We start from the raw sequence: 461,373 nt of genomic DNA on the forward strand, positions 1-461,373 counted from the left end.
TTCTGAGGTAAGCCTATCATTTGGTGTTCAAGAAAAATTCGAAAATGCCATTTTACAAGAATTATATAATGAATTTTTTGCTGTTGTAAGTGTACAATAGTTGATTTAAACAACGCCTGTTATTTAGAGGCGTTGTTTTTTTTAAAAATTTTTTAAAAAGTTTTTATAATTTCGCAATAAAAATAATATATTAATAATAGCTAAAAGTTGCTTTTTTTCTATGGTTTACTATAAATTTAGAATAGCTAGAAAAACAGGAGGTGAATTCTCTACGCTGAAGTTATTTTGGTGTAGAGAGACCGTATTTGGACATTGAAATAGCCAGTAATTTAATTCTGTTTGTTATTTTAATCGCGATGACTGGTTTTTTTGTCGCAACAGAATTCGCTATTGTAAAAGTGAGGCCTACGCGAATTGATCAACTGATAACAGAGGGAAACAAAAAAGCAATGAATGCGAAAAAGGTGTTATCACATCTTGATGAGTATTTATCTGCTTGTCAGTTAGGCATTACGATTACGGCACTTGGATTAGGGTGGATTGGAGAACCAACTGCAGAGAAATTGTTACATCCACTTTTTGTATTGTTCAGTATTGAAGGGAATACTGCTGCTGTACTATCCTTTATAGTTGCATTCTCAGTTGTTACATTTTTACATGTGGTAGTCGGTGAATTAGCGCCAAAAACCTTAGCGATTCAACAGGCAGAAATGATTACCTTGCGTTTTTCAGGAACTCTCATACTCTTCCATGTCATCATGTATCCATTTATTAAAGTATTAAATGGATCAGCAAGGGTTTTGACGGGTATCTTTGGCTTGAAAATGCAAACAGAAGGTGAAGAAGTCCATAGTGAAGAAGAGTTAAGAATGATTTTAAACGACAGCTATAAAAATGGCGAGATTAATCCTTCAGAATATAAATTGGTGAACCAAATTTTTGAGTTTGATGAAAGAATTGCAAAAGAAGTAATGGTCCCTCGAACAGAAATTGTAAGTATTGATAAAGAAACAACATTAGATGAAGTTTTTGAGTTAATTAATGTAGAGCAATATACAAGATATCCTGTAACGGATGGGGATAAAGATCATGTAATTGGAATAGTTAATATGAAGCAGCTTCTCTCCGCTCTTATTTTAGATGGAGAAAACGGAAAAAAAACTGTTGAAGAATATCTGCAACCGGTCATCCGTATTATTGAAACAGTTCCGATTAATAGCCTTCTGGTAAGATTTCAGAAAGAAAGAATTCATATGGCTATTTTACTTGATGAATATGGAGGTACGTCTGGGATTGTAACGATTGAGGATATTATTGAAGAAATAGTTGGTGAAATTCGAGACGAATTTGATGGTGATGAACTACCAGAAATTCAAAAAGTAGGCGATGGGCATTTTAGCTTTGATGGAAAAGTATTACTTAATCAAGTGAATGATATGTTAGGCTTGCAAATTGATGAAGAAGATATTGATACAATTGGTGGCTGGTTTATGTCGCATCAAGATAATGCTAAAAAAGGTGATTTCTTTGAATCGGATGGATTTCAGTTTATCGTAAATGAAGTAAATAAACATCAAATTGTCAGAATTGAGGCAAAAAGAGTCAGCGCATAGAAAAAAGCTATTCAGTCATTAGGCTGAGTAGCTTTTATAATTTATGATAATTTAATTACATTTGCCGCTTGGGGGCCACGATTTCCTTCGATTATATCGAATTGCACATCTTGTCCTTCTTCTAACGTGCGAAAACCTTCTTCTCGAATGCCAGTGAAATGGACAAAAACGTCTTCACCATTATTGTACTCGATAAAACCATACCCTTTTTCATTATCGAACCATTTGACTTTTCCTTGATGCATTCGCGTTCCTCCCAACAACAAAATTCGAATTCTCGCTAATACCAATACGAATGGATGGCTAAACTATACCTGATTACATAAAAATTGTCAATTCTTTGTCGATGCGTAGGCTTAATTGCTGAATAATCTATTTTATAGTATGGTAAAGGTATCCAAAGAGTGAGTAAAATTCAACACTCAATAAAACTTTTTAACGAAAGTAGGAGCTGCTATGTCAAAAACTGCTCAACCTTTAACAGACTTAGAAATTGCAAGAAATGCTGAAATTCGTCCAATTACAGAAATCGCAAAAACTGCAGGAATACCAGATGATGCATTAGAACTTTATGGTAAATATAAAGCAAAAATTGATGTGACAAAATTAGAGCAAATTACACCAAATGGAAAGGTCGTTCTAGTTACTGCAATAAATCCTACACCAGCTGGAGAAGGAAAATCAACTGTAACAGTAGGCCTTGCCGACGCATTGAGAAAGTTGCAACAAAATACAATTGTTGCACTTCGTGAACCTTCATTGGGACCTGTAATGGGGATAAAAGGTGGTGCGACAGGAGGCGGATACGCGCAAGTATTGCCAATGGATGAGATTAATCTTCATTTTACTGGTGATTTACATGCAATCACAACTGCGAACAATGCACTTGCAGCATTAATCGATAATCATATCCATCAAGGTAATATTCTAAATATTGATCCACGGCGAATTATTTGGAAACGTGTAATGGATATGAACGACCGTGCATTACGCCATATTGTAGTGGGGCTTGGCGGTCCAGGACAAGGTACCCCACGCGAAGATGGTTTTGATATAACTGTTGCATCCGAAATTATGGCAATTTTCTGCTTGGCAACAGATTTACATGATTTGAAAAAAAGACTCTCTGATATTGTCATTGGTTATAATTACGATAAAGAACCTGTTTTTGTACGTGATTTGGGTGTAGAAGGTGCATTAACATTACTTTTAAAAGATGCATTCAAACCTAATCTTGTGCAAACTATTGAAGGAACACCAGCAATAATTCATGGGGGACCATTTGCGAATATTGCACATGGCTGTAACTCTATCCAAGCTACTAATACTGCGCGTAAGTTAGCTGACATTGTAGTGACAGAAGCAGGTTTTGGCGCCGACTTAGGAGCTGAGAAGTTTATGGATATAAAAGCCGTACAGGGGAACTTAAAACCTGATGCAGTTGTCATCGTTGCAACCATCCGTGCTTTAAAAATGCATGGTGGTGTTGATAAAACAAATCTCAAAATTGAAAACGTTGACGCAGTTAAAAGAGGCATCGAAAATCTTGCCAAACATATTGACACTGTTCGGCAATTTGGTGTAGAACCTATTGTTGCACTAAACCGTTTTGTTTCTGATACTGAAGCAGAGATTGCATCTGTTTTGGAATGGTGTAATAACCACCAAGTAAAGATTGCTCGTACGAACGTTTGGGAAGAAGGTGGTGCAGGTGGAATTGACCTTGCCAAAGCCGTTCTTGAAGTAGTGAATGAAGAAAATAATTTTAAACCAATTTATGATCTGACAGACACAATTGAAAATAAAATCCGCACAATTGTTCAGAAAGTATATGGTGGATTAGATGTAGATTTTACAGAGCAAGCTCGGAAACAAATAGCAGACATTGTAAAGTTTGGATGGGATGCATTACCAGTGTGTATGGCAAAAACGCAATACTCATTATCAGACCAACCAAAATTATTAGGCAACCCAAGAGATTTTACTATTACAGTCCGAGAAATTATTCCAAAACTCGGTGCAAAATTTTTAGTGTGTCTTACAGGCAATATCATGACAATGCCTGGCCTACCTAAAACACCAGCAGCACTGAAAATGGACGTAGACGAACAAGGAAACGCAATAGGTTTGTTCTAAATATTAACTTAATGACTATTTCCATTGCAGAATGTAGTGGGAATAGTCTTTTTTATTCAACTTGATGCCAAATTGAATGGATAGATAATTTATATATCTTGAGTAAAATGATTAATACCCCAGGGATCAGTTGGTAAAATGGAAGGATTATCACAATGCAATTCAGAGTTATATATAATCGATTCTAAATCCCCAACACTATTGAAATTACAGGTATAATAGAAATACCCTGCAAATAAAGGAGTCATCTAAAAAATGAACAGAATAGAACAATGCGAAAAACTCGTGAAATCTATTTACAACCAGTTTGACGCTAGTCATGATTTTCAACATATAGAACGCGTTATGATGAATGCAAAAACAATCCTAAATACAGAACCTCTAGCAAATTCAGAAATCGTCCAATTAGCGGTTCTACTACATGATGTAAGTGATCCGAAATATACAAGTGGAAAAGAAAACGAAATTTCAATTTTACAAAAGCTCAATCTAACAGATATGGAGATTAAACAAATCCAAGATATTATTGCTTGTGTATCATTTCGCGGAGGAAATGAACTAGAAATCAATTCATTAGAGGCGAAAATTGTAAGAGATGCTGATAGACTTGATGCGATTGGGGCGGTTGGGATTGCAAGAACTTTTGCCTACGGCGGAGCAAAAGGGCGTAAATTATATGATGTGGATGAAGAGATTCGTCATCAAATGACAGAAGAAGAATATCGAAAAAAAGATACAGCATCTGTCACGCATTTTTATGAAAAGCTTCTATTATTAAAGGATTTAATGACAACTCCAAAAGGAAAGCAAATGGCAAAATCACGTCATCAATTTATGGTAGACTTTTTACAACAACTGAAGTTAGAAAGAGAAGGGGAATTATGAGTCATTTAATCGTTTCAAATTGTACAAAAACAGTAGGCGATAAAACGCTTTTTGAAAATATAGAATTTACGATTGTCGAAGGAGAAAGAGCAGGGCTAATTGGTATTAACGGAACGGGAAAATCAACGTTACTTTCTATATTAGCAGGAGAATTAGAAGCAGATTCAATCAAATTAGACCATCCTAATAAGTATCGGATTGCATATTTACCACAAAATCCTGTTTTTTCATCAGGGGAAACAGTACTACAAGCAGTATTTGCAGGTGATTCACCTACATTAAAGTTAAACCGAGAATATGAAGAAACAGTGTCCATGCTAAGTCATAATCCAGAGTCAACCACTTTGCAAGATAAATTATTCAGATTGCAACAACAAATGGATCAAAAACAGGCATGGGATGTCAATGCATTAGCTAAAACAGCGCTAACAAAGCTTGGTATTGAAATGTTTGAAGAAGAAGTAGTGAACCTTTCAGGTGGACAACAAAAACGAGTTGCTTTAGCAAAAGTATTAATTGAACCAGCTGATTTATATTTACTAGATGAACCTACGAACCATTTAGATGTGCAATCAACAGAATGGTTGCAAGAGATGGTTGGGCGGTTAAAAGGCGCAGTAATTTTTATCACGCATGATCGATACTTCCTAGATGCTGTTTCAACTGATATTTATGAGATAGCGAACAAAACATTGTATAAGCATAACGGCAATTATGCAAACTTCTTAGAAGCAAAAGCAATTCGTGAGGAAATGGCAGTTGCAACCCAATCAAAAATGCGTAACCGTTATCGTTCAGAATTAAAATGGATTCGCCGTGGCGCTCAAGCTAGATCAACAAAACAAAAAGCCAGAATTCAACGATTTGAAGAACTTTCAGAAAATCTAGAACATAAATCAGAAGATACAAATCTTGAATTAGGACTAGTTACTACCCGATTAGGAAAAAAGGTAATTGAAGCAAAGGATATTTCAAAGGGCTATCAAGATAAACATTTAATTGAGCATTTTTCATTTCTTTTACAATTTGGTGACCGAATTGGAATTATTGGTGCCAATGGTGCGGGGAAAAGTACATTATTAAATATGCTGGCAGGGGATATTGTTCCTGATTCAGGGACGATTGAAGTGGGCTCTACAGTACGCATTGCACATTTTACACAACATCTTCCTGAGATGGATACAAATCAGCGTATGATTGAATATATTCGCGAAACGGCGAATGATATAGAAGACGCAACAGGGGAACATCACTCTGCTGCACAAATGCTAGAACGATTTTTATTCCCATTACATACACATGGGACACCAATTGGAAAGTTATCTGGCGGAGAGCGGAAACGACTTTTCCTATTAAAATTGTTAATGGAACAACCGAATGTTCTATTGCTAGATGAACCGACAAATGACTTAGATATTGAGACACTATCTGTTTTGGAAGATTTTATTGAACAATTCCAAGGTGTCGTTGTGACCATTTCACATGACCGATTTTTCCTTGATCGTATAGCTAAGAAATTGTGGGTATTAGACGGTTATGGGGGTATTGAAGAATCATTGGATGTTTACAGTGATTACCTTGCGAAACAATCACAAATTGTAAAACCTCTAGTACAAGAAGTGAAAGTAGAAAAAGTGCGAGTACCAAAAGTACAAAAGAAAAAATTAACTTTTAAAGAAACAAAAGAATGGGAAACAATTGAAGAAGATATTGCAAAAGTAGAAGAAGCCATTATGGCAGCAGAAGAAGGGATTTCAAGCGCTGGTTCTGATTTTACATTATTGCAAAATTTGACAGCAGAATTAGATGAGTTAAATGCACAATACGAACATCTAATTGAACGATGGGAATACTTACAGGAAATTGTCAATGGTTAATGAAAGGGTGAATCCATGATGAATATAATTACAATTGAACCAACTCCAAGTCCAAATACGATGAAAGTAATTCTTAATCAAGAGTTACCATTCGGCACTGCAAATAATTACAACGAAAAAAATATAGCAGAAGCCCCAAAAGAGATACAAGATATTTTAGCAATTGAAGGCGTAAAAGGTGTATACCATGTTGCAGATTTTCTAGCTGTAGAACGGATTTCAAAGTATGATTGGGAAAATATTTTAGCAGCAGTACGTAATGCATTTGGCGAACAAAACGAAACTTCAAATGTAGAACAAGTAGATGAACATTATGGGGAAGTGTATGTTCATGTACAAATGTTCAAAGGGATACCGCTTCAAGTAAAAGTATTTGATAGTATCTCTGAACAACGTTATGGACTAGCAAAACGATTTATCGATGCATTTAACAAGGCCATGCAGGACGATGAAAACTATATTTTACAACGAAAATGGGTCGATTATGGCGTTCGTTATGGGGAAAAGGAAGAGATTGGCCAAAGTATGGTAGATGAGATTGAGGCTGCATTCCCAGAAAACCGGATTGAAGAACTAATAACTACAAGTAAAGAACAAAAAACAAATGTTACACGGAACAAACGGAAAGTTACCCCTCAAGAGTTTGATGTAGAGAATTGGGAAACTCGTTTCCAATTACTTGATCAAATGGCTGATCCGGAAGTGGATGATTTACCACTACTACAAAAAGCATTAACTGATGAGAAAATGTCCATACGTCGTCTTGCAACCGTGTATCTTGGTATGATTAAAGATAAAAAAGTTGTTCCATATTTAATACAAGCTCTTCAAGATAAAAGTGCATCTGTTAGACGTACAGCAGGTGATTGTATTAGTGATTTAGGTTTTGCGGAATTTGAAACAGCTATGTCTGAAGCATTAAAGGATCGCAATAAGCTTGTTCGTTGGCGAGCTGCTATGTATCTTTATGAAACAGGTACTAAAGCAAGCTTAGCTGCTCTTGAAGTAGCAAGTGACGATCCAGAATTCGAAGTGAAATTACAAGTCAAAATGGCCATTGCCCGTATATCCCAAGGGATTGATGCAATGGGCTCTGTATGGAAACAAATGACCGAAGCACGTGCTAAAGCAAAAGAAAATAATTAAATTTTCTTTGCAAAATAATCATAGAAAGCGTTCAAACTAAGAACCTTCAGATAGTCCACCTTTTCTGAAGGTTTTTAAATTTTGTTAAGGTAGCTTACAAACTTTTAGCAATTATTATAATCATGTTTTTTAACGCATTCAATTTAAAAAATAATAAATTGTTGGTTTCAACAATTAAATTTGTGGGTATATGATTTTTAGTATGTAGGGAACGTGGGCATCCTTATATATGCATTCAAGGTGCCCAAAGCTTTTGAATTTAAAATTTTACGAATTGACCAAGTCTTTTTCACGTTTAACCTTTGCAAAATACATAGCATAACTAGTGTAAAAGGATGCAACACTTAATATCCAAAATAATAATCTGATTTCAATACTATAGATTGGTGCAACAATTCCTCCAACTAATAAGATAATGCCTATTACCAAAAGAAAAATGGCCGTGTTTAGATCCTTCATTCACAACATCTCCTTATGCTTTTGTATGCCTATTATTTCTATATTCTGAATTCTTAAACCTTCTTTTTATTCAAAATTTTACAAATAAATATTCAAAATTTACAAAAGAAATTTTGTAAAGTATTTTATATGCATATAAGAGTAATTGTTTGAAAATGTGTCTATTTTATGACTATAATAAGAGCAATTAAATTATATTGTGAAATAATCGAAATAGTAAGTAAATAATGTGTAAGTAAACTTTTTGAAAACTACTTCAAGGAGGTTTTTTACTATGGTAAGTATTCAGCTAGTTCCTCATGATGTAAGTTATGCCGAAGAAATGTCTAGACTAATTAGTAATCCTGAAGTTCAAAATGCACTTGGCCTTTCGGATAGACAATGTTCTATTGAAGGTGAAAGAGATTTTATCCGCTTAATGCAGTTAGAAGAAAGACTAGGCCAACAATTTTCAAGAATGATTTTTAATGAAAAAAACCAATTGATAGGGGTTATTTCATTAAAAGGGATAGATGATAAACAAAAGCTCTGCCATATTGGTACTTGGATAGGACGCCCTTATTGGGGCAAAGGCTATAACCAATTAGCCAAAATGGAAATGTTGAAAATCGCATTTGAACATTTCCAATTAAACTATGTTTTTGCTGGTGCGAGATTAGGAAATACGCGTTCTCAAAAAGCCCAGGCCAAACTTCCATATATGACATTACATGTAGAACATGAATTTTATCATGAATGGATAAAATTAGAACAACAAGAACGCACACCGTGTATGCTTAACGTCGTTAAAAAAGAAGATTTCTTAAACTGGTATTACGAAAATAGTGTAGCAGGTTAAAGAATTGACCAAATACAAATTGGTCAATTCTTTTTTATTTGATTAGAGAGACCCCGTACATTCAAATTTATAGAGATACTTTTTTCTTAAAAAGAAATCACATACTAAATAAATACTAATCTGAAAGTAAATAGCTATAAAACTACAAAATATTTCCCGGAAAATATATGGTAAAATATTAATAGAAAATTACAGAGATTTCAATTTTAGTTTAAGTGAATTGGGAGGTTTCTTTGATGCTAAAAAAGTTTGGCCTATTGTGTAGTGCAATTGTTCTATTCGTTTTAGGGATATTTGCATTTACATATTATAAAAAAGCATCCGTAATCAATAAAACTACATATACAATGGCTGATTTAAAGAAAGAAAATTTTATCAATCAACAACAGGCTGTACTCTATACTTCTTCGACAACAGAAGAATTACAAAAAGGTAAAGGCAATGGTAAAGTAATTTTCATCGATCAATTAGGAAACGCAAGGGGACTTAAGTTGTCAGGAATTGAAAATGGAGGTACATTTTATAATCAAGACCAATTAATGATAGAAGATTCTAAAAGAATTCTATTGCTAAGCAATACTTTGCATACATATGAAATGGTTTCTAAAGAATTACGTGGAATTCAAACAGGTTTTCTTCCGAAAACAAAACAATTTTATAGCTTATATAATACGGGCTTTAGTAAAAAAGAAGACTATAAAACAATAATTCGATACGGAAATGAAAAGGCAATGAAAGTTACTTCAGTTCCATTTTTTGTGTCTGCTGTTGGAGAATTATCAGATTCACTTATTCTCTTAACACAAGATTTAGTTACTGGGAAATTTGCTATACAAAAAGTACAACTTGGTGCTAAAGGAAACACAAAAAAGTGGCTAGAGCTTCCCTTGCAAGATGCGGAAGATTTAGATGCGTTAACTCCTGTAGTAATGGATAATACAAATTACTATTTTATAATGACTAATTATCAATCGGAAGAACATGAAGATTTAGAACTGATTATTATCAACCAAGATACAAAAAATGTTAAGACGAAACCGCTGTTAAAATACCGAACAAAATATCAAGTTGAAAATGCGCTACCATACAATTTTAATCATTCGGCATACGCAAATAATGGTTCATTTTATTATGTAAATGGATTAGGAGAAGTGTATGAATATAACTTTTCACATAATGATGTTCAGAAAGTAATGCAACTTCATCATGAGAAAAACGGCAATAGTCGATTTGAGCAACTATCATTTAGAGACAATCAAATCCATTATATCTACTCTAATAAGAATCGAAAATTTTTCTTAGAAACCTATGATTTATCGACAAAGAAAAGGATTAAAAAACAAAGAATAAATCACCTTGAATCAATATTACCAATGGATGATGAAAATTACTTTATGACAAATTTAGAAATGTTAGATACTTAATATGTTTCTACTACTTAAATACTTAAGAATCTAAGAATATTTTTATTTAACAGGATTTTTTTGTCATAAGTCGAATTTGTTCCTGTAGGTACAGTTAACTTAAGGAGATGACGAAATGACAAAGAAAATTTTGATAATAGTTGGAGATGCTGTGGAGGCATTAGAAGTGTACTATCCTTACTATCGTTGTTTAGAGGAAGGATATAACGTTACAATTGCTGCGCCAAGTGTAAAAAAAATCCAAACCGTAGTTCATGATTTCATCGAAGGTATGGATACTTATACAGAAAAGCCGGGTTATGGATTAGATGCAAATGCTAGTTTTGCAGATATTAATCCATCAGAATATGATGGACTTATTATTCCTGGTGGTCGCGCTCCAGAATACATTCGCTTAAACGAATATATTCCAAGTATTGTAAGCCACTTCTTTGAAGCAGATAAACCTATTGCAGCAGTTTGCCATGCAGCCCAAATTTTTGCTGTTGTACCTAATGTCATTAAAGATCGAGAACTTACGGCTTATGTTGCATGTAAACCAGAAGTAATCGTTGCGGGAGGTAAGTATATAGATAATCCACTTCATTCAGATGGAAATTTAGTAAGTGGACACGCATGGCCTGACTTACCAGGTTTAATGAGAGAATTTTTGAAAAAGCTTTAGGAATAGATAAATGACATATGAACAAAGCTGCTCATATGGAATTCGTAGAAAAAGGGACCTCCAAATAATTAGGAGTCCCTTTTCGAAGAGTATAAATTTAAAAAGAAAGATAAAAATCAGAGCATCTTGAGTTAAAAAGCTTTATTTTCTGATGAAAAGTTACATAATCAGAAATTTTCAACTCCTAACAGTTAATCTACGTAAATTATTCCATTTTCCAGACAGGTAAAAAAGAGCTGAGTTGCTAAGGGAAAAGAATTAACGCATTATTTTCTCATTTTCTGTACTTTCTAACTTTGATAACATAGCATATAACTTCATTTTTCGTTTAGATAATTCTTTTTCGGTTTTTTCAATCGTTCTAATGATTGAATACATTTTATCGTGAATTTCATCAATTGCATACCTTGTGTCATCTGAACGGTTAATATAAAATATTATTTGAATTTCACTTACTGTAAAACCTAATGACTCCAATTCTTTAATAGCATAAAAATCTCTAATATCTTTTTCAGTATAATTTCTTTTATCCCCATCTCTAATTGGATTAATTAGATTAAGTTCTTCATAATAACGAATGGTGTCTCTCGATGAATTTACGATTGCAACAAAATCTCCTATGTGCATGAATCCTTTTACTCCCCTTTAAAAATAAATTTCAAACTTTAAAAAATTGGTGACCTTACAATAATGTACATAAAAATACCAGTGGAATATTAATTCGTATTCTTGCTCAAAAAACACTTCATTTAACAATAGATTCACATATTTAAATATTCAGAAAAAATAAATAAAAAATAGGGTGAAAATGAGCGGACTATTTGTTTATAATATTTTATTTTTTCCTTAATATTACATTTTTCCTTTTAATTTACCTTTAAGTTCAAAAGTTCCCTATACAATAATATAACAAATAATTTGTTGTAATAACAAATTCTACGGTTCAAATATTTATAAATTAATATTAAAATAATAGAGTAATTCACATTAGGAACATTTGTTCCTATTATTGCACAATATATAATTTTTTTGCAATTGATATGATTTAGTAGAATTGAAGATAATAATTATGGTAATCAAGTTAAAGATTTTACAAACCTTAAAAATTCATGTACAATATTTATAAAATTAATAATTGAACGCAACACATGGTGGAGTCAGTCAATCTGGCTTCGCCATGTGTTTTTTTATGTTATAAATCAAATGGGGAGGGAATTATTTGTTTATTTTACAAATTGCCATCATCTTATTAGCAACGAAAATTGCAGGACACTTGAGTGTGAGACTTGGTCAGCCATCTGTTTTAGGAGAAATTATTGTAGGAATTGTTATAGGGCCTGCACTATTAGGATGGGTGCAAGACACTGAAATACTTCAAGTTTTTAGTAATATTGGTGTAATCCTTTTAATGTTTTTAGCTGGACTTGAAACGAATTTGGAAGATTTAAATCGAAATAAAAAAGCAGCACTTTTAGTAGCTGTTGGGGGCATTATAGCGCCAATCATTTTAGGATACATTGGTTCATTATATTATGGTTTATCGACTTCTGAAGCTATTTTCTTAGGGTTATTATTATCAGCAACTTCTGTAAGTATCTCAGTACAAACGCTTAGAGAACTGGGATGGTTAAACTCTAAGGAAGGCGCTACATTGCTAGGAGCAGCAGTATTAGACGATATTATTGTAGTCGTACTACTGGCAATTGCCATGAGCTTTTTTGGAGATTCTAATGTTAGTATCTCATTTTTGATAGGAAAAAAAATTATATTCTTTGTGCTACTATTTTTAGCATCTAAATGGGCTGTACCTAAGTTATTAAAATTATTTGCAAAATTTAAAGTGACAGAGCCACTATTAAGTTGTGCATTAATCATTTGCTTTGGCTTTGCATATTTTGGAGAATATTTAGGTATTGCAGGCATTATTGGTGCATTCTTTGCAGGAATTGCCATTGCCCAAACGAAATATAAGAAAGAAATTGAAAAAAAAGTTGAACCAATTGCTTATAGCATCTTTGTACCAATTTTCTTTGTCAGCATTGGATTATCTGTATCATTTAGAGGGATAAGCGATCAGCTAGGTTTAATTATTGTTTTCTCAATAATTGCGATTCTTTCAAAATTTATTGGTGCAGGATTGGGTGCGAAAATTTCTGGCATTACAATGCATTCATCCATGGGAATTGGGGCTGGTATGATTTCTCGAGGAGAAGTGGCTTTAATTATTGCAGCAATGGGTCTTGAATCTAAATTATTACCTGAACAATATTACACACCGATGATTATTGTCGTCGTTATGACAACACTGGTTACTCCTCCACTTTTGAAACTGATCTTTGGTAAAGCAGCGATTGAAAAATAATGCATGTATAAGGTTATTCTAGCTTTCTTGCAAAATTACGAGAATCCTCTAGAGAAGTTTGTCTTACCTAGAGGATTTTTTAGCTAAAGTTTTAAAGTAAAGAAACACATAGGTTTAAGATTGTTTCATACATTATACAGTCGAATAAATTTGTACATCTCTCCATATCTTTTAATGTAGGATAGGGGATGAGAGCGTATGGTATATATTGGTGCAGTTGGTTTTTTGGGATCTGTATTAGGATTTGGGCTTGGTGGGGTAATGGCATCATTGTTAAAAAATTTACAGCAAAAAGTATCAACGATTAACGCTTTATGTACAGGGGTATTGCTTGGGTTGGTTTATTTTGAGATTGCACCAGAAAGCTTGTATCTTGGAGGGTGGAAAATTCTCGTAATAGGCTCTTTATTAGGTACAATTAGCTTCTTGGTCATCCATGAATTCACACATAAAATAATTCCTTCAACAAATAATCTTCAAAAAGATCGCTTCATCCAAACAGGTTTTTTGTTAGCAATCAGTATCACAATTCATAATCTACCACTGGGCATTGCTTTTGGATCGAGTTATCATTTAGAGCTAAGCAAATCTCTCTTACAAACTCTCGTTGTCCATAATATTCCAGAAGGTATTGCCATGTTCATTCCTTTGTTTTTAGCAGGATTGAAGTTTAAACATTTTTTGTTCATTATAAGTTTCATTTCTTTACCTGTTGGGGTGGGGGCTATTTTAGGTAGCATCATTGGTATGAAGTTTCCTGTTATTTTAGCATTCATTATAAGCATAGCGTTGGGGATAATTATAATCGTCACGATAAAGGAGATTTTCGTAGCAGCCGTAAGACATTCTTCCATTCTATATGCTTGTGCAATAGCAGGATTAGGATGGTCAATTATTTGGGTGTACCTTTTTATCACATAGGTAACTATATCTAAACTAAAAAAATAGACTTGTTCTCATTTGAAATTTGAACAAGTCTATTTTTTTCTATTTTAGTTTATTGATTTGTTTTGTTAGTTCATTGAATCTTTGGTCAAGCATAGCGTATTCTTTATCCTTTGGCGTCAGAAAGCTAAGTTTACCTAGCACTTCCTGCCTTTCATTCTCGAGTTTAAGCCGTAATTCTTGTTCATTTTTTTTATTGTCAATTGGTGTGACAGAAACATTCTCTAACTGTTTTTGAATAGTTTTGTTCATAAATACTAGCTGATTTTTTGTAATCTTATTTAGAAAATATAGGTCATGAGAAACAATGAGTAATGTTCCACCATATAAAGATAATGTTTCTTCAAGCTGCTCTCTTGAAGGGAGATCTAGATGGTTAGTTGGCTCATCTAAAATGAGAACGTCCATCTCCTCCAATATATAATTCATTAATTTGCATTTAACTCGTTCACCCATACTCATGTTGGATATGGGCTCTTTCCATTGTGTAACGCTAAAGCCTAGATGCTTCATTAAGTTTTGAACTTTTCCTCTTTCTTCGTATGTTTCTCTGAAGAACAATTGGTCAGGAGTTTGTGAAAGTGGCAAATCAAATACTTCTTGGGTGAGATAACCAATTTTGGAAGTAGGGGAGATCCAAATTTCCCCATTTACTGATTCAAGACCCATAATCATTTTCAATAAAGTAGTTTTACCGCTGCCATTGGGTCCTACAATTGCTAGTTTTTCACCATGTTGGATGGTGAAATTGACATCTTGGAATAAAATTCTGTTACCAAATGACTTCGAAACATCCTTTACTTCTAAAAAACGTTTACCTAATTTTTTGTGAAAATCAATGGAAAATTGAACTGTATAGTCTGGGTCTACTTTATCAACTTTTGCCTTTTCAAGTTCTTTTTCTAAGCGTTTTCGTTTCGATTTCACTTGGGCGTCCATGCGTTTTGCTTTTACACGGTAGAATTCTTTAAAAGCTTCTTGTTTTGTAGATTGTGCATGTGCTTTTTGAGACCAGTTTGTCAGTTCATTAATTTGAGCTTCAATGCGTTTTACCATTTGTTGTTGTTTATCATATTCATGTTGTTGTGTACGTCTTTTTTGATCGCGAAAACCCATATAACTTGAATAGTTTCCCTTATGCTCAATCAGTTGATTCCCTTCTAGTGACCAGATTTTCGTTACTACAGTATCGAGGAAATGCCGATCATGAGAGACAATCAATATGGTACCCTTATAGTTTTTGATCTGACTCGTTAATAATGTCAGACTTTGTGTGTCTAAATGGTTAGTTGGTTCATCGAGTGACAATAGATCTGCATTTTTTGAAAAGCCTTCCGCAAGTCGTGCTTTTAATTTTTCACCGCCACTTAAATTGTTATAAAAGTTTAAGGGAACATTCCACTTGTTCAATAATGTTGCTTCTTCAGAATAGATTTCCTTAGTTGAATAGGATTCCACTTCTTGTTCCACACAGAAGGTTGTAAAATTTTTAGAAACAAAATGTAATTGACCTGTCGTAGGTTGTAATTGACCTTGGATAAGTTTAAGCAAAGTGGATTTTCCCGCGCCGTTTTTTCCAATAATGCCGATAACATCACCTTTTTGAATGGTGGCATTAATATCTTTGAAGATCATTTGGTCTAAGAATTCAAAGCTTAATTGTTGAAGTTTTACTAGTTCTTGCATATACAATCCCTCTCTTTTAAGGGAGAATAAAAAATCCTCCCAAAGTATTTTGGAAGGATTAGTCGCAATTTAAAAAGCTAAAAATAAGCTATTATAAATAGCTTTACATCTTTATAGAAAATGGGCAGACTAATCCTATTTTGTATTCATTGAAATGTTGACTTTTCAATAATGAAAATAAGATTAGAAAATCATCGGCCACCCATCGTCCCTTCTGGTTTTTGTGTCACTATTATATCATTATTTTCCCAATTGGCAAAAGCAAAAGTGAAAATACGATGTCAAATTGGTAAGTAATAGAATAATATGTATTGAAATTATTACTTTCATATCAACAAAGATTCTTAGATATGAACCAATAGTCTAAGATATTTTTTTGTTGGACATTGTACCATAAATTACTTGTCTCCATTTCAATTATTTCGTTTATAGTTATGAATATAGTAAACCTTAAACTAATTCGTATTGATATAGATTGAATATAACTGAAGGGAGATCACTAGATGAAGAGATTTCTTGCTAGTTTACTAGGAATCTTGCTAGTTTTAGGAACTGTTTTTTATTTGCGATATGATGTATATGCAGATGCAAATGCGAATGCTCCAGCAATTACAAATCAAGCTCAACTAAAACAAGAAATTTTGAAAAATTTGGATCAGGTAAAACCAGAATTTATCATCCCTACGAAGATCCCTGTCTATAAAACAAAAGAAGCCGAAAAGATGTTCAAAGATGTAATGAAAGAATTAAGTTCTACAGCAAATTATGGATATGGAAATCTAAACGGCTATTCTTACTATATATCTTCAAACATGGGATATGTTCAAATTAAATTCAAATCATTTTATCTTACTAATACAAAACAAGAAAAAATGATTAATCAGGAAGTCAAAAAAATTGTAGAAACCAATCAGTTAAAGAAAATGAGTGATTTCGAAAAAGTTTATTTTGTAAATGGCTATTTAGCATCACATATTGCTTATAGTGAAAATGCAACAAATGGTGGTCATACAGCATATGATGCATTGTTCGATCATAAAGCAGTTTGCCAAGGGTATGCACTTGCAGCGTATCGTATTCTAACAGAAGCAGGAGTAGAAACAAGATATATAACAGGTAAAGTGCATGATCAAAACCACGCTTGGAATAAAGTCAAACTAAATGGGAAATGGTACAACCTTGATATCACATGGAATGACCCAATGCCTGACCGTGGTGATCGTTATCGTTTAAATTATTTCTTAATTAGTGACCAACAACTTGCAAAAGACCACACATGGAATTACCGCACTATTGATGCTGCAACAAGTAAAAATTACGAATTCCTTATGAATGCTCAAGCTTTTACATTGGATAAAAACGTTCTTTACTTTACAGAACAAAGCGATGCCAATTTCTATAAATGGAATTTGAACACAAATAAAAAAACTGTACTATTCCAAAATTATTTACCAGTAAAATATATTCAAAAAAGTGGTAACTGGTTAACACTTGAAAGTTTCAATGGCAATTACGCAAAAGTGAAATCAGATGGATCTAACTTTACTGGTTATACTGAAAACAATATTAACAATTTAACAGCTTCTTTCAAACAATGAATAGCTCGAATTGCACAAGCCTTCATTGGATAAAAGACTCCAGACAAATTGACTTGTCTGGAGTTTTTTTATAAGTAATTATATGTAATGAAATTCACAATTATTTCTTTTGATTTGAAATTCAAAACGGAAACAATTTATGGAAAACTTTATATAATGTAATGAAAAGAGCTCAATCTCATAAGCGAGATTGAGCTCTATTAAATATGAAGGATACCTTAGAGGGAGTTGCTTAGTATTATATAAATTTTGCTATTTTATCTAAACCTAAGCGAGATGATCCATATGCTTTTGCTGCTGCTTTACCAATTGAAATTAAAAGAATTGGTACAATATGATCTTCTAATTTAAAGTACTCAGCAAATTTTGCTCTATCAAATCCACCCATTGGAACAGTATCATAACCATGTTCTTTTGCCAAAAGCATAATTTGCATGGAAATTAAACCTGCATCAAATGTTGCAATTGAATATAGGCTTTCTTTTGGAAGAGAAGAATAGAATTTTATTGTATTATTGATCAATAGTTCTGCTCGTTCTTGATCCATATGGCCTTCAGATACATTTTGGTTATAAATCTCTTTTGTATTTTCATACATTTTAGTGTCACCAAGTACAGCAATTAAAGCAGATGCTGTTTCGACTTGTTCTTGATTATTTGCTATAGGTCGTAACTCTTTTTTTACGTTTTCATCTTGAATGACAAGAAAACGCCAAGGTTGAAGATTACTTGAGGATGGAGCAGTTGTTGCTTCAGTTAAAATGTCAGCTAATTCTTCTTTAGAAATTTTTGCTGAAGGGTCATATTTTCGAACTGATTTACGCTCTTGCATAATAGTGAATAGATGATTTGTCGTGGTTGCCATGATATTCCCTCCGAAACTTACTTTTAGTTAGTTAATTCTAAAGTATCTTACTTTAAGTAAGTTAATTTGTCAACATTTTAGATTTTCCATGTTACAATGTATATAAGATTGTATGTTTTGCGGAGGTGGACTAATTGCAATGTTGTCATGAAGCGATTGAGTTTTTGGGAAAACGATGGATGGTTCGAATAATCCATGTTTTAATGGATGGTCCGAAGCGATATAATGAAATCTATTCAGAAATCCCTGGCATATCGGATAAGCTTTTAACACAACGCCTCCAAGAATTAGTGGATGCTGAACTATTAGAAAAAGACTATATTGAGAAGTCTACAAAAAAGGTACTCTACACGTTGACTGTAAAAGGTTATGCTTTTAAAAAAGTGATTAGTGCTTTTAATGAATGGGAACAAAATATTCCAGAAATAAACCAATCATCAAAGATATTTACAAAGTAGCTAAATAAAAGAGCTTTATCTCGAATTTTGAGATAGAGCTCTTTTCATATTATTTCAATTTTTCGCTAATAGTTCGCTTCAATTTCTGTAGTATTTGTTCTTTTTTTAAAAGTTTTTGCTGAGCTTCTTCTAATGTGACCTTCTTAAAATAGACAATGTTATTTGGGGACATTTGAGCAAGTGATGGTAAGTCAGCTGTTATGATTTGTGCAATTTTGGGATAGCCGCCAGTTGTTTGACGGTCTGCCATTAGAATAATTGGATGTCCACCTGATGGAACTTGAACAGTACCAAATGTAGTTGCTTCAGAGAGAAGATCAAATTTATCTGTAAGCTTTAGATGTGGTCCATTCATACGATAACCCATCCGATCTGATTGCGTTGTAATACTAAAAGGTGAGTGGTCGAATAGGTATCTGCTTTCTTCTGTGAACTTTGCATATTCAGTTCCTTCCATGTATTGAATGGTTTGCTCACGTGAAAACGAAACAAGATCTGTATAATCTACATACCAAGAAGCAGGTAGTTGTTCCTTAAATTTCTCTAATAAATGCTGTTGCTTTTCCGAAAGCTTTCCTATTTGAATTTCATCATTTGCCATTAACGACCTACCGGAAAATCCTCCAATTTTCGCTTTTAAATAAGTACTTTTACTCTCCATAATTGGATCAACTTCAAACCCACCTGCAATACTTACATAAGCACGGCAGCCAACTACTGGTCTTTTGAATTTTAAGATACTTCCTTTAGATACAAATAGTGAACGCCACAAGGGAGCAGGATTATTATTAATATATGCTTGTAGATCACCACCAGTAATAGCAATTAAAGAATCTTGGTTAAATTGCAAAACTGTACCTAGCATTGAAATTTCTATACAAGCTTCATCTTCATCATTTCCAACTAAATGATTGGCAATTTTTAAAGAGTAACCATCCATTGCCCCACTGACGATGACACCGTATTGTTGATAGCCGTATCTGCCTGTATCTTGTATTGTGGCAAGTAGGCCTGGCTTTTTGACTAAGATGCTCATTTAACTTTTCCTCCCATTTGTTTATATTCCTGTTCTGAAATTGGATAAAAGCGAATAGTGTCGCCAGCACGTAGTAGGGAAGGTGGTTGATCATTGCTTAAGAAAAGTTGTATCGGTGTACGACCAATAATTTGCCATCCACCAGGTGTTTCAAATGGATAAATACCCGTTTGTTTTCCAGCTACACCAACTGATCCAGCAGGAATTGATAATCTTGGAACATCCTTTCTAGGAGTAGCAATCTTATCATTCATCCCACCTAAAAATGGAAAACCAGGCGCAAACCCGATCATATGAACAAGATATTCAGGCGCGCTATGGAGTTGGATAACTTCTTCCATAGTGATGTCATTATGATCTGCAACAATATCCAAATCAGGGCCATACTTTCCACCGTAACAAACAGGAATTTCAATCAAGCGTTTAGAATCTTCACCAGATGTCTTCAAGTCTTCTAATAAATCATGAACATAATCTTCAACAAATTGATATGGATGATTATGACCATTTTGAAAAATTGTTATTGTATTATAATAAATAGTTAAATTTGTGTAGGACGGTACGCATTCTATAAAACCCTCAAATAACTTTTTTACTAATATATTTTGTAAAGCTTGTATGTATTTTGCTATTTCAGGATTAATAGTTGTACCAAATTTAACAATGAGCGCTGAATCTCCAAAAGGCTTCATTTCAACTTTTTCCAATATTCTATGCATTATGAAAAACCCCTTTATCCCATTATTTTTAAAGTTAATATTACATTTAATTATATATTTATTCAGAAAAGATACTCAAGTAGAATTGTTAACATTCTGAAGAAGTTAAATTTTTTTACTTTTCCATCAATTGAAAAAATGTTATTATTATTAAAATATTACAATCAAATTTTGCTGTTGATAGGAGGATGGGAATGTTTACTGTTGATATCAATTGTGACCTGGGGGAAAGTTTCGGCAGATATAAACTTGGGGAACAAGAAGAAATCTTAAAGTTTGTCACATCAGCAAATGTTGCATGCGGTTTTCATGCAGGCGATCCCTCTGTAATGAGAGAAACTGTCAAAATGGCACTAGAAAACAATGTACAAATTGGTGCACATCCTGGTTTACCCGATTTAATCGGATTCGGTAGACGGCCAATGAAAATCACACCACAAGAAGGCTATGATATGGTCGTTTATCAAATCGGGGCATTACAGGCTTTTTTGACAACACAAAATGCCTTGTTACAGCATGTAAAGCCACATGGAGCCCTATATAATATGGCCGCAAAAGATCAAGCTTTATCTGAAGCAATTGCTCAAGCTGTCTATGATGTGTCACCTGATTTAGTACTTTTTGGACTAGCAGGAAGTGAATTAACGAAGGCAGGTGAAAAGCTAGGTCTTCGAACAGCACATGAAGTTTTTGCGGATCGTACATATCAACAAGATGGAACCTTAACTTCCAGAAGTCAAGCTGATGCAATGATCTCAGATGAAGAGAAATCTGTACAACAAGTAATCACGATGGTAAAGGAAGGTTATGTGCTTACACAACAACAAACCAAATGTAGCATTAAGGCAGATTCAGTTTGTATCCATGGGGATGGAGAACATGCACTAGAATTCGCGCAATATATTCGACAAACATTAGAAAAAGAAAGCATTAAAGTAAGGGCTTTTCTTTAATAGAAATGGGGTTTTTAGATGGAGATGGAAAATGTAAAATTAGTAGAAGATACTAAGATTAAAAAGAAAACCAATTGGAGTGTTCTTTTAGGAGCGGCTTTCTTAATGGCTACTTCATCAATTGGTCCAGGATTTTTAACTCAAACAACTGTTTTCACACAACAATTAGGTGCGAGTTTTGGATTTGTAATATTAGTTTCATTACTACTTGATATATTCGCACAATTGAATATCTGGCGTATCATTGTGGTCACAGGATTACGTGGACAAGAAATTGCCGATAAAGTATTACCGGGGTTAGGTGTATTTTTAGCAATTTTGATTATTTTCGGTGGACTTGCCTTTAATATCGGAAACGTTGCTGGAGCTGGATTGGGTTTAAATGCTATGTTGAACATTGACCCAATAATTGGTGCAGTAATCAGTGCTGTTTTTGCAATTTTCATTTTTTTATTTAAAGAAGCAGGAAAAGTAATGGATAAAGCAACTCAAATTGCAGGTGCAGTGATGATTTTATTGATGTTATATGTTGCCATTTCAACTGTCCCTCCAGTAGGGGAAGCTGTAGTACGTACATTTGTGCCATCTCAAATTAGTATTTTATCGATTGTTACACTAGTTGGTGGTACTGTTGGTGGTTATATAACGTTCGCTGGTGGACATCGTTTATTAGATGCTGGTATTAAAGGTGTTGGAGCCATTCCAGATGTAACGAAAAGTTCGGTATCGGGTGTTGGGATTACTGGTGTAATGCGAATTGCATTATTCTTAGCTGTATTAGGTGTAGTTTCTCAAGGATTACAAATTGATCCTGCAAACCCACCTGCATCTGTTTTTAATCTAGCATTAGGTGAATTTGGTTATCGTATTTTCGGTGTTATTATGTGGGCTGCTGCAATTACTTCAGTAGTAGGTGCTGCATATACATCCGTATCATTTATTAAAACATTCCATCCGTTACTTGAAAAATATCAAAACTGGATTATTATTGCTTTTATCATCTTATCTACTATTACATTTGCGATTATAGGTAAACCAGTAAATGTTTTAATTCTAGCAGGAGCACTAAATGGGTTAATCTTACCTCTTGCACTTGGAACATTGCTAGTTGCAGTTTATAAGAAAAGTATAGTTGGCTCATCATACAAACATCCAATTTGGCTAACAATCCCAGGTGTTTTAGTCGTAATTGTCATGGGTATTCTAGGAATTATGACACTATTCGAGCAAGTTCCGTTGATGTTTAAATAATTTACAATTGGGAGTGTTTTATATGGACTATTCTTCTTCTTCTCCAAAAGAAGTTAGAGCTCTTATAAGGGAGCAAAAAATTATTGGACCAACAGCTGGTATGTCACTAGGGTTTACACAAGCCAACTTAGTCATATTAAAAAAAGAATATGCATTTGACTTTTTATTGTTTTGTCAACGCAATCCAAAACCTTGTCCCTTACTCGATGTTTCAGATATAGGTTCGTTTTCACCAAGTAAAATAGCAAAAGATGCTGATATACGAAAAGATATTCCAAAATATCGTATATATAGGGATGGTGTGTTTACAGAAGAAGTAAATGATGTAACTGAATATTGGGAAGATGATATGATATGCTTCCTGCTAGGGTGTAGTTTTACTTTCGAGACACCGCTTCTTGCAAGTGGAATTCCTGTTCGTCATATTGAAGAAGGCTGCAATGTCCCAATGTTTAAAACGAATATTTCTTGTGAAAAGGCAGGAAAGTTTGAAGGTCCAATGGTAGTTAGTATGAGACCTATGTCTTCTGCGGATGCAATTCGGGCAGTACAAATCACTTCACGATTTCCTGGTGTTCATGGAGCACCGATTCAAATTGGGAATCCAGAAGAGATTGGCATTACAGATATAAATAAACCTAATTTTGGTGATTCGGTTACGATTAAAGAAGGAGAAGTTCCAGTATTCTGGGCTTGTGGCGTAACACCTCAAGCTGTAGCAATGGAATCAAAACCTTCCATTATGATTACACATGCACCTGGCTGTATGTTCATTAGCGATTTAAAGGATTCCGAATTAAGTGTTCTATAATATATTATAGTTTTGAAAAAGTATCGAGCAATCGATACTTTTTTTATCTATACAGATGGATACCTTATTATTTTCAATATCCCTTTATTTAGTAGATAATGAAAATACAATAAAAAGGGGGGAGATAAAGAGAATGATAAGATTTGAGAATGTATCCAAAAACTATGGAGACAATACGAAGGCAGTAGATTATTTAAATTTAGAAATCCAAAAGGGTGAATTCTTTGTTTTAATTGGACCGAGTGGATGTGGAAAAACGACCACATTGAAAATGATCAATCGATTAATACCTTTAACAGATGGGACTATTTATATCAATGGTAAAAAAATAAGTGACTATGAAGTGAATAAATTAAGATGGAATATAGGATATGTACTTCAACAAATAGCGCTTTTTCCACATATGACAATTGAAGAAAATATTTCAGTTGTACCCGAATTAAAACATTGGCATAATGAAAAAATGAAAACAAGAACGAGAGAATTATTAAATATGGTTGGTTTAGACCCGGAGACATTTTTGAAGAAGAAACCAAGAGAATTATCAGGGGGACAACAACAAAGAATTGGTGTTATAAGAGCTTTAGCAGCCGATCCGGATATTTTACTAATGGACGAGCCTTTTAGTGCACTAGACCCGATTAGTCGTGAAAAACTTCAAGATGATTTGCTTAACATTCAAAGAAGCTTAAAGAAAACCATTGTTTTTGTCACACACGATATACAAGAAGCGTTCAAGCTAGCAGATCGAATTTGTGTGATGAATAAAGGCAGAATTGAACAGATTGGAGAACCTAATGAAATCCTTCGAAATCCTAAAAATGATTTCGTCAAAGAATTTATCGGAAATCAAAATTCAAAACAAATATTGAAAATTGAAGAGCTTGTTCAACCTTTAACTTCATACATACCATCTAATACTATCTCCATTTCTACTCCTATGAATCAAGTGATCACTAGACTAATAGAGGAAGAGGAATTAGCAGTAGAAGAAGAAGGTCAAATCATTGGGTTGATTAATAGACAAGCAGTGATGAAACAATTAGCTTTAAGCCTGCATAAAGGAGGCCAGGCAAATGAATAGCTTGTTTCAAGTCTTTAAAGAACGTCAAGATGAACTACTTAGTGCATTGCTAGAACATATTCAGATTTCCTTTATAGCATTGTTTTTTGCTGTTCTTATTGCCATTCCATTAGGTATTTATTTGACTAAGAAAAAGCAAATTGCAGAGATAATAATTGGTATTACTGCAGTTTTACAGACAATCCCTTCATTAGCTTTGTTAGGTCTATTAATTCCTTTATTTGGTATAGGTAAAATACCTGCAGTGATTGCATTAGTTATTTATGCGCTTCTCCCAATCTTACGAAATACATATACAGGTATAAAAGAAGTGGACCCTTCTCTGATTGAAGCAGCTGAAGCAATGGGGATGAATCGCAGTAAAAGGTTAGTCAAAGTGGAATTGCCACTAGCTATGCCTGTTATGATGGCAGGGATTCGAACAGCCATGGTACTAATTGTAGGGACTGCTACACTTGCAGCATTAATTGGTGCAGGCGGTCTAGGGGATATTATCCTTTTAGGAATCGACCGAAACAACACACCACTCATCATACTTGGTGCCATTCCTGCTGCAATTCTAGCACTAATATTTGACTTCTTATTGAAGAAAATTGAAAATCTATCTTATAAAAAATCAATTATAACGCTAATTATCATTGTGTTACTTGCATTATTTAGTTTGATCTCACCGTTCATTATGAACAATCAACAAAAAGAAATAGTTATTGCAGGTAAATTAGGTTCAGAGCCTGAAATATTAATTAATATGTATAAATTATTAATTGAAAATAACACGGATTTGAAGGTTGAACTAAAGCCAGGACTAGGCAAGACCTCGTTTGTCTTTAATGCTTTAAAATCGGGTAGCATCGATATTTATCCTGAATTTACAGGAACCGCGATTTCAGAATTTTTGAAGGAAACAGCAAATAGTACTGATAGTAACGAAGTATATAGGCAAGCAAAAGAGGGACTAGATGCAAAATTCGATATGATTCTTTTAAAACCAATGCACTATAACAACACCTATGCACTTGCCGTTCCAAATCAATTAGCTGCGAAATATCATTTAAAAACTATATCCGATTTAAACCAAGTTCAAAATAAGATAAAAGCTGGATTTACATTAGAGTTTTCTGATCGAGAAGATGGCTATAAAGGAATCCAAAAACTATATAATATTCATTTTTCAAATTTAGTGACGATGGAACCTAAATTACGTTACAATGCGATCCAAACAGGGGATATTAATTTGGTGGATGCCTATTCGACAGACAGTGAACTTAAGTTGTATAAATTAACAGTTTTAGAAGACGACAAGCATCTATTCCCACCATATCAGGGCGCTCCATTGCTTAGAAAAGAAACAATCGAGAGAAACCCTGAAATTGCAGATGCACTGAACAAACTTGCTGGAAAAATAACGGATGATGAAATGCGAGAAATGAATTATCAAGTGAATGTTGAAGGGGTTAGTCCACAGAAGGTAGCAGAAAAATACTTATTGAAGGAGAAATTAATTAAAAAGTAAAGTTTTTCAAACAATCTAAAAAACTCTCTTTTCACAATTTAAAAAGGTGAAAGAGGGTTTTTTATTTTAAATGATTGTATTTTTTATAATTTTTGTGCATATTGAATAAGTTTGTTGGACATTTCTTGAATTTCCTGTACAAAACTAGAAATCTGTTCAATTGATGCAGCTTGTTCCTGTTCAACAGCAGAGATTTGCTCAATAGAATCGCTCATTTGTACAGTCGTTTCTTGAATTTTAGCCATTGTTTCACGAATATGTTGTGTAGATTTAACCGTCTCTTTAGAGAATTTTCTTATTTCATTGGCTACGACTTCAAAGCCTCTTCCTTTATCTCCAGCACGTGCAGCCTCAATTGCAGCATTTAAACCAAGTAAGTTTGTTTGGTCAGCGACACCTTTAATAATTTTCAGAATATCACTAGTTTGTTTTACTTCTTGTCCAGCTTGCTCAGATTTTACTAGTAACTCATTTGCAATATGGGAGAGTGATTTTGAACCTTCAGCAATATTTGAAATTTGATTAGTTGCTGATATTAATGATTTGGATATTATTCTTGAGATGTCCTTTAATTCATTTTGATTTCGAATTTGAACGGCAATCCCACCAATCACTTGTCCGTCGTGATTATGTAGTGGCAGAGCAGTACCGGTGAATTCATAGCCATAGAAATCTGCAGGAACATTATTTTGTATTCGAATATTTTCTTTTAAAGCAATCATTAATGGCTCTTCGAGACTTACTTTTTGCCCAACTTGAATATGTAAATTGATGGACTCTCCTGGATAGTACGCGATAAATTTTTCTAAATCGCAAACTTCAATGGATAAATCTGCAGGAATTGCAGCTTTAAATACAGGAATTGCAGCGATTAAGGTATTTAAAGATTCGATTTTATTCTCCATATGTAAGATACTCCTATTCATTGAAGTAATAGTATGTATGTACTATTATACCATATTCCTAAGGCAAAAGTATTATGATAGCCGATAGTGCCCTTATAAGAGTGAGAAAGGTTGCACACTACTCTGTTCACATAAGAAAAGTTTATAAGGAAGCACCTTGTTCCATGAATGGCTAGGTGTTTTACTTTGGATTCGCATCATGGTGTCATGTAGGCAATCACCTATGCTGTTCATTTTGCATACCCTAAGAATAGCTACAAATCCCGTTTGAGAGGAGAATTGTTGAACTTGATAGGAAAAGAACTGCATTACTTCGCTGGGGGCAATACATCTAAAGGATTCTACAGCTTATTTGAGAATAACATTTCCTTGTTAGAAAAGGTCTTTATTTTAAAAGGGGGACCAGGTAACGGCAAATCAACTTTAATGAAAAATATCGCAAATCAGATACAAGAAAAAGGATACGATGTGGAATATATTCATTGTTCTTCAGATTCTAACTCAATCGATGGGGTTATTTTCCCTTCATTAAAGATTGGGTTGATTGATGGAACTGCTCCTCATGTGATTGAACCGAACGTACCTGGTGCAATTGAAGAATATGTGAACTTGGGTAGTGTATGGGATGTAATACAACTCCGAGATAATAAGGAATCTATAAAGCAGTTGATCGATGAAAAAAAGAATGCTTATGAGAGTGCATATCATTCTTTTGCAGATGCACTAGCAGTCCATGATGAGTGGGAATCCATTTACATTTCGAATATGGACTATACAAAACTAAATAATTTGACAGATGAATTAAAATCTCTATATTTTGGTGAAATCTCTTTAAACAAGACATCGAATGTACGTCATCGATTTTTGGGTGCAGCAACTCCAAGTGGGGCAGTGGATTTTGTACCAAACTTAACAGAGGACATTCGTAAACGGTATTTTTTAAAAGGAAGACCGGGTTCGGGTAAATCAACGCTATTGAAAAAGTTAGCTCAAGCTGCAGAAAGTAAAGGGTTTGATGTTGAAATTTATCATTGTGGTTTTGATCCAAACAGCTTAGATATGTTAATTTTCCGTGAGTTAGGCATAGCAATATTTGACAGTACAGCTCCCCATGAGTATTTTCCAAGTAGAGAAGGTGATGAAATAATTGATTTGTACAATATTGCGTTACCGAAAGGAACAGATGAATTGTACGAAGAGCAAATCACCGAAATTTCCGCACGCTATCGAGAGAAAATGAATGAGGGGACAGCGTATTTGGCGCAGGCCAAAATTGCGCATGAACAATTAGAAGCGCTTTATATAGAGAGCGTGGACTTTAAAAAAGTAGAGGCAATTCAAAATGAAATAGAAATAGTGATTATTGAACACATTGAAAAACAATAGTTCAAAAATTTGACAAAATTGGGTATGATATTTTATCCACCTTAGAAATATGATAAAGGGAACAGTAAAATTAGTTTTCTAAAGGTAATGCTGTAAAAAGTTTAACATTTCACAATTACGTGAATATGTTAGTTTACAAGAAAAAATTAAAAACAATACAATAGTTCATTATAAATAATTTAGTAATATAGGATACCATTATATTTAACCTATTTCTAAAAAAGAAAAATGATAATAAAACTTTAAAGTGATCTCCGTAAATAACAATATTCAGATGAAAATTCATAACGAAGGCTGCTCTTAATAATAGGAGCGGTCTTTGTTTTTTTATGCAATAGAATAAGTACTTTACACTTTTCTGAATTATGTAAACCTATTCAATTTTAGTTGACATAATATTGTAGATTGAAACTTAGAAATAAACTCATTGTTTAGAAAACCACAATGTCAATCTTATTTTCATTCACTGTTCTTTGTCGAATCATAGGACTGCGAAATATGTTGAAAAACATATGCTGTTACTTTAAAAGTAAATGTCGAATTTTAGACTACACAAAGGGCGTATCATAAATTGAAGTTTTTTAGCGAACTATACATAAGTTTGGTTCTCAAATTAGGTTAATTAATTGAAAATGTCGAATCTGTAAAAAATCTGTTCAGAAAGAGAAAACGTTCAAACATTCCTTTAAGTACAAATAGAAGGCTGTTGTATAACAATTTGTTTATTGTAATTGTATGTATGGAGAGAGTATGTAAAGATGAATTAAAAACTATTTTCAAAAAGTGAAAAATTTTTGAAAAGGTAAAAAAATAATGCTAAAAATTTTCAGAATTAATTATATTATTTAATTTTTATGCTATTATCATATAAAAGGTATATAAATTGTAGGATTTTACTTCGATTTTTATATAAAAATCACTAAAAAAGAGATAGTAGCTACCTTTTTTATCACATCCTTACAACCATAAATTTATTAAATTGCTTATTTTATTATCCTAATATTAAATTGTGCTAACGAAGATATAACGATATTAATTCGGTTACAAGAGTCACGATACTAAAATCTGATTTACTTAAGGTTTTATATTGTAATTTTACATACAAGGAGTCGATAATTTTGAATACACCATTTCGATATGATCATGTAGGTAGTTTTCTAAGACCACAAAGATTGAAAGAAGCACGTGAACAATTCCAAAACAATGAAATTTCATATGAAGCATTAAAGAAAGTGGAAGATGAAGAAATCATTCGTTTAATCGAAAAACAAAAAGAAAACGGTGTCCTGTCTATTACAGATGGTGAATTCCGTCGTAGCTGGTGGCACTTCGATTTCCTTGGTGGATTAGAAGGTGTGGAATATTATGATACTGATGAAGGTCTTCATTTCCACAATATGAATACACGTAAACAAGGTATTCGCATAGTAGGTAAAGTTGATTTCGCTGACCACCCATTTTTGGATCATTTCCGATTTGTCCAAGAACATGCGGGTGACGCAACGGTAAAATTCACGATTCCTAGTCCTAATATGCTTTTAGCTAGAGCTGAAATGAATGATGAATTATATCCTGAAAAAGAATCTTTGGTGAATGATTTAATTAATGCTTATCAAAAAGCTGTACAAGCATTTTACGATGCAGGATGTCGATATTTACAACTTGATGATACATCTTGGGCAAGTCTATTCTCGGAAGAAGGAAGACAAAAACTTCAAGCTGAAGGAAAAGACCCAGATGAAGTGGCAAAAACAAACCAGTATGTATTGAACGAATCAGTCAAAAATAAACCAAATGATATGACAATCACTATGCATATTTGCCGCGGAAATTATAAATCTACATACTTCTCTAGCGGTGGCTACGATTATGCATCGGAAATCATCTTCGGTGGTTTAAATGTAGACGGTCTTTTCCTAGAATTTGATGATGAACGCTCAGGTAGCTTTTCACCTTTAAAGCATGTTAACCGTAAAGAATTGAAAATTGTGCTTGGCTTACTTACATCTAAATCAGGCGAACTAGAAGACAAAGAAGCAATCAAAGCGCGCATCAACGAAGCAGCAACATATGTACCACTTGAACAACTTTGCTTAAGTCCACAATGCGGTTTCTCTTCTACGGAAGATGGTAATATTTTAACTGAAGATGAACAGTGGAGAAAATTACGTTATGTTCAAGAAATTGCTGAAGAAGTTTGGCAAGAAGCCACTGTAAAATAACTTCAAATTCAATTCCCACAAAGGACATTCGTGTTTTTTGTGGGTATTTTTTTGTCCTTCATGATTATTTTCTACCTATTTAATTGAAAAGGAGGAATGATCATGAACAAACAATGGATAATCGCAATCGATGCCGGTCATGGAATGTATACAGCTGGTAAACAATCACCGGATGGGGAAAAGGAATGGTATTTTAACAATCAAGTAGTGCAAGCTATAAAAAAAGAATTGGGCAAATACGACATGATTAATGTTTTACGAGTAGATGACCAATCAGGGAAAACTGATTGTAGTTTAGCATCACGTGTTCAAATGGCGAATCGACATCAAGCAGATCTATATATTTCTGTACATCATAATGCTAATACTGGAAAATGGGGAAATTGGACAGGGGTCGAAACGTATATCATGACACCAAAAGAAAAGAATCCAAAGTCTTTGCAATTGGCAAAACATATTCACAGTGAAGTAGTAGGGGCTATGAGGTTAAAAGACCGAGGAATAAAAGCAGCAAATTTCTACGTGTTAAGAGAAACGAAAATGCCTGCCATTTTAATCGAAGGCGGTTTTATGGATTCTTTGATTGATATTGTTAAATTGCGAAGTGAAAAATACTTGTACAATCAAGGTAAAGCCATTGCTAAAGGAATCCTTGCATTAATTTCAATATGAATTCATATTCATCTTCAATAAATTAAAGATAAAGTTATATTTCAGTCGCAAAAGGGAACTTTACTGGTTACAATAAAGTCATATTTGTAACAAATTTTACAATACTACAGGATTAGCGGCTAAGGGTGATGAATATGAAAAATAGAGTAAGAGTTTTAACAATTGTAAACGTGATCCTCTTGGTAGCACTGATTACAATTGTTGTTCAAACAAAAAGCTTCGCAGATGTCAAAAAACATTCTCCGATTAATGGTAGCATTCAAAAATCATTTGTCTTGCGTCCAAGTCATTATGAACAGAGGCAAACATTATTTGAACGGCTTTCAATTACAAAAGAATCAACAGTTATGTTAGGCGATAGTATGATCTTGTACAATGAATGGGCAGAGGAATTTCCAGTTGGACCAATCTTAAACCGAGGAATTGGCGGAGATACCACTGTTGGTCTCCTAAATCGGCTAGATACCATCACAAGTGGACAACCAAAGCGCATTATATTAATGATTGGCGTTAACGATATAAGTAAAGGTTTTACTAAAAAGCAAACGCTAAACAATTATGACAAAATCTTAAAGAACATTGAAAACAAAAGTCCAAAAACTAAAATCATTATTACATCTGTTCTACCGGTTAATAACAAACTGATGCACAGCAATCGTGTACAAAACGCAAAAGTAAATCGCTTAAATAAAGGTTTAGAACATTTAGCAAGCAAACATAAAATTACAATGGTAAATATTCATGATCAGTTCTTAAAAGGTAATCAATTAGATAGTAAATTTACAAGCGATGGCTTACATTTAAATGGTGATGGATATGCGATTTGGGTAAATGCATTAAAGCCTTATTTAAAAAAGTAGCAGGGTTGAATAATTTTATTTTTATCAAAAGGCTGACCAAAGGAGAATGGTAAAATCACTTTAGTCAGCCTTTTTAGCTTTATTTGTCGATGAATCAAATAAGATTATTCAAAATTCACCAGTTTTCTTAAAAGGTAACTACTGAGAAGGCAATAATTCAATAATTTTAAAAGATAGCTACATCTTACACATCAACATAAAATACAAAAACCAAACAGCATGATTCTGCTCGTCTGCAGCTGCTTGATTAAATGTTTTACTTATGCCGGGTTCTGAAATAGTTCGAGCCATTTCATGATAAAAGTCCACTGTTTCTTGTTCATCATGAAACGCATGATCGAGCCCTTCTCTGTATGTTCTTGGCCATGTATCTGGCTGTTTTGGACAATAGTATTGCCCAGTTAAACAAAAGTAAATATATGAAAATGATTGATAATGCCGCATCTCATCTTTTCGAATTTCTAAGATTTGTTTGTTTATAGTAGGATTGGGTGCCATGTTGGCAAGAGCTTCATAATAATGAATGGCTCCATATTCACCATCCATTGCCTTTATCAATCCATTTAAAACAGGAGACTGCATACCTGCATCATGTATATTATTATTCAATTCCTAAATCCCCCCTACACTCTACCGTATGAAAACATGGGAACATAAGGAACTTGTCTTTATAAAACTGAAAAATGTTGGATTATTTGCAGGGAAAACAAAATAGATAGAGAATTTTAAAGAAAAGGAGTGTTCGTCATATGAGTCAACAGTTGAACATGTTTGAATATGCAGATAAACAAGCAGTTATAAAATCCACGATAGAAAAAATACATTATCTAGCATGTGGACAAGAAATCAATTTATCTACCATTTCAATAAGAAGAACAGATCGATTCTTTGAAACTCTGCAAATCGATGTTTTTCATGAATGTTTTCGTGAAGTAGATGAATGTGTGCAATTTCTTAAAGTGTACTTAGAAACTGGTAAATTTTTAAAATAGTTATGTCATTTACTTCGCTTTCCTAATCTCTTTTACATGGAAGAAAGATTTGTGAACCATAATTGTGTAAAGAAATACAATTGCGGACCAGATAAAGTTACCCATAAACAACTGTTTGTTATAAGAGAGTAATATTAGGTAGCTAATGATTCCGAAACTGATGGAATAAAGTATCATCATCCAAAATCCCCATGCTTTTAAATTCATATAACCATATATGATGATTAAAGTCACGATTGCCAAGAGAACTCTTAATAGTTCTTCTGGAAAATCAGGAATGCCTAAGCGATCCCCAAGTCCCAAGTTAAGATTGATTTGATGATAGAAAAACGTGATGAAAATTAAAGCAGCAATCGCAAAAATATATAAGCAACTAATGATCGTTACACCTAATGGTTTTTTCAATACAAATCCCTCCTTTACAAATTGCAAAATTGTAAGACAGCAAAAAGTTCCATCATTCAAAATATACATAATCAATATATTAGCTTTTAAAACACGTTATGACCGAAAAAACGCTGGACAAAAATAAGTTCAGCGTTTTTTTGCTATTGAAATTTCACCCTTTTTCATGAATGTTAATAAGTAAAGAAATCATATACATAGAAGGAATGCGAACTTATCGAGTTCTTCGCTCAATTAGTGCGATTTGCCTTGATAGATGATCTAGTTGGTTTTGCATTTGATTTAATTGTCGCAAATGTTCTTGTTGGAATACTTGAATTTGCTCACTTTGTTTTGGGTTTTCCTGTTCTTCTTGAATAGAAGCAATCGTAGATAAAACTCCTATCACATAACCCAATGCTGTGACCACGCCAGAAAGTATATCAAGTTTGTCGGAATTTTTTATTTCAAATCCTGGAGATTTGTCAAACTGTTGGTTCTGACTATTATTTTTCAACCGCATCCCTCTTTTTTCGCTATTGTAAAATACAAAATTTTCTTATGTAACAATTTACGGCATTATCTAATTTCTTATGACTATAAAACGAAAAAATTGACGCAAACATTAAATAACTGTCGAGATTTGTGTTTTATTTATATTTCTACAATTTATGATGAATTTTAGCAGATTAGAACGAATGGAATTCCAATAACGTAGATGGGAAAATGTATAAATATGCTAAATCAACTACATCTCGCATGAAAAAGAAATATCAATTTTCAAAGGAGGTGTACAACATGACAATGGATAAATTTAAGCAATGCGTTGCATTATTTGGAGGGATGTTGTCAGCAATCTTCTTATTCTTAAAATCAATTGGGATTACTTTTGACTGGTTTACAGAAGAATCGATTAGTGCGTTTAACCAAGTACTATTGACGGCCATACCGTTTTTCTTTGTCTTTTATGGAGTCTGGAAAAATAGTTTTATCATCACTAAAAAGGCCAAAGAGCAAGAAAAAGTATTGAAAGAAAAAGGATTGAAATAAGGTTTGGCAACATAGCTATGGTTTCATGCTAGCTTTACAGTATGAATTTGAAAAATCCAATAAAGTGAAATCATTTCCGTATTACTAGCGGAATGATTTCACTTTAACATCTCCATAATGCATTTCCGATGACTTTTGAATCTAAAAAATTATAAAAATTAACTTGAAATATATAATTCTCTTATAAATTGAATATTCTATAGAAATGAATAATAAAGGAGAGACAATTATGAGGAAGCAATTGATAAAAGCAATGGAGAACAATCAATTATTAACAATTATGTATTTATCAAAGAAAAATGAAATTTCAAAAAGACGAGTAAAAATATTGAAAATTACTGAAAGAAGCTTCACTGCATATTGTTTTACCAAAAAGGCTAAGCGTATTTTTATCATTGAAAATTTGTTAGCCGTTGCTCCTGTAATTGAAAATGAAAGCGATATCATATAATTCAATAAGAAAAAACAAATGAAACCATGAAGTTCTTCAAATAGAGGATCATGGTTTCTTTTTTGAGTTATCAATCCAAAATTACCTTTTTGACATTTGTCTAGTTAGCTGATCTACTTGTTTTTGTAATCGCGCTATTTGTTTTGAATAATCGGGTTGATTTTGTTGACTCTGATTCTGGTTTTGATTACTAGGATTTTCCAATTCCTGTAGTGCAATCGCTGCAGCAATTGCCGATATACCATCGCCTATAGTAGAAAGTGCCGCTCCTAATAATGCTAATCTAGCTGAAATTATTTCTGGTGAATCGCCATTCTGCCCAGTTACTGTTACTCCATTAAATTGTTGTTGTCCATTTTGATTATTATTTTTGTTAGCCAAAATTGCACCCCCCACGAGTATCGTTATTAGCTAATTTATGAAAACAAATAACAAAGAGTGTGTACATTTGCTTGAGTATGTAATGAATTATACATAAAAACAGAATTTAGTCTTTAATGATAGAAAAAATAAGAAATCTCATCAATGAAATTGGACCATTCAAAGGTGTCAAATATATTCTAAGTAAGGGGGATAAAATAATGGGGAAAATCGTGGATCTATCCAAATGGCAACCAACAGTCAATTATAAACAACTATCTACAGAAGCAGAATTAGCAATACTTAGAGTACAAGACGGATCGACAATAAAGGACGAAGTATATCAAAACCACGCTAATGGCTGTAATCAATACAATATTCCTTTTGGCGTCTATGCTTTTACACGTTTTATAAATATTGAAGATGCAAAAGTGGAAGCAAGAGATTTTTATACTCGTGCTTTAGCTTATGGTCAACCAAAATTTTTTGTAGCTGATGTTGAAGTTTCAACTATGAGAGATATGCGAGCTGGTACAAATGCTTACATTGCGGAACTTCGAAAACTTGGTGCAGAAAAAGTCGGTATTTACGTAGCACATCATTTATACGACTCATTACAGTTAGATTATGCAAAAGCAGATTTTACTTGGATTCCCCGGTATGCAGTAGATGGAAAATCAATTATAGCTCCAGATTATCCTTGCGACTTGCATCAATATACGGATAGTGGAAAAATAACTGGAATTGAGGGGAATGTTGATCTTAATCGTTTAACCGGCACAAAGCAGCTTTCATGGTTTACAGGTAACTCCAATAGTATAGAAAGTTACAAAATTCAGTTTACAACCAAAAACAGCAATATATATATAGTTAAATCAGGAGATACGTTATCAGAAATTGCTAAAAATAACAATACAACAATCGAAAACATAGTTAAAATCAATAAAATAAAGGACGCCAATAAGATTTATATTGGACAGAAATTGAAATTATCCCATAAATAAACTGTCAATATTATCCGAATAGTAGGCATGGACATATAATTGTTTGTTCGTACATGCATAAATTATATATAGAAGTTACTATTCGAAAGGTGGCAAAGACGTGGATATTTCTGTACAAGGGTTAATCGCAAACTCAAACAAACGTGTTGGATCCATTAATCCTAATGTTCAGTCTCGTATGGAATTAATTATTGAACGATGTCACAAACGAGGAGTCTATGTAATTTTTACCCAAGGCATGAGAACGCTCACGGAACAAGCCATTCTTTATGGTCAAGGGCGATCCAGTTATATCTATAATGGGGTTAATTTTAGTCAAATGGGTAATCCAATTGTTACTAATGCAATTCCTGGAACAAGTATTCACAATTATGGGCTCGCAATTGATTTCGCCATTATTAAAGGAGGCGAAGAGATTGTGTGGGATGAAAAAGCTGATTTTGATCGGGATGGCAAAGCGGATTGGATGGATGTAGTGGAGGAAGCAAAAAAGCTAGGGTTTGAATGGGGGGGAGATTGGACAACATTTAAAGTTTATTCCCACCTTGAATGGGTCGGGAATTTGACCTATAGTCAAATATTCAATGGAAAAAAGCCTCACTTTCCTTCACTTGTGAAGGAAATAAATCCGAACAATTACTATATTTCGGGAAAAGGAAGATATAAAATAATAAAAGCAAGCTACATTTATGATGGATTAGTTTTTAGTAAATCTAAAAAATTAAAAACATTTAAGAAAGGAACGGTTATTGAAGCATTAGCTATTGTTCATAGTGGCCAAACTACCCGATTAAAAGTAATGATAGAAGGTAAAATAGGATACGTTTCTGGCAGAAAAACGATTGTACAGAAAGTGCCCGATCCAGTCTATCACAAAGTTAAAAAGGGAGAAAATTAACAATCATAGTAAAAAAATATAATACAACAGGTTAATAAGATTGCCGATTTAAATAAATATATAAAAGATGTTAATCTAATTTATCCTGGCATGAATATACGAGTGAAATAAGAATTAATAATATTTAAAGCCTTCAACTCTTAAAAAAGAATAGAAGGCTTTTCTTATTGATCTATGTTAGAACTACTCTAAAAGATAAAAACACGCTTGAACAGCAATTCAAACGTGCGTACTAAAAGAAAAGGGAGAAATTATTTAAGACGGGTTACAGGACCGTCTTATCTCCATTATTACCAATATGTTAATAGAATATACATTCAAGAACCTTAAAATAATCATTTCTTTATAAAAATTTCAAAAGTGGTGACTATCTGGCTAAGGAAAATATCGCGAAAAAGAAATGCTTACTTATAGCGAGATAAAGTATATCGGAAGTTTTGAAAAGTTGAAGGATTCTGCAATAGAAAAGAAGGTCATCCCACATTACGAGAACGTTATATAGAACCTATTGCAAATACTTAGGTATATCATCAGTATTTTTATTTAAGGTTTCAGTGAAAATATTATCTGGTGGTTGGTTGGGGGTATTTAAACTTTGTCCATTGTGAATTAACTTGATGAGGTTTTGTATATCCTCTTTTGTGGCAGGCTGATTCTTGGCCATATTCCTAAATATACAGACATATTGGGGCTGCCTGAAAAAGACTTCGCTAAACAATAAAAAAGAGTTATTGTGCTGTAGCAAAAGTATCATTTTGCAGAGCTTTCGCATTTTCCATTACTCAACAATCGGGCGCATTTCTGAAACAAGGAAAGCGTCTTACTTAATTAAAGGGCCAATAATGAAACAGAATCTTATTAAGTATTTCTTAACTAGGGACTACGAGGAAAGTTAATAGGGCAATTATTAGGAGATTTTTGTATTTTATATTTGAAGGGATCGCTGCCATTACCTTGCAAAACAGATGGTTCACCGGTACAAGGATCGAATCATTCTAAGGGTCGCATATAAAAAATAGACTGCAGACAAACCCGACTTTTTTGTCGAGTTTGTCTGCAGTCTAAAAGAAAGCCACTTGTAGGTAGCTTTTATGTCTGTTCTTTTATTAGAATAAATTATAAAATGTATATTTTATAGGGTAGGCAAGTTTATTGCGGTTTCAATATTTTGTAGACTTAATTCGGTTTGCTTGTCATGATTCCATGCATGATACCAGCCTTTTTCCATCACATAATTTGAAATTATTTCATGCATATTAAGAGATTCCTCTAAATGTTGTGTAAGGATAGCTTTAATCTCTGGTGTTCCTGCCTCAGTAACGGCCATGGCATAATTTCTGACGCCACTTTTAGCTGAATTCAGTAGATCCATTGCTACAACTTGGTCAGTCAGAGCGTCCATGCCAGTTATATTTTTAATTATCGTATTCATGTTCTTTCATCTCCTAATTAGGCTTTGCTTTAGATAAGATGGAAGCAAACTCCTGTAATTGTCTAGTGGAAGTATCAACGTCTTGTTGCAAAATATTTTTTAGTTCTTCATCTGATACTAAGCCTTTCATTGTTTTGGACTTAGTTAAACAAAGGGTTTTAAATGCGGTCATTTCTTGTACTTCAAGGACTTCATGTAATGCGTAATCCACTATACAAACCTCCTTTATTAGGGTTTCAGAAGGACCTTAATACAATTATCTGTCCTTCTGTCAAAGATTTCATATCCTCGTTTAGCTTCACTCAATGGTATTACATGACTTACTACATCGCTTGGATCGATTTTACCTGTAGAAACTAACTCAAACATATATGGCATATAGTGGATAACCGGAGCTTGTCCTGAGCGAATATTCACATTACGTTGGAAAATATCCCCTAGTGGGAAACCGTTATACCTTCCTCCATATACACCCGTAACTTGAATGGTTCCACATTTTTTAACCGCTTGGGAAGCAATGACAAATGCACTCATGGTTCCACCGTGAAGTTTTAATCCGCTTGCAAGGAACTCTAAATCGCTCATTTTTCCATCCATGCCCACTGCGTCAATAACAATGTCAGCTCCACCCTTAGTCATTTCCAAAAGATGCATTCCGACATTTTCGTATTGTTCAATATTTACGATTTCTACGTTGTTTGTACGTTTGGCATGCTGCAAGCGGTAATCAATAAAATCAACAGCTATTACTCGCTTTGCCCCTTTTAGCCAACAAAACTTTTGAGCAAAAAGGCCAACTGGACCGCAACCAAGAACAATTACAGTATCTCCGTTTTTAACACCAGCATTGTCCACACTCCAGTAACCAGTAGTCATGGCATCGGCGATAACAGCTAATTTTTCATCAGGTTCTTCACATGTTTCAGGAATTTTAAAGTGGGTGAAGTTAGCAAAAGGTACTCGTAAATATTCGGCTTGTCCACCAGGGTAGCCGCCGGTAGTACCTGAGTATCCGAAATAAGCTCCCATGTCTCCATTATCATTGGAATTATCACATTGGCTCTCAAGGTGGTTTTTACAATAGACACATTCACCGCAGGCAATATTAAAAGGAATAATGACTCTGTCTCCCTTTTTTACATTTGTAACACCGGGTCCGACCTCTTCTACGATTCCCATTGGTTCATGCCCGATTACGTAATCCTCTTGCAAATTAGGAATCATTCCATGGATTAAATGCAAATCAGATCCACAAATCGCTGTGCTTGTTACTTTAATAATCATGTCATCTGGTTTTTCAATCCGAGGATCTGGAACTTCTTTGACTTCAACATTCTTGATGCCTTGATAAGTTACTGCTTTCATCTAGAACCTCCTAAGTTTATTGTTGATCTGGTGTTCGATCAAACATACCTTTTCTATTCGTTTCACCTGGGAACAATTTCATGTTGCCAATCATTATGGTATTTTTGGCAGATAGCTGATCGAGTTGATACTGTTCTTTCAATTCATAAGGATGAAACCATTTTTTATTAATCATCAGCTCAGTTATTTCCTGATGCATAGCAATCCCTTGCAATAATTGTTTTCGTAAAAGTGCTCTAAGATTAGGTGATGCAGTTTCGGTTAAGGCTACGGCTGTATTCCGCACACCTTCTTTTGCACGAAGTAGAAAATCCATAGCAAATGTTGTATCTGCTAGCTCGGGTACGTTCATTGAGTTTCTTGGGTCTAAGTAATCATTATTCAACGTGGCTTACCTACCTTTCAGTTAACAATTGGAGTTGGGCGATTTTGAGGGACAGGAGCTTGAAAAGGTGCAAGTTCATAGATTGCCTTTAACTCTGTAAGAGCTTGTATAGATTGTTCAACATCTTTTTGCATTAAAGCCTTCAGTTCTTGATCAAATACCAGCCCTTGCATTAACTTTGACTTCGCTAAACAGAGTGTTTTAAAGTTGATGGCTTCATGTAAATCCATTGACTCATGCGGTGCTAATTTTTCCATCCAGTTTAACCTCCTTTTTTACAATACATTATATTTTCCCAGTAAAAATTTTATTTATACGTGGATATTTTTCTTAGTAACGAACCGGGGCGCTGTAGGAGAAGCATCTCATGCAGGAGATGCTTACTTTTTCTTCCATAAATTTGAAAAAGATGACCAGTTGGATATGGCAAGATTCAGAAATGGTCTAAGAAAATGCCATTAAGATCTATGATATTGATTCAACCTTTATATTGACCAATTATTAGAAACATACTCAGCCAATATTAAAAATATCCATGACGAATCTATGTTGTCTATAACATCTATTATTTTCATTTTAATATTAGTGGCAATTTTATATTTTATGTTTAAAGCAAATGAAAATGAAGCTTATATTTCACTTGATTTTAATATGTCTAGTTTAAAAATAAATAATATTACACTTGGAACCATCAAAATTTAAGGTAATAATTTTAGCTTAGATAAAGAACCAGCGATTATCAGAAATAAAATACTACGTGGTGTAACAAAGCATGACGTAGAGAAAATGGTGTTATCTCACCAACAACGTGGATGGAAGCAAATTAGTAAGATACAAACTGAAAATAAAAGAGGTGGAGCTTTATGCGGTATTAATGGAATTTCCAAAAAAAAACACGCTTGAAGTGCAATTCAAACGTGCTTTTGCTAATTACATGTGATTTATAAGACGGTCTACTCGCCCGTCTTATCTCTATTTTTAACGATTTGATATTAAATATACGTTTCAGGAAATTAGATTCGTTTAAATAAAAAATATATTTTAACAACATGGTTGGAAGCAACTCACTGAGATTCAAACGGAAAAACGAAACGGTGGAGCATATGCAGTGTTGGTGGAGTTTCCAAAAAAAAAACACGCTTGAATGGCAGTTCAAACGTGACGAATCGAAAGAGAGTCGAGAGCGGACGGTTGGCAGACCGTCTAGCTCCATTTTTAACAAATTGATAATAAAATATACGTTCAAGAATCGCAAATGGTTCGTTATTATAAAAAATATAAAGTGGTGAAATAAATGGTTTCAATTGCACGCAAGACGGCATTAGATCGGCAGAAGATTTATATCAATTCCTGTAATCCAACTATTAGCGAACGCTCAGTCCGTTACGAAAACAATTATCTAACAATAAGTCATAACAGAGATAGAGTCGAAATTTTATTTCACAAAGACAAATTGGGTAATGTGATAGCTCGATATAAATTGAGGCTGACGAGTAATTCTATAATCATTGATGAGACAAACGAAGAATTGGATTTTGGTTCTAGGAAAGGTAAAATTACTCCTAATCAGTACCAACAAATAACTGGACAAGCTTATGCAGCTTAATAAACATCAGTAACTAATGTGCAGCCAACGCAGTCAATCGACTAGCGTTATTTTTATTGTCAAAAATGGGTTGAAATTTATTTAAAGGTAAATACTACTTTCTGAAAGGAGGAGTATTGCAATGCAAAATGATGTAGTATTACAGACATTTAATCATTTAGCTAATAAAATTACAGGATTTCAAGCGGATATAACTTTAAATATAAACGGTACCATAATTTCTGGAACGCTTATAAGTAACGATGAATATCGAGAAAGGTTAATTCAATCTTTAAAAGAAAAGGGTCTTTATAATATAAGTGCTGAAAATGGAGAAGATTTAGAAAAGTTTTTAACTAAAATAAAGAAGGTTGATGAGGAAATAGAAAATTATAAATTCATTAATCTCCTAAACGCTCAATTCTTATTATCTAATGGGCACTCTTTTCCATTAGCAAATGGTTTCCTTTGGAGAGGGAAAATCGAATCTGTAGATGGGTTTACTTTAGGTCAATTTAAAATATCCTATTAAGAAATTTTAGCACATCCAATGAATGTGCTTTTTATATCTGATAAACATAATTATTTACAAGTAATTAACATTTCTTAAAAAGGTAAACACTCCTATTTGTCGAAATGACTAGATAGAGAGGAGGTAAGAAGTAAATTGATTAAAAGTATAAAAGTTAATTTCGATATACTTAGAGAACAACTAAATAAAAATGAGTTTGAGTATTTTCTTAAAAAATTTACTGTATCTTCAAAAAAATATGATATTTATTGGAATTTAAAAGATAAGAATGAATATATATTCCTATATAAAATTTCTAATAAGGAAATTGCTCCTTATATGTACTCAGGAGAATTGAAAAGATTTAAAGCTTATATAAGAAAAGAAAATGAAATTGTAATTGAAAAAGTAATCTAGTTTCGCAAAGAAAATACTTTTATAGACATTCAAAAATTGATCGTCATATTGCATTTCGTGATTACTTGATGTCATATCCAGATGTCGCAAAAGAGTATGGAGATTTGAAAGAGAATCTTTCCAAACGTTTTCCCTTTAACATTTGAATCATATATTAAAGGCAAAGAAAAGCTAGTCTTGGAGATTGAACAAAAAGCAATTGCTTGGTATCAAAGCACAAAATAACCTTGAAAAACAATAATAATTGTAATGTTAATTGGAGATATTAATTCAACAATCAGGTGCTATCCTTTTTTTAGGGCAATATAATCGAAAAACGCCTTCATTAGTTTTTTTATGTATCGGAAAAATTCTTAGGGGAAAATATCTAAAAAACATACATCAAGGGGAGACAAAAATTTCGTTTCTAAAGAAGAATTGCTTGATGAAACTTTATATTTTTGGTATTTTCCTCATCTTGGCGAAAAGTACTCAGATTTCGTTATGTGTCCAAAAATCGATAGTATTGAAGGAATATCTGGTGCAGAGCGAAATTATATCATTCAGGCAAGTGCGCTAAATTATGGAATACATCACGGCTTCAATAAATTTCGTAAAATTTGCTACTTTGAGGGTTTTTTTAATATAATCTCTCATAAAACGTGAATCATCAATAATTAGAATTTCCTTCAAAAAAGATTTAATATAGAAATTCGTTGAGTTTCTTATTATCTTAAAAATTAACCTATTACTATACTGCTGAATAGTGTTAAAAATTATATAAATAAGTAAAAATTACCTTTTTGTATTATTTTTTATACTTTTCTATTTTCGGTCAATCTTTTATATTTGTTAGTTACAGCGTTTACTGTACGATTTAATTTCTTGGCTATGGAATTATAGGTTTCTCCATTATCACGAAGTTTTATGAGAATTTTTTCCTCTTCTGTTGTCCAAGGACAATAATAATTCCCTTTGATTTTTCTCTTAGTTAGTCTTTGTTTGTCAACCCAATCTGGTTCAGGCACAATAACATTGTGAGGGATTTTTGAAAAATCAATACGCTCTTTGTGAATATAAGCCCATTCCCAAAAGTCTTTCGGATTAATAAAGTAAAAGGTTTTCTTAAATCTGGTTTTCTTTTTTGTATAAGGCAAATTATGATTATAACACCAATTTTCAACAGTTTTTCTATCGACGTTTATTATTTGTGCGAGTTCTCCCATTGTTAATAAACCGATTTGGCTTTTGGTATTGGAAATATTTAGCCGTTTCATTTTAATAATTACGCCATTCACAGGACGATTTAATTTTTTTGCAATTGTTGATACTTTAACATTTCCGGCGTTTTCTAATAAATAGTTAATCTCATCGTTTTCCCATGGTTTTGCCACAACAATCATCCTTTTTAGTTTAATTCTTTTGATTTCCTTTTCATGAATTAAATGCTAAAATAGCATAATTTATAAGTTTAAAAATTCTAAAGAATAATAAAAATAGTTAAACAAATACTTTTAGCTCTTTTTCCCTATATATTGTTTTTGAAACTTTTATTGGAGTATTTAATAATTAAACAGAAGCAGTAATAGTTAAGGTTACATACCTGGAGGTACAGATATATTAGGGTGCCAGAAAAGGAATTCGCTAAATAATATATAAAGAGTTATTAAACTAACAGATGATCATTTTTTCGAAGAGTTTGGTAACAAAAACCATTTGGAATATTAGATTTTTTAATTCATTAATTTATAAATAAAAAAAGACCGCAAATGCGGTCTAAGTGTTATTTCTTCAATTGGATGTTTTCTGTTTCAGTGCCAAACACACCAGTTTCTTAATTGAAGTTTTAAGTCTTTACTTTTTGTTTCGAATATATCATATTGCTTAAATAATTTAATCAGTGTTTTTTATAAATATCACATGAAAATCACAAAAAATCACATTAAAAGTGAAAAGTCGTGAAATAATACGAAAGAACATATAAAATAAAAGAGCGAAAAACCTTTTATATAAGGCGAAACGAAAAAATATGAAAGAGGTTGAAACCATGAATGCATACGAAGAATATATGCAAGGCATTGTAAAACCAATGCGCGAAGAACTAGTAAATGTTGGCTTCACAGAATTAAAAACTCCTGATGAAGTAGCAGATCATATGCAAGAAACAAAAGGAACATCATTAATCGTGATTAACTCTGTTTGCGGTTGTGCAGCAGGTTTAGCGCGTCCAGCTGTTGCAGCAGCACTTGAAAAAGCAGAAAGCAAACCCGATCATCTTGTAACGGTTTTTGCGGGCCAAGATCGTGAAGCAACTGAGCAAATGCGTAGTTACTTTGAAGAAGTGCCACCAAGCTCACCATCTATTGCAGTATGGCAAGATGGAAATTTAGCTTACTTTATCCCACGTGAACAAATTGAAGGTTATGCAATGGAACAAGTTCGCGATCATTTAGCTGGCGTGCTTGATCAAGTATGTGCGAAATAAGAACAATCGTTACAACTGCAGGTAGACCTGATGAAAATTCTAGGAGATTAGCAGAGTTTGCTTGTCAGGTATTAAATGCACCGTTTGTTGAAAGAAGAAAAAGGTCTGTGAGGAAAATTGCAGAATATGAAAAAGCAAATGTAATAGTTGCAGGGAAGAATCGATTTGAATACTACCCAATGTGTAGCGACGAACCATTTTTCTTTCATCCAAGTTCTGCAGCCTTCCGTTTAAAACGCATTGCAAGAGGAGAACATGATCCCTTTTTGCAAGCAGTAAATCTACAATCCGGTGATACATTTCTAGATTGTACATTAGGAATAGGTTCGGATAGTATTGTAGCTGCTTTTGCAGTGGGGGTGACTGGGAAAGTAGTAGGATGTGAAGGTAATCCTAATATTGCCTTTATCGTAGATGTAGGTATGAAACAATACGATATTTCAGAACTACCTTTACTAAAATGTATGGAAAACATCACGGTAATCCCTAGTTTAGCAATTGACTTTTTAAATCAGCAACCCGATCATTCATTTGACGTCGTTTATATGGATCCAATGTTTGAAGAAACGATTGAAGAATCCATCAATTTTGCACCACTTAGAAGTGCAGGATTACACGATTCGTTGTCAGATGAATGGATAGTAGAAGCAAAGCGAGTGGCAAAGAAAAGAGTTGTATTAAAAGCTCATTTTCGATCACCACTCTTTGCAAGATATGATTTTGAGCGAGATATCCGCCCAAATACAAAATTCCATTATGGTATTCTTCATTTAGAAGAACAAAAATAATAAAGAACCTGCGATTTCTAAATCGCAGGTTCTTTTACTCTTCTACTATATTTGAACGAATCGAAGCCATTAATTGAATCATTTTCTTCAAGTCTTCATCCGATACACCACTTAAAACTCGATGTTGATAGGAATCCATCGTTTCACGAATATCATTATACACTTTTTGACCGAGTGACGTTAGCTGGATTCTCTTCTCACGGCGATTGTTCCCAGCTATTTGTTCGATGTATTGAAGCTCTTCTAATTTTAAAACTGCACGGGTAATCGTAGGTCGCTCCACATATAGATGTTTTGCAATTTCTACTAATGTAATATTTTCATATTTATTAATATAAAAAAGAATAGACCATTGAGATGTAAAAAGATTATATTCTTCTAATTTTTTATTTAATGCATTATTTAAAGGGCGATATAGTAGTAAAAAATGATGAAAAAAGTTTTGTTCGTCCAAAACGGATACCTCCTAAAACATACGCGTTAAAAATGAATGTCTATTTTGAGTATAGAAGTTATTAAAAGGGATTACAAATAAATGATATGAAATAGGAGAAGTAACAATGAAAAAGAGAAAAGTTATACCTTTTCTCTTTTTAATCTATTAATCCGTTATGCATTGCCTTTTGGTGCATTTTTACCATATAAGAAATGGTGTAATGGCAGACATAGGATGCCACAAATACCAAGTATGATATACAATCCACTATAGCCAACAGTTGGTACGAATAACCCCTGAACAAACGGTCCAATACCTAAGCCGATATCCGTTAAGATAAAGAAGGTAGAAGTAGCTAGTCCGATACGATGAGCGGGAGCTGATGACACTGCGACTGCTTGTGCACTTGCCATATACGTACCATAGCCAAATCCAAGAAGTGCTCCGGCTATTAATAATACCAATCCAATACTTGATTGACTTAAAATGAATAAGCTGATAAACAAACTAATAAGCGCAGGGTACATGATAAAGTTTGGTCCTTTTAGGTCAAATTGGCGACCTGTGAATGGACGGGTGACTAGCACTGCCACTGCATAGACAACAAAGAAGAATGCGGCAGCATCTGTTAAATGTTGTTCTTTTGCATAGAAAGTTAAGAAGGATAATACACCGGAATAACAAAAGGCAGTTACTGTTGCAACTAATGTAATGGGAACAGATTTCTTTTCGATGAAATTAGAAATTTTAAAACCTTTCATTTCATTTAATTGTTCCGCTGTGAGTTTTATTTCTTCCACTTTGATAACAATAGAAAGAATAAAACTTATTACAATACAAAAGAAACAAAATACGAAAATCGCTTGGAAATCGAAGTGTTGTAAAATATAGATCCCAATAAATGGCCCGATGGCAGTCGCAAGAGTCATACTTAATGCAAAATATCCAATCCCTTCACCTTTTCGACTTTGAGGAATGGCTTGAGCAACAATAGTACCTGTCGCAGTCCCAGCAACCCCAAACGCGAATCCATGAAGAATGCGGTTAAACATTAAGAATCCTAGACTACCTGTAATGAAATATAAAACTGAACTAATTATTATGATGAAAATACCAATTAGTAATATCTTTTTACGGCCAATATTATTAATATATTTCCCACCGAAAATACGGCCAACTAATGCACCTAGCACGAAAATACTCGATGCTAAACCTGCAATGCTTTCATTTGCATTGTACTTGTCCGAGGCAAAGACAGAAATGGTTACCATCAAAAGGTAAAAGGTGAGCATTAAGAAGAAGTTGATTGTGGTAATGCTAATAAAATCTTTTTTCCAAAGTTTTTCTCTCTGCATAAAAATCTCCTTTAATTATTATAAATTTTCAAATAAAAATTACATACCTCAAAAAACTTAGCGGTCAAATATTGCTACGATACAAATAAATCATTCAGTTTACAAGCATTAGAATCATGATTTAAAAGTTTGATACAAAATCTTTGGAGATAGTCTCCATACATGAGATAAAGTTGAATGGTATTTGGATGAAATGAGTATAGTAATTTTTAAAATGTTACCATAGTTAATAGTTATCGTAGGTAACGTTTATAATTATAAAAAAATATGTAGGTAAAATCAACAATTTTTTAATACATATTTTGCTCTTGAAAACGATTAATTTTTCGATTTCATGTATAACGTACAGATTAAACATCATTTTGCACATTGATTTTTGGCAATAAAAAAACTATGAGGCAAGATACCTCATAGTTCATCCGTTTTTTTTTGAAGTGTTAAATTAGTCAGTAATACAAAGAGACATTAAATATACTAAAAGTGCTAAAAAACCAATTCCAATAGCAGTTGACATAAAAAATTTGCCCTCCTTCTGTATAAAAACGAACATATAATTTTAACATATAATTTCTATTTTATTGTACAATGATTTACAAAAAGATGAAACCTTTACATTCAAAAATCGTATATAGTATTAAAATAGTAGTTGTTAAATTGGCAAAAGTAGGTGGAAATGATGAAGAAATGGCTTCAAAAGTTATTAGTTCCGACAGTTGCAGTTCTATCTCTTGGTTTAATATCACCAAGTCATGCAATTTGGGAGAACTTATTAGAACATAACAGTAATCATAAAACACAGCTTTCTAAACAATCATTAGAAGAAAATTACATAAACAATAGCTTTCAAAATCAATTAATAGAAGAAAAGCAAGTAAGTGCTAGTCAAATTTTTGATCAAGCAAAAGAACAAGCACATATGAAGTTTGGTACCAAAGTTGGTCCTAAAATCAGCAATGAGTTTGATACCATAATTTTCCCGAAAATCGAACAAGCTATTCATATGACTTTGGCTGAAATGACTCAAGAAGATACTAAATATTTAGGCGTAACAGAAAGACCAAGTGGTGACTATTCAGAAAAAATGTTCCATATTTATAATGCATCAACAGGAAAAGACATAATCCGCTTCCATGTACGCACAGAAAATCGTCCTTTCGATGGCTATTACTATAACTTTCATTATCACACATATACAGACCAATTCGCTTCACACTATAATCTAGGGGAAATTTATTGGTCAAAAGATACGCCACCTAAGTGGTTGTCTTAAAAAGCTCATCTAATAGGTGGGCTTTTTTAATTTTTCAATAAAGCCTCCAGACTAGATAAAAGCTGCAAGCCATTTATTAGCCAATATAGCACTAGCAATTTGATTGGCTGATCATCTTGTTTGTCAGGTTAACAAACATTGATTATTAGTTTTCTCCAGCAGTAAAATCAAGGATGATGGGCCTGTATTTTCGTTTTTTTGGTCTCAATTTTGCTTCGCATTCATCATGATATTTTAGAAAGTTGTTTAAGCAAAACAATGTACTTGGTCGTAAATAGTTTGTCATTATTGCATCATTTTTCCATTCCACCGTTTTTAGATCAATGACTTTCTTAAAGTCTTCAAAATGATAGCCTAAATTAATTAATGGTTGAATCAATTTTTCATGTTGGACAGATAATTTGAAGTTTTTTTCAGCTTTTTGATTTAAATAATCCATAACTTCTTTAACTTTCTCTTTATTTTTATTTTTTAAAGTACATTCTCTTAAAGATGAGTGAACCAAAGTGGGTTCGTTCTTTACATCTTTTTGGTTGATAGATTCCATTTCATTTGGGAGAATGCCGTACTCATTTTGAATAGTAATTTCATCATAAAGTCGCTCGTAGTCAATGCGATACCATTTCCTACGATCTGTTTTATATGAATTGAATTTGCTAGTAGAAACAATGTAATTCCTCTTTTCAAGCCTTGTAAACGCACGAACAATAGTGTTGTGCGACCAAAATGGAAATTGTTTTGACCAGCTATCAAATGAATGTTTGTACCATGTAAATCCCTCAAATTTCATGGGTGATTTTAATAAAAAATAATGAAGTTGCTGTAAAATGATAGCTTCATTTAATCCGATTATTGTCGCTAATTCTGTTAGGACAATTAGTGGTTTATCTTTAAATAAAAATTTCATGAATCATTCCTCCAAGACAGGTATGTGTAGTAATTTAAATAAGGATAGCTAAAAACTTAGTTGTAAATTTCAATTAACACCTCCTCATTCATTAAATAGATAGAAAAGTGTGAAAGAGGACATGAGAGTTTTTTTTAAACCTTCTTTATATTTCACGAATCATTAAACATAGAAAAGCCAGATGCATTAGCATCTGGCTTTTCTATTTCTTACTTGCAATTTTTGGTGCTTGTAAGATTGAATTATTGAATTTCTATTTTATGGTTATTTTCAATTATATGTTGAGCGTTCTTAGGCAAGTTGATATTGAGTACGCCGTTTTCGTATTTGCATTCAATTCCATCAAATTGGATATTGTCTATTACAAATTGACGTTTGAAAGAATGACTTACGCGTTCACGGCGAATATAATTTGTTGCTTCATCTTTATTTTCAGTTTCTTGGTTTTGGCTTGCTTCAACAGTTAAGAGATTGTTGTTGTAAGTGACATTGATGTCTTCTTTGTTCATACCAGGAATATCCATATTGATGATGTACGAATCTTCTTTTTCTTCAATGTCTACACTTGGTTGGTTCATTGGTGTAAAGAAAGAATCAAATGTTTGATCGAAGAATTGTGGGAAAAAGAAATTACGACCTGTTGGAAATAAGTTTGACATAGTTCATTACCTCTTTTTTTAATTTTTTCTTCGAAAGGGGAATCATTTAACTGATCCTCTTTACATTTATAATAATACATCTTGTTATCACTCATGTCAAGTGAGTGCTAACAATTTTAAAATGCATTTCAAAGTAATTTAAGTAAAAGAGCTCAAGTGATACTGAGTCCCGTTTTAGGTTAGGTAAAATTTAGGCAAACGTATAGACTGTTAATCTTACCAAAGCATAATCTATATAGAATTTGAAGGGAGGAATATGAATGCGAAATATTTATCAACCAAACAGGTTTCGGGAGTCTGAAAGAGGACGCAGAATCGATGAAGACTTCGGTCGCAGAAGACCATTTTATCCATTTCCGATTTTCCCAATTTATCCATACTATCCATACTATCCACCGTATCCACCATATCCGCCGTATTATGGATACCCGCCTTATTACAGTTATCCATACTATAGCCCATACTAATTATACTTAACAGAATCTTTTAAATAAGGAATTTTGGAGCGTTGAATCCTTGTTGGATGGACGCTTCTTTTTTTCTCATTACTTTAGCGGATTAAAACAGGACAATGGGGTTATTTTATTTAGGATTTAAAGTACAAAAGGAACTCCATACAATTGTATGGAGTTCACTTGACACTTTGTTCACTTTTTTATTAATTAATATTTATTAATGAACGCTGTGCCAACAATAATTAATAGGATGAATAGGACAACAATTAAAGCGAAATTGTTATTGTTACCATACCCACCTTGATAGTTTCCGTAGTCCATGTAGTCCCCTCCTTTTTTAGGTCTATTTTAAAATATGATGATGTGCAACTATTTGTTTGGTTGTATTACATAGTTTCGAAAAAATTTATCTAGTAATTTTGTTAGCAATAATTATTATTTTTGACAAACGCTGTGCCAACAATAATTAATAGGATGAATAGAACAACAATTATTGCAAAGTTGTTGTTGTTTCCATAGTTACCTTGATTTTCGCATCCCATGAATGACCCCTCCTTCTTTTAGGCCTACTATAAAATATGCGAAGTCTTGAAATGGTGTATAGTCGTTTTAATTAATTTCAAAAAATATCCTAGAACTTTTTTATCTTGCAATGCTATTATTAAACCTAGTATGTAAATTGGAGGCTATAATCGATGAAACAATATTTGGACCTTTGCCGCCATATTTTAGAAAATGGTAATGATAAGGGAGATCGTACCGGAACAGGGACGTTGAGCGTATTTGGTTATCAAATGCGATATAATTTACAAGATGGTTTTCCATTAATGACCACAAAAAAAACTGCTTTTCGTTTAATTGCGACAGAATTATTGTGGTTTTTAAAAGGAGATACGAATGTCCGCACACTAATTGCCCAAAATAATCATATTTGGGATGAATGGGCATTTGAAAAATGGGTAAATAGCGAAGAATATAAAGGACCAGATATGACTGATTTTGGTCATCGGGTATTAACAGATGAAGCATTTAAACAACAATATGATGAACAAATGGCCAATTTTCAAAAGAAAATAATAGAAGATGAATCGTTTGCTCAAAAGTTTGGTGATCTCGGCCCTGTATACGGGAAACAATGGCGTTCTTGGCCGGATGCAAAAGGTGGAACAATTGACCAGATTCAAAATGTAATTGAATCCATAAAGAAAAATCCAAATTCCAGACGGCATATTGTTACAGCATGGAATCCAGCTGAAGTGGATGATATGGCTTTACCACCATGCCATTCACTATTCCAATTCTATGTAGCAGATGGAAAACTTTCTTGTCAACTTTATCAACGTAGTGCCGATGTTTTCCTTGGCGTACCTTTTAATATTGCTTCATATGCATTACTTACACATCTCATTGCAAAAGAATGTGGACTTGAAGTAGGAGATTTTGTGCATACTTTAGGAGATGCACATATTTACAAAAATCACTTAGAACAAGTGAATGAGCAATTAACTCGTAAACCAAAATCTCTACCAAAACTAGTCATTAAAACGGACAAAGAATCAATTTTTGACTATGAACTGGAAGATTTAGTAATCGAGGGATATGATCCATATCCACGAATTTCAGCACCTATTTCAGTGTAAAGGGGATTTTACTATGATTTCATTAATCGTTGCACATGACGAAAATCGTGTAATTGGTTACAATAATGCGATGCCTTGGTATTTACCAGGTGACCTAGCGTATTTTAAAAAGACTACAATGGGAAAGCCGATGATTATGGGACGAAAAACGTTTGAATCGATAGGTAAAGCTCTGCCAGGAAGGACCAATATTGTGATTACAAGAGATACTAGCTATCAAGCTGAAGGTATTGTTGTTGTGCATTCTTTCGATGAGGCTTTAGCGTTAGCAAAGAAGGAAGATAAAGAAATAATGGTAATCGGCGGGGAACAAATATTTAAAATGGCCCTTCCAGTTGCAGATGTTCTTTATGTAACTTTAATCCAACATGAGTTTAACGGTGATACGTATTTTCCTGAGTATGGTTCTGAATGGAAAAAAGTTTCTGAATCTGAAGTGTTTGAAACAGATGAACATATTAAGTTTTCGTATATTGTCTATAAAAAGTAGGAATTTTGATAGATATATTGTATGATTAGAGTGACTATAAGTATGTAGTCACTCTATTTTTTTTGGGAGGAATAGTACATGTTGAAGCGGGATAGAATTACGACTTTTTACATAGTAATGTTTTTGTTAATGATAATTACTTTTCCAACAAATTCACAAGCAGCCACATCAGATAAAAACAAAGTTGTTAATGTACCTGACCCACAATTAAAAAGCTATTTAAAGCATGAACTAGGTGTGAAAACATTGACACGAGGGGCGATGTTAAAAGTAAAAAAAGTGAACTATTCAGTAGCAAGTGATAACAGTCGAAAACCATTAACCTCACTGGAAGGATTACAATATGCCAAAAATCTAAAATTAGTGACGATTAAAGGAAATCATGTTACAAATTATAAGCCTCTTGCAAAGCTAGATAAGCTAACCTATTTGAATGTAAATGAAAATAGCTCAGGTACAAAATCAATCACATCACTTAAATACATAGTAGACATTCCAAATCTTGAGACCCTCTATGCAAGGGGAAATAAAATTTCAAGCATTGCAGGGCTAGAGAAATTAACAAAACTAAAAGAAATATCATTAGAAAACAATAGAATTGATCAAGAGGATATTGACCAATTATTCAATTATAAGGTCATAAAATACAACAAAGTTACAATCTTAAAGCGCTTAAACTATGTCAACATAAGTTATAACAATATAAAGGATGTACAAAAAGTATTAAAATTACCAAGTATTAAACAACTTCTAGTATATGGAAACCATGTATACAATTTTTCTCATCCGGATACTCCGGACATCAAGATTAATTATAAGAATCAATATGTAGTTGCCACTATGAATATCAAATCTAAAGGAAAAAAGAATTCATGGTATGGACAACTAAATAATCCTGTTCGCGTAGAAACTGGTATATTCATGCGTATGTTTGGTACAGCAAAAACCTCACAAGTATTGGTAGACATACCTGATTATCTTACAACTTCAGATCCACTTAAATCATATGATTTAGTTTATGGAACAAGAGGAAAAGCTAAACTTTATCAAGAGACAATAAAAGGAGATAAATTTGCATTACTAAGGTTCACAGATATTGGTGATAATATCAATACAATTGTATTAAGTTCATATAACTATGAAAGCTTTAAGCTAATTATTCATTTGAATCGAATTTAACAAATACGGACTTGAGACAGCATCAATAAAATTCCTGTCTCAAGTTTTTTATTTTTATAGAAATTGTTTACCGAACTTTTTATTTTCACACGAGGTATGTAAATGGCGAAATGAAAAAGTTATAGATATTTTTTAAGTTAATTTCAAACAAAAGTGCATATAATACATCACTATCCATTAATTATTCAAGACAATTGACAAATGTCACATGCCTGATTGCTTTTTGCTTAGTAAAATGATGACAAGGCTTTCATTTTACTATAGAGCAATATCATTTAGATTTAGAATGAGGCAAACAATTAAAGGATGTGTAAATGTGGGACGAATTCATGTCGTAACGGACTCGACCAGCGAATTAACTAAAGAAGAAATCAATCGATATCAAATTCATGTAGTACCATTAACTATTCAAATTAACAACAAAACATATACGGATGGAGTAGATATAGGGGCGCCTGAATTTTTTGAAAAAATGGCCAATTCATCTGAATTACCAAAAAGTTCACAGCCTGCAGTAGGTGTATTCAATGAATTATTTGACGAACTGGGTCATGAAGGCGATGAAGTAATTGTCATTACAATGGCGGGGAGTTTAAGTGGCACAGTTAAATCTGCCCAAACAGCTGCTTCTATATCAAAGACAAATGTCGTTGTGGTTGATTCAGAGTTTACTTCCTTTGGCCTTAGCTTCCAAGTTATAGAAGCAGCTATTATGGCTAAGGAAGGTAGAACAATGGAGGAGATTGTAAAACGTTTAGACCAAGTGCGTAAGAATACAAATCTCTATATAGTTGTAGATACATTAGATCACTTAGTAAAAGGTGGTCGTATCGGAAAAGGAACTGGTTTAATTGGGTCATTATTAAATATTAAACCAATCGCTTCTCTTGTTGACGGAACGTATACTCCTGTTGCAAAAGTAAGAAGTCATAAACAAGCTGTAAAATATATGTTTAATCAATTCCAGGAAGATACGAAAGGAAAAGTAATTAAAGGTGTGGGTATTGCACATGCAGAGGGCCGCAAAATAGCTGACCCACTAAAATCAATGATTGAAGTGCAAGGCTATGTTGATGTAAAATTTGGCTATACGTCGCCAATCATTAGTACACACACTGGGCCAGGAGCAGTTGGCTTTTCATACTATACGGACTAATTATAGGCGGCAGGGAAGACAATATTCCCTGCTTCTTTTCATTATAAGCGACAACGTCGACATGAAAGGAAGATTTAGAAATTGAAAAAATGGGTAATACTAATGTTATGTGTTATTTTGGTAACTGGATGCCAATTCTTTGGCGATAAGGGGAATGAGCAAGGATCAGATAAGATTACCGTTATGAAAATGTTAAAACTAAAAGACGTACGGTATGTAGGATTAGGCGACTCCTTGACTGTAGGTGTTGGTGATGAAACAAATAGGCAAGGATATGTTGGTCGTTTTAAAAAAGAGATAGAGACATGGCAAGGAGTAAAATCGGTAAAGGTGATCGACACAGCTAAAAGAGGGCGAACAACACAACAACTTATCGCTCAACTTAAATCCGGTGATATCGATGACGAATTACATAGGGCTAATATTATAACTTTAACAATTGGTGGTAATGATTTGATGAAAATTGTTCGTGCCAATATTACTGATTTAAAGAAAGAAGTCTTTGATGCAGAAAGACCGGATTTCCAAATGAGATATGCAACAATTATGAAGCTGATTAGAGAGCGGAATGCAAATGCTCCTATCATTTTAATTGGCGTTTACAATCCTCTATCTATTTTTACAAAACAGAAATCAGATATGAATACGATCATGCAAGAATGGAATTCAGATATACGTGGATTTGCAGATGGTGATGCTCATGCAGTGTATGTAAATGTAGAAGACTTATTTGAAACAAATGACAATTTAGTTTATCATACTGACTTTTTCCATCCAAATGCAAAAGGCTATGACCAAATGACGGCAAGAATTATAAAAACTTTACATGAAATTGATCTTAATAAACTATCACTAGGTCAATTTGACTTCAGGGAGGATACCACGGATGAATAAATGGAAGGTGGCCTTTTTACTACTATTTACACTTGTGATAGCATCCATTATTTTCGTTGTCTATCTAATTACAAAACCAATCGATGATATGCCATCACCAAGCTTAAAAGCTTTCCCTACTGGTAGCCATCTCAAAGTTGAAACGACTCCAAAAGAATTCGAACATATGGCCAACCAATTAATAGCGAATTCAATGAAAACATCGAAGATTCCAGTGCAAATGTATGTGGATCGTGAAGTAACTTTACAAAGTACTTTAACTGTTTTTGAAATGGAATTGCCCATTGTGATGACGTTTGAACCTTCTATAGAAAAGGGTAACTTATTGCTAAAGCAAAAGACGGTAGAAGTTGGAATGCTTGATATCCCACCCAATTCAGCGCTGAAGTTACTGAAGGATTCCGTTGATTTACCGAAATGGATGATTATTCAACCAGATAAAGAACAAATCTATTTAAATTTAACGGAGATGGATATTCCGATTGGAGAAAATTTAAAAGCGCGGGTTGAAGCAAAAGAATTTAATTTACAAGAAAAACGGATTATACTTGATGTAGTAATTCCGAACGAACAGGAGGTATCGCAATGACTTCTCAAATTGCAACATTTGCTGGTGGATGCTTCTGGTGTATGGTCAAACCTTTTGACGAACAACCTGGTATCGAATCAGTCATTTCTGGTTATACAGGAGGATTTATTGAAAATCCTAGCTATCAACAAGTTTGTACAGATTTAACAGGACATTTAGAAGCTGTTCAAATCACTTTTGATCCAGAAGTTTATCCATATGAAAAATTAGTTGAAACGTTTTGGACATTAATCGATCCGACAGATGCTGGTGGACAATTTTTTGACCGTGGAAAATCTTATATGACTGCCATTTTCTATCATAGCGAAGAACAAAGAAAAATTGCAGAAGCATCAAAGAAAGCACTTGAAGAATCTGGAAAATTCAATCAACCAATTGCCACTAAAATACTAGAAGCTAAGCCATTTTATAAAGCAGAAGACTATCATCAATATTATTATAAGAAAAACAAAGAACATTACGAACGCTATGCAGTGGGTTCAGGTCGCGTGGCATTTCAACAGCAACATTGGGGGAATCATGATGAATAAGGAAGAAAGACTAAAAGAACTAACACCTATGCAATACCATGTCACACAAGAACATGGTACCGAGCCACCATTCCGAAATGAGTTTGATGAACATTTTGAAGAAGGATTATATGTAGATATTGTCTCAGGTGAACCATTATTTTCATCAAAAGATAAATACAACTCAGGATGTGGCTGGCCCGCATTTACAAAACCGTTAAATCAAGAAAACGTGACAGAACATTTCGATACAAGCTTCGGCATGAGACGCACAGAAGTCCGTAGTAAAGATGCCGAATCACATCTTGGACACGTTTTCCCAGATGGACCACGAGAAGCAGGCGGCTTACGCTACTGCATCAACTCCGCTGCATTACGCTTTATCCCAACAAGTAAACTTGATGAAGAAGGTTATGGGGATTATAAAAAGCTATTTGATGCAAAGTAAGCTAAAAAATAGTGACGCAAAATTAATATAAATGAAAGCTAACCAACAAAGACGTTTGATACTTTGTTGGTTGAGTTTGTCGAAAAAGACATTTAGGATGAAATTATCTTGAATGTTTTTTTATTTGCATGCAATTGAAGATGATATTTAAGAATTTAAAGTCGGTGAAATTACTATGATTATCGGGCAAAATGGTTGTGTGAAATCTACGCTATTAAAGGCAAAGACTCGCATTATTCCATATGCAAAAGGTACTATATACTTAGATGGCGAATCGATTGCAAATTACAAAACAAAAGAACTCGCTAAACGCCTTGCCATTTTACAGCAAATGCCTGAGAATCCGGCAGGTTTAACTGTTGGAAATCTCGTTTTAAATGGTCGTTATCCACAAATAAACAAGCCTGTATGTTTATCGTACGATTTACTATAGGCGAGAAAGGATCTGTATGCTAAAACAATTTTTCACCTATTACAAACCACATAAACGCTTATTTTATATTGATTTCTTCAGCGCCATTGTCGTAGCGATTTTAGAACTTGCATTCCCAGTAGCAGTGCAATGGTTCATCGATACGCTATTACCGACAGGTGAATGGGGAGAAATAACAAAAATCAGTATTCTGTTATTTCTCGTTTACTTACTGAGTACCGTATTAAATTATATCGTGAATTATTTAGGTCATAAGCTGGGAATCTATATCGAAACAGATATGCGGCAGGAGCTATTTAATCATATGCAGAAACAATCGTTTCGTTTCTTTGATAATACGAAGACAGGGAATATTATGAGCCGTATTACGAATGATTTATTTGACATTGGGGAATTTGCTCATCATGGTCCAGAGGATTTCTTTATTGCCATAATGACGTTTATAGGCGCTTTTCTGCTAATGTTTAATATTAATAGTCAGCTGGCCCTTGTCGTATTGATCATGGTGCCAATTCTCATTGTCGTTATTTCGTTAAGCAATATCTATATGGAAAAAGGCTGGGCCACTATGTATGGTAAAATCGCCGATGTCAATGGTCGTGTAGAGGATAGCATCTCAGGGATTCGGGTTGTTAAATCCTTTACAAATGAAGCGCATGAAATGGAACGCTTTGAAAAGCAAAACAGTATTTTCAAAGATGCAAAGCTTTATGCTTATCGCGTTATGGCTTCTACACACTCTAGCATTTATTTTTTAACGCGCCTGCTAACGCTGATTGTTTTAATTGTTGGAGCATGGTTTAGCATTAAAGGAACATTATCCTATGGTCAACTCGTGAGTTTCGTGCTGTTTACAAACGTGTTGATCAAACCAATTGATAAAATTAGTGCTCTCTTAGAAATGTATCCAAAGGGTATGGCAGGTTTTAAAAGATTTCAAGATATGCTGCATGAAGAACCGGATGTAGCAGATCGACCGGACGCTGTTTCTATTAAGCAATTAAAAGGAAATATCGAATTCCATGAAGTCGACTTCAGCTATGATGGCAAACATCCTATTTTACAAAATATCGATTTATCGATTGAAGCAGGGGAAACAGTTGCACTAGTTGGGCCCTCAGGAGCGGGAAAAACATCGCTTACCTCACTTATTCCGCGCTTCTATGATGTGACAGGTGGAGGTATTACCATTGATGGTCTCGATATCCGTAAAATGACGCAGCGTTCACTGCGGGAAAATATTGGCATTGTGCAACAAGATGTTTTCTTATTTACAGGGACGGTTCGGGAAAATATTGCGTATGGCAAATTGGATGCCACAATGGAAGAAATCGTGGAAGCCGCACGAAAAGCACATTTACTCGATTTAATAGAAGGCTTACCACAAGGTTTTGAAACGGAAATCGGGGAGAGGGGTGTTAAATTATCTGGTGGACAAAAACAACGCTTGGCGATTGCAAGGATGTTCCTTAAAAACCCGCCAATCCTCATCCTAGATGAAGCCACATCTGCACTGGATACCGAAACAGAGAAAATTATTCAACAATCACTGGAGGAACTTTCTGAAAACCGCACAACCATTGTCATCGCCCATCGTCTAGCAACCATTCGAAATGCGGACCAAGTATATGTGGTAACGAAAAACGGCATAGAAGAAAGCGGTAAGTATGATTGGTTGGTTGAAAAGGGCGGAATACTAGCAAACTTACATCAAAATCAAATGATTTAATTGATAAATTGTTACTTATTAAATTGCGCTTAATAGTTGTAAAGTCATCTCAATAGAGCCTAAAGCATGAGTCCAGTATTGTACTGAACTCATGCTTTTTAATTTTTAGGTAAAACAAAATATGTTCTAAGGGTACCTAATGGCCTCCACCTGTAGTGGAATTCGAGGGTCTAATTCTTTCCAATCTAAAGAAAACAGGACAAAACAAATCCCAACAAATCCCGTTGATATTTTAGAGAGTGTTAATCAAAATAAAAAGTAACACAAACTTATCATAGGTTTGTGTTACTAAGGCTTACTATTTATTTATTTATTTATGAACTGAAGTCAAAGCTTTAGCTGTTTCAAATGCTTGTTCAAAGTCAGCAATCAAATCATCCACATTTTCTAATCCCACTGAGAAACGTAAAAGTCCTTCTGTAATACCTCGTTTATCACGTTCTTCTTTTGGAATTGCCGCATGGCTCATCGTAACAGGATATGAAAGAATCGACTCAACTCCACCAAGACTTACAGCGAAAATTGGAATCTGTACATGTTCTACAAAGGCTTTTGTCAATTCACGAGTTGGTAATGTAAAGGATAACACAGCCCCTGCACTTGATGATTGGCTTGCGTGGATTTCATAGCCTGGGTGATCTATTAAACCAGGATAATAAACGTGTTCTACAAGCTCATGCTCATCCAAATATGAGGCGATTTTCAATGCAGATTGTGAAGATTGTGCTAAGCGTGCGTTTAATGTTTTGATTCCTTGGATTAATGAGAAGGAATCGTGTGCACCTAGAATAGCACCCATTGAATTTTGCATAAAGTAGATTTGTTTTCCTAACTCTTCGTCTTTTGTCACCGCAAGTCCAGCGATAATATCACTATGGCCACCTAAAAATTTAGTTGCACTATGAAGTACTACATCTACTCCTAAATCTAATGGGCGTTGATAAAGTGGTGTCATGAAAGTATTATCAACAAATGTAAGTAATTCATGTTTTTTAGCGATAGAAACAATTCCACGAATATTAGTTATGCCAAGCAATGGATTTGCAGGTGTTTCTGCATATAACACTTTCGTATTTGGTTGAATTGCTTCTTCCACTTCTTGTAAATTCGTAAAATCAGCAAATGTATGCGTGATGCCATACTTTGTTAATACTTGTGTAACAAAACGGTACGTTCCACCGTATACTTCATTTGTCACAACGATATGATCACCTGTATTTAAAGTTAATAGGGCTGAGGCAATGGCTGCAATCCCAGATGAAAAGGCAAATCCTCTTGTCCCACCTTCAAGCTCTGCAATTGTTTTTTCCAACGCATCACGAGTAGGGTTACCAGAACGACTGTAGTCATACGGACCAAAAGAGTCAAAATGCTCTTGGTCAAAGGTAGAAGAAAGATAGATTGGCACATTTACTGCGCCAGTTTTTTGTTCATAATCGCCTCTTGTTGAAGCAGTAATTAAGCTAGTTTCGATAGATTGTTTAGTTTGCGTCATGTATTGTCACCTCATCATTAATTGTTGTAAAAACACGTTGCAAGTCTGCGATAATGTCTTCTGCTTCTTCAATACCAACGGAAAACCGTAATAATGTATTATCTACACCACGTGCAATTCGTTCTTCTTCAGGAATATCTGCATGTGTTTGAGTAGCAGGGTATGTGATAAAGCTTTCCACACCGCCTAAACTTTCAGCATATGCGATTAATTGTAAATTTTGAAGGAAAGGTGCAACCCATTCTTCTTTTTGTAAGCGGAAGGAAACCATACCACCAAGTCCTGCATACAATACATCTTTCACAAGTGATTCTTGTTCTAGAAACTCAACAATTTTCTTGGCGTTTTCTGTATGTTGTTTCATACGAAGATGTAAAGTTTTAAGACCACGTAGCAGTAACCAGCAATCAATTGGTCCAAGAGTTGCCCCTGCTGCATTGTGATTATAAAGAAGCTTCTCAGATAGTTCTTCACCTTTGGAAACGACGAGCCCTGCTAGAACATCATTATGACCACCAATATACTTAGTCGCACTATGAAGGACGATATCAGCGCCAAGCTCTATTGGGTGTTGATAATATGGAGTAAGGAATGTGTTATCAACTATAAATAGTAGGTTATGCTTTTTAGCAAGCTCAGCAAATGGAGCAAGATTTATTGTTAGCATTAAGGGATTGGTAGGAGATTCGATAAATAATGCCTTCGTATTTTCGTTAATGATTGCCTCTACTTCTTCAACAGATTGGAATGGTGTGAAGTGAGCTTTAATACCATATTGTTCTTGATATTGATTTGCAAGACGATATGTACCACCATAAATATCATCCGTATAGATAATTTCATCACCCGTTTTGAATAGGGAAAGCACCAATTGGATTGCTGCCATCCCGCTACTACAGGCAAAACCAGCATCTCCACCTTCTAAATCGGCAATTCCACTTTCTAATATCGATCGAGTTGGATTTTTTGAACGAGTATAATCATATCCCGTTGATTGTCCAAGACCTGCATGGCGATATGCTGTTGATAAATAAATCGGTGTATTAATAGAACCTGTTTTTGGATCTGTATGTGTGCCAATTTGTGCTAATCGAGTTGAAATATGCTGTTCTGTCATCTTCATCATCCTTTTTACTTAAAAATAAAAGGCCCTCTGAAGAAGAGGACCTTGAAAAACGAAAGTCGTTCTTCTTATCTGTTAGACTTACATCTACGTGGAATTAGCACCTTACCAATAATGGTGGTTGCTGAGATTTCACAGGGCCAAGTCCCTCCATCTCTCTGGATAAGAATATAAATTCAATTGTATGAAAACTTCCAATTAATGAAATATTAACACTTTACTCAAAGCTATGCAATAGGATTATGAAATATACTAAAAAATCTTAAGACAAATAGTATAAGTGAAGATTGATAATATCTAACGTGCTATAATCATATAAATTGAAAATTAACAGCGATTTTTAAAATTTTTATTTAAAATGTTTTATATTAAGAAAATTGGATATGAATAATAAATGTAGACAAAAGGTAGGAAAACGATATGAAACAATCATTTTATCAATTTGTATTAACTTATAGAGGTGGAAAAAATGATGCAAAGGCTGATTTTGCAGAAGCAGCCTTCAATGATCATGGATTTCCAAAACAAGAAGAGGATTTTCATACACTTTCTCGATATATCGAAGAAAAGGCGGATCATGATATGAGTGCAGTAGTATTTGATGAACTTTGGCAATTATATGAAGAAAAATATGCAGAGTAATATTTGTCAGAGGTCAGACTTTATTGATACAATAGTTGAAGCATTATATTGATAATGACTAAATTAAATAACGAATTGATTTGAAAAGGAGACAAAGTATGAGCATTCATATTAACGCAAAACAAGGCGATATTGCTGAAATCGTATTATTACCAGGAGATCCATTACGTGCAAAATATATTGCTGAAACATTTCTTGAAGATGTAACTCAATATAATGAAGTTCGTAATATGTTCGGATACACAGGTACATATAAAGGAAAACGTATCTCTGTACAAGGTACGGGTATGGGTGTACCATCAATTGCCATCTATACAACAGAACTTATGCAAGAATACGGTTGCCAAAAACTAATTCGTGTAGGCACTTGCGGTGCATTAAAACGTGATGTAAAAGTACGCGATGTCATTTTAGCTCAATCTGCTACAACTGACTCTAAAATGAACGAAATTATCTTCAAAGGAATCGACTATGCACCAACAGCTGACTTCGATTTATTACGTAAAGCGTATAAAGCAGGGGAAGCAGCAGGACTAAACCTTCGTGTAGGTAATATCTACACAGCAGACTTATTCTACGGTGAAGACAACCAAAACGAAAAATTAGCAGACTACGGTGTACTTGCAGTTGAAATGGAATCAGCAGCACTTTACACATTGGCAGCTAAATTCAACCGCCAAGCACTATCTGTATTAACAGTAAGTGACCACCTAATTACAGGTGAAGCAACAACTTCAGAAGAACGCCAAACTACATTCAATGACATGATTGTTGTGGCACTTGAAGCGGCTATTCAAGACTAGGCGTATCAAGGGTTTGTTAGTTTACAATATTTAACAAGTGACCAAAAGTGACCATTTTCAAAAAAGTGGTTATTATTGGTCGCTTTTTTATTGGTTTAATTCATTAAATAATTGCGTTGCTTGTTCTTTTTGACGTATATCAATATGAGAATAAGTATCTAGCGTTTTGCGTATATTTTTTTGTCCTAACTGTTCTTAGATAACTTTGATATTTACATTGTTTGAATATTATTCAACCTATTCATATCCAATATTTATAGTATTCTATGGGCTGTTTAGGGCTTTTCAAAAGAAACCAAATTTATTTTTACGAGGGTCAGTACCTTGTTCATCAGGATTTGGAATCACTCTCCAGGTCACATCCAACTCGCTTGAGATTGTCGGAACAACTGTTTTCGAATTCCAACTCCCAGTCCCGTCTTTTTACTCCCAATTTGTTACGTATTCACTATTGCGTGGTAAGATAGTTCAAACAATTTGTTAAACAAAAAAGGACAGTTACGAAAACAATCAGTAACTGTCCTATTCCCTAATTTAATTATACCATTATTAACCCACCATTTTTAGTCTGTTTTTTATTTATGGAACTGCTAGTATTAATCAAGTGAAGTTGCTTCGGCGATACATTTAAGTGTAATTAGATTAATTAGAAGAGTAATTTTTGTTATATGCCTTGATCGATAAATAGGAGGGGTAAAATGAATCCATATGTACTAGAGTTTCAAGAAATCGATAATACACAACTTTTGTCTGTCGGAGGAAAAGGGTTGAGATTAGGAGAACTATCTAAGATTCATGGTATACATGTACCAGAAGGATTTTGTGTTACAACAGAAGCTTATCAAAGAGCCCTCGAACAAAATGAGGCATATCTCGCATTGTTGAACCAACTAACACTACTAAAATTAGAAGATCAAAGCCAAATTGCTGAAATTAGCAGGGAAATTCGAACAGTCATTATGGAAGTAGAAATCCCTTCCGATGTTGTTGAAGCAGTTACTCATCATATCTCCCAGTTTGGAGAGAAACATGCTTATGCTGTGCGTTCTAGTGCAACTGCTGAAGATTTACCGTATGCCTCTTTTGCTGGTCAACAAGACACCTATTTAAATATTATTGGCAAAAAAGCAATCTTGCACCATATCAGCAAATGTTGGGCTTCCCTATTTACGAATCGCGCTGTAATTTACCGTATGCAAAACGGATTTGACCACAGTCAAGTTTATTTATCTGTTATCGTTCAAAGGATGGTTTTCTCACAGGCTGCAGGGGTTTTATTTACTGCTGATCCGATTACCTCCAACCGAAAATTACTATCTATCGATGCCAGTTTTGGGCTTGGAGAGGCATTGGTCTCTGGCTTGGTATCAGCCGATTGTTATAAAGTGATGGAAGATGAAATCGTCGATAAGATGATAGCAACTAAAAAATTAGCTATATATGGACGAAAAGAAGGCGGAACAGAGTCAAAGCAGATTGATCCTAATCAGCAAAAGACTCAAACCCTTACTGAAAAGCATATTTCACAACTAGCACTCATTGGAAGACAGATTGAAGCTTATTTTGGTTGCCCACAAGATATCGAATGGTGTTTGGTTGATGATAATTTTTATATTGTTCAGAGCCGGCCAATCACGACTCTTTTTCCCATCCCTGAAGCGAATGACCAAGAAAATCACGTGTATATCTCTGTTGGTCACCAACAAATGATGACCGACCCTATCAAACCATTGGGATTGTCTTTTTTCCTATTAACAACGAAAGCACCTATGCGTAAAGCTGGTGGAAGGTTGTTTGTTGATGTCACACATCAACTGGCTTCTCCTGTCAGTAGAAATATTTTATTAAATGCCATGGGACAACACGATCCGCTCATGAAAGACGCACTTATGAACATCATTGAGCGAGGTGATTTTATAAAATCATTACCAAATGATAATAAGACACCGAGTCCAACTAGAGGCAATACAGATATACCGGCGGAAATCGGAAACAATCCATCTATCGTTTCTGATTTGATTAAGCGTAGTCAATCATCCATTGAAGAGTTAAAACAAAACATCCAAACTAAATTAGGATCAGATTTATTTGATTTTATTCTAGAAGATATTCAGGAATTAAAGAAGATTTTATTTGACCCAAAAAGTTCAGCTGTATTTATGGCTGCTATAAATGCTTCAACATGGATCAATGCAAAAATGAACCAGTGGTTAGGTGAAAAAAACGTAGCAGACACGCTTTCTCAATCTGTGCCAAACAACATTACTTCAGAAATGGGTCTGGCACTATTGGAAGTTGCAGATGGGATTCGCCCTTTTCCAGAAGTAATAGATTATTTACAACATGTAAAAGATGATAACTTTTTGAATGGATTGGTTAAGTTTGTTGGTGGACAGAAAGCTAGAGAAGCAATAATAGCTTTTCTCGACAAATACGGAATGCGATGTACCGGAGAAATTGATATTACCAGAACTCGATGGAGTGAAAAACCAATAACACTTGTCCCTATAATTCTTGGTAACATCAAAAACTTTGAACCTAATGCTGGTAAGCGTATATTCAAGCAGGGTCACACGGAGGCTTTGGTAAAGGAAAAAGAGTTATTAGAACGCTTGAAACAATTACCGGATGGTGAACAAAAGACCGAAGAAACAAAACGAATGATTGACCTAATCCGAAATTTCATCGGGTATCGAGAATATCCAAAATACGGCATGATAAATCGATACTTCGTTTATAAGCAGGCTTTATTGAAAGAAGCCGAACAACTCGTGCTAGCGAACGTTATTCATGAAAAAGAAGATATATACTATCTCACTTTTGAAGAACTCCGCGAAGTAGTAAGCACGAATAAACTGGATTACCAGATTATCAACAAGCGAAAAGACGATTACAAATTATATGAAAAACTTACTCCACCGCGTGTAATCACATCTGATGGTGAAATTATCGCAGGTGAGTACAAACGAGAAAAACTCCCATTCGAAGCTCTTGTAGGTCTACCTGTTTCTTCCGGAGTGATAGAGGGACGAGCACGTGTCATCTTAAACATGGAAGAGGCTGATTTAGAAGATGGAGATATATTAGTCACCACCTTTACTGACCCTAGCTGGACACCATTGTTTGTATCCATAAAAGGCCTAGTCACCGAAGTTGGGGGACTGATGACCCATGGAGCTGTTATCGCACGTGAATATGGCTTACCAGCAGTTGTTGGAGTGGAAAATGCTACGAAGATGATTTCAGATGGACAAAGAATCGGGGTGAATGGGACAGAAGGGTATATAGAAATACTGTAAATTAGAAAATCCATATCTAAATTAAGAACTCTGGATGTAGAAATATTAGAATTAAAAATAAAGAATTATCTATTACGACTGAGTTGATTTCTAACATAGAAATTACTCAGTCCTTTTTCGTAAAGAGTAAATGGTGCTAGTAAATTCTTATGATAATGTTAAAATATTTGTAACATAATAAAATAGTAAGGAGAGGACGAATGCGGAAATTTTCACTTCAAACTAGGATTCTAGGTTTAACTTTTTCATTAAGTCTACTTTTAATTATTCTATTAACATCTTACTATACATATATGGAAGGCAAACAAATCGTTGATGACAAAGGACGTTTAGCTTTAGAACTTTCAAAAACAATTTCTTCAATGCCATCTATCACAAATGCATTTGATTCGGAAGATCCATCAAAAATAATTCAACCCATAACAGAAAAAATCCGTAAGAAGACAGGAGCAGAATTTATTGTTATAGGGAATAAAGAAGGCATTCGATATTCTCATCCAGACCCATTGAAAATAGGCAAGGAAATGGTCGGAGGAGATAATGACCGAGCCATTTTAAATGGACAGTCTTATATTTCTGAAGCAAAGGGTTCGCTTGGCCTTTCAATGAGAGGTAAAACACCTATTTTTAATAAAAACGGCGAAATTATCGGCATCGTATCTGTTGGATTTTTGGTGGAAGATATTGAAAAGCAAATATTTAATGATATTTCAAAGGAACTTTTCATCTCATTATTAGCCTTGCTAATTTCAATTATTGGAAGTTACTTGCTTGCAAGAAGCATTCGAAATGAAACACTAGGATTAGAGCCATATGAAATTGCACATTTATATAAAGAAAAAAATGCCGTTTTACATTCTGTTCAAGAAGGGATTTTGTCCATAGACCAAAATGGTAAAATTACATCGATGAATCAACCTGCGAAAAGGATGTTAGGTGTCAATGGTTCTGTTCGGACTTTACAGGTTGATGGTTTTTTTCCTTCTAGTGAATTGTATGATGTATTGAAATCGGGGAAATCCAAAATTGATATTGAAATATCCTGGAAACAAAAAGAGATGATTGTTAGTTGTACACCTATATTGGACAAAGAAAGAGTTAGAGGTGTCGTTGCATCATTCCGTGAAAAAACAGAGATTGAACAGATGATGAATACGTTATCTGAGATGAAAACGTATTCGGAAGAGTTAAGAGCACAAACACATGAATTTACCAATAAATTATATGTACTATCAGGGCTTATGCAGTTAGGTGAATACGATGAAGCGATTGAAATGATTCAAAGTGAAACATCCGTATTGCAAATCCAAAACCAAATTGTATTTGAACAGATTAAAGATAAGAAAATCCAAGTTATTCTATTAGGGAAAATAGGCGTAGCATCCGAGAAAAAAATACTATTTGAAATTAACTCAGAAAGTTATTTAGAACAACTTCCAGAACATATTTTACTTTCTCAGTTAACTCTCATTCTTGGCAATATTATTGATAATGCATTTGATGCAGTCACAAGTGTTAATAATCCTATTATTAAATTTTTTGCCACTGATATAGGGGAAAATATCGTTTTCGAAGTAAGTGACAATGGAAAGGGAATTTCAGATGAAGATGTATCTTCTATTTTCCAAATGGGCTTTACTTCAAAAGAAGGAGAGTCAAAAAGGGGTTATGGGCTTGCCAATGCTGATAAAGCAGTCAAAGAATTAGGTGGCATGATAGAAGTAGATAATGGATCAGAAAACACCGTCTTTACAGTGTATCTTCCAAAAGATTTACAAGGGGGAGAATGAAATGAAAATCAAAACGGTTATTGCTGAAGATGACTTTCGAGTTGCCGCTATTCATGAAAAGTTTCTAAAAAGCTTTAAAGAAATCGAAGTGGTTGGAAAAGCATTAAACGGTAAAGAAGCAATTCAACTTTTAGAACAACAACAACCAGATTTACTATTATTAGATGTCTATATGCCTGATCAACTTGGTACAGATCTACTTCCGAAAATAAGAAAACAGTATCCACAAACTGATATTATTATGATTACAGCAGCAACAGATAAAGAATTTTTTGAAAAAGCACTACATTACGGTGTAGAGTATTTTTTGATTAAACCTGTTAATATTGATCGTTTCAAGCAAACGATTGAGGAATATGTTAATAAATATCAGCTGATGCATTCGAAAGATGAAATCAATCAAGATTTTGTAGATTTGATTTTCAATAGATCACCAAAATCTGATGAAAATCCAGAAATGACCTTACCTAAAGGAATTGATGAACTTACTCTAGATAAGGTGAAAAATGTTTTGCAGAATAGCGATTCAAGTTTGTCTGCAGAAGAAGTTGGATTCAAAATAGGTGCTTCTAGAACAACGGCTAGACGTTATCTTGAATTTTTGGCTTCTATTAAGTGTTGCAAAGCGGAGGTCGTCTATGGAGCAGTAGGAAGACCAGAACGTAAATATTGTAAGATTTAAGTTAATACCTCGTTTATACTAAATAGTTTGTTTTGGAGAAATGATAAATTAGCACTCCAAAATGAGCTATTTTTTATTTTAACTTCAAAATTAGAATCACTAAAAAAACCGTGAACAAAATGAACAAAAGTTTTTAAATTTTTTTAATACACATTATTTTGCAATCGCTTACAAACCCGTAATTTTGTTTTACAATTTAACTACTTTCACAAAACATATAAATAAGGGGTGTTTCGAATGTTAGCGATTTTAGGATTCTTAATGATTTTAGTTTTTATGGTTCTAATCATGTCCGGCCGACTTTCAGCTATGCTTGCATTAATTATTGTGCCATCAATTTTTGCAATAATCGGTGGATTTAGTAAGGGTATGGGTGATATGGCTGTAGAAGGGATTAAAAGTGTTGCTCCTACAGGAATCATGATTTTATTTGCTATATTGTTTTTTGGTATTTTAATTGATGCGGGTGTATTTGACCCAATTATTAATACGATTTTAAAAGTAGTTAAAGGCGATCCAGTTAAAATTACAATTGGAACTGCCATTTTAGCACTTCTTATTTCATTAGATGGTGACGGTACCACAACATATATGATTACGATTTCAGCGATGCTTCCGCTTTATAAAAGAATTGGTATGAAACCAATCACTTTAGCAGGTATTGCAGTATCAGCTTCTGGCGTTATGAATTTACTCCCATGGGGAGGACCTACTGCTCGAGTAATGACAGCGTTACATTTAGAAATGTCCGATGTATTTACACCAGTAATTCCTGCAATGATTGGTGGCGTATTATTTGTCTTACTAATGGCTTACGTAGTAGGTAGACAAGAAAGAAAAAGAGTTGGCATTATCGAAATTAACTACCAACCAACAGCAGAAGCACAATTTGCAGCTACTACAGTAGAAAATGTATCATCACTTAAACGTCCAAAATTAATTATTTTCAATTATGTGTTAACAATTGCTTTACTTTATGCGTTAATCTCTGAATTACTACCTCCAGTATTCTTATTTATGATTGGTTTTGCGATTGCTTTAATTGTCAATTATCCAAATGTAAAGGATCAAAAAGAACGTGTAGCAAACTATGCAGATAATGCATTATCAGTAGTATCTATGGTATTTGCTGCAGGTATCTTCACTGGTATATTATCTGGTACACATATGGTTGATGCGATGGCGAATTCAATCATTAAATATATTCCAGATTCAATGGGTTCACACTTTGCAGTTATAACAGCTATTATTAGTGCTCCATTTACATTCTTTATGTCAAATGATGCGTTTTACTATGGTGTCCTTCCATTACTAGCAAAGGCTGGTGCCGTTTATGGTATCGATCCTGCTTTAATAGGAAGAGCTTCACTGTTAGGGTTGCCAGTCCATCTTCTAAGCCCACTTGTACCTTCTACTTATCTATTAGTAGGTATGGTTGGTGAAGATTTCGGTAAATTGCAACGAAGCTTCTTGAAATGGGCATGCGGATCAACGATTGTCATGATAATTGTTGCTATTCTATTAAGTATTATTCCATTGTAAATAATAGTTTAATTGAAACTTTGTATGACAATTTATAAATTTTCTAAAGGCTGTCAAGGAATTTGGCAGTCTTTTTCTTTTCGTTGAGCATAATTCCTGATATTATTGTATAAGAGTGTTTGAAACACTGGCAGATTGAAAGTGGTGAACAAGATGGATGATAAAACAAAAGTTGACCCGGAACAAAACGAACCACATAAAGAGCATAATGGAAAAACTCCTCAAGATGTAGCACCAGCAGGTAAATACATACGTATGAAGCCATTTGCTTTAATTATGATGGTAATTGTTTTGATTCTTGCAACTTCAGGTATCACAATCTTTGCCTTAACTTTTGGAGAAAAAAAGGTAGTAGAAGTTCGAACACCTACTACAAATACAGAATTCCAAAAATTATTTAATGCTTATGATGAGATATCAAAAGGCTACTACAAAAACATTGATACAGATGCATTGGTAAATGGTGCAGTGGACGGTATGATTAGTGCACTTGGTGACCCTTATTCAGATTATATGAATAAGCAACAAGCAACTGAATTCAACGAAAGTATTTCTTCTAGTTTCCAAGGAATCGGTGCAGAGATTCAAGAAAAAGACGGACATATTGTTGTTGTGTCCCCAATTAAAAACTCTCCTGCAGAAAAAGCAGGTATAAAAACAAACGATATTATTAAAAAAGTGGATGGTAAAAGTATTGATGGTATGACAGCATCAAAAGCCGTACTATTAATCCGTGGTGAAAAAGGTTCAAAGGTAAAACTTGATATTCAACGTGGCGCTGCAGATAAATTAATCACGATGAATATAACTCGTGATGATATTCCTGTTGAAACTGTCTATGCAACTATGGAAAAAGACAAAATTGCACATATCCAAATTACTAGCTTTTCAGAAGGTACCTATAAAGAATTATTAAGTGCCCTTGATGAAATGGAAGGTAAAGGGATGAAGGGTCTTGTCATTGATGTACGTCAAAATCCAGGTGGTCTTGTGAATTCAGTTGTCGATATTGCAAGCCTATTTGTAAAAACTGGACAACCGATTGTTCAATTTGAAGATCGAAGTGGTAAAAAAGAAGTTGTAAATGCAAAAGATGGAAGAAAAGTAAACGTACCTCTGTCTATTCTAATTGATGGAGGAAGTGCATCCGCTTCTGAAATTTTAGCAGGTGCTCTAAGTGAATCTTCAAATGTGAAATTAATAGGTGAGAAATCCTTCGGCAAAGGTACAATGCAAACAGCGGAAAACCTTCCAGATGGTTCAAACCTTAAATTTACAACTGCAAAATGGTTAACTCCAAAAGGTAACTGGATACACGAAAAAGGAATTCAACCAAATTATAAAGTAAACTATCCAAGCTATGCTTCACTACCTTATCTAAACCCAGATAAGACATTAAAAGAAGGATCGCTTTCTGATCAAGTAAAAGTTGCAGAGAAAATGTTAAATGCATTAGGTTATAATCCAGGCAAAATTGATGGCTTATATGATGCTTCTACAACATATGCTGTACAACAATTCCAACAAAAGCATAAGCTAAAAGTTACTGGCGAATTAAAAGCTGATACATCTTATGCCATCATGGAAGACCTTCGATTGAAAATTAAAAAAGACGACCCGCAATTGAAAAAAGCAATGGCAGTTGTAAAAACTGAAATTAAATAAGTAGAAGAAAAAAGGAGCTGACGAGTACATTGTCAGCTCTTTTTACATAACGAGCTTAAAATTTAATTTGAAGTATTAACACAGTGTAAAGAAGTTAATAATGGGATGAACTGATTGGGCAAATTCTATTAATGTGACGAGTTGATTTAAAGGCGGTTAAAATATTACAACATGAAATATTAACAGTTTTTACTTAGTCCTAAAAATCCTATTTTGAGGTAAATAACTAGGTATATAGATCAACTTAGAATCTCTTTTATGGCATATTTCTATTAAATTATTACATTTCAATTACAAAAACTATACAAAAATTAAAAAAGAGTTTACAATATAATTAATTTCAGGAGTGATAAATATGAAAGAAGTTTATTTATTTAGTGGATTTTTAGGAAGCGGAAAAACAACTTTACTAATAGATATTATTCGCCAATTTAAAGAGCAAGGCATTAAGCCAGCGGTGATGATGAATGAGCTAGGCGAGCTTAATTTTGATTCACAAGCAGTAGAAGAGGGGATTCCGTTAAAAGAAATTTTAAATGGTTGCATTTGCTGTTCCGGTGCCGAAAAAACAGAAGCTCAAATTCAATCATTATTAGCAGAATCTAATTTTGATGTCTTACTAATAGAAACAACCGGAGCAGCTCATCCTGTTGAAGCGTTAGATGCTGTTTATTCACCACTATTTGCGAATGAGTTAAATATCAAAGGGATTATTACTGTTGCAGATAGTAAACGCTTTTTAGAACGCCAACAAATGTCTCCTCAAACACGATCACTATTTCTAGAACAAATTCGTCATGCGCATCTAATCTTAGCCAATAAGATGGATTTATTAACTGAAGAAGAACGTGCAAAAGTGACATTTGAATTGCAAGGGTTAAACCCAAATGCACAAATCATTCAAACTACTAACGCGAAAGTTCCATTGAAGTTTTTGCAAAGTTTACAGGCTACATCTAGACCTACTGATATTCATAAAGCCGATTTGGGACATCATTTACATTTAAGTTCTCGACTTGTTACATTTACTGAACAAGCAAACTTTACACAAGAGGAATTTGAAGATTGGGTGCGTTCAATCCCTGAATCTATTTATCGTATGAAAGGGTATGTTCCAGTTAAAGGAATAAAAAATCCCATGCTTTTCCAATATGCATATGGATTAACCCAATGGCTTCCAGAATATGTACATATGGAACCAAATCTTGTCATTATCGGAGAAAATGTAGACGAGTTAGATGTTATTGGACAGTGAAAAACTACTCTTTTTTAATAGTGTCAACCCATAAAGAATAGTAATAATCAGATAGACTACAAGATTCTCCCAAATCAAACCCTATAAGAATGCTAGATTACAACCCTGTTGGAGAAAGTGGTAATCCTTGGTCAATTTTTTGCCTCCAGAATGCGTTAAGCTTGATGCAGACAAGGAGGAATGCAAGATGAAAAAAACGACAAAATGGGTATTACCATTAAGCCTACTAATGACGGTGGGAGTTTACAGTGGAGCTCTTGATGCTTCTGCTAAAACAATCACACAAGATACAGCTAAGCAAACTTCAATGTCAGATTGTGATTGGCAAACTGCACAACAACAAGCATATGAGTGGGTGAAATCATACCAAAACCAAAACTCACCTGTGCAATTTAAAGTAGTAAAAGTATCTACTAACGATATTAATAATTTCGAAAAATTATATAGCGAACATTATGGTTCAAACCAAGCAACAAAACCTACAACAGGTTCAAACCAAGCAGCAAAACCTACAACAGGCACAACTCAAGCAGCAAAACCTACAACAGGTTCAAGCCAAGCAGCAAAACCTACAACAGGCACAACTCAAGCAGCAAAACCTACAACAGGTTCAAACCAAGCAACAAAACCTACAACAGGTTCAAACCAAAGCACAAAACCAGCAACAGGTTCAAACACCTCAACTTCAGCAAATTCTAATAGTTCATCTGTTTCACAATTTGAACAAAAAGTAATCGAATTAACAAATGCTGAACGTGCAAAAGCAGGACTTAAAGCATTACAAGCTGATACAAAATTAATGCAATCTGCAAGATTAAAATCAGATGATATGGCAAAAAATAATTATTTCGATCATACAAGTCCAACTTATGGTTCACCATTCGATCAAATGAAATCTCTAGGAATTTCATACAAATCAGCAGGTGAAAACATTGCACAAGGTCAAAGAACACCTGAAGAAGTTGTACAAGCTTGGATGGATTCACCAGGACACCGTGCAAACATCATGAATTCATCATACACTCATATTGGTGTAGGATATTCAGCTAACGGTAACTACTGGACTCAACAATTTATCGGTAAATAATGATAGATTGATAATTTAATATACTAATAAAAACCAGCCAAAACATTGGCTGGTTTTTTGTTTGAAAACAAGAGGGAAAAACTTGTGTAGCTCATCCAGTTAAAGAGTTAGCTGCTGTTTATTCACTACTATTTGTTGATGAGTTGGATTATCAGGGATTATTACAGTCGACGTTTCATAAACGCCCACAAATGTCTCTTCAAACTCAATTATTATTTTTCGTCATGCACACTTAATTTTGGCTAAATAGATGGGTTTATTCACCAAAGTAGGAGTGACATTTGAAATACTAGGATTAGAACCCAGCGCAAATCATCTAAACTTCTAACGCGAAAATACCATTAAAATTTTTACAAAGTTTATATTCTACATCAAGACTTACTGAACTATAAAGCAGATTTAAGATATTATTTACATTTAAGGACTATACTTGAAACGCTATAAATCATAAGTCAACTTGATATGAAACCAAATCTTGTCATTATTAGAGAAAATTTAGACTTAGTTTAATGTTACTAGCCAATAAAAAAATCAGTCTAATGGAGTAAGTGTCAACCCAATTAGAATAGTAATAATCAGATAGACTACAAGATTCTCCCAAATCAACCCCTGTTAGAATGCTAGATTACAACCCTGTTGGAGAAAGTGGTAATCCCTGGTCAATTTTTTGCCTCCAGAATGCGTTAAGCTTGATGCAGACAAGGAGGAATGCAAGATGAAAAAAACGACGAAATGGGTATTACCATTAAGCCTACTAATGACGGTGGGAGTTTACAGTGGAGCTCTTGATGCTTCTGCTAAAACAATCACACATAACACAGCTAAGCAAACTTCAATGTCAGATTATAATTGGCAAACTCAAAAACAAGCTTACTATAAACATAGAGGTTCATACCAAGGTACAAAACCAACAACGGGTACGAACCAAGGCGTAACACCAACAAATGATTCAAACCAAGGAACAACACCAACAACAGATTCAAACCAAAGCACGACACCAACAACAAACTCTAACCAAGAATCAACACCAACAACAGGTTCAAACCAAGGTTCTACATCAAATAAAGACACAGGTTCAAACACTCCATCTTCAACATCATCAAATTCTAATAGTTCATCTGTTTCACAATTTGAACAAAAAGTAATCGAATTAACAAATGCTGAACGTGCAAAAGAAGGACTTAAAGCATTACAAGCTGATACGACATTAATGCAATCAGCAAGACTTAAATCAGATGATATGGCAAAAAATAATTATTTCGATCATACAAGTCCAACTTATGGTTCACCATTCGACCAAATGAAATCTCTTGGAATTTCATATAAATCAGCAGGTGAAAACATCGCACAAGGTCAAAAAACACCTGAAGAAGTAGTACAAGCTTGGATGGATTCACCAGGACACCGTGCGAACATCATGAATGCTTCTTACACTCATATCGGTGTAGGTTATTCAGCTAACGGTAACTACTGGACTCAACAATTTATCGGAAAATAATAATAGGTTCATAATTTAATATATTAATGAAAACCAGCCAAAACTTTGGCTGGTTTTTTGTTTAAAAGAAAAGTTTTCATTCCATACTGGATTAGAAAGGAGTGAAGATCTTGTTACTTTTAGAATCCATGGTCGACAAAATAAAATCTGCCTTTCATAACTCAATTGATATAGAGGTAAAAGAGATTTTTTTTCCTAACGAAAATTATGCCATTTTATGCTATTTCACTTCTATGGTCAATAAAGCAAATGTGCAAGAGCAAATTAATTTACTTAAATTTCAAGCATCTGTAGATGATAAAAAGTGGGCAGAAACAATTGCCTCGATGAGAGAACCTTTCCAAATGGAAAAGTTAATAGAATATGTTTGTGGTGGAGAAACTGTCATTTTATTAATGTCAGAACTGCAGATGATTCATCTAACTTTACCAGAAATACCAAAGCGTGCAATAGAAGAACCATCGAACGAACACGTTATTCGTGGTCCTCATGTTGGCTTTGTTGAAAGTTTTGAAACGAACATGGCCATGTTGCGGAAACGACTCAATCGTCCTGACTTTGTTGTTAAAAGTATAGAAATTGGTACCGATACAAAATCAAACATTTATTATATGTACTTGGATAAAGTTGCAGACATGCAAGCGGTATCCTATGTGGAATCGAAGTTAAAAATAATGAAGGAAAAAGTTAATGTCATCGTTTCAGCTAGTGCAGTTGAAGATTATTTAGATGAATTTCCTTATTCTCCTTTTCCTCAATTGTTAAATACAGAAAGGCCTGACCGAGTGTTTGCCAATTTAATTGAGGGAAAAGTAGTGATAATGTCGGATTTTTCTCCAACGGCAATGATTGGACCTGTCACATTCTTTTCCTTTTATCAATCACCAGATGATTATAATGGACGTGTGTTAACCAATTCATTTTATAGAGCTGTCCGGATGATTGGCTTTTTAATAGCTATTTTTTTACCCGCTTTTTATATAGGAGCTGTGAGTTACCATTTTGAAGTATTCCCCCTTGAATTGAGTCTGAAGCTAAAGTCTTCAATTAGAGAAATTCCCTATCGACCAATTATAGAAGCGTTGTTACTAGAACTTATAATCGAGATGATTCGAGAGGCAACCATACGTTTACCACAAGCGATGGTTCAATCAATTGGTATATTAGGCGCATTAGTAATTGGGGATGTCATTATTAAATCGGGACTTGTCTCGGATGTAATGGTGATCGTCGTGGCATTAACCGCAATATCCTGTTATGTGTTGCCGTCTGTGGAGTTAAATACGACAATTCGGATTTTACGCTTCCCATTTATGTTTTTAGCTGCTGTATTGGGCTTTTTTGGAATTGTAATAGGAGCATTCATTTTATTTATCCATTTATTTAATTTAACCTCTTTAAAAGCTCCCTACTTTTATCCATATGTACCTTTAAATATAAAAGACCTGAAACAGACTCTATTCCGTGAACCTTTTGTAAAACCATCTCCCCAACCAAATTCGTTTGATCCGAAAGGAAAGAAAAAATGAATTTTCGCTTAACAAGAATTCAACTTTTTCTCATAGTATTTATGACTCAGACTGGAGTAATTTATATATCTTTTCAACAAGGGATTATCGTAAAAGGGGGAAGGGATGCTTGGTTAATGTTTGCTGCAGCTTCTATCTTCAATTATTTACTGTTAGTATTTTATGAAAAAAATTATAAATATTTTCGATTAGGGAAGATTACATCATGGCTCTATATTACCTATTGGCTCATCCTAATCATTAGCTTTTTGGCATATATTCAATATACTTTAAACACTTGGGTTATCCAATATACACCCACATTTGTAACTTTGACAGGAATACTGTTGGTCTCCCTTTATATCAGTTTAAGTAGACCAGCTACTGCCATTAACATAGTAGGGTTAATCATTCCATTGATGATTCTGTTCATTTTCTTTATAATATTTTGTTTTCCTCAATTGAAGTTTGATTATCTTTTACCGATTGGCACAAGTACAGTACCTCAATGGATGAAAGGAGTATATTTAAGCACTGCTGCATTTATGGGGATAGAATGTTTTATTAATTTAAGAAAATTTGTCGCAGAAGGTGAAAAAGTGGCAGGTAAACCACTATTCATTTTCCACTTTGTGGTGTTTTTTTATATGGGTAGTTCTATTGTTATCTCAGAAACAAATTTTTCTTTGTCTGAGATCAATCTAATACCAGAACCTATTATTTATATATTAAAGTCGCTACAAGTTTCATTTGTTAAACGTTTAGATATATTTTTCGTTTATATTTGGCTTGCAGAGTGTATTATTACTCTTTCTCTGTATATGTTCAATATAAGAGTCGTTTACTTTGCTAAAAAGAGGAAACATCCAAAGCTTATGATTGTTATTTTCCATTGTCTTATTTTAGTTTCTACTCTGTACTTAGTCCGCTTTGATCGAATTAACTTTATAAGGGAATATCTTGGCTATTTATATTTCATTTTTCCATTGCTTTTACCTATTATCATTGTTTTCTTCAATAAAAGGAGAGATTCCAAATGCGCAAGGGAATCATCATAATTGTGTTAATCCTTCCTATTTCCCTACTTGTGGGCTGTTGGGATGAAAGGTTGTACAAAGATTTTACGGAAGTTACTTTAATAGGGGTTGAGGGGAATATAGGAGATTTGAAAGGATACTATGCTTCATCGAATAATCCTAATGATCCGACGAAACTTTCGGTAATTGAAGGGGTTGGAAGGACACCCAAAGAGGTTCGAGATAATGCGAATTTAAAAATAAGTAGAACTTTAGATCTATCTGAACTTGCAACGATTTTATATTCGGAGGAAACAGCGAAGGGATATCTTCCGGATTTGTTAGACGCTTTATATCGAAATTCAGCTTATCCCGTCTCAGCAAAAGTAGCCATTACAAAAGGTGATGCGAGAAAATATGTTGAGGCGAAGGGTGCTAAATTGCCTGGTGAAATTGGTGAAACATACCAAAAATATCTCCAGAGTTTTGAACAGGTTAGTATTTTTCCAAAGGGAATGGATTTGCAAAAATTGGGGGCAGTTTTTTTTGAAGAAGGAAAAGATGCGGCATTACCTTATTTGGATTTTAATGATCAAATTGGATTACCTGTTGTAAAGGGGCTTGCATTGCTTAATAATCGGAAATATTCAGGTAAAACATTAAATATTAGAGATTCAATGCTATTGGTCTTATTAACTGATGGGGTAAATAAAACAGCTTCAATGTCATTTGTTTTAAAAGAAAATGATCATAAAAAACCTGTGTCAATAGATATTATTAGATTTAAAAAGAAAATAAAAATAGAAAAAAAAGGTGATGGAGGGATTGTTCATATAAATGCAAATTTAAAGGTGAATATCTCGGAATTCCCATTAGGGGATACAATGAATAAGAATCGCAAAAAAGAAATAGAGAAATTTTTAGAGAGTGAGATTAAAAAAAATATTAACCATATGGTCAAAAAATGCCAAGAAGCGCAATCTGATGCTTTAGGTATTGGTAGAATTGTAAGAGCCCATTACCCTAATATGTGGAATGATGGCCATTGGAAAGAAAAATACGCAAAATTAGAATTTAAACCGAATGTACAAGTTGAGATTATAAGAACCGGTATTTTAAGATAGCCGGAAATTATGTATAAAAAATGCAACGAAAAATCTCCCTATTAAGAAGGAGATATATTTCGTTGCATTTTTCTTTGGACATACCATAGTCGAATACTCAGAGAAATCGCTCCTGCTGCTAATCCTGAAATTAATCCAATCCAGTAACCGTATGGACCAAAATCTGTAAAATTAGCTAGAATATATCCAAGTGGAAGACCAATAATCCAGTAAGAAATTAGTGCCATTACAAAAGTGATGGTCACATCCTTATATCCACGTAATGCTCCTTGAATTGGGGCTTGGATGGCATCTGAAAGTTGGAAAAAGGCGGCATAAGTTAAGAAGTGACTAGCAAGGGCAATCAAATGAACATCATCACTATAAATTGCTGCAATTCGCTCTTTAAAAATAAGTAAGACAGTTAACGAAATCACACAAAAAGAAATAGCAGTTGCAATACATAATAAGCTATATGTTTTCGCATCCTGAATTCGTTTTGCTCCTGTTTCAAAGCCGACCATAATGGTTGCCCCCATCGAGATACTTAAAGGAATCATATATAATAGACTTGCAAAATTGAGTGCAATTTGATGTGCACCAATGACTTCAGTACTGTAATTACTCATTAAGATTGTAACTACAGAGAAAATACTACCTTCTGCGAAAATGGCTAGCCCTATCGGTATACCAAGTTTTATTATTTCCATGCATTTTGAAACATTTGGCTTGGGTAATTTTTTGAATAACTCAAATGATGAAAAAGGTGTACGCTTAATTGTGATGAAAATCGCGATCCCACAAATCAACCAATAGGTAATTGCAGAAGCTACACCTGAACCAACGCCACCTAGCTCAGGAAAACCAAGATTTCCATAAATAAATAGGTAATTAAAGATTATATTGATAGGTGCTGCCATTAAAGTAATCGTCATAGAAACTCTTGTTTGTCCTAAAGCATCTATAAAATAACGTAGAACGCTATAGATAAATAAAGGAAATAACCCAAAACACATAGCAACTAAATAGTTATGAGCAACCGTATGTACTTTTGCATCTAATGACATTTTCGATAATATTGGGTCAATCGCAAGCATCATGCAACAGAAAATAATGAGTGCAATAGCAATGGCTACATAAAAACCTTGCTGAATTGAAAATGTGGCTTCTTTCTTATCTTTCCCGCCGATTAATTGTGCTACAATAGGGGTTATAGATGAGAGTATGCCTGCTAATCCAGTATATACAGGCATCCAAATCGAAGAACCGATGGATACACCCGCTAAATCTGCTGTGCTATATTTACTTGACATCAAAATATCAAAAAATGACATTAAATATAATGCAATTTGGGTGATCAAGATAGGGAATACTATTCTAAACATAAGTGCCCATTTTGCGCTAATCGTAGTTGTTTTATACACTTGTTTCATCTCCCATTAAAATCATGTTTTTTGTATGTTGTTCGTATAGTAAAATAAGTACTTGTGGCGTTCGTATTCTATCTATCTATTATTAGGGTGCGTTCGGCTTTATAATAGAATCCAGCTGTGGGCGCTAGGCTCTCAAGGTGCACGGGATGTGTACCCAGTAGCCATTGATCTTACGATGTCGCGTTAGGCTATCTTCGAAAAAGCGCCCTCCGCTTTTATTAGAATAGGAGAAAAATTTATTATGACTAAACAAACTGTAATTTTGACAGGTGGCGGTACTGCTGGCCACGTTTCACTTAATCAGGCTATCATACCATCTTTTATAGAAAAAGGCTATGATGTTCACTATATTGGTTCAAAAGAAGGGATTGAAAAGGATATTATAGGTCAGGCGTTTCCTGAATTGCCATTCCATTCGATTTCTAGTGGAAAGTTAAGACGCTATTTCTCTATGAAAAACTTTACAGATCCTTTTCGTGTATTGGCGGGAATTTCACAAGCATTATCAATTATGCGCCGTGTAAAACCAATTGTTGTTTTCTCTAAAGGTGGATTTGTTTCTGTACCAGTTGTCATGGCGGCTAAACTTTCAGGAATTCCTGTAGTTTCTCATGAATCAGACGTAACACCTGGTTTAGCAAATAAATTATCATTACCATTTGCTTCTCACATTTTCACAGTCTTTAAACAAACGTTAAATCATTTGCCTGCAGAGAAATCAACGTGTACAGGCTCCATCATTCGCCCAGCGTTATTTGAGGGGAAGAAAGAAAAAGGTTTAGCTATGTGTGGTTTCCAAAATGGAAAAGAAACGATTCTTATTATGGGCGGTAGCCAAGGGTCGAAGTTTATCAATGATGCGGTTCGTGCGAATATGGTGCAATTATTAAAAGATCATAATATTATCCATTTATGTGGGAAAGGTCATATTGATGAGGCTCTTGTTGATATGCCAGGTTATAAACAATTTGAATATGTAACCACAGAATTACCTGATCTTCTTCATGCATCCGATTACATTGTGTCTCGTGCAGGATCTAATTCCATCTTTGAATTTTTAGCATTAAAAAAACCAATGCTATTAATCCCATTATCTTTGGAAAAATCACGCGGGGACCAAATTTTAAACGCCAAGTTGTTTTTTGAACAAGGCATAGCAGAAGTTTTACAAGAGGAAGAGTTGAATAATCGCAGCTTTATGAAAGCAATGGAGACTTTGAAGGCTCATAAAGATTCTCTTATAAAGAATATGAGTTTAGCTGAGTCACCAAAAACACCAGATGAAATGGTAGAGCTAATTACTCAGTATGCAAAGGCATAACATAAAATTAGACCATTTAGTTTCCCTTATTAGTGGCAACTAAATGGTCTTTTTTGCGTTTGCTATTAGGCGCTTGTAGAAACCTGATTTGTCTTGGCCTCTCGCCTATATCTGAGTTATTCGATATCATAACCAAATCAGAGTCCTCACTTTTCTTAAATTTTACATTGCCTGTTCTTCACTAGCGTTGTTTTGTGAAGCCAAATACAGATAGAATGTATCTTTTTGGATTTTCAGTAATTCAAATTGTTTTTCTCCTTGATTAATTTCTTCATATAATGAAGGATGACTTTCCTTTGCATCCGTTACATATGCCAATTTGGATGCGGCGCGTAAGGATTTTGGATTTTCTTTACGAATTTTAAGAAAGACGCATTGAAAATCTAATTCAAAAAATAACTCTTTTAAAAATAATTCTTTTGCCTTTTGATTGTAACCTTTTCCTTGATAAGGTAATCCAATCCATGTGCCCAAAAAACCTGCTCCATCTTGAACGTCATATAGTGTGATCGTACCGATTGGTTGACCCCAGTCGTCCGTAATGGTGCGAGAAACCACCTTGCCATTTTCTTCATCTTCCAACAACTCTCTTGTCATAAACCAAAATTCATCAGCTGTCGTTGCCTTTTGACGTACAAAAGGGAAGACAGATGGGTGACTTAACAACTCAAAAAGCTCATTACATTCTTGTAATTCACGTCGCTTAATCATGCTGAACGCCTCCTTTTTGGGGTGAACTCTAATACAGTTCTTTCCCTCTCGAAATTTTTCATTTAGTGTTTCATAAAAAATTTCGGGGTGGGAATCGAACCCACTAGAACCAGCGATCACTGGTGGCGCACCATTTGCCTTCCCTATTTATTCTTCAAAGAATAGGAATCACTTATGAAATTATTTTGCATTTATACTATACTAAGAATTGAACAAAATGCAAAGAGAAAACTGTTATTTTTTTCGTATTAATTTATTGTAAAAATGACAATTGTGAACATGGTATAATTGCTTAAAAAATTAGGGATTTTTAGAGCGCTTAAACCTATATACTACGATGAAAACACTATATTTTCTTGTACCCAAAATTTGTTCAAAATATACGTAATTCATAAAAAACACTATAATATACTTAGCGTTAAAGTTACTTTTTAGATAAAATTAACTAAAATAATACTTTATAAACTAGCAAAGTTTAAGCTCAAGTAATATGCTTGTCTGAATTATAAGACATTAAGAAAATGGGGGATATCACACATGCTATTAAATTTGACAAAAGTCCACGGATCTGGAAATACATTTTATATATATGAAACAAATGACGAAACGTTACTCGATTGGATAAACTTAACAAAGTGGCTTTGCCAATACAACAATCATGGGGGAGCAGATGGCTTATTATTAGTAGCCCCATCAACACATGCTCTTGCTAAAATGCGTGTCATCAATGCAGACGGTACAGAAGCGTCAATGTGTGGAAATGGTCTACGATGTGTAGCTCGATACGTTTTGGAAAAAAATAATGTATCTGAGGGCCATATTGAAACGATGAAAGCAACACTTCATGTCGCAAAAGAGGACTCTTTATTTGAGGGAGTACCAACTTATGGCGTGGAGATTTCACCTGTATCTTTTGAGCTTACATCACTACCAATGAAGGTGGAAGGACACACATCACTTATAAATGAAGTCATTCATGATTTGGACTCTGAAATTGCGTTTACTGCTGTTGCCGTACCAAACCCACATTTAATCGGATTTGTTCCAAAAGAAAAAATTGAATCAACAGAACATCAAAAGCAATTAGCTTCTTATTTAAATGGGCCTAATCCTGTATGCCCGGATGGGGTAAATGTAAGTTATGTCTTTCCTATAAGTGCAAACGAAATTTATGTTCGCACATTTGAAAGAGGTGTAGGGTTTACAAATGCATGTGGTACGGCTATGACAGCTTCTGCATTAGTTTCAAGAATGTTAGATGTGACCAAAGAAGATAAAATAACTGTTTTCAATCCGGGTGGTTTTGTACAATGCTTTGTACAACATTCACAAGACGAGTACCATCTAAAACTAGTTGGTAACGCTACGTTTACTTCTAACTATGTTTTAGAAGTTGAGGGAGACCGTTATACTTATAAAACAATTCAAGATACAAATGAACAACAATCCTACAAAACATTAATTGAATATACACAAGAGAAATTAGAATCAGTATTTGCTGAATAATTTTGAGGTGATAGTATGTCAGAGGTTTTTATAACAAAAGAACAATTTAACGCCCTTTATCAAACAAGTAAAGGGTTTGTTTTTTTGATGGAATTAGTAGAAAATCGTTTTCGATATATTTATGTCAACCAAGCAGCAACTATCGTCTTCTCAACAAACCCAGAAGGGAAATTTCTTTCTGATTGTGTACAAGAATCTAGAACTGAATTGATTATTGAAAACTATATGAAAGCCATTTCTTTAAATCAGCAAATAACCTATCGCGATTTTTATTTGTTTCAAGAAAACGGTTATACAAATGAGACAATCTGTACACCTATATTTTATGGCAATCATACATATATCCTCGCGATTACCAATAATATATCAGACCAAAAAATAGTAGAAGAAAAAAATGTCTTTCTTCAATCACTATTTCAAGATAGGATTGACCCGACCGTCATTTTATTAGAAGATTTATCAATCTACGAAGTGAATCGAATTTTTAATCATGTTTTTGATTGCAATTTGGATAAGAATCAAAATCTTATGGATTGTAACTGTATCAACTCAGAGAACAAAATTAAGTACCAAAAATATATTAGAGAAACATTTAAAGGGCGGGGCTCGTCTGCAGTTATTTTTTCACACATCAAAAAAGATGGTATGATGGTGGATTTCCTCGTCAGTTTCTCACCTGTATTAATAGATGAGATAGTTGTAGCAATCAGTATTCAATGGCAAGAAATCAAATCACCCGTTCAATTAAAGCATGATTTGATTCAAAAATCACTTGCCTTACAAAATTATAAGTATGCGTTAAATGTAGCTGCGAATATTTGCGTGACGGATGCAAATGGTGTAATACAATATGTGAACAAGGGATTTGAAAAACAAACACAATATAAGCAAGATGAATTGGTAGGTAAAACCCATGCCATCTTAAGCTCTCGAAAGCAATCGAGAGAATTTTATCATGATTTATGGAACCATATAACAAATGGTGAAATTTGGCGTGGTGAAATGTGTGATCGGACAAAATACGGACGAAACTTCTGGACAGATACAACCATAGTTCCAATCAAAAATGCAGAAGGGGATATAACCAATTTCCTGGGTATTAGTTTTGATATTTCTGACAAAAAGTTGATGATGACAACATTAAAAAATAGTGAAAAACTATTTCGATTAATTACAGATCATACAAATGATTTAATCGTCATTACGAATGAAGATGGCATCATTCAGTACGTTTCACCTGTTTACGAAGCAGGCCTAGGATATGAGAAGGAAGAGTTATTTGGAAAATTCTTTGCAGACATCTTAACTCCACAGAGTACAGCTATTTTAACCCGAGAATTTGAAACAATTTTAAGTGAATTTGGTCATTCGAAAATAGAACTTGAAGTTTTATCAAAGGATGGACAAAGCTTCTGGTTAGAGGCTCAAGTTTCAGCTGTGAAAGATGAAGAACGCCAAGGAATCTATCAGTTTGTAATTGTTGCGCGTGAAATCACTGAGCGCAAAGAATTGGAAGAAAACTTGAGATTCCTAGCTTATCATGATAGTTTAACGATGTTACCAAACAGAAGATATCTTATGGAAAAATTTGAAGAGTTAGCAAATGGGGCAAACGCTACAAATAGTTCCATTGCGATATTGTTTATCGATGGAGATAATTTTAAGCAGATTAATGATCAATTCGGACATGAAGTTGGAGATGAATTTATCTCCAATTTTGGTAAGGCACTTTCGCTAAGTATTAGGGATAGCGATCTTGTTGTTCGCATTGGAGGCGATGAGTTTGTAGTTATATTAACCAAAATGTCTCTAAAAAAAGTGAAAAGAAAAGAGCAAATTGAGCAAGCGGTTAAGAGAATTCAAAAAATTCTTCGGATAGGTTGGGAAATAGGAGATCAATACTTTTCACCTACCTCATCAATTGGTATCGCTTGTTATCCCGAAAATGGGGCTGGAATTTCTCAGCTCCTAGATCAAGCAGATGAGGCTTTATACTTTGCAAAGAAAATATCCGGAAAAGATTCGTATCATTTTGCTAGTAAATAGATAAGGTGGTGGACTACATGACAAAGCAGATACTTTTAGTAGAAGATGAAAAAAACATAGCGCGCTTTATTGAGTTAGAGCTACAACATGAGCACTTTTCTGTAATGGTTTGTAATAACGGGCGAGATGGACTAAATCTTGCGCTTGATGAGGGCAATCATTATGATGTTCTTCTGTTAGATGTCATGCTTCCTGGGTTAAACGGCATTGAAATTTGTAGAAGGGTCAGAAGTAATTCAGAAGTACCTATCATCCTCATTACTGCAAGAGATGCAGTCATGGATCGCGTTGCAGGTCTTGATGCTGGAGCAGATGATTATATTGTCAAACCATTTGCTATCGAAGAATTGCTTGCACGAATTCGTTCCATTTTAAGAAGGACGAACAAAAAACAAGAAAAAGAAGCCATACTACAATATAAGAAAATCACCATTAACCTAGATGCTTATAGTGCATATATCGATGACCATCTGCTCGAACTAACAAAAACTGAATTTGATCTGCTTCGTCTTTTAATACAGAATAAAAATCGCGTTTGTACCAGAGATCAAATTCTGGAAAATGTTTGGGGTTACCAAACAGATATCGAAACAAATGTAGTGGATGTTTACATTCGGCATCTCAGATCCAAGCTACCAAAAGAGATGAGTTCTTACATTGAAACGGTAAGAGGAGTTGGGTATGTGATGAGAGAATGAACCGACTTAAAAACAAATGGTTAAAGTCGAAAGCACTAAAAACCCAATCTCTAAAAACGAAGTGGGCGCTGACGTCTGCTTTTGTGATTTTCATAAGCTTTGCCATTATTTGTTCAGTATTATATTGGTCATTACATTCATGGTTATTGTCAGAACAACAACAATCTGTAAATCGAACAATGGATGATTTGACGATGTTTTTTGAATCCCAAGGACCTGGAATAACGATAGATGATATTCGCTCAAATAAAGGGCTGATGAACTCCATTGTAAACAAAGATCAAACCGTCCGAATTTTAAATAAGGATGGTATTGAAATTTTACGTATTAATGATACTGTCACAAGAATTCCAGAAGTGCCAAAGAAAATACCACCAGAGGGTTATATTGTTCAAAAACAAGATTTAGAAGGGACGAATTGTTTTGTTGCAACAGGCAAATTTCAAATCGGTCCTTTTTACGGGTATATACAACTTGCACACCCATTAACAGCGTTTAACTCACTCATGAATTACTTGTTGATGGCAATGCTAATACTAGGCCTAGGAGCTCTCGTTTTATCTGCATATATTGGATATGCGTTAGCTAATGTGTTATTGAAACCATTACACGAACTTAGAATGGAAATGACAACAGTGGCAGAAGAAGGTTTTCAAGCGCCAATCCTAATGAATTATGACAAGGACGATGAAATTGGTGATTTACTCCGCGTCTATCGGAAAATGATGGGGGAACTAGAGCAATCTTTCCTCTTACAACAACAATTCATTCAAGATGCCTCTCACGAACTTAGAACACCTATTCAAGTAGTAGAAGGACATTTATCACTGATTAAACGATGGGGAAAAGATGACCCAGAAATACTAAATGAATCGCTTGAAACATCAATAGCAGAAATAAGACGCATGAAAAGTATGATGGAAGAAATGTTAGAACTTGCAAAAGGACAATCTGTTGAACCAGATGCATTATGCAATATCAAAGAAATGACAATCGAAATAATGGAAGAACAAAAAATTCTGCATCCAGAAGTAACGATGACTGTAGATGAACAAAATTTTACTCAACCAATAGCTGCTATTTCTGGAAATGTGTTTGGTCAAATCTTACGAAACTTACTGCAAAATGCAATTCGTTATTCTGATAATGATGCACAAGTTCGAATATACTTGACAAATGACTTGAAGCATTGCAAAATCGAAGTCGAAGATAATGGTATTGGGATCGCTGAAAAAGATTTACCTCATATTTTTGATCGTTTCTATCGAGTTGAACAATCACGCTCAAGAGATGAAGGTGGAACAGGCTTAGGACTAAGTATTGTGAAAATGCTAGTCAATAAGTATGGCGGTCATATTACTGTAGAAAGTAAACTGGGTTTAGGAACTAAATTTAGTATTTTACTACCTTATAAAAAATAACGATTTTTTTATCATTTATTAAGAAATCTCATCATTCAATGTGAAATTTGCTCAATTCTAAAAATAATATTGAATTTTTTGTGAAGAGTAGTAAGATTGTAAGGAAAAAGTTCTTCCGGCTTACAGCAATACATAAGTGTATCTTCAGCAGGAAGAATATAAAAAATAGTGGATTTTCTAAAATTAATCATTTAATTAATGGAACTGCCACTTGGCAAAAATGTATGGAGGTAATACTCATGTCAAACAACGTTTCACTTGCAAGCTCTCCATGGTCAGCTTTCTCAGGACCAAACCTTGGCTATGTAATGGATATGTATGAACTATACCTAACATCTCCTGAAGAAGTTGATGCTGAACTTGTGGCATTATTTGAACAATTTGGCGCACCAGTTTTGGAGTCAATTGATAACACAAGTACTACAACAAATGTAGATCCAGGAAATATTGCGAAAGTATTAGCTGCAGTTCAATATGCTGATGCTATCCGTTCATATGGTCATCTAGCAGCTGATATTTATCCTTTAAATAACCAACCAAAAGATTCAAGTCGAATTGAAGCGACTACTTATGGTCTATCTGATCAAGACTTAGTAAAAATCCCTGCAAATGTATTATTAAACGAAATTCCTGAAACCGTTCACAATGGCTTAGACGCTATTAACTACCTTAAATCAATTTATACTGATAAAATTGCATATGAATTCAGTCATGTAGTTGGTCAAGAAGAAAGAAACTGGATTCAATCTAAAATTGAAAATGGTTCACTTAACGGTAAACTTTCTGTAGAAGACAAAAAAGAAATTCTTTCAATGCTAAACAAAGTTGAAGGTTTCGAACAATTCATGCACAAAACTTTTGTTGGGGTAAAACGTTTCTCAATCGAAGGTGTAGATGCACTTGTTGTTCTAATCGATGAAATTATCCGTCGTTCAGAAGACAAAGGTTCAAAAGACATCATGATTGGTATGGCTCACCGTGGTCGTTTAAATGTACTAACACACAATGTCCACAAACCATATGAAATGATGTTAGCTGACTTCGCTCACGTACCAAGTGAATTATTTGTTCCAGAAGATGGTTCATTAATCGTGACTAAAGGTTGGTCAAATGACGCAAAATACCACCTTGGCGCAACTTATAAAGCACCAAATGGTACAACAATTAAACTAGCTTACAACCCATCACACTTAGAAGTAGTTAGCCCAGTAGTAACTGGTCAAGCTCGTGCTGCTCAAGACGATACATCTAAACCAGGTCTTCCAGTACAAAGCAAAGAAAAAGCATTGTCTATCTTAGTTCATGGTGATGCAGCATTTGCTGGACAAGGCGTTGTTACAGAAACATTGAACTACTCTCGTACTCAAGGTTTTAATACTGGTGGTTCTGTTCATATCATCGCAAACAATATGATTGGTTTTACAACTGAACGTTATGACTCTCGTTCTACTGTATACTCTTCTGACCCTGCAAAAGGTTATGAAGTACCAGTTATTCACGTTAATGCTGATTCTCCAGAAGCAGTTGTTCAAGTTGCTCGTTTCGCTGTTGAATACCGTGCGAAATTTGGCAAAGACATTTTAATCGATTTAATCGGTTACCGTCGTTATGGACATAATGAAATGGATGAACCAATGATTACAAACCCATCAATGTATAACATTGTTCACAATCACGATACTGTTCGTGCATTATATGGTAAACAATTAGTGGCTGAAGGCATTGTAACAGATGATGAAGTTGCAAAAATGCAAGCAGATATCAAAAATGAATTACAAACATCTCTTGACCATGTTAAAGAAGTAGGTAAAGGTCAATCAGCTAGCCATGAAATGCCAGAAGCAGTGAAAAACGGTTACCCAGAAGGTATCGAAACAGCTGTTGAAAAAGAACGTTTAGTAAAAATGAATGAAGAACTTCTTGCATTCCCAGAAGACTTCAATGTATTTAAAAAACTAAGCAAAATCTTAAACCGCCGTCGCGATCCATTTGAAGGTAAAGGTAAAATCGACTGGGGTCATGCTGAAACACTTGCATTCGGTACAATCCTACAAGATGGTCACCCAGTACGTATTACTGGTCAAGATGCTCAACGCGGTACATTCTCTCAACGTCACCTAGTTCTACATGATGAACAAAATGGTAACGAATTTGTACCTTTACATCATATCTCTGGTTCAAATGCTTCATTTGCACCAATCAACAGCCCACTATCTGAAGCAGCAATCGTTGGCTTTGAATATGGTTATAACTTAGAAAATGAAAATGCATTAACTATTTGGGAAGCACAATACGGTGACTTTGCAAACATGGCACAAGTTATGTATGATAACTTTATCTCAGCAACTCGCGCTAAATGGGGCGTTAAATCAGGTGTTGTTTTATCATTACCACACTCAGCTGAAGGTCAAGGTGCAGAACATACAAGTGCTCGCCTAGAACGTTTCTTACAATTATCAGCTGAAAATAACTGGACAGTTGTTATGCTATCAAGTGCTGCAAACTACTTCCACTTATTACGTCATCAAGCAGCAGTCCTTGGTACAGAAGCTGTTCGACCATTAGTAATGATGTCTCCAAAATCACTTCTACGTAACCAAACTGTAGCAGCTGATTTAGAAGAATTAACAACTGGTCATTATCAAACTGTTATTGAACACCCAACAACGGGTAAAGATTCGAAGAAAGTAGAAAAAATCGTCTTTGCTTCAGGTAAAATGGCAATCGATATCGCAGAAAAAATTGGCGATGGTGAAGGTTTCGAACACCTACATCTTGTACGTGTAGAACAATTATATCCATTCCCTAAAGAAGAAATTGCTGAAATCCTTGCAAAATTCCCTAAAGTGAAAACTCTTGCATGGGCACAAGAAGAACCTAAAAACATGGGTTCATGGTTCTTTGCAGATCCATACTTACGTGAATTAGCAACTGCTAAACAAAACGTTGTGTATGTTGGCCGTCCAGAACATTCTAGCCCGGCTGAAGGCGATGCAGATTCTTATAAAGAAGCGCAAACAATCGTTATCGACCAAGCAGTGGCTCGTGACTAGTGCAATCATTAAAGGAGGAAAAAGAAAGTGGCAGACATTATCGTTCCAGAATTGGCAGAATCCATTACAGAAGGTGAAATCGTACGTTGGGTTAAACAAGTAGGTGATCACGTAGATAAAGGTGAATTCATCGTTGAATTAGAAACAGATAAAGTAAACGCTGAAATCATTTCCGAAGAAGCGGGTGTACTTACAGAAATCTTAGCTCAAGAGGGCGATGTAGTTGAAGTAGGTGCAGTTATCGCTAAAGTTACTGAAGGCGCAGCTGCTCCTGCACCAAAAGCAGAAGCTCCTAAAGCTGAAGAACCAAAACAAGAAGAAGCACCAAAACAAGAAGCTCCAAAAGCAGAAGCAAAACCTGCAGTTGCACCAGTAGTTGAAGAAACTTCTTCAAACGAACGTGTCATCGCTAGTCCTGCAGCACGTAAACTTGCTCGTGAAAAAGGCATCGATCTTGCAGCCATTTCACCAGTAGATCCACAAGGTCGCGTACGTGTTCAAGATGTTGCAGCATTTGGTAATGCTCCTGTAGCACAAAATGCTCCACAACAAGCAGCAGCACCTAAAGCAGCACCAGCTGTTAAAGCTGTTGACGATTCTCGTGTTGAAGCTGTGAAAATGACTCGCCGTCAACAAACAGCTGCAAAACGCTTACTAGAAGTATCACAAAATACTGCTATGTTAACTACATTCAACGAAATCGACATGACTAACGTTATGGCACTTCGTAAACGTAAAAAAGACGCTTTCCAAGAAGCTCATGATGGTACAAAACTTGGCTTCATGTCATTCTTCACAAAAGCAGTAACTGCTGCTCTAAAAAAATACCCAGCAGTTAACGCTAAAATTGTTGGTGATGAAATTCACTACAACAAATTCTTTGACATCGGTGTAGCAGTATCTACTCCAGACGGATTAGTTGTACCAAACGTTCGTGATACAGACCGTAAAAACTTTGCTGAAATCGAAGCTTCAATTGCAGACCTAGCAACAAAAGCTCGTAACAAAAAACTATCACTTCAAGATCTTGAAGGCGGTTCATTCACAATCACAAACGGTGGTGTGTTCGGTTCATTAATGTCTACACCAATCATCAACGGTGACCAAGCAGCAATCCTTGGCATGCACAACATCGTTAAACGCCCAATCGCAGTTGGCGATGAAGTCCAAATCCGTCCAATGATGTACGTAGCATTATCATATGACCACCGCATCATTAACGGAAAAGAATCAGTTGGATTCTTAAAAATGATCAAAGATTTACTTGAAAATCCTGAAGATTTACTTCTAGAAGCTTAATCTGACGGGATTTATTGAACCTATCGCTTACACTAAACCACCCTTTAAGTAGGGTGGTTTTTTTAGTCATTTTTGCTTTTTGGGCACACTTTGGGCACGCGAGCTTTTTTCTGTTGGCTTATTTAAGTAATTTATGAGCAAATCTGTGGTTTTCTCAATCGCCTCGGTAGTCACGTGGGTATAGATGTTCATGGTCGTTTCGATGTGAGCATGTCCTAATAACTTTTGAACAACTTTAATATCTACACCAGCTGCAAAAAGAAGAGAAGCACATGAATGTCGCAAACCGTGAACTGTTATTCGAGGAAGTCCAAAGCGTCTGCATAGCTTAGTTAATACTTCATTCACATAAGAATTACGAAATGGTTCAAACGATGTTTCCTTAATGAATATAAAATAATCTTTTACTTTTGCACCACTCATGAGTCGAAGTTTCTTATTTTGCCTGATTAAATCCTTAAGAACAGCATAAGTTTCAGAATCTAGATGAATATCTCGAATAGACGAAGGAGTTTTTGGCTTGAGTAATTTGTAGTTGCCATCTGAGTCGTAGAAAAGTGTCTTGGTGATGCTAATAGTTTGAGTTTCATTATTTAGATCCTTTTCTTGTAACGCTAAAAGCTCTCCTTTACGCATACCTGTTAGTAATAATGTACGGAATAAAGCATATCTTTTTAATGTATCAGTAGCTTTTAATTTTTCAAGGAAATAAATAGACTGTTCTTTATTCCAAAACTTTTCAAGTTTTTCGTCCTCTTCAAAAATAGTGACTTTTGGATAAACTGTGTGATCAAAAGGAGAGGATTCAATATATTCGTTACGAACTGCGAAATCAAAAACATTTCTCGCTTGTATAACAATTGGTTTATAAGATTTCAATTGAGTGGCTATAAAATCAATATACTTTTGGCAGTCTTTCTTTGTAATGTCTTTCAATCGCTTATCGCCAAATGCAGGAAGTATCCATTTCTTAAAATCAACCGATTTCCGATAAACTGTAGAAGGTTTTAAATGTTTAGAATACTCTTCCTCGAATTCTAGAAACATATCTTTATAAAAATAATAAGACTTTGTATTTTTATTTTGTTTTGCTTCCTCGGCTTCTAATTCTTTTGCAGCCAATTTGGCCTCGCTTAATTTTTTGAATCCTCTACGAGTAGTGCGCTTTTTTTCTTTGGTAAGTGGATCAGTAATCGACATTCTAATTAACCAACGGTCTCCACTCGAAGTACTATACTTTTCAAATGATGCCATAATAATCCTCCTAATAATTTATTACATAAATCGTAGCATCTAGCATCAGTTGCTAGTGTGCGAGTTTGATATGCTTACACAATGATTTGTGAAGCATAGAGATGATTATTTATGTAATGATTCAGTCTTTTTGCTGCAAATGCCCCACTAACATGAAATTCCTTTTTAATGAGTTGTACCGCCTCATGATAAACATCAGGTAAATCTAGTCGATTTAGCATGAAAGTAGGGACTGCAGCATGATAAGCAAAATTGTTAGCTTTAAATTCTTGGTATTCCACAAAAGAGTAGGGAAGTAACATTTGATCTCCTGCATGTAATAAAACGTGCCCAAGTTCATGACAAAATTCTTGCCATTGTACTGATGGTGAATGTTCAATATTCAGAAAGATAAATGCTTGATTCCGTTGAACTAGTGCCTGACTTTGTTCGTTCCAATAATACACATTAATACATAATCTATTCGCGATATCTTGGATATTTAATTCTTCTGGATTTTCTATACCTATTTGACTATAAAACTGTTTGATGAAGTCTTCCAAGTGAGTCAAAGTAATCACCTCCGAAACAAACGTATGTTCTATTTTAGTATAAAACAAAACCCCACTATTGGAAAGTGGGGTTTAAATTCAGCATACGTTTGTAAGTGTGTAATCTTTTAGTTCTTGCATTAACTTTAAAATTTCATGATTTCTGTCGTAAATTACTTGACTAACTTCATTTTCGGAAATTTTAACTAAGGATATTAACTTGTTGTCAACAAATTTATATCGAAAATTAGCGATGTAACCAGAAGGTAATAAGCATTTGGTTATAGCTATTATCGCTCCATTTTCACTATGAAAATTTACATCTAGGTAATTTTCCAGTTTTAAATTTTCTAGCAAATCCATTGGCAATAATTTAGGTGCATAAATTTCTTCGTAGAGCATTTCAAACTTCTCATTCACCATTAGAAATCCTCCTTTTTGAAATGTTTTTTTAGATTTCCATAAATGTATTCTTCTAAATTATCCAGTTCCTCTAAAGCTCGCTCGTAATCTTCTATTTCCCAATCTTCTCTCTTATTTCCTATGTAGGACTTGAAGTAAGTATTGAAAAACACAGCTAAACAAGCACCATTATCATGAGTCGGATAGTAAAAAGTCTTACTTTTCAAAGGAAAGATACTATCTTTGATATTATAAATTTCTTCGCCTTTAAGTTCAAGATTAAAATCAGCTAAAAAGTTTGGAATAATTTCTTCACGTATTCTTTGGTCCAATTTTTTTCTTAGTTCTGATTGAGTCAAATCAGGCCGTAAATACTTTTTCTTATCTTTAGAAATTTTGCTTTGTAAGATAAAAGACCGTGCCATTTCTTCTGAAATATCTAGATCGGTCATTAACTTACTTATTTTTTCTTGCTCTTCTTTAATTTCTAAGTCTCTTTTTTTAAGTAATTCTGTTCTTAAAAATGTATCAGATTCAATTGTATTTTTAGGTGATTCAGTAACAAATCCTGGGTCGGTAGATCTTTTCTCATAATCAGTCTTTCTTTCTTTTCTTAATGTTTTTATAATGTCTTTTTTAATAATTTCCTTTTTATAGGAATTCCAAAGATCTTCCAGATTTAATTCTCTATGATAAATAATCTTTGAAATATTATCATCCGTATAAACTTCATTAACATCATCAGGTGTTATAGAGCGAAGTGTTCTTCCGATAAATTGTTGATATGGTAAATCACTTCTAAAAGGCCTAAAAATGGCTGCGATTGATAAGAATTTATGGTCATAACCTTCACCTAGTAGAGCTACATTTACTACTACTTGAACTTTATGAGTATCTATTCTTTCAAATTCTCTAATTAATTCACTTTTTTCCATTTTACTATGGACAATAGCTACATCTAATCCTTCTTCTTCATATAATCTTTGTATTTGATGTGCATGTTCGATACTACATGCAACAGCTACAATTTTATGTGGATGATTGTTTGTCTTAGCCTTCTTTTCATTTAATAACTCAATGCTTTTTCTTATAACACTTAGATTAGAGTCCTTGGATAAAGCAACTTTGCGGCTAATCCAATCATTTTCTTTTAATTTTAGTTCTCGAATTTCGTCTAACGTATATGTACTTGATTCATTTCCATCTAGAGTAAAAATCATTTCATCAGGAATAACGTGAAACTTCTCTAAGCTTTTTACATAACCGTTTGCCATTGCTTTAGAAAGTGGATAATTATAAATATTTTCTCCTTTTATTTCTTTTCCATCACTCCTAAATGGTGTACCTGTAACCTTTAAAACATGGGCGTATTTAAAAGTTTCAATGGCGTTTCTCCAAGTGTATGCCTCAGAATGATGAGCTTCATCAATAATTATAAAGTCAAAAAAGTCCTCAGTAACTTTTTTTAGTAGGGAACTTTCTAGCCTTTCTTGTAATTTATGAACATTTAAAATAACGATATCTGAAAGTTCTAAAGTACCTGGAGTGACTTTTTTATCATATTCAATAACTGAAGGCAATTGACTTTGCTGATCAAACACCTTAGAAAATAGCCAGAAGTTTTTAGGATCTAATCCATCTAGAGAACCTAATACAGTGTCTCTAACTATAGTTTGTGGAGTAATAATCAATACTCTTTTTTTGGCAATTCCAAAGGGGGCAATTGCCATTAAACCAGTTTTACCAGTACCGGTGGGGAGTTGGATTAAAGCTTCCTTTCTATTTTTTTTAGGATCTGTATTAAAAAACTCTAAGATTTTTTTATATGCTTCAATTTGTGGCTCCCTTAGATTTTCATTGTTTAAAATGTTAGGAATAGCTTGTTCAAAGTAATTCATGTTAATTCTCCCCTTTATTATGTAAAAAATTAATAACTAAATATATTGAATTCTAAAATTAATAATTATTTACATCTTGTTTTATTTTTTTAGGACACAATTCAGTGTCCTAAAGTTTGATAGACTCAAATATTAATAAGTTTACGCTAATCTATTAAAGTACTCTTTATTAATGTCTATCCATGTAATCTTGAACTTCTGAAATAAAATTCTTCATTTCATTTTGCTTTTTTATTGCTTCGCTTTTGAGTTTTTTCAAATTTTTTAAATCTACACTATATGCAGCATAGAGTAATAAAGCTACTCTAAAAGCTGCTATTATAATATAAATAAAGAATAAAAAATTTAATAAAGAAATAATCTTTTCAGAAATAGAGAGATATTCACCTATATTATCTAAATCATTTCCAATAACTATTAATAAAAATAAGACATAAGCAAATGTTCCAATAAATGCATTGCGAATAAAATCTATTAATGTTCTGAAGTTCTTTTCAGATAATTTAGCAATAGAAGAATTTAAATTGAGAGTACTTATAAGTGTAAATACAGTGAAATAAATACCTATAAATATAGCAGATAGGGCAATCAGGTTACTACCATTATTACTAAGAAACTTTGGCAAAAAATGATGAAAAAATGTTCCTAGATATTTTTCAATACTTGTTGATATATTAGTAAGAATAAAAAGAAAAAGACATAATGTATTTATTATCCAAATTGGACATTTTCCATAACTTGCAACGAAATTAACAAAGTTCTTTGATAAATTTTCTTTTAATCCCATGACCCCTCCCACCTCTTTATAATTAATAATTTAGAATGAGTGGATTATCGTTTAAAATAAAAGGATAATCATTTAAGCGAATATGTTGTTGTATTTGATAATTTTGTGCTGTTCCTGCACCGGTTCTATTACTCGTGACGTAGAAGTAGTGCTCTATTTCGGATGTAATAACTTCCCATGAGTCCCCGGCTGCATCTACTGTTCTACTTAATACTTTAGAATGTTTTAAATCTATATTGTTATATTTTATTCCATTTTCAGAAGTATATGAAACATTTATATTCATAAACAATTCGCTATCTACATCAATATAACATAGGAGTGTTTTAAGAGCTTCTATATTAAATGGATTATTTCTCCAATTTTGACCTTTAGAGAAGAATATATTTCTAACACCACCACCAAATAAATGACGAGTTCTAATTATTTCATTAAAAGTAGTATAAATATAGTCATATACTTGTTCTTCTAATGTATTTTCATCATTTAAATTATCTACAAAGTTTTGTCTATCTCTTAAATCTCTTTTAAAAATGTCTATTTGAGTAGATGTTAAATCTAATTTAATATTCAAATTACTAATGTCTTGAGCAAGAATAATATCTTGAATTGAATGTTCAGGTGTTAATTCTAAAAATTCTACACTCCATTTTGGATCATTTTCATTTTCTGCTCTAGGAAGAAATTTTTCAAAGTAATTTTTAATTTCTTTTATTTTTGCACCATAGTAGTTATACTCACAAATAAATAATTTCTCAGTGTGTTGATAGAAGCAGTTTGTTTGTTCAAATACATCGAAGTTTATTTCCCTATAATCATCAGTACTTTTATCTCCTTGTTTTGGTTTTCTGACCCGATAGTTTGCAATAGTAAATGCTCTATCAGAATCATTTTGCATTTCGTCAGGATGTTTCATTAACTTGAGTATAATTTCGTCTTTTTGTCTTTCTTCAGGTGGTTTACCAATAACAAAATCAAGAAAATCTTTAAAATTAATATTTGTTAATTCACCGCTTTTAGAAATGAAAACATTATAGTATTTTATTGTAATTTTTTCCACGAATTAATTTTCCTCCTTATTTTAAATTAAATATTTTTCGTTATCTTGATAATTTTTATAAAAATAAGAACCTTCAATGGCATAAAAATTATATGAATAGTAGAAATGTAATAATTCAATAGTCCTATTGTAATGGTAAAAAAAGAAGATACACAAAAGTGTAACTCTTTTATAAAAATTTATTGAGTCTAATAAATTTTTTGTATAAGAAATTGATTTTCTGTTTATAACTCGCCATTATCCTTCAAAATCTCCCACATCTTACGTAACTTACGCAAATCCTCTTCCTTAGACTTAGGTAATTCCTTGTACCATTTTTGCAGTGATGGATCATTAGCAAATGCTTGAAATTCTTCTTCGTCTTTATCTACTTGCGATGGGTTAGGGGTATCAGTCTCGCATAAAATATAGGCAACACTAACATCATATTTCTTAGCTAACTTTTGAACACTGCTAATAGAAATCTCGTTACGACCTTGTTCGTAATATCCATAAGCACTTTCCGAAATATTTAAGAATTTAGCGATATCAGCTTGATTTAATTTAGCCTTTTTCCTCAATTCCTTGAGTCTTTGTGGAACAGTAGCCATTAAATAACTCCTTTCATTAGCAGTACTAGATTAATTATACAACTGTCAGTTGGGTATGTAGATAAATAAAAATAAATACAACAAAAAATCCGATTTTAATTGACAAACAACTTTTTGTTGGGTAATATAAAGGCAACAAAATGTTGGGAGGTGTTAGAATGAATAATCCATCTAGAAGAATTACTTTAGTTAAATATCGAAAAGAAAGAGGTTGGCTGCAAAAAGATGTAGTTGAAAAATTATCCATTGACTACAATGTATTTATTTCAGAAAGCTATTATGGAATGATTGAACAGGGAGTAAGAACTCCTTCATTACATGTAGCGTTAGCAATTTCAGCCTTGTTTAACGTTGAACCAACTAAATTTTTTTTGAGTAACAACACAACATTTTGTTGTATTCAATGATAAAAGGAGGTAGTACCATGCATACTCCAACGTTATTACAAGAATTAGACGAGCAATATTTGCTTCAAAAATTTGAAATATTAATTCAACAAGCTTATGAAAAGGGCATTGAAGATGGGCGTAAACGTTTCACTTATCCGCCCGTATTGAAACGTGAACATTTAAAAGAAATTTTATCAATTGAGTATCCAACAGTTGATAAGTTGACTCGTGATCCATCATTTCCAAGATTAACTGCAGTATCTGCCAGATATCCAAGAGATGCAGTTTTCAAATGGATTGAGGAAAACACAGCAATTATCGAAAAATTTTCTTAAATAAATCATAACAAATCTATCAATAAATGGTGGTCTACTAAGAGATTACTTGTATTTGAGATGTGACCGCTAAGAGACAAAGGGGAGAAAGAAAATGAAGAAAACAAATGTACCTAGTGTACTTAAAGAATTGCGAGGAAGTGAGTACCAACAACAATTAGCCATGGAACTCAACGTATCTCGCGAAACAGTTAGCAAGTATGAAAATGGCCGGTCAAAAGTGCCAGCAGATATTGGCCGTAAACTCACTCAAAAATACGATAATCCGAAATTCGCAATCACGTTAAGAAATGAATATTCAGGTACAGGTCCACGGTGGCTGGATGGACCAAATGTAGATTTGCATAGATCAGCGGTCAAAGAAAAAACGGTTGAAGAAATGCATGAAGCTTTAGAACAACTTGAAAAAATCAGTCTTTCGAAGCCATTAAGGAAAATAGAACATTTTGAACGGCAGGACATAGAAGAAGCACTAGATGAACTAGTTGAAGCACAAACAGCAATCGACCATCTAGTTGCAGTGATATGCATGGAAGGTGATATCAGTTACGTGGATTTATGGGACAAACATTATAAATCGTTAGCTAGCAATGGTTATCTAGCACTAGGAGGAGCACAATGAACACTTTGAATTTTAGAAAACAAGATGTTGAAAAAGCGATGAAAGAACACAATTGCATCAACACGTTGCAAAAACAACTAGAGATACATATCGAACGTGGGAGTTATGCAGCAGCTCAAATTTGTTTAGAAGACATTAACAAATCAATTAAAGAACTTTGCCGATTGCGAAAAGTAAAGCGTGAGCATGATCGCTTAGTAAAAACGGCTGAGCTTATGCAGAAAAGAGGAGTTGACTTAAGGATGGTGACAAGATGCGTAAACTAAACAATTACTTTTTTGAATCAGAGAAAATCAGTTTATCAGACGGACTTTGGTTTTACGGTGGCATCGCAACAATGATCATTCTCGGGGCAATTGGGCTATGGCATTAAAAAAGCTGATTAACTTTGCACAGTTAATCAGCCTCAGATTTAGTCTTACCTAATATGAATGTCCAACAACATTATAACACGACAGGTTAATTCCTGTCACGAAGCGCGCAAAATCACAAATCTCACAAAAAAGTGTGCTAATTCAATTTGTGATTGGAGATGACTCTACCTTAATAAGGCCTGGAAAACCTTAAAGCTTGCACGTTTCGTGATGCGAGTTATTGCATCAGAAAGAGGGTGAAATCATGTTAGAAAATCCATTAGTAATTGGACAAGGATATAAAGAAACATACGCTACACCAGTAGGAAGATGTATTGAATGCAATGATCTTGTTTTCGGAGGTTACGAAGGTGTGTTATTCGAAGATGAAATATTCTGTTCAACTTCTTGCCTCGCGGATCACCTTGAGAAGTCTGACGCGGTTCAAAGTATATAAAAAAACGACCGTTCTACTAAACGGTCGAATGGAAAATGTCAATTCTATGTGATTATATCACAGAAAGGAAGAAAAATCATGGTACAACAATTTGTTTCCACAGCTGAAATGAGTCGTGACGAATGGCTCGAAACAAGACGTACAGGAATCGGTGGCAGTGATGCTGCCGTTATCCTAGGGTTTAACAAATGGAAATCACCTTTTCAATTGTATTTAGAAAAAACAGGAGGCCCCCTTGAAAAAACAGATAACGAATTTATCTACTGGGGCAATGTACTTGAAGATATTGTAGCAAAAGAATTTCAAGCGCGTACAGGAAAGAAAGTTCGCAGAATGAACAAAATGCTTCGTCATCCAGAACATGATTTCATGACAGCAAATTTAGACCGCGTAATTGTTGGGGAGAAAGCATTCCTAGAATGTAAAACAACTTCTGCTTACAAAGTAGGCGATTGGGAAGGCGAGGACATTCCGGCAGCTTATCTTTGCCAGGTACAACATTACATGGCGGTCACAGGTTATGAAAAAGCATATATAGCTGTATTAATTGGTGGAAACAAGTTTGTATGGAAAGAAATAGAACGTGATCAAGAGTTAATCGACATCATGATTGAACGTGAAAAAGCGTTCTGGGAAAACCATGTTCTTGCTGAAATCCCACCTGAAATTGATGGGTCAGATGCAGCAGTTGAATTTATATCCAAACGATACAAAGAGAACTCAGATGAAACAGTCATGCTCGATTCTGAAAAAGAAAAAATCATAGATGCTTTAGACAACGTAAAAGCCGAAATGAAGAGTTTAAAAGAGTTGGAGAACAAATACACCAACCAATTGAAAATGTCGCTAGAAACAGCGTCAGAAGGTCTGACAGAACATTACAAATTGACTTACAAAACAATCAATCAAAATCGTCTGGATTCCAAGAAGTTGAAAGAAGAATTGCCGAACATTTATGAGAAATATTGCAATTCATCTTCTTATCGCAAATTTGGATACAAAAAAGTGAACTAGGAGGACATTATCCATGGCAACTACTAACGAATTAAAAGAACAAATGAAACAACAAGCACCAGTTCAACACAAGAAACCAAAAACAATTGAAGATTATATGAAACAAATGGCTCCTGCAATGGCAGAGGCGCTTCCAAAACATATGAGTGTTGACCGTTTAACTCGCTTAGCAATGACAACTATTAGAACGACTCCTGCATTACGTGAAGCTGACGTATCGAGTTTACTAGGCGCAGTAATGCAAGCTGCACAACTCGGTTTAGAACCTGGACTACTTGGACAATGTTACTTGCTACCATTCAAAAACAATAAAAAAGGTATCACAGAAGTTCAATTCATTATCGGTTACAAAGGGATGATTGATCTAGCGAGACGAAGTGGTCATATTCAATCTATTTACGCTCATGCGGTATATGAAAATGACACATTCGAGTATGAATTAGGCCTTGAACCAAAATTGAAACACACGCCTACAATGTCGCCAGAAAAGGGCGCATTTGTTGGAGCTTATGCAGTAGCTCATTTCAAAGATGGCGGTTATCAATTCGAGTTTATGTCTAAAGCGGATATTGAAAAGCGAAAATCACGTTCTAAAGCTGCAAATTCAAGTTATTCTCCATGGGCAACCGACTATGAAGAGATGGCTAAGAAAACAGTTGTCCGTCACATGTGGAAGTACCTTCCTATCAGTGTGGAAGTTCAAGAACAAGTGGCATATGACGAAGGAGTTGGTCAAAGCATTAAAGATGTTACTCCTAACCAAGATGTATTTGTACAAGCCCCTGATCAGATTCTAGAGAGTGAAGCACAAGAGGGTTAATTATGAATACACAATCAAAAGTTGTCCTACCTGCTTGGATATTCGAGCAGGCCGGGGCAATACAGATGAAATTAAACGACTAGTACTCGAGTATATGAAGCGATATGAAGGATATCGGGTTATTAAGGTTAGTAAAGGTCTGGCAATTTGCGAGACTGACAGATTTTAAGGGGGTACAGACGTGGCTAAATACAGACAAGTACACACAACATTCTGGGACGATTCTTTCGTTCTAGATCTCACACCAGAAGAAAAATATTTTTACTTGTATCTCATGACTAATGGAAAAACAACTCAATGTGGTATCTATGAATTACCTTATCGAGTTATCGAAATGCATACAGGTTATAACCGAGAAACAGTATTGAAGCTCTTAAAAAGATTCATTGATTACGGAAAGATTGATTATCACGAAACAACGAAAGAACTCATGATTCATAATTGGGCGCGTTACAACTTTATCAACTCTCCAAAAGTAAAAAAATGCATTGAAAAAGAGTTGCTAGAGGTCAAACATATACCGTTTGTAGACGAATATCTTACAACTTTAGAACGGTTTGGATACCGTATCGATACCGTATCAATACCATCAAAAAACGCTAATGAACCAAAAGAACCAAAACACAGTAATACCAACGGCTCGATACAGTATCGATACCCTATGGATAGTCTATATATAGACCTGGGGGAAGAAGAAGAAAAAGAAGAAGAACAAGAAGAAGAAAAAGAACAAGAAAAACAACAAGAAAAAGAAAGTCGGTCGTCGTTGTCAAATCAAATCTTCGAATTAATAGAATCAAATAATATGGCTGCACTTAATTCGTATACATCTCAAGAAGTTGAATACATGATCAAAGACACATCAGAGGAATTGACCTTAGAAGCATTTAAAATTGCTATCGACCAAAATGAGCGAAAGCTCAGATACGTAAAAGGCATTATCCGAAACTGGAAAAATGCAAAATTAAAAACATTACGTGATTTAGAAATCTATGAATCTAGTAAACGAGGTGAACAAAATGGAACCCATAAACAAAACTCTCCAAGAGATTATGGCAAAGAATCCAGAATTCAAGAAGCGAATGCAAGACGTGCAAAATTATTACGCGGAGAATCCGATTCAACAAATTAATGAACCTAGTGATAAATGTCCATTTCACTTATGCGATGGTTCAGGATTTATCTGGTGGAAAGATTGGAGTCGTGCAACACAACCGTACGATTCAAAAAATCCATCTGAATGGCAAGAGCTATGTAAATGTTACGAACAACGCAAGAAAGCATTGGAATTGAAAAAGAAACTTGCTACGGCAGGTATTCCTAAATTATTTGTGGATGCTCACTTAAATAATTTTAATTACGGTGTATATAAGACTGAAATAAACAAGCAAATTGGTAAAACGAATCGTACAGCTGCAATTAATTACATCAAGAACTTTGAACAAATGAGTGGTGCGGGAAAAGGCTTATACATTTACTCGAGTATCAAAGGATCCGGAAAAACAAGATTGGCTATAAGTATCGCAAATGATTTAGTGCATCAATTAGGAATTAACGTAACGGTTGTAAAAGCGGTAAATATGTCAAAAGAAGTTCGTAAAACTTACAAGCAGGATAGCAACATGAACGATTTAGAAGTTATTGCAGCATTCCAAAAGGCAGATGTACTAGTAATTGATGACTTAGCTGCAGAAAAGCCTTCTGAATTTGTAGAAGAACTCCTTTATACAATCTTTGATTATCGAGTTGAACAAAAACTACCAACGATTATTACATCTAATCTAACTATTGAAGAATTTGGGTCACAACAATATCGAGCGAAGGATGGCCAAATTAAAAGTTATGAAGAGGGTGGAGATAGTCGCGTTGTTAGTCGCTTGAAAAAGTTATGTATGGAGATATTCATGCCGGAAGAATCTGTTCGTGATCGTGAGAGCGAATACGAAAACAATAAGCTGGAGCAATTGTTATTTAAGGAGGCTAAATGATGACTGAAATCACACCTCAATTAGTAGCTGACCTAACTGATAAAAGTTTTGGTGTTCAGCTAATTGTTACTGGACTTGCTCATTTGGTAGAGGATGAGGGTTACACACCACATGAAGCATTAAGTATCGCTCATTACACAGGGCATAATTGTTTTCATGCATTAGCAGAGTTGAAAAAGGAGGCAAAACAATGAACGTAACAAACCAAATAAAATTCATCGTAGACCAAATCGTTATCGCTTATTGCCAGTATCACAACCTGGGTCCAACGAAAGAACGCGACGAACGTTTTGAAAGTTACTTAGCGCAATTAATGCAAATCACAGGGTTAGATCGTGAAGGTGCTTTGAAATATGCGGTTGATTTCTTGGCAGCACAAAACAAGTGCGAGGGGGTTGCGTGATGAAAACAACACTTACTCAACAAGCAATTAAAAGCCAATACATCACAGAACTACATAAAGAAGGTATCAAAAGTATCAACGGTCAAGCATTGGCAGTTTGCGAGTTATCTGATTTACGACGGGAATTGGCATTGAGAAGGGCTGTTAATCATTAGTGTACTTTTGAAATATTTAGTGCATTAAAAAGACATAGCAGAAAGAGTCTCCACTATGTCTCAATCTCGATACGGGGAGTTGTATCAGGAAACAATTAATATTTACCCTTGCTGTTAATTAATAAACATATATTTTTTAAATCGCATCAATATATGCACTAATAATCATGCTAAGGGATTGCGTGATATGAAAAACATAAAATGCTAAAAGTTATACAAATCTTAAATGAAATTATTATTTTTCACATGCGATATTATCTTTATCTCTATCTAAGTTGGAATTGTTTTTCATAGCTTTTTTATAGATTGTTTTTGAAACTGTTGCACTGGAAGTTTTATATATTGTGCTGCCATTACGTTTGTGAACAGCATCTTTCGTTTTGGATGAAACTCTTACACCATGAGAGGATATTTAGCGTTAAATGCTTTACAACTTGAATATATACTTGCAGCGTGTGCGTTTTCATTGCTATTTGTTGCTAATGAAGCACCAAAAAAAGTGCTAAAAGTTAGTGCGGTAGCTATGCCATATTTCATTAGTTTATTCAAAATAATTCCTCCTATATATTTTTATAACTAAATAATATATAGATGTAGAAATAAAATATATTAAAAATTTATTATTTTTAATATATTTGTGATTTCGACAAAAATACATTTTGAAATTGGAGTGACAGAATAAGTGATATCTAAACTATCTCTAGAAGAGCGCAAAGCGATGGAGGAATATCTTGAGTTTATCAATATGACTCGTAATGGTTTCTACAACCACTGGTGTGATGAACGTTTGGAAGATGAATATAACAAGTTTGCGAAAGGAAGTGCTTCATAGTGGCTTGGGGCAGATACAACAATAAACAAATACTACGTGGTGTAACAAAGCATGACGTAGAGAAAAAGATACTATCTCACCAAGAACGTGGATGGATGCAAATCAGTGAAATTCAAACGGAAAACAAAAATGGTGGAGCTTATGCGGTGTTAATGGAATTCCCAAATAAAAAACACGCTTGAATGGCAGTTCAAACGTGTTGGCTGAAAGAGAGTCCTATGAGTTGGACGGTTCAGGAATAACCATCCAACTCCATTTTGAACAATTTGTTAATAGATTATACGTTCAAGATTCTTTCAAGATGCGTTCATTTATAAAAAGTTTAAAAGTGGTGAAATAAATGATTTCAATGTTACGCAAGGATGCATTAGATCGGCAGAAGTTGCTATTTAATCATCGGTGCATGGGATGCCCATATCGAAATCCAAAAAATTATACAAAACAATGCTTAAGTTGCCCGGTGCGAGACGAACTACTAGAAATCGGTGAAGTATTAGACAAAACAATTAAATCGGTGGGGTGAGCAATCTTGGTTAGAAAAATTAATGAAGAAATGATTGTACAAGTTGATTTAAGTATAAACGCTGTTTACGTAGTATGTGATGGCCACATCATACAATTAGATACCCCACCAAACGGATATGGAAAACAGGAAATTTCTTGGCAGAAGGGTTTTCCAACGCATAGCGAAATTAAATATACCCAGAAGTTTTAGTATTTATTACCTAAAATTCCGATTGAAAAATAAAATATAAATTATAAAATGTAGATAAAGAGATGTATTAATAAGCTTTTTTCGGAGGCGTGAGATGGATTGCACTAGTGTTGGTATATTGTTCTTGCTTATAGGTATATTCTTACTTCCTTTTGGTATTTATTATTTCAAGGAATATTGGGAAGAGTTCAAGGAAAAAAGCAGGAAAAAGAAAATATTAACTTTCATATTAATTTTCTTTTTGGAGTTAATAGATGTGTCTACTACACAATTGCTATGGATATTATATATATCAGTAATATTTATACTCTTCGGTATTGTATTAATTGTATTAGTATAGGATGTATCTTTATTTAATACATTAATTGATACCTGATGTTAAAATGAGTTAAAAAATATACTTAGCAAAATATGCTTACTGGAACTACCAGGAGCACTGAATTTACGCATTTAATGCGTTTATTTGGTGCTCTTTTTTAGTTATGAAGGAGGTTTAAATATTAGAATAAAAGAAATGAAAATAAATAAGCAAAATATCCTAAAAATATATATAATAAAGTTACTAAAGCTATGTGCCTTTGTGCTTATCGACAGAAAGTCCAAAGTAAGTGAGTTGCCTTTGTTTGATAAGACTAAAGTCATGCTTAGTAAGATAAAAGTCAAACAGTTAAATGGGATGAGGGTGAGGAGTTTTGATAGGTATTGAATCTATTGGGAATACAAAAGAAAATGAAGAGTTAGTAAAATCAACTGAAATAGTAGATGAAAAAGAAGAACGCTTGCAAAGTACTAAAACTAATAAATACAGTGTATGGATACAAAATAAATTCATAAAATTTATAGTTATAGTTTTTTTGATGTTTATGTATTTAGTTACTATTGCTGTTATTGAAGTAGAGTTCCCTTCGTCAAGCAAAATTGTTCGTGTAATTACAGAGGTAATATTTATGGGTGGTTATTTTTATAGCATTCATTGGGCTTTATCTAAATTAACGAAAAGAAAGACGAAAAGTAAGCAGCAAAATTTCGAAAATATAAATGAATGGATTAACTCAGGAACAGAAGAACAATTATTTAATTATCTTGAGAATTTAACTTCTAAATTAAATTATAGTAATGATTACATGAGCAATATGAGATCAATTTCAAAAATATTGAGCAAACAAAGTTCTGGAAATCAAAGATTGTTATTAGCTGATTTGCAGTCTAAAGAAAAGAATGATACATATATTAATATTATTATAATGGTGATTACAGGTTTTATATCAAATGGAGCAATATGGTATTTAAAGTATAGCTATGATAATTTGAATACCGTTAAAAAGAGTTTTGTAACTCCTGAAATTGATTATTTTTTTGAGATTTTAAGTGTATTTCTATTTTTAATTTTATTAATAGTTCATACTGTAAAAATAAATTACATTATATCCAATAAAAATCGTCTTTTTATTGAAATTATTAAAATGAATTTAGAAAAACTAGATAAATAGTCTACCAGCCATCTGGTGGAAAACACTTGATATATCTGTTTAACTAGTCATTTATTATCCTTTTTTATTATGGATAATGTTTACGAAAACTAAAGGAATAACTAAGCTAGTAATCACACTATATATAATCTGACAAGTATGCTAAAATATTCTTATTTCATAAGCTTACTGGAACAACCGGGAGCACTGAATTTACGCAATCACTGCGTTTATTTGGTGCTCCTTTTTTATTTGCTAAAGGAGAGATAACAATGATTAGTGTAGAAGAATTAATCTTTGAATATAAAGACAGTAAAAGAGGTCTTGAAGAAATGCTATTGCGATTAGATCCAGAACATCCACAAGCAGAAATGGACAAAGGCCATATTAATAGCATGATTCGTGGCATAAAAGAAACAATCGAATGGATGGAAACTGGACGTGATCCACAAGCATATAGAGGTGCTGACAAACGTTTCGTGTACGATGGCAATGAAGTTATTGCAACCATTAGCAGCTATGATGATGAAGTGTTGCCGATGTTAGATATTTACGACGATGAAGAGCAAGACCTTAGTGGAAGAGAACTAACAAATGAGGAAAAACAAGCAATCACTCAAGCAATTGGTGTTCTATCAATTCGAGAAAAACAATGCTTTATGTTACACACTGTATGTCAATGGAGCCATGGCCGTATAGCGGATAAGTTAGGGGTCAAAAGAGCGAGTGTTCAACAGTTCATTAGACGTGCACAACACAAGGTGAAATTCTCTATTGATGCTCAATAAAGTAGGTAAAAATAATCATTTCTTGTCATACACTTGTCATACAGTAGCCTATATAATGAGGGGGATATGGGGGAGCCGAGCTTTTGACCTTCGCCTTAAAGAATTCTCCCTCAAAGGTTATCAAAACCAACCACCAACCCAAGAAGACTCCTCCGTTGATTATACCTTGCTAAGATGGAGTGCACAGGCGGTAACGAACGACATTGAGGTCTGTACTTTTTTAGTACCTTCTGATATAAGCGAATAATACGAAGCATATAGTTATCGAAAAACATCTAGGCTTGTCAGTATTGTTCGTTTATATGAGATGAATTTCCTATAACATTTTCATTGTAAAGTGAAAATGTTCACAGGTTATGTGAAGACTAACCACTTTGATATTTTTTAAACGGTATATTTGCCTTAATTATTAAATTCTCTTTCATGTTAAAATTAATGTGTAGGGAGTTGAGTAATTATGGATAAGGATTTAAGAAAAAATTTATCCAATAAGTATCTTGAAAAAAATCGAGAATTAATTATTATTGCTCAAAAAGAATTGGATTTCCTCACTAATAAACAATTAGATGAAGCAAGAAATTTAAGACTAGAAAAGAATAAGTTACTTAAAGAAATAAAAAATTTTGAACAATTACTTTGAGATAGTTAATCCGCATATTAATGATGTGGATTTTTTTATTTTTATTATGAAACAAGCGAATGTCCTGCATAGATCACCTTATTGGATAGACATTCGTTTATTTGATAGTGAAATCTAACCTATTGTAAATTCTCCCCTTTTGAAGGCTATCATGCTAGCGGTAGTCTTTTATTATGTTTATCAGATATGTAATATACACTTCTTCTGAGATTACTTATAGTAATTCTGGAGGTGCTTGATGAATATTATTGATTTTAATTTTGGTAACAATATTATAATTGATTTAGTTATAAAACTTGCAATTACATTAGGAATCCCGCTTATTGTAGTAGTGATAATAGGATGCATACTTATTAATTTTAATGTTCCAGATAAAGTTGTGGGTTGGATATTGGTGATACTATTTCTAATATCTGTATCATATTTATTATTTTTATCAGGTTTATCAGATGTGTAATATACTTCTTTCTTGCTGTTTTATATAGTTAAGCGGGAGGATGAATGAATGAAAAAAGATGATGCTATCTCTTGGTTAATTGTGATAAATGCTATAATGATTTGTTTATTTATTTGGATTTTAATAACAAATTACATATACAGTGGAAACGAAACATTGATTGGTGCTGGTATTAGCCTAATTGGAGCAATATTAGGTGGTATAATTTCGGGTTTACTAACATTAATAGGCGTAAGAATAACAATAAAAGATAATAATGATAAAAGAAATGCAGATTTAATACCTCAAAAACTGTTGGATATTGAGGATATAATATTTATTTTAGAAAGACAATATGAATTGCTGATTAAGAAATATAGCGAAGATAAACCATCGGGTTTGCTTAATCCTATATATAGAGAGCGTATAAAATATATTATTCAATACTTAGAAGATGATGGTTTATTAAGGAAATCAGCAAATGTAAATCTTAGAACTTATAAAATCACAAGAAAATTATATAATGCTTTAAAAATATTGATTTATGACGACAAAGCCCGGTCTATACCAGTAGATTTTCCTTACAAACAAATTAACGAGGCAGTATTCACAACTATTAATGATCTTAAAAAAGAATGTGAAAAAATAAATAATAAAATCGATATGTAATTATTAGCATTCTTCGGGATGCTTTTTATTATGATTATCATTTTTGTATTATTCACATATATTTTCTTTCACGTTAAGATAATTGTGTAAGGAGGTGTTAGGAAAATGTTTAATTTAAAAGAAACAAAATTGATTAAGGCGTTTTCTTCTGGTGGATTATTTGTTGAGGTGGGTAATGCATTTTTAAAATTAATCTTATCCTTTTGTATAATCTTCACTTCTTTAGCAATATTAAATGGAAACAATGCAAACGCAAAAACAAGTTATATACAAAACAAAGATAAAATTTATACTTATAAACAAAAATATGCATACGACTCCGAAGAAGATAGCCAAACACTCATTGATAAATATGAAAAAACGAAAAATGGTTACCTTTTTTTCTCCACTGGTTCATATAAAGAAACAAAAAACGGTTTATATATTGCGGACTGTGTAAAAAAATGTGTTAATCCATCAAAAATAATATCTTATCCAATAAAATTAGGGAAAACATGGAAGTATAATTTGGATTATGATAGTAAAATTATAGCTACGAATTTAACTATTAAAACAAAAGCAGGAACTTTTAAACATGTAATTAAAATAGAAATATATCCTCCATCTGAACCAAAAAAACCTTGGAGTTATTCTTATTACGCTCCAAATGTTGGTTTAATTCGAGAAGAATTTTATAATGCTTATATGGGTCCTACTGTATGGATCAAGGTAGATTTAATAAAACTTAAGAACAATAAAAAACACTGATGAGTATTTAAGGTAGAATGGCATCTCAATTGAGATGCTTTTTATTTTGCAGAAATGAGGTGATTACATGAAACGAAAAAACAAATACAATAACCGTAAAGTTGAAGTAGATGGAATTGTATTCGATTCATACATGGAATCACGTTATTATCGCGATCTAAAAGAATGGCAACACCAAGGTATTGTGAAAACCTTTGAAATGCAAGTGCCTTTTATCTTACAAGATGCATTTACCAAAGATGGAAAACGTCATAAAGCAATTAAATACATTGCAGATTTTGTTGTAACATTTGCAGATGGCCGAACTGAAGTAATCGATGTGAAAGGGAAGATTACACAAACATTTCGTAATAAACAAAAGTTGTTTGAATTTAGATATCCAGATAAAACAATTAAGTGTGTTACAAGAAAGCATAAAGAATGGATTGAATTATAAAGGAGCGATTAGCGTATGAGTGGTGATTGCTATTGATTGAACGTAAATTAACACCTAAACAACAAGCTTTTGCTGATTATTATATTGAGTTAGGGAATGCGACAGAGGCAGCTATTAAAGCTGGTTATAGCAAGAAGACCGCGAAAGAGATTGGTAGCGAAAACCTCACAAAACCTAACATTAAGACATATATTGACTCTCGTATGGAAGAATTGCAGTCAGAACGTGTTGCAAGCGCTCAAGAGGTCTTAGAAACTCTTACTGCAGTATTGCGTGGGCATGCAACTGGTACTGCTCTTGTTGGTATGGGGATGGGTGAACAAGAAGTAAAAGAAATTGAACCATCCGTAACTGAGCGCATTCGTGCAGGTGAATTATTAGGGAAACGTTATAAACTATGGACCGAAAAAGCTGAGGTTGAAGTTGCTGGAGCTGTTCAGTTTATTGATGACATAAGTGGTGATGGTAATGGCAGTTAAACGATTGTCCGAGCTATTACCAAATGCCTTTCATGATGTTTGGAGAAAGGCAATTGATCCAGAGATTCTCAATATTATCTGCAAGGGTGGCCGTGGTTCCGGTAAATCCTCGGATATTGCTCATATTATTGTGCAAATGCTTATGAGGTACGCTGTAAATGCAGTTGGTATCCGTAAAGTGGACAACACAATTGAATTATCGATATTCGAACAAATCAAATGGGCCATTAGTGAGCAAGGTGTTTCACACTTATTTAAGGTAAACAAATCCCCTATGCGAATTACATACATCCCTAGAGGAAATTACATGGTATTCAGAGGGGCGCAAGAACCGGAGCGTATTAAATCATTAAAGAGTGCTAATTTCCCTTTTGCTATTGCTTGGCTAGAGGAATTAGCGGAATTTAAAACAGAAGATGAAGTCACAACCATTACAAACTCGCTGTTACGTGGTGAGCTTGGAAATGGTCTTTTTTATAAGTTCTTCTATTCTTACAACCCTCCGAAAAGACGGCAATCATGGGTGAACAAGAAGTATGAGAGCTCATTTGTATCTGAAAATACTTTCGTTCATTCATCTACATACCTTGATAATCCGTTTATTTCTAAACAATTCATTGAAGAAGCAAATGCAGCAAAAGAACGAAATGAATTGCGTTATCGATGGGAATATCTTGGCGAAGCAATAGGTTCAGGTGTTGTTCCATTCGATAACCTGCAAATTGAGAAAGGCTGCATTACCAATGAAATGGTAGCTTCATTCGATAACCTTCGAAATGGAGTCGATTATGGTTACGCTACGGATCCATTAGCATTTGTAAGATGGCATTACGACAAGAAAAAGAACGGCATTTATGCTATTGATGAATATTACGGCCAGAAGATTAGTAACAGACAATTAGCGAAGTGGTTGCATGAACGTGGATATCAATCAGATGAAATACGAGCAGAAAGCGCTGAACCAAAATCAAATGCAGAATTGAAGAATGATTTAGGTATTAAACATATCAAGCCAGTAAAGAAAGGTCCTGATTCAGTCGAATATGGTGAAGAATGGCTCGATGATTTAGATTTCATTTGTATAGATCCATTACGTACACCAAATATTGCGCGTGAGTTCGAAAATATAGATTATCAAACAGACAAAGATGGTAATCCAAAGCCTCGTTTAGAGGATAAAGATAACCACACAATAGATGCAACTCGCTATGCCTTTGAAGATGATATGAAGAATCGGAAAGGTATACAAATTTTACGTTAGGAGGTATGTCATTGCATTGGTTATTAGGAAGAACACAGACAGATGAATTTATCGATATTATTAACAATAACAAACCTAAAGCTATTGATACCGTAAAAGAATTATACACGACTTTCAATCCATCTCAATTCCTCGAAGGAGTAAGATATTACTTTAACGAGAACGATATCACGAATAAGCAAGTATATGTATACGATGAAAACGGAAATAAAGTATTAGATCAAGACGCAACAAAAGAAGCTTCCAAAATTCCATCGGGCTTCCACAAGATATTAGTCGACCAAAAGGTTGGCTATCTTGCTGGGGAGCCTCTTTCTTTTGGCTCGAAAAGCGATAACAAAAAGGCTCTTGAGCTTATAGATGAATTAATCGGGGAAGATTTTGAAGATACACTTCCAGAATTAATACTGAATGCTTCGAACAAAGGCAGAGAGTGGCTTCATCCTTATGTAGATGAAGATGGAGAGTTTCAACACATCATCATACCTGCTGAAGAGTTCATTCCTATCTACGATACAAAGCGAAAGGATAAACTTGTTGCCGGTATTCGATTTTATAATGTAGCCGAAAACGTAGTGAAACTGGAATTATGGACACCAGATGACGTTACTTACTATGAAATGCTTAATGGTGAAATATTTATCGATGTAACTGAAGAAATCAACCCAGCGCCACATTTTTATCAAGGTGAAACAGCAATGAGTTGGGGTGACGTTCCATTCATTGAATTCAAGAACAATGAATTTGGCGTATCAGATCTAATCTTTTATAAAAAGCAAATCGATGGTTACGACAACTTAGTGAGCACAACGCAAGATACATTAGAAGACATTCAAGCACTGATCTATGTATTAAAAGGTTATGAAGGGGAGTCCTTACAAGAATTTAAAACAATGCTGAAACGATATAGAGCTATTAAGGTAGAAGCCGAAGAAGGTTCGGGCGTTGATACATTAAGCGGTGATGTTCCTGTAGAAGCCTATAAAACGCAACGTGACACTTATATCACTGATATCTATTCATTTGGTCAAGGGGTTGACCCTAGTCCTGATATTATCGGTAATGCTCCAAGCGGTGTTGCACTGCAAAACCTTTATTCATTATTGGATATCAAATCATCAATGCTTGAACGTAAATTTACTAAGGCTTTACGGAAATTCATGTGGTTTGTAGCTGAATACGCAAAGTTAAGCAAAAAAGGCGAGTTTGATTATCGAGATATCACTTTCAGCTTTAACAAAATGATTTTAGTGAATGAATCTGAAATCGTTGATATGGCACAAAAGAGCCAAGGTGTTATCTCACAAACTACTATTCTTGAAAATCACCCTTGGGTTAAAGATGTGGCATTAGAGCAAGAGAGATTAAAGGCTGAGCAAGATGCTTATAGCGATTCTTTAGGAGGGTTAGGGGGTGACTAGCCTATGAACCAACAAGAAATTAAACAAGAAATTGAGAAACTGATTCAACAGGCTGAAACAGACATCGAATTAGTGTTTTCTTTGCGTTTACAGAGCATTTTAGATGAACTTAATAAAATGTATGCCAAGTTTGTTAAGAGCGATGAGACAAGCTATACAGACCTAAATAAATACAACCGATTAACAAAGGATCTAGACAACATAGCTAAAGAATTAACAGAGGACTATAAAGATATTGTTAGCAAGATTATAGAAATGAATGAAAACGTCTATGTCGAGAACTACCTGAAAATGGCGTATTTGTTTGAGGTATTCACTAGCACTGAAATGGGCTTTGCTCCACCAGCTAAAAGCCTTGTGCAAGTATCATTAAGGAATGCTATTAAGTATCTAACTTTACCTTCCATACTTGAAAAACATAGAAATGAGATTGTTCGAAGGTTGAACATTGAAATTTCTCAATCACTAATAGCTGGTGAGGGATATTGGAAGATGGCTAAACGAATTGAAAATGCAGTTAATTTCAGCAAGAAAAAGGCTAGAGCAGTTGCAAGAACTGAAGGAGGCCGTTCTCTTTCGTTGTCTGATGAACAAGTTTACGAGCAGGCTAGTAAACATGCAGAAGTTACAAAAGTTTGGCTGTCAGCGCTAGATAATGATGTCAGAAGCGCTCATAGGAAACTAGATGGAGATAAGGCGGATAAAGAAGGTTATTTCAACTACGATGGACTGAGAGCCAAAGGGCCACATCAATGGCATGTGGCTAAAATGGATATAAACTGTCGATGTGTTGTGATTTATCTAGTGAATGGAATGCTTCCTGAGGCTCGAAGAGGTAGAGATTATCGAGATGCTAACTATCAACAAAAGCTTGCAGATCGTATTGATAAATACATGGAACAAGGTCTTACTTATGCTAAAGCTTTAAATAAGGCACAAAAAGAGATTAAACCACCAAATGTTGTTGTTCCATTCCAAACGTATGATGAGTGGGAGAAGAAATTTGTTGCGTAATATTCGTCTTTAAGCAATAGACGTTAAACAGGCTTTTTTATTATGCCTACGTGTCGTTGCACGTAAAAAACGAAAGGAGGAAGAAAGATGAACAAAGAAGCACTAATTGCATTAGGTTTAACAGAAGAGCAAGCAGATAAAGTAATTACGGGGTTTGGGCAAATGGTTCCGAAAACTCGATTGGATGACAAAATTCAAGAAGTAAACGACTTAAAAACCCAAATTAAAGACCGTGATACTCAGCTTGCGGATTTAAGTACAAAAGCTGCAGGTAACGAGGAATTGCAAACGCAAATTCAAAACTTGCAAACGCAAAATCAAACTACTGTTGCTGAATACGAAGAAAAACTGAAGCAAAAGGACTTTGACCTTACATTATCGGAAGCGCTACGCAATGCAAAAGCAAAGAATCCAAAAGCAGTTAAAGCATTATTGAACGTCGAAAACATCAAGCTTGATGGACAAACACTATTAGGTCTTGATGATCAACTAAATGCTTTGAAAGAGTCAGATGCATATTTATTTGAATCTGAAAAATTGAAAGGTAATACACCACCAGCTGGCAATCAACATGTACCAGGTGGCTACAACAAACCAAATCCGTTCGCGAAGGATTCGTTCAATTTAACGGAACAAGGGATTTTACTGCGTGATAATCCTGATTTATACAACCAATTAAAAGCTCAAGCAGGGCGATAGGAGGAATTAATTTATGCCAATTACAAGAATTGCAGACATTATCCAACCAGAAGTATTTACGAACTACGTTACTCAACGAACAATGGAATTATCAAATGTATTAAATAGTGGAATCGCAACAAACGATGCAGAATTCAATGCTTTAGCAAGTGGTCCGAATACACTTGTAAACATGCCATACTTCAATGACCTAACAGGCGATTCAGAAGTAATGTCTGATGATGGTTCACTAACTCCAGGGAAAATTGGTACAAGCAAAGATGTAGCTCGTAAACAAGGCCGTGCAAAAGCATGGGGAGCAAATGGTTTATCTGCATTACTTTCCGGTGCTGATCCAATGGGCGCAATCGGTAATCTTGTAACTAATTATTGGGCACGTGACCGGCAAAAGATTTTACTTTCAACTTTAAAAGGGGTATTCGCTTCAGCATCAATGGCTGGAAAAATCCATGATATTTCTGGTGCTGCAGATTCTACAGCATTATTTAGTGCAAATAGTTTCTTAGATGCAGTACAAATCATGGGTGATGCAAAAGATTCTTTAGCAGCTATTACAATGCACTCAGCAGTTGAAACGTATCTAGCTAAATTACAATTAATCGAATACGTTCAACCGGCTGGCCAATCAGTTCGTATTCCTTATTTCATGGGGAAACGAGTAATTGTTGACGATGGTATGCCTTTTGATACAGGCACAGGCATTGCAGAAACTTATATTTTCGGTCAAGGGGCTTTAGCTTGGGGTAATGGTAAACATCCTAATATCATCGAAACTGAAACAGATCGTGACACAATGGCTTCATCTGGTGAAGATTTCTTAATCAACCGTAACATCTTTATGCTTCACCCACGTGGAGTGAAATGGACTGAAACTTCTGTTGCTGGTGATTTCCCAACAAACACTGAATTATCAACAGGAACTAACTGGGAATTAGTTTACGAGCCCAAAGCTGTTCGTATGGTTGATTTCAAATTTAAAATCCAATAATCAGGGCGCTTATGCGCTCTTTTATTATGAAAGGATGATTATATGGGAGCTTATACATTTCGGCGCGCTCGTGAACGATTTGTAGCAAAAATGAAAGAATCTACTGATTATTCGTTTGAACAGTTAAATGAATTAAAGGTTCCTCAAATCAAAGAAATCTTAAAAGCAAAAGAAATTGATTTTAAATCAGGTGATATCAAAAAAGAGTTAATCGCTTATTTGGTTGAAGTGCCAGAAGAAGCGCAAGAGGAAAAGGGAGAAGAACCACAACAACCTGTAGATGGTGATGACAATGTGGAATCCGACTGATCAAGAAGTAAATGAATTAATTCAAATTAACAGCGATACTTCAACTCCAGAACGAATTGAACATTATCACACGTTAGCACCAATTTACTTTGACTTTGCAAATGATTATTGCAATCAACAATTTGAAGTGCCAAATAGTAACGTGAAAGTGTTTATCGCTAAAGCTATACAATTTTATACGCAAAAGGCTGGTCTAACTGCACGTTCTATGGGGAGTGTCAGTTATTCATATGCTACTGATTTACCATCAAGTGTATTGAAACCATTAAAGCCTTTTAAAAAGTTGAGGTGGTAATATGAACGACGAATTTCCGCACATTGTAGAAATCATTGCATTAGTTCCTGGAGTTGAAGATGATTCCGGCGGTTTTGGTGAAGATACAGAACAAACGTTAATTCAGATGTGTGCATTTGTTGATACAGTAACAAGCAAAGAACAATATACAGCCATGCAGCTACAGAATCCTTTAGATCGATACATGTTTTATCCCTATCGGACAGACGTGCTACCAAGCCATTATGTATTGTTTGAGGGTGAAAAATACAAAATAGCAGGCAGACCAGAAGACCAAGGCGCACAGCATGAAATCATGCGAGTGCCATTAAAGTTGGTGAAATCATGAGTATTACCCGAGTAGGTAACAGAACACTTGAGAAAGCCTTGCAAAAATGGGGTAAAAGCATTGAGAACGATGTAAAACGTATCGTTCATGAAACAGCTATGATCATCCAGAATGAGGCGAGAGCAAGGGCTCCGGTTGATTCTGGGTACTTGCGCCAATCTATCACCTATGTGATGGATATCGATAATCAGGGTATTTCAGCAATGATTACTGTTGGAGCCGATTGGGCCGTCTACGTGGAATTCGGCACGGGTATACATGCTGTTGCGGGAAATGGACGAAAAGATGGATGGGTTTATTATGACGAAAGACACGGAAAGTTCGTGTTCACTCGTGGTATGCAACCTCAACCATTCTGGTTTCCGGCTCTTGAAATTGGCCGGAAATATTTTATTAAAGAAATGAAAAAGCTAGGAGCGTGATGCCATGTTAGCATTTGCGCCAACACAAAAAGCCATCATGGATAGATTAAGAGGAGATGCAAACGTCACTGCCTTGCTAAATGGAGTTACTAACTATAAAGGTGTGTACGACTACGTAACGGAAGATACACCTTTTCCTTATATCGTTATTGGAGAGCCTACAAGCAATCAATTCGAGGTTAAAAACAACGATATTGTCGATATGTCAGTTACTCTCCACATATGGAGCATCTATAAGGGCAATAGTGAAGCGTATAAAATACTTAGCGCTATCCATGAAACTTTTAAATACAAATTAGATATTACAGGTTATAAAACAACCAAAACGTCATATCAAGATGCTCGTGTTTTTACAGACATAGATGGCATTCATCGGCATGGCGTTTTTACATTGCTAATTACATTAGAAAAGGAGAATGAATAATGCTTAAAAACGGGAAAGATACGATTCTTTTAATTCAAAAAGCTACAGCTGCATTAGGCGAGGCAGCATTTGTTATCGCTCAACAAACAGATTTATCACATAAGACTGAAACGGAAATGGTCGATGAGCAAACAAAATTCGGTCGTATTGTTGCACCTGGTAACTTATCAGAGTCATTTGATGTTACTGCTTATGGTGATACAGATGACGAAGGGCAAAAAGTTATTTTTGAAGCAATCCGAAACGGCGAACAAGTCAAAGTATGGAAAGTTAATTTAAAGAAAAATGCTACCGATAAACACGATGCAGTATTTGCTTACGGTTACTTTGAATCAGTAGAAGAATCAGCAGGCACTGATGGTTTTGTAGAAGTATCCGCAACTATTCAGGTGCTAGGTACATCTCAAACAGGTGAGTTAGATCCATTACCTGATGCAGTAATCGAATTTGGTAAATATGGTTTCGAAACGCCTGGTCAAAAATCAGGTGAACTAGGTGGAACTCAAACTGAGCAACCACCTGCTTAATGGGAGGGTTACCCCTCTCTTTTTTAATGCAAAAAAATAATTGGAGGAATCTAAATGTCATTACTACTAACTATTGGAGATAAAGAAGTACAAGGAAAACCATCATTTGCCTTTTTAAAACTAGCAGATTCTAAATACGGTACATTTCAAGAAAAAACAGGCGATATGACAGGAGGCCTAATGAATATCCTTTCAGGTGTTATTGAAGGTGATGTTCAAGCGGCAGCTAAGTATTGGGATTGTGCTACAGCCCATTTAAAAGAGAAGCCTACAATTGAAAAAATAGAGGAAGCTTTAGAGGCACGCATTGAAGCTGATGAAGATACAGAGCCTTTATTGAAAGAAATCTATAACGAATTGACTAATAGCGGTTTTTTCAAGAAAACGGTCAAAGAGTTCTGGAAGAATCTCGAAATGATGAAGGACTTCGGGAAAACGGAAGAAGAGAAAGCGGAAAACAAAACAGCTTACGATCTAATGATGGCGAAGAAAACAGAAATCGAGGCATAGACTTCGACCAGTTAGAGATTGATACCATTCAGCACTTAAATATCACTGATTTAGATTATCTCTATAGCTTAACGCCAAGAGAGTATAGCAACTTGATGAAAGGAGCTATGTTACGAGATGTTAAGCATTATGAAGATATGGCGGTGCAAGCAATCTTCGCAGCTCGTGCACAAAACGAAAAACGTGTAAATGTTAAAAAGCTATTTAATGCTGAAAAGGTTCGCAAAGAAATCTTGCAGAACAAGTCTGAAGTAGCAGAAGAAAAAGATTTTACTTTGTTTAATAAGGCAAAAGAAGCCATGAAAAATTATAAGTTGGGAGGGAAATAGATGACAGAACGTTTTAACGCTATAGTTGGCGCGAATGTTAGAGGTTTTTTATCGAAGATGAAACAAGTGCATGATACGTTGAAAAAGACTGCAACAGGTGCAAATGCAGATATTGGGGCAAATGTTAAAGCATTTAACGCAAAGATGACACTTGTACGTCAAAGCTTACGAAACGTTGAATATGCAAAATCTGAAGCAACCGTAAGCGCGGATATTTCACGTTTTAACCGTACAATGGCAGTTTTAAAAGCTAAAATGCTCGCATTATCAAGTTCAAAGGTAGTTGTCCAAGTTAAAGCAGACTGGAATCAATTCCAGAAAGGTTGGCAAGCTGGTCAACAAATGATGGGCAAAATAGCCTCATCAATAAGGAATTTTGGTGAGATTGTAAGCACGTCTCTACAGGGAGCATTTATTTCTGTATTGCCTGCTATTGCTCCTATTATTGCTAATATTGGTGGACTAATCGGTTCGCTTGGTCCAGTTATCGGAACAGTGGCAGGGCAAGCAGCAGGGCTTGGAACAGCTTTTATAGTTGGCTATGCAGGGTTGGGTACTGTTATTGCAGACGTGACCTCACAAGTTCAAGCATTGTATAAGAAAAACGCTGTGCTAAACACTCAACAACAAGAAACAAAAAATGCTCTAACTAAGGTTAAAGATACGTATAACGAGCTTATGCGTATCACACAGCGGCCAATTTTATTTGGTGTTAAAACAGGTGCTCAAATTGCTACTACACTTCTTAAAGAGTTAGAGCCATTATTTACTAATTCAGCAATGGCATTTAAAAACTTAATGTCTGAGCTTAAGAAGTCAATGGGAACCCCTCCTATTCAAAAATTCTTAGATTATTTGAATAAAGATGGCGCGAAAATGCTTACTAGATTCGCACAATCTTTCGGCAACATCTTTAAAGGTCTAGCTTCTATAATAACAGCCTTTGCACCACTTGCTGATAGTACATCAAAAGGCTTTTTGAACATGACAAAATCCTTTTCGGATTGGGCTGCAGGGTTAAGTAGGTCAGAGAAATTTAAAGCGTTTATCGATTACATTCAAACAAACATGCCGAAGATCAAGAGCATAATTGGCGACGCGGTTACAGGCATTGTAAATGTATTTTCAGCATTCGGACCAATGTCATCAAATATGCTTACTAACTTACAAGATATGATGGGGAGATTTAAAGAGTGGTCAGCTTCGCTTTCTCAAAACCAAGGGTTCCAAAAGTTTTGTAACTATGTTGTGCAAACAGCCCCAAGTGTTATGTCATTAATAGGGAATCTTGCGACTCTCTTAATTAATCTTGGTGTGGGTATGGCTCCATTGGGGCAAAAGATACTTGAATTAGCGAACAACTTCTTGACTTGGATTAATAACATGATGTCTGGTAATCCGGTTATAGGACAAGTTATTGCAATTGTTACATCGCTTACGGGTGTTATTATGGCAGTATTACCATGGATTTTATCAATTGGAACAGGTTTCACGCATCTTTTAGCACCAGGTACAACAGCGAATACGATTCTAACCAAAGTGGGAGAAGTAATCACAAAAATTATACCGACTATCTTAAATCTTGCTTCAAAGGCATTACCATGGCTTATTCGTGGATTTAGCTTATTAGGTGGTCCAGTTGGTGTAGCAATAGCGGTAATTGGTTTATTAATCAGCGTAGGGGTCATGCTCTACAAAAACTGGGATGCAATCAAAGCTTCATTGTCTAGCACCTGGAATAGTATAAAAGCTTCTGCAGCATCAATTTTTACTGCTATAGGTAACTTCTTAAAGAATACTTGGAACAGTATTAAAAATGTCACAAGCACTGTTTGGAATGGTATTAAGTCTTTACTATCCTCATTATGGAATGGGCTCAAATCTTTAGCTAGTAGTTTATTTAATGCTATAAAATCAGTTATTAGCAAAGTTTGGAATGGAATAAAAACTACGTCTTCTTCCAATTGGAACGGAATCAAGAGTGTTATATCAAGTGTATGGAATGGTATTAAGAGCGTTGTTTCTAGTGCATTAAATGTTGTCAAATCCGCAATTTCAAATGGATGGAGCAACGCAAAGAGTGTTACCTCAACTCTTGTAAGTGCTATTAAAACAGTAGTAACAAACATCTTTAATAGATTTAAAGAAGTTGTTTCGACTGCTATGTCAAATGTAAAAAGCGCAATTGAAACGGGTTGGAATAAGGCTAAATCGTTCCTAGATGGAATCGACCTGGTAAGCGTTGGTTCAAACATTATACAAGGTTTAATCAACGGTATTACATCTAAAATTAAAGATGTTATTAGTACTGCTAAATCAATTGCTGACAAAGTAACAAGTACCATTAAAAAAGCAATGGATATCCATTCTCCGTCCCGTGTTACATATGCTCTTGGTGAACATACAGGACAAGGTTATGCAAACGGTATTAAGAGTAAATCTAAAACTGTAGCTAGTTCCGCAAAATCTGTTGCGGCAGCGGCCAAAAAAGCATTTACCGATGGCATGCGTGGTCTTGATTTAAAACTACAAGCCGGATCAATTAGCACCGCAAGTTATGTTAAGCAAGCTAAAGCGCTCGGCAGCAAATATAAATCCGTTACAAATGCTCAGAACACGGTTGCAGCTAAAATCAAAAAAGCTACAACAGCTAAAGCAATTAAAGAACAAAAAGCAAGGCAAGCAAAACTCGCAAATATTACTAAAGATTTCAACACTAAGTACGCTGATTTAAACAACAAATATTCTGCCGGAAAAATCAATACTAGTGAGTATATTAAGTCCCTTGAGAACATGAAGGGGAAATACAGCAACGTCGCGAATGCTATATCAAAGATTGACGTAAAAGTCTCTCAAACCAAGAAAAAACAATTAAAAGAGCAGTTTGACGAGGATAAAGCATACTACGAAAAGAAATTGAATTCTGGAAAGCTTACAGCTGCACAAGAAGTTCAGTTACTCACTGATTTATCTAAAAAGTACAAGAAAAACAATGAAGAAAGAGTTTATTTCGAACAACAAGCTGCAGAGAAGAAAAAAGCAATCTATGATGGCTTTATTGCATTAAATGACGAGTATACCGCTAAGATTCAAGAGGCAAACCAAAAGTTAATCGACGATGAAAAGGCGTTAAATGATGACTACGCTAAAGCAGTTGCAGATCGTGCGAATACCATTAAAAACTTTGTTGGAATCTTTGATGAAATTCCTGATGCAGCAGAGACAAGTGGCCAACAATTAAAAGCTAACTTACAAGCTCAAGTTGATACAATTCGTTCATGGTCGCAAAATATGGCGAGTCTAGCATCAAGAGGTATTGATAAAGGCTTATTGCAAGAGCTACAAGCATTAGGGCCAGGTGCTGCAGGGCAAATTGCTGCATTAAATATATTATCTGATACAGAATTGCAAGAATATGTGGGATTATGGCAAGAAAAATCAACATTAGCGACTAGCATAGCAACTACTGAATTAGAAGGGATGAGACTTGATACTATCGCACTAATTGAACAGTTACGTAAGGATACTGCAGTGCAGTTAGCTACTTACAATTCTGAATGGCAAGCTAGTATCAAAGAGCTAACAGGCCAAACAAAAGCTAAATTTAATGCTTTAACAGCTTCAATGCCAAGCATAGGTAGGAATGTAATAAAAGGAATGCAACAAGGTTTAACAAACATGACACCTGCACTTTTGGCACAAGCACAAAGTATAGCAAACAGCATGAAAGCAACAATTCAAAAAGCACTAGATATCCACTCACCAAGTAAATGGGGCAAAAACTTCATTGGTAAAAACCTTGTGCTAGGAATTATTAACGGTATTAGTAACATGCAATCAAAAGCAGTATCTACTGCATTAGAATTAGCGAATGAAGTCAAATCAAGCTTAACTAGAGGATTAGTACAAAATGATGTACTTGGCTATACTGCAACGTCTACAAGCGCTATTAGCAAAGAATTAAGGGTTAATGTCAATGTAGATGTAAATGGCGATGATAGCAACAATGGAAAAGGTGTAGGGGTTGTGAATCAAGAAGTACACTTGCACAGTCCAAAAGAATTATCACCAAGCGAAAATGCACGTCTCATGAAAAAACAAGCTCAAAAATTAGCACAAGAATGGGGGTAGTCATCATAGAAAAAGTGACATTTACGAATAGCCGTGGAGAGTCCGTAGAGTTTGGTGACTCTCCTTTTTATTTGCAGAGTATTGAGGGGCTAGGTGAAGTATCGGCAAACATTCAAACACAGAAAAGTCCTTTTATCGATGGTTCGATATATATAGATGCAATTCTTGATGAAAGAGAAATTGAAGTTGAATTTGTTATCTCATATCCGTTTGGTACATATGAGGATGTATCGAATGCCAGGTCTCTAATTGCTAAAGTATGTAATCCAAAACTTGGTCCAGGAACACTTAGATATGAGAATGATTATATTGTCCGAATTATTACTGGAGTAGCCGATAGCGTGCCTGAGTATCTTGATAACGGAAGTAGAGCGAGAGTTTTACAAAAAGGGAAAGTTACCTTTGTTGCCCCAGATCCGTATTGGAAGTCTTTAGCTATTGAAGAAGAACCAGCATTCAAGCCTTTGTTCCAATTCCCATTCACTGATCCATTTCAAATGGGATTACAACAAGACAGAAGAATGATTATTAATGACGGCGATGCACCAACACCCATTTTTGTAGAGTTTTTTGGTCCAGCAGTAAATCCTATTATTAAAAATAATTCAACAGGTGAATTTATAAAGGTTAACCAAGAATTGCTCGAAGGTGAACGAATGGTAATTGATACAAGTGAGGAAAGTAAATCCGTTCACTTTATTGATGAAACAGGAGTAATAAGAAATGTATTCTATTGGATAGATCTCGATAGCGAATTTTTAAAATTGCAAATTGGTGAAAATGATATTGAATATACAGCTGACAATGATGTTCAAGGTGCAATAGTAAATATTAGTTATAACAAGCGATATAACGCAATATAAGGAAGGTGAAGAAATGACAGAGGTTTATAAATTTTTTAATTCAGCACCAGGAGATATACGAGAATATTATGCATCTGACTTTTCTAATTATTTCAGCTCTGTATTATCTGCAGGCCTGCTTTTAGATGAGAATCAAGAATACGGGCTGCAAGTCACTTTTGATTCTGGATTGAATGTAAAAGTTTCAGCGGGTAAAGCGCTTATCAAAGGTTATAGCTATGAAAATACAACTGATTTAACTCTTGCCCATAGTTTACCTGAAACAACTTTAGACCGAATTGATAGGGTAGTCCTTCGACTTGATTTAAAGAATGCATCTCGTTTTATAAAAGTATTCGTTAAAGAAGGAGTAGCAAGTGCTAGTCCGGTAGCACCAGAATTACAACGTGATCAATATATTTATGAACTATCGCTAGCACAAGTTATTTTAAGAGCGAATACAGCAAGTATCGTTGAAGGTGACATTACAGATGAACGGTCACTAGAAGATGTATGCGGTATTGTTCAATCGTTGATAACTGTACCGATAAGTATATTCCAACAACAATTCGATGCCTGGTTTAACAATCAAAAATCAGTTTATGAAACAGATATTACTGAATGGCAAACTCAAGAGAAAGCAGATTTTGAAGCGTGGGTAGAATCGCTACATAACGTCTTAGATGGAGATGTTGCAGGTAATTTAGCTAATCAAATTACTACTGTGCAACAAGACCTTGCTACACATCAGGCGGATTTAGCGCACGTCCGTTATATCGGATTAGTAACAGGTACAAACAGTTTAGTGGCTACAAGTAGTGAAATAACATCATTAGTAGAAGGGCTTGGCATAGCGTTTAAAAACACTACTGCCAACACGGGCGCTGTCACATTAAACATTAATTCGCTAGGTGCTAAAAGCGTCCTAAATTCGAAAGGAGAAGTTTTAGAAGCTGACGATCTAATTGCAAGCGGAATCTATACAGTTCGTTATAACGGCTCAAATTTTATATTACAGGGTAGCGGGGGAGGTGTAAGTAAAACAGCCCAAATTTCTGGATTAACTGCAACAGTTGGTTTTGATGTACCTGGAAAAATTCAACTAGATTGGACTAATCCTGTAGATACAAAATATAAGGGTATTGTCATTCGATATAAGTTAGGTAGTTATCCAACAAGCCCCACTGACGGAACATTATTTTATGACAGTAATGATGCTACCCCTGTTAATACGTTTACGAAAACAGGTTTCACAGATGGAACTACTTATTATATTCGTGCATTTGCTTACACCTATAAAAACGCTACTAGAGTATATACAACAGATACAACAGGCGCTCAAACTACTGCTGTTCCGTTACAAGTTAAAGGAATTCAAACGTTTACTGCGTCTACAACTTGGACAGTACCTGCAGGGGTGTCGAAACTTGATGTACACATCGTTGGTGGTGGTGGAGCAGGCGGGTCATTCACAAGTGGATATTATGGTGCCGCAGGTGGTGGCGGTGGATACACTAAACCCCTTCTTGGTCTAAGTGTGGTTGCAGGAACATCGAAATCCATCGTCGTTGGCGCAGGCGGAATAGCGCCATCTAGTAGTGGCAAAGGTGGCGATGGGGGAGCTAGCTCATTTGACACATATACTGCCGCAGGTGGTAAGGGCGGTGGTAGCTCTAGTGAATCGTACGTTGGTGGTGCTGGTGGTGCTGGTGGTGGTACAGGTGGCGGTGACGGTATAAACGGCTATTCATTCGGTGGAGATGGCGGATTTGATGGCGCCAACGGTCAAGCTTCAGCACGACCTGGCGGTGTTGGGCAAGGAACAACCACAAAAGCGTTTGGCGAAACATCTGGCACCCTTTATAGCGGTGGTGGCGGTGGTGGTAGTTATAGCAGCACTGGTTCAGACATTGCAGGTGCAGGTGGCGCAGGCGGTGGCGGTAAAGGTGGTTGGCGTGGCTCAGCGAGCACTATGCTACCAGGAGCAGGCTCTGCTAACACTGGAGGCGGTGGCGGTGGCGGCAATAATGCGCGGGGTGGTGCTGGCGGTTCTGGCATTGTTGTAGTTAGATGGGGATATTAAACTTTGAAAGGGTTGATATAAATGGCAATAGCACAAAGAGTATGGGCATTGATTAGCGATAACACAGTACAAAATATAATTGTGAGTGACACATATCCAATGGCTGATATGTTGGCAAAAAATACATTAGGCGAAGAAGCATTTGCGGTAGAAATCACACAAATTCCAACAGGTATTGGTCATACCTATGATAATGGTGTTTTCATTGATAAGTTAGGTAATGTAATTGATCCATTGCCAACGTCTGAAGAAGAAGTAATTACATTAAAGGCTGAAAATGAAGATTTAAAAACGCAACTTGCTACTACTCAAGAAGCAATTGACGCTTTAATTATGGGAGGAATTTAACATGGAAGCATACTTAGCAATGAGAATTGAACAAGGGAAATTGGATTACGTAGCAGTAACTACTAAGTTCCCACAATATAAAGACAGCATTGATCAGATATTGACTGCAGATGGTAAACAAGATTTAATGGTAGCTTAGTGAAGAACAGGAACATTATGCGCTACAATTAAATTATATTATTATATTCCGATATTAATAGTGCATTGATTAATTATTGGAGGAATAAAATGCTTACTAAAATTAGAAAAGTTAAATTTGAACCAGAAAGAAAAAATCCAATTTATCAAGTGATAATGGAATGTCCTAATGGAAAAGAATTATATGTTAAATTTGATTATACCTATGTTACAGGTAATTTTTGGCCTTTAGAAGTTAATTATAATAAGAAAAACTATGGAGCAAAACTTGCTTGGTATACTCAAGAGGTTGAAAGAATGACAGTTCAAGAGTTTCTTGGAATAATTTCCGAAAAGATAAATAAGAAATATAATTTCAAATTAAAAGAAAAAATTTAAACTACGGAGCTTAATAGCTCCTTTTTATTTAGCAAACGCAGTCAATCGACTAGCGTTTTATTTTGCAAAGAAAGATGGTGAACTATGTTATCACTAAGAATAATCGACCTAAACTTTAATCTTATCGATGAAATATCACAATACGAATCATTGCAGCTAACTCGCAAATATCATGATATCGGAGAAATTGAATTAAAAATTAATCGTTATATTCGTGGTGCAAGTGAACTCACAAAAGATCGAATCATTTTTTCTCTCAATCATTTGCATAAGGCATATCAGATTAAACATCGTGAAATAGAGCTTGATGAAAATGGAAAGGAAACAGAGAACTGGATCATCAAAGCAAAACCTTTAAAGTCATGGCTTTCTCAAAGATTAATACTACCACCAGCAAATAAATCAAATGATGAAATAAAAGCTCCAGTTGAAACAGTTATGAAACATTATGCTGATGTGTGTGCTGTGAATCCAGTTGATTCTGATAGGAAAATCCCTAACCTTGTAATTGCTAACGACCAACAAAGAGGAGCTGAAATTAGTCGGTCACCACGTTTTGATGTGTTATCTGAAGAACTTATCACTGAATCACAACTTACAGGACTTGGGTGGAACATCGTTGTAGATATTAATAACAAGCAATTTGTTTTTGACATAGTTGAAGGGGTAAACCGAGTTGCAGCACAACGAGATAATCCACCTGTCATCTTTTCTCCTGAATTCAATTCCCTAAAGAGTATGGGGTATACAGAGTCATATCTTGACTACAAAAACATGGCTTATGTTGCAGGACAAGGCGAGGGAGTGGATAGACGTATAATCACAATAGGCGAAACCACATCAGGTCTAGACCGCTATGAACTTTTTGTAGATGCAAGAGACGTAGAAGAAACAACTACCGATGAGGAAGGAACAGAAACGCCAAGACTCGTTGCAGATATCGAAAAAGACCTAACAGACCGTGGTAATGAAAAGCTATCTGAATATGGTCAAGAAATTTACATGGAAGGTCAAATTTTAACAAAATCGTCATTCGTATACGAGAGAGATTGGGACCTTGGAGACATGGTAACAATCCAAAATAAAAACTGGGGAATTACAATGGATGCTCGTATAACAGAAGTAAAAGAAATTTACGAGGCAGGTAATCTAAAAAGGATTGAAGTAGTATTTAATAAAGATAAGCCAACATTTATGAATCTTATTAAACGCCAGTTCAAAAATATGAATCCTTTGATTAAGCAGTAACATTAGTGATGGAATTGTGTTGTTTTTATGTCAAAAATAGTTGAAATTTATTAAAGGTAAATTTTTCACTTTGTCGAATTGAACCATGAAGGAGTGAGTTTTTTGGCAAAAAGAGCAGAGGTAGATGTATTAAAGGAAGTTGTTTACGATGAAAGCAGATTAAAAAAGAATTGGGTACTTTGTCTCCAGTGGTGTAGATATAATTACGATGATGGAACAAGTGAAGAGGGATATAGATTTATTTGGAGAAGACCTAATGGTAATCTCCAACCAGCAATGGGACAGGCAAGAATCCCTAATTTATTTATGGCAGAAGCTTTAATGAGCAAAGCAAGAGCTGAAGGTTGGGGTAATTATTCAAGTAGTTTGACTAAGGATGATAACAAATAAAATAAAGATATGAAAGAGTCTAAAATGGTCTCTTTTTTTTCAATTTCCGACCTATTACATTTTTTAAGTGCTTGGAACATTATGCACCATTCTCTTTATTTAATTTATTCTGAACCGATAATTAAATAAGGTAAGTGTACAATCAGAGAAATTTGATGTCACAGAGCTATCGATGGTAAGGACTCTGTCTATGTTACCAGCAGCCACTTACTCAAAAAGGAGGAAAAATTAATGAAAGTAAAATGGGTTTCAAAAGGTTTAACAAGTTTGTTAGCTGTCACATTAGCTTTTAGTACAGCATCATCATTTGCTAGCGCAAAGGGATCAGACAGCAAAAAACCAGAACAAAAAACTAAAATTCAAAAAGAAGTTCAGAAAGAAGACAAAGTCAAAAAAGATGATAAGGTTCAAAAAGATGACAAGTCTTCTAAGAGCAAGGAAAAAAAGAAAAAGATTGTTGTAAAATCTAAAATTGGTAAATCAGTTGAAAAACGCCTAAATAGTGTAGACTCTTCTATAAACACTATCACTAAATCTATTAATTCATATTTTGGTGTAACTGAAGAAGGAACAACTGATAAACAATTAACCAAAACATCAGCATCTAAAAAGTACAAAAGTTATAAAGGAAAACTGCAAGCAGAAGTTAATAAAATTCGTGCTATTAATAAACAATTGGCGTCATACAAGAAAAAACGTGCAATTAATACTTCAGAATTTGATGAATTAGCAAATAAGGCTAAAGAGCTTCAACAATTAGCTACAGATGAGATTAAACGAGTGAAGTCATTAGCAGAACAGTCTTCTACTTCAAAAACAGAAGATGAAACGACAACTACAGAACCAAGTAATACAACAGTACCGACTGAATCAGGTGATGCAACGACTACTCCTGATGAAGTAGAAGAAACAACAGCCACAACACCAGCTACAACAGATTCAGCAGCTAATTAATAAAAGAAAATAGATTCAAATACACAAGGCTAGTATTTTTAATACTAGCTTTTTAAATGCGGATACGGAACATGAAGTACAACAAGGGTTACACATTAATAATCTTGTTTTATTTCCGATATTAATAAAAGTGTAAATGATATTGGAGGAACAAGATAAATGAAGTTAGATGAATTAATAAAACAAATAAATAAAAGTGTAGAGGACTTTGATTATGGTTTGGCAAGGAAGTATATTGAAGAAAATATTGAAGTCCTTGAAGGAAATAAACGATATTTGAAAAGCAATGCACGGGAGATACTCAAGTTCTTGATAGAACAATCAAAATTGGGGTTAGAACCACTATCAAGAAAAGAACTTTTAATTATCAATGCTGTCAATTCTTATGCGTATAAATTTAATTTAAGAGGAATTAAAGTTATGGTTAGAGAAAACGCAAAGTTATTTATTAGAGAAGATATAATTCCCTATTTAAATAATGATGCTAAGACGTTTCTTAAAGGTATGGGAGTTATGAAAAATTAAAGAGTTCAACAGTAATATCTGTTGACTTTTTTATGTTGCTGTTGGAACAAATAGTTCACTAGTTTATCGGTGGATATAAAGACGTAATATTTAGATAGTTAAGGAAAATAATAAAATATGACCAAAAGAGTGTTAATAGATAAAGAGGAGTGTTTTGAATTAAACGTTGGGAATATACAACAATGATTTGGGGTTCTAAAATTGATGTTCACGAAAGAGGATCACTAAAGGAAAGCCTGAATGAATTCGGGGAAGAAGGATGGGAACTTGTATCTGTAACTACACAAGTGGGAAGTAATAGTAACACTGAATTTAAAATTGAAAAAATATATACATCAGATACAATTTTTTATTTCAAAAGAGAAATTTAAAATAATTTTGGTACATTCATCGGGTGTGCTCATTATATTTGATAAACATAATTTACAAGTATTTAACAAATTTTAATAAAGGTAAACCTATTATTTTGTCGAAATTCATCAGTAGATGGAAAAGGAGGTATTAATTGTGGAAGTTAAATCTACAGACGATGAGTTAATGAAGGAATTGTCGAAGTTTATTTTAGAATCAAAATTTCAAATTGCTGCACAAAGAATTCAAATTTCAGCATTAACAGAACTTTTAATTGTTAATAATATGTTGAAAGAAGACGAAATTACAGAGTATTATAAAGATGTAATAGATGGTCTGGATAAAATATCTGTTAATGCCAAATTTGTTAAATATCTAAACCATTACTTAGGAATATAAACTAATCAGGCGCACTTCAAATAGAGTGTGTTTTTCTATGCCTTCCACAATCCCTGTGGAGGGTATTTATTTTGCCAAAAATTAAATATGAACCCTTTTACGGTTCAGAAAAGTAGGTGCAGAATGGCCGAAGAAAACAAATTAATGCTTGATATATACGAGCGACTTGGTGGAATTGATGCAAAATTGGATAATGTTAATGCAATTAAACAGACAGCAGATGATGCTTTAAAAATAGCTAATCGAGCTGATCAAAAAGCAGAGGACGCACAAGAAGATATTAAGTCACTTACAAACACTTTGAAATGGGGCTTAGGTATATGTGCATCTGCAATCATTACAATAGGAGTATTCGTTTTAGGAATTATATTAAATTAATAGGAGGTAATTGAAATGACAACAGAAAAGTTAAAACAATATATCGCTTTGTTCGGAGGGTTGCTTAGTGCAATCCTTTTATTTTTGCAAACTTTAGGACTTTATTTCAATTGGTTTAACCAAGATTCAATCGATGCTTTTGTGAATGTTTTAATGGCAGCAATCCCATTTGTTATTGTCCTTTATGGTGTGTGGAAGAACACTTATGTTGTAACTAAAAAGGCTCGTAACCAAGAAAAAGAATTGCAAAAGAAAGGGTTGAAATAATATGACTTCATATAAAAATTCTTATATCAACAAAAATAAATTTTCACGCCCTGGTGATAAATTAGCAGCAGTAAAAGGTATTGTTCTTCACTATACTGCTAATCCTGGTGCAAGTGCAGCTAATCATAAAACTTTCTTTGGTAACGTTACAGGTGGTCGTTATGCAGGGGCACACATCTTTGTGGATGAAAAAGAAGCACTGTGTATCGTTCCTTTAAATGAAATTGCTTACCATGCTAACGAAAAGAACTGTAGAATTGCAAAGTTAAAAGGTCATGTAGGCTCTTATTATGGGGATGCTAACTGTACAACTATTGGTATTGAAATGTGTATCAATAAATACGGGAATATAGAAGAAGCAACGTTCAATAGTACAGTGGATATTGTTGTTGAGTTATGCAAGAAATACAAGCTAACTGTTAATGATCTATATCGCCACTACGATGTGACAGGGAAGAATTGTCCAGCACCATGGGTAAGTAATCCATCTGAATGGACAAGATATAAGAGTACAGTTAACGCAAAATTGAATCCTATTACAAAGGTTTCTTCCACAGTTGAAGCACCAAGCTACTATAAAAGCCCGTCTGGTTTATATCGAATTAAAAAAGATTGTTATGCATATCAATCAGTTAAATTCGATAAAGATAAACGTGTTGAATTGTGCAAGAAAGGAAACGCATATACAATTGTAAATATCGTAAAATATGGCTCAGCTTATCGTTTAAAAACAAAATCAGGTTTGTATATTACAGCAAACAAAGATTATGTAGAAAAAGTTTAATTAACTGCCCTTTCTTCCACAGATGAAGAGAGGGCTTTTTTATTTGTATTTAAAATGGGTATTAATATCTATTTTATGTGTTACTATAGTAACGCAAGGAGTGGCAACGTGAATAAAGAAATTGAACGTATTAAAATTGAGTTAAAAAATTTAAGTGAAGAGTTAAGAAAGTTGAAAAGTGAAATCATTGAAGTACTCGAAAGCTTAAATACATAAATGTTAATTGCCCTGTCTTTCACATGGAGGATGGGGCTTTTTTGTTTAGACTTAAAGCTACTATGTTAGCACACCGTACTACTGGTCTTTTTTAACATTGAAATAAGAACAGTTGTTCTGTATAATAAATTAAAACAAACAAACGTTCTTATTTTGAGGAGGTAACATTGTGAAAGAGCAGTTAATAAAAGCCATGCAGTATCATCAACTTGTGGAGTTAATGTACGTCTCGAAAAACGGTGAAATCACGAAAAGGCGAGTAAGAGTCATCAAAGTAGTAGGCGACAAATTCCAGGCATTTTGCTTCATGAAGCATGCTAAACGTACTTTTATAATGGATAACGTTCTTGCAGTGTTGCCAGTAACATACAAGGAGCGTAACGCTATATGATGAGTGGGGAACAACGACAATTAGTGCATAATCAAATAATTTTAGATTTAGCTATCAGAACCCTTGAACGTGATCACAAGTATGTTGATGGATTAAAATCCAAAATGGCGTTAGATGCATGGTTTGAAATTACAATTAAACAAGCTACAAAAGAAAAAGCAAAAATTAAACGTCAATTGAGTGCCATGGGTATACGAATTGAGAATGGAAAAAAAGAAGATGATTTTATTTCTGTTTACGAAGTGTTGTTTAGAGGAGCGACTGAATTTATTAGATACTCGAATATCGCCCTTAGAAACTGGACAAATGAAGAGATTAAACGATTGCTGAACATTGAATATAAAACTATAGATAATGGTAACACTCCTACGTATCATGAATAATTAAAATCCCCTCAACCATAATTGTGGAAGAGGGGATTATTTAGATTAACTAAATTTGATTGTTATGAGTTAAATTTCTTCTTTAACTAACGGGCAGGTTAGTGAAAAAAGAAAGAATAAAATGCAGTTGTATTCTCAAAAGAAAAATAAATAACTTATGTACATTCCGCATATTGTCAATCCAGTATGCTATACTGTAAACGAACCTTTGAAGCTTTAAATCTTTTTATCTGTACAATCTCCCTACTTGAACGTTGAGTAGGGTTTTTTATTGTGATTATACAGAGAAAATAAAAAAACAGGTCCTATATAAAGAGCCTGTTTTTTAAAACGATTTAAGATTAAGCTTTTTGAACGTTAGCAGCTTGAGCTCCACGATTACCTTGCTCAATGTCAAACGTTACTTTTTGACCTTCTTCTAAAGATTTGAAGCCTTCACTTTGGATGGCAGAGAAGTGTACGAATACATCGTCTCCATCTTCACGTTCTATAAAGCCAAAACCTTTGTCTGCATTAAACCATTTAACTGTACCTTGTTCCATTTTTGTTGCCTCCTAGTGCTTTACCACACATTGTATTACTATCCTTGCCAAAGTATCATCAAGATGAAAAATTGAAATTCATACTATATTTTACACCGAACAAAAATAATTATTCTTATCATATCAGGAAACGAAAAGAATTGCAAATTATTGGAACTTAACTAAAATAGTAAAAGCCCGCAAAAAAAGAAGAGCTACATGCAATACAAACAAAGAACTCATAATGATCATTCTAATTAAGTTATCTTTGTTGAACTAACGGGTGGTATAATAAAAGAAATTACTCAAAAACCAACCCCTCAACAAATTGTGGCAGAGGGTTATTTTTTATATAGTGGTTATATTCAGTCAAAACTAAAAAAGCTATGTGTAGTTTTTTGTAGCCAGGAACGCTTGTACAGACTAATTTATACGAAATACCGCCAGATATAACTTGACTACCATTCTGACTACCGGAACGCATGAAACGATATGAAATAATACAACTTTTATTTTATAAAGTGGTCATAATTGCAGACCATAATCAATTTATATAGGAAGAAACTCAATTATACAATTGTAAGTTAATCAACGGTAAAGAATCAGTTGGATTCTTAAAAACTGTTAAAGACTTAATCGAAAACCCAGAAGATTTATTGCTAGAAGCTTAATCTGACGGTATTTATAGAACCTATCGCTTACACAAAACCACCCTTTAAGTAGGGTGGTCTTTTAGTTGTTTTTGCTTTTTGAGCACATTTTGGGCACGCTTAAGGAAAAGATGATCAAGGAGAAAAACCTTTATCAAAATCTGAAATCAGTACAATAAATGCTATAAACATAAATGCCGATGTAAAAATCATGTTAGAAGGCATAGGGACAATTAAAAAAAGTAGTTGTAACGCAGTCATTCGACTAGCGTTATTTTTATTGAAATTTTTTATAACAAAGTCCTTTTAATTTGCATAAAATTATATAGGCAAAAGGAGGGGATTGATTGAAACGTTGGGAGTACCTGACGCTAAGTTGTAATGCTATTTTATTAGAAGATGATCAAGTTTCTTTTGAAAGTAAAATGGATGAATACGGAAAAAACGGATGGGAGCTTGTATCTGTAATAACTCAAGTGAAATCAAATATTAACAATGAAAATTACAGTGTAAAAAAGACAGAGAATACAGAAACGATATTTTTCCTTAAAAGAGAAATAGGAATATGATATCAACACATCCAAAAGGATGTGTTTTTTTAATGCCTACCACAACTAATCTGTGGAGGGTATTTATTTTGCCAAAAATTAAATATGAACTCTTGTACGGTTCAGAAAAGCAGGGGTTATATGGCGAAGATTTAATTAGAAATGTTTACGAAAGACTAGGATCTATCGAAGCAAAATTGGATGGAATAAAAGAGGTAAGATTATTGGCATCAAGAGCAGACGAGAAAGCAGAAAAAGCAAAAAATATTGCAGAAGAAGCTTTAGCAAGTAATAAATCAGCACATCATAGCCTAGATAAGCTTGCAACGTAGCATGAATAATTCATGTACATTCGCATATTGTCAATCCAGTATGTTATACTGTAAACGAACCTTTGAAGCTTTAAATCTTTTTACCTGTACAATCTCCCTACTCGAACGTCGAGTAGGGTTTTTTATTGTGTATTATACAGTAAAAATAAAAAAACAGGCCCTATATAAAGAGCCTGTTTTTAAAACAATTTAAGATTAAGCTTTTTGAACGTTAGCAGCTTGAGCTCCACGATTACCTTGCTCAACGTCAAACGTTACTTTTTGACCTTCTTCTAAAGATTTGAAGCCTTCACCTTGGATGGCAGAGAAGTGTACGAATACATCGTCTCCATCTTCACGTTCTATAAAGCCAAAACCTTTGTCTGCATTAAACCATTTAACTGTACCTTGTTCCATTTTTGTTGCCTCCTAGTGCTTTAAACACATTGTATTACTATCCTTGCCATAGTATATCCAGATGAAAATTTGATATTCATACTTTCTTTTACACCGAACAAAAATAATTTATCTTCATCATATCAGGAAGCGGGAAAAATTGCAAGTTATTGAAACCACAACTAAAATAGTAAAAGTCCGCAAAGAAAAAGAAGAGCAATCATGTAAAACAAACAAAGAACTCATAAAGACAAATACCGACTTAAATTAGGTGTTTAAACAATCTCTATTTGTATTCCATTCGTTTTAAAAGTAGTAATTTTACTTCAATAAAAGGGTGCGTTTATTTAGACGGTATTTATAGAACCTTATCGCTTACACAAAACCACCCTTTAATTAGGGTGGTTTTTTTGTTCTTGTGGCTTTTTCAAATGTTGTCAATTGACAGCATTATTTTATTAATGAACTATTAGCATGGTATATCTATATCTGTATCAATCAATGATCTATGGTATAATGAAAATGTAATTACTATTATTAAGGGGAGATGTCATGTTAACTAAAATCAAAAAAGTTAAGTTTCAGCCCGAATTTAAAAATCCAGTTTATGAGGTAATCCTTGATTGCCCAAAAGAAAATAAACTCTATATTAAATTCGACTACACATATAAGAAAAAGACTTTTATCCCATCACGAGTAAATTATAATAAAGAAGATAAGGGATCAAAACTTGCTTGGTATACTCAGAAAGTTGAGAATATGACGGTTCAGGAATTTTTAGGTCAAATTGCTCATAAAATAAATAAGAAATACGATTTCAAATTCAAAGAAACACATTGAGTGTTAATTAAGCTTAGAATAAGCAACGGTGGATAGTTTATATTTCTTGAGCTAAAATAATTATAGACAAATGTGTATTTACAGTATATAATTGAGTTAATAAAGTCCTTTATAGGAAAAAGTAGAATTCGCATATTACAAAGAGTAATCGTGTCTGTTCGGTACTTTTTGTAATATGTGAATTTTTTTCTTTTAAAAAGCTTATATATTAATAATTTTTTAATGGAGGTCATTTAAATGACACAAGGTACAGTAAAATGGTTTAACGCAGAAAAAGGTTTCGGTTTCATCGAAGTTGAAGGCGGAGCAGACGTATTCGCTCACTTCTCAGCAATCCAAGGCGACGGTTTCAAATCTTTAGACGAAGGTCAAAAAGTTGAATTCGACGTTGAAGAAGGCCAACGCGGACCACAAGCTGCAAACATCGTAAAACTTTAATTTTTAGAGTTAGCTTTAGAAATTTAAAAAACTAGAGGAATCCTTTTAAAAGGGTTCCTCTTTTTTATTTAGTTTGACTCCATGGTCTAAATAAATAAGTACATGAAGGTGTGGTCTTATTTAGCTTTACTCAACTGTACTAATAGAGAAATCAAACGATTAAATATTGAATTTAATGTGATAGATAATATTAATATTCTAACATTTCCTGAATAATTGATAATTCCACAACAATTTGGAAGAGGGGAAACTAAGATTAAGTTTATTATAAATTTTTAAATTGAACGTATTCCAAAATATTTCCGAAAGGGTCTCTAAAACTAATATATTTTCCTGGAGGACAATTAGATGGTTCATCTACAATAAAATCAACATTTTTCTCTTTTAAAAAATTAACTGTTTTATAAATATCTTCAGATTTTATTCCTAATACAACCCCTGAAATATTATTATCTCGATTACATGTTGCATTTTCATTCTCCACTAAAACAACTGGCAAGTCTCCGTGTACAAGTGAGACAATCTTGGGTCCATACTGTATGTTAAATTTAAAACCTAATATATTGGTGTAAAAGTCAATTGCTTCATTTAAATTTGGTACATAAATACTTATAACACAAACTTGACTTGACATATAAATCATCCTTTTTTTGTTTTTTCTTGAGCCATTATTTAATTTAGTACACCAAAAAGACATAGCGGAGGGAGCGTTCTCCACTATGTCTCGTTGAAGGGAGTGTATCAGGAAACAATTAATATATACCCTTGCTGCTAATTAATAAACATATATTTTTATATCACATCAATAATAAGAATTTATGAGCATAAGCAAAAAAATTGGACACTGTTGGAAAGTGTCTATGGTTGGAAAAATCTTAACATTTTCCTATAAAAATGAGAGCAGTGGCGAAAATGCACCACTGCTCTTAAATCTATTTCGATAACATTTTTATACTCTTTTTTGAGAATCTAATAAATGTAGCCTCACTAACAAATGTAGAGCCTAATAGGAGTGCTCCTCCTAGTATTTGAATAGTAGTCATTTCTTCTTGCAAGATTACTCCAGAAATCAAAATAGCTACAAATGGATCAACATAGCTTAACATTGCAATACTCTGGCCTTTTAATTTTTCCATCCCAGAGAAAAATAACCAAAATCCAATTCCGGTGTTTACAATCCCTAACAGTATGATAAAGGGAATAGATGAGCTTGACACATCCAAGATACCAAATCTCTCAGTAAAATATACATATGGTAAGAGAAGTAAAGCAGTTGTTCCAAGTTGGATGATTGTAATCTCTAATTTATCCATATTATGAATAAATTTATTTATTAACATTAATGCAGCGTAAAATACTGCGGCAACTAAACCAAAAAAAATTCCTAGTAGATCACTTTTGCTAGATGTACTTAAGCCATTTCCAACAATTAAAACAAGTCCTACTATCGAAACGCCAATACATATAATCTTTTTGATTGATAATGGTTCTTTAAGAATAATTGGCGAGAGAAGCATGACGAACACAGGTGCAAAGTAATAAGCTAATGTTGCGTTAGTAATTGTTGTATAATCGTAGGATTTATACAAAAAAATCCAATTCCCTCCTAATGCAATACCTGAGAGCAATAAGACGAAAGCATTTGCTAAAACGATTTTCCATGGAATAGATTTTTTCAATACAAAAAATACGAATATTAAAAATAGACATCCAATTGAACTACTGAGTAAAGCTGTTTCACTCGAAGATAAATCAATGTATCTGACAATTAAACCAATTGTACCGAAAATAATCATTGATAATATAAACTGTATGTTAGATTTCATCGTCTACTCCTTCGAATCTGCGAAACAGCTTATATTTCGCAGATTCTTAATCTGTTGTTAATATAAGCATATTTATAGGAGTAACCGGCGGTGGTGGTGAAGTTGAAACTGGCTTTCTAACGTAAGGATTTGTATAGACTAATGGCATAATAAGCCTCCTCCTTTGGCAAATTATTTAAATAACGATTTAAAACAATTATACAGCACAATTCAGTTTTTAGAATATTAAAATTATAAAAAGCACTTTTATGAAATCTCTGAAAAAGTCCATTCTTTGCAAGGGGTATTTCGAAAATTCAGATTGAATTAATGCTTTTTAAGTCAATTGCACCAAAAAAGACAGGTCTCCCTGTCTAATCTTTTAGTTTATCGATCTTATCTACAATCGTTCTTAATAGTTCATTCTTTTCTTGTTGCACTTTAAGAAATTTCATTAGATAACGGATTACGAATATAATGGTGGCTATGCAGAAGAAGAATATTAAGAGTGGAATAAAAAGTACAAATGCATCGCCTATTCCAATTCCCATTTATTTGTCACCTCGCTTTTTAATCATTTCCATGGTAACTCTTCTAAAAAATTGAGAATATCTTGATTGATCGCATCAGAATCTTTACCTAGTGTCATCAAATGCGTTGAATTAGGGTATCCTTTAACCACTTTTTCACTGCTGCTAACATTATGATAGATAAAATTAGCACTTTGCCCATACAGTGGCTCATCTAATTCACCATATAAAATGTGGATTGGTGATGTAATTCGTTTTAAATTTTCCATAACTTTGTCAATCATTTGTTGAAATGAAACCATGGAATCTGATGGTTGCTGTAAGAGCTCATTTATTTCTTCATTGATTTGAGTTTTACTTTTTCCTTCAAGTTCTTTATAGCGATTGGCATAATAAAGTATCCGCTTTTGTAGAGTAGATGACTTACGCTCTTTCGGTACTGACATTGTTACAATTCCAATTACATCATACTCTTGCCCTACTTTTAAAGCGAATTCTCCACCTAGAGATAGCCCTACAACTGCTATTTGGTCGAAGCCCTGATCCTTTAAAAATGTGTAACCTAAAACGGCATCTTCCCACCATTTTAGTGGACCAGATGATAATAATAATTCAGGTTCTATCCCATGCCCGGTATATAAAGGTGCATAGCATGAATATCCATATGAATTTAAATACTTTCCTAGCTTTTTCATATCTTTTGTGCTGCTTGTAAAAGAGTGTAAGAGCAATACCGCTCGTTTATCCCCTTTATAATAAAAGGGGGTTGGCGGAATAAGTTTGATCATTATAATCCTCCCAATGATATAAATTTCCTTATTCGAATAGAAGTAAAAAACACTTAAAAATATAGAATATAATTAATTATATAAAAAACTATTACAGCTTAAAATGAAAATAAATAGTGGGGAAGTGAAAAGCTGGTGTTTAGGCTTATTGAATGAAGAAATACAAGTAAGAATTTAGCTAATAATTATCTCGATTTAAGTCATATAAGGCATTGATAACGCTTATATTCATTCATTATAATGAAAATCGATTCTTACAATTCTAAAAGTTCCCTTTTATGCATACCAGTTAGTAATAATATACAATATAATACGTATCTTTTTAATGTAGCTGTAAGATTTTTATTCCTCTATATTATTTCATATGGTAATACTCGATGTAATTTTACGGACAGTAATGATCTTAAATCTAGGAGTGGGTTCTCTTGGAAGGAATGTAGTTGAATAGAGAAAATTGAGTTGAATAAGCATGTTTTGTGTGCGAACAACTAGTTGATTCACTTCCTACAGAGTGCGGTAAGCAATGGGGAGTTGGCTAAAAGGAATACCTACTCACGGTAAAGGTATTTACAGAAGTTTTAAGAGAAGTTAACACTTAAGTGGATGAACAAATTCTATCAACATGCTATAGTATATATAGATAAGCGTTATACACGTTTATCAGTTACTAAAAGTGTTAGCTAAATAAAAAATCGTGCCGAGGTGTTTAACTATGAATGAGCAAACTGTACGAGAACAATCAACATGGGAACACTACAAGTTAATCGAAGCTGAGAACTTTCATTTGAAACGACAATTAGCTAATAAAAACAAGGAAAACAAGCAATTAAAACGTGTAATAAGCGCTTTAAAAGAAAATAAGAAACAAGACAAACAACGCTATCGAAATAATGGAAAAGCTAAAAAATAAGATTCACTTAAATTAATACCTTAACTGATCAGTTACGAGCACTGAATATACGTATTATTGCGTTTATTGGGTGCTCTTTTATATATAGGAAAGTTTTTGATGAAAGTGGCAATTGAAAATTCAGAATAATGATATAATTATAACGTAGATATATGTTCGTTTGTAGGAGGGCTTAAAAATATTTTTAAAGAATGTAATGCTGAGAACTCTATAATAAACACATTGATATTGGAGAATTGAATTAATGAATTTTGAGATGAGATTAAAAGAGATAATTGAAAAAGATGATTATATAATGACGATATTAAGGACAGTGGAATCGTTAAAATTAGAAGATAGTTGGGTTTGCGCTGGTTTAATAAGGAATAAAGTTTGGGATATTCTACATAATTTAAGAACACCAATTAATGATATTGATGTTATTTATTTTGATGCTTTAAATACTTCAAAAGAAAAAGAAAAACTTATAGAAAAGAAACTAGAAACTTTAGTGCCAGATCTGACTTGGTCTGTGAAAAACCAAGCACGAATGCATAGTAAAAATGGAGTTGAGCCATACAGCTCTTCTTATGAAGGTGTTGCTCATTTTCCAGAAACTCCGACTGCTGTCGCTGTAAAAATTCAAAAAGATGAATTAGTTATTATGGCTCCATACGGTCTAAATGATTTGTTCGAAAAAATTGTAAGGCCAACACCGATATATATGAAAAATAAAGAATTATATAAAATTTATCAAACAAGAATGAATGAAAAACAATGGGAAGATATTTGGAGAATGTTGGTGGTAAAGTAATATAAATTCTTTCAAAATAATAAGATGAAAATAGTGGAAGTTAAACATTCAATATAGGCGGGACATTCAAATATTTAATTAGTTAATAGATATAGTAAAAAGATAACTGGAGGAACTCAAATGAAAAATATTTTAGTACTCGGTGGTACACGTTTCTTTGGTCGTAAATTAGTAGAATTATTAATCGAAGATGGGAATAATGTTACGATTATTACTCGAGGTCTTTCGGGAAATCCATTTGGCAATAAAGTGGAACATATCATAGGAGATCGCACAAACAAGAATGAGTTAGCAAAAATCATCGATGGCCGTTTTTTTGACGTCGTTTATGATAATATTTGCTATTCACCAAATGAAGCATACGATTTTTGCGAATTATTTAACGGGAATATTAACAAGTTAGTATTTACCTCGACCCTTGCTACATATTCAGCAGACGGAAAAGAAAAGGCCGAAATAGATTTTGATCCAACTAACTATGAAATTCGTATGGGAGACATAGCAGATTTTGATTATGGAGAAGGAAAACGTCAAGCGGAAGCAGTGTTCTTTAAATATGCAAAATTCCCTGTTGTAGCAGTTCGATTCCCAATAGTGATGGGTGAGGATGACTATACACGCCGTTTACATTTCCATATTGAACGAATATTAGAAGAAGAGCCAATAGGATTTATAAATATGAGTGCTAAGATGTCATTTATCCAGGCCACAGAAGCAGCTCAATTTTTAAGATGGGCAGGCAACAATGATATTGAAGGACCGTATAATGCAACTGCCAATGGAAAAATAGCATTATCTGAGTTAATTCAATTAATAGAAAAGGAGACTTCTAAATCAGCAAAAATCTCCTTCGATGTCAATGATGAAATTCGCTCTCCCTATGCAATTCCTGCATCTTGGTATATGTCAAATCGAAAAGCAGAAAAAAGTGGATTCCAATTTACAAAATTAGATAACTGGTTAAAACCGTTAATCTCATCGATTGTAAAAAATAATTAACCTTAAAAAATGAATCTGATGTTTCCCTTCGTTATCAAATGAAGGGGAACTTTTTTATTTGGAATTAATTAAATTGCTCAAGTTATCTAAATCGTATTGGTTTATTTACATCGTAAAATACGATATAATCTAGAAAAACGATATAAATGGAAGTGTAATATGGAACTCAATACTTATTTTACAGATATCTATTACTATCTTCACCCCATGCATGAGCAGACGATTTCTCACCAAAGCATTCGGATCTTGCAAATCGTTCAGAAAGAAAAAGCAGTGACTGTTCGATTTTTATCTGAATCATTAAACATTTCTCATAATACTGCATCAGAGCATGTAAAGAAGCTTGTTAACAATGGATGGATCACGAAACAGCGTAATGAAGAGGATTTAAGAAAAGTATTTTTAAAATTAACAGAAAAGGGCTTAGAAGTTGTAAAGCATAATACAGAATTAGATGAAGTAAAATTACAAGCCGTATTGAATAAGCTAAGTGACGAAGAAAAATTTCTAATCTTACAAGCTTTTCGTTTGTTAAGTGAGGCAGCAAAATGATGATGTGGATCAAGCTTTTAAGTTCAGCTCTTATAATTGCTATCGTGACTGAATTAGCAAAAAAATTCCCTTTATACGGTGGGATTATTGCAGCACTACCGCTAATTAGTCTTCTAAGTATATTTTGGTTAACTATTCAAGGAGAAACGATTAAGCAAATTCAAACTTTTACAATAGGTGTCATCATGGGATTACCAGCAACAATTGTAATGTTACTGGTGGTTTATGTAATGTTAAAAAATTCCTATTCATTCATTATCGCACTTTTGGTTGGAATGGTTTCATGGGGATTATTTTTAGGAATGCAAAAAATAATATTTGCACATTTTCATAATTTATAGTTGATTGAACTTTTTAAAGAGGTTACTGATTAGCCTTTTCTTTTACCATTTTCATTTCCAATATTAAAAATAGATGCAATCATTGCAAAGAAAAAGATAATTTGTACGGTCGAGTCCGCATTCCAATAACCAATATAATTCATAAATACGAGAATAATAAATAAAATCGCCGTAATGAGTGAGACGAAATAACGTGTGTTCATAGAAATCACTCCAATAATTAGTTATATCACAGATTTGATTGATTGTATTTTACTATGAATATGCAAATCATTTAGATTATATCTCAGCTGCTTGGGTTATTCTTGCAGAAATATGGAATGGTAAAAAAATTATATCAATTGATCAACTTGGGAAAGATCTTTTATAAATGCAGTACAAGATGGGTGGAAAATGGAAATCACGGAACAGTTAACGTATTCTACGCTAATCTATAATATATGGGATTAAAATGGATTATCTATTTTAATCCCATTTTTTTGTGGAATTGATGGAATGAAAATCTAAGATAACTTATTTGTTTTATAAGATATAACCTATTTAGTATTTTTACTAATTATGTAAAAGTGAAATAATGAAATCGAACAAAAATAAAGGAGATAATCAAAATGACATTAAAGGAACAATTAATTGGCATATGGTCACTTGAATCATACCAATCTGAAAATCAAGAAGGAAATGTAGTTTATCCATTTGGAGAAGATGCAATGGGCTTTATCATGTATCACCCAGATGGTTATATGTCTGCTCAACTATCTAAACAAGGACGTGTTCCATATGCATCAGGAGATATTCATGTTGGAACAACTGAAGAAATGGCAAATGCAGCTGTTGCTTATATGGCATATTGCGGTAAATTCGAAGTGAACGAAGAAACTGGAGTAGTAACACATCACATGGAAGTTAGCATGAATCCTACATGGGAAGGACAAGAACAACCTCGATTAGGAAAAATTGAAGGTGATTTACTAAAAATCATGAATGGCTTAAACAAAGCACAAAAATTAGTTTGGAAAAAATGTCCAAAACACTAATTTTAATGCTCAACTGTTTACCAATATTCTATGGTAAACAGTTTTATAAAAATTACTTGAAGATATTTTTGGAGAGATTTAAAAATGCTTGTGCAGATGATGAGAGTAGACCATTTTTTTTATACGTAATGACAATATGATTTTTATAAATTGGTTCACCTATTGTATAAAAATTTGCATTAACTTTTATGTCATCATTAGCAATAATGCATTCAGGAATAATGGTTAGAGCATTACAACTATTGGCTATCCTAAATCCATTTTCGATATTTTGAGTTTCTAAAAAAATATTTGGCTTGATGTTATATTGAGTAAATAGCCCATCCGTAAGTCTTCTCAAACCTAAGCCTTGTTTCAATAAGATAAACTTTTCTCCATCCAAACATTTATAGTCGAATGGAATATGCATACCGGGTACGTTATTTTCATTATATAAATGATGACCTTTTGGAACTACTAGAAATACATTTTCATCATACAATTTTTCATATTTGATATCTTCATTTGTGATGGGAAGCATATTTAAACAGATATCAATTTTATTTTGAATTAGTTTGGAATCAAGAACATCAGCAGTATCTTCAATAAGAACTACCTCAATGCCAGGATATTTTTCTATAAATGATGGAAGTATATAGTACAAATTATAGGAAGCTAAAACTGGATTTGTACCAATAATCAGTCTCCCTTTTTCTAAATTTGAGATTCTCTCCATTTCATGTTTCATATTTACATAAAGATCATTTATTTTCCCCATGTATGAGACATAAATTTCGCCTGCATAGGTTAATGTAATAGGAGAGACATTACGATTAATAAGTTCAACACCTAATTCTTGTTCTACTGTTTTTATATATTTGCTTAAATAGGGTTGAGATATAAAAAGTTCTCTTGCTGCTTTAGAAATACTTCCAAACTCAGCAACAGCCATTAAATATTTAGTAAATAGTTCATTCATCTATCATGTCACTCCTTGAAGGAATTACCTGTTAATAATATGTAAAATTTTTAGCGGTTTATTAACATATCTAATATATGATATCGAGAAGGCACAGGCATTCAAAATATTTAGTACTGAAAATGTATACCTATTTTGTTATGGATTCGATAATTGCTTTGGTATTATCAAATGTTGCAATTTAGTGACATAATCTAGATGTCGACAAAAAGTTGTAACATTTATTGGATATTTAGTCATGACAAGATATAGTAAGGAGTCAATCATGGGTACAATAGGTATTTTGATTGCGATTGTTCTGATCATCATTTTTGCAATGAAAGGATTTAGTATTGTTTTCGTTGCTCCAATTGCATCAATAATCGTAATCGTTTCGAATGGTATGAATTTCTTTCCTTCATTAATAGGAACTGAACATTCATTTATGACTGGTTTATCAGGATTCTTGATTAACTATTTCGCAGTATTTTTATTAGGAGCAATTTTAGCTCAGTATATTGAAAAAAGTGGGGCAGCTCAAGCGATTGCACAAAAGGTATTAAAAATTACTGGGACAGAAAAACCATTCTCGGTTCTGTTAGCGATTTTTGTAATTAGTGCGATTCTAACTTTCGGTGGAATTAGTTTGTTCGTTGTATTGTTTGTAATTATTCCACTTTCAAAACCATTATTTAAACAATTAAATATTGCGTGGAATTTAGTAGTGATTCCGATCTTTTTAGGGATAGGTACATTCACAATGACCATGCTACCAGGCACTCCATCTATTCAAAACGTAGTACCAACAAAATATTTAGGTACTACTTTAACAGCAGCACCTTTACTTGGTATTGTTGCTTCAATTGTCGCAATTGTAGTTGGTGTATGGTATATGAGAAATGCCTTGAATAAAAGTTTGAAAAATGGAGAAACATTTGCTCCATATGAAGATCAAAACGAACAACAAATGGAATTGAAAGACAAAATCCCTTCCTTCTTTGTAAGTATTCTTCCAATTCTAGTTCTCATCGTAATTATCTTCGTAGGTAGTGCAATGAAAATTGATAATATCGTGCTTATGGGTCTATCAGCAGCTATTCTAGTTTCTTGCATCGTATTCAATCGCTACATTCCATCTCATAAACAAGCTTTAAGTTTAGGAGCAAACGGTTCAATCCAACCGATATTCTTTACTGCAGCAGCTGTAGCATTTGGTGTTGTTATTACAATGGCACCAGGATTTAAAGCGATTTCAGATTTCATTTTAGGAATCCCTGGTAATCCATTAATTAGTTTAACAATCGCATCTACGGCTTTAGGGGCCATTACTGGTTCAGCTTCTGGTGGTTTGGGGATTGCTATGGAAGCGTTTGCGAAGTCTTATCTAGCAATGGGGGTAAATCCAGAAGCTATGCATAGAATATCTGCTATTGCATCAGCGGTTTTCACTGGGCTGCCACATGCAGGCGCAATTCTTTCATTATTTGCTTTAACCGGTTTAACACATAAAAATTCATTTAGATATTCATTTATGATTATGACTATACCCAACTTATTAGCGTTAATCGTTGCTTTAGTTTTGGCAATTATCATATATTAAAAAAATTATTTGGAGGTTTTAAACATGAGTAATACTAATCGTACAGTAATCGTAACAGGAGCAGCACAAGGTATCGGTAATGCAATTGCAAAAGGTTTTGTAGAAAACGGGGATTTCGTAGCTATTTTTGACTTAAATGAAGAAGCAGCAATTACTGCAGCAAAAGAACTAGGAAATGCTAAAGGTTATAAAGTAAATGTTGCTGATGAAGCAAGCGTAAAAACAGCTGTTGAAGCAGTCATCGCAGAACGTGGATCTATCGAAGTTCTTGTTAATAACGCTGGTTTACAATTCATTTCTCCAATTGAAGAATTCCCTGTAGAAAAGTGGGATTTAGTAGTAGATGTAATCTTAAAAGGAACATTCCTTCTAACAAAAGCAGTATTACCAACAATGCAAGAAGCAAAATATGGTCGTATCATTAATATTTCTTCTGCACACGGTCGTATTCCTGATGCTTACAAATCAGCATACTGTGCAGCAAAATATGGTCAAGTTGGTTTCACTCAAGTGACAGCTCTTGAAAACGCTCAAAAAGGTATTACATGTAACACTATTATGCCTGGACCAGTTCATACAGAATTGATTGACAAACAACTTCCTAACTTAGCTGAACAAGATGGTACAACGATTGAAGAAGCATTAAACCATCACATCCTAGGTAAACAATGGATGAAACGTTTACTTGAACCATCTGAAATCGCAGCAACTGCCATTTTCTTAGCATCAGATGGTGCAGCAGCTATCACAGGTGAAGGTATCGGCGTTACTGGTGGTATCTAACTGTTAGATTAGCTCGCATATAAAGTATAGATTCAAATCTATAACCGGCATCTCTATTCCAATTTGGTAATAGAGATGTCTTTTTTTATATCAGCTACGAAATAATAAATTTTTATATTAGAATTGGAAACCAAAATCCTCCTTACATAGTCTATTACTTAGCTTAAATTATACCCGTGACGTTACAGAGTATAGTATTCAAGTTAAAAAGAAATAGTAAAGAAGGTTTAACGTGTGTCGACATTCTTGCAACTTAATACAATCTTTATAAGTATTGTGATAGAAGCATTACCATTTGTATTGATTGGTGTTTTTATATCTGGAATCATTCAAATGTTTGTTACACCGCAAATGATTGCTAAAATAGTACCTAAAAATAGAGTACTAGGTGTATTATATGGGACCGTCATTGGGGTATTATTCCCAGCTTGTGAATGCGGGATTATTCCAATTGTCCATCGTTTACTAAAAAAGGGCGTACCCCTTTATGTAGCAATTCCATTCATGCTGACAGGGCCGATTATTAATCCAATTGTGTTATTTTCAACTTATATTGCATTCGGTAATAGTTGGCAAATGGTATGGTACCGTGGAGGATTAGCCATAGTCGTAGCATTTGTTATTGGGATTATTCTTTCGTATCAATATAAGGGTACAACACAATTATTGGATGATGATGAACATGATCACGATCATGAACATGATCATGATCATACACCAACTCTTTGGCAAAAGTTTTTAGGAACATTGAATCATGCGATTGAAGAATTCTTTTCAGTTGGGAAATATTTAATCATTGGTGCATTCATTGCAGCATCTATGCAAATTTTTGTTAAAACGTCTGTTTTAATGGAACTTGGCCAAACAAAAGCAACTTCTTCATTAGTCATGATGGCTTTAGCCTTTGTATTATCATTATGCTCAGAGGCAGATGCGTTTATTGCTGCATCATTTAGAGGAACATTTTCTACTTCCGCTTTAGTAGCTTTCTTGTTAATTGGACCAATGGTAGATATAAAGAATTTACTTATGATGCTACAAACATTTAAAAAGAAATTTATAGCAGTGCTGATTTTGTATATTGTCGTATTCATATTTATCAGCTCTATGCTAGTCTAGGAGGAGGAAAACGATGATTCGAGCATTACTTTTAATGGGATTCACGTATTTCTTTTATTACCTCTATGCATCAGGCGATAATGCGAAATACATTAATATGAAATATCAATATATCAATATATTAGGAATCATTCTATTTGCAATCTTAACTATCGTGCAAATTGTCAATATGGCCAAAGGTGAATCTAAAGTTGAATGTGATTGTGGACATGACCATATACATGAAAAAGATCAGCCATGGTGGAAAAGAATTTTTACCTATGGTGTCATCATCTTCCCATTAATTACAGGGTTATGCTTACCGATTGCAACACTAGATTCTACAGTAGTAAGATCAAAAGGATTTTCATTTCAATCGATTAATACGCTTCAAAAAGGAGATCAGTTTATTAAACCACAATATTTAAAACCTGATACAAGTGTATTTTTTGGGAAAGACGGTTATCTTGATTTAATGCAACAAGAATTGGATGAGTTTTCTAAAATGAATCCTGTTGCCTTAAATGATAATAATTTCTTAATGGGGATGGAGACTTTATATAACTTCCCTGGTGAATTTATGGGTAAAACCGTTTCGTATAAAGGATTTATTTATCATGGTGACGATGGAAAATTAGGCAAAAATCAAGTATTTATCTTACGATTTGGCGTTATTCACTGTATTGCAGATGCTGGTGTTTACGGGATGCTTGTCCAACTTCCAAATGATCAACAATTCAAGGACGATGAATGGGTGAATGTAGAAGGTAAGTTATCAACAATCTATTATCAACCGTTCAAATCCAATATTCCGTATCTTGTGGTATCGAAAATTGAAAAAACGACCAAACCAGATGAACCATATACATTCCGTGGGTATGATAATCCGAATGTGAAAAAACAAAATTAAATAGGCTAATGGAATGAATGGTTAAGAATTTCAAAATATAAAAACAAAACGGTTGTTCTAACGAGCAGCCGTTTTGTTTTTTTGTTTACTTTTGTAAAGTGCAAGGTTTTCTAAAATCTGTTCCTTTGGGGTTGTTTGTAATAATTCTTTTGCAATAAGTTCTAAAGCGTGTTTATCATTGGGGGAAAGTGTAATCATATGTTGTTGTAGCGGATGCAAGTTTTTCACCTCAATTACATTATAGGAACATTTGTTCCTCTTTACAAGTGTTTTATAAAATGTTTCTGAAAAGTTCGTGGAAATTATGAATTAATGATTTAACACTTTAGATAGGAATGATTTTGCTCGATCAGATTTGGGATTTGAAAAGAATTCTTCAGGAGAGGCAACTTCGACAATTTTACCGTCAGCCATAAAAATAATTTGATCACAGATTTCTTTTGCAAATCCCATTTCATGCGTGACGACTACCATTGTCATGCCTTCGTCAACCAACTTTCGAATGGCATCTAACACTTCTTTCACCATTTCAGGATCGAGTGCTGAAGTAGGTTCATCAAAAAGCATTACATGTGGATCCATAGCTAGTGCTCTAGCAATGGCAACTCGTTGTTGTTGTCCACCAGATAATTTAGATGGATAGGCATCCATTTTGTCTCCTAGGCCTAAAGATGTCAGAAGTTTTTTACCTTGTGCAATGGCTTCTTCTTTTGAAATACCTTTTACTTTAATTGGTGCAATTGTTACGTTTTCTAAAGCAGTTAAAAATGGATACAAATTAAAGTTTTGAAAAACAAAACCGATGTTTGTTCGCACTTTATTGATGTTTGCATTTTTTTGATGAATGGAATGATTTTCAACTAGAATTTCACCACTATCGATTGTTTCCAAAGCATTAATAGTGCGAATTAGCGTGGATTTGCCAGCACCGCTTGGACCGATAACTGCAACGACACTTGACTTTTCAATCGTTAAATCAATATCTTCTAACACGGTATTCTTTCCAAATTTCTTAGAAACATTCTTGATTGAAATCATCCAATCTCCCCCTTTAAAACTCATTTTTTAATAATCTTTTTTCAAATTGCCGTATGATGAGTGACAAAATAAAAGTCATAGCAAAATAGAGTACAGCAACAAATGACCATATTTCTATATAGCGATAAGAGACTGCAGCTAGGTTAGTAGCTTTTAATGTTAAATCTACTGCTGAAATAGTCGATACGAGAGAAGAGTCTTTGATTAATAAAATAAATTGTGATGCCATGGGTGGTAATGTTTTGCGAATGGCTTGGGGCAAAATAATAAGTTTCATCGCTTGTAGATGACTCATTCCTGATGAACGAGCAGCTTCCATTTGTCCTTTTGGAATAGACTGTATCCCACCTCTGACAATTTCCGCAATAAAAGCAGCTGAAAAAATAGCTAAAGAGAAAATGGAACCCCAAAATGAACCTAATTTCAAAAATTGACCTAATACAAAATAAATCCATATTAAAATAACAATTAATGGTATCCCGCGCATAATCTCTACATAGGTAGAAGCAAGAAAATAGATGATTCGATTTTTTGAGATTCGTCCAATCCCGACAATAATGCCAAGTGGAATGGCAAATAAAAGGGAAATAGCTGAAATTTTAAGGGTAAGGTACACCCCTGCAAAAAATAAATCCAGATTATCTGTAATGACACTCCAGTCTGGTTGATAGATCATAAAGTAAACCCCTTCCGTATTTAATAGATTATAAAAAGTAGGAAGAAAGCGAACTTTCTTCCTTCCAAATCAGTTATTCAGGTTCTACTTTATTGTTAATATTTTTGTACCACTCATCGCTTTCAAACCAGTAATTTCTTGATTTCAATTCGTCTGGACCATCGATATAGCTATATAAGAATGAATTCAACCATTGCACGGTTTTTAGATCATCATGTTTCACCGCAATTCCTAAATTTTCAGCGGAGATTTGATTATCGATGACTCTAGACTTTCCGTTTTCCTTGCTCCAAATACGAACGGCTGATTCGTCATAAACAACCCCATCAATTTGACCGGAAATCATAGCAAGTGCTGCTGCAGGCATTTCTTTGTAATCTTTGATCTCTGCATTTTTAAATGTATTCTTTGTAATTAATTGACCTGTAGTTCCCACAACTGTAGCAATTTTGTTTCCTTTTTTATCGAGGTCTGTCCAAACTTTGGATGTCTTATCTGAACTAGGGACTAATGCAACTTGCTTCGTTTTAAAATACGGATTTGCGTAGCTTACCGACAATGCTCTCGGTCCAGTAATGGTCATACCTGAAATAATCATATCGATTTCGCCAACTTGAAGAGCTGCAATTAACCCATCAAAAGAATATTCTTTAAACTCAACATCTACACCAAGCGCTTTCCCAATTGCTTTTGCTGTATCAATGTCATAACCAACGTATTTTCCTTTCAAATCCATCATTTCAAACGGTGCGTAACCTGGTGCCGTTCCAATTACCAATTTCTTATTTTTCTTAACCTTTTCGATTGTAGAAACACTTTTTGAATCACTACCATCAGATGCCGAACCGCCACATGCTGTTAAAATTGCGGAACATATTAAAACCAAAATCAACAATATTCTCTTCATTCAAAATCCCCCTATACTAGTATTCGATATTTTTGAAACAAGCTTTTGTATAAAAGATTGATGGATTATCTCTTAAACAATTTCTAAATTATATGCAAGGTCATTGAGAAATATATTTCGAATCTATTAAAAATTCTAGATTGTAAACTCTATTGTAAAATAACTTTATGTAAAAATTAAATCTTATACATTACGATGAAATTGGTAAAATAGAGATATTCTATTTTAAATTTTCTGATAAAATAGAATTTATAACGTGTAGAAAGAAGTGAATTATTTTTGGAAAATTATTGGCTCTATGTGACGATGTGTATTTTGCTAATCTTATTGCCTGGACCTGATACAGCGATTGTGACCAAAAATACATTGTCAATTGGGAAAAAAGGGGGGCTAAGAACTCTTTTTGGGACCTGTTGCGCATTACTAATCCATACATTAGCAGCTGTATTAGGATTGTCTGCAATTATTGCTAAATCAGCATTCGTATTCTCTATTTTTAAAATAATCGGTGGGGCGTATTTAATTTATTTGGGTGTGAAGACATTCATTTCTATGCGAAAACAAAAGCAACAAGGAATGGAATTGGATCATACAGAAACTGAGGAGCAAACTTGCTTTAAGCAAGGCTTTTTAACGAATCTCATGAATCCTAAAGTAGCTGTTTTCTTTTTGACATTCTTACCGCAATTTGTTCATTCAAATGAACAAACGTGGTTGCCTTTTATCTTACTTGGATTGACCTATGTTGTGTTAACTGCTATCTGGTTTGTTGTATATATTTTGCTATTAAATGCTATTCGAACTTTTATGTTGAAGCCGAAGACACAGTTCGCGATAGAGGGGATTACCGGAACGGTCTTAGTTGGCTTTGGAATTAAATTAACAATGGAAAAGTTATAAAATATATTATTCTGAAATACTAATTAGTGAAGGAGAAGTGAATTTAAGATGGTATTACATTTACAAGACGTTAGTTTAAGAAAAGATGAATCATGGATTTTGCATCATATTGATTGGGAGATTCAAAAAGGGGAGCACTGGGTTCTTTATGGTCTCAATGGAGCAGGGAAAACAGCACTATTAAATATGCTATGCGCTTACTATTTTCCAACAAGTGGGCAAGTTGAAGTAGTGGGAAAAACTTTTGGGAAATCGGTTCTAGGCGATCAATTACGACGTAAAATAGGAATTGTATCTGCAGGATTTCAAGAAATGTTAAATCCTTTAGACAGCGCCTTTGAAATTGTGTTAAGTGGTGCCTATGCTTCGATTGGTTTGTATGATAAGCCTACACCGGAGATTCGTGAAAAAGCGATACGTTTGTTACACCGACTTGGCTCATTTGACTATGCAGATCGAAATTATGAAACACTTTCACAAGGAGAAAAACAACGTATTTTGATTGGTCGTGCACTGATGTTGGACCCTGAACTCCTTATTTTAGATGAACCAGCAACTGGATTTGATTTTATTGCGAGAGAGGCTCTACTTAAAACGGTTGATGAAATTGCTAAAATGGAAAATGGTCCTACAATCATCTATGTAACACACCATGTCGAAGAAATTTTACCGGTATTTCAAAATACATTATTGCTAAAAAAAGGGGAAGTTTTTGCAAAAGGAAAAACAAAAGAAATGCTAAAGAGTGACACATTAAGCGCATTTTTTGAAACGCCTGTTGAATGCATTTGGAGAAATGAGAGACCCCTTTTAGTTTCGGAATGATAAAAATTTTCTAAAAATTCTGTTGACAGTACTTCACATTGTGCGTTACAATCCAATCAATCAGATAAAACAAAGCCAAGATTGGAAATAGTAAAAAGTGTTATGAGCGCTAAGAGAGCCGATGGGTGGTGCGAATCGGTCGTCATGTACTTTTGAACTCGTCCATGAGCTACTCCGTGAACTAATAGTAATGGAGTTCGGAAGCCTACCGTTATCATAGGACAGATAGTGTTTGCTATCGAATTCGAGTGGAGCAATCAAGTTGTTGCTCAATTAGAGTGGTACCGCGAGTATAATCTCGTCTCTATAGTTTATTTATAGAGGCGAGTTTTTTTATTTAAAAAAAGGAGAGTGTTGATAATGACTAGAAAAATTTGGGTTTTTGATACAACTTTACGCGATGGAGAACAGGTGCCTGGTGCAAAGCTTAACATTTACGAGAAATTAGAAGTTGCAAAACAACTAAAAAAACTACAAGTTGATATTATTGAAGCAGGTTTTCCAGCATCATCAACAGGTGATTTTAATGCAGTAAAAGAGGTAGCGATGAAGGTTGGGAATACTGATGATATTATGATTACGGCGCTTGCTCGTGCAGTTAAAGCTGACATCGATGCGGTATATCACAGTATTAAACATGCAGAAAATCCGATGATCCATATGGTGCTAGGAACCTCTGATATCCATGTAGAAAAGAAATTTGGTAAATCAAAAGATCAAATTCTTGATATTGGGGTTGAAGCAGTAAAGTATGCTAAGTCATTATTACCTCAAGTGCAATATTCTACTGAAGATGCATCTCGCTCTGATTTTGAATATCTTTGGAAAACAATAGAAGCTGTCATTAAAGCAGGTGCAACGATGATTAATGTACCTGATACAGTTGGCTATGCAGTTCCAGAAGAATTTGGTGAAATGGTTTATAAATTAAACAATCGCATTAAAAACTTAAATGACAAAGTATTACTAAGTGTTCACTGCCACAATGACCTAGGTATGGCAACAGCGAATACACTTGCTGCCATTAAAAACGGTGCAGACAAAGTTGAATGTACAATCAACGGAATCGGTGAACGTGCTGGTAATGCTTCACTTGAAGAAGTAGTGATGGCATTACATACTCGTGGCAATTACTTCGGTGATGTTGCAACAAAGGTAAATCCAAAGGAAATCATGAATACATCTAAACTCGTCAGTAGCTTAATGGGGTTAGATGTACAAGTAAATAAAGCAATTACTGGTGAAAATGCTTTTGCCCATTCATCTGGGATTCATCAAGATGGCTTATTAAAATCTCGTGATGCATATGAAATTATTCATCCAACAGAAGTTGGTTTAGACGATATGGAACTTGTATTAACAGCTCGTTCTGGCCGACACGCTGTAAAAAATGCATTAGAAAAATTCTCGTTTGGCACGATTACTGAGGAGCAATTTGAAGAAATCTTCGCGGATTTCTTAAATCTTGCGGATGCTAAAAAAGAAGTTTATGACCATGACTTATATATTCTTGTAGAAAAATATTTCGTACGTCATCAAATGGCTGAAAGAATTGAACATCATAGTGATGATTTCTATGAACTTGATGATTTACAAGTTATTAGCAATACAACTTTCCCATCTGCAAGCATTAAAGTGAAAAAAGGCGGTATTATTCTTAACTCGAGCACAGTAGGTACTGGCCCAATCGATGCACTATACTCTGCAATGGCAGAAATCATTGATATGGACATCAAACTACTTGAATACAAAATTTCTAGTGTATCAAGAGGCAAAGAAGCGCTTGGTAAAGTAAAACTACAAGTCGAATATAATGGTTCAAAATATATCGCAAAAGCAACAGATACAGACGTTATTAAAGCAAGTGCAATAGCATACCTGAATGCAGTAAATAGCATTCTTGTCGAAAAACTTCTTCCAGTTTAATAAACAAAAAGCGTGGCGAAATGGCCACGCTTTTTTCTATAATATAAAATCATTTATTGGTTTTCATTAAATAATCCACTAATCCCATCGAACTTACTTCTATATCTAGCGGAATAATGTCAAAAACAGGATGATTTTCAGAGAACCCTTTTGCTTTTAATTCAGAAAAGATAGCATCTTTCAAAATTTCTTCTGTACGTTTTACTTGGTTTGTGAATTCACTTTCTTCATTCATAGCCTGTTTTCCAGCCTCCACATAAATTGGCAAGTAGCGGCGCACCTCAGCATAAGCAAATTCAGGTTTAGAATATGCCCCATAATGTCCAAAGTAGAGTGTTGTCGGTTTAATTTTCTCATATAGTTGAATGGACTCTTCCATTAAATCAGGATCAAATTGATTTGGAGAAGTAGAAGGTAAGATTACGTTAAACTCTTCTTCTGCCGTATCAGGGTAATACACACCAGTCGTATCCCCAACAAAGATTCCGTTTGTTACAGAATCATGAATCGAAATATGATGATTTGCATGCCCCTTTGTATGATAGAAAGTGAGCGTAGAAGAACCTAAATTTAAAGTTTCTCCATCTTCTACTGCATGAAATTTTTCCTCTTCAATAGGAAGAATTTCACCAAAAATGCTATCAAATTTATCTCCATATACAGACTTCGCACTTGCAATCAAGCGACTAGGATCCACTAAATGACGAACTCCCTTTGGATGTACATAAACTTTTGCATTGGGACAATGTTGCATAAATACACCGGCACCCCCTGCATGGTCAAGGTGTATATGAGTTAAAATCAAATAATTTATCGTAGTAGGATTAATATGTAATTCTTCTAAAGCTTCTAAAATATGCGGTACAGATGGACTTGCAGATGTTTCAATTAGTGTAATTTTTTCATCAATCAACAAATACGAACTAGTCCGATTCGGTAATCCCAAGTCATATGTGTCAATACTATATAGATTTTCAGTAATCTTTTCTAACTTTGCCATACAATCCCTCCTGATAATTAACCTAAGTATATAGTAACATAGAGCAGAAATATTTGATATGAATGAGATTTATACAACATGGGATTAATAACAGCAAAATTAGTGTAAAATAAATACAATACAAATTTAGAAGGTGTTCGCAAGATGGAAATACGAGAATTAAACTATTTTGTAACAGTTGCAAAATATAAAAGTTTTACAAAAGCATCAGAATTTTTACATGTGACACAGCCAACACTGAGTAAAGTAGTGAAATCTTTGGAAAAACAGCTAGATGTGACACTATTTCATCGATCTCAACGAAAAAGTGAATTAACCGACGTTGGGGAAGTAGTTTATAGTCAAGCTTTGAGAATTTTAAACCTAGTAGATGAATTAGATGTTGTGTTAGAAGACGTTGCACATTTACAAAAAGGTAAAATTAAAATAGGTATGCCACCACTAATCGGAATCTTATTTTTTCCGCAAATGATTAAAGGATTTCAAGAAAGGTATCCAGGCATCACAATTGAAATTGACGAGCGAGGGGCAAACGTCATCAAAGATTTAGTAGCTACTGGTGAACTCGATATGGGGTTTGTAATGTTACCAGCTGATTCAGATGAATTTCATGTAATACCGTATACCTCCCAACAAGTCATGTTGATTGTAAACCAATCAAACCCTCTAGCAAACCTGGAGTCTGTTACGATGAAAGATTTAAAAGATGAACCTATGTTACTTTTTAGTGAGGATTTCACATTACATGACCGAATTTTGCAAGAATGCGAACAAGCAGGATTCAGGCCTCATATTGCCTATGAAAGCTCTCAATGGGATTTTATCAGCCAAATGGTAGAACATGATTTGGGTATAGCCATGTTTCCACGGGCGATTGCTGAAAAAGTGAATAGGAAAAAAATCAATATTGTTCCAATCGTGAATCCTACTATTCCTTGGGATATTGTCTTGATTATAAAGAAAGACCATTATATTTCTCACGCAACAAAAGGGTTTGTCCAATATATCGCGCCAAACTATGCCTTTTAGGAATGTGAAATATAAAAAATGTGTATTTTACGAATACTAAAATGTGGAGTAAAGTAAATGTATTGAAAAAACCATCGTAGATTTGAAGGTTTTTTTATTTCATTTATTAAGGTGTGATGATATGAAATTAATAAAAATTGATTATATGAAAATAGTAAAAATAATTATTCAGGTTATTTTTCTATATGGCATTTTACTTTTAGGTGAGGGAATTGCGAAAGTATGCCACTTACCAATTCCAGGAAGCATCATAGGGCTTGTATTATTGTTTGTTGCACTGAAACTCCATATTATAAAACTAGAATGGGTGGATTTAGGTGCAGGTATATTAACAAGTGAGTTGTTATTATTTTTTGTTCCGTCTGCAGTAGGAGTTGTGCAGTATGATCAAATGGTAGGGGTCATTGGGGTCAAACTAATAGCTGTCATTGTGTTAAGTACAGTTGTTGTTATGGCTTGCACTGGAATTGTAGCTGATGCTGTACAGAAGAAAGGAGTGAAGAAAGCATGAGTCTAGTTGGATTTATTAGTTTAATAGGAACAATTATCATTTTTCTTATTAGTAAGAAAATCTATCAAAGGTTAAACTGGATTATTTTATCGCCTTTATTAATTTGTCCACTTGTTCTAATTGTTATTTTGTTAGCTACCCATACATCTTATGGAGATTACAATTCGGGTGCAACTTGGCTATCCAAACTACTGGGACCAGCAACTGTAGCTTTTGCTGTACCAATTTATAAAAACTATGAACTTTTGAAAAAACATGCAAAAGCAATTGGCACAAGTCTTGTAACTGGCTCTTCCGTTGCTATTCTTTCATCCTTTTTGTTTGCCATGTGGATTGGTTTATCCAATGAGATGATTAATAGTCTCGTTCCACGTTCAATTACTACACCTATCGCGATGGATATTTCGTCTATTATCGGAGGGGAGCCTACTATGACAGCTGTTTTTGTGATTATAACTGGTTTATCAGGTAGTATCATTGGTCCTCTAATCATTAAAGCCGTTCATATACGTACATCTGCTGCAAAAGGTTTACTACTAGGTATGGGTGCGCATGGTTGTGGAACATCAAAAGCATTTGAACTAGGAGAATTAGAAGGGACTTATTCAAGTATTGCTATGATTATCGCAGCATTGATTAGTATCGTCTTATCGGATACATTCTTCCCAGTTCTAAGACATTATTTAATTGGCTAATAAACATAAAAAAATCTCACTTTCTAAGGTTTGAAAGTGAGATTTTTTATTGGTAAATTACTATTTTTTGACCGTTTTGTATAGCATTTGTATTTAATCGATTCCATTGTTTAATGGAAGTAACCGAAACCCCGTATTTATTTGATAGCGAATTTAATGTCTCACCATTTTTTACGACAACTTGTTTTTGATCTTTAACTTCACGATCGTACTGAGTTAAATGGTACTGTTCAATTATTGCATTTAACTTTTGATGATAATTCGTATCTGTTGCATAGTGACCTGTTAAATATCTTGTCGCATCTTTATAAGAGTTCGTATTACTTTTAAACGTTTTTTGATAGTATTTTGAATTCCAAGATGTTCCTTTATGAAGTAATTCTGCATAGTCTTCTAACGAAGCTTTATAATTTGGGTACTTCCTAAATTTAGCGTTAATTTGATGTAATTGGCCATTTCCGTTATCTTCTGATGTTTGAAGCGATACAGATTGGCTATTATATGAACCTTTTATACCGAAAAGGTTATTATTTGGTGGTGTGCTAAGTTCGCTTTTTCCTCCATTACTTTCTAATACTGCCTGCGCAATCATGACAGAAGCATACAAATCATGCTGTGATGCAATGGTACGTGCATTACCCGCGATGTTGCCGATAAAGCTCTCAACGCTTTGATCTTCAACATAATGCTCGGATTGAGGAGTAGTAGTATCTAAGTATTGTTGAATAATAATGAATATAGAAGTGGCAAACAATATGGTTGTAAATAAAGTTGCTAGAAACGTCTTTTTCATAGAATAGTGGTTTATCTCTTGAAACCTTCCTCCTTTTTTTGAACGTTTATTTATACTATATTACCATGTTTCAGAAGACGTATGCCATTATAAAAGGTTTCTATTCTATCGTAAGTTTGTAGGGAGCATATGTAAAAAATCTCCTTCAATTCATCAGTAGAGTTGGATTGAAGGGGACCGAGAATTCTATTTTGAATATTTTAGTGAAATTTTCTTCCCATCTGATAGTTTCCGCTAGTTTTTATCAAATACATCGCTTGTTTGAAGGACAAAATTTTCAGAAATGTTATCAGGTTCGAGGATAAAACCAATGTTACCCCTTTTGATTCATAAATAGTCAATCATACTATAATCGGGTTCAAGATTGATTTAGATTTTCTAACTTGCATAGCCTCGTTCATCTGTTGTTTGATATTATAAATGTTAAAAATAGTAAACTTGATAAAGAAATTAATAATCTGACTATTTCCCAGGTAATAGACCATATAATCTGAAAATTATAATTATCCTAGTTAACTAAGACTTAATCTGTATTGTAATTGGTAGTAGTTTAGTATAAAGTAATTTCATTACATATAAGGAGTTATTTTAATGCAATCAATATCATACTTTCATCCCATTGTATGGATTATTTTAAATGGTACTATTTTTACTCGAATTGCTAGTTTTATGACCATTCCTTTTCTAGCTATTTATCTGCAAAGTGAATTGCATGCATCGCCACTAATCATTGGCTTAACCTTAGGTATTGCCAGACTTTGTGCAACATTTGGTGGGCTAATAGGTGGTTATTTAACAGATAAATTAGGTAGGAAAACGATTATACTGATTACCATTTTTATATGGAGTGCTGTATTTTTTGGATTTGCTTTTGTACGTGTAATCGGATTATTTATAGTATTGAATGCTCTAAATGGGTTATGCCGTTCCTTCTTTGAACCTGCAACACAAGCATTGATGATTGATTTTACCGAAGAAAAGAAAAGGCGACGGTTGTTTTCTTTCCGTTATACAGCGATTAACATTGCAGCTGTCATTGGACCATTATGTGGTGTCTGGATTTCTGGAATGTCTCATGCATCGGTTCCGTTTATCATTACAGCATCTATGTATGCCATTTACGGTCTATTTTTAATTTTCATGTTCAAAAAATATGAAGTAACAATAAGCTTACAACAAGAGCAGCAAACATTACAGCAAATGATAAAAGTAGTGTTTGCCGATCGAGTGCTATTGTATTTAATAGCAGGTGGCATTCTTATAAGTGTGGGCTATTCTCAATTTGACTCGACATTGCCTCAATATATTCATTTGACAATAGAAAATGGGGTGAAATTGTATTCTATATTGATTACATTAAATGCGATTGTAGTACTTGCTTTACAGTTGCCAATCGGCATTTATACAGAAAGAATTTCGATTATGCGGAGTTTAGTTATTGGCGTAATCTTCTTTGCTGCAGGCTTTGTGATCTTCAACTTTGCCCATACAAAATGGGTATTTATCGTAGGTATGATTATTTTCACTGTTGGAGAAATTTTTGCATTTCCAATGATGAATGCTTTAATAGAAGAAATTGCTCCTAAATCACAAAAGGCAACGTACTTAGGAGCTTCTCAATTCAATAATTTAGGTGGGTTTATAGGTCCAGTCTTTGGCGGATGGCTACTTGTTCATTTCGCTTCACAATTGTATCTTGTCATGGCGATTATTTTTATATCTAGCCTCTTGTTTTATCGCTTTGCTTTTCTAAAAAAAGGAATGTCTAGAAGTAATCTTGAATAATTTAAATGGCAAAGGATATTAAAAGAAAAAGGAGGGGATATTTTGTTAGAACAAGTATATTTAGAAGCGGTGAGAGATCGTTTTAAGGAAACAAAAAAATTAGGTGATGAAACACTAGTAAGGCTATCGAATACAGAAATTCAATGGAAGCCTACAGAAGAATCGAATAATATTGCGGTTATCGTAAAGCATTTATCGGGCAATATGATTTCAAGATGGACCGATTTTCTTACAACAGATGGGGAAAAGTCGAATCGACATCGTGATCAAGAATTTGAAGATACCATTTCTTCAACAGAAGAATTAACAGAAGTCTGGGAAAAGGGCTGGGCTCAACTTTTTGCAACGGTTAATAGCTTAATACCAGAAGACTTAGAAAAAACGGTTACGATTCGTGGAGAGGGACATTCCGTAATCGAAGCAATTGAAAGACAAATTGCACATACTTCTTATCATGTTGGGCAAATCGTATATATTGGAAAAGCCAATAAAGGAGGAGAATGGGAAAGTTTAAGTATTCCATTAGGAAAATCAGAAGAATATTTGCAAACAATGCTAAGTAAGAACAAATCAAAATAAATAATCTAGAAATGAACCAACGAAAATCATTGATTACTCGTTGGTTTTTTTAAAAGTATAAACATATAAAAATCCTTTAGACTTTTGACCAAAGGAGTAATCGTTTGTACAAAGAAATAGATTGTTCGGTTTGGACTGGCAGAACTGACAGTACAGTACGTTATGAAAGTTTTCGTTATCATCAAGTGGTGAACTGTATTAGAACGGATGAATTGCAGCAAAAACTAATTAATAAAATTTCGATTATTGGCTTTGAATGTGATGAGGGTGTCAGAAGAAATAAAGGTAGAGTAGGGGCAAGGAATGCACCAATTGAAATTCGAAAGCAATTAGCAAATATTCCTTGGAGAGGGTCTCAAAATGTTCATATTTATGATGTTGGGAACGTTACGTGTGATGCACAGTTCCTAGAAAAAGCTCAAGTTGAATTAGGAAAGCACGTTTGTGAAATCATGAATTCCAATTCACGTTGTATTGTCATAGGGGGAGGGCATGAAACGCTTTATGGCCATTATCTTGGTATTCGCCAAAGTGTTGGGGAAGAAGCGGTCATTGGGATTATTAATATAGATGCACATTTTGATTTACGCGAATATGATCATCAACCATCATCAGGTACAATGTTTAAGCAAATTCTTGATATGGATGAAAAAGTAAAATATTTTGTATGTGGTATTCAACGATACGGTAATACGACAGAATTATTTAATCGTGCAGATGAGTTAGGGGTTACCTATTTTTATGAGGATGAAATGGACTATGATTCTACAATCAAAGCAGTAGACCAATTCATAAAAAGTTGTGATGTTATTCTTTTCACAATTTGTACAGATGTAATAAGTGCATCACATGCTCCCGGGGTTAGCGCACCTTCACCATTTGGATTAGAACCAGGCATTGTTAGAAATCTCACACGGACTATATGTGAAAATCCTAAAGTTTCCAGCTTTTCGCTTTGTGAAGTGAATCCTGACCTAGATGAAGGCAATAGAACTGTGAAGTTAGGGGCAAATTTGCTCAATGAAGCAGTGATGGCATTTCAGATTAATTTGACGAATAGAACGGAAGAATATCAATAAGAAAATAGCAACTATACGAAAAGCGAGTAGATAACAGCTTCTGTTATTCATACTCGCTTTTATATTGGTAATTAATTTAATTTTTGAAATAATGATTTATATGCTCGCTTGTCAATCTATGTGATGGGAGATTGTGTTTGTTTTTTAGCAAAACATGATAAGAGGATAGCAATGTATTAATTTTGATCTGTTCATTTTGATCAATCATAAAGCTTACGCCATATTCTAGTAATTCTTCATTCATCTCTTCTTTCCAAATCACTCTTCCTAACATTGAAATAGACCTCCCAAGAAGTTCTACTTTAAATTGAAAAATAATATCTTCTCTTACTGGTAAAGTTAAATTGGAAACAAAACGCAAACCACCTACACTCATGTCTTGAACCAATACTTTTGTTTTACCTAATTGAACGCTTTTACCTCCAATTGATAAAATTTGCATGTCAGCTTCAAGTGGATTTGAAAATTGAGTACGATGATATTTTCGGTTACTTTGTTTTGCTTTTGATTCCGGATCCAAAGGCATAAGAGTTTTAGTTTTTAAAAGTGCCTCAAATTCAGTAATTGGTACAGGATGGCTGTACAAATATCCTTGAATTTCATTGCATTGTAGTTTTCGCAGTTCTTTTAATTGTTTTAAAGTTTCTACACCCTCTGCGACTACTTTGATGTTTAATTCTTTTGCCATTAAAAAAATAGATTTAACGATAAACAGGACTTTTTCATCTTGGAGCATATCTCGAATAAATGATTTATCAACCTTAATTGTATCGAACGAAAATTTGGTCAAATAGGCAAGCGATGAGTAGCCAGTCCCAAAGTCATCTAAGGAAATCTTAATCCCCATATTTCTGAAAAAGTCGATGGTATTTTGTACAATACGGTTGTTATTTAGCAATAAGCTTTCCGTTATTTCGAATTCTATATTACGTGGATCTATGTCAGCTTCTTTAATAACTTTTGCAACAGTATTTTGCCAATTATAGATTGAGAAATGAATGGCAGAAATATTTATAGAAATTGGTATCGTTCCCATATTACTTTCTTTCCATTTTCTTAATATGCTACAAGCTTCATTTAAAACCCAATCGTCTACCTCTTTAATTAAACCATTCTCTTCAGCGATTGCGAGAAATTCATGCGGAGAAATAATGCCCCATTCAGGATGAATCCAACGAATAAGTGCTTCAGCACCGATAATTACATTGGTAATTGCATCTACTCTAGGTTGAAAATACAAGGCCATTTCATTATTTTCAAGTGCTTTTTTTAAATCTCGGCCAATGATAAAAGATTTATACGATTGAATACTATTAGATTGTGAAATAATATGATAATTGCTTTTTCCCTCTTTTTGAGATTTAAATAATGCGAGCTTTGCATTTCGTAACAGCTCAACACTATTTATACCATTTTCAGGAAAAGTACTAATGCCTATATTTAAAGAGACAAACAATTGATAGTCTTCTACGAAAAACGGTTCATTAAAAGAACTAATTAATTGTTGAGCTAGATATTTTACTGCCTCAATTGAAGCAATATTCTCAACAATTATGCAAAATCTATCCTCTCGATATCTGGCTAGAAATTCCTTGGTTGATAAAATTTTATTGATTCGTTCAGCAACTTGGACAATCAACTTATCGCCAATATGATGACCAATTGTTCCAGTTATGTATTTAAAACGATCCATGTCCAAAATCAACACAGCAAATTTCCGATGACTATTCGCATAATTATTTGCCATGGCTTGAAGTTGAGCATTAAATTTTTGTTGATTTGGCAATTTTGTTAACGAATCATATTCAGCTAAAAAATTAAGTTTCTCCTCTAATAATTTCTGTTCAGTAATGTCTGAAGTTAAGCCATCTACTCTAATAAGATTTCCGTTTTCATCTAAAGTAGGGATTGTATAATCTTGCACCCATTTGACATTTCCATTCTTATGATGAATTCGATATTGATGACGTAAAGAAATTCCAGCATTTAATTGATGTTGAACTTCTAAATATTTAGATAAATCTTCTTGGTGGACAAGGGAGGCCCATTGAATTCCATTATTAAAATCACCTTTTGAATAGCCGGTGACTTGTTCTATACCTTTGGAGCATTCTAAACAATTTCCAGTTGTTATATCGATTGACCAAATTCCTACATCAGGATTTTCGTAAAGCGGCATTAACTGTTTTTCATTTTCTAGCACTTCACTTGAGATTTTACTATTGGTAATATCCTGAATAAATCCAACGAAACCATCGAGATTTCCATTAGGGTCAAGTATAATTTCTGTCTGTTCAAATAGATAACGGATTGATTGATCTTTTCTAACAATTCTATATTCCGTTTGATATCCAGTCCTATTTTGTACAGCTTTTTGGACTGTATCATTTACTCGAATACGGTCTTTTTCATGTACTAATTGCAATAACAGCTTTAGTGAAGGTTTAAACTGTTGCTTGACACTAATGCCGAAAATTTCCGGTAATTTTTCAGAAAAGTAATGGTAATCGTTGATAGCATCGTAGTAAAAGTTACAAATCCCATCAAAACCGCTTAATGTTTTTTGCCATTTTGGAGGTAGAAGAAGTTCATTTTTATCACTTTTTAGATTTCCGTTCGAGTCCAATTTGACTTCTGAATTTAAATGCTCATATACATTAGGATGAACATTTTCCTTTTTGAAAGTACTGAGGTTTTTCCCCTTGTTAAAATTAAATATATTTTTCATGTAATTACACACCCTCCCATTTAGGTATATTGGCGGTTTTATTGAAATTTTAAATATGTATTTAATATATTTGAATTATACCTGAAAAATTTTAAAATAGTATTATAATATTATGAAAAATGTAGAATTTTGATATTATTCATAATAAATGTTGCTTGATGTCTATTATTTTGAATATTTTGGTTATCTAGAGCTATGCGAAAAGGCCTAAATGTAAAAATATCTCAAAAAATAGAAAAACTTCATTCCTAAAATAGAATGAAGCTTTTCATTTCATGATTTTATTTTTTAACCACATAATGCAGCTCAACAAATTGGTTAAAAGTTCTTGTCCCAATGAGTCTAAGATCTAACTGATGCTTTCCTTTTTTGAATAATGGAATGCCTTTTCCTAAAATAGTGGGTGCGATTGTGATAATCAGTTCATCTAGTAAATTTTCTTGGATGAATGTATAGATTAGTTCGCCACCCCCAACAAGCCAAATATCTTTTCCATTTTGTTTTAGTAGGCTTTTCGTAAACTGAATCACATCATCATGTATAAACTTTACATATTCTGTTTCTGAAAGAGGAGCCCTTGTATATACATAACAACTTTCATTCTTATACGGGAATTCACCATTGGTTGCTTTCATGACCCAATCATATGTTTTTCTTCCCATCAGAATGGTATCTACTGTTTGTAAAAATTCAGAATAGCCGTTATCACCTTCACCCTCCACTGCATCTAACCATTCAAGTGATTCATCTTCTGTTGCAATATAGCCATCTAAACTTGTTGCAATAAACAATACGATTTTCCGATTCTTCATCATTTCCACCTTATCTATTTAAAAATTTGTACCTTCATCATACCTTATTTCCGAAACTTTTCGTGGTGGTCTAAATAGTAACTTCTCGAAAGGGGGATTTTCCCTTTAATTGAGAACATCATATGATTTCGCGTGTAGGATTTACATTAATTTTACATAGTATTCTCTTCCGTTTACCAATAGCCAATAAATATTTTATAGCGACTCTACATAAAGTTTAGTAGATACGTTGGGGGAGGGTGTTTGTTGGTGAAAAGTGATGGAAAGTTACTATTCAACGGTATTTTGGTATTAGGGCTAATCATTTGTAGTATGCTTGGTTATTTTTTTTATCATGATGAATCATCAACAACACTTGTGAAAAGACAATCATCTATTTATTCAATTGATAATCCTGAACAATGGAAAAGAGCTCAAGCCCGTTTTATTCATAAGGCCACAGATCAATTAGAAGAAAGTGGCTATCCTGTGGGATTCATTTTATATTTTCATTCGGATGATTTAAAGGTTATAGAAGCAATTGTGAAATCGGAAATTAAGGAAAAGAAGCAAGCAAAACAAAAAATTACTCAAACGATTAAAGAGGTTGCAAAGGAAAATCATTTAGGTGAGTTTGTAACCAAGGTGAAGTTTTTAGATGAGGAATAACTACATTATTCATATATGAGGACTAAAGTGTGTTATTAAAATTAATAATAATTTTAAGATAAATGTATTGACCCCGAATTTCTGTATGTGTTATTATTATCTCGAATTAAGGATATTCAAATTAAAGATATTGTAATTCGAAATAACAAAAGTGGTGATACGAATGGAAGTAGGATCTAAAGAATTAAAAGCTTTAACCGTTATTCTTCGTGCCTCCCAAGCAATTCAAGAAGCAATTCGAAAAAGTGTTGCCTCGTATAAACTAAATGCAACCGAACTTTCAGTATTAGAATTTTTATATCATAAAGGTGATCAACCGATTCAAACAGTTGGTAAAAAGATTCTGATATCAAGTAGTAGCATAACGTATGTTATTGATAAGCTTGAAAAAAAGCAGCTTGTTACACGGAGAGATTGCCCTAATGATCGTCGAATAACTTATGCAAGCTTGACAAAAAAAGGTCAGGAACTTATGGAACAGGTATTTCCAATTTTGCATGAACAAATGCTAGAGCTATTTGACAGTATAGATGAGCAACAATTAATTCAACTCATTAATATAATGAAACAAATCGGCATTCGTGCAGAAAAAATGTAGTTTTTTTTGAAATTATATCTTGAATTCGAGAAGACTGAATTAAAACTAATATAACACACTTTTAAGGAGGTGAAATGAAAAGATGGGTTTCTTTAAAAGTTTATTTGGGAATAATAACGATGAAAAACAAATTGGAGGAGATAGCATGGTTAAAATTGGTATCGTTTTAGGTTCAACTCGTGAAGGTAGAGTAAGTCCACAAGTTGGTGAATGGGTAAAAGAATTAGCAGACAAACGCGGTGACGCAGAATACGAAATCATCGATATCGCAGAATTTAAATTACCATTATTAGGTGAACCAGGACATGATGCATCTGGTGCAGCTGCATGGTCTCAAAGAATTGCTGCTTGTGATGGTTTCGTATTTATCGCGCAAGAATACAATCATTCAATCACAGGTGCATTGAAAAACGCATTGGATTACTTACGTGATGAATGGAATAACAAAGCTGCTGGTATCGTTTCTTACGGTTCAGTTGGTGGCGCTCGTGCAACAGAACACTTACGTGGAATTCTTGGTGAATTATTAGTAGCAGATGTACGCGTACATCCAGCATTATCATTATTCACTGACTTCGAAAACGGTTCAGTATTCAAACCAAAAGAAGTGCAAGCTGACTCAGTAAACCAAATGTTAGATCAATTAATTCCTTGGTCAACAGCTCTAAAAACAATCCGATAATCAAATACTTAAATATCTACTAATGTCCACTTTTAAACAGGTGGGCATTTTTTTCTTTCTATTTTAATTTTTTAACTTCTATACATTAGATAAATTTGATTTGCCATATAATCTGAACTGAAATGAAGCCCCTTCCTTATCCACCACACGATGATGCCAACTAGTGATGCTGTTTTAATATCGATTGCAACATAATCAGCTGGTAAATCCTTCTTTGTATTTTTTCTTCTTGTTTCAATCAATTGTTGTACCAATGAGAATAATTGCTCCTCAAATTGGTCCACATTAAATAAAATCAGCAAATAATTCCGATGGACATATAAACAATCGAGCAATTGTGTTAACTGTTGTTTTTCAGTTAAATCCTTTACTTCTGTTAGTGCAACAATTTGTTCTGACAGTTCATTTATAATCTCATTCGTAATTTGCTTTAGTAAGTCATGGATACTCTCATAATGTAAGTAAAAAGTTGTACGGTTTAAACCTGCTTCTGCTGCAACTTTTTGAACCGTTAAATTCGAAATGGAAGAGTCCTTACATAAGAGTGAAAAAACAGCATTTTTAAACATTTCTCTAGAACGGATTGTTCGTGGGTCCTCTTTTTTTGATTGAGACATTTTAAACTCCTTTATCTATTTTCTTTTACTTTCTCAACAACATCAATTGCCTGTGTTGAGTAGTGAACGTTTTAAAGAAAACTGTTCATGGTCAGATATTAATACTTTTGTTACGATTATTTTATCGACACATTGTCGAGAAAACAAGTCTAAAATAAAGGGGTTAATAAATGAAGGTAGAAATAACGGAAAGAGATAAAAGGATTTTATTAATGGTACTGATTGCTGGCTGTTTTTTATCAACATTAAACCAAACTTTATTGAATGTTGCATTGAGTAGTTTGATGGATGTATTTCATGTAAAAGCTTCGACTGTGCAATGGTTATCAACTGGCTTTATGTTGGTTAATGGAGTATTAGTGCCAATCACTGCGTTTTTAATGAAACGATTCACAACAAGGCAGTTGTTTATTAGCTCGATGCTTTTTTTGTTCATAGGGTCTGTATTAAGTGCATGTGCTATGAATTTTAGTGTTTTATTAGCAGGTAGGATGCTTCAAGCAATAGGAGCAGGAATTATTATGCCACTCATGCTGACGGTCATTTTATATTTATATCCTAGCGAAGAGCGCGGAAGTGTTATGGGGAAAATTGGCTTTGCAATCATTTTTGCTCCAGCTATTGCACCTACATTATCAGGTTTTATTATTGAGTATGTATCCTGGAGATGGCTATTTATTGGGTTAGTTCCACTGGTATTCATCGTCATTGTTCTAGCGTTCAAATTTTTAATGAATGTTGCAGACACGGCAAAAGCTAAACTAGATATTGTCAGTGTTATTTTATCGACGATTGGATTTGGATGTATATTATTTGGTTTTAGTAGTGCGGGGAATAAGGGATGGAGTCATCCAGTTGTCTTAACAACCTTAAGTGTAGGAATAATTGTGACTATAATTTTCTGTGTTCGTCAATTGAAGTCAAATGAGCCATTATTAAATTTATCCGTATTTAAATATAAAGTTTTCACTCTTACGACATTGATTAATATACTTATAACCATGATTATGTATGCGGATTTGATCCTTTTACCAATTTATTTGCAAAATGGGCGAGGTTTTACACCCTTCGAAGCAGGTTTACTCTTATTACCTGGAGCAATCATTAATGCATTCTTATCACCAGTCACAGGTAAGATGTATGATAAATACGGTGCGAAACCACTCTTTATCACAGGTTTATTATTGATTATTATTTCTATGTGGGGAGTAATTGATCTAACGGAATCAACATCATATATGTATTTAATGATTCGTACTTGTATTTTACGAATTGGATTAAGCTTTATTTCTATGCCATTAAATACAGCAGGCTTGAATGCCATACCAAGGGAATTAGGTTCACATGGTTCTGCAGTAAATAATACCATCCGTAATTTAGCAGGCGCTATTGGAACAGCAGTTGTCATCACAGTGTATACAATTCAAGCAACAACTCATGCCAATATGCTATCGAGTGGTAAAGAAAACATGAATGCAATGCAACTAGCAAAAACAGCTTCAATTTTTGCCTCAAGTGATGCTTATGTACTTATGCTAGTTTTAGCTTTTATTGCGCTCTTTGTTGTGTTTTTTATGCCTAAAAAAGCAAATACCTCAATAACATGAAATCGCCATCACTAATACAATTTGAAAGCATATCTTGAGACTTCTCGGATATGCTTTTATATGAAAATTGTAAAAATTCCATATAATACATAGACTTTCTTTCTTAAATTGGTTATTGTTAATTTATTTATAAAGAGAGGTGTGAGTAAATGGAATTTAAAACATTACATAATGAACACGTTATTTTAAAACCGATGGAAGAAACTGATGCACAAGAAATCTTAAAAGTGGCGACACTTCCAGAGATTTGGTCGTATATGTCCATTACAATTAAAACGATAGAAGATGCTCAAAAATATGTAGCAGATGCTCTCTCAAAAAAAGAAAAAGGAGTAGAATTTCCTTTTGTGATTATTGATCCACATACGAATGCCGTTATCGGTTCGACGAAATTTATGGATATTGATAAGAAACATAAGCGTTTAGAAATCGGTTTTACTTGGCTAACTCCCTCCTATTGGCGTACAGCCATCAATACAAATTGTAAATACTTATTATTACAATATTGTTTTGAAGTACTTCACCTAAATCGAGTCCAAATTAAAACCGACCATGAAAACCTCCGTTCTCAAAAAGCAATCGAACGAATTGGAGCTCAAAAAGAAGGGGTTCTTCGCAATCATATGGTTAGAAAAGATGGAACTATCCGGCATACGGTTATGTATAGTGTGACAGTTGAGGAATGGGAGAATGTGAAAAGTAGATTAGAAGATATGATGGAGTAATATGGGAGAATCTATTTCTAATATTGTTAAGTTGATTGAGCTGTGACTCCAAACTCACCCTTTGATTAGCGAGCTATTTCCACTTTACGTTGAAATTCCAAATAATAAAAAGAGCTGATTCCAACCTTTGCGAATCAGCTCTACTTTTTACTCCAACTATTCTTATAAAGATTCGTCATAGTCAAATAAACAATCCCTTTTTCATTTAAAGTAACCTCTTTTGACTCATACGATTCAATCGGAAATATGTAAAATGAAAACTCATCACCATCTCGAAAATTTAAAGAACTAAAAACAGCATCCTCGCAATGATACGTTTTTCCCTTATACGTTGCCATCATCTTGGCGGACATTGAATCAATCAACGACGTTTCACTATTAATAGTATGTTGAATACCAGAGATTAAAGTAGCTTTTGAAAACGAATATTTTCCGCTAGAACGAAAGAATATCTCATACCCCCCCTTATTAATATCACCTGTATTTCGAATCCAAGAAACATATATTTTATGCTGGCCATCATTGTATACTTCTTTCCCAATATTTCTTTCCAAATTCGAAAGATCAATAGAAACAGTAGATTCACCACTTATCACATGTCCTTTATGATTGATAAAACCACTTGGTACATCCGCTACATATTCAATTCCTTTCGTCCAAAAAAGAAGTCTCCCACTTAACCAAAGAAATAACACTACAATGGCTAAAATGGTAGAAAACCAAAAGAGTATTTTTGATTTATGGCTTTTCAACAAGTTTCCATCTCCTTTCAAGCAAGAGTAAATAACGCGATTTAATAATACCATAATTTACTAGTTTAATAAGCATTATTCATGCATTTAACAGGCTCTGCAAAGCGCTATTTCATTATCCTATTATTTTCATACTCGAATTATTAATAGGATTGTTCACAAAATGTTCTAAACTTGAGTCTAAAATCATTTAATTTAATGTTGTCCAATAAATGCGGGATAAATTTGGAGAAAATGCTATTTTGCAAAACTAAGGAGGGGAAATAAGATTTGGATAAAATCGTCACTTTGGAAGAGATTCGCAATCATTTCAATAGCAATCAAAGAATTCTAGTAGGAGGATTTGGCATTTCTGGTACGCCTTTAAGCGTAATAGAGCAAATACTAGAAACCGATGCAAAAGATTTAGAGATTGTTAGTAATAATCTTGGAGATTTAGGAATGGGCCTTCATAAAGTGTTTATGGCAGGGAAAATCAAAAAAGCAATTGGTTCATTTTTTACTATGAATAAAGAAGCCGTTGAGGCCTGGTCAAAAGGTGAATTGGACATTGAATTATTACCTCAAGGAACTTTAGCAGAAGCTATTCGCTGTGGGGGAGCTGGGATTGGTGGATTTTACACCAAAACAGCAGTAGGGACATCTCTAAGTAAAAACAAAGAAATCCGTGAAATAGATGGGATACGTTATGTATTTGAGAAAAGCATTCGTGGGAATATAGCGCTCATTAAAGCTGCAAAAGCAGATCGACTTGGCAATCTAGTGTATCACACAACTGCCCGTAATTTTAATCCAATGATGGCAACTGCAGCAGATATTGTCATTGCGGAAGTGGATGAAATTGTTGAAGTGGGAGAATTGAATCCAGAGCATATTGTGACACCACATGTCTATGTTGATTACATTGTTCAATCTACCTATAAAAAGCAAGGAAGTGAATACATTGAAATTAAATAATCGTGAAATTATCGCAAAAAGAATCGCGCAAGAACTAAAAGAGGGAGACGCAGTAAATCTGGGAATTGGTATTCCAACATTGGTTGCATCCTTTTTAGCAGACAAAACGGTGTATTTACAATCTGAAAATGGATTAATTGGAATGGGGCCACCACCAACGCCCGAAGAATTAGATATTGAATTAATTGATGCTGGCAAGAATCCAACAACCTTAACGAAAAGTGCTGCACTTTTTTCTAGTGCCGATTCTTTCGGAATGATTCGAGGCGGCCATATTGATGTCGCCGTATTAGGTATTCTACAAATTGATCAATACGGAGAAATCGCGAACTGGGCTGTGCCAAACAGGCCGATATTAGGTGTTGGAGGTGCAATGGATTTAGTAGCTGGTGCCAAGAAATTAATCGCAGCTGCTACATTATTTGCAAAAGATGGTTCGGCAAAATTAGTGGATAAGCTGTCTTATGAATCTACAGGCGAGAGAAAAGTGGATCTCTTTGTGACTGAACATGCTGCATTCACTTTTTCACGTGAAGGGATTAAAGTAGTTGATTTATATGGTGACTTTACGATTGAAGAACTTTCAGAAAAGGTAGGGTTGCCACTGATTTCTGACATCTAACTATTCGATAAGGAGTGAGCACTTGGTTAGTTTAATTACAATTGTTATTTCTCTGGTTCTTTTGATCATATTAGCTTTACGAGGTTATAGCATCATAGTGATTGCGCCAGTTGTGAGTTTATTTGTCATGGTTCTAAACCATATGCCTATTTTGGACACGTTCCAAAACGCATATATGACTGGTTTTATGAACTATGTAAAAAACTACTATCTTATCTTCTTATTTGCAGCAATGTTTGGGAAATTAATGGATGATAGTGGAGCAGCTCGTAAAATTGCAGAAGTGTTACTTAAAATCCTAGGGAAAAACAGTAAATATAAAGTTCTCGTTTCGATTATGGTTATTTGTGCGTTTTTAACATATGGCGGTATTAGTTTATTTGTCGTTATTTTCGCAATCCTACCAATTGCAAAACCATTGTTTAAAGAACTTCAAATTCCGTGGCATCTCTTTATGGCGGCATTTTTTACTGGTGTCGGAACATTTACGATGACGATGGTTCCTGGAACACCATCTGTTCAAAATATTATTCCTACAAAATATTTAGGAACAACTGTCACTGCAGCACCACTAGTCGGAATTATAGCAGCCATCGCAGTTATTGCCATCAACCTATGGTATATGAAATATGCTTTGAAAAAAGCGGAACAACGCAATGAAACCTATGATAATATGACAAATCCTGATAAGAGTGAAGATCAATTGGTTGATAAATACGCAGATAAATCATTGCCACATATTGTTCTTAGTTTATCACCACCAATTGTCCTATTAGTTTTGTTGAATATTGTTAAGGTTGATATTGTCTATACATTAATGATTACAGTTGCCTTTTCCGTTATTGTTTTTTGGAAGTATATCGATATCAAGCGCGTAACACTTAACGCTGGGGCGACTTCAGCTGTTATTCCAATTATCAATACAAGTGCTGATGTGGGATATGGTGCTGTCGTTGCGGCAACAGCAGGATTTGCATTCTTTAATGATATGATGACACATCTTCCTGGTAGCCCATTAATTTCATTGTTTATCTCAACAACTCTACTTGCAGGAATTACGGGTTCATCTTCCGGAGGATTGGGAATCGCGATGGAAGCGTTATCAAAGACTTACTTAGATATGGGGCTTAACCCAGAAGCAATCCACCGTGTTGCAGCAATTGCATCTGGAGGATTGGATTCCTTACCTCATAATGGTGCAGTTATTACTTTCCTAGTAGCTTCGAAATTAACGCATAAAGATGCGTACAAGCATGTATTTGCAACATCAGTTGTCGCGCCACTTCTAGCAAGTATTCCAGCATTAATCGCAGCTATCTTATTCTATTAAATCAACGTAAAATTAATAATTTATCCAGAATACTATCCCAATGATTAACGAAAAGGAGATATGTAAATGATTCGAACAGTTGGAATTGTTGGAGCAGGTACAATGGGATTTGGCATTGCATTTCAATTTGCCATCAATGGTACAAAAGTAATTCTTAATGATTTGCAAGATGAAATATTAAAAACAGCACATTCCAAGGTTAACACCTATTTAACTATTTTCAGAAACCAAGGTTTTAATCTTACATTATCCGATGAAGAAGTATACAAAAATATTCAATTTACCACGAGACTTGAAGAGTTGGAAAATTGCGATTTAGTGATTGAAACGGCTAGTGAAAATTTAGCAGTTAAACAGAAAATATTTAGACAACTAGATGATATTTGTTCGTCCGAAACAATAATAACCTCCAATACTTCAAGTTTACGATTATCTGATATTACGTTACATGTTGAAAAACATAAGGATCGAGTGATGTTAACACATTTCTTTAATCCTGCACATATCGTGCCACTAGTAGAACTATTGAAAAGTCAGTACACCAGTGATTCAGTTTTTGCAGAAGTAAAGCAATTTTTAGAAAGTCAAAACAAAGTCACCATTCATGTCAAACGTGAAGTTCCTGGCTTAGTTGCAAACCGAATTCAAGTGGCATTAGCAAGAGAAGCGTTGACTTTGCTAGAGGAAGATGTGGTGAGTAAGGAAGATTTAGAAGCAGCACTTCATGCGGGGCCTGGCTTCCGATTTGCTTCAAGTGGTTTACTTAAAATTATCGATTTTGGCGGAATAGATGTATGGAATATTGTATTACATCAATTGCAACCTGAAATCGAATCTACTATTCGCGAATTTGATTGTATCAATACACGTGTAGAAGCCGGAGAATATGGTGTCAAAACAGGTAAAGGCTTTTTCGATTATCCAGGTAAAGGTTTAGATGGATACGTCATTTCACGGGATGAATCATTATTAAACCATTTACTTAATACAAACCCACAATTAAAAGTGAGACAGTAAGGAGGAATTTCAATGCGCAACGTCATCATAACAGGTGCTGCAGGTGGTCTTGGTCAAGCGATGGTAAAGAAATTTGTAGAGCAGGAAGATTTCGTATTTGCAGCAGATTTAAATCTTGAACAAGTAAAGAAACTTGAAGCAGAGTACCCAGGGCAAGTGCAAGCATTAGAAGTAGATGTAACAGATGAAAATTCTGTAAAAGCTGCAATCCAACAAGTTGCACGAAAAGGACAAGTGGATGTAGTGGTAAATAATGCGGGTCTCCAACATCGAGATAAAATTGAAAACTTCCCAACAGAAAAGTGGGATTTGCTCGTTGATGTCATGCTAAAAGGGACGTTCTTATTCACAAAACACGCACTCACTTTTATGAAAGAACAACGATATGGACGTATTGTCAATATTTCTTCTGTTCATGGAACAAAAGCAACACCTGAAAAAGTGGCCTATGTTGCAGCAAAACACGGTGTCATTGGGATTACACGAGTTACAGCTTTAGAGGGTGCTCCGTTCAATATTACTGCAAATGCTGTATCACCTGGACCTGTGAAAACACCTCTTCTTGTCAAACAGTTAAAGGATCTAGAGGAAGTAGGGATGACTGAAACACAAGCACTAGAAGAAATTATGTATCCAAAACAAGCGATGAAACGATTTATCTCACCAGAAGAAATTGCAGATGGTGTTTACTTTTTAACTTCTTCTGCGGCATCCGGTATTACAGGTGAAAATTTAAGTGTTTCTGGTGGGGTTTAAACTGATATCTAAAATAAAAGGAGCGAATTTAATGGGAGCATATATCATAAATGGATCAAGAACGGCATTTGGATCATTTGGAGGAGCACTTAAGGACATCAGTGAAATTGATTTAGCAGTAACAACCGTAAAAGAAACAATCGAGCGAAGTGGTGTAGAAGCATCTACAATAGATGAAATTATCTTTGGAAATATTATTCATACATCAAAAAACTCCGCTTATCTTGCAAGACATATTGGTTTAAAAAGTGGATTGCCTGAAGAGTCAACGGCTTTGACAGTGAACCGCCTATGTGGGTCTGGCCTTCAAGCGATTGTAAATGCTGCTCAAAACATCTTACTAGGAGAAACAAATGTAGCGATTGCAGGTGGTACTGAAAATATGAGTTTAGCACCTCATGTCTTAAGAGGGACTCGATTTGGTTCACCAAACAAAGCGCCAAAAGTAGACGATATGCTTTTTGAAACGCTATATGATGAATATGCTGAATGTGGAATGGGCGTTACTGCAGAAAACCTTGCCGTTAAATATGAAATCTCGAGAGAGGAACAAGATATTTTCGCGTTAAATTCTCATCAAAAAGCAAAAAGTGCTATTGATAGTGGTCGCTTTGCAGAAGAAATTGTTCCGGTTGTTGTTAAAGGGAAAAAAAATAAAGAAATCATTGTTAATCAAGATGAGCATGTGAGAAGAGACATTGCTTTTGATAAATTGCATAACTTAATGCCAGCATTTAAAGAAAATGGAACAGTGACTGCAGGCAATGCAAGTGGTATCAATGATGGAGCTGCATCTGTATTAGTCGCGTCTGAAGAATATGTGAAACAACATGGCTTACAACCCTTAGCTAAAATCGTGTCATGGGGAATTGCAGGGGTTGATCCTAAAATAATGGGCATTGGTCCTGCACCGGCTATTCGAAAAGCATTAAATAAAGCGAACTTATCTATTGCCGATATTGATCTTTTTGAGTTAAATGAGGCATTTGCTGCACAATCGCTTGCCGTGATGAAAGAGTTAAATCTAGAAAGAGAAAAAGTCAATGTCAACGGTGGAGCCGTTGCTTTAGGCCATCCTGTTGGTGCGAGCGGTGCGCGTATTACTTATTCCCTTGCGCTTGAAATGCAAAAAAGAAATGTACGTTATGGCGTAGCAAGTTTATGTATTGGTGGGGGGCAAGGGATTGCGATTGTATTAGAAAATACAATTTAGGGGGACAGTGAATGAAGGAAGTAAACCAAATTGAAAAATCTGTTGTTAAAAAAACGATGGGCCGTATTGCACCGTTTATTTTACTTCTGTATACGGTAGCCTATTTAGATCGTGTAAACTTAGGATTTGCCGCATTAGAGATGAATGCAGATTTAGCGTTAACCGCTGAAGTCTTTGGGTTACTATCGGGCATTTTCTTCATCGGCTATTTCTTTTTTGAAGTACCTAGTAATATGATTATGCATAAAGTTGGGGCAAGGATTTGGATTGCGCGAATCATGTTCTCCTGGGGCATTGTTGTCATCTTAACAGGTTTTGTGCAAACTGCTACGCATCTCTATATTTTGCGCTTTTTATTAGGTATTGCAGAAGCAGGATTCTTCCCCGGCATAATATTATATTTAACCTATTGGTTTAGAGCGAGAGAAAGAGGTAAAGCTACATCGATTCTATTACTTGCTTTGCCAATTGGTGGTTTAGTAGGAGCTCCATTATCAACTTGGATTATCGACAATGTTGCATGGTTTAATCTTTCTGGTTGGCGTTGGATGTTCATATTGGAAGGGATTCCTGCAATCATTTTAGGCTTTTTTGTGATTTTCTATTTGTTGAATCGACCAAGGGATGCAAAATGGCTGACAGATGAGGAAAAAGAATGGCTTGAAAGTGCGTTGGAAAATGAACGCCGTGAAAGTGAAAAAATCAATAAAGTTTCGAAAAAAGAAATGTTAAAAGATTCAAAAGTATGGAAACTTGCATTCTTCTATTTTGCAGGTTACACAGGAATCTATGGGCTGTCATTCTGGATTCCAACAATTATCAAGAATTTGTCAGCTGCAGGCACGACCAATATGCAAGTTGGGTGGCTTGCGATGATTCCATATATTTTGGCGATTCCAGCTAGTCTATTTACTGGATGGAATTCCGATCGTACGAATTCATATAAAAAGCATCTAATCTATTGCTTACTCATCGCGATTGTAGGCTTTATTGGTTGTAGCTACGTAACGCAGACGGGGCCAATGGTGGCAAGCTTAGCTATTAGTTCGATTGGACTGTATGGCTTTGCAGGTTGTTTCTTTGCCTATTTAACGTTTTTCTTCACGGAATCAACTGCACCTGTTGGAATTGCGCTCGTCAATTCATTTGCAGCATTAGGAGGTTTTGTGGGACCGATGATTTTAGGGTCGTTAACATTAACTTCTGGTATGCTTTTAATTGCCGCATTACTAGTAGCTGGACTCATTACATTATTGACATTAAAGCGTGGTCATGAAGAAACCAAATTAAAAGAGATAACAATAGAATAAGAAAAGCATCAACGATTGTAGAATGTTATTGGAAAAGGCAGAACCAATGAATCATTGGTTTCTGCTTTTTTCTGTGATTCTACAGCTAAGTGGGAGGAATACATAATGGTTAAAACGTATAGCATCTTATTTTTTGTCATGATGACGTGGGGATTTAATGTGATTGCCATTAAGTTTTTAGTTTCACAAGTTAGCCCGATTTTGATTACATCTTTACGATTATTCATCGCTAGTTTAGTAATATTGCTCATTCTCACATTGATGAAGCGAAAGAAAATAAATCAGAAAATCCCATGGAAAAGTGTCTCTATCGCATGTTTCTTTGCAGTCGTGTTGCATCATTTATCACTATCTATTGGACTTCATCAAACAACAGCGGTAAAAGCAGGGATTATTTTAGGGCTGGGTCCATTAATTGCTGCACTACTAAGTATTCTTCTTCAAATTTCTCCGATTACCCCAATGAAATTATGTGGATTTATACTTGGGACAATTGGTGTTGTAATGGCGGTGTTAAATAATGGTGGTCCTCTTACAGTTTTTCAATTAGGGGACTTATGGATTTTCGTAGCAGTTTTAGCTCAAATTATTGGGATATTTATCATCAATAAGATTTCTGTTTTAATCGATCCACTAAGATTAACAGGAATCATTATGTTCTTTGGTTCCATTGCATTATTTGGTATTAGTTTAATCGTCGAAAATGGTTCAATTGTTCAACTATATGATATTAATCTACATTATATATGGATCTTCATTTATTCCTGTCTCATTCCAACTGCCATCGGTCAATCTATTTATAACATTGCAATAAACAAGGTAGGTCCTGCAGAAACAGCTATTTTCATTAATGTGAATACGATTTTCGCTCTTATCGGAGCAGCGATTTTTTTGAGGGAGACAATCATGCCAATTCAAATCTTTGGATGTATACTCATTATATTAGGTGTGATTATAGGTACTAGTGGATTAGATATCGGGAAATTAAGAAAATGGATGATAGATAGAAAGATAAATAAAAAGGTGGAACTAGATCAATTAACAGATACATTAGAAGACAAAATTACTGAAAACAAACATAATATAAATAATTCGAAATAAAATTATATATATAGTCAACCTATCATTCTACTAGAAGCTATGGTAAAAATAGAGTAGGGGTCAAACTATTTTGGAAGGAAGTAAAGAAATTTTGTTTGAAACACTACTGATTAATTTTTTGTTTTTACTTATTCCATTTTTGGTCTACTTTGTATTCTTCGAAACAAAAAATTTAAAGAACTTTAAACTGATTCTTACACTATTTGCAACGATTACAATGATTTTATGTATGTCTTATCCAATACATTTACAGAGTGGATTTATATTTGATTTACGATATATCCCTTTTGCGATTATCACTCTCTATTTTGGATACAAAAATGCACTTATCTCATATATTATCTTGAATCTATATCGTTTTATTATTGGAGGAGAGGGAATTATTCAATCTTTCCTTTTTTCAACCATCATATTCATAATAATCGCAGTGCTAAGTGGTAAGTATAGACAGTTAAAAGCGAATAATCGTGTATTTTTTGCTTCAATGGTTGCCTCATTTACAATGGTGGTTTACTTAATTACACTCAGTTTTCAAACACCGATGAATAGAGAATTTTATATTTTATCGATTAATGCTATTGGAACTCATCTCATCTTAACAGGAGTTATGGTCAGTCTAATTGAACGTGTTTTGAGCAATTTAAAAGAACGTGAACTATTTATCCAATCAGAACGGTACCAAGTAATTAGTGAATTATCGGCAAGCGTGGCACATGAAATACGCAATCCACTTACGGCAACACATGGTTTTTTGCAGCTACTAAATGATTCAGAATCGATTCCTTCTAAGGAAAAGACTTATATTGACTTTTCTTTGAAAGAATTAAACCGTGCAGAAAACATTGTCAGTGATTTTCTAAGTTTCTCAAAACCACAATGTGAAAATGTTATAGAAACTGATTTGCAAAACGAAATAGAATATGCCTTAAATATACTTAAGCCGTACGCTAATATGCATAATGTGAATTTTCAATTTAGATTTGAGAACACGTTAAATATAGCGTTAGATAAAAGTCAAATACAACAGTGTTTGATCAATTTAATTAAAAATGGAATTGAGGCAATGCAAGGCCATGGTGGAACATTAACAATCAACACAACCAATATTAAATCCAATATCGTCTTGAAAATAAGTGACACAGGCATTGGTATGACAGATGAAGAAATAGAATCTTTAGGCAAACCATATTACTCAACCAAAAAGCAAGGAACGGGACTGGGGATGGTTATGGTCTACAATGCCATCAACAAAATCGGAGGAACAATTATTGTGGAAAGCAAGAAGGGGAGCGGAACTACCTTTAATATTGTGATTCCAGTTTAGTTTAAGATTAAGTAAAAGCCACTATTACAAATTATTTGTAATAGTGGCTTTTACATATTAAAAATTAATCTGATTGGAATCGTACAATGTTTATTGGGTTAGTCCTTGTAAAAACTGTGTTATTTACATGTTAATAAATTTTTATCTAGTAGGAATAATTGAGATAAAAAAAGAATAATAACTTTACGTGTTTTTGAAGAAGAATACCAAAAAAACATTAAAAGAAGTAATAAACTTTCTTTAGATGGTTGTTATTTATATTCCAAAATCTTCTTTTATTTATTGATATTTCAAAAAATATTATTAGAACAAGTCTAACGACTTATTATTTGATGGTATTTAGAACAAAATCAAATAGGAAAATTGGTGGAAAAGGTTATTTAGAAAACCAAGAAATAATTAAGGTATGGCCCTTTTAGAAAATCTAACTTTATTTAGTTGTAATTTATTCAAATAAATATCTGCTTAATTTGTGTAAAGAGGGGGGATTGTCATTGGAATGAATACTGATTGTCATGCATTTCGTAAGTTCATAGAAGAAAATGAGGAATTTTTAAATAACCCACTGATTAAAGATTTTTTATCCCAAAAAGAGAATTATCAATTGCTGAAAATGTCTATTTGTCACCCAACCACTCAAAATAAAGATTTAGTAGATCAAGCGTTTCGTGTGTATTATTTTACTATTCGAATGACTTCTTATATTTCAACTTCCCTTTACTATCATGCTATAAACTTTGATAAGAAAATCCGACAACTAAATTATCGTTTTCCAGTGATATTGGATCGACCAGTTAAAGAAGATTCAGAGCTGGCTTTAAAAGACTTAGCTATTTATCATGAAGATTTTGAAATACAATCTGACATAATTCTAGATTATATATCAGATCCAATGATTTATCAGGCTGTAAAGAGTCTAACGTTAAATCAACGAAATATTCTTTATCTTGTATATATCAAAAGTTGGACAGACATAGAAGTGAGTCAATATTTACAAATATCACAACAAGCTGTTTCAAAGTCTCGAAATAAGGCGATTAAGAAGATTAGAAAGCAGCTAAATATTAGCGTAGAAAATTGAACTCTTTATACTGGTGAAGGGGGAAAGTAGATGGTTGAAACTTTATATCAGTTGGTTATTAACTCAAAGGAAGACCAAGATGCAATCTTTAAGATATTAAAAGCTTTCAATCCTAAAATAAAAAAATCCCTACAACAAACAAGCTATCAAAATAGAGCAGATATAGAGCAAGAATTACAACTAAAACTAATAAATATTATTCAGATGTGTGAATTAGATGAAATAGATGGGTTCTGGGAATTTTACAATAAAGTAAAAAACTCAAATAAGAGTAGCAAAACATGCTAGTTTAATAATTCATTTAGAAACGTTAAACTAATGACATTTATTTCTTAGAAAAGGGGTGAAATCATGACGCCAATGGAATTTCCTCTATGGATTAGTATACTTGGAAATTTTGGTTTTCCGATTGCGATTACTTTCTACCTTTTTCTCCGCTTTGAAAAGAAATTTGAAAAACTAGAAGAAACGATTATGAATTTAAAAATGAAAGGGTAGAGTGAAATAATTGATGATCTTTTCGTTTAAATTAAAACAGTTAATATAAAAACAGCTATCTTCATTATCAAAGGATAGCTGTTTTTATATTGAGTTTATATTCAATAACTGCTATTTTCTTTAGAAAAATAAGCTGGGTCTCAAGTATACAATGAATGATTTAAGGGAATAATAGTACTTCATTTTAGAATTCTGATTATTATTGGAGGATGTAAAATGCAATTTCTAACGGGTTTGATTGAGCATTATGGATATATCATTTTATTTTTATCACTTATGTTAGAATTGATTGCCCTTCCAATGCCAGGAGAATTTCTGATGGGGTATGCGGGTGTACTTGTTTACCAAGGAAAGCTAAATTGGATACTTAGCATGCTAATCGCTGGCTTAGGAAGTAGTGCAGGTATGACTTTATCCTATTGGATTGGGTATAAATTAGGATCACCTTTTTTTCATAAATATGGTCATAGAATTCATATGGGTCCTGACCGAATTGAAAAATTATCTAACTGGTTTGGAAGATTCGGAAACAAATTGATCTTAATTGCTTTTTACATACCGGGTGTTAGACATTTTACTGGTTATTTCTCTGGCATTACGCGTATTTCTTTTCGCGCATATGCTATTTTTGCCTATATTGGTGCGTTTATTTGGACAGGAACATTTATCACACTCGGTAAAGTATTAGGGCCACAGTGGGAGCAGTTCCATACATCGCTTAAAAAATACCTCTTCGCTTTCAGTATTATTTTCATTATTCTACTTGTGATTATTTACGTTTTAAAGAAGTACAGGGGTAATATCAAAGAATGGATACTTGGGGCATTAAGTAGAGGAGTACAACGAACGCATTCTATCAGAAGAACCAAGTTTTTCATCGTCACGATGGCATTCTTTTTGTTAGTATTCATTATTTCCATAACTAGTTTAAGCGAAGATTACTTGCATAATGAATTCAATCGATTCGATACAATTGGCATTACTTTAGTTATGAAAATTTTTGATGAAAGGTTTACACCGTGGATGAGCTTTTTGGGATTCTTTGCTTCAGTTAAAGTAACAATCCCTTTAGTAATTTTCTGTTTTGTATGGATTTTGGTCAAAAGTAAAGAGCGATTGCTAGATCTATTATTTCTGATCCTTGTTGTCATTGGTGGAGAATTTTTTGAGGAAGGAATTAGGCGCATCTTCCATCATTTACACCCTGTTGCAAACGCAATATCTAATCAAAACTTGTATCTATTTCCTAGTGAACAAACTATGACAGCCTTTATTATATTTGGATTTATAGGCTATATCTTCGCTCGTTACATAAAACATCGTTTTCTTGATGTATTTGTTATTTTGATAAGTATCATGCTTGTCATTCTAATAGGCTTAAGTCGTATATACTTTATGCAACAACATCCAAGTGATGTAGTAGCCGGCTATGCATTTGGTGGCGTTTGGTTAAGTTTAAATATACTTGTATTAGAAATTTTCAGATTGTCCCGGAAAGGGGAATTTAATTAAGCGGTAGAGTTCAATAGATAAACGAAAAGGTCATAGATATATTTCTGTTTTGTAATAAAACAAAGATTTATCCATGGCTTTTTTTAAACAAGTTAACCCAGCTTTCAAACTTCCAATTGTTTGGATGCATCTTATTATTTTTCAAGATGACCTAGTTAATTTATTGTTAGACGAGAAATTATTTTGAAAATTTATTAAAATAGGAATATATTATCTAAAATGATTCAAATCATATAGAAAGAAGGGAAGACCTTGGATTTATCACCTTATAAAGAAATAATTAATCGCTTGCAAAGTAGAGAAAATGTGCTTTGGGAGAATCCGAAGAAATCAAATAACCCTGAAATAGATTCACAAATAATCGATGAAGCAGAAGAGAGACTTGAACGTTTTTCCCCATATTTTGAAAAAGTTTTCCCAGAAACAGCGATTCATCATGGTAAGATTGAGTCCCAATTACAACCAGTTCCACAAATGAAGGAAAATCTAGGTGTTGCAGGAAATCTCTTTTTAAAAAGAGATGATGCACTACCGATTAGTGGCTCAATAAAGGCACGTGGTGGGATTCACGAGGTATTATATGCTGCTGAGAAAATTGCGATAGAACACCAACTTGTTTCGGAAAATGATGATTATTCTATCTTTGCAACAGATTCTATAAAAAAAGCCTTAAGCCAATATACAATTGTTGTGGGTTCTACTGGGAACCTAGGCTTAAGTATTGGAATTATGAGTGCGACCCTTGGCTTTAATGTAAACGTCCATATGTCACATGATGCTAAAGAATGGAAGAAACAGCTATTAAGAAAGTTAGGTGTCAATGTCATCGAACATCATGGTGATTTTAGCCTAGCTGTAGATATTGGGCGACAAGAAGCACTTGGTGATCCGAATAGTTATTTTATTGACGACGAAAATTCAACTCAACTATTTGCAGGGTATGCAGTAGCTGGGAGAAGATTAAAGCAACAACTTGAAATACTTGGAGTTGTGATAGATGCGGATCATCCACTTTATGTCTATCTTCCTTGTGGCGTAGGTGGTGGTCCTGGTGGTGTGACCTATGGTTTGAAAGAAAGCTTTGGAGACTTTGTGCATTGTTACTTTGTGGAACCAACAGAGTCAGCATGTATGCTTTTAGGGATGGCAACGGGCTTACATGACCGTATCGCTGTTTCTGACATCGGCTTAACAAATCGGACAATAGCAGATGGACTAGCAGTTGGTCGTCCCTCTTCGTTTGTAGGAAAACAGATAGAACCACTATTAGATGGGATTATGACCATTTCAGATGAGCAATTATCAAATTATGTTCGCAAACTATACTTTGCTGAAAAAATTATTGTGGAACCTTCTGCAGCAGCAGGATTTATGGGGCTTAAACAATTACGTAATGCTGCACAAAATGAAAAAGCAACACATATTGTCTGGGCAACAGGCGGGAATATGGTTCCGAAAGAGGAGCAGGAGAAGTATATATTAGATTGATTATTTGAAAGAAAAATAAAGAATGGACCCTACCAAAAGTTACAAAAGTAGGGTTCATTTTTAATAATCATCAACAAAGAATTTAATAGTCAATTTAATAGTCTTCATCTTCAAAAATATTTGATAAAACTTCATTAATCTCCTCTAAATTAACTTTTTCAGTATCGTAATCATCTCCGAGCCATTCAGTAAGTTCTTGTTTTTCATCACTATCCGGGCCACTTAAGACTTCTAAGAGATGATCATAGCCGTAGATTCCACCACAATCCTCAGGGGGGCATGCACGTTTTGCTGAAATACAACGAGGTTTGAAGGGGTCAATTGAATCTAGATTTGGATATGGCAGGATTTTCTCTACTTCTACGGTATGCTCCCAATTATCCCCGAAATCATATGTATAGAGCAATTGATCTCCTTCTTTTGATAAGAATTCGCCTAATGCGACAATATCAGAATCAAGTTTATTGACATCATCAAATCCCCCTAAATCTATATCGCCTTCATCTTCTAGTTCAATGCTTAAATCTTTATAAATAAAATTGTATAGATGTGTGTTTGACCAACCCATTACAGCTTGAATAATCAGATGTAACTCATGGAAAGACATATAAGAATCTACCTGAATTCTTCTCCAAATTGGTGGCTTAGTACCTTTTAATGTAACTTTTAATTGGAGTATACCTTTTGCGTATGATAATTCTTCTTCTAAATGGTCAAATAAATCATCGTCCTCATTTTTAAGGTCTGAGGAGATTAGATTAAGAATGGAAGGGTCATATTTTATTTCATTCGGTAAATTCTTTTCAACCTTCCCTTGGCTAACAAATTCCATAATTTCTTCTAATCGTTGTTTATCTACAGAAGAAAGTGCTTTAAACACGGGTGACTTTTTAAGTTCCTGCAATAAATTCAGCACTAAAAAATCAATCACAAAAAATCACATCCCCTTCTCTTAGTAAAGTTTATTTAATTTTATCGTATATGAATATAGAATAGATTAAAAGAATATTAATGAATGATTTACAAAGTCTTTAATATTTACCCTATTTTCCTTGTGAAAAAACGATATCAATATTTTTAGGGGATTTTTCAAATGTCATCTCTTGCTATTTCCATTATTAGTTGATATTATGAGGAAGTTATGAGTTTTGGAAAGCGGTTTAAAGCATTCATCGATTTTCCAAGCAGATAATTTTGACCATTTCTATTTAGAAAGCGAAGGCAACGGTGTGCCAGGTCAAATGCCGATTGGCAACTTTTTCGTTGCCTTATTGATTGAGTTAGAAGCTCAAATTTTATAAGTTGGTTACTTTACAACCATGCAGCATATGCACATCAACTTGTGAAACGGTCAATAAGAGTAGTAAAAGTAATTATTTGCTATATAGACTCTGATCCTAAAATGATAGTAATGAAAAGCGTAACTCCATAAATCTGCCTTTATAGGGATAAATAACGATTTATAATTGCGTGATGCTTTTCTTTTGACGTTTCATATATCAAGAGCAAGTGATGCGCTTACATGCATTTCACTTGCTTTTTTTCTGAAAAAAAATTGTTGGGAGAGATTAATTATGGGTAAAGCTCTTGTAATTGGTGCCGGAGGAGTAGCTTCTGTTGCCATCCAAAAATGTTGTCAAAATAGTGAAGTATTTGAAGAGATTTGCATCGCAAGTCGTACAAAATCAAAATGTGATGATTTAAAAGCTAAATTAGAAGGCAAAACAAAAACAAAAATTACTACTGCAAAAGTAGATGCAGACAATGTAGATGAATTGATTGCTTTAATCGAAGAAGTGAAACCAGATATCGTGATGAACCTTGCATTACCATATCAAGATTTAACAATTATGGATGCATGTCTTGCAACAAAAACACATTACTTAGACACTGCAAACTACGAACCAGAAGATACAGCAAAATTTGAATATAGCTGGCAATGGGCATATCGCGAACGTTTTGAAGAAGCAGGCATTACTGCACTTCTAGGTAGCGGCTTTGACCCAGGTGTAACAAGTGTATTCTCAGCTTACGCTTTAAAACATGAATTTGATGAAATCGAATATATCGATATTCTTGACTGTAATGCTGGAGATCACGGCTATCCATTTGCTACAAACTTCAACCCTGAAATCAATATTCGTGAAGTATCTGCAAAAGGTAGCTATTGGGAAAATGGTGAATGGATAGAAACTGAACCAATGGAAATCAAACGTGTCTACAACTTCCCTGAAATCGGCGATAAAGATATGTACTTATTGCACCATGAAGAAATCGAATCACTTGCATTAAATATTCCTGGTATCAAACGTATCCGTTTCTTTATGACATTCGGTGAAAGCTATTTAACACACTTAAAATGTCTTGAAAATGTAGGCATGACTTCTATCGAACCAATTGAATTTGAAGGAAAACAAATCATTCCACTTCAATTTTTAAAAGCAGTTTTACCAGACCCTTCATCACTTGGTCCACGTACAAAAGGGAAAACAAATATCGGCTGTATTTTCCGTGGTAAAAAAGATGGAAAAGATAAAACATATTATGTTTACAATGTTTGTGACCATGAAGAATGTTACCGTGAAGTTGGCTCACAAGCCGTTTCATACACTACTGGTGTACCAGCAATGATTGGTGCCATGATGATTTTAACAGGTAAATGGAACAAAGCTGGCGTACACAATATTGAAGAATTCGATCCAGATCCATTCATGGATGCTCTAAACAAATGGGGACTTCCATGGAAAGAAAGCTTTGAACCGGAGTTAGTGGACTAATATGAAATTTGAAGAACTACCAACACCTAGCTTTGTAGTAGATGAAGGTCTTCTTGAAAAGAATCTTCAAATTTTAAAAGGCGTCATGGACCGTACTGGATGTAAAATCTTACTTGCGCAAAAGGCATTTTCTATGTATGAAATGTATCCACTGATTGGTAAGTATTTGAGTGGAACTGCAGGAAGCGGTTTATATGAAGCAAAACTTGGATCTGAAGAAATGGGAAAAGAAAATCATGTCTTTTCCCCAGCTTATCGTGAAGATGAAATCGATGAAATTATCGAATTATCTGATCATATCGTTTTCAATTCTTTCTCACAAGTGGAGAAATATCGAGATAAAGTATTAAGTGCTGGGAAAAGTATTGGGTTACGCATTAATCCAGAATGTTCAACACAGGTAGGACATGAAATTTATGATCCATGCGCTATCGGATCCCGTTTTGGCGTAACCATCAGTCAGTTCCGTCCTGAATTTCTTGATGGTGTATCTGGCCTCCATTTCCATACACTTTGCGAGCAAAATTCGGACGATTTAGCCACAACCCTTGATGCAATTGAAGAAAAATTTGGTCCATGGCTCTCTCAAATGGAATGGATTAACTTCGGTGGTGGTCATCATATCACAAGAGAAGATTATGATATAAAGTTACTTGAAGACTGTATTACACGAATCCAAAAGAAATATGATGTACAAGTTTATCTTGAACCAGGAGAAGCAATTGCACTGAATGCAGGTGTACTTGTAACAACTGTCCTTGATACGCTTCAAAATGGAATTGAGCTTGCCATTGTAGATACATCTGCATGCTGCCATATGCCTGATGTACTAGAAATGCCATACCGTCCGCCACTATTCGGTTCAGGCGAAAAGGGTGAAAAACCACATACGTATCGTCTTGGAGGGCCTACTTGCTTGACTGGCGATGTGATTGGTGATTATTCTTTTGATGAACCATTAAAAATAGGCGACAGACTTGTTTTTGGTGATATGGCCATTTATACCATGGTAAAAACAAATACATTTAACGGAATGGCATTACCAAACCTTGTTGTGAAAGACAAGGATGGAGATTGTCGTGTTCTTCATCAATTTAATTATCAGGATTTTAAGGAAAGATTGTCATAGATTTGTACAGAAGAGAGTTAACGAAAAATTCGTTAACTCTTTTTACTTTTTCAATGAAATTGTTGGCCCTAAAAGCAATTAACAATTTCAGGTAATATACTTTCTATTATTTTTAAAAAATAATAATTATATGTTAAAAATAGAGGTAAAATGATATGATTTTATTTTATGAGTAATAGGGAGGTTTTTATGGGTAATTTAGGGAATATTTTGTTCATTTCTTTATTTTTTATTATTACTTTCAATTCATTTGACATTAGAGAAAGGGCATATGCAGCAGACAAGACGATTAATCTTGGTTTTACTCCATTTGATACCGCAGTTGATTCAGATCAAGCGGTAGTCTATATGACTGATATCGGTAGTAAAGTGATTTATGCAGTGAATTATGAAACAGGTATTGTTAAGAGCTTGGAGCTTCCATATGCGGCAGAAAGACTTGATTTATATAAGCAGAAACTATACTTGACCCAAGTGAAAAGAAGTCACAATCGTAATAACGACGGACCATAGTATTGCAATCGTTGATACGGCAAATTTTAAATTAGATGAAGTGATGAAAGTAGAAGCTGATCCATATGATATCGCAATCGATAAAAAAGGCTTCATATATATTACGCAGGTTCCGGACAATTTTCCACGATAAAAATGTATTCTTTAAAGGATAAGAAAGAGGTAGTCAATAACAACAGACTTGCAAGTGTTTATCAGAGTCAAACCATTTATTATAACGAGAGGGATTCGAAGTTATATACAATTGATTCGGAGTTGAAAACGATGACCGTAATTGATAATACTCCACCCGCTGCACCCAAAGTTAATACTGTAACATCTTCATTTTATTGTTTGACCAATTTTCTTTAGTAAAGTAATGAAAGATTTACTATTTTCCTCGATCAAATACACCAATCACTTCTACTGTCTCCGTAACATTGACAAACGCATGAGGATCTATTTGGCGAACGATTTTCTTAACTTCTAATAATTGATAGCGAGTTATAACGGTATAGAGAATCTTTCTCGGTTCGCCTGTATAGGCACCTTCCGCGTCCATTATTGTGATTCCACGATGGAGATTTTTAAGCAAATAGCTCTTCATCTCGTCTCCTTGTGCAGTAATAATCATCAATGTTAGTTTGATATTATTTGTATGAATCATATCAATTGTCTTGCCTGTTGCGAAAATAGATACAAGCGTAAGTAATGCAGCATCCCAGCTAAAGATAAATCCTGATATCAAGACAACGATTCCATTCATCAAAGAGATAATCGAACCAAGTGGTAAATCTCGCTTTTTTGTTAATAACATCGCAACAATATCAAATCCTCCTGATGATCCGGAAGAACGGAAGATAAAACCAGCGCCAACCCCAACAATAACCCCGCCAAATAATGAAGCTAAAACAGGTTCATTGGTTAAGTCGTAAATAGGAATGATTAACAAACTTACAGAAAGTACGACAACCGACAAAATAGTGTAACTAATGAAATGTTTCCCCAATTTTAAAAATCCAATAATTAGTAGAGGTAAGTTTAATAAGAAATTTAATAATCCTGTATTTAAAGGCGTGACAATACCAAGCATCATAGCAATCCCGCTCAATCCACCGCTTAGAATCTTATGTGGAATTAGAAAGAAATTATAAGCAAATCCCATTAACATTGAACCAATCACGATTGTAATAATATTACGTATTTCCATTATTTTCATATTCCTTCTCCTTATTATTAATACCTTAAAAATCGGGTATAGATAAGATATTATTCCCAAATCAAGAGCAAATAATGATACTACATGATTGTGTTTAGAAATTGTTTAATTGGGAACTAATAAGAGAGTAGAGAAGAATTGAACCGATAACGTTAGTCGTCTGACCTTTTGGAATTTTCGAGTTAATTTTATTATTGCGACTAAATCGTAAAATATTGATTATTTTTACTCTTACATGTAATATTTTTAACAATAAACAAAATTAATCCTTGAACACAATTTTCTAATGATTCATGTCTGAATCATTTTTCAATTGTTGGAAATGTAAGGGCTTTTTTGTTGCTCATTTTAAAAGCCAGGAGTTGCTGAAATGTATTTTTTAATGAATATTTTGGGCATTTTTATCGTCATGGGAATTGTATTCCTTTGCTCACCCCGTAAGAAAGAGATTAAGTGGCGTGCCATTATTTCTATTATTATCGCTGAAGTGTTAATCACATGGTTTATGTTAAAAACGACAATCGGTGGTTGGATTATCAATAAGATTGCCGCGTTCTTTACTTGGTTAATCAAGTGTGCAAATGAGGGGATATCATTTGTATTTCCAAGTGCACTTGCAAACGAAAATGTGGACTTTTTCTTCAATGCTTTAGTCCCAATTATCTTCATCGTTACATTCTTTGATATTTTGTCTTATTTTGGTATTTTAACTTGGATTATTGATAAAGTAGGTTGGTTGATCTCTAAATTATCAGGTTTACCAAAATTAGAAAGTTTCTATTCAATTCAAATGATGTTTTTAGGAAACACAGAAGCACTTGCTGTTATTCGAAACCAATTAGATAAGCTAAGAGAACATCGCTTACTTACTTTTGGGATTATGAGTATGAGCTGTATTAGTGGCTCAATTGTTGGGGCCTACCTTTCAATGATTCCACCAGCATATGTTTTCTGCGCAATTCCGTTAAACTGTTTAAATGCATTACTTATTGTAAATTTACTTCATCCAGTTGATGTTCCAGATGAAGAAGATATTGTTTACAAACCAACAAAAGAAGAGAAAAAAGACTTCTTCTCAACGATTTCTAACAGTATGCTTGTCGGTATGAACATGGTCATCGTTATTACGGCAATGCTTTTAGGTTACGTAGCATTAACTGCTGCAGTCAATGGAATTCTTGGATTAATTGTCCATGGATTAACGATTCAAAAAATCTTTTCTTATATCTTTAGCCCATTAGCCTATTTGTTAGGTTTACCAACAAAAGATGCTTTATATGTTGCAGAACTAATGGGTATGAAATTAGCAACGAACGAATTTGTTGCTATGCTCGATTTAACGAAAAAAATACCTACACTTGCTCCGCATACTGTAGCGGTAGCAGCGACATTCTTAACATCATTCGCAAACTTCAGTACAATTGGTATGATTTACGGCGCATTTAGTTCACTTTTAGATGAAAAAAGATCAGCAATTATCGGTAAAAACGTATGGAAACTCCTAGTAGGAGGTATTGCTGTTTCATTATTAAGTGCTATGCTTGTTGGGTTGTTTGTTTGGTAATTTTTAATATACAATGTAAGCCTCTAATCTCTAATAGGGATTAGAGGCTTTTTTTGTTTTACATCACTCTTATTGTGTATACCATCTGTAAAGTATGCTAAACAATTTTTTGTTAAGGAAACTTTACAGATTTTTTTATGAAAGAGATTGTTTCTAGTTGTATCAGCTAAATATCAATTGGCATGATTTTTGCAATAGTTACGAATAGGGGTGATGAAGATGAAATTTGATGAATTTGAAATTGGCCAAAAGTATGAAACAGCATCTTATAAGATGAATAAAGATGAAATCATTCAATTTGCTTTACAATTTGATCCGCAATATATGCATATCGATGAAGAAGAGGCTAGGAAAAGTCAATTTAAAGGGATTATTGCTTCAGGATTACACACGATTAGCGTCTCATTTAAATTATGGACGGATCTAAATGTTCTGGGTGAAGATGTGATTGCTGGAACGGGGATTGATAATTTGAAATTTATCAAGCCAGTATATCCTGGCGACGTACTCTATGTCACGGCGGAAGTGATCAAAAAGAAAATCAGAAAAGAAAATGGGGAAGTTACGCTTTTATTATTATCCTTTAAGAATGATGGAGAATTAGTGTTAAAAGCGGATATTTCGGCATTAGTAAAAAATTAAAAATGGAAAGAGGGGAGTTGTTATTATGGCTTTTGAACAAATATTAGTCGAACAAAAGAAGCAAACGCGTTGGATTTATCTGAATCGTCCGGATGAATTGAATGCATTATCGAAAAGGTTAGTGGTTGAATTATTAGAAGCACTACAAGATGCCGAACATGATGAACAGACACGAGTGGTAGTCATTTCAGGTAAAGGTAGAGCTTTTTGTGCAGGTGCCGATTTAAAAGGCATATTAAGTGATTTAGAAAAAAAGCCTGATGGTGAAAAAGGATTATTAGATTTGGCAGAAGATACATTTGCAAAACTTAATCATTTTCCAAAACCAATAATAGCTGCATTAAATGGGATTACGGCAGCAGGGGGATTAGAAATCACCATGGCTGCTGATATTGTTATTGCTTCTGAAAAAGCAAAGATTGCAGATGCACATGCAAATTTTGGCGTCATTCCTGGTGGTGGTGGAGCTGTAAGATTACCTCGGAAAATCGGAATGAACCGTGCAAAATATTTGTTATTTACAGGTGAATTTATCACCGCACAAGAAATGCAAGAGTATGGATTAGTACAAAAAGTCGTATCGCATGATTTGCTAGAAACGACGGTACAGGAATTAGCAGATAAAATTTCTACTAAGAGTCCGCTAGTTTTAAGAGAAATGAAAAAACTGGCAAATGATGGACAAGTTCAGCCATTAGATATCGCCTTAAAACAAGAACAATTAACATTAAAAAATCATCTTCGCTCATATGATTGCCAAGAAGGATTAGCAGCATTTGCCGAAAAAAGAACGCCTGAATTTAAGGGGTATTAAATTTAGTAAAATTTTACCAAATGATAAGCAAAAGATATTCAGGATGTAACATTCTGAATATCTTTTATTTTGCCATCTAGTTATTTAATTTATATTTCTTCATTTTCGAATATAGCCATGGTCTGCTTATCCCTAATATTTTACTTGCCTTTGTTTTATTGCCATTTGCTTCTTTTAATGCCGCCAATATAAGATCTTTTTCTGTAGAATCTAGCATGTCTTTATAATTAGTAGTTGTTTTTTCTTTGATTTTTGCTTCCTTTAAAACAGGGGTAAAATCCATAATATGCTCTTCATCAATATAATCGCTAGACTTAATATTAGCAGCTCTTTCTAATACATTTTGTAATTCCCGTACATTACCAGGCCAAGAATGCTTCATCAGCTTTGTGATTGTGGAGTGTGTAACCCCTCGAATATAAAAGCCATTTTGATTGAGTCGATTTATAATGGTTTGAATAATGACAGGTAAATCTTCCATTCTTTCCCTTAGTGGAGGAATATTCAATCGCATAATATTCAATCGATAATAGAGATCCTCTCTAAATTTGCCCTCAGCTACTAGCTCTTCGATATTTTGGTTCGTGGCAGCAATAATCTTCGTATTGAGATGGATTGTTTTTGAGCTACCAATTGGTTGAAACTCTTTTTCTTGCAGCACACGCAATAGCTTTGTCTGAAGCGGGAGTGGCATTTCAGCAATTTCGTCCAAGAAAATCGTGCCATTTTGAGCTAATTCAAATTTTCCCTTCTTTCCCCCTTTTTTTGCACCCGTAAATGCACCATCTGCATAGCCGAAGAATTCGGATTCCAGTAGTTCAGCGGGAATCGCAGCACAATTCACTTCAACAAAGGTACCTCTTTGCTTTGAAGCTGCATGAATTCCTTGTGCAAATAACTCCTTCCCTGTACCGCTTTCTCCGATGATTAATACTGTTGACATGCTTTTGGCGGCTAAAAGGGCTTCGTGTTTCACTTTAGAAATAGCGTCCGAATCACCGGCAATATCAACAAAAGTATATTTGGTTCCTTTCATTTCATTGATTTCATTTTGATAATCCGAAAGCTGCTTTTCGAGTCTTTTCACTTTTGATAAAGCCTCATGTAAATGGGGTAATCCACGATAGGTAATTTTACAGATTGCACTAATTATTTGGCCATTTTCTTTAATCGGCAAAATAGTAATAAGGGTTTGCCTTCCATTGATTAGTTGTGGTGAATTGTGAACGCCAAGTCCACTTTTAATGACATTTTCAATTCCTAATTCGGGGGAAATTTCATTCGTTGATTTGTTCAGCACATCCTTAATTGTGAGTCCGAACAAATCTGTAAAACCTTTATTGACCATTGAAATTTCTGCTTTATGATCAATCAGAATAATCGCATCATAAGCAACCTCAAGCATAGAAGTCAATTGGCTATAGACAACATTATAAGACCATAATAATTGTTTCGTAGAGATGACACCAATAGGAACCATATGATCATCCACGATTGGAGCATGACCTACATTATGTTTGAGCAACAATGTTCTTGTATCTTCAAGATCATCCGTTGGGTGTAAATAGATTGGTGACTTATGATAAATTTCGTTAATGGTAATTTCCATTGAAGGATTCTTAGTTATTAATTGGAAAATCTTATTTTTGGTAATGATGCCAATCAATTTATGGGATTCATCTACTACTGGAAGTATATTAGAATGCGTTTGTGTAAACATTGGAAGAACTTCTCTTAAAGTCTGATTTTGTGTGCAACAAAGAAAATCAGTTGTCATTAAATCCGTTACTAACAAATTCATCCACCTCTTTCATCTCTTAACGTTTTAAAAAAAAGTAAGCGTTAACAGCACTTTGTTTACAATTTACATACTTCTGTTATCTATTATTTACACATTCATTGTTGAAAACCTCTAAAATTCAAAAAATTAATGTTGGCATGTATTTTGCAATAGTAAGAGGTAGTTGGTGAGAATGATAGGTTAGGAGGAGTTTTGATGAAATCAGTTGCAATAGCAGAGGAAATTACATTATTTAAAAAATCGATTGAAGCATTTGCCAAAAAAGAAATTGAAGAGCATTACAGTAAATGGGAGGAAGCGGGGATCTTGCCAAAAGAGTTATGGAGAAAACTAGGGGCAGCTGGTCTACTTTGTGTGGATATTCCTGAACAATATGGTGGTTTAGGTGCACCCCTACCTTTTTCAGCAAGTATTATCGATGAATTTAGTCGACTTGGATATAACTCTGTTTCTGGAAATCTCGCGGTTCATTCCAATATTTGTGCACATTATATATTAAATTCAGGTACGGAAGAACAAAAGCTATCTTATTTACCTAAAATGGCGACGGGTGAATTAGTTAGTGCAATTGCGATGACAGAACCAGGAGCAGGAAGTGACCTACAAGGTATAAAGACAACGGCTAATGTAAACAAAGACGGAGACTATGTGATCAATGGATCGAAAACATTTATCTCAAATGGTCAACATTTTGATTTCGCTGTCGTTGTAGCTAGAACCAATCAAAATGTCCCAGCATCAAAAGGAATCACACTTTTTATCGTCGATGCAAACAGTAAAGGACTAACAAAAGGCAAAAATCTAAAGAAGATTGGGCTCCATTCAGCTGATACTTCTGAGCTGTTTTTTGAGGATGTTGTCGTATCTAAATCCCAAGTGTTAGGAGAATTAGATCGAGGATTTATCACATTGATGAAGGAACTGCCAAGAGAAAGAACGATTCTTGCAGTTGGTGCATGCGGTGCAATGGAAGGCGCTCTTGAATTAACGGTGAAATACCTCCATGAGAGGGAAGCGTTTGGTGCACCACTTAGTAAATTGCAAGTCATTCGCCATAAAATCGCAGAAATGATTTCAGAAGCAAAAGTCAATCGTGCATATGTCAATCAATGTATAGAACAGTTGGAAAACAATGAGTTATCGACTGCTGATGCAAGTATTGCAAAACTAATGTCCACTGAAGCACAAGGTCGAGTTGCGGATGGCTGTTTACAACTATTTGGAGGCTATGGATACATGGAAGAATATCCAATTTCAAGAGCATATACAGATGCTAGAGTGCAACGAATCTATGGGGGAACATCTGAAATTATGAAAGAGATTATTAGTAAGGATGTGCTAGGAAAATAGAATTTGTAAACTAGGAGGAGGATAGTGTGGGCATCTTATCGGGACTGAAAATTTTAGACTTCACAACACTTTTGCCAGGTCCATTTGCCACCATGATGTTAGCAGATATGGGGGCAGATGTATTGAAAATCGAAGCGCCAAATCGAGAAGATTTAACAAAATATCTGCCGCCAATGGATGGTGAACTTTCTGCAGCGTTCAGTCATATTAATCGTTCAAAACGTTCACTTGCATTGGATTTGAAAAATGATGAAGCAAAAGAGATCATTTTTCAATTAGTAAAAGAGTATGACATTGTGGTGGAGCAATTCCGTCCTGGTGTCATGGAGCGATTAGGTATTGGCTATGAAAAATTAAAGGAAATTAATCCAGAAGTCATTTACTGTTCCATTACAGGGTATGGGCAAACGGGTCCACTTAAAGAACGGGCAGGTCATGATATCAATTATCTTTCAATTGCTGGTGCGAGCTCCTACTCTTCTAGAAAAAATCAACCACCAGTGCCCGCAGGTATACAAGTAGCAGATATTGCAGGGGGATCACTCCCAAGCATTATCGGGATATTAGCTGCAGTTTACCATCGAGAGAAAACAGGTGAAGGACAATATATTGACTTAAGTATTACAGATGTTGTTTTTGCGATGAATGCGATGTACGGCTCCGGTTATCTAGTAGGTGATATCGAACCGGAAGCGGAGTCTTTACTATTAAATGGTGGTCAATTTTATGACTACTATGAAACGAAAGATCATCGCTATTTTTCAGTGGGAAGCTTGGAATTACCATTTCAAAAAATGCTATGTGCCGTTATAGGAGATCCTAGCCTGATTCAATTTAGTAGTAGCGAAAATCATAAAGAACAGCAGAAATTTAAACAAATTCTAAATAGGACTTTTAAACAAAAAACTTTTGATGAGTGGCTAGAAATTCTTGGAGAAGATTTTGATGGATGTATAGAGCCAGTATTGAAATTCTCTGAATCTGTTCAACACCCACAAATTCGAGCAAGACAATTGGTTGTGGAAGTGCCAAAACAAGATGGTGGCAGTCAACGTCAAATTGCCTTACCAATCAAATTCTCTACACAACCTGCAGAATACAAATTTGCAGGTGTTCAGACTGGAACGCATTCCGTAGAAATATTGAAGGAATCAGGGATTGATCGAGAAACCATTAAAAGGTTAGCAAGTCTTGGGACTTTTGGAAATCAAATTAACATAGAGGAGTTGTTGCAAAATGAATCTACAAGATAAAGTGGCAATTGTGACAGGTGGTGCATCTGGTTTAGGAGAAGCAACAGTAGCTAAGTTAGTAGAAAAAGGAGCAAAAGTTGTTATTTTTGACCTCAATGAAGAAAGAGGAAAAGAAGCTGTAGCAAATTATGGGGGGAATGTTCAGTTTGCACTTGTTAATGTAGCGGATGAGGATTCAGTTCAAAAAGGTATTCAACAAGCAATCGATGCTTTCGGCGCCATTCATGTATGTGTGAACTGTGCAGGTATCGGGACACCGGCAAAAACAATTGGTAGAAAAGGTGTCATGGCACTAGAAAATTTCACGAAAATCATTAACGTCAATTTAATTGGTTCGTTTAATGTCTTAAGACTTGCAGCGAATGAAATGAAAAACAACGAACCCGTAACAGACTCTGGCGAAAGAGGGGTTATTATTAATACCGCTTCAGCAGCTGCATTTGATGGGCAAATGGGGCAAGCAGCTTATAGTGCAAGTAAAGGCGGAATTGTTGGTATGACACTACCACTTACTCGAGATTTAGCTGAGTTTGGTATTCGAGTAGCGGCTATCGCACCAGGCATGTTCTTAACCCCAATGGCAGGTCAATTATCTGAAAAAGTGCTTCAAAAAATAGGTGAGAGTGTAGAGTTCCCAAAACGACTAGGACGCCCGTATGAATATGCGGATCTCGCAACATTCATCATGGAACACGAGTATGTAAATGGTGAAGTCATTCGATTAGATGGCGGTGTTCGTTTATCACCAAGATAAGTCTTTTTAGAATCTATTAATCTATTTATAGGAGGGGTTAATTTGGCAAACCAAGCAAATGTAATAGGTGTTAGCATGGTGAAATTTGAAAAGCCGGGAAAAAATGAACCGTATGAAATCATGGCATCAAAAGCAATTCGAGGTGCACTTGCAGATGCGGGTATTGATCTAACGGAGGTAAATCAAGCCTATGCAAGTTATGTATATGGTGATAGCACAAGTGGACAATTAGCACTTTACAAAGTTGGAATGACAGGGATTCCGATTATCAATGTTAATAATAATTGTTCATCTGGATCAACCGCACTCTATATGGCTCGCCAGGCAGTAGAATCGGGTGCTTGTGACTGTGTGTTAGCTTTTGGTTTTGAAGAAATGAAACCAGGAGCACTTGGTGATAACTGGACAGATCGAACATCACCATTCCAATGGATTTACGACAGATTTGGAGCATTAAACCCTGCATTGCCAGATGGTCCAGTTGCACTTAAAGTATTTGGCGCTGCAGGTTTAGAGTATCTAAAAAAATATGATGCGAATGCTGATATCTTCGGTAAAGTCGCTTTAAAATCAAGAAAACATGCGGTTAATAATCCGTATTCTTTATTTACACAAGAGTTAACACTAGATGAAGTCATGAATGCTCCCGTTGTATATCCTGGATTGACAAGGTTTATGGCTTGCCCTCCAACTTGTGGAGCTGCAGCAGTCGTTGTATGTAGTGATGAATTTGCCAAAAAACATAGTATCAATCATGCAGTCAAAATTGTCGCTCAATCTATGACAACAGACACTCAGGATAGTATTAATGATAATATCCATCTAGTGGGTGCAGGCATGTCAGCGCGTGCAGCATCTGAAGTATATGAAAAATCCGGTATTGGACCTGATGATGTTGATGTCATCGAACTTCACGATTGTTTTACTCCAAACGAAGTTATAACGTATGAAGCATTAGGACTTGCTGCTGAAGGTGAAGCAAGCAAATTAATCAATGAGGGAGACAATACGTATGGTGGCAAATTCGTGGTGAACCCTTCAGGTGGCCTCATGTCAAAAGGCCATCCACTTGGCGCTACAGGCTTAGCTCAATGTACAGAATTAGTCTGGCACTTAAGAGGAGACGCAGGAAATCGCCAAGTAGAAGGAGCAAGAATCGCATTACAACATAACTTGGGGCTTGGTGGTGCTTGTGTTGTGACGTTATATGAGAAAGTGATCTAAGAAATTTAGGATTGTGATGATGATATTAAAATTATTAAAGATGTAAAGACACTGCGTTAACCGTGAACATTAAATTGTGATAAGCCGAGGAGGAAAACCTATGAGATTTGTAAAAGGATGCCCATCGACTTCTATGAATGACTATCAATTAAACACTACAACAATGATTAAGCACGCAGTTCGAAACTATCCAAACCAAGAAATACTATTCAAAAAAGAGGATCAAGTCATTCGTTACACATACAAAGACGCATTCACAAGAATGTCTAAAATTGCTAACTTCCTAGAAAACCAATTAGGCGTTAAACCAGGGGAGAAAATAGGTGTACTCGATTGGAATACCCATCGCCATTTTGAATTATATTTTGCTATTCCGGGTATAGGGGCAACTCTTCTCCAGATGAATTTACGTATTTCAACAGAAGACCTCGCTTATGTAGCAAATCATAGTGAAGTAAGCTATATTTTTGTTGATGAGTCTTTAATATCAGTTGCTGAAGCAATCTTACCAAGCTTAAATACAGTAAAAGGTTTTATCATCATGAGCGACAAACCGCTTGATGAAATTGAAACTACTTTGTCTCCTGTATATCATTATGAAGATGTAGTAGCAAAAGAGAAGGCAAATTATGATTGGCCAGAAATTGATGAAACCACTGCCTATAGTGCAGCCTACACATCAGGAACAACAGGAAAACCTAAAGGTGTCTATTTTTCACACCGAAATATTTACCTACACACCTTAGCCCTCTCATCATTGGTCAATGTTAATAGTCATGACTGTTTATTGGTAATTGTACCAATGTTCCATTCTCAATCTTGGGGGCTTGTTCAAGCTGCAACGATGATGGGCGCGAAAATGATATTCCCAGGACGTTATTCGGCAGAAGATACAGCACCTTTAGTTGATTTGATGATAGAAGAAAATGTGACGTTATCTGGGGGATCACCTTCTATCTTCTTACCAATGTTGCATTATATTCGAACGCTAGAACAAAAACCGGATTTGAGTAGTGCAAGATTTTTATCAGGAGCAACAGAACCACCGATTTCCTTGATGAAAGGATTTAAAGACTTAACAGGAGCAGAAATTATCCATGCTTATGGGGCAACGGAAACGACACCGTTAGTGGCGATTAATTATCGATTAAACCCTACATTAAGAGGAAGGTTATCTGAAGATGAAATGTGGGATATAAAAAGGAAACAAGGTACGCCCGTTCCGGGCATTGACCTTGAAATAGTTGATCCTGAAACAGGTGCCGATGTGCCTCATGATGGTGTTTCTGTAGGTGAAATATATGTGAAAGGACCTTGGATTACAGGTTCTTATTATAATGCGCCAGGCACAGAAAGTAATTTCCAAGATGGCTACTGGCGAAGTGGAGATGTTGCAACAATTGATGAAAATGGCTATTTGAAAATCGTTGACCGAATCAAAGATGTCATAAAAAGTGGTGGTGAATGGATTTCCTCGATTGATTTAGAAAATGCCATTATGGGACATCCAGAAGTTCTAGAAGCAGCTGTTGTTGGAATTCCTCACGAAAAATGGCAAGAACGGCCATTAGCACTTGTCGTAACAAAAGACCAAAAACAAATACCAAGACAAGAAATTGAAGAACTGTTGAGTGAAAAGTTCTCAAAATGGCAGATTCCAGATCAAATCCTATTCATTGGTGAAATACCAAAGACTAGTGTAGGGAAGTTTAATAAGAAAGAAATTGTTAAGATATATGAGAAGTTTTATATTAATGCTGGGGATAAAGTTGTAGAGTAATTACATTTCTAATTTATCTTCCCGATTCAAAACCTTCTAATCAAAGTTAGAAGGTTTTTTTCTTTATAGAATAAATGTTATAATCTCAAAAGTATGTTACATGATTTCATGGATCACAACAGCGTAGGGGTATTGTATTGAGATCATCAAAGGAAATCTTATATTTTTGTGTAAAAAATAAAGAAAACTTATTACCCCAACAGTTTCTACAAAAGGAAAACTTTTTGTTATATAAGCTCTAAGTAAAAATATTGTAATTGAGGTGAAAGCAAATGGGAATTTTAAAAAGAGAAAATATTGAAATGATGCTAGCAGATTCAAAAGAAACTTTAAAACAACTTCAGTCTTCTAACCTAATAGATGCACAATTGGCCGAATTAATCCAACTTACAAAAGAACAAATTGAAGAGCTAGAAGAGATGAAAAAAGAATTGGAGGAGTAAGTTTATTTAACACTACTTTTGCTAAAGTAACATTCAAAGGTAGCCTTTTTCATTCTCTCTTCAACTAATGGGGCGGACTAGTTGAAGAATAGTCTTTAGCTGTTATTCAACAATCGGGCCAGATTGTTGAATAACATTTTAAAGCAAAGTAGATATTATGAAGGTTTACACTTAAACTATTGGACAGAATAGTTTAAGAAAGTGAAGGGGGTATTTAAATGAGTTTTAGCTAGTTATATTGGTTGCAATGTAGAAATCCCACTTAGTGATGAATATAATGATTTAATGTATATCGAAGATTGTTTTTCGAACGTTTACAATAAACGAAACGTGAAAAAATACCAATTTACCACACTTTTTGTTTATGAAGTATCAAGTGATTGGGGAATTTGAAATTTCTGAATATATGAACCAAAGTACGTGTGCTGAATCGAAAAAGAAGCTAATTGCATTATGTGATATTATGGATAATTATCTTGAAAAAGGTGATTATTTTGAACTTTATAGTTGTTGGTGAGGAAAAGGACAAACGAGTTGGTGAAATAACTTTTAGAATCGATAATTTTAATGTTGATTTAATTGAATTACCTGAAAAGACATACGAATTAAAAAATAATATCTTGTTAACAAACGGGCGCAATTCTTCAATAAAGAATATCGCCTTTTTCTGTTAACGTACCAGATTGTTGAGGAACGGTTTCATGTATTTAAATAGAATAATAAATGAAATTGTAAAGGATTAATCTTAAATTAACGTATGTTGATAACAAGGATTTAACACTCTACTTGTTGAAGGTTTATATACATATAGAGATGTTTCAGGGAGGGAAAAAGGAGATGCCACATTCAAATAGGAGGCATCTCTTTTTTTTCGTTAATAAGTGGTTATCTTGGCTGCTTTTTGAGCCGTGTAAATCCAGCGCTGCCACCAGGAAAGGTTATCCTGATATTCTTCCGCATCAAGAGTGTAGAGGGCATCTTCATTCTTCCAAAGCCGTTTAAAATATCGTTCCATATCTAAGGCGAGCGCGCTATCATTTGGAGCGAGGATGCGTACGTTATTTTCCAGGTTGTAATTCTCCAATGTTCGTTCCGTATAGTTGGCAGAACCGCTTGAAATGATTGTTTGTTTCGCTGTTTGAATCCAGATGGCTTTTGTATGGTATTGGCCGACTACGGTGTTGTACCAGCGAATGTTGATTTGTTCGTTTGTATCCTCAAGCAGCTCGTTCACAACCGGTCGATTCGGCAGACCGGACTTTTTCTGGCCGAATGAGTTTTCATTTGGGTCTAGAATCATATTCACCTGCACGCCCCGGTTTACTGCATCTGTTAAGATGTTGACAATGTCACGCTGGGCAATAAAGAACATGCCAATCCAAATTTTATCTCCTGCTTTTGTCGCCGCTAGATCTTCAAGCAAGGCGTCCAAAATTTTCTTCTCGGTCAAATATTGTACAGCATACTGGCCGTTACCTTGCTGGGGCATATCAGCCCTCGGCAATTTGGGACCATCCGACATGAGCGACACCGCTTCTTCTGCCTCCAGAATATCGTTTAGGACGGGCCCCGTTACTTTAAAACCAAGATTTCCGTGGAAGCCACTTGCATCATGCGGGTTTGATGATGTGATAATCGCTTCCTTTTCCGAAACGGCCGCTTTGCGGTGGTTGGCTTTCACGTTGAGCAGTTCCAAATAGGAAGATAAGGTCATTTTTGGCGCTTTGCTTGACATGGCGTTGGTAATCCATCCCTTGTCGTCGTGGTCGAACCATTGAAAAATTAATCGGTATAAGCCTGAATAAATCTGCGTGGAATCCCGCAGTTGTTCTAAATCGGTGTAAACAATTTCTACCCCGGCTTCACGCATCTTCTTGAACCACGGGGTTTCATAGGAGCCATAGCCCTTATTTAGCGGATCGGTGATGAAAACAACCGGCATATCGGGATTGTTTTTCTTTTTCTCGGCAAGCTTGTCAGAGAGGATATTCGCGATTGGCGGGAAATTTTCTTTTTCATCGAAATACCCATCCATCAAAAAGAAATCCACCACCACGAACTGTTCGGCTTCATCAATCAATGTATAAACTTCATCAAATATATGATTCTCATGTTTCCGATTGGTCCCTTTTTGGTCCTGCGCATAAGTTAAATCCGTTAGCATTTCAATATTGTCTGTTCTATGCAAGTCTCCTTCATAGGAAATGCCTTCCGGCAACGGTTTATATGTATGCCATAATATTTCTCCTATATATAGCAAAATAAAAAGAAGTATAAGAGCGCTTATAACTTTATTTCTGAGAATCCAGCTGTTCCATTTCTTCTGAACTTTTTTCATTGAAATTCCTCCCATACTCTTGTATTTTTAGTTCCCGTGGACAAGCAAAGTTAAACAGTGGTAGCTTGCATTTACGACTTAAAGGACTGGTTATTTCTAAACCAGGGGAAACTTACAAATTTATGGATAGGAGTCCTGTTATTTTTGGGAAGAAATTATATAGAAATAATGTAGAAATGTCTTTTTACTTTGATGGAGAAAGAATTAAAAAGGTATTTTCGACATTATGTAGTATCAGTGAACTTAATGAAAGTTTGCTTTTAGCTTAAAATAAGGTGTTTAGGGCCGTGGAAAAGGAATAATCCTCTCTTAAATTCAATTTTACTAATTATTTTAGCATAATAAACTACTGGATTTTTACTGAGTTGAAGAACAATTACAAAGTCAATCCGGCGCAATTCTTGTAGATGAATTTTGTCTTTTTCAGCAATAGGACTATATTGTTGAAGAGCTAAAAAACAAATTAGATGGAATTATAGTGTAAGTTGGTGTATATTAAAAGGAAAAATTTAACTTATTTCAAAGGGGGGTGGATGATGCTATGGAAAAGCTAGAATATGAATGGGTAAAACATACACGTCAGATTTTATTAGACCAATGTAGAGAATTAAATGGAGATGACTTTACTAAAAAGTTTGAATTTGGTTCTCAAAGTATAAGAGATTCTTTAGTTCATGTTGCAGGCTGCTATCATGCTTGGTTAGGTTCCTTTGTACTTTCAGAAACATCAACACCCTTATTTACCAAAGAAGTAATTGAAAATATGAAATTAGATGATATTCAACGCTATTTTAAACAAGCAGATGTATATGTAGAGAGCGTATTTGAACAATTTAAAAATAGATTTGATGATTTTATCGAAAAAGAACCTTCTTGGAAAGCGGGGAGTGGCTTTATAAGAAAAACGCCCCATCAATTACTATTCCATTCAATCACCCATGAATCGCATCATAAAGGGCAAATTGTAGCAATGCTTCGTCTACTTGGCCATATTCCTAAAAATACAGATATATTGGGTCTGCCTGAAAAGGACTTCGCTAAACAAAAAATAAAAGTTATTGAGCATTAGCAAAAGTAGAAAGAGGTAACGATATTTTAGTTAAATCTAAGGATTTTAGAATTGAAGTAAAGTTACCTAGAAATTATAAGAGTGGTAATACAAATAAAACACTAAGCAGTAGTGCAAATTGGAAAGAAATGCAGAAAGATTTTGAATGGTTATTCAATGAAATAAAACAGAGCAAAAAAGGACAAAGAGCGTTTATTATCGGTTGGTTCAATGCGGTTGAAAGGTTTAGCCAAATTGTACAACTAGGTAAGGGCAAGGGAAAGTATCCTGAAATTAGCCTAGATAAGTTTCAATACTTTCCGTTCTTAAATAGATCAGGAGATAAAACAAGGGATATTTTCTACCAATATTCAGACGCTTATAAAGAGTTAACGGTTAGAATACCTGGTTATGCAGGGGAAAGTGTAAATTGTATGTTTTTTGGTAAAGATACGGATAAATTTCACATCGCAATGTATTATTGATTCTCCAAAATCAGTACAAAAAGGACAGATGAATACAGGCGTTTCAGCTGTTCATCTATCCTCTCTTTTTCAGAATAAAATGTGTGACCATATTTCAGTTGTTTAATACATAACAATTTTAGATATTTTCTTGACTTAAATAAAATTATTAATAATCATTATTTACTGTTTATTTCGATGTTGATCCATTTTATTTAAGATTTTTTCACTATCCTTATTTGCCATATTCGTATAAAGGGAGGTTGGTTTAATATCATTGTGTCCTAACTGATCCCGTAGCAGCACGTTAACTTGATATTTTTAATTAAAGATAATGCGCCAAACTCATGTATTACAAGGGTTTAGGATCTTTTCGTTTCTTTTGTAATTACATTGAAAGTTTATTTAACACTACTTTTGCTAAAGTTACATTCAAAGGTAGCCTATTTCATTCATTCTTCAACAAAGGGGCGGACTAGTTGAGGAATCGTCTTCATCTCTTATTCAACAAACGGGCCATTTAATTGAATAAATAATTAAGAAGGGCGTCCTAATCATTATTAATTAGGACGTTATTTATTTAACAAAGAATATACCCGTTTTTTATAATTCCAACAAAAATAATTGAGTATTTATTTTATAAATAATATAATAATTAAAACTTTATAAAGAAAGGAATATGAGATTGGATTCTTTCGATTATAAAATAATTAAGGCGATAATGACAAATGGAAGGGTTACTTGGGCTGAATTAGCTTCTCAAATTGGATTATCTGCTCCAGCAATTGCAGACCGTGTTAATCGTTTATTTAGCAATAAAGTAATTAAAGAGCTTGGGGCAATAGTAAATGGTGAAAGCGTAGGGACAGAGTGTACTGCATTTGTAACAGTTTCATTAGAAAGACCAAAATACAGGGAAGATTTCCTTCAACTTGTCACAGATTTAGATGAAGTGCAAGAATGTCATCATATTGCAGGGGAAGACGATTATTTATTGAAAATTCGTTGCCGAAATACAAAGGATTTAGACAGAGTAATAAGTTATGAAATTAAAAGTCTTGCTGGCGTACTAAGAACAAAAACAACAATTGTAATAGATACAACAAAAGAAACTTTTCGTATCCCACTGCAAAAAGATAAATTTAATAAAATAGGTGAAGATTAAATGTTCGGGGAAATGTTAATTAAGGGACTTATTATTGGGTTCAGTATTGCTGCTCCAGTTGGACCAATTGGGATTTTATGTATTCGTCGAACACTTGAGCATGGTAGGTTTGTTGGATTTGTCTCTGGTTTAGGAGCTGCAACAGCAGATGCGTTATATGGTTTAATTGCTGGTCTTGGTTTGACACTTATTACTAATTTTTTAATTGGACAGCAGTTTTGGCTTCATTTTATTGGTAGTATTTTCTTATGTTACTTGGGCGTAAAAATATTCTTTTCAAGACCTTCTAATAAATCAGCTAAAGCAAAAGGTAACAAACCTTTTACAGCTTACGCATCTACCTTTTTTTTAACTATAACTAACCCAGTAACTATTTTATCATTCATTGCCATTTTTTCAGGTCTCGGAATTATAAATAATTATACAACGACACTTGGCTTAATTTTAGTGTTAGGAGTATTTTTAGGTTCAGCATTATGGTGGCTATTGCTAAGTAGCATAGCAGGAATAGTTGCGAACCGCATGAAAAATTTTTCTTTAAGTTTCGTTAATCGTATTTCGGGCTTAATATTATTATTGTTTGGCTTATATGGTTTAATAATTGGGGTGGGTTAATGAGTGACTATTGTTCAACGAGGTGTGATTCTATTAGGTGGAGGTCGCTTTTTTCGTTATTCCACAAGAAAGATTGTGAAATATTGTACTTACTTAAAGTAACGGGTAGCTTTAGTTGAATAACGATCTTCCACAATCGGGCGCTTTAGTTGAACATACAAAAAAACTTTGTTGTTGTGATAAATGAGTTCATTTGTTGAACAAAAAGGATAGATGAATACAGGCGTTTCAGCTGTTCATCTATCCTTTCTTTTTAGAATAAAATGTTTAATACATAACAATTTTAGATAAAATAAACTATTAGACGCTTCCTTTTTACGGTTATTTACTGTTTGTTTCGATGTTGATCCATTTTACTTAAGATTTTTTCACTGTCCTTATTAGCCATATTAGTATATAGGGAGGTCGTTTTAATATCATTATGCCCCAATTGATCGTGTAGCAAGATATTAACTTGATATTTTTAATTAAAGATAATGCGCCTAAACTGATGCGCCTAAACTCATGTATTTCAAGGGTTTAGGCTCTTTTCATTTCTTTTGTAATTACATAGAAAGTTTATTTAACACTACTTTTGCTATTCAAAGTTAGCCTTTTTCATTCTTTCTTCAATTAAAAGGGCGGACTAGTTGAAGAACCGTCTTTAGCTCTTATTCACAATCGGGCCATATTGTTGAATGAATAAGATGTGTTCTCTTGCAAGGAGGTATTGTACAATTTCCTTCTTGTATGATAAAATAAACTAAGATTTTTAACTTTAACGTTTATGAAAATTCTCAAACGATAATTTAATATATAATTATTGGAGGAGCCTGTCACCATGGGATAAGTATGTCACTTGGTGCCAGGCTTTTTGTTATGCTAATTTGGAAATAAAAAAGGAGGAGCCATATATATGATAATTGGATTGTCAATAATATTATTACTAGTACTATTTTTACCTTTCACCAAATTTATTGAACGAAACTTGGAAGTGTTTTTGTTTATTATGGGTATTTTGGCTGTATCAGTGAGTCAAGTATTTTCTTGGGCTCTTGTTAAAGAAGGACTCATTCACCCAATTAACATTGCATTAGCAGTACTTATTGCTGGTCTTGTTTTCCGTTGGTTTCAAGGTCCAATTGAAAAAGGAATTGTTTGGTTAAGTAACGTAATGCCATACCGTTTGTTTATTGCATTATTTGTAATTATTCTTGGCTTACTTTCTAGTATAATTACTGCAATAGTTGGTGCAATTATACTTGTAGCAGTGATAAGCGTTTTAAAACTTGATCGAAAGTCAGAAATACGTCTAGTTATCTTATCTTGTTTTTCGATTGGTCTCGGTGCTGTCCTGACACCAATTGGGGAGCCACTTTCCACTATTGTCGTAAGTAAATTGAATGAGGATTTCTTCTATCTGCTTAAATTAGTCGGATCATCCGTAATCCCAGCAGTTATTATTTTTGGTATCTTAGCAGCATTTATGGTAAAACGTATAGATAAATCAAATGAAATAGCATATGGGAAAGAAACGGAGATTCAATCTAGTGGGGAATCTCGGAAAAAAGGTGATGTATATTCCAAAGTGAAAGTGGAAACACGTTCAGTGACGGAATCATATGGAGAAATAATTATCCGTAGTTTAAAGATTTATTTGTTTGTTATGGCACTGACTTTTCTTGGTGCTGGATTTGAACCATTTATAGAAGCATATTTATTGGATTTAAGTCCATTAATTATGTACTGGATAAATATGGCCTCTGCTGTATTAGATAATGCAACACTAGCTGCAGCTGAAATTAGCCCAGCTATGGATAGTACAACGATTAAAGATGTTCTTATGGGACTCTTGATTAGTGGTGGAATGCTAATACCAGGGAATATTCCAAATATCATTGCTGCGGGAAAATTGAAAATAACAAGCGTTGAATATGCCCGTTTTGCTTTTCCAATTGGTTTGGCTGCTATGGTAATCTATTTTGTTATCATGCTTTTGATTACCTATTTTTAATCAGAATAAGATTTTCCGCAATTGAGCGCAGTTCAAATAGGGAACAGCGCTCATTTTCATTAAAGGTCCCGATTATAAGAGTAACTCACTCTTAATATAAATGGATGATTTTGAATGGGGTTTTGTGAAAAATTGTACTTAGAGTACGTTACCATTAACTTAGTACAATAAAATTTAAAACATAAAAACGTTACATAGAATATTTTAAATAATTTATCTTAAAAGTTTACAAGGTGTTATATCGAGGATTAAAATATTTCCATAATTAAGAAACATAATAATGCCAAATCTTTATCATTGAGAACGGAGGACTCAATATTTGGGGGTGTGTGGTGATTTGCAGAAGTGATGAGTTAGACTCTTTCACAATCCTAACCCGTCAAGGCTAAAGAACCGAAGAAAAACATATTAAGTTTAAACATTCGATAATTTATATGATTAACAATACTTTTAACTTATTTCTAGGGAGAGAGCTATGAAAAATATTAAAAAGAGCCTTAATCCTTCGAAAATTCTTGTTATAGGTTTCGCCATATTAATCTTAATAGGCACTTTCTTATTGGCTCTACCTATGGCAACAGAGAATGGTAAAGGACTTCCGTTCTTAGATGCATTATTTACCGCTACTTCTGCTACATGCGTTACAGGTCTAGTGGTTGTAGATACTGGTAATACATTTTCGATGTTTGGTGAATTGGTGATCATATCACTTATTCAAATTGGTGGTTTAGGATTTATGACGTTTGCAACTTTTTTATTTACTTTACTAGGTAAAAGAATATCTTTAAAAGAAAGGTTGCTACTAAAAGAAGCACTAAATACTACTTCGCCAGCTGGAATGGTGAAATTAGTAAAAAGGATATTAATGTTTACGGTAATCACGGAGTTTTTTGGAGCAATTATTTTGGCAATTCGTTTTTCGTTTGATATGCCAATTGGTCAAGCAGTTTATTTCGGTATATTCCATTCTATTTCTTTATTTAATAATGCAGGTTTTGATTTAATGGGTGAATTCAGAAGCCTTACAGATTATGTTGATGATCCAATTGTCATGCTAACTGTTTGCTCTCTAATCATTATAGGTGGCCTCGGTTTTGTTGTCATCAATGAACTTCATGAATATCGTCAAACACATAGAATTTCACTTCATACGAAAGCTGTATTGAGCATGACGCTTATTCTTATCGTTGGTCCATCTATTTTAATTTTCCTTTTTGAATATGGAAATGAGAAAACGTTAGGTCCGTTATCTTTTACAGGAAAAGTCCTAGGTGCATTGTTCCATGGTGTAACACCAAGAACAGCTGGAGCTAATACATTATCCATGCCAGATTTGACACATGCGACATTATTCTTAACTATTTTTCTGATGTTTATAGGTGGTGGATCAGGGTCAACAGCTGGTGGTATTAAAGTATCCACTTTCGCTGTTTTAATGGCAACTGCTTTATCACAACTTAAAGGGAATGAGGATGTGGTTATTTTTAAACGTCGAATTGTTGTTGAGAGTATTCTAAAAGCATTTACAGTTGCGACAATTGGTATCATAATTGTTGTCGTTGTTACGTTTTTGTTGAGTATTACGGAACACGGTCATTCTTTTATGATGTATCTATTTGAAGCAACTTCAGCGTTTGGTACGGTCGGTCTATCGATGGGCTTAACGCCGGAACTTTCTCCTATAGGCCGTATGCTGATTATTTTTACGATGTTTGTAGGAAGGTTAGGACCATTAACGCTCGGGTTTGCTATTTCGAAACGACAAAGAAAAGATGCTTACCGACATCCAAAAGGAAATATAATGATTGGTTAATTAACTTAGGGAAGGGATGCAAATGACGATAAAACAATATGCCGTAATTGGTTTGGGGAGATTTGGAACAAGCATTGCTAGAAGATTACATGAAGCCGGGCAAGAAGTTCTAGGAATAGATTTAAATGAGGAAAGAGTAGAGGATGCGGAATTTGTTGTCACACATGCAGTCGTTGCGGATTCTACGGAAGAAAAGGCACTGACTTCATTAGGAATAACAAACTTTGACTGTGTTATTGTTGCAATTGGAGACGAGATTCAATCGAGCATATTAACGGTTATGCTTTTAAAAAATCTAGGTATTCGAAAAATTATAGCGAAGGCATTAGGTAAACGACATGGACAGGTGCTTGAGGCAATAGGCGCTCATATGGTTATTTATCCCGAAAGAGATATGGGAGAACGAGTAGCTAATCAACTCCTTTCACCAAATATGCTTAACTATATTGAACTCTCGAAAAATTACAATATAGAGGAAATCATGATTATTTCTAAAATGGTCGGTAAAAATTTAAGAGAACTTGATATCCGTGCGAAATATAATGTTAGTGTCATTGCAATTGTAAGAAGTGAAGATATCATCATATCCCCTTCTCCAGAGGAGTTACTTCAAAAAGAAGATATACTTGTAACAATAGGAAATAGAGATGATTTAGCAAAATTCTCAAGTTTAGAGTAAGTTACAATATTAAGTTTTATAAGAAGATCGTTTGGAGGAGCCTGTCACCAAAGGATAACTATGCCCCTTGGCAACAGCCAACGCGGACCACAAGCTGCAAACATTGTAAAACTTTAATTTTTAAATAGTAGGTTTTGGAGATATCTAAAAACAAGAGGAATCCTATTGATAAGGTTCCTCTTTTTTATTATTTCAACTCCAAATTTAATCTTAAAATAATTCATTTACTAATTCTTCAATATCTTTAGCTAATTTACTTTTTCCTTCATAATCAATTGAGATTTTATGTAAATGAGTTCATTTGTTGTACAAAAAGGATAGATGAATACAGACTTCAGCTGTTCATCTATCCTCACTTTTTCAGAATAAAATGTGTGACATTATATTCAGTTGTTTAATACATAACAATTTTAGATAATATAACTATTAGATGCTTCCTTTTTACGGTTATTTACTGTTTATTTCGATGTTGATCCATTTATTTAAGATTTTTTCACTATCTTTATTTGCCATATTCGTATAAAGGGAAGTCGTTTTAATATCAATATGGCCAAGTTGATCACGTAGCAAGATATAAACTTGATATTTTTAATTAAAGATAATGCGCCTAAACTCATGTATTTCAAGGGTTTAGGCTCTTTTCGTTTCTTTTGTGACGACACTGAAAGTTTATTCAACACTACTTTTGCTCATTCAAAGGTAGCCTTTTTCATTCTTTCTTTAACTAAAGGGGCGGACTTGTTGAAGAATGGTTTTTAGCTCTTATTCCACGATCGGGCCATTTAATGGAGTAACCCCCTTAAAGAAAATTGGATTTATAGGATAAAATTTAGAAGATTGTAAAGTTTATTCTTAAACTAAACAATAAGGTTGATACAAATAAGAAAACCTAGGGAATTGTATCTATCCCTAGGTATTTGTTAAACGCAATTAAAAAGACAGACCCTATTTAGGATAAATAGGGTCATTCAGTTCAATTATTTATTTTGGGTAATTCCATTTACAATTTGAGTAAGTGCCTCTTTGATTGGCGTAGCTGGACGACCAAGAACTTTTTCGAAATCATTACTCTTGAAATCTAACGAGCCTTCTCGAATGCTTCTTTGGATGTCAACAAGTATAGGAATAACGAAATCTTGTATGCCAGCAGCCTTCATAATATCGGTATAAGTAGCATCATCTACTTGTTGAATAGGTACTTCTTTGCCCAGTACATCCCCAAGGACAGAAACAAATTCTTCCTGAGTCAATGGCTTACCAGAAAGCTCATAAATGGTATTTTCATGCCCATTCTCAGATAATACCGCAGCTGCTGCTTCGGCATAATCTTGTTGTAATGCCCATCCTACTTTGCTATTTCCTGCTGATGTCACCCAAGGAGCTCCCACTAGGACACCTTGAATGCTTGGAATTTCATTCTCCAAGTACCAATTATTACGCAAGAAGGAATAAGGAATGCCTGTTTTCTTAATCGCTTCCTCAGTTGCCTTGTGCGTTGGTGCGAATAAATTTGTACTTTCCGGTGCATTTGCTAAACTGGTATACGCTATAAATTTAACTCTTGCACGCTCTGCTGCAGCTACCGCATTGGCATGCTGACGGATTCTTGTTTCATTGTCTCCATCCGCAGAAATAATTAATAAACGTTCAACTCCTGCAAAAGCAGAATCCAATGTTTCTGGATCATCGAAATCTCCTTGTCGAACTTCTACTCCACGAGCCTGCAATTCTAACGCTTTCTCTGTATTACGAACACTGACAGCCAGTTGACTGGCTGGTACAGTCTTTAATAAAGTCTCTACAACTTTAGTGCCAAATTTCCCTGTTGCTCCTGTTACTAATAATTTCATTATTTATCTCTCCAATCTTTTTGTTTAATTATTAAGCTTAATCAAATATTATAGTATTAGGCATTTTTTTTAAAGTAGTCACTTTTTTATAACATAGTCACAAAAATAGTACCATTAAGAAAGAGAGGTATTTATAATGGCACGAAGTTGGTTCGGTGAACCTCCCGAGGAACAAATAGAGGTTTGTCCTGTTACCCAAGCTCAAGACATAATTGCAGGGAAATGGAAAATTATCATTCTATGGCATTTAAGCGTACAGACAAGAAGATTTAATGAACTTCAAAGGTTGTTACCTAATATTTCAAAAGGAATACTGACGCGTCAGTTGAGAGAATTGGAAGAAGACCAAATGGTTCACAGAGAAGTATATAAAGAAGTCCCTCCTAAAGTAGAATACTCGTTAACACATTTGGGTCAGAGTTTTATTCCTATACTTGAAAGTATGGGCGATTGGAGTAAAAAACATTTAAAGAGTAAATAAAAAGGTTCATCATCAAATAGCTAAAAGGTTAAAGCATAATCTGGTCTTAACTTTTTAGTTATTCCATTATAGGGCGCTATTCTTGAAAATAAGGATTAGCGTTTTTATCATTATAAAGACACAAATTGCGGAGCAATTTTTAAAGTATATTGATTTATGTTGAGAAGATATTGTGAAGGGTTATTCTAATACGAAAGGTCAGTTTAGTTTATAAAGAATAATTACATAATAATATTGGAGGTGTTGTAATGCTTACGGTTAGGAATGTTGAAAGTTATCTTAAAAATCTGATTAGTGAAGATACCGATGATATAAAAAATGCTTGGGAAACCTTTAAAGATTTTTGTAGAGAAACGGTTGAGGGGGAAGAAGATAAAGAAATTTTATTTCAATGTGGTGTTTACGATTATACTGGAGAGGATCTATTTTATTTTGAGTTTGTACGTCAGTTTACAATTTATGAAAAAGATAATAATCCACACATGGAACAACTACATTGCGAATGCATTTTAGAACCAACAGATAACTTAAAAAAGTTAGAGGTATCAGAATGGTCAATGGACTATGATGATATAGATGATTTTTTTAATCATATAGAAAACCTTCAGGAATTTAAAATACCTTTAAACTCTAAACCGGTAAAATTAAAAATATATCAAGAAAAGATTTAAATTTTATTCCTTTAACGGGCACTTTAGTTGAACATACAAAAAACTTTATTGTTAATGTAAATGAGTTCATTAGTTATATAAAAAGGATAGATGAATACAAGCGTTTCAGCTGTTCATCTATCCTCTTAGAATGAAATGTGTGACATTATATTCAGGTGCTTAATATATAAAAATTTTAGATATTTTCTTGACTCTTTAATAAAACTATTAGATGCTTCCTTTTTACAGTTATTTACTGTTTATTTCGATGTTGCTCCATTTTATTTAAGATTTTTTCACTATCCTTATTAGCCATATTCGTATAAAGGGAAGTCGTTTTAATATCATTATGGCCAAGTTGATCCCGTAGCAAGATATTAACTTGATAATTATTATTAAAGATAATGCTCCTAAACTCATGTATTTCAAAGGTTTATGCTCTTTTCGTTTCTTTTTTAATGACACTGAATGTTTATTTAACACTATTTCAGTTAAAGTAAGGTAGCAATTTCATTCTTTCTTCAACTAAAGGGGCGGACTATTTGTTCTTGATGAAATTTCTCATTCTTGAGATATTCAATCGAAAGAAGTTTCTTGTAATGCATCGGAAGTTTTAAAGATTAGAGCGGGGATACCTACGGGTTTTTGTTAACAGAGATTGATGTTGTTTGATCCCCTGAAAAAGGGTATTGTATTCACGCTTTAAATGCTATCTACTTTAAATCACTAAATAAATGGATAAGGGTAGATGCTCGAGGAAATAAAAAGGGAATAAATGCTCAATTTTCAATTGATGGGGAAAAATTAGCTTTTCGTGTTAGCGAAGAATTTAAGGTTTTGTATGTATCAGGTAGTGATTGTCTTTTCAGTTGCTATCTGTTAAATAATATCTAAAAACAAATAACAGAGTAAATCGGTTAAAGTCTAGATTGAATTAGCAATTTCAATATTGAGTTTTAATATTAAAAGTATTATAGTTATAAATATAATAAATCTAATGGATGGTTAGTAAAAAAGGTTGCTAATGTCTATTTCTTTATAAAAAATGGTGAGACGGATAAACAAGTAGTTAACACTGCTTAAGTATTAGCCTGCCATAAAATGGTGTGTAATGTTCTTTACACACCATTTTATGGCAGGCTTTTTGTTTGTTATGAAAAGGAGGAAAGCAATTGGCTTGGTCAGTTTTGCATATAGTCGGAATTATCGCTTATGCGGCCAGTGGTGCATTTGTTGCGATGCAGGCAAGGTATTCAGTAGTTGGAATCTATGTTCTTGGATTAATAACATCGTTTGGAGGATCTGTGATTAGAAACATTGTAATAGATGTCCCTATTTCTGAAATATGGGATCGTCACACCTTACTAGTTGTTATGATAACTCTGACTACAATTATATTTATAGAGAGGAAATGGGTGCATCATTGGAATCGATGGGGATACTTCTTTGACTCTATTGGTCTTGCCTCTTTTGCGATTCATGGGGGACTATTAGCAAATAGTTTAAATCATGACTTAGGAATTATAATCATTGCTTCAATGTTTACAGGTCTTGGTGGAGGAATTGTTCGTGATTTGTTAGCTGGTAGACCTCCACTTGCATTAAAAGAGGAAATTCACGCAATACTTACGTTATTGTGTGCTATTTGTATTTGGGCTGGTTATAGCAGTCCTATTGAATTGACAATGATAGTAGTTATTGTTGTATTTATTCGTATGTTAGCAGTACATTTCGAATGGAGACTAAATTTACCTTGTAATCGTACCGAAATACATTGATTATGACATCCAAGGAGGGACATAATGAAAAAAAATTTGGAACATGAATTGAGTATGTTAATTCGTGAAATACGAAAAGAGAATATAGGGAATGGTCCGCGGGAAATTAATACACGTATTCTAGGCTCTTGGGTAATTTGTGAGATGAAAGGCAATTTAACTACTGTTGAAAAGTTCATGATTGAATCAAAAGAAGGATATGAAACAGTCCATAAAGCAAGGACATCCTTAATAAAAAAAATATATGAGAACAAAGAAAAAGTGGAAAAACTTGAGGGAGTCGTACAGGCGAAACTTATAAATGTTTTTACAGATATCGATATAGATAGGGATATTGCAATGACAATTTATGTGTTTGATAAACCTATAATGACTATGAAGTTTTGAAGTTCACATATCCTTGCAATGGTTGTTGCAACTTAAACTCGGCCATAATGCGTCTTTTAGGATTCCATAGCATCATAGTCAAGTATCGATCTTGCTCTTGAATTTTTTCACTATTTTCAGACAGTCAATCTTCAGATAATAATGAAAATCAATCCGTATCAAAAAGTAGTAAAGATATTGAAGGCTATTTGTGTTGATGCATTGGTATGGAACAAGGAACAGTGTTTATTATTAAATGGCATTTTAATGAATTAACTTTTTCCGTAAATAACAGATAATTGAATGGCTAGTAATAGATATTGGAGGAAACCATGGGATACATTATTATTTAAGAAATTTAGTGGGCAGTCGTCCTCTAATTATGGCTGGTGCATGAGTATTTCTTGTGAATAGTAAAAATGAGTTACTGTTATAACTTCGTAAGGACAATAATTGTTGGGGATTGGCTGGTGGCTCCATGGAGATTGAGAGATTGAGGAAGCATTAGAACAAGTAGCCAAAAGAGAATTATTAGAAGAGACGGGTTTGATTGCAAATTATTTGACTTTGTTAAATGTCTTTTCTAGACAAGATTTCTACTATAAATATCCTCATGGTGATGAGGTATATAATGCAATTACAGCTTATATTTGTAGGGATTATAAAGGGACATTAAAAAGTTCAGTTAACCTTTACATATCCCATAATAGACTGCTTTATATAATTCAAAAGTATGATTTCCAATATTTGAACGATTCCCATTTTCAAGTTCGTTTAATTAATCCAGAAAACTCTTTAAAAGAAAAAAGGACACGGCATTTCACCATGTCATCATATTATATAGATTAGCCTCTTCCAGCTTGGAAAGAAGGATATTTCGTCATACCGCCATCAACGAATAGTGTTATACCTGTTACATAGCTTGCTTCGGATGACGCTAAAAATGCTGCTACAGATGCTACTTCTTCTGGTTTACCGATTGTACCCCATAGGTATCAACCATTCCAAGTTGTTCGTATTTTGACTTGGCTTAAAATCACACTTAACTAACATGCATTAGCATAATAACTAAAGACAAATATTAGAGTTTTTTAAAATTTTGGTTCATCAGCAATCGGGTGCTTTAAGAGTGTACAAATTTTCGTAATGAATCAGAAAAAACATTTTCCTCAACACTTCTTTGATTTATGTTTAGGTGATTGTAATGGAATTGACAAATAAAGAACTGGCAAATCATTAAATATAAAAACCAAAATAGCAATGCAAAACCGTGGAATAAAGAAAGAAGAGTTCAAAAAAGGGTGGGTTTTAAATGAATAACGATATTGAATTTCTAATTGATACTATGGGCGATACAGTTTTAATTAATGACGTTGAACATAAAGCATTAGTAACTCATTCAAATGAAACTAAAAATGAAGAACATTATATACATACACTTAAACAAGTTAAACAAGGTGATTTAATTACATATAACAATGAAAAGTATTTAATAACTACTGAAAGTTTAACAAATAATGCAATTAAATTTAAAGCACTTATGCGACGCTGTAATTATTCAATTGAAATTGCAGGAGAAACAACGAGTGAACTTTTAGTTGATGAGAATCGTAACCCACCTATCATAGATATTTATGGTGACGAGCAATTCATTTATTTTGTGGGTGAACCTATTTACATTTATACAATTGTAGAGAATAAAACATTTGCTGTCAGTGGAACTCAATTACTGGTTGCAGAAAATCAAATTTTATTAATTGTTCAAGATAATGAAACTAATCGTAATAAATTAATTGTGAATAACATTTTTACGGTTATGGATAGCGAATGGAAAATAAGAAATGTAGATAAAACACAAAAAGGATTATTAATAATTATTTGCGAAAAAACTGTATAAAGTTGGTGGGCGAAAATAACATCCTTCTTTTATAAAGGTAATAATTAATTAACGACATTTACAATCATAGTTGTAACGTATAATCCCCTAAATCACTTATAAACAACTTCCTCATAAAGAATGGTAAGTTCCCAAAAAAGCAAATAAAAATTGACTTTAATCCTGGTAAAATTGATACCTCATCTTTTCCTTTTCCTACTTGGCGTAAGTGTGCAAAGGATGCAACTGACTATCATTGTTTGGGGCTCCCAAGTAGGAAATCAGCTAAATTGATGCGAACCAAAAACTAAAATTCGTTTTTTATTAATACTTGTGGCTTTTGGTTATATAAATCAAACTAGGATCAATTCCTTTGAAAACTTCACCGCCTGGTCAAATTCTTTGACATTACTTATAAAGAAGAACTAGAATAGCCACATTGTATGGTATTATTAGGAATCGAATTTCTGCAGTGGAATATCGGATGGGAGTTATAATTTTGATCATACGATTAAGAATGAGGTAAGCGCTCCTGTTATGAAGTTGAAATATTAGAGAATTCAGTATAGGAAGAATCTTCTAAGCAAATGAGGCTGACATTGTTGGTCTTTCCCATGAGGTATTGCTCGATCCATACTGGACCATCCATCTATACATCCATGCCTATATTAAATCAAAAAATTTTGGAGGGAAAATATAATGAGTAAAGGTTCAATCATTGTTACAGCCATTTTAAAACCAAAAGAGGGTCTTGAAGAGCGATTACTATTGGAGTTAAAAAAGGTTCAAGCGGCATCCAGACAAGAAACCGGTTGTATAACCTATAATCTCCATAAATCTGTGGATGAAAATACATTTGTTCTATATGAGGAATGGGTGAATAATGAGGCAATGGAGGAACATATCCGTTCCAATCATTATCAAGAATATCGAGAAAATATCTCGGTAATTCTTTCAAATAGACAAGTGTATAAATTAAAAGCAATAGAATAATCTATGCATCCTTCATTTATGCAATTCAAAGACTACAAATAATTTGAGTTTTTGAATCGTTTAGCATATTCCTTAATTAAAAAATATCTGGCGCTCGAGAAAAAATTGCTATTCCCGAGTAGAAGCCAAAAAATGAATTAGAGGTTTTATTTATTGTTGATTACCAGCTAAGTAGGGTATCTATTATCCATTTAAAATTCCCTCACTTTTCTGACCTTTATCCTAATTCAACCGAAGTCGATACGGCCGGCATTCGTACTCAGCTACAATGTACTGTACTTGGAATTTCCTTGTAACACCTGAATGGCAGTTAGAAGACCTTAATCTAAATGAATTCGATGCTTTGGCAATCCCAGGGGGATTTGAAGAAGCAGGGGGTTATGAAGATGCTTTTAGTGAAAGTTTCCAAAAAGTGATTCAATATTTCGATGCGCACAATAAACCAATTGCATCCATTTGTGTCGCCTCTTTAATGATTGGCCATAGTGGAGTGTTAAAGAATCGAAAGGCCACAACTTACAATCATCCTACGAGCAAACGATCAGTTAGAGCAATATGGCGTTCAAATCACTTGAAATGTTAACTTCGCCTGAAAATACTGATAAAGTAAAGGATTTAATGGGCTTAAAAAAAGATAATAGTAGATGAAACATTAAACCGTATAATACGAAGGGCAATATAATTGAATAACGCCAATTAATTTAGGTGCACATATTTCATTTTAATATGCATAATAAGGAAAAGAAAAAGAACAGAGTTTACCTGTCTCACAGGTTCTGGTCTTTTTAATTAATCTTTTTTAAATTGATAGGATTAAGGACATTTTGTCAGTAAAAGGAAACAGTAAAGACATTAATCGGTGATAATAAAAAACTTACGGTGATTCCGAACGCAAACGCTTCTCATACAGATTTGTATGACAAGACTGATACTATACCATTTGAGGAAATTACAGAATTTTTTCAAAAAAATATGATTTAAGTGGTTATACAAATTAATATTGTGACAATTTAAAAATAAGAACTTCTCAATGCCATTTAAAGAAGTTCTTATTTTTTATGATGAATCAATCAACAAGTTTCAATAAACTAAACTTTTTTTAAGTAAATCAGGACAAACTGTGGCCACACCTGAAATGAACTTATCGGTCTTAATATTTCTATTGCAGATTGTGGTTATATAGAAGAAATAGATTGATATATTCGCTTAATTGTTTCGATATGTAATGCTTCATGGTAAAAGCTAAACAAAAATGCCTCACCAACTGTATAAAACGTAATGCCTCCACGGTTTGTAAATGGAGTTGATAGCTTTTCATGCAAACGTCCTTGAAGAAAATCTTTTATTCTCGTTTTTTGTCCCGTCAAAATCTCGGCGATTTCTGCAAATGATGGCGGCGCTTCTTCCCATTCTGCCGGTTTCGTTCCAGCACCAAAAAACTGCTCGTAATCTTTCGGAATGTTCTTCTCTTCACCTAAAAGCTCAAAAACGAGCTTTTCCTGTACAAATGCAATGTGTCCAAAGTTCCAACGAATATTGTTGTTAAAACCTTTTGGAATGATATCGGAAATTTCTTCTGGAATTTCCTTCAGCGTATGCTCAGTTATTCTGCGCACTGTTTCCATATGGTGAATAATTGTTTGTTCCAAGAAAAAAACCTCCCTTTTTAGTGAACTCTGTTTAGCCATTTCGCTGTCTTCATGTCCTTTTCCTTCTAATAGGAATATTTTTATTCATATCCGATTTCTGATTCGCGTATGAAAATAGAAGAGTAGAGTGTATTTTTATAACTTAATATAGTAATGATCTTCCACAATCGGGTGCTATCCTTGAATATTAGGATTAGCGTTTTTTCATTTAAGGGCTATTTAACGGAATAACGCTTCTTAACAGAATTCATGTAACGGGAAGGGAATTTTACAAACCTTGAAGAAGTAATAATTTATTGGGGGGACTTTAAAATGTTTATTGTAAATGTTGAAGGTGATATAAGGAAAAATGATAAGTGACTTATTATTGAAAGAAGCAAAAAAGAGGAACATGCTGGTGGTCTGCTTTCTCTTGTTGGAGGTAAGGTAGATATAGAAGGGGATTCATCAGACATATTAGAGAGAACAGTGAAGCGAGAAATACTAGAAGAAGTCGGTGTGAACGTAAAAGACAGGATACATTATGTACATAGTACATCATTTCTAACAGATAAAGGTGAAAATGTTGTGGATATTGTTTTTCTTAGTGAATATGAATCGAGGGAAGTATTTTCTAAAAGTACAGATGAGGTCGAAGTGGTATTATGGTTAACTACTGAAGAAATATTAAGCCACCCCAATTCGCCAATATATTTAAAGGAAAGTATTAAACATGCGGAGGCGTTGATTCAAATTCATTTGTAATCACTGCTTTAAATTTATAATAGAAGTAAAGTAGTCATAAATGGGGGAAACTTTGTATGAAAAAAAGTATATATATTGTGAGACATTGTGAAGCGCAGGGACAACCTCCGGATTCACAACTTACAGAAAAAGGATTGATACAAGCAAAATATTTATCTAGATTTTTCTCAAATACTAAAATTGACCGAATTATAGCAAGTCCTTTTTTACGTGCAATTCAGTCAGTAGAACCAATTAGTGAGGAGACAAACATAAAAATAGAGATTGATGAACGTTTATCAGAACGTACACTAAGTACTACGGATTTACCTGATTGGCTTGAAAAACTTAAAGCAACATTTAATGATTTGGAGTTGAAATTTCAAGGTGGAGAGTCAAGTAAAGAAGCTATGGACCGAATAGTAAGAGTTATAGATGAAGTTATTAAAAGTGAATCTGAAAACACAATAATTGTTACCCATGGAAATTTAATGTCTCTACTGCTAAAGAATTATGATAACAGCTTTGATTTTGATTGCTGGAAGAGTCTTAGTAATCCTGATGTGTTTGAATTATGTTACTCAAACAATGAAGTAAGTATGAAACGTTTATGGCAAGATGAAATAGAAAAAGAGTAAATGTGGAACTTAATTTGTTCAATTATCGGGCGCAATTCTGCAGTAAGAATTGTGATTTTTTATGTTAGTGTCATCTAAAATAACACTCGTAAGTTTTATACAGATAGATACTTTCTAATAAAAATTTTGGAATTAAGTGGAATATATTAAAATAATAAATATAACATAACTAATAAAAAATGGAGGTACTCATGGAATTATGGGATGTGTATGATATAAATCGTAATAAAAAAAATCGTACTTGGATTAGCGGTGAAAAGCTTCAACCTGGTGAATTTCATTTAGTTATTCATGTATGCATTTTTAATGCAAATGGGGAGATGCTCAATCAACAAAGGCAGCCTTTTATAGAAGGTTGGCCAAATATGTGGGATCTTACTGTAGGGGGGAGCGCGATAACTGGCGATACAAGTCACACTGCAGCACAAAGAGAATTGCATGAAGAGTTAGGTTTGAAATTAGATTTTCAGCAAATACGACCTCATTTAACCATTAATTTTGAGTACGGCTTTGATGATATTTATTTAATTGAAGAAAATGTGCAGTTACATAAGCTCACTTTACAGTATGAGGAAGTACAAAATGTGAAATGGGCAAGCAAGGAAGAAATTTTGACTATGATTAAAAAAGGAGAGTTTATTCCTTATTATGAAAGCCTTATTCAATTACTATTTGATAGCCGAAAAAAGTGTGGCGCTATACAAGGACAATAAAATTAACTGAAAGTACCTTATACATTAAGGGCTTTCTTTAAAGTTTTTGATTTACCTTACTTACGGGGCTTTAGTTTAATAATAATCTGCAACTCTCGGGCGCAATTCTTTAATAACAAATGCTTTTGTTTTCATCTCAGGGCAATATTAATTAATAATAATTTTAAAGCAAAGTGAACACACAACCTTCTTTATATTTTTATGGTGATGTTAAATTAACTGAATTTTGGGAGGGTATGTAGATGGAGATATATCTGTTCAGCATTATTGGCTTAATTATTCTGTTTCTTATTATTACGTATGCTGTTCGATATGGTATTGACACTTCAAAACAGGTTAAGTCTTTAAGGTCTGATCTTAAAGAAATAAAAAAGCAAATTAAAGATTTTGAGAAAATAAGGGATAAATAAATTACATATTCAATGTAGTGTAGTTCCAACAGACTAATGTTTGATTTAGTTTGATTAGGTAAATTAGTATATATAGAGTGGGATTTTATGTGTAAAGGAGCGGTAGGATGTCTGGAAAAATAAAGAAGCTAGAAGATTTTGTGCGTGAAAAGTGGGTTTCTAAAGGAGCTGATTCAGCGCAATGTATCAGCTCCTATAAAATTAAAACATGCTCCCATAATCCTAGTTTTCCCTTTGCTGGAATAAATTCATCCAGCATCTGCATATCCTCAACTACCCAAGCATAACCTCCCACTATAAAGTTACCCATAAAATAGTCATTCCCTGATACGATTCGACCATCCTCCAGAATGGCCCATGTCTCATTGTTTTCAGTTACCTTCAAACAATCTACAAGTTTGCATACAGCAATGATCTGGCCAGTTGGAAGATTCTCTGGTGTGTATCCGTGCTTACCAAGCAACGTCTTTATGGCTATATGGTTAGAGACCTCTTTATCTATTTTTTTACTTGTGTGAATAGCAAGTGGCCCCCGATAATTCGTTCTCCATGACCTTGTTTCATATGTTGCCTCTCTAAGGACAAAAAGGCTTGCCCACGGCTGGATCATTGATAAAACCTTCATTCTGACAACCTCCAAGCTATAGAAGTTTATTTTGATTATAGAGTGTCCCTTTAAAGGAATATTATGAGCAAAAGGCAGAATATCAGTTCATGGAAATCCAATTTATGAGGCATGAGTCATGACCAGTAATCATTAATATCATATATTAATCAGCGAACTATTTTTGTTGGGTTTTACAAACTCACTAAATGTGAATTAACTAACGGTAATAGGAAAACGATAGCACGGAAAATAAATACTCAATTATATTTCGAATATAGTTTCTATCGAAGGTAAAAATGAAGGGAATTCTGTCCTGATAAATAAAATGAAGGAAAAAGAACCTGAAATATTCAAAATAATAAGTGAAAGATATGCGAATTTGAATTTACCATATGACATTCTAAATAAGAGTTATCTAATAGGAATTGAGCAGCAAGAAGCAGCATATCAAAATATCGTTAATAATCTAGATTTTGTAAATTCTTTATTTGAAGAAGTTACATATGATAATTGCCTATTAATTTTAAATATTTTTTACGAAGTTAGCTAAAATAAAATTAGACAAATGTGTATTTACGGTATATAATTAAGCTAATAAAATCCATTTAAGTAAAAAAATGAATTTACATGTTACAAAGAGTAATCGTGTTTGTTCGGTACTTTTTGTAATATGTGAATTTTTTTCTTTTAAAAAGCTTATATATTAATAATTATTTGGAGGTCATTTAAATGACACAAGGTACTGTAAAATGGTTTAACGCAGAAAAAGGTTTTGGTTTCATCGAAGTTGAAGGCGGAGCAGACGTATTCGCTCACTTCTCAGCAATCCAAGGCGACGGTTTCAAATCTTTAGACGAAGGTCAAAAAGTTGAATTCGACGTTGAAGAAGGCCAACGCGGACCACAAGCTGCAAATATTGTAAAACTTTAATTTTTAAATAAGTTTTAGAATTATATAAAAAACTAGAGGAATCCTTTCGAAAAGGTTCCTCTTTTTTATTTAGTTCAACTCCAAATCAATTTTAGATATTTACTTGACTTTTAATAAAACTATTAGATGCTTCATTATTTATTGTTTATTTCTATGTTGATCCATTTTACTTAAGATTTTTTCACTATCTTTATTTGCCATATTAGTATAATGGGAAGTTGTTTTAATATCATTATGTCCTAACTGATCGCTAAGCAGCACATTAACTTGATATTTTTAATTAAAGATAATGCGCCTAAACTCATGTATTTTAGGCTCTTTTCGTTTCTTTTGTAATGAAACTGAAAGTTACAAAGATGATGCTCCAGAGTGGAAAAAATGGGACGCTCCATACTTTCCACATAAGTCTATGTCATATGAACAATTCATCAAAACAAGTAATTATTGGGTTGGTAAAGAAAATTTTTGGGTTATTTGTGTTGATGGAGTGGTACGTGGTATTGTCTCCTATTACTTTGAAGATGACCAAAAAATATGGTTGGAGTTAGGTATTGTTATACACGAAGCTCCTAATTGGGGTAAAGGCTTAGGAACTCGTTCTTTGAAACTTTGGATTAATCATATTTTTAATACATTACTTCTAGGAAGAGTTGGTTTAACCACTTGGTCGGGCAATGAACGTATGATTCGTGTTGGAGAAAAAATTGGTATGCAAATGGAGGCTCGTATTCGAAAAGTCAGCTACTACGAAGGTAATTATTATGATTCCATACGTATGGGGATTTTAAGAGAAGAATGGGAAGCTTTAAAAATTTCCAATAAAGTCTGAAGTAGTAAAATAAGAATTATAGAAATAAGATGTGAATAGTTGTAATTTAACAGGAATTAATTAAATAACGATCTTCAATATTCGGGCGCTATTCTCGAAAAAGAATTGTGCCTTTTTTAGCTAAAGGGCCATATTCTTATTCTTTAATAAATACACAAGTAACTTGGATACTAATGATAAAAATTGAATGAGGGTAAAAAATGAACTAAAAAAACAGAGCAGGTTAGCACAAAAACGACTTGAATGAAATAAAATATCAAGTACACTATTCAAAAACAGCTACTGTGGTTATGAGCGTGGAGATAACAACAATGAATTTACTTTAATTGTTGTACTGTTTATCCTAAAAATTATTTTTGTTAGCTTTATAGAGAAAGAGTACTACTAATTTAGAAGCTATTATACTTATGCCCCGATGCATCAATTTCCTTAGAATATATTAATAGTACTTAAATGAAAGGGGGGAAATACTTTGGGTTGCAATAACGATAACCATAGAAGACACTCAAATCGTAGGGATGAATCCAGTACAAGCTCTCGCAACAAAAAATGGTGGCATAGAGATGAATCAAGTTCAATCTCTCACGACAAAAAATGTCATAGAGAAGATGAATCAAGTTCAAGCAGTTCAAGCAGTTCAAGCAGTTCAAGCTCTCGCAACAAAAAATGGTGGCATAGAGATGAATCAAGTTCAATCTCTCACGACAAAAAATGTCATAGAGAAGATGAATCGAGTTCAAGCAGTTCAAGCAGTTCAAGCTCTCACAACAAAAAAAAGCATAGAGATGAATCCAGTTCAAGCAGTTCAAGCTCTCACGACAAAAAATGTCATAGAGATGAATCCAGTTCAAGCAGTTCAAGCTCAAACAACAAAAAATGTCATAGAAAAGATGAATCCAGTTCAAGCACTTGCAACAAAAAATGTCATAGAAATGAATCCAGTTCAAGCTCTCACAGCCAAAAAAGACGTTGGTTTGAATCAAGTTCAAGTTCTTAAATAAAAATTTAGCCGATGAAGGTTGGTCTTTTTAAGTAAAAACATGAATGCCAATCTTTTTTCAAACCGGCTGGGTTTATTATTGGGGAAAGTAAATAGTAGAACGCACAAATAAGAAAATATTTGTGCGTTCTTTGTTTTTAATATATTTAAATAGAATTCGAGAGCTAACTTTTTTATTCCTTTTAAACAAGAGGCTGTTGAATTAAAGTCGCGAATTCAAGTTCATGCACATGTCCATCATCTAGTGTAGTGGTCCCTGAGACAAAGTGTATATGTTTTCCATCGCCAACATCAATAGCTGGCCCTGTTTCTATTCCTACCTCATGATGATGATCTAAAAAGTCAGTATTAGTGAGTAATACATGTACATGAGTATCACCCCTAGGAATAACTTCAGAGGTAACCCCTGCGAAACGATGGTTATGTCTATCTTCACCTTCTTCAGCTAATTTGGTACTTGCTAAGAATTCATGTACATGAGTTTGTGTTTCAGACATAAAATTTGAGCCTCCTTATAATTTGAGTACGTGACATCTTATTGATAAGGAGGAGGATTTATGAATAAAAAGAAAGAAAAAATTAGAAAACTTAACTAAGTATATTGATGATTATTGATATGCTCACATATAAGAATGCTGATTGTGAAGTTTTGCCATAAACTAAAAGAGCCCATTATGGCCAAGTTGATCCCGTAGCAGAATCTTAACTTGTTATTTTTAATTAAAGATAATGCGCCTAAACTTATGCATTTCAAGAGTTTAGGTTCTTTTCGTTTCTTTTGTTATGACATTGAAAGTTTATTTAACACTACTTTTGCTAAAGTAACATTCTAAGGTAGCAATTTCATGCATTTTTCAACTAAAGGGGCAGACTAGTCGAAGAATCGTTCTTAGACCTTATCTTATTCAATATTTGAGCCATTTAATGGAATAAGACATATTTGAGATTTGCTACTTATTTTAGACAAATAACTTCATCAACAATAATTAAAATTAAATCTTCTAAATTGGATAAAATCTACCACCGAATAATTTTAATTGATTATACTCCTCTAGAATGGGTACGTATGTTATAAATAAATAATTCGAAGCATATAGCAATCGAAAAATATCTACGATTGGCGATATTGTTCGTTAATATAAGGTAAATTACCTATTATATTTTTATTGTAAAGTGCAATTGCTCACAGGTTATGTGCCGACTAAGTTAGTAGATATTTTTTAAACGGTATATTTGCCTTAATTATTTAACTTCTCTTTGTGTTAAGATTAACGTGTAGGGAGTTGAGTAATTATGGATAAGGATTTAAGAAAAAATCTATCCGATAAGTATCTTGAAAAAAATCGAGAATTTAATAAAATTGCTCAAAAAGAATTAGATTTTCTCATTAATAATCAATTAGATGAAGCATTAAAATTAAGACCAGAAAAGAATGAGTTACTTAAAGAAATAAAAAAATTTGAACAATTACTCTGAGATAGTTAATCCGCATCTTATTGGTGGGGATTTTTTTATTTTGATTTGAAACTAGGTTATTGAACTGTACATACAGATCTTTTTTCTTATTCAATTAAAGTACGCTTTTCTTGCATAAGGAAGCGCCCCTATTCCACCTTTTCGGGGAGATAGGCAAAAACAGCCACCATATGCTTATCTATTCCATAACGTTTAGGTCTCTTTCATTGATAAAGATAACCTCTTTCTTTTCTTTATCGAAATAATAAACTTCCATGTTTTGATCCGCATCGTCCTTATCGCTTGTAAGCACTCCAAAGTATCCATCTCTTAATTGAACCATATTAGAACTAATTAGATTCGAATCCCAGTCATTTGGAGCGTGATCGACTGTAACAGTTACTGCTTCCATTCCCAAATAAAATAGAGGATGACCCATTTCAAAAAGAAAATGACTATGATAGAGGTGCTAACCAAATACCTCTAATTGAAGCCCAAAAAAATTATATTAGTCATGGTGACTTGTGAAAAGAGATTTGTTAAAAATGTTAGAAAACCTAAAGTTTATTTAGCACTACTTCTGCTGAAGCAACATTCAAAGGTAGCCTTTTTCATCCTCTGTTCAACTAATGGGGCGGAGTAGTTGAAGAATCGTCTTTAGCTCTTATACAACAATCGGGCCATATTGTTGAGGAACGCTTTCAATCAATGTGCAATAAAAATTAGCATGTAATTTGGGATTATCAAAATCACAATTGATCAATGGTAGATGGAATGTAAAATTGGAGAAATAATAATAGTTCTCGGTTTTTGAGGAATAATAAATTTAAAAGTACTAATAAAGATATAAAGCGAGGCGTTTTATGAAAAAGGTTGCAATGATTTTCCTATGTCTTCTTATTTTAATTCTTCCCTCTCAAGTCTTTGCTCAACGAAAAGTGCCTATTTTAATATATCATTCGATTGACGAATTTAATGGGCATGGTTCTAAGGATTTATATGTAGCACCGAAGAATTTTGAGAAACAAATGATTTATCTAAGAGATCATGGCTACACATTATTAACTTTTGAACGATGGCAAGACATTGATAAAGTAAACAAACCTATTTTCATTACCTTTGATGATGGGTGGAAAAACAATCTGAATGCATTTGATATTTTTCAAAAATTGAAAAACGAACGTTTTCAACCAACTGGTACCATTTTTGTTATTTCTGACTTTATCGGTCGCTCCAATCGATTATCGGAATCGGATTTAAAAATGATGGCTGATTCGGGGATTATTTCAATTCAGTCTCATACTGCTACACATCCTAATTTGACGAAAATAAAAAATTACGAATATGAACTGAAAGAGTCTAAAGATAAAATTCAAAAAGTAACGGGCAAACCAGTTATTGCTCTTGCGTATCCATACGGAAATTTCAATAACAAGGTCGTGGCAGAAACTAAGAAATACTATTCCTTTGGACTTACGACAATTCCTGAATTATTTTCTGAGAAGGGCATAAAAGACGAATTGTATCTTTTACCACGGATCTATATCAAGTATTCAACTACCCTTGATGAATTTGCAAAGATCGTGGAAGGAGATTGAAGGCGGTTACTATAATAGGTAATCGTTTTTTCTTTTTGAACCAAGGGAAAGTGTTAATAGTGTTTATAAGCAAATGGATAAAGAATCCGGAAAAATGGTTTATTAAGGGAAGTAGGAAGCTCAATGGTTATCGAATTAATTGTCTTGGGGATTATTCTATTAATTTTTAGATTTTTAACTTCTTTAATAATTGAAGATCATTTTTTTCTTATTCAAGAAACGGGGCAGTTTAGTTGAATTATCATTATTAGCTTTTATTCCACAATCGGGCCATATTCTTGCATAATTCTTGTTAATAGATCGATCGGCTATTCTTATATCTCAAATAAGGTGAATGGTATCAGAAAAATCCTCAGCACACAGGGGGGATTTATCATAGGCTAAAGTCGCGAATATTCTTTATGTATTTAGACCGTCTTGCTATAATAAATACTACAGTTGTAAAAGTAGGAGGATTATCATGAAGGAGATTCCACAAATATCAGAAGCAGAATATGAAGTGATGAAGGTTATATGGAACTATGAGCCGATTTCGACTCCTGAGGTAGTGGAGAAATTATCGAATAATAGTGATTGGAAGCCAAATACCATTCACACCATGTTGGCGCGCCTAGTTAAGAAAAAGGCTTTGCATGCAATAAAAGATGGCCGAGTGTTTATATATACTTCACTGGTTGAAAAGCACGATTATGTTGAGCAAAAAAGTAAATCCTTTCTGCAGCAGTTTTTCGGCGGTACGTTACATTCAATGGTCTTAAATTTTATTGAAAATGATCAGTTATCGAATGAAGAAATATCGGAATTAAAGAAAATATTGTCCATGAGGGATAAGAAAGAAGGGGAGAAATAATGGATACTATGCTGCTGCGGATTTTAGTAAGTACAATCGTGGTATCCCTTCTTATTTTCATCATTCTTTTAATCAAAACGCTATTAAACAATCATATGACAGTGAAAGCACATTATCATATTTGGTATTTTCTTTGCATTCCAATCCTTGCTGCCTTTTTACCTTGGAATTATTTTTACCTTAAAGAAGGAACTGACTATTTTAAAAGCTTACTTTTATTTCATAGAGAAGCTCCATTGAAGAGTGAAAGGATTAATGGAGGGGATGCCTCTCAGGCGCCAAACAGTGATTTATTACATGATTTCACGGTATCGGTAAACAAGTCAACGCCCGAATTCGTCTACCATACATTTTTTACAGTTTGGATCATTGGAGTGGTTCTTTTTGTTGGGACTGCTGTTTATTCATACTATAAAATCTATCAAATCAAAAAGTTGGCTGCGGCTGTTCATAACCAAAAGCTAAACAAACTATTAGAAGTGTGCAAAGAGATGGTTGGGGTTAAAAGAAACATAAGGTTGCGAGAGACCTCTCTTATTTCATCACCGATCACGTTCGGGATTTTTCAGCCCTTTATTTTTTTACCAAGCAAAACGCGAGAAACATTCTCGTTAAATGAATTAAAATACGTGTTTTTGCACGAGCTGTACCATCATAAAAGCAAGGATCTGTTCGTGAATTACGTCATGTGGATATTTCAGATTATTTATTGGTTTAACCCGGTTGTCTGGTATGCTTTAAAAAGGATTCGAATGGATCGGGAATTGGCCTGCGATGCATCCGTTTTAAATCTCTTGGATGAGAGCGGATATATCGAATATGGGTATACCATCATTCGTTTTGTAGATAAAAAATATGATCGGCCCTTTGAACAGTTTGCTCCAGGTATAGGTGGGACAAAAAAACAAATCAAACAAAGAATCCAGTGCATTGCAAGCTACTCTAGAGATTCTCTATTATTGAAATGGAAAAGCAAGGTCATCTGTGCTGTTTTAGGAATTGTTGTGCTATTCCTTGCTCCAATCACCACTGTTATTGCCAGCCCAAATGATGTGTATCAGTTTAGCGGGAAGAATATGGTCTATGAAGATCTAAGTTCCTATTTTAAGGGCTACAAGGGCAGCTTTGTTTTATATGATCCCTCTAAAAACCAATATCAAATATATAATCGAGAGATGAGTGAACAAAGGATTTCTCCTGATAGTACCTATAAAATATATTCTGCCTTATTTGCATTGGAATCCAAAGTGATTTCCCCGAATAACAATAAACAGGTTTGGGATGGGGAAATTTACCCTTTTCCAGAATGGAATCAAAATCAAAATTTAGCGACTGCATTAAGCCATTCCGTGAATTGGTATTTCCAGAATACCGATCGAGAGGTAGGGAGAAAGCAGCTGCAAGATTATTTTCACAGGATAAAATACGGGAATGAGGATCTTTCAGGAAATTTGGATAGTTACTGGATGGAATCTTCCCTAAAAATATCACCCATTGAACAAGTCCAATTATTATACCAATTAGAAGAAAATCAATGGGGTTTTAAAGCGGAAAATATCAAGGCGGTAAAAAAGGCCATTTTAATAGACGTGCAAAAGAATGGGCGGTTGTATGGTAAAACGGGAACCGGTATGGTTAATGGAAAGAATGTAAATGGCTGGTTTATTGGCTTTGTCGATAAAGGTGATGATCGTTTTTATTTTGCCATTAATATTCAAAATAGGGATGGTCAAGCCCAGGGAAGTAAGGCCGCGGAAATAGCCAAGCAGATCCTGCATCAAAAAAAAATGTACTAATAATTAACCCCAGAAAGGATTACCCTTCCTTTTTGGGACTTTCTGGGATAAAATACTACAATCGTAGTATTTTTAACTACCTTGTACACAAAAAAGATTGACATCTTATTACTACACATGTAGTATAATAAATGCAATTAAATACTACATGTGTAGTATTCTTGCAATCTAATATTAATAGAAAGAGGTTAAGATTTTGAGGAAAACACATAATTTTTTCAATATGAATAAATTTATATTTGTCCTGGTGCTAGTGGTTGCCATTGTACCACTCGCCGGCTGGTCCATGCCAACCCATAACAATTCTGACCAGCCCAAAAAGGCAGTTGCGAAAACACCTGAATCCCATATACACCGTGAGTTTGCAGATCTCGAGAGCAAATTTGACACCCGGCTTGGAGTCTACGCTATCGATACCGGTAGTAAACGGAAAGTAGCTTATCGACCTAATGAGCGGTTCGCTTACGCATCCACCTATAAAGCTTTAGCCGCAGGTGCATTGCTACAGCGTTACTCCATTGATCAACTCGACGACTTAATCACATATAACAGCGGGGACATAGTTTCGTATTCACCCGTTACGCAGCTTCACACAGATACCGGGATGACTCTTCGGGAAGTTATGGAGGCCGCTGTTCGATATAGCGACAACACTGCAGGGAACCTTTTATTAAAGAAGTTGGAAGGCCCTGAAGGATTTGAAACAGCACTGAGGAAAATTGGCGATCACGTTACCCAAGTTGATCGCTACGAGACGGATTTGAACTCAGCTGTTCCTGGAGATAAACGTGACACCAGCACACCAAAAGCACTCGCTAACGACCTTAAGGCTTTCGCGGTTGACAATGTGCTCCCAACTGATAAACGTAAAATCCTGGCAGATTGGATGAGTGGAAATGCCACTGGAGATGCATTGATCCGCGCCGGCGCACCAACAGGCTGGGAAGTCGATGATAAGAGTGGGGCAGGAAGCTATGGAACACGGAATGACATTGCGATTGTTTGGCCACCAAATAGAGCTCCCATTGTCATCGCAGTTCTATCCAGCCGCGATACACAGAATGCCACCTATGACAATACGCTAATCGCAGAAGCTGCAAAGGTCGCACTTAATGCTCTTAAGTGAACAGATAAGTAAATTTACTCATCACAATTCTCAATTGCATCAGTGAAACAGGCTTATCATTCAGTCATCATATACAATCATTAGAAAGAATAGTATGTGCTGACTGATAACTTTTTCTATACAATAATAGGAATGGACAACATTTAGGTTGCTACTTGAAATAATTACTAGTGTAGATGTTTATTTGTGGATTTTCTCTTATACGATCATCCATCATTAGGTGGGGTTGGAGTTTATTGCGGTTATAAAATCTCATCATGTAATTAGATTTGACTAAAGAGACTAAAATGAAAAAGGACTTAATTGTTTCGTGAAAAACCAATTCAACTAACTAGTGCTATAGTGAAATTACTGAAGAATATTTTGCAGTTCTTTCGCATTTTCAATATTCCACAATCGGGCGCATTTCCTGTATAGGATTTGCGCTTTTTACATGAAGGGCCATATTATTGAGAACCTTATTTTAGAGATAATGATGATTTAACTACTTTTGATTTAACTACTTTGTGAGAAATAACTTAAAGTAAATGGATGGTTTAATAACATTAGACCTTTGAATTATAGATTTTTGAAAATTGATACTATTAATGTAGTTATTCAAAAAGGGGTGTCATTTTCTATGGAAATTAAATCGATTGTTTTAAAGACTAAAAGTTTAATGATTATGAAAAAATTCTATATTGATACGTTAGGTTTTTAATGAATGAGGATAAGAATAGCTTTCGAATTGCTGTTGGTACAGGTGAGCTTGAGTTTACTACAAGAGAAGTAGAAGGTAATCCCTATTACCACTTTGCTTTTAACATACCAGCTAACAAATTTTATGAAGCAAAATCGTGGGCAAAAGAAAGAGTGAATTTACTTGCTGAAGAGGGGGCAGATGAAGCTTATTTTCAGAGCTTTATATTTCTGTGACCCTTCTGGAAATATAGTAGAATTTATTTCAAGATATGAAATTCTGAAGATGACATCGCTCCTTTTTCGGTTAAAAGTATTTTAAACATTAGTGAAATCGGTTTACAATAATGAAATAAGTAGAAAATCCCTTAATTTCATGGGTGAAAGAAAGAAGGGAATATTTATTATATTAGCCCAACCAGGGAGAAGATGGATATTTTCTGATAAAAAGTCTGCCATATTTCCTCTTGAGATTACATTAATAGATAACAGTAAAATAACCCTCAATCCTAATCATGAAATTCAGGTATACCGTAACAAGAAATAATTAGAGTATGGCTATGTTAAAACTGAACCCAGAGTATTAATGACAATGATCATTTCTTGATTTAGCAAAATAAATATATTTTTTATTCCACAATCGGGCGCGATTGTGGAATAAGCCACTCTGTTCTTCTTGAATTAACGGAACCGAGGATTGTTAAGTAAATAAGAACAAAGTAAAAAGCGGTCCTCCACAGATTAGATTGTGGAAAGCCGCTTTTTCATTATATACACAGTCACCATTTATTGTTGCTTACATATGATTCGCTTAACCGTATAGAAATAAACTAAAAGATCTATTTAGCATTACGAAGCTGTACGCAGTGATTTCATAATGAAGCTCACAATGAACACAAGTATAATTGCTCCAAGGATAGCAGGGAAAATATAGAAATCAGAAATTTTAGGCCCCCAACTTCCAAGAAGCATACCACCAATCCATGCACCGATAATACCTGCGATAATATTACCAATAACTCCACCTGGGATATCTTTTCCCAAAATGATACCTGCAAGCCAACCGATAATTCCGCCAATTATTAAAAACCAAATGAAACTCATACTGTTCATCTCCTATTTTGTAGTTTAATTATTTCGTTATAGTGTTTTATAACCTTTACTCTAAATCCTTTTAAACATTAAGGAGGAAAAAATTAGCGGAAATTTCAAGGGAGATAGCGGAAATTGTTATACCTAAAGCGTTTTTAAATGACAAAGTGCCCATCCATGACCTGTTGAGAAATAAGAAAAAACTATGCACCTGTACTTATTTCCTTTTCATTCTTGGCTTATGATCAAAAAACTAAGGTAGCACTTATGGATATTTTTTATAGATTCAAGATTGGTCTTATGTTTAAAGAAGAACTTGTGTTCAACAATCGGACCAGGTTGTGGAATAACATTTTAAAGCAAAGTAGATATTATGAAGGTTTACGGTTAAACTTTTGGACAGAATAATTTAAGAAAAGCAACTGGATTCATTTATATCTCCACTTAATGTAGTGGATTGACCGGTAACCTCTATCATCGCTTGTTATACGTGATCTCAATGTCCCAACCATCCTAATCATGAGTTAACAAGCAGAGGGCGAACAGTTTAATGGTCGGGATTAGGACCCATTGGCGAGAACGTTCTACACCAGCTACTATCAATTTATGAATGAATAAAAAATAGTCAACCAGATGTTTCTGATTGACCTTATAATACAAAAGGTCGCTTTAATTTAAGTTTAACATCGGTGGTTTTGTGGCAGCCTTTTTTATGCGTTGTAGCTGGTTTTTAACGTTAACAGAAAATAGGTATTTCAATAATAAGAATGGTAAAATGTATATAATAGAAAGATATTTGAGGAGCGATACACCCCTCTTTTTATATGGTTTTCTTTCAGAGCCATTCAAAAAAGAGAAAGTGAAATAATTCCTTTAGAAATGAGGAAAAAAATGGATCACTTGAAAGCTTTTTTTAAAGAAGAAGTTGTAAAAAAGGTATTTGCATTGGTGTTGTTGATCGTTATATTGTGGAGTATCAGAGGATTGTTAAATTTGTTGTTATTGACTTTTATTTTTTCTTATCTCTTGAACAGCCTACAACAAGTTCTCTATAAATCCCTATCGAAAATAATTCCAATAAAGGAGAAGATGGTTACAATTGGAATGTATGCCGTGATTCTATTTGCTATTGTTTTCGGATTAGCCACCTATATCAACCGTTCTGCAAAGGAATTAACAGGAATCGCCCATAAACTCATTTCATTTAATATAGAAACATATACAAATCAAATCAATCCAAATGTAGAAGGGGTCTTGAAAGGGCTACATTTAGAGTCCTACACAAAAGGCGCTGTTACCACGATATTCCAAGCTATCCCGCATGTCAGTGAATTTAGTATTCAGTTGATAATGGCGTTTATTTTAAGCTTTTTCTTATTAAGTGGAAAAAAGGAAATCAGGGATTTTTGCAAGAAGCTAGAAAAGAGCAGAATCAGTTTTCTTTATTCGTACTACAAATACTTAGGAACCAATTTTGCCAATACCTTTGGTAAGATACTGCAAGTTCAAATATTAATTTCGTTGATTAATGCGGTTTTATCTATGATTTTCCTTGCAATACTTGGGTTCCATCAAATAATTGGTCTTGGACTTATGATGTTCTTCTTCGGTCTCATTCCTGTAGTAGGAGCGATTATCTCCTTCATTCCACTAGCTATTATTGCGTTTACGATGGGCGGAATACCTAAAGTACTTTGGATTGTGGTTATGGTTTTGGGGCTCCACGCCATAGAAAGCTATGTACTCAATCCAAGATTGATGGCACAAGCAACAAAATTGCCTATCTTTCTGGCTTTTTTAACCTTGATTATCTCGGAGTTTTTCTTGGGAACATGGGGTCTGTTGTTGGGGATCCCATTATTAATGTTCCTTTTAGATTTGTTTAATATCCAAACAAAAGAAAAAAATGCCTGAGAAATCATATATTGTTGTTTATTTTTTCTCTCAACCTTCTCCTCTGAAGACAACCATGGGGTGCCTCTAGTGGTAAATTCTATGCAGGGTATTAATATAAATTATTGAGGTGTCAAATGTGTCTAAAGAGGTTATTTTCATCTTAGCTAAAGTATCTATGGCTATGTGGATTACGATGTCTCGAGAGGCTGTGAAACCTTCAGATAAACTGGCGGAAAATGATAACATTATGTCTGCAGGAACTCAATCTGCATTAGTTATAACCATTACGCTTTTTCAAAGCCTGCCGTTATATGACTAAACAAATACCTGGAAGAAATCGACAACGCTTAATGCACTACGTAGTTTTATCAACTCTTTTGTTTTACTAATAGGTCCTGCCATTGTATCATGTGCAAAACGACAGGAATATTTTAAAAAAGTGCTTCTACTTTAAACAGTTAATTATAAAAAGGCTTGACCGATAAAGTATTCGGCAAGCCTTTCACTGTTCCAGATTTATAGTTATTGAACTAACCAGCTAATAATTTATGAAGAAATGTATTTAACCTAAGCTAACAGGCCCTGATTATATGTCACCAGATGCACTCTATACAATCCATTTTTGGTGAAATTTAATATTCATTTAATAAATTATGGAGTTGATACAATTATGCAAGTACCACATAAAACACAGAGGATAGTTCGTTATCATCAACCTAACAGTAAAGTATCTTACGGAATTGTTGAAGGGGATGAAATTATACAATTATCTAGTGATTTTACTGAAATTGTAAAGGATGAGCTAAAATATGATGGAACTAGAGTTAAATATAGTGAAGTTAAGATTTTAGAGCCAGTAATACCCTCAAAAATCATTAATTTTGGTTGGACATATGCTGAACACGCAAATGAGACTGGGGGAAAGGCCAATCTTAAAGAACCGTTTTTGTTTTTAAAACCGACGACTTCTCTTATTCCAGAGCATGGTGAAATTATTCTTCCGCCAAGTGATTTAACGAATCAGGTAGAAATGGAGGGGGAATTGGCACTTGTTATTGGAAAACGTGGCAAAAATATAAAAGAAGAAGAGGCATTAGATTATGTTTTTGGCTGCACAATCTTTAACGATGTGACGGCAAGAGATCTAACAAAAAGTGATCCTCAGTTTACGCGTGGAAAAGGCTTTGATACCTTTGGTCCGTTGGGTCCGTGTATTGTAAAGGGTTTAGATCCAACTAATTTAAGCATTGTTACAAAATTAAACGGGAAAATCGTTCAAGAGGGAAATACTAATCAGATGTCATTTTCGATTCCTTTCCTTATCAGTTGGATTTCAAAGGTTATGACACTTGAGCCGGGTGATATTTTGGCGACAGGCTCCCCTTCTGGAAGTTGTCCAATGAAGTCTGGGGATACTGTAGTGGTTGAAGTAGAGTATATTGGTAAACTGTTTAACTATGTAAAATAGAAACAATAATCTCAATAAACTTATGATGTTTTAATAATTAAAACACCATTGTATGAGTTGGATTTCAAAATTAACTTCAGCCTTTCTTTGTTTATAATGAAATAAATTTTAAACAAAATAAGAAGTGGGGTTTATTAGTACTGACAGCTTTATTTTACTTGTACCTACTATTTTAGCTGCGATAAGGGTTAATGAGCTAATTAGACGAGCACCATTTTAAATGATGGTTATTCAGTAATAGGAAGCGATTGTTGAATTTCAACTAACGGTGCTTTAATAAAAGATACCGTTCAACAGTAAACCCCTCAACCGATTGTGGAAGAGGGGATCTTTGCCTTATTTAAAATAGATGCAACTAAAATTAGTCATCAAATAATTCATTAGCTAAATCCTCGATTTCTTTAGCTAATATATTTTTCCCTTCATAATCGATTGAGATTTGATTACCTTCAAAAATTAACATATCACCAAATGTCGCTTGTTTAGTCAATAATGATTTATGGATATCTTTCATACCATCATCAAACTCAATTACAGCTAAGTCACCTTCGAATTGATTAATAATCCCTCTTTGCATCTACTTTTTGGCCACCTTTACAGTGATTTTTGTTCCAGTTGGTGTAAATACAACATTGCCATTTTTATCAGTTCCATAATCGGGCGCAATTCAATTAAAGGCTGTTAAATAGAATAAGTAACGCTGAAGGTCGTTAATTGAAGGTGATATAATTAAATAAATTTACTTTGATTAAGGAGACTAATGGTTTTGAAAGCAAAAAGTATTAAATTCTACGAATTCGGTAGTCCTAAAGATGTGCTAAAAGTTAAATATAAAGCCATTGAACCACCAAAAGATAATGAAGTTCTTGTACGTATGTTAGCTCGCCCTATAAATCCCTCTGACTTAATACCGATTAGAGGATCGTATGCTCACAGAATTTCTTTACCTAATATTCCGGGTTATGAAGGAGTAGGTATTGTAGAAGAAATAGGTCCTTTAGTATCTAAAAATCTAATTGGTAAACGTGTATTACCTTTACGTGGGGAAGGTACGTGGCAAGAATTCGTTAAAACATCAGTAGAATATGCAGTTTGCATACCTGATACTATTGATGATTTTACGGCAGCGCAGATGTATATAAATCCAATTACAGCATGGGTGGTTTGTACGGAAGTATTAAACTTAAGACCGAATGATGTTTTATTGGTTAATGCGTGCGGATCTGCTATTGGGCATATTTTTGCTCAATTATCAAAGATTTTAGGTTTTCGATTGATTGCAGTGACGAGAAATAATAAATATACAGAAGATTTACTTCATCTCGGCGCTTCTTATGTAATAGATACTTCTAAATTTCCACTCCACGAAACAGTTATGGAATTAACAAATAGAAAGGGTGCAGATGCTGCTATTGATTCCATTGGGGGTTCATCTGGAAGTGACTTGGCTTTTTGTATTCACCCTAATGGGAACTTTTTAACTATTGGTCTTTTATCAGGGGTACAAGTAAACTGGGCCGATATTGTAAATAAAGCCAAAGTGAATGCTAATATATTTCATTTACGGAATTGGAATAAAAATGTTTCAGCAGATAAATGGCAGGAAACTTTTAATCAATTAATAAGGCTATTAGCTGATAAAAAATTACGTTTAATGATGGTAGATTCTCAGTATGACTTATCGGATGTAAAAAAGGCTATTGATGTTGTTGAATCTTCTAAAATAACTAAAGGGAAAGTATTTCTAACAAGTTATTGTATGAATTCTTCTTCAAGTAAAGAGTACTTATTTTAAAGAAGTTTAATTTAAGAATAATCTTCAACAATCGGGCGCGATTCTGTAATAAGAATCAGCGCTCGTTTTCATTGAAGAGCCAGATTGTGGAGTAACACCATTGAAGAAAGTGAGAATTTATAAGTTAATATCTAGAGAGTGTGCTAAGGATTATTCTTAAACTAAAGGAAAGCTTAATTAAACGTTCCAATATCTCAATATCTTGACGTGGTAAAATTATTAGAAAAATCAAATTGTTTTTATCCGTTTTATACCATTTACAACAAAGGATCTTTTTAGGATAGGTTTATTACACTCTTTATTTTTCTTTACGAACTCTGATGATTTAGGAATTTCATTCTTTGGATATTGCATTACTAATAATATTCCTTGTACATTTGCATCTGAGTCCAGTTGGTACAAAAAAAGTTCGAATTTCTAGATTGAGATAATATTTTGTTATTCAATTATAGGGCGCGATTGTGGAATAAATATAATTTTGCTTCTTCAAGTAGTGCTTTAATATAAGATACTGTTTAACAATAAACCCCTCAACCAATAAATTGAGTGGGGATTGTTTATGTTTCTTTAGCTAAAATAAAATTAGACAAATGTGTATTTACGGTATATAATTAAGCTAATAAAATCCATTTTAAGTAAAATATTGAATTTACATGTTACAAAGAGTAATCGTGTTTGTTCGGTACTTTTTGTAATATGTGAATTTTTTTCTTTTAAAAAGCTTATATATTAATAATTATTTGGAGGTCATTTAAATGACACAAGGTACTGTAAAATGGTTTAACGCAGAAAAAGGTTTCGGTTTCATCGAAGTCGAAGGCGGAGCAGACGTATTCGCTCACTTCTCAGCAATCCAAGGCGACGGTTTCAAATCTTTAGACGAAGGTCAAAAAGTTGAATTCGACGTTGAAGAAGGCCAACGTGGACCACAAGCTGCAAATATTGTAAAACTTTAATTTTTAAATAGTGAGTTTTAGAATTATCTAAAAAACTAGAGGAATCCTTCCGAAAAGGTTCCTCTTTTTTATTTAGTTCAACACTCCAAATTTAATCTTAAAATAATTAAAGGTAGCCTTTTTCATTCTTTCTTCAACTAATAGGGCGGACTAGATGAAGAATTATCTTTAGCTCTTATTCAACAAACGGCCATATTGTAGAATAACTACTTTAAGGAATATCAATTTCGAAACTTTTTAGCAGTGTTCAAACTAAAAAAGTTAATCCTTTCTGTTATATTAAGCTAGAAGTCTTATCGACTTTAATGATAGGGTTTAAACGCGAGTAGATTGTATTTCTTTTTTTCGCACATATCTATTATAAAAGTAGCTAATTGTTGAATACCGATATGGATTTTGTTTTCATTTACTTGTGAAATGCTAAGTCGAATTGCTTTCCGTTTGTTTTCGGCTAAGTACGTTCTTGAAGCATTGTCTACATATATATGTTTTTCATGTAGCAGATAAATCAATTTATCGACATCCATATGGGAAGGCAAGAAGATCGTGAGATAAAAACCACTTTTTGGTTTTGTAAATTGTACATAGTTTGGTAAATGCAATGAACAAGCTTCTAATAATATATTCATTTTTTTTATGTACAATTTTTTTACGCTTTCTAAATGATATTGAAACATACCATTTTTTAAATAGATTTCTAATGCTCCTTGTGAAAGTGGCGATGTATTGAAATCAGCGCTAAATTTATTGTGAATAAAGGAAGGAATCATTTTTTCAGGGAGTACAACTGTAGCAATACGTAGTCCAGGCAAAAATACTTTCGAAAAACTCTTAACATAAATGACTCTTTCGTTGGGCCCGTACGCAAACAAAGGGTCTGCTTTTGAATCCGTATCTAATTCTGCTAAGTAATCATCCTCTACAATGTATACATCGTATTTTTCTGCAAGAGCAACGATTTTTTTCTTTTCCTCATTTGTGTAATGATGTCCTAGTGGGTTGTGGCATCTTGGAATGATGTAAAAGAATTTAATATCATTGGTTCGAAACAAATTCTCAAGTCTTTCAAAATCAATCCCTTCCATTGTTAATTCAATTCCTAACGTTGTAATCTGATTTAACTGTAAGGAATCTATCATACCAAAGTATGTAGGTTGCTCAATTAATACATTCTTTTTCCCATTTGGAAACGGCATGACGGACAGAATATGAAGCGCTTGTTGTGATCCAGAAGTAATGACAAGTCGATCAGGTTTCGTGAACACTTGTAAATGTTGTAGATACTTCGCAAGCTCCTTCCGTAAAGAAAAAAGTCCCTGTTGCTCACTATAAGTAAATAATTGTTCTTTATAATGGTCAATCGCCTGATTGATACAATGCTGAAAGTCTTCATAAGGCATGATACGTTTATCTGGACCAGCAGATAAAAAATCAATATCAATTTCATGGTAATTTGATGTTTGATAATAATCAACTACGTAATAGCCACTTTTAGGTTTAGCATAGACAATATGCTGTTTTTCCAATTCGAGTAAAGCCTTAACCACCGTATTTTTACTACATTGAAATTGTTCAGCGAGCAGCCGAATTGATGGTAATTTATCTCCTGTCTTTAACTTCTCATCCTCAATTTGTTGTTTCACCCATTCTAAAATTCCACTATATTTTGTTGCCATATATACTCTCCTTAGTTATCTGTCCTATGACAGATGGGGAATTATCTTGTTTTAAAAAGAGTTGATATTCATTACAATCATGTTTAATTAGCTTAATCCTTTTAATTATAATTATGGGATATTTTTTTATACCTGTGAAGGGGGAATTTAAATGGAAAAGAATATGAAAAGAGGTATGCTATTAGGATTTATTGGCATAGTTTGTTTTAGTCTTACTTTACCAGCTACAAGTATTGCTGTCCCTTATTTTGGTGAGACAATTGTTGGGTTGGGTAGGACAGTTATTGCAGCAATCATCGTAAGCATTCTTTTTATCATAAAAAAGGAATCATTACCTAATAAAAGACAATTTTTAAGCTTAATTATTGTCGCTGTAGGTGCTGTACTTGCTTTTCCGTTATTAACAACTTTTGCAATGAAATCATTGCCTGTATCTCATGGCGCAATAGAACTAGCTTTACTACCACTTGCCACAGCCGGTTTTGCAATGTGGCGTGGTGGTGAGCGACCTTCGAAACGTTATTGGATTGCGAGTATAATTGGTGCTATAACAGTCCTTATGTATGCCATATATTTAGGTTTAGGGGAATTACAAAAAGGAGATATTGCACTAATTGTAGCCGTCATATTACTGGGATTAAGTTATGCAGAAGGTGGAAAACTATCAAAAGAGCTTGGTAGTTGGAAAGTTATTGCTTGGGCTATACTAATTGGCGCTCCGTTTTTTATTATTCCTGTTGGCTTTAGCGTATCAGTTAATATGTTACAGGCTCCTCTCGAGGCTTGGATAAGTTTGTTCTATTTAGGTGTTGTAAGTCAGTTTTTAGCCTATGTTGCATGGTATGGTGGGATGTCATTAGGAGGTATTGCAAGAGTAGGGCAGGTTCAATATTTACAACCCTTTTTAATGATTGGATTTTCTGTATTATTCTTAGGAGAATCGATTACTTGGCTAACGATTGTTTTAGCAATTATCGTTGTGATATGCGTAATAATTGGAAAAAATGTACACGGGATAAAGAAGGAGTCACATTATAAAAATAATGTTTCTTCATGATTGAGTATATGATTTTATTATACTAGTTAATAAAGTGGTAATTATTTAATATTAAAATCTTCTACAATCGAGCCATTTTATGGCGGAAGAGTCTCAAGAGAAATTGAATACTTATAGTAATGCTAGTGTGTAGTGTGGTGTTTGTGCAAGATTGAACTTAACTATAGGGCAGATTACTTGAAGAAACACAATTTCGCATTAGCCAAAAAGGTCTTGATAAACAAGTAATTGAATACTAATATGGGACATCATAAGTTACCTTGGAATCGATAATGAGTTAATATGATATTCCTCATGATGGGGGTAGTACCAGCAAAACGCGAAAAAGCACGTTAGGGGTAGCAGTAGGAGGGAATTAATCACTCCCTCCTTTTAAGGCTAGATTTAAGTGTTATCCACAGTTTTCGACACAATAGAAGAATCATAACAACAATTTTAGAAATCTATTCCTCCAGTCCTTTGCAAGAGCATCAACTGCCAATATTTTTTCAATGGAGGCTTTATCTTGTTTTTGGTGAAAAAGAATTTGTGTAGCAAAAGATACGGATATTTCTTTTGAGTGTTTTTCCAAGAGAGTTATTTCCGAATCAAACATAATAGTTCCCTCTTCCAATACCCGAAAAAAGTAACCAGTTAGAGTCGTTTCAATCACTTTATTTAAAAGTTGTTTTTCCTCGTTATAATTGGAGATAGTAACACAAGGTACCCTTCCTTGTGTTACTTGAAGAATAGTATCCCCTATTTTATATATGTCCCCAATACAAACCTGTTCTTCCGTCATCCCTGTTGCAGTAATATTTTCCCCAAAAGCAGGTAGAATAAGCTTTTTTTGAAATACCTCTTCCCAATAAGAGTAATGCTCGAATGGATAAAAACACACTACACGGTCATGTCCACCGTGAAATTTGTGATTTGCAACATCATCGCCAACAATGATAGACTTTTCCACCTTAAAGGATTCTACAGCCAATTTTCCTATTCCAGAAAATTCCCTCTTATTATTCCAATTGTATTCCTTCGGTTTTCCAACAGCTAAATTAATAATTTTTCGATTCAATTTGAATTTACCCCACTTCTACAGAACTCCAAAATCAATATGCAAATATACATTTTATTATACTAGTGTTACTTGAAAAAATTAACATACTTTATAGAATGTGAAGGAATTGTCTATAACAACAGTGTGTTTTAATTGAAAAAAAGACCATCGATTATGCTGACTTTTCTCGTTATGAAAACGTCCTAGTTCATTTATTTTGTAATGGATTTCTGTTGCTCTACGATTTTTTTTATGGGACGGCAGGATGAATGTGACGACCATATTTAACATGGTAAGGATAAGCATGCTGATAAAGACGGTGTATAGCCCACCAGCCATAGTGTGCTGAATGTAATTGACAGTCTTATCTGGCAAGTTTTCAGTGCATTGGCAATCAGGCTATTGAAATTGCCTTGTAAGGATTCGTCGCTGAAAGGTATTCAACCTCATATACTTGACAATCCCATGGTTAAAGATTGTTCCGAAAACACAGATTCCAATGGTCTGCCCAATTGACTTCATAAAATTGTTTGAAGCTGTGGCCACACCTCACATTTTCCATCCTACTGAAGTTTGGAGAATAACGGTTGTCGGGGTAGCCACATAGCCCATGCCTAGACCAATGATAATCATTACTCCGACAAAATACAATATGGTGACTCCACTGTTTCCATAAAACGTGGCAGGGTTTTATAGCTAAATTTTGCAGTCTCAAACATCATAACCACATAGTCGCTAGCCATCCTTACCGGAATTAGCTAGCTTCATAGTGTGTATTGAAGTTATTAAAACAGATTATTAAGAATAAGTTATATAGTACTCGTCCCTTATAGAAAGGAGGATTACTTATTACGCAAAATTCAGTAATTTGTTTAATGGGGTGCGAAGATTCAAATTCATTGGCAAGATGGTACAAGCATATTTTGAAGTGCATTTCCAAAAGAAAATCCTGAAAATCAGCTTCTAAGCATGATTTTATAGATAAGTTCAATGATTTAGTGCCATTAGCTTCCGCACAAAAAGAAATAATTAACTTTCAGAAAAATGAGGAGGGAATAGTCAAATGTGTGATACAAAGGGAAAGGTTGCTGAAATGACGTCGCCAATGGAATTAGTTTTTAAGGAGTATCCATTAGTGTATCCTGCACCAGGCGCGGTTATTGTGAAAATTATTCAAACGAATATTTGCGGTTCTGAACTACATATTTGGAAGGGACATCATCCCGTGATTCGTAGTGGTGCGTTAGGCCATGAAATGATTGGGGAGATTCATGCGTTAGGAGAAGGCGTTGAAACAGATTTTGCAGGCACACCAGTAAAAGTTGGTGATCGAATTGTAAGTTCTTACTTTTTAACTTGTCGTAAATGTATACCATGTCAGCAAGGGCAATTTAATTTATGTGAAAATGCTTATAAATATTGGCGACTTCCTACAGACCAAGCTCCTCATTTTCATGGCACATTTGGTACGCATTATTATATTCATTCCGATCAATATTTTTATAAAGTACCAGATACAGTATCAAATAGTGTTGCAGCGAGTGCAAACTGTGCATTATCCCAAGTGTATTTTGGGTTAGAGCAGGGCAATGTTGTATCCGGCGAAACAATCCTCATTCAAGGTGCAGGTGGACTTGGTCTGAATGCCATTGCTATTGCGAAGGAAAAACAGCTAAAGGTCATCGTGATGGATGGAGTTGAAAGTCGCTTAGAACAGGCGAGGGCATTTGGGGCAGATGAAGTCATTTTAATGTCGGATTATCCAACTGTTGAAGCACGTGTAGCACATGTGATGCAGCTTACTAACAATCGTGGTGTCGATGTCGCACTTGAAGTAGCCGGTGTCCCACAAGCTTTTGCTGAAGGGGTTGAATACATTCGAGCAGGTGGTCGTTATATTGTCATTGGGAACATTTCGCCAGGACAAACGGTGCCATTTGATCCAGGCTATTTAACGCGTAAAGCCATTCAAATTATTCCAGTGCTACGTTATAACCCATGGTATTTGAAAAAAGCACTCGATTTTTTAGAACGCAATATAGACCGCTATCCATTTGAAACGTTATTAGATGCAAGCTTTAACTTTGAGGATATCAAAAAGGCATTGGATGAATCAGCAGCTCGAACAGTAACACGTGCAACCATTATTCCAACTTGAAAAACACCAATCCATAAAAGGTGGTGATGGTGGATCCAATCTCACACTGCGATTGGTATATAAAGTCTTTAACAATAAAAACAAGAAAATGGGAGGAAATACAATGTGTAATAAAAAAGTATATGTTCTTGATACAGGTACGATGAAAATGGATAAAAATTATATGATTGCGATGCATAATCCAGCAAACATCACAAATCCAAATCCACCATCAGAATTTGTCGAGTTTCCAGTTTATGCAGTACTGATTGACCACCCAGAAGGCAAAATTTTATTCGATACAGGCTGTAACCCAGATGGTATGAAAAAAGATGGGCGTTGGCCAGAGGGCATACAACAATTATTCCCTGCATTCCAAAGTGAAGAATGCTATTTAATTAATCGATTAGAACAATTAAAAGTTCGTCCAGAAGATATTAAATATGTCGTTGCCTCGCATTTACATTTAGATCATGCAGGCTGCTTAGAATTATTTAAAAATGCCGAAATAATCGTGCATGATTCAGAGCTAACAAATGTTATGAAAACATTTGCGATGACGCGAGATATGGGCGCATACATTTGGGGCGATGTCATGGCATGGATTCAAAAGGAATTACGCTGGCGTACAATTAAGGCTCATGAAAAAGAAGTAGATCTTGTAGATGGCATTAAAATTATTAACTTTGGCCCAGGTCATGCGTACGGCATGCTAGGTTTACACATTGAACTTCCAGGGCATGGGAATTTACTACTTGCGTCCGATGCATTGTACACAGCAGAGAGCTATGGTCCACCGGTAAAACCACCAGGCATTTTATATGATTCCGTTGGCTACAACGCTACCGTAGAAAGAATTCGAGACTTTGCTACGCGCAATGATTCTGACATTTGGTTTGGTCATGATGCCGAACAGTTTAAGTCCTTCATTAAATCGACAGAAGGTTATTACGAATAATAAATTTCATACCTCAAGTAGTAGTACTTAGGGTGTCATGTCATCGTCATAACGGAGGGAAGAGTATGCAAAAAATAGGGTCTGTACTAAATGGAGAACAGCGCATCGATCAGCAAGCCAAAATAATGGATGTATTGAATCCATATAATCAAGAGCGCATCGCAACAATCGCGTGCGCCTCAGTTGAAGATGTAAATGAAGCGATTGAAATAGCACAACAAATGTTTGAAACAACAATGAAAAAAATGCCTGCACATGAACGCAGTCGTATTTTGAGAAAAGCTTCTTTGTTATTGGAAGAACGCAGCGAGCAATTCGCTAAAACGATTTCATTAGAGGCTGGAAAACCAATTAATGAAGCAAGAGGCGAAGCAACACGAGCAATTCAAGTATTGCAATTTGCAAGTGAAGAAGCAAAGCGTTTAGCAGGCGAGCAAATTCCAATGGATAGTGCCATTGGAGGTGAACGTCAAATTGGTTTAGCGAAACGCATCCCTTTAGGGGTCATTGCAGCCATTACACCATTTAATTTCCCATTAAATTTAGCATTGCATAAGATTGCGCCTGCTATTGCCGTTGGTAATACTATCGTGTTAAAGCCAGCAGAAAAAACACCGCTATCATCCATTTTACTGTATGACTTATTACAGGATGCTGGACTACCATCAGGCGCGTTAAATATATTACAAGGTCCAGGTACAGAATTAGTTGAACCGTTAGTAAAGCATCCTTTTGTAAAAAAAGTAACATTTACAGGAAATGGAAAAGTAGGCTGGCATATTCATGAACTAGCAGGTAAAAAGCCAGTCACGCTTGAACTTGGGTCCAATGCGCCAAATATTATTTTTGCCGATGCTAACTTAGAGTATGCGGCATCAACAATTGCGATGGCTGGCTACACATTTGCTGGTCAAGCATGTGTGTCTGCACAGCGTGTTTATATCGAAGAGGCTGTATATGAGGAGTTTGCACAATTACTACAGCAAAAAGTTGAAGCATTAATTGTTGGAGATCCAGCTGATGAAAAGACGCAGCTTGGTCCAATGATTACAGAAGAAGCAGCGATTCGTGCCGCGAGTTGGATTGAAGATGCAGTTGCACAAGGCGCAACGATTCGAACAGGCGGTATAAGAGCGGGTACTCTTCTAGAGCCAACGATTTTAGAAAATGTAACAAAGTCCATGCAAGTTGTTTGTATGGAAGTCTTTGCCCCAATGGTAGCATTAATGCCATTTACATCAGAAGAAGAAGTATTAGCAGCTGCCAATGATTCAGGATACGGATTACAGGCTGGCGTATTTACTTCGGATATTAATCGTGCATTGAAATTCGCTGAAGAGTTAGAAACAGGTGGCGTTTGGATTAACGAATCTTCTGTACGACGCTTTGATCATATGCCATATGGCGGTGTGAAGGAAAGTGGTACAGGAAAAGAAGGTATACGCTATGCAATTGAAGGTATGTCAGATTTGAAATTTATTGGCATCAAGCTAATTTAAGGGGGCCATCACTATGAAAATTCGTTCTGCCATTCTACGCTCATCAGGTGTAGAAAAGCCATATGCGCAAAGTAAACCCATCCACATTGAAGAAATTGAGTTGGAAGCACCTCAAGATGGTGAAGTGTTAATTCAGATTAAAGCAGCTAGCCTTTGTCATTCCGATTTGTCTGTAATTAACGGAAATCGCCCACGCCCCTTACCAATGGCACTTGGGCATGAGGCATCAGGCATTGTAAAACAAGTTGGTCCTGGTGTTGTGAATTTTAAGCCAGGCGATAAAGTAATTTGTGTATTTGTACCAAGCTGTGGTCACTGTGTGCCGTGTGCGGAAGGCCGTCCAGCACTATGCGAACCAGGTGCAAAATCTAATGGAGATGGGACACTACTTGGTGGTGGCGTACGCTTACATGCAGGGGATGAAAAAATTGGTCACCATGTCGGTGTATCGGCCTTTTCAGAGTATGCGGTCGTGTCACAAAATTCACTTGTAAAAGTAGCTGAAGACTTACCGTTTGAAAAATTAGCGCTTTTTGGTTGTGCGGTCATTACTGGGGTAGGCGCTGTTGTAAATACAGCGAAAGTACAACTAGGATCCACAGTGGCGGTTGTTGGTTTAGGTGGTATCGGCTTGAGTGCCTTACTTGGAGCAATTGCGACAGGTGCGCGTGAAGTCATTGCCATTGATATTAATGATAAAAAGCTACAACAAGCAAAAGAATTAGGGGCAACAGCTGTCTTTAATTCAAAAGATGCAGATGTTGTGGAGCAAGTGAAAGCTTATGTAAACGGTGGTGTGGATTATGCCTTTGAAACGGCAGGTGTGGTTCCTGCAATGGAAGTTGCTTATGCGATTACAAAGCGCGGTGGTACAACGACAACAACAGGTTTACCACACCCAGAGCATCAATTCTCTTTCCCATATGTGACGTTAACGGCAGAAGAAAAAACATTAAAAGGTTCATATGTAGGAAGTTGTGTACCATTAAGAGATATTCCACATTATTTGCAAATGATGAAATCAGGAAAACTTCCTGTAGATAAATTGTTATCAAACATTATTACATTGGATGAGATTAACGAGGGCTTTGATTTATTAGCAATAGGGGATAATTCACGTATTATTATTAAAATGGATTAATTAATTATTAAACGCCGAAACGGTTAATGAGAAACGTTTCATCGCTTTTGTAGAATCATCACTAATGAAAATACGAACAAGCTCCATAAAATTTGCTTTCCAGTCTACACATTTTTCGGCTTTATGCTATCGATTCGTAGAGAGAATTAATAGCACGCTGGTCTTTTTGATAAAGTAGCGTTTGAAATTCAAGCTCAACAGAGGTGGTTCATCTATTCGCCACTGCTACAGTGCAAAAGAATGGCGAAATATATTCCAATCAAATCCAATGTCGTTGCTATTAGCAAAAGTACGGGTAAGAGAGCATACCAATGTAAACAAAGTTGTAGTAATGGATGCACGTACTCGTGGCTGTGGTATTTCGGATTCCTTATCAGCAAGAGTCATTTAGAATCGAATCAAAGGAAAACAACGTTATTGATTTGAGGAAATTGATCGTCAAAGAATGAAAGCTTCTAGAAGATTAAAAGAGGATTATCCAATGGAAAATCATGATTATGTCTATATTGATGATGGACATTATATCATTCCAACTTCTTATCCAAATACAGTGGACAATATTCCAAACGCTCCTGGTTCATATAAAGTGTTTAATATTGTCATACAAGAAGTGAAAAATAACGAAGTCATTTTCCATTGGGAATCCATTGATTATCCGCAATTTTATGAACTAAGTCATTATATGAATGATCCAGCGGAATGCCCTTCAACAGGGGAGAAATATCTTGATTATGCTCATTTAAATTCAATGTTTATAGATGAAAGAGATCAAAACCTATTCGTGTCATTTCGGCATATTGGCATCATGAAAATTGACAGAAAAACAGGTTACATTATGTGGATGCTTGCAAAAAAGCGCTGCGATATTAATGGGATTGATGAAAAAATGCTTCCGTCGATGCAACACGATGCCCGTTATAACTACGATCATTCGATTACTATATTTGATGATTCAGGAAGTACAACCGATAACGCGAGAGTGATGAGATATTGGATTGATGAGAAAAGTTTAACTGCAACAAAAGTAAAAGAGTATGTTTGCCCATATAGAAAAAGCCAATCACAAGGAAGTGCCACTTTAATCGATGAGGAAAATGAAATATTTGACATTGCTTATGGTGGTGGACATCCTGAAATCTCCTTCCATGAATATTCATTTAAACATAATAAGGAATTATTGTTTGTCAATTTACCTACTCAGGAAACAAGTGTCGTTTACAGGGTATTTAGGGATAATAAGGGGACACAAAAAAGCAAAGTAAAATAGAGAAAGTATGTTTAAACCATTCATGTTAATTAATAATTCTACTTATGGTGGGATAGACAAAAGAAAGAGGATATTCAACAATCGGGCGCTTTAATTTCACCTGTTTCACTTACCTAACCTAAATATAACACTGGTAATATCCATATATATATGGATGATCGAGATAATGATGGTATGGTAGGGGAATAAGCACCTAGAAATACGTTTATAAATATGCTTCGTTCGGTGGGTCAGAAGGGATTATTTAAAATATAGGGGGACTTTGTTAAGTAAACGGGCGCTTTTTGAAATAAGGAAATCGATTTTTCCATTAATAGGTCTAGATAATTGAACAACTCGTTTAAATAAGGCTGGATATACATGGTAAAATATAGATAGATTGTAAAGGATTGAGGAGTGAATGTTAATGGCTAATAAATATTGTCCTATATGTAAAGAGGAAAACGAGTGCATGACGGGTGCTGGTGAACATGGTAACTGTTGGTGTGATACAGAAGAGTTTCCTAATGAAATCTTTGAATTAGTTCCTGTAGAAAGTAGAAGAAAACATTGTATATGTAAAAAATGTTTAAATAAATATAAAGAAGAGCATAAAATATAGAAATGTGAACGAATCAATGAATTCAAGAAATAGAAGAAACGGTACTTCTTTAACGAACTGGGTACGTTTCTTCAATAAAATATCTGCAATAATCATCCGTAATCGGGCGCTTTTCTGTAATAAGAAACAGCACTTATTTTCATTAAAGGCCAGATTACGTAAAATCCCCTTCTAAAATAATAGAATATTTAAAAAATTTTAGAATCCATAAATCTATTTATTCGGTCTCCCATTTTCAAAAAATAAAGATCTAATCTATCTAGGCTTTTCTCTCGCTATCTGTATAGCAAGAATCACAAAAATCGCTAAATTTCATAAAAGGATGTTTCAAATGAATTAAAAACAGCGTGTTGTAATCAATCTTTCAAAACGTACTTTTCTATTTGTATTTTTATAATTGTTTATTAAGTTTCTATTCTAGCTCCAAAGGCAAAAAGGCGTATTCTCCGTACTTTAAAATCTTACATTTACGAACAGGAATAGGATGTTTAAAAATAGGCCCATCTAGTACAGTGGTATGGAACTCTCCACCTTCTCCACAAGGGTCAATCCCACGAGCTTCAAGCTCCTTCACGTATTCATGAGTTAACGTTCGCCCTAAATCGTCCTCTCGCATTCCAAGTGTTAAATTTACAGTTACAATAATCGTTACAAATCCTAAACCTATGAACTCTTCGACAGCTTCATGATGGTTCATTTCCCATAAGGGCATCCCAAGATTTAATCCAGCATACTTTGTAACTTTTTCATGCCAACAGCCATGTGCTGGCATATCTAAGTCTCCAGTTACTAACACTTCTGCTCCTTGATTTTTAACCTTTTCTAAAAGACGTGTAAATACCTTTTCATAATCTGTCCAACTTGCAGCTGCAGTATATACGGGCAAACCTATGGATCTAGCTTGGGCATGTATGAGTTCCGGAGGCATTCCATGGGATCTAGAACGTTTCCCTTCTTCCTCCAGCATGACGATTAGTCCAACCGCTTCTCCAACCATCATTGCTTTATATAGAGCTAAGACACTATCCTTTCCTCCGCTAAAAGAAGCTACAAATTTTTGCCCATGAGCACTATTTTTCCAATCCATTAATTCTGCCATTTATATATTTCCCCTTTATTTTAATGACTAGTATTATTAGCTATAATCATATTTTATATTTAAGTTTCCATAGCTCTATTTGTTTATTTGATTTTATCATGATTGGACTTTACAGATATAGGCTATTATGCATCCTGATTGAAAATACTTGAAATTCTATAAAAAAGACTAGATTGTTGAATAATTATCAACAACAATTGGATATTTCAATTGTCTGGGAATATGAAGTTCAGTCGATTAAGTTGAACAAAATTATCTTTATTTCTTTAAATTAAAATGAAATAATTGGTATATTAGTTAAAATTAAATGGAATCGAGGAAGCGTATTATGGAGAAAATTCATTATTCTATTGTAGATGTGTTTTCAGAAGGAAAATATACAGGAAATCCACTAGCGGTTTTTAAAAATGCTGGAAAAATCTCCGATAGTGAAATGCAACAAATAGCCAAGGAAACTAATTATTCCGAAACTACTTTTATCTTGTCCGATTCAAAAAACGACGGTGGTTATGATGTTCGAATTTTTACACCAAATGAGGAGGTTCCTTTTGCTGGTCATCCTACTTTAGGAACTGCTTATATTATTCAAAACGAAGTATTAAAAGGGCCAGTAGAAAACCTTATTTTGAATTTTAAAGGTGGACAAATACCAGTTTCATTTAATAATCAAGAAGATGTTTTATGGATGAAACATAATGAACCTACTTTTGGTAAAATTTTAGATTCTAATAATATTTCTGATGTGTTAAACATTGATAAAGTAAATATAGATGATAGATTTCCTATTCAAGAAGTTTCAACTGGACTTCCAGTAATTATTGTACCTTTAAAATCTTTAGAGGCAGTTAAAGAGGTAACAATAAATAAAGAAAAATACTTTGAATTAATTAAACATATGGAAGCAAAAGCAATAATGGTTTTTTGTCCTGAAGTATACAATTCGGAAAATGATTTAAATGTTCGAGACTTTGCAGATTATTATGGTATTCCTGAAGATGCAGCTACTGGCAGTGCTAATGGATGTTTAGCTTCATATTTAGTTAAATATAAATATTTAAAGAAAAGTAAAATTTATATTCGTGTAGAACAAGGATATGAAATTGAAAGGCCTTCCTTATTGTTTTTAAAAGCATATGATGATGATGGGAAAATCAATGTTTATGTAGGAGGTAAAGTAGTAAAAATTGCTCAAGGTGAATGGTTTCTTTAATACCTTGCTTGTTCAATAAAATGGCGCTTTATAAAAAATAAATCTCAACTGATCTATGAAAGAAAGAAATAAGTTGAGATTTTTATGTATTGAGAAATCCTTAACATTGTATACGTTCTCCTGACACAAAGGCGAATCCAGCACAATACATTACTAAGAATGATCCTTACTTCTTTATACAACATGGTTCTGCTGATCAAAACGTGCCAACTCAACAATCTATTGATTTCTCAGAAAAATTGACGAACGTTTTAGGTAAAGAAAAAGTCAAGCTATCCATTTTAGAAGGTGCTGTTCATGGTGGAGAGCAATTTAATTCTAAAAAAAATCTTGATGATGTATTAAGATTTTTAGATGGTGTTTTAAAATAAACATAACTATAATAAAAATTATGCTCATTTCATCTTATAGGATAGATTTTTCTATCCTGATTTTTAGTTTTCATCATACATAAAAATTGGAAAACATAAGCAATAGCATATTCAGAGTTATTCTTAGGATGAAGAACCTAATATACAATCAGAATGATATTCTGGTGTGATGTTAAAAGATTCTTTTGATTCTTTTCTTTTTTGGCTTTGCTGAGATTGCGAAGAATTACACTTAACCTATCGAGGGATTACTTTAATAACGATATTCAACAATCAGGCGCTTTTCCGATATAAGGAAAGCGTCTTTCTTCATGAAAAGGGCCAGATTGTTGAAAAATAATGAACAGTAGAAACACTAATTTAAGATTGTTTTGATTAGTTCTACTTAAGCTAATTGTTGCTTGGGAATATTATTTTACCAAAGTCAAATTGAAGTGTTAGGTGGATAGCATTTTATTAATCATTAAAAAACATTATATCTCACTAGATGCTATTCGAAATTTTTAACTCTATTTATCAAAATAAGCAAGCATGCGTTGAATTAGTATATTATTTTGATTCCGATCATAAATGGCGCCAAATGATAAGGAAAAGTTAAAGGGACAACCGATTAACGGAATCGCTTTTATTCGGCCACTCTCAATATATGGATCATCTTCAATCATCATTTTGGATACAATACTAACCCCCAGTCCAGCTGCTACTGATTTTTTAATTACTTCCGGATTATAGGATTGAAAAATAATGTTGATCTTCCCAACTTTCTCTTCGAATCCTCTCATCAACTTACTATAAAAATGTTCTCCATATAAAATAAACGATTCATCTAGTACATCTTTCAATTGAATCTCCGAGTGTATGGCTTGAACTGATTTTGCTGGTACAAGAAGATGAAATTGGCTTTCTATATTTAATGGATGATAAGTTAGATGATTTTCGAGTGGTTTTGATTCGGGGGTTAATGTGATAAAGCCAACATCTGCTTTTTTTTGCTCGATTGCTTTTAACACTTGATTGTTTTCCATTTCTGAAATCTCGTAATGGACAAGTGGAAAATCATTTTTGAAATTTGCCAATGCCTCTGGCAACAGCGTCATAAAAATGCCTGGAATGGTAGCAATCTTTACTTTCCCTGAGAAAGTTGCCGTTTTGGATTGAATCTCCATTTTGAGTTCATTTGATTTTCGCAAAATTTCCATTAATTTAGGAATAATCCAAAGTCCATCTTCTGTCGGAATTGTTCCATTTCGGGTACGTTTAAACAACTGAACACCTAGTTCTGTTTCAATCATGGCAATGGACTGGCTAATCGCCGATTGAGTGACATGCACTTTTTGTGATGCAATGGACATCGATTTATTTTCGACAATCGCTTTAATATACTCTAGCTGTTCAAAATTCATTTCTTCCCCCTATTAGTATTGCTAATATAAAATATCATTTAAGTTAATTATACATTAAATTAACTTAACTTTATAATAAATATGGTTGCATTAATAAAATAATTATAGAAAGTGTGGAGACTGAATTGGGTCGACCAAAAATTTGGACAAAAAATTTTTTGTATCTTTGCGGTAGTAATTTTTTAATCGGTTTGATGTTTTATATGCTGGCAACAGTATTTCCTTTATATGTGCAATCAGGAATGAACGGCAATCAGCAACAAATGGGTTTAGTAATAACGGTATATGTGATAGGTAGCGTACTTGCGCGTATCTTTTCGGGTTTATGGGTTGACCGTTTTGGTAATAAGAAAATAAGCATCATTGGATTTGCTATATTTTTTATTGCTACGGTATCCTATTTTGGTGTAATCAATGGGATTCTATTATTTCTAGTCGTACGATTTATCCACGGTATGAGCTATGCGGTTGCTTCAACAGCGACAAACACTGCTGTCGTTTCTGTCTTACCCCGTTCTCGTCAAGGTGAGGGGATTGGATATTTTAGCATGTTTCTCAGTTTAGCCATGGTTGTTGGACCCTCATTGGGGTTGCTCTTATGGAAGAGTGAAAACATTTATTTACTCCTAAGTGTGGTTTCTATTCTCTCTGCTATTGCATTTCTTTTAGTATGGCGTGTTCAACTGCCAAAAACAGAAAAAACTGTCATTCCGGATAAGAAAAAACTAAAATGGAGCGATATTATAGAAATCAAAGCATTGCCGATTTCTCTAGTATCCTTTTTCTTATTTTTCTCATATAGTTCATTGTCAGGTTTTTTAGCATCGTATACGAATGAAATTCATCAATCTTCTGCAACGGGACTATTCTTTATTGTCTATGCCTTAATGATTGTTTTGTTCCGCCCAGTAGTTGCTAAATTATTTGATAGCTTTAATGAACATTATTTATTTTATCCATCCATCATCGTTTTTACAATCGGGATGTTTTTGTTAAGTCAGGCTCATTCAGTAATGACTATTTTAATAGCAGGCATCCTTATGGGGCTTAGCTACGGAATTTTGTTTCCTTGCTTCCAAGGGCTTGCAATCAAACAATCACCTGCTGTCAGAAGCGGTGCTGCTACGGCTACTTTCTTTTTACTAAATGATCTTGGATATGGTTTAGGCTCTTATTTCATGGGCTTCACTGCATCCATCAGTAGTTATCGAATGATGTATGTATTTGCGGCTGTTATTTCACTAGTCACAGTAGTGATTTATTTCTTTTTACATCACATTCCAGAGAAAAAAAATCAATCGGTTCCAACGAAAATTTAAAACAATTGTATCTCGCAATTGAAATATATTCATATAGTTAATAAATGAAAAAATTTCTAATGGATACAATACTCGAAAAAGTTATTTTTTATCAAGACTAATAAAGTAAGAGGATTCTTTCTATAATAATAATCTTCCACAATCGGGCGCAATTCTTGAAAAAGAATTGTGTTTTTTTAATTATAAGACTAGGCTGTAAAGTTAATGTTCGTTTTACTTCATATTTGTACCATCGTTTTGATATGATTTTTTAAGGGTAGAAAACATACAAAGCAGGAGTGATGCAAAATGAAAAAAATAATGCTATTAATGGTAGCTATGACATTTGTTGCTGCTTTGTTAGCAGGATGTACATCAAGCAGCTCAGAGGAACGAAATTCGTCAAAAAATGAATCGATAATTACATCAAATGAACCTTCTTCAGCAGTAAACCAACCTTTTAATGTTGGAAATAGAAAAGGCAGTATCAATATGTCTAGCATTAAGACCAAGTATATTGATGTTGCCTATGGTAAACAATCTAAATCACAAAAGATGGATATATATTTGCCAAATGAAGGTAACGGGCCATTTCCGGTAATTGTTGCTGTTCATGGCGGTGGATTTTCGAAAGGTGATAAGAGAGAAAAAGGCATTGCTTCTATGCTGGAAGGTGTGAATCGTGGATATGCTGTTGTTTCGATTAATTACAGACTTTCGGGAGAGGCCAAATTCCCAGCAGCAATTAGTGATGTGAAAGCAGCTGTTCGATATATTAAGGCAAATGCTAAAAAATATAACTTGGATCCTAACAAAATTGCAATGTGGGGAAATAGTGCAGGTGGAAATTTAGTAGCCTTAGCCGGAACAAGTGGAGATGACAGTTCGCTAAATGGTGACAACACGGAAAACTTAAAATATTCTTCAAAAATACAGGCTGTTGTTGATTGGTTTGGCCCCATCGATTTTCTAAAATTGGATGAACAATTTGCAAAATCAGAAGTCACCCCCAAAATGGGCAAGAGAAGTACAGATACTTCAATTGAAAGTAAATATATTGGTGGCAATATAGCAGAAAACGTTAAACAAACAGAAAAGGCGAATCCTTCAAATTACATTACTAAAAATGATCCTTACTTTTTTATACAACATGGTTCTGCTGATCGAATCGTACCAACTCAACAATCGATTGATTTTTCGGAAAAATTGACGAACGTTTTAGGTAAAGAAAAAGTCAAGCTATCCATTTTAAAAGGTGCGGATCATGGTGGAAAGCAATTTAATTCTAAAGAAAATCTTGATAATGTATTTAGATTTTTAGATAGTGTTTTAAAATAAACATAAATAAATTTTTAAAAAATGCTCTTTTCACATTACAGGATAGATTTTTCTATCCTGTTTTTATTTTTATCTTACATAAAAATTGAAAGACATAAGGAGCATAGACAGGGTTAATTCATCGGAAGAAGAACTTAATATAAAATTTACAAAGAACTACTTCATTATTTAAATCGTTAAAGTAATATAAAATTAAGTGTATTATTATCCATAAAAGTATATTTGTTACATTTGTATAAATTAACAATTAAACATTGTCTAACAATTTTAAGGAGGAAAAACTATGCAAGTACCTGCAAAGGTGCTACGAATGCGTATTTCTGCTTTATCTCTTGTGATTTCTGGAATATTATTTGCACTTTATCCAATGATTCGTCCTTTTTCAGACGAAACATCCTTGCAGGGTGGTACAGCTTTTGCATCTACCAATTGGTTAGTGGCGCATATACTAGCCATTTTCGCGTTTACTTTACTACCATTAGGTATACTTGGATTACACAATTTTTTACAAGGGAGAGTTGTAAACTCTCTTACTTATTGGGCAATGGTACTGTGCTTGACAGGGATTGGTCTAACCTTGCCATTCTATGGAGGAGAAACGTTCGGTTTACATGCAATTGGACAGGAGGCTGTAAGACAACAGGCAGTCAATCTTGTTAGTATAGCAACCGTTGTCCGTTCTGGCCCAGGTCTTGTTATTTTCTTAACGGGACTCCTTTTACTTGCAATTGCTGCAATCCTACTTGCCATTGCAATTTGGCGTTGCGGAGGCTATACGAAATGGAGTGGTATTCCTTTTGCTATTGGGATGGGGTTGTATATTCCTCAATTCATCAGTGATCAGCCATATAGGGTAGCGCATGGAATCCTAGTTGCTATAGGTTGTATATGGTTAGGAATAGTATTGTGGAGAAAAAGAATAGAGTCATAATGTTACGATTACTTCCTAATAAATAGATAATACATTTCAAAAATGCTCAGGGCAATTTTGAAATGGGAAAGAACATTACATATCCGTCATATAAAATATGTAATGTCCTTTAATACATATTTCTGTTTAAGAAAAAATTATGGCTTTTAAATATTTTTCATTAAAATCCAACTCTAATCCTAATTTACGCAGCAAATGAATCTGCTTTTTCATTTTCTTTCACAACGAATGGTTTAGTCGCTAAACTTACAACAATCGCTACAACAAAGTTAATCAGTACTGCAATCATTCCAGTGCTTATGTCATTAATGACATGTGGAATATTCGGGATAAAATCAATTAGTTTATGGGATGTAATTGCGCCATATAAAACGACGATGACACCTGCGAAAATGCCAGCCATTGCACCAAATTTATTCAACATTCGGTTTTTGTAGAAGCTGAATATTAATGCTGGTACAAGTTGTGTGATTAAGCTATATGACATGATATTTAAGATGGCAAGTGCATCTCCACCTGTTACAGTGAAAATAAACGCTGCAATAATGATTAGAAAAACAAAAACTTTTGAAGCGAGTAATTGTTGACGATCTGTAGACTTTGGTGAAACAAGCCTATAAAATCCTGTCATTAAACCAATGGAAGCAGACATTAACATAACGGAAGCTGGTACTAATGCCGTTAGTAAACCAGCAGCGCCAACAACTCCAACTATCCACGGATCGAATGTTTGAATTGTTAATCGAAGTAATGATAAATCGCCATCTGCACCTTTCAAACCTGGAATTTCAATGATGGCAGCAAATCCGATGAAAAACGCAAATAACAGCAAAAGCGTATACAAAGGGAGTGTAATTGCATTTTTCTTTAATGCTCTAGCACTCTTAGCAGAAAGTACGACTGAAAACGAGTTTGGTAGTAAGTAGAAGCCAAATGCATTTAAAACAATGGTGGAAATAAACCAAGAGATACTCAAACCTGATGGCTGAAGTGTTAAGCTTTCAGGTTTTACTTTCTCCACTGCTTCAAAGAGAGGTTGTACACCGCCAAAGTAGTGGAAAGGAATATAAATACCTAAGAAAATTATGACCATTAAAATCATGACATCTTTTAAAACAGCCGTCCAAGCAGAACCATGGATTCCTGAAATGGTGACATAAATGGTAATAATAATAGCACCAATTGTACTGGCAAGAATAGGGCTTATTCCGCCGTATGATGCTTCTGATACAATAATACCTAATCCTTTTAATTGGATTACAATATAAGGAATTAATGCTATAGCACCCAAAAATGAAACGATTAATCCTAGAATCGGACTTCTATAAATGGAGGCAAAATATTCTGGTTGAGAAATAATGCTGTTATTTTTGGCATATGTCCAGATTTTAGGTGCAATCCAATAAGATAAAACGTAGGCTAAACAAATATATGCAGGAACATAGAAGGCTGCAGCACCATTCGTATAGGCCCAACCACTACCACCTAGAAACGTAAATGTTGTATACACTTCACCTGCGATTAATAAGAAGACAAACAATGTCCCGAATCCCTTATTTCCAACAGCGAATTCATCAACGTTCATCTTCTTACCATGTGTTGCACGAATACCAAGGAAAAGAGCAATGGCCGCAAATGCAAAGATAATGACTAAGGCAATATTCATGCTTCATCGCCTCCTTGGTTTTCAGGATCAAGTTTATACAAAATGTATAATAGTAGTGATGATAAAATCATCCATAAAACAATCCAGAATAATAGAAAAGGTACACCAAAGACATAAGGCTCTATTCGATTAGCGAAGGGCAAACAGAGGCACATACCAATAAACGGTATGATTAATAATAATTTAATATTTTTCATAAGATTCCCCCAACTCGTATGATTTTCAAATCTTAAACAGTATAAATTTCCTTTCTTCGTTGGCGATCCTTGTAAGTAGTAGCAGCACCACTTTTACGATTTTCATAGAGGTCTTCTAAAGAAAGCTTTGCTGTTACTACAGCCGTAGATGCACTTTTTGCTTCTGCAATGACACCAGTTGATGACCAAGGTAAATCCGCGGGTCCAATAACAGCAGTTGTACCAAAACCATTATGGATAGGCCCTTCAATCTTCCCAATTGAAGGACAGTGAACAACATATAGTTGGTTCTCAATACTACGTGCATGAGCACAATGGCGAACTCTCCAAAAGCCATGTTCAGAAAACGTATAAGATGGACAAAAAATGAGATCCGCCCCTTTTTGGCTATAAATATGCGCAATTTCAGGGATTTCCATTTCATAGCAAATGGCTACTCCAAATTTTACAGGGCCAATATCAAATATTTCTAAACAATCACCTTCAAGGGTATCCCATGCTGATTCAGCAGGGAAAATATGTGTTTTTCGATGTTTTACAACGTTGCCTTTTCCATCAAAGATAAAGCAAGTATTATAATTGCCTTCAGGCGTTGGTTCAAGCGTAGAACCAGCTAATATGATTTGATTTCTTTGCTTTGAAAGATCGTTAAAGAACTGGATATACTCTTCAAAGTATTCGGTAAGTCTACCATTTTCTTTTTCAGTTAAATTTTCATAGTCGTCAAATGTTGTTAGTAAAGAAATCGTAAATAACTCTGGAAATAAAACATAATCACTCGTAAGTGGGACATCTTCAAAGCATTCTAAAACCAGGTTCTTAAAGTCTGGAAATTGATTTACTTTTTGTAACGCAAATTGGCATGATGATATTTGGATTGACATATAACTCCTCCCTCAACAATTAGCTATTTGTTTTTGAACGCTCAAATAATACTTCTCCATCAATCATTGTTAATTCCACTTGAATATCTTTTAACTTATCTGTTGGTGTTTTCAAAATACTGCGATCAAGAACAATGACATCTGCTAGTTTCCCTGCAATTAAACTTCCTTTAATATCTTCCTCGAAACTTGCATAGGCTCCATTATAGGTGTACATGCGAATTGCCTCTAGCACATCAATTTTTTGCCTTTCACCAAATGATGTTCCATTTGCTGTGCGACGATTGATTGCTTCATGTATGCCGACAAATGGATTGAAAGTGGTAACGGGTGAATCGGAACCAGCCGCTGCCAAAATTTGTTGGTCGATGAAATCACGTGCGGGATACATATACTCCGTACGTTCACCATAATTCGTTAAATAGCTTTCACCAAACTCATATGGGAACGGTGGATTAGGGATTGGAATCATATTTAACTCTTTCATTCGTTTTTGTAAATCAGGACTCGAAATACCAGCATGCTCGATACGGTGACGATGGTTGTCACGAGGATGCTCTTGTAAAGCACGTTCTACCACATTTAGATACATTTCGATTGCTTTGTCGCCTTGTGCATGCACCGTAATTTGATAGCCTAATTGATGGGCAAGTCCTAGAACTTCGTAAATTTCATCTTCTGAATAATAAAGAATGCCACGGTCTTCTGGATTGCTTGTATATCCATCGCGCGTGGCAATTGTTGGCCCAGTGCTAGAGCCATCTGTAAATAATTTAGCTGGTCCTACTTTAAAGAATTCATTGCCAGTACCAGTTACTACACCTGATTCCATCATATTTAAAGTGAATTGTTTACAATCATTTAAGCTTCCGATGATTGCATAAACACGAATTCGCAAATCGCCATTTTGTGAGGCTAGTTGAAGTGAACGATAATTATCTTGCCCAAAAGTACCCGCTTCGTGAACGCTTGTTATGCCAACTTCTAAGAAATCCTTTTGAGCAATTTGAATGGCTTCGTAGATCTCTGCATTTGTATAGTTGCTAATCTCATTCATTTGCATATTAGCATTTTCGACTAAACGACCTGTCAGTTTTCCATGAATTTTTTCTATGATGCCACCTTTTGGATTGGGCGTTGTCTCATCAATATTCGCTAAATCTAGCGCCATAGAATTTACAACACTAATATGTCCGCAAGTGCGTGTTATTGAAATAGGGTGATGGGTAGAAATTGCATCTAATTCTGCAAGAGTAGGATATCGTCTTTCTTTGACTGTATTTTCATTGAAACCCCAGGCGCGAATCCACCCACCCTTAGGTGTAGTTTTAGCTTTTTCTTTAAGCGCAGCCAAAATTGCATCAATCGAATCCATTCCAGGATCTTTACAGCTGATATTGAGTTGGAACGCACCATACATAACAAGATGTAAATGAGCATCAATAATACCCGGAAGTAGTGATTTTCCATCTAGATCGATCACTTGAGTTGAATCATCAATCAAATGGTTGATTTCATCATTTGAACCAACTGCTAGAATTTTATTATCAGCTATTGCAATCGCCTCTTGGATGGAATCCTGTGCATCAACCGTAATCACTTCGCCATTCAAAAATACAATGTTTGCTTTCATAAATAGCCTCCTCTTAATAATTGATTACTCTTAAAAACTTAGCCTATTAATATAGGTTAACATTAGTAGATTATGTATGGAATTGACAAAAGGTAAAACGTTTCTTAGTGTTTTTTTGACAAACTGTTAAAATGGTAATTTTCAAGAATTAAGCAAAGTCTTGGCATAGTCTGTTTTTTTATGCATATACATTAAGGATTAAAGATATTTTGATGGACTCTCAAAGATTTTGTATATGGTAAATGATTAAAAGATTGGGGTGCCAATTATGACTAACCAAAATAGTGATAAAGCAAAACGTTTTTTTGAATATTTATTAGCACTTTCAACATTGAACGGAAATAAAGTTCAATCAAAAAATCATTATGAAAAATCTATATCTTGGAAAGGATTACAAGAAACAGATGGATGTAAAAAGGGAAATAATAACGCAATGCTGTTAGAGATGAAAAAGCCGAAAATTGATCGATCTTATATTTTAACGAAAAGTCCATACCCAGAGTTAGATAGATGGATTGATTCCGATATGAAAAAGGAGATTTTCACTCCTACGTATAAGAATATCCTGAAAATAAACGAAAAAATCTTTCAACTGGATGGGCCAATTCAGATTAATAGACAGCAATTAACTGAATGGAAAAGATGGATTGATATTAAGAAGAAAGTATTGCAAGCAAACAATTTCTATGATGAATTACTCCAAATTTGCAACATGCAAAAACAGGAGAGTGAAGAAATAGAAGTGGTACTCTCTAAAGGAATACTAAAATGGCCAAGTAAGAATAATGAACAACCAAAGGAATTACCGCTATTTACAGCGAAAGTAAATGTGTCTGTTCATCCAGAAACTGGCGTGATTACCATAACAGATGAAACAGAGCAATTAAAATTTGAAACAAATATACTGGTTGGAAAAAATAGTTCAAATCGAGATAAAATCCATCCGTATATTGAAAAGTTAGAAAAATTAACAATTACAGATGATCTATCAAATGAATTCAAATATTTAGCTAAATTAATCGATCCGAAATGTCAGTTTATTGATAGTCCTCAACAAACATACGACATGAACGCACCTGTCATTTTAAATCAGTCATTACTAATTGTTCGTAGAATCGGTGCAAGTATTTTGAATGAGGAATTACAGGATATCATTCATGACATTGACCAAAATCGTATTGAACTACCAACAACTATTCAGACCATATTGGGAGAACCCCCTAACAATCAAACTAAACCAAACACCATTTTACAATCCGCATATCAGACATATCTTCCATATGATTTAGATGAGCAGCAAAAAGATATTATTCAACAACTCCAATATTATGATGGAGTTACAGTTCAAGCTAATCCAGGAATCAAAAAGAGTCACGCAATCGCCAATTTAATCACAAATTACTTGGCAGAAGGCAAAAAAATCCTCATCACATCAAAAGAAAATCTAGCAGTTGAAGATTTAAAAAATAGTTTGCCAGAGGAAATTCGTGATTTATGTGCACCTGTTGTAACAGATGAATACAATTCACCGAACGAAATGGAGCAGTCTATAAGTGTGATTGGAGAAAAACTTGCTCAACTAGATGTTCAAAAAGTACAAGAAAATATTTTACGAAATCAACAATTGTACCACCTGAGTAAACAAAAAGAAGAGTTATATAAAAATAGCCTTCAGAAGTCTGCAAAAACAGAAGGTACACCGATCGTGTATAGAAATCAAGAGTTATTCAAATCGGATGTTGCAAAGCGCTTAGCAGAATCTACTGTCGATTATCATTGGATTAAAGATGAGCTGCCACTCGTGATGAAATTCCCATTAAGTGATGTAGAATGGGCTGACTTTTGCAGCTTACAGAATGGGTTCAAACCGGAAGATTCTTTATTAATTAATACCAATTTACCATCCCTACAGGAAGATATCTTAAGTGAATCTACTTTTAAATCTTTGATTGAAGAGGAACAGCAATACATTGATGAAATTGATGTGCAATATGTATTACCAATCGAATTATCTTCATCAATAAAATCAACACTCCTTATAATGAGATCGCTAGTAGAAGATATCATAAAAAGCCATCCTGTGCTGGAAGATAAAAGCTACTCCAAGTTGATCTATGCATTACTTACAGAAGACAGTCGCAAAGAGCGTTTTGTACAACTGATTGATGAATTGAAACAATTTAATGAAAAAGCCATCCCTTTATATCATGAAGTAGTGGATCATAAGTTTTCATTGCCTAAAAAGTTATACAGTGAGATTCAAAATGATTTATGGACAGCTAGAGAACGTATACTATCTGGTAAAAAGCCAAATCAATTTTTCTTTATAGGAAAAGGAAAAAATACAAAGTATCTATTTCAAACAGGCGTTTTGAACGGTCATGCATTACGAAGTATTGAAGATGTGACACTTATTGAAAAGCATCTTGAATATCTAAAATTAATAACGAAACTATCGAGAATATTTAATCAAAATATGAGCGAGATTGGTGTTCCAGAAATCGATATCACCCATCCGCAATTCCCGCTCATCATGGAAGAAAGACTGAACATTTTAACCCAAATTATCAACATCACAAATCTTGAAATTGAATTAGCAGTGAAATTACAATCCATCGATCTATTACCAGGGAATATTTTTAATTTAACATTTTACGAAAACTTGAAAAAAGAAATAAACCACTCATTAAAATATATTAAATACGCAAATTGGCAAGAAGAGTACCAAGAAGAATTAGATATGCTCGTACATCTTGCAAATAGCGAAAATGTGCACGGTATTGCAAAGCGTTTCCTACAAGCTTTGAAAGAAAGGGATGTTCTTGGCTGGTTAGCGTCAATAAAAGAACTGAAGAAATTGCAAAAAACTGCGCCAAACATAAAGAAATGGCAACAATATGCGAATCGATTAAGTGAAAAACTTCCACATACAGTTGAACATTTGACCAACCAATTCGGTATTGCAAAGCTTGACAAAAACCATCATATGGAAGCCTTTGTTCTGAAGAAAATGGAAACCTGGTTACAAGAAGAGGTTGAAATTGATTACAATACTTTAAATAAGCAACTTCAACAAGAGCGTAAAATTCAAGAAAAATTACGATATCAAATCATCTCGGATGCCATCTGGTCTTCTCAGATAATTCGCTTAACAGAAGATGAAAAAAATGCCCTATCTGAATGGAAAACCAATTCAAAGAAAAAGGAAAAAAGTATATGGAAAAACACATCTAAGTTAGAAGAAAATATAAAAGAATCTTTGAAAAAAGCCCAATCTGCTATTCCTGTTTGGGTTACGCCGATTGATCAAATTCATCAACAAGTTCCAAATTTAACGAAAAAATTCGATCTCATTATTATAGAAGGTGGAAATGAAAACGACGTATTTGCAATCAAAACATTTGTTAAAGCCCAAAAAGTTCTGGTTGTGGGAGATAGCAGCAAGCATAGCTTACCGGAAAGTGTGTTGAATGTGAATGCAAAGAAAATAGAAGAGTTGCAAAATCATTTCATCCAAGAGATACCAAAGAAATCATTATACACTGGGGAAAAATCTCTTTATGAAATAGCAGAGCAGCACTTCCCTAAAATAGTACTAGGGGATTCCTTCATATATTCAATAAAATCTTATAAGAACACAATCGGAAGACAATCTATACTTGCACCAGAAAATCTAGAGCAACTTTGCCCATCATTATTTGAAGTAGATGTTCTAAAAGCAATCGCTTCAAGAGGATATCAAGTAATTCCTCAAGTAAAAGTTGGCTCCTACACATTCGCCCTAATCGTAGAAGGATTAAATAACCGTTTAGCAATCGAATGTGACGCTAAAAAATGGCAAGGCATCAAGGCATATCAAGAAACGTCTAAAAAACGAGAAGCCCTCGAAAAATCAGGTTGGAATTTCTGGCATATCAATAGCAAGGAATTCTATGAAAATCAAGACAAAGCCTTAGAAACACTATGGCCTACGCTAAAACAATTAGGCATATTCCCAAATGAGGCAGAAGAAAATAAAAAACTCATCCATGACTTCAGCTTAAATGCCAAAACCAAACAAAAACCAAGCATCCAGTTTCACATCCAACAAAAGAAAGTACCGAATAAAAACGTTCAGGAAAATAAATTGGATTGATAGGGATTTAGTTTAATTGGATGGAGAATTGTAATTGATCAAAAATCTTGTGAGTTTGTAAATCATGCTAATCCGACTTTCAAAAATAGTAAGAAAAAAAGTAGCCTAACAAAAAATGTTTAGGCTACTTTTTCTTTTCAAAAATCTCTTTAGTATTGATCATGATGTCGCAGTCCTAGCTCTTATCTTATCGCCCTTTAGGTACCAAATCAAGAAATTGATAGGTGATGTTTAACATGTCAATACCACGAGCGTAGGTTGAATACGTGTGATATATGTTTCCATTAACATCTTTATAGAAAACACTTACGCCTTCTCTGTCTTGACTCATAGGATCTTGGTATTTATAGTTGTAAAACGCCTTCTTACTTGCTACTTCTTCTTTTGTGAAAGTTGCTTGAAAATCATAATTAAAATCTGAGTGTGGGGAAGAATACCAAGGGAATATCCAGCCCATTCATTTTTTATACGCTTCTAATTTTTCTATAGGAGCACAGGAAATACAAACGAATGAGACATCGCGGTGAGATAAATGAGGAATCATCCCACTATAATGATCTGCCCAAAAAGAACAATGTTTACAACCTTGCTCCCAGTTTGGATCGAACATAAAATGGTACACAATTAACTGACTCTTTCCAAAAAATAAATCGGCCAAAGTGAGTTCACCATTCTGTCCCTCAAATGTATACGATTTATTTATTTTTTCCCAAGGTAAATTCTGCCTCTGCTTTGTCAATTAATCCCGGAACTTTGTGAATTTTTTTTCTTTAACCAACAGTTCATCCCGTGCTTCAATCCATTGATTCCTAGGTAAAACTCTATGCTTTTCCATAACATCACCTCGTGTATATAAAAACCTAAATTATTTTAACCTTTTTCAGGAAATGATATACTTTTTGAAAAAGTTACATAAGAGGGTGAGTATAGAGATGAACGGTATTTTATGTTTAGGAGAGGCGCTCATTGATTTTATTCCTATGGATGCAGATCAAACAACTTATCAAAAGGCCCCAGGTGGTGCACCAGCTAATGTTGCAGTTGGGATTGCAAAACTTGGGGGAGATGTTAGTTTTCTTGGAAAAGTTGGAGATGATATACTTGGCCGATTTTTGAAAGAAACACTAACAAATTACGGAGTGAAAACAAACGCGATGATGTTAACGGATGAAGCAAGGACAGGCTTGACGTTTGTAACGCTTGATGCTTCATTTGAAAGAGATTTTAGCTTTTATATCAATCCGAGTGCTGATCGATTTTTGACAGAAGAAGAAGTTACAAATCATGCAGATTTGTTTAAGGTAAATAAAATTTTACATATTGGTTCCATTTCGCAAATCAGTGAACCATCGAAAACAGCAACGTTTGAGGCTATTAAACAAGCAAAAAATGCAGGGATGTTGATTTCCTATGATCCGAATTATCGAGAAATGCTTTGGAAATCAAAAGAACAGGCAAAAATGACAATGCTTGAGACGTTATCTAATGTCGATATTCTAAAAGTTTCCGAAGAAGAGTTATTCCTTCTTACAGGATGTAATTCTATTGAAAAAGGGATGGCTGCATTGCCTGAGTTACCTCTAATTTTAGTGACATTAGGTGACAAAGGATGTATGTATCGATTTAATGGAAAAATCGGGCTTGTACCAACCAAGAAGTTCGAAGTAGTAGATACTACTGGAGCAGGTGATGCCTTTGTTTCAGGCATTCTTTATTCCATTTGCGAATGGAGGAAGCCACTTGAAGAGCTTACAGCTAAAAAATTAATCGAAATGATTCGCTTTGCCAATGTATCAGGTGGAATAGCAACAACAAAAAAAGGCGCTATGACAGGATTACCAGTATTAGAAGAAGTAAAATGGTACCTTCACGAAAATGATAGGAAGTAATATTTTATTGCAGAAGGGAATAATGTAAAAAGGAGAGTGTTAGAAGAAGGGTTTTTAAGGAGTTTAAAACTCACAAAAAAAGATGGATTCAGATTAAAGAATCTGTCCATCAACAATAATTTGACCAGTGGTATGATCATATTCAACTTCTGCCATTGCACCTAGGTTCATACCTTCTGGTAATTCACGTGTTTCTACAACATGTGATTCATTTAGAATAGCTAAGTATTGACCGTTTACTAAAACAATTTTCGTCATTTTCCTTCATCTCCTTTATTCTAATAATATATGTTCCCGATTTTTAAAATATGAAACAAACGTCTAAAAACTTACTATTAATTCTTAAAAAAAGGTAATACTTTGTTTTTTAATACTTTATCATAATTTTTAGAAAAGGTCAAATTTTCAGACATTTGAAATATAAAGTTTTTATTAATAAATTGTGAATCTTTTTAAGAAGAAATCCCCTTCTAAATCTGAGGTGATTTAGTAGGGGACTTCTTCATAAGTTATTGTACCAAATATTCCTCTTTTAATTCAGAAATATCCACTTCAGAGCGTTCTTCGAGTGAATGTCTCAAATGTACTGTTGCTGTCCGTTCATTGAGTAGCTTGTCAATCCAGACAGAAACGCCATTATAACTGACTTCATATTCCTTTGGAGAGGCAACAATTTCTTGTGCTCGGTTGTATTCCAATTTTACTCCTCCTACATCTTATATTTATTTTTTGACTTATTCTTCGCAACTAATTGTTCAAGTTCTAGCAGCTCTTGAGCAGTTTCTTCTCGAGCTTCATTTGGAGCTATTTTTTGATTGGCAGGTGTTTGTGGCAGTGAGCCTTTGTTTTTGCTTTTTCCTTGTTTGTTGTCTCTTCCCATATCAGATTCTCCTTTCAAATATTGAATCATACTTAATATGGCATTGTGGAAGATTTTTAATCATGAAAGGGGAGAGTGTTTAAGTAAATTTTTTAGTGATGCTTTTTGTGGAGTGCTTATCTCATCTCGTATCTTTCTCTTGAGTCCATTGCATAAAATTTTCAATCCATAATCAAAATGAACTCTCCTGAATATAATGTAGAGAACCATCTTTTGCGCAAAAATGTATATGGTCAATCTAATGAGGAGAGGGATCATTTTGGAAATATTAGCGTATGTACTTCAAGCAATTCTTATTCTCCTGTTTGCGTTTGCAGGGATTGGCAAAGTAGCGGGCACTAGTATGCATGTGAATAATTTTGAGCATTGGCGTTTACCTCAATGGTTCAGAGTTATTACTGGTATTGTTGAAATTGCGGGTGCTATTCTTTTGTTAATGGGATATTGGACACTAGACTATGCGCTTGCAGGATCATTAGTACTTGGTATTACTGGAATAGGTGGAATTATCACGCATATGCGTGTGAAGGATTCCTTTAAAGATACTGCATCCATCCTTGTCTTAGCGATTATTTCATTTATAGTATTTTTCATTTATTATTAGTAAATTCATATTTTGGACATCGATTTTTTTAAAATCGATGTCTTTTTTTCGCTTAAAAACAGATGAGTTTTATATTTTTGAAATAAGCATAATGCTATGCATTTCCTAATAAACTATCTTACATGTAATCCATTAATAGATTAGGCTTTGAAAATATGAGGGTATACATAGTTTGGAGGTGTTTTTTTGAAAAAAACAAGGATAATAGTAATGGTAATTAGTGGTTTATTTTTTACAGAAGGCATTTTGAGTGGCGCGAATGCAAAGGCAGCAAATTCAGCGCTTCAAACGAATGTATCAAAACATGAAAATAGTAATTTGAAACAAAGTGTTTTGGACAATACACCCGCCATTATAGAAAAAAATCGAGATTTTGAGAATCTAATAACACATACGCCTATTAGTGCAACTGCAGAAAATTCTACAACAGGTGAACCAAAAATTGATAGCGAAACAGATGAGGAAATAGTTAACCCAAATGATACTGACCAAACCCCTACAAATGAACCAGAGAAACAGCCGGAACCACCGAAAATGCCAGAGCCAACTAAAAAACCAGAACCACCAAAAAAGCCTACAAAACCTAAACATGTATATGCAAAGAAAACGAATGAGCAAAAATTGAACTTTTATCTAAAAATTAAAACAAACCAAAAGAAAAATTATCCTATTTACAAATTCAATCCATATAACGTCGATTCAAAATCACTGAAACCAAGTCATAGAAGCTTTAATTATAAAGGAAAAGAGATGTATGTTAGTCGGAGTGCCAAAGTTTCTGGCAAGCTATGGTACCGAATTTCCTACAAAGGAAAACTACTTGGATGGATAGAAGCGAACGGTCTAAGTTCTACTTATAAAAATTTAAATGTCAAAGTTATTAACCAAAATCCCGAGTTGCCTACAGGATGTGAAATTACTGCTGTGACGATGATGTTGCAATACTCTGGCGCGAATGTCTATAAGATGCAAATGGCAAAAGAGATGCCTAAAACACATACACTGAATGGTAATTTAGGGTTTGTTGGTAGTCCATACAGCAAAACAGGTTGGTGGATTTTCCCTCCTGCTTTGATGAAATTGGTGAAAAAGCATGCAGGTTCATCGATTAATATGACGAGAAAATCACTCACTTCTATTAAAAAGCAAATTAACAGAAATCATCCGGTTATTGTTTGGGTAGCGAATGTCGATGGTTTTGTGAATCATGCACTAACTATTACAGGCTATTCAAGCACAAGAGTATATTTTAATGATCCATGGACTGGCAAAAAAAGCAGTATGGCAATAAAAACATTTATGAAACATTGGAAAGACGATCAATATCGTGCAATAAGCTATTAATAAATATGAAAGCTGGGAAGAAAATTGACAAAAAATAAATGGTTCATTCATTTTTTTATTGCGCTTGTTTTCATACTGGGTTTGGAGACTTTGGTTAAAATAAATGCCAATGCAAATGAATCAAAATACTACGAGGCCAATCCAGAAATCATTCTTGTGAAATCTGGTATCTATACGTATCAGGACATTGACTTTACTAAGAAAATTGCTTTTCAAAAGAGAGGGACATTTCTACATGTCAAAAGGGTTGTAGAAACAAAAAGAGGAACGCCGAGATTGCAGTTAACAAATGGACAATACGTAACGGCCAATAAATATTTTGTTGTTAAATCAAAAGGATATCAAAATCCAAAAGCTTTTTATCAAGTACAATACAAACAAATTGTGCCAACAGGTAAAGTAGGATATACGTTATCCCGTGACTTTGAAGGAGTAAAAACTTGGAAGGTTATGCGTAAATTAGGCATCATCGGGACACATGGATATGCAAAATACAACAATGCAACATTTAATGCTGTTCGAAATTTTCAAGCAAAACATCATTTAGCTGTCACAGGAAATGTTGACTTGACCTCATGGGAAAAGCTTGGAATTAGTGAACAATCTTGGTACGGCATTGACAGTTATATTGCTCCTTTAAAAGCAAGTGCATGGGATGGACGTACAGCGCATATCGAGGCAATGATCGATCAAGCCTACATGTATATGGGTAATCCTTATATCGTTGGTGCTGCATCTTCGCCAAACTATGGTCTCGATTGCAGTGGGTTAGTCACCCAAGCTTTATACGCTGGAGGAATCAATCCAGTACCAGTTTCAAGCATCCAACATGCACACCCAGGGAATGAATGGAATAGCCGAAAACTATTTGCATCAAAAAAACTGAAAAAAGTGAAATATAGTGATAGACAAAGAGGGGATCTTATCTTCTATTATCAACCAGGAACACACACTATTTGGCATGTTGCGATTTATCTAGGAAGCAACAAAGTCATTGAATCATGGCCACCACGTGTTATGATTTCACAAGTCATTAACTCACATTGCAACGTTATTGCTGGAGTTAGACGACCATTCATTTAAAGTTATACAAAAAAATTGCTCTCCGTCATAAAAATGAGGGGGAGCAATTTTTAATACTTTTTATGAACTTATTTTAGCCTTTTATCTGCAACAACAAGTTGAATCCCATTTCTCTTTGCAAAATTAATATATTTTTCATCTGGTTTATGGTCCGTAATAATATAGTCAATCTTGTCTATAGATACTGGTATATCGGGCATTCTTTTAGAGTGAAAGGGCTAAGTTTAAACATACAATGCTAGCAGATTATAAAAAACCACGGTACTATAGATTTATCGAGGAATTGCCTTATACAACAATGGGAAAACAGCATTATTTAATGAGGGAATTTGCGATTAATGATCAAAAAAGCGGCTTATTTAATAGACGTTAAATAAAATTGGAGGGATTCACGTATGAAACGTAGAGTTGTTGTGACTGGAACGGGTGTAGTGTCACCATTAGGCAATGACGTTGAAACATTTTGGGAGAATATCAAAAGGGGAAAGTCTGGTATTAAACGTTTACAATCAGAAGAATTCGATGGAATTAATACGCAAATTGCTGGGTATATCGACGATTTTGATGCAGAAAAATATCTCGAAAAGAAAGATATCAATAAATATGATTTATATACACAGTATGCATATGCCGCTGCAATGCAAGCATTAGAAGAAGCAGATCTTAATTTAGAAACTGTGGACAAAGATCGAATGGGTATCTATATTGGTTCTGGTATTGGCGGTCTAAATACATTATTAGATAACCATAAGGCCTTTTTAGAAAAAGGACCAAAACGGGTGTCACCATTTTTTATTCCTATGATGATTAGTAATATAGCAGCTGGTATTATTGCTATTAAAACTGGATTCCGCGGTCCAAGTTTTTCTCCAGTGTCAGCTTGTGCTACGGCGAATCAAGCGATTGGCGAAGCGTACTTCAATATTGCTCATGGATATAGTGATGCCATTTTAGCAGGCGGTTCTGAAGCAGTCATTACGCCGATGGCTTTAGCTGGATTTTCACGTATGAAAGCTATGTCTGTACAAAATGATACGCCTGAAAAAGCATCTAAACCATTTGATGCAGAGCGAGATGGATTTGTCATGTCAGAAGGTGCTGGTGTATTATTTTTAGAAGAATATGAACATGCGAAAAAACGTGGTGCTCATATTTTAGGAGAAATTATCGGTTATGGTGCGACAACAGATGCATATCACATTACATCACCGGATTTTGAAGGTGCAGCTAATGCGATGAAACTGGCCATTGAACGCGCAGGTATAAAGCCTAGTGATGTCGATTATATTAACGCTCACGGTACAGCTACCCCTGCTGGAGATTTATCAGAAACAAAAGCGATTAAAACTGTTTTTGGAGAACATGCTTACAACTTAAAAGTAAGTTCAACTAAGTCTATGACAGGTCACTTATTCGGAGCAGCAGGCGCTGTTGAGGCGATTATTACCATGAAAGCAATACAAGAAAATATCGCGCCACCTACAATTAATTATACAAATCCAGATTCTGAGTGCGACTTGGATTATGTTCCAAATGAAGCGGTTAATACTCCGATTAATATCGCTTTATCAAATGGATTTGGCTTTGGCGGCCACAATGCAGTACTAGCATTCCAAAAATATGAATAATGTTGGAATAGGTATAGGTGTTAGTGTCTTCTGTTTATGGATGACAAATTTCATCATTAGTTTAACTTTCCCAACATTACTAAGTACTTTAGATTTATCTGTCACATTCTTTATCTTTACAATTTTTTGTATTGTTGCTATAAAATTCGTGAAGAAATTTGTTCCTGAAACCAAAGGGGCAATGCTTGAAGAACTTGAAGATTATTTCAGAACAAAAGGTAAAAAAACTTATTACCATAATGGTAAGTTAAAAGAAGCAAAATAAGTTTAGCAAAATGAAAGAGGTCGACTAATCATTTAATGATTAGCCGATCTTTTTAATATTTTATTCTGGAGTAGTTCTAGAGCCTGTTCTACTTCATACAATTCTTGTTCTGTTAAATGTTGTATTCTAGGTAAAAATTGTTCTTCTATAGTTGCAAAGGCTTCGTTCATTAAAAGATCGCCATCGCTTGATAGTCTGATTGATTGTTTTCTTCTATCTGTTGGGTCAATTGATTTGACAATGAAATGATGATCACTCAATTTCTTTAATTCACGGCTTAAATTGGACATTGAAATATATAGACATTCACTTATTTCACTTGGCGTAGCAGGACCGCTTACTGAGATGTATTCAAGAATTTTATATTGAGTATTAGTAATCGTGTCTGATTTGACGTTTTGAGTTAATTCATGTGTTAGTTGATGAATGGATGTTGCAAATGTTACAAATTTTGTAAATAGCTCATGCTTGTTCATCGTTTCACCTCTTTTGAATACGATAGCAAAAAAGTTATCAAAAGACAATTATCTATTGACAATTAAAACGAAATAGAAGTATTATTTACTTATCAAATGATAAGTAAATGGAGGATAGTATGAACGAGCTCATCATTTACACACACCCAAATCATAACAGTTTGAATTATGCGTTTTTGGAAAAAGTCATGGAAGGTTGCCACGAAAATCCTAATGTAAGTGAGTATCAAGTGTTAGATTTATATGAAGATGGTTTTGATCCAGTATTAATCTTTAATGAGGAAAAGCGCAGACGTGATTTGTTTCGTGTGCCAAGTTTAGAGAAATATCGAAAGCAAATTTCATGGGCAGATCAACTAGTTTTCATCTATCCAATATGGTGGGGGAGGCCGCCTGCGATGTTACTTGGTTTTTTTGATCAATTATTTGCATTGAATTTTGCCTATAAGGATCAGAAACGGTTATTGCCAGAAGGGCTTTTAAAAGGCGAATCTGTCGTGTGTGTTTCTACGATGAGGGGACCTACAAATTATCCGCTCTTTTGGTTGCATAATGCACATAAGATGCTAATGAAAAAAGCTGTATTTCAATATGTAGGAATCAAAGATGTGAAGTTTTTTGAGTTTGGAAATATGGAAAGTGCAAATGGAAAGCAAATAAAAAAATTAGACAAAGTGTATCGGTATTTTAAAAGTGTAAATAATTAAAAAAACTTGCCTACCACTGGAATTTGTTAGAGGTAGGCAAGAATTTTTAAACTAAAAAATCTATTCCACAGTTACATATAATTCTTTAACTAATATGGAAGGGGAGCCATAGCCTCCTGAACGGAATTGCAGATTTGAGCATGTCTCTTCTACATTTTTCATCAGCTCATAAAAGTTACCAGCTATGGTAATTTGTTTGATTGGACTAGCCACTTTACCATCCTTAATATGGAACCCCGATGCAGCTACAGAGAAATCACCTGAAATTGTATTTGTACCAGAATGCAATCCGGCAAGCTTTGTTACAAGAATCCCATCTGCGACCTGCGAGATGACTTCATCTTGTGTTTTTTTACCAGGTGCAATGTACAAATTTTGAGGCGCTACAGACAATGTGCCTTTATAAGATCCCTTATAGGCATGACCAGTAGTTTGACAACCTTCTTTTTTAGCCGTTTTTCGGTTATGGAGCAATGTTTGAAGTTGGCCATTTTCAATAATCACCTGTTTTTTTGTTGCCACACCCTCTCCGTCGAAATTGGATCCTGAAAGTGTTGCTGGATGGAACGGATCATCTACTAGCGAAAAAGAATTAGATGCTATTTTTTCTCCGACTTTTCCCTTTAAAAGTGATTGGTTCTTTTGTGTATTTTCAGCAGAGAAGATTCCTGAAAATGTTCGAAGTAATGAAGTCGCTGCGTCATATCTAAGCAGAATTGGATAATTCCCAGCTGGAATGGATTGTTCGCCAAGATAAGACAGAGCCTCAATAGCAGCAGCACTCGCAATTTCATCTGCATCAAGTGTTGAGAAATCTCGCGTCATTTTTACATAACTTCCATTTTTCTTTTCATTCCCATTTTTCACTACTGCAGAGACGTATATATATAGTCCGTTCTTTTTCTCCGACAACGAAAGTCCTTTGCTATTGGTAAGCGAGCGTTCAGATGAATAATCAGATAGAGAACAATGGTCAAGTGCTACAATGCGAGAATCATAAGTAAGCACTTTCTTTTCAATAGTGCGAAGTAGGGCAATTTTTTCTGGAATTGTGAATTTTGCCAATTCTTCGTTATAAAAAACGTGATTTGCATATTCTTTACTTCCTTCAAAGATGTCTGATTCATCGTCTTCCTCGAGAATATCAGCATTCGATTTTGCACTTTCGATTAAAAATGGAATGGAATCTTCATCGATTTTTTCTGTATAGGAATAGCCCATCTTGCCGTTATAGAGTCCACGAAGTCCTAGTCCACCATCTACAGAAGTTTCATAGCTATCGATTTCTCCTTCAAAAAGAGTGAAACCAAATGACTCAGCGCTTTGATAGTAAATTTCAGCTTCCGAAAAACCAGCATTTATAGCAGCTTCTAGTAATTGATTTTGGAATTGTGCGATATCCATTGTTATTCCCCCTTCGTTCCACCAACTGTAATTTCACTGACGCGAATCATAGGCTGACCAACATTAACAGGGAGGCTGCCACTTTGTGCTCCACACATTCCAGCGCCATGAGCCAAGTTATTGCCGACACGATCAACGAGTTGCAATGTTTTAGGTCCATTCCCAATGAGTGTTGCACCTCGAACAGGACGTTCAATTTTGCCGTTTCTCACAATATACGCTTCTGATATAGCAAAATTGTAATCACCAGTGGTTGTATTAACAGACCCTCCACCCATATACTTTGCGTATATACCATACTCCGTATCTGCAATAATTTCTTCAGGCGTAGACTTTCCATTCGCAATATAGGTATTAGTCATTCTTGAAGTTGGTGGGTATCGATAGGACTGGCGACGTGATGAGCCAGTTGGTTTTGCATTCATACGACGAGCGTTGAATTGATCAATCATATAACCTTTTAAAATGCCATTTTCGATTAAGATGTTTTTGCGTGTTTTTTCGCCTTCATCGTCAATATTAAGTGACCCCCATTCGTTTTGTAGGGTACCGTCATCAATATAAGTGACAATTTCAGGAGCGACTCTTTCACCAATACGATTTGCAAATACGGAATTGTTTTTTGCAACAGCTGTAGCTTCTAGTCCATGACCACATGCTTCATGGAAAATTACGCCACCAAATTCGTTGTCAATAATGACGGGGAATTTACCACTAGGACATTCATCTGCATGAAGCATCGTAATGGCAATACGAGAAGCCTCACCCGCATAATACTCCAAATTCAAATTTTCAAGAAACTCAAACCCTGCGTGTGCACCGGGACCATAAAAACCTGTTTGTAATTCAGTACCTTCTGTAGCAGTTGTTTGAATAGCTAGTCTACTATGAACACGAGTATCTTCCACAAATTTACCTTCTGAATTAGCAATTAATACGTGTTGCTCCTCATCTAAGCAGCGAACGGCAACTTGGCTAATCCGCGTATCATAATTTCGCGCAATCTCATTAGCCTGTCTCATCACGGCAACTCTTCTTGTGTGTTCAACCGATTTAGGCATTTGTAATATTGGATGAAGTGGAGAGAAGGTTTCTTTGTGAAGTGGATGAATTGTGCCAGAACCGCCACCACTTATCGCAAGTGCCGCCTTTTTCGCAGCAGCAAGTAACCCTTCTTCAGAAAAATCATTCGTATAAGTGTAAATACTTTGAAGCCCTGAAAAAATACGAATACCAATTCCAAAATCACGTCCAGATATACTTTTATCTATTTTATTGCTCAATAGTGTTAAAGAATTGACGTACTTATCTTCTACAAAAATTTCAGCAAAATCTCCACCTGTTGAAAGGGCCTGTTCCAACACATGTTCAATAATTGACTGTTTTAACATATAGCTACCTCCTATGCATACTGTAAGCTAAAAATTATATGATTAACTCTTAGTATATATGAAAGAAAAAATAGATAGAGAACTTTTTCTATTTATTGTTAAAGGGTGAAACCTTATTAATCAATCATCCGTATATAATTTAGGGGTGATTATAATGAAATTTCGTTCAAAGATTGATCATTATTTTGTAGTAGTCATATCAATCACCATAATTGTCATACTTGCTGTATTTTTACTTCCATTGATTTTCGACCATGAAAGAAGGATTACTGATACTATTATTGTACTTTCCTTATGTGTTTTAACAGTTGGCTTTGTTTTGTGGACTGCATTTTCTAATATATATGTTTTCTATCAAGACTATTTGTTAGTGAAAGGTGGCTTGTTTCAAAGTCGAATTCCCTATGAAGAAATTATTAGGATATCTCCCACCAAAGAAATCTTAACTGGCTATCGGCTGTTATCATCAAATGATGGACTTGAGCTTTTTTATAAAACTGCCATTTTAGGAAGTGTAAAAATTTCCCCTAAAGACAAAGAGCTTTTCATTTCTGAAATCAAGAAGCGCTGTCCGAATGCGCAAATTGATTTATAAATGTTTTTATAAGAAATAAACAAAAGAGCTTCATTTTACTATGAGGCTCTTTTGTTTGAATTTTTTAAATTTCAAAATCCACAATAATACTATCTTCTATACCAATTTCATTTAAATAGTCTTTTATTTCTTGATGTGCAGGGTGGGGGAGATAATTCTCCAACGAAGCTCGATCTTGGAAACGAACGGTTAATCCTATATCAAATCCTTTGCTTCTGCTAGAGAAGTTAAACCCTTGCTGAATATCCACAATGCCTGGGATTTTTTCTTTCAATAGGTATGTTTTGCGGATTAATTCTTGCTTCTGTTCAACTGTTGTTGAGGGCGAGAATTTCGTCAACACAATATGTTCAATCATCTTAAGCCTCCTGTTTCTTGTTCAATACTTCTTTAGAGAAACCAGCAATTTGTTTGTATTTGTTCGCAATTTCCTCGAGTTCAGATTGTGGAATTACATCTTCTATATTGTTAAATCCTTGTGGTGCACGGTCTTCCGCCATTTGCATAACGACTTCTGGGCCATTTTGTCGATTTGTCATTACGATATGAGCTGTTTTTTCAAGTCTTTCTTGTTCATATGCTTTTAACGCATCTTCTGCGTCCTCATTTTCTATGATAGCAACACTTAATGCATTTGCATCGAGAATTGCTTGAGATGCGCCATTTGAGCCGATTGGATACATTGGGTGTGCTGCATCACCTAGTAATGTGATACGACCAAATGTCCACTTTGGTAGTGGATCACGGTCAACCATCGGAAATTCGTAGACTGCTTCTGCCTCTGCAATTAGTGTTGGAATATCTAACCAGCCGAAATCCCATGAAGCAAAGGCAGGTGCGAATTTTTCTTTATCAATTTTTTTATTCCAATCAGCACGGTCTGGCATGTCATCAATAGCAAGTTCAGCAATCCAATTGATTAGTGAGCGACCTTGTGATGCTGCCTCTGGACTAATAGGATACGATACGAATTTTTGGTTTTGATAGCCTGCCATAATCATGGAACGTCCTGTTAAATAGGGAGTGGATTCTGTGATACCGCGCCATAAAATACGTCCGCTGTATTTTGGTAAACCTTCGTTTGGATAATAGAATTTACGAACAGCTGAATGTATGCCATCTGCTGCAATCATGATATCTGCTTGATAGGATCCAACTTGTTCGCCGGTTTTACGGTTGATAAAGTGAGCAACTACTGAATCGTTTAGCGTTTCAAATGATTGAAGATGGTGGCTGGTATAAACAGCGTCTTCACCTAATTCCTTCTTCACTGCATTTAATAACAGCATTTGAAGTTTTCCGCGATGAATGGAGTATTGTGGCCATTCATAACCAGCGCTTTTGCCACGTTCCTCTTGCCAAATCTTTTGACCGAATTTATTGACATACATTAGCTCTGCAGTAGGCAAACCGGTTTTTTCAAGTTCTTCTTCTAATCCTAATTTAGTTAAAACTTTAACCGCATGTGGCAGAAGATTAATCCCAACGCCTAGTGCTTTAATTGTTTCTACACTTTCAAACACACGCACTGACGCGCCAACGCGGTGAAGTGAAAGAGCTGTAACAAGCCCTCCAATACCGCCACCAACGATGATTGCTGATTTAATTGTAGACAAAATAACCCCTCCAAATGAGTATTCTATATATAATTTCTTTTTTTCTTAATTATCTCACAATTCAATCGTATATCAAGTGTCATTGAATCGGTAGTTATTATATGGCTAAATATAATCTACTGGAAATCATGACTTTTGTATTATGTATTTTTTTTCAGATAACATATATTATGTGAATATAGTAGTGAGGTGATATATTTAGATAGTTATATGCTATGACTTTGGGTCTATCTAGTATTTATAACAAAAAAAATCACATCATGTAAAATTTGTCATTACTTTAAAATTACTTAAAAAGAAAAGAAGTATATTTCTAAATAAAAAACATAGAAGGTCCTACCTGTAAAAATACATATTGCGTAATTTGCTATATTGAAAAATGAATTATTAAAAATATATTTTTTAATAAAGAATCTATTTTCCTATTGCGTTATGAAAATAATCGAAATTTTAATATTTAGTTATCCTAATTTCATTATTCTGAAATAAAGAAAACGAATAAAAAGTAACTTAAATTCCCCTATGATAATTAGTATAATTATCCATATAATAGTAGAAAATTTTACCATTTTGTAGGAGGATAATTTCATGTACATTAAAGTAGATTCGTTGGCGCTTATAAACGATTTCAACCAAATTTGGGTAGAATGTTGGCTTGAAAAGGGGTATGGGTTGGAATATGGACATATTCCTTCTGATCGTTATATCATCACAGATTCTGAAAATCATAAAGTTGGCACCATTGAATTTAAGCAATACACAATTAATCCTCATAATAACATCAATAAGGTCTATCCGTTTCAGGAGATTGAAATAATTCAGAATGATCCGGGATCAGTGATTGAAATTGATAAAGTTGCGATATTAAAACAATATAGAGGTAAAAATTTAGAACAGCTAATTAGTTTATTCATTCAATATACAGAAAAACATCATATTAAATATTGTGTTGTTCTTCTGGAAAGGGTATTCTTCAAGGCATTAAAAAATGTGTATAAAATCCCAGTTGAAGCAGTTAGTGAAAAGAAATATTACAAAGGGGATTACGTCATTCCTTCTATTATATATGCTGAAAAAGTATACCAACGTAAGGATGATTTCGATTTAAAAGAGATTCGTGAGGCAAATTCAAAGCATTGGTGAATGAGTAATTAAAAGATTGGAGTAAATAGATGTACAGTATTAGAACGAAGAGGTTTGCATATTCATTTATCATCTTATTTATCTTAGCAAACATCCTTTGGAATCTCATATTTAGACATAGTGAAGATATGATTATATGGGGAGGGGTTGCGTTTCAAATTATCGCTTGTTGCGCGTCAATTGGATGGCTCTTTTCTACTTTTTCAAAACACCAAGGGAAAGGAAAAAGTTTTTGGCTATTTCTTGGTATAGGAGTTCTTTGTTATCTAATAGGTACATTGTATTGGAGCTATAATGAATTTATCTTACATCGAAACGGTGATATCTATTTTTTATCTGAAAAGTTTTGGATTGCACAAAATGGATTCTATTTTATTGCGTTACTTCTATTGATCAACGCAATTAAGAGTAATTTGTTTACGTTTCGCTATTTCCTTGACATGTTAATCGCGATGTCTGCAGCTGCATCTTTTAGTTGGATTTTCTTACTATCTCCACTATTAAAAAACCGTGACACCATCCACTTTTTAAGTGTTGAATTGATTTATCCAGTTCTAGACCTAGGTGTGTTAGTTGGAATTTTAAGCTTACTCATAGCATCTAATACTTTATTATCAAAAAAGACAACATCATTTTTAATTATAGGATTAGCAACTCAGATTATTGCTGATACGGTTTTTTCTTACTTGAAAATGACAGGAACCTATTCTCTCGGTAGTATCAATGAACCTTTATGGATTTTATCAATTCTTTTCCTTGGTTTATCAGGGATTTATCATCATTCTGCATGCCAAGTACGTTCAGTCACAAATGTTAAAAATAGCAAAAGTAAGGAAAATCCATTTTTTAAATATATGATACCGTATTTAGGTGTGTTTTTACTTTCTGTTTATTTCATCTGTACTTTATATAAAGAACATACGATTATTTTAGGATTGGTCATTTGCGTTTTATTGATTATTTTAAGACAAATCATTACGTTGTTGGAAAATGATCGATTAGTGGATGATTTAAACACACTAAACGAAGGCCTTGAACTAAAAGTAAAAGAGAGAACGGATCGATTAATCGAGACAGTCAATTCCATGGAGTATCTCGCTTACCATGATGTTGTAACGGGTTTGCCTAATCGTAGATATATGGAAAAAAGAATTTCCCAAGCAATAAATGATTACGATGATGAGAAGCAAATGGCCTTTATACTTCTTGATTTGGACCGTTTCAAGCATATTAATGATAGTCTTGGACATTCTTATGGAGATATTCTGCTAAAAGAAGTAGGAGAAAGACTGGTAAGATGTGTACCCGATGAAGTTGTAAGCAGGCTTGGCGGTGACGAATTTGCATTGTTGATTGAAAACACTGATCAAATGGAGATTCAAACAATTGCTACCAATATTCTAGAAACACTACGAGAGACTTTTACGTTAAAAAATATTGAGCTGCATATTTCTCCAAGTATTGGTGTGTCAATATTCCCAGACCATGGATGTAACTTAGATGCATTGCTGATGAAAGCAGATACGGCAATGTATGAAGTGAAGGAACATGGACGAAATAACTTTAAGATTTATAACAGCAAGATGACAATGGTTCCGAAAATGGAGTTGGAAAGTGATCTGCGAAAAGCACTTGAACGCGATGAATTTACACTTCACTATCAACCACAAATTTCACTAATGAATAACGAAATGGTTGGGGTTGAAGCGTTAATCCGATGGGAAAGACCTGGAGTTGGGCTTGTTTATCCAAATGATTTTATCCCCTTTGCAGAAGAAATGGATTTAATCTTGCCTATCGGTGAACAAATTATGGAAAAGGCTTTCCGTCAAGCTGTTTCTTGGAAAGAAAAAGGGTACTCTGCTCTTAGAATTGCTGTCAATATTTCTTCTTTACAATTCAATCATGAAGAATTTATCGAAAATATCACAAAAATGGTTGAAGAGACTGGCGTAGATCCACATCATATTGAATTAGAAATTACAGAAAGTATCGCAATGGGGCCGATTGAAAAAAACCTTTCTAAAATTGCAAAGCTAAAACAAATGGGATTCCAAATTGCCATTGATGATTTCGGGACAGGCTACTCTTCTTTACAATATCTAACTGATTTTCAAATCGATCATCTGAAAATAGATCGTTCATTTATCTCCTCTCTTTCGAAAAGTGTAAAGGATGAAACCGTCGTAAAGCTAATTGTCACGATGGCAAAAAGTCTTAACTTCAAGGTAATAGCAGAAGGGGTAGAAGACGAAACTCAAAGAGCGTTTCTAAAAGAGATTGGTTGTGATGAGTTCCAAGGATACTTATACAGCAAACCTCAACCTGTTGAAGTGATTGAACGATTCTTGTGCAAAAAACAATTCAAAAATAGGGTATGAATAGAAAAATGCTGAATCCAAAATGATGTTGGATTCAGCATTTTTTATTCTCTATTCTACAATCAATTTTCCCATCATATTATCATGTCCTTGTCCGCACATTAACGTACAGTAATATTCATAAGTTCCCGCTTTATCTACTACAAATTCCGCGGTTTCGCCATTTTTAATACTAATACCACCAAACGCATCTAGCCCAAATCCGTGTGCACCTTCATCGTTTTTGAAATGGATTTTAACAGTATCTCCGACTTTTGCTTTGATTTCTTTTTGGTCAAAATCAAAGTTCTTAGAGGTAATGGTTACTTCCACTACATTGCCAGTTGATTTTACTTTTTCAGTGTTTGATGCTGAACTTTCAGTTGCTTTGGAATCAGTTGAAGGTTGTTCATCTTTTGCACCGCAGCCCACTACCAAAACAGCTAATAGTCCGACAATAATAAGTGAAAAAATTTTTTTCAAAGATTATTCCTCCTATAAGTTTAGTTAAGTAATGCCAACAAACGCCCAAATCAACACTTTATAAATTTTTTTAAAATAATAAACATGACCTGTTGCATTAATATCTTTATGTGAAGGGGAGTCATATTTATGACATATGAACGATAGAATGTGAACAGAAAAAAATATTATATTAAGGGGGTAGGTCTTATGAATAAAAAAATGAAATATGGTTCCATTCTGTTGGCAACTTCTATTTTATTGGCAGCATGTCAGAGCCAAGATACAGAGAAAAGCTCTGACACAAAAGATTCTGGTAAGAAGACAGAGGAAGTAACAAAAGCTTCATATGGAAACTTCCCGACATTTGGCTATGATTATGGCTTAACAAGACATGTACCTTATAGTGAAATAACAAAAGAAAATGTAAAAGAATTGGGAGTGATCTGGAGTAAGAAATTTAGAGAATTAGATTCAACTATTCCAGTCGGAAACCAAAGTTATCCAATCGTTGTCGATGGTGTTGCGTATGTGACTACAAGTTTAAATTATGTCTTTGCATTTGATGCGATTACTGGGGATGTTATTTGGAAATGGACACCACCAAGTGAAATCCTTGAAACAGGGAAAAAGACTGGATTACCTACTGTTAACAGAGGCGTTGCAGTTGCAGATGGTAAAGTATATATGATTACAAACGATGTAGGCGTCGTATCAATTGATGCTAAAATAGGGAAAACCGATAAATTTATACACCTAAAAGACTACTACCCAGAAATCACGCCTGAAAACGGTTACTATGAAACGACTGCGCCAGTTGTAGCAGATGGCAAAATTTTCATCGGTTCATCAGGCGGTGACAATGGAGTACGTGGATTTGAAATGGCTTTAAAAACAGATGACTTAACGCCTGCATGGGATGAACCATTCTGGACTGTTCCACCAAAAGGAGAAGGATGGTTAAAAGATGGACTATTCGGAGGTGGTGGAGCTGTTTGGATGCCACCGAGTTATGATCAAGAATCTGGTAATATCTATGTAAGTGTTGGAAATCCAGCACCTGACTTCTATGGTAAATCTCGCCCAGGTGCAAATCCACATACCGATTCAGTTGTGGCACTTGATGCAAACACGGGTAAATTAATCTGGGCACAACAACAACAATCTCATGATTTATGGGATTATGATACAGCTGATTCACCTACAATCATGACCGCAAAAGTTGGAGGCCAGCAAAAGAAAATTGTTGCGGTTGGTACAAAGGGTGGAGAATGGTTTGCTTATGATGCAAAAGATGGTACACCAATTTACAAAAATGTTGCATTCAATAAAATCGATCATCCAGAACCAACTTCAAAAGGTGTAAAAGTATATCCTGGTGTTTTAGGTGGCCAGAATTATGCGCCTGACACATTTGACCCAAAAGAAAACGTAACGTTGATTCCTTCTATTGAACAGCCGATGATTATGAAGTCTGCGAAAAACGAAGCAGAAGCGAAGAAAAAAGGCGCACCTGGAATCTATGCTGCAGGAACTTCTTACGTACCATTAGATGAAAGCGTTGACGCATATGGTAAAATTTCTGCAATTGATCTCGATACAGGTAAAATTAAATGGGAAATCAAAACCGATGATCCACAACGTGGTGGCTTAACAAGTACGGAAGCAGGGCTTACATTCTATGGAGAATTAGATGGTAAAGTAAAAGCCCTTGAAACAGCAACTGGAAAAGAACTTTGGTCATTCCAAACAAATGGAAATACTATCTCGGCAGCACCGTCTATCTTTGAAAAGGACGGAAAGCAATATCTGATTATCACAACGGCAAGTCGCGACCCACAAGTTTATGTATTTGGCCTAGGTGGAGATAAAACACAAGGCAGTGCTTCAACAGGTAAAAGCACAAGCTCGGAAGCTGACGCAGCAAGTAAATCGAAGAAATAATGACCTACAATAAGTGGGTTGTATGATAAGTCTCAAATTATGTTTAAATGACATAAATTCTCTTTGAATAACAGGGTTTTATTACTTAATGTTTTTAGTGTACTTCGTTACAGGTGGGCGGTTTCTGCTTCGAAAAGTAAAGACTTCGGACCCCTCATGTAGCGAGGAAAGTTAATTGAAAGAGGAGGGGGGAAGTTTTGAAAAAAATTATTCCATTCCTATTTCTATGTATACTACTAGGAATGCTAATTGCTTGCTCAAAAGAAAATCCTACCAAAACAGAACCTCAAAAAGTTTCCTTCAAGTTAGAAAAACACAATTTTACATATACATCTTGGAAAATGGACGGATCGCATACCGAACATGTAAAAGGAAAGCTTTTAGCAGGAGACAAGCCCATTTACGGGGCGGCTTTGCAAATCACCGATAAAAGGATAGTTAATACCGATAAAAACGGTGAAATATCTTTTCTAATAAACAAAAATAAATTAGCTCAAAATACATTAAAAGTTGTGAATGTCAACGAAGCAAAAATTGATGGGGAAAAAGTGAACGTAGAAATGAAAAAATCCTTATTAAAAATAGAAGACCAAATCTTAGTGTACTATCCAATCACCATTAATAAAATAGAAGAAAATAAAGAAAATAAGGCATTAGTGGATGTATATGCACAAGCAAATTTACATGAAAATGAAAAATATCCCTCATTCGTGATTGATAAATATAAAATCAGTGGAACCATTAAGGATTATAATGGAAAGCCTTTAAAAGGAGCAACCGCAAATCTTAGAAGAGACGGTGTTGAAGGATTCACCATGTCTTATCCAAGTAACGCAAAAGGTGAATTTTACATGTATTATCTCCCAGAAGACGAAGAAGCGCATTTTTTAAATGTGGTGTACAAAGGGAAAACCTATACACTACCAGATCATAAGGCTTACTTCTTCCCTGAAGACAAAGGTGTAACAATTGATATTGCTCTTCCAAAATATGGTACGATTATTCAAGATAAACCACCGACACTGGTGACTAAAATTGTACCTGGTGCATTATATAAAGCGACGATTATCGGTGTGAATTCAAAAGAAAAATATAAAGTAACAATTCCAAAAGAAGATGGCACATTTATCTTAACCCTCAAAAAATCAGAATGGGCAAAAAATCCAACATTCTTTGAAACAAGGTATTCAGAGTTTTTACTTAACAAAAAAAAATCGGGAGATACCTTAACATCTGATGAAATACAACCTCCGAATATAGAAGAACCGAATCATATTAGGGCAAATATAGAGTAATAATCGTCATGGAGCAAGAATTTAAGATGCCCTTTTTAGATAAAAAAGGGCATTTTGGGGCGAATGAAATGATGAAACTTACTAAATGTAAAATAGGTAAGATAACTAAACCTCCCCAAAATATCCATTGCATACATATTAATAAATTTGGAAAAACTCCTTTTGTATTAAAAAGGAGGGTAAGATATGTTTGAAAATTTTGAAGTAAATCATCTTTTTGAGGATTCAGCACACAAACGACCACACTTTTCTTTAAAAATTCAAGGGGATGAATATAAAGGAATGGTTCATAATGGGAAAATTCATTGGTATCATCCTCATCCCCAACAATCGATAAGCGACGAACACTTGATGGAAATCGAATCAAAAGTTTTCCATATGATGTCAAATCGTCTTCAATAATAAGCAAGAAACATAAATTGAAAAATAGAAATGGTTGTCTCAAAATTTTGAGACAACCATTTTTTAAATATTCGGAAGTACGTTCCTTGCTCCTAGGAAAAGCCATGTGCAAAGGACAAAAGGCATCGTTAATGCAGGGAGTCCTAATGGTAAAAGCGCCGTAGAAAGTCCTGCTGTTATAGGGACGGATAGACAAGCAGCAATTATACCTGTTAGCAAGGAAAGACGATTATAATGATGTTTAAACACTGCAGAAACTGCAATGATTGTTAAAATTGCGTTATATCCATAAAGTCCAGTAACGATTAACTCATGTTCACCGCCTAATAAGTAGGCAATAACAATTGCCACTGCGTTTCCAATGGCTGCATATAGACCAATTCTCCATCCTCCCCAAAAGACGGCTATAAATATAAGGATGCCAGATAGCGTATTATCTAGAAAAAATACTTGACCAATTCCATGAAAGATGGCGCTCAATAGATCAACTTTTCCTTCAATATCTAATTCAAAATTTGTTAAATCTTGAGGAACTAATGCTTTGCTTAATTGAAACCGCTCTAACTTGTAAGTAGAAAGGAGTATAAACCAAGTCAGAATAATAAATGGAAAAGTCAACAATGGTATTTCTGTATTTTTCATAAAATGCATCATGGTAGCTGTAAATACTGCAGCTACGGCGGCTCCAACTAAAGCAGCAATCCACGTAAAAGGTCCGTGTAGGAATAATGCTAATGCCAATCCAGTTAGAACAGAATTATATCCAAGCAAACCTTGATTGATATTATGCGGATCGGCTCCTCCAATTTTCCCTACGAAAACGCCCATTATTGAAGAGAACAGGGCTATTAAACCTAAGTAAATTGAAGAAATGGCTATGGCTATAAGAATTAACAACCCAGTAATGACATTCTCTATTAGAATAACTTGAGAGATCCCCGTTAATGTAGCTGTTATAAAAGAAAAAATTGGCCCATTTCTTAAAGAATGCTGTTTGTCAGTTTCCATGAATAATAAACTCCTTTTTAATTGGATGAAGATTAACCAAATGAATGTGATACAAAAAGAATAGTGCGAAATTCTAACGTTTTATTCACATATTCAAAAACCACTTGAAATATTTTTTATTTTTGAGTTTTAAAAGTAAATTATTCGGAGAGAACTAGCTAGGTATTATTACTAGCAAGTTAAGTTAAAGGAGGTATTTCCATGAAATTGTTACCACGTGAGATTGACAAGCTCATGATTGTTATTGCTGCAGATCTTGCAAAGCGACGAAAAGATAGAGGGCTTAAATTAAATTACCCCGAATCTGTAGCCTTTATAACTTATGAAGTATTAGAAGGTGCGCGGGATGGAAAAACAGTTGCTGAACTAATGGAATATGGAACAACTATTTTGTCTCGTGAAGACGTAATGGAAGGCATTCCAGAAATGATTCCTGATATTCAAGTTGAAGCAACTTTTCCAGATGGTACCAAACTTGTGACAGTTCATAGTCCTATTAAATAAGACAGGAGGGATAGATTAAATGATACCGGGCCAATTATTTTTAAAAGAAGAAGACATAATTTGTAATGCTGATCGACAAGCTATTAAACTGACTGCTATTAATACAGGAGATCGACCAGTTCAAGTAGGGTCACATTTTCACTTTTATGAAGTAAATGAAGCACTTCAATTTAATCGAGAAGAAGCCTTCGGAAAAAGACTTAATATTCCAGCAGGAGCAGCTGTTCGTTTTGAACCTGGTGATGAAAAAGAAGTTGAACTTATAGACTATGCTGGAGAACGTCGAGTATATGGATTTAACAATAAAGTGGATGGTTCCGTAGAAAAGGAGAGTTAAAATTGAGTTTTAAAATGCCAAGAAAGCAATACGCTCAGATGTATGGTCCAACTACAGGAGACTCAATACGTTTAGCAGATACAGACCTAATTATTCAAGTAGAGAAAGACTTCACATCTTATGGAGACGAAGTTGTATTTGGTGGCGGGAAAGTAATACGTGACGGTATGGGACAACATCCGCTTGTCACAAGAGCAGATGGAATCGCTGATGTAGTGATTACGAATGCGGTCATTTTAGATTATACAGGCATTTATAAAGCAGACATTGGTATCCGTGATGGGAAAATTGCTGGAATCGGAAAAGCAGGTAACCCATTAGTGATGGACAATGTGAATATTATTATTGGTGCAGGAACAGAAGTAATTGCTGGTGAAGGCATGATTTTAACGGCTGGCGGCATTGATACACATGTCCATTTTATCAATCCTGAACAGGTTAGGACTGCATTGGCTGCAGGTCTTACAACTGTAATTGGTGGAGGAACTGGTCCAGCTGCAGGATCGAAAGCCACAACCGTTACGCCTGGTGAATGGCATATCCATAGAATGCTCGAAGCTGCAGAAGGTATGCCAATAAACGTTGGATTTACTGGTAAAGGACAAGCAGCAGAAGAGGAACCTCTAGCAGAACAAGTTCGTGCAGGGGCAATTGGATTAAAAGTTCATGAAGACTGGGGTGCCACATCATCTGCCATCGATCATGCATTATCAGTAGCTGAAAAATATGATGTACAGGTTGCAATTCATGCAGATACGTTAAATGAAGGTGGATTTATGGAAAATACAATTGCAGCGCTAAAAGACCGTGTAATCCATATGTACCATACAGAAGGTGCTGGTGGTGGACATGCGCCCGATTTAATCAAGTCGGCAAGCTATATGAATGTTCTTCCATCCTCAACGAATCCAACACTCCCTTATACGATTAATACAGTAGATGAACATTTAGATATGTTAATGGTATGTCACCATCTAAATCCATCGATTCCAGAGGATCTGGCTTTTGCTGATTCACGGATTCGAAAAGAAACGATTGCGGCTGAAGATATTCTTCAGGATATGGGTGTATTTAGTATGGTTAGTTCTGATGCACAGGCAATGGGCCGAATTGGAGAAGTTATATTACGAATTTGGCAAACAGCTGACAAAATGAAAAAGCAAAGAGGTTTATTAGATGGCGACAAAGAGCTTTCAGATAATAATCGTTGCAAGCGCTATGTTGCCAAATATACGATCAATCCTGCCATAACGCATGGTATTTCTGAATACGTCGGTTCCATTGAAGTAGGGAAAATTGCCGATTTAGTACTTTGGGATCCCGCGTTTTTTGCTGTGAAACCTGAAATGGTGATTAAAAGTGGCTTCGTTGTAGAGGGTTTGATGGGCGATGCCAATGCATCAATTCCAACACCACAACCTATCATATCTCGTCCTATGTATGGTCAACTAGGTCTTGCGTTAGCTAGCACTTGTATAACATTTGTCTCCACAGCAGCGTATGAAGACAAGGTACATGAAAAATTAGGATTGAAAAAAATGGTTCTACCAGTTCGTGGCATTCGCAAATTAACGAAAAAAGACATGAAGCTAAATTCTGAAACGCCAGAAATAACAGTCGATCCACAAACATATGAAGTAAAAGTAAATGGAGAATTAATCACTTGCGACCCTGTTGACAAGGTGCCGATGGGACAACGATATTTCTTATTCTAGAGGTGAATATATTGATAGTTGAAGAAATCGTAACGAATATTGATCAAATGGAAAAAGAGGATGTGAAAAAGCGACATATTGAAAAAGTCCACTTAGAGAGCGCAGACTTAGTTAAACGAATTCAACGCGTCACAACAGATCATGGGAAAGAAATTGGCATTCGATTAAAAAACCCTGTTGACCTTGTTGCAGGTGACGTTTTATACATGGATGACAAAAATATGATTATTGTTGATGTAATCTCAGATGACTTATTAATCATTATGCCACGTAATTTATATGAAATGGGGACGATTGCGCATCAATTGGGTAATCGCCACCTTCCTGCCCAATTTGAGGGAGATGAGATGCTTGTCCAATATGACTATCTTGTTGAAGAACTACTGCAACAATTGCAGATTCCTTTTAAACGGGAAGAGAGGAAAGTAAAACAGGCGTTTCGCCATATAGGGCATAGCCATGAATAATCAAATTTTGTCTTTATTCCAACTTTGTGATTCAAATTTTCCAACGGGAGCATTTAGCCATTCATACGGTCTTGAAAGCTATATACAAGAAGATATAGTTCATGATCAGGGGTCATTCATACAATGGCTTCAAGTTTATGTGAACGAGCAGCTCATCTACTCTGATGGGCTTGCTTCTCGCCTTGTTTATGAAGCACTTGAGGAGGATGACCTTGAGAAAGTTTGGAAATTAGACCAGATGCTTACGGTTCAAAACTTGCCGCGTGAAACAAGAGAAGGGACCCAAAGAATAGGGGAACGGATGTTATTCCTTGTACAATCTCTATATGATATACCCATTTTTTCAACTTACTTAGAACGTATAAGAAACAAGCAATCATTCGGTCATCCGGCGATCGTTTTTGCAATAGTAGGTCATCATTTGGGTGTGCAGAAATCCACTACAACGTTGTATTATTTATATTCGACCGTTTCAAGTCTTGTTCAAAATGCAGTCCGAGCTATTCCACTTGGGCAAACGGCTGGACAGAAAACCTTACAGCAGTTCCAAGAAACTTTAGTAAAGGCAACTGAAAAAATTCAACATTTAGATGAAGATGATTTTGGTATTGTTTCACCAGGGTTAGAATTATCTCAAATGAAGCATGAGCGTGTGAATATACGTATATTTATGTCTTAAAAAATAGGAAGTGATAGTGATGGAACCAATTAAAATTGGTGTAGGTGGACCTGTTGGAGCAGGTAAAACCATGCTAGTCGAAAAGTTAACTCGGCATTTACACGATGAAATTAGTATGGCAGTTGTAACAAATGATATTTATACAAAAGAAGATGCCAAATTTTTGATGAATAATGGAGTACTTGAAGATGATCGCATCATAGGTGTCGAAACAGGAGGGTGCCCTCACACAGCAATTCGTGAAGATGCTTCTATGAATTTCGCTGCTATAAATGAATTAAAACAGAAGCATCCGGATGTAGAACTTATTTTTGTAGAAAGTGGTGGAGATAATTTAGCTGCCACATTTAGTCCTGAATTGGTTGACTTTTCCATATACATTATTGACGTGGCTCAAGGGGAAAAAATCCCCCGAAAAGGAGGACAAGGAATGATCAAATCTGATTTATTTATCATCAATAAAACAGATTTAGCTCCTTATGTTGGTGCCAGTCTAGATGTTATGGCGTCAGATACGAAGGTTTTCCGTGGTGACAAACCTTTTGTTTTTACTAATTTAAAAGAGAATGAAGGACTTGATGAAGTCATAGAATGGATAAAGAAAAATGCTCTTTTAAAAGGATTGGCGTAGATGGAGAATTGGACAGGAGTTTTACGATTAGGTGTAGAGGAAAGATACGGCAAGACCATTGCAAGTGATGTGTATTTTCAAGGGGCGTTTAAAGTCATGCGCCCTGTCTATCATGATGACTCTGGTCAAGCCTGCTATTATATTCTAAATCCAGGCGGGGGATATTTAGACGGTGATCGCTATCAAATTATCACCACACTAAAGAATCAGGCGAGATTAACCCTTACAACCCAATCGGCAACCAAAATATATAAGACACCCCATACACATGCCTATCAAGAAGCTGAATTTCATCTTAAGGAAGGTAGCTATCTTGAATATATTCCAGATCCACTTATTGGCTATCAACATGCACGTTATAAACAAAAAAATGTAATCTATATGGAAAAAGGTTGTTCGCTGCTCTATTCAGATATTATAACCCCTGGTTGGTCTCCTGATGGAAACAAGTTTAGCTATGATATGCTGCAACTGATCAATGAAATTTATATGGAAAATCAGCTTGTCGTATATGATCATATTAGGTTGAATCCAAGCGTACAAAATATGGAAGGTTTAGGCTTAATGGAAGGGTATTCTCATTTAGGTTCCATGATCGTGATTGACGAAAAAGTTAATGATCTTCTGCTCGATCGTTTACATCAATCCTTGTCAGATAATACAAGTGATTTTAGGATGGGCATATCGTTACTACCAATTCCAGGGTTTACTGTTCGTGTTTTAGCGAATAAGACTCAAACAATAGAAAGCATATTTTCTAAGTTTCATACCATCCTTAGCCAGGAATGGTTTGATAAGCGGCCTAGTTTTTTAAGGAAATATTAATGGTCATACCCCAGCAATTATTGTAGTTGCTGGGATCTGATAAAAAAGGGAAGCACAGGGGGATTTTAATGGATGTAACAATTTTTTCAGTACTTGCATTGGGGTTTGTTTTAGGAATCAAGCATGCGATTGAACCAGATCATGTAATCGCAGTATCTACAATTGCCAGTCAAAGTAAGAAGTTATGGCAATCATCCTTAGCCGGCGTATTTTGGGGAATTGGTCATACCGCTACATTATTTATAGTAGGTATAATTATTATTCTTATGAAGGGCGAAATTCCGGACAAGTGGGCAATGTCTTTAGAGTTTTTAGTAGGGGTTATGCTTGTTTATCTTGGTGTAAAAACAATTATTTCTTTTAAAAACATCCATATACATACTCATTCTCATGCTCAGGATGAAGAGGATTTAAATCTATTAGAGGAAGAAGAAGAGGACCATATACATGTCCATTCTCACAAAAACGAAGGCAAACATCATCATCACCATCATCACAAAAAGACGACGTATTTAGGGTCAACTTTAATCGGCTTAGTTCATGGTTTAGCAGGAAGCGGTGCTATGGTACTTTTAACAATGAGTACAGTTAATAGTGTAGGAGAAGCAGCTATCTATATTATGATATTTGGACTTGGGACAGTGATTGGTATGCTCTTCTTTACGACTATTATTGGAATTCCATTTGTATTAAGTAAAAAGAGTACAAACATAAGTGGAACACTTGGGGTCATTACAGGAGCTATAAGTGTTATTTTTGGTGCATATTATATGTATAATTTAGGGATAAATGAAGGGTTATTTAATCTTTGGATATAAAAAATAGAAAATGCCCTTAACAGGATTCGAACCTGCGACCTAAAGTTTAGGAAACTTTTGCTCTATCCCCTGAGCTATAAGGGCTAATATTTAAAGTGGATACAAAATGTTGAATCTTCATAATTCAATTTGTATGTATTAAATCAAATAGCTTTCATTATTATATCACAATAAGTTATAAAAATACATCAAAAAGTTTCCCTAACTTTCACAATAACGAAAGTTAGGGATTTTTTTCTTTTTAACATGGTGAAGTAGACTGAAAGTATTTTACTTCAAAGTCAGTAGCAGTGATGGGCTTACTGAAATAATAACCTTGCATAAACGTACAATCTTGAGATTGTAAAACTTCTGCTTGGTCCTTCGTTTCTACCCCTTCTGCAATGACGTTAAGATTCAAGTTTTTAGCTAGGTTGATGATGGTGTTTGTAATTGCCCCTTCATCATGGCACATGACATCGACAAATGACTTATCGATTTTCAATGTTGAAATGGGCAAATTCCTTAAATAGCCTAATGATGAGTATCCAGTTCCAAAATCATCAATGGCAATTTTAATTCCTAGTGCATTTAGTTCTTTCATCGTTTTTAATGTTAACTCTGTATTCTTGATAATTAGGTTTTCTGTCAGCTCAAGCTGTAAATACTCTGGCGCAAGCCCAACTTCTTTTATGATATTTTTGACTACTGAAAATAAATTGATTTGTTCAAATTGACAGACTGATATATTGACAGACATACTTTTTAGTTTATATCCTTTGCGAAGCCAGAGTGTCATCTGTTTACAAGCTTCTTTTAAAACCCATTCACCTAATGGGATGATCATACCAGTTTCTTCTGCAATCGGGATAAATTGATCTGGGGGAATTATTCCTTTTATTGGATGAATCCATCTAACTAAAGCTTCTACACCCTCAAGTTGCATTGTTTGATAGTTGATTTGAGGTTGGTAGTAGAGAACAAATTCACCGTTTTCCAATGCTTTGTATAGTGCATTTTCTATTTTGATATTTTCATAGTTTTTGATTGCCATGCCCTCGGAGAAGAAATGATAACTATTTCCTGTCACTTCCTTGGCTTTGTACATAGCTGTATCCGCATTTTTGATTAACATTTCTGTCGTATCACCGTGTTCAGGAAATAGACTAATGCCGATACTTGCTTTAATAAAGAGTTCATTATCTACCAATTGAAATGGCATAGAGAAAGCTTGAGTGATGCGATTCAAGATATGTAAAACTTCAATTCGATCCTTTATCTGGGGTAAATAGATAGCAAACTCGTCTCCACCTTGCCGTGATAATGTGGCAGTAGGAGGAACACATTCACTTAATCGGTTAGCAACATCGCACAATAGGTGATCACCTATTGAATGACCAAGGGAATCATTGATATATTTGAAACGGTCTAAATCTAAGTACAACATGGCAATTTTTTCATTTTTTTCTTTCGCAAGTATAATTCCTTCTGTCAATCGTTCTGTTAACAATACCCGATTTGGCAAACCTGTTAAACTATCGTAATATGCGTGATAGGTAATCTTTTCTTCTAATTGTTTTCTTTCCTTAATGTCTTTGAACGTAACGACTTCGCCTACGATTTCATTATCCTCTATGATGCAAGAAATAACATACTCAACTGGAAAACTGGTATCATCTTTTCTAAAAAATTCACATTCTTTTTCAACGTGATCCTCTTGTATCGATAAATTTGCCGGAATCCCATGGAAAATAGAATAAACGGATTGTCCAATCAACTCATCTTCCGTTTCATAGCCAAGCATTTGTGCACCAGATGGATTGCAAAATGTAATCTGGTGATGGAGGTCTAAACCGAAAATCCCTTCACCAGCAGAGTTAAGGATTAATTCTTTTTCGCGACTTAAGAGTTGTAATTCAGCTAGTGCTTGTTCGAGTTCTTGGTTTTTCAAAGACAATTCAGATGTTCTGTTTTCAATGATTTCCACTTGCTTTTCCATAAATAATAGATTGGCAAGAGTTGAAGCCGTTGCATCAGTGATAGACTGTGCCAGCTGGAGTGTATTTTCTATATGATGGATTTCCTCATCTCCAAGATTTGCAATACAAAATTGACCTAAATTTTCTCCCATTGATATCAAAGGCATCATGAGAAGACTGTTGATGCCAAAATTCTCACATGCAACTTTGTTAGGTCGATCATCTTTTGTGACATCTGGAATAAACACCGCTTTATGTGTCTTATACACTTCTTGCATGACCGCATCATTACTAATGTCCACATTCGCTAATTGATGTTTCAAAATCCATTCTTCTTCTGTCAAATCACTGTCTTTGCTTAAGGTCATCGGTTTTAACTTTTCAAAGGCGATGGGGTCAAGTAGATGAAGCCCAATATCATGCGTGCCCAAAACTTTGACTAAATAGAAAAAACATCGATCGATGCAGTCTTGCATAGAAGTGCATAATGATAAATCACGTGTCGCATCCAGCAATAACTGTTTTTCTTTAATAAGATGTTCTTTATACGTTAATTCTTTTGCGTTTCGAATGGCAACGGATGCCATACCAACATAAGTTTCAACCATTTGAATATCATTTTCTGATAAGTTCATTTCTATATGATGATTAAACAAAAAGACAAGCCCAAATAACTCATTATCAAAGGAGAAGGGGAGGGCTATAAGTGAATGGATGTTTAGTTTTTTTATTGTGTCAGTTTGAGGACAATGTTCCAATGAAGTATTGGGAATATAGAGCGTCTTTTTAGATTTAACTACTTCTTTTATAATCCAATCTGAATCAGGATGGATAATATGAATTCTTGCGTCATCTTCATTATTATTCAAATGATTTTTTATTTTCCCCTTAAATGAACCATCATTTTGTGGAAAATAAATTCCAATCGAATGGCATTGAACAATATCTTCAGCAATTGCATATGTAACCTGGTCCAACACTTCACACAAACTAAGATTGGTGTTGATTAATTTAGTTATCTGAGAAAGCCTAGAATATTTTGCTTGTTCCTTATGCATAAAGCACCAGTTCCTTTTTCTTAATATCTAGAAAGATTATACATCAAAAGTAATATAATTGCTAAAAACCCACGTATGTAAAATAAGATAAGATAATACTTAATATGCTATTCTTAGCTAACGTATTGCACTATGCGCTGGATGAGCAACCTTAGCAGGTAACAGTTATATTGTTTTGATGAAGCCTTCATTAATTTAAAAATGGGCCATAAAAACAAAAGAAATCTCCTTTGCTGGATTATTCCATACAAAGGAGATTTTTTTAGTTATTCGTATCGTTCAAATAATCTTCCTTTTTCATTTGAGGCCAAGTGGATCTTGGAAGTATGGCGTCTTTCGGAATTTCATTTCTTTCGATATGCAATGTCGTAAGGTTTTTCAATGAAGTTAGCCCATCCATTGAAGTGAGATAATTGTCATTTACATAAAGTGTTTGAAGTTTTGTTAATGATTTCAATGCGTCAATTGAAAAGATGCTGTTATAGCCTAAGTAAAGTGTAACTAAATTAGTAGAGCCACTAATGCTTTCTATGTTTTTAATCTTATTATTGGTCAAATTTAATTCTGTCAGATTTTTTAATGCTGCAATTTTCGAAATATCTTGAATCTTATTATCGTTTAGATTGAGGTAGTTTAATCGAGATAAATTGTCGATACCCTCTAAGTCTACAATCTTATTATCCCATGCATTTAACAAGCGTAAATTGGCCAAATTGTGAACGAACTCAACTGTTTTTAAAGTATTTCCAGCGACTTTTAATTCTGTTAAATTTGTTAGATTTCCAAGAGAATCTACAAATTGAAGATTGTTGAAACTAATATTCAACTTTTTTAAATTGGTTAATTTTGAAAGAGGGATGACCGAATGAATTGCATTATTGGCAATTGAAAGTTCGTCAATATTTGTACAGAATGCAAGTGGTTGAATATCCTCGATATCAAACATGCCAAATGTTTCTCTTTCATCCGTATCGCCATTTAAGAATAACGTACCTTTAAAACTTCTTAAATTAGCCACTGTTATATTTTGTGTTAGGTTTTTTCGTCCCAATAGATCGTTTAATGTTTTTAGTAATGGTTGGTCTTTTATATAAACAATCGCTGCTTTATCAACTTTGTTTACATTTGTAGCTGAAACAACTTTACCGCTTTTATAGGTGATTCCATTTTTTGTACCTGTAAAGTAAATTCCGCTTTTATACTGTAATCCTTTATAAGCACCAGTTAATTTCTTTCCACTTTTATACAGAAACCCTTTATAAACACCAGTTAACTTCTTACCGCTTTTATAGAAAAGCCCTTTGTAAGTTCCAGTATATTTTGTTCCATTCTTATATAATGTCGACTTATAAATTTTGTATCCTTTCACTGCTTTTTTCGTTTTTGTAGAAATTAATTTTCCTTTTTTTAAAGTGTATCCACTTGATGCAGATGCTGTAATTGAATCAGGCAAAGTCACGATAGCAGTAGACCCAATTAATCCCGACATCATGACGACACAAAACGTCTTTTTGAAGTGATTTGCCAAAATGTTGTCCCCCTCATTCTAATAATATACTGTACTATTCTATAATCTTTTGATGAGAAAATGATGAGAAAATTACTCGTCAAAATTTTTCTGTTGTTATGTATCTATTTTTTCTTCTCTCTACTTTTCGATTCATATGAAAAGAATTCAAAGAATATAGTAGAAGAGCTCTAGTTTAAGATTTCATGTTACTAGGATATCTACTAAAGTTCCTACCATTTTAGAAATTGTATTCATCTCAAAAGAAAGGGGATTATATGTCGAATTATTATCAACAATCAACTGTCGATGTCATGGAATTATTAGACGTAACAGATCAGGGGTTAAATGATGATGATGTCCAAGTTAGACAGGAAGAATATGGCCCAAATGCATTAGAAGAAGGAAAAAGGACAAGCACCATCGCTGTTTTCTTTGGTCAGTTCAAAGATTTGCTCGTCATTATTTTAATGGTTGCAGCTGCCATTTCATTTCTACTAGGGGAAATTGAAAGTACGATAGTCATTATGATTGTGATCATTTTAAACGCTATTCTAGGTACTGTTCAACATGTAAAAGCAGAACAATCATTGGACAATCTAAAAGCATTAACTTCGCCAATCGCCAAAGTCATGCGAAATAATAAAATAGTAGAAATTCCATCAGAAGAAATTGTCGTGGGAGATATTCTTTTATTAGAAGCTGGCGATTATATTAGTGCAGATGGAAGATTAATTGAAAGCTATAATTTGCAAATAAATGAAAGTTCGCTCACAGGAGAATCCCTATCGATTGCAAAAAATACAGACCCTATTTACGATGATCAAATTACTGTAGCGGATAAGAAAAATATGGTTCACACAGGTAGTTTTGTGACGAATGGACGAGGTATGGCGATCGTCACAGCAATCGGAATGGAAACAGAAATCGGGAAAATCGCTAATTTACTTGATACTGCAAAAGAAAAGAAAACCCCCCTCCAAATAAGTCTTGATCAGTTTGGTGAAAAATTAGCACTAGGTATTACAATGATCTGTGTTGTGATTTTTGCAATCGACTTAATTCGTGGACGAGAGTTAGTGGAATCATTTATGTTTGCGGTTTCCCTTGCTGTTGCTGCGATTCCAGAAGCATTAAGTTCCATTGTGACAATCGTACTTGCTTTTGGAACGCAAAAAATGGCAAAGGAAAATGCCATCATACGAAAATTGTATGCGGTTGAAAGTTTGGGAAGTGTATCCGTTATTTGCTCTGATAAAACAGGGACATTAACGGAAAATAAGATGACTGTTCAACACGTTTATGTCGATCAAAAAGGGATGGCAATAGATCAACTAAAGAAAGAAGACAATCTACAGAAAAAGTTTTTGGAAATGGCCTTATTGTGTAATGATGCTGTAGCCAGTGAACATATTGAAATTGGCGATCCCACTGAAATGGCCCTTGTGAAATTAGGAAAAGAATATCAATTTGATGAGTTACAGGTAAGAGACCAATACAAAAGAGTGGCAGAAATTCCTTTTGATTCGGACAGAAAGCTTATGAGTACAGTCAACCGTTTCGAGCATCAATATCGGATGATTACAAAAGGTGCACTCGACGTCCTATTACCTAAAATAGCAAAGGTAGAAACGTCTAGTGGCATTGTTGAGATGACAGAAGACGAGCGAAGAAAAATTGAAAGTGCCAATCGAAATTTTTCGCAAAATGGTCTTCGCGTACTGGCCATTACTTACAAAGAATTAAGATTACAACAAGCCATTGATGTACGAGACGAGCGAGACTTGATCTTCGTTGGATTAATTGCCATTATGGACCCGCCGAGAAAAGAATCGAAGGAAGCGGTTGAAAACTGTATCAGTGCTGGCGTCAAACCAGTGATGATTACAGGGGATCATAAAATTACTGCAACAGCAATTGCCAAGCAAATTGGTATTTTGCAAGATCCATCAGAAGCAATCGAAGGATATGAAATCGAAGAATTAACAGACGAACAACTACGAGACAAAGTAGAGGATCTATCTGTTTATGCCCGAGTATCACCAGAACATAAACTCCGGATTGTCAAAGCATGGCAGGAAAAAGGACATGTTGTTGCAATGACAGGGGATGGAGTAAACGATGCGCCGGCATTAAAGCAAGCAGATATAGGAGTTGCAATGGGAATCACTGGTACGGAAGTGGCAAAAGACGCTTCTTCCATGGTATTAACTGATGATAATTTCTCGACAATCGTTAAATCGATTGCAAATGGTAGAAGTCTTTATACAAATATAAAAAATGCCATCCTCTTCTTATTATCAGGAAATGCTGGCGCAATTTTCGTTGTACTATATGCAACCGTCTTTGGTTTACCAGTTCCTTTTGCGCCTGTGCATTTACTTTTTATCAATTTATTGACCGATAGTTTACCAGCCATCGCTATTGGTTTGGAGCCACAAAATAAAAAAGTGATGAAGGACAAGCCTAGAAACATCCATAAACCACTTCTTAATAAGCGATTCACAACGCAATTGGTGTTAGAAGGATTGTTAATCGCCATTGCAACAATTATTGCGTTTAGAATGGGATTATCAACGGGTAATACGCTGACAGCAAGCACGATGGCATTTACTACATTATGTCTTTCTAGGTTAATCCATGGATTTAACTCGAGATCTAAACAATCCATTTTCACGATTGGCGTTTTTTCAAACAAGTATACGTGGGTAGCGTTTATCATTGGAGTTGTGAGTCTACATGCAGTACTCTTGCTACCATCACTTTCAGGTGTATTTGAAGTCGCCAAACTAAGTGTCGTTCAATTTGGTACAATCTATGGCTTAGCGTTAATGCCGTTTTTAGTGAATCAATGGTTTAAATTGTTGTTTGTGAGAGGGAGATAATAGATTTTAATAAAGCTAACCGATTTAAGGAATCGGTTAGCTTTTTTGAGATTCAATCAATCCTTTTTAACAATCGCTTCAGTAAATAGTTTACTTTGTAAATAAGAAAGTTTTCTTGCCATTACTTCTGGAGAATCTTTACAATCCTGCTTTATCCAATAGATAAAAAACCCAAGATTACCATAAGTTGTAAAGTAGTTTAAGGCAGGGATTTCGATTTCAGTTTTGTCTCCGAGTAATAGTTCAGCGTTTGATACTTGGACAAGACTTTCACAAAATTTATTTTGAGAACCTGGTATCACTTCACCTTTCACCATGAGCGAAAAAACAAATTGATTTTCATAGATAAATTCAAATAGCGGAAGATGACGTTGTTCATCAAGTGAAGTAAAGCGCTCTAAATTTTGATAACTTTTACGAAAGTAATCGATTAAATCTCTTAAATAATCATCAAATATTGAAGAAAGTAATTCTTGTAAATCTTGATAATGCGAATAAAACGTGACGCGATTACATTTTGCATATTGCGTCACTTCCTTAATAGATAATTCTTTTAGGTCTTTTTCTTTTAACAAATGGAGCAACGCCGTTTTTAACTTATTTTTTGTGCGAATAGTGCGACGATCCTCATTGTTTGTCATATGTAATCACCTTATTTATATAAAATTGAATAAAGATTGCATTAATTATGACATCTTTTATTTCGATTGACAAATATATAATTTATCTGTTAATTTACAAATGTAGTTTAAATGTTTAGGAATCTATTAATTAGGTTCTAATTCTGGGAGGAATTACACAATGGCTCGTTTAGAAGGAAAAATTGCAATTATCACAGGTGCAGCACAAGGTATGGGGGCAGCGCATGCTCGTAAGTTTATCGCTGAAGGCGCAAAAGTTGTATTAACGGATTTGAATGAAGAAAAAGGACATGCACTAGCTGAAGAACTTGGCGAAAATGCCTTATTTGTTAAACAAAATGTAACGAAAATAGAAGATTGGAAAAATGTTGTTATCCAAGCAGAAAAATCATTTGGCTCTGTAAACGTTCTAGTAAACAATGCAGGTATTACTATGGCAAAATCAATTTTGGAAACAACGGAAGAAGAATATCGCCGTATTGTAGATATTAACCAAGTATCCGTATTTTTAGGCATGAAAACCGTCATTCCTTCTATGCAAAAAGCAGGTAGCGGCTCAATTGTTAACATCTCTTCTATTAACGGGATTGTTGGTGGTGCAATTGGATACACCGATACAAAATTCGCCGTTCGTGGTATGACAAAAGCAGCTGCAATTGAGTGTGCAAACTATGGAATTCGCGTAAATTCCGTGCATCCAGGTGTTATAGCAACCCCTATGGTCGTACAGGAAGATACAAAAGCAGCAGTAGAAGAATTCGCAAAACATATTCCAGTTAAACGCGTAGCACAACCAGAAGAAGTAACAAACATGGTACTTTACCTAGCATCTGACGAATCTAGCTACTCAACTGGGTCAGAATATATCGTTGATGGTGGTTTAACAGCAATGTAGTGCACTTTGCATATATCGAAAATAGTACAAGCCTGGGAAGGGCTTGTACTATTTTTTTAGAGAATTCCATAGTTTGATTTGGATTGAAGGGCTTTATCTGCTCATTTTGTAATTTTACTTGCAAAAATGAACGAATTATTTGCATATTTGATAGGCTTACTTGTGCTTTTTTGAATTGTATTTGCGTTTTAAGTAACTTATGTCTTTAAGGTAATCTGAAATTTTATGACGATTAGAAGCGGCAGAATCCTTGATAAACCAAGTATTTCTTATTATGCATAATGATTTTTTGATGAATACTCTAAAAAATTTTACATATATCTGTTGACAGCATACCTATAGGGGTATAATATAAGGCATGTAATAAAAAACAACTGCCATAATGAAGGGAGCGTATGAGATGAATTATGATTCCAATGTGACCAATCGTTTAAAACGGCTGGAGGGACAGTTAAGAGGTATATTGCGGATGATGGATGAGGGCAAGGATTGTAAAGAAGTCGTTACACAACTTTCTGCCGTACGCTCTGGAGTAGATCGGGCAATCGGTGTGATTGTTAGTGAGAATTTGGCGGAATGTATACAGAACGCGAGTGGCGATTCATCCTTGGTGCATGAATCCATTCAAGAAGCAGTAAACTTGTTAGTAAAGAGCCGATAGCTGAAGGCTCTTCATTTTTTAAATATTTATATACCCATACCGGTATTGGTAAAAATACGATAAGAGAGGAAGTTTTAATATGGCAGTAGGATTCATCATCATCGTGATGATAGCTTTCATCGCTTTGCGAATGATGCCTTCAAGAGGTGTTCAATCAATTTCTACCGCGCAATTGAAAGATATACTCAATGAACAGGATAAAATGTTTATCGATGTACGCACACCCGGTGAATATAAAGGACGCCATATACAGCAGTTTAAGAATATGCCACTTGGATCTGATTTTTCAAAATTACCGAAAGACAAAGAAATTGTCGTTATTTGCCAAAGTGGGATGCGCAGTAATCAAGCGTGCAAACAATTAAAGAAACTAGGCTACGAAAAAGTAACAAACGTTCGTGGCGGCATGAGTAATTGGAGAGGATGAAAAACATGAAAGAAATGACAGCACAAGAGGTTCAACAATGTTTAGAAAATGGTGAAGTCTTAAATATAATCGATGTCCGTGAAGTAGATGAAGTAAAAGCTGGACATATCCCAGGAATGATCAATATTCCACTTCGTTTATTGGAAGCAAAACTACCAGACTTAAGTAAAAAAACACCTTATTTGATGGTATGCCGTTCTGGTGGTCGAAGTGGGCAAGCAACTGCCTTCCTTGCTTCACAAGGGTATGACGTAACCAATATGGTAGGGGGTATGTTAGCTTGGAAAGGAGACATCGAGTAAATTTTTTTAAATAAAAATATACCCTATAAGGTATGAGGAGTGTTGATTTTGGCAATAAAAGCAGATGTTCAATTAGATGCAAAAGGATTATCATGTCCAATGCCAATCGTCAAAACGAAAAAGGCGATGAATCAGTTAATGGATGGACAAATTTTAGAAGTTCAAGCAACAGATAAAGGATCAATTGCGGATTTGCACGCTTGGTCTGAAACGGTTGGTCATCAATATATAGGTGTTATCGAGGAAGATGGCGTGATCCTACACTATATACGAAAATGTTCAGATGAAGCGGTCGTTGAACAGTCATACGAACCAACCATTAAACTTTCAGAAATAGAAGAACGTGCAAATAATGGCGGTCTCATCTTAGATGTCCGAGAAGAAGCTGAATACGCATTTGGTCATATTGATGGTGCAAAGTCTATTCCAATGGGTGAATTAGATGAACGATTGGAAGAATTAAATAAGAATCAAGAAATTTATGTGATTTGTCGTTCAGGGAAACGTAGTGATTTAGCAGCTCAAAAGCTAACAAAAGCAGGTTATACAAAAGTATTTAACGTTTTACCCGGTATGACAGACTGGCAAGGTAAAACAACAAAATTAATTTAAAAATTGGAGGAATTAACATGTCAAACAAAGTAGCAATAATCGCAAGTAACGGTGGTCTTTTCGATGCTTATAAAGTTTTCAATATCGCAACAGCAGCAGCAGCTTCTGAAAAAGAAGTAGGTATTTTCTTTACATTTGAAGGACTAAACTTAATCCACAAACAAGCAATGCATGCACTACCAATGCCAGAAGGTAAAGAATTTATGGCTGAGGGCTTTGCTAAAGCAAATGTACCGAGTATTCCAGAATTAATAGAAATGGCACAAGAACTAGGTGTAAAATTCATCGCTTGTCAAATGACAATGGACGTTATGGGACTTACAAAAGAAGATTTCATTGACGGCATTGATGTTGGTGGAGCTGTGACATTCCTTGAATTTGCAAAAGATGCAGCACCAGCATTAACTTTCTAGAATAGTAAATTCAAAATGGGAGGGCAATGATGCTCTCCCAAATTAAAACTCAAAAATATACCTATGGGGGTACTTTAATATGACAGTAACAAAATGGCCAGCAAGTCTTGTAGCGCGAAAAGTCATCGAAAATCAAGAATTATTCATCCTAGATGTTCGGAACAATGACGCTTTTGAAGATTGGAAAATTGAAGGCCACAAATTTGAATATTTAAACATTCCTTATTACGAACTATTGGATGGGGTAGAAGAAATTTTGCCTAAAATTCCTATAGACAAAGACGTATTAGTGGTTTGTGCAAAAGAAGGATCGTCACTTATGGTTGCTGAGATGCTTTCAGATGCAGGGCTTAATGTCGCATATCTTGAAGGTGGTATGAAATCTTGGAGTATGTACTTAGAACCAATTAAAGTAGGGGATTTATCAGATGGTGGAGAAATCTATCAATTTGTTCGCCTAGGAAAAGGTTGCTTATCATACATGGTGATTTCTGGAGAAGAAGCAGCTGTAATTGATGCTGTGCGTTTCGACGACGTTTTCCTAAACTTTGCTAAAGAAAAAAATGTGACCATCAAACACGTTTTTGACACGCATTTACATGCAGACCATATTTCAGGTGGACGAAAAATTGCACAAGCAACAGGCGCGAAATACTACATTTCGAAAAAAGATGCAGAGGAAGCTGTATTTAACTATGAGCCAATAGAAGATGGCTCAATAGTCCAAGTGGGCGGGACAAAAATAGAAATAGGTGCATTGTATTCACCAGGTCACACAATTGGCTCAACCTCATTTGTCATAGATCACCACTATTTATTGACAGGGGATATTTTATTTATTGATTCCATTGGGCGCCCAGACTTAGCGGGTCTTGCAGAGGACTGGGTAACCGATTTACGTGAAACTTTATATCAACGTTATCGTGAACTAGCAGAAGACTTAACAGTTTTACCTGCTCATTTTATGATCATTGATGAATTAAATGAAAATGGAACAGTAGCAAGACGTTTGGGTGACTTATTTGCCGATAATCATGGCTTAAATGTGAGTGATGAAGCCGAATTCCGTGCACTTGTTACTGACAATCTACCACCACAACCAAATGCGTACCAACAAATCCGACAAGTGAATATGGGCAAACTTTCACCAGATGTAGATGAGCAAACTGAGATGGAAATCGGTCCAAACCGTTGTGCGGTGAGATAACTAGAGAAAAATAAATCATGAAATGGAGAATATAGATGAATTCAAATAAAGTAGTAGACGCAAAAGGATTAGCTTGTCCAATGCCAATCGTTCGTACAAAAAAAGCAATCGATACACTTCAAAGCGGTGAAGTAATAGAAGTACATGTCACAGATAAAGGGGCACTTGCAGATATCCCTGCGTGGGCAAAAGCAGGCGGTCACACGATTGTCGAGCAATCAGAAGAGAACGGTACATTCATATTTTGGATTAAGAAGGCTTAAGTCCGTATTGTATTTGTTAGAAAGAAGGAAATGAAATGGATGTCGCTTATATTCTAACCTTAGTTGCAATCGGCTTTGTCGGATCATTTGTCTCAGGGATGCTGGGAATTGGTGGAGCCATTGTCAAATATCCATTACTTCTCTATATGCCGCCACTTCTTGGATTTGCCTCTTTCTCAGCACATGAAGTATCAGGAATTAGTGCGCTAGATGTGTTGTTTGTATCAATCGCAGGGGTTCTTGCTTTTCGCAATGGAGGGTTACTTAACAAAAAACTCATTACCATTATGGGTATTTCCATTATTTTGGGGACATTCATAGGAAGTTTTGGGTCGAATCTGTTGTCGGAAGAATCGATTAATCTAGTATATGGGATTTTAGCACTGCTAGCAGCAATGATGATGTTCATTCCTAAAAAGGACATCGATCAAATCCCACTTGATCAGGTGAAATTTAATGGCCCATTAGCTGCTGGTTTAGCCTTTGTTGTCGGCATTGGTTCAGGGATTGTTGGCGCTGGTGGAGGGTTCTTGTTAATCCCCATTATGCTGCTCATTTTACGCATCCCAACTCGCATGACCATCGCTTCAAGTTTAGCCATAACCTTTCTATCATCGATTGCCGGATCAATCGGTAAAATTGCAACAGGACAAATCGATTATTTACCAGCAATTATTGTCATCATTGCGGGATTAATCGCTGCTCCAATCGGCGCTCATGTAAGTAAAAAGCTAAACACCAAAATGTTGCAACGATTGTTAGCCGTACTAATTCTTGCGACTGCATTGAAGGTATGGTTGGATATTCTTATTTAAAGTAGAAGCAAATACTAAAATTTTGAACACCTATTAAATTCAAAAAAATTTAATAGGTGTTTTATTTTGCATTTTGACCAAGTACTATTCAAAGGCTACAATTGGTTATGAATAAAAATCAACGGAGATGAAACCTTTGAATCTTAGAAATCAAATCGCTACATATCAACCATACAACGAACAAGAAGCAAAAGATCAAGAAGTCATTTTAAAATACATGGATACATTCACTGATACACTAACACGAAAAAATGAATTTGCTCATTTTACAGCATCCGCTTGGATAGTAAATCAAGAGCACACGAAAGTTTTAATGGCTTATCATAACATCTATCAATCATGGTCTTGGATTGGGGGACATGCAGATGGTGATCCAGATCTTCTACATGTAGCATTAAAGGAAACAGGCGAAGAAACAGGACTTCAACAGGTCAAACCTGTATCCGAAGAAATTTACTCACTTGAAATCCTTGGAGTAGACGGGCATGTGAAAAAAGGGAAGCAGGTTGCAACACATGTCCATCTAAACGTTACTTATTTAATCGAAGCAGATGAAAAAGTACAAACTCAAATCAAACCTGATGAAAATAGTGCTATAGAATGGATGGCATTAGATGAAGCTGTGGAAAAAAGCAGCGAACCTTATATGAAAATTATTTATCAAAAGTTGAATGATAAATTGAAGGTGTTTGAGTAAATATTTATTATTATTAAATGTACCTTTTGAATATAATGACCATTTAATAAACAGTTTATTAAATGGTCATTTTTTATATTTCTAAAAACACAATTACGCAAATGAAACCCCTTTCATTTTTATGCTCAATTTAATAAGTTCTTTCGAAACATAATCGTTATTGCGTGCGTTCGATTAGAAGCTCCTAGTTTTGTAATGGCTTGTTTAATATACTGATTGACTGTTAAAACCTGAAGGCAATAAGTATTTTTCATCCATTGATTTTTGTCCTGCTATTTTATCTCCCCAAATTATACAACCTGCAAAAAATAAAATACAAACACTTATTACAGTTGTCTTTATCATTATTTTTCTCCTTTTGGTTGTTAAAAAATTTCCTTTGTTTATTGTAAGAAAAAATAGGAAAGGAGTAATAAAATGGATGAACTTACATTTAAAATTAAAAACATGGATAGCTTAATCATCAATTAGCTTTACTAGACACTTTGCCGTCTCTAAGATTAACTCATTCCCCAACATTCACCGGCGAATCCCCTTTTTCCCATTCAGTAGGTCCTTCACCCACCGGCATAAACTTATTCCAATATTCACCAGTTCTTTTATCAAAAATAATAACATTGCTCTCGTTTGCAGGGACTAATTCATAGCGATAATCATTGTTATTTACGTTAATATGGGAATCCTTTTTCAACGCAACCATCAGAAATAACCCCAATATTGTAAAACTAATAATAATCGAACTACCGATAATATAAGCAGAACTGTTTTTCATCAAATCCCACCTTATGGAATGATTTTCCTGTCCTATTTCTACAAAACTGTACAGAATTCCTGTCAAATTAACAATTTACTAAAGAAGCCTTCATTTTATTAATTAAGGTCATTGCAAACGCTCGAATTTATTTCACGCGTTTTTTTATTTTTTTTAATTTCATCTGTCCTCTTTTTCAACTTCTCGACTATTTAATAATCGAGGAGGTGATGTAAATGGTTATTAACGGTTTACCTGTTCTCACAACCAAAAGCCTTTCAGAAAGGTTCGGTGTAGATTCAAAAAATCTATTGAGAAATTTCGAACGCAACCGCAGTAAGTTTAATGAAGGAAAACATTTCATGATTGTATCAGGTGATGATCTTGTGAAGATTAAGAACGAACTAGACGAGGCAAAACATGCTTGTATTCTCTATGTATGGACTGAGGAGGGGGCATTTATGTTGGCCAAATTCTTACGAAATGTAAATTCATGGGAAGATTATTACCACAATGTCTTTGCCTATTATGAAAAAAATCGCCCATAGCAAATCAGCGGGTAGCTTAGGTTACTTAGCACAAAATCAAATCGGGGGTTTACAAATGAATTATATTATCAACGATACACCACTCATCTTATTACCTACACTAGCCGTTAAGCTTGGCATCAATGAAGCCATTGTGCTTCAACAACTGCACTATCGTCTAAATGGGTCGCCACTTAAGAAAGATGGCTACACATGGTATCAGCATACGTATGAAAGCTGGATCAAGCAGTTGCCATTTTTGTCACTGACAACAATAAAAAGGACGTTTCTCAAACTCGAAAAATCAAACTATATTCTTTCTACAAATAAGTTTAATCATACGAACTATGATCAACGGAAATGGTATCGCATTAATTACAAGCTTCTTTATGATGACTTGGGGATTCAAATTGATACTATCAGCGAATCTACTGAAACTGATGATGAGTGCCAGTTGGAACTCTTTGATGGTGTCAATCTGAGCCAGTATTTAATAAAAGAAAAAAAGAAGAAAAAAGAGAATATAGCAAGCGTCATCGAATACTTGAATGAAAAAACAGGGAAAAAATTTAAAGTAACAGTACAGCATGAAAAATTGATTCAGGCTCGAATGAACGAGGGAAATGGACTTGAGGACTTTAAGTATGTCATTGATCTGAAAGTGAAGCAATGGCTACAGGATCCAAAGATGCAAGAATATTTAAGACCAAGTACATTATTTCGTCCAATCAATTTTGAAAATTACTTAAACGAGCCAGTACAAAGCGAAATGAAGCCTAAAAAACGATACAAACCAATTGTGCTAGATTTTACTGCAGGGGAGAAATAATATGTCAAAAAACATGAGTGCGGAACTATTAGAAAAATGTATCTTGGGAACGATGCTTAAAGAAAATCATTTGATTACGGATAGTGGAATTAAAAGTGGTATGTTTCAAAGCAAGATTCATGGATTGATATTCGAAGAGATGCTTCAACTAGCAGCAGCAAAAAAGCCAATTGACTATATCACGCTTCTTCAAGTTATGGATGTACAGTCTACTGGTGGTGCAACATTTCTAGCAAGTTTGCAAAAATATGCGAATAGCGAAAAATTTGATGCCTATTGTGAAATGTTGATTACTACTTGGCGAGAAAAAGAGAAGGTCTCCATCTATCATCAAGCCCAATTAGAAAATTGGCCAATCAATAGAATCCAGCAAGCTCTTGATCACTTACAATCACATCTCTTTACACAAGAAACGGATATTTACCTAGATCTTATCCAAATGGAAAACCGTCCGTTTATTCCGATGCCAAAACAGCAGATTGTTCCGACCAATATCGTTGAATTAGAAAAACTGATTGATGGCTTTCGACCAAGTGAGCTGACAATTGTAGCAGGTAGACCATCAATGGGGAAAACAGATGTCATGAATCACTTTGCACTTGAAGCGGGATGGGCAGGATATTTACCCATCATCTTCTCCCTTGAAATGAGTAAGAAATTGCTCATCGATCGTTTTATCGCAGACTGTGGCACAATCAACAGGATGAAAATGCGTGATCCCCTTCAATACTTTTCAGAAGAACAACGAAAGGACTGGATTAATACGTTAAACAAAGTCTATAAAGCATTTATTCATATTGATGATCGAGGGGGATTAACAGTCAATCAAATGCGAGCACAAGCAAGGAAAATCATCAAACAACACAAAGAACGAAAACCCTTCATTTTCATTGATTATTTACAAATTATTGCAAGTGAGCAAGCAAGTAACAATCAAGTCTATTCCATTGGTCAAATCAGTTGGGGGCTTAAGCAAATGGCCAAAGAATTTAATTGTCCCGTCGTATGTCTCTCACAATTAAATCGTAGTGTCGAAAATCGTTCAAATAAACGCCCACTCATGAGCGACTTACGAGACTCAGGCAATATCGAACAAGATGCAGATATCGTTATCCTTTTATACCGAAAAGACTATTACGAAAATGAAGTAGAAGAAGACAACACTGACAATAGCACCCAAGATGATGAAATACTTGAACTCTTGGTCACCAAAAATCGTAATGGCCCAACAGGTACAGTGCCAGTCAATTTTTCTAAATCAACAGGACGAATTTGTAATCTAGAAGAAGTTGAATTGGGAGAATAACATGCCATCAATCAAAAACCTCCTAAAAGATGCCATTGAATATGATTTAGCTTATCTTGCTCACTTTATTTATTTCGTGTTAGAGCGAGGGAAGATTCGTATAGAGGATCGGTCAGAAAAGTTGATGCAAATTCAGTTAAATGCGTCAGAAGAGAATGATTTCTATAAAATGTATGAGGAAGACATACTGGGAATGAAAAAAATTCAATTATATGCAGTGGAGTTAAACGGAAATTCCCGTTGCTATGCTTTCTATTTTGCCGAAACACCAAACCAGGTAGTAGATCTACATACAAGAATATATAAATGGCGACCCAAAAGAATCCATAATGTGCAACGACAGTTACTAAATTTTGATGTCTATGATCAACAAACTGGTAAAACGGAAAGCTTTAAAGAAATGCTAGAGCGAGTAGTTGAATTACCATGTTATTTGTTGGAATTGAAGCGATGAATGGTATTTTAGAAGGAGAACAGCAGGGAGAAAAATTTGAGTAAAACAAACAAGCGATGCTTGTTTGTTTTTTCGTAAAAATTAGCTATAATTACGTAAAAATATACTTTTTAGGAGAAATGAACAATGGACTTAAAAACATGCAAAGAATCAAGAGTGACACAAACGGATTTAGTTTTACCAAACGAAACAAATAATCATAATACATTATTTGGTGGTGTACTGATGAAAAGGCTGGACGCTGTTGCTTCGATTTCCGCAAGAAGACATTGTCGAACAGAAGTCGTAACAGCTTCAACGGATTCTGTTGACTTTTTGCAACCGATTAACCCGTCTGATTCGATTTGCTTGGAATCTTTTGTTACATGGACAGGAACGACATCGATGGAAATTTTTGTGAAGGCTGTAGCAGAAGATTTAAATACAGGGGAGAGAAGAATTGCTGCAACCGCATTTCTAACCTTTATTTCATTAGATGAAAACGGAAAACCTTCTCCCGTCCCTAAAGTTGTGCCTGAAACAAAAGACGAACAATTTTTATATGAAACAGGCGAAAAAAGAGCGGAAGAACGAAAGAAAAGAAGACAAGCAAGTAAAGAATTAGCAAAAGTGATTTCAACTAAAAAAAGATGGGAACAGTAAACTGCTGATTTTGATCTAAGATTTTTTGAATGTAATGTATGCATTAGTAAGCGGTAATCTCATTTAAATAACTTGCGTTAAGGCTTTCATTTTAAAATAACTAGATGTGCCAAATAGGAAACTATTTTCTTATTATTTTAAATAAAGATGTTGTTAAAGAATAATAAAGTTGTAGAAAACATGGTGTGCTTTAACACCATGTTTTTTGCATAATGTATAATAAAGGAAAATGTTTTTACAGTTTTAGTTATGACTCTCTTTTTGACTTTCAACTAAAAGAGTTTTCATTATTCCGTAATTTCTACATAGGGGAGAGAACAATATGGAAATAGTATATTTTGCAGGTGGATGTTTATGGGGCGTACAAGCTTTTATAAAAACATTACCAGGAGTAAAGTTTACAGAAGCAGGAAGAGCAAATGGAACAAGTTACACACTTGAGGGTGATTATGATGGTTACGCCGAATGTGTAAAAACAGGATTTGATCCAACGGTGGTAACAATCAGGGAATTAATGGGCTATTTTTTTGAAATAATTGATCCATATAGTTTGAATAAACAAGGACAGGATGTTGGTGAGAAATACAGAACAGGGGTTTATAGCGAAAAGCAAGAACACTTAAAAGAAGCGATGGCATTTCTTGGTGAGAGAAATGATTATGATCTTATAGTTGTAGAAGTATTACCTCTTACAAACTATGTGAGAAGTGCGGAAGAACATCAAGATAGGTTAGCTAATTGTCCAAACGATTATTGTCATATTCCAAAAGAGATATTAAATAAATATAAGTAATGAAGAATACTAAAAGATGTTTTTAGACTATATGATTTCCGGATTATTGAATTAAACTGGAGGAAGAGTAATGGAGTTTACAGACCTGGTTAAAGAGTTTTAAAGGACGCGTTTATTTAGAAGCTTTTAAAGTATAAAAAGGTTATTTCTCCACATGATATCTGTGGAGGTGAGAATAAAAATGGCTAAAAATCGTAAAAACCGTGAAGAGTTTGCTAATGAAGCAAACAATGACCTTAACCGCAACCAAGATGTAAACAATCGTGAAGGATCGGATAACGAAGCAAATTTCGATCGTAACAGTAATCAAAACGACAACAATTGTGAAGACTGTTAAAAAGTAACAAATTAACTAACCTCGAATGTTTCTAAAGTATTCGAGGTTTATTATATTTATACCTCTCGTATGTAACGTATTGAAAGATTATGTAAGTAAAAGAAGAATTAATTAAATTTATAAAACGAGACGCTGGTTCAGTTATTCAATTATAGGGCACTATCCTTGAATATTAGGATTAGTGCTTATTTTCGTTTAAGGGCCAGTTAATGGATCAACCTTTAAGAGGAATTAGAGTTGGAATTTTTCTATTGCTACGCCTAGTATCCTGAGTTAGAAGTAAGAGAAGCAATAGGAATTAATTATTTTAAATAATGGATAGATGGGCCTGGCAGAATCCTTGTAACACTGGAGTTAACAGTTTAGGTATCTTATTCAATTAACGGGCGCTATCCTTGAATTAGGATAAGCGCTTATTTTCATACACGGGAGGCATATTGTTGAGGAACATTATGTATTAATAATTGAGATTACGAAGATTACACTTAAACTAACTGAGAAGTTTACTCAAATAAGGAATTTCATTAGAATGAATTGAAAAATGGTAAATAAGGTAAAGAAATGTTTGCTTATAAGGATAAAAGGTTAATAGAGGATTTTATAAATGAAGTAATTACAGTTGAGGATTTTGAACGTGACTATTTACTGAGCTAATATTCCTTCTTTAAATCTAGAGAATCGCTGTGTTACGCTAAACCATTCCAAGTGGTTCGGATTTAGAACTCTTCATTCGTAAACTTGAGAATAATTCAAAGTTACAATCAGCAGTGTTTTTAGGAAAAATCGGTATGTCTATCTCAAAGCAGAAAATGGAAAAACGTAAATTTGATACGCATGATGCCATTTTTTTATTGGTAGAAAATGAATCTGCAGAAGAATCTGTGCGAGAGGAAATACCAGGAGGGCTATATGTAACATTGCGTTTTCAAGGCACACATATTGATGCAAGTATGTATTATGAACAACTTTTACATTATCTAAAACAAAAACACTGCGAAATAATAGGTGAATCTGTTGAAGTGGAGTATATTGATTATGGTTTATCCTACAATGCTTACGAGTTTGTTACCGAAATCCAAATTCCTGTAAAGTATTCTTGACCTTCAAGGTACTTGAAAGTTTATGATGGAATACAAAGGAGGAGTGACAACATGATCGGCATAATTATGAATACAATTGCTATTTTAATTGGTACTGTGGTCGGAAGCTTTTTAAAGAAAGGAATCAAGGAAGAATACCAATCAGTATTATTTACAGCGATGGGGTTTTCAGCGATGGCACTCGGCATTAATGCTGTTGTTCAAAATATGCCAAAAAGTGAATATCCCGTACTATTTATAGCCAGTCTGGCCATCGGTGGATTAGTAGGAACGATTGTAGATATTGATGCACAATTTCAAAAGCTTATTAATCAATTTTCACAATCTGATTTAAGCAAAGGCCTATCAACTGGGATTTTACTTTTTTGTATTGGAACTTTATCAATTTTAGGTCCAGTAGAAAGCGCTTTGAATAATAATCATACATATTTATTTACAAATGCCACATTAGATTTAGTGACATCGATGGCGTTAGCGGCAACTTATGGTTTCGGCATCGCATTTGCAGCTGTTGTGTTATTTATTTGGCAAACGTCAATTTACTTAAGCGCACAGTTCATAGAGCCATTTTTAACGGATGCTTTAATGATCGAAGTATCGATAGTTGGTGGGATTTTAATTTTAAGTTCAGGCTTATCAATTTTAGGGATTAAAGATAGTAAAGCGTTAAACATGTTGCCTGCTTTATTTATACCTGTACTTTGGTTTGTTGGCTTAGCTTTGTTTGCGTAAAAGAAATAAAGATTACTATTCTGATACAATTTATTCTTTTTAGCGGAACGTTGGAATGAAGAAAACTTGTTAAGCAATCGGCGCAATTTTTGAAAAGAATTGTGCCTTTTTATATTCAACAATCGGGCGCTATCCTTGAAAAAGGTAGAGCTTTTTTAAAATAAGGGCCATACTCTTGAATAACTAATTATATAATTAATGATAAAATAAAAAATCGGAGAGTAACACTAACTAAATGATTAAAGGGAGGAAGAACTGTGTCTAATGGGGGAAAATCGAGGAAAATTATTTTAGATTTAGCAGTTACTTTAGATGGTTTTATTGAAGGGGAAAATGGAGAAGTTGATTGGTGCATCATGGACTCTGAGATGGAGTTTGATAATTTCCTAAATCAAATTGATACTATTTTCTATGGAAGAAAAAGCTACGATTTATGGGGAGAATTTACTCCAGAAATAGAAGATCCTGATATTGATAAAAAAATGTGGGAATTAATTCATAGTAAAGAAAAAATCGTATTTTCTAAAACGCAAAAAGGGACTAATCATAAAACCATTTACATAAATGATAACATTGTTGAAGAAGTAAATAGGTTGAAGAATAAGCCTGGTAAAGACATCTGGCTATATGGAGGATCAAGTCTAATTACAACTTTTATCAATTTAGGGCTTGTTGATGAGTTTAGATTATCAGTTCATCCGGTTATTTTGGGAGAAGGAAAACCGCTGTTTACTGATATAAAACAAAGATTAAATTTAAACATGGTTGATATAAGAACATTCTCATCTGGTGTTGTGCAACTAATCTACCATTTGAATATGAATTAATAAAATTGCACATTTTAAAATGAAATGCAATAAATTTCATTAGAAGATACTCATTGTCATTTTTTTAACAATCTAGCGCTTTCCTTGAATAAGGGTAAGCGCTCATTTTTCATTAAAGGGCCAGATTGTTGAATAAAGCTATTGTAATTATCTATAGACATATGAAAGATACGTTAACTTGAAGTAAGAAATAACCTCTCTAAATTCCTCTTAATTAAGGAATTTCATGAGAGGTTTTTTTAAATACTACTCTTCGAAAAATATTTCTGGGTATCTTCACGTATTTGTTGGGGTAAGACACGATTAAGCTCTTCATTTAACCATGAAAGTGTTTTACTACGTAAATAATCACGCATTTTTTCTTCTGCAGAGAGCATAACTAAATTGATGGTGCAAAAGGAAGGAGCTGAACAGCAGCCTTCTCTATACAAATAACCGTTATCTTTTATATTTTTACATTGAAATATAGGCTTCGGACCTTCAACTGCTTCAACTACATCCCAAAAGGAAATATCTTCTGGGGACTTAGATAATTTATATCCTCCCTTTACACCGGGGACAGAACTTACAATACCAGCTTTAGATAATTTACCGAATACTTTTGAAAGAAATGTCTCAGATAGCCCTTGAAATTCTGCCAAATCCTTTATCCCAACACTTTCTTTAGAAGGAACATCAATTAAATAAACTAGACAATGCAGAGCATATTCAACTCCGACACTATATTGCATATAAACTCACCTACTTTTGATTAAGGATTATAAATGTATCTTAGGAGTATTTAGAGTTCTAGTCAAATAGAAATCTCTTTTGGTAAATTTTATTCATTTGACAAAACAAATTATAAGGCCTATTATAGACAAAGTTAATCGTCGATTAATATTATCTTTAATTGTCAATTATAAAGGAGAAATACAAATGAACAAAACACTAATCATAAACGCACATCCAAGTATAGATGATACATCTTCAGTTAGTTTGCAGGTTTTTAACCACTTTTTGATGGCTTATAAAGAATTAATTCCTGAAAGCGAAGTAATTGAACAGATAAACTTATACAGTGATGTAGTGCCTATGATAGATAAAACAGTTTTAAGTGCATGGGAAAAACAGCGAAAAGAACAGGAGCTAACTAGCCAAGAGCGAAAATTAACGGAGCGTATGTCCGAAATCTTACAACAATTTAAAAGTGCAAATACGTATATCATTGTTTTACCTTTGCATAATTTTAATATTCCATCAAAGTTAAAAGATTATATGGATAATATAATGATTGCACGTGAAACTTTTAAATATACTGAAAACGGGTCAGTTGGGCTACTGAAAGACGGTCGAAGAATGCTTGTCATACAAGCAAGTGGAGGAATCTATACAAATGATGATTGGTATACAGAAGTTGAATACTCTCATAAATATCTGAAGTCAATGTTTAATTTCCTCGGTATTGAAGATTATCAAATCATTCGCGCACAAGGAACTTCTATATTAGACAAAAATGAAGTATTGCACAAAGCGTTTAAAGAAGCTGAAGAAGCTGCTTCAAGATTAGCACTTGAATGAATTCTGTCTTAAATAAAGACAAATAAATTGTAGTGGGAAATACAGCAACTGAAAAATAATAACTCTCAACGAACACCTTATAGTGTTCAATTCAAATGCACTTAATAAAATTTGTATTCAGTAATTTTTTCGATTCCCTCTGTCATTGTATTTTGAGGATTATGAGTTCTATTTGAATATAATATTACCCTAACTACCGTTGTTAAGGCACTCACATTATAACCAAATGCTTGTGCAGTAATGTAGACTTTTCCAGCCTTGTGCCGAGCTGTTTTTTTATGAATCTAGTATCTTCTCAACTTTTTCTCTTTTTTGAATATTTTTATTTCTGTTACCGGAAAAACTTATTCCAATTTATACTATTGACGTTTTAAATTAAACTTGTTATCATTCTCCTATTGTTTTTAAAAAGAATAGATATACCTTGTATAAATTCAAGAATACGGCTTGAAAGTTTCTACCAGCTACCAATAAATAGCTTGTCTACAAGGAATGGGAAATTAATGATATTTTTGTTCCGTTTTGTAGAAAAAAGCTTTGGCCAATTTATGGTCAAAGTTTTTTTTAATATCAAGGGGAATATAAAATGGATTCGTTGGAAAACGAACCTCGGCATCATTCCTTTTCAATCTAAATAGGAGATTACAACATGAAAAACTTTTTTAAATTTGCAGAACGGAACACTTCCTATAAGCAGGAAACACTAGCAGGAATCACGACCTTCTTATCTATCGCTTATATTTTAGTCGTAAATCCACTGATCCTAAGTCAATCTGGAATGGATAGTGGTGCTGTATTCACTGCAACTGCGCTTACTGCAATCATCGGAACACTACTTATGGGTTTACTTGCGAACTTCCCAATCGCCATAGCACCTAGTATGGGATTGAACTCATTCTTTACTTTTACTGTATGTATTGGGATGGGAATCGACTGGCAAGTCACTTTGACTGGTGTATTTGTTGCTGGAATCATTTTTATGATATTAAGTTTATTGAAAATCCGAGAGAAGATTATTAATATCATTCCAATCGATTTAAAATACGCAATCGCTTCTGGAATTGGATTCTTCATCACATTTATCGGGTTAAAAAATGGTGGAATTATTATTGGCAATGAAGCTACATTTGTGTCTATTGGCGATTTAACTTCACCTATGACTCTACTAGCTATTATTGGTCTTATTATTACAATCATTATGTTAGTACGTGGCATCCATGGCGGAATTTTCTATGGAATGGTTATTACAACGATTATTGGTATGATTTTCGGATTAATTGATGTTCCTTCATCAATTGTTGGAAATATCCCGAGCATTAAACCAACATTTGGTATCGTGTTTGGCCATTTGGATGAGATTTTTACCCCACAAACACTGACAGTTATCTTCACATTTTTAATTGTTGCCTTTTTTGATACAGCTGGTGCATTAATTGGGCTAACTAGCCAAGCAGGAATGATGAAAGATAATAAAATTCCTAATATTGGAAAAGGATTACTTGCCGATTCTGCTGCTGGTGCAATTGGAGCTATCTTAGGTACATCTACACCTGCTACAAGTGTTGAATCTTCTGCTGGTATTGCTGTCGGAGGAAGAACCGGCTTTACGTCTGTCATTATTGCAGCTTGTTTTGTGGTTGCTTTGTTCTTTTCACCAATTGTTAATGTTATTTCAGTGGAAGTTACATCAGCTGCATTAATTATTGTAGGAGCATTAATGGCAATGGAAATCCGTAAAATCAACTGGACGAAGTTAGAGATTGTTATTCCATCCTTTTTAACAATTATTATGATGCCTCTAACTTCTAGTGTGGCAATCGGGATTGGACTGGGTTTTGTTATTTATCCAATTTGTTTAGCAGCACAAAAGCGTTTTAAGGAAGTTCATCCAATTATGTATGTGCTTTGTCTGTTATTCATTTTATACTTTGCTTTTATAGTGTAGGAAAGAGTACGTTAGTTCAAGAAGAACTTATTGACTAAGTATAATAAAAACTAAGTGGAATTTTTGATTGAGTATAGTTACCTTAATAAGATTTTCATAATAGTCTGCAACAACTGGGCGCTTTCCGAAAGAAGGAAAGCGTCTTTCTTCATGAATAGCTATATTAGTGTGGTACATTTCTTGATATAAAACTGGATGTTAAAAATTAAGTTAGATTGTGAAATAATATACTTAAAGTAAGGAGGCAGTTCAGTTTAATAAACTTTCTTTTTAAAATACGTTTAAAGTTACCCTGAAAGTTGGAAACTTTCTTCAATACAAAACAATCTGCCTTTCTATTGATAGATAGGCAGATTGTTTGCTTTTATGAAAAGTGTATATATAAAAACCATGCTTTATTTCAATTCTTTTAGCTTAATTTTTTCCTTTATTTTTATTTTTTCTTTTAACCACCATAAAATATGATGGGGATCCTTTTGTAATACTTCTTTTGCTTCTTTTTTCGTTTCGACAGCAGGATATGAACCTTTTAGTGCACGTCCTGATGTGCTAGTAAAGAGCCATGTGAAAATCACAAGACCAATCAGACTGACAATTGCCAAATAGATGGCAGGTGCAAGTGAATTGTTGGTTGCTTGAACGAGATAAGATGCAACCAGTGGTGCGGTACCTCCGAAAATAGAAACGGAAATATTATAGGTTACAGCCAATGCACGGTAACGGACATCGGAGAAGAATAAAGATGGTAGCACTGATGGTAGTGTCCCTTCGTAACTGCTTAGCAAGAAGCCAAGTACTAAAATCCCTATAAAGATGAAGCCCATTTGTCCTTTTCCTAAAAGCCAAAAGGCAGGAACAGAGAAGAGCATTAATCCAACAAGTCCGATTTGCACGACACGTTTGTTGCCGATTTGATCACTAAGTCGGCCGAAGTAACGTGCTAGTGGTATCATAATAATCATCACGATGACCAGTAACGGTAAACTGATGGTTTGGTCAATGTGCAAAGTCTCTGTTAAATAAGAAGGAATATAAGATAGGATTAAATAGCTGGTAATATTATAGAATGCAACAATCACGATACTTAACAGCAAATCTTTCTTGTAAAATTTCAGCATGTCTTTAAATGGAACTGATTGTTCTTCTTGTTCTTTTTCCATTTCTTCGAAAACAGGTGATTCTTCTAAATTACGGCGTAAATAGATACCGATCAAGCCAATCGGAGCAGCAAGAATAAATGGAATACGCCAGCCCCAGCTTAGCATTTGATCATTGGTTAAGATTAAGGTTAAGACAGTAACAAGACCAGAAGCAACAATATAGCCGACAAGCGTACCGACTTCGAGTCCGCTGCTAAGCGTTCCGCGTTTTTTATCGGGAGAAGATTCGGCAATGTAGACCATTGCACCTGAGTACTCTCCGCCTGTAGAGAATCCTTGAATCATGCGGGCAAGTATCAAGAGAATAGGTGCCCAAACACCAAGAGTTTCATAGGTCGGCAGTAATCCAATGAGTAGTGTTGAAAATGCCATCATGATGATGGTGACACTTAATACAATTTTACGTCCATAACGGTCTCCGATTCGTCCAAATATGATACCACCAATTGGCCGAACTAAGAAGGCTAAAGCAAATGTAGCGAATGTGAAGATTAATTGAAGGTTGCTATTATGTACACCTGAGAAAAAAATCTTACTAATAATAACAGCGAGATAAGCGTAAAGACCAAAGTCAAACCACTCCATCGCATTCCCGATACCTGTGGCGACAACCGCCTTTTTTGCTTTCTTTGAACTGATAATATTAATATCATCAGGCTCTATCTTTATTTTTTTTCGTCTCATGTTGTAAAACAACTCCTTGTTGTATAACTTATTTTAATTAAAATTTGATTATTTAGAAAATTCGCAAACCACCTTTTTATCAAGTAAAAATATTAATTGAGGAAAAATAGTAAGCAATTTAGCTCCTACTATTTGGTACCCTTGTATAAAGAAAAATAAACATTTTATAAGATTGAATAGAGATGCTGCAAGGACTAAATATTATTTCTTCAAATTAAAAAAGACAATCAAGGTGAGAGAAGGACCATCAACAGAATTGCTGGAGTAAGTGGTGGAAAATGCTATGTTATTTGCATGAAGTGTTGTGATGAAATTTTTTATGAATTGAAGCGTTAATATTCTTCAAATCTTTTCGTGAAATGAACAGTGATTGGGAATTGTGCAAGAAGAGACAAGATAAGAAATAATTTTGTTCAATCTATGAGAGGGTTTGTAATTGGCCACACCATTATCTGCCCACCGGTTGGGAAATGGCAGGCAGCTTATTTACACATTTGATGGTGAAGAATAGTGACAAGGAAGACTTAATTCAACCAAATGGGTATTTTAAAAGCGAGTTCCCCATCTATTACGTACGGTTTCTGCCTCATGAATCATACTGTTTATTAACTCAGAGACAGTCGGAATATCATGAATCATACCGATTACTTGGCCGCCAAAGGCAAATCCTTCTTCCTTATTTCCTTCATAAATCCATTGTTTGTTAGCAGTACCAGAAATATAATCCTTTATAGCTTCATAGGTAGGTGTGTTTTTTTCGATATCAAGAATTGTTTGTGCGTAGTCATTACGTAAAACCCTAGCAGGTGCTCCAATCAGACGTTTGATGACCATTGTATCAGTCTCGGAACCATCGATTAATGCTTGTTTATAGGATGGGGATGCATGGACGCATTCTTGTGTTGCAATGAACCGGGTACCCATTTCGATTCCCTCTGCACCTAGAGCTAGTGCTGCCATCAAACCACGACCATCTCCAATTCCTCCAGAAGCAATGACTGGGACATTTACGGCGTCTACTACTTGTGGGACTAAAACCATTGTGCCGATATCATCTTTTCCTAAATGGCCACCCCCTTCTTGACCAACAACAATTACAGCATCCGCTCCTTGTTGTTCGGCTTTTTGTGCTTGTCTTCTTGAGGCTACAAGAACTAACGTTTTTGTCGAAGTCGGTTTTAGCATTTGCAAAATAGGGGTAGGGTTACCACCCGTAATGGTCACGACAGGAACTTTTTCGTCAATTGCGACTTGCACACGACTTTCATATCCAATACCATGCATGCCAATCGCAAAATTAACACCAAATGGCTTCGATGTTAATGAACGTAATTTTCTAATTTCATTTCGTAAATCTTCATCCGTTGGTAGACTCATTGCCGTAATTTGGCCCAGCCCACCAGCATTTGAAACAGCTGCCGCTAGTTCCGCGTAAGCTAAATAAGCAAGTCCACCTTGAATAATTGGATAGTCGATTTGAAGTAATTTTGTCATTCGTGTTTCCCAGTTCATTCTGTACCCTCCACTTCAAAGTAAATTGGATAATGCAATTCACATCGATCATTAAATTGTGCATGACAATTTGGACAATGACTAGACTCCATATATTGTTGAATGGTTAACTCTGTTTGACAGGAACCACATAAAATAGCTAATGTATGTAATTGCTCTTTTGACCATCTTTTAATGGGGTGATTGGCATGTTCCTCATGGCATTTATAACAAGGATAGTATCGATTACAACATGCAAACTTGATGGCAATAATGTCTTTTTCAGTATGATAATGTGTACAGCGTGTTTCACTGTCTATTACTGAACCATAAACGTGCATTTAAATTCCTCCTATTTTCAAAAATAATAACATCAGTGCAATAAGAATTGAACTACCCATTATTGAAAAGTCTATTTTTTGAAATTGTAATTGAATATAGTTCGTTCGATTTTTTCCAGTTCCGTAAGCTCTTGCGTCAATCGCATAAGATAATTGCTCTGCTCTTTCAACTGTCGTAAAAAGCAGGGGAATTAACATTGGAATATAAGCAAACAGACGTTTATGGATGGGCAATGTATGTACATCATAACCTCTCGCTTTTTGTGCTAACAGAATGCGCTCTAATTCTTGTAAAATTGTTGGGATAAATCGAATTGCTATGACAATCATCAATGAAAGTTGTTCAACAGGGATGTTCAATTTTGACAAAGGCATCAGCAATCTTGTTAGTCCAGCAGCTAGTGACAGTGGCTTTGTCGTTAAAGTTAAAACAGAAGCTAAAAGCACCAATAAAATAATGCGAAAGACAAATTGAAAACCTTGAATCATTCCATCTGACGTAAGATTAAACCATCCAAATGACCAAATAACCTGTCCTTTTGTCATCAGAGCATGATACAAAAAAGTAAAAGATAGAACAAATAAGAGTGGCTTTAACCCTTTTATAAAAACAGATAGAGGAACATTGGATATTCGTAACAACAGAAAAACAATGAGTGTTGCAACGAAATAACTAGTGATTGTCTCTAACGTTATAAAACTAAGCATGATTACTGAGATACTGATAATTTTTGTTCTTGGGTCTAAACGATGAATGAGTGATGTAGTATCAAAATATTGTCCGATTATAATTGAATTACTCATAATTAACCCTTCTAGCGTTTAATATAGGTAAGACTTTTGTGAAGATATCCTCTTCTTTACAGCTTGCCACTTGAATCTTCTCGCCACAAAGTTCTTCGATTAACTGTAATAGTTGTACGGCATCAGGTAATGATAATCCTCCTTGTTTTAGTAAGGTAGATTTTTCTAAAAAGAGTGTATCCGTCTGAACATGTTCAATTAAATTTCCTTGATGGAAGATCATCACTTCATCCGAATATTGTGCAACGTCATTCATTTGATGTGATACAAAAAGAATGGTTCCATTTGTTTCTAGTTGCCATCGTTTTAATTGTTGCAATAATTTCTTTTGGCTTACGGGGTCTAATCCCGCAGTCGGTTCATCGAGAATTAATAATTTTGGCTTCGTCATTAACACTGAAGCAATCGCGACTCTTCTTTTTTGCCCTCCACTTAATTGAAACGGAACAAGAGGAAGGATATCTTCTGTTAGATCAAAGAGTGGGAGAGTGGAAGCAATTGCATCTGAAATGTTAGATTGTTTCATTCCTTTCATTTTGAGTGCAAAAGATAGTTCTTTTTCTACAGTTGTTTCAAATAATTGATGTTCTGGATATTGAAAAACAAAGCCAATTTCAGGAATGACACAACAATTGCCTTTTGCATCCCGTTTCACAGGTTGTCCATTAATGAAATACTCACCCTGAAAAGGAATTAAGCCCTTTAAAACTTTGGCAAATGTAGATTTTGATGCACCTGTCTGACCGATAATGGATATCCATTTTCCATCATCAATTGTACAGGAGACATTGTGAAGGACTTGATTCTGTCCATAGGATACGGTTACGCTTTTTAATTGGTAGACCATTGTGAACGAATCGCTCCTTTCCAATCTGCAGTTGGTGCAGTTGTTTGTCCTGATAATTGAGAAATGCGTACAGCAAATGGTTGTTGAAGTTGATAATCTTCCACTTGAACTGTTTGAAAAAAGGTTGCAGGTTCCCCATCAAAACATAATTGTCCTTCTGCCACTAGAAGTAGGCGATCTGCATGTAATACTTCATCCATGTGGTGGGTGATATGGATGATTGTCATACCTTCGTGATGAAGTTTTTGCATAATCGCGAGTATCTGGTTTCTACCTTCAGGATCGAGCATAGACGTCGCTTCATCAAAAATAATGATTTCGGGTTTCATCGCTAGTATTGCTGCGATTGCCACACGTTGTTTTTGCCCACCCGATAATTCATGAGGCATTGCATCTAAATATTTATTCATTTTCACAATTTCTAATGCGGAGTGAGCACGCTCAAACATTTCATCTCTTGGCACACCAATATTTTCAAGACCAAAAATGACTTCATCTAAAACTGAAGTTGTGATAAATTGATCTTCTGGATTTTGAAATACAAAGCCCACCTTTTGCCTTAACTTCATTAAATCACTCGCGTTATTTGTATCATGATTAAATACTTGGATGGTTCCTTCTTTAGGAACTAATAGTCCATCGATTAATTTCGCAATCGTCGACTTACCACAACCATTTGGCCCTACAATAGAAGCAAAATCACCTTTTTGAATCGTAAAGCTGATATCATCGAGAATGGGTGTCTCTTTTTTATAATAAAAAGAGACATGATTAAATGACAGCATCTAATCACTTCCTTTTTGTACTTCATAGGTACGGAAAAATGCCTCAGGACTAACAGCAGATTTGGTTGCTTTTGGTTTTTCCCATCTAGTAATTTTCTTGCCATTGACTCCAAAGATTTCACCTGTTATACGATCATCTTTGTAACGCAGCAATTCACCGATAAAAAAGGCAATATCATCTGATAATCCAACCTTCCAAAATTCAGGGAAAGGCTCATTACGCTTGGCGTATTTTTCTGTTAAATGTTCAATTACGGGTCTTGTCATATCCGTTAGAGCAGCTGGCGATATGGCATTAACTCGAATGGAGAAAGGTTTTAATTCGCTAGCAAGTGTATAAAGCATGCCGAGAAGTCCCGCTTTTGCCGCACTATAATTTACTTGACCAACTGAACCCATTAATCCGGCAGTAGAAGTCATCAGAATAATATCGCCGCCATTCATTAAATAGGGCAATACACGACGTATACAATAAAACGCACCATTCAAATGAACATCAATGACAGATTGCCACTGTTCATCTGTCATTTTTATACATTTTTGATCTACTAAATTACCTGCATTATGTATCAGGACATCAATTTGTCCAAATGTTTCAATAGTAAATGCAACAAGAGCGGAAACGTCAGATGCAACAGCTATATTTGCGCAATAACCAGCGGCTTTTCCACCAATCGCATGAATATCCGCAACAACTTCATCTATTAGCGTTTGATTGGTTCCATTGACCACAACACAATAATCAGAGCGACTAAGATGTTTTGCAATGCTTTTTCCGATACCCCTCGTGGATCCTGTAATTAATACAACCTTTTTCATTGATTCCATTCCTTTACATAGAGAGTTCCTAAAGCTATTTTTTGTTGAGTGGCAGTAGAAAGTTGAACTTGTACATGATTACCTTGTATTTCAAAATGAAATTCAACATCTTGATCCACTAATAATGATTGCTGGAAGCGCATTTCATATTGCTCAATCCAAATGTTTGGATGTGTTTGTAAATAGAGCGATTGTGCAAGGCCCATTAAATACATGCCATGTGCAATAGGACGGTCAAACCCTAACTTTTGTGCGGCACTTTGGTCAATGTGGATTGATGCATTATCGTTTGAGACCTTTGCATAATGCTTAATTTCTTCAGAGCTGATGAACTTTTTCATTGGTTTCACCTACCTGAATGAGTATAGTAGTTGCTTTGACGATTAATTTCCCTTTGCACGTACAAGTTAGACAATACGTAAATAATGTTAGCTTTCCAGTACTCCCTTTTTTCTCTTCTGTTTTTAGAAGTTGGAGTTCACAGTCTAAGATCATACCGGCCGTAACCGGTTGTTCATAGTAGAATTTTTGAAATCCATGTAACATAGGAACTTGGTCAGACGTTTCCTTAAAAAATTGCCAAAAAACAACAGGCATTGTAGAAGGTGCAACTAACTTTCCTTGTAAGAGTTGAATAGGGGAGTGAATGCTATCTGCATATTCCCGAATCCATTTTGCGGATACTTGTATTTGTTGGACAGTCGTCATTCAGATCGCCTCCACTAGAGTAGCAATACCGATTCCTCCGCCGATTCCAAGAGTTGCCATCCCTCTTTTATAGGGTTCGATGAGCATTTCATGAAATAGCCGAGTCATTAATATGGCTCCGGATGCTCCATAAGGATGACCTAGAGCAATGGCACCTCCACCTCGATTTACCTTATCAATTTGGATATCAAGTTCCTTTAAGCTAGCTAAAACTTGTGAAGCAAATGCTTCATTGAACTCAACGACATCCACATCTTGGATAGAAAGATTAGATCCGGTCAATAATTTTTGAACTGCAGGTACAGGTCCAATTCCTAAATAATTGGGATCAACACCAGCTACTTTTGCATCGACCAATTTTAAAATAGGCTTGAGGTGAAGTTCACGACATTTATCTAGAGACATGATTAATAAAAGGGCTGCTCCATCATTTAATGGACAAGCATTTCCCGCTGTTACGGTCCCGTCTTTTAAAAAAACAGGGGAGAGTTTATGTAACTTTTCCAGGCTTGTATTTGTCCTTGGACATTCATCTTGGAATATCCATTGCCCATCCACTTCAATGGGAACAATCTCTTTTTGAAATCTATCTGTTTGAATAGATTGAATTGCCTTTTGATGACTGAATAAGGCAAATTCATCTTGTTCTTCTCTAGAAATGCCATATTTTTTGGCTACATTTTCTGCAGCTATCCCCATATCTGGATCCCCATATTTACTCGGTGTAAAAGGGGCACGTGAATATGGTTCAGGCATACCGTTTAGCGATAAAGGTTTTTTCATCTTCCAAGGTGCTCGACTAGTACTTTCAACGCCACCTGCAAGATAGATGTCTCCGGCGCCACTTTGTACCATACGCATAGCGATATTAATCGCTTCTAAGCCGGATCCACATTGTCTATCTATTGTCATACCAGGTACAGTAACAGGAAGGTCTGCTTCTAAAGCTGACATTCTAGCAATATTCCCACCAGGACCGACAACATTTCCGATAATTACATCATCTATGATATGCTTCTCCACCTGTATTTCTTGTAAAATATCCTTAATTAATGGTGCTAGTAGTTTTTCTGGCTCCAACGAACAAAACTTGCCGCCAACTTTACCGATAGGCGTGCGTTTTGCCATTACAATGACAGCATCTCGCATGACATCACCTTCTTTAAATAGTCTTTCATTTTTTGACGTGCAATTTTGCCACTACTTGTGTAGATAAATTGTTCTACAGTGAAGATTTCCTTGGGACATTTATAGCTTGGCAAATACTGTTCGCCAAAAGTCTTGATATCTTCAGATGTTAAAGCTTGTGAATCTTTCCACTGAATGATTGCAGTAACTTTTTCACCCCAATAAGGATCGGGAAGTCCAAGCACCATCACTTCTTCGATTGCTGGGATTGATTTTAAAATTAACTCAACTTCCTCTGGGTAAATATTAAGTCCACCAGAAATAATCATATTTTTTGCTCGTCCAGCAATATATAAATAGCCGTCTTCATCCTCATAGACGTAATCACCTAATTTGAGCCAACCTTGTTTAAATACATTATTGGTTTCATCAGGCATCTCAAAATAACCTGAAAACATCATATTGCTATGAATAAATAATTGGCCAACCTCACCATGAGGTACTTCATTGAAATCATTATCACGAATTGAAATCTTGACACCTGGAAAAGGCTTTCCAACTGAGCCTGAATGATTATCAACATTTATATCAAAATAGCTGATGTAACTAGCTTCAGATGAACCATAAAACTCAAATAGCTTCGTGTTTCCAAAAACTTCTTTTGCTTTTCGTTTGGATTCTTCATTCCATTTTGAGCCTGAGCTAATAAGTGCTTGGATTGGCGAAGTTCTCGTAACAGTTTCTAAAAGTTTCTCGATCATAGTCGGTACAACAAATAAAATCATATCTGGCGTTTTTTCACATCGTCTTATCACTTCATCTGCATTAAAGGAAGTAAATAAGTGAAATGTCGCACCACAATATAAACTTTGCATGACTGCAAATAAAGAAAGGGATTGTACAAAAGGACCGGGTGCTGCTATATCCTCCATTTTGCTAAATTGAAATGCATCATTTGTCGCCTCAAAACTTTCAACCCAAGAAAGAGGGGTTCTTAAATAACCTTTAGGAATACCAGTAGTACCAGAAGTAAAGGCAATAAACAATACGTCATTTGTTTTGTATTCAGGTAATTCATTCAGAGTTTCTAACCATTTAGAATAGGAGCCTTCTTCATCGTTTGAAAATGTTATAACAGTATCCAAACCATTAGTGCGATTGAGAAGATTTTTTTGTACATGGTCAACCTCAGAGAAGATTACGTTTGGCTGACATTTCTCAAGAATCACTTTTAACTCGTTTGAACTCCATTTAGGGTCGAGCGGGACAGGAATACATCCGGCATACATAATACCAAGGAAAACTTCTACAAATTCTATCCGATTTTTCGATAAAATAGCGATTCTTTCATTGTCACATCCGATTTGCTGTAAGCCATATGCGACCTTCTTCATTTTTTCTACTAATTCGGAATAGGTCTGCTCAATTTGACCGTCTGATAAAGCAACATTATTGGGGTGAGTCATTGCGTTCTGTACTATTGATTCTATGACTTCCATGTCATCACACCCGATCTACTGATTGATTTTTTGTTCGATTGGACTAATCGATTTTAATTGAACGGCAAGAAGTGCTACGATAATGGCTTTGATCGTGTCTCCTGGTAAAAACGCTGTAGCTCCGACAAGACCTGCCCAAACAGATGTATTTGTAATGATTGCCATAATTGGTGCACCGATTAAACTTACTAGTAAAACACCAAATATGAAGTTAACTATAAATAGTTTCCAAGATTTTAAAGAACCCCATACTTTTTCTGTTGCATAACCAATTAAGAATGTTACAAGTGGCCAGCTAAATATGTATCCTGCAGATGGTCCTACCAAAGTAGATAGACCTCCACGTCCACCTGACAAAATAGGTAAACCTAAAGCGACTAAAATGATAAATAATATCAAGCTAATTGCGCCTGTCTTTTTTCCTAAAAAGCAGCCAGCAAGCATGACGCCAAGTGTTTGTGCTGTAATTGGTACGGGTATAAAACCAAGTGAAATCGGGGGAATCATGCCTAATACCGCGATTAATGCCGTAAATAATGCTGCGTAAACCATTTCTTTTGTTGTCATTGTACTACCTCCAAAAAATAATATAATTTATAATTGTCTTACAACTTATGGCAATATAATATCGCATCCTTAAAAATATGTAAACTATTATTTTGTTTTGGTTAACGCAAATGATATAAATTGTGTGTTTATCTATTAATTACCCGGCTAAAAATATGTTGGATGGAGATGAAATAAGCCACTCAATACTTTTATAAAAATGTATTAAATTCTCTCTTTTAAGCTTCTAATCTACCAACTTTATGCGAGATATGACGTAAATAGAAAAATTTCATTAACTTTCACAATCTTCATATTAAAATTAGCATTATTAATATGAGAGAAGGATTTATATGTGGATTGTTACAGCAATTTTGACGATGTTTTGTTTTGGCATCAATAACCTAATCTTCAAAGCTACAGCAGGAAAAGGTATGTCAAAAGTACATATGCAGTTTTTCTTTTACCTCGTTGCCTTTTTGTTAATGTTTGGGTATGGAATGATGAAAGGCTTCGCACCTTTTAATCTATTAACCATCGTACTCGGTGCATTAATTGGTATTTTAAATGCAAACGGGAATATGCAAATGACAAAGGCATTTGAAAAAGGACCTGCAAGTTTAACATCACCAATTATTAGTACATATACCATCATACCGATTTTCAGTGCAGCCCTTATTTTCCATGAGCACATTTCACTAATTCAGTGGATTGGCATTATCGTTATGCTTGCATCAGCAATAGTCATTCAATATAGCCCGGGGAGCACAGTAAACAACATTAACTATATGCCATGGATCTATAGAATTTTGCTATCCATGCTTTGCTTCGGCATTCTTGGTGTGTTGATGAAAACCTCTTCACACTTACAAATCGATTCCATCAATACACTCGTTTGTATGTACGGCGGTGGAGCTGTTTATCTAATCATGCAAAGTATCATCACAAAAGAAAAATGGCTCCGCACTGAAGTGAAATTCGGCACCATTATCGGATGCTTCAGCGTCATCGGCTACAGTAGCTACTTCTTTGCACTAGACACAGGAATCGCAACAATCGTATTCCCAATCGTCAGCTTAAGCTGTTTAGTCGTAGTCCTTGGCAGTGTATTGGTCTATAAAGAAAAAATGAAAACCTATCAAATTATCGGAGTACTAACTGCCATTGCAGGGATTGTCCTTACGAAAATATGATTTTTATTGATGGAGAATTAAATTGTTTGAGTGGTTTAGTTGGTCTAACCCAAAAGTAAGTTGCTTTAATCTCCAATACGACTTAATCAAAATAATGTGCAATCATCACATTATTTTGGCTAAGTCGTATTTTATTTATCCTAAAATAACAAATTGAGCATTTTACATAAGAATTAATTGTTACAAATGCGGGTATATTGTGTATTGTAAGAATTTCTGAAATGTATGAAGTTGGAGGAGAATATGGCTGTTAAGAGTAAGAGATGGAAAAGTGTAGGTATAGTTGCAATTGCCGTAGTTGTTGCAGTGTCTATATTCTTATATCGAATTACTTTTACTGGGGAGAACATCTATCCAAATATAAAAAAGTACCATGCGATGATTCGACTTGAAGATATTGGTCCTGGTGGGAATTATGGTAGCGTAGAAGGGTTAGGTAAGTTACGTGCTGTGATGGAGTATATTCAGTCTAAGAAAATTCCTTACCATATGGCTGTTATACCTAGGTGGATAAATGTCGAAGACGATGGTACATGGAAGGAAAGAGGAATTGATGATTCCCATCCTGATTTAGTCGTAAGCCAGTTGATCAAATTACTTCAAACTGGTGAAAAAAATGGAGCAGTCTTAGGGATGCATGGATATAGTCATCAATTTGGTGATTCCATCCAACCTTCAGACAATCAGAATTCTGGGACGGGGTATGAGTTTAGTGTAAAAGGTATGCCAGAGACGAAAGAAAGTTCCTATGCTGCTGAGCGAATTACCCAAAGTATAAATGCATTTGAAAAAGCTGGATTACATCCGTCATTTTGGGAAACACCACATTATCATGACACAAGGACTCAGGAGAAAGTGTTCCGCTCTTTCATAGGAGTCCTGTTTCAGCCGGATTATTTTTCACTTCGTACGTTTAAAGATATGAATGTTTACGATACGACTAATTCTTATGGGAAAAGTAGTTTAGGTTCTATTTATGTGCCTACAACATACAGTTATGTTGCGGATGGAAAATCAGTCGACAGAATGTTATCAAAGGCGGCAAAAGATGATCGTCTTGCATCCTTTTACTTTCATCCATTTCTAGAATTCCTTTATTTGGAAGAACAGCGTGGAGCAGATGGAAAGCAATTAATTAAAGATGGATTACCTGTTTATAAATATAAAGAGGAAGGCACAAAGTCTTATCTTCATAGGTTATTGGATGGTTTCGAAAAGGAAGGATATCGCTTTATGTCTCTCCATGATATCGTTCCGTTTACACCTGCACATCGTGTGACATTGCCTCCTAAAACGAAAGCAAAACAAATTTTGCTGGGAAATGTGACGGGGCATGGACATACCGATGTGATTATCGTTGAAAAGAATCAAGTGCAAGTAATTTCACAAAATTTTTCACTTCCGCGAAATCGTGCGCAGCCTGAATCTGAAATTTGGCTAAAACGCAACTTTACATCTGAAGAAGAGCTGATTCTTTCTGATTGGAACAGCGATGGTAAACAAGACTTGATTGGCTACAATAAAAAAAATGGAGAGCTTTGGATTTCATGGGCAGGAGAAGGTAAGTTTTTACCTCCGACCAAACTTTCTAAACTACCAACTGGTCTTCATTTCTTGCAAAGCGTCCAATCTCAAAATGGTATACGTATGATTGCCAAACAATTAGGGCATATTAAATCGATTGATTATGTTAATCAGAAAATTGTCATCAACACTTCAAAAACCCTTGTTCCAAAAAATTCGAAACTATACATAGGACGATTTGACAACTCTTATCAAAACGACATCCTTTGTGTATCACAGAAAGACCGTCAACTATCCATTCTCTATTCTATGGGAAACGGACAATACACTCATCCAAAAATAATTCAAGGCATCCATTTAAAATTGGGCGATCAAGTTCTTGTAGGTGATCCGAATGGAGATGGTAAAAGCGATGTAATCGTATATACATCAAAGACGGGGATATTTCGAGTGTACGAAAACAAGGGAAATCATCAGTTTATCCCTCTAGATAATGACTTTGGTCCCTGGGCTCATGGGAAAGGGCGAATCGGATTTGTTGCTGACTTTGATGGCAATGGAAAAACAGATATTGGTTCTTACGATGATTCAAAATATGTATTAGATATCGCTCTGTCTTATCAAAGTGAGAACCCTTAATATCGAAAGGAAGAAATAATGCATCTATTTTTGGTAATTATAGCTAACATATTGCAAGTAGTTATTTTGTCCATTACAATTTTTCAATTGATCATCAGTTTTGCTGGGTATAGAAAGGAAAAAGCAGGACTAGCACTGAAAAATGCACCTGAAAAAACATTTGCTATTCTTGTAGCAGCGCACAATGAAGAAAAGGTAATCGCACCACTATTAGAAAATCTCAAGAACTTAAAATACCCGAAGAAATTATATGATATTTTCGTTATTTGTGATAACTGTACAGACCAGACCGCTAAAATTGTAAAAAAACACGGCGTTCATGCAATGGAAAGATTTGATGAAGAACGAAGAGGGAAAGGCTATGCAGTTGAATGGATGCTTAATCATCTATGGCAAAGGAAGCGTCAGTTCGATGCAGTGGTTATATTTGATGCAGATAATTTAGTAAGTGAAAACTTTTTACTGGAGATGAATCATAAGCTTCAGAACGGCGATCGAGTGATACAAGCCTATGTTGAAACGAAAAATCCATATGACTCATGGGTTACACTTTCCTATGCCATTACGTATTGGTTCATGAACCGTTTATGGCAGCAAGCAAGACAAAACTTAGGGATGCCTAACACTTTGGCTGGTACAGGCATGTGTTTCGAAGCTGCATTACTCAAAGAAATCGGTTGGAATGCCACATCACTAACAGAAGACGTAGAATTTACTGCGCAATGTGTCATGAAAGGAATCTATCCTTCGTGGGCAAATAATGCAATAGTTTATGATGAAAAACCACTCACACTTAAAAGCTCAATCAGACAAAGAGTACGTTGGATTAGAGGGCATACAGAATGTGCAAGAAGATATATGATCCCGCTTCTTGGACTTGCGATGAAAAGACGTAGCTTTTCTCAACTCGATGCTGCATTTTACTTATTCCAGCCAATCCGGTTCGTCTGCGTAGCAGCAGTATGGGTCATGACTTATTTGCAAATTGCTACACCATTATCTAAGCAATTCGCTTTACTAAAGTTAGTTCCAGATTGGGGTTGGATTGCGCTCAGCATCATCTTATTTATGCAATTTCCACTAGTCATGATGCTAGAGAAAAAGCCATTAAAATCGTATCTGGGTCTACTATTATTCCCGGTGTTTCAATTTACATGGTTCCCAATCACAATAATAGGGTGCTTCACTAGTCACAATAAATCCTGGAATCATACAGTCCACACACGTTCTATCCGGTTGGAGGATATGAAGGAATAGATTTGTACTTATAAAAAACCGCTTGGCATTAGCCAAGCGGTTTTACTCATTTTTATAGGATTTATTTAATTTTACTCGTTACATTCTTCGCCTTCATATAGTTCTTTATCGCAGAAACAAGTAGCTCTGTTTCTTCTAATGTATTATAAGGTGCAAAACCAGCACGAATCCAGCCACCCGTTTCAGCAAGACCTAGTTTTTTACAAAGCGTAGAGGCATAGAAATCACCACTTGCGATGAAGATGGCATAGTTCTCGGCTAACCACTTACATATTTCTACCGAATCTACTCCTTTTATAGTAAAAGCAACTGTAGGAGTTTTCGCCACATTATCTGGTGCTTGATACAATGTAACTTCAGGTATAATAGCAAGTTCGTTACGAAGTTTTTGCGCTAATGTATTTTCATGTTCCTCAATTTCATTATAAGCATCGATAATTTTTTCTCTTCGACTTACACCTGAGCCAAGACTAGCAATAAAATCAACCAAAGCTTCGATTGAAGCAATGGCTTCATGATTTTGTGTACCCGTTTCTAACTTATCTGGAATATAGGTTGGGGCTGGTTGCAATTTATAAACGGGTAGTTGCTGGAATAATCCTTCTTTGATAACAGCAATCCCGATGTGAGGGCCGAAAAATTTATAAGCAGAGCAAAGTAAAATATCGACACCTAATTTGTCACGATCAATAGCAAAATGGGGGACTGCATGAACGCCATCTACAATCACAAGCGCTCCCATTTCATGTGCACGCGCAACAATCTTTTTGATATCTGTTATTGTACCAATTACATTCGAAGCCAGTGTCACTGCCACAAGCTTCGTATTTTCATCAATTAAATCTACTAGATAAGAAAGATTGAGCGTTAATGTCTCAATATCAACAGGCATATAACGGACCTCTGTTTTTGTATCATGTGCTGCAGTCGCCCATGAATCCACATTTGAACGATGATCCAGTTCAGAAACAACAATATTATCTTTGCTAGTCCATGACTTAGAAAGGGCACGTGAAATAGAAAACATAAGTGAAGTAGAGTTTTGACCAAAAGCCACCTCACAAGGTTTAACACCAACTAAATCGGCAACTGCCTTTCGAGCATTTTCAAAATGTTGTTCCGTTTCTTTGCTTGTCGGGAATTCACCATGTAGATTTGCCCCTCCATTTGACATATACTCAACCATCGCATCCATCACATTTTTAACCACCTGAGATCCACCAGGTCCGTCCAAATAAACTGCTTTCTCCCCATTATATGTGCGATTCAAAGCTGGAAACTGCTCACGAACTTTATCAATATTGACCATTTAACAAACACCCCTTTTGTTTAAATGAAATGCCTTACAATAGTTATACGATAACTATTCAGGCATTCCTGCAGAGAGGGGAGAATAATTAAATTTCAACATCTTCCTTGATGATTCAAACGATTTTAGACTTTTGAACAGAAAAATGACACCTTTTTGAATGAACCAGTTACTCAAAGAAAGGTGTCACAAAATTAATAAAATCAATTTTTATTATTAAATAGGGGGCGTTTCAAAAAGATTATTACACGTCTATTCAATATATTTACGAAAAATTTTTTAAACTAGAACATTTAATTCTCAATTTGATTTGTTACTAAATTACTTCTTTGTTTGTTAAAATAATATGTTCATCAGTTTCAATATCAAATTGTTTCTCCCACTTAGACATTACTACTGCAGCCAATGCATTTCCTACTACATTAACCGTAGCACGACCCATATTTAATAGGAAATCAACACCAGCTATAAAGGCCAACCCTTCAAGTGGTAGACCAGCAGCACCTAAAGTAGCTAAAAGAACGACAAAAGATGCACCAGCCACCCCTGCAATTCCTTTAGAAGTTACAGCTAAAATTAGAACTAATGTAATTTGTTCAGTTAAAGACATATCTATTCCGTAAAGTTGAGCAATAAATATTGCTGCAATTGCTTGGTATAAAGTAGAACCATCTAAGTTAAAAGAGTATCCTATTGGAATTACAAAAGAAACAATTGATTTCGGACAACCGAATTTCTCCATTTTCTCCATGAGTTTTGGAAGAACCGTTTCGGAAGTAGCAGTAGAGAATGTAAGGATTAATTCTTCCTTCAGAAGTTTTAGCATCTTAATAAAATCAACTTTAAACAGTTTAGCTATTAGCCCTAAGCAAACGATGACAAAAAAGAACATGGCTCCATAAGTTACAAGAATTAATTTTCCTAATGGGACAAGGGAACTGAGCCCAAATTTAGAAACAGTTACACCTATTAATCCAAAAACACCAAATGGTGCAACTTTCATGACAAGACCAACTACATAAAACATCGCACTCGAAACACTAACAAAGAAGTTTAAAACAGGTTCTCCTTTTTCACCGATTGCTGCGACCCCTAACCCAAAAAGTACAGAAAAGAAGATAACTGATAATAATTGTCCATTTGCCATAGATTCAAAAATATTTGTTGGAACGATATTAATGATGAAATCTAAATGTCCACCATTTTCGATTTGCTTTTCGGTTTGAACATAGTTAGAAATATCACCTTTTGTCAGTTCATTCAAATTAATCCCTGTTCCAGGATGAAAGACATTCGCGAATAGTATTCCTAAAATAATAGCTACTGTAGTAACGACTTCAAAATATAATATAGTCTTAAATCCAAGTTTACCTAGCTTCTTAGCATCCCCTAATCCAGCGACACCAACAATAATACTAGAAATTACAATCGGAACAACAACCATTTTAATCAAGTGTAAAAAGATATCTCCTAATGGCTTTAAATACGTTTCAACCCCGGGGTTTTTATAGAAGATAGCACCTACAATAATACCTAATAAAAGACCAGTTAAAATTTGAAATGGCAATCCGAATTTTTTCATATGATTGATTCCTCCTTTTTATTGTGGTTGATCTTGTAAACAAAAAAACATTGCGCTAGATTGAAAAGTAATACCAATTGTTGTAATACAAAAAATATCTGTATTTGTAATACAACTTTTGTTAAAGAGCTTGATTATTAGTGATAAAAGATATAATATTGTGATAATTCAAAAAATAACCTTGAAATTAGTATACGAAACCGTTTTCAATCCGTCTACACTTTTTTATTTGTATTACATATTTTTATTGAGAGGGGACAAGAAAAATGTATGATTATATAATTATTGGTGGGGGAATTGTGGGCTTGTCTACCGGTTATGCACTAACTGAGTGTTATCCTCATGCGAAAATTGCTATATTTGAAAAAGAAAATACACTTGCTCACCATCAAACGGGTAATAATAGTGGGGTTGTTCATTCTGGGATTTACTATAAACCAGGAAGCTTTAAAGCTAAGTTTGCACGTGAAGGAAATGCAGCCATGATTTCGTTTTGCAAAAAACATGGAATAGCTTATGACGTATGTGGTAAGGTAATCGTTGCAACAGAGCAAGATGAGCTACCATTAATGGATAATTTATATGCGCGTGGCTTACAGAACGGATTGAAAGTAGAGAAAATAGGGGTTGAAAGACTAAGTGAGATTGAACCGCATGTAAGAGGGCTTGGAGCAATTCATGTTCCAAGTTGCGGAATTGCTGATTACAAAGGGGTTTCTGAAACCTTTGCTCGTCTTATTCAAGACAGAGGTGGTGAAGTACATCTTTCCACTAAAGTAGAAAAGATAAACGAGAGAACTGACGGTGTCACGATTGAAACAAATCAAGGGACATTTCATTCACATTTTCTTATTAACTGTGCCGGACTACATAGTGACCGAGTTGCAAGTATGAGCGGATTGCGGACTGAAGCCAAAATCATACCATTCAGAGGGGAATATTATGAATTGGTACCAGAGAAACGACATCTTGTAAAAAATCTGATTTACCCAGTACCAAACCCTGATTTTCCTTTCCTAGGAGTGCATTTCACCCGTATGATTAATGGAGAAGTTCACGCTGGACCGAATGCTGTGCTGAGCTTTAAACGGGAAGGCTATAAAAAAACAGACTTTAACTTCAAAGACTTTTTTGAAGTAATGACATACGCAGGTTTTTGGAAAATGGCAATGCCGAATATGAAGGAAGGTATAAATGAAATGATCCGTTCCTTCAGTAAACAGGCATTTTTACGTAGCTTGCAGCGACTCATCCCAGAATTAACGGAGAAAGATATAGTGCCAACTCATGCAGGTGTAAGAGCACAGGCAATTATGCAAGATGGAAGTATGGTTGACGACTTCTTAATAGATTCTAAAGGACGTTCTATTCATATTTTGAATGCGCCTTCACCAGCTGCAACTGCTTCAATTTCCATTGGTCGAGCAATCAGTGAACAAGTTCCACAGTCACCCAATATAATAACGTTTTCCAATCAAATCGCCAAAGGAAGGTAGAAATTTGAAGCAAAAAGAAAAAGTATCACAAAAAATATCGCGTGAATTACTATTGATGATTGAAAATGGAAAGTTTCCACCAGGATCAAAACTTCCTACAGAGATGGAGTTAGCCGATTTATTTGGTGTCAGTCGAATGCCTATTCGTGAAGCCTTAAGTGTTTTAAGAGCAATGGGAATCATCTCTTCTCAACAAGGTGGAGGAAGTTATGTAGAAGAAGCTATTCCATCCTCATTAACTCAACACTTTCAAATTCAAAAAGCGGACGGAGAAAGTATACGACACCTATTTGAAATGCGGAAAATCTTAGAACCAGAAGCGGCTTATCTAGCTGCAAGCAGACGAACATCTGATGAATTAGAAAAAATGCGAGAAGTACTAAAATGGATGGAACATGATTTTAATATTAAGGAAAAGACAGGTAGAGAAGCTGATTTTGAATTTCATCGTTCTATTATTCAAGCTACACACAATTCTGTAATGGTTCTTATGCTAGAAAACCTGTCTTCTCTTTACAATAAGGTATTAGACATTACGCTTAAACAAAATGTTGGACTCGTACGAAAAAGAGAAATCGTTTATAAAGAACACGAAAATATTTTTCTAGCAATTGAAGCTGAAGAACCAGATCTTGCTAAGGTACAGTCCATCATTCACTTGAAAAACGTAGAAAAGAAAATTCATTTATTTTTAAATAGTGAATTGTAAAACAATGCGTTAGGTCACATCAATTGCAATCGCAGTTTCGTATTTGATTCCGGGGACTCGAAAAGGTTCTAATCGAGTTTCTCCCGGTTCAATATCGCTAAACTTTATTCACAAAGGTTTTACTTTCTTCAACTATCAGCTGGATATTATACTTCCTTATCCTCCTCATAAGTAATGATTGCGTAACACCTAAAATTTTGGCGGCTTTTCTAGTCGAGTTTTCTTTCTCTAAGGCATCAATAATCATCTTTTTTTCCATCTCTTCTAAAATCTCTTGCATTGTCGCCTTATTTAAATTGTTTGGTAAGTTGAAATTGTCGTTTTGCTCTATCATTTTTTGGGGGAGGTCTATTTCTTCAATAATCTCGTCCTCAGATAAAATCACAAGACGTTCGATTAAATTTTCCAACTCACGCACATTCCCTGGCCAGGAATATTGCAAAAATGTTTTGAGTACCCCATTAGAGAAGTGCTTTCTTGTATTATATTTATCATTAAACAGATTTAAAAAATAAATGGCCAGATTCTCAATGTCGTCACGGCTATCACTTAAAGCCGGTATTTTTACTGTTAATATATTCATTCGATAAAACAAATCTGAACGGAAATTACCTTCAGATACCATACTTTCCAGGTCCCTGTTAGTAGCTGCAATAATTCTTACGTCCGCTTGTTTGGGTTTCCTGGCGCCAATTGGCAAATAAGTTTTTGACTGAATAAAGTGTAATATTTTCGCTTGCATATGTAACGGTATTTCTCCTATTTCATCCAAAAATAAAGTTCCTCCTTCTGCAGCTTTAATTAATCCTGTTTTCCCCTTCGAAGTTGCCCCAGTGAATGACCCTTTTTCATAGCCGAATAGCTCTGACTCGAGCAAGGATTCGGGTATTGACGCACAATTAATTTGTACAAAAGGTCCGGTTCTTCTTTTGCTTAACGAATGAATCCTTTCTGCCGTAAGACTTTTCCCCGTACCTGTTTCACCTACGATTAAGGACATTGCGTCTACTGTAGCAATCTTTTCAATAATATTATTAGCAGTAACGCGACTATTGCTTTTCCACTCAAAGTCGATATATTCAACACCGTTACTATTTGCCTCTATATTTGTGAGCTTACGTATATAAGAACTGTACTTTTCCAATAACTCTTCGATTTCCTGTAACTTAGTTGCATTTTTTACGACTTCCGTTATATCTCGGCAATGAGCGACGGCAGCGATTACTTTTCCTTCTTTATTTTTAACCAAATGCCCTGTTGCAATATAGCGTCTCCCTTCAGCAACTTCTTGTACAACACTAACATTTTTCCCTTCTTCAAGGGCCTTAAGGATAACAGATGGTTTAAATACACCCTTCTTTTCTAGTTCTCTAACATTTCTTCCAATAATTACACTCCTGGGAAGACAGAACATCGATTCACTCACGGAATTTATCCACAATGTTGTTCCTTTGTGATCTGTAATATAGATTGCATCATCAATAGATTCCAAAATTTCAATAAATAATTCTGGATTTTGATAAAACGAGTCAAACAATTTCTCCAAATCCTTCCACCATCCCTATTTTTGAGTCTAATCCGATTCAGCTATATCCAAACGGTATATATTCAAATAAATAACGAGTTGATTTCGAATCAGTTGAGTTGATTTTTATAATTATACCTTCTTTTTTTCATAATTTTCTATTATTTTTTGAGGGAAAGGTATTAAAACCTTACTTATTTTATCTCTTTTTTGGCATGAATTTTGCATTATTAAATAGTGAGGGGTGATATAAAATGAATACTGAGAAATTTTCAGATCTCTCAATAAGAACCGAACGGGAAAGACAAACTTCAAAAAAAGGAGAAAAGAATGTTATGAAAACAGAAACCGATTTAACTTTTGAAAACGTATTCAATCAAATAGACAAGTCATGGGAAGATGAAATCAGCTTTTTGCAAAAGCTTTGTCAATTCCCCTCAACGCTTGGCAACGAAGCACCAATCCAACATTTTATCGCAAATTTTTTGGAAAAAGAGCTAGGTTTATCTGTATCAAAAGTGATTCCTAATCCTGAGAAGCTATCTACACATCCTGGTTACTCAGAACCTGAATGGACATATGATGATAGGCCTGTAATCGTTGGTGAATATCTTTCAGAAGGCCCTAAGAAAGGTAAAAGTGTTATCTTTCAAGGGCATATAGACGTTGTTAGTCCAGAACCTGTTTCTTTTTGGGAGCATGATCCATGGGGGGCTGAAATAGTTGGAAATAAAATGTACGGTCGGGGCACAGCTGATATGAAATCAGGCGTGGCGGCTATGATTTTTGCGTTAAAAGCGGTGCGCGATGCAGGAATCAAGCTTTCATCTAACGTTATTATCAAAACAGTAACAGAAGAAGAATGTACTGGAAATGGTGCGCTTGCAGCGATAGAAGAAGGATTTAAAGCAGATGTAGCCCTTATTCCCGAACCACTTGGACAAACAGGGCTGATCGCTCAAGTTGGTGTGATATGGGTCAGGGTAAAAGTCAAAGGGTTAGGTGCACATACTGAAAGAGCTGACAAAGCTGTGAACTCAATTATTGAAAGTTATAAAATGATTAATGCACTTTTGGATTATGAAAAAGAATTGAACAGCCGAAATCAGCACAAGGATTTTGCTAATCACCCTCATCCATACAATATTAATATTGGAAAAATCAATTCCGGAGATTGGCCTTCAACTGTTCCATCCGAATGTATTGTTGAAGCAAGAGTGGGATTTCCTCCAGGGGTTAACCCACAGGATGTAAAAGACGATTTAAAGGAATTTCTGTTAGCAGCTGTTGCAAAGGATGAATGGTTAAGTGAAAATCCTCCGGAAATTTCATTTTACGGCTTTCATGCGGAAGGATTTTCAATTGATCCGAATCAAGAGTTATTTACTGTTTTAAACGAGGCTCATATGGCCGTTGAGAAAAAACCATTGGAATTTGAAATCTTTACAGCTACGACTGATGCAAGATTTTATAACCTATATTATGACATACCCGCTACTTGTTATGGCCCGACAGGCGAGGGTCTTCATGCACCAAATGAGTGGGTTGACCTTGACAGTGTCAAAAGGGTAACCAAAACATACGCTGCATTTCTGTTGAAGTGGTGCGGTTATGATAACGATATTATTGAGAAGTAATGTAATAGGCAATATAAAGTCAATGTGCTAAGTTATCTCATAACTTTTAATATATTGCATCGTAATCATATTTAAGAAGATTATTAGCGAGAGGGTACGTAATAATATCTTTTGCCTATAGAAATTAAAGGAAAGTGATGGTGAGAAAAGATGTCAACTGTAATTAAACATGACATTATTACTGAAGAAAAGCGAAAGAATCTTGTTAAAAGAGCTGCCCTTGCCAGCGTAGTTGGAACGACGATTGAATGGTATGATTTCTATATTTATGGAACAATGGCTGCTTTAGTATTTCCAAAATTGTTTTTTCCGGAATCAGATCCCTACATAGGGTTACTACAATCATTTACTACACTCTTTATAGGATTCCTTGCACGACCGCTTGGAGCGGTCTTTTTCGGGAATTTTGGTGATCGTATTGGACGAAAATCTACATTAGTAACTACTCTTTTGTTAATGGGGATAAGCAGTACGCTCATAGGATTATTGCCCCCATACGAAAATGCAGGTATTATTGTAGCCATTCTGTTAATATTTTTGCGGTTTTGCCAAGGGTTCGGTGCAGGGGGTGAATGGGGAGGATCAGTTGTACTCTCTGTTGAATGGAGCTCTAAGAAAAGTAGGGGCATAATGGGAAGCATGACGCAAATAGCATCCCCGATTGCGTTGCTTCTATCTTCAGGAGTTATCTCCCTTACAATCTTTTTAACAGGAGATAATTTTTATACTTGGGGATGGAGAATTCCCTTTCTGATTAGTCTAGTGCTTGTATTGGTTGGCTTTATTATTCGACGAGGGGTGGCTGATTCTCCTCAATTTACTAAAATGAAGAAAGAGAATCGTCTAGCAAAACAACCAGTAAAAGAAGTTTTCAAAAAATATCCTAAAGCATTATTATTAGTTATTTTTTCCAGCTTAGCACAAGGTGTTCCTTTCTATATTTTTACTACTTTTGCTATAAGCTATGGAACAGAACAACTACATTTAGATAAACAGTTTCTAACTAATATCATCTTGTTAGTAGCGATAGTCGAGATTATAGTAATTCTCTATGCGGCACATTTATCAGATAAATATAATAGAAAAATTGTATTTTTTGTTGGAAGTATATTGACAATATTGGTTGCATTTCCATTCTTCTGGCTTCTTGATACAAAGGTAACAGCATTGGTTATTCTAGGAATGTGCGCATCCATTATTGGTGCTGGAACAGTTTATGGACCTTTAGCCGCATTAATTGCAGAATGTTTTCCCGCCAACATTAGATATAGCGGGACTTCACTTGGTTATCAAATTTCAGCTGCAATCCAAGGATTATCTCCATTACTATGCGTGTATTTACTAAATACATTTAATAGTACTGTTCCAATTAGCATCTATCTTATTGCAGCTTGTCTTATTTCTATTGCAGCAGTTGCCAAGTTAAAGAAGACAAATAATCAATTAGATATGGATAAAGCTGCATAACTCAAAGTAAATATCTTTTCTATTCAAGGGGGTGTTTTAAAAGCCCCTTTTTGTGTGCGACTTACATTAAATTGAAAAGAATCAAGAATACCCGATTATAGAGAATAGTTAGTCATTAGGATCTTATGTATTTAAATAATTGCATCATTAAAATAAAAAATTTTGATAGTTTAATTTCATATGATGGAAAGCACATTCTGAAACCCGGTTAATAATCATTTATGCGAACCGAAGCAATTAAAGAATTAGACTTATCCAAATACAAACGTCAAAAAAACAATGCAGAAAATTATAAGACCCTCAATGTTTAAAATCTCTTATGTTTATAAATTTCCAATCGATAAGTATTTTGTCTCTAAGTATGGTTCAATTCCTACTATACAGCATTCGCATCCTAGTCCGCTTTCTTTTTATTCCACCAAAAGGTACATGAGCTGCAGAAGGAGCATCATCATTCCAGCCAGAAACCACACCAAAATGATCAACATCTTCATAGCTGCCCCATTTTAATACTTCGTGTTTACCGCGTCCTTGAAATGAAAGGCCTGATTTTTCCATTACTCTTCTAGAAGCTTTATTTTTAGACATACATCTTCCGTATATTCTTTCTAAATGAACTCCAGGAGAAAACTCTTTCACCATATTCGATGTATCATTAGCCTGTTCAAATTTATAAACGTCTTGCAGGTATTGTCCATCTACTTTCACAGCAATCGTTTGATCTGTGTTCTTCAACTTCTCCAATCTTCTTGCCGACTAGTTTTTCTCCTAATGATAAATCTGTCACTTCATACACTTTGCCATTCCAAGGTACAAAAGGATAAGACCATGAGAGTGCATATGCAGAAGGTGAAAATAATAATAAAAAGAGGGCTAAAAAGGAAAGTATTCTTTTAAATGCAAACTTCTCTGAGAAAATAATTTCATGTTGATTATTATGGTTATACCCAATAATAATCGGTTTTTTTTATTTAAAAGTTAGTTGGCGAAATGAATTCAGAAAATTTAGAAAAATGTGTTGACGGCAAAAAAACATCATGTTACATTTGGATTGTAATAAGAAACCAGGTTCATTATAGTGAACCTGGTTAAGCTTTAGACAACATAGAAAACTAGGTTTATTATAATAAACCACATCTGAGAAGGGTTGGATGTTAAATGGAGAAGAAGTATTGGGCTCCTGCGATTGAACGAGCAGATAAAATTATTGATATTATTGCCCATAATCCTGCAAAATATCGATTAATTGATTTTTCGAATGAACTCAATATTAATAAAAGCTCGCTATTTTCGCTTTTAAATACATTAGAAGTTTTAAATTGGGTTACAAAGGAGAAAGATGGTACTTATTCTCTCGGGATAAAATTGGGGTCACTTACTTCGTTTTACTTTAAGCAATTTGATATCATTGATACCTTTAATTTGGCGGCGCTTTCAATAGTTGAAACGCTCGGAGAAACCTTGCAACTATCAATACTTGATGGTACAGAAATAGTTTATCTTGCGAAAAAGGACGGATCATCTCCTGTGAAAGTATCAACAGACCCAGGAATGAGATTTCCAGCACATGCAACAGCGATGGGAAAGGCTCAACTTTCACAATATAATTATGAAAAATTAAGAGTACTATATCATGATTCATCCTTTACACCGGTTACTAAATATACTGTTAGCAACTTTGAAGATCTTTGGAAGCAAATTTTAATAGTTAAAGAAAATGGATTTATCGAAGAATGCCAAGAAGCAGTGGAAAATTTTAATTGTATAGCTGCTCCTATTTTCAATCATCAGAATAAGATTATTGCTGCAGTAAGCGCTACGATACAAATATCAAAGTGGAATGAGAAAAGGGCAATAGCTCAGGCTGAGATCTTGAACTTATCGAAAAGAATCTCTTTACATGCCGGTTTTAGTGCTTAAATAAACTTTTCTTTAAACCCTGAGTCTTATCTAACTAAAATTAAAGCAAGCAGATTATGCCTCACACAACATCAGAGTGAATGCACTTTGAACGGGGACAATTCTCACGTTCATTCCAGAAATTTCACTATTTAGCCTGGTTTGGCAAATTGATATTCTGAATTTTAAGAAAATAAAACAAAAAAGGAGAAAAAATAATGAGAGTAATCCGATACCAAGATGCTAATGGGGCGCCAGCACTCGCTGCTGTAACTAATCAATCTGAGGTTTACAAGGTAGACTGTAAAGACTTTTTAGAATTGGTGGAGAGTGCAAAGCGTACAAATCAAAGTCCATTATCGTTCATTAATGACATTATTAAACATCAGAATTCTGAAAATATGAAGATGGAGGAACTTTCGTTGCTTGCACCAATTGAAGCACCAGAAGTATGGGCAGCAGGAGTGACATATGAAAAAAGCAAAGAGGCACGGAATTTTGAAACCACGAACGGCAAATTAAATACGATAACTTTTTATGACAAGGTTTATGACGCTTACCGTCCAGAGATTTTTATGAAATCTACTGCTGCTAGATTAGTAGGACCTGATGCAGAGGTTTTCATACGGAGTGATTCTAATTGGCAAATACCTGAACCAGAGCTAGGTCTTGTCATCGATAAAAAGGGTGAAATTCTTGCATACACTATTGGAAATGATATGAGTTCAAGGGACATCGAGGGGGAGAATCCACTATATCTACCACAAGCGAAAATTTGGAAAAATTCTTGTTCAATAGGACCAGCACTTCTGTTATCGGAATCAGTTGACGATCCCTATAATCTAGATATCTATTGTAGGATTTATCGTAATAAAGAAAAGGTAGTGGAAGGTCATGCAAACACTAAGCAATTAAAAAGAAAATATGAAGAATTAATTTATTTCCTATTAAAAGATAATATTGTTTTTGATGGAACCGTTCTATTGACAGGTACCTGTATTGTGCCGCCAAATGAATTTACACTGCAAGATGGGGATATTATTGAAATTGAAATTCCGAGAATTGGTGTTTTACGCAATTCAGTGAAAGCATCGGAAGAAATTTTAGCAGCGGAGACGTTGCAAAATGGATTAAAAATATAAAGCGGTTTTAATAAAGTCTGACGATAATTTTGCAACTGCTGTTTGGTCATAAGTTTGCAGTCACACCTACTTTTTAATAATAAGGGAGAGAAGAATTATGAAAATAATGAGTAAGAATGAAACTTATAAAAATTTTATTAATAATGAGTGGGTTGAATCTTCCACATTGGAAGTAATAGGAAGTGTTAATCCTGCAAATCGAGAAGAGATTGTTGGATATGTACAAAAGTCAACAATAGAAGATTTGAATAAAGCAGTTGAAGCAGCACATCATGCAAAAAAAGAATGGCGTAAGCTAGGTAAGGCTGCAAGAGGAGAGCTTCTATATAAAGTATCCAATATCATAGAAGAAAATTTAGACAATATCGCTGAAGTAATGACAAGAGAAATGGGGAAGACGCTTCCTGAAGCAAAGGGAGAGACTGCCAGAGGGATAGCAATTCTTCGCTATTACGCGGGCGAGGGATTACGTAAAGATGGAGATGTTATTCCTTCTTCTGAAAAGGATGCATTGATGTTTACAAAAAGGGCACCTCTTGGAGTAGTAGGGGTTATTACTCCATGGAATTTCCCTGTCGCAATTCCTATTTGGAAAATTGCTCCGGCTCTAGTTTATGGTAATACAGTAGTGTTTAAGCCAGCAACAGAGGCTGCAGTAACTGCAGCTAAAATTATGGAATGCTTTGTTAAAGCTGGTATCCCAAAAGGTGTTTTGAACTTTATCACTGGAGCAGGCTCTGTAGTGGGTCAAGGATTAATTGATCATCCGTTGTTAAATGCAATTACTTTTACTGGATCTGAAGGCGTAGGTAAAACTGTTGCAATATCAGCAGCAGAGCGTGGTATTAAATTCCAATTAGAAATGGGTGGGAAGAACCCTGTAATTATTGCACAGGATGCCAATCTGGACCAAGCAGTAGAAGGAGTAATTAGTGGAGCTTTTCGTTCCACTGGACAAAAATGTACTGCAACAAGCCGCGTGATTGTAGAAGAAGCAGTCTATGATGAATTCAAAGAAAAGTTGATTACAGAAACTAAGAAAATTACAGTAGGAAATGGCTTGCAAGAAGGGATTTGGATGGGACCATGTGCAAGTGAAAGCCAGTTTAATATTGTAAATGAATATATTGAAAAAGGATTAAAAGAAGGAGCCTCTTTAATCTTTGGAGGAAAAGTCTTAGATGAAGGGGAATTGAAGAACGGCTATTATATTTCTCCAACAATTTTTGATAATGTTGATTCACAAATGACGATTGCTAAAGAGGAAATTTTTGGACCTGTCATAGCGTTAATTAAAGCAGCTTCTATAGAGGAAGCAATTGAGATTGCAAATGATACAAAATATGGATTAAGTGCTTCAATATTTACCTCTAATATCAATTCTTTATTAGATTTTGTAGACGATATTGATGCAGGTCTTATTAGAATTAACGCTGAAAGTGCAGGAGTTGAATTGCAAGCACCATTTGGTGGAATGAAAGCTTCGAGCACTGGTTCTCGAGAACAGGGAGAAGCAGCAAAAGAATTTTATACCGCAATAAAGACAGTATTTGTAAAAGGAACTTAAACATAATTGAATAAATAAATTAATTCAAAACTTCTACCGGCAACAACTTGGTTGAAGTTTTGATTTTTGGGCTATTTTTTTGAAAAATTGGTTGTGCACCAAATGTTCTATTAAACAAATTACCTAGAGTATAAATCCTTTATTCAGGTTTTATAAAACTAATAAATGAATTGGAGGAATGACAAATGTCTTTAAAATCTATTTTTACAGAAGAAGATTTATCGATTTATAAAGTTCAAACTCATTCACACGGTCCTATTGGTTCGTTGCCTTTAACAGCAGAAATGCTATTAGATTCACCAAGTGGGGATCTTTTTGGTTTATCTCAAAACGTTGGTATGGGCTGGTCGCCGATGAAATTACTTGGAAAACAAGTGCTAATTTTGGGTACACAAGGTGGAATTAGAGATAATGATGGGAATCCAATAGCTTTAGGCTATCATACAGGGCACTGGGAAGTTGGAGTTCTTATGCAAGCCGCTGCAGAAGAAATAAGAAAACAAGATGGCGTTCCTTTTGCTGGTTTTGTTAGTGATCCATGTGATGGTAGATCACAGGGAACTACAGCAATGTTTGATTCGCTGCCATTTCGAAATGATGCAGCAATGGTCTATAGAAGACTTATTCGGTCGTTGCCTACAAGACGTGCAGTAATCGGGGTTGCAACCTGTGATAAAGGACTACCTGCGATGATGATTTCTCTCGCTTCATCACATAATCTACCAACAATTCTTATTCCAGGCGGGGTAACTCTCCCTCCAACAAATGGAGAAGATGCTGGAAAGATTCAAACAATAGGTGCGAGATATTCTCATAACGAAATTTCGTTACAAGAAGCAGCTGATTTAGGTTGTCGTGCTTGCGCTACTCCAGGTGGTGGATGTCAGTTTTTAGGAACAGCGGGTACTTCTCAAGTTGTTGCAGAGGCATTGGGATTAGCAGTTACTCATTCAGCGCTTGCTCCATCAGGGCAACCTATTTGGTTAGAAATGGCTAAACAGTCTGCTCGAGCTGTCCTTGAACTAGAACAAAAAAATATTACTACTAAGGATATCTTAACGGATAAAGCCATTGAAAATGCGATGATTATCCACGCAGCCTTTGGTGGTTCTACTAATCTATTGCTACATATACCAGCAATTGCTCATGCAGCAAAATGCAAAATTCCTACTGTTCAGGATTGGACAAACATTAATAAAAAGATTCCTCGTATAGTAGACGTCTTACCAAATGGACCAAGTGGACATCCTACTGTTAGGGCATTTTTAGCAGGTGGAGTACCTGAAGTTATGCTTAAATTGAGAGAATTAGGAGTGCTTCATGAAGACGCCTTGACTGTAACAGGAGAAACTTTAGGAACTAACCTAGATTGGTGGGAAAAATCTGAACGAAGGAAACTGGTAAGAGAGCGATTATTTGAGGTTGATGGCATTGATCCAGACGACATCATTATGAGTCTATCAAAAGCAAAAGAAAGAGGGTTAACTTCTACAGTAACGTTTCCAGTTGGAAATATTGCCCCAGAAGGCTCTGTCATTAAATCTACTTCTATTGATTCTTCAGTCATTGGAGAAGATGGCGTTTATCGTCACACAGGCAAAGCAAAAGTATTTACTTCTGAAAAAGCAGCTATAGAAGCGATTAAAAACGGTGGGGTAGAAGAAGGAGACATCATGGTAGTAATGGGTGGAGGTCCTTCTGGAACAGGGATGGAAGAAACTTATCAATTAACATCTGCTTTGAAACATTTACCTTTCGGTAAACATGTATCACTCATCACAGATGCACGTTTTTCTGGTGTATCAACTGGTGCTTGTATCGGGCATGTAGGTCCAGAAGCATTAGATGATGGACCTATTGGTAAATTGAGAGACGGAGATATAATAGAAATTATTGTGAATCGTAATGAGTTAGTCGGATCTATCAATTTTATTGGGAATGAAGGAAATCCTTTAACTAAAGAAGAAGGGGCAAAAACTTTAGCAGAGAGAGAATTGCATCCTGATTTACAACCAGATCCTGATCTTCCAGATGACACACGTTTATGGGCTGCTCTTCAATCAGTGAGTGGTGGTATATGGCAAGGCAGTGTGTATGATACAGAAAAGATTATTGAAGTTTTAGAGGCTGGAAAGAAAGCGCTATCAGAAAAAATCTTGTTAAATAACTAGAGCAAATGTTTTTGGCTAAATTCAGAAATAATGCACGTGCAAATCAAAGGGGGAGATGCATATGCCGCTATTAATAATAGCTGTTGGTGTAATTTTGTTATTGATTTTAATTTCACTATTTAAAATAAATACATTTGTTTCATTGCTTATTGTTTCTTTTATAGTCGCGCTTTTACTTGGACTTCCTTTAAATGAAATTGTTAAATCCATTGAAGGTGGTATCGGAGGAACATTAGGACATATCGCTTTAATTTTTGGACTTGGTGCCATGCTTGGTAGATTGATAGCTGATGCTGGTGGCGCTCAACGAATTGCAATGACACTAATTAATAAATTCGGTGAAAAAAGAATTCAATGGGCTGTTCTGGTTGCTTCTTTTATTGTTGGTATTGCATTGTTCTTTGAAGTGGGTTTAGTATTACTAATTCCTATCATATTCTCAATAGCAAAAGAATCAAAAATGTCTCCGTTATATTTGGGAATTCCAATGCTCTCAGCACTTTTAGCAACACACGCATTTTTACCACCGCACCCCGGCCCTACAGCAATAGCGGGTGAATATGGAGCTGATATTGGTACAGTCCTATTTTATGGTATTATTGCTGCCATTCCGTCAGTGATCATTGCGGGTCCGCTTTTTATGAAACTTGTAAAAAAGATTGTACCAAATGCACTCCATAAAGATGGAAATATAGACTCTTTAGGCGAACAAAAATCTTTTAAATTGAACGAAACACCCTCTTTTGGTATTAGTTTATTAACTGCAATGCTTCCAGTAATTTTTATGATGTTTGCGACAGTAATTGATATGATTAAAGATTCTGTGGGAATGAAGGATAATTTGTTTATTGAAATTGTAAATTTCGTTGGTAATGCGTCTACAGCAATGCTTTTATCATTAATATTTGCATTCTATACAATGGGGATTAGACGTAAAATTCCAGTTAAGCAAGTTATGAATTCTTGTTCTTCAGCCATTTCAGCAATCGGAATGATGTTATTGATTATTGGTGGAGGTGGTGCATTTAAGCAAGTGTTAATAGATGGTGGAGTTGGGGATTATATAGCCAGATTATTTGAAAATAGCACAATATCACCCATTATACTTGCTTGGTTAGTAGCTGCTATTTTACGTGTTTCCTTAGGATCGGCTACAGTAGCTGCATTATCGACAGCAGGGTTAGTTATTCCAATTTTAGCACAGTATGATGTGAATTTAGCCTTAGTCACTCTAGCGACAGGAGCTGGTAGTGCAATTGCATCCCATGTAAATGACGCAGGATTTTGGATGGTTAAAGAATTTTTCGGACTTAGTTTAAAAGAAACATTTGCAACTTGGACTTTACTTTCAACTATTCTTTCAATAGTTGGTTTAGTATGTATCTTATTAATGAATATCATTGTTTAATATCGATTAGATCTGACTTATTAAAAGACACCCTAGTTGTTAGAAGAAAATGCCGAAGGGATATTGTCAAGAACATTATATACAAATAACCCATCTACGAGTCAGTGTCTGTGTCTCGAAAGGATGGGTTATTTTATCTTATTAAGAGCCGAATCCCCTTGAGGGAACAATTATTGATTGATCGCTTGATGGACCAACATCAGCGGTCTTTTTAAAATGTGCATTATTTATTTTAGTAAACTTTGAGGATACTGCTATTTCAAGTCAATTAATTCATAATGAAACCAATCAATTACTCGAACAAATCATCTCCTCCGAGCCTTCCCCAAACTCCAAAAAAACCAAACACACAATAAAACAAACGCCACAGTGCACGAGATTAAAACTCCAGGAGAAAACTCTTTCACCATATTCGATGAATCATTTGCCTGTTCAAATTTATAAACGGCTTGCAGGTATTGTCCATCTACTTTCACAGCAATTGCTTGATCCGTGTTCTTGTCATTCAATTGATAGTACTCTGTGCCGACATCGAATTCATTGGAAGCATTGCCTTGATACTTTCCGGTTTCTTCATTAGGTTTTGCTTCAACTTCTCCAATCTTCTTGCCGACTAGCTTTTCTCCTAATGATAAATCTGTCACTTCATACACTCGGCCATTCCATGAAACAAAAGGATAAGACCATGACAGTGCAAATGCAGAGGTAGAAAATAATAATAAAAAGAGGGCTAAAAAGGGAAGTATTCTTTTAAAAATAAACTTCTCTGAGAAAATCATTACATGTCGATTTTTCATTTTCGTTCACCCCTTTGTCTTTACTCCATCATATGCTAGAAGGATATTTTCATAACAAAAGGGCGAAGAGCAGGCGCTAGAATATTTAGGCACTTGCCGATTTATTGAACTCAACATTAGGTCCATACATACTATAGTGTATAAATTACTCTTTTGGAGGAATTGAATGAGACAAGGACGTAAAAATGAGTCGAGTAGTATCGAACATCATCTAAAACGGCCCAATTTCCTTTTTATAATCGTTGATGAGCAGCGTTTTCCTACCGCTTATGACAATGAAGAATTAAATGAATGGCGTAAATTGAATTTGAAAACACAAGAACTGTTAAGTGAAAATAGTATGAGCTTTTTAAATCATTATATTGGCAGTACGGCTTGTTCTCCGAGTAGGGCTACGCTTTTTACAGGGCAGTATCCGTCTCTCCATGGTGTGTCGCAAACATCTGGGGCTGCAAAAGAGGCATATGATGCGGATATATGTTGGCTTGATCCTAATACGGTGCCTACATTAGGAGATTATTTTAGAATTTCGGGTTATCGAACGTATTGGAAGGGAAAATGGCATATTTCAGATGAAGATATTTTGATACCAGGTACGCACGATGCATTGCCGAGTTATGATCCGAATACTGGCGTGCCCAATCTTTCAAATGTACAGAAATATTTGAATGCAAATCGCCTTGATTCTTATGGTTTTTCAGGGTGGATAGGTCCAGAACCTCACGGAGCAAATCCGAGGAATTCCGGTTCATCTGCAGCAACAGGTGTAAGTGGACGAGATGCTATTTATGCGAATGAAGTTGTTTCCTTGTTAAAAGGGTTAGAAAAAGAAAATGCACAGGAACAAAAGCCTTGGCTGATTGTCTCTTCATTCGTCAATCCACATGATATTACATTGTTTGGTCTATTTTCTCAATTGTCACCAACCTATAATTTTAAAATTGATCCGAGTGTTCCAAACATACCATCATCACCAACATCTTCCGAAACCTTACAAACGAAGCCGACAGCTCAACTTAGTTATCGTGAAACGTATCAAAAAGCACTGCAGCCAACGTTCGATACACAATTCTATCGAAAACTATATTATTCGCTCCAAAAAGAAGTAGATAATGAGATGTTCAAAGTATTGACAGCGCTTCAAAAGTCCGCTTTCTATGACAATACAATCGTTGTATTCACATCAGATCATGGGGATTTACTAGGCGCGCACGGGGGATTGTTTCAAAAGTGGCACAATGCTTATGAGGAATCCATTCACGTGCCATTCATCATCCATAATCCAAAACTCTTCCCAGTAAAACAACAAACAACTATGCTGACAAGCCATTTAGATGTAATCCCAACATTATTAGGACTTGCCAATATTTCGTCTGAAGAAGTGCAAGAAAAACTAAAAAAAGATCATACAGAAGTACATCCATTAGTTGGCCGGAATCTAACCCCATTGCTTCAAGGTAAAAAAGAATTCCCCCGTGCCCATGAACCTATTTATTTTATGACAGACGATGAATTTTCCAAAGGTTTGCATCAAGAGACGTTATTAGGAAAACCATACGAGTCAGTAGTGCAGCCCAATCACTTGGAAACAGTAATCGTCACTTTAAAGACCGGAGAAAATCATAATGAAGAAAAGTGGAAGCTTACACGTTACTACGACAACCCAAAATTCTGGAGTAATCCGGGTGTTGAAGATCTAGTGACAACGACCAAAGGGGTGATTCCTCTGACAGAAAACAGCGAAGCGACAATCAATGTCACAACACTCAAAACAACCCCAGTCCCAGAACAATTTGAGTTATACAATCTAACACAAGACCCATTTGAGGAGAAAAATCTAGCCCATCCAACATATGAAACACCACAAACAAAGACAATCCAGCAAATCTTGTTAGTAGTACTTGAAAACCAAAGGAATAAGAAGCGATTGAAGCCTAGTAAAGAATAGATTGGTGCAAAAATTCACTTTGCGAGAGCTTTAATTTCTGTTAGTTCACAGGGGATGAAGCAACAACATAGAGGGTTATAAATAAATTTTATAAAGAACCCAATTTATTATTAGTCTTTTAATTTAGGAACACGAAAGGCTAGGATAGAACTAGCTTAATAATGAAAAGGTGAAATTGAGCCCAGCCAATTTCACTTTTTCCTTTTTTACATTACTCAATTTTTGCAAAGTGGTTATAAAGAAGTGCTGACAGGTCATAGGAGGGGATGAAGCACAGGTGGATTCGGCAGAACAAAGGTTGTAGCGAATTTCTTAGGAATAGGATGCCGACGGATATTCTGCACGGCAGAAAATCAATACAAGTAGTATAATATAATAGGAAGAAACTCAAAATTAGAAGGATGGGAAACCATAATGAATGAGCAATTAGTAGATTGGATTACGCGTTTTCAAAAGGAGAAAGATATCGAGGCTCTCGCTAACTTAAAAGACTATTGTTACGATATGATCGAACCTTTAATTATAGAATTTACTGAGAAATATGGTGAAGATGCTGGAGAATTATTACGTTTAAAATGGGATAAAAGGTTTTATTTTATATTTACGAAGTATCAACTGAACGTTGGGTTGCCATTAGACAATTTTGTTAAGAATACTTATCGCTTTTATTTTATGCAGGTTTTAAAAAGGGCAGGTTATTAATAGTAGGATTATGTTGGTGAAAAATAGTCATCATCAAATTGTTTTAAGTATGACATCCAACTTTAGACAAATAAAAAAACACCTTCAATTGAATTTGGTTTTTGGGCCTAAAAATTCAATTAGAAGGTGTTATTTTTATGGTAATTAGAGTGTTAGATCTCTAAGTAGTAGAAATAAAAATAATTGATGTTTGATACGAACAAAAGTAGGGTATAGTATACCAATTAAGATTACAGATTAGGAGGATTTTCAATTTATTTAAAAAAGAAACAACCAGTCGAAGGATAAATCCTACAACTGGTTGAATGATTATTTGCTTTGTCTTCTACAGGCACTTTCTATAAAAGCACTACCTTTTATATTATAAATAAATAAGATCTTCAGCTAGATGAGTAAATACTTCTCCAATCATTGAGTCTTCGTCATAAACTGAAGAACCGGTGTTTTCCTCAGGTTGAGCAAATGGAACTCGAGCTAAGACATCTGTATGAAGTTCTTCTGCCAATTTTTGGGCACCACCCTGACCAAATAGGTAGTGTTTTTCACCATCAGCATTTTCAAAGTAAGCCATATTTTCGACTACACCGAGAATGGTATGTTTGGTATGTTGAGCCATTAGACCTGCACGTGATGCCACATGAGAAGCAGCATTGTGTGGAGTTGTCACGATTATTTCTTGTGCTTGTGGAATCATTGCTGCCACATCAATGGCAACATCTCCTGTACCGGGTGGTAAATCTAATAGGAGATAATCTAATTCTCCCCAGTGAGTATTGGCAAGAAAATTGCGAATCCATTTGTTGAGCATTGGGCCGCGCCACATGACAGGTTGATTTTCCTTTGTGAAAAAGCCCATCGACATAATTTTCACACCATCGCTCTCTACCGGAATAGCAGTTTGGTCAATCATTGTTGGTTTTTGATCAATCTTCATCATCGCTGGAATACTAAAGCCATAAATATCCGCATCTAAAATCCCAACATTTTTTCCAAGCCGTGCAAGGGCTGTAGCTAAATTAATTGTTACAGTCGACTTACCGACACCACCCTTACCACTCGTTACAGCAATAAATTTGACGCCAGAATCAGGTTGCAGCATTTTAGGCATACCTTGATTTGTTAGATTTTGAGATTTTAAAGAAGCAGTTAAATTGCGACGTTCTTCATCTGTCATTGAACCAAATTGAATAGAGACACTGGAAGCACCAATATTCTTTAAAGCTTGTTCAATATCCTGTTGAATTTTTGCTTTAAGAGGACACCCTTGAATCGTTAAGGTAACGTCAAGTGAAATTTGAGTACCGTCAACCTTTATATTGCGAACCATATTTAACTCCACGATACTTTTCTGAAGTTCCGGGTCCAAAACATACTTTAATGCATTTAAAATACTTTCGTTTGTTAACATCTCAAAATCCTCCTTTCTATTTTAAATTTTTGCCAAGTCCTTTTAAGAAGTGAATGCCAAAGTTCATGGCACGATTAACATCGGGATCATTTAGCAGTTTTACCAGCTTGAAGGCACTGACTTTTTCATCAGCTTCCACCGCTTTGTTTGCTTCATCTAATCCAGTAGTTAGACTATTAATAAGTTTAGTTGTTGTTTCTGGGTCGATAGCCGTTAAAGCACCTGCAGCACCCATTAAATTGTTAATCATATTTGTAACAGGTTTACGGGTCAACTGACCTAGTGCGATATGGGCAACTTCCTCTTTTGCTTCTAGAAGCTTTTTAGCTGCATCAAGTGCTCCAATATCATTTAGTTCTGACATGATTGTAAAGACTTGATTGAGTGTATCTTGATTTTCTGAAAGCAGCAGTTTTAAATTCTCTAATTTTTGTTCCTTTATTTGTTCATCAGTTAATTGTTGCTTTTTAATGGTATTAATTGGTGCAGCCATGCTTTCACTCCTCCATTAATTTGTTGTTAAGTGAACGTAGCCAGGACGATCCCATTTCCGTTGTACTTCGACACCATTTTGTGGGTGACGTTTTTTATTTCTTGGATTTGTTCTAGGGAGTGGTGATTTTCCTTTTCCTTTCAAAACTTCCACTCGTACTTTTGTTTGTTTGTATGCAGGTGTTGATGTATTAACGTCTGCAGCTGGACCCGTTAAGAAGTTAATCGCTGAATCTTTGCTAACAGAGTTCATTGGCAAGAATAGCTCGTTTCCTTGCACGCGATCTGTTACGAGTGCATTTAATTTTAATGCGCCGTATGGAGACACTAAACGTAAGAGTGTTCCATCTTTAATTCCTCGCTCTTTTGCAAATTCTGGTGATACTTCAACGAAGATTTCAGGTACTTTCGATTGAATACCTTTTGATTTATTTGTCATGTTTCCTTCGTGGAAGTGTTCTAACATCCGACCATTATTAATAAGACAATCGTACTGTGCTTCAAATTCAACAGGTTTTACCCAATCGTTTAAAGCAAAGCGAGCTTTTTGGTCAGGGAAGTTAAAGCCATCTTCATAGAGTAAAGGTGTATCTTTACCATCATGGCTACCCCAACAGAAGCTGCCCCAATTTTCTAATACATCGTAGTTCGCTTGAGAGAAAATTGGTGAAAGACTAGCCATTTCCTCAAAGATTTCACTAGGGTGATTGTAGTTCCAATCTGCTCCTAGTCGTTTAGCTACTAATTGAAGGATTTCCCAATCTGCTTTTGATTCACCAAGTGTTGGTAAAACTTGATATAGGCGCTGAACACGACGTTCTGTATTCGTAAAAGTACCTTCTTTTTCAAGGGATGGTGCTGCTGGCAAGATAACATCTGCATATTGTGCTGTACGTGATAAGAAAACATCTTGGACAACAAAGAAGTCTAATTGAGAAAGAACTTCATCTACATGATTGGCATCAGCGTCTACTAGAGCCATATCTTCACCAACTAAATACATAGCTTTCATTTTACCTTCCGTAATTGCATGTAACATTTGCGGATTCGTACGACCCGGTTGCGATTGAATCGTTACGCCATATGCTTTTTCAAACTTAGCACGTGCTTGATCATCCGTTACTTTTTGATAACCTGGCAATAGGTTTGGCAATGTACCCATATCACAAGCACCTTGCACGTTATTGTGTCCGCGAAGAGGGTAGGCTCCTGCGCCTGGACGACGATAATTACCAGTAGCTAAAAGGAGATTTGAAATAGCTGCAGATGTATACGAACCACCCGTATTTTGTGTAACCCCCATACCCCAAAGAACACATGTACCGTCTGCATCACGAATTATTTCGGCTACATTTATCAAGACCTCTTTTGAAATACCTGTCATTTCTTCAGCGTAGTCGAGTGTGTATTTTTCAAGGACATGTTTGAAATCATCAAATGAATTGACATTTTCATTAATAAAAGCTTCATCATGCCAACCTTGATCAATCATATATTTTGTCACGGCCATTAACCAAACTTGGTCAGTACCTTGTTTTGGACGTATGAAGATGTCAGAGCGCTCAGCCATTTCGTGCTTACGAACATCGGCAACAATTAACTTTTGACCATGTAATTTATGAGCACGTTTTACTCGAGTCGCTAAAACAGGGTGACCTTCTGCAGGGTTTGCCCCAACAATAATGACAAGTCCAGCTTTCGCAATATCTTTAATTGTTCCTGCATCACCACCAAAACCAACTGTGCGCAATAAGCCGTCTGTAGCTGGAGATTGACAATAACGTGAGCAGTTATCTACGTCATTTGTTTCAAACAATTGACGTGCCATTTTTTGAATTAAGTAATTATCTTCATTTGTAATTTTTGAAGAAGAGATAAAACCGACAGAACCAGGACCATATTCTTTTTGAATACCGCCAAGCTTATTCGCAATCAAATCTAAAGCTTCATCCCATGATGATTCAACAAATTCATCGTTTTTACGAATTAATGGTTTTGTAATGCGTTCGTCAGAGTTGACGAAGTCCCAACCAAATTTCCCTTTTATACAAGTAGAAACCGCATTTACAGGACCTTCAGAAGGTTGCACTTTTAAAATTTTGCGGCCTTTTGTCCAAACTTCAAAGGAGCAGCCGACACCACAAAAAGTACAAACGGTTTTTGTTTTTTTAGTACGTTTACTTCGCATAGCAGCTTCGACTTCAGAAACGGCGAAGATACCGCTATATCCTGGTTCAACTTCTTTGATTAAACCGACCATAGGATCCAACATATCTTGTTTAAGACCAGTCATAAAACCAGCTTCTCCAAGCATCGATTTTTCCATTAAAGCGTTACATGGACAAACCGTTACACATTGTCCGCAACTTACACATGAAGAATCATTAATATTAACGCCTTCATCCCAAATAACGCGTGGTCTTTCTGCTTCCCAATCTATGGATAATGTTTCATTGACCTGTAAGTTTTGGCAAACCTCTACACATTGTCCGCAAGCGATACATTGATTCGGGTCATAACGGTAAAATGGATGTGTCATGTCCACTTCATATGGTTCCACTTTTGGTTGATAAGGATATTTTTGATGTTCAATTTCCATCATTTCTGCTGTGTTATGTAATGCACAGTTCCCATTGTTATTATCACAAACAGTACAGTACAATAAGTGATTTTCTAGTAAACGGTCCATTGCTTCTGTTTGTGCTGCTTTCGCTTTGTCAGAAGTAAGTTGGACATTCATACCGTCTACCGCTTTCGTTGAACAAGATCGAACGAGTTGTCCATCCACTTCAACAATACAAGTATCACAAGTTTGAATAGGGTCAACGGATGGTACATGGCAAATTTGTGGATGGGGTATGCCATTTTGATTAATTGTATCAAGGATTGTAGCTCCTTCTGATACTTCATAGGATAAACCATTAATGTTAATTTTAGTCAAAGTAAATTCCTCCTTTTGCTATTTGACAATTATATGACACCAGGTTAATGGTTATGGTAAAGCCGGAAAAGTATGTAGAGTTAGTTATTCTAGATAATAAAAGTTTAGTTTTACTTTGTTAAAAGAATCTTCTTGAACTCTATCCTGGATTTATCGTGTCCCTAGACTGTAGTCGTTTAGACAGTCATTGACGAAGTGACATAATGTTGACATGCTCAAAAAATAAAAAATCCACCATGAAAACGGCATGATGTACACATGCTGATTAATCATGGTGGATAAAATTCTTAGCAAGCCGTGCTAAAAACTCAATCTACTTTATTTTTTAAATTTAACAATAGAATTCAAATATTAAAAATTAATATGTAATAAGTTTTGTTTTTTACTAAAACTAAAACATAAAAACCGAAAATACATCAATTCCATTTGTAATTACTTTAAGTATAACGTTTACATTCCAAATCGACAATAGAGAAAATGTTATCTAAATTTTCACTAATTACGAACAATTATTTTCTCTTTGATTTTTTTTGAATTTGCTATATTATTATCAAACGATAAGGTTGTCTCACCTAAAAAAGGCAATGAATACTTTATTTACGTTGGGGGGGTTGTCAAAATGTCCAAAAAAGTACATGAATTTAATGATATTATTAGAAAATTACGGAAAGAATTATTTGGAAAAGGACCTGAGCGTATTCATACGGTTTTTACCGATAACATGGCTGTTTCAACCTTGTATGGTAATTTAACACCAACTGAAAGATTTATTTCTACTACACCAGAAGGTGCAAGAATGGTTCATGCTGCACGTACAAGTATGATTAAAAATTTGTATAGTGAAGCAACTCCTGAAGGAATGGATGAATTGATGGGCACAAAGCTGCTCCATTTATTTACAGATATTAAAATTGAAGAAGATATTGCAATTTCTGTATTTATTTTTGAAGATAAAATTAATGAATAAAGAGGATGCCTTATGAAAAATGCTGTAACTCGAGAGATACTGCGTATTGAAAATAATAAAGTCAAGGAAGTAGAAGATATAGTTGTCACAGAATACGCTGTCACAGTTAAGATTAATCAGCAAGAATTTGTTACGATGGTTTGCACACCCGAGTATGTAGAAGATATGGTAACGGGATATTTAGCTTCGGAACGAATAATTCGTAACGTTGAAGATATTGAAGATATTTGGTACCAGGAAAAAGAAGGGTTTGTGCATATAAAAACTAAGAAAATCAATCCAATTTCTCAACAACTGCAAAATAAACGCTACATTACTTCTTGTTGTGGTATGAGTCGACAAGGTTTTGTTTTCGCTAATGATGCATTAACATCCAAAAAAATGGAAGATATTCATGTGCGTATTACAACAGACGATTGTTTTCGTTTAATGCGGGAAATGCAGGATTCGGCTGTAACGTTCCAAAAAACTGGCGGTGTTCATAATGCTGCGCTCTGTGATATGAATGGCGTTGTGATAAGCCGCATGGATATTGGGCGTCATAATGCTCTTGATAAAATTTACGGTTATTGTTTACGAAATAACATTAGCATGAAAGACAAGATTATCGTATTTAGCGGAAGGATTTCATCGGAAATTTTAATGAAGGTATCAAAAATTGGATGTGAGATTGTTTTATCTAAGTCAGCGCCTACAGAATTGGCGTTGCAGTTGGCAGAACAACTGGGGATTACAACTGTAGGATTTATTCGCCATAATACATTGAATATTTATACACATAAAGAGCGTATTCAAATGTCTAAAATGAAAGAAGGAGATTAAAAATTACACTTCTACAAGATCAATTGCAAAGACCGTTAAGAGATTTAAGAATATCAGTGACAGATCGTTGTAATTTTCGTTGTCAATATTGCATGCCAGCAGAAATATTTGGCCCGGATTTCGCCTTTTTGCCGTCCGAAAAGATATTGAGTTTTGAAGAAATCGAACGGTTAGTAAAGATTTTTGTCTCGCTAGGTGTGAAAAAAGTACGTATTACAGGTGGTGAGCCTTTACTGCGTCGAGATTTACCAAAGTTAATTGAACGCATTCATCGTATTGTTGGAGTAGAAGATATCGCTTTAACAACTAATGGCACTTTATTGAAAAAATATGCAAATGATTTGGCAAAAGCAGGGTTATCAAGAGTTTCTGTTAGCCTGGATTCACTAAATGAAGAGCGTTTTTTTGAGATGAATGGTCATCGTGGTAAAGTCAAAACGGTGTTGGAAGGTATTGAAAAAGCTGCAGAAGCAGGTTTGCACGTGAAAATCAATATGGTTGTTCAAAAAGGTGTAAATGAACAAGATATTGTTTCAATGGCGAATTTTTTTAAAGACAAAAAGCATATTCTTCGCTTTATAGAATATATGGATGTAGGTAACTCAAATGGGTGGAAACTGGATGACGTCGTGTCAAAGAAAGAAATTATAGATCAAATTCACCAAGTTTTCCCGTTGAAACCTGTTGAGCCCAATTATAAAGGAGAAGTAGCCAAACGTTTTCAATATCAAAAAAATCAAGGCGAGATTGGTGTTATTTCATCCGTAACAGAATCTTTTTGTTCAACTTGTTCACGTGCCCGTATTTCAGCTGAGGGGAAACTATATACCTGCTTATTTGCAACAGATGGAACAGATTTGCGAGAATTGATAAGAAGTGGGCAAGATGATGCATCAATCATCAAATGCATTTCCGACGTTTGGGAAAATAGAACAGACCGTTATTCTGATGAACGGAATGAACAGACGATGGAAAATAGGAAAAAGTCAAAAATTGAAATGTCCCACATCGGTGGTTAAAGAAAAAACAGAAAAAAAACGGCAAAATGCCGAATTTTTTCTGTTTATTTATGCATAAAGGTGCCGCTTTTACCACCCGTTTTTTGAACAAGATAGGTTTCTTTAATCACCATATTTTTATCGACGGCTTTACACATATCATAAAAAGTTAGTGCTGCGATGCTTACAGCAGTCAGTGCTTCCATTTCGACACCTGTTTTCCCGCTGCATTTTACGGCAGCTTGTAAGTGAAGTTCATATCCTTCGTCCGTTTTTGTATACTCAAATTGGAAATCAGTTCCTTGCAGCATAATCGGATGACACATGGGGATTATATCTGATGTTTTTTTGGCACCCATAATCCCCGCAATTTGTGCTACTTGCAATGGATCACCTTTTTTTATGCCACCTTGTTGGATGGCTTGATAGACTTCATCGGATAAAGTAATCGTACTGCGAGCGATGGCTGTACGTTGTGTGATTTCCTTTTCTGAAATGTCTACCATTTTGGGACGACCTTCTTCGTTCCAGTGTGTAAAATTATTCATATGTAGACTCCTTTTTATCTATTTGTGACCAATCCAGTTGTGTATTGATATTGATGAATGTTGAGCATTCCTCTTCAAATTCAAGATAACATACTCGAAGTTGCTCTAACAAGACGTTCATACTTCTCTTGTTTTGTTGGATTAATAGTTTTGCTTTTGGTAAAGCACTGCGTCGATATAAGGATGCAAGAGGTTGTATTCTAGAAGTTTGTTTAGGAACTATAGCATCATATCGATCATCGATAAAAGTAAGCATGCTTTGGACAAAATCTGCATTCATATAGGGCATATCACTGGCTACTACAAAAAACCACTCAACATCGGGGAAATTGGTCATAATGTTTTGCACTGCAGACAACGGACCTTGATGAGGATGCATTTCAATGATCATCTCAATGTTCTCTTCTGTAAACTTCGATTGCAAGTAAGCATTGGTAGCGATAATTAAAGGATGCAGTTGATTTTTTTGTAAAGCAATAAGACTGTTTTTATACAAAGGCTGACCAGCAAACGATTCAAACATTTTTGGTTGACCATACCTAGAAGATTGACCACCAGCTAAGACAACGCCAGCAATTTTCATATGCGATTCAACTCACCGACGAAATGTTGAACAGTAGGAAGAATTAGTTTGGTCATAGCAAGTGTCACGGCATTGAGGGAACCTGGTATCAGGTAGATAGCGGATTTCTCACGGCAACCTGCTGTTGCACGACTAAACATAGCTTTTGGGCCGATTTCTTCAAAGCTTAATGATCGAAACAATTCCCCAAATCCAACCATTTCTTTTTCGAAAAGGGGAAGAAGGGTTTCGAAGGTTTGATCTCTTGGTGTAAATCCTGTGCCGCCAGTGACGATGATTGTATTAATCGTTTGATTCGCACACCAATTTTTTATTTGTTTTGATATCTCAGATGGTTCATCTTTTGTTATTTGGTAGTCAATTACTTCAAATGAAGCTTCTTGTATTAAAGATTGAATTCGTTGACCACCAAGATCATCTTCCTTTTTGCGTGTGTCACTCACGGTTAAAACGGCAGCTCTTATAGAAAGTTTATGATGTGTAGGGTGCAAGATGAGGCACCTCCTTCTCCAGATTTGAATTCTTTTTTAGTTGAAAAACATTGTTTTTATTATAATGCTATAAATCAAAAGGTCAAACTTAAAATAATAGAAAGGCAAAAAAAGTTATGCATAATAGATATTCTAGACAGCAATTATTCCGTCCAATCGGAGAAAAAGGGCAGCAACAACTAAACGAAAAACATGTCCTAATTATAGGTGTTGGTGCATTGGGCAGTGCTAGCGCAGAAGCACTTGTAAGAGCAGGTGTTGGGAAGTTGACAATAATTGATCGTGATTATGTTGAGTGGAGCAACTTACAAAGACAACAACTGTATACCGAACAAGATGCCGAAGAAAAAATTCCTAAAGTCATCGCTGCAAAAAAACGGCTCCAAAGTATTAACTCAGCTGTAGAAGTTAACGGATTTGTACTTGATGCATTTTCAAACGAATTAATAGGACTACTTAAAGATGTTGATCTCATGATTGACGCAACAGATAATTTTGATGTTCGCTTTATGATGAATGATCTTGCACAAAAATATCAAATTCCATGGATTTATGGATCTTGTATTGGTAGTTATGGTGCGACTTATACGATTGTCCCAGGCAAAACGCCTTGTTTGCATTGTTTACTAAAAGTGTTGCCTAATACAGGGATGACATGTGATACGGTTGGAATTATAAGTCCAGCTGTCCAAATTGTAGCAGCTTATCAAGTTTCAGAAGCCTTAAAACTTTTAGTAGGCGATGAAGATTCCAGACGAAAATCCTACTTAACTTTCGATGTTTGGCAAAATCAGCACTACGAAATAAATGTCGAAAAAATGCGCCATGAAGATTGTCCATCTTGTGGTCAAAATCCCACATATCCATATTTGTCCTATGAAAATCAAACAAAGTTAGAGATACTATGTGGTCGTGATGCCATACAAATTCGCCCACCTAAACCGATTCACTATCATTTAGATCAGCTCGCTGTTCAACTTAGTCCGTATGGTGAAATCCAAAAAAACCCCTATTTACTATCTTGCCAAGCAACCGATTATCGTGTAGTGATTTTCCGGGATGGTCGAGTGGTAATTCATGGAATACAAGATATAGAAAAAGCTAAAAGCATTTATTATCAATTATTAGGGTAAAGGGGTGTCCAAAATGTTAGCAAAAAGAAAACCAATAGCAGTGGGAGAAGCTGTTCAACATGTCATGGAATATGCATTTCAAGAAAAAAAAGAGTATGTCTCATTATTACAAGCACATGGGCGCTTTCTAGCAGAAGATATTGCTGCAGATCAAGATGTCCCGGCATTTAATCGTTCACCTTATGATGGATATGCTATTCGTTCGGTTGATAGTCAAGAAGCAAGCTCTGATAATCCAATCACTTTTCATGTCGTGGGAGAAATTGGAGCAGGTTATGTATTTGAAGAAGTAGTAGGTGATCGAGAAGCAGTACGTATTATGACAGGCGCTCCTATCCCAAAAGGATGTGACGCAGTTGTCATGCTAGAAATAACACAGACTTTTGAAGAAAATAATCAGATGTATATGTCAATTAAGCGTTCTTTTGAAGCAGGAACAAATATATCATATAAGGGTGAGGACGTTCAAAAAGGTGAAGTGCTTATAGAAAAAGGACAATATATAAATCCTGGTGTTGTGGCTTTACTTGCTACTTTTGGTTATGATCAAGTTCCTGTTTTTAGAAAGCCAATTGTAGGTATAATTGCGACAGGAAGCGAGTTGCTCGAGCCAAGCGAATCTTTACAGCCTGGCAAAATTCGTAATAGTAATGCCTATATGATTATGGCTCAAATAGAACGAACTGGAGCAACTGTTAAATATTTTGGTAAATTAAGCGATGACCTCGATTTATGTATTAATACAGTCAAAAAAGCTTTACAGGAAGTAGATATATTAATTACAACAGGTGGCGTTTCGGTAGGTGACTATGACTACTTACCGGCTATCTATGAAGCCATTGAAGCAAAAATATTGTTTAATAAAGTGGCAATGCGACCAGGGAGTGTAACAACTGTTGCTGTTAGAGGCGGTCAATTATTATTTGGACTCTCAGGAAATCCATCAGCTTGTTATGTTGGTTTTGAACTATTTGTACGTCCTATTATTCGAAAGGCGTTTGGCAGTAATCAACCACATCTTCGCAGAGAGCTGGCTGTTTTGGGTACCGATTTTAAAAAAGCGAATCCGTTTACCCGTTTTGTTCGTGCATTTGCTTTATATGAAAATGGTCATTTAATTGCAGTTCCTTCTGGATTCGATAAATCTAGTGCGGTTTCTTCCTTAGCGAAAGCCAATGCTTTTATTGTATTACCTGGAGGATCGCGTGGATACGAAAAAGGAATGCAAGTGGATGTCTTATTGTTAGAAGATTTGCAAGGAAGTGAGTGGCCTTGGGACAACATCGTAAAATCTTACAGATAGTTGGGTATCAAAATAGTGGAAAGACAACGTTAATGGAGCAACTTATTTCACAAGCCACTACCGAAAGTCTACGTGTAGGTACAATCAAACATCATGGACATGGCGGAATCCCTATGATAGAAAATTCAAAAGATAGCTTTCGTCATGAGCAGGCTGGTGCAAGTGTGACAGCAGTAGAAGGAGAAGGTACTTTACGCATGAGCATTCATCAAAGTACCTGGAGATTAGATGACATTTTAGCCATCTACACTTCACTTGAAATGGATATCATCTTGATTGAGGGATATAAAAATGAAAGCTATTCGAAAGTTGTTCTTTTGCGAACTATAGAAGATCAAGTCTTGCTTGAAAAAGTGACCAATATCATCTGTGTAATCTATTGGCCAACTTATCCACTAGAAAAGTCGCTGAAATACCCTGCTTTTTCAATTCATGATAAAGAAAAGTATATGGAATTTTTAATGCAAGAAATGAGGGGGAAGATATGAATAAACCGTTATTTGAAATTGTAGAGAAAACAATTGACGTTGAAGAAGTAAGAAAAAAAGTAGTAAGCAGAAACGCTGGTGCTATTACGATTTTCATTGGAACAGTACGTGAAATGACAAATGTAAAGAAAACATTACATTTGGAATATCAAGCCTATCCAGCTATGGCGATTAAAATGTTTGAACAAATCTCTAAAGAGATACATGAACGATGGCCAGAAGCTAAAATCGCTATAACCCATCGTATTGGACATTTAGAAATTATGGATATTGCTGTCGTGATTGCAGTGTCATCGCCACATCGTAAAATGGCTTACCTTGCAAATGAATACGCAATTGATCGCATTAAACAAATTGTACCCATCTGGAAAAAAGAGTTTTGGGAAGATGGTACCGAATGGATTGGCGATCAATTAGAAAACGTCCCTTATTCAAAAGGAACCCCACCCATAAAAGAAGGTGATATTTCATGATTAACATATTATTATTTGCTCACTTACAAGAAACAATCGGAAAATCTGAATTAAGAGTAGACCTATCAGATTATAGTGTGGGTCAAATTAAAGAGTGGATGGAAAAACAATATCCACAACTTTCTTTACAATATACGATGACCGCTGTAAATGAGGAATTTGCAACAGATCAACTGATAGTAAAAGATGGAGATACTCTTGCTTTTATTCCACCTATAAGTGGAGGTTGAAGCATGACCGGTATACCAATTCCAACAAAAAAAGTCGGTTCCTTCATGTTAAGGAATTCGACTTTTTTTGTTTACTTGCTTATTATAATGTTGAACAGCCTAATGTAAAGAACATGGAATTGGCTTCATTTAGGATAATAGATAGATTTCATAATTTGGCGGCTCTGTTAACGTTGATTTATTTAAACGCCCTTCTTTAACTAATTCCCCCAACGTTTTTTCAACATCCTCAGGCTTTACACCAAATAAGTCAGCTATCTTTACAGTAGAGAGTGCTGTGTATTTTGGCTTTTTAGTTGAAGAAATAATCATATTATGTACACGCTTATATAATATTTCCTTATCCACTTTTTCTAACCTTCCTTCTAAATTATTCAAAAATGATTTTAAGAATCAATATTTCTTTATTATATTAACCCTTGATCGTTTTAAATATGCATGCATATCTTGTGAATTTTGAATCCGATACGATGAACCAGAAAATTATAAAAAATGTAGTTCCTCGGTTTTAGTGGCAAATTATTGATTAATCTCTATATATATTGCAAATAATAATGGAAGAAGTCTGTTCTGAAGGAGCAACTTACTAGGAATTGATAAGGAGAAAACTCATGAATAAACCTTCATTTTCCATCCAAATAAATGGGCAGGAGTACAAAGCCTATCCTAATCAAACGATTTTAGAAGTGGCCCAGGCAAATGACTCCTATATCCCAAGTATTTGTTTTCATCCCAACCTAGGTACCATTCAAACTTGTGATACATGTTTTGTAAATGTAAATGGAGAAATGGTACGGGCATGTTCAACTAAAGTAGAGCCAGGGATGAATGTAGAGACTGATTCTAAGGTTGTAAAAGATGCTCAATATGAAGCAATGTCAAGGATTTTAAAGAATCACGAACTATATTGTACAGTCTGTGACAATAATAATGGGAATTGTGTCGTTCATAATACTGCTGAATACCTGGAGATTGAACACCAAAAATATAAATTTGAAGCTAAACCATATCCCCCGGATCATTCACATCCGTTTTACCGATATGAGCCAGATCAATGTATTTTATGCGGAAGATGTGTGGAGGCTTGTCAAGATTTACAAGTGAACGAAACATTGACGATTGACTGGAATCGTGAAAAGCCTCGCGTGATTTGGGATAACGATGTACCAATTGATGAATCTTCTTGTGTTTCGTGCGGACATTGTGTAACAGTTTGCCCATGTAATGCATTAATGGAGAAATCCATGCTTGGTGAAGCGGGTTATTTAACGAATATTCCTCCCAAAATTTTAGAACCGATGATTGATTTGACTAAGGAAGTGGAACCAGGCTATAAAGAAATTTTTGCTATTTCCGAAATGGAAGCAGCGATGAGAAAGGCTAGAATCAAACGTACGAAAACGGTATGTACCTATTGTGGAGTCGGATGCAGTTTTGAAGTATGGACAAAAGATCGCAAAATTTTAAAAATTGAGCCGCAGGAGCAGTCTCCGGTTAATGGAATTTCTACTTGTGTTAAGGGAAAATGGGGCTGGGATTATGTCAATAGTGAAGAGCGTTTAACAAAACCTTTGATTCGTAAAGGAAATGAATTTGTAGAAGCAAGCTGGGGCGAAGCGCTGAAACTAATAGCGTCAAAACTATCAGGAATTAAAGAACAATATGGACCTGATTCTATCGGGTATATTGCCTCATCGAAATGTTCCAACGAGGAAAACTTCTTATTCCAAAAATTTGCCCGCGCAATTATGGGAACAAACAATGTAGATAATTGTTCAAGATATTGCCAATCTCCTGCAACGGCAGGTCTCTTACGCACAGTGGGGATTGGAGGAGATTCTGGAACTATTAGAGACATTGAAAAATCAGAGTTGATCCTAGTAATCGGTGCTAATCCAGCTGAATCACACCCTGTTCTTGCAACGCGTATTAAACGATCTCATAAGCTTCATGGACAAAAACTCATCGTTGCAGACTTACGGAAGAATGAATTAGCAGAGCGAGCTAATCTATTTATTCACCCTAAACCTAGTACAGATCTTATCTGGATATCTGCTGTGACAAAATACATTTTAGATCAAGGCTGGGAAGATAAGGAATTCTTGAGTAATCGGGTAAACGGTGTGGATAAATATATCCAATCTTTAGATAAATACACACTAGATTATGCCGAAGAGGCTACAGGACTTTCAAAAGATGAAATGATTATGGTAGCAACCATGATCCATGAATCAAAATCAGCATGCATACTATGGGCGATGGGGGTTACGCAACATAAGGGAGCAACAGATACGAGTACAGCAATCTCCAACCTCCTTCTAATCTCAGGGAATTATGGTCGTGCAGGAACAGGTGCTTACCCTCTTAGAGGGCATAATAATGTTCAAGGGGCATGTGATTTCGGGACAATGCCAGCTTGGTTTCCTGGATATGAACCGATTCAAGACGAGAAGGTTAGAAAACGTTATGAAGAGGCATGGGGAGCTACTCTGCCAAAAGATCCCGGAATGGACAATCATCAAATGCTTGAAGGGGTTAAGGAAGGAAAACTTAAAGCACTGTACTTATTCGGTGAGGAAATGGCATTAGTGGATTCTAACGTGAATTTTGTGGATTCTATGCTTGAAAAGTTAGAGTTTTTTGTTGTTCAGGATGTGTTCTTCAGTAAGACTGCCCAATTTGCTGATGTGGTTTTACCTGCAGCCCCGAGTCTTGAAAAAGACGGTACGTTCGTAAACACAGAACGTCGGATTCAAAGATTTTATAAAGTATTAGAGCCGCTTGGAGATTCCAAACCAGATTGGCTTATATTCCAAGAACTTGCAAATCTTCTTGGTGCAAAATGGGATTACCAGCATCCAAGTGAAATCATGGATGAAGCAGCAAGTCTTGCCAAATATTTTGCAGGTGTGAGTTATGAACGACTGGAAGGTTTCAATAGTCAAATCTGGCCTGTTGCTAAAGATGGTGCTGATTCGCCGCTACTGTTCGAAAAAAGGTTCGCTTTTCAGGATGGTAAAGCGAGACTTGTTCCAGTTAATTGGACGCCTCCTTATGAAGCAGGAGTTGAATATGATTTACATCTAAATAATGGTCGCTTATTAGAACATTTCCATGAAGGAAATATGACGTACAAATCTGAAGGTCTTACACATAAGGTTCCACATCCGTGGCTTGAAATTTCACCGGAGCTTGCAAAGGAAAAAAGCATTGAAGATGGCTCTTTAGTGCGTTTAACTTCCCCATACGGCCAGGTGAAAGTAAGAGCAATCGTCACAGACCGTGTAACAGGTAAGGAACTGTACTTGACGATGAATACGCAGGAAGATGAGGAAGCTGTTAACCGCCTAACGAGTAGTTATCATGACTTGGTTACACATACACCGAACTATAAAGAAATGGGTGTCAAAATGGAAGTTTTGGAGGAAAAAGGGGAGTCACCGCTGCCAAAGGTAAATTATCGATTTGGAAATCGTATACCTCAAATTAGTGTAAGAGTTGAAGAAAAGTGGAAACGTGATGATTTTACGCCAATCACGGAATTATTTAAAGCAGGGAGTGATGAACTTGGCAGAAGCGATCAAGCAAATTAAAAAAGAAATTCCCACACCTGAACAGGAGCAATCTCAAGCAATAACAGAGATTATTGCTGCCTTAGCAAACAATCGAGAAGCGATTATTTCAACCATTGGAATTATCAAACATCTCCAAGATATGGGAGTATTAAACGTTCTGAATGGGTTACTTGAAAAACGGGTGGATGTCGGAGCAATTGCCATACAGCAAATCAATCAACCGAGCATGCACAATACAATCAAAAATGGAATGAATGCTATTAAGTTCATAGGTCAATTGAATCCTGAACAATTACAAATCATTCTAAATGGAGTAAGTCGGGGTCTAGAAAAATCTGAAGAAAAAATGAATAAAAATGAGAAAGTCAGCTTATGGAAGCTTGGAAATAGTATGCGAAACGAAGAAGTAAGAACATCACTTTCTACCATGTTAGGTTTATTAGAAGGAATGGGAGAAGTGTTTCAGAAGGATAAGCAAAAGCTACACTAGAAGGAGAATGTGTAAATTGGAAAAGGGAAGTATGAAGATAGAGGAAATTCAAAATGATGAAGATGTGAATAAAATTCTTCAGGCATTGCATTCAGTATGGGGAGTCCGTGAGGCAGAAGTAAGCCTAGAAAATAAAACTGCTACGTTCACTTTTGATGAGAAAGCCGCTTCACGTGTAGACTTTTTTCAAGCTGTTAAAGATACAGGCTATAACATTATTAATTAGTATTTTGTTTAAGGATGATGAGGAAAGGTGGGGGAGAACATGATAAAGGTTTGTGAAGTTTGTGGTTATGAAGAAAATATGGAAATTGGAGAGAATGAACAATCCGGAACAAGAATGCTTCACATATGTGAAAACTGTAGAACGGATCGTAATATTTCGTACTTTGATGATGAGGAATTCCAGTGACATAATCAAAAATGTAGCGAAACTTTTACCAAATAAAGTTTGATAAGAAGCTAATTTCAGGTTAGCACACCCTCTTCTTCAAAACAATAATAGGTAGTCAAGACTTTTAGAAATAAATGCTTGAAAATCTAAAAACAGGTGTAGAAACACGATTCGCGTTTCAATACACCTGTTTTATTTTTCTTCTGAAATCCCTTACCATTATTCATGCTTTACCCGTACAACTAGCAACATGAAAAAGGAAAGAATGACGATTGAAATCACCCACATCCATGCCATTTTCATATTACCAGAATCAATCGCTATATAAATGGCTGTCGGAATTGTTTGTGTTTTTCCAGGAATGTTACCAGCGAACATTAAGGTAGCACCAAATTCACCCAATGCCCTCGCAAAGCTCAATATACTTCCAGAAATAAGAGCTTTTGAAGCAAGAGGGATAGAAATGAATAACAAAATTCTCCATTCACTTGCTCCATCTACCCTAGCAGCTTCTTCAATGTCAGTGTTTATTGCTTGAAATCCTGATTTTGCAGACTGATACATAAGTGGAAATGCAACAACAATTGCTGCAATAACAGCAGCCCACCAAGTGAAAATAATAGGTTGCCTAAAAAGCCATTCAATAACTTGCCCAGCAATACTATTCTTTCCAAAGATCACAATAAGGAAAAAACCAACAACAGTCGGAGGGAGAACCATCGGGAGCAAGAGAACTGTTTCCAAAACAGCTTTCCCCTTAAAAGATTTTCTAGCAAACACGCGACCTATTAATGTTCCCAGCAAAATAACGATAACACCTGAAATAGTAGCTATTTTTATCGATAACCAAATCGGACTCAAAAATTCTTGCATAAATTCTTTATTTAGTAGAAAATCCATATTCCTCAAATACTTTTAAAGCATCGTCACTTTGTAAATACTCATAAAATTCTTTTGCTGCTTCGTAATGTTCAGAGTCCTTAATGATTCCAACAGGGTAAATAATAGGAGAGTGTGTGGCAGGATTGGCAGATGCAATAATTTTCACCTTTTTTGAAACCAATGCGTCTGTTTTGTACACAATTCCTGCATCAACATTGCCAGTTTCGACATAGGATAATACTTGACGGACATCCTTTGCATAAACTACTTTTGATTCAACATCTTTCCATAAATTCATCTTTTCAAGCGACTCTTTTGCGTATTTTCCCGCAGGCACTGTTTCAGGCGTTCCTAGTGAAATCTTACCTGTATTTTTTTTGACAAGATCTTCGAAAGCTTTAATAGATTGATTTTCTTTTGGGACAACTAATACGAGTTCATTTCCAAGAAGGTTCAATCCGTCTTCTTTTGCAATCGTTCCTTCCTTAACCAATAAATCAAACTTATCTTCTGCTGCTGAGAAAAATAAATCAACTGGCGCACCTTGAGAAATTTGTTGCTGTAAAGAACCAGAAGCCCCAAAGTTAAATTTCAACGTTGTTCCGGGATGTTCTTCTTGATATGCATGTTGAATAACATCCATTGTATCTTTTAAGCTAGCTGCTGCTGAAATGGTCAATTCAACATTTTCCTGACTTTTAGATTCCTGCTTGTCTGAAGATTGATCTGTACTCTCGTTATTCGAACACGCTACTACAAACAATAGCACAAATAGAAGAATACTAATGAAATTCCACCTTTTCATTTTTTCACCTCTACCTTATAACTAATTATAATTTAAAATTTGAGATAACTGGTAATTATAATAAATAACTTTCATCACACTTTTATAAACTATTCGACCATGATATAACATATCCGCGTGTTTTTCTTATTCTTCATTCTCAATCCAGAAGAATACGATTTTCTGTTTTATTATCAAAAAAATGCACTTTATTCATATTCACTACTAGCTTGAGGACTTGTCCTTGTTTAACATTAGATCGTGTATCGAGCCGGGCAGTAAATGGTTGACCCGAAATTTGTGAATGTAGAATATTTTCTGCACCCAGTAATTCAGTTACTTCAATTTTTGCATCGATGATAGAACCATTTGAAGTTTTATCGAAGAAAGATGCATCATGAAAATCCTCTGGGCGGATACCCATTATGATTTCTTTGTTCATATAACTTTGCTTACGTAAATACATCATTTTTCTTTCTGGGATGGCGAGAGAAACATGGCCAATACGGATTTTGCCGTCTAAAAGGCGACCTGTAAAAAAGTTCATAGCAGGTGAGCCAATAAAGCTCCCAACAAACACATTTGCAGGTCTTTCGTATACTTCTTTAGGAATACCGATTTGTTGAATCACTCCATTATTCATCACAACAAGGCGTGTTGCCATTGTCATTGCTTCAGTTTGGTCGTGGGTAACGTAAAGGGTTGTTGCTTGTAAACGCTGATGCAGTTTAATAATCTCAGTACGCATTTGCGCCCGAAGTTTTGCATCTAAGTTAGATAGTGGCTCGTCCATTAAGAATACTTTTGCATCTCGAACAATAGCACGCCCTAATGCTACACGTTGACGTTGCCCACCAGAAAGAGCCTTTGGTTTACGGTCTAAGTATTCTTCGAGATTTAGAATATGTGCAGTTTCTTTTACACGACGATCAATTTCATCCTTTGGAAACTTACGACTTCTCAATCCGAATGCCATATTATGATATACGTCCATATGTGGGTAAAGGGCGTAGTTTTGGAAAACAAAAGCAATATGACGATCTTTTGTAGAAACATCATTCATGCATTGACCATCCATTAGAATAAGACCTTGTGTTAGATCTTCTAAGCCCGCTATTATACGTAAAAGAGTAGATTTTCCGCAACCTGAAGGCCCAACCAAAACAATAAACTCTTTATCATTTATATCTAGGTTGAAATCGTTTACTGCTTGTATTTCTTTATTGTAGGTTTTATAAATATGTTGTAGTTTTAGTTCAACCATAGCGATCATCCTTTAAAAAAGTATTGTCTTGTTTGATGATATACAAAATAAATACGAAAAATTTAATTGTACATGTTGCGGGATACTACCATCCACATTGATTACTTCCTTATTATAATATAAATTCAATTGATAAATGATTCTTATTACAACTATAAATAGAGAGATAAAACAAAGGACTACTCCAACTTCAGTAAGCAGAAATTGAAGTAGCCCTAAGAAACCTCACTCTATTTTACATAGCATTTTTAAAGTGACAAGGTTTCCTTAAATGTCAGTTTCTTAATACTTCTTACGTGGTTTCTGAACTTGAACTTGATTTACTTGTTTATAATAAACATAAAAATAGAGCAATCCAACAAAACCAGCTCCACCAACAACATTGCCTAGAAAAGTCGGAATGATGTTTCCAATAAAGTCAATCCAAGTAATCTCTCCTGCAAAAATTGCTGCCGGTATGACAAACATATTCGCAACAACGTGTTGGAAGCCAATTGCAACAAACGCCATGATTGGGAACCATATGCCAGCAATTTTTCCACTAAAGTCATCTGCGCCATAAGCCAACCAAATTGCTAGACATACAAGCCAGTTACAACCAATTGCCGATATAAAGGTTTGTAAGAACGATGCATCTACTTTTGAAGTTGCCAACGCAACCGTTTTATCCAGATATGGCCCTGTTTCGGTTAAACCAACCACATGTCCAAAGAAATATGCTACAAAAAGAGACCCTAAAAGATTCGCTAACGTGATCCAAACCCAATTATGAACGAGATTCCCTAGAGAGACTTTCTTTGCATAAAACGCCATGGATACTGACATCATATTTCCTGTAATCAATTCTGCGCCAGCAAGGACAACTAAAATAAGGCCAACAGGGAATACAGCACCTCCGAGCAGATTAGCTAAGCTTCCCCATTCTTCAGGTAAATTTCCACTGACACGGATATCCAGTAAATAGCCCAATGCAATAAATGCTCCTCCTAAAAACCCAAGCAACAATAGATGTGAAAAAGGAAGTTTTGTTTTTGTCACCCCTGTTTCTATCGTTATCTCTGCAATTTTTTGTGGTTTATGAAAAGCCATAATAATTCCTCCTATTTCGAAATAAAAAAGGCAGCATCTTAAAAAACCTTTTTACCAAAAGGTTTTTGAGATGCTGCCTAATACCTTTGCACTCGATACAAAGAAATCAATCATCATAATTTATACTTAAATAAAAATCATATAAAAGCAAATAAGCAGGTCTTACCTAATCACCATTTTATGTTTTCATTATGATTTTATTTTAACGTATAACAGCACTAACTACAAGTTATCATTCTAGATATCTTTTCTTCGGTAGTTGTAGATCTCTTTGTTTCTTTAAATTGATTATTTGACCAAAATAGTATGCCCTGATACTAAGAGCTAATACACCTTGCATAAAAATTGAGAGTAGAACTGTACCAATCGAAGTAGTCAGATGAAAATCTATATGAAGAGTTTAAGAGTCAGGTGTTATTTATACAAAACAAAAAAGCTGCACAAATTTTGCAGCTTTTTCATCTGTTAATCATTTAATGAAAAGTTCAGTTTCATTTTCTTTGTACCAACTAAAACCATATCGCCTAATAGCTTATTCGTGTTTTTAAAACAGATATCCGCGAATTGTTCATTCACTTGTTTTAAATAACTTTGAATATCAGCTTGTTTCATCGCTTCTTGATCGGCGTTCATTTGAATGAAGCGGCAACTTGCAATGGTCTTTTGTTCAAATGCACGTTGTAAATCGCTATATAGATTGAAATTTGTATCGCCAAGTAATGCGATTGTGTGGCTCAACCAATGTATTTTGCTAATATCAAACGTTGTTGTCGTATCACGGTAACATGCAGGAGTATCCGTTACATTCGCATAAAATGGCACAACAGAATTGAATGTATTTGGTCCGAATGCTAACCAATGAACGCCTGCAATTTCAGCAGGTACGTCGTTACGAATTTGTAATATATGCGATTCTTGGTTGCGGTTAATCCCGATTGTACGATACATACTCTTCGAATTTTCATCACCTTCACCGTATGGATCAAATGGTGTGTTTTGGAAGTGAGAGCTTAACGCCCATTTCACATCTTCTACAGAGATTTTTCGATTTGCACGACAAATAAATGGCAAATCATGTTCCATCGGTTGCTGCTCAACTTCGGGATTGAAGAACTTTTGAACATACCATGCGCGTGGGTTGTTGTAGCGCGTATCTTTTATGGAAGCACTGCCGAATATGTGGCGTAAGTTCACTTGATCTGTATCGGGATTTAAGTGGTATTTTTTGATTAACTCTGGTAGGTCTTCTGAGTAAAGTGTATCAGCAGACTCAAAATCAAAATAATCAATGTTGAAGCGGTTCGGTGCAATGACATACGCTTCATCTGGAATACGAATAGCTGCCCAATGATGCCCACCGATTGTTTCGAAATACCAAATTTCATCTTTATCTGAGAACGCTACACCATTAGATTCGTATGTACCGTACTGTTCTAAAATTTTACCTAATCGAAGTACACCTTCTTTTGCAGAACGGATGTAAGGAAGAACGAGTGTTAGCATATCTTCTTCGCCAATCCCACTTAAAACATACGGGTCAACACCTAAAATTCGTGAATTGGTCGTAATCGTTTCCGTCGCTGTCATCGCTACATTTTCACTATTGATGCCTGATTCTCCCCAAATCCCAGATTCATCACTGGCATCTGGTGTAGACGTATAGCGCAAAGGATAATCAGGGAGTTCAATTTCAAACGTACTTTGTACAGATTTATAAATTTTCGGTTGATCTTCTGGATTTATAACCACAAATCGTTGTGGGTTAGAAGCAGCACTACCACTATCTTCGTTTCGAGCAATCATGGTCGATCCATCAATCGAAGCCTTTTTTCCGACCAATAGTGTTGTACAAGAACCTGTCTTTTGTTTCTTCATCTATTAATTCACTAATCCTTTACAATAAAATATAAATTTTAAATAATATTATATCATGAAGTGGCAGATATGACTTTTAATAGATAATCTTTGGCGCCAGTCACTCAATTACCAATAATAAACCAATGTAACAGATTAAGCTTAGCTTTTAAACTAAATTTACAAAAATAATTTAATTATCAGATAATTATTGAGTAGAAATTCATATTTTTGTATAATTGGATGTAACTTGAAAAAGCTTCTTTAAAGAATAAGCCGACAATGGAATACCTATCAGAATCTACAAGAACGAATTTTGTACCGGTAGGAAAGATTGCAATTGAGAAAAGAGAAAGGGGATTTCAATCTTGGATTTGCAACTTAAAGGGAAAAATGCAATTGTAACAGGGGGCAGTGCTGGTATTGGATTTGCATGTGCTAAAGCACTAGTTGAAGAAGGTGCTAATGTCATAGTTATAGGTAGAAACCAACAAAACTTGGAAGAGGCTATTGATCAATTACGAAGCATAAATAAATATCAAGATGAGCAAACCATTCTTTCGGTCCAAGGTGATTTATCTGAATCTGACACGGTAAAAAGAATAATTGATGAGGCAATAGGAAGCTTTGGAAGGATTGATATTCTTGTCAATAGTGCAGGATCTGCTCCGGCTGGTTCTTTTTTAGAATTAGAAGATGAAGATTTTATTAAAGCATGGAAATTAAAGCTATTAGGATATATTCGAATGGTGAAGGCTGTTGCACCTCATATGATGGAACAAAAAGATGGTCGCATCATTAATATTATTGGCGCTGCAGGCAGGACGCCAACACCAATGTTTCTGCCTGGAAGCACAACAAACGCTGCGCTTATAAACTTTACAAGAGGCATTTCAAAAGAATTAGCGCAGCATAATGTCCGGATTAATGCTATTTCTCCAGGCGTCACTGCAACGGAAAGAGCAAAAACACTGGCTAGCCAAAGAGCTGAGGCAAAAGGGGTATCCATCGAAGAAGAAAATAAAGAGACTTTATCCTCCATTCCACTTGGTCATATGGTTCACCCAGATGAGATTGCCGCTTTCGTTCTCTTGCTGGCTTCTAATTTAGTACCATCTATGACTGGATCAGAAATTGTCATAGATGGGGGAGCACAACCAGGTGTTTAGATATTAATAACTAAAATGCAAAAGGCCTAAACATATGTCGGAACTTTTGCATTTTTATTTGAAGAAAGAACCATTCCAACCTAAAAGCTTAGAAATCATGGCGGCTCTTTCTTTTAATAGAAGAACGGGTTCAGCATTTTCAGTTACATCTAATGACTGTTCAAGACCTACAACTGTTAGGGAAGCTACTAACTTCGAAGATTGATCGAAAATAGGTGCAGCAATTCCGCTAATTCCTGGAATTGTAGTACCTTTCACATAGGCATAGCCATTTGCTTTGCAAAAAGCAACTTTCTCTTCAAATTGATTAAAACTCAGGGAAGCCTGTAATAATTCTTGTTGAATTTTCTCATTCATTTTCTCATTGGATGAGAATGCAGCAAATACTAAGCCGGCTGAACTTTGTGTCACACTTACCTCTGAACCTACTTTAATTCCGATGTTCACGGGTCCATTGCTTTCTTCCCAGCTTATAAAAAACGGCCCATTTTGTCCTAATACTGCAAGTGCGATTGTCTCGTTGAGCGTTTCTTTTAAATACATCAAGTGGGGTGATGCTATTTCTGTAATCGATAGTTTTCTTTGAGCTATTAATCCTAATCTAAGTAATTCAGGTCCTAATATATACTTAGTATCTTGCGTTTTTTCTAATATGCCAGTTCGAACGAAGCTCGTTAAGTATCTGTGTAATTTACTTTTTGAGGTATCGCATAATATCGATATTTCGGTAATAGAAAGTGGCTTCCCAGCTTCTGAAATTTTCTTTAATATGTACATTCCTACTTCAATCGATTGTATTCCATTACTCTTCGATTCTTCCTCTAACACATAAACCCTCCTCTAACTTCTTTCAACCTCCAAATAGTTTATTTGTGGTTCAATGTCGCTTATGAAAACTAGTATATAATAAATTCTTTAATAGAGGGAGAACGGACCGATAATTATTTAAAAAGAAAAGAAAAACGTAGAATCTACGTTTTTCCATCTTAACTACTTTATTAAACTAACGTTTTTTCTTGTTCAAAGTGAGGCATTACATGTTTTGCAAAGCGTTCCATCGCTTCAATTGTTTCGATATGTGATAATCCACCGAAGTCAAAGTAAAGAATCACTTCATCTAATCCTGTTTTTTCAATTTCTTTTAATTTTTCTGTTACGTACTCTGCATCCCCAACGATAATGCTCTTATCGCTTAAACTTTCAGTCGTCATTGACTTCAGATTTTCAACGATTTCTGCAAAATAACGAATGTTTGGTGGAGCTTTTGATGGATCTTCAGGAAATGCTGGGACTAAACCAGTAAAGTATTTTAACATTCTTCGTTTTGTGCGTTCTGTTTCTTCTTTTGATTCGGTTACATTGATAAAGTAAGAACAGCTTGCTTTTTTATTCGCAAATCCATATTGGTTAGAAATACCATTGAATGTGTTAATCGCATTTTCCATTGTGCCAAAAACCATATTCGCAGCAAATGGCGCGAATATAACATTTTCACCCATTTCTGCTGCTTTTCGAATCGATGGCTCACTGAAAGCGGCTACATAAATAGGCAGATGTTCTTGAACTGGTTTTGGAGTCAATTCAATTTCAGGGAATGAGAAATACTTTCCTTCAAATGATAATTTTCCTTGTCTCCAAGCTTTTTGAATAATATCTAATTCTTCAAAGAAAATCTCCCTACTCTTCGTGAAATCTACCCCAAATACATCATATTCGCGTTTGTCATAACCGCGTCCAGCAGAAAAAATCGCACGCCCATTACTTAATAAATCTAGTAATGCATACTCTTCTGCCATACGAATTGGATGACTTGTTGGTAAAAGCACGGTTGCCGGTGCTAACTTAATTTTCTTTGTTTTTGAAGCAACACTTGCTAAAAACATTGAAGGTGATGGCAAAACACCTAATGCACTAAAGTGATGTTCTGGCACCCAAACAGAATTGAAACCTAAATCTTCCGCATATATACACTGCTCTTGTAAATCTAAAATCATTTGATTCGGATCTTTTCGCGTATCCCCATACTCAATTGGATTATCTGTTAATGTGAAATAACCTATTTTCATATCAAATGCACCCCTTTAGATTTGTTAACGACTGGTGAACGTTATTCACTAATCGTTTTCCTTGTTGTATAACATAACACACATGAAATAGATTAGTAAAGTGAATATTTAGAATATTTCAATAAAAATTTGTTTACAATTCTTTAGGAATCCATTACTATCTATTTATGTAAACGCAATCATTGAATTAAGTTCACTAATCGTGAACTTTTTTGGGGAATTAAGCTGTTTACAAAATAGCATCAAATTTTTCTAGTATCCTTGTTATATAATAACTATATTCTGAATTTTCTATATTCTTATATATTATGTTTATATGTATACTGTTTTCGATTTCATAAGGCACTACGAAATACATTGTATTTCTGCAATATAAAATAATTAGAAAAGAGGGATGAAAGGAATGCAAAAGATTTCGTTTAATGTAGCAGCAATGATTGATCAGTCTAAGTTTAAGGGGTTTCACGGATTAGTATTATTTTGGTGTGCATTTATCATTGTATTTGATGGGTATGATTTAGTAATTTATGGCTCTGCTATTTCGAACATTATGGAAGAATGGTCCTTAAACCCGAATCAGGCTGGTTCATTAGGGAGTGTTGCTTTAATCGGTATGATGCTTGGAGCCCTGATTTTTGGACCTTTAGCCGATAAAATAGGGAGAAAAAACGTCATTTTATTTTGTATTGCACTTTTTAGTCTTTTCACCGGTCTAATTGTTTTTACACATAGTCCATTTCAGTTTGGGATTTGCCGTTTTATCGCAGGTCTTGGCTTAGGTGGTGTCATGCCCAATGCGATTGCATTAATGACGGAGTATTCACCAAAATCACTGAAAAATACATTAGTATCCATTATGTTCAGCGGATACTCTGTTGGGGGCATATTAGCTGCTGGACTTGCTATCGCTATGTTAGGTCAATTTGGGTGGAAATCTTTATTCTTGGTAGGGGCTTTTCCGTTACTTGCACTTCCTTTCATCTATAAAACACTTCCAGAGTCACCTAGATTTTTGTTGAAGAAAAATGAATTAGAGAAAATGGGGAAAATCCTTACAAAGATTGACCCTACCTTTACTTATCATGAAAACATAAATTTTGAACAGATGAAAACGAAAGAAATCGGTATGCCAGTTGTAAAATTATTTAAAAATGGACGAGCTTTAAGTACGATTATGTTTTGGATTGCATTCTTTATGTGCCTATTAATGATTTATGGATTAAATACTTGGCTGCCAAAATTAATGGATGGTGCGGGGTTATCCGTATCAAGCTTAATGTTCTTATTAGTATTAAATGTAGGTGCGATTTTCGGCGCAATTTTCGGAGGACAACTTGCCGATCGGTGGAATCCTAAATCCGTTTTACTACTATTCTTTTTATTAGCTGCTATTTCTTTAACGTTACTAGGATGGGTTCATAATATTTTCTTATTATATGTTCTAGTAGCCATCGCGGGAGCTACAACTATTGGAACGCAAATTATATGTAATGCCTATATTTCTCAATTTTATCCTACTGAAATGCGTTCAAGTGGGCTTGGCTGGGCATTAGGAATTGGCAGATTGGGCGCTATTGCAGGACCTTTAATTGGCGGGGTACTTCTCACCATGAAGCTGCCATTTTATCAAAACTTCCTCATATTTGCTTTACCAGGAATCATCGGTGCATTAGCCTTGTGTCTAGTTCAAGAAAAATACTCGGGGCAAAAAGTAAAAGAATGGTATTCCGAAAAAGAAATGACGACTGAAATATAATCAGCAACATTTCTTATTTATAAAAATAAATTGTTGAAAATTCAAATCAAGGGGGATTTTAATATGACGAATAATGATAAACAACAAGTATTTAGAGAAGTGATGGGGAATTATCCAACAGGTGTTACGGTAATAACGGCAACAGATAGTGAAGGTAAACCAGTAGGGTTAACAGTCAATTCATTTGCCTCCGTATCCATGAATCCACTAATGGTACTTTGGTGCATAGATCATAAAGTTTCAACTTTACAAACATTTGTAGAAGGTGGCAAATTTGCTGTTCATATTTTAGCCGGAGATCAACAAGAATTGTGCAAGACATTTTCAAGTAAGGGTGTGGATCGTTTCAGCGCATGCAGCTGGAATTTCTCAGAAAACCAACTGCCAATTATTGATGATACATTTGCTGTATTGGAATGCAAAACGACTCAAACTGTAGAAGCAGGGGACCATACGATTCTAATAGGGGAAGTTATTCATATCCAAAAAGATGAAAAGGATCCAATGTTATATCATCGTCGCCATTTTGCATCCATTCCAGAATCATTTTATACATTAACCCATAGTTAAAAAACAGAATAGATTGATCTCAAGTGCCTATCACCTCCAATTTGTAGGATTCAACTACTTTATATGGGGCGAGATAGGCACTGTTCTTATATTAGTAAACTATAACCTTCAATAATTGCGGAAAATTCAAACTTCGATATAATCTAAATAGATGTTTGAATCGGAGGTAATAGAAAATTGGAAAATCCAATCCTATTTACAGCAATAATCATTATTCTATTTTTTACATACCATCTATTAACCACAAAAAAGAAAAAACTAAAAAAGCTTAGGCAAGAATGGGATACTGGAAGGTTTGTAGCTCGGCACGAAGAACCTCAATCAGTCTCCATGTATTGGGAGAATAAAAGAAATAGTGAAGAAGTATATGATGGTATTGATCAGATGACCTGGAATGATTTAAGTTTACAGGAAGTATACAACAAACTGAATTACACACAAACTTCAGTAGGGTCCGAATATTTGTATAATCAGCTTCGAGATATTAATCCTTTACAAAACAATTTTCAAGAAAATGAACAGCTATACGGACTTTTTGAGAGCAAACAAGGTCTAAGAGAAGAAATTCTCCTTATATTATCAGGACTTGGAAAACAAGATTATGCAAATTCCTCTTCTTTTTTCATTGAAGAGCAGAAGAATATTAAGAATGTTTTCATCTACATATTCCTATCTTTATTGCCATTTTTAGCTGTCACCATAATGTTCTTTAACATCTATTATGGGGTTATGAGTTTAATAGGTGCGTTTTTTCTTAATGCGATTACTTATTATAAAAATAAACCGCAATTAGAAAGTCATATTTATTCTCCATCTTACTTAGCAGCCATCATTAGTACGGGAAAGCGTCTATCTGCTGTTGATCATCCGGACTTTCAACCGATTGCGGATGAGTTAAAAGATCATGTGAAACCAATTAAAAAAGTATTATTTTTAAGTAATATAGCTTCAATCGGAAAAGGAAATGGAGAATTCGATGTACTATTTGAATATGTACGAATCATCTTTTTACTAGATTTCATTTCTTACAATAAAATAGTTAAAACCATTTCAAAAAACAAAGCAGAATATCGTAGATTATGGGAAACGATTGGACAACTTGATGCTGGGATTGCCGTTGCATTTTATCGCAAAACTCTTGGGAATTATTGCAATCCTAAGTTTTGCGAAGAGGAAGAGCTATCATTTGAAAATATGATCCATCCACTAATAGTAAATCCTATTGCCAATACATCAACTCTTGGTAAAAGTACGCTCATCACAGGTTCAAACGCATCAGGAAAATCTACTTATATCAAGGCAGTAGCGATCAATGCTATCTTGGCGCAAACGATTAATACAGTACTAGCTGAAAGTTGGACGATGAAACCAAGTTATATCGTCACATCCATGGCCATTTCAGATAATGTCTTTGATGGCGATAGTTATTTTATAGCTGAGATCAAATCGTTAAAACGGATTACAGAACTTTGTGCACAAGAAAAACCATTCATCTCTTTTATCGATGAAATCTTAAAAGGCACAAACACAATTGAACGCATTGCAGCATCCGCATCGATTATGCAATGGCTTTCATCAAATAAAGGAATGACAATCATCGCATCCCATGACATGGAACTAACCAAAATCTCAAGAAAAACCTATACAAACTATCATTTCAAAGAAACGATTGAAAATAATAAAGTACACTTTGATTATAAAATTCACTCAGGTCCATCAAAAACAAGAAATGCGATTAAGCTTCTTGATGTCTTAAATTACCCGGAAACCATCGTAAAGAATGCTAACGGGATTGCAGAACATTTTGCGGAGCAGCATGAATGGGTGGAAATAAATTGAGTGTAAAATCGTTATTCCATTTCCTAATGAAGTAATGCTTTTAAATGTCTGTTAAGTTTAGATGAAAAGCAGTTTGCTTAAACATCTGATATCATAGAAGAAGGTAAAAGTATTTGGATATGAAGGTACTTTTGAAATGTATACTTTATAGATTTTCATAGAGATTTTACAAAAAGACGAAAATCTTCTTTGATAAATAGAAATGAAATAAATTTCGTATATATTTAAATCAATTTATTAACAAATAGGTGATCAGCTATGAATACGTTTATTGTAATGCAAGGTCGAACATATTTTGAGGAAAAGGAAGCTGGCGTAATATGGGTACCGCAATTAGATATAAGCGGGCATCCACAGCATTCTTGGGAAAGAATGAGAACCGTGAAGCGAGGGGATGTGGTCTTTCATTATGTGAATGGCTATATCGTTGCAGTCAGCGTGGCAACGACAGACTGCATAATCAGCGAGAGACCAAAAGAATTACAAAACGATAGTGTAAATGACAAAGAGATGGGTTATTTAGTATCTCTTGAATACCATGAATTAGAGGCAACCATTAATGTTCAAGACCACTTCAGCGAAATCGAGCCGTTTTTGCCGATTAAATATTCTGCTTTTCAAGCGAATGGTACTGGAAATCAGGGTTATTTGTATCCAAGCAATGATGAATTAACAATTATATTGCTGGAGTTAATAGGAGAAGCCAATATTATAAAAGTGGAAAAGGAACAACTCCGATTTTCTTTAGATGCCATCGAACTGAATGAGCATCATCCGCTTGCACCACTGATTACAAATACAGAATCAAAAGTCAAAATGAAAATGCGCGTAAATGAGCATAAGTTAAGAGAAAAGTTAGAAATTATTTGGCAAACCAGCTGCCCTGTATGTGGTATCCACTTAAACGATGTGCTTCGTGTAAGTCGCCCAAAACCTTGGAAAGACAGTACAAATGATGAAAAGCTGGATCCTTATAATGGACTATTGCTTTGCGCAAATCACGACGCTTTATATACAAAAGGCTACATATCTTTTGACGCAAAAGGAAAAATACGTATTTCACCGGCAATCGCAGCAGAGGATTATGCTCGATATCTAATAAATCCGGATATTGTCATAAAGGTAGAACCTGAACATAAGAAATATTTGAAATGGCATTTGAAGAATGTGTTAGTTTAGTGTAGAAAATTCAACTGTTATTTAAGGTCTAGCTATCCATTTTAAGGTGCTGTTCATGGTGGAAAGCACTAAAATTCTAAAGAGAATCTTGATGATGTGTTTAAATTGTTAAACAGTGTTTTAAAATAAACATGCTTTAATTATAAAATATGCTTTTCACTTTACAGGATAGATTTTACTATCCTGTTTTTGTTTTCATCTTACGTGAAAATTGGAAATGTAGACGATAGCATATTAAGATTTAAAGTTATATAAAATTATTATATTCTATATATTAATAGTGTGAGGATAACAAAGGTGATTTTTATAATAAATCACCAGGTTTTTATGTGAAGGGAAATTGCATTCATAAATATTCTGAATTCTCTATATAAGAAATAAATAGAATTTTCAAAAAGCATTGATTTGTAATTAGGGATATATTAATTTTATATTATATATCAGCGGATTTATAAGAATAATATAATAAATGGAGGGTCTGCATGACAATTTCAATAAATGATGATGTAATACAAAATATATTCAATGATATTGATCAACATTTCGATGAGGCTGTTTCTTGGCGAAGACATTTACACCAACATCCAGAACTGTCATTCCAAGAACAAGAAACTGCAAAATTTATTGCCAATAAGTTAGAGAGTTTTGGTATAGAAGTGAAACAACAAATAGGGGGTAATGGTTTAATCGGCATTTTAAAAGGTGCTCATGAAGGTCAAACAATCGCACTCAGAGCAGACTTTGATGCTTTACCTATCACAGATTTAAAAGATGTACCATATAAATCTCAAAACCCAGGGGCCATGCATGCTTGCGGGCATGATGGTCATACAGCTGCATTACTTTCAACTGCAAGAGTATTAGTGCAACACAAAGATAAAATCCATGGGACAGTAGTTTTTATCTTCCAACCAGCGGAGGAAACACCCCCTGGTGGAGCTAAATTTATGATAGAAGCTGGTGTTTTAAAGAATGTTGATGCAATTTTTGGTGTACATCTCGATTCAGGAAATCTTGTAGGGAAAATCTCCGTTGGTGAAGGCTACCGAATGGCTGCGGTAGATAAATTTAAAATTACGCTACAAGGCCTAGGTGGTCACGGAGCTCGACCTCAAGAAGCAATCGATTCAATCGTTTTAGGTGGTAAAATCGTCAGCGACTTGCAACAAGTAGTTAGCCGACGTTTAAATCCATTTGATCCAGCGGTTGTCACAGTTGGTATTTTCCACGCAGGGAGTGCTTTCAATATTATTGCAGACTCGGCAATCATCGAAGGTACTGTTCGAACGATGACTGAGGATGTCCGTCAAAAAGTAAAAAAGGAAATTTACGCAATTGTTGAAGGTGCTGCATCATCTGCGCATGCAACAGCTGAAATTGATTACTTGCATGGCTATCCGGCACTTTACAATCATCCGAAAGAAACGGCATTAGTTAAAAGTCTTTTCGAAAAGCAATTTGGTGAAGAACGAGTTCAAGATTTGGAGCCTACAATGGGCGCTGAAGACTTTGCTTATTACTTACTTGAAAAACCAGGTACGTATTTCAAAATTGGATCACATAACAACGATACTGCAACGCAATATCCTCATCACCATCCAAAATTTGATTTCGATGAACATGCATTGCTCGATATTCAAAAGTCTTTCGTCACAATCATTGCGCATTATTTATTTGAAAAGTAAAAGGGGGATGGACAAATGGTACAGCTACAATTTGATCATTTAGTACACTTTTTAGATAAACCAGAAGATTTTATTACTGAATTGAAAGAACAATCGATTCATGCAGTAGATGGTGGTGTAAATGAAGGTCGTGTTACTTTATAAAAGCAGTCATATCAATGTCTAACCGCAGTTTGTTAAGAACTAAATCAATGATTAATGTACAACTATTTATATTTCAAAAATCAAACTCTCTTCCAGTTATTTATAACAAATAACTGGAAGAGGTTTTTTGTTTTAGTTAAAATTAGCGACTTGATTGATGACTTTAAAATGAATCAGCAAATTTAAGGTCGTTAAGTTAAGTATAATGAATACCATTTGGCTATGAATTATTTTAATAAGTTTTTACTGATATATGCAAGGTTAGGTAGTACACTAATAAAGTAAAAAGGTTTACTTCAGTAAAATAAGGTATATTATATTTGTTGAATATATTCTCTTTAAAGATAAGAAAAGTAGGTGAACAAAGTGGGGAAATATCAATTGGATACCAAAGGTCAGGTAGCTGTGACAAAGTATCATGAAAAACACAAGCCTGCCAAAGTTGATAAAAAGCAGCAACTTGAAAAAATACGTGCGGAGTATTTGAAAAAAAAGCAAAAACAATCAGATAAATAATATGAATGAAAACAAACATAGGAAGGCTAAAATCTCCCTATGTTTTTTTTATTCGAAGTTCTTTATTTCAATTGTTGACAGAGTTTATTATTCTCCTAAATTTCAGATTCAGTGACAAAAAACTCGTCATCAGATATCCATTCCTCACTAATTGGTTTTGACATTGAAACGACATAGCCATTATTCAAAATAATAACGTTGTAAACAGGGGGGGCACCTCTTTTGTTGTTAGGTAGTACTTTCAACTATAGAGAATACAGGTGTTTTTTGTATTATTTTTCATGTCAAGAACACACTTTGGCGTTGAGTCACAGTTTTATTAGAGTGAATTTTTCATATTGCGTTCTTTTACATAATTTGCTTAAGAGTAGTCGAATTTCGCTGTTTTCATATAAATTGGTATGAGCTCTCCGTTATCTGAATAACCCATTGTGGCAATTATTTTGAAATGTTCTATGCCTGGTCGAAATAAATAGGCATTGATATCAGTAGCATCATCCACCCATTGTTCATAAATTGTTTAGGAGATGTATTAGAACTAGCGAATTCACCGATTACCCAGTTGTTTTAGTTCATTTTTATTTTGTTTCCACTTTTGTGATCATAGCACATCTTATTAATTTAATTTCAGGAGGTGGCAAGAATGAATGATTTCTATAACGAACTCCAGATGTTGAATATTGGAGATTTCAATATGAGTGATACCGTTGCTTTGGACCCAAATGGCCCTACAGCTCCAGTTGCGCAGCTCGGTATTAGCGGTGTCGGTGGCCGATGCTCTAGTTGCTTTAGATGCTCTAGTTGCTTTAGTTGCTTTAGATGCTTTAGTTGCTTTAGCTGCTTTAATTGTTTTAATTGTTTCCGTTGCTCTAATTGTTTTAGTTGCTCTAATTGTTTCCGTTGCGGTGGTCGCGAAGGTGGCCGCTAAGGTGGCGTGGTCACGCTTAATATTTCTAGATTTCAAACAAAAACCATGTTTGCCAAGGTCCCTGCAGTTGTTGCAGGGACTTTTCTCTTTAAAGTTAAACATATGAAACAAGTTACGGTGCATAAGATGTAAGGTTAGTCATATACACTTAGGAATAACTATGGTTAAGGAGGAACGGAATGCCAAATTTGACCCCTACGATGCGTCTGAAAGTGAAAAGGGACACATTTTTTCTCCCCGAGTCAAATAGTGGTGTGTATTTTCGAAATAATAAAAGTTCTTTTCGTGTGGAAGGTCAGGAGATCGTTCAGTGGATTGAAAAACTGATACCGATGTTCAACGGGAAGTACACGTTAGGTGATTTGACAGATGGATTGCCTGGTCCATATCGAGATCGTGTCTATGAGATTGCTGAAGCGCTATACCGAAATGAATATGTTCGGGATGTGAGCCAAGATCTTCCTCATCAATTGTCGGATCAGGTTCTTAATAGGTATGCCTCTCAAATTGAGTTTTTGGACAGTTTCGGTGATTCGAGTGCATACCGATTTCAAACCTATCGTCAGGCAAAAGTGTTGGCAGTTGGCGCGGGTCCTTTTTTGGTTTCATTGGTTTCTTCATTACTTGAATCCGGATTGCCCAAGTTCCATATTCTAATCACGGACTCGGTGTCGACCAATAGACGGCGGTTGATGGAACTCGTGGCACATGCCCGTAAAACAGACACCGAGGTAGAGGTGGAAGAGGTTAGCCTGCAGAAGGAGGGGAAACGTTTTTGGCGGGATATTGTTCAACCGTTTGATTTGATATTATATGTGTCTCAGGAGGACGATATTGAGGAACTCCAAGTTCTTCATAAGGTTTGTAGGGAAGAAAAGAAGGTGTTTCTCCCTGCTATATGCCAATCTCGGGTAGGCCTTGCGGGGCCGCTAGTGCATCCAGACTCTAAAGGGTGTTGGGAGTCTGCGTGGAGGCGTATACACCGAGCTGTACTTTCCAAAGAGCAACAGTTCACCGCTTTCTCTGCAACAGCAGGGGCAATGTTAGCCAATGTAATCACATTTGAATTGTTTAAAGAGATTACAGGAGTGACCGAATCTGAACAGAGTAACCAATTCTATCTGCTTGATTTAGAAACATTGGAAGGAAACTGGCATCCGTTTTTGCCTCATCCGTTGGTGGATGAACACATTACTTGCGAATGGGTAACAGATTTGGATGTGCGTCTTGAACTAGATTTAAGCAAAGAAGAAACGAATGGATTATTACTTTACTTCAACCAGTTGACATCGGAAGTATCAGGGATTTTTCATATTTGGGAGGAAGGAGATCTTAAGCAGCTACCTTTAGCCCAGTGCCGCGTTCAAGCGGTTGATATGTTGCATAAGGGACCCGCTGAGCTTTTACCAGACATTGTTTGTACAGGTCTGACGCATGAGGAAGCACGAAGGGAAGCGGGACTGGCTGGGATAGAATCGTATGTGTCACGAGCGGTTGAACTACTCGTTGAAACCCTACCTTCATATCAGGAAAATGGGGAGAATGTGGTAGAAATAAAGGAATTCATCGGAGTTGGAGCGGGGGAAACGGTTGCGGAAGGTATTTGTCGAGGATTGCAAAGGTGTTTGGACAAAGAGCTAAGCCTGCATTTGATAAATAAAAACATTCAGGTTGCTAAGGTGCATTTGGATACAGTAGAAGATGAACGCTGTCGGTTTTATTTGGAATCACTGGCCACAATGCATGGCTCACCGACGATTGGTTTAGGAGAGGAAGTGAACGGTTTCCCTGTCATTTGGGTCGGAACGAATGACGGCTGGTATGGTGGCGTAGATTTGAATATTACATTGGCGTTGCGAAAAGCATTACAACAGGCGCTTATGAAGGAACAATGCTCTACGGCGTCCCATCCGGTGCAAGCGCAGGAAGTTTCATCCGTTATACTGGAAGAAAAGGTACCCCAAAGCCTTGTTATCTCCGCTTGTGATGAGAAGAAAAGGCCTGAGATTTTGCAGTCTGCTTTACAAATCCTAGAACGGGATCACAAACGGCTTTTAGTGTTTGATCTAGCATTTGAGCCATTTTTGAAAGAGGGACTCGCTGGGGTGTTTGGCGTGTTATTACGAGATGAGGGAGGATTACGGTGAGTGCCGTCGTGATGGTTGTTGGAGAAGGATTATTAGCTGACCGTGTGTGTGAGGATCTATCCACTCAATACGAAGTAATACGCCGCTACGATTTCGAGGCGGGAGTACCAGAAACGACTACTCTGGTTCTGGTATTGCACGATACCTTGAATCCTTCCATTCATAAAAAATCGGAAGAGGTATTGCGGCCAACAGGCATACCTTGGCTTCGAGCATTTGTTTCATATGGGGAAGGAGTGATTGGGCCACTAGTACGCCCAGAAATACCAGGCTGCTCCCAGTGTGCAGATAAGCGACGTATCATGGCCGGAAGAGACCGTAAAGAGATGTGGGAGATGGAACAGAGACTTAAGGCTAAAGCTCACGGCGGAATTTCGTGTGATGCTTGGGCATCGCGTTCGGGACTATTGCAAATGGCGCACCTTCTCGAGGCAGAAATACAGAGCATATTAGATGGGGAACAGGCTTATTCGGAAGGTCGTTTATGTTTAATCAATCTAAAATCGCTAAAGAGTTCATGGCATCGGTTTCTTCCTGACCCGTTATGTCCGGTCTGTAGTCGATTACCCAATGATTCACCAGCCGCAGCCCGAATTACATTACAATCTAGTCTGAAGATCAGTACTGACAGCTACCGCTGTCGTTCCATGGATGACCTGAATAATATTCTAAGTAAAGATTATCTAAATGAGCGGACTGGTTTATTAAATGGTAAAATGGATGACCTCAGGCTGCCATTTGCCGATGTAAGTGTTAATCTGCCGTTGCTTACGGGAGACGAGGGTGTGGCAGGCCGAACTCATTCATACAAGGTTAGTGAGTCCACGGCTATTTTGGAGGGATTGGAGCGTTACTGTGGCCTGTCTCCAAGTGGAAAACGAACAGTGGTCCATGACAGCTTCCGTAATCTGGAAGACCGAGCGCTTAATCCTCTCAAAGTAGGTGTGCATTCAAAGGAACAGTATGCACTGCCTAATTTTCCGTTCAAACCGTTCAATCCTGACCGCTCCATCGATTGGGTTTGGGGTTATTCGTTTTTGCAAGAGCGTCCTATTCTGATTCCAGAGTTGCTTGCTTATTACAGCTTGGGCTACGATGAGGGATTTGTCTATGAAACTTCCAATGGATGTGCGGTGGGCGGCAGTATAGAGGAGGCCATTTTCTACGGCATTATGGAAGTTGTAGAGCGTGATTCATTCCTGATGACTTGGTACGCAGAGCTGGCACTCCCACGTCTTGATCCTTATTCTACTAACGATCAAGAATTAAAGTTGATGATTGACCGTGTGCGGGAGGTTGGTGGATATGATCTCTATTTTTATAACTCGACGATGGAGAACGGAATTCCAAGCGTTTTGGTGTTGGCAAAAAACAGGGAAAAAGTGGGTTTGAATATCATCTGTGCGGCGGGCGCTCATCTGGATCCATTACGAGCGGCAAAAAGTGCGATTCATGAGTTGGCTGGCATGATGCAAATACTTGATGAGAAGTTAGAAGTAAATCGGGAGGAGTATGTGCGAATGTTGAAAGACTCTTCCTTGGTACGGAAGATGGATGATCATGGGATGTTGTATGGGTTGGTGGAAGCGCAAGAACGCCTACAGTTTTTGTTGGATGATAGTCGGCCATTGCGAACGTTTGACGAGGAATTTAAATGGGAGGCAGTGCATGCAGACCTTACGGATGATTTGCGGGATATTCTCCAGGTATTTAGTGGATTGAACCTCGATGTAATCGTGGTGGACCAAACGACACCGGAAATCAAACAAAACGGACTGTTTTGTGTTAAAGTACTTATTCCGGGGATGCTGCCAATGACATTTGGTCAACATCTTACCCGAATAACAGGGCTTGAAAGGGTGCTCCGGGTGCCAATGGAACTCGGGTTTAAGGAACAACCGCTAACACTTGGACAGCTAAATCCATATCCGCATCCGTTCCCATAACCAGTGGTTAGGAGGTAGGAGGATGAATCTTGAAACATTTCTGCACAATCTCCATTTTGATATTGACAAGGCAAGCGAGCCAAACTGGGAAGTAGATTGGGATGATGCACCGCTTAACTTTAAGCTTTATCGTGGCTTACCTGTGATTCCACTTTCTTTAGAAGTACCGTTGACGCTTGAAAGGCTGGAAGCAACCATAAAGCCTGACCTAAGTAGAATCGGTCATTTTCTCTGGTATGTATATGGTCTAACTCAATTTAGCGAGTCTGTGACGAACTTGGAATTCAGCGATCAAGCCATTGACCTAATGCGGTCGAAACGGCGGTTTGTTCCCTCCGGTGGGGCGCTGTATCCAAACGAATTGTACGTTTATTTGAAGATAGAGAATTTGCCTGCCGGTGTTTACCATTATGATGTAGCACATCATCGCTTAGTGTTGTTGCGAGAAGGAAATTTCGATTCATATATATCCCAGGCACTTGGTAATCGCTGTGACATATCCGATTGTTTTGGTACTGTTTTTGTATCGACAATGTTTTGGAAAAATTTTTTTAAATACAATAATTTTGCCTACCGTCTTCAAGGGTTGGATGCTGGGGTGCTCATTGGACAATTACTGGAAGTAGCTAAATCTTTTGGCTTCGCAACTGGGGTATACTTCCAATTTCTTGATCGGGCCATCAACCACCTTCTTGGGCTTTCGGAACAAGAGGAGAGTGTGTATGCGATGATTCCACTATCGGCGGAATCAACAAGCTGCTTCAACCGAAATAACATAGATGGGGATGACTCTGCCACTGAATTATGCCAAGAGTTGACAGCAATTCAGTCTAGTCATTACGTCCGATCACGAAGGGTTAAAGAGTTTCCGATGTTAACCAAGATGAATGAAGCGTCTATGTTGGAATCAACGAGATCGTTTCGCCAGATTAAGGAAGAGCAAATAAATTGTGAGGGTCAAATGGTGACTCTGCCATATGTGAAGAAATTGTCGTATGATTTGGCGTCGGCCTGCCGAAAGCGATTTTCTCCAGACATAGATTTTGTATTGGGGAGAGTTAGTCAAATGCAGCTTGCGACACTGTTTAAGGAGGCGATGGATTCCTTCTCGTATCAAAATGATTTGGATGGATTTCAAAAGAAACAGAAGTCCCGTGTCTCAATTTACGGATGTTTGTATAATATCGAGGGCATTCCGAATGGTGCGTATCACTATGACAGCTCTGCCCATGCGTTACGTCGAGTACAACTCGGAGATCAGCGATTACAGTTACAGTACGGAATGTCCGGAGGTAATGTAAATATGTTCCAAGTACCGCTTTGTCTACATGTGGCAGGGGACAAAAATCATTTCAAAACAGAAATGGGATACAGAGGATATCGCATCCAACAAATGGAAGCGGGTATGCTGGTGCAAAGACTCCTGCTAGTCGCGTCCGCCCTAGGATTCGGAGGGCACCCACTCCTTGGGTTTGATGCGAATATATGTGATGAGATTTACAAGATGAGTCCACAAGGAAAAACCAGCCTTATCCAAATCCCGACAGGTCCGTATCGACACCGTCCTTGGTTAAGTGGAAGTCTGCAAAGTTAATTAAGTGGAAATGCCTCAATTTTCTTTTAGGAGTTGAGGCTATCTTTATTCAGAGAATTCAAACTTTATTTTCGATGGAGCATATAAGCAGGAATGTGCATTATTTTATATTGAAAATATTGAGCTTAATGTTGCCATAAATGATCGAAGACAGAAGAGTATTTTAATAAATAAGATTCAACAATTTCTAATAAATGGGTTAAATCTTGATGAACCAAACATATAGCGGGAAATTCCCGTAGAGGGTAATTAAATGACAAAAAGAAACCGTCTGATGCAGTAGAATGGACGGTTTCTTTACTGATAGCAACAGCAGATGCGAGCATATGCGCTGATGTTAGCAATTGTATCTATTGTTCTTTTTTACATTTAACCATCAAAAACTTAAACGGCGGTTTATTTTCAGCATTTTTATGAGGCTCAACAATTTCCGAAAACTCGACAAGTCCATAATTTCCAAATTCTTTTAATGGAGTCGGAATCATAAAAGAACATTCTAAGGCCCTCCATCATCTCGAAATAATCTTCTTCCAGTTGTTTGCCCTTACCAAACATAGGGGCCTCTTTTGAAATCGTAACAAAAATCATATATCCGTTTGGTCTTAACTGATTATAACAATCTTTGATAAATTTCTCTCTTTCATGTTTATCCAATAAATGAATAATGGCATAACAAAAAATAGCATCATACAGTTTGTTATCAAAAGGCATATTCGCAACTGAACCATGAAAAATATGATTCGTAAACCCGTTTTCCCTCGCCAATTCAATTGCTGTTTTTGAAATCTCAATCCCTGTTACATCGATTCCATTGTCCATAAATACCTTTGCATTACGGCCATATCCAAAACCAGGTATCAATATATCCTTAACATCCTTTTCAAGGAAAAAATCCTTTGCCAAAATTGTGGAGTCGGCAGGTTCATATCCCCAAATTGTTTGATTTTCGATATACCTGGACCTAGAATTCGGAAGAGGCTGAAATTTGAAGTATACATTGTATTATTGTTTCTAGAATTTTAAAAAGGAAACTGAGCTAGAAACTCAACGAAATTGGTTAATATTGTAACTTACAATAAGTATTTAAAAATTACTTTTTTCAATTAGTTTTATTAATTGTATGAATAAGAACAAATGTTTGTTATAATGTAATAAGATAATAGTATTCATACGAATATTGCTTATAGCAATATTTTGTTTTCTTATAACTTAATTAGCAAATGTTTGGATACTTATCAGAAGCCTTTAATAAATCTTTCATGAATGATTTTTTGAAGTAGAATGCAAAATTTTTATTTGAAATCTGTTTATTATAATGACTTGAAAATATGGGGTGATATGGTTTAGAGTCTTTTGTCCGAATTTGAATGTATTCGCCGTTAGCCGTGTGTAAAAAGCCATCCCCATTTTCAATAGAATTTCGCATTTGATTAACAATACTAATATAATCATTTTGAAGCTGATTAAAGAATTGATCACTTATTGACATCTCGAAATAAATGGGTTCCTTGAAAAACCAATCTGCAGGTTCTGAAGATTCCTTAACTACCGGTAAATAAATCATTCTTTTGATTTTGTTATAAAGCCATGATTCTTCGAAAGAAATATTATTGAACATTTCATCGATATGTGAAGAAATTTGGGTTATAAACATTGTTTCTAATGGCTCACCATTAAACTTAGATTTATTTGTTTTTAGCTCTCCATCTTCAAAATCTAAAGGATTACTAGTATTAGCAAGACCCAAAAGTATTTCTAGTAGTTGACCAACTTTCCCTTTATTTATTTTATCAATATTTATTTCACTAAATAAATCCTTAAAAGGAACATTTTTAATATGCTCATCTTCCATTTTTCTAAGAGCTGTTAATAATTTCAATTAAATCCACCTTTCTTTATAAATAAAACTTTTTATTTTATAAATAATATAATAAATAAGGTAGAATAAATATATGCAGAAGAATATGGATATTTATTGAGATTTGAGACAACATACAAATATGGAATATATTTATTATTTTGATTTAAAATTAATAGCTAAAACATATGTGGTATAATTTAGCGTTATTAGGGGGTAGTAATTTGATTAATAAAATTTCGCCATATTATGAAATTGAAGGCTGTAAGTTAATAAAAGGTAATTCTTTAGAAATTCTCAAACAAATTCCTGATAATAGTATTGATCTGATATTTGCTGATCCCCCTTACTTCCTCTCAAATGGAGGAATAACTTGTCAAGCAGGCAAAATGGTTTCAGTTGATAAAGGAGAATGGGATAAAGCTAAAGATTTGACAATGGACGAATTCAATTTCGATTTTTTAAAAGAAGCACAAAGAATCATTAAGGATACTGGTTCTATTTGGGTTTCCGGAACATTTCATAATATGTATTCAATTGGCCATTGTATGCAAAAATTAGAAATGAAATTATTAAATAACATTACATGGCAAAAATCTAATCCATCGCCTAATTTAAGCTGTCGTATGTTCACACATTCAACGGAAACAATTATTTGGGCAAGAAAAAACGAAAAAAGTAAGCATTACTTTGATTATGAAGCTATGAAATTGGAAAATAACAACAAACAGATGAAGGATGTTTGGACTTTTTCTACTACTAAATCGAGCGAAAAAAAATTTGGTAAGCATCCTACACAAAAGCCACTAGAGCTATTAATGCGTATTATTAGAGCATCTTCAAAAAAAGGAGATTTAGTTTTAGATCCATTCTTAGGAAGTGGAACTACAGGAGTTGCTTGCGCAAATTTAGAGAGGAATTTTATCGGTATAGACATAGAAAAGGAATATTTAGATATAGCACAAAAGAGAATTTATGATTGTGTTTCAAACTTTCAAGGAGAATTAATATGAGTAAAGAAAAAGCTAATCCATTTGTAAAATGGGCTGGCGGAAAATCTAAATTAGTAGAGACCATTTTAGAAAAAGTTTCCGAGTCAGTCAATTTAAACGAGATGGAACATTATATAGAACCATTTGTTGGTGGGGGAGCTATGTTTTTTTATTTAGCTCAAACTTACAAATTTAAATCAATGACAATTATCGACATTAATTTAGATTTAATTAACACATATAAAGCAATTCAAAAAGATCCAGTGATTTTAATAGAAGGAATGAATTCATTACAAAATGAATATAATTCTTTAGTGGATATTGAGGAAAAAAAATTATTCTTTTATAAAATAAGAGATTTTTTCAATCAGGGTGTAGAAAATTTAGATACTACTATTAATTTTCAACGTGCTGCTCAATTTATTTTTCTAAATAAAACTTGTTTTAATGGATTATATCGAGTTAATAAATCAGGGCGTTTTAATGTTCCTTTTGGTCAAAAGAACAAAATCAATATTTATGATCAAGACAATATTATTAACATCCATGAAATTCTAAAACATACAACAATATTACATGCAAATTATGATAAAGTATTAGAACTTGTAAATTCTAAAACTTTTATTTACTTTGATCCACCATATAAACCTATTACAGCATCCGCTGCATTTACATCGTATGCTAAGGATGGGTTTAATGATGATGATCAGGATGACTTAGCTCAACTTTGTAAAAAGTTAAAACAATTAGGAGTACATTTTGCTGTAAGTAATTCAGATCCCAAAAATCCAGATTCAGACGAACCATATTTTGATAAATTATACGGAGGATTTACAATTCATAGAATATCAGCTGCACGTAATATTGCTGCAAAATCTAAAAGTAGAAGTGCTGTTTCAGAAATCTTGGTAGTTGGATAATTTTAAACCACTAACAATAATTTTTAGTTAGTGGTTTTATTCTTTTAATTAGATGAAAAAGGAGATATTTTAATTGTACACATATAAGGAATATGCATTACTAGCAAAAGAAAAAAGATTTGATTATTTAATAGATTCATTAAGCCTAACAAATAGAACACCACAATATTATGTGAATTGGGAAAAAGTTTATAGAAATTCTAGAGAATTGGAAATTTCTTTGAATACATTAAATTATTTAATTGGAAAAGAAAATGTTTATGATGAAGCATTAAAACTATTTAAAGAGTATCCAAATTTAATTAAAGCATTGCCTATTTTATTAGCAATTAGAGACTATAAATTTGATGTATTATATTTAGATGAAGATGCGAATTTACAATTTGAAAATCTAGACTTTATAAATATTGATTATGAAAATATAGTGAAATACGTAGATTTTGCTGAACAATCAGGAATACTGGATTTTCTTACTAAACATTGTACAAGTAGTTTAGTAGATTATGTTACGGGAGTAGAAGTTGGTCTTGACAGCAATGGAAGAAAAAATCGAAGTGGCACTTTTATGGAACAAATAGTTGAGAAAAAGGTAAAAAGTATTTGCGAAGAAAATGGTCTTGAATATTTGGCTCAAGCTACTTCACCAGCAATAAAACTCAAATGGAATTTTGATATGCCATATAATGAATCTATTAGAGCTCATGATTTTGCAGTATATAATCCTCAAAAAAATAAATTGACAATAATTGAAGTAAATTATTATGGTGGAGGAGGTTCAAAACTAAAATCTGTTTCTGGTGAATTTACTGAAATGAGTAAATTTATATTCAAGAAAAACTCTGATATCCAATTTGTATGGATCACTGATGGCCAAGGATGGCATACAGCAAAAAAACCTTTATATGAGGCCTTTAGTGAAATTAGCTATATCATTAATCTGAATATGTTAAACAACGAGTATTTAGGTGAGATTTTAAGATCATAAGTTTATCAAGGTGTTGTTTGATATATTGAAAAGTGCATAAGAAAAAGTTAATCTAAAGTAGATAAAACAAAAACCACCATAGCCTTTGGTGGTTTTTTATTCCAATATTATAAGAGGATTTGTTTATCTGGATTCCTCAAATGACACAGTAAGCCCTATCGCTTTTTGCAAGCTAATAATGTTAATGGATTCATCAAAACTTTCAAATAATATTGTTGAATTGGATAAAAAGAGCATATAAGTCGCGCTAAGTTCCTTAATTGACTCCATCACAGAGTTATACAGATTTTAACAGACAATCGTTAATTAATAGAAGCGAATTAAAGAGAGTATATAGGAGGGATTGGTAACATACTATGACAAAGAAAATTGGTAAAACTGACAATTCCTGGAATCAATTATTTGAAAGATATGATATAGCAAATGAAGTAGAAGAAAAGGGATTTTATGAAATAACGGCAAATGCTATTAGAGAATATAGAGAACCACGCTTAATGACTAAGTTTGACCACTCTAGTAATCTTCCTCAACAGTTTCAAAAGCATAAGCTTGCTATCCTTCCAAATAGTCGTTCCAGTTACATAATCGGTAAATTTAATGTTTACGAGAAGGTAAAATACAACAAAAGAATTAATCCAAAAAGGTTTGAATTGCCTTCTTATATTGAGTCTATTGATACAAATAACCTATATTCTGAATCTGCGGCTCTTAGCTGCGCATTAGTTGCCGGTCTTATAGATGATGTTGTAGGAGAACCCGTAAAACCAACTGTTTTTGGACGAATGTCTTCAAAAAAATTTAATTTTGATATTAAGACTAAACAAGGAGAATTGGTAAATTTCAACGTAGAAAATTCGCAAATAGAGATAGATGGGGGATACGAGGGTCGTAATAAATTTGTTATAGTAGAAGCTAAAAACACAACTGTTGACGATTTTCTAATAAGACAACTGTATTATCCTTATCGTTTATGGAAATCAAAGTTAGATAAAGCTATAAAACCTGTTTTCTTTACATACTCAAACGATATTTTTAGCTTCTTTAAGTATGAATTTGAGAATCCATATGAATACAATTCAATACATTTGATAGAACAAAGAGATTATATTATTAATTCACAATCTATCACTGTAAAGGATATACATAATTTAGTATTATTCATTGAACCAGTTTCAGAACCCGAAATACCATTCCCGCAGGCCGATAGTTTTGAAAGAGTAATAGACATGTTAGGATTGTTACACGATGGCGACTTAACCTACGACGAAATAACCCAAACCTACGACTTTGACATTAGACAAACGGGTTATTATTCAACTGCTGCAATGTATCTTGGATTGGTGGAGAGATGGAGAGAAAATGGAGTAACTAAGATTCGCCTATCAAAAAAAGGTAAACGAATCATGTCCTACAAACCACGTGAAAAATACCTGGCGCTAGCTGAAGAAATATTGAAGCATATTGCTTTTCGAAATGTCTTTTTAGAAAAACTCAAAAATTCAGCATTAGATAAGAAAAAAATTGCAACTATACTGGAAAGTTCAAACTTGTACAATGTTAATTCACAATCTACTTATATTCGAAGGGCCTCAACAGTAAAAAGCTGGGTAAATTGGATCTGGGAATTGCCTGAAAGATATTAAATTCTTCAAAAGAATAAGATTCAAAAATCCAATGTTTTAATGAATTACCGTTTTTACGATGATAAATTTGATTTAAAAAGGGTTAGAGAGTATAGTTTCACACCAGAAGGATCCGTTTCAAAAGGGTTAACTAATGTAAGGGTGACTGGTGTGGATTTACAAGTTAAGTTTATCGCAAAGTTTCAAAAGGCAATATGGAAATTAACAATGAGTTCAGTATACAGTTTGAATGGGCAATCTTCTTAAGAGCCAATTTGCCAAAAGAAGAATATAAAGTTCAATTAGAACGAAACATCAATTATTTTGGATTGGCAAAAGAAACTTCTAAAAATAGAAATGGATATTGTTGTCTTTAATCCTATATTAAATTTCTTAGGAACAGGTTGATGCAATAATCCAAAAACCGACAGTAAGAATGACATAACGTATCATCTGAACCATGAGTATAAAATTGAGTGGAACGATATAAGCAACATTGAAGAGCGCCAAACAACATTCAATGACATGATAATTGTTGAATTAATTGGGGATGAGGTATAAATTCTAGGTAACCGAAAAAAGTTCTTGAATATATAATAATCCATAGTGTTGCTATTTCATAAGACATGTATAATCCACTCCGCATTGCTATTTGTACTATTTCAGCTGTGGATAAATCAGAAGAGAATTTTTTAAGATTATGGATTTTTGTAGAAAGCAGTTTAAAGAAACTTGAAGAACATGTATGAAAGGTGAAACCTGTGCCGAATTCTACTCCAAAACTTCCTTTGACTAGTGAAGAAAGAGCAAAATTAAAAGCTTGTAAAATTAAATTAAAAGATATTTCGAGTATGGATTTATCAATATTATCTCAATGTTTGGAAGTGACAATGGAGAGGGCAAAATATTTACGAGCTTTAGCTATATTTCAAACCGTTCCTTCTATTGGTCCAAAAGTGGCGCAAAGGGTAGTGGATTTAGGTTACAATTCGCTGAGTGAAATAAAGAACATGAAAGGTTCTGAGTTATTTAATCGTTGGGAAGAAAAGTGTGAATACTGGGAAGATCCCTGCCTAGAAGATGCATTTCGTTGCATTGTCTATTATGCTAACGATCCAGAGAGTGATAAAAGTTGGTTTGATTTTACAGAAGAACGAAAGAATGATCGTAAACAATACGGCTATCCTGATACAAGACCTAAACTCGCATGGTATGAAGTGAAAAACTAATCTGTTTGAAAGAAAGTCTTTTCCTATTAATATAGCTTCGCCTATCCAATAACGAGAATTCATCAAGACACATCATTATCCTCTTTCACTTAGAGGTTTCGCAATAGAAAGCAAAATTTAACTTTAACCTATTCATACTTAGTACGTACTGTGTTCATAAATGTTTTTAAATCCAAAAGCTCTAATCCAAGTCTTACACGGGATTAGAGCTTTTTTATCATTAAATCTAAAATAACCCATCCTTAAGTTATTAACCCTATATGGTATTACTAATATTTCAAATCATAAGACTTCCAATTTTTCCATCTCGTATTTTCACATTGTACCAAACAATTGCCAATCATCACCGTATATTATCTTCGATTTAATTTTATATACCTCGCTAGTCTAAATATTTATAAATAGATTTAATTCGGATTTTTCGGAGACTTAAATTTCATATAGTGAGAGTGCAATTTAGAAAAGAGCGAATAGCAAGATGAAAAGGGAGAATTGGAGCATCAAAAGGGCGAATTAAAGCGTCAAAAGAACGAATTACCAGCAAAAATGAGCGAATTGAATGAGATCCAATTACTCAAACACAAAAAGCCTATTCATTATCCAATAATAATGAGTAGGCTTTCTATGTAGCTAATGGTGAAAAGAGCTTAAATGGCCTGACCATCAACAATAATTTCTCCGGTTTTTTGGTCGTATTGGACTTCACCCATTGGTCCAAGTTCTAATCCTTCAGGCAACTTCTTCGTGTGTACTTCTTGTCTTTCATCTAAGATTGCTAAATATTCTCCATTTACTAAAACTACTTTTGTCATCTACATGCAACTCCTTAATGTTTTAATAATTTAATTTTCTTATGTCATATATATACCCGTGTTTTACTAAATGAAACATCATTTTTATAAAATTCGCTATGACAATATAGTAACTAGTAAGAAAGAGAGCAAGTTTTCAAAGAAAGTTTAAAATTTTGGTAACGAAAACACCATCTGTTTATAAATTTCTTTTCTTTTTATAAACCTCGCCAGTCTATATAAAAAACATTTTGCAATAAGAAAATAACCAACACAACCTATGATTCCAATTAAATAGTAGAAAAACACAAAAAGTTACTCAATTACAGAAATACCTTTTGAAATAATAAATCCTCCTGGTTCATCTTGACTAAATTCATTCATTACAAAAAATAATGGTATATCCATCTATTCCAAAGGAAAAACTTTTAGAAGATAAAGAAAGGAGTGATCATTGTGAAGGACCAAAAGTTACCACCTCAGCATTTCACAACAAAATATAATGGACTAACATCTATGCAAGAAATTCTCTATCGAAAAGATTTTCAACGTGCTGACGCTGCGAATGAGAAGGATAAACGCACGAAAAAGTAATAACAAAAATGAACCTCAAATTTGCTAATTTGAGGTTCATTTTATTTCGGATAATCACATCCTCTAATCCACTTGAATATATCTTCTAATATAACAAGAACCTCCTTACACTAAGTAACACTAGATAAAATAATCGAAATTTCTACATATTAATCTACTCATTCTATTAAAGTATTCATTAAGAATGCTAGCACTAAATAAATCTTTACTAGCACAAAAGTCAGAAAACTAGACAACGATTCGTAAAAGATTTGGACCGAAAGCAATAATTTTTAAAAAAATGAGAGTTTGAAAGATTTAATTAAGGGAAATAAATTATACATTACTGGATATTAGTGGAATTACAGACGGAATTTTATAACATAATTCATCTACTTTTATTTTTGAATAGGAATGAGGAGGAATGGAAGATGGAGGCTCTAGATAAATCAGTATTACCAAATTTTGAACAGACGCTGGATCTGCTTGGACAGGCAGATCCGTATTTGAAAAGCAATTATCAAAAAGAAGTTTTCAGGCAGGCTAGTGAACTAACTCAAACAGAAGAAGGTATAAAGGAATTGTTTCATTATGCTCATCGTTTTGATGAAGCAGGTGTGTTTTTGAATGGACCTTGGGAGAATGCTTCAAAACTTCAAGCACCTCTAGTTGGTGGTTCATTAAAATTAAAAGGTGTGAATTCAATTGTAGAATTGCTTAGTGAGCTGCGAATGCTAGCCATTGCAAAAGGAACATATGAACATAAGGAATTAACTGCCCAAGAAGCAAAAGATTTTTTAAACGAAGTATTAGCTTTAAATCTCGATATTTTATTTCCACCAGAAACAGAAGAGGCGAGAGTGAATGCTGGTGAACATATTGAACGAGCTGAAAGGCTCTTTCATTTCTTAGGGGAGGAACTATCCTTTCAAGCAATTGCTAAGAAAATCGTGTCAGAAATCGACCGTCTTACAATACAGCGTCCAATTATGGTTAATCGAATACTCAACATGATTACGATGGCACAACAGATTATGGAATCAAACATTGATGAGAAAGTGAAATCTTCTCTACAACAATATGTAAATGCTATCACAACGCCAAGTCATTTAAGCAAACATGCGAATGACTTCAATGAATATCGAGCGGCTTTAAAAGATGCCACCAAAAAAGAGTTGGTAAAGGAAGCAGAATCGTTTGGGCTGTCAATCGTCGAAACGGGACTTGTATCCCCTTATCATGCAGTGCTCCTCAGATATTTAGCTCGTGAACATTCTGATTTGTTACCTGCAGCTCTTCAATTGACTGAAATAGGGCAAGCGCTTTTACATGATCATCGTGAGCTTGTTGATGAGTTGATACAAGATTCTATTTATCCGCAAACAGCCCAGTCGATTTATGGACTGGCGAAAGTGTTAAATAGAGGTTTGCTCTCTCAGGAACCGATTACGCTAGGAATTCAACGCTTACTGGAACTTGAGATTCATCCAGAAGTGCAGGAAATCTTGTTAACACCTGAAACAAAGTGCGAGGGATTAACGGCAAATGCTATTCTAGTGTCCGGAACGTTAAGCGTGTTAGGTCAGCCTTTAGGGGTAGGTCAAGGAATGAATCCCACATGTCAGTCTACACGCGCAATTAGCCTATGGTCACAGCATGACGCTGGCCAATTGCTCGAGTTTATTGCACGTGCTGCTAGGGATAACGATATTCATATGGTTTTTGAAGGGGATATTATTCATTCATCTTTATTAGTGGAAGGGGTTGCTTCAGAAATACATCAAGAACTAGATCCAGTATCCAAGGTTTTAGTGAAACATCTTGATAAGATTTATAACGAAATGATGAAAAGGACATTGCTTCGAGGACAGGATGGACATAAATGGGTAAATCCTGAATTTTACGGAGACTGGATTCAACGCGGGTTTGCCAGTATTATTGATCCACTAACAAGAACAGTCATCAATTATTCTAGGTTTGTCCGATTGTTTTATGCCACTCATCATCCTGAGTATAACGATGGGTATGAACTCATATATCCAAACCCTGTAGGTATTTTTATAACGGATATTCATGGCCAGTTGTTGGGGCTTCATGCCGTTTCCATCCAGCGTATTGCCCAAGATAAAGAAGGTGAATATCGGGTTTATTTTTACAATCCGAACAATGACAGTGGCCAAAACTGGGGACAAGGAATTGAGCCGTCTGTAAAAAATCATGGTGAAGAGGAAGGGGAAGCCTCACTTCCATTTGCCCAATTTGTATCTCGTATGTATGTCTTCCACTATAACCCTTATGAACATGGGGACGCATCCCTCGTTGATGTTCAGATTATTGAACAAATTGAAAGCCTTGCAAGAGAGAGTTGGGGAAAACAATATATTTGGCCTCCATCACTATAAACATGAAGAATGAGTTATTTATGAAGGAATACCATTAAAAATCATTATTATGACCGTACGATACACCCACGTCGACGGTCTTTTTGTTTACATATTAAAAGTCACTAGTGTAAACAACTATCTTAAACAGCAACTTTTTTAAAAGTACTATTTACTTTATTGTGTATAATTGAGAGTGAACATCTTTATTTTATAAACCTTGCTAGTCTACTTAAAAAGAAATTCTTTGCATTAAGAGAATGAATTAAACTGGAATTATGTAAATCTTTTTGAATACAAGTTTTTGAAAATATTCATAGGTGTAACAAGCGAACATCCGCGATTTACGATGAATCATCCGCGATTTGAGTTCGATTATTCGTGATTCCAGAAAAAACATCCGCGTTTTAGGAAATATTATCCTCGAATACAACAAATAATGTCCTAATTTAATTAGAATTTAAAGAAGCATTTATGTTTATACATTCTCAACGAATAAAGGATGCTATACTGTTAATAAAGATTTTCTACTTTAATTTTCAAGATATTTAAAATGGAGGCCACTATGAAAAAAGTTGCAGTAATACAGGATTTATCATCTTTTGGAAAATGCTCATTGACAGCTGCTATTCCGGTTCTTTCGGTAATGGGGGTACAAGCGTGTCCTTTGCCAACTGCTATTTTGTCTGCGCAGACCGGTTATTCGAGCTTTTTTTGCGAAGATTTTACAGATAAAATGCACTATTTTGAAGATGAATGGACCAAGATGAATGTAAGTTTTGATGGCATCTATACTGGTTTTGTAACGGGTCGGGAGCAAATTAATAATATTTTCCGCTTTTTAGAGACATTTAAATCAGATAAAACACGGTTGCTAGTAGATCCCGTAATGGGAGATATGGGCGAGGCTTATAAGCTTTTTACAGAGGAATTGCTTATGCGCATGAGGGAACTGGTGAAATGTGCAAATGTGATCACACCGAATGTAACGGAATGTTGTTTATTAACCGGGTTATCTTATGAGAAGTTACATAGTTATACAAACGAAAAAGACTTCCTACAAACCATTGAGGAAGCAGGAAACACATTGCAGCAAGAAACAGGTGCACAAGTGATTATTACGGGCGTCAATCCACCAAATGAAAATTCAAATGAGCGTTATATTGGAAATATGTATTTGGATGGAAATAGAACGTTTTATAATGCAATGCCGTACAACGGGCAAAGCTATTCTGGTACAGGAGACTTATTTGCCTCCGTCATTATGGGTGGCATGATGCGCGGAGAGGATTTGGAAGAATCGGTCCAACTTGCTGAAAAATTTCTTAACAAGGCTATTCAAGATTCTTCTATGGAAGAAATTCCAAAAGTAGAAGGCGTGAACTTCGAAAAATATTTAGGGATGTTATTATAAAATGATAGTAAAAACACCACAAGGATGGGTAATTGTTATCCCGCCTTGTGGTGTTTTGAATTTTTAAGGTAGCTAGCTTTATATAAACCACATGAGGATTTGGGATAAATGAGTGAAAATAATCCTAATTACATTCCTTTATTTGTAATATTCGAAATTTTTAGAAAAAATATATTTCTTTTTTGTGAACTTTGAAATATAATAAATGAAAGCCCTTTATTAATAGTTTGATGAAGGGTGGTAACCACTATTGAAATCAAAAAAGTGGGTTACTGAAAGAATACGTTTTGAATTATATGAATTTTGTAAAATATCTAACGTATTCCTGTATTATAACACAAAAACAAAATATGCGGATGATTATATTGGGAGAGAGTGAAGAGAAACACCACCGAAGGAGCAAATTCCAAAAAAACCATTGGAGTAAATCTCTCAGGTAAATGAACCAATATAGGACGCAACTCTGGAGAGTGCAAGTTATTGCCACCAAAGGGGACCCACGAAGCTTGTGGGATAAACTTTCAGGTAAAAGGACAGAGAAGGTGATTAGGCCTTCTTCTGTTCTTTTTTTTGTTGAGAAGAAGGGGGAATTTGTTTTCATTGTTTAACAATTGTCGTGAAACTCTTAGTTTTTTGGAAGGGGCTAGTAATCTACAATGATCACTAGTTTCCTAGATTCAAATTTATTAAAGTTGAGAGGATGATCGTATGGAACAACAACAATTACAAAGAGGTCTAAAAAACAGACACGTACAACTTATTGCTATTGGTGGTGCTATTGGAACAGGGTTATTTCTTGGTGCTGGTAAGTCAATTCATTTAGCAGGACCATCTATCTTATTTGCTTACATGATTACAGGTATTATTTGTTTCTTAATCATGCGTGCACTAGGAGAATTACTATTATCTAACTTAAACTATCATTCGTTTGTTGATTTTGTAGATGATTATTTAGGGGATATGGCAGCATTTATTACTGGATGGACCTATTGGTTTTGCTGGGTTTCCATTGCGATGGCTGATTTAACAGCAGTTGGCATTTATACGCAGTATTGGTTCCCTAATGTACCGCAGTGGATGCCAGGTTTAATCGCACTTGTCATCTTGTTATGTATGAATCTTGCTACTGTTAAGCTTTTCGGTGAAATGGAGTTCTGGTTCGCATTAGTTAAAGTTATCGCGATTATTGCTCTTATTGTCGTTGGGGTTGTCATGATTATAAAAGGCTTCAATACAGATTCGGGTGCAGCTAGTTTCACGAATCTATGGAGTCATGATGGATGGTTCCCAAATGGTATGAATGGCTTTATACTATCATTCCAAATGGTCGTTTTCGCGTTTGTTGGTATTGAACTTGTAGGTCTTACAGCTGGTGAAACAGAAGATCCTGAAAAAGTAATTCCAAAAGCCATCAATAACATTCCTATTCGAGTGATCATTTTCTACATTGGTGCACTTATTGTTATTATGAGTGTTTATCCGTGGAGCGCACTTGATCCTGCGAAGAGCCCATTTGTACAAGTCTTTGCGTCAGTTGGTATCGCTGCAGCTGCAGGTATTATCAATTTCGTTGTACTAACATCCGCAGCTTCTGCATGTAATAGCGGTATTTTCAGTACAAGCCGAATGGTCTTTTCATTAGCAAGAGAAAAAAATGCACCTGCAAAATTTGCCAAACTGGATGCACGTAAAGTGCCTTCTAATGCATTGTTCTTCTCAAGTACGATTATTTTAATATCAGTTATTTTGAATTATTTAATTCCAGAAGGGGTATTCACGCTAATTACTAGTGTTTCTACAGTATGTTTTATCTTTATTTGGGGAATCACAGTGATTTGTCACATGAAATATCGCAAAACAAGACCAGAACTAGCAAAAGCAAACAAATTTAAAATGCCACTATATCCAGTTGCAAATTATGTAATCCTTGCTTTTCTTGCATTTGTACTTGTGGTACTTGCATTTGCGCAAGACACTCGTGTTGCCTTATTCGTAACGCCTGTTTGGTTTATCATGTTGATTGCCGTTTATAAGCTAAGAAAGCCAAATGCAGAAATGGTGGATCAAACAACTGAGGAATCATTTGTAGAAGAAATTTGATTAAAGAAGAAAATATATGAAAATAAAAAATAAATATTGACATCACGCAATATTGAAATTATTCTGAATATACAAAACAATATTGCGGATGATGGTTGTAGGAGAGTGCATTAAGCAAACGCCACCGAAGGAGCAAGTTCTAAAAAAACCCTTGGAACAAATCTCTCAGGTAGAAGGAACTACAACCGGACGCACCTCTGGAGAGCGCGACATAGTATTACGCCACCAACGGGGAAGACTCCATAAACAAAGGAGTTAAACTCTCAGGTAAAAGGACAGAGAAGGGATCAAGCTACGGCTTCCCTTTTCTGTCCTTTTTTGCGTCCAAAAAAGGTTTGTCTATACATAGAAAAGTAGATTCGTAGTAAGGTGAAGTGCTATTGTTTGGTACTACCAAAACCAAATTTGAAGGAGGAATTTACATGAGTTTACGACAAAATGATTCAGCCATCTTTGCAGCAATTGAACAGGAAAGTAATCGACAACATCAAACACTGGAGTTGATCGCATCAGAAAACTTTGTAAGCGAAGATGTGCTAGAAGCGATGGGAAGTGTCATGACAAACAAATACGCAGAAGGCTATCCAGGTAAACGTTACTATGGCGGATGTGAATTTGTTGATGTAGCAGAACAAACAGCAATTGAGCGCCTAACGAAATTGTTTGGTGCAAAATATGCTAATGTTCAACCACATTCAGGTGCACAAGCAAACCTTGCCGTATTTTATGCATTACTTGAACCAGGCGACAAAGTGATGGGGATGAATCTTTCTCATGGCGGTCACTTAACTCATGGTAGCCCTGTTAGCATTTCAGGTAAATGGTTTGACATTGTATCCTATGGCGTAAAAGAAGATACGCAATTGATAGATTACGATGAACTAGAAGAAATCGCGAAAAAAGAGAAACCAAAATTGATTATTGCTGGTGCAAGTGCCTACCCAAGAGTCATAGATTTTGCTCGCTTTAAAGAAATTGCTGATCTAGTAGGAGCAAAATTCATGGTGGATATGGCACATATTGCTGGTCTTGTTGCAGCAGGACTTCATCCATCACCAATTCCATATGCAGATGTCGTTACAAGTACAACACATAAAACATTGAGAGGACCACGCGGCGGAATCATCTTAACAAATGATGATGAGTTAATCAAAAAAATCAATAAAGCCGTATTCCCAGGTATTCAAGGTGGACCATTAATGCACATCATTGCTGCTAAAGCGGTTGCTTTCAATGAAGCATTACAACCAAGCTTCAAAACTTATGCACAGCAAATCATTGAAAATGCTCAAACTTTAAGCGAAACATTGAAAAAAGAAGGGGCATCACTTGTTTCTGGTGGCACTGATAATCATATAGTCCTTTTAGATTTACGCCCATGGAACTTAACTGGGAAAGTTGCTGAAAAGTTATTAGAAGAAGCAGGAATCACAGTCAATAAAAACACAATTCCATTTGATCCGGAGAGCCCATTTGTCACAAGCGGTATTCGTATGGGAACAGCTGCTTTAACTACACGTGGCATGAAGCAAGAGGAAATGGTGAAAATAGGTGAAGTTATTGCTTCAGTCCTAAAGAGTAACGGAGACGAAGACGTTCTTAAAAAAGCAAAAGAGACAACAAAAGCCATTTGCGAAGCATTCCCATTGGTTCAACAACCAGTGAACGTATAAGAGGATAACTGAAATAACAATTATTGCGCAGGAAATTTAATCGGAGGTGCCAAAATGAGTATTGAAACAACTTTAAAACGAACGCCACTATTTGAATCATATAAAAAATCTGGAGCAAAGGTCATTGACTTTGGCGGCTGGGAACTTCCAGTACAGTTTTCAAGCATTATAGAAGAGCATGAAGCAGTTCGAAATGTTGCCGGACTATTTGATGTATCCCATATGGGAGAAATACTTATTGATGGAAAAGATGCAGAAAGCTATATCAACTATCTCGTTACGAATGATGTAACGAAGATTGCCATCAATAAGGCACAATACACAGCTATGTGCTACCCAGATGGTACTACAGTGGACGACTTACTTGTTTACAAATTAGCAGATGAAAAATATTTGCTTGTAGTAAATGCAGCAAACATTGAAAAAGATTATGACTGGATGAAGCAAAATGTAAAAGGCGAAGTGACACTTCAAAATATTTCAAATGATGTGGCTCAACTTGCGATTCAAGGTCCAAAGGCAGAAGCTATTTTACAAAAATTAACGGATACAGACTTAAGCCAAATCGGCAGCTTCCAATTTGCTCAACATGTCAAAATTGAAGAGATTACAGATGTTCTAGTATCTCGTACAGGATACACAGGTGAAGATGGCTTTGAACTATATTTAGCAGCCCAACAAGCAGAAGCTCTTTGGGAAAAGCTTCTTGAAAATGGTAGTGCAGATGGTTTAAAACCATGTGGATTAGGTGCACGTGACACACTTCGTTTAGAAGCACGTCTTGCACTTTATGGGCAAGAGCTTTCAAACGAAATTAGCCCACTTGAAGCAGGGATCGGATTTGCTGTCAAAACAGCTAAAGAATGCGATTTTATTGGAAAAGAAAGCCTATTAAAACAAAAAGAAGAAGGATTAAAACGAAAAATAGTTGGGATTGAAGTAACAGGAAGAGGCATTCCTCGTCATGGTTACAAAGTATTTTCAGAAAGTGAAGAAGAAATTGGATTTATCACATCTGGAACTAAGTCTCCAACTTTAAATAAAAGTTTAGGTCTTGCGCTGATCTCTACAGAACAAGCGAAAGAGGGAACACAGCTAAAAGTGGAAGTTCGAAATAAATTGATTGACGCGGTTGTTGTGAAAACACCGTTTTATAAAAAAGGATAGAAAACATTGGTGAAGGGGAGAAAAAATAATGACGAATGTAACAGCAAATTTACTATTTAATCAGGACCATGAGTGGGTATTACCATTAGAAGGAAATCGCGTGCGTATAGGAATCTCTGAATTTGCACAAGAGCAATTAGGAGATATCGTTTTTGTTGAAAACCCTGAAATTGATACTGAAGTAACAGCAAATGAATCTATGGGATCAATCGAGTCTGTTAAAGCCGTTTCTGATGTTTTTTCTCCTGTAACAGGCACAATCGTTCGTGTAAACGAGGCCTTAGAAGATACGCCTGAGTCAATTAATGAAGAGCCGTATGAAGCAGGTTGGTTAGTTGAAGTGGAATTATCCAATCCAGAAGAATTAGAATCTCTTTTAAATGAAGGTGAATACCAAGCATTTATCAACGAAGGAGAGGAATAAGATGACCAATACGTATAGATATCTTCCTGATACGAAACAAGATCAAGAGGAAATGCTTTCGTTTTTAAACGTGTCTTCTGTCGACGAATTATTTGAAGATATTCCACATAGCATTCGCTTAGAAGGTGAGCTTAACATTCCAGATGCAGATCCAGAACCTGTTCTCATGAAAAAAATGAATGAACTTGCTGGGCGTAACATTAATGTAAACCAGTATCCAACTTTCCTTGGAGCGGGTACGTATGATCACTATATTCCGAGTGTAGTGGATCATATGATTTCACGTTCTGAATTTTATACAGCCTATACACCGTATCAACCAGAAATTAGCCAAGGGGAATTACAAGCGATTTTCGAATTCCAAACAATGGTTAGTGAATTAACAGGAATGGATGTGGCCAACTCTTCTATGTACGATGGTTTCACATCTCTTGCAGAAGCTGCTTCCCTTGCAGTTGCGTCAACAAGACGAAAAAAAGTACTTGTATCAAATGGCGTTCATCCTGAATCTCGCGCAATTTTAAACACAGTTGCAAAAGGTCAAGGCTATGCAGTAGAAGAAGTAAGTTTAGCAACAGATGTAACAGACTTAGAACAACTAAAAGCACAAGTAGACAAGGCTGTTGCTGCAGTGATTGTTCAATATCCAAACTTCTTCGGTTCTATTGAAGATTTAGCCGAAATTAAGAAAATCGCGGGAGAAAATGGTGCACTTTTCATTGTCAGTGCCAATCCACTTGCATTAGCACTTTTGCAATCACCAGGTAAACTGGGTGCAGATATTGTTATCGGAGATATGCAACCACTTGGTATTCCAATGTCCTTTGGTGGTCCACACTGCGGTTATTTTGCCGTAAAATCAAAATTCATGCGTAAAATCCCTGGACGTATTGTCGGACAAACGCAAGATGAACAAGGAAGACGTGGATTTGTATTAACATTGCAAGCACGTGAGCAACATATTCGTCGCGATAAAGCGACATCTAATATTTGTTCGAACCAAGCATTAAATGCCCTTGCTTCTTCAGTTTGTATGTCAGCACTAGGAAAGCAAGGAATTCGTGAAATGGCACAACTAAATATTGAAAAAGCAGACTACATGGCAAAAGCTCTTCAAAAGAAAGGCTTTATCGTTTTAAATCAATCACCATTCTTCAATGAATTTGTTGTGGAACTTCCACGTCCAGTTAAAGAAGTGAACGAAAAATTGTTAGCAGCTGGCTTTATTGGCGGTTATGACTTAGGAAAAGATTATGGCTATAACGATCAAATGCTGATTGCTGTAACAGAACAACGATCAAAAGAAGAGATTGACCAATTTGTAGAAGCATTGGAGGCGGTTGTAAATGGTTGATTATAATGAATTAATCTTTGAAATAAGCAGTCAAGGACGTGTAGGTTACAGCCTTCCGAAAAGTGATGTTGAAAGTATTGATTTACAAGATAAATTTCCAAAGCATTTGATTCGTGACGAAGCAGCAGAGCTTCCAGAAGTATCTGAGCTTCAACTTGTGCGCCATTATACAGCACTTTCAAATAAAAACCATGGGATTGATAATGGTTTTTATCCACTTGGCTCTTGTACGATGAAATACAATCCGAAAATTAACGAAGATGTGGCACGCCTTGCAGGATTTAGCCGCATTCACCCATACCAACCAACTGAAACGGTACAAGGTGCATTAGAGCTTCTCTATAATTTACAAGAAGAATTAGCGGTCATCACGGGTATGGATGCAGTAACTTTACAACCTTCTGCAGGTGCACAAGGTGAGTGGACTGGGTTAATGATGGTCAAAGCTTATCATGAACAAAAAGGTGAAATTAGAACAAAGGTACTTGTTCCAGACTCTGCACATGGTACAAACCCTGCTAGTGCAAGCGTTGCTGGATTTCAAACCGTAACCATTCCATCCAACGAAAATGGATTAGTTGACTTAGAAGAATTAAAGAAACATGTAAATAATGATACAGCTGCATTAATGCTAACAAATCCAAATACACTTGGATTATTTGAAAAAGAAATCATCGAAATCGCGCAAGTGGTTCACGAAGCTGGCGGCCTACTCTATTATGATGGTGCGAATGCCAATGCCATTTTAGGGAAAACTACTCCAGGAACAATGGGCTTTGATATCGTGCATTTAAATCTTCATAAAACTTTCACTGGCCCGCATGGTGGTGGAGGTCCTGGTGCTGGTCCTGTAGGTGTAAAAGAGAAATTGATTCCCTATTTACCAGTGCCACGCGTTGAAAAAGATGGCGAACAATATGTCTTGAACTCAAATTACCCATTATCAATTGGCCGAGTAAAAGGATACCATGGAAACTTCGGTATTTTAGTTCGTGCTTATACTTATATTCGTACAATGGGACCAGTAGGATTACGTGAGGTTTCTGAAGGGGCTGTTCTTCATGCCAACTACTTACGTAAAAAACTTGAGCCATACTTCGTCTCACCTTATTCACAAATCTGTAAGCATGAATTTGTCTTATCAGGTTCCAAACAAAAGAAACTGGGTGTCAGAACATTGGATATGGCAAAACGTCTGTTAGATTTCGGTTACCATCCACCAACAATTTACTTCCCATTAAATGTTGAGGAATGTTTAATGATCGAACCAACAGAAACAGAATCTAAAGAAACAATCGATGCTTTTGCAGATGTAATGATTCAAATTGCAAAAGAAGTAGAAGATAATCCAAGTATAGTTCTTGAAGCTCCTCATACAACGGTAGTTGGTCGAATGGATGAAACACTAGCAGCAAGAAACCCAATTTTACGTTATACAAAAGAAAAAGAAGTTGGGGAAGAGAAAGAAACCGTAAAAGCCTAAAAATAGGGGTGAAGAACCTTGCATACACAATTAAATGACCGTGTAAAACTATTAATTTCCTGTCCAGAAAAACCTGGAATCATTTCAACTGTTACGAATTTTTTAGCAGCACACAATGCAAATATTGTCCATTTTGACCAATATACAACAGATCCAAACGCAGGAGTGTTTTTTATGCGTATTGAGTTCGATTTAGAAGACGCAACTTCGTATGAAAGTCTTGAACAGGACTTAAATGTATTAGGCCGAGATTATAATTTAGATTGGCAATTAAGCAGTAGTAAAAAAAGAAAGCGAATGGCGATATTTGTTTCTAGACAAGACCATTGTTTAATGGAGCTCCTCTTACGTTGGAAGTCAAAAGAAATAGAAGTGGATATTCCATTGGTGATTAGTAATCATCCTGATTTAAAAGAAGTAGTAGAAAGTTATGGGATTCCTTATTACCATGTTCCAATTTCTAAAGATACGAAGGAAGAAGCGGAACAAAAAGTATTAGAACTATTAAACGGAAAAGTAGACTTTATTGTTCTAGCAAGATATATGCAAATCCTTTCTCCTAATTTTGTATCTAAGTATCCGAATCAAATTATTAATATTCATCACTCATTCTTACCAGCATTCGTTGGGGCGAATCCTTATGTGCGAGCGTTTAACCGCGGAGTGAAATTAATTGGTGCGACTGCCCATTATGTCACAAATGATCTTGATGAAGGACCGATTATTGAACAAGATGTACAGCGCATTAATCATCGATATACAGCTGAAGATTTAAAGACAGCTGGACGTCATGTAGAAAAAAAGGTTCTCGCCGAAGCTGTTTCCTGGCATGTTGAAGACAAAGTACTTGTCCATGGAAATAAAACAATTGTCTTTAACTAAAAAAACATAAAAATAACCCACCTTGAGTTTAAAACTCAGGTGGGTTATTATAATTTCCTTTATTTAGCCAATGCTTATTTAAAAGCAGGAATTCTTTTCAAAAATGCACAAACTGGAATAGAAACGATTAGCCCCAAAACATTTTGAACGATGTCTCCAGGGATAGAGGCAACTGGTTGAATCCAGTTTCCATAAATAATGCCTTCGCCGACATAATAGACAGCAATCATTGGTGGCATAGAAACAATTGTAGCAATTATATTGATTCCTATACTGTTTCCTTTACGGCCATTTGATTGTGCAATTTTCCCTACGATAAAGCCCTGTAAGCCACGAGATACAAAAGTAATCGGTGCCCACAATGTCCAACCAGATACTAAGTCGAATAATCCCATCCCAAAAGCTCCAGCAATTGCACCAGTTTTAGGACCGAAAAGAATCGAAATGATAAAGAGCATGGCGGTGCCCAAGTGAACCAAACCACCATTAGCTGCAATCGGCAGTTTAATATTTAAAAGAAGTGTTGCTACGAAAACAAGTGCAATACTCAATCCGCTTAAAACCAAATTAAATGTTCGTGATTTGGTAGTAGAATGACCTACAGTACTTTGCATATTAAAACCTTCTCCCATGATGTATTCAAGGAATAGTTGCGCGCAAATTCCAAAGACTCTGAATTCCAACTTGTTGAATCAGTTATCTTAATTACTCATAAGATTAGCACTGGATTGGTCTTAGTGAAAGTGTCAAATTTGCAAAAAATGTAGTGGTCAGTTTTAAGCGGTTAATGAATGCTTAAGAATTATAAATGCCATAGAAACTAAGTCGTATCTATGTTTTTATCGAAAAATAATAGTGAACTATTAATATTCTATTAATTAATAATTTTCTGAATTTATATTGACAGTTTTCCTATTAAAAGATAATATTTTCTTTATAGTGAACAATGTTTACTATATAGGGAATGATGAGGGAGAAATGTGTGATTTAAAATTAAATATGGGGTGGTAAATATGAAAAAATACAATGTAAATGAACTGATAGAAAAGCAGCATTTTAATGGTTTTCATGCTCTGATTATTTTCAGCTGTGCGTTCATTATGATTTGTGATGGATATGATATGTTTATGTTTGGGACAATTGTACCTTCATTGATGGATGAGTGGGGAATCACTTCTGTTGAGACGGGAAGAATCGGAAGCTTTGCTTTAATTGGTATGATGGTCGGTGCATTATTTTTTGGGCCATTAGCCGATCGAATTGGACGAAAAATAGTTATTTTAATATGTACATTTATTTTTTCTTTGTTCACATTTACTTCTGGATTTTCACACGATGTTACTTCATTTGGCATTCAACGTTTAATTGCAGGTATTGGACTTGGAGGTGCAATGCCAAACCTAGTTTCATTAGTAACTGAATATGCACCAAAAAAGTATAAGAGTATATTTGTTGCCATTATGTTCAGTGGGCATCCATTAGGTGGTGTAATAGCTTCTTTCGGTGGACTAACTATCCTTCCTAACTTTGGATGGAGAGCAGTCATTTGGGTAGCGATTCTACCTATTATATTATTGCCGATTATTTATAAAACGCTTCCAGAATCACCAGCGTTTTATATCCTACGTAATAAAAAGGACCAATTATTGAAAGTTTTAAATAAGCTTGACAAAGAAGGCAATTATACAAATAAAGATGAATTTGTCATTCCAACTAAGTTAACAAAAGGCGTACCTGTTAAACATTTATTTAAAAGTAATCGCGCTCTTAGTACCATCATGTTTTGGGTTGCCATTTTCATGTGTTTATTGGTTATGTATGGTTTAAGTACATGGCTTCCAAGTATCATGATGCATGCAGGCTTCGAATTAGGCTCTAGTATGTCGTTCTTGCTAACATTAAATGCTGGGGCATTGATTGGTTCGATTATAGGCGCTTGGTTAGCAGACCGTTTTGGATTAAAAAGAATGGTATTTCTATTCCTATGCGTAGCATTCGTAACTCTTACCGCGCTAAGTTTTAATCCACAAGCAATGTCCTTATACATTCTTATTTTCTTAGCGGGAGCAACAACTACAGGAGCTCAAATCATAACAAATGCTTTTGTATCACAATATTATCCAACAGAAATACGTTCTACAGGATCCGGTTGGTCTCTCGGTATAGGTAGAATCGGTGGGATGCTTGGACCAATATTTGGAGGGATTTTACTTGCAGCTCAATTAGCTACTCAATTAAACTTCCTAGCTTTTGCAATTCCATGTATCATAGCAGCAATCGCTATTCTATTTGTACAGGAAAAATATAGCCAAAAAGAAAAAGCAGTGTATAACGAAGCAGAAGTATCTTATAATTAAAAACAGCACAAAACCCCATCCACGAACAATAGTGGATGGGGTTTAACTGTTTTAATGATCATTTAGGCTATTACTATAATATGAACTAGGCTTTACTAAATCCTCTTCCATTTGATCTAAAATATCATCAAGCTCTTGCTTCGTTTTAGGGTTAATCAACATCATATAATCACTTGCAGATTTATGATTATAATTATAAGAAGCCGCTGAAGCAGGGAGAGTTGAACTAGATATAAAGCCTAATAATAACATTGGAATGAATAGTAAAGTTAAACGTTTCTGTTTTTTTCTCATACTATTTAAACTCCTAACGTAATGGATTTGTTAAAATGTTTTGATATTAGTCTACCCGGAATTTTAGATTTAAAAACAAAATTAGATAATAATTCATAGTTTATAGATAAAATAGAGACAAGACATTTATAGTTAACTGTTTAAAGTTATCATGTGAAATGAATGAAAGAAGGGGTACTTATTTTGATATTAAAAGATGTTTGTCAATGTGAATACACGAATTCACTTAAACTAGAAGCTGATTATTGTGCAGATCCAATTTGGTGCAATAATTGTGGCTGGAATCTAGATATTGATGACTTCCCACTATCAGATGAACTTCAAGAAGAATTATTCCAATGGACACTACAATATAAGAAAATGCCAAAAGATAAGCATAATAAAATGGGACTAAATCTTACTGAAAAAGTAAAAACGGAGTTAGGTTCAGATTTTACAATTGTGTTTAAAGCTGACAAATAGTTTTCAAAAAGAGTTGTTTAATGAAGAGATGTATTGAGAAGCATGCTTTATTTTTACCTGCGTAACACTTTTTATTATCCCTATGTATAGTAAGAATATCAAAGGGATGATAAGGAGGAATAACAATGCAAAACATAGAAGTTCAAGTGGAAAAATGGTATAGAGAAAATGTAAATCAAGAAGAGATTGATAGAAAAGTTATTGCCACGCTAGATTATGTAAAGAGAACCAGATCCGAAATGAAACACTTTATGATTTTTGTATATGAATTTGTTAAACCGCAACCAAAAAAGATTGAATCACGTAGAATATTTTTGGATAGGATTTTATTTCAAGAAGAACCGCACTATACTAAAGCGCAAAATTCTATCAGATATAAAGAAGTGATGAAAGATTATCAAGTAGTCAAAAAATTAGTAACAGAACAATTCAATCAACACTCAATGCTTATTGACAGATATTATGTCGATTTTAATGCAGCGGATGGTTGTCTTGGGGTAATCTGTTCTGCATATGTTTAATCAATTCAAGCATAGAAATTACCTTAGGCTAGGGACTTTTTTTAGTCTGTAGTTTATTTGTTATGCAATGAAACGTTATAAAGGGTCTGATTATATTCCTATAAATAGAATAAAATAGGTATATAGTATATACTCTCCTGTCATATTATTATATTATGTAAGAATACTGTTAGAAAGGAGTGGGCAGCTTTTTAGCAAGATAATTAAGCTTATTTCTACATTCATGTTTTGTAAATCTAAATAACTGAAGATTCTATTAAACAACTAGATAAAATGAACGTAGAAATAAAATATGGAGGGAAAAAGGTTGAAATTGATGAAATTTTTCGTTTTACTGAGCGTCCTATTAGTGAGTACGCTACTTCCAACCAATACATTTGCAGCGACGAAAGAAATGTATTATCCCGTTGCAGGGACAGCCAAAAATTCTCCTGGGATTTATAAAGCCGTTCCAAATGGAAAGTCTTCTGCTGTATTGAAGGAAAAAGTTTATACTTTAGTAGATGCAAAAAAGCCACCGATTAAATTAAATGATGTAAATTTCTTTTTAGTAAATGGTAAATTAGCAGATACCTCGCAATATGATCCATATTCAGCAAATGTAAAACCAATTCGTGATGTACAAGCAGTTGGAAAAGATGTATATTTTACTAAATTTGTATTTGATAGTATCTATGCTGGTAGTTGTGGTGGCGGTGGAGCTACTATTCTTGAAATCTATAAACGTGCAAGCAATGGAAAAGTTAGTAAGGTTGTAACAGATAAAGTTTCCTCAGATGCTAAAAATGCATTTGTCATAACCGGCAATTCTATGTACTATGCAAAAATAGTCAACGAAGCGATGGGGAATTTTACAATTGTTAAGTCTTCTTTAAGTGGAAAAAGTAAACAAACCCTTCAAAAAGGTGTAGACGACTTTTGGGTTAATAAGAAATCAATTTATTTTGTAAAAAGCGGTAAGTTATATCGTATGGATTTGAATGGGAAAAGTTTAAAATCAATTACTTCCAAAGAAAAATTATATGGTAATACTGGTTGTGGTGAAGGAAATTATTCAGTATCCAATAATGGTATGATAATCAGATCATATAGCGATAATAGCAACTATTTCTTAGATTTTACAAAATTAACGATTACAAAACTTGCAAAAACAGTCCAAGGCAATGTATTAGACGTAGACCTTCAGAGAAAACGCTTAATTGCTATTACTTATGGTGATAATGAGGCGAGTGTTTATGCTCTTTATGATTTTAATGGTAAACGAATTAAAACTTTAAAAAGCTTTAATTGGGATAAAGGACCACAATTCTATTCTGTAGATGTTAAAACAGGACAACTTTTATATATAGAAGATTCTCGATTAAAACAAATTAAATTTTAAAATGTAATAGTATTGCATTCACACTACTACTCTAGTATCATTATTAATTGAAAATTCAATAAAAGTATAAGGTGCCCGAATTTTTAGGGAGAATAGGGAATGAAGTAAAATCTTCAGCGGACCCGCCACTGTAGGGGAATCGTTTGTCGGAAATGCCACTGGATTAAATTCTGGGAAGGCCCGATGAAATCATGACCCCGAGCCAGGAGACCTGCCTTATAACTTGAAATGAACAGATGATGGAAAAGTCTGCGGTTTATTTGTGATGCAAATAAACTGCAGGCTTTTAATTTTTATTCGGGAGAGATGAAAATGAGCTTATTACAAGAAACTATTGAAAAAATTGAAGACTTAGACAAAGAGATGATGTTAAAAGCAAGACAAAGAGTGGATAGCCTCATCAAACCACCGACAAGTCTAGGGAAATTAGAAGAAATTGCAGTTCAACTTTCAGGGATTACTAGAGAAATATTCCCTAAAATTGATCAAAAAGCTGTCATTGTTATGGCAGCGGATCACGGTGTTTATGTAGAAGGCGTTACAAGTAATCCGCAAGAAGTAACATTTGCTCAAACTCTTAATATTGCAAAAGGAATCACTGGAGTAGGAGCTATCGCAAAAATTTCTAATGCAAAAATCGTAACAGTTGATATCGGCGTTAAGGAAGAAATCACAAATGATGCAGGTGTCATCAACCGAAAAATTAAAAAAGGAGCAGGGAATATTGCCCAAGGACCTGCCATGACAAGAGAAGAAGCAATCAAAGCTTTAGAGGTAGGCATAGAAATTGCAACTGCAGAAATTCAAAATGGTACCAATTTGCTAGCCACTGGAGAAATGGGTATTGGTAATACCACGCCAAGTACAGCTATTCTATCTGTATTAGCTCAAATTGACCCAGAAGGAATTACCGGTAAAGGAGCCGGACTTGGTCAAGGCGGATTAGCACATAAAATAGAAGTAATAAGAAAAGCCATTGAAATAAACCAACCAAATCCACATGACGGCATAGATGTCCTAGCGAAAGTAGGGGGCCTAGAAATTGCTGGAATGGCAGGTGTCATGCTAGCAGCTGCAGCAAACCGCGTTCCAGTAATTGTTGATGGTCTAATCTCCACAGTCTCAAGCCTAATCGCAACAACTATCGAACCAAAAGTAAAAGACTATCTAATCACATCCCATGCCACAGACGAACCAGGCGGTAAAAAAGCAAGTGAACTACTAGGCAAAGAACCAATGCTCAAAATGGATATGTGCCTAGGCGAAGGATCTGGAGCTGCCCTAGCCTTCCCAATCATCGAAGCCTCATGTAGTATGATGAGAAATATGGCTTCTTTTGAAGAAGTAGGGATGGAGATTTAATTTTTAGCAAATTGTTAATTAAAAGTAGTTTATAAAGTTGATTGTAAAGCGAGAAAACATAGTTTGATAAAGTATAGGGTATTGCAGTATAAAAAATCCCAATTTCTTAACTAGAAATTGGGATTTACTGATTTATTAAAACGAGATACAATTCTCTGATTATCGAAATTCGTTGTGAATAGGTGTAAACAAATCCTCATTCGTATTTCTAACGATTGAAAAATTATCAACATTATAATGGCCATGAAGAATTTCGTTATGGTGAAGAATAATTTGACTTGCAGATAAATTTTTTGAATCAGAAGTCGAATGACCATCTCCAACTAATGTAACATCAAAATTATTGACTGTTGCCGTTCGAACAGCTGTATCAATACAATGCTCTGTTTTACATCCCATAATCACCAGATGCTTAACACTATTTTTATTTAAATGTTCTAGTAATGGAGTTTCATAAAAAGAATTTGTAGCAGCTTTATCAAATATGGTAGCAGCAGATGGAACTTGAATATCCTTATGTATTTGAAACCCAAGTCCTTCTCCCTTTGAAACATCTAAATCTCGTATAAAAACAATAGGAATGTTCTCGTTTTTTGCTTTATCAATTACAGTGTTAATGTTAAGAATGATTTTCTCTTTCTCAAAAACCCCATGTTCTTCAGTATTACCCTCAATTAAATCCTGTTGAGCATCAATAATCAACAAAGTTTGTTGCAATTATTTTTCCTCCTTATGCATTTATCAATAATTTTTTGAGCTACACATTATATTTCTTCAAAAATTTATTTATACCCTCTATCGTCTAAAGTAAATTAATGGAATTTGCATCTGTAATTCTTTATTCAACCCTTATTCAACCTTCCTGTAATTTTTGGGAATTTTTACTATTAACTCATGTTACAATGGAAAAAGATTAAGTTTGAACATAACCAAGCGTAGTGCAAGCTAGAATGGGAGGAAAGTGATGAAAATTAAACGAATTCTTATGATGATTTTTCTTAGTATTTTTCTCGCTTCTTGTAGCAGTTCTTTGGAGAATTTGAGTAAATGTCCTGACGCTGCAATAGACTATGCGGATGTATTAATGATGAATGGTATAATATATCAACATCATTCACCTGAGATAGAAGATGAAAATAAACAAATAAAGGTTGAAAAGGGGCAGAAAATAGGAGAAGTCAGGTATAAATTGGCGAATCATGCCTGTAGTAGCTATAAAATGAAAAACGGAGATTCTACTTTTATGGACATAGGAACACCCATATATATAGTAAAAGGATATCCTTCATCATTTCTAGTTTTAGCAGACAACCAAGTGTATGTGTCGGAGCAAAATAAAAATGCAAAAACAGCAAATGAATTATATCCCTTAAAAGAATTTGCAAAAAAAATATATATTGAAAGCACAGAAGATGGAAGAAGATTGCATACTTTTTCATCCTCCTCAACAAAAGAATTTACCGAAGCATGGGACGATTTAAAAATAAAAAATGTCGACTACAAGGATGAAGAGTTAATATTCTTGGAGATTGAACTGAAAAATGGCGTATCTTATAGACTTTCTTATGCTAAAAATTCTAATGTATTTCTTATTGGCGTTAAAGGCAATGAAAAAATAAAAACTATTATTCAAAAAGAACAAAAGAAGATGGAAAAATAAATTGTTCTTTATTAATATATTCTAATTAGTTTAAAAAAGCTGCGGAGAAACGAAAGGAACTTTTTCAGAGAAGATTTAACAAAATAATAAGTGATCATTAATAATTATACAAAAATATTATATTTTATAAATTATCAGAAAAATAAATATTGTTTAAATATTAATAATTTTATATAATCATACTTAACTAGGGATATTTCTAATAATTAGGGAAATTCTTACCAAATAATATCAAAAAGATGAGGTGTTAGTAATGAAAAAGAGAAAAAAGTTACTTTCGATTTTTGCAATTCTATTTGGGATTCTAATGGTTTTATCAGCATGCGGGACAAAAGATGGAGCTAAAACATCTGGTGCTTCAGGTAATTCAGGGGACAAAATTACAGAATTAGTTGGTGGTACATCTGCAACTTTTGCGCCGTTTATTTATTTAGATAGTAGTCAAAAACTTTCAGGGATTGACGTTGATGTTTTAAATGCAATTGGTGATGAAATGGGTGTCAAAATTAAGCTAAACAATGTGGGTTGGGAACCAATCTTCCAACAAACAACAAATGGGGAAGTTGATTTCGGAACAGGTGGCATTACAATTACAGATGAACGTAAACAATCTTATGACTTTACAGATCCATATTATGAAGCAACATTATTCATCGTTGTAAAAGAAGGATCATCTATTAAATCATTGCAAGATTTAAAAGATAAGAAGATTGCTGTTCAAATCAATTCAACAGGTCATGTTGCAGCACAAAAACTACAAGGTAAAGCAAGCCCTAATATTATGGCTTACGAAGACCAACCAATTGCATATAAAGAAGTCATCAACGGTACAGCTGATGCAGCAATTGCAGATAATGCGGTTATTACTGAATACTTGAAAAACAATCCTGATGCAAAATTAAAAACAATTAAAGACCCAGCGTTCGCAAAAGAATATTATGGGTTCATGGTGAAAAAAGGAAATAAAGAAGTATATGATATTTTAAATGAAGGTTTAAAGAAAATCAAAGCAAATGGTAAATTAGCTAAGATTACTAGTCAAGAACTTAAATAATTGGGGGTATTTCAGATGAACTTCTTGGGATTACATTGGGATATAATCTGGAACTACCGAGACATGTTTTTACGTGGTATCTGGGTGACAATCGTGTTAACCATATGTGGTTATTTCGGTGGTCTAGTACTAGGTGTTTTATTGGGACTTGGTAAAACATCCAAAAAGAAATGGATTTTTTGGCCGACGAAATTATATGTTGACCTTTTCCGTGGGACACCGATGCTTGTTCAAATTTTAATCATTCACTTAGCTGTTATTCCATCTATATTCGGCCAATCGTACGGTTTTATGGTTTCGGGTATAACCGCACTGATCCTAAATAGTGCCGCTTATAATGCTGAAATTATTCGTGCGGGGATTCAGTCCATTGGTAAAGGTCAAATGGAAGCAGCTCGTTCACTTGGTTTAACACATAGTCAAGCGATGATTAAAATCGTATTACCACAAGCGTTTCGTCGAATGATTCCACCACTCGGAAATGAATTTATCGCATTATTAAAAGACTCTTCACTTGTTACAATTATCGCGGCAAATGATATTTTATATGCAAGTAAAGTTGTTGTAGGTGCATACCAACGTTTCTGGGAGCCATATTTGACAGCGGCTGTTCTGTATTTAATCTTAACTTATATCGTAACTAAAATTATTGCTTACATCGAGAAACGATTTAGTAATAACTACAATCCAAGAAAGAAAAAATCAAGACAAACCAATCTGCCGCAAAACGAAGATGAAGGGCGGACTGCAGCATGATTCATATCAAAAGCTTACACAAAAACTTTGGAAATCTTGAGGTATTAAAGGGAATAGATTATGAAGTAAAAGAAAAAGAAGTCGTTTGTGTGATTGGTCCATCCGGTTCTGGTAAAAGTACATTCTTGAGATGCATTAATTTGTTGGAAGAAATTACGGATGGAGAGATATTGATTGGAGGGGTAAAAGTCAATGATCCCAAAACAAATATCAATGAAATCCGAACAGAAGTAGGGATGGTATTTCAACAATTTAATTTATTCCCTCATATGACGGTGCTTGATAATATTACGATGGCTCCAATGAAAGTTCGGAAAATCACGAAATCAGAAGCTGAAAAATTAGCTCTCGAATTATTAGATAAAGTAGGACTTAGGCAAAAGGCAGATAATTACCCAGAACAACTTTCTGGTGGCCAACAGCAACGCGTTGCGATAGCACGTGCCCTTGCAATGAAACCAAAAATCATGCTTTTTGATGAACCAACATCTGCTCTCGATCCAGAAATGGTAAACGAGGTACTTGATGTAATGAAACAACTTGCTGATGAAGGTATGACTATGGTAATCGTCACACATGAAATGGGTTTTGCTCGCGAAGTAGGTGATCATGTCATATTTATGGATGGTGGCTACATTGTTGAACAAGGAAAGCCAGAAGATATATTTGGCACTCCACAAAATGAACGAACAAAAGCATTCTTAAGTAAAGTATTATAATACCTAAAAAAGCTCTATTCCCTACATAATGGGATTAGAGCTTTTTGCTAATTGAAGTTCATCATTTAATAATACAATCATATTTTTTTGAAGGGAACTCAGCTCCCAACTTTTTGACCTTAACTTTCGCATCATTGATTAAAGATTTAGCCTTTTCTTTTGTTTTTGTGTCTAATGGTGCGGATTTTCTTTCATGCTTAGGAAAATCAATACCAAGTGCCTTTAATTGCTTATGGGCCTCCTCTTTTGTTATAGCACCAGATCTCACATTCTCCATAATCTTTTTGACTTTCACTTTTGTATTTGCATCTAAATTTTTAAATATTTCATGTCTAGGATGCTTAGAAAATTCGACACCAAGTGCTTTTAATTGCTTATGGGCCTCCTCTTTTGTTATAGCACCAGACTTCACATTCTCCATAATCTTTTTGACTTTCACTTTCGTATTTTCGTCTAAATTTTTAAATATTTCATGTTTATGATGTTTAGGAAATTCTATGCCAAGTGCCTTTAATTGTTTATGAGCCTCATCTCTTGTAATGGTACCTTCTTTTGCTTTTTTCAAAATTTCTTTTGCTTTTGCTTTTGTATTTTCATCGAGATTTTTGAATAACTCGCCTCGGGCAGGATGCTTATGAACTGGAACACCTATTTTAGCTAGATCTGCATCTAATTTACTTAAAATTGTATCTACCTTTTGCTTAGTTTGAGCATCTAATTTCGAATTACTTTCTGAAGCAGTTTTATTTTCAATTGCACTTGCAGCAAGAGTAGGATTGTGACTTATAAATCCCATTGTAATCGTGCATGCTAGTGAAATAGTTAAAATTTTGGAGCGATAGTTCATGTGTACTTTTCTCCTTTATAAATATCATTCGTAAGTCAATTGTTATAGTGTAGTGTCATGATAAGCTTAAATTTGTAAAAAATAACCACCTTCTTCCACGAAAATAAGTGATTTTATATTTCCCAATTTTTATAAAAATAAAAGTATGAATTCGCTAAATAATGAAATGAATTAAGAAAAATTTATTTTTTCTAGAGGATTCTTTGATTTAGTATTGTGTCAGTTCTTTGAATTCTACGCTATAATAATACTAGCAACAGCGAATGGGGGAACAAGTGGATGGATGTTCTTGAACTTCTAGATCGATTAGAAGAAATTGAAATTTTATACGAGCCAATTTTTAGTGCAGATGAACATGAGATTGTTGCATATGAAGTGATTGGTCAAATAACGAATAAGGATGAAAAATTTAACATTGTTGAATTTACATATGATGAAACAGTCCCAGCAGATATTCGTTCGGAAGTGGAGATACTAGTCATTAAAAAGGCACTTCAAGTTTCCGCAAAAGACTTACAAGCTACACGAATCTATTTACCTTGCAATCCAAATTTGTTAATGTTGGATTTTGGCGATTCCTATTTTGAAACATTACTAAATTTCGTAGATGAATGTAATTTACCACATATTTATTTAATGATACCGATGCAAAAGTTTGATGGAGAGCTTACTCAGCTTCGACACCCAATTAATTACATTAAAACATATGGTGTAAAAACTGTTACTGCAGACATAGGGCCAGATAGTAAGTTGGATCAAATTTTACTATTAGAACCTGCTGTTTTGAAAATGAAAATGAGTCAACAAGATTACCATTCTTGGGGTCCACAGAACCATCTATTGACAACAATTCAAACACTAGCGAATAAAATGGGCGCAGACTTAATGTTTGATGAAATAGAAACAAGTTACCAACTACATTATGCCTGGAAAAGTGGTGCACGCTTTTTCAAAGGAAAATACTTAGCTACACCAACCAATGAATATTTACCTCGAGATGTATTTAAAGAGAAAATCCGAAGCGAATGCCAACAATTTATCTCGATGGAGAAAAAGCGTCTTGAAGCAAAATATGAAGAAATGAACAAACTCCAAAAAAGTATTACTACAACCGTGAAAAGTATAAATCCAACAAGCCAAAATGTTGAAAGCTTATTAAAACTGGCAAAAGAATTAGAAGATTATACTTTCCGCTTATATATCTGTAACGATGAAGGATTTCAAATTTCACCCAACATCGTCAGACTAAAAAGCGGATGGAATATAGAAGAAGCAGCAATCGGTAAAAACTGGAGTTGGCGACCATATTTCCTATCAAATATGATCAAACTCAAAAACGACTCTAAAGGCGATCTCTCCAGCATCTATAGCGATATCCGCACAGGTGAACTAACCCGAACTTACTCCTTGGCCCTAAACTGCCAGGAATTCCTATTTGTCGATATTACTTATAGCTATTTAGAAGAGCATTATATTGTGAGTTGATAATTATTATGAAATACTTATCCGGTTTGAGTTAAATTTTTTAAGCTCTGATTTCACTGTAATGAAGGTGAAATTAGAGCTTTTCTATTAAAATTGGGGGAAGGAAACGATTCGCTGTTTGAGAGGCCACTATGGAAAATATAGTAATTTAAAGATAACCTATCTCCGATGATAGTTTTTTTAAATTTAGTATAAAATGAAGTTATCAAAAAGTTCTTACAAAGGGAATGGATATAATTTGCCGAGTATTCAGGACACCACCTACCCCATAATCAAGAGCCTGACATTGTATAAAACTTTTAGATCTATCACCCTGACTTCGACCACACAAGATGTATATACTGCTTGGAGAAATGGTATGACCTCCTTATTGGTAACGCTTATATTTTTAATTGTACTTGGAAAATAAGGGAATGCCTTTATTATCTTGATGAAAAGTAACATTTTTTTAAAATCTCGTTTCTTTGATCGCTCTATGTCAATCAAATTCAATTTCAACCACTCTTCAAACAGAACACGACTAAATTATTGGATACTAAAAAGTTGGGATAAACAAAAAGTTTCTACCAACTTTTTTACTACTTCTGTTGAGCAATAATAAATTTTTTATTTTGATTTTGATTAATCTGTTCTTTTGCTGAACGAATAATATCCATTTGATGGCTGGACAATTGGCAATCATTCAAATGATTCAATTTCTCCATTTTTTCATTCCTCCCATTTCACATAAAATCCTTTTTGGTTTTGGTGAAATATTATTCCCGCTTCATAAAACTGTATGTGTCTCCATATAATTTTTTCTCTATTTTAAAAATACAAAAAATGCTAATGAACATAAAAAAGTATAAAAAATGCTAGACAACGTAAATAGTGTCTAGGGACATTGTATTTTCAGAAAATTATAATAAATAAAAACAATAAAAGGAGCCGTGAAAATGATTAGAAAAATATCGTTCTAACTACTATGCAGGTAGCAGTTAATTTAAAAGGCAGAGAATTGCTAATGGAAGATGCGAGGGATATTGCCAATCGCATTTGGAGGTGACTTTTCAAAAAATTGAAAGAAGGTGTCACTCTTGAAAGAACTAAAAGGGGAATTAATTGCAGAGTTTGTTGGCAGCTTTATTCTGGTTTTTTTTGGTGCAGGCTGTGTAGCTGCTCTTGTTTTAAATGGAGCTCAATATACGATGTGGGATATAGGGATGCTTTGGGGATTAGCTGTGAGTCTTGCTCTGTATCTAACCGCTGCCATATCGGGAGCGCATATTAACCCAGCGGTCACATTAGCGCTTGCCGTTTATCGCGGGTTTTCTTGGGCTAAGGTATTACCTTATATTGTAGCACAAACAATAGGAACCTTTACGGGAGCCGCCTTAGTATACGGACTCTATTATAATGGTTTCCTTCACTATGAAACAACAAACGAAGTAATCCGTGGGAGTGCAAAAAGTCAAACTTTGGCTAGTATTTTTTCTACCTCTCCTGCTTCCTATCTAAATCATTTTCAAGCAGCATGTGTCGAGGTTGCTATAACTGCTTTTCTAGTAGCTGCTATATTTGCCTTTATTGACGAACGAAATTCATTTGCTCCTACAAAAGCATTATTTCCTTTGGCGGTAGGAATCGTTGTCGCTGCAATCGGCGGTTCCTTTGGTGTGTTAACTGGGTTTGCGCTGAATCCGGCACGGGATTTTGGTCCTAGATTATTCACAGCGCTAGTAGGCTGGGGACCTGTCGCTTTTCATGGACTAAAAGGATACTTTTGGGTTCCGCTTATCGCGCCAATGATTGGAGCGGTGATAGGGGGAGGGCTGTATGATTATCTCATCGGCAAATATCTTCCTGCTAAAGGCTCCGCTCTTCAAGAAACAGAGGGTATTCAGGAAGAAATCGTCGCTTCTTCGGAAACTTATTAATGTTAAATAATGATAGAAAGAGGGATATTTTATGCTACGTTCAAAACGATTTGAGATTTTAGAAGAAAGACCCGTCAATAAAGATGGATTTGTAACAGAATGGCCAGAAATGGGATTTGTCGCTATGTCGAGTCCGAATGACCCAAAGCCTTCTGTCAGAGTAGAAAATGGCAAGATAGTAGAATTGGATGAAAAAAAACGAGAAGACTTTGATATGCTGGACCAGTTTATTGCAGATTACACGATTGATGCAAGCATAGTCGAGCAAGTCATGGCTCTTGACAGCTTAGAGATTGCCCGAAAGCTCGTGGATATAAATGTGTCCCGTTCAGAAATTGTAAAGCTGTCAAAAGGTCTCACACCTGCAAAAGTGCTGGAAGTTCTCAATCATATGAATGTAGTGGAAATGATGATGGCTTTACAAAAGATGAGAGCAAGGAAAACACCGTCCAACCAATGTCATGTCACAAATGTGCGCGATAACCCTGTACTAATGGCGGCGGATGCTGCAGAAGCGGGACTCTATGGATTTGACGAACAAGAAACGACCGTCGGAGTTGCCCGTTATGCTCCTTTTAATGCGTTAGCATTACTCGTAGGTTCCCAAACGGCAAGGAATGGAGTCTTAACTCAAGATTCTTTAGAAGAAGCGACTGAACTTCGTTTAGCAATGCTTGGAATGACTTCTTATGCAGAAACTGTTTCCATTTATGGTACGGAATCTGTTTTTATAGACGGGGATGATACACCTTGGTCAAAGTCATTTTTAGCCTCTGCCTATGCTTCACGCGGCGCTAAAATGCGCTTTACATCAGGTACTGGTTCTGAGGTACAAATGGCCGGGGCAGAAGGGAAATCTATGCTTTATTTAGAAATTCGATGCGTCATGATGGCGAAAGGAGCAGGCGTTCAAGGGCTGCAAAATGGTTCCATCAGTTGCATTGGCATACCATCCTCTGTACCGAGCGGGATCCGTGCGGTCTTAGCAGAAAACTTGGCTACTACATTGTTTGATATGGAGGTAGCTTCAGGAAATGACCAAACTTTCTCACATTCGGAAATCCGGCGGAGCGCAAAAATGCTGTGTCAAATGCTACCAGGTACAGATTTCATCTTTTCCGGATTCGCTGCTGTACCGAACAACGAGGATATGTTTGCCGGCTCTAATATGGATTCTAGTGATTTAGACGATTACTTGATTATTCAGCGGGACATGATGGTAGACGGCGGATTAAAGCCGGTGGATGAAGAAAGCGTTATTGAAGCCCGCTACCAGGCGGCTAAAGCTTTACAAGCTATTTTTGAAGAGCTGGGATTCCCGGTTATTACAGATAAAGAGGTGGAAGCGGCCACTTATGCCAATAGCAGTGTAGATATGCCGCAGCGAAACGTTGTTGAAGATTTAAAGGCGGCAGAGCGAATTTTACGAGATGGGATTTCGGGATACGATATAGCTCTCATCTTAGCTAAGCGTGGATATCGACAAACAGCAGAACGGATTTTCAATATGCTGAAACAAAGGGTAGCAGGCGACTATTTGCATACATCGGCCATTATTAATAAAGATAATGTCGTTATAAGCGCTGTAAATGATGAAAATGATTACATGGGACCTGGAACAGGCTACCGTCTCAGTCCGGAAAGATGGGAAGAAATCAAAAACATTCGTCAAGCCATCAGTCCGAAAGACTTTGATTAAGGGAGGAACCGAACATGACGACATTAGGATTTTCAATAGAGATGAAATTAACGGAAATCGGACCGGCAATAAAAGGGACGAACCCTAGGGAAGTTATTGTAGCCATAGCCCCTGCTTTTGGAAAAGAAATGAATAAAACGATTATGAAAGTCGATCACGCTTCTGTCCTGCGTGAAATCCTTTCTGGGATTGAGGAGCAAGGAGCTGTTCCACGTGTCATTCGCAGCTTGCGCACGGCTGACTTGGCTTTTATGACGCACGGAGCAGCCAAAATGAGCGGTTCAGGCATCAGCATCGGCTTGCAGTCGAGGGGAACTGCAGTGATCCATCAGCGTGATTTGGATCCGCTAACCAATCTTGAACTATTCCCACAATCTCCGTTAATTACTCTAGAAATGTACCGGGCGATGGGACGGAATGCGGCAATGTATGCATTAGGGGAAAGCCCGAATCCTGTACCTGTGGTAAATGACGAAATGGCACGGCCTAAATACCAGGCGGCTGCAGCCCTGCTTTATTTAAAAGAATGCCAGTCGCTTGTGCCAGATCAGAAGCCTGTTGAATTAAAAGCAGAATTTATAATAAAAGACTAGGAGGAAAAACAGATGGAAAATGTAACAAAAGAACAAACGAAAAGCTTAACAAAAGAAAACTATCCGCTCGGTTCAAAAAGTCCGGATTTGTTATTTACACCTACCGGAAAAGCCTACAAAGAGTTAACTTTGGATGCTGCTTTAAAAGGAGAAGTAACAGGAGCAGATTTGCGCATCAGTCCAAAAACGCTTGAAATGCATGCAGACATCAGTGAAAGTTTAGGAAGAACACAACTGGCGAAAAATTTCCGTCGAGCTGCTGAAATGATTAATATATCGGATGCTCGTATATTACAAATCTATAATGCTATGCGCCCTAACCGTTCGACTAAAGAAGAGCTTTTAGCGATTGCCAGTGAATTAGAAGAAGAATACGGAGCGACAGAAAACGCTGGATTAATCCGCGAAGCTGCAGATGTGTATGAAAGGCGCGGAAGATTAAGGAAGAGTGAGGACTAAAAGAATGATGAAAAAAATTTTAGCCGGTGTAGATATCGGCAATTCATCGACTGAAGTGGCGATCGCAAGTGTGGAGGGAGATTCTAAATTTCTTTCCCAGCATTTAGTCAAAACAACGGGCATAAAAGGAACTACTGATAATGTGAAAGGCATCCGCCGTGCTTTGCAGGAAGCGGCTAAAAAGGCAGGCATCGAGCTAAAAGACATTGATCTTATCCGGTTGAATGATGCCGTGCCAGTTATTGGCGATTTGGCCATGGATTTGATTAGCGAAACGATTATTACCGAATCTTCCATGATCGGCCATAATCCGGATACGCCAGGCGGAGCCGGTTTAGGTGTCGGGACAACGGTTTTAATTGATCAATTATTTGACGTAGAGGAAAAAGACCAGGATTATATTGCTGTTATACCTAAATCTTTTGATTATGAATGGGTTGCCCAACGCCTGAATCAGGCAGAAAGCGAAGGAATTTCCATTACCGGCGCGATTGTTCAAAAAGATGACGGGGTGTTAATACACAACCGCCTGAACAAAAAAATTCCCATCGTAGATGAGGTCGCTTTAATTGGAAAAGTTCCTCTTTTGAAACTGGCAGCGGTAGAAGTTGCTTTACCGGGTCATGTGATTCGGACGTTAAGCAATCCATACGGCCTTTCTACCGTCTTTCAGTTGGATCCAGACCAGACGATACAAATTGCTTTAGTCGCTAAAGCATTAGTCGGCAACCGATCAGCCGTAGTGATCCGGACACCGCAGGGGGAAGTGGTGGAACGGAAAATAGAAGCGGGGCGGGTCATTTTAATCGGGACGAATAACCAACAGCTGGAAGTATCCATTAATGATGGGGCAGAAGCCATTATGAATACGTATGAAAAACTAGAAATGCTGGACACGCTGGCAGATGTCCAAGGAGAAATAGGAACGAATGTCGGAGGGATGTTTAACGGTCTCCGCCATGATTTAGCAGAGCTCACCGGACAATTGCCAAACGAAATTACCATCTCTGATTTTTTGGCCGTTGATGCAGTGATCCCGACCTCTATTAGCGGAGCAATGGCGGGTGAGCTTTCCATGGAAAGCGGCGTCGCTTTAGCCTCAATGGTAAAAACAGATAAAGTCCCTGTTCAAAGAGTTGCGTCTTTATTGGAAAAAGAAATTGGAATCGCGGTAGAAGTTGGCGGTGTTGAAGCGGAAATGGCCATCCGCGGAGCCTTAACGACGCCCGGTACGAGAAAACCGATTGTTATTCTCGATATGGGCGGTGGTTCAACCGATGCTGCCATGATGAATGAAGCCGGCAAAATCATTTCAAGCCACTTGGCCGGTGCAGGAGACATGGTCACGATGCTGATTAATTCTGAACTCGCTTTAGGGGATAAGGAACTGGCTGAAAAAATTAAAAAGTATCCTTTAGGAAAAGTGCTGAGTTTATTCCATATGCAGCTAGAAGACGGAACGATGCTATTTTCCGAAACGCCTTTTCCTCCGTACACATTCGGGAAAGTAGTGATTCGGGAAGAACAGGATCTCACACCTTTATCAAGCAAAGCATCCATGGAAAAAATCAGGGAGATCCGGCGGAGCGCCAAGCGGAGAGTGTTTGTGACGAATGCGCTGCGCGCTCTTAAGCGAGTCATCCCAACAGGCAATTTAAAACACTTGTCTTTTGTTGTCATGGTGGGGGGATCGGCACTTGACTTTGAAATTCCGCAAATGTTAACAGAGGAACTAGGCAAGTATGGCATTGTAGCCGGTTTTGCCAATATACGCGGGACAGAAGGCCCGCGAAATGCAGTTGCTACCGGCTTGGTCTTATCCTCTGTCGGGGTCGGGCATGAGGTATTAAAATGAATAAAAGCAAAATTTATATTACGATTTTATATAACAGCGCTCTTTCCCCTAGCCAAATTCAAGAAGTCTGTGCCGGCTTGGAAGAAGAAGGGGTTCCATTCTTACTTCAAAAGTGGGACAAAGCGGGCAGTTTTATTGAACTAGGGAGGGAAGCAGCATCCAAATCCCCTTTGCAAGTGGGCATAGGCATTGATCAAAATGGAGATTTATGTGTGCATCACGAAAAATTGAAGCAAGAAGAACCATATTTACAAGACAGCCTTCAAAACGGGCGCAAATTAGGAAAGAACGCAGCCCGTTTGATTAAAGGCTTGCCACTATCTTTTTAGCAGGAAAGGATGGGAAAAGATGAGTCAGATCAATTTAGAATTAGCGAAAAAAATAATTGAGAGTGCTGAAAAGGAAGCGAACAAAATCAAAGTCCCTATGGTCATTAGCATTGTTGATGAAGGAGGGAATTTCATAATCTGCCACCGAATGGATAATGCTTTGTTGGTCAGCGTGGATATTGCCCAAAACAAAGCATGGACTTCAGTAGCTATGAAAATGCCGACAGCAGATTTGGCGCAGGCAGCCGGAGCGGGTAAAGAGCTTTATGGTATTAATACAACAAATAACGGACGGGTTGTCGTGTTTGGCGGAGGAATCCCATTACGGAAAGACGGGCAAATCATAGGTGCGGTAGGCGTCAGTGGTGGTTCTGTAGAACAGGATATACGAGTCGCGCAGTCAGCTGTGCAAGTATTTAGTGAGTTGGAATATCTGTTAAACGGTTAATCTATTTGCAGAATATAGTTTTTGATTATCTCGTTTCATTATAGACGAATACTAAATTATGTTCAAAACGTACCCTTGGGACCAACTATTATTTCTACTTCTTTACGGTTCTAAGGGTGCAATCTATTTAAACAGAAAGGATGAATATATTGAAAGTTTATACAAAATCTGGTGATAAAGGTGAAACAAGTCTTGTTTATGGAAAAAGGGTTTCCAAGGCAAATGATCGTGTGGAAGCTTATGGTACTTGTGATGAAGCTAATTCAATGATTGGATTAGCTCTTTCATTTATACCGAAATCCAATAAATGGGAGCCAATTATACAACAGTTACGCATTATTCAAACCAAACTGTTCCATGTTGGAGCAGAGTTAGCAACTCCTACAGGAAAAGACGTTGGATGGCCTATATTGGAATCGGACGTAGTTTTCTTGGAAAAAGAAATAGATAAAATGGAAGAAAGCTTACCATCTTTAACAAACTTTATTTTACCAGGTGGTTGCGAAGCGGGCGCAGCCCTTCATTGTGCCAGAACTATTGTCCGAAGAGCCGAACGTTGTGCAGTTGTGATAAACCTAGAGGAAAAGGCAAACGTTACAGCTATCAAATATCTTAATCGCCTATCAGATTATTTATTCGTTGCTGCTCGCTGTGTAAATCAGCAAATGCGAAAACAAGAACCAACCTTACATCAAGATTAGAATATATTTGTTAGAAGCGGTAATTTGCAAAAATTGCTGATCTATTCATAATTTGGTACTATTAAATATGAGAACGCTTTCTTTATGTGTGAAATATAAGAGTTATAGCGGAGGGATAAGTTGGGAGGGATACAAGATGATTTTTAAACTTAAAAATATCGTAGATTTGAAAACTCTCCAGGAAATTCAAGATCGCTTTGCCGACGCTACAGGTTTGGGAGTTGTTATTTCAGACGAAAATGGAACACCTGTTACAAAACCTAGTAATTTTACCAACTTTTGCTCCTATATACGTTCATCATCGAGTGAGGGATTACGGGGATGTATGTTATCAGATGAACGTTTGGGAAAAATGGCAGCTAAACAGGGAAAGCCAACCATTCACCGTTGTCATTCTGGTCTAGTTGATTTGGCTGCTCCAATCATTCTCGATGAAAAATACCTGGGAGCAATCCTTTGTGGTCAGGTATTAATTCAAGGACAGGATAAAGAGAGACTTGATCAGATTCGTCGGAATACAAAAAATCTTCAGATCGATCAGAACGTTCTCGATCAGTATTTTGATCAAATTGAATTCACCAATCAAAAACGGGTAGAGGCAGCGGCAGATATGCTTTTTCTAGTTGCTAATTATATTGTTAAGATGGGTGCAACGTATCTTACCCAAGAAGAATTGAATCAAAAAAGTCAAAAATTGATGGAAGAATTGCAGCTTCGTGCACAATTGGAAAAAACATTACAAGAAACGCAACTAAAGGTTTTACAGTCACAAATTAATCCTCATTTCTTATTTAATACTTTAAATACGATTTCACGTCTGGCCTATCTTGAAGGCGCTGAACAGACGCAGGAGGTTACATACGCGCTCGCTAAAATACTACGGTATAGTTTGCGTAATATAGACCAACTTGTAAGTTTAAAGGAAGAGTTAGAGCATGTACTAAATTATTTAAATATTCAGCAATCTAGATTCCGAAACAAAATACAGTATGAACAAAGTTTGATTTTTGATGTTGATTCTATAAGAATACCTATTCTTTGTGTCCAGCCAATTATTGAAAATGCTATTCTACATGGGTTTGAATCACAAGATAAAGTGGCTATTAAACTATGTTGTTTTTCCAGGAATGATAACGTGGTAATTGAAATTTCTGATAACGGTGCAGGTATTTCGAAAGAAAAATTATCATCCATACTTTCAGATGAAAAAACCAAAAGTAATGGACATACTACAGGAATTGGTATAAAGAACGTACACAAACGAATTCAACATTATTTTGGAGAAGGTTATGGAATTACAGCAATTGAAAGTAGCAAAGGAGCAGGGACCAAAGTTCAGATTACAATCCCGAAAGTTGGAGGTTATTTGGCTTGAAATTAATGATTGTGGATGACGAACCGTTAGAACGGGAAGTGTTAACATTGATGATCAAGAAACATAACTTTAAAGTAAATCAATTTTTCGAGGCGGAAAATGGTGTTGATGCTGTAAAACTAGCCAAGGAAGAGCAGATGGATCTCGTGATTATGGATATCAAAATGCCTAAAATGGATGGTCTAATGGCAGCGGAGATTATCAAAAAGGAAGTTTCTAATTGTCGAATAATTTTCCTTACGGCTTATGATGAGTTTGATTTTGCCTATCGTACTATTAAATTGGGAGCGGATGATTTTTTATTGAAACCAGCTCACTCAGAAGATATTCGACGAACCTTAGCAAAGTTTATACCAACACTTGATATGAACCCAACTCCCACGCATTTAGAGGAGTCAAGTGAGCATTACGATATTAAAAAAGTCAGAAATTATATCGAGCTTAATCTTCATAGCGAGTTAAATTTAAAGAAGTTATCCAAACTAGTCCATCTTAATTCACAATACCTTAGTCGTTTGTTTAAACAGGAAACTGGGTTTACTATTACACAATATATAACTAGTCGCCGTTTGGAAAAAGCAAAACATTATCTTGATCATACGAGGGAGACTGTTGCAGAAATCAGTGAGAAATGTGGGTTTTCCGACTCGAATTATTTTGCGAGGGTTTTCAGAAAATATGAAGGCACGACACCAACGCAATATCAACAACAAGCTATTGTTGGAAGAAAGAAACGATTAAATTCATTTAATAATTTTGTAATGTAGAGTATACATTTTTTATAAATGAGAGATATAGAAAAAGCGGTTTATCATGCCTATTTCAATAAAATAAAGTGAACAAAGAGGAATGATTCTACCGAGTATAGACAGTTTTTTTCGCTATCCTTTCGATTGAATTAGCGTCCAATCTTGACAATGCCGGAGCTAGTATTGCATATGGAATAAGGAAGATCCGTATTCCCTGGTTTTATAATTTTATCATAGCGTTTATAGGATTTTTGCTGTCGCTTGCAGAAGGGATATTTGGAAAGTAGATGGTCCTTTGGCTTATGCCTGCTATAGGTAAATTAATTGGGATGATCACACTTGTTATAATTGAAATTTCAATATTATATCAACCACTATTTAATAATACATTAGTAAAATATGCATCTTAGAGTAACCCTTTCCTTAAAATTTTACGTTACCCAGAGGAAGTGGATCTAAACGGATCGAAAACTATAAGTTTTAGTGAATCAATCTTACTGGGAATCTCCCTATCCGTGAATAATTTAGTGGGTGGGTTTGATTCTGGTGTCACTCACCTTAGTATCTGGGAGACCTCATTTATTTCTGGAGTATTAAGTTATATATGTGTTAGCCTATTCGTTTACGTGGGAAAATATCATAGAATGGGAGTTTAATGACTTAATAGATGATTTTAGTGATAAAAACGGAGAAGGGAATTCATCGATTTTCGTTGACATATTTTTAGGTACTATTCTTGAGATAGACGGGATTAAAAAACTGTTAAGTAACAATAAGTTGATCCGTTTAAGGGGTAGAATGTTGAGTAAATCTCCTTGTCCTAAAGACAGTACAATAAAGAAAAAAGGTGTCTCTTTTGCGAAAAGAAGTCTAGGGGATGAATCAAATTCCTTTCCATTAATTTAAAATTTACAAGGATTACTATGCCCGAATATAGAAGATGTAATTGGGCAAGACCTTGATTTCTTGTTCCATGAAAGAAGAATTCTTGTTGTCTTTTAGATCTGATTGAATCGGTATAAACCACATAATATTTGAAAGTTATATAGCATAACATTTGAGGGGGAAGCGGAATGATTCAAACTAAAACAATCTATATAGTGAATTCACCAGGAACCATCATTTATGGAAAAAATGCATTTGACGAAGTAGGGGAATATGCAAAAAAACTAGGAACGAAGGCACTGATTATTAGTGACCCAATCATGGATCAATTAGGAATTGTCAGCCAGTGTGCCTCCTTATTGAAAACAAAAGGACTGGAATCTGCTGCATATCTGGGCGTGACGTCAGAGCCAGTGGATACGTATGTCTCAAAAGGCCTCGATATTCTGGAGTCAGAAGAATGTGATGTCATTATTTCAGTTGGTGGAGGAAGTTGTATTGATACTGCAAAAGCAATAGCGGTCGTTGCAACGAATGGTGGCTATATTGGGGATTATATGAACCGACAAAAGTTAGCGGAAATCTCGCCGATTCCACACATTGCCATCCCGACAACTGCGGGCACGGGTTCAGAAGCAACAGATGCTACGATTATTACAAACACAACAAATGATGTAAAAATGATGATTAAACAACCTGCATTTTTGCCAATCGTTGCTATCGTAGATCCGATTTTAACGCTCACAACTCCGCCTTCAATTACAGCTGCTACAGGGATTGATGCTTTAAGCCACGCAATTGAAAGTTATTTATCTCGCTTAGCCCACCCATATTCCAATATGTTGGCGCTATCAGCAGTTGAACTAATCGTTAACAATATACTTACGGTTTACGAACAAGGTGATAATATTGAAGCGCGAGAAGCAATGTCCATCGGTTCACTTCAAGCGGGACTTTCATTCTCTAATGCTTCAGTGGCCCTCGTTCATGGTATGTCTCGACCAATCGGAGCACTATTCCATGTCCCACATGGTATTTCAAATGCCATGCTGCTTCCAGCTGTCTTAGAATATTCAAAAGAAGACTGCATCGATCAACTTGCAGATATCGGTCAATATTTTAACAAAGAAGAAAAAGAGCTAACCAAAAATGAATTATCCAATTTGGTGATTGAATCTATCAAAGTACTATGCAAAAAGATGAACATTGGAAACTTGCAAAAATGGGGAATTGAAAAAGATGCCTTTTATGAAGTAATTCCAAAAATGGCGACAGACGCTCTCGAAAGTGGAAGTCCTGCTAACAATCCGAAAATCCCATCATATGAAGAATTAATTGATTTATATAAAATTGTTTATGATTATGCATTTTAAATAGAAAAAAAACCACCGAAAATAGTGAGATTCGGTGGTTTTTTGGTAGAGATTTAACCTAGAAAGTTTAAAATAGGAATTAACTATCACACAAAATTATGATGGGGAAAACATTAAATACTAGTGCTATTGAAGTTTATAAAATAGAATAATTTTATGAAGAAGAAAACACAAGTGTGGAACTAATCAGTAATAATTGTATAAAAAATTTTTTGAGGAGGAAAATCCTTGGAAGTAACTTTCCTTACAACACCTGAATCTTATGGTGAAATTCCTTTCTATACTATGGGAAATATACTGTTTGAATGTGGGCTCTATTTTGAAGATAAAAAAGAGGAGAAAAGAATAAATTTTTGTGTAAATTGGATAGAAAAAATAAATAATTATCCAATCTATTATCTATTTGAAGTTTATGATTTTATGACTTTAGAAATAGATAAGGCTCTGAAAAAGAAAAAAATACAATCCACTCGATCTGTGTTTCAAGAAAGATATTATTACAAAGGTATTTTCCAAAATATAGAACAGCTTATAGAAATCTTTCCATACATATATGGTAGCGGTAGTATGGAGCAATTTGCTGCTATTTCTTTAAATGAAGATGTAATTGATTTTCAAGAAACAGTTCCTATTATAAAAATGAAAGAAAATGCAATTGTCATCGCAGTTGATGTAGATGGGGATTCAATCTTATTTTTATCGAATGATCATGACTATAAGAATATTTCAGAACTAATAGAAAGCTTGCCAAATAATGTTCAATACAGATTTAATGAATAATAAAGCTTCGATAATTCACAGTCAATTATTATTATCCCGCATATAAATGTTTTATATAGTATGAGATGTTTAATTGTGAATTAGGAGGTCTCAAATGAAGGGGCTTTTAATTATTGGAAACTTTTTGATGTCAGGTGTCATTACATTTTTTATTTCTTTATTTTTTGCAGAAGGAGCAATTGCTGAAAATTATTCAAACGAAACATACGTAGCACCTGAATTCTTTTTAATCTTTGGGGTATGGGTGATAGGTGCAATATTGCTGGGACTCTTTTTTTCTAAAAATAAATTTAAGAATACGCCATATTGGAAAATCTTTTTGGTTAACATTTTGCTGTGGTTTACAATCCCAGTCGGTTTTTTCTTTAGCATGATGTTGGCTAATTTATAAAGTATGTCTAAAAGTTAAAAGGACTAGCGAAGGGGGCTAGTCCTATCAAAGTAAGGAGATGTTAAAAGGCCTCATTCAATAATCTCATTGGGCAAAGAGATTACGAATGATTACCTATATCTTATTATAAAAAGTAGTATTATTAAACTAACGAAATATAAAGATATTGTAAATTTTAAATAAAGTCTATCAAGAACATAGTATTCCGAGCATACTCTTCTAATCCACTCGTTGAATTCTTCCTTCAGGTCGATATTCAATTGAGGAAGGAAGTGATTTCACAAATTCTACTGATGCATCTAAGTCAGTTGGACCAACTTCCATGTTTTGAGAACGATCTAAAATGCCGTATTTTAGATTTCCGTACATATAGTTGTTCACCACAACTGTATACTCTTTTGTAGGATCCATTTTACTACCATCCGGTAAGAAGAGATCGACCACTTTACCAGTTTTACTAGAATCGTCATACGTATAAGTGTATTTAAATCCTGAGATATGGAAATCAAGTCCTCTATCCGTAATTTGGTTATTTAAAACTGCACGAATATCATCGCCACTTAATGATACTTTATTAAGTACATTTCCGAATGGTTGGATGGCGAATAGATTACCGTAAGTAACTTCACCAGCATTTAAATTTTCACGAACTCCTCCACCATTCATCATGGCAAAGTCTGCATTCATCGAAGCTTTCATACTGTCTGCAATTAGATTACCAAGGGCAAGATCACCATTTTGTCTTGCAATAGTTGGATATCCTTTTTCCATACTTGATGAATTTTGACCAACCACTTGTGCTTTAATTGGTGCTACTTTGTCTTCATACTTTTTCATAATGGCAGAAACTTCAGGATCTGGTTTATAGGCATTTTGGTAAACAGTTTTAATTTCAGCAGATTTTTTTACAATATCATGTGTTTCTGGGTCAATTTCAACATCTACATCAGAGAAAGCAGAGCCATATGAATAAGCTTGGACGATTAATTTATTGTCAACAACGCGATTTACGCCAACATGATTATGTGCTGCAAAAATCACATCGACTTCATCGTCCACTTGTTCAGCAATTTTACTTGCATCGAACTGATCAGTATAACCTGTTTGTGTAGCAGGATTATGTGCAAGTACGACGATGGATTTAATGCCTTTATCCTTTAGTTCTTTTGTATATTTATTAATTGCTTCTACTTCGTCTGTAATCTTAAGAGATTCATTCCCTTTTGTTACAATCATATAAGGAGTTTCTTGCGTTACTACTCCGATAACACCAATTTGTTGACCTCCAACATTAAGGACAGTGTAAGGATCTGTGATTAATTTTCCATCACGCATATCATATGCGTTTGCCGCAACGATTGGGAAGTTCATACCATCATATCCAGGGTTACCTTTTGGATGATCGCCACCTTTGATCATTCGTTGTAACTCATCAATTCCTTCATCGAATTCATGATTACCAAGAGTTCCTGCGTCAAACCCGATAGATTCCATCACTTCGACAGTCGGTTCATCTTGGAATAGGGCAGAGATTAATGGACTACCACCAATCATATCGCCTGCATGTAAGATTAACGTATTAGGATTTGTTGCTTCTTCTTTTCTTAAGGCTGCAGCTGTATATTCCATACTTCCAGCAGTCAGGTCACCAATTTTTGTAACAGTATCTAACTGACCGTGTAAATCATTGACGCCTAAAAGTTGTACCTTCACATTTTGATTTAAATTGATTTTGAAGATGCCAAAACCTTTTGCATCTGTTTTTCCTGTGTAAGAAATAGGGTTATCTTCTGAAATATAATCTTGTGCTTTTGGTGAAGTTGTAAACGTCACATTTGTATTTCCAGGGATTGGTGCAATAGACCAATTCTGATCAGCGGTTGGTGTAATTTCTTTTTGTTGAGCAATATAATCCATTAAGATTTGACGGTTTTCATCGGCAGAATCAACAACGAGTTCGCTATTTTTTAAACCAGGGAAGTTACCGCCACCACCTGCACGATAGTTATTCGTAACCACGATAAAATCTTGATTAGGATCAATTGCTTTACCATTATACGTTAGATTCACTACACGACTTGAATCTGGATTAACAAGTGTACCGTTTGGTGCATATTTTGCAGGTTTTGTTACATCAATTTGATATTGTACGCCATCAATGACATCAAAGTTAAACACTTGGAAAGATGGATTTAATAAAGGTTGTTCTGTTGTCTTATTTGGGTCAATTGTGTTGAATTGACCAGCTGACATTTCAATCCATTCTTTCACTGTAGAACCCTTTACTTTCACAGCTTTTAATGTGTTGTCATAAAGATATAAATCACCAGCACTACGAATCGTTAGGTCGCCTTTTTTAATTTCAGTATATTCATCGACACCATTTCGACCGGCTTTAAATGGTGCTCCAACAGATAAAATTGGAAGATCCTTAAGTTCTGGTTTGTTCAAGTTAATATAATTTTCAACATACCATTTTTGCGCATTTGTTACGACTTGAATAGATGAATCATCTTGAACTAGCGAGAAATAACTATAAATATCATCCGTTGTTTTGCCGATTGGTGTATTGACATATTTGATTGTTGCTTCGTGTTCAGCTTTTACAGCTTCAGCGATTTTTGCATCAGGCTGTACATTATTAATTTCCCGTGTAGAAGATCGTGAATCAGCAACATTCCATTTACCCTTCACTTTTTCTAACGCTAGGTCAATAATTCCTAATGATCCACCACCGTAACCAGCTTGTACTGCAGCAACCCCATTAATTGTCCCTTTTTGGTTATCTATGCCAGGTAAAGGTTGTCCATTTTCATCTTTGAACAATACATCTAGACTCGCAACATCTTTTGAAGGGAATAGTTTATGCGTATGTGAAAAAGTGATTGCATCAATGCCAGGCACTTCGCTTAATGCATAAACAGTATCTTCTGTGTTTGCTGCACTTCCGCTAAATCCTGAGTGTGCTAATGCGATAATGACATCTGCGCCTTTCTTTTGCATTTGAGGAATATACTTTTTCGCTGTGTCTACGATATTTTTGGTGATGACTTTTCCGTCAAGATTTGCTTTGTCCCATTCATTGATTTGTGGGGGAACAAATCCAATATAACCAATTTTGATAACATTCGTTTTGCCGGATTCATCTGTTACTTTTTTATTGACAATTTTATATGGAGTGTATTTATTCTTATCATTGTTTGGATTATTGTCATGATCATCTACATAGACATTTGCATTAACAAAAGAAAATTTCGCGTCATCATATACTTCATCAAGATAGTCTAATCCATAGTTAAATTCATGATTGCCGAGTGTGGCCATATCATAACCCATCATGTTCATAGCTTTAATCGCTGGATGAACTTCACCATCTTTTAGAGGGTCAATTTTTGCTTTATATGTACCAAGTGGAGTTCCTTGTATCAGATCACCATTATCCACTAATACCGTATTTTTCGCTTCATTTCTCGCTTGTTTAACTAGAGTTGCCGTTTTTGCTAGACCCAATTTTGGAGCAACGTTATTTTTGTAATAATCATAGTCAAGTAGATTTGTATGAATGTCTGTGGTTTCCATAATTCGAAGGTTGACTTGTGATTGAACTTTTGTTTCGTTGTTTTTTGCATCTGCAGTGCCATTTGGAGTAAATGAGGATGCGAACAAACTAATTGCCAATGTGCTCGATAAAATCATCGAGGCTTGAAATTTACTACCTAATTTCATTTAGTACACCTATCTTTCTGAATTTTTTGACTCTACTAGTCCCCTACAGAATATAACATCATAATATTAAGATAGTGTTTATATTTTGTTAATTATACAAAAATTGTATTTTATACCTATACAGGCGTTGGTTTCCTAGTAGGAAATACTTGAGACTGTCAAGGGATGTTTTTGGGTTTTGAATGTGATTGTAGGTATTTTTACACAATTGAGTATTTAGGATTATTCAATATAAATTTACTAAATGTGGTTCTATATAAATCTATTGTTAGATATCAACACAGCTTGCTCAGATATAAAAGCAATATACTTTTGACTCAATGAAAAATTTATTTTGTATCAGATTTAAATTTTTCTAGGTATTTCTTATTGAAAATGATAGATATTGCCATAATACTATGAAGTAGAACAAATGTTTGGTATAATTCTATTAAGATAGATGGAACTAGTAGGGGGATTGAAAAAGACAAAGAGGCTTTATTCGCAGACTAACTGCGTCGCATCTTCATATTTTGTCTGCATGATTATTTGCATGGAGACTTGGGAGGTGGTGCGATTGACGGTAAGTGAGGCATTGATGTTTGCTATATCCTTT

Annotated in this window: 471 protein-coding genes, 1 tRNA gene, 9 pseudogenes, 6 riboswitches and 1 other annotated feature (1 of these 488 running past the window's edge); of the genes and pseudogenes, 348 read left to right on the forward strand and 133 right to left on the reverse strand. The window is 34.9% G+C overall.

All coding sequences use genetic code 11. The features are described 5' to 3' along the window. Both ACWV26_RS05975 and ACWV26_RS05980 read left to right on the forward strand, forming a co-directional pair. Positions 1-100, forward strand: the final stretch of a protein-coding gene (locus ACWV26_RS05975; protein ID WP_455897438.1) for an aspartate kinase. 1,268 nt of this gene lie to the left of the window's left edge; only the last 100 of its 1,368 coding nucleotides appear in the window; its start codon lies off the left edge, out of view; the stop codon is at positions 98-100. Positions 101-305: 205 nt separating this feature from the next. Beyond that, a complete protein-coding gene (locus tag ACWV26_RS05980) occupies positions 306-1,613 on the forward strand; it encodes a hemolysin family protein (protein WP_455897439.1) in 1,308 nt (435 codons plus the stop codon). Between the two features lie 41 nt (positions 1,614-1,654). Here the strand turns inward: ACWV26_RS05980 and ACWV26_RS05985 are convergent, their stop codons facing one another. Beyond that, positions 1,655-1,858, reverse strand: a complete 204-nt coding sequence (locus ACWV26_RS05985; RefSeq protein WP_455897440.1) for a cold-shock protein — start codon at positions 1,856-1,858, stop codon at positions 1,655-1,657. A gap of 211 nt (positions 1,859-2,069) precedes the next feature. Here ACWV26_RS05985 and ACWV26_RS05990 point away from each other — a divergent pair, with 211 nt between their 5' ends. The 4 genes from ACWV26_RS05990 (at position 2,070) to ACWV26_RS06005 (ending at position 7,657) form a co-directional block, all read left to right on the forward strand. Next, on the forward strand, positions 2,070-3,749 hold the full coding sequence (locus ACWV26_RS05990) for a formate--tetrahydrofolate ligase (protein WP_455897441.1): 1,680 nt from the start codon (positions 2,070-2,072) through the stop codon (positions 3,747-3,749). Positions 3,750-4,004: 255 nt separating this feature from the next. Beyond that, positions 4,005-4,634, forward strand: coding sequence for an HD domain-containing protein (locus ACWV26_RS05995; RefSeq protein ID WP_455897442.1), 630 nt, complete (start codon positions 4,005-4,007; stop codon positions 4,632-4,634). After that, on the forward strand, positions 4,631-6,511 hold the full coding sequence (locus tag ACWV26_RS06000) for an ABC-F family ATP-binding cassette domain-containing protein (protein WP_455897443.1): 1,881 nt from the start codon (positions 4,631-4,633) through the stop codon (positions 6,509-6,511). The genes ACWV26_RS05995 and ACWV26_RS06000 overlap by 4 nt, the downstream gene beginning before the upstream one ends. Positions 6,512-6,529: 18 nt before the next feature. Beyond that, positions 6,530-7,657, forward strand: a complete 1,128-nt coding sequence (locus tag ACWV26_RS06005; protein ID WP_455898192.1) for a conserved virulence factor C family protein — start codon at positions 6,530-6,532, stop codon at positions 7,655-7,657. A gap of 267 nt (positions 7,658-7,924) precedes the next feature. Here ACWV26_RS06005 and ACWV26_RS06010 read toward each other — a convergent pair whose 3' ends face one another. Further along, entirely contained in the window at positions 7,925-8,116 is a 192-nt protein-coding gene (locus ACWV26_RS06010; protein ID WP_455897444.1) for a hypothetical protein, read from the reverse strand. Positions 8,117-8,390: 274 nt separating this feature from the next. Between ACWV26_RS06010 and ACWV26_RS06015 the strand changes: the two genes are divergently transcribed. The 3 genes from ACWV26_RS06015 to ACWV26_RS06025 all read left to right on the forward strand — a co-directional run bounded on the left by ACWV26_RS06015 (position 8,391) and on the right by ACWV26_RS06025 (position 11,042). Continuing rightward, positions 8,391-8,954, forward strand: coding sequence for a GNAT family N-acetyltransferase (locus tag ACWV26_RS06015; protein WP_455897445.1), 564 nt, complete (start codon positions 8,391-8,393; stop codon positions 8,952-8,954). A gap of 236 nt (positions 8,955-9,190) precedes the next feature. Continuing rightward, entirely contained in the window at positions 9,191-10,378 is a 1,188-nt protein-coding gene (locus ACWV26_RS06020) for a hypothetical protein (RefSeq protein ID WP_455897446.1), read from the forward strand. Positions 10,379-10,493: 115 nt separating this feature from the next. Further along, the gene (locus ACWV26_RS06025; RefSeq protein ID WP_455897447.1) at positions 10,494-11,042 is read left to right on the forward strand and encodes a DJ-1/PfpI family protein; all 549 of its coding nucleotides are present in this window, start codon (positions 10,494-10,496) and stop codon (positions 11,040-11,042) included. 258 nt (positions 11,043-11,300) lie between these two features. On the opposite strand, the gene ACWV26_RS06030 is transcribed toward ACWV26_RS06025, so the two are convergent. Then, positions 11,301-11,669, reverse strand: a complete 369-nt coding sequence (locus ACWV26_RS06030) for a MerR family transcriptional regulator (RefSeq protein WP_455897448.1) — start codon at positions 11,667-11,669, stop codon at positions 11,301-11,303. A gap of 592 nt (positions 11,670-12,261) precedes the next feature. Between ACWV26_RS06030 and ACWV26_RS06035 the strand changes: the two genes are divergently transcribed. Further along, positions 12,262-13,404 (forward strand): cation:proton antiporter, encoded by a 1,143-nt coding sequence (locus ACWV26_RS06035; protein WP_455897449.1) that lies wholly within the window; start codon positions 12,262-12,264, stop codon positions 13,402-13,404. Between the two features lie 198 nt (positions 13,405-13,602). Then, the gene (locus ACWV26_RS06040; protein ID WP_455897450.1) at positions 13,603-14,325 is read left to right on the forward strand and encodes a ZIP family metal transporter; all 723 of its coding nucleotides are present in this window, start codon (positions 13,603-13,605) and stop codon (positions 14,323-14,325) included. 66 nt (positions 14,326-14,391) lie between these two features. Here ACWV26_RS06040 and abc-f read toward each other — a convergent pair whose 3' ends face one another. Further along, positions 14,392-16,035 (reverse strand): ribosomal protection-like ABC-F family protein, encoded by a 1,644-nt coding sequence (gene abc-f, locus ACWV26_RS06045; protein WP_455897451.1) that lies wholly within the window; start codon positions 16,033-16,035, stop codon positions 14,392-14,394. Between the two features lie 503 nt (positions 16,036-16,538). On the opposite strand from abc-f, the gene ACWV26_RS06050 reads away from it, so the two are divergent. Then, a complete protein-coding gene (locus tag ACWV26_RS06050) occupies positions 16,539-17,633 on the forward strand; it encodes a transglutaminase domain-containing protein (protein WP_455897452.1) in 1,095 nt (364 codons plus the stop codon). A gap of 238 nt (positions 17,634-17,871) precedes the next feature. On the opposite strand, the gene ACWV26_RS06055 is transcribed toward ACWV26_RS06050, so the two are convergent. Then, complete coding sequence (locus ACWV26_RS06055) at positions 17,872-18,498, reverse strand: nitroreductase family protein (protein ID WP_455897453.1); 627 nt, start codon at positions 18,496-18,498, stop codon at positions 17,872-17,874. Between the two features lie 134 nt (positions 18,499-18,632). Here ACWV26_RS06055 and ACWV26_RS06060 point away from each other — a divergent pair, with 134 nt between their 5' ends. Beyond that, entirely contained in the window at positions 18,633-18,956 is a 324-nt protein-coding gene (locus tag ACWV26_RS06060; RefSeq protein WP_455897454.1) for a winged helix-turn-helix transcriptional regulator, read from the forward strand. A 49-nt stretch (positions 18,957-19,005) separates the two neighbouring features. On the opposite strand, the gene ACWV26_RS06065 is transcribed toward ACWV26_RS06060, so the two are convergent. Further along, entirely contained in the window at positions 19,006-19,992 is a 987-nt protein-coding gene (locus tag ACWV26_RS06065; protein ID WP_455897455.1) for a 5-oxoprolinase subunit C family protein, read from the reverse strand. Continuing rightward, positions 19,989-20,711 (reverse strand): 5-oxoprolinase subunit PxpB, encoded by a 723-nt coding sequence (pxpB, locus tag ACWV26_RS06070; protein WP_455897456.1) that lies wholly within the window; start codon positions 20,709-20,711, stop codon positions 19,989-19,991. Before pxpB ends, ACWV26_RS06065 begins: the two co-directional genes overlap by 4 nt. A gap of 194 nt (positions 20,712-20,905) precedes the next feature. Between pxpB and ACWV26_RS06075 the strand changes: the two genes are divergently transcribed. The 5 genes from ACWV26_RS06075 to opuFB all read left to right on the forward strand — a co-directional run bounded on the left by ACWV26_RS06075 (position 20,906) and on the right by opuFB (position 26,323). Further along, positions 20,906-21,664, forward strand: coding sequence for a LamB/YcsF family protein (locus ACWV26_RS06075; protein WP_455897457.1), 759 nt, complete (start codon positions 20,906-20,908; stop codon positions 21,662-21,664). 24 nt (positions 21,665-21,688) lie between these two features. Next, positions 21,689-22,915, forward strand: a complete 1,227-nt coding sequence (locus ACWV26_RS06080) for an NRAMP family divalent metal transporter (protein WP_455898193.1) — start codon at positions 21,689-21,691, stop codon at positions 22,913-22,915. 22 nt (positions 22,916-22,937) lie between these two features. Next, positions 22,938-23,726: a putative hydro-lyase gene (locus ACWV26_RS06085; RefSeq protein WP_455897458.1), complete on the forward strand. Its 789-nt coding sequence runs from the start codon at positions 22,938-22,940 to the stop codon at positions 23,724-23,726. Positions 23,727-23,859: 133 nt separating this feature from the next. Then, complete coding sequence (locus ACWV26_RS06090) at positions 23,860-24,810, forward strand: ABC transporter ATP-binding protein (protein ID WP_455897459.1); 951 nt, start codon at positions 23,860-23,862, stop codon at positions 24,808-24,810. After that, positions 24,803-26,323, forward strand: coding sequence for an osmoprotectant update ABC transporter permease/substrate-binding subunit OpuFB (gene opuFB / locus ACWV26_RS06095; protein WP_455897460.1), 1,521 nt, complete (start codon positions 24,803-24,805; stop codon positions 26,321-26,323). Before ACWV26_RS06090 ends, opuFB begins: the two co-directional genes overlap by 8 nt. Before the next feature lie 83 nt (positions 26,324-26,406). Here the strand turns inward: opuFB and ACWV26_RS06100 are convergent, their stop codons facing one another. Then, positions 26,407-27,228: a methyl-accepting chemotaxis protein gene (locus tag ACWV26_RS06100; protein WP_455897461.1), complete on the reverse strand. Its 822-nt coding sequence runs from the start codon at positions 27,226-27,228 to the stop codon at positions 26,407-26,409. A gap of 288 nt (positions 27,229-27,516) precedes the next feature. On the opposite strand from ACWV26_RS06100, the gene ACWV26_RS06105 reads away from it, so the two are divergent. The 4 genes from ACWV26_RS06105 to ACWV26_RS06120 all read left to right on the forward strand — a co-directional run bounded on the left by ACWV26_RS06105 (position 27,517) and on the right by ACWV26_RS06120 (position 32,368). Continuing rightward, complete coding sequence (locus ACWV26_RS06105; protein WP_455898194.1) at positions 27,517-28,614, forward strand: PRK06851 family protein; 1,098 nt, start codon at positions 27,517-27,519, stop codon at positions 28,612-28,614. A 1,118-nt stretch (positions 28,615-29,732) separates the two neighbouring features. Beyond that, on the forward strand, positions 29,733-30,836 hold the full coding sequence (locus ACWV26_RS06110; protein ID WP_455897462.1) for a 5-methyltetrahydropteroyltriglutamate--homocysteine S-methyltransferase: 1,104 nt from the start codon (positions 29,733-29,735) through the stop codon (positions 30,834-30,836). A gap of 102 nt (positions 30,837-30,938) precedes the next feature. Beyond that, a complete protein-coding gene (locus ACWV26_RS06115; protein ID WP_455897463.1) occupies positions 30,939-31,508 on the forward strand; it encodes an N-acetylmuramoyl-L-alanine amidase family protein in 570 nt (189 codons plus the stop codon). A 134-nt stretch (positions 31,509-31,642) separates the two neighbouring features. Beyond that, positions 31,643-32,368, forward strand: a complete 726-nt coding sequence (locus tag ACWV26_RS06120) for a GDSL-type esterase/lipase family protein (protein ID WP_455897464.1) — start codon at positions 31,643-31,645, stop codon at positions 32,366-32,368. A 177-nt stretch (positions 32,369-32,545) separates the two neighbouring features. Here the strand turns inward: ACWV26_RS06120 and ACWV26_RS06125 are convergent, their stop codons facing one another. Next, positions 32,546-32,977, reverse strand: a complete 432-nt coding sequence (locus ACWV26_RS06125; protein WP_455897465.1) for a ferritin family protein — start codon at positions 32,975-32,977, stop codon at positions 32,546-32,548. 140 nt (positions 32,978-33,117) lie between these two features. Between ACWV26_RS06125 and ACWV26_RS06130 the strand changes: the two genes are divergently transcribed. Next, positions 33,118-33,360 (forward strand): hypothetical protein, encoded by a 243-nt coding sequence (locus ACWV26_RS06130; RefSeq protein WP_455897466.1) that lies wholly within the window; start codon positions 33,118-33,120, stop codon positions 33,358-33,360. Between the two features lie 9 nt (positions 33,361-33,369). Here ACWV26_RS06130 and ACWV26_RS06135 read toward each other — a convergent pair whose 3' ends face one another. Both ACWV26_RS06135 and ACWV26_RS06140 read right to left on the reverse strand, forming a co-directional pair. Next, positions 33,370-33,765, reverse strand: a complete 396-nt coding sequence (locus ACWV26_RS06135; protein ID WP_455897467.1) for a hypothetical protein — start codon at positions 33,763-33,765, stop codon at positions 33,370-33,372. Positions 33,766-33,979: 214 nt separating this feature from the next. Further along, a complete protein-coding gene (locus tag ACWV26_RS06140; protein WP_455897468.1) occupies positions 33,980-34,261 on the reverse strand; it encodes a hypothetical protein in 282 nt (93 codons plus the stop codon). A gap of 281 nt (positions 34,262-34,542) precedes the next feature. On the opposite strand from ACWV26_RS06140, the gene ACWV26_RS06145 reads away from it, so the two are divergent. Both ACWV26_RS06145 and ACWV26_RS06150 read left to right on the forward strand, forming a co-directional pair. Continuing rightward, complete coding sequence (locus ACWV26_RS06145; protein ID WP_455897469.1) at positions 34,543-34,794, forward strand: phage holin; 252 nt, start codon at positions 34,543-34,545, stop codon at positions 34,792-34,794. Between the two features lie 229 nt (positions 34,795-35,023). After that, the gene (locus ACWV26_RS06150) at positions 35,024-35,245 is read left to right on the forward strand and encodes a transcriptional regulator (RefSeq protein ID WP_455897470.1); all 222 of its coding nucleotides are present in this window, start codon (positions 35,024-35,026) and stop codon (positions 35,243-35,245) included. A gap of 81 nt (positions 35,246-35,326) precedes the next feature. Here the strand turns inward: ACWV26_RS06150 and ACWV26_RS06155 are convergent, their stop codons facing one another. Further along, positions 35,327-35,626 (reverse strand): translation initiation factor 2, encoded by a 300-nt coding sequence (locus ACWV26_RS06155; protein WP_455897471.1) that lies wholly within the window; start codon positions 35,624-35,626, stop codon positions 35,327-35,329. A 200-nt stretch (positions 35,627-35,826) separates the two neighbouring features. On the opposite strand from ACWV26_RS06155, the gene ACWV26_RS06160 reads away from it, so the two are divergent. Beyond that, positions 35,827-36,609: a GH25 family lysozyme gene (locus ACWV26_RS06160; RefSeq protein WP_455897472.1), complete on the forward strand. Its 783-nt coding sequence runs from the start codon at positions 35,827-35,829 to the stop codon at positions 36,607-36,609. A gap of 100 nt (positions 36,610-36,709) precedes the next feature. Then, the gene (locus ACWV26_RS06165; protein WP_455897473.1) at positions 36,710-37,507 is read left to right on the forward strand and encodes a M15 family metallopeptidase; all 798 of its coding nucleotides are present in this window, start codon (positions 36,710-36,712) and stop codon (positions 37,505-37,507) included. Positions 37,508-38,639: 1,132 nt separating this feature from the next. Here the strand turns inward: ACWV26_RS06165 and ACWV26_RS06170 are convergent. From ACWV26_RS06170 to ACWV26_RS06190, 5 genes are read right to left on the reverse strand one after another with little or no spacing between them, the layout of a single operon-like run. Then, positions 38,640-38,939, reverse strand: a complete 300-nt coding sequence (locus ACWV26_RS06170) for a spore coat protein (protein ID WP_455897474.1) — start codon at positions 38,937-38,939, stop codon at positions 38,640-38,642. Positions 38,940-38,952: 13 nt separating this feature from the next. After that, entirely contained in the window at positions 38,953-39,150 is a 198-nt protein-coding gene (locus ACWV26_RS06175; protein ID WP_040375433.1) for a hypothetical protein, read from the reverse strand. Between the two features lie 17 nt (positions 39,151-39,167). Then, on the reverse strand, positions 39,168-40,304 hold the full coding sequence (locus ACWV26_RS06180; RefSeq protein ID WP_455897475.1) for a zinc-dependent alcohol dehydrogenase: 1,137 nt from the start codon (positions 40,302-40,304) through the stop codon (positions 39,168-39,170). Between the two features lie 16 nt (positions 40,305-40,320). Further along, positions 40,321-40,689: a spore coat protein gene (locus ACWV26_RS06185; protein WP_455897476.1), complete on the reverse strand. Its 369-nt coding sequence runs from the start codon at positions 40,687-40,689 to the stop codon at positions 40,321-40,323. Positions 40,690-40,706: 17 nt separating this feature from the next. Further along, positions 40,707-40,946: a spore gernimation protein GerQ gene (locus ACWV26_RS06190; protein WP_455897477.1), complete on the reverse strand. Its 240-nt coding sequence runs from the start codon at positions 40,944-40,946 to the stop codon at positions 40,707-40,709. A 1,037-nt stretch (positions 40,947-41,983) separates the two neighbouring features. Here ACWV26_RS06190 and ACWV26_RS06195 point away from each other — a divergent pair. The 4 genes from ACWV26_RS06195 to ACWV26_RS06210 all read left to right on the forward strand — a co-directional run bounded on the left by ACWV26_RS06195 (position 41,984) and on the right by ACWV26_RS06210 (position 43,348). After that, positions 41,984-42,295: a hypothetical protein gene (locus ACWV26_RS06195; RefSeq protein WP_455897478.1), complete on the forward strand. Its 312-nt coding sequence runs from the start codon at positions 41,984-41,986 to the stop codon at positions 42,293-42,295. A gap of 121 nt (positions 42,296-42,416) precedes the next feature. Continuing rightward, the gene (gvpU, locus tag ACWV26_RS06200; protein ID WP_455897479.1) at positions 42,417-42,806 is read left to right on the forward strand and encodes a gas vesicle accessory protein GvpU; all 390 of its coding nucleotides are present in this window, start codon (positions 42,417-42,419) and stop codon (positions 42,804-42,806) included. A 135-nt stretch (positions 42,807-42,941) separates the two neighbouring features. Next, positions 42,942-43,202 (forward strand): hypothetical protein, encoded by a 261-nt coding sequence (locus tag ACWV26_RS06205; protein WP_455897480.1) that lies wholly within the window; start codon positions 42,942-42,944, stop codon positions 43,200-43,202. A 68-nt stretch (positions 43,203-43,270) separates the two neighbouring features. After that, complete coding sequence (locus ACWV26_RS06210; RefSeq protein ID WP_455898195.1) at positions 43,271-43,348, forward strand: hypothetical protein; 78 nt, start codon at positions 43,271-43,273, stop codon at positions 43,346-43,348. 648 nt (positions 43,349-43,996) lie between these two features. Here the strand turns inward: ACWV26_RS06210 and ACWV26_RS06215 are convergent. After that, on the reverse strand, positions 43,997-44,575 hold the full coding sequence (locus ACWV26_RS06215) for an SANT/Myb-like DNA-binding domain-containing protein (RefSeq protein ID WP_455897481.1): 579 nt from the start codon (positions 44,573-44,575) through the stop codon (positions 43,997-43,999). A gap of 653 nt (positions 44,576-45,228) precedes the next feature. Here ACWV26_RS06215 and ACWV26_RS06220 point away from each other — a divergent pair. Together ACWV26_RS06220 and ACWV26_RS06225 are read left to right on the forward strand one after the other, a co-directional pair. Further along, positions 45,229-45,666 (forward strand): BrxA/BrxB family bacilliredoxin, encoded by a 438-nt coding sequence (locus tag ACWV26_RS06220; RefSeq protein ID WP_455897482.1) that lies wholly within the window; start codon positions 45,229-45,231, stop codon positions 45,664-45,666. After that, positions 45,654-46,454 carry a class I SAM-dependent methyltransferase gene (locus tag ACWV26_RS06225; RefSeq protein ID WP_455897483.1) on the forward strand — a complete coding sequence of 267 codons (801 nt, stop codon included), beginning with the start codon at positions 45,654-45,656 and terminating at the stop codon, positions 46,452-46,454. Before ACWV26_RS06220 ends, ACWV26_RS06225 begins: the two co-directional genes overlap by 13 nt. Before the next feature lie 34 nt (positions 46,455-46,488). Here the strand turns inward: ACWV26_RS06225 and ACWV26_RS06230 are convergent, their stop codons facing one another. Both ACWV26_RS06230 and ACWV26_RS06235 read right to left on the reverse strand, forming a co-directional pair. Then, a complete protein-coding gene (locus ACWV26_RS06230; protein WP_455897484.1) occupies positions 46,489-46,908 on the reverse strand; it encodes a MarR family winged helix-turn-helix transcriptional regulator in 420 nt (139 codons plus the stop codon). Positions 46,909-47,063: 155 nt separating this feature from the next. Next, positions 47,064-48,245: an MFS transporter gene (locus ACWV26_RS06235; RefSeq protein ID WP_455897485.1), complete on the reverse strand. Its 1,182-nt coding sequence runs from the start codon at positions 48,243-48,245 to the stop codon at positions 47,064-47,066. Between the two features lie 676 nt (positions 48,246-48,921). On the opposite strand from ACWV26_RS06235, the gene ACWV26_RS06240 reads away from it, so the two are divergent. Continuing rightward, on the forward strand, positions 48,922-49,515 hold the full coding sequence (locus ACWV26_RS06240; protein WP_455897486.1) for a YpjP family protein: 594 nt from the start codon (positions 48,922-48,924) through the stop codon (positions 49,513-49,515). 145 nt (positions 49,516-49,660) lie between these two features. On the opposite strand, the gene ACWV26_RS06245 is transcribed toward ACWV26_RS06240, so the two are convergent. Together ACWV26_RS06245 and ACWV26_RS06250 are read right to left on the reverse strand one after the other, a co-directional pair. Then, positions 49,661-50,422, reverse strand: coding sequence for a conserved phage C-terminal domain-containing protein (locus tag ACWV26_RS06245; RefSeq protein WP_455897487.1), 762 nt, complete (start codon positions 50,420-50,422; stop codon positions 49,661-49,663). A 242-nt stretch (positions 50,423-50,664) separates the two neighbouring features. After that, positions 50,665-51,081: an Hsp20/alpha crystallin family protein gene (locus ACWV26_RS06250; RefSeq protein ID WP_455897488.1), complete on the reverse strand. Its 417-nt coding sequence runs from the start codon at positions 51,079-51,081 to the stop codon at positions 50,665-50,667. A gap of 260 nt (positions 51,082-51,341) precedes the next feature. Between ACWV26_RS06250 and ACWV26_RS06255 the strand changes: the two genes are divergently transcribed. Beyond that, positions 51,342-51,548: a hypothetical protein gene (locus tag ACWV26_RS06255; protein ID WP_455897489.1), complete on the forward strand. Its 207-nt coding sequence runs from the start codon at positions 51,342-51,344 to the stop codon at positions 51,546-51,548. A gap of 195 nt (positions 51,549-51,743) precedes the next feature. Here ACWV26_RS06255 and ACWV26_RS06260 read toward each other — a convergent pair whose 3' ends face one another. Then, positions 51,744-51,857, reverse strand: a complete 114-nt coding sequence (locus tag ACWV26_RS06260; protein ID WP_455897490.1) for a YjcZ family sporulation protein — start codon at positions 51,855-51,857, stop codon at positions 51,744-51,746. A 101-nt stretch (positions 51,858-51,958) separates the two neighbouring features. After that, positions 51,959-52,078: a YjcZ family sporulation protein gene (locus ACWV26_RS06265; protein ID WP_455897491.1), complete on the reverse strand. Its 120-nt coding sequence runs from the start codon at positions 52,076-52,078 to the stop codon at positions 51,959-51,961. A 153-nt stretch (positions 52,079-52,231) separates the two neighbouring features. On the opposite strand from ACWV26_RS06265, the gene ACWV26_RS06270 reads away from it, so the two are divergent. The 10 genes and pseudogenes from ACWV26_RS06270 (at position 52,232) to ACWV26_RS06315 (ending at position 60,603) form a co-directional block, all read left to right on the forward strand. After that, positions 52,232-53,176 (forward strand): thymidylate synthase, encoded by a 945-nt coding sequence (locus ACWV26_RS06270; RefSeq protein WP_455897492.1) that lies wholly within the window; start codon positions 52,232-52,234, stop codon positions 53,174-53,176. Positions 53,177-53,189: 13 nt separating this feature from the next. Beyond that, positions 53,190-53,666, forward strand: a complete 477-nt coding sequence (locus ACWV26_RS06275; RefSeq protein WP_455897493.1) for a dihydrofolate reductase — start codon at positions 53,190-53,192, stop codon at positions 53,664-53,666. Positions 53,667-53,744: 78 nt separating this feature from the next. Next, a complete protein-coding gene (locus ACWV26_RS06280) occupies positions 53,745-54,845 on the forward strand; it encodes a leucine-rich repeat domain-containing protein (protein ID WP_455897494.1) in 1,101 nt (366 codons plus the stop codon). A 316-nt stretch (positions 54,846-55,161) separates the two neighbouring features. Next, complete coding sequence (locus ACWV26_RS06285) at positions 55,162-56,001, forward strand: DegV family protein (RefSeq protein ID WP_455897495.1); 840 nt, start codon at positions 55,162-55,164, stop codon at positions 55,999-56,001. An 81-nt stretch (positions 56,002-56,082) separates the two neighbouring features. After that, on the forward strand, positions 56,083-56,895 hold the full coding sequence (locus tag ACWV26_RS06290) for a GDSL-type esterase/lipase family protein (protein ID WP_455897496.1): 813 nt from the start codon (positions 56,083-56,085) through the stop codon (positions 56,893-56,895). Further along, positions 56,888-57,484, forward strand: a complete 597-nt coding sequence (locus tag ACWV26_RS06295) for a YpmS family protein (protein ID WP_455897497.1) — start codon at positions 56,888-56,890, stop codon at positions 57,482-57,484. The genes ACWV26_RS06290 and ACWV26_RS06295 overlap by 8 nt, the downstream gene beginning before the upstream one ends. After that, a complete protein-coding gene (gene msrA, locus ACWV26_RS06300; RefSeq protein WP_455897498.1) occupies positions 57,481-58,014 on the forward strand; it encodes a peptide-methionine (S)-S-oxide reductase MsrA in 534 nt (177 codons plus the stop codon). The genes ACWV26_RS06295 and msrA overlap by 4 nt, the downstream gene beginning before the upstream one ends. Further along, entirely contained in the window at positions 58,007-58,441 is a 435-nt protein-coding gene (gene msrB, locus ACWV26_RS06305; protein WP_455897499.1) for a peptide-methionine (R)-S-oxide reductase MsrB, read from the forward strand. The genes msrA and msrB overlap by 8 nt, the downstream gene beginning before the upstream one ends. Before the next feature lie 166 nt (positions 58,442-58,607). Further along, positions 58,608-58,874, forward strand: a pseudogene (locus ACWV26_RS06310) (ATP-binding cassette domain-containing protein); the annotation flags it as partial. Positions 58,875-58,890: 16 nt separating this feature from the next. Further along, on the forward strand, positions 58,891-60,603 hold the full coding sequence (locus ACWV26_RS06315) for an ABC transporter ATP-binding protein (RefSeq protein ID WP_455897500.1): 1,713 nt from the start codon (positions 58,891-58,893) through the stop codon (positions 60,601-60,603). Positions 60,604-60,913: 310 nt separating this feature from the next. On the opposite strand, the gene ACWV26_RS06320 is transcribed toward ACWV26_RS06315, so the two are convergent. Both ACWV26_RS06320 and ACWV26_RS06325 read right to left on the reverse strand, forming a co-directional pair. Next, positions 60,914-62,098 (reverse strand): aminotransferase class I/II-fold pyridoxal phosphate-dependent enzyme, encoded by a 1,185-nt coding sequence (locus ACWV26_RS06320; protein ID WP_455897501.1) that lies wholly within the window; start codon positions 62,096-62,098, stop codon positions 60,914-60,916. Continuing rightward, a complete protein-coding gene (locus ACWV26_RS06325) occupies positions 62,085-63,215 on the reverse strand; it encodes a methionine biosynthesis PLP-dependent protein (protein WP_455897502.1) in 1,131 nt (376 codons plus the stop codon). Before ACWV26_RS06325 ends, ACWV26_RS06320 begins: the two co-directional genes overlap by 14 nt. A gap of 71 nt (positions 63,216-63,286) precedes the next feature. Continuing rightward, a riboswitch (SAM riboswitch) is annotated at positions 63,287-63,390 on the reverse strand. Positions 63,391-63,641: 251 nt separating this feature from the next. On the opposite strand from ACWV26_RS06325, the gene ACWV26_RS06330 reads away from it, so the two are divergent. From ACWV26_RS06330 to ACWV26_RS06390, 13 genes are all read left to right on the forward strand, one after another. Continuing rightward, positions 63,642-63,863 carry a YozE family protein gene (locus ACWV26_RS06330; protein WP_455897503.1) on the forward strand — a complete coding sequence of 74 codons (222 nt, stop codon included), beginning with the start codon at positions 63,642-63,644 and terminating at the stop codon, positions 63,861-63,863. A 98-nt stretch (positions 63,864-63,961) separates the two neighbouring features. After that, positions 63,962-64,666: a purine-nucleoside phosphorylase gene (gene deoD, locus ACWV26_RS06335; protein WP_455897504.1), complete on the forward strand. Its 705-nt coding sequence runs from the start codon at positions 63,962-63,964 to the stop codon at positions 64,664-64,666. Positions 64,667-65,364: 698 nt separating this feature from the next. Further along, entirely contained in the window at positions 65,365-67,965 is a 2,601-nt protein-coding gene (gene ppsA / locus ACWV26_RS06340; RefSeq protein ID WP_455897505.1) for a phosphoenolpyruvate synthase, read from the forward strand. Between the two features lie 200 nt (positions 67,966-68,165). Next, entirely contained in the window at positions 68,166-69,755 is a 1,590-nt protein-coding gene (locus ACWV26_RS06345) for an ATP-binding protein (protein WP_455897506.1), read from the forward strand. A 1-nt stretch (position 69,756) separates the two neighbouring features. Further along, positions 69,757-70,437: a response regulator gene (locus tag ACWV26_RS06350; protein WP_455897507.1), complete on the forward strand. Its 681-nt coding sequence runs from the start codon at positions 69,757-69,759 to the stop codon at positions 70,435-70,437. Positions 70,438-70,674: 237 nt separating this feature from the next. Further along, entirely contained in the window at positions 70,675-71,979 is a 1,305-nt protein-coding gene (locus ACWV26_RS06355) for a CitMHS family transporter (RefSeq protein WP_455897508.1), read from the forward strand. A 153-nt stretch (positions 71,980-72,132) separates the two neighbouring features. Then, the gene (locus ACWV26_RS06360; RefSeq protein WP_455897509.1) at positions 72,133-73,644 is read left to right on the forward strand and encodes a lmo1851 family serine protease; all 1,512 of its coding nucleotides are present in this window, start codon (positions 72,133-72,135) and stop codon (positions 73,642-73,644) included. Between the two features lie 355 nt (positions 73,645-73,999). Further along, positions 74,000-74,899, forward strand: a complete 900-nt coding sequence (locus tag ACWV26_RS06365; RefSeq protein WP_455897510.1) for a CobW family GTP-binding protein — start codon at positions 74,000-74,002, stop codon at positions 74,897-74,899. 187 nt (positions 74,900-75,086) lie between these two features. Beyond that, the gene (locus tag ACWV26_RS06370; protein ID WP_455897511.1) at positions 75,087-75,986 is read left to right on the forward strand and encodes a CAP domain-containing protein; all 900 of its coding nucleotides are present in this window, start codon (positions 75,087-75,089) and stop codon (positions 75,984-75,986) included. Between the two features lie 715 nt (positions 75,987-76,701). Continuing rightward, positions 76,702-77,484, forward strand: coding sequence for a CAP domain-containing protein (locus ACWV26_RS06375; RefSeq protein WP_455897512.1), 783 nt, complete (start codon positions 76,702-76,704; stop codon positions 77,482-77,484). Positions 77,485-77,585: 101 nt separating this feature from the next. Then, positions 77,586-79,013: a spore germination protein gene (locus ACWV26_RS06380; RefSeq protein ID WP_455897513.1), complete on the forward strand. Its 1,428-nt coding sequence runs from the start codon at positions 77,586-77,588 to the stop codon at positions 79,011-79,013. Continuing rightward, entirely contained in the window at positions 79,010-80,050 is a 1,041-nt protein-coding gene (locus tag ACWV26_RS06385; protein ID WP_455897514.1) for a GerAB/ArcD/ProY family transporter, read from the forward strand. The genes ACWV26_RS06380 and ACWV26_RS06385 overlap by 4 nt, the downstream gene beginning before the upstream one ends. 50 nt (positions 80,051-80,100) lie before the next feature. Next, a complete protein-coding gene (locus ACWV26_RS06390) occupies positions 80,101-81,132 on the forward strand; it encodes a Ger(x)C family spore germination protein (RefSeq protein ID WP_455897515.1) in 1,032 nt (343 codons plus the stop codon). A gap of 41 nt (positions 81,133-81,173) precedes the next feature. Here ACWV26_RS06390 and ACWV26_RS06395 read toward each other — a convergent pair whose 3' ends face one another. Further along, positions 81,174-82,535, reverse strand: a complete 1,362-nt coding sequence (locus tag ACWV26_RS06395) for an MATE family efflux transporter (RefSeq protein ID WP_455897516.1) — start codon at positions 82,533-82,535, stop codon at positions 81,174-81,176. A 250-nt stretch (positions 82,536-82,785) separates the two neighbouring features. Between ACWV26_RS06395 and ACWV26_RS06400 the strand changes: the two genes are divergently transcribed. Then, positions 82,786-83,865, forward strand: a complete 1,080-nt coding sequence (locus ACWV26_RS06400; protein WP_455897517.1) for an undecaprenyldiphospho-muramoylpentapeptide beta-N-acetylglucosaminyltransferase — start codon at positions 82,786-82,788, stop codon at positions 83,863-83,865. Between the two features lie 162 nt (positions 83,866-84,027). Here ACWV26_RS06400 and ACWV26_RS06405 read toward each other — a convergent pair whose 3' ends face one another. Continuing rightward, positions 84,028-84,576, reverse strand: coding sequence for a GNAT family N-acetyltransferase (locus ACWV26_RS06405; RefSeq protein ID WP_455897518.1), 549 nt, complete (start codon positions 84,574-84,576; stop codon positions 84,028-84,030). 537 nt (positions 84,577-85,113) lie between these two features. Between ACWV26_RS06405 and dapF the strand changes: the two genes are divergently transcribed. From dapF to odhB, 6 genes are all read left to right on the forward strand, one after another. Then, positions 85,114-86,082, forward strand: coding sequence for a diaminopimelate epimerase (gene dapF, locus ACWV26_RS06410; RefSeq protein ID WP_455897519.1), 969 nt, complete (start codon positions 85,114-85,116; stop codon positions 86,080-86,082). A gap of 15 nt (positions 86,083-86,097) precedes the next feature. Continuing rightward, positions 86,098-88,128, forward strand: a complete 2,031-nt coding sequence (locus ACWV26_RS06415) for a PAS domain S-box protein (protein WP_455897520.1) — start codon at positions 86,098-86,100, stop codon at positions 88,126-88,128. 17 nt (positions 88,129-88,145) lie between these two features. Then, the gene (locus tag ACWV26_RS06420) at positions 88,146-88,826 is read left to right on the forward strand and encodes a response regulator transcription factor (RefSeq protein WP_455897521.1); all 681 of its coding nucleotides are present in this window, start codon (positions 88,146-88,148) and stop codon (positions 88,824-88,826) included. Beyond that, positions 88,823-90,247, forward strand: a complete 1,425-nt coding sequence (locus ACWV26_RS06425) for a HAMP domain-containing sensor histidine kinase (RefSeq protein ID WP_455897522.1) — start codon at positions 88,823-88,825, stop codon at positions 90,245-90,247. Before ACWV26_RS06420 ends, ACWV26_RS06425 begins: the two co-directional genes overlap by 4 nt. Before the next feature lie 239 nt (positions 90,248-90,486). After that, positions 90,487-93,300 (forward strand): 2-oxoglutarate dehydrogenase E1 component, encoded by a 2,814-nt coding sequence (locus ACWV26_RS06430; protein WP_455897523.1) that lies wholly within the window; start codon positions 90,487-90,489, stop codon positions 93,298-93,300. A gap of 27 nt (positions 93,301-93,327) precedes the next feature. After that, the gene (odhB, locus tag ACWV26_RS06435) at positions 93,328-94,599 is read left to right on the forward strand and encodes a 2-oxoglutarate dehydrogenase complex dihydrolipoyllysine-residue succinyltransferase (protein WP_455897524.1); all 1,272 of its coding nucleotides are present in this window, start codon (positions 93,328-93,330) and stop codon (positions 94,597-94,599) included. 66 nt (positions 94,600-94,665) lie between these two features. Here odhB and ACWV26_RS06440 read toward each other — a convergent pair whose 3' ends face one another. The 7 genes from ACWV26_RS06440 to ACWV26_RS06470 form a co-directional block, all read right to left on the reverse strand. Then, positions 94,666-95,853, reverse strand: a complete 1,188-nt coding sequence (locus tag ACWV26_RS06440) for a tyrosine-type recombinase/integrase (protein WP_455897525.1) — start codon at positions 95,851-95,853, stop codon at positions 94,666-94,668. Between the two features lie 74 nt (positions 95,854-95,927). Then, complete coding sequence (locus ACWV26_RS06445) at positions 95,928-96,404, reverse strand: ImmA/IrrE family metallo-endopeptidase (protein WP_455897526.1); 477 nt, start codon at positions 96,402-96,404, stop codon at positions 95,928-95,930. Positions 96,405-96,482: 78 nt separating this feature from the next. Next, positions 96,483-96,806, reverse strand: a complete 324-nt coding sequence (locus tag ACWV26_RS06450; protein WP_455897527.1) for a hypothetical protein — start codon at positions 96,804-96,806, stop codon at positions 96,483-96,485. Then, positions 96,806-98,683: a DEAD/DEAH box helicase gene (locus tag ACWV26_RS06455; protein ID WP_455897528.1), complete on the reverse strand. Its 1,878-nt coding sequence runs from the start codon at positions 98,681-98,683 to the stop codon at positions 96,806-96,808. Before ACWV26_RS06455 ends, ACWV26_RS06450 begins: the two co-directional genes overlap by 1 nt. Before the next feature lie 169 nt (positions 98,684-98,852). After that, on the reverse strand, positions 98,853-99,470 hold the full coding sequence (locus ACWV26_RS06460; protein WP_455897529.1) for a hypothetical protein: 618 nt from the start codon (positions 99,468-99,470) through the stop codon (positions 98,853-98,855). A 22-nt stretch (positions 99,471-99,492) separates the two neighbouring features. Next, positions 99,493-100,530, reverse strand: coding sequence for a hypothetical protein (locus ACWV26_RS06465; RefSeq protein WP_455897530.1), 1,038 nt, complete (start codon positions 100,528-100,530; stop codon positions 99,493-99,495). Positions 100,531-100,754: 224 nt separating this feature from the next. Further along, complete coding sequence (locus ACWV26_RS06470; RefSeq protein ID WP_455897531.1) at positions 100,755-101,120, reverse strand: helix-turn-helix domain-containing protein; 366 nt, start codon at positions 101,118-101,120, stop codon at positions 100,755-100,757. A gap of 158 nt (positions 101,121-101,278) precedes the next feature. Between ACWV26_RS06470 and ACWV26_RS06475 the strand changes: the two genes are divergently transcribed. The 12 genes from ACWV26_RS06475 (at position 101,279) to ACWV26_RS06530 (ending at position 107,656) form a co-directional block, all read left to right on the forward strand. Continuing rightward, positions 101,279-101,527, forward strand: a complete 249-nt coding sequence (locus ACWV26_RS06475) for a helix-turn-helix transcriptional regulator (protein ID WP_455897532.1) — start codon at positions 101,279-101,281, stop codon at positions 101,525-101,527. Between the two features lie 17 nt (positions 101,528-101,544). Further along, a complete protein-coding gene (locus tag ACWV26_RS06480) occupies positions 101,545-101,844 on the forward strand; it encodes a hypothetical protein (protein WP_455897533.1) in 300 nt (99 codons plus the stop codon). Positions 101,845-101,938: 94 nt separating this feature from the next. After that, the gene (locus tag ACWV26_RS06485) at positions 101,939-102,466 is read left to right on the forward strand and encodes a helix-turn-helix domain-containing protein (RefSeq protein WP_455897534.1); all 528 of its coding nucleotides are present in this window, start codon (positions 101,939-101,941) and stop codon (positions 102,464-102,466) included. Then, positions 102,463-102,732, forward strand: coding sequence for a hypothetical protein (locus ACWV26_RS06490; protein WP_455897535.1), 270 nt, complete (start codon positions 102,463-102,465; stop codon positions 102,730-102,732). Before ACWV26_RS06485 ends, ACWV26_RS06490 begins: the two co-directional genes overlap by 4 nt. A gap of 352 nt (positions 102,733-103,084) precedes the next feature. After that, positions 103,085-103,276: a hypothetical protein gene (locus ACWV26_RS06495; RefSeq protein WP_455897536.1), complete on the forward strand. Its 192-nt coding sequence runs from the start codon at positions 103,085-103,087 to the stop codon at positions 103,274-103,276. Positions 103,277-103,354: 78 nt separating this feature from the next. Further along, entirely contained in the window at positions 103,355-104,290 is a 936-nt protein-coding gene (locus ACWV26_RS06500) for a YqaJ viral recombinase family nuclease (protein WP_455897537.1), read from the forward strand. 13 nt (positions 104,291-104,303) lie between these two features. Beyond that, entirely contained in the window at positions 104,304-105,110 is an 807-nt protein-coding gene (gene recT, locus ACWV26_RS06505) for a recombination protein RecT (RefSeq protein WP_455897538.1), read from the forward strand. 181 nt (positions 105,111-105,291) lie between these two features. Continuing rightward, the gene (locus ACWV26_RS06510) at positions 105,292-106,242 is read left to right on the forward strand and encodes a DnaD domain-containing protein (RefSeq protein ID WP_455897539.1); all 951 of its coding nucleotides are present in this window, start codon (positions 105,292-105,294) and stop codon (positions 106,240-106,242) included. Next, entirely contained in the window at positions 106,130-107,098 is a 969-nt protein-coding gene (locus ACWV26_RS06515; RefSeq protein ID WP_455897540.1) for an ATP-binding protein, read from the forward strand. The genes ACWV26_RS06510 and ACWV26_RS06515 overlap by 113 nt, the downstream gene beginning before the upstream one ends. Further along, positions 107,098-107,292 carry a hypothetical protein gene (locus ACWV26_RS06520; RefSeq protein WP_455897541.1) on the forward strand — a complete coding sequence of 65 codons (195 nt, stop codon included), beginning with the start codon at positions 107,098-107,100 and terminating at the stop codon, positions 107,290-107,292. The genes ACWV26_RS06515 and ACWV26_RS06520 overlap by 1 nt, the downstream gene beginning before the upstream one ends. After that, a complete protein-coding gene (locus ACWV26_RS06525) occupies positions 107,289-107,501 on the forward strand; it encodes a hypothetical protein (RefSeq protein WP_455897542.1) in 213 nt (70 codons plus the stop codon). The genes ACWV26_RS06520 and ACWV26_RS06525 overlap by 4 nt, the downstream gene beginning before the upstream one ends. After that, positions 107,498-107,656 (forward strand): hypothetical protein, encoded by a 159-nt coding sequence (locus tag ACWV26_RS06530; RefSeq protein ID WP_455897543.1) that lies wholly within the window; start codon positions 107,498-107,500, stop codon positions 107,654-107,656. Before ACWV26_RS06525 ends, ACWV26_RS06530 begins: the two co-directional genes overlap by 4 nt. Before the next feature lie 235 nt (positions 107,657-107,891). Here ACWV26_RS06530 and ACWV26_RS06535 read toward each other — a convergent pair whose 3' ends face one another. Both ACWV26_RS06535 and ACWV26_RS06540 read right to left on the reverse strand, forming a co-directional pair. Further along, positions 107,892-108,068 carry an excalibur calcium-binding domain-containing protein gene (locus ACWV26_RS06535; protein ID WP_455898196.1) on the reverse strand — a complete coding sequence of 59 codons (177 nt, stop codon included), beginning with the start codon at positions 108,066-108,068 and terminating at the stop codon, positions 107,892-107,894. Beyond that, the gene (locus tag ACWV26_RS06540) at positions 108,050-108,205 is read right to left on the reverse strand and encodes a hypothetical protein (RefSeq protein WP_455897544.1); all 156 of its coding nucleotides are present in this window, start codon (positions 108,203-108,205) and stop codon (positions 108,050-108,052) included. The genes ACWV26_RS06535 and ACWV26_RS06540 overlap by 19 nt, the downstream gene beginning before the upstream one ends. 133 nt (positions 108,206-108,338) lie before the next feature. Between ACWV26_RS06540 and ACWV26_RS06545 the strand changes: the two genes are divergently transcribed. The 42 genes from ACWV26_RS06545 (at position 108,339) to ACWV26_RS06750 (ending at position 137,600) form a co-directional block, all read left to right on the forward strand. Then, positions 108,339-108,488 (forward strand): hypothetical protein, encoded by a 150-nt coding sequence (locus ACWV26_RS06545; RefSeq protein WP_455897545.1) that lies wholly within the window; start codon positions 108,339-108,341, stop codon positions 108,486-108,488. Further along, positions 108,488-108,670, forward strand: a complete 183-nt coding sequence (locus tag ACWV26_RS06550; RefSeq protein ID WP_455897546.1) for a hypothetical protein — start codon at positions 108,488-108,490, stop codon at positions 108,668-108,670. Before ACWV26_RS06545 ends, ACWV26_RS06550 begins: the two co-directional genes overlap by 1 nt. 158 nt (positions 108,671-108,828) lie before the next feature. After that, positions 108,829-109,011: a hypothetical protein gene (locus ACWV26_RS06555; protein WP_455897547.1), complete on the forward strand. Its 183-nt coding sequence runs from the start codon at positions 108,829-108,831 to the stop codon at positions 109,009-109,011. 6 nt (positions 109,012-109,017) lie between these two features. Then, positions 109,018-109,203, forward strand: coding sequence for a DUF3954 domain-containing protein (locus ACWV26_RS06560; protein ID WP_455897548.1), 186 nt, complete (start codon positions 109,018-109,020; stop codon positions 109,201-109,203). A gap of 692 nt (positions 109,204-109,895) precedes the next feature. Continuing rightward, entirely contained in the window at positions 109,896-110,693 is a 798-nt protein-coding gene (locus ACWV26_RS06565; protein ID WP_455897549.1) for a hypothetical protein, read from the forward strand. Between the two features lie 251 nt (positions 110,694-110,944). After that, positions 110,945-111,460: a sigma factor-like helix-turn-helix DNA-binding protein gene (locus tag ACWV26_RS06570; RefSeq protein WP_455897550.1), complete on the forward strand. Its 516-nt coding sequence runs from the start codon at positions 110,945-110,947 to the stop codon at positions 111,458-111,460. A 457-nt stretch (positions 111,461-111,917) separates the two neighbouring features. Continuing rightward, a complete protein-coding gene (locus tag ACWV26_RS06575) occupies positions 111,918-112,100 on the forward strand; it encodes a hypothetical protein (RefSeq protein ID WP_455897551.1) in 183 nt (60 codons plus the stop codon). 238 nt (positions 112,101-112,338) lie between these two features. Further along, entirely contained in the window at positions 112,339-112,557 is a 219-nt protein-coding gene (locus ACWV26_RS06580) for a hypothetical protein (protein ID WP_455897552.1), read from the forward strand. A gap of 48 nt (positions 112,558-112,605) precedes the next feature. Next, positions 112,606-113,205: a hypothetical protein gene (locus ACWV26_RS06585; protein ID WP_455897553.1), complete on the forward strand. Its 600-nt coding sequence runs from the start codon at positions 112,606-112,608 to the stop codon at positions 113,203-113,205. Between the two features lie 105 nt (positions 113,206-113,310). Then, on the forward strand, positions 113,311-113,952 hold the full coding sequence (locus tag ACWV26_RS06590) for a hypothetical protein (RefSeq protein ID WP_455897554.1): 642 nt from the start codon (positions 113,311-113,313) through the stop codon (positions 113,950-113,952). Between the two features lie 67 nt (positions 113,953-114,019). Continuing rightward, on the forward strand, positions 114,020-114,388 hold the full coding sequence (locus ACWV26_RS06595) for a DUF1064 domain-containing protein (protein WP_455897555.1): 369 nt from the start codon (positions 114,020-114,022) through the stop codon (positions 114,386-114,388). Between the two features lie 32 nt (positions 114,389-114,420). After that, positions 114,421-114,867 (forward strand): terminase small subunit, encoded by a 447-nt coding sequence (locus tag ACWV26_RS06600; RefSeq protein ID WP_455897556.1) that lies wholly within the window; start codon positions 114,421-114,423, stop codon positions 114,865-114,867. After that, the gene (locus ACWV26_RS06605) at positions 114,857-116,128 is read left to right on the forward strand and encodes a PBSX family phage terminase large subunit (RefSeq protein WP_455897557.1); all 1,272 of its coding nucleotides are present in this window, start codon (positions 114,857-114,859) and stop codon (positions 116,126-116,128) included. The genes ACWV26_RS06600 and ACWV26_RS06605 overlap by 11 nt, the downstream gene beginning before the upstream one ends. Before the next feature lie 11 nt (positions 116,129-116,139). Next, on the forward strand, positions 116,140-117,549 hold the full coding sequence (locus tag ACWV26_RS06610) for a phage portal protein (RefSeq protein ID WP_455897558.1): 1,410 nt from the start codon (positions 116,140-116,142) through the stop codon (positions 117,547-117,549). 3 nt (positions 117,550-117,552) lie between these two features. After that, positions 117,553-118,563, forward strand: a complete 1,011-nt coding sequence (locus ACWV26_RS06615; RefSeq protein WP_455897559.1) for a phage minor head protein — start codon at positions 117,553-117,555, stop codon at positions 118,561-118,563. 87 nt (positions 118,564-118,650) lie between these two features. Further along, positions 118,651-119,262, forward strand: coding sequence for a phage scaffolding protein (locus ACWV26_RS06620; RefSeq protein WP_455897560.1), 612 nt, complete (start codon positions 118,651-118,653; stop codon positions 119,260-119,262). Between the two features lie 13 nt (positions 119,263-119,275). Then, positions 119,276-120,250 carry a major capsid protein gene (locus tag ACWV26_RS06625; protein WP_455897561.1) on the forward strand — a complete coding sequence of 325 codons (975 nt, stop codon included), beginning with the start codon at positions 119,276-119,278 and terminating at the stop codon, positions 120,248-120,250. Positions 120,251-120,292: 42 nt separating this feature from the next. After that, the gene (locus ACWV26_RS06630; protein WP_455897562.1) at positions 120,293-120,559 is read left to right on the forward strand and encodes a hypothetical protein; all 267 of its coding nucleotides are present in this window, start codon (positions 120,293-120,295) and stop codon (positions 120,557-120,559) included. Continuing rightward, entirely contained in the window at positions 120,543-120,854 is a 312-nt protein-coding gene (locus ACWV26_RS06635; RefSeq protein ID WP_455897563.1) for a phage head-tail connector protein, read from the forward strand. Before ACWV26_RS06630 ends, ACWV26_RS06635 begins: the two co-directional genes overlap by 17 nt. Position 120,855: 1 nt before the next feature. Beyond that, complete coding sequence (locus ACWV26_RS06640; protein WP_455897564.1) at positions 120,856-121,182, forward strand: phage head closure protein; 327 nt, start codon at positions 120,856-120,858, stop codon at positions 121,180-121,182. Beyond that, the gene (locus tag ACWV26_RS06645; protein ID WP_455897565.1) at positions 121,179-121,604 is read left to right on the forward strand and encodes an HK97-gp10 family putative phage morphogenesis protein; all 426 of its coding nucleotides are present in this window, start codon (positions 121,179-121,181) and stop codon (positions 121,602-121,604) included. Before ACWV26_RS06640 ends, ACWV26_RS06645 begins: the two co-directional genes overlap by 4 nt. A 4-nt stretch (positions 121,605-121,608) precedes the next feature. Next, positions 121,609-122,028 carry a DUF3168 domain-containing protein gene (locus ACWV26_RS06650; RefSeq protein ID WP_455897566.1) on the forward strand — a complete coding sequence of 140 codons (420 nt, stop codon included), beginning with the start codon at positions 121,609-121,611 and terminating at the stop codon, positions 122,026-122,028. After that, entirely contained in the window at positions 122,028-122,555 is a 528-nt protein-coding gene (locus tag ACWV26_RS06655; RefSeq protein WP_455897567.1) for a phage major tail protein, TP901-1 family, read from the forward strand. The genes ACWV26_RS06650 and ACWV26_RS06655 overlap by 1 nt, the downstream gene beginning before the upstream one ends. A 54-nt stretch (positions 122,556-122,609) precedes the next feature. Then, complete coding sequence (locus ACWV26_RS06660) at positions 122,610-123,065, forward strand: tail assembly chaperone (RefSeq protein WP_455897568.1); 456 nt, start codon at positions 122,610-122,612, stop codon at positions 123,063-123,065. A 92-nt stretch (positions 123,066-123,157) separates the two neighbouring features. After that, the gene (locus ACWV26_RS06665) at positions 123,158-123,394 is read left to right on the forward strand and encodes a hypothetical protein (RefSeq protein ID WP_455897569.1); all 237 of its coding nucleotides are present in this window, start codon (positions 123,158-123,160) and stop codon (positions 123,392-123,394) included. Beyond that, the gene (locus ACWV26_RS06670; protein ID WP_455897570.1) at positions 123,395-127,525 is read left to right on the forward strand and encodes a hypothetical protein; all 4,131 of its coding nucleotides are present in this window, start codon (positions 123,395-123,397) and stop codon (positions 127,523-127,525) included. Next, a complete protein-coding gene (locus ACWV26_RS06675) occupies positions 127,516-128,388 on the forward strand; it encodes a phage tail family protein (protein ID WP_455897571.1) in 873 nt (290 codons plus the stop codon). The genes ACWV26_RS06670 and ACWV26_RS06675 overlap by 10 nt, the downstream gene beginning before the upstream one ends. 13 nt (positions 128,389-128,401) lie before the next feature. Further along, the gene (locus ACWV26_RS06680) at positions 128,402-130,450 is read left to right on the forward strand and encodes a glycine-rich domain-containing protein (RefSeq protein WP_455897572.1); all 2,049 of its coding nucleotides are present in this window, start codon (positions 128,402-128,404) and stop codon (positions 130,448-130,450) included. Between the two features lie 21 nt (positions 130,451-130,471). Beyond that, positions 130,472-130,798: a hypothetical protein gene (locus ACWV26_RS06685; RefSeq protein ID WP_455897573.1), complete on the forward strand. Its 327-nt coding sequence runs from the start codon at positions 130,472-130,474 to the stop codon at positions 130,796-130,798. A 1-nt stretch (position 130,799) separates the two neighbouring features. Further along, entirely contained in the window at positions 130,800-130,937 is a 138-nt protein-coding gene (locus tag ACWV26_RS06690; RefSeq protein WP_455897574.1) for a hypothetical protein, read from the forward strand. Positions 130,938-131,026: 89 nt separating this feature from the next. Then, the gene (locus ACWV26_RS06695) at positions 131,027-131,314 is read left to right on the forward strand and encodes a hypothetical protein (protein ID WP_455897575.1); all 288 of its coding nucleotides are present in this window, start codon (positions 131,027-131,029) and stop codon (positions 131,312-131,314) included. 84 nt (positions 131,315-131,398) lie between these two features. Next, positions 131,399-132,562 (forward strand): siphovirus ReqiPepy6 Gp37-like family protein, encoded by a 1,164-nt coding sequence (locus ACWV26_RS06700; RefSeq protein WP_455897576.1) that lies wholly within the window; start codon positions 131,399-131,401, stop codon positions 132,560-132,562. A gap of 102 nt (positions 132,563-132,664) precedes the next feature. Then, complete coding sequence (locus ACWV26_RS06705; protein WP_455897577.1) at positions 132,665-132,952, forward strand: hypothetical protein; 288 nt, start codon at positions 132,665-132,667, stop codon at positions 132,950-132,952. Between the two features lie 231 nt (positions 132,953-133,183). Beyond that, positions 133,184-133,906 carry a hypothetical protein gene (locus ACWV26_RS06710; protein WP_455897578.1) on the forward strand — a complete coding sequence of 241 codons (723 nt, stop codon included), beginning with the start codon at positions 133,184-133,186 and terminating at the stop codon, positions 133,904-133,906. A gap of 159 nt (positions 133,907-134,065) precedes the next feature. Further along, positions 134,066-134,431: a hypothetical protein gene (locus tag ACWV26_RS06715; protein ID WP_455897579.1), complete on the forward strand. Its 366-nt coding sequence runs from the start codon at positions 134,066-134,068 to the stop codon at positions 134,429-134,431. Positions 134,432-134,613: 182 nt separating this feature from the next. Next, positions 134,614-134,802 carry a hypothetical protein gene (locus tag ACWV26_RS06720; protein WP_455897580.1) on the forward strand — a complete coding sequence of 63 codons (189 nt, stop codon included), beginning with the start codon at positions 134,614-134,616 and terminating at the stop codon, positions 134,800-134,802. A gap of 136 nt (positions 134,803-134,938) precedes the next feature. Beyond that, complete coding sequence (locus ACWV26_RS06725; protein ID WP_455897581.1) at positions 134,939-135,181, forward strand: hypothetical protein; 243 nt, start codon at positions 134,939-134,941, stop codon at positions 135,179-135,181. Positions 135,182-135,304: 123 nt separating this feature from the next. Beyond that, complete coding sequence (locus ACWV26_RS06730; protein ID WP_455897582.1) at positions 135,305-135,559, forward strand: hemolysin XhlA family protein; 255 nt, start codon at positions 135,305-135,307, stop codon at positions 135,557-135,559. 15 nt (positions 135,560-135,574) lie between these two features. Beyond that, the gene (locus tag ACWV26_RS06735) at positions 135,575-135,826 is read left to right on the forward strand and encodes a phage holin (protein ID WP_455897583.1); all 252 of its coding nucleotides are present in this window, start codon (positions 135,575-135,577) and stop codon (positions 135,824-135,826) included. A gap of 1 nt (position 135,827) precedes the next feature. Next, complete coding sequence (locus ACWV26_RS06740; protein ID WP_455897584.1) at positions 135,828-136,610, forward strand: N-acetylmuramoyl-L-alanine amidase; 783 nt, start codon at positions 135,828-135,830, stop codon at positions 136,608-136,610. 385 nt (positions 136,611-136,995) lie between these two features. Next, positions 136,996-137,217 (forward strand): transcriptional regulator, encoded by a 222-nt coding sequence (locus ACWV26_RS06745; protein WP_455897585.1) that lies wholly within the window; start codon positions 136,996-136,998, stop codon positions 137,215-137,217. Continuing rightward, complete coding sequence (locus ACWV26_RS06750) at positions 137,214-137,600, forward strand: hypothetical protein (protein WP_455897586.1); 387 nt, start codon at positions 137,214-137,216, stop codon at positions 137,598-137,600. Before ACWV26_RS06745 ends, ACWV26_RS06750 begins: the two co-directional genes overlap by 4 nt. A 341-nt stretch (positions 137,601-137,941) precedes the next feature. Here the strand turns inward: ACWV26_RS06750 and ACWV26_RS06755 are convergent, their stop codons facing one another. After that, positions 137,942-138,142, reverse strand: coding sequence for a cold-shock protein (locus tag ACWV26_RS06755; protein ID WP_455897587.1), 201 nt, complete (start codon positions 138,140-138,142; stop codon positions 137,942-137,944). A gap of 976 nt (positions 138,143-139,118) precedes the next feature. On the opposite strand from ACWV26_RS06755, the gene ACWV26_RS06760 reads away from it, so the two are divergent. Together ACWV26_RS06760 and ACWV26_RS06765 are read left to right on the forward strand one after the other, a co-directional pair. After that, positions 139,119-139,340, forward strand: a complete 222-nt coding sequence (locus tag ACWV26_RS06760) for a hypothetical protein (protein ID WP_455897588.1) — start codon at positions 139,119-139,121, stop codon at positions 139,338-139,340. A gap of 68 nt (positions 139,341-139,408) precedes the next feature. After that, positions 139,409-139,651: a hypothetical protein gene (locus ACWV26_RS06765; RefSeq protein WP_455897589.1), complete on the forward strand. Its 243-nt coding sequence runs from the start codon at positions 139,409-139,411 to the stop codon at positions 139,649-139,651. A 195-nt stretch (positions 139,652-139,846) separates the two neighbouring features. Here the strand turns inward: ACWV26_RS06765 and ACWV26_RS06770 are convergent, their stop codons facing one another. After that, positions 139,847-140,047, reverse strand: coding sequence for a cold-shock protein (locus ACWV26_RS06770; protein ID WP_455897590.1), 201 nt, complete (start codon positions 140,045-140,047; stop codon positions 139,847-139,849). A gap of 531 nt (positions 140,048-140,578) precedes the next feature. Here ACWV26_RS06770 and ACWV26_RS06775 point away from each other — a divergent pair. Further along, a complete protein-coding gene (locus tag ACWV26_RS06775; protein ID WP_455897591.1) occupies positions 140,579-140,866 on the forward strand; it encodes a hypothetical protein in 288 nt (95 codons plus the stop codon). Between the two features lie 237 nt (positions 140,867-141,103). Then, on the forward strand, positions 141,104-141,304 hold the full coding sequence (locus tag ACWV26_RS06780; protein ID WP_455897592.1) for a cold-shock protein: 201 nt from the start codon (positions 141,104-141,106) through the stop codon (positions 141,302-141,304). 265 nt (positions 141,305-141,569) lie between these two features. Here the strand turns inward: ACWV26_RS06780 and ACWV26_RS06785 are convergent, their stop codons facing one another. The 4 genes from ACWV26_RS06785 to ACWV26_RS06800 all read right to left on the reverse strand — a co-directional run bounded on the left by ACWV26_RS06785 (position 141,570) and on the right by ACWV26_RS06800 (position 144,427). Beyond that, positions 141,570-141,938 (reverse strand): VOC family protein, encoded by a 369-nt coding sequence (locus tag ACWV26_RS06785; protein ID WP_455897593.1) that lies wholly within the window; start codon positions 141,936-141,938, stop codon positions 141,570-141,572. Between the two features lie 298 nt (positions 141,939-142,236). Then, positions 142,237-143,130 (reverse strand): DMT family transporter, encoded by an 894-nt coding sequence (locus ACWV26_RS06790; protein ID WP_455897594.1) that lies wholly within the window; start codon positions 143,128-143,130, stop codon positions 142,237-142,239. 353 nt (positions 143,131-143,483) lie between these two features. Further along, a complete protein-coding gene (locus ACWV26_RS06795; protein WP_455897595.1) occupies positions 143,484-143,660 on the reverse strand; it encodes a hypothetical protein in 177 nt (58 codons plus the stop codon). A gap of 23 nt (positions 143,661-143,683) precedes the next feature. Then, positions 143,684-144,427: an alpha/beta hydrolase gene (locus ACWV26_RS06800; RefSeq protein ID WP_455897596.1), complete on the reverse strand. Its 744-nt coding sequence runs from the start codon at positions 144,425-144,427 to the stop codon at positions 143,684-143,686. Between the two features lie 712 nt (positions 144,428-145,139). Here ACWV26_RS06800 and ACWV26_RS06805 point away from each other — a divergent pair. The 5 genes from ACWV26_RS06805 (at position 145,140) to ACWV26_RS06825 (ending at position 148,022) form a co-directional block, all read left to right on the forward strand. Continuing rightward, positions 145,140-145,337, forward strand: coding sequence for a hypothetical protein (locus ACWV26_RS06805; RefSeq protein ID WP_455897597.1), 198 nt, complete (start codon positions 145,140-145,142; stop codon positions 145,335-145,337). Positions 145,338-145,581: 244 nt separating this feature from the next. After that, positions 145,582-146,130 (forward strand): nucleotidyltransferase family protein, encoded by a 549-nt coding sequence (locus ACWV26_RS06810; protein WP_455897598.1) that lies wholly within the window; start codon positions 145,582-145,584, stop codon positions 146,128-146,130. A gap of 120 nt (positions 146,131-146,250) precedes the next feature. Beyond that, entirely contained in the window at positions 146,251-147,129 is an 879-nt protein-coding gene (locus ACWV26_RS06815) for an NAD-dependent epimerase/dehydratase family protein (protein WP_455897599.1), read from the forward strand. Between the two features lie 159 nt (positions 147,130-147,288). Beyond that, complete coding sequence (locus ACWV26_RS06820) at positions 147,289-147,681, forward strand: MarR family winged helix-turn-helix transcriptional regulator (protein ID WP_455897600.1); 393 nt, start codon at positions 147,289-147,291, stop codon at positions 147,679-147,681. Continuing rightward, positions 147,678-148,022, forward strand: coding sequence for a DUF3147 family protein (locus tag ACWV26_RS06825; protein WP_455897601.1), 345 nt, complete (start codon positions 147,678-147,680; stop codon positions 148,020-148,022). The genes ACWV26_RS06820 and ACWV26_RS06825 overlap by 4 nt, the downstream gene beginning before the upstream one ends. 29 nt (positions 148,023-148,051) lie before the next feature. Here ACWV26_RS06825 and ACWV26_RS06830 read toward each other — a convergent pair whose 3' ends face one another. Next, positions 148,052-148,225: a hypothetical protein gene (locus tag ACWV26_RS06830; RefSeq protein ID WP_455897602.1), complete on the reverse strand. Its 174-nt coding sequence runs from the start codon at positions 148,223-148,225 to the stop codon at positions 148,052-148,054. A 405-nt stretch (positions 148,226-148,630) separates the two neighbouring features. Between ACWV26_RS06830 and ACWV26_RS06835 the strand changes: the two genes are divergently transcribed. After that, entirely contained in the window at positions 148,631-149,056 is a 426-nt protein-coding gene (locus ACWV26_RS06835) for a lipocalin-like domain-containing protein (RefSeq protein WP_455897603.1), read from the forward strand. Positions 149,057-149,108: 52 nt separating this feature from the next. Here ACWV26_RS06835 and ACWV26_RS06840 read toward each other — a convergent pair whose 3' ends face one another. Beyond that, positions 149,109-150,014, reverse strand: coding sequence for a LysR family transcriptional regulator (locus ACWV26_RS06840; protein ID WP_455897604.1), 906 nt, complete (start codon positions 150,012-150,014; stop codon positions 149,109-149,111). A 238-nt stretch (positions 150,015-150,252) separates the two neighbouring features. Between ACWV26_RS06840 and ACWV26_RS06845 the strand changes: the two genes are divergently transcribed. The 4 genes from ACWV26_RS06845 (at position 150,253) to ACWV26_RS06860 (ending at position 154,384) form a co-directional block, all read left to right on the forward strand. Next, positions 150,253-151,593, forward strand: coding sequence for a GntP family permease (locus tag ACWV26_RS06845; protein ID WP_455897605.1), 1,341 nt, complete (start codon positions 150,253-150,255; stop codon positions 151,591-151,593). 24 nt (positions 151,594-151,617) lie between these two features. Then, positions 151,618-152,376 carry a 3-hydroxybutyrate dehydrogenase gene (locus tag ACWV26_RS06850; protein WP_455897606.1) on the forward strand — a complete coding sequence of 253 codons (759 nt, stop codon included), beginning with the start codon at positions 151,618-151,620 and terminating at the stop codon, positions 152,374-152,376. Positions 152,377-152,610: 234 nt separating this feature from the next. Continuing rightward, a complete protein-coding gene (locus ACWV26_RS06855; RefSeq protein WP_455897607.1) occupies positions 152,611-153,495 on the forward strand; it encodes a permease in 885 nt (294 codons plus the stop codon). 13 nt (positions 153,496-153,508) lie between these two features. Then, complete coding sequence (locus ACWV26_RS06860; RefSeq protein ID WP_455897608.1) at positions 153,509-154,384, forward strand: TIGR03943 family putative permease subunit; 876 nt, start codon at positions 153,509-153,511, stop codon at positions 154,382-154,384. A gap of 57 nt (positions 154,385-154,441) precedes the next feature. Here ACWV26_RS06860 and ACWV26_RS06865 read toward each other — a convergent pair whose 3' ends face one another. The 4 genes from ACWV26_RS06865 to ACWV26_RS06880 all read right to left on the reverse strand — a co-directional run bounded on the left by ACWV26_RS06865 (position 154,442) and on the right by ACWV26_RS06880 (position 157,005). Then, positions 154,442-154,603, reverse strand: a complete 162-nt coding sequence (locus tag ACWV26_RS06865; protein WP_455897609.1) for a hypothetical protein — start codon at positions 154,601-154,603, stop codon at positions 154,442-154,444. Positions 154,604-154,693: 90 nt separating this feature from the next. Next, complete coding sequence (locus ACWV26_RS06870; protein WP_455897610.1) at positions 154,694-155,422, reverse strand: amino acid ABC transporter ATP-binding protein; 729 nt, start codon at positions 155,420-155,422, stop codon at positions 154,694-154,696. Positions 155,423-155,435: 13 nt separating this feature from the next. Then, positions 155,436-156,098, reverse strand: coding sequence for an amino acid ABC transporter permease (locus tag ACWV26_RS06875; RefSeq protein ID WP_455897611.1), 663 nt, complete (start codon positions 156,096-156,098; stop codon positions 155,436-155,438). A gap of 73 nt (positions 156,099-156,171) precedes the next feature. Further along, complete coding sequence (locus ACWV26_RS06880) at positions 156,172-157,005, reverse strand: transporter substrate-binding domain-containing protein (RefSeq protein WP_455897612.1); 834 nt, start codon at positions 157,003-157,005, stop codon at positions 156,172-156,174. 279 nt (positions 157,006-157,284) lie between these two features. Between ACWV26_RS06880 and ACWV26_RS06885 the strand changes: the two genes are divergently transcribed. The 3 genes from ACWV26_RS06885 (at position 157,285) to ACWV26_RS06895 (ending at position 160,656) form a co-directional block, all read left to right on the forward strand. Beyond that, positions 157,285-157,905, forward strand: a complete 621-nt coding sequence (locus ACWV26_RS06885) for a LysE family translocator (RefSeq protein ID WP_455897613.1) — start codon at positions 157,285-157,287, stop codon at positions 157,903-157,905. Positions 157,906-157,953: 48 nt separating this feature from the next. Next, positions 157,954-158,730, forward strand: a complete 777-nt coding sequence (locus tag ACWV26_RS06890; RefSeq protein WP_455897614.1) for an ABC transporter ATP-binding protein — start codon at positions 157,954-157,956, stop codon at positions 158,728-158,730. Between the two features lie 68 nt (positions 158,731-158,798). Beyond that, positions 158,799-159,039 (forward strand) — a binding site (T-box leader). A 51-nt stretch (positions 159,040-159,090) separates the two neighbouring features. Further along, the gene (locus ACWV26_RS06895; protein WP_455897615.1) at positions 159,091-160,656 is read left to right on the forward strand and encodes a 2-isopropylmalate synthase; all 1,566 of its coding nucleotides are present in this window, start codon (positions 159,091-159,093) and stop codon (positions 160,654-160,656) included. 49 nt (positions 160,657-160,705) lie between these two features. Here the strand turns inward: ACWV26_RS06895 and ACWV26_RS06900 are convergent, their stop codons facing one another. Next, positions 160,706-161,656 (reverse strand): MBL fold metallo-hydrolase, encoded by a 951-nt coding sequence (locus tag ACWV26_RS06900; protein WP_455897616.1) that lies wholly within the window; start codon positions 161,654-161,656, stop codon positions 160,706-160,708. Positions 161,657-161,800: 144 nt separating this feature from the next. Between ACWV26_RS06900 and ACWV26_RS06905 the strand changes: the two genes are divergently transcribed. The 3 genes from ACWV26_RS06905 (at position 161,801) to ACWV26_RS06915 (ending at position 163,891) form a co-directional block, all read left to right on the forward strand. Next, entirely contained in the window at positions 161,801-162,685 is an 885-nt protein-coding gene (locus ACWV26_RS06905) for a LysR family transcriptional regulator (protein WP_455897617.1), read from the forward strand. 121 nt (positions 162,686-162,806) lie between these two features. Further along, positions 162,807-163,196, forward strand: a complete 390-nt coding sequence (locus ACWV26_RS06910; RefSeq protein WP_455897618.1) for a CidA/LrgA family protein — start codon at positions 162,807-162,809, stop codon at positions 163,194-163,196. Then, positions 163,193-163,891, forward strand: coding sequence for an LrgB family protein (locus tag ACWV26_RS06915; RefSeq protein ID WP_455897619.1), 699 nt, complete (start codon positions 163,193-163,195; stop codon positions 163,889-163,891). Before ACWV26_RS06910 ends, ACWV26_RS06915 begins: the two co-directional genes overlap by 4 nt. A gap of 46 nt (positions 163,892-163,937) precedes the next feature. Here the strand turns inward: ACWV26_RS06915 and ACWV26_RS06920 are convergent, their stop codons facing one another. Beyond that, a complete protein-coding gene (locus tag ACWV26_RS06920) occupies positions 163,938-164,684 on the reverse strand; it encodes a glucosaminidase domain-containing protein (protein ID WP_455897620.1) in 747 nt (248 codons plus the stop codon). 591 nt (positions 164,685-165,275) lie between these two features. On the opposite strand from ACWV26_RS06920, the gene ACWV26_RS06925 reads away from it, so the two are divergent. The 3 genes from ACWV26_RS06925 to hutG all read left to right on the forward strand — a co-directional run bounded on the left by ACWV26_RS06925 (position 165,276) and on the right by hutG (position 168,127). Next, a complete protein-coding gene (locus ACWV26_RS06925) occupies positions 165,276-166,469 on the forward strand; it encodes an MDR family MFS transporter (RefSeq protein WP_455897621.1) in 1,194 nt (397 codons plus the stop codon). A gap of 39 nt (positions 166,470-166,508) precedes the next feature. Then, a complete protein-coding gene (locus tag ACWV26_RS06930; RefSeq protein ID WP_455898197.1) occupies positions 166,509-167,048 on the forward strand; it encodes a DUF1572 family protein in 540 nt (179 codons plus the stop codon). Between the two features lie 104 nt (positions 167,049-167,152). After that, a complete protein-coding gene (gene hutG / locus ACWV26_RS06935) occupies positions 167,153-168,127 on the forward strand; it encodes a formimidoylglutamase (RefSeq protein WP_455897622.1) in 975 nt (324 codons plus the stop codon). Between the two features lie 76 nt (positions 168,128-168,203). Here the strand turns inward: hutG and ACWV26_RS06940 are convergent, their stop codons facing one another. Together ACWV26_RS06940 and ACWV26_RS06945 are read right to left on the reverse strand one after the other, a co-directional pair. Further along, entirely contained in the window at positions 168,204-170,855 is a 2,652-nt protein-coding gene (locus ACWV26_RS06940; RefSeq protein WP_455897623.1) for an EAL domain-containing protein, read from the reverse strand. A gap of 281 nt (positions 170,856-171,136) precedes the next feature. Next, positions 171,137-171,667: a dihydrofolate reductase family protein gene (locus ACWV26_RS06945; RefSeq protein ID WP_455897624.1), complete on the reverse strand. Its 531-nt coding sequence runs from the start codon at positions 171,665-171,667 to the stop codon at positions 171,137-171,139. A gap of 246 nt (positions 171,668-171,913) precedes the next feature. Here ACWV26_RS06945 and ACWV26_RS06950 point away from each other — a divergent pair, with 246 nt between their 5' ends. The 3 genes from ACWV26_RS06950 to ACWV26_RS06960 all read left to right on the forward strand — a co-directional run bounded on the left by ACWV26_RS06950 (position 171,914) and on the right by ACWV26_RS06960 (position 173,595). Then, the gene (locus tag ACWV26_RS06950) at positions 171,914-172,315 is read left to right on the forward strand and encodes a hypothetical protein (protein ID WP_455897625.1); all 402 of its coding nucleotides are present in this window, start codon (positions 171,914-171,916) and stop codon (positions 172,313-172,315) included. Positions 172,316-172,478: 163 nt separating this feature from the next. Continuing rightward, entirely contained in the window at positions 172,479-172,913 is a 435-nt protein-coding gene (locus ACWV26_RS06955; protein ID WP_455897626.1) for a MarR family winged helix-turn-helix transcriptional regulator, read from the forward strand. A gap of 82 nt (positions 172,914-172,995) precedes the next feature. After that, positions 172,996-173,595, forward strand: a complete 600-nt coding sequence (locus ACWV26_RS06960) for an NADPH-dependent FMN reductase (protein WP_455897627.1) — start codon at positions 172,996-172,998, stop codon at positions 173,593-173,595. A gap of 71 nt (positions 173,596-173,666) precedes the next feature. Here ACWV26_RS06960 and ACWV26_RS06965 read toward each other — a convergent pair whose 3' ends face one another. After that, the gene (locus tag ACWV26_RS06965) at positions 173,667-174,212 is read right to left on the reverse strand and encodes a TetR/AcrR family transcriptional regulator (RefSeq protein WP_455897628.1); all 546 of its coding nucleotides are present in this window, start codon (positions 174,210-174,212) and stop codon (positions 173,667-173,669) included. 170 nt (positions 174,213-174,382) lie between these two features. Here ACWV26_RS06965 and ACWV26_RS06970 point away from each other — a divergent pair, with 170 nt between their 5' ends. Then, entirely contained in the window at positions 174,383-175,819 is a 1,437-nt protein-coding gene (locus ACWV26_RS06970; protein ID WP_455897629.1) for a DHA2 family efflux MFS transporter permease subunit, read from the forward strand. 149 nt (positions 175,820-175,968) lie between these two features. Then, positions 175,969-176,544 (forward strand): GNAT family N-acetyltransferase, encoded by a 576-nt coding sequence (locus tag ACWV26_RS06975; RefSeq protein WP_455897630.1) that lies wholly within the window; start codon positions 175,969-175,971, stop codon positions 176,542-176,544. Between the two features lie 140 nt (positions 176,545-176,684). On the opposite strand, the gene ACWV26_RS06980 is transcribed toward ACWV26_RS06975, so the two are convergent. Next, complete coding sequence (locus ACWV26_RS06980; RefSeq protein ID WP_455897631.1) at positions 176,685-177,299, reverse strand: hypothetical protein; 615 nt, start codon at positions 177,297-177,299, stop codon at positions 176,685-176,687. Between the two features lie 267 nt (positions 177,300-177,566). On the opposite strand from ACWV26_RS06980, the gene ACWV26_RS06985 reads away from it, so the two are divergent. The 14 genes from ACWV26_RS06985 (at position 177,567) to ACWV26_RS07050 (ending at position 191,505) form a co-directional block, all read left to right on the forward strand. Further along, complete coding sequence (locus ACWV26_RS06985; protein WP_455897632.1) at positions 177,567-178,253, forward strand: CoA transferase subunit A; 687 nt, start codon at positions 177,567-177,569, stop codon at positions 178,251-178,253. After that, positions 178,231-178,875: a 3-oxoacid CoA-transferase subunit B gene (locus ACWV26_RS06990; RefSeq protein ID WP_455897633.1), complete on the forward strand. Its 645-nt coding sequence runs from the start codon at positions 178,231-178,233 to the stop codon at positions 178,873-178,875. The genes ACWV26_RS06985 and ACWV26_RS06990 overlap by 23 nt, the downstream gene beginning before the upstream one ends. A 22-nt stretch (positions 178,876-178,897) precedes the next feature. Next, positions 178,898-180,205 carry a GntP family permease gene (locus ACWV26_RS06995; RefSeq protein ID WP_455897634.1) on the forward strand — a complete coding sequence of 436 codons (1,308 nt, stop codon included), beginning with the start codon at positions 178,898-178,900 and terminating at the stop codon, positions 180,203-180,205. A 66-nt stretch (positions 180,206-180,271) separates the two neighbouring features. After that, on the forward strand, positions 180,272-181,222 hold the full coding sequence (locus ACWV26_RS07000) for a 3-hydroxyacyl-CoA dehydrogenase family protein (protein WP_455897635.1): 951 nt from the start codon (positions 180,272-180,274) through the stop codon (positions 181,220-181,222). A gap of 12 nt (positions 181,223-181,234) precedes the next feature. After that, positions 181,235-181,978 carry a 3-hydroxybutyrate dehydrogenase gene (locus ACWV26_RS07005; RefSeq protein ID WP_455897636.1) on the forward strand — a complete coding sequence of 248 codons (744 nt, stop codon included), beginning with the start codon at positions 181,235-181,237 and terminating at the stop codon, positions 181,976-181,978. Between the two features lie 31 nt (positions 181,979-182,009). Further along, complete coding sequence (locus ACWV26_RS07010) at positions 182,010-183,191, forward strand: acetyl-CoA C-acetyltransferase (RefSeq protein WP_455897637.1); 1,182 nt, start codon at positions 182,010-182,012, stop codon at positions 183,189-183,191. Positions 183,192-183,202: 11 nt separating this feature from the next. Further along, on the forward strand, positions 183,203-184,501 hold the full coding sequence (locus ACWV26_RS07015) for an MFS transporter (RefSeq protein ID WP_455897638.1): 1,299 nt from the start codon (positions 183,203-183,205) through the stop codon (positions 184,499-184,501). A gap of 105 nt (positions 184,502-184,606) precedes the next feature. Further along, complete coding sequence (locus tag ACWV26_RS07020; protein ID WP_455897639.1) at positions 184,607-185,602, forward strand: DMT family transporter; 996 nt, start codon at positions 184,607-184,609, stop codon at positions 185,600-185,602. Between the two features lie 70 nt (positions 185,603-185,672). Next, positions 185,673-186,926, forward strand: coding sequence for an ATP-binding protein (locus ACWV26_RS07025; RefSeq protein ID WP_455897640.1), 1,254 nt, complete (start codon positions 185,673-185,675; stop codon positions 186,924-186,926). Between the two features lie 499 nt (positions 186,927-187,425). Beyond that, the gene (locus tag ACWV26_RS07030) at positions 187,426-188,007 is read left to right on the forward strand and encodes a sigma-70 family RNA polymerase sigma factor (RefSeq protein ID WP_455897641.1); all 582 of its coding nucleotides are present in this window, start codon (positions 187,426-187,428) and stop codon (positions 188,005-188,007) included. A 30-nt stretch (positions 188,008-188,037) separates the two neighbouring features. Then, positions 188,038-188,295, forward strand: coding sequence for a helix-turn-helix domain-containing protein (locus ACWV26_RS07035; protein ID WP_455897642.1), 258 nt, complete (start codon positions 188,038-188,040; stop codon positions 188,293-188,295). A gap of 63 nt (positions 188,296-188,358) precedes the next feature. Beyond that, a complete protein-coding gene (locus ACWV26_RS07040; protein ID WP_455897643.1) occupies positions 188,359-188,505 on the forward strand; it encodes a YvrJ family protein in 147 nt (48 codons plus the stop codon). Positions 188,506-188,721: 216 nt separating this feature from the next. Beyond that, positions 188,722-190,017, forward strand: coding sequence for a VTT domain-containing protein (locus ACWV26_RS07045; protein WP_455897644.1), 1,296 nt, complete (start codon positions 188,722-188,724; stop codon positions 190,015-190,017). A gap of 252 nt (positions 190,018-190,269) precedes the next feature. Then, a complete protein-coding gene (locus ACWV26_RS07050; RefSeq protein ID WP_455897645.1) occupies positions 190,270-191,505 on the forward strand; it encodes a D-serine ammonia-lyase in 1,236 nt (411 codons plus the stop codon). A 94-nt stretch (positions 191,506-191,599) separates the two neighbouring features. On the opposite strand, the gene ACWV26_RS07055 is transcribed toward ACWV26_RS07050, so the two are convergent. Next, the gene (locus tag ACWV26_RS07055; RefSeq protein WP_455897646.1) at positions 191,600-192,436 is read right to left on the reverse strand and encodes a plasmid pRiA4b ORF-3 family protein; all 837 of its coding nucleotides are present in this window, start codon (positions 192,434-192,436) and stop codon (positions 191,600-191,602) included. A gap of 217 nt (positions 192,437-192,653) precedes the next feature. Here ACWV26_RS07055 and ACWV26_RS07060 point away from each other — a divergent pair, with 217 nt between their 5' ends. The 4 genes from ACWV26_RS07060 (at position 192,654) to ACWV26_RS07075 (ending at position 195,924) form a co-directional block, all read left to right on the forward strand. Further along, a complete protein-coding gene (locus ACWV26_RS07060; protein ID WP_455897647.1) occupies positions 192,654-192,806 on the forward strand; it encodes a hypothetical protein in 153 nt (50 codons plus the stop codon). 273 nt (positions 192,807-193,079) lie between these two features. Next, positions 193,080-194,282 carry a saccharopine dehydrogenase C-terminal domain-containing protein gene (locus tag ACWV26_RS07065; RefSeq protein WP_455897648.1) on the forward strand — a complete coding sequence of 401 codons (1,203 nt, stop codon included), beginning with the start codon at positions 193,080-193,082 and terminating at the stop codon, positions 194,280-194,282. Position 194,283: 1 nt separating this feature from the next. Next, positions 194,284-195,411 carry a carboxynorspermidine decarboxylase gene (gene nspC / locus ACWV26_RS07070; protein ID WP_455897649.1) on the forward strand — a complete coding sequence of 376 codons (1,128 nt, stop codon included), beginning with the start codon at positions 194,284-194,286 and terminating at the stop codon, positions 195,409-195,411. A 189-nt stretch (positions 195,412-195,600) separates the two neighbouring features. Then, the gene (locus ACWV26_RS07075) at positions 195,601-195,924 is read left to right on the forward strand and encodes a hypothetical protein (RefSeq protein ID WP_455897650.1); all 324 of its coding nucleotides are present in this window, start codon (positions 195,601-195,603) and stop codon (positions 195,922-195,924) included. Positions 195,925-196,294: 370 nt separating this feature from the next. Here the strand turns inward: ACWV26_RS07075 and ACWV26_RS07080 are convergent, their stop codons facing one another. After that, positions 196,295-197,122 carry a YitT family protein gene (locus ACWV26_RS07080; RefSeq protein ID WP_455897651.1) on the reverse strand — a complete coding sequence of 276 codons (828 nt, stop codon included), beginning with the start codon at positions 197,120-197,122 and terminating at the stop codon, positions 196,295-196,297. Between the two features lie 370 nt (positions 197,123-197,492). Here ACWV26_RS07080 and ACWV26_RS07085 point away from each other — a divergent pair, with 370 nt between their 5' ends. From ACWV26_RS07085 to ACWV26_RS07095, 3 genes are all read left to right on the forward strand, one after another. Beyond that, positions 197,493-198,686 carry a NupC/NupG family nucleoside CNT transporter gene (locus tag ACWV26_RS07085; RefSeq protein WP_455897652.1) on the forward strand — a complete coding sequence of 398 codons (1,194 nt, stop codon included), beginning with the start codon at positions 197,493-197,495 and terminating at the stop codon, positions 198,684-198,686. A gap of 219 nt (positions 198,687-198,905) precedes the next feature. Next, complete coding sequence (locus ACWV26_RS07090) at positions 198,906-199,328, forward strand: MaoC family dehydratase (protein WP_455897653.1); 423 nt, start codon at positions 198,906-198,908, stop codon at positions 199,326-199,328. 25 nt (positions 199,329-199,353) lie between these two features. Then, entirely contained in the window at positions 199,354-200,142 is a 789-nt protein-coding gene (locus ACWV26_RS07095) for an enoyl-CoA hydratase/isomerase family protein (protein WP_455897654.1), read from the forward strand. A 76-nt stretch (positions 200,143-200,218) separates the two neighbouring features. Here ACWV26_RS07095 and ACWV26_RS07100 read toward each other — a convergent pair whose 3' ends face one another. Continuing rightward, entirely contained in the window at positions 200,219-201,937 is a 1,719-nt protein-coding gene (locus ACWV26_RS07100; RefSeq protein WP_455897655.1) for a sigma 54-interacting transcriptional regulator, read from the reverse strand. Between the two features lie 201 nt (positions 201,938-202,138). Between ACWV26_RS07100 and ACWV26_RS07105 the strand changes: the two genes are divergently transcribed. The 7 genes and pseudogenes from ACWV26_RS07105 to ACWV26_RS07135 all read left to right on the forward strand — a co-directional run bounded on the left by ACWV26_RS07105 (position 202,139) and on the right by ACWV26_RS07135 (position 209,421). After that, positions 202,139-203,293 (forward strand): acyl-CoA dehydrogenase family protein, encoded by a 1,155-nt coding sequence (locus tag ACWV26_RS07105; RefSeq protein WP_455897656.1) that lies wholly within the window; start codon positions 202,139-202,141, stop codon positions 203,291-203,293. Between the two features lie 26 nt (positions 203,294-203,319). Beyond that, positions 203,320-204,546 carry a CaiB/BaiF CoA transferase family protein gene (locus ACWV26_RS07110; RefSeq protein ID WP_455897657.1) on the forward strand — a complete coding sequence of 409 codons (1,227 nt, stop codon included), beginning with the start codon at positions 203,320-203,322 and terminating at the stop codon, positions 204,544-204,546. Further along, the gene (locus ACWV26_RS07115; protein ID WP_455897658.1) at positions 204,530-205,300 is read left to right on the forward strand and encodes an SDR family NAD(P)-dependent oxidoreductase; all 771 of its coding nucleotides are present in this window, start codon (positions 204,530-204,532) and stop codon (positions 205,298-205,300) included. Before ACWV26_RS07110 ends, ACWV26_RS07115 begins: the two co-directional genes overlap by 17 nt. A gap of 42 nt (positions 205,301-205,342) precedes the next feature. Further along, positions 205,343-206,524 (forward strand): lipid-transfer protein, encoded by a 1,182-nt coding sequence (locus ACWV26_RS07120; RefSeq protein ID WP_455897659.1) that lies wholly within the window; start codon positions 205,343-205,345, stop codon positions 206,522-206,524. 100 nt (positions 206,525-206,624) lie between these two features. Continuing rightward, on the forward strand, positions 206,625-208,304 hold the full coding sequence (locus ACWV26_RS07125) for a long-chain-fatty-acid--CoA ligase (RefSeq protein ID WP_455897660.1): 1,680 nt from the start codon (positions 206,625-206,627) through the stop codon (positions 208,302-208,304). Between the two features lie 272 nt (positions 208,305-208,576). Next, a complete protein-coding gene (locus ACWV26_RS07130) occupies positions 208,577-208,747 on the forward strand; it encodes a hypothetical protein (protein WP_455897661.1) in 171 nt (56 codons plus the stop codon). A 237-nt stretch (positions 208,748-208,984) separates the two neighbouring features. Continuing rightward, positions 208,985-209,421, forward strand: a pseudogene (locus tag ACWV26_RS07135) (hypothetical protein). 200 nt (positions 209,422-209,621) lie between these two features. Here the strand turns inward: ACWV26_RS07135 and ACWV26_RS07140 are convergent. Next, entirely contained in the window at positions 209,622-211,085 is a 1,464-nt protein-coding gene (locus ACWV26_RS07140) for a phospholipase D family protein (protein ID WP_455897662.1), read from the reverse strand. A gap of 541 nt (positions 211,086-211,626) precedes the next feature. Between ACWV26_RS07140 and ACWV26_RS07145 the strand changes: the two genes are divergently transcribed. The 7 genes from ACWV26_RS07145 to ACWV26_RS07175 all read left to right on the forward strand — a co-directional run bounded on the left by ACWV26_RS07145 (position 211,627) and on the right by ACWV26_RS07175 (position 218,862). Beyond that, positions 211,627-212,154, forward strand: coding sequence for a DinB family protein (locus ACWV26_RS07145; protein ID WP_455897663.1), 528 nt, complete (start codon positions 211,627-211,629; stop codon positions 212,152-212,154). 128 nt (positions 212,155-212,282) lie between these two features. Further along, positions 212,283-212,618: a hypothetical protein gene (locus tag ACWV26_RS07150; RefSeq protein WP_455897664.1), complete on the forward strand. Its 336-nt coding sequence runs from the start codon at positions 212,283-212,285 to the stop codon at positions 212,616-212,618. Positions 212,619-213,276: 658 nt separating this feature from the next. Next, on the forward strand, positions 213,277-213,762 hold the full coding sequence (locus tag ACWV26_RS07155) for an Lrp/AsnC family transcriptional regulator (protein ID WP_455897665.1): 486 nt from the start codon (positions 213,277-213,279) through the stop codon (positions 213,760-213,762). After that, complete coding sequence (locus ACWV26_RS07160; RefSeq protein ID WP_455897666.1) at positions 213,763-214,377, forward strand: LysE family translocator; 615 nt, start codon at positions 213,763-213,765, stop codon at positions 214,375-214,377. 895 nt (positions 214,378-215,272) lie between these two features. Continuing rightward, complete coding sequence (locus ACWV26_RS07165) at positions 215,273-216,370, forward strand: DUF1646 family protein (RefSeq protein WP_455897667.1); 1,098 nt, start codon at positions 215,273-215,275, stop codon at positions 216,368-216,370. Positions 216,371-216,845: 475 nt separating this feature from the next. Continuing rightward, a complete protein-coding gene (locus tag ACWV26_RS07170; protein WP_455897668.1) occupies positions 216,846-218,183 on the forward strand; it encodes a TrkH family potassium uptake protein in 1,338 nt (445 codons plus the stop codon). A gap of 22 nt (positions 218,184-218,205) precedes the next feature. After that, positions 218,206-218,862: a potassium channel family protein gene (locus tag ACWV26_RS07175; protein WP_455897669.1), complete on the forward strand. Its 657-nt coding sequence runs from the start codon at positions 218,206-218,208 to the stop codon at positions 218,860-218,862. A gap of 977 nt (positions 218,863-219,839) precedes the next feature. On the opposite strand, the gene ACWV26_RS07180 is transcribed toward ACWV26_RS07175, so the two are convergent. Then, the gene (locus ACWV26_RS07180) at positions 219,840-220,712 is read right to left on the reverse strand and encodes an SDR family oxidoreductase (protein WP_455897670.1); all 873 of its coding nucleotides are present in this window, start codon (positions 220,710-220,712) and stop codon (positions 219,840-219,842) included. Between the two features lie 136 nt (positions 220,713-220,848). Between ACWV26_RS07180 and ACWV26_RS07185 the strand changes: the two genes are divergently transcribed. From ACWV26_RS07185 to ACWV26_RS07210, 6 genes and pseudogenes are all read left to right on the forward strand, one after another. Beyond that, positions 220,849-221,193, forward strand: a complete 345-nt coding sequence (locus tag ACWV26_RS07185; RefSeq protein WP_455897671.1) for a winged helix-turn-helix transcriptional regulator — start codon at positions 220,849-220,851, stop codon at positions 221,191-221,193. Between the two features lie 248 nt (positions 221,194-221,441). Further along, complete coding sequence (locus ACWV26_RS07190) at positions 221,442-221,864, forward strand: hypothetical protein (protein ID WP_455897672.1); 423 nt, start codon at positions 221,442-221,444, stop codon at positions 221,862-221,864. Positions 221,865-222,384: 520 nt separating this feature from the next. Then, positions 222,385-222,674, forward strand: a pseudogene (locus ACWV26_RS07195) (transglutaminase-like domain-containing protein); the annotation flags it as partial. A gap of 341 nt (positions 222,675-223,015) precedes the next feature. Next, the gene (locus tag ACWV26_RS07200; protein WP_455897673.1) at positions 223,016-223,621 is read left to right on the forward strand and encodes a trimeric intracellular cation channel family protein; all 606 of its coding nucleotides are present in this window, start codon (positions 223,016-223,018) and stop codon (positions 223,619-223,621) included. Between the two features lie 24 nt (positions 223,622-223,645). Then, the gene (locus tag ACWV26_RS07205; RefSeq protein WP_455897674.1) at positions 223,646-224,008 is read left to right on the forward strand and encodes a DUF2294 domain-containing protein; all 363 of its coding nucleotides are present in this window, start codon (positions 223,646-223,648) and stop codon (positions 224,006-224,008) included. 311 nt (positions 224,009-224,319) lie between these two features. Beyond that, positions 224,320-224,836: pseudogene (locus ACWV26_RS07210) on the forward strand (NUDIX hydrolase). Here the strand turns inward: ACWV26_RS07210 and ACWV26_RS07215 are convergent. Further along, a pseudogene (locus ACWV26_RS07215) lies at positions 224,833-224,992 on the reverse strand (SDR family oxidoreductase); the annotation flags it as partial. The pseudogenes ACWV26_RS07210 and ACWV26_RS07215 sit on opposite strands and share 4 nt — an antisense overlap. 307 nt (positions 224,993-225,299) lie before the next feature. Here ACWV26_RS07215 and ACWV26_RS07220 point away from each other — a divergent pair. The 3 genes and pseudogenes from ACWV26_RS07220 to ACWV26_RS07230 form a co-directional block, all read left to right on the forward strand. Continuing rightward, positions 225,300-225,884 (forward strand): hypothetical protein, encoded by a 585-nt coding sequence (locus ACWV26_RS07220; protein ID WP_455897675.1) that lies wholly within the window; start codon positions 225,300-225,302, stop codon positions 225,882-225,884. A 678-nt stretch (positions 225,885-226,562) separates the two neighbouring features. After that, the gene (locus ACWV26_RS07225; protein WP_455897676.1) at positions 226,563-226,856 is read left to right on the forward strand and encodes a putative quinol monooxygenase; all 294 of its coding nucleotides are present in this window, start codon (positions 226,563-226,565) and stop codon (positions 226,854-226,856) included. Positions 226,857-227,083: 227 nt separating this feature from the next. Continuing rightward, positions 227,084-227,397: pseudogene (locus ACWV26_RS07230) on the forward strand (DJ-1/PfpI family protein); the annotation flags it as partial. 634 nt (positions 227,398-228,031) lie between these two features. Here the strand turns inward: ACWV26_RS07230 and ACWV26_RS07235 are convergent. After that, the gene (locus ACWV26_RS07235; protein WP_455897677.1) at positions 228,032-228,505 is read right to left on the reverse strand and encodes a DinB family protein; all 474 of its coding nucleotides are present in this window, start codon (positions 228,503-228,505) and stop codon (positions 228,032-228,034) included. Positions 228,506-228,868: 363 nt separating this feature from the next. Here ACWV26_RS07235 and ACWV26_RS07240 point away from each other — a divergent pair, with 363 nt between their 5' ends. The 4 genes from ACWV26_RS07240 (at position 228,869) to ACWV26_RS07255 (ending at position 230,989) form a co-directional block, all read left to right on the forward strand. Continuing rightward, the gene (locus ACWV26_RS07240) at positions 228,869-229,249 is read left to right on the forward strand and encodes an NUDIX hydrolase (RefSeq protein ID WP_455898198.1); all 381 of its coding nucleotides are present in this window, start codon (positions 228,869-228,871) and stop codon (positions 229,247-229,249) included. A gap of 56 nt (positions 229,250-229,305) precedes the next feature. Next, positions 229,306-229,866: a histidine phosphatase family protein gene (locus ACWV26_RS07245; protein ID WP_455897678.1), complete on the forward strand. Its 561-nt coding sequence runs from the start codon at positions 229,306-229,308 to the stop codon at positions 229,864-229,866. 191 nt (positions 229,867-230,057) lie between these two features. After that, entirely contained in the window at positions 230,058-230,579 is a 522-nt protein-coding gene (locus ACWV26_RS07250) for an NUDIX hydrolase (RefSeq protein WP_455897679.1), read from the forward strand. A 242-nt stretch (positions 230,580-230,821) separates the two neighbouring features. After that, the gene (locus tag ACWV26_RS07255) at positions 230,822-230,989 is read left to right on the forward strand and encodes a hypothetical protein (protein ID WP_455897680.1); all 168 of its coding nucleotides are present in this window, start codon (positions 230,822-230,824) and stop codon (positions 230,987-230,989) included. 193 nt (positions 230,990-231,182) lie between these two features. Here ACWV26_RS07255 and ACWV26_RS07260 read toward each other — a convergent pair whose 3' ends face one another. Then, on the reverse strand, positions 231,183-231,614 hold the full coding sequence (locus ACWV26_RS07260; protein ID WP_455897681.1) for an ASCH domain-containing protein: 432 nt from the start codon (positions 231,612-231,614) through the stop codon (positions 231,183-231,185). A 307-nt stretch (positions 231,615-231,921) separates the two neighbouring features. Here ACWV26_RS07260 and ACWV26_RS07265 point away from each other — a divergent pair, with 307 nt between their 5' ends. The 5 genes from ACWV26_RS07265 to ACWV26_RS07285 all read left to right on the forward strand — a co-directional run bounded on the left by ACWV26_RS07265 (position 231,922) and on the right by ACWV26_RS07285 (position 234,356). Next, positions 231,922-232,146: a hypothetical protein gene (locus ACWV26_RS07265; protein ID WP_455897682.1), complete on the forward strand. Its 225-nt coding sequence runs from the start codon at positions 231,922-231,924 to the stop codon at positions 232,144-232,146. A gap of 179 nt (positions 232,147-232,325) precedes the next feature. Then, positions 232,326-232,526 carry a cold-shock protein gene (locus ACWV26_RS07270; protein WP_455897592.1) on the forward strand — a complete coding sequence of 67 codons (201 nt, stop codon included), beginning with the start codon at positions 232,326-232,328 and terminating at the stop codon, positions 232,524-232,526. A 289-nt stretch (positions 232,527-232,815) separates the two neighbouring features. Continuing rightward, positions 232,816-233,355 carry a GNAT family N-acetyltransferase gene (locus ACWV26_RS07275; RefSeq protein WP_455897683.1) on the forward strand — a complete coding sequence of 180 codons (540 nt, stop codon included), beginning with the start codon at positions 232,816-232,818 and terminating at the stop codon, positions 233,353-233,355. 253 nt (positions 233,356-233,608) lie between these two features. Then, a complete protein-coding gene (locus ACWV26_RS07280; protein ID WP_455898199.1) occupies positions 233,609-233,743 on the forward strand; it encodes a YjcZ family sporulation protein in 135 nt (44 codons plus the stop codon). A 130-nt stretch (positions 233,744-233,873) separates the two neighbouring features. Further along, positions 233,874-234,356: a hypothetical protein gene (locus tag ACWV26_RS07285; RefSeq protein WP_455897684.1), complete on the forward strand. Its 483-nt coding sequence runs from the start codon at positions 233,874-233,876 to the stop codon at positions 234,354-234,356. Positions 234,357-234,537: 181 nt separating this feature from the next. On the opposite strand, the gene ACWV26_RS07290 is transcribed toward ACWV26_RS07285, so the two are convergent. After that, positions 234,538-234,852 (reverse strand): YmaF family protein, encoded by a 315-nt coding sequence (locus ACWV26_RS07290; protein WP_455897685.1) that lies wholly within the window; start codon positions 234,850-234,852, stop codon positions 234,538-234,540. A 796-nt stretch (positions 234,853-235,648) separates the two neighbouring features. On the opposite strand from ACWV26_RS07290, the gene ACWV26_RS07295 reads away from it, so the two are divergent. Further along, complete coding sequence (locus ACWV26_RS07295) at positions 235,649-235,831, forward strand: hypothetical protein (RefSeq protein ID WP_455897686.1); 183 nt, start codon at positions 235,649-235,651, stop codon at positions 235,829-235,831. A 178-nt stretch (positions 235,832-236,009) separates the two neighbouring features. Here ACWV26_RS07295 and ACWV26_RS07300 read toward each other — a convergent pair whose 3' ends face one another. After that, positions 236,010-236,222 (reverse strand): hypothetical protein, encoded by a 213-nt coding sequence (locus ACWV26_RS07300; RefSeq protein ID WP_455897687.1) that lies wholly within the window; start codon positions 236,220-236,222, stop codon positions 236,010-236,012. An 11-nt stretch (positions 236,223-236,233) separates the two neighbouring features. Here ACWV26_RS07300 and ACWV26_RS07305 point away from each other — a divergent pair, with 11 nt between their 5' ends. From ACWV26_RS07305 to ACWV26_RS07335, 7 genes are all read left to right on the forward strand, one after another. After that, positions 236,234-236,338, forward strand: coding sequence for a CPCC family cysteine-rich protein (locus ACWV26_RS07305; RefSeq protein WP_455898200.1), 105 nt, complete (start codon positions 236,234-236,236; stop codon positions 236,336-236,338). Between the two features lie 335 nt (positions 236,339-236,673). After that, the gene (locus ACWV26_RS07310) at positions 236,674-237,408 is read left to right on the forward strand and encodes a polysaccharide deacetylase family protein (RefSeq protein ID WP_455897688.1); all 735 of its coding nucleotides are present in this window, start codon (positions 236,674-236,676) and stop codon (positions 237,406-237,408) included. Between the two features lie 460 nt (positions 237,409-237,868). Continuing rightward, a complete protein-coding gene (locus ACWV26_RS07315; protein ID WP_455897689.1) occupies positions 237,869-238,258 on the forward strand; it encodes a BlaI/MecI/CopY family transcriptional regulator in 390 nt (129 codons plus the stop codon). Further along, on the forward strand, positions 238,258-240,054 hold the full coding sequence (locus ACWV26_RS07320; RefSeq protein ID WP_455897690.1) for a BlaR1 family beta-lactam sensor/signal transducer: 1,797 nt from the start codon (positions 238,258-238,260) through the stop codon (positions 240,052-240,054). Before ACWV26_RS07315 ends, ACWV26_RS07320 begins: the two co-directional genes overlap by 1 nt. Before the next feature lie 223 nt (positions 240,055-240,277). Further along, positions 240,278-241,180, forward strand: a complete 903-nt coding sequence (gene bla / locus ACWV26_RS07325; RefSeq protein WP_455898201.1) for a class A beta-lactamase — start codon at positions 240,278-240,280, stop codon at positions 241,178-241,180. 699 nt (positions 241,181-241,879) lie between these two features. Beyond that, complete coding sequence (locus ACWV26_RS07330) at positions 241,880-242,095, forward strand: hypothetical protein (RefSeq protein WP_455897691.1); 216 nt, start codon at positions 241,880-241,882, stop codon at positions 242,093-242,095. Positions 242,096-242,186: 91 nt separating this feature from the next. Continuing rightward, positions 242,187-242,405, forward strand: coding sequence for a hypothetical protein (locus ACWV26_RS07335; protein WP_455897692.1), 219 nt, complete (start codon positions 242,187-242,189; stop codon positions 242,403-242,405). 302 nt (positions 242,406-242,707) lie between these two features. Here ACWV26_RS07335 and ACWV26_RS07340 read toward each other — a convergent pair whose 3' ends face one another. Further along, positions 242,708-242,962, reverse strand: coding sequence for a GlsB/YeaQ/YmgE family stress response membrane protein (locus ACWV26_RS07340; protein WP_455897693.1), 255 nt, complete (start codon positions 242,960-242,962; stop codon positions 242,708-242,710). Positions 242,963-243,841: 879 nt separating this feature from the next. Between ACWV26_RS07340 and ACWV26_RS07345 the strand changes: the two genes are divergently transcribed. The 3 genes from ACWV26_RS07345 to ACWV26_RS07355 all read left to right on the forward strand — a co-directional run bounded on the left by ACWV26_RS07345 (position 243,842) and on the right by ACWV26_RS07355 (position 246,314). Further along, entirely contained in the window at positions 243,842-244,864 is a 1,023-nt protein-coding gene (locus tag ACWV26_RS07345) for an AI-2E family transporter (RefSeq protein WP_455897694.1), read from the forward strand. A gap of 118 nt (positions 244,865-244,982) precedes the next feature. Continuing rightward, positions 244,983-245,165, forward strand: coding sequence for a hypothetical protein (locus tag ACWV26_RS07350; protein ID WP_455897695.1), 183 nt, complete (start codon positions 244,983-244,985; stop codon positions 245,163-245,165). 351 nt (positions 245,166-245,516) lie between these two features. After that, on the forward strand, positions 245,517-246,314 hold the full coding sequence (locus tag ACWV26_RS07355; RefSeq protein ID WP_455897696.1) for a fumarylacetoacetate hydrolase family protein: 798 nt from the start codon (positions 245,517-245,519) through the stop codon (positions 246,312-246,314). Between the two features lie 361 nt (positions 246,315-246,675). On the opposite strand, the gene ACWV26_RS07360 is transcribed toward ACWV26_RS07355, so the two are convergent. Then, positions 246,676-246,891 (reverse strand): DUF3006 domain-containing protein, encoded by a 216-nt coding sequence (locus ACWV26_RS07360; protein ID WP_455897697.1) that lies wholly within the window; start codon positions 246,889-246,891, stop codon positions 246,676-246,678. A gap of 189 nt (positions 246,892-247,080) precedes the next feature. Here ACWV26_RS07360 and ACWV26_RS07365 point away from each other — a divergent pair, with 189 nt between their 5' ends. After that, on the forward strand, positions 247,081-248,109 hold the full coding sequence (locus ACWV26_RS07365) for a zinc-dependent alcohol dehydrogenase family protein (protein WP_455897698.1): 1,029 nt from the start codon (positions 247,081-247,083) through the stop codon (positions 248,107-248,109). Positions 248,110-248,864: 755 nt separating this feature from the next. Beyond that, positions 248,865-249,065, forward strand: a complete 201-nt coding sequence (locus ACWV26_RS07370) for a cold-shock protein (RefSeq protein ID WP_455897592.1) — start codon at positions 248,865-248,867, stop codon at positions 249,063-249,065. Positions 249,066-249,367: 302 nt separating this feature from the next. Here ACWV26_RS07370 and ACWV26_RS07375 read toward each other — a convergent pair whose 3' ends face one another. Beyond that, entirely contained in the window at positions 249,368-250,741 is a 1,374-nt protein-coding gene (locus ACWV26_RS07375) for an aminotransferase-like domain-containing protein (RefSeq protein ID WP_455897699.1), read from the reverse strand. A 151-nt stretch (positions 250,742-250,892) separates the two neighbouring features. Here ACWV26_RS07375 and ACWV26_RS07380 point away from each other — a divergent pair, with 151 nt between their 5' ends. Next, on the forward strand, positions 250,893-251,798 hold the full coding sequence (locus tag ACWV26_RS07380) for a DMT family transporter (protein WP_455897700.1): 906 nt from the start codon (positions 250,893-250,895) through the stop codon (positions 251,796-251,798). A 421-nt stretch (positions 251,799-252,219) separates the two neighbouring features. Here ACWV26_RS07380 and ACWV26_RS07385 read toward each other — a convergent pair whose 3' ends face one another. Then, a complete protein-coding gene (locus ACWV26_RS07385; protein WP_455897701.1) occupies positions 252,220-252,855 on the reverse strand; it encodes an MOSC domain-containing protein in 636 nt (211 codons plus the stop codon). Between the two features lie 1,045 nt (positions 252,856-253,900). Here ACWV26_RS07385 and ACWV26_RS07390 point away from each other — a divergent pair. From ACWV26_RS07390 to ACWV26_RS07420, 7 genes are all read left to right on the forward strand, one after another. Then, on the forward strand, positions 253,901-254,995 hold the full coding sequence (locus tag ACWV26_RS07390) for a zinc-binding dehydrogenase (RefSeq protein ID WP_455897702.1): 1,095 nt from the start codon (positions 253,901-253,903) through the stop codon (positions 254,993-254,995). Between the two features lie 103 nt (positions 254,996-255,098). Then, on the forward strand, positions 255,099-255,932 hold the full coding sequence (gene ahlS / locus ACWV26_RS07395; RefSeq protein ID WP_455897703.1) for an AhlS family quorum-quenching N-acyl homoserine lactonase: 834 nt from the start codon (positions 255,099-255,101) through the stop codon (positions 255,930-255,932). Between the two features lie 65 nt (positions 255,933-255,997). Then, entirely contained in the window at positions 255,998-257,431 is a 1,434-nt protein-coding gene (locus tag ACWV26_RS07400; protein WP_455897704.1) for an aldehyde dehydrogenase family protein, read from the forward strand. A gap of 13 nt (positions 257,432-257,444) precedes the next feature. After that, positions 257,445-258,572: a zinc-dependent alcohol dehydrogenase family protein gene (locus ACWV26_RS07405; protein WP_455897705.1), complete on the forward strand. Its 1,128-nt coding sequence runs from the start codon at positions 257,445-257,447 to the stop codon at positions 258,570-258,572. Positions 258,573-258,753: 181 nt separating this feature from the next. Then, positions 258,754-258,963, forward strand: coding sequence for a hypothetical protein (locus ACWV26_RS07410; RefSeq protein WP_455897706.1), 210 nt, complete (start codon positions 258,754-258,756; stop codon positions 258,961-258,963). A gap of 54 nt (positions 258,964-259,017) precedes the next feature. Beyond that, positions 259,018-259,839 (forward strand): aryl-sulfate sulfotransferase, encoded by an 822-nt coding sequence (locus tag ACWV26_RS07415; protein WP_455897707.1) that lies wholly within the window; start codon positions 259,018-259,020, stop codon positions 259,837-259,839. Positions 259,840-260,245: 406 nt separating this feature from the next. Then, positions 260,246-260,440 (forward strand): cysteine-rich CWC family protein, encoded by a 195-nt coding sequence (locus ACWV26_RS07420; protein WP_455897708.1) that lies wholly within the window; start codon positions 260,246-260,248, stop codon positions 260,438-260,440. A 412-nt stretch (positions 260,441-260,852) separates the two neighbouring features. Here ACWV26_RS07420 and ACWV26_RS07425 read toward each other — a convergent pair whose 3' ends face one another. After that, a complete protein-coding gene (locus ACWV26_RS07425; RefSeq protein WP_455897709.1) occupies positions 260,853-261,539 on the reverse strand; it encodes a Dph6-related ATP pyrophosphatase in 687 nt (228 codons plus the stop codon). Positions 261,540-261,867: 328 nt separating this feature from the next. Between ACWV26_RS07425 and ACWV26_RS07430 the strand changes: the two genes are divergently transcribed. After that, positions 261,868-262,749: a PhzF family phenazine biosynthesis protein gene (locus ACWV26_RS07430; RefSeq protein ID WP_455897710.1), complete on the forward strand. Its 882-nt coding sequence runs from the start codon at positions 261,868-261,870 to the stop codon at positions 262,747-262,749. Positions 262,750-262,859: 110 nt separating this feature from the next. Next, a complete protein-coding gene (locus tag ACWV26_RS07435; protein ID WP_455898202.1) occupies positions 262,860-263,120 on the forward strand; it encodes a prolyl oligopeptidase family serine peptidase in 261 nt (86 codons plus the stop codon). 509 nt (positions 263,121-263,629) lie between these two features. On the opposite strand, the gene ACWV26_RS07440 is transcribed toward ACWV26_RS07435, so the two are convergent. Then, on the reverse strand, positions 263,630-264,523 hold the full coding sequence (locus tag ACWV26_RS07440; RefSeq protein ID WP_455897711.1) for a LysR family transcriptional regulator: 894 nt from the start codon (positions 264,521-264,523) through the stop codon (positions 263,630-263,632). 125 nt (positions 264,524-264,648) lie between these two features. On the opposite strand from ACWV26_RS07440, the gene ACWV26_RS07445 reads away from it, so the two are divergent. The 3 genes from ACWV26_RS07445 (at position 264,649) to ACWV26_RS07455 (ending at position 268,090) form a co-directional block, all read left to right on the forward strand. After that, positions 264,649-265,842, forward strand: a complete 1,194-nt coding sequence (locus tag ACWV26_RS07445) for an MFS transporter (protein WP_455897712.1) — start codon at positions 264,649-264,651, stop codon at positions 265,840-265,842. 288 nt (positions 265,843-266,130) lie between these two features. Beyond that, positions 266,131-267,159: an alpha/beta hydrolase fold domain-containing protein gene (locus ACWV26_RS07450; protein WP_455897713.1), complete on the forward strand. Its 1,029-nt coding sequence runs from the start codon at positions 266,131-266,133 to the stop codon at positions 267,157-267,159. Positions 267,160-267,442: 283 nt separating this feature from the next. Further along, positions 267,443-268,090, forward strand: a complete 648-nt coding sequence (locus tag ACWV26_RS07455; protein WP_455897714.1) for a hypothetical protein — start codon at positions 267,443-267,445, stop codon at positions 268,088-268,090. A gap of 184 nt (positions 268,091-268,274) precedes the next feature. Here ACWV26_RS07455 and ACWV26_RS07460 read toward each other — a convergent pair whose 3' ends face one another. Genes ACWV26_RS07460 through ACWV26_RS07475 form a run of 4 tightly spaced genes read right to left on the reverse strand, consistent with a single transcriptional unit; the run spans position 268,275 to position 272,470 of the window. After that, complete coding sequence (locus ACWV26_RS07460) at positions 268,275-269,756, reverse strand: sodium:solute symporter family protein (RefSeq protein ID WP_455897715.1); 1,482 nt, start codon at positions 269,754-269,756, stop codon at positions 268,275-268,277. Next, a complete protein-coding gene (locus ACWV26_RS07465; protein ID WP_455897716.1) occupies positions 269,753-269,953 on the reverse strand; it encodes a DUF3311 domain-containing protein in 201 nt (66 codons plus the stop codon). Before ACWV26_RS07465 ends, ACWV26_RS07460 begins: the two co-directional genes overlap by 4 nt. A gap of 32 nt (positions 269,954-269,985) precedes the next feature. After that, positions 269,986-270,837 (reverse strand): nitrilase-related carbon-nitrogen hydrolase, encoded by an 852-nt coding sequence (locus ACWV26_RS07470; protein ID WP_455897717.1) that lies wholly within the window; start codon positions 270,835-270,837, stop codon positions 269,986-269,988. A 19-nt stretch (positions 270,838-270,856) separates the two neighbouring features. Beyond that, positions 270,857-272,470, reverse strand: coding sequence for an amidohydrolase (locus ACWV26_RS07475; RefSeq protein WP_455897718.1), 1,614 nt, complete (start codon positions 272,468-272,470; stop codon positions 270,857-270,859). Positions 272,471-272,738: 268 nt separating this feature from the next. Between ACWV26_RS07475 and ACWV26_RS07480 the strand changes: the two genes are divergently transcribed. After that, positions 272,739-276,605 (forward strand): hypothetical protein, encoded by a 3,867-nt coding sequence (locus ACWV26_RS07480; protein WP_455897719.1) that lies wholly within the window; start codon positions 272,739-272,741, stop codon positions 276,603-276,605. 187 nt (positions 276,606-276,792) lie between these two features. Here ACWV26_RS07480 and ACWV26_RS07485 read toward each other — a convergent pair. Then, positions 276,793-277,344: pseudogene (locus ACWV26_RS07485) on the reverse strand (DUF899 domain-containing protein). A 193-nt stretch (positions 277,345-277,537) separates the two neighbouring features. Between ACWV26_RS07485 and ACWV26_RS07490 the strand changes: the two are divergent. Continuing rightward, entirely contained in the window at positions 277,538-278,494 is a 957-nt protein-coding gene (locus tag ACWV26_RS07490; protein WP_455897720.1) for an aminoimidazole riboside kinase, read from the forward strand. Positions 278,495-278,587: 93 nt separating this feature from the next. Here ACWV26_RS07490 and ACWV26_RS07495 read toward each other — a convergent pair whose 3' ends face one another. From ACWV26_RS07495 to ACWV26_RS07505, 3 genes are all read right to left on the reverse strand, one after another. After that, positions 278,588-278,752 (reverse strand): hypothetical protein, encoded by a 165-nt coding sequence (locus tag ACWV26_RS07495; RefSeq protein WP_455897721.1) that lies wholly within the window; start codon positions 278,750-278,752, stop codon positions 278,588-278,590. A 251-nt stretch (positions 278,753-279,003) separates the two neighbouring features. Beyond that, positions 279,004-279,192, reverse strand: coding sequence for a small, acid-soluble spore protein, H family (locus ACWV26_RS07500; RefSeq protein WP_455897722.1), 189 nt, complete (start codon positions 279,190-279,192; stop codon positions 279,004-279,006). Positions 279,193-279,203: 11 nt separating this feature from the next. Then, complete coding sequence (locus ACWV26_RS07505) at positions 279,204-279,374, reverse strand: YfhD family protein (protein ID WP_455897723.1); 171 nt, start codon at positions 279,372-279,374, stop codon at positions 279,204-279,206. Positions 279,375-279,633: 259 nt separating this feature from the next. Between ACWV26_RS07505 and ACWV26_RS07510 the strand changes: the two genes are divergently transcribed. From ACWV26_RS07510 to ACWV26_RS07530, 5 genes are all read left to right on the forward strand, one after another. Continuing rightward, positions 279,634-279,978 (forward strand): DoxX family protein, encoded by a 345-nt coding sequence (locus ACWV26_RS07510; protein ID WP_455897724.1) that lies wholly within the window; start codon positions 279,634-279,636, stop codon positions 279,976-279,978. A gap of 186 nt (positions 279,979-280,164) precedes the next feature. Continuing rightward, positions 280,165-281,322: a C39 family peptidase gene (locus ACWV26_RS07515; RefSeq protein ID WP_455897725.1), complete on the forward strand. Its 1,158-nt coding sequence runs from the start codon at positions 280,165-280,167 to the stop codon at positions 281,320-281,322. A gap of 90 nt (positions 281,323-281,412) precedes the next feature. Then, positions 281,413-282,405: a DUF5776 domain-containing protein gene (locus ACWV26_RS07520; RefSeq protein WP_455897726.1), complete on the forward strand. Its 993-nt coding sequence runs from the start codon at positions 281,413-281,415 to the stop codon at positions 282,403-282,405. A 395-nt stretch (positions 282,406-282,800) separates the two neighbouring features. After that, a complete protein-coding gene (gene fabF, locus ACWV26_RS07525) occupies positions 282,801-284,033 on the forward strand; it encodes a beta-ketoacyl-ACP synthase II (protein ID WP_455897727.1) in 1,233 nt (410 codons plus the stop codon). Continuing rightward, positions 284,026-284,298, forward strand: coding sequence for an MFS transporter (locus tag ACWV26_RS07530; RefSeq protein ID WP_455897728.1), 273 nt, complete (start codon positions 284,026-284,028; stop codon positions 284,296-284,298). Before fabF ends, ACWV26_RS07530 begins: the two co-directional genes overlap by 8 nt. 32 nt (positions 284,299-284,330) lie before the next feature. On the opposite strand, the gene ACWV26_RS07535 is transcribed toward ACWV26_RS07530, so the two are convergent. After that, positions 284,331-284,774 (reverse strand): MarR family winged helix-turn-helix transcriptional regulator, encoded by a 444-nt coding sequence (locus ACWV26_RS07535; RefSeq protein WP_455897729.1) that lies wholly within the window; start codon positions 284,772-284,774, stop codon positions 284,331-284,333. 119 nt (positions 284,775-284,893) lie between these two features. Between ACWV26_RS07535 and ACWV26_RS07540 the strand changes: the two genes are divergently transcribed. Beyond that, positions 284,894-285,481, forward strand: a complete 588-nt coding sequence (locus ACWV26_RS07540; RefSeq protein WP_455897730.1) for an NAD(P)H-dependent oxidoreductase — start codon at positions 284,894-284,896, stop codon at positions 285,479-285,481. A 60-nt stretch (positions 285,482-285,541) separates the two neighbouring features. On the opposite strand, the gene ACWV26_RS07545 is transcribed toward ACWV26_RS07540, so the two are convergent. Next, positions 285,542-286,885, reverse strand: a complete 1,344-nt coding sequence (locus ACWV26_RS07545) for a TldD/PmbA family protein (protein WP_455897731.1) — start codon at positions 286,883-286,885, stop codon at positions 285,542-285,544. A 2-nt stretch (positions 286,886-286,887) separates the two neighbouring features. Continuing rightward, entirely contained in the window at positions 286,888-288,276 is a 1,389-nt protein-coding gene (locus ACWV26_RS07550) for a TldD/PmbA family protein (RefSeq protein WP_455897732.1), read from the reverse strand. 154 nt (positions 288,277-288,430) lie between these two features. On the opposite strand from ACWV26_RS07550, the gene ACWV26_RS07555 reads away from it, so the two are divergent. Next, positions 288,431-288,871, forward strand: coding sequence for a PH domain-containing protein (locus ACWV26_RS07555; protein WP_455897733.1), 441 nt, complete (start codon positions 288,431-288,433; stop codon positions 288,869-288,871). A gap of 64 nt (positions 288,872-288,935) precedes the next feature. On the opposite strand, the gene ACWV26_RS07560 is transcribed toward ACWV26_RS07555, so the two are convergent. Both ACWV26_RS07560 and ACWV26_RS07565 read right to left on the reverse strand, forming a co-directional pair. After that, positions 288,936-289,229, reverse strand: a complete 294-nt coding sequence (locus ACWV26_RS07560; RefSeq protein WP_455897734.1) for a Dabb family protein — start codon at positions 289,227-289,229, stop codon at positions 288,936-288,938. 1 nt (position 289,230) lies between these two features. Then, positions 289,231-290,487, reverse strand: a complete 1,257-nt coding sequence (locus tag ACWV26_RS07565) for a flavin-dependent oxidoreductase (protein ID WP_455897735.1) — start codon at positions 290,485-290,487, stop codon at positions 289,231-289,233. Between the two features lie 588 nt (positions 290,488-291,075). On the opposite strand from ACWV26_RS07565, the gene ACWV26_RS07570 reads away from it, so the two are divergent. Further along, a complete protein-coding gene (locus ACWV26_RS07570; RefSeq protein ID WP_455897736.1) occupies positions 291,076-291,630 on the forward strand; it encodes a hypothetical protein in 555 nt (184 codons plus the stop codon). Positions 291,631-291,659: 29 nt separating this feature from the next. Further along, entirely contained in the window at positions 291,660-294,011 is a 2,352-nt protein-coding gene (locus ACWV26_RS07575) for a putative bifunctional diguanylate cyclase/phosphodiesterase (protein ID WP_455897737.1), read from the forward strand. 51 nt (positions 294,012-294,062) lie between these two features. Here the strand turns inward: ACWV26_RS07575 and ACWV26_RS07580 are convergent, their stop codons facing one another. Then, positions 294,063-294,473 carry a cupredoxin domain-containing protein gene (locus ACWV26_RS07580; protein WP_455897738.1) on the reverse strand — a complete coding sequence of 137 codons (411 nt, stop codon included), beginning with the start codon at positions 294,471-294,473 and terminating at the stop codon, positions 294,063-294,065. A 189-nt stretch (positions 294,474-294,662) separates the two neighbouring features. Here ACWV26_RS07580 and ACWV26_RS07585 point away from each other — a divergent pair, with 189 nt between their 5' ends. From ACWV26_RS07585 to ACWV26_RS07600, 4 genes are all read left to right on the forward strand, one after another. Continuing rightward, positions 294,663-296,396: an outer membrane protein assembly factor BamB family protein gene (locus tag ACWV26_RS07585; protein ID WP_455897739.1), complete on the forward strand. Its 1,734-nt coding sequence runs from the start codon at positions 294,663-294,665 to the stop codon at positions 296,394-296,396. A gap of 197 nt (positions 296,397-296,593) precedes the next feature. Continuing rightward, on the forward strand, positions 296,594-297,691 hold the full coding sequence (locus ACWV26_RS07590) for a carboxypeptidase-like regulatory domain-containing protein (protein ID WP_455897740.1): 1,098 nt from the start codon (positions 296,594-296,596) through the stop codon (positions 297,689-297,691). Positions 297,692-297,699: 8 nt separating this feature from the next. Then, positions 297,700-297,885: a hypothetical protein gene (locus ACWV26_RS07595; protein ID WP_455897741.1), complete on the forward strand. Its 186-nt coding sequence runs from the start codon at positions 297,700-297,702 to the stop codon at positions 297,883-297,885. Then, the gene (locus ACWV26_RS07600) at positions 297,878-298,093 is read left to right on the forward strand and encodes a hypothetical protein (protein WP_455897742.1); all 216 of its coding nucleotides are present in this window, start codon (positions 297,878-297,880) and stop codon (positions 298,091-298,093) included. Before ACWV26_RS07595 ends, ACWV26_RS07600 begins: the two co-directional genes overlap by 8 nt. Positions 298,094-298,156: 63 nt before the next feature. On the opposite strand, the gene ACWV26_RS07605 is transcribed toward ACWV26_RS07600, so the two are convergent. Then, the gene (locus ACWV26_RS07605) at positions 298,157-299,101 is read right to left on the reverse strand and encodes an urea transporter (RefSeq protein WP_455897743.1); all 945 of its coding nucleotides are present in this window, start codon (positions 299,099-299,101) and stop codon (positions 298,157-298,159) included. Between the two features lie 201 nt (positions 299,102-299,302). On the opposite strand from ACWV26_RS07605, the gene ACWV26_RS07610 reads away from it, so the two are divergent. From ACWV26_RS07610 to ACWV26_RS07645, 8 genes are all read left to right on the forward strand, one after another. Continuing rightward, positions 299,303-299,605: an urease subunit gamma gene (locus ACWV26_RS07610; protein WP_455897744.1), complete on the forward strand. Its 303-nt coding sequence runs from the start codon at positions 299,303-299,305 to the stop codon at positions 299,603-299,605. 19 nt (positions 299,606-299,624) lie between these two features. Next, positions 299,625-299,942, forward strand: coding sequence for an urease subunit beta (locus ACWV26_RS07615; RefSeq protein ID WP_455897745.1), 318 nt, complete (start codon positions 299,625-299,627; stop codon positions 299,940-299,942). A gap of 2 nt (positions 299,943-299,944) precedes the next feature. Then, entirely contained in the window at positions 299,945-301,657 is a 1,713-nt protein-coding gene (gene ureC, locus ACWV26_RS07620; protein ID WP_455897746.1) for an urease subunit alpha, read from the forward strand. An 11-nt stretch (positions 301,658-301,668) separates the two neighbouring features. Further along, positions 301,669-302,124 carry an urease accessory protein UreE gene (ureE, locus tag ACWV26_RS07625; RefSeq protein WP_455897747.1) on the forward strand — a complete coding sequence of 152 codons (456 nt, stop codon included), beginning with the start codon at positions 301,669-301,671 and terminating at the stop codon, positions 302,122-302,124. Then, entirely contained in the window at positions 302,117-302,803 is a 687-nt protein-coding gene (locus ACWV26_RS07630; protein ID WP_455897748.1) for an urease accessory protein UreF, read from the forward strand. Before ureE ends, ACWV26_RS07630 begins: the two co-directional genes overlap by 8 nt. Before the next feature lie 19 nt (positions 302,804-302,822). Then, complete coding sequence (gene ureG / locus ACWV26_RS07635; protein WP_455897749.1) at positions 302,823-303,434, forward strand: urease accessory protein UreG; 612 nt, start codon at positions 302,823-302,825, stop codon at positions 303,432-303,434. Further along, complete coding sequence (locus tag ACWV26_RS07640) at positions 303,435-304,259, forward strand: urease accessory protein UreD (RefSeq protein ID WP_455897750.1); 825 nt, start codon at positions 303,435-303,437, stop codon at positions 304,257-304,259. 68 nt (positions 304,260-304,327) lie between these two features. Beyond that, positions 304,328-305,077 (forward strand): HoxN/HupN/NixA family nickel/cobalt transporter, encoded by a 750-nt coding sequence (locus ACWV26_RS07645; protein ID WP_455897751.1) that lies wholly within the window; start codon positions 304,328-304,330, stop codon positions 305,075-305,077. An 11-nt stretch (positions 305,078-305,088) separates the two neighbouring features. On the opposite strand, the gene ACWV26_RS07650 is transcribed toward ACWV26_RS07645, so the two are convergent. From ACWV26_RS07650 to ACWV26_RS07660, 3 genes are all read right to left on the reverse strand, one after another. Then, positions 305,089-305,161, reverse strand: a tRNA-Arg gene (locus ACWV26_RS07650). A gap of 157 nt (positions 305,162-305,318) precedes the next feature. Next, positions 305,319-308,093: a sensor domain-containing phosphodiesterase gene (locus tag ACWV26_RS07655; protein WP_455897752.1), complete on the reverse strand. Its 2,775-nt coding sequence runs from the start codon at positions 308,091-308,093 to the stop codon at positions 305,319-305,321. A gap of 262 nt (positions 308,094-308,355) precedes the next feature. Further along, the gene (locus ACWV26_RS07660) at positions 308,356-309,621 is read right to left on the reverse strand and encodes a leucine-rich repeat domain-containing protein (RefSeq protein ID WP_455897753.1); all 1,266 of its coding nucleotides are present in this window, start codon (positions 309,619-309,621) and stop codon (positions 308,356-308,358) included. A 257-nt stretch (positions 309,622-309,878) separates the two neighbouring features. Between ACWV26_RS07660 and ACWV26_RS07665 the strand changes: the two genes are divergently transcribed. Then, positions 309,879-312,485, forward strand: a complete 2,607-nt coding sequence (locus ACWV26_RS07665) for a cation-translocating P-type ATPase (RefSeq protein ID WP_455897754.1) — start codon at positions 309,879-309,881, stop codon at positions 312,483-312,485. 56 nt (positions 312,486-312,541) lie between these two features. Here ACWV26_RS07665 and ACWV26_RS07670 read toward each other — a convergent pair whose 3' ends face one another. Next, a complete protein-coding gene (locus ACWV26_RS07670; protein WP_455897755.1) occupies positions 312,542-313,126 on the reverse strand; it encodes a TetR/AcrR family transcriptional regulator in 585 nt (194 codons plus the stop codon). A gap of 160 nt (positions 313,127-313,286) precedes the next feature. Here ACWV26_RS07670 and ACWV26_RS07675 point away from each other — a divergent pair, with 160 nt between their 5' ends. The 10 genes from ACWV26_RS07675 (at position 313,287) to ACWV26_RS07720 (ending at position 319,418) form a co-directional block, all read left to right on the forward strand. Next, on the forward strand, positions 313,287-314,021 hold the full coding sequence (locus ACWV26_RS07675; protein WP_455897756.1) for a glucose 1-dehydrogenase: 735 nt from the start codon (positions 313,287-313,289) through the stop codon (positions 314,019-314,021). Positions 314,022-314,421: 400 nt separating this feature from the next. Continuing rightward, entirely contained in the window at positions 314,422-314,682 is a 261-nt protein-coding gene (locus ACWV26_RS07680) for a metal-sensitive transcriptional regulator (protein WP_455897757.1), read from the forward strand. A 79-nt stretch (positions 314,683-314,761) separates the two neighbouring features. Continuing rightward, complete coding sequence (locus ACWV26_RS07685; RefSeq protein ID WP_455897758.1) at positions 314,762-315,109, forward strand: rhodanese-like domain-containing protein; 348 nt, start codon at positions 314,762-314,764, stop codon at positions 315,107-315,109. Between the two features lie 5 nt (positions 315,110-315,114). After that, on the forward strand, positions 315,115-315,411 hold the full coding sequence (locus tag ACWV26_RS07690; RefSeq protein WP_455897759.1) for a rhodanese-like domain-containing protein: 297 nt from the start codon (positions 315,115-315,117) through the stop codon (positions 315,409-315,411). Between the two features lie 99 nt (positions 315,412-315,510). Then, positions 315,511-316,023 carry a rhodanese-like domain-containing protein gene (locus ACWV26_RS07695; RefSeq protein WP_455898203.1) on the forward strand — a complete coding sequence of 171 codons (513 nt, stop codon included), beginning with the start codon at positions 315,511-315,513 and terminating at the stop codon, positions 316,021-316,023. A gap of 17 nt (positions 316,024-316,040) precedes the next feature. Continuing rightward, positions 316,041-316,436 carry a DsrE/DsrF/DrsH-like family protein gene (locus tag ACWV26_RS07700; protein WP_455897760.1) on the forward strand — a complete coding sequence of 132 codons (396 nt, stop codon included), beginning with the start codon at positions 316,041-316,043 and terminating at the stop codon, positions 316,434-316,436. 79 nt (positions 316,437-316,515) lie between these two features. Further along, positions 316,516-317,643, forward strand: coding sequence for an MBL fold metallo-hydrolase (locus tag ACWV26_RS07705; protein ID WP_455897761.1), 1,128 nt, complete (start codon positions 316,516-316,518; stop codon positions 317,641-317,643). A gap of 35 nt (positions 317,644-317,678) precedes the next feature. After that, positions 317,679-317,906, forward strand: coding sequence for a sulfurtransferase TusA family protein (locus tag ACWV26_RS07710; RefSeq protein WP_455897762.1), 228 nt, complete (start codon positions 317,679-317,681; stop codon positions 317,904-317,906). Between the two features lie 35 nt (positions 317,907-317,941). Then, entirely contained in the window at positions 317,942-318,721 is a 780-nt protein-coding gene (locus ACWV26_RS07715) for a sulfite exporter TauE/SafE family protein (protein WP_455897763.1), read from the forward strand. A gap of 136 nt (positions 318,722-318,857) precedes the next feature. Beyond that, a complete protein-coding gene (locus ACWV26_RS07720) occupies positions 318,858-319,418 on the forward strand; it encodes an NUDIX hydrolase (protein WP_455897764.1) in 561 nt (186 codons plus the stop codon). Between the two features lie 204 nt (positions 319,419-319,622). Here the strand turns inward: ACWV26_RS07720 and ACWV26_RS07725 are convergent, their stop codons facing one another. Together ACWV26_RS07725 and ACWV26_RS07730 are read right to left on the reverse strand one after the other, a co-directional pair. Then, a complete protein-coding gene (locus tag ACWV26_RS07725) occupies positions 319,623-319,763 on the reverse strand; it encodes a hypothetical protein (RefSeq protein WP_455897765.1) in 141 nt (46 codons plus the stop codon). Positions 319,764-319,923: 160 nt separating this feature from the next. Then, the gene (locus ACWV26_RS07730) at positions 319,924-320,190 is read right to left on the reverse strand and encodes a hypothetical protein (protein WP_455897766.1); all 267 of its coding nucleotides are present in this window, start codon (positions 320,188-320,190) and stop codon (positions 319,924-319,926) included. A 215-nt stretch (positions 320,191-320,405) separates the two neighbouring features. On the opposite strand from ACWV26_RS07730, the gene ACWV26_RS07735 reads away from it, so the two are divergent. From ACWV26_RS07735 to ACWV26_RS07780, 10 genes are all read left to right on the forward strand, one after another. Continuing rightward, positions 320,406-320,717 carry an ORF6N domain-containing protein gene (locus tag ACWV26_RS07735; protein WP_455897767.1) on the forward strand — a complete coding sequence of 104 codons (312 nt, stop codon included), beginning with the start codon at positions 320,406-320,408 and terminating at the stop codon, positions 320,715-320,717. Beyond that, entirely contained in the window at positions 320,683-321,525 is an 843-nt protein-coding gene (locus tag ACWV26_RS07740; protein ID WP_455897768.1) for a conserved phage C-terminal domain-containing protein, read from the forward strand. The genes ACWV26_RS07735 and ACWV26_RS07740 overlap by 35 nt, the downstream gene beginning before the upstream one ends. Position 321,526: 1 nt before the next feature. Beyond that, a complete protein-coding gene (locus tag ACWV26_RS07745; protein WP_455897769.1) occupies positions 321,527-322,831 on the forward strand; it encodes a replicative DNA helicase in 1,305 nt (434 codons plus the stop codon). Position 322,832: 1 nt separating this feature from the next. Then, on the forward strand, positions 322,833-323,285 hold the full coding sequence (locus ACWV26_RS07750) for a hypothetical protein (protein ID WP_455897770.1): 453 nt from the start codon (positions 322,833-322,835) through the stop codon (positions 323,283-323,285). A gap of 126 nt (positions 323,286-323,411) precedes the next feature. Further along, the gene (locus ACWV26_RS07755) at positions 323,412-323,927 is read left to right on the forward strand and encodes an acyl-CoA thioesterase (RefSeq protein WP_455897771.1); all 516 of its coding nucleotides are present in this window, start codon (positions 323,412-323,414) and stop codon (positions 323,925-323,927) included. A 322-nt stretch (positions 323,928-324,249) separates the two neighbouring features. Next, positions 324,250-324,720 carry a peptide-methionine (S)-S-oxide reductase gene (locus tag ACWV26_RS07760; protein ID WP_455897772.1) on the forward strand — a complete coding sequence of 157 codons (471 nt, stop codon included), beginning with the start codon at positions 324,250-324,252 and terminating at the stop codon, positions 324,718-324,720. 181 nt (positions 324,721-324,901) lie between these two features. Continuing rightward, a complete protein-coding gene (locus ACWV26_RS07765; protein ID WP_455897773.1) occupies positions 324,902-325,057 on the forward strand; it encodes a hypothetical protein in 156 nt (51 codons plus the stop codon). A gap of 767 nt (positions 325,058-325,824) precedes the next feature. Further along, positions 325,825-326,157, forward strand: a complete 333-nt coding sequence (locus tag ACWV26_RS07770; protein WP_455897774.1) for a GyrI-like domain-containing protein — start codon at positions 325,825-325,827, stop codon at positions 326,155-326,157. 51 nt (positions 326,158-326,208) lie between these two features. Continuing rightward, positions 326,209-326,889: a DUF554 domain-containing protein gene (locus ACWV26_RS07775; protein WP_455897775.1), complete on the forward strand. Its 681-nt coding sequence runs from the start codon at positions 326,209-326,211 to the stop codon at positions 326,887-326,889. Between the two features lie 257 nt (positions 326,890-327,146). Beyond that, the gene (locus tag ACWV26_RS07780) at positions 327,147-327,716 is read left to right on the forward strand and encodes a dihydrofolate reductase family protein (RefSeq protein WP_455897776.1); all 570 of its coding nucleotides are present in this window, start codon (positions 327,147-327,149) and stop codon (positions 327,714-327,716) included. Between the two features lie 239 nt (positions 327,717-327,955). Here ACWV26_RS07780 and ACWV26_RS07785 read toward each other — a convergent pair whose 3' ends face one another. Further along, on the reverse strand, positions 327,956-328,447 hold the full coding sequence (locus ACWV26_RS07785; protein WP_455897777.1) for an RrF2 family transcriptional regulator: 492 nt from the start codon (positions 328,445-328,447) through the stop codon (positions 327,956-327,958). 187 nt (positions 328,448-328,634) lie between these two features. Here ACWV26_RS07785 and ACWV26_RS07790 point away from each other — a divergent pair, with 187 nt between their 5' ends. Continuing rightward, complete coding sequence (locus tag ACWV26_RS07790; protein ID WP_455897778.1) at positions 328,635-329,276, forward strand: FMN-dependent NADH-azoreductase; 642 nt, start codon at positions 328,635-328,637, stop codon at positions 329,274-329,276. 404 nt (positions 329,277-329,680) lie between these two features. Beyond that, a riboswitch (purine riboswitch) is annotated at positions 329,681-329,782 on the forward strand. A 143-nt stretch (positions 329,783-329,925) separates the two neighbouring features. Continuing rightward, positions 329,926-331,221, forward strand: a complete 1,296-nt coding sequence (locus ACWV26_RS07795) for an NCS2 family permease (protein WP_455897779.1) — start codon at positions 329,926-329,928, stop codon at positions 331,219-331,221. A 395-nt stretch (positions 331,222-331,616) separates the two neighbouring features. Here the strand turns inward: ACWV26_RS07795 and ACWV26_RS07800 are convergent, their stop codons facing one another. The 12 genes from ACWV26_RS07800 to ACWV26_RS07855 all read right to left on the reverse strand — a co-directional run bounded on the left by ACWV26_RS07800 (position 331,617) and on the right by ACWV26_RS07855 (position 342,054). Continuing rightward, the gene (locus ACWV26_RS07800) at positions 331,617-333,065 is read right to left on the reverse strand and encodes an MFS transporter (RefSeq protein WP_455897780.1); all 1,449 of its coding nucleotides are present in this window, start codon (positions 333,063-333,065) and stop codon (positions 331,617-331,619) included. 546 nt (positions 333,066-333,611) lie between these two features. After that, complete coding sequence (locus ACWV26_RS07805) at positions 333,612-334,577, reverse strand: NAD(P)H-dependent flavin oxidoreductase (protein ID WP_455897781.1); 966 nt, start codon at positions 334,575-334,577, stop codon at positions 333,612-333,614. Next, a complete protein-coding gene (locus tag ACWV26_RS07810; RefSeq protein WP_455897782.1) occupies positions 334,574-334,897 on the reverse strand; it encodes a CHY zinc finger protein in 324 nt (107 codons plus the stop codon). Before ACWV26_RS07810 ends, ACWV26_RS07805 begins: the two co-directional genes overlap by 4 nt. Continuing rightward, positions 334,898-335,701 carry an energy-coupling factor transporter transmembrane component T family protein gene (locus tag ACWV26_RS07815; protein WP_455897783.1) on the reverse strand — a complete coding sequence of 268 codons (804 nt, stop codon included), beginning with the start codon at positions 335,699-335,701 and terminating at the stop codon, positions 334,898-334,900. It abuts the gene before it with no gap. Beyond that, a complete protein-coding gene (locus ACWV26_RS07820; RefSeq protein ID WP_455897784.1) occupies positions 335,694-336,548 on the reverse strand; it encodes an ATP-binding cassette domain-containing protein in 855 nt (284 codons plus the stop codon). Before ACWV26_RS07820 ends, ACWV26_RS07815 begins: the two co-directional genes overlap by 8 nt. Further along, positions 336,533-337,333, reverse strand: a complete 801-nt coding sequence (locus tag ACWV26_RS07825; protein ID WP_455897785.1) for an energy-coupling factor transporter ATPase — start codon at positions 337,331-337,333, stop codon at positions 336,533-336,535. Before ACWV26_RS07825 ends, ACWV26_RS07820 begins: the two co-directional genes overlap by 16 nt. Continuing rightward, positions 337,334-338,152 carry an SDR family NAD(P)-dependent oxidoreductase gene (locus tag ACWV26_RS07830; RefSeq protein ID WP_455897786.1) on the reverse strand — a complete coding sequence of 273 codons (819 nt, stop codon included), beginning with the start codon at positions 338,150-338,152 and terminating at the stop codon, positions 337,334-337,336. It abuts the gene before it with no gap. Further along, entirely contained in the window at positions 338,149-338,493 is a 345-nt protein-coding gene (locus tag ACWV26_RS07835; RefSeq protein WP_455897787.1) for a MaoC family dehydratase, read from the reverse strand. The genes ACWV26_RS07830 and ACWV26_RS07835 overlap by 4 nt, the downstream gene beginning before the upstream one ends. Further along, the gene (locus ACWV26_RS07840) at positions 338,471-338,860 is read right to left on the reverse strand and encodes an FAS1-like dehydratase domain-containing protein (RefSeq protein WP_455897788.1); all 390 of its coding nucleotides are present in this window, start codon (positions 338,858-338,860) and stop codon (positions 338,471-338,473) included. The genes ACWV26_RS07835 and ACWV26_RS07840 overlap by 23 nt, the downstream gene beginning before the upstream one ends. Next, the gene (locus ACWV26_RS07845) at positions 338,861-340,009 is read right to left on the reverse strand and encodes a thiolase family protein (RefSeq protein ID WP_455897789.1); all 1,149 of its coding nucleotides are present in this window, start codon (positions 340,007-340,009) and stop codon (positions 338,861-338,863) included. Continuing rightward, entirely contained in the window at positions 339,988-341,487 is a 1,500-nt protein-coding gene (locus ACWV26_RS07850; RefSeq protein ID WP_455897790.1) for an AMP-binding protein, read from the reverse strand. Before ACWV26_RS07850 ends, ACWV26_RS07845 begins: the two co-directional genes overlap by 22 nt. A gap of 15 nt (positions 341,488-341,502) precedes the next feature. Further along, positions 341,503-342,054 carry a biotin transporter BioY gene (locus tag ACWV26_RS07855; protein WP_455897791.1) on the reverse strand — a complete coding sequence of 184 codons (552 nt, stop codon included), beginning with the start codon at positions 342,052-342,054 and terminating at the stop codon, positions 341,503-341,505. Between the two features lie 332 nt (positions 342,055-342,386). Between ACWV26_RS07855 and ACWV26_RS07860 the strand changes: the two genes are divergently transcribed. The 3 genes from ACWV26_RS07860 to ACWV26_RS07870 all read left to right on the forward strand — a co-directional run bounded on the left by ACWV26_RS07860 (position 342,387) and on the right by ACWV26_RS07870 (position 346,646). Further along, entirely contained in the window at positions 342,387-343,226 is an 840-nt protein-coding gene (locus ACWV26_RS07860) for an EamA family transporter (RefSeq protein WP_455897792.1), read from the forward strand. 243 nt (positions 343,227-343,469) lie between these two features. After that, positions 343,470-345,389 carry a DUF2334 domain-containing protein gene (locus ACWV26_RS07865; protein WP_455897793.1) on the forward strand — a complete coding sequence of 640 codons (1,920 nt, stop codon included), beginning with the start codon at positions 343,470-343,472 and terminating at the stop codon, positions 345,387-345,389. 18 nt (positions 345,390-345,407) lie between these two features. Next, a complete protein-coding gene (locus ACWV26_RS07870; protein WP_455897794.1) occupies positions 345,408-346,646 on the forward strand; it encodes a glycosyltransferase family 2 protein in 1,239 nt (412 codons plus the stop codon). A gap of 61 nt (positions 346,647-346,707) precedes the next feature. Here ACWV26_RS07870 and ACWV26_RS07875 read toward each other — a convergent pair whose 3' ends face one another. Together ACWV26_RS07875 and ACWV26_RS07880 are read right to left on the reverse strand one after the other, a co-directional pair. Further along, a complete protein-coding gene (locus ACWV26_RS07875) occupies positions 346,708-347,955 on the reverse strand; it encodes a cysteine desulfurase-like protein (RefSeq protein WP_455897795.1) in 1,248 nt (415 codons plus the stop codon). Positions 347,956-348,271: 316 nt separating this feature from the next. Next, positions 348,272-349,537, reverse strand: a complete 1,266-nt coding sequence (locus ACWV26_RS07880) for a cation:dicarboxylate symporter family transporter (RefSeq protein WP_455897796.1) — start codon at positions 349,535-349,537, stop codon at positions 348,272-348,274. A gap of 266 nt (positions 349,538-349,803) precedes the next feature. On the opposite strand from ACWV26_RS07880, the gene lhgO reads away from it, so the two are divergent. Together lhgO and ACWV26_RS07890 are read left to right on the forward strand one after the other, a co-directional pair. Then, on the forward strand, positions 349,804-351,033 hold the full coding sequence (gene lhgO, locus ACWV26_RS07885) for an L-2-hydroxyglutarate oxidase (RefSeq protein ID WP_455897797.1): 1,230 nt from the start codon (positions 349,804-349,806) through the stop codon (positions 351,031-351,033). A 4-nt stretch (positions 351,034-351,037) separates the two neighbouring features. Continuing rightward, positions 351,038-351,742, forward strand: coding sequence for a FadR/GntR family transcriptional regulator (locus ACWV26_RS07890; RefSeq protein WP_455897798.1), 705 nt, complete (start codon positions 351,038-351,040; stop codon positions 351,740-351,742). A 97-nt stretch (positions 351,743-351,839) separates the two neighbouring features. Here ACWV26_RS07890 and ACWV26_RS07895 read toward each other — a convergent pair whose 3' ends face one another. After that, the gene (locus ACWV26_RS07895; RefSeq protein WP_455897799.1) at positions 351,840-353,288 is read right to left on the reverse strand and encodes a sigma-54 interaction domain-containing protein; all 1,449 of its coding nucleotides are present in this window, start codon (positions 353,286-353,288) and stop codon (positions 351,840-351,842) included. A 233-nt stretch (positions 353,289-353,521) separates the two neighbouring features. Between ACWV26_RS07895 and ACWV26_RS07900 the strand changes: the two genes are divergently transcribed. Both ACWV26_RS07900 and ACWV26_RS07905 read left to right on the forward strand, forming a co-directional pair. Then, the gene (locus ACWV26_RS07900; RefSeq protein ID WP_455897800.1) at positions 353,522-354,904 is read left to right on the forward strand and encodes an ArgE/DapE family deacylase; all 1,383 of its coding nucleotides are present in this window, start codon (positions 353,522-353,524) and stop codon (positions 354,902-354,904) included. 150 nt (positions 354,905-355,054) lie between these two features. Continuing rightward, positions 355,055-356,371, forward strand: a complete 1,317-nt coding sequence (locus tag ACWV26_RS07905; RefSeq protein WP_455897801.1) for an MFS transporter — start codon at positions 355,055-355,057, stop codon at positions 356,369-356,371. A gap of 323 nt (positions 356,372-356,694) precedes the next feature. On the opposite strand, the pseudogene ACWV26_RS07910 reads toward ACWV26_RS07905, so the two are convergent. Continuing rightward, positions 356,695-356,863, reverse strand: a pseudogene (locus ACWV26_RS07910) (succinate-semialdehyde dehydrogenase (NADP(+))); the annotation flags it as partial. Positions 356,864-357,529: 666 nt separating this feature from the next. On the opposite strand from ACWV26_RS07910, the gene ACWV26_RS07915 reads away from it, so the two are divergent. The 5 genes from ACWV26_RS07915 (at position 357,530) to ACWV26_RS07935 (ending at position 364,558) form a co-directional block, all read left to right on the forward strand. Further along, positions 357,530-358,291, forward strand: a complete 762-nt coding sequence (locus ACWV26_RS07915) for an IclR family transcriptional regulator (protein WP_455897802.1) — start codon at positions 357,530-357,532, stop codon at positions 358,289-358,291. Positions 358,292-358,488: 197 nt separating this feature from the next. After that, entirely contained in the window at positions 358,489-359,412 is a 924-nt protein-coding gene (locus ACWV26_RS07920) for a fumarylacetoacetate hydrolase family protein (protein ID WP_455897803.1), read from the forward strand. A gap of 97 nt (positions 359,413-359,509) precedes the next feature. Further along, positions 359,510-360,979, forward strand: a complete 1,470-nt coding sequence (gene gucD, locus ACWV26_RS07925) for an alpha-ketoglutaric semialdehyde dehydrogenase GucD (protein ID WP_455897804.1) — start codon at positions 359,510-359,512, stop codon at positions 360,977-360,979. Between the two features lie 185 nt (positions 360,980-361,164). Beyond that, a complete protein-coding gene (locus ACWV26_RS07930) occupies positions 361,165-363,150 on the forward strand; it encodes a YjhG/YagF family D-xylonate dehydratase (protein ID WP_455897805.1) in 1,986 nt (661 codons plus the stop codon). A 61-nt stretch (positions 363,151-363,211) separates the two neighbouring features. Next, positions 363,212-364,558, forward strand: coding sequence for a GntP family permease (locus ACWV26_RS07935; RefSeq protein ID WP_455897806.1), 1,347 nt, complete (start codon positions 363,212-363,214; stop codon positions 364,556-364,558). Positions 364,559-364,863: 305 nt separating this feature from the next. Here ACWV26_RS07935 and ACWV26_RS07940 read toward each other — a convergent pair whose 3' ends face one another. Beyond that, positions 364,864-365,355 carry a hypothetical protein gene (locus ACWV26_RS07940; RefSeq protein WP_455897807.1) on the reverse strand — a complete coding sequence of 164 codons (492 nt, stop codon included), beginning with the start codon at positions 365,353-365,355 and terminating at the stop codon, positions 364,864-364,866. 166 nt (positions 365,356-365,521) lie between these two features. On the opposite strand from ACWV26_RS07940, the gene ACWV26_RS07945 reads away from it, so the two are divergent. Together ACWV26_RS07945 and ACWV26_RS07950 are read left to right on the forward strand one after the other, a co-directional pair. Continuing rightward, entirely contained in the window at positions 365,522-367,303 is a 1,782-nt protein-coding gene (locus ACWV26_RS07945; protein WP_455897808.1) for a sulfatase-like hydrolase/transferase, read from the forward strand. A 414-nt stretch (positions 367,304-367,717) separates the two neighbouring features. Then, complete coding sequence (locus ACWV26_RS07950; protein WP_455897809.1) at positions 367,718-368,005, forward strand: hypothetical protein; 288 nt, start codon at positions 367,718-367,720, stop codon at positions 368,003-368,005. Between the two features lie 361 nt (positions 368,006-368,366). Here ACWV26_RS07950 and ACWV26_RS07955 read toward each other — a convergent pair whose 3' ends face one another. The 3 genes from ACWV26_RS07955 to fdhF (ACWV26_RS07965) are packed head-to-tail and all read right to left on the reverse strand — an operon-like array spanning position 368,367 to position 372,846. Next, positions 368,367-369,413 (reverse strand): P-loop NTPase, encoded by a 1,047-nt coding sequence (locus tag ACWV26_RS07955; protein ID WP_455897810.1) that lies wholly within the window; start codon positions 369,411-369,413, stop codon positions 368,367-368,369. 16 nt (positions 369,414-369,429) lie between these two features. Then, positions 369,430-369,906, reverse strand: coding sequence for a DUF1641 domain-containing protein (locus tag ACWV26_RS07960; RefSeq protein ID WP_455897811.1), 477 nt, complete (start codon positions 369,904-369,906; stop codon positions 369,430-369,432). 15 nt (positions 369,907-369,921) lie between these two features. Next, entirely contained in the window at positions 369,922-372,846 is a 2,925-nt protein-coding gene (fdhF, locus tag ACWV26_RS07965) for a formate dehydrogenase subunit alpha (protein ID WP_455897812.1), read from the reverse strand. A gap of 619 nt (positions 372,847-373,465) precedes the next feature. Here fdhF (ACWV26_RS07965) and ACWV26_RS07970 point away from each other — a divergent pair. The 3 genes from ACWV26_RS07970 to moaA are packed head-to-tail and all read left to right on the forward strand — an operon-like array spanning position 373,466 to position 375,654. Continuing rightward, positions 373,466-373,813 carry a DUF2294 domain-containing protein gene (locus ACWV26_RS07970; protein ID WP_455897813.1) on the forward strand — a complete coding sequence of 116 codons (348 nt, stop codon included), beginning with the start codon at positions 373,466-373,468 and terminating at the stop codon, positions 373,811-373,813. A gap of 12 nt (positions 373,814-373,825) precedes the next feature. After that, a complete protein-coding gene (gene fdhD, locus ACWV26_RS07975; protein WP_455897814.1) occupies positions 373,826-374,635 on the forward strand; it encodes a formate dehydrogenase accessory sulfurtransferase FdhD in 810 nt (269 codons plus the stop codon). A 2-nt stretch (positions 374,636-374,637) separates the two neighbouring features. Further along, complete coding sequence (gene moaA / locus ACWV26_RS07980) at positions 374,638-375,654, forward strand: GTP 3',8-cyclase MoaA (protein WP_455898204.1); 1,017 nt, start codon at positions 374,638-374,640, stop codon at positions 375,652-375,654. A gap of 44 nt (positions 375,655-375,698) precedes the next feature. On the opposite strand, the gene moaC is transcribed toward moaA, so the two are convergent. Genes moaC through ACWV26_RS07995 form a run of 3 tightly spaced genes read right to left on the reverse strand, consistent with a single transcriptional unit; the run spans position 375,699 to position 377,255 of the window. Continuing rightward, positions 375,699-376,181: a cyclic pyranopterin monophosphate synthase MoaC gene (gene moaC, locus ACWV26_RS07985; protein WP_455897815.1), complete on the reverse strand. Its 483-nt coding sequence runs from the start codon at positions 376,179-376,181 to the stop codon at positions 375,699-375,701. Beyond that, positions 376,174-376,764, reverse strand: a complete 591-nt coding sequence (locus ACWV26_RS07990) for a molybdenum cofactor guanylyltransferase (RefSeq protein WP_455897816.1) — start codon at positions 376,762-376,764, stop codon at positions 376,174-376,176. The genes moaC and ACWV26_RS07990 overlap by 8 nt, the downstream gene beginning before the upstream one ends. Continuing rightward, on the reverse strand, positions 376,761-377,255 hold the full coding sequence (locus ACWV26_RS07995) for a MogA/MoaB family molybdenum cofactor biosynthesis protein (RefSeq protein ID WP_455897817.1): 495 nt from the start codon (positions 377,253-377,255) through the stop codon (positions 376,761-376,763). The genes ACWV26_RS07990 and ACWV26_RS07995 overlap by 4 nt, the downstream gene beginning before the upstream one ends. 116 nt (positions 377,256-377,371) lie before the next feature. Between ACWV26_RS07995 and ACWV26_RS08000 the strand changes: the two genes are divergently transcribed. Genes ACWV26_RS08000 through moaD form a run of 5 tightly spaced genes read left to right on the forward strand, consistent with a single transcriptional unit; the run spans position 377,372 to position 380,882 of the window. Next, complete coding sequence (locus tag ACWV26_RS08000) at positions 377,372-378,388, forward strand: thiazole biosynthesis adenylyltransferase ThiF (RefSeq protein ID WP_455897818.1); 1,017 nt, start codon at positions 377,372-377,374, stop codon at positions 378,386-378,388. 13 nt (positions 378,389-378,401) lie between these two features. Further along, the gene (locus tag ACWV26_RS08005) at positions 378,402-379,691 is read left to right on the forward strand and encodes a molybdopterin molybdotransferase MoeA (protein ID WP_455897819.1); all 1,290 of its coding nucleotides are present in this window, start codon (positions 378,402-378,404) and stop codon (positions 379,689-379,691) included. Then, entirely contained in the window at positions 379,655-380,179 is a 525-nt protein-coding gene (mobB, locus tag ACWV26_RS08010; protein ID WP_455897820.1) for a molybdopterin-guanine dinucleotide biosynthesis protein B, read from the forward strand. Before ACWV26_RS08005 ends, mobB begins: the two co-directional genes overlap by 37 nt. Beyond that, a complete protein-coding gene (locus ACWV26_RS08015) occupies positions 380,176-380,652 on the forward strand; it encodes a molybdenum cofactor biosynthesis protein MoaE (RefSeq protein WP_455897821.1) in 477 nt (158 codons plus the stop codon). Before mobB ends, ACWV26_RS08015 begins: the two co-directional genes overlap by 4 nt. After that, positions 380,649-380,882: a molybdopterin converting factor subunit 1 gene (gene moaD / locus ACWV26_RS08020; protein WP_455897822.1), complete on the forward strand. Its 234-nt coding sequence runs from the start codon at positions 380,649-380,651 to the stop codon at positions 380,880-380,882. The genes ACWV26_RS08015 and moaD overlap by 4 nt, the downstream gene beginning before the upstream one ends. A 129-nt stretch (positions 380,883-381,011) precedes the next feature. Here moaD and ACWV26_RS08025 read toward each other — a convergent pair whose 3' ends face one another. Then, entirely contained in the window at positions 381,012-381,230 is a 219-nt protein-coding gene (locus tag ACWV26_RS08025) for a PCI domain-containing protein (protein ID WP_455897823.1), read from the reverse strand. A gap of 263 nt (positions 381,231-381,493) precedes the next feature. Here ACWV26_RS08025 and fdhF (ACWV26_RS08030) point away from each other — a divergent pair, with 263 nt between their 5' ends. Genes fdhF (ACWV26_RS08030) through ACWV26_RS08045 form a run of 4 tightly spaced genes read left to right on the forward strand, consistent with a single transcriptional unit; the run spans position 381,494 to position 385,359 of the window. Next, entirely contained in the window at positions 381,494-384,475 is a 2,982-nt protein-coding gene (gene fdhF, locus ACWV26_RS08030; RefSeq protein WP_455897824.1) for a formate dehydrogenase subunit alpha, read from the forward strand. Then, positions 384,450-384,947 carry a DUF1641 domain-containing protein gene (locus ACWV26_RS08035; RefSeq protein ID WP_455897825.1) on the forward strand — a complete coding sequence of 166 codons (498 nt, stop codon included), beginning with the start codon at positions 384,450-384,452 and terminating at the stop codon, positions 384,945-384,947. The genes fdhF (ACWV26_RS08030) and ACWV26_RS08035 overlap by 26 nt, the downstream gene beginning before the upstream one ends. Before the next feature lie 16 nt (positions 384,948-384,963). Further along, complete coding sequence (locus tag ACWV26_RS08040; RefSeq protein WP_455897826.1) at positions 384,964-385,173, forward strand: heavy-metal-associated domain-containing protein; 210 nt, start codon at positions 384,964-384,966, stop codon at positions 385,171-385,173. 39 nt (positions 385,174-385,212) lie between these two features. Then, entirely contained in the window at positions 385,213-385,359 is a 147-nt protein-coding gene (locus tag ACWV26_RS08045) for a hypothetical protein (RefSeq protein ID WP_455897827.1), read from the forward strand. A gap of 201 nt (positions 385,360-385,560) precedes the next feature. Here ACWV26_RS08045 and modB read toward each other — a convergent pair whose 3' ends face one another. The 5 genes from modB to ACWV26_RS08070 form a co-directional block, all read right to left on the reverse strand. Then, a complete protein-coding gene (gene modB / locus ACWV26_RS08050; RefSeq protein ID WP_455897828.1) occupies positions 385,561-386,241 on the reverse strand; it encodes a molybdate ABC transporter permease subunit in 681 nt (226 codons plus the stop codon). Then, positions 386,222-387,028: a molybdate ABC transporter substrate-binding protein gene (modA, locus tag ACWV26_RS08055; RefSeq protein WP_455897829.1), complete on the reverse strand. Its 807-nt coding sequence runs from the start codon at positions 387,026-387,028 to the stop codon at positions 386,222-386,224. The genes modB and modA overlap by 20 nt, the downstream gene beginning before the upstream one ends. 139 nt (positions 387,029-387,167) lie before the next feature. Then, positions 387,168-388,271: an ABC transporter ATP-binding protein gene (locus ACWV26_RS08060; protein WP_455897830.1), complete on the reverse strand. Its 1,104-nt coding sequence runs from the start codon at positions 388,269-388,271 to the stop codon at positions 387,168-387,170. Positions 388,272-388,553: 282 nt separating this feature from the next. Continuing rightward, positions 388,554-389,360, reverse strand: a complete 807-nt coding sequence (locus tag ACWV26_RS08065; protein WP_455897831.1) for a formate/nitrite transporter family protein — start codon at positions 389,358-389,360, stop codon at positions 388,554-388,556. A gap of 465 nt (positions 389,361-389,825) precedes the next feature. After that, positions 389,826-391,235, reverse strand: coding sequence for a C69 family dipeptidase (locus ACWV26_RS08070; protein ID WP_455897832.1), 1,410 nt, complete (start codon positions 391,233-391,235; stop codon positions 389,826-389,828). 347 nt (positions 391,236-391,582) lie between these two features. On the opposite strand from ACWV26_RS08070, the gene ACWV26_RS08075 reads away from it, so the two are divergent. Continuing rightward, positions 391,583-392,383: an SDR family oxidoreductase gene (locus ACWV26_RS08075; RefSeq protein WP_455897833.1), complete on the forward strand. Its 801-nt coding sequence runs from the start codon at positions 391,583-391,585 to the stop codon at positions 392,381-392,383. A gap of 54 nt (positions 392,384-392,437) precedes the next feature. Here the strand turns inward: ACWV26_RS08075 and ACWV26_RS08080 are convergent, their stop codons facing one another. Both ACWV26_RS08080 and ACWV26_RS08085 read right to left on the reverse strand, forming a co-directional pair. Beyond that, positions 392,438-393,211: an IclR family transcriptional regulator gene (locus ACWV26_RS08080; protein WP_455897834.1), complete on the reverse strand. Its 774-nt coding sequence runs from the start codon at positions 393,209-393,211 to the stop codon at positions 392,438-392,440. Between the two features lie 170 nt (positions 393,212-393,381). Continuing rightward, positions 393,382-394,449, reverse strand: a complete 1,068-nt coding sequence (locus ACWV26_RS08085; protein WP_455897835.1) for an LLM class flavin-dependent oxidoreductase — start codon at positions 394,447-394,449, stop codon at positions 393,382-393,384. Between the two features lie 403 nt (positions 394,450-394,852). Here ACWV26_RS08085 and ACWV26_RS08090 point away from each other — a divergent pair, with 403 nt between their 5' ends. The 11 genes from ACWV26_RS08090 (at position 394,853) to ACWV26_RS08140 (ending at position 408,753) form a co-directional block, all read left to right on the forward strand. After that, on the forward strand, positions 394,853-396,205 hold the full coding sequence (locus ACWV26_RS08090; RefSeq protein WP_455897836.1) for an MFS transporter: 1,353 nt from the start codon (positions 394,853-394,855) through the stop codon (positions 396,203-396,205). A 63-nt stretch (positions 396,206-396,268) separates the two neighbouring features. Then, the gene (locus ACWV26_RS08095; RefSeq protein WP_455897837.1) at positions 396,269-396,775 is read left to right on the forward strand and encodes a flavin reductase family protein; all 507 of its coding nucleotides are present in this window, start codon (positions 396,269-396,271) and stop codon (positions 396,773-396,775) included. A gap of 177 nt (positions 396,776-396,952) precedes the next feature. Then, positions 396,953-398,614 carry a MutS-related protein gene (locus ACWV26_RS08100; RefSeq protein WP_455897838.1) on the forward strand — a complete coding sequence of 554 codons (1,662 nt, stop codon included), beginning with the start codon at positions 396,953-396,955 and terminating at the stop codon, positions 398,612-398,614. A gap of 258 nt (positions 398,615-398,872) precedes the next feature. Then, entirely contained in the window at positions 398,873-399,793 is a 921-nt protein-coding gene (locus tag ACWV26_RS08105) for an HNH endonuclease (RefSeq protein WP_455897839.1), read from the forward strand. 482 nt (positions 399,794-400,275) lie between these two features. After that, positions 400,276-401,478 carry a M20 metallopeptidase family protein gene (locus tag ACWV26_RS08110; RefSeq protein WP_455897840.1) on the forward strand — a complete coding sequence of 401 codons (1,203 nt, stop codon included), beginning with the start codon at positions 400,276-400,278 and terminating at the stop codon, positions 401,476-401,478. Between the two features lie 15 nt (positions 401,479-401,493). Then, entirely contained in the window at positions 401,494-401,622 is a 129-nt protein-coding gene (locus ACWV26_RS08115) for a hypothetical protein (protein WP_455897841.1), read from the forward strand. Between the two features lie 381 nt (positions 401,623-402,003). Beyond that, positions 402,004-402,138 (forward strand): hypothetical protein, encoded by a 135-nt coding sequence (locus ACWV26_RS08120; RefSeq protein ID WP_455898309.1) that lies wholly within the window; start codon positions 402,004-402,006, stop codon positions 402,136-402,138. 694 nt (positions 402,139-402,832) lie between these two features. Beyond that, the gene (locus ACWV26_RS08125) at positions 402,833-403,066 is read left to right on the forward strand and encodes a hypothetical protein (protein ID WP_455898205.1); all 234 of its coding nucleotides are present in this window, start codon (positions 402,833-402,835) and stop codon (positions 403,064-403,066) included. A gap of 179 nt (positions 403,067-403,245) precedes the next feature. Beyond that, entirely contained in the window at positions 403,246-405,213 is a 1,968-nt protein-coding gene (locus ACWV26_RS08130; RefSeq protein WP_455897842.1) for a putative thiazole-containing bacteriocin maturation protein, read from the forward strand. Positions 405,214-405,224: 11 nt separating this feature from the next. Then, on the forward strand, positions 405,225-407,159 hold the full coding sequence (locus tag ACWV26_RS08135) for a TOMM precursor leader peptide-binding protein (RefSeq protein WP_455898206.1): 1,935 nt from the start codon (positions 405,225-405,227) through the stop codon (positions 407,157-407,159). A gap of 22 nt (positions 407,160-407,181) precedes the next feature. Further along, on the forward strand, positions 407,182-408,753 hold the full coding sequence (locus ACWV26_RS08140) for a SagB family peptide dehydrogenase (RefSeq protein ID WP_455897843.1): 1,572 nt from the start codon (positions 407,182-407,184) through the stop codon (positions 408,751-408,753). A 350-nt stretch (positions 408,754-409,103) separates the two neighbouring features. Here ACWV26_RS08140 and ACWV26_RS08145 read toward each other — a convergent pair. Together ACWV26_RS08145 and ACWV26_RS08150 are read right to left on the reverse strand one after the other, a co-directional pair. Next, positions 409,104-409,704: pseudogene (locus ACWV26_RS08145) on the reverse strand (class I SAM-dependent methyltransferase). A gap of 262 nt (positions 409,705-409,966) precedes the next feature. Next, on the reverse strand, positions 409,967-410,632 hold the full coding sequence (locus ACWV26_RS08150; RefSeq protein ID WP_455897844.1) for a MutH/Sau3AI family endonuclease: 666 nt from the start codon (positions 410,630-410,632) through the stop codon (positions 409,967-409,969). A 203-nt stretch (positions 410,633-410,835) separates the two neighbouring features. Between ACWV26_RS08150 and ACWV26_RS08155 the strand changes: the two genes are divergently transcribed. The 5 genes from ACWV26_RS08155 to ACWV26_RS08175 all read left to right on the forward strand — a co-directional run bounded on the left by ACWV26_RS08155 (position 410,836) and on the right by ACWV26_RS08175 (position 416,359). After that, a complete protein-coding gene (locus tag ACWV26_RS08155; protein ID WP_455897845.1) occupies positions 410,836-411,624 on the forward strand; it encodes a DNA-methyltransferase in 789 nt (262 codons plus the stop codon). Then, a complete protein-coding gene (locus tag ACWV26_RS08160; RefSeq protein WP_455897846.1) occupies positions 411,621-412,523 on the forward strand; it encodes a DNA adenine methylase in 903 nt (300 codons plus the stop codon). Before ACWV26_RS08155 ends, ACWV26_RS08160 begins: the two co-directional genes overlap by 4 nt. A 73-nt stretch (positions 412,524-412,596) precedes the next feature. Beyond that, the gene (locus ACWV26_RS08165; RefSeq protein WP_455897847.1) at positions 412,597-413,508 is read left to right on the forward strand and encodes a type II restriction endonuclease; all 912 of its coding nucleotides are present in this window, start codon (positions 412,597-412,599) and stop codon (positions 413,506-413,508) included. A 356-nt stretch (positions 413,509-413,864) separates the two neighbouring features. Next, positions 413,865-415,151 (forward strand): type II restriction enzyme, encoded by a 1,287-nt coding sequence (locus ACWV26_RS08170; RefSeq protein WP_455897848.1) that lies wholly within the window; start codon positions 413,865-413,867, stop codon positions 415,149-415,151. Positions 415,152-415,891: 740 nt separating this feature from the next. Further along, on the forward strand, positions 415,892-416,359 hold the full coding sequence (locus tag ACWV26_RS08175; RefSeq protein WP_455897849.1) for a helix-hairpin-helix domain-containing protein: 468 nt from the start codon (positions 415,892-415,894) through the stop codon (positions 416,357-416,359). 647 nt (positions 416,360-417,006) lie between these two features. Here the strand turns inward: ACWV26_RS08175 and ACWV26_RS08180 are convergent. After that, complete coding sequence (locus ACWV26_RS08180) at positions 417,007-417,171, reverse strand: hypothetical protein (protein ID WP_455897850.1); 165 nt, start codon at positions 417,169-417,171, stop codon at positions 417,007-417,009. Positions 417,172-417,606: 435 nt separating this feature from the next. On the opposite strand from ACWV26_RS08180, the gene ACWV26_RS08185 reads away from it, so the two are divergent. The 10 genes from ACWV26_RS08185 to purU all read left to right on the forward strand — a co-directional run bounded on the left by ACWV26_RS08185 (position 417,607) and on the right by purU (position 430,601). Continuing rightward, positions 417,607-417,744, forward strand: a complete 138-nt coding sequence (locus tag ACWV26_RS08185) for a YfhE family protein (protein WP_455897851.1) — start codon at positions 417,607-417,609, stop codon at positions 417,742-417,744. A 410-nt stretch (positions 417,745-418,154) separates the two neighbouring features. Continuing rightward, positions 418,155-420,125 carry a hypothetical protein gene (locus ACWV26_RS08190; RefSeq protein WP_455897852.1) on the forward strand — a complete coding sequence of 657 codons (1,971 nt, stop codon included), beginning with the start codon at positions 418,155-418,157 and terminating at the stop codon, positions 420,123-420,125. A gap of 544 nt (positions 420,126-420,669) precedes the next feature. Then, entirely contained in the window at positions 420,670-421,518 is an 849-nt protein-coding gene (locus ACWV26_RS08195) for a pyridoxamine kinase (RefSeq protein WP_455897853.1), read from the forward strand. 356 nt (positions 421,519-421,874) lie between these two features. After that, positions 421,875-421,976: riboswitch (glycine riboswitch) on the forward strand. A 3-nt stretch (positions 421,977-421,979) separates the two neighbouring features. After that, positions 421,980-422,057, forward strand: a riboswitch (glycine riboswitch). Positions 422,058-422,226: 169 nt separating this feature from the next. Beyond that, entirely contained in the window at positions 422,227-423,618 is a 1,392-nt protein-coding gene (locus tag ACWV26_RS08200; RefSeq protein WP_455897854.1) for an amino acid permease, read from the forward strand. Between the two features lie 88 nt (positions 423,619-423,706). Then, positions 423,707-423,810, forward strand: a riboswitch (glycine riboswitch). A 230-nt stretch (positions 423,811-424,040) separates the two neighbouring features. Then, a complete protein-coding gene (glyA, locus tag ACWV26_RS08205) occupies positions 424,041-425,291 on the forward strand; it encodes a serine hydroxymethyltransferase (RefSeq protein ID WP_455897855.1) in 1,251 nt (416 codons plus the stop codon). A gap of 54 nt (positions 425,292-425,345) precedes the next feature. Then, the gene (gene gcvT / locus ACWV26_RS08210) at positions 425,346-426,458 is read left to right on the forward strand and encodes a glycine cleavage system aminomethyltransferase GcvT (RefSeq protein ID WP_455897856.1); all 1,113 of its coding nucleotides are present in this window, start codon (positions 425,346-425,348) and stop codon (positions 426,456-426,458) included. 28 nt (positions 426,459-426,486) lie between these two features. After that, entirely contained in the window at positions 426,487-426,882 is a 396-nt protein-coding gene (gene gcvH, locus ACWV26_RS08215) for a glycine cleavage system protein GcvH (protein WP_455897857.1), read from the forward strand. Between the two features lies 1 nt (position 426,883). Next, entirely contained in the window at positions 426,884-428,236 is a 1,353-nt protein-coding gene (gcvPA, locus tag ACWV26_RS08220) for an aminomethyl-transferring glycine dehydrogenase subunit GcvPA (RefSeq protein ID WP_455897858.1), read from the forward strand. Continuing rightward, the gene (gcvPB, locus tag ACWV26_RS08225) at positions 428,229-429,719 is read left to right on the forward strand and encodes an aminomethyl-transferring glycine dehydrogenase subunit GcvPB (protein WP_455897859.1); all 1,491 of its coding nucleotides are present in this window, start codon (positions 428,229-428,231) and stop codon (positions 429,717-429,719) included. The genes gcvPA and gcvPB overlap by 8 nt, the downstream gene beginning before the upstream one ends. A gap of 18 nt (positions 429,720-429,737) precedes the next feature. Then, positions 429,738-430,601: a formyltetrahydrofolate deformylase gene (gene purU, locus ACWV26_RS08230; protein WP_455897860.1), complete on the forward strand. Its 864-nt coding sequence runs from the start codon at positions 429,738-429,740 to the stop codon at positions 430,599-430,601. Between the two features lie 74 nt (positions 430,602-430,675). On the opposite strand, the gene ACWV26_RS08235 is transcribed toward purU, so the two are convergent. After that, on the reverse strand, positions 430,676-431,215 hold the full coding sequence (locus ACWV26_RS08235) for an ECF transporter S component (RefSeq protein WP_455897861.1): 540 nt from the start codon (positions 431,213-431,215) through the stop codon (positions 430,676-430,678). Between the two features lie 399 nt (positions 431,216-431,614). Here ACWV26_RS08235 and ACWV26_RS08240 point away from each other — a divergent pair, with 399 nt between their 5' ends. After that, a complete protein-coding gene (locus ACWV26_RS08240) occupies positions 431,615-432,958 on the forward strand; it encodes an MFS transporter (protein WP_455897862.1) in 1,344 nt (447 codons plus the stop codon). A 51-nt stretch (positions 432,959-433,009) separates the two neighbouring features. Here the strand turns inward: ACWV26_RS08240 and ACWV26_RS08245 are convergent, their stop codons facing one another. Then, positions 433,010-433,252, reverse strand: coding sequence for a hypothetical protein (locus ACWV26_RS08245; protein ID WP_455897863.1), 243 nt, complete (start codon positions 433,250-433,252; stop codon positions 433,010-433,012). Between the two features lie 183 nt (positions 433,253-433,435). Here ACWV26_RS08245 and ACWV26_RS08250 point away from each other — a divergent pair, with 183 nt between their 5' ends. The 4 genes from ACWV26_RS08250 to cobT all read left to right on the forward strand — a co-directional run bounded on the left by ACWV26_RS08250 (position 433,436) and on the right by cobT (position 436,978). After that, positions 433,436-433,714 (forward strand): hypothetical protein, encoded by a 279-nt coding sequence (locus ACWV26_RS08250; RefSeq protein WP_455897864.1) that lies wholly within the window; start codon positions 433,436-433,438, stop codon positions 433,712-433,714. A 125-nt stretch (positions 433,715-433,839) separates the two neighbouring features. After that, positions 433,840-434,235: a hypothetical protein gene (locus tag ACWV26_RS08255; RefSeq protein WP_455897865.1), complete on the forward strand. Its 396-nt coding sequence runs from the start codon at positions 433,840-433,842 to the stop codon at positions 434,233-434,235. Between the two features lie 307 nt (positions 434,236-434,542). Then, a complete protein-coding gene (locus ACWV26_RS08260; RefSeq protein WP_455897866.1) occupies positions 434,543-435,616 on the forward strand; it encodes a hypothetical protein in 1,074 nt (357 codons plus the stop codon). Between the two features lie 52 nt (positions 435,617-435,668). Beyond that, a riboswitch (cobalamin riboswitch) is annotated at positions 435,669-435,849 on the forward strand. 79 nt (positions 435,850-435,928) lie between these two features. Further along, complete coding sequence (gene cobT, locus ACWV26_RS08265) at positions 435,929-436,978, forward strand: nicotinate-nucleotide--dimethylbenzimidazole phosphoribosyltransferase (protein WP_455897867.1); 1,050 nt, start codon at positions 435,929-435,931, stop codon at positions 436,976-436,978. 159 nt (positions 436,979-437,137) lie between these two features. Here the strand turns inward: cobT and ACWV26_RS08270 are convergent, their stop codons facing one another. After that, complete coding sequence (locus ACWV26_RS08270; RefSeq protein ID WP_455897868.1) at positions 437,138-437,695, reverse strand: cysteine hydrolase family protein; 558 nt, start codon at positions 437,693-437,695, stop codon at positions 437,138-437,140. Positions 437,696-437,942: 247 nt separating this feature from the next. Here ACWV26_RS08270 and ACWV26_RS08275 point away from each other — a divergent pair, with 247 nt between their 5' ends. The 4 genes from ACWV26_RS08275 (at position 437,943) to ACWV26_RS08290 (ending at position 441,167) form a co-directional block, all read left to right on the forward strand. Beyond that, a complete protein-coding gene (locus ACWV26_RS08275; protein ID WP_455897869.1) occupies positions 437,943-438,638 on the forward strand; it encodes a hypothetical protein in 696 nt (231 codons plus the stop codon). Between the two features lie 253 nt (positions 438,639-438,891). Beyond that, positions 438,892-439,692, forward strand: coding sequence for a basic amino acid ABC transporter substrate-binding protein (locus ACWV26_RS08280; protein WP_455897870.1), 801 nt, complete (start codon positions 438,892-438,894; stop codon positions 439,690-439,692). 15 nt (positions 439,693-439,707) lie between these two features. After that, positions 439,708-440,448: an amino acid ABC transporter permease gene (locus ACWV26_RS08285; RefSeq protein ID WP_455897871.1), complete on the forward strand. Its 741-nt coding sequence runs from the start codon at positions 439,708-439,710 to the stop codon at positions 440,446-440,448. Further along, complete coding sequence (locus ACWV26_RS08290) at positions 440,445-441,167, forward strand: amino acid ABC transporter ATP-binding protein (RefSeq protein ID WP_455897872.1); 723 nt, start codon at positions 440,445-440,447, stop codon at positions 441,165-441,167. The genes ACWV26_RS08285 and ACWV26_RS08290 overlap by 4 nt, the downstream gene beginning before the upstream one ends. Positions 441,168-441,228: 61 nt before the next feature. On the opposite strand, the gene ACWV26_RS08295 is transcribed toward ACWV26_RS08290, so the two are convergent. After that, positions 441,229-442,014 carry a hypothetical protein gene (locus ACWV26_RS08295; RefSeq protein ID WP_455897873.1) on the reverse strand — a complete coding sequence of 262 codons (786 nt, stop codon included), beginning with the start codon at positions 442,012-442,014 and terminating at the stop codon, positions 441,229-441,231. Between the two features lie 279 nt (positions 442,015-442,293). Here ACWV26_RS08295 and ACWV26_RS08300 point away from each other — a divergent pair, with 279 nt between their 5' ends. Then, positions 442,294-443,499: an EAL-associated domain-containing protein gene (locus tag ACWV26_RS08300; RefSeq protein WP_455897874.1), complete on the forward strand. Its 1,206-nt coding sequence runs from the start codon at positions 442,294-442,296 to the stop codon at positions 443,497-443,499. A 578-nt stretch (positions 443,500-444,077) separates the two neighbouring features. Here the strand turns inward: ACWV26_RS08300 and ACWV26_RS08305 are convergent. Beyond that, positions 444,078-444,203, reverse strand: coding sequence for a hypothetical protein (locus tag ACWV26_RS08305; protein ID WP_455897875.1), 126 nt, complete (start codon positions 444,201-444,203; stop codon positions 444,078-444,080). A gap of 372 nt (positions 444,204-444,575) precedes the next feature. On the opposite strand from ACWV26_RS08305, the gene ACWV26_RS08310 reads away from it, so the two are divergent. From ACWV26_RS08310 to ACWV26_RS08370, 13 genes are all read left to right on the forward strand, one after another. Continuing rightward, positions 444,576-445,415: an MIP/aquaporin family protein gene (locus tag ACWV26_RS08310; protein WP_455897876.1), complete on the forward strand. Its 840-nt coding sequence runs from the start codon at positions 444,576-444,578 to the stop codon at positions 445,413-445,415. Between the two features lie 31 nt (positions 445,416-445,446). After that, positions 445,447-447,114: a propanediol/glycerol family dehydratase large subunit gene (locus ACWV26_RS08315; RefSeq protein ID WP_455897877.1), complete on the forward strand. Its 1,668-nt coding sequence runs from the start codon at positions 445,447-445,449 to the stop codon at positions 447,112-447,114. 14 nt (positions 447,115-447,128) lie between these two features. Continuing rightward, positions 447,129-447,707 carry a propanediol/glycerol family dehydratase medium subunit gene (locus ACWV26_RS08320; protein WP_455897878.1) on the forward strand — a complete coding sequence of 193 codons (579 nt, stop codon included), beginning with the start codon at positions 447,129-447,131 and terminating at the stop codon, positions 447,705-447,707. A 12-nt stretch (positions 447,708-447,719) separates the two neighbouring features. Then, positions 447,720-448,166 carry a diol dehydratase small subunit gene (locus ACWV26_RS08325; protein WP_455897879.1) on the forward strand — a complete coding sequence of 149 codons (447 nt, stop codon included), beginning with the start codon at positions 447,720-447,722 and terminating at the stop codon, positions 448,164-448,166. A 4-nt stretch (positions 448,167-448,170) separates the two neighbouring features. After that, complete coding sequence (locus tag ACWV26_RS08330; RefSeq protein ID WP_455897880.1) at positions 448,171-450,021, forward strand: diol dehydratase reactivase subunit alpha; 1,851 nt, start codon at positions 448,171-448,173, stop codon at positions 450,019-450,021. After that, complete coding sequence (locus ACWV26_RS08335; RefSeq protein ID WP_455897881.1) at positions 450,018-450,350, forward strand: glycerol dehydratase reactivase beta/small subunit family protein; 333 nt, start codon at positions 450,018-450,020, stop codon at positions 450,348-450,350. The genes ACWV26_RS08330 and ACWV26_RS08335 overlap by 4 nt, the downstream gene beginning before the upstream one ends. 19 nt (positions 450,351-450,369) lie before the next feature. Beyond that, positions 450,370-450,798: a GlcG/HbpS family heme-binding protein gene (locus ACWV26_RS08340; RefSeq protein ID WP_455897882.1), complete on the forward strand. Its 429-nt coding sequence runs from the start codon at positions 450,370-450,372 to the stop codon at positions 450,796-450,798. 149 nt (positions 450,799-450,947) lie between these two features. Further along, complete coding sequence (locus ACWV26_RS08345) at positions 450,948-451,499, forward strand: cob(I)yrinic acid a,c-diamide adenosyltransferase (protein ID WP_455897883.1); 552 nt, start codon at positions 450,948-450,950, stop codon at positions 451,497-451,499. Positions 451,500-451,635: 136 nt separating this feature from the next. Further along, entirely contained in the window at positions 451,636-452,874 is a 1,239-nt protein-coding gene (locus tag ACWV26_RS08350; protein ID WP_455897884.1) for a sensor histidine kinase, read from the forward strand. A gap of 5 nt (positions 452,875-452,879) precedes the next feature. Continuing rightward, the gene (locus ACWV26_RS08355; RefSeq protein WP_455898207.1) at positions 452,880-453,641 is read left to right on the forward strand and encodes a response regulator transcription factor; all 762 of its coding nucleotides are present in this window, start codon (positions 452,880-452,882) and stop codon (positions 453,639-453,641) included. A 1,055-nt stretch (positions 453,642-454,696) separates the two neighbouring features. Beyond that, positions 454,697-455,881, forward strand: a complete 1,185-nt coding sequence (locus tag ACWV26_RS08360; protein ID WP_455897885.1) for an iron-containing alcohol dehydrogenase — start codon at positions 454,697-454,699, stop codon at positions 455,879-455,881. 228 nt (positions 455,882-456,109) lie between these two features. Then, positions 456,110-456,661 (forward strand): hypothetical protein, encoded by a 552-nt coding sequence (locus ACWV26_RS08365; protein WP_455897886.1) that lies wholly within the window; start codon positions 456,110-456,112, stop codon positions 456,659-456,661. 94 nt (positions 456,662-456,755) lie between these two features. After that, entirely contained in the window at positions 456,756-457,052 is a 297-nt protein-coding gene (locus ACWV26_RS08370; RefSeq protein ID WP_455897887.1) for a hypothetical protein, read from the forward strand. A 219-nt stretch (positions 457,053-457,271) separates the two neighbouring features. Here ACWV26_RS08370 and ACWV26_RS08375 read toward each other — a convergent pair whose 3' ends face one another. Next, positions 457,272-460,778, reverse strand: a complete 3,507-nt coding sequence (locus ACWV26_RS08375; protein WP_455897888.1) for a bifunctional 2',3'-cyclic-nucleotide 2'-phosphodiesterase/3'-nucleotidase — start codon at positions 460,776-460,778, stop codon at positions 457,272-457,274. Positions 460,779-461,373: the final 595 nt, after the last annotated feature.

The sequence above is a fragment of the Rummeliibacillus sp. JY-2-4R genome, assembly GCF_053847205.1.

What these genes read in the sequence shown, in the direction of transcription:
- moaC (WP_455897815.1), bottom strand. Translation starts at nt 376,181, where the DNA reads ATGAATAATTTTACACACTGGAACGAAGAAGGTCGTCCCAAAATGGTA.
- ACWV26_RS06640 (WP_455897564.1), top strand. Translation starts at nt 120,856, where the DNA reads ATGAACGACGAATTTCCGCACATTGTAGAAATCATTGCATTAGTTCCT.
- ACWV26_RS06150 (WP_455897470.1), top strand. Translation starts at nt 35,024, where the DNA reads ATGAGGAAGCAATTGATAAAAGCAATGGAGAACAATCAATTATTAACA.
- ACWV26_RS08280 (WP_455897870.1), top strand. Translation starts at nt 438,892, where the DNA reads ATGAAAAAGAGAAAAAAGTTACTTTCGATTTTTGCAATTCTATTTGGG.
- ACWV26_RS06515 (WP_455897540.1), top strand. Translation starts at nt 106,130, where the DNA reads ATGGAACCCATAAACAAAACTCTCCAAGAGATTATGGCAAAGAATCCA.
- ACWV26_RS06875 (WP_455897611.1), bottom strand. Translation starts at nt 156,098, where the DNA reads ATGATCTATCAACCAGACTGGAGTGTCATTACAGATAATCTGGATTTA.
- ACWV26_RS07555 (WP_455897733.1), top strand. Translation starts at nt 288,431, where the DNA reads ATGAAATTTCGTTCAAAGATTGATCATTATTTTGTAGTAGTCATATCA.
- ACWV26_RS06915 (WP_455897619.1), top strand. Translation starts at nt 163,193, where the DNA reads ATGAGTCTAGTTGGATTTATTAGTTTAATAGGAACAATTATCATTTTT.
- ACWV26_RS07455 (WP_455897714.1), top strand. Translation starts at nt 267,443, where the DNA reads ATGCAAGTACCTGCAAAGGTGCTACGAATGCGTATTTCTGCTTTATCT.
- ACWV26_RS06085 (WP_455897458.1), top strand. Translation starts at nt 22,938, where the DNA reads ATGGACTATTCTTCTTCTTCTCCAAAAGAAGTTAGAGCTCTTATAAGG.
- ACWV26_RS07610 (WP_455897744.1), top strand. Translation starts at nt 299,303, where the DNA reads ATGAAATTGTTACCACGTGAGATTGACAAGCTCATGATTGTTATTGCT.
- ACWV26_RS06245 (WP_455897487.1), bottom strand. Translation starts at nt 50,422, where the DNA reads ATGAAATTTTTATTTAAAGATAAACCACTAATTGTCCTAACAGAATTA.
- ACWV26_RS06055 (WP_455897453.1), bottom strand. Translation starts at nt 18,498, where the DNA reads ATGGCAACCACGACAAATCATCTATTCACTATTATGCAAGAGCGTAAA.
- ACWV26_RS06830 (WP_455897602.1), bottom strand. Translation starts at nt 148,225, where the DNA reads ATGAACACACGTTATTTCGTCTCACTCATTACGGCGATTTTATTTATT.
- ACWV26_RS08235 (WP_455897861.1), bottom strand. Translation starts at nt 431,215, where the DNA reads ATGCAAAGTACTGTAGGTCATTCTACTACCAAATCACGAACATTTAAT.
- ACWV26_RS06635 (WP_455897563.1), top strand. Translation starts at nt 120,543, where the DNA reads ATGTGGAATCCGACTGATCAAGAAGTAAATGAATTAATTCAAATTAAC.
- ACWV26_RS06275 (WP_455897493.1), top strand. Translation starts at nt 53,190, where the DNA reads ATGATTTCATTAATCGTTGCACATGACGAAAATCGTGTAATTGGTTAC.
- ACWV26_RS06160 (WP_455897472.1), top strand. Translation starts at nt 35,827, where the DNA reads ATGGGGAAAATCGTGGATCTATCCAAATGGCAACCAACAGTCAATTAT.
- ACWV26_RS06190 (WP_455897477.1), bottom strand. Translation starts at nt 40,946, where the DNA reads ATGGAAAAATTAGCACCGCATGAGTCAATGGATTTACATGAAGCCATC.
- abc-f (WP_455897451.1), bottom strand. Translation starts at nt 16,035, where the DNA reads ATGCAAGAACTAGTAAAACTTCAACAATTAAGCTTTGAATTCTTAGAC.
- ACWV26_RS06020 (WP_455897446.1), top strand. Translation starts at nt 9,191, where the DNA reads ATGCTAAAAAAGTTTGGCCTATTGTGTAGTGCAATTGTTCTATTCGTT.
- ACWV26_RS06910 (WP_455897618.1), top strand. Translation starts at nt 162,807, where the DNA reads ATGAAATTAATAAAAATTGATTATATGAAAATAGTAAAAATAATTATT.
- ACWV26_RS06025 (WP_455897447.1), top strand. Translation starts at nt 10,494, where the DNA reads ATGACAAAGAAAATTTTGATAATAGTTGGAGATGCTGTGGAGGCATTA.
- ACWV26_RS08105 (WP_455897839.1), top strand. Translation starts at nt 398,873, where the DNA reads ATGAATACGTTTATTGTAATGCAAGGTCGAACATATTTTGAGGAAAAG.
- ACWV26_RS06050 (WP_455897452.1), top strand. Translation starts at nt 16,539, where the DNA reads ATGAAGAGATTTCTTGCTAGTTTACTAGGAATCTTGCTAGTTTTAGGA.
- ACWV26_RS07730 (WP_455897766.1), bottom strand. Translation starts at nt 320,190, where the DNA reads ATGAAAAACAGTTCTGCTTATATTATCGGTAGTTCGATTATTATTAGT.
- ACWV26_RS06810 (WP_455897598.1), top strand. Translation starts at nt 145,582, where the DNA reads ATGAATTTTGAGATGAGATTAAAAGAGATAATTGAAAAAGATGATTAT.
- ACWV26_RS06440 (WP_455897525.1), bottom strand. Translation starts at nt 95,853, where the DNA reads ATGGCATCATTTGAAAAGTATAGTACTTCGAGTGGAGACCGTTGGTTA.
- ACWV26_RS07915 (WP_455897802.1), top strand. Translation starts at nt 357,530, where the DNA reads ATGGAGAAGAAGTATTGGGCTCCTGCGATTGAACGAGCAGATAAAATT.
- ACWV26_RS08060 (WP_455897830.1), bottom strand. Translation starts at nt 388,271, where the DNA reads ATGGTTGAACTAAAACTACAACATATTTATAAAACCTACAATAAAGAA.
- ACWV26_RS07810 (WP_455897782.1), bottom strand. Translation starts at nt 334,897, where the DNA reads ATGCACGTTTATGGTTCAGTAATAGACAGTGAAACACGCTGTACACAT.
- ACWV26_RS07570 (WP_455897736.1), top strand. Translation starts at nt 291,076, where the DNA reads ATGTACATTAAAGTAGATTCGTTGGCGCTTATAAACGATTTCAACCAA.
- ACWV26_RS07845 (WP_455897789.1), bottom strand. Translation starts at nt 340,009, where the DNA reads ATGCGAGATGCTGTCATTGTAATGGCAAAACGCACGCCTATCGGTAAA.
- ACWV26_RS07870 (WP_455897794.1), top strand. Translation starts at nt 345,408, where the DNA reads ATGCATCTATTTTTGGTAATTATAGCTAACATATTGCAAGTAGTTATT.
- ACWV26_RS07605 (WP_455897743.1), bottom strand. Translation starts at nt 299,101, where the DNA reads ATGGAAACTGACAAACAGCATTCTTTAAGAAATGGGCCAATTTTTTCT.
- ACWV26_RS06680 (WP_455897572.1), top strand. Translation starts at nt 128,402, where the DNA reads ATGACAGAGGTTTATAAATTTTTTAATTCAGCACCAGGAGATATACGA.
- ACWV26_RS06115 (WP_455897463.1), top strand. Translation starts at nt 30,939, where the DNA reads ATGAACAAACAATGGATAATCGCAATCGATGCCGGTCATGGAATGTAT.
- ppsA (WP_455897505.1), top strand. Translation starts at nt 65,365, where the DNA reads ATGAATCCATATGTACTAGAGTTTCAAGAAATCGATAATACACAACTT.
- ACWV26_RS06265 (WP_455897491.1), bottom strand. Translation starts at nt 52,078, where the DNA reads ATGGGATGCGAAAATCAAGGTAACTATGGAAACAACAACAACTTTGCA.
- ACWV26_RS07560 (WP_455897734.1), bottom strand. Translation starts at nt 289,229, where the DNA reads ATGATTGAACATATTGTGTTGACGAAATTCTCGCCCTCAACAACAGTT.
- ACWV26_RS08295 (WP_455897873.1), bottom strand. Translation starts at nt 442,014, where the DNA reads ATGAACTATCGCTCCAAAATTTTAACTATTTCACTAGCATGCACGATT.
- ACWV26_RS08115 (WP_455897841.1), top strand. Translation starts at nt 401,494, where the DNA reads ATGGTACAGCTACAATTTGATCATTTAGTACACTTTTTAGATAAACCA.
- ACWV26_RS07180 (WP_455897670.1), bottom strand. Translation starts at nt 220,712, where the DNA reads ATGAAATTATTAGTAACAGGAGCAACAGGGAAATTTGGCACTAAAGTT.
- ACWV26_RS06585 (WP_455897553.1), top strand. Translation starts at nt 112,606, where the DNA reads ATGAAAAAAGATGATGCTATCTCTTGGTTAATTGTGATAAATGCTATA.
- ACWV26_RS06800 (WP_455897596.1), bottom strand. Translation starts at nt 144,427, where the DNA reads ATGATCAAACTTATTCCGCCAACCCCCTTTTATTATAAAGGGGATAAA.
- ACWV26_RS07640 (WP_455897750.1), top strand. Translation starts at nt 303,435, where the DNA reads ATGGAGAATTGGACAGGAGTTTTACGATTAGGTGTAGAGGAAAGATAC.
- ACWV26_RS06255 (WP_455897489.1), top strand. Translation starts at nt 51,342, where the DNA reads ATGCGAAATATTTATCAACCAAACAGGTTTCGGGAGTCTGAAAGAGGA.
- gvpU (WP_455897479.1), top strand. Translation starts at nt 42,417, where the DNA reads ATGCAAAATGATGTAGTATTACAGACATTTAATCATTTAGCTAATAAA.
- ACWV26_RS07400 (WP_455897704.1), top strand. Translation starts at nt 255,998, where the DNA reads ATGCAAAAAATAGGGTCTGTACTAAATGGAGAACAGCGCATCGATCAG.
- gcvPB (WP_455897859.1), top strand. Translation starts at nt 428,229, where the DNA reads ATGGTTGATTATAATGAATTAATCTTTGAAATAAGCAGTCAAGGACGT.
- ACWV26_RS07065 (WP_455897648.1), top strand. Translation starts at nt 193,080, where the DNA reads ATGGGTAAAGCTCTTGTAATTGGTGCCGGAGGAGTAGCTTCTGTTGCC.
- ACWV26_RS07760 (WP_455897772.1), top strand. Translation starts at nt 324,250, where the DNA reads ATGGAAATAGTATATTTTGCAGGTGGATGTTTATGGGGCGTACAAGCT.
- ACWV26_RS06825 (WP_455897601.1), top strand. Translation starts at nt 147,678, where the DNA reads ATGATGATGTGGATCAAGCTTTTAAGTTCAGCTCTTATAATTGCTATC.
- ACWV26_RS07160 (WP_455897666.1), top strand. Translation starts at nt 213,763, where the DNA reads ATGTTCGGGGAAATGTTAATTAAGGGACTTATTATTGGGTTCAGTATT.
- ACWV26_RS07440 (WP_455897711.1), bottom strand. Translation starts at nt 264,523, where the DNA reads ATGAATTTTGAACAGCTAGAGTATATTAAAGCGATTGTCGAAAATAAA.
- ACWV26_RS06700 (WP_455897576.1), top strand. Translation starts at nt 131,399, where the DNA reads ATGTTATCACTAAGAATAATCGACCTAAACTTTAATCTTATCGATGAA.
- ACWV26_RS07300 (WP_455897687.1), bottom strand. Translation starts at nt 236,222, where the DNA reads ATGGAAGCAGTAACTGTTACAGTCGATCACGCTCCAAATGACTGGGAT.
- ACWV26_RS06405 (WP_455897518.1), bottom strand. Translation starts at nt 84,576, where the DNA reads ATGATTAAGCGACGTGAATTACAAGAATGTAATGAGCTTTTTGAGTTG.
- ACWV26_RS07805 (WP_455897781.1), bottom strand. Translation starts at nt 334,577, where the DNA reads ATGAACTGGGAAACACGAATGACAAAATTACTTCAAATCGACTATCCA.
- dapF (WP_455897519.1), top strand. Translation starts at nt 85,114, where the DNA reads ATGCTATTAAATTTGACAAAAGTCCACGGATCTGGAAATACATTTTAT.
- ACWV26_RS07465 (WP_455897716.1), bottom strand. Translation starts at nt 269,953, where the DNA reads ATGAAAAATATTAAATTATTATTAATCATACCGTTTATTGGTATGTGC.
- ACWV26_RS07275 (WP_455897683.1), top strand. Translation starts at nt 232,816, where the DNA reads ATGCGCCTAAACTCATGTATTTTAGGCTCTTTTCGTTTCTTTTGTAAT.
- ACWV26_RS06895 (WP_455897615.1), top strand. Translation starts at nt 159,091, where the DNA reads ATGACTAGAAAAATTTGGGTTTTTGATACAACTTTACGCGATGGAGAA.
- ACWV26_RS06750 (WP_455897586.1), top strand. Translation starts at nt 137,214, where the DNA reads ATGATGAGTGGGGAACAACGACAATTAGTGCATAATCAAATAATTTTA.
- ACWV26_RS07655 (WP_455897752.1), bottom strand. Translation starts at nt 308,093, where the DNA reads ATGCATAAGGAACAAGCAAAATATTCTAGGCTTTCTCAGATAACTAAA.
- ACWV26_RS06525 (WP_455897542.1), top strand. Translation starts at nt 107,289, where the DNA reads ATGAACGTAACAAACCAAATAAAATTCATCGTAGACCAAATCGTTATC.
- ahlS (WP_455897703.1), top strand. Translation starts at nt 255,099, where the DNA reads ATGTGTAATAAAAAAGTATATGTTCTTGATACAGGTACGATGAAAATG.
- ACWV26_RS07685 (WP_455897758.1), top strand. Translation starts at nt 314,762, where the DNA reads ATGGCAGTAGGATTCATCATCATCGTGATGATAGCTTTCATCGCTTTG.
- ACWV26_RS07290 (WP_455897685.1), bottom strand. Translation starts at nt 234,852, where the DNA reads ATGTCTGAAACACAAACTCATGTACATGAATTCTTAGCAAGTACCAAA.
- ACWV26_RS07855 (WP_455897791.1), bottom strand. Translation starts at nt 342,054, where the DNA reads ATGACAACAAAAGAAATGGTTTACGCAGCATTATTTACGGCATTAATC.
- ACWV26_RS07405 (WP_455897705.1), top strand. Translation starts at nt 257,445, where the DNA reads ATGAAAATTCGTTCTGCCATTCTACGCTCATCAGGTGTAGAAAAGCCA.
- ACWV26_RS06180 (WP_455897475.1), bottom strand. Translation starts at nt 40,304, where the DNA reads ATGAAAGCAGTAACTTATCAAGGCATCAAGAATGTTGAAGTCAAAGAA.
- ACWV26_RS08290 (WP_455897872.1), top strand. Translation starts at nt 440,445, where the DNA reads ATGATTCATATCAAAAGCTTACACAAAAACTTTGGAAATCTTGAGGTA.
- ACWV26_RS07930 (WP_455897805.1), top strand. Translation starts at nt 361,165, where the DNA reads ATGTCTTTAAAATCTATTTTTACAGAAGAAGATTTATCGATTTATAAA.
- ACWV26_RS06580 (WP_455897552.1), top strand. Translation starts at nt 112,339, where the DNA reads ATGAATATTATTGATTTTAATTTTGGTAACAATATTATAATTGATTTA.
- ACWV26_RS08315 (WP_455897877.1), top strand. Translation starts at nt 445,447, where the DNA reads ATGCTACGTTCAAAACGATTTGAGATTTTAGAAGAAAGACCCGTCAAT.
- ACWV26_RS06260 (WP_455897490.1), bottom strand. Translation starts at nt 51,857, where the DNA reads ATGGACTACGGAAACTATCAAGGTGGGTATGGTAACAATAACAATTTC.
- ACWV26_RS07835 (WP_455897787.1), bottom strand. Translation starts at nt 338,493, where the DNA reads ATGAAAAAGTTCATCAGCTCTGAAGAAATTAAGCATTATGCAAAGGTC.
- ACWV26_RS07320 (WP_455897690.1), top strand. Translation starts at nt 238,258, where the DNA reads ATGGATACTATGCTGCTGCGGATTTTAGTAAGTACAATCGTGGTATCC.
- ACWV26_RS06840 (WP_455897604.1), bottom strand. Translation starts at nt 150,014, where the DNA reads ATGAATGAACTATTTACTAAATATTTAATGGCTGTTGCTGAGTTTGGA.
- ACWV26_RS06975 (WP_455897630.1), top strand. Translation starts at nt 175,969, where the DNA reads ATGGAATTTAAAACATTACATAATGAACACGTTATTTTAAAACCGATG.
- ACWV26_RS05985 (WP_455897440.1), bottom strand. Translation starts at nt 1,858, where the DNA reads ATGCATCAAGGAAAAGTCAAATGGTTCGATAATGAAAAAGGGTATGGT.
- ACWV26_RS07945 (WP_455897808.1), top strand. Translation starts at nt 365,522, where the DNA reads ATGAGACAAGGACGTAAAAATGAGTCGAGTAGTATCGAACATCATCTA.
- ACWV26_RS06770 (WP_455897590.1), bottom strand. Translation starts at nt 140,047, where the DNA reads ATGGAACAAGGTACAGTTAAATGGTTTAATGCAGACAAAGGTTTTGGC.
- ACWV26_RS08180 (WP_455897850.1), bottom strand. Translation starts at nt 417,171, where the DNA reads ATGACAAAAGTAGTTTTAGTAAATGGAGAATATTTAGCAATCTTAGAT.
- ACWV26_RS06295 (WP_455897497.1), top strand. Translation starts at nt 56,888, where the DNA reads ATGAATAAATGGAAGGTGGCCTTTTTACTACTATTTACACTTGTGATA.
- ACWV26_RS06845 (WP_455897605.1), top strand. Translation starts at nt 150,253, where the DNA reads ATGACAAGATATAGTAAGGAGTCAATCATGGGTACAATAGGTATTTTG.
- ACWV26_RS08325 (WP_455897879.1), top strand. Translation starts at nt 447,720, where the DNA reads ATGGAAAATGTAACAAAAGAACAAACGAAAAGCTTAACAAAAGAAAAC.
- ACWV26_RS06120 (WP_455897464.1), top strand. Translation starts at nt 31,643, where the DNA reads ATGAAAAATAGAGTAAGAGTTTTAACAATTGTAAACGTGATCCTCTTG.
- pxpB (WP_455897456.1), bottom strand. Translation starts at nt 20,711, where the DNA reads ATGCATAGAATATTGGAAAAAGTTGAAATGAAGCCTTTTGGAGATTCA.
- ACWV26_RS06555 (WP_455897547.1), top strand. Translation starts at nt 108,829, where the DNA reads ATGATTTCAATGTTACGCAAGGATGCATTAGATCGGCAGAAGTTGCTA.
- ACWV26_RS07545 (WP_455897731.1), bottom strand. Translation starts at nt 286,885, where the DNA reads ATGGATATCGCACAATTCCAAAATCAATTACTAGAAGCTGCTATAAAT.
- ACWV26_RS06730 (WP_455897582.1), top strand. Translation starts at nt 135,305, where the DNA reads ATGGCCGAAGAAAACAAATTAATGCTTGATATATACGAGCGACTTGGT.
- ACWV26_RS07630 (WP_455897748.1), top strand. Translation starts at nt 302,117, where the DNA reads ATGAATAATCAAATTTTGTCTTTATTCCAACTTTGTGATTCAAATTTT.
- ACWV26_RS07095 (WP_455897654.1), top strand. Translation starts at nt 199,354, where the DNA reads ATGGCTTTTGAACAAATATTAGTCGAACAAAAGAAGCAAACGCGTTGG.
- ACWV26_RS06480 (WP_455897533.1), top strand. Translation starts at nt 101,545, where the DNA reads ATGCATACTCCAACGTTATTACAAGAATTAGACGAGCAATATTTGCTT.
- ACWV26_RS06630 (WP_455897562.1), top strand. Translation starts at nt 120,293, where the DNA reads ATGGGAGCTTATACATTTCGGCGCGCTCGTGAACGATTTGTAGCAAAA.
- gcvPA (WP_455897858.1), top strand. Translation starts at nt 426,884, where the DNA reads ATGACCAATACGTATAGATATCTTCCTGATACGAAACAAGATCAAGAG.
- ACWV26_RS07175 (WP_455897669.1), top strand. Translation starts at nt 218,206, where the DNA reads ATGACGATAAAACAATATGCCGTAATTGGTTTGGGGAGATTTGGAACA.
- ACWV26_RS06210 (WP_455898195.1), top strand. Translation starts at nt 43,271, where the DNA reads ATGTCATATCCAGATGTCGCAAAAGAGTATGGAGATTTGAAAGAGAAT.
- ACWV26_RS06940 (WP_455897623.1), bottom strand. Translation starts at nt 170,855, where the DNA reads ATGAAAAATATATTTAATTTTAACAAGGGGAAAAACCTCAGTACTTTC.
- ACWV26_RS06430 (WP_455897523.1), top strand. Translation starts at nt 90,487, where the DNA reads ATGTCAAACAACGTTTCACTTGCAAGCTCTCCATGGTCAGCTTTCTCA.
- ACWV26_RS07955 (WP_455897810.1), bottom strand. Translation starts at nt 369,413, where the DNA reads ATGTTAACAAACGAAAGTATTTTAAATGCATTAAAGTATGTTTTGGAC.
- ACWV26_RS08340 (WP_455897882.1), top strand. Translation starts at nt 450,370, where the DNA reads ATGAGTCAGATCAATTTAGAATTAGCGAAAAAAATAATTGAGAGTGCT.
- ACWV26_RS07125 (WP_455897660.1), top strand. Translation starts at nt 206,625, where the DNA reads ATGAGATTTGTAAAAGGATGCCCATCGACTTCTATGAATGACTATCAA.
- bla (WP_455898201.1), top strand. Translation starts at nt 240,278, where the DNA reads ATGAATAAATTTATATTTGTCCTGGTGCTAGTGGTTGCCATTGTACCA.
- ACWV26_RS07695 (WP_455898203.1), top strand. Translation starts at nt 315,511, where the DNA reads ATGCCAATCGTCAAAACGAAAAAGGCGATGAATCAGTTAATGGATGGA.
- ACWV26_RS07380 (WP_455897700.1), top strand. Translation starts at nt 250,893, where the DNA reads ATGGAAAAGAATATGAAAAGAGGTATGCTATTAGGATTTATTGGCATA.
- ACWV26_RS08130 (WP_455897842.1), top strand. Translation starts at nt 403,246, where the DNA reads ATGCCAAATTTGACCCCTACGATGCGTCTGAAAGTGAAAAGGGACACA.
- ACWV26_RS06345 (WP_455897506.1), top strand. Translation starts at nt 68,166, where the DNA reads ATGCGGAAATTTTCACTTCAAACTAGGATTCTAGGTTTAACTTTTTCA.
- ACWV26_RS06620 (WP_455897560.1), top strand. Translation starts at nt 118,651, where the DNA reads ATGAACAAAGAAGCACTAATTGCATTAGGTTTAACAGAAGAGCAAGCA.
- ACWV26_RS07950 (WP_455897809.1), top strand. Translation starts at nt 367,718, where the DNA reads ATGAATGAGCAATTAGTAGATTGGATTACGCGTTTTCAAAAGGAGAAA.
- ACWV26_RS07795 (WP_455897779.1), top strand. Translation starts at nt 329,926, where the DNA reads ATGAAAAACTTTTTTAAATTTGCAGAACGGAACACTTCCTATAAGCAG.
- ACWV26_RS07295 (WP_455897686.1), top strand. Translation starts at nt 235,649, where the DNA reads ATGGATAAGGATTTAAGAAAAAATCTATCCGATAAGTATCTTGAAAAA.
- ACWV26_RS06960 (WP_455897627.1), top strand. Translation starts at nt 172,996, where the DNA reads ATGGGTTTCTTTAAAAGTTTATTTGGGAATAATAACGATGAAAAACAA.
- ACWV26_RS07665 (WP_455897754.1), top strand. Translation starts at nt 309,879, where the DNA reads ATGTCGAATTATTATCAACAATCAACTGTCGATGTCATGGAATTATTA.
- ACWV26_RS06755 (WP_455897587.1), bottom strand. Translation starts at nt 138,142, where the DNA reads ATGGAACAAGGTACAGTTAAATGGTTTAATGCAGACAAAGGTTTTGGC.
- ACWV26_RS06905 (WP_455897617.1), top strand. Translation starts at nt 161,801, where the DNA reads ATGGAAATACGAGAATTAAACTATTTTGTAACAGTTGCAAAATATAAA.
- ACWV26_RS05995 (WP_455897442.1), top strand. Translation starts at nt 4,005, where the DNA reads ATGAACAGAATAGAACAATGCGAAAAACTCGTGAAATCTATTTACAAC.
- ACWV26_RS06220 (WP_455897482.1), top strand. Translation starts at nt 45,229, where the DNA reads ATGAATGCATACGAAGAATATATGCAAGGCATTGTAAAACCAATGCGC.
- ACWV26_RS06820 (WP_455897600.1), top strand. Translation starts at nt 147,289, where the DNA reads ATGGAACTCAATACTTATTTTACAGATATCTATTACTATCTTCACCCC.
- ACWV26_RS07355 (WP_455897696.1), top strand. Translation starts at nt 245,517, where the DNA reads ATGCAAGTACCACATAAAACACAGAGGATAGTTCGTTATCATCAACCT.
- ACWV26_RS06325 (WP_455897502.1), bottom strand. Translation starts at nt 63,215, where the DNA reads ATGACAGAACAGCATATTTCAACTCGATTAGCACAAATTGGCACACAT.
- ACWV26_RS06520 (WP_455897541.1), top strand. Translation starts at nt 107,098, where the DNA reads ATGACTGAAATCACACCTCAATTAGTAGCTGACCTAACTGATAAAAGT.
- ACWV26_RS07000 (WP_455897635.1), top strand. Translation starts at nt 180,272, where the DNA reads ATGATTCGAACAGTTGGAATTGTTGGAGCAGGTACAATGGGATTTGGC.
- glyA (WP_455897855.1), top strand. Translation starts at nt 424,041, where the DNA reads ATGAGTTTACGACAAAATGATTCAGCCATCTTTGCAGCAATTGAACAG.
- ACWV26_RS06925 (WP_455897621.1), top strand. Translation starts at nt 165,276, where the DNA reads ATGCAATCAATATCATACTTTCATCCCATTGTATGGATTATTTTAAAT.
- ACWV26_RS06685 (WP_455897573.1), top strand. Translation starts at nt 130,472, where the DNA reads ATGGCAATAGCACAAAGAGTATGGGCATTGATTAGCGATAACACAGTA.
- ACWV26_RS07710 (WP_455897762.1), top strand. Translation starts at nt 317,679, where the DNA reads ATGAATTCAAATAAAGTAGTAGACGCAAAAGGATTAGCTTGTCCAATG.
- ACWV26_RS07990 (WP_455897816.1), bottom strand. Translation starts at nt 376,764, where the DNA reads ATGAAAATTGCTGGCGTTGTCTTAGCTGGTGGTCAATCTTCTAGGTAT.
- ACWV26_RS06455 (WP_455897528.1), bottom strand. Translation starts at nt 98,683, where the DNA reads ATGAATTACTTTGAACAAGCTATTCCTAACATTTTAAACAATGAAAAT.
- fabF (WP_455897727.1), top strand. Translation starts at nt 282,801, where the DNA reads ATGAAACGTAGAGTTGTTGTGACTGGAACGGGTGTAGTGTCACCATTA.
- ACWV26_RS08350 (WP_455897884.1), top strand. Translation starts at nt 451,636, where the DNA reads ATGATTTTTAAACTTAAAAATATCGTAGATTTGAAAACTCTCCAGGAA.
- ACWV26_RS07075 (WP_455897650.1), top strand. Translation starts at nt 195,601, where the DNA reads ATGGGTAATTTAGGGAATATTTTGTTCATTTCTTTATTTTTTATTATT.
- ACWV26_RS08110 (WP_455897840.1), top strand. Translation starts at nt 400,276, where the DNA reads ATGACAATTTCAATAAATGATGATGTAATACAAAATATATTCAATGAT.
- msrA (WP_455897498.1), top strand. Translation starts at nt 57,481, where the DNA reads ATGACTTCTCAAATTGCAACATTTGCTGGTGGATGCTTCTGGTGTATG.
- ACWV26_RS06715 (WP_455897579.1), top strand. Translation starts at nt 134,066, where the DNA reads ATGAAGTTAGATGAATTAATAAAACAAATAAATAAAAGTGTAGAGGAC.
- ACWV26_RS06675 (WP_455897571.1), top strand. Translation starts at nt 127,516, where the DNA reads ATGGGGGTAGTCATCATAGAAAAAGTGACATTTACGAATAGCCGTGGA.
- ACWV26_RS07585 (WP_455897739.1), top strand. Translation starts at nt 294,663, where the DNA reads ATGAATAAAAAAATGAAATATGGTTCCATTCTGTTGGCAACTTCTATT.
- ACWV26_RS08255 (WP_455897865.1), top strand. Translation starts at nt 433,840, where the DNA reads ATGCAAAACATAGAAGTTCAAGTGGAAAAATGGTATAGAGAAAATGTA.
- ACWV26_RS06425 (WP_455897522.1), top strand. Translation starts at nt 88,823, where the DNA reads ATGAACCGACTTAAAAACAAATGGTTAAAGTCGAAAGCACTAAAAACC.
- ACWV26_RS07705 (WP_455897761.1), top strand. Translation starts at nt 316,516, where the DNA reads ATGACAGTAACAAAATGGCCAGCAAGTCTTGTAGCGCGAAAAGTCATC.
- cobT (WP_455897867.1), top strand. Translation starts at nt 435,929, where the DNA reads ATGAGCTTATTACAAGAAACTATTGAAAAAATTGAAGACTTAGACAAA.
- ACWV26_RS07935 (WP_455897806.1), top strand. Translation starts at nt 363,212, where the DNA reads ATGCCGCTATTAATAATAGCTGTTGGTGTAATTTTGTTATTGATTTTA.
- ACWV26_RS08335 (WP_455897881.1), top strand. Translation starts at nt 450,018, where the DNA reads ATGAATAAAAGCAAAATTTATATTACGATTTTATATAACAGCGCTCTT.
- ACWV26_RS07615 (WP_455897745.1), top strand. Translation starts at nt 299,625, where the DNA reads ATGATACCGGGCCAATTATTTTTAAAAGAAGAAGACATAATTTGTAAT.
- ACWV26_RS06350 (WP_455897507.1), top strand. Translation starts at nt 69,757, where the DNA reads ATGAAAATCAAAACGGTTATTGCTGAAGATGACTTTCGAGTTGCCGCT.
- ACWV26_RS07875 (WP_455897795.1), bottom strand. Translation starts at nt 347,955, where the DNA reads ATGGTCAATATTGATAAAGTTCGTGAGCAGTTTCCAGCTTTGAATCGC.
- ACWV26_RS07960 (WP_455897811.1), bottom strand. Translation starts at nt 369,906, where the DNA reads ATGGCTGCACCAATTAATACCATTAAAAAGCAACAATTAACTGATGAA.
- ACWV26_RS07905 (WP_455897801.1), top strand. Translation starts at nt 355,055, where the DNA reads ATGTCAACTGTAATTAAACATGACATTATTACTGAAGAAAAGCGAAAG.
- ACWV26_RS07130 (WP_455897661.1), top strand. Translation starts at nt 208,577, where the DNA reads ATGGGAATTTTAAAAAGAGAAAATATTGAAATGATGCTAGCAGATTCA.
- ACWV26_RS07550 (WP_455897732.1), bottom strand. Translation starts at nt 288,276, where the DNA reads ATGTTAAAACAGTCAATTATTGAACATGTGTTGGAACAGGCCCTTTCA.
- ACWV26_RS07115 (WP_455897658.1), top strand. Translation starts at nt 204,530, where the DNA reads ATGAATCTACAAGATAAAGTGGCAATTGTGACAGGTGGTGCATCTGGT.
- ACWV26_RS07030 (WP_455897641.1), top strand. Translation starts at nt 187,426, where the DNA reads ATGAATACTGATTGTCATGCATTTCGTAAGTTCATAGAAGAAAATGAG.
- ACWV26_RS06450 (WP_455897527.1), bottom strand. Translation starts at nt 96,806, where the DNA reads ATGGTGAATGAGAAGTTTGAAATGCTCTACGAAGAAATTTATGCACCT.
- ACWV26_RS07460 (WP_455897715.1), bottom strand. Translation starts at nt 269,756, where the DNA reads ATGAATATTGCCTTAGTCATTATCTTTGCATTTGCGGCCATTGCTCTT.
- ACWV26_RS06860 (WP_455897608.1), top strand. Translation starts at nt 153,509, where the DNA reads ATGATTCGAGCATTACTTTTAATGGGATTCACGTATTTCTTTTATTAC.
- lhgO (WP_455897797.1), top strand. Translation starts at nt 349,804, where the DNA reads ATGTATGATTATATAATTATTGGTGGGGGAATTGTGGGCTTGTCTACC.
- deoD (WP_455897504.1), top strand. Translation starts at nt 63,962, where the DNA reads ATGAGCATTCATATTAACGCAAAACAAGGCGATATTGCTGAAATCGTA.
- ACWV26_RS06485 (WP_455897534.1), top strand. Translation starts at nt 101,939, where the DNA reads ATGAAGAAAACAAATGTACCTAGTGTACTTAAAGAATTGCGAGGAAGT.
- ACWV26_RS06720 (WP_455897580.1), top strand. Translation starts at nt 134,614, where the DNA reads ATGATTTGGGGTTCTAAAATTGATGTTCACGAAAGAGGATCACTAAAG.
- ACWV26_RS06400 (WP_455897517.1), top strand. Translation starts at nt 82,786, where the DNA reads ATGACTAAACAAACTGTAATTTTGACAGGTGGCGGTACTGCTGGCCAC.
- ACWV26_RS07150 (WP_455897664.1), top strand. Translation starts at nt 212,283, where the DNA reads ATGCAGAAAGATTTTGAATGGTTATTCAATGAAATAAAACAGAGCAAA.
- ACWV26_RS06460 (WP_455897529.1), bottom strand. Translation starts at nt 99,470, where the DNA reads ATGGGATTAAAAGAAAATTTATCAAAGAACTTTGTTAATTTCGTTGCA.
- ACWV26_RS06835 (WP_455897603.1), top strand. Translation starts at nt 148,631, where the DNA reads ATGACATTAAAGGAACAATTAATTGGCATATGGTCACTTGAATCATAC.
- ACWV26_RS06375 (WP_455897512.1), top strand. Translation starts at nt 76,702, where the DNA reads ATGAAAAAAACGACGAAATGGGTATTACCATTAAGCCTACTAATGACG.
- ACWV26_RS08320 (WP_455897878.1), top strand. Translation starts at nt 447,129, where the DNA reads ATGACGACATTAGGATTTTCAATAGAGATGAAATTAACGGAAATCGGA.
- ACWV26_RS06195 (WP_455897478.1), top strand. Translation starts at nt 41,984, where the DNA reads ATGGTTTCAATTGCACGCAAGACGGCATTAGATCGGCAGAAGATTTAT.
- ACWV26_RS07535 (WP_455897729.1), bottom strand. Translation starts at nt 284,774, where the DNA reads ATGAACAAGCATGAGCTATTTACAAAATTTGTAACATTTGCAACATCC.
- ACWV26_RS06495 (WP_455897536.1), top strand. Translation starts at nt 103,085, where the DNA reads ATGTTAGAAAATCCATTAGTAATTGGACAAGGATATAAAGAAACATAC.
- ACWV26_RS06595 (WP_455897555.1), top strand. Translation starts at nt 114,020, where the DNA reads ATGAAACGAAAAAACAAATACAATAACCGTAAAGTTGAAGTAGATGGA.
- ACWV26_RS08375 (WP_455897888.1), bottom strand. Translation starts at nt 460,778, where the DNA reads ATGAAATTAGGTAGTAAATTTCAAGCCTCGATGATTTTATCGAGCACA.
- ACWV26_RS07155 (WP_455897665.1), top strand. Translation starts at nt 213,277, where the DNA reads ATGAGATTGGATTCTTTCGATTATAAAATAATTAAGGCGATAATGACA.
- ACWV26_RS07225 (WP_455897676.1), top strand. Translation starts at nt 226,563, where the DNA reads ATGAGTAAAGGTTCAATCATTGTTACAGCCATTTTAAAACCAAAAGAG.
- ACWV26_RS06710 (WP_455897578.1), top strand. Translation starts at nt 133,184, where the DNA reads ATGAAAGTAAAATGGGTTTCAAAAGGTTTAACAAGTTTGTTAGCTGTC.
- ACWV26_RS06870 (WP_455897610.1), bottom strand. Translation starts at nt 155,422, where the DNA reads ATGATTTCAATCAAGAATGTTTCTAAGAAATTTGGAAAGAATACCGTG.
- ACWV26_RS05990 (WP_455897441.1), top strand. Translation starts at nt 2,070, where the DNA reads ATGTCAAAAACTGCTCAACCTTTAACAGACTTAGAAATTGCAAGAAAT.
- ACWV26_RS06030 (WP_455897448.1), bottom strand. Translation starts at nt 11,669, where the DNA reads ATGCACATAGGAGATTTTGTTGCAATCGTAAATTCATCGAGAGACACC.
- ACWV26_RS08095 (WP_455897837.1), top strand. Translation starts at nt 396,269, where the DNA reads ATGACGAATAATGATAAACAACAAGTATTTAGAGAAGTGATGGGGAAT.
- ACWV26_RS06130 (WP_455897466.1), top strand. Translation starts at nt 33,118, where the DNA reads ATGAGTCAACAGTTGAACATGTTTGAATATGCAGATAAACAAGCAGTT.
- ACWV26_RS07480 (WP_455897719.1), top strand. Translation starts at nt 272,739, where the DNA reads ATGACTAACCAAAATAGTGATAAAGCAAAACGTTTTTTTGAATATTTA.
- ACWV26_RS08140 (WP_455897843.1), top strand. Translation starts at nt 407,182, where the DNA reads ATGAATCTTGAAACATTTCTGCACAATCTCCATTTTGATATTGACAAG.
- ACWV26_RS07245 (WP_455897678.1), top strand. Translation starts at nt 229,306, where the DNA reads ATGAAAAAAAGTATATATATTGTGAGACATTGTGAAGCGCAGGGACAA.
- ACWV26_RS08045 (WP_455897827.1), top strand. Translation starts at nt 385,213, where the DNA reads ATGATAAAGGTTTGTGAAGTTTGTGGTTATGAAGAAAATATGGAAATT.
- ACWV26_RS07220 (WP_455897675.1), top strand. Translation starts at nt 225,300, where the DNA reads ATGAATAACGATATTGAATTTCTAATTGATACTATGGGCGATACAGTT.
- ACWV26_RS06040 (WP_455897450.1), top strand. Translation starts at nt 13,603, where the DNA reads ATGGTATATATTGGTGCAGTTGGTTTTTTGGGATCTGTATTAGGATTT.
- ACWV26_RS06270 (WP_455897492.1), top strand. Translation starts at nt 52,232, where the DNA reads ATGAAACAATATTTGGACCTTTGCCGCCATATTTTAGAAAATGGTAAT.
- ACWV26_RS06740 (WP_455897584.1), top strand. Translation starts at nt 135,828, where the DNA reads ATGACTTCATATAAAAATTCTTATATCAACAAAAATAAATTTTCACGC.
- ACWV26_RS07330 (WP_455897691.1), top strand. Translation starts at nt 241,880, where the DNA reads ATGAATGAGGATAAGAATAGCTTTCGAATTGCTGTTGGTACAGGTGAG.
- ACWV26_RS07725 (WP_455897765.1), bottom strand. Translation starts at nt 319,763, where the DNA reads ATGATAAAGACAACTGTAATAAGTGTTTGTATTTTATTTTTTGCAGGT.
- ACWV26_RS07265 (WP_455897682.1), top strand. Translation starts at nt 231,922, where the DNA reads ATGAAGGAAAAAGAACCTGAAATATTCAAAATAATAAGTGAAAGATAT.
- ACWV26_RS08015 (WP_455897821.1), top strand. Translation starts at nt 380,176, where the DNA reads ATGAATAAACCGTTATTTGAAATTGTAGAGAAAACAATTGACGTTGAA.
- ACWV26_RS07270 (WP_455897592.1), top strand. Translation starts at nt 232,326, where the DNA reads ATGACACAAGGTACTGTAAAATGGTTTAACGCAGAAAAAGGTTTTGGT.
- ACWV26_RS07600 (WP_455897742.1), top strand. Translation starts at nt 297,878, where the DNA reads ATGTTTGAAAATTTTGAAGTAAATCATCTTTTTGAGGATTCAGCACAC.
- ACWV26_RS06315 (WP_455897500.1), top strand. Translation starts at nt 58,891, where the DNA reads ATGCTAAAACAATTTTTCACCTATTACAAACCACATAAACGCTTATTT.
- ACWV26_RS07260 (WP_455897681.1), bottom strand. Translation starts at nt 231,614, where the DNA reads ATGAAGGTTTTATCAATGATCCAGCCGTGGGCAAGCCTTTTTGTCCTT.
- ACWV26_RS07390 (WP_455897702.1), top strand. Translation starts at nt 253,901, where the DNA reads ATGTGTGATACAAAGGGAAAGGTTGCTGAAATGACGTCGCCAATGGAA.
- ACWV26_RS07800 (WP_455897780.1), bottom strand. Translation starts at nt 333,065, where the DNA reads ATGAGACGAAAAAAAATAAAGATAGAGCCTGATGATATTAATATTATC.
- ACWV26_RS07820 (WP_455897784.1), bottom strand. Translation starts at nt 336,548, where the DNA reads ATGGTCTACCAATTAAAAAGCGTAACCGTATCCTATGGACAGAATCAA.
- ACWV26_RS06355 (WP_455897508.1), top strand. Translation starts at nt 70,675, where the DNA reads ATGTTAGCGATTTTAGGATTCTTAATGATTTTAGTTTTTATGGTTCTA.
- ACWV26_RS07865 (WP_455897793.1), top strand. Translation starts at nt 343,470, where the DNA reads ATGGCTGTTAAGAGTAAGAGATGGAAAAGTGTAGGTATAGTTGCAATT.
- ACWV26_RS07785 (WP_455897777.1), bottom strand. Translation starts at nt 328,447, where the DNA reads ATGCAATATAGTGTCGGAGTTGAATATGCTCTGCATTGTCTAGTTTAT.
- ACWV26_RS07085 (WP_455897652.1), top strand. Translation starts at nt 197,493, where the DNA reads ATGTATTTTTTAATGAATATTTTGGGCATTTTTATCGTCATGGGAATT.
- ACWV26_RS07415 (WP_455897707.1), top strand. Translation starts at nt 259,018, where the DNA reads ATGAAAGCTTCTAGAAGATTAAAAGAGGATTATCCAATGGAAAATCAT.
- ACWV26_RS07830 (WP_455897786.1), bottom strand. Translation starts at nt 338,152, where the DNA reads ATGAAAAAGGTTGTATTAATTACAGGATCCACGAGGGGTATCGGAAAA.
- ACWV26_RS06775 (WP_455897591.1), top strand. Translation starts at nt 140,579, where the DNA reads ATGTTAACTAAAATCAAAAAAGTTAAGTTTCAGCCCGAATTTAAAAAT.
- ACWV26_RS07675 (WP_455897756.1), top strand. Translation starts at nt 313,287, where the DNA reads ATGGCTCGTTTAGAAGGAAAAATTGCAATTATCACAGGTGCAGCACAA.
- ACWV26_RS07375 (WP_455897699.1), bottom strand. Translation starts at nt 250,741, where the DNA reads ATGGCAACAAAATATAGTGGAATTTTAGAATGGGTGAAACAACAAATT.
- ACWV26_RS06145 (WP_455897469.1), top strand. Translation starts at nt 34,543, where the DNA reads ATGACAATGGATAAATTTAAGCAATGCGTTGCATTATTTGGAGGGATG.
- ACWV26_RS06065 (WP_455897455.1), bottom strand. Translation starts at nt 19,992, where the DNA reads ATGAGCATCTTAGTCAAAAAGCCAGGCCTACTTGCCACAATACAAGAT.
- ACWV26_RS06690 (WP_455897574.1), top strand. Translation starts at nt 130,800, where the DNA reads ATGGAAGCATACTTAGCAATGAGAATTGAACAAGGGAAATTGGATTAC.
- ACWV26_RS07430 (WP_455897710.1), top strand. Translation starts at nt 261,868, where the DNA reads ATGGAGAAAATTCATTATTCTATTGTAGATGTGTTTTCAGAAGGAAAA.
- ACWV26_RS06735 (WP_455897583.1), top strand. Translation starts at nt 135,575, where the DNA reads ATGACAACAGAAAAGTTAAAACAATATATCGCTTTGTTCGGAGGGTTG.
- ACWV26_RS06320 (WP_455897501.1), bottom strand. Translation starts at nt 62,098, where the DNA reads ATGACGCAAACTAAACAATCTATCGAAACTAGCTTAATTACTGCTTCA.
- ACWV26_RS07165 (WP_455897667.1), top strand. Translation starts at nt 215,273, where the DNA reads ATGATAATTGGATTGTCAATAATATTATTACTAGTACTATTTTTACCT.
- ACWV26_RS07575 (WP_455897737.1), top strand. Translation starts at nt 291,660, where the DNA reads ATGTACAGTATTAGAACGAAGAGGTTTGCATATTCATTTATCATCTTA.
- moaD (WP_455897822.1), top strand. Translation starts at nt 380,649, where the DNA reads ATGATTAACATATTATTATTTGCTCACTTACAAGAAACAATCGGAAAA.
- ureG (WP_455897749.1), top strand. Translation starts at nt 302,823, where the DNA reads ATGGAACCAATTAAAATTGGTGTAGGTGGACCTGTTGGAGCAGGTAAA.
- ACWV26_RS07420 (WP_455897708.1), top strand. Translation starts at nt 260,246, where the DNA reads ATGGCTAATAAATATTGTCCTATATGTAAAGAGGAAAACGAGTGCATG.
- ACWV26_RS07035 (WP_455897642.1), top strand. Translation starts at nt 188,038, where the DNA reads ATGGTTGAAACTTTATATCAGTTGGTTATTAACTCAAAGGAAGACCAA.
- ACWV26_RS07970 (WP_455897813.1), top strand. Translation starts at nt 373,466, where the DNA reads ATGTCCAAAAAAGTACATGAATTTAATGATATTATTAGAAAATTACGG.
- ACWV26_RS07285 (WP_455897684.1), top strand. Translation starts at nt 233,874, where the DNA reads ATGAATCCAGTACAAGCTCTCGCAACAAAAAATGGTGGCATAGAGATG.
- msrB (WP_455897499.1), top strand. Translation starts at nt 58,007, where the DNA reads ATGAATAAGGAAGAAAGACTAAAAGAACTAACACCTATGCAATACCAT.
- ACWV26_RS07940 (WP_455897807.1), bottom strand. Translation starts at nt 365,355, where the DNA reads ATGAAAAATCGACATGTAATGATTTTCTCAGAGAAGTTTATTTTTAAA.
- ACWV26_RS08330 (WP_455897880.1), top strand. Translation starts at nt 448,171, where the DNA reads ATGATGAAAAAAATTTTAGCCGGTGTAGATATCGGCAATTCATCGACT.
- ACWV26_RS06785 (WP_455897593.1), bottom strand. Translation starts at nt 141,938, where the DNA reads ATGTCAAGTCAAGTTTGTGTTATAAGTATTTATGTACCAAATTTAAAT.
- ACWV26_RS07700 (WP_455897760.1), top strand. Translation starts at nt 316,041, where the DNA reads ATGTCAAACAAAGTAGCAATAATCGCAAGTAACGGTGGTCTTTTCGAT.
- ACWV26_RS06490 (WP_455897535.1), top strand. Translation starts at nt 102,463, where the DNA reads ATGAACACTTTGAATTTTAGAAAACAAGATGTTGAAAAAGCGATGAAA.
- ACWV26_RS07715 (WP_455897763.1), top strand. Translation starts at nt 317,942, where the DNA reads ATGGATGTCGCTTATATTCTAACCTTAGTTGCAATCGGCTTTGTCGGA.
- ACWV26_RS07020 (WP_455897639.1), top strand. Translation starts at nt 184,607, where the DNA reads ATGGTTAAAACGTATAGCATCTTATTTTTTGTCATGATGACGTGGGGA.
- ACWV26_RS07690 (WP_455897759.1), top strand. Translation starts at nt 315,115, where the DNA reads ATGAAAGAAATGACAGCACAAGAGGTTCAACAATGTTTAGAAAATGGT.
- ACWV26_RS07790 (WP_455897778.1), top strand. Translation starts at nt 328,635, where the DNA reads ATGAACAAAACACTAATCATAAACGCACATCCAAGTATAGATGATACA.
- ACWV26_RS06010 (WP_455897444.1), bottom strand. Translation starts at nt 8,116, where the DNA reads ATGAAGGATCTAAACACGGCCATTTTTCTTTTGGTAATAGGCATTATC.
- ACWV26_RS07750 (WP_455897770.1), top strand. Translation starts at nt 322,833, where the DNA reads ATGCCATCAATCAAAAACCTCCTAAAAGATGCCATTGAATATGATTTA.
- ACWV26_RS06100 (WP_455897461.1), bottom strand. Translation starts at nt 27,228, where the DNA reads ATGGAGAATAAAATCGAATCTTTAAATACCTTAATCGCTGCAATTCCT.
- ACWV26_RS08360 (WP_455897885.1), top strand. Translation starts at nt 454,697, where the DNA reads ATGATTCAAACTAAAACAATCTATATAGTGAATTCACCAGGAACCATC.
- ACWV26_RS07900 (WP_455897800.1), top strand. Translation starts at nt 353,522, where the DNA reads ATGAATACTGAGAAATTTTCAGATCTCTCAATAAGAACCGAACGGGAA.
- ACWV26_RS06590 (WP_455897554.1), top strand. Translation starts at nt 113,311, where the DNA reads ATGTTTAATTTAAAAGAAACAAAATTGATTAAGGCGTTTTCTTCTGGT.
- ACWV26_RS07495 (WP_455897721.1), bottom strand. Translation starts at nt 278,752, where the DNA reads ATGACGAAAATTGTTTTAGTAAACGGTCAATACTTAGCTATTCTAAAT.
- ACWV26_RS07775 (WP_455897775.1), top strand. Translation starts at nt 326,209, where the DNA reads ATGATCGGCATAATTATGAATACAATTGCTATTTTAATTGGTACTGTG.
- ACWV26_RS08125 (WP_455898205.1), top strand. Translation starts at nt 402,833, where the DNA reads ATGAGTGATACCGTTGCTTTGGACCCAAATGGCCCTACAGCTCCAGTT.
- ACWV26_RS07345 (WP_455897694.1), top strand. Translation starts at nt 243,842, where the DNA reads ATGGATCACTTGAAAGCTTTTTTTAAAGAAGAAGTTGTAAAAAAGGTA.
- ACWV26_RS06225 (WP_455897483.1), top strand. Translation starts at nt 45,654, where the DNA reads ATGTGCGAAATAAGAACAATCGTTACAACTGCAGGTAGACCTGATGAA.
- nspC (WP_455897649.1), top strand. Translation starts at nt 194,284, where the DNA reads ATGAAATTTGAAGAACTACCAACACCTAGCTTTGTAGTAGATGAAGGT.
- ACWV26_RS07450 (WP_455897713.1), top strand. Translation starts at nt 266,131, where the DNA reads ATGAAAAAAATAATGCTATTAATGGTAGCTATGACATTTGTTGCTGCT.
- ACWV26_RS06645 (WP_455897565.1), top strand. Translation starts at nt 121,179, where the DNA reads ATGAGTATTACCCGAGTAGGTAACAGAACACTTGAGAAAGCCTTGCAA.
- ACWV26_RS07755 (WP_455897771.1), top strand. Translation starts at nt 323,412, where the DNA reads ATGGACTTAAAAACATGCAAAGAATCAAGAGTGACACAAACGGATTTA.
- modA (WP_455897829.1), bottom strand. Translation starts at nt 387,028, where the DNA reads ATGAAAAGGTGGAATTTCATTAGTATTCTTCTATTTGTGCTATTGTTT.
- ACWV26_RS07015 (WP_455897638.1), top strand. Translation starts at nt 183,203, where the DNA reads ATGAAGGAAGTAAACCAAATTGAAAAATCTGTTGTTAAAAAAACGATG.
- ACWV26_RS06500 (WP_455897537.1), top strand. Translation starts at nt 103,355, where the DNA reads ATGGTACAACAATTTGTTTCCACAGCTGAAATGAGTCGTGACGAATGG.
- ACWV26_RS06955 (WP_455897626.1), top strand. Translation starts at nt 172,479, where the DNA reads ATGGAAGTAGGATCTAAAGAATTAAAAGCTTTAACCGTTATTCTTCGT.
- gucD (WP_455897804.1), top strand. Translation starts at nt 359,510, where the DNA reads ATGAAAATAATGAGTAAGAATGAAACTTATAAAAATTTTATTAATAAT.
- ACWV26_RS07680 (WP_455897757.1), top strand. Translation starts at nt 314,422, where the DNA reads ATGAATTATGATTCCAATGTGACCAATCGTTTAAAACGGCTGGAGGGA.
- ACWV26_RS07825 (WP_455897785.1), bottom strand. Translation starts at nt 337,333, where the DNA reads ATGCTGTCATTTAATCATGTCTCTTTTTATTATAAAAAAGAGACACCC.
- ACWV26_RS07840 (WP_455897788.1), bottom strand. Translation starts at nt 338,860, where the DNA reads ATGACGACTGTCCAACAAATACAAGTATCCGCAAAATGGATTCGGGAA.
- gcvH (WP_455897857.1), top strand. Translation starts at nt 426,487, where the DNA reads ATGACGAATGTAACAGCAAATTTACTATTTAATCAGGACCATGAGTGG.
- ACWV26_RS07250 (WP_455897679.1), top strand. Translation starts at nt 230,058, where the DNA reads ATGGAATTATGGGATGTGTATGATATAAATCGTAATAAAAAAAATCGT.
- ACWV26_RS06075 (WP_455897457.1), top strand. Translation starts at nt 20,906, where the DNA reads ATGTTTACTGTTGATATCAATTGTGACCTGGGGGAAAGTTTCGGCAGA.
- ACWV26_RS07540 (WP_455897730.1), top strand. Translation starts at nt 284,894, where the DNA reads ATGAACGAGCTCATCATTTACACACACCCAAATCATAACAGTTTGAAT.
- ACWV26_RS06370 (WP_455897511.1), top strand. Translation starts at nt 75,087, where the DNA reads ATGAAAAAAACGACAAAATGGGTATTACCATTAAGCCTACTAATGACG.
- ACWV26_RS08370 (WP_455897887.1), top strand. Translation starts at nt 456,756, where the DNA reads ATGAAGGGGCTTTTAATTATTGGAAACTTTTTGATGTCAGGTGTCATT.
- ACWV26_RS06575 (WP_455897551.1), top strand. Translation starts at nt 111,918, where the DNA reads ATGGATAAGGATTTAAGAAAAAATTTATCCAATAAGTATCTTGAAAAA.
- ACWV26_RS06080 (WP_455898193.1), top strand. Translation starts at nt 21,689, where the DNA reads ATGGAAAATGTAAAATTAGTAGAAGATACTAAGATTAAAAAGAAAACC.
- ACWV26_RS07360 (WP_455897697.1), bottom strand. Translation starts at nt 246,891, where the DNA reads ATGCAAAGAGGGATTATTAATCAATTCGAAGGTGACTTAGCTGTAATT.
- ACWV26_RS06625 (WP_455897561.1), top strand. Translation starts at nt 119,276, where the DNA reads ATGCCAATTACAAGAATTGCAGACATTATCCAACCAGAAGTATTTACG.
- ACWV26_RS07010 (WP_455897637.1), top strand. Translation starts at nt 182,010, where the DNA reads ATGGGAGCATATATCATAAATGGATCAAGAACGGCATTTGGATCATTT.
- ACWV26_RS06170 (WP_455897474.1), bottom strand. Translation starts at nt 38,939, where the DNA reads ATGAATACGATAATTAAAAATATAACTGGCATGGACGCTCTGACTGAC.
- ACWV26_RS07490 (WP_455897720.1), top strand. Translation starts at nt 277,538, where the DNA reads ATGAACGGTATTTTATGTTTAGGAGAGGCGCTCATTGATTTTATTCCT.
- ACWV26_RS06240 (WP_455897486.1), top strand. Translation starts at nt 48,922, where the DNA reads ATGAAGAAATGGCTTCAAAAGTTATTAGTTCCGACAGTTGCAGTTCTA.
- ACWV26_RS07045 (WP_455897644.1), top strand. Translation starts at nt 188,722, where the DNA reads ATGCAATTTCTAACGGGTTTGATTGAGCATTATGGATATATCATTTTA.
- ACWV26_RS06005 (WP_455898192.1), top strand. Translation starts at nt 6,530, where the DNA reads ATGAATATAATTACAATTGAACCAACTCCAAGTCCAAATACGATGAAA.
- ACWV26_RS07105 (WP_455897656.1), top strand. Translation starts at nt 202,139, where the DNA reads ATGAAATCAGTTGCAATAGCAGAGGAAATTACATTATTTAAAAAATCG.
- ACWV26_RS06605 (WP_455897557.1), top strand. Translation starts at nt 114,857, where the DNA reads ATGGCAGTTAAACGATTGTCCGAGCTATTACCAAATGCCTTTCATGAT.
- recT (WP_455897538.1), top strand. Translation starts at nt 104,304, where the DNA reads ATGGCAACTACTAACGAATTAAAAGAACAAATGAAACAACAAGCACCA.
- ACWV26_RS08245 (WP_455897863.1), bottom strand. Translation starts at nt 433,252, where the DNA reads ATGAGAAAAAAACAGAAACGTTTAACTTTACTATTCATTCCAATGTTA.
- ACWV26_RS07425 (WP_455897709.1), bottom strand. Translation starts at nt 261,539, where the DNA reads ATGGCAGAATTAATGGATTGGAAAAATAGTGCTCATGGGCAAAAATTT.
- ACWV26_RS07735 (WP_455897767.1), top strand. Translation starts at nt 320,406, where the DNA reads ATGGTTATTAACGGTTTACCTGTTCTCACAACCAAAAGCCTTTCAGAA.
- ACWV26_RS07880 (WP_455897796.1), bottom strand. Translation starts at nt 349,537, where the DNA reads ATGAAAAAATTCGGATTGCCATTTCAAATTTTAACTGGTCTTTTATTA.
- ACWV26_RS07340 (WP_455897693.1), bottom strand. Translation starts at nt 242,962, where the DNA reads ATGAGTTTCATTTGGTTTTTAATAATTGGCGGAATTATCGGTTGGCTT.
- ACWV26_RS06365 (WP_455897510.1), top strand. Translation starts at nt 74,000, where the DNA reads ATGAAAGAAGTTTATTTATTTAGTGGATTTTTAGGAAGCGGAAAAACA.
- ACWV26_RS06970 (WP_455897629.1), top strand. Translation starts at nt 174,383, where the DNA reads ATGAAGGTAGAAATAACGGAAAGAGATAAAAGGATTTTATTAATGGTA.
- ACWV26_RS07670 (WP_455897755.1), bottom strand. Translation starts at nt 313,126, where the DNA reads ATGACAAACAATGAGGATCGTCGCACTATTCGCACAAAAAATAAGTTA.
- ACWV26_RS06570 (WP_455897550.1), top strand. Translation starts at nt 110,945, where the DNA reads ATGATTAGTGTAGAAGAATTAATCTTTGAATATAAAGACAGTAAAAGA.
- ACWV26_RS08065 (WP_455897831.1), bottom strand. Translation starts at nt 389,360, where the DNA reads ATGGCTTTTCATAAACCACAAAAAATTGCAGAGATAACGATAGAAACA.
- ACWV26_RS06965 (WP_455897628.1), bottom strand. Translation starts at nt 174,212, where the DNA reads ATGTCTCAATCAAAAAAAGAGGACCCACGAACAATCCGTTCTAGAGAA.
- ACWV26_RS07530 (WP_455897728.1), top strand. Translation starts at nt 284,026, where the DNA reads ATGAATAATGTTGGAATAGGTATAGGTGTTAGTGTCTTCTGTTTATGG.
- ACWV26_RS08090 (WP_455897836.1), top strand. Translation starts at nt 394,853, where the DNA reads ATGCAAAAGATTTCGTTTAATGTAGCAGCAATGATTGATCAGTCTAAG.
- ACWV26_RS08170 (WP_455897848.1), top strand. Translation starts at nt 413,865, where the DNA reads ATGACAAAGAAAATTGGTAAAACTGACAATTCCTGGAATCAATTATTT.
- ACWV26_RS06805 (WP_455897597.1), top strand. Translation starts at nt 145,140, where the DNA reads ATGAATGAGCAAACTGTACGAGAACAATCAACATGGGAACACTACAAG.
- ACWV26_RS07190 (WP_455897672.1), top strand. Translation starts at nt 221,442, where the DNA reads ATGCTTACGGTTAGGAATGTTGAAAGTTATCTTAAAAATCTGATTAGT.
- ACWV26_RS06790 (WP_455897594.1), bottom strand. Translation starts at nt 143,130, where the DNA reads ATGAAATCTAACATACAGTTTATATTATCAATGATTATTTTCGGTACA.
- ACWV26_RS07745 (WP_455897769.1), top strand. Translation starts at nt 321,527, where the DNA reads ATGTCAAAAAACATGAGTGCGGAACTATTAGAAAAATGTATCTTGGGA.
- ACWV26_RS08240 (WP_455897862.1), top strand. Translation starts at nt 431,615, where the DNA reads ATGAAAAAATACAATGTAAATGAACTGATAGAAAAGCAGCATTTTAAT.
- ACWV26_RS07815 (WP_455897783.1), bottom strand. Translation starts at nt 335,701, where the DNA reads ATGAGTAATTCAATTATAATCGGACAATATTTTGATACTACATCACTC.
- ACWV26_RS06615 (WP_455897559.1), top strand. Translation starts at nt 117,553, where the DNA reads ATGAACCAACAAGAAATTAAACAAGAAATTGAGAAACTGATTCAACAG.
- ACWV26_RS06670 (WP_455897570.1), top strand. Translation starts at nt 123,395, where the DNA reads ATGACAGAACGTTTTAACGCTATAGTTGGCGCGAATGTTAGAGGTTTT.
- ACWV26_RS06920 (WP_455897620.1), bottom strand. Translation starts at nt 164,684, where the DNA reads ATGAAAAAGACGTTTCTAGCAACTTTATTTACAACCATATTGTTTGCC.
- ACWV26_RS06945 (WP_455897624.1), bottom strand. Translation starts at nt 171,667, where the DNA reads ATGAAGAATCGGAAAATCGTATTGTTTATTGCAACAAGTTTAGATGGC.
- ACWV26_RS08070 (WP_455897832.1), bottom strand. Translation starts at nt 391,235, where the DNA reads ATGAAGAAACAAAAGACAGGTTCTTGTACAACACTATTGGTCGGAAAA.
- ACWV26_RS08160 (WP_455897846.1), top strand. Translation starts at nt 411,621, where the DNA reads ATGAGTAAAGAAAAAGCTAATCCATTTGTAAAATGGGCTGGCGGAAAA.
- ACWV26_RS06415 (WP_455897520.1), top strand. Translation starts at nt 86,098, where the DNA reads ATGTCAGAGGTTTTTATAACAAAAGAACAATTTAACGCCCTTTATCAA.
- ACWV26_RS07170 (WP_455897668.1), top strand. Translation starts at nt 216,846, where the DNA reads ATGAAAAATATTAAAAAGAGCCTTAATCCTTCGAAAATTCTTGTTATA.
- ACWV26_RS07740 (WP_455897768.1), top strand. Translation starts at nt 320,683, where the DNA reads ATGTCTTTGCCTATTATGAAAAAAATCGCCCATAGCAAATCAGCGGGT.
- ACWV26_RS07145 (WP_455897663.1), top strand. Translation starts at nt 211,627, where the DNA reads ATGGAAAAGCTAGAATATGAATGGGTAAAACATACACGTCAGATTTTA.
- ACWV26_RS08195 (WP_455897853.1), top strand. Translation starts at nt 420,670, where the DNA reads ATGAAAAAAGTTGCAGTAATACAGGATTTATCATCTTTTGGAAAATGC.
- fdhD (WP_455897814.1), top strand. Translation starts at nt 373,826, where the DNA reads ATGAAAAATGCTGTAACTCGAGAGATACTGCGTATTGAAAATAATAAA.
- ACWV26_RS06385 (WP_455897514.1), top strand. Translation starts at nt 79,010, where the DNA reads ATGAATTTTCGCTTAACAAGAATTCAACTTTTTCTCATAGTATTTATG.
- ACWV26_RS06695 (WP_455897575.1), top strand. Translation starts at nt 131,027, where the DNA reads ATGCTTACTAAAATTAGAAAAGTTAAATTTGAACCAGAAAGAAAAAAT.
- ACWV26_RS07315 (WP_455897689.1), top strand. Translation starts at nt 237,869, where the DNA reads ATGAAGGAGATTCCACAAATATCAGAAGCAGAATATGAAGTGATGAAG.
- ACWV26_RS07595 (WP_455897741.1), top strand. Translation starts at nt 297,700, where the DNA reads ATGGAGCAAGAATTTAAGATGCCCTTTTTAGATAAAAAAGGGCATTTT.
- ACWV26_RS06880 (WP_455897612.1), bottom strand. Translation starts at nt 157,005, where the DNA reads ATGAAGAGAATATTGTTGATTTTGGTTTTAATATGTTCCGCAATTTTA.
- ACWV26_RS07040 (WP_455897643.1), top strand. Translation starts at nt 188,359, where the DNA reads ATGACGCCAATGGAATTTCCTCTATGGATTAGTATACTTGGAAATTTT.
- ACWV26_RS07920 (WP_455897803.1), top strand. Translation starts at nt 358,489, where the DNA reads ATGAGAGTAATCCGATACCAAGATGCTAATGGGGCGCCAGCACTCGCT.
- ACWV26_RS06815 (WP_455897599.1), top strand. Translation starts at nt 146,251, where the DNA reads ATGAAAAATATTTTAGTACTCGGTGGTACACGTTTCTTTGGTCGTAAA.
- ACWV26_RS07255 (WP_455897680.1), top strand. Translation starts at nt 230,822, where the DNA reads ATGGAGATATATCTGTTCAGCATTATTGGCTTAATTATTCTGTTTCTT.
- ACWV26_RS06090 (WP_455897459.1), top strand. Translation starts at nt 23,860, where the DNA reads ATGATAAGATTTGAGAATGTATCCAAAAACTATGGAGACAATACGAAG.
- ACWV26_RS08000 (WP_455897818.1), top strand. Translation starts at nt 377,372, where the DNA reads ATGCATAATAGATATTCTAGACAGCAATTATTCCGTCCAATCGGAGAA.
- ACWV26_RS07475 (WP_455897718.1), bottom strand. Translation starts at nt 272,470, where the DNA reads ATGAAAGCAAACATTGTATTTTTGAATGGCGAAGTGATTACGGTTGAT.
- ACWV26_RS06660 (WP_455897568.1), top strand. Translation starts at nt 122,610, where the DNA reads ATGTCATTACTACTAACTATTGGAGATAAAGAAGTACAAGGAAAACCA.
- ACWV26_RS07205 (WP_455897674.1), top strand. Translation starts at nt 223,646, where the DNA reads ATGAAAAAAAATTTGGAACATGAATTGAGTATGTTAATTCGTGAAATA.
- ACWV26_RS06330 (WP_455897503.1), top strand. Translation starts at nt 63,642, where the DNA reads ATGAAACAATCATTTTATCAATTTGTATTAACTTATAGAGGTGGAAAA.
- ACWV26_RS08190 (WP_455897852.1), top strand. Translation starts at nt 418,155, where the DNA reads ATGGAGGCTCTAGATAAATCAGTATTACCAAATTTTGAACAGACGCTG.
- ACWV26_RS06015 (WP_455897445.1), top strand. Translation starts at nt 8,391, where the DNA reads ATGGTAAGTATTCAGCTAGTTCCTCATGATGTAAGTTATGCCGAAGAA.
- ACWV26_RS06780 (WP_455897592.1), top strand. Translation starts at nt 141,104, where the DNA reads ATGACACAAGGTACAGTAAAATGGTTTAACGCAGAAAAAGGTTTCGGT.
- ACWV26_RS06420 (WP_455897521.1), top strand. Translation starts at nt 88,146, where the DNA reads ATGACAAAGCAGATACTTTTAGTAGAAGATGAAAAAAACATAGCGCGC.
- ACWV26_RS07090 (WP_455897653.1), top strand. Translation starts at nt 198,906, where the DNA reads ATGAAATTTGATGAATTTGAAATTGGCCAAAAGTATGAAACAGCATCT.
- ACWV26_RS06250 (WP_455897488.1), bottom strand. Translation starts at nt 51,081, where the DNA reads ATGTCAAACTTATTTCCAACAGGTCGTAATTTCTTTTTCCCACAATTC.
- ACWV26_RS07005 (WP_455897636.1), top strand. Translation starts at nt 181,235, where the DNA reads ATGCGCAACGTCATCATAACAGGTGCTGCAGGTGGTCTTGGTCAAGCG.
- ACWV26_RS08285 (WP_455897871.1), top strand. Translation starts at nt 439,708, where the DNA reads ATGAACTTCTTGGGATTACATTGGGATATAATCTGGAACTACCGAGAC.
- ACWV26_RS07860 (WP_455897792.1), top strand. Translation starts at nt 342,387, where the DNA reads ATGTGGATTGTTACAGCAATTTTGACGATGTTTTGTTTTGGCATCAAT.
- ACWV26_RS08200 (WP_455897854.1), top strand. Translation starts at nt 422,227, where the DNA reads ATGGAACAACAACAATTACAAAGAGGTCTAAAAAACAGACACGTACAA.
- ACWV26_RS06360 (WP_455897509.1), top strand. Translation starts at nt 72,133, where the DNA reads ATGGATGATAAAACAAAAGTTGACCCGGAACAAAACGAACCACATAAA.
- ACWV26_RS06890 (WP_455897614.1), top strand. Translation starts at nt 157,954, where the DNA reads ATGGTATTACATTTACAAGACGTTAGTTTAAGAAAAGATGAATCATGG.
- ACWV26_RS08135 (WP_455898206.1), top strand. Translation starts at nt 405,225, where the DNA reads ATGGTTGTTGGAGAAGGATTATTAGCTGACCGTGTGTGTGAGGATCTA.
- ACWV26_RS07140 (WP_455897662.1), bottom strand. Translation starts at nt 211,085, where the DNA reads ATGAAAAAAGTTCAGAAGAAATGGAACAGCTGGATTCTCAGAAATAAA.
- ACWV26_RS07645 (WP_455897751.1), top strand. Translation starts at nt 304,328, where the DNA reads ATGGATGTAACAATTTTTTCAGTACTTGCATTGGGGTTTGTTTTAGGA.
- ACWV26_RS08005 (WP_455897819.1), top strand. Translation starts at nt 378,402, where the DNA reads ATGTTAGCAAAAAGAAAACCAATAGCAGTGGGAGAAGCTGTTCAACAT.
- ACWV26_RS06650 (WP_455897566.1), top strand. Translation starts at nt 121,609, where the DNA reads ATGTTAGCATTTGCGCCAACACAAAAAGCCATCATGGATAGATTAAGA.
- ACWV26_RS08085 (WP_455897835.1), bottom strand. Translation starts at nt 394,449, where the DNA reads ATGAAAATAGGTTATTTCACATTAACAGATAATCCAATTGAGTATGGG.
- ACWV26_RS07310 (WP_455897688.1), top strand. Translation starts at nt 236,674, where the DNA reads ATGAAAAAGGTTGCAATGATTTTCCTATGTCTTCTTATTTTAATTCTT.
- ACWV26_RS07850 (WP_455897790.1), bottom strand. Translation starts at nt 341,487, where the DNA reads ATGGAAGTCATAGAATCAATAGTACAGAACGCAATGACTCACCCCAAT.
- ACWV26_RS06475 (WP_455897532.1), top strand. Translation starts at nt 101,279, where the DNA reads ATGAATAATCCATCTAGAAGAATTACTTTAGTTAAATATCGAAAAGAA.
- ACWV26_RS06655 (WP_455897567.1), top strand. Translation starts at nt 122,028, where the DNA reads ATGCTTAAAAACGGGAAAGATACGATTCTTTTAATTCAAAAAGCTACA.
- ACWV26_RS06470 (WP_455897531.1), bottom strand. Translation starts at nt 101,120, where the DNA reads ATGGCTACTGTTCCACAAAGACTCAAGGAATTGAGGAAAAAGGCTAAA.
- ACWV26_RS06900 (WP_455897616.1), bottom strand. Translation starts at nt 161,656, where the DNA reads ATGGCAAAGTTAGAAAAGATTACTGAAAATCTATATAGTATTGACACA.
- ACWV26_RS06280 (WP_455897494.1), top strand. Translation starts at nt 53,745, where the DNA reads ATGTTGAAGCGGGATAGAATTACGACTTTTTACATAGTAATGTTTTTG.
- ACWV26_RS07505 (WP_455897723.1), bottom strand. Translation starts at nt 279,374, where the DNA reads ATGGGAAGAGACAACAAACAAGGAAAAAGCAAAAACAAAGGCTCACTG.
- ACWV26_RS07185 (WP_455897671.1), top strand. Translation starts at nt 220,849, where the DNA reads ATGGCACGAAGTTGGTTCGGTGAACCTCCCGAGGAACAAATAGAGGTT.
- ACWV26_RS08275 (WP_455897869.1), top strand. Translation starts at nt 437,943, where the DNA reads ATGAAAATTAAACGAATTCTTATGATGATTTTTCTTAGTATTTTTCTC.
- ACWV26_RS07370 (WP_455897592.1), top strand. Translation starts at nt 248,865, where the DNA reads ATGACACAAGGTACTGTAAAATGGTTTAACGCAGAAAAAGGTTTCGGT.
- opuFB (WP_455897460.1), top strand. Translation starts at nt 24,803, where the DNA reads ATGAATAGCTTGTTTCAAGTCTTTAAAGAACGTCAAGATGAACTACTT.
- ACWV26_RS07470 (WP_455897717.1), bottom strand. Translation starts at nt 270,837, where the DNA reads ATGTCAATCCAAATATCATCATGCCAATTTGCGTTACAAAAAGTAAAT.
- ACWV26_RS08305 (WP_455897875.1), bottom strand. Translation starts at nt 444,203, where the DNA reads ATGGAGAAATTGAATCATTTGAATGATTGCCAATTGTCCAGCCATCAA.
- ACWV26_RS07080 (WP_455897651.1), bottom strand. Translation starts at nt 197,122, where the DNA reads ATGAAAATAATGGAAATACGTAATATTATTACAATCGTGATTGGTTCA.
- ACWV26_RS06850 (WP_455897606.1), top strand. Translation starts at nt 151,618, where the DNA reads ATGAGTAATACTAATCGTACAGTAATCGTAACAGGAGCAGCACAAGGT.
- ACWV26_RS08355 (WP_455898207.1), top strand. Translation starts at nt 452,880, where the DNA reads ATGATTGTGGATGACGAACCGTTAGAACGGGAAGTGTTAACATTGATG.
- ACWV26_RS06000 (WP_455897443.1), top strand. Translation starts at nt 4,631, where the DNA reads ATGAGTCATTTAATCGTTTCAAATTGTACAAAAACAGTAGGCGATAAA.
- gcvT (WP_455897856.1), top strand. Translation starts at nt 425,346, where the DNA reads ATGAGTATTGAAACAACTTTAAAACGAACGCCACTATTTGAATCATAT.
- ACWV26_RS06795 (WP_455897595.1), bottom strand. Translation starts at nt 143,660, where the DNA reads ATGGGAATTGGAATAGGCGATGCATTTGTACTTTTTATTCCACTCTTA.
- ACWV26_RS08300 (WP_455897874.1), top strand. Translation starts at nt 442,294, where the DNA reads ATGGATGTTCTTGAACTTCTAGATCGATTAGAAGAAATTGAAATTTTA.
- ACWV26_RS07765 (WP_455897773.1), top strand. Translation starts at nt 324,902, where the DNA reads ATGGCTAAAAATCGTAAAAACCGTGAAGAGTTTGCTAATGAAGCAAAC.
- modB (WP_455897828.1), bottom strand. Translation starts at nt 386,241, where the DNA reads ATGGATTTTCTACTAAATAAAGAATTTATGCAAGAATTTTTGAGTCCG.
- ACWV26_RS06235 (WP_455897485.1), bottom strand. Translation starts at nt 48,245, where the DNA reads ATGCAGAGAGAAAAACTTTGGAAAAAAGATTTTATTAGCATTACCACA.
- fdhF (WP_455897824.1), top strand. Translation starts at nt 381,494, where the DNA reads ATGAATAAACCTTCATTTTCCATCCAAATAAATGGGCAGGAGTACAAA.